Annotated in this window: 289 protein-coding genes, 1 tRNA gene and 1 other RNA gene; 85 read left to right on the top strand and 206 right to left on the bottom strand. The window is 57.1% G+C overall.

The features are described 5' to 3' along the window. On the bottom strand, nucleotides 1-199 hold a 199-nt coding region (locus tag Q4P78_RS03120; protein WP_303338858.1), incomplete at its 3' end, for a hypothetical protein. 397 nt (nucleotides 200-596) lie between these two features. On the opposite strand from Q4P78_RS03120, the gene Q4P78_RS03115 reads away from it, so the two are divergent. Next, entirely contained in the window at nucleotides 597-1517 is a 921-nt protein-coding gene (locus Q4P78_RS03115; protein WP_303338857.1) for a S9 family peptidase, read from the top strand. Nucleotides 1518-1664: 147 nt separating this feature from the next. On the opposite strand, the gene Q4P78_RS03110 is transcribed toward Q4P78_RS03115, so the two are convergent. The 3 genes from Q4P78_RS03110 to Q4P78_RS03100 all read right to left on the bottom strand — a co-directional run bounded on the left by Q4P78_RS03110 (nucleotide 1665) and on the right by Q4P78_RS03100 (nucleotide 7822). After that, nucleotides 1665-3296, bottom strand: a complete 1632-nt coding sequence (locus Q4P78_RS03110; protein ID WP_303338856.1) for a hypothetical protein — start codon at nucleotides 3294-3296, stop codon at nucleotides 1665-1667. 78 nt (nucleotides 3297-3374) lie between these two features. Then, on the bottom strand, nucleotides 3375-6632 hold the full coding sequence (locus Q4P78_RS03105; protein ID WP_303338855.1) for an SMC family ATPase: 3258 nt from the start codon (nucleotides 6630-6632) through the stop codon (nucleotides 3375-3377). Further along, nucleotides 6632-7822, bottom strand: coding sequence for an exonuclease SbcCD subunit D C-terminal domain-containing protein (locus Q4P78_RS03100; RefSeq protein WP_303338854.1), 1191 nt, complete (start codon nucleotides 7820-7822; stop codon nucleotides 6632-6634). The genes Q4P78_RS03105 and Q4P78_RS03100 overlap by 1 nt, the downstream gene beginning before the upstream one ends. 111 nt (nucleotides 7823-7933) lie before the next feature. Between Q4P78_RS03100 and Q4P78_RS03095 the strand changes: the two genes are divergently transcribed. Next, nucleotides 7934-9025 carry an ADP-ribosylglycohydrolase family protein gene (locus tag Q4P78_RS03095; RefSeq protein WP_303338853.1) on the top strand — a complete coding sequence of 364 codons (1092 nt, stop codon included), beginning with the start codon at nucleotides 7934-7936 and terminating at the stop codon, nucleotides 9023-9025. A gap of 275 nt (nucleotides 9026-9300) precedes the next feature. On the opposite strand, the gene Q4P78_RS03090 is transcribed toward Q4P78_RS03095, so the two are convergent. Further along, entirely contained in the window at nucleotides 9301-10662 is a 1362-nt protein-coding gene (locus Q4P78_RS03090) for an RNA polymerase sigma factor (RefSeq protein WP_303338852.1), read from the bottom strand. Nucleotides 10663-11022: 360 nt separating this feature from the next. After that, nucleotides 11023-12870, bottom strand: a complete 1848-nt coding sequence (locus Q4P78_RS03085) for a hypothetical protein (protein ID WP_303338851.1) — start codon at nucleotides 12868-12870, stop codon at nucleotides 11023-11025. Nucleotides 12871-13243: 373 nt separating this feature from the next. Here Q4P78_RS03085 and Q4P78_RS03080 point away from each other — a divergent pair, with 373 nt between their 5' ends. From Q4P78_RS03080 to sucB, 4 genes are all read left to right on the top strand, one after another. After that, nucleotides 13244-14215 carry a proteasome assembly chaperone family protein gene (locus Q4P78_RS03080; RefSeq protein WP_303338850.1) on the top strand — a complete coding sequence of 324 codons (972 nt, stop codon included), beginning with the start codon at nucleotides 13244-13246 and terminating at the stop codon, nucleotides 14213-14215. Between the two features lie 107 nt (nucleotides 14216-14322). Further along, complete coding sequence (locus tag Q4P78_RS03075; protein ID WP_303338849.1) at nucleotides 14323-15831, top strand: leucyl aminopeptidase; 1509 nt, start codon at nucleotides 14323-14325, stop codon at nucleotides 15829-15831. A 528-nt stretch (nucleotides 15832-16359) separates the two neighbouring features. Further along, entirely contained in the window at nucleotides 16360-17742 is a 1383-nt protein-coding gene (gene lpdA, locus Q4P78_RS03070) for a dihydrolipoyl dehydrogenase (RefSeq protein ID WP_303338848.1), read from the top strand. Between the two features lie 167 nt (nucleotides 17743-17909). Then, a complete protein-coding gene (gene sucB, locus Q4P78_RS03065) occupies nucleotides 17910-19526 on the top strand; it encodes a 2-oxoglutarate dehydrogenase, E2 component, dihydrolipoamide succinyltransferase (protein WP_303338847.1) in 1617 nt (538 codons plus the stop codon). Nucleotides 19527-19611: 85 nt separating this feature from the next. Here the strand turns inward: sucB and Q4P78_RS03060 are convergent, their stop codons facing one another. Beyond that, nucleotides 19612-20970 (bottom strand): hypothetical protein, encoded by a 1359-nt coding sequence (locus Q4P78_RS03060; protein ID WP_303338846.1) that lies wholly within the window; start codon nucleotides 20968-20970, stop codon nucleotides 19612-19614. A gap of 210 nt (nucleotides 20971-21180) precedes the next feature. On the opposite strand from Q4P78_RS03060, the gene lipB reads away from it, so the two are divergent. The 3 genes from lipB to Q4P78_RS03045 all read left to right on the top strand — a co-directional run bounded on the left by lipB (nucleotide 21181) and on the right by Q4P78_RS03045 (nucleotide 24087). Continuing rightward, nucleotides 21181-21873, top strand: a complete 693-nt coding sequence (gene lipB / locus Q4P78_RS03055) for a lipoyl(octanoyl) transferase LipB (RefSeq protein ID WP_303338845.1) — start codon at nucleotides 21181-21183, stop codon at nucleotides 21871-21873. A gap of 289 nt (nucleotides 21874-22162) precedes the next feature. Beyond that, nucleotides 22163-23176, top strand: a complete 1014-nt coding sequence (gene lipA, locus Q4P78_RS03050; protein ID WP_303338844.1) for a lipoyl synthase — start codon at nucleotides 22163-22165, stop codon at nucleotides 23174-23176. Nucleotides 23177-23355: 179 nt separating this feature from the next. After that, entirely contained in the window at nucleotides 23356-24087 is a 732-nt protein-coding gene (locus Q4P78_RS03045; RefSeq protein ID WP_303338843.1) for a DUF4191 domain-containing protein, read from the top strand. A gap of 98 nt (nucleotides 24088-24185) precedes the next feature. Here Q4P78_RS03045 and Q4P78_RS03040 read toward each other — a convergent pair whose 3' ends face one another. Further along, the gene (locus Q4P78_RS03040; protein ID WP_303338842.1) at nucleotides 24186-24548 is read right to left on the bottom strand and encodes an RDD family protein; all 363 of its coding nucleotides are present in this window, start codon (nucleotides 24546-24548) and stop codon (nucleotides 24186-24188) included. Nucleotides 24549-24981: 433 nt separating this feature from the next. On the opposite strand from Q4P78_RS03040, the gene glnA reads away from it, so the two are divergent. Together glnA and Q4P78_RS03030 are read left to right on the top strand one after the other, a co-directional pair. Then, a complete protein-coding gene (glnA, locus tag Q4P78_RS03035; protein ID WP_303338841.1) occupies nucleotides 24982-26415 on the top strand; it encodes a type I glutamate--ammonia ligase in 1434 nt (477 codons plus the stop codon). Nucleotides 26416-26627: 212 nt separating this feature from the next. Continuing rightward, entirely contained in the window at nucleotides 26628-27650 is a 1023-nt protein-coding gene (locus Q4P78_RS03030; RefSeq protein ID WP_303338840.1) for an alpha/beta hydrolase, read from the top strand. 149 nt (nucleotides 27651-27799) lie between these two features. Here Q4P78_RS03030 and Q4P78_RS03025 read toward each other — a convergent pair whose 3' ends face one another. Next, nucleotides 27800-28747, bottom strand: a complete 948-nt coding sequence (locus Q4P78_RS03025) for a M48 family metallopeptidase (protein ID WP_303338839.1) — start codon at nucleotides 28745-28747, stop codon at nucleotides 27800-27802. A gap of 220 nt (nucleotides 28748-28967) precedes the next feature. Here Q4P78_RS03025 and budA point away from each other — a divergent pair, with 220 nt between their 5' ends. Both budA and Q4P78_RS03015 read left to right on the top strand, forming a co-directional pair. Beyond that, nucleotides 28968-29717, top strand: a complete 750-nt coding sequence (budA, locus tag Q4P78_RS03020; RefSeq protein ID WP_303338838.1) for an acetolactate decarboxylase — start codon at nucleotides 28968-28970, stop codon at nucleotides 29715-29717. Between the two features lie 480 nt (nucleotides 29718-30197). Continuing rightward, nucleotides 30198-30863 (top strand): TetR/AcrR family transcriptional regulator, encoded by a 666-nt coding sequence (locus tag Q4P78_RS03015; protein ID WP_303338837.1) that lies wholly within the window; start codon nucleotides 30198-30200, stop codon nucleotides 30861-30863. Between the two features lie 288 nt (nucleotides 30864-31151). On the opposite strand, the gene Q4P78_RS03010 is transcribed toward Q4P78_RS03015, so the two are convergent. Next, nucleotides 31152-31580 carry an HIT family protein gene (locus Q4P78_RS03010; RefSeq protein ID WP_303338836.1) on the bottom strand — a complete coding sequence of 143 codons (429 nt, stop codon included), beginning with the start codon at nucleotides 31578-31580 and terminating at the stop codon, nucleotides 31152-31154. Between the two features lie 18 nt (nucleotides 31581-31598). Next, nucleotides 31599-32258, bottom strand: a complete 660-nt coding sequence (locus Q4P78_RS03005; protein ID WP_303338835.1) for an MBL fold metallo-hydrolase — start codon at nucleotides 32256-32258, stop codon at nucleotides 31599-31601. Between the two features lie 281 nt (nucleotides 32259-32539). On the opposite strand from Q4P78_RS03005, the gene Q4P78_RS03000 reads away from it, so the two are divergent. Further along, nucleotides 32540-32977, top strand: a complete 438-nt coding sequence (locus tag Q4P78_RS03000; protein ID WP_303338834.1) for a Fur family transcriptional regulator — start codon at nucleotides 32540-32542, stop codon at nucleotides 32975-32977. A 117-nt stretch (nucleotides 32978-33094) separates the two neighbouring features. Here Q4P78_RS03000 and Q4P78_RS02995 read toward each other — a convergent pair whose 3' ends face one another. The 5 genes from Q4P78_RS02995 to Q4P78_RS02975 all read right to left on the bottom strand — a co-directional run bounded on the left by Q4P78_RS02995 (nucleotide 33095) and on the right by Q4P78_RS02975 (nucleotide 38707). Continuing rightward, complete coding sequence (locus tag Q4P78_RS02995) at nucleotides 33095-34003, bottom strand: metal ABC transporter permease (protein ID WP_303338833.1); 909 nt, start codon at nucleotides 34001-34003, stop codon at nucleotides 33095-33097. After that, entirely contained in the window at nucleotides 34000-34905 is a 906-nt protein-coding gene (locus Q4P78_RS02990) for a metal ABC transporter ATP-binding protein (RefSeq protein ID WP_303338832.1), read from the bottom strand. Before Q4P78_RS02990 ends, Q4P78_RS02995 begins: the two co-directional genes overlap by 4 nt. After that, entirely contained in the window at nucleotides 34906-35880 is a 975-nt protein-coding gene (locus tag Q4P78_RS02985) for a metal ABC transporter substrate-binding protein (RefSeq protein WP_303338831.1), read from the bottom strand. Nucleotides 35881-36302: 422 nt separating this feature from the next. Further along, nucleotides 36303-37367 carry a hemolysin family protein gene (locus Q4P78_RS02980; RefSeq protein ID WP_303338830.1) on the bottom strand — a complete coding sequence of 355 codons (1065 nt, stop codon included), beginning with the start codon at nucleotides 37365-37367 and terminating at the stop codon, nucleotides 36303-36305. Further along, nucleotides 37364-38707 (bottom strand): hemolysin family protein, encoded by a 1344-nt coding sequence (locus Q4P78_RS02975; protein WP_303338829.1) that lies wholly within the window; start codon nucleotides 38705-38707, stop codon nucleotides 37364-37366. Before Q4P78_RS02975 ends, Q4P78_RS02980 begins: the two co-directional genes overlap by 4 nt. Before the next feature lie 364 nt (nucleotides 38708-39071). Here Q4P78_RS02975 and Q4P78_RS02970 point away from each other — a divergent pair, with 364 nt between their 5' ends. The 9 genes from Q4P78_RS02970 to Q4P78_RS02930 all read left to right on the top strand — a co-directional run bounded on the left by Q4P78_RS02970 (nucleotide 39072) and on the right by Q4P78_RS02930 (nucleotide 50031). Further along, nucleotides 39072-42767, top strand: a complete 3696-nt coding sequence (locus tag Q4P78_RS02970) for a multifunctional oxoglutarate decarboxylase/oxoglutarate dehydrogenase thiamine pyrophosphate-binding subunit/dihydrolipoyllysine-residue succinyltransferase subunit (protein WP_303338828.1) — start codon at nucleotides 39072-39074, stop codon at nucleotides 42765-42767. Between the two features lie 246 nt (nucleotides 42768-43013). Further along, complete coding sequence (locus Q4P78_RS02965; protein ID WP_303338827.1) at nucleotides 43014-43613, top strand: GDSL-type esterase/lipase family protein; 600 nt, start codon at nucleotides 43014-43016, stop codon at nucleotides 43611-43613. 127 nt (nucleotides 43614-43740) lie between these two features. Then, nucleotides 43741-44967, top strand: a complete 1227-nt coding sequence (locus Q4P78_RS02960) for an aminoacyltransferase (protein WP_303338826.1) — start codon at nucleotides 43741-43743, stop codon at nucleotides 44965-44967. A 156-nt stretch (nucleotides 44968-45123) separates the two neighbouring features. Next, on the top strand, nucleotides 45124-45258 hold the full coding sequence (locus tag Q4P78_RS02955) for a hypothetical protein (protein WP_303338825.1): 135 nt from the start codon (nucleotides 45124-45126) through the stop codon (nucleotides 45256-45258). Between the two features lie 162 nt (nucleotides 45259-45420). Beyond that, nucleotides 45421-46041: a sigma-70 family RNA polymerase sigma factor gene (locus Q4P78_RS02950; protein WP_303338824.1), complete on the top strand. Its 621-nt coding sequence runs from the start codon at nucleotides 45421-45423 to the stop codon at nucleotides 46039-46041. A 56-nt stretch (nucleotides 46042-46097) separates the two neighbouring features. Beyond that, nucleotides 46098-46421, top strand: a complete 324-nt coding sequence (gene rsrA / locus Q4P78_RS02945; RefSeq protein ID WP_303338823.1) for a mycothiol system anti-sigma-R factor — start codon at nucleotides 46098-46100, stop codon at nucleotides 46419-46421. A 142-nt stretch (nucleotides 46422-46563) separates the two neighbouring features. Then, nucleotides 46564-48021 carry a 3-phosphoshikimate 1-carboxyvinyltransferase gene (aroA, locus tag Q4P78_RS02940; RefSeq protein ID WP_303338822.1) on the top strand — a complete coding sequence of 486 codons (1458 nt, stop codon included), beginning with the start codon at nucleotides 46564-46566 and terminating at the stop codon, nucleotides 48019-48021. Further along, entirely contained in the window at nucleotides 48021-49145 is a 1125-nt protein-coding gene (gene rsgA, locus Q4P78_RS02935; RefSeq protein ID WP_303338821.1) for a ribosome small subunit-dependent GTPase A, read from the top strand. Before aroA ends, rsgA begins: the two co-directional genes overlap by 1 nt. Before the next feature lie 82 nt (nucleotides 49146-49227). Further along, complete coding sequence (locus Q4P78_RS02930) at nucleotides 49228-50031, top strand: inositol monophosphatase family protein (RefSeq protein WP_303338820.1); 804 nt, start codon at nucleotides 49228-49230, stop codon at nucleotides 50029-50031. Between the two features lie 93 nt (nucleotides 50032-50124). On the opposite strand, the gene Q4P78_RS02925 is transcribed toward Q4P78_RS02930, so the two are convergent. From Q4P78_RS02925 to glf, 17 genes are all read right to left on the bottom strand, one after another. Beyond that, the gene (locus Q4P78_RS02925) at nucleotides 50125-50652 is read right to left on the bottom strand and encodes a hypothetical protein (RefSeq protein WP_303338819.1); all 528 of its coding nucleotides are present in this window, start codon (nucleotides 50650-50652) and stop codon (nucleotides 50125-50127) included. Between the two features lie 221 nt (nucleotides 50653-50873). Continuing rightward, nucleotides 50874-51249: a transfer-messenger RNA gene (ssrA, locus tag Q4P78_RS02920) on the bottom strand. Between the two features lie 390 nt (nucleotides 51250-51639). After that, on the bottom strand, nucleotides 51640-51864 hold the full coding sequence (locus Q4P78_RS02915; protein ID WP_303338818.1) for a hypothetical protein: 225 nt from the start codon (nucleotides 51862-51864) through the stop codon (nucleotides 51640-51642). 191 nt (nucleotides 51865-52055) lie between these two features. Next, complete coding sequence (locus tag Q4P78_RS02910; RefSeq protein WP_303338817.1) at nucleotides 52056-52586, bottom strand: DUF4190 domain-containing protein; 531 nt, start codon at nucleotides 52584-52586, stop codon at nucleotides 52056-52058. Nucleotides 52587-53002: 416 nt separating this feature from the next. Further along, nucleotides 53003-53494, bottom strand: coding sequence for an SsrA-binding protein SmpB (gene smpB, locus Q4P78_RS02905; protein WP_303338816.1), 492 nt, complete (start codon nucleotides 53492-53494; stop codon nucleotides 53003-53005). A 12-nt stretch (nucleotides 53495-53506) separates the two neighbouring features. After that, nucleotides 53507-54628 carry a peptide chain release factor 2 gene (gene prfB, locus Q4P78_RS02900; RefSeq protein ID WP_303338815.1) on the bottom strand — a complete coding sequence of 374 codons (1122 nt, stop codon included), beginning with the start codon at nucleotides 54626-54628 and terminating at the stop codon, nucleotides 53507-53509. 94 nt (nucleotides 54629-54722) lie between these two features. Next, the gene (locus Q4P78_RS02895) at nucleotides 54723-55169 is read right to left on the bottom strand and encodes a hypothetical protein (protein WP_303338814.1); all 447 of its coding nucleotides are present in this window, start codon (nucleotides 55167-55169) and stop codon (nucleotides 54723-54725) included. Nucleotides 55170-55194: 25 nt separating this feature from the next. Continuing rightward, nucleotides 55195-55698 (bottom strand): pilus assembly protein TadE, encoded by a 504-nt coding sequence (locus tag Q4P78_RS02890; protein WP_303338813.1) that lies wholly within the window; start codon nucleotides 55696-55698, stop codon nucleotides 55195-55197. After that, the gene (locus tag Q4P78_RS02885) at nucleotides 55698-56216 is read right to left on the bottom strand and encodes a TadE/TadG family type IV pilus assembly protein (protein WP_303338812.1); all 519 of its coding nucleotides are present in this window, start codon (nucleotides 56214-56216) and stop codon (nucleotides 55698-55700) included. The genes Q4P78_RS02890 and Q4P78_RS02885 overlap by 1 nt, the downstream gene beginning before the upstream one ends. A 162-nt stretch (nucleotides 56217-56378) precedes the next feature. Further along, nucleotides 56379-56633, bottom strand: a complete 255-nt coding sequence (locus tag Q4P78_RS02880) for a hypothetical protein (protein ID WP_303338811.1) — start codon at nucleotides 56631-56633, stop codon at nucleotides 56379-56381. A gap of 141 nt (nucleotides 56634-56774) precedes the next feature. Further along, the gene (locus Q4P78_RS02875; RefSeq protein WP_303338810.1) at nucleotides 56775-57701 is read right to left on the bottom strand and encodes a type II secretion system F family protein; all 927 of its coding nucleotides are present in this window, start codon (nucleotides 57699-57701) and stop codon (nucleotides 56775-56777) included. Then, a complete protein-coding gene (locus Q4P78_RS02870) occupies nucleotides 57698-58447 on the bottom strand; it encodes a type II secretion system F family protein (protein WP_303338809.1) in 750 nt (249 codons plus the stop codon). Before Q4P78_RS02870 ends, Q4P78_RS02875 begins: the two co-directional genes overlap by 4 nt. 101 nt (nucleotides 58448-58548) lie before the next feature. Continuing rightward, entirely contained in the window at nucleotides 58549-59742 is a 1194-nt protein-coding gene (locus tag Q4P78_RS02865) for a CpaF family protein (RefSeq protein ID WP_368660888.1), read from the bottom strand. Nucleotides 59743-60136: 394 nt separating this feature from the next. Beyond that, nucleotides 60137-60907 carry an ABC transporter ATP-binding protein gene (locus Q4P78_RS02860; RefSeq protein ID WP_303338808.1) on the bottom strand — a complete coding sequence of 257 codons (771 nt, stop codon included), beginning with the start codon at nucleotides 60905-60907 and terminating at the stop codon, nucleotides 60137-60139. A 5-nt stretch (nucleotides 60908-60912) separates the two neighbouring features. Beyond that, nucleotides 60913-61794, bottom strand: coding sequence for an ABC transporter permease (locus Q4P78_RS02855; protein ID WP_303338807.1), 882 nt, complete (start codon nucleotides 61792-61794; stop codon nucleotides 60913-60915). Between the two features lie 8 nt (nucleotides 61795-61802). Then, on the bottom strand, nucleotides 61803-63779 hold the full coding sequence (locus tag Q4P78_RS02850; RefSeq protein WP_303338805.1) for a glycosyltransferase: 1977 nt from the start codon (nucleotides 63777-63779) through the stop codon (nucleotides 61803-61805). Next, nucleotides 63779-64966 carry a UDP-galactopyranose mutase gene (gene glf / locus Q4P78_RS02845; protein WP_303338804.1) on the bottom strand — a complete coding sequence of 396 codons (1188 nt, stop codon included), beginning with the start codon at nucleotides 64964-64966 and terminating at the stop codon, nucleotides 63779-63781. The genes Q4P78_RS02850 and glf overlap by 1 nt, the downstream gene beginning before the upstream one ends. 562 nt (nucleotides 64967-65528) lie before the next feature. Between glf and Q4P78_RS02840 the strand changes: the two genes are divergently transcribed. Then, the gene (locus tag Q4P78_RS02840) at nucleotides 65529-69701 is read left to right on the top strand and encodes an FtsK/SpoIIIE domain-containing protein (RefSeq protein WP_303338803.1); all 4173 of its coding nucleotides are present in this window, start codon (nucleotides 65529-65531) and stop codon (nucleotides 69699-69701) included. On the opposite strand, the gene Q4P78_RS02835 is transcribed toward Q4P78_RS02840, so the two are convergent. Beyond that, nucleotides 69643-70122 carry a hypothetical protein gene (locus Q4P78_RS02835; protein WP_303338802.1) on the bottom strand — a complete coding sequence of 160 codons (480 nt, stop codon included), beginning with the start codon at nucleotides 70120-70122 and terminating at the stop codon, nucleotides 69643-69645. The genes Q4P78_RS02840 and Q4P78_RS02835 overlap by 59 nt on opposite strands. 481 nt (nucleotides 70123-70603) lie before the next feature. On the opposite strand from Q4P78_RS02835, the gene Q4P78_RS02830 reads away from it, so the two are divergent. After that, complete coding sequence (locus Q4P78_RS02830; protein WP_303338800.1) at nucleotides 70604-70852, top strand: WhiB family transcriptional regulator; 249 nt, start codon at nucleotides 70604-70606, stop codon at nucleotides 70850-70852. 201 nt (nucleotides 70853-71053) lie between these two features. On the opposite strand, the gene Q4P78_RS02825 is transcribed toward Q4P78_RS02830, so the two are convergent. The 3 genes from Q4P78_RS02825 to Q4P78_RS02815 form a co-directional block, all read right to left on the bottom strand. Next, a complete protein-coding gene (locus Q4P78_RS02825) occupies nucleotides 71054-72613 on the bottom strand; it encodes a sensor histidine kinase (protein WP_303338798.1) in 1560 nt (519 codons plus the stop codon). A gap of 137 nt (nucleotides 72614-72750) precedes the next feature. Beyond that, nucleotides 72751-74688 (bottom strand): AAA family ATPase, encoded by a 1938-nt coding sequence (locus tag Q4P78_RS02820; RefSeq protein WP_303338797.1) that lies wholly within the window; start codon nucleotides 74686-74688, stop codon nucleotides 72751-72753. A 2-nt stretch (nucleotides 74689-74690) separates the two neighbouring features. Continuing rightward, nucleotides 74691-75386, bottom strand: a complete 696-nt coding sequence (locus Q4P78_RS02815) for an SAF domain-containing protein (protein ID WP_303338796.1) — start codon at nucleotides 75384-75386, stop codon at nucleotides 74691-74693. 466 nt (nucleotides 75387-75852) lie between these two features. Here Q4P78_RS02815 and Q4P78_RS02810 point away from each other — a divergent pair, with 466 nt between their 5' ends. Beyond that, nucleotides 75853-76095 (top strand): helix-turn-helix domain-containing protein, encoded by a 243-nt coding sequence (locus tag Q4P78_RS02810; RefSeq protein ID WP_303338795.1) that lies wholly within the window; start codon nucleotides 75853-75855, stop codon nucleotides 76093-76095. Nucleotides 76096-76208: 113 nt separating this feature from the next. Here Q4P78_RS02810 and Q4P78_RS02805 read toward each other — a convergent pair whose 3' ends face one another. After that, nucleotides 76209-76790, bottom strand: a complete 582-nt coding sequence (locus Q4P78_RS02805) for a hypothetical protein (protein WP_303338794.1) — start codon at nucleotides 76788-76790, stop codon at nucleotides 76209-76211. A gap of 206 nt (nucleotides 76791-76996) precedes the next feature. Here Q4P78_RS02805 and Q4P78_RS02800 point away from each other — a divergent pair, with 206 nt between their 5' ends. Together Q4P78_RS02800 and Q4P78_RS02795 are read left to right on the top strand one after the other, a co-directional pair. After that, nucleotides 76997-77734, top strand: a complete 738-nt coding sequence (locus Q4P78_RS02800; RefSeq protein ID WP_303338793.1) for a LysM peptidoglycan-binding domain-containing protein — start codon at nucleotides 76997-76999, stop codon at nucleotides 77732-77734. A 67-nt stretch (nucleotides 77735-77801) separates the two neighbouring features. Then, nucleotides 77802-78569, top strand: a complete 768-nt coding sequence (locus Q4P78_RS02795; protein ID WP_303338792.1) for an Rv3235 family protein — start codon at nucleotides 77802-77804, stop codon at nucleotides 78567-78569. Between the two features lie 83 nt (nucleotides 78570-78652). Here Q4P78_RS02795 and secA read toward each other — a convergent pair whose 3' ends face one another. From secA to Q4P78_RS02745, 10 genes are all read right to left on the bottom strand, one after another. Beyond that, complete coding sequence (gene secA / locus Q4P78_RS02790) at nucleotides 78653-81259, bottom strand: preprotein translocase subunit SecA (RefSeq protein ID WP_303338791.1); 2607 nt, start codon at nucleotides 81257-81259, stop codon at nucleotides 78653-78655. 333 nt (nucleotides 81260-81592) lie between these two features. Continuing rightward, on the bottom strand, nucleotides 81593-82237 hold the full coding sequence (raiA, locus tag Q4P78_RS02785) for a ribosome-associated translation inhibitor RaiA (protein ID WP_303338790.1): 645 nt from the start codon (nucleotides 82235-82237) through the stop codon (nucleotides 81593-81595). 256 nt (nucleotides 82238-82493) lie between these two features. Continuing rightward, a complete protein-coding gene (locus Q4P78_RS02780) occupies nucleotides 82494-83369 on the bottom strand; it encodes a ComF family protein (RefSeq protein ID WP_303338789.1) in 876 nt (291 codons plus the stop codon). 11 nt (nucleotides 83370-83380) lie between these two features. Further along, on the bottom strand, nucleotides 83381-85084 hold the full coding sequence (locus Q4P78_RS02775) for an LpqB family beta-propeller domain-containing protein (RefSeq protein ID WP_303338788.1): 1704 nt from the start codon (nucleotides 85082-85084) through the stop codon (nucleotides 83381-83383). A gap of 8 nt (nucleotides 85085-85092) precedes the next feature. Beyond that, complete coding sequence (gene mtrB, locus Q4P78_RS02770; protein ID WP_303338787.1) at nucleotides 85093-86982, bottom strand: MtrAB system histidine kinase MtrB; 1890 nt, start codon at nucleotides 86980-86982, stop codon at nucleotides 85093-85095. 2 nt (nucleotides 86983-86984) lie between these two features. Then, nucleotides 86985-87698 carry a response regulator transcription factor gene (locus Q4P78_RS02765; protein WP_303338786.1) on the bottom strand — a complete coding sequence of 238 codons (714 nt, stop codon included), beginning with the start codon at nucleotides 87696-87698 and terminating at the stop codon, nucleotides 86985-86987. 110 nt (nucleotides 87699-87808) lie between these two features. Further along, entirely contained in the window at nucleotides 87809-89164 is a 1356-nt protein-coding gene (locus Q4P78_RS02760) for a hypothetical protein (protein ID WP_303338785.1), read from the bottom strand. Between the two features lie 5 nt (nucleotides 89165-89169). Further along, nucleotides 89170-89559 (bottom strand): chorismate mutase, encoded by a 390-nt coding sequence (locus tag Q4P78_RS02755; protein ID WP_303338784.1) that lies wholly within the window; start codon nucleotides 89557-89559, stop codon nucleotides 89170-89172. 105 nt (nucleotides 89560-89664) lie between these two features. Continuing rightward, the gene (gene mnmA / locus Q4P78_RS02750) at nucleotides 89665-90855 is read right to left on the bottom strand and encodes a tRNA 2-thiouridine(34) synthase MnmA (RefSeq protein ID WP_303338783.1); all 1191 of its coding nucleotides are present in this window, start codon (nucleotides 90853-90855) and stop codon (nucleotides 89665-89667) included. A gap of 146 nt (nucleotides 90856-91001) precedes the next feature. Beyond that, nucleotides 91002-92228 carry a cysteine desulfurase family protein gene (locus Q4P78_RS02745; protein ID WP_303338782.1) on the bottom strand — a complete coding sequence of 409 codons (1227 nt, stop codon included), beginning with the start codon at nucleotides 92226-92228 and terminating at the stop codon, nucleotides 91002-91004. A 69-nt stretch (nucleotides 92229-92297) separates the two neighbouring features. Between Q4P78_RS02745 and Q4P78_RS02740 the strand changes: the two genes are divergently transcribed. Both Q4P78_RS02740 and Q4P78_RS02735 read left to right on the top strand, forming a co-directional pair. Further along, nucleotides 92298-92765 (top strand): tRNA (cytidine(34)-2'-O)-methyltransferase, encoded by a 468-nt coding sequence (locus tag Q4P78_RS02740; RefSeq protein WP_303338781.1) that lies wholly within the window; start codon nucleotides 92298-92300, stop codon nucleotides 92763-92765. Beyond that, nucleotides 92765-93379 carry a uracil-DNA glycosylase family protein gene (locus Q4P78_RS02735; RefSeq protein WP_303338780.1) on the top strand — a complete coding sequence of 205 codons (615 nt, stop codon included), beginning with the start codon at nucleotides 92765-92767 and terminating at the stop codon, nucleotides 93377-93379. The genes Q4P78_RS02740 and Q4P78_RS02735 overlap by 1 nt, the downstream gene beginning before the upstream one ends. Nucleotides 93380-93481: 102 nt before the next feature. Here the strand turns inward: Q4P78_RS02735 and Q4P78_RS02730 are convergent, their stop codons facing one another. Continuing rightward, nucleotides 93482-94783, bottom strand: a complete 1302-nt coding sequence (locus Q4P78_RS02730; protein ID WP_303338779.1) for a trypsin-like peptidase domain-containing protein — start codon at nucleotides 94781-94783, stop codon at nucleotides 93482-93484. Between the two features lie 155 nt (nucleotides 94784-94938). Here Q4P78_RS02730 and Q4P78_RS02725 point away from each other — a divergent pair, with 155 nt between their 5' ends. The 3 genes from Q4P78_RS02725 (at nucleotide 94939) to Q4P78_RS02715 (ending at nucleotide 99395) form a co-directional block, all read left to right on the top strand. After that, nucleotides 94939-96231, top strand: a complete 1293-nt coding sequence (locus Q4P78_RS02725; RefSeq protein WP_303338777.1) for a hypothetical protein — start codon at nucleotides 94939-94941, stop codon at nucleotides 96229-96231. Between the two features lie 179 nt (nucleotides 96232-96410). Beyond that, nucleotides 96411-98498 (top strand): TPM domain-containing protein, encoded by a 2088-nt coding sequence (locus Q4P78_RS02720; protein ID WP_303338776.1) that lies wholly within the window; start codon nucleotides 96411-96413, stop codon nucleotides 98496-98498. A gap of 180 nt (nucleotides 98499-98678) precedes the next feature. Next, nucleotides 98679-99395, top strand: coding sequence for a PspA/IM30 family protein (locus Q4P78_RS02715; RefSeq protein WP_303338775.1), 717 nt, complete (start codon nucleotides 98679-98681; stop codon nucleotides 99393-99395). A 279-nt stretch (nucleotides 99396-99674) separates the two neighbouring features. On the opposite strand, the gene Q4P78_RS02710 is transcribed toward Q4P78_RS02715, so the two are convergent. Further along, nucleotides 99675-101033 carry an S-layer homology domain-containing protein gene (locus Q4P78_RS02710; RefSeq protein ID WP_303338774.1) on the bottom strand — a complete coding sequence of 453 codons (1359 nt, stop codon included), beginning with the start codon at nucleotides 101031-101033 and terminating at the stop codon, nucleotides 99675-99677. Nucleotides 101034-101714: 681 nt separating this feature from the next. On the opposite strand from Q4P78_RS02710, the gene Q4P78_RS02705 reads away from it, so the two are divergent. Beyond that, nucleotides 101715-103253 (top strand): aminopeptidase P family protein, encoded by a 1539-nt coding sequence (locus Q4P78_RS02705; RefSeq protein WP_303338773.1) that lies wholly within the window; start codon nucleotides 101715-101717, stop codon nucleotides 103251-103253. Nucleotides 103254-103384: 131 nt separating this feature from the next. On the opposite strand, the gene Q4P78_RS02700 is transcribed toward Q4P78_RS02705, so the two are convergent. Continuing rightward, on the bottom strand, nucleotides 103385-104209 hold the full coding sequence (locus Q4P78_RS02700) for a general stress protein (protein ID WP_303338772.1): 825 nt from the start codon (nucleotides 104207-104209) through the stop codon (nucleotides 103385-103387). Between the two features lie 117 nt (nucleotides 104210-104326). Between Q4P78_RS02700 and Q4P78_RS02695 the strand changes: the two genes are divergently transcribed. The 3 genes from Q4P78_RS02695 (at nucleotide 104327) to Q4P78_RS02685 (ending at nucleotide 107633) form a co-directional block, all read left to right on the top strand. After that, nucleotides 104327-105649 carry a CBS domain-containing protein gene (locus Q4P78_RS02695; RefSeq protein ID WP_303338771.1) on the top strand — a complete coding sequence of 441 codons (1323 nt, stop codon included), beginning with the start codon at nucleotides 104327-104329 and terminating at the stop codon, nucleotides 105647-105649. A gap of 73 nt (nucleotides 105650-105722) precedes the next feature. Then, a complete protein-coding gene (locus Q4P78_RS02690) occupies nucleotides 105723-106484 on the top strand; it encodes a DUF1003 domain-containing protein (RefSeq protein WP_368660889.1) in 762 nt (253 codons plus the stop codon). Beyond that, nucleotides 106485-107633: a P-loop NTPase gene (locus tag Q4P78_RS02685; RefSeq protein WP_303338770.1), complete on the top strand. Its 1149-nt coding sequence runs from the start codon at nucleotides 106485-106487 to the stop codon at nucleotides 107631-107633. A 77-nt stretch (nucleotides 107634-107710) separates the two neighbouring features. Here the strand turns inward: Q4P78_RS02685 and Q4P78_RS02680 are convergent, their stop codons facing one another. The 5 genes from Q4P78_RS02680 to dapE form a co-directional block, all read right to left on the bottom strand. Continuing rightward, nucleotides 107711-109132, bottom strand: coding sequence for a hypothetical protein (locus tag Q4P78_RS02680; RefSeq protein WP_303338769.1), 1422 nt, complete (start codon nucleotides 109130-109132; stop codon nucleotides 107711-107713). 124 nt (nucleotides 109133-109256) lie between these two features. After that, complete coding sequence (locus tag Q4P78_RS02675; RefSeq protein ID WP_303338768.1) at nucleotides 109257-109616, bottom strand: Sec-independent protein translocase TatB; 360 nt, start codon at nucleotides 109614-109616, stop codon at nucleotides 109257-109259. Between the two features lie 159 nt (nucleotides 109617-109775). After that, the gene (locus tag Q4P78_RS02670) at nucleotides 109776-111125 is read right to left on the bottom strand and encodes a hypothetical protein (RefSeq protein WP_303338767.1); all 1350 of its coding nucleotides are present in this window, start codon (nucleotides 111123-111125) and stop codon (nucleotides 109776-109778) included. After that, nucleotides 111125-111385, bottom strand: a complete 261-nt coding sequence (locus Q4P78_RS02665; RefSeq protein WP_303338766.1) for a hypothetical protein — start codon at nucleotides 111383-111385, stop codon at nucleotides 111125-111127. Before Q4P78_RS02665 ends, Q4P78_RS02670 begins: the two co-directional genes overlap by 1 nt. Then, the gene (gene dapE, locus Q4P78_RS02660) at nucleotides 111386-112519 is read right to left on the bottom strand and encodes a succinyl-diaminopimelate desuccinylase (RefSeq protein ID WP_303338765.1); all 1134 of its coding nucleotides are present in this window, start codon (nucleotides 112517-112519) and stop codon (nucleotides 111386-111388) included. Between the two features lie 87 nt (nucleotides 112520-112606). Here dapE and dapD point away from each other — a divergent pair, with 87 nt between their 5' ends. Beyond that, nucleotides 112607-113563: a 2,3,4,5-tetrahydropyridine-2,6-dicarboxylate N-succinyltransferase gene (gene dapD / locus Q4P78_RS02655; RefSeq protein ID WP_303338764.1), complete on the top strand. Its 957-nt coding sequence runs from the start codon at nucleotides 112607-112609 to the stop codon at nucleotides 113561-113563. 98 nt (nucleotides 113564-113661) lie between these two features. Beyond that, nucleotides 113662-114675, top strand: a complete 1014-nt coding sequence (gene galE / locus Q4P78_RS02650; RefSeq protein ID WP_303338763.1) for a UDP-glucose 4-epimerase GalE — start codon at nucleotides 113662-113664, stop codon at nucleotides 114673-114675. Nucleotides 114676-114766: 91 nt separating this feature from the next. Here galE and Q4P78_RS02645 read toward each other — a convergent pair whose 3' ends face one another. The 4 genes from Q4P78_RS02645 to Q4P78_RS02630 form a co-directional block, all read right to left on the bottom strand. After that, nucleotides 114767-115702, bottom strand: coding sequence for an amino acid ABC transporter permease (locus Q4P78_RS02645; protein ID WP_303338762.1), 936 nt, complete (start codon nucleotides 115700-115702; stop codon nucleotides 114767-114769). After that, the gene (locus tag Q4P78_RS02640; RefSeq protein ID WP_303338761.1) at nucleotides 115699-116382 is read right to left on the bottom strand and encodes an amino acid ABC transporter permease; all 684 of its coding nucleotides are present in this window, start codon (nucleotides 116380-116382) and stop codon (nucleotides 115699-115701) included. Before Q4P78_RS02640 ends, Q4P78_RS02645 begins: the two co-directional genes overlap by 4 nt. 14 nt (nucleotides 116383-116396) lie before the next feature. Beyond that, nucleotides 116397-117215, bottom strand: a complete 819-nt coding sequence (locus tag Q4P78_RS02635) for a glutamate ABC transporter substrate-binding protein (protein ID WP_303338861.1) — start codon at nucleotides 117213-117215, stop codon at nucleotides 116397-116399. A 67-nt stretch (nucleotides 117216-117282) separates the two neighbouring features. Next, nucleotides 117283-118026 carry an amino acid ABC transporter ATP-binding protein gene (locus tag Q4P78_RS02630; protein WP_303338760.1) on the bottom strand — a complete coding sequence of 248 codons (744 nt, stop codon included), beginning with the start codon at nucleotides 118024-118026 and terminating at the stop codon, nucleotides 117283-117285. A gap of 388 nt (nucleotides 118027-118414) precedes the next feature. Here Q4P78_RS02630 and Q4P78_RS02625 point away from each other — a divergent pair, with 388 nt between their 5' ends. Together Q4P78_RS02625 and Q4P78_RS02620 are read left to right on the top strand one after the other, a co-directional pair. Further along, nucleotides 118415-118588, top strand: coding sequence for a hypothetical protein (locus Q4P78_RS02625; protein WP_303338759.1), 174 nt, complete (start codon nucleotides 118415-118417; stop codon nucleotides 118586-118588). 3 nt (nucleotides 118589-118591) lie between these two features. Next, nucleotides 118592-119215 carry a Fic family protein gene (locus Q4P78_RS02620; RefSeq protein ID WP_303338758.1) on the top strand — a complete coding sequence of 208 codons (624 nt, stop codon included), beginning with the start codon at nucleotides 118592-118594 and terminating at the stop codon, nucleotides 119213-119215. A gap of 78 nt (nucleotides 119216-119293) precedes the next feature. Here the strand turns inward: Q4P78_RS02620 and dapC are convergent, their stop codons facing one another. From dapC to Q4P78_RS02580, 8 genes are all read right to left on the bottom strand, one after another. After that, complete coding sequence (gene dapC / locus Q4P78_RS02615; RefSeq protein WP_303338757.1) at nucleotides 119294-120433, bottom strand: succinyldiaminopimelate transaminase; 1140 nt, start codon at nucleotides 120431-120433, stop codon at nucleotides 119294-119296. 234 nt (nucleotides 120434-120667) lie between these two features. Continuing rightward, entirely contained in the window at nucleotides 120668-120985 is a 318-nt protein-coding gene (fdxA, locus tag Q4P78_RS02610) for a ferredoxin (protein WP_303338756.1), read from the bottom strand. Between the two features lie 372 nt (nucleotides 120986-121357). Beyond that, nucleotides 121358-122686, bottom strand: coding sequence for a PIG-L family deacetylase (locus Q4P78_RS02605; protein ID WP_303338755.1), 1329 nt, complete (start codon nucleotides 122684-122686; stop codon nucleotides 121358-121360). Nucleotides 122687-122813: 127 nt separating this feature from the next. Then, nucleotides 122814-124205, bottom strand: coding sequence for a hypothetical protein (locus Q4P78_RS02600; protein ID WP_303338754.1), 1392 nt, complete (start codon nucleotides 124203-124205; stop codon nucleotides 122814-122816). A 226-nt stretch (nucleotides 124206-124431) separates the two neighbouring features. Further along, nucleotides 124432-126345 (bottom strand): translational GTPase TypA, encoded by a 1914-nt coding sequence (gene typA, locus Q4P78_RS02595; RefSeq protein ID WP_303338753.1) that lies wholly within the window; start codon nucleotides 126343-126345, stop codon nucleotides 124432-124434. Between the two features lie 312 nt (nucleotides 126346-126657). Continuing rightward, on the bottom strand, nucleotides 126658-127167 hold the full coding sequence (locus Q4P78_RS02590; RefSeq protein WP_303338752.1) for a hypothetical protein: 510 nt from the start codon (nucleotides 127165-127167) through the stop codon (nucleotides 126658-126660). Between the two features lies 1 nt (nucleotide 127168). Then, nucleotides 127169-128062, bottom strand: a complete 894-nt coding sequence (locus Q4P78_RS02585; RefSeq protein ID WP_303338751.1) for a hypothetical protein — start codon at nucleotides 128060-128062, stop codon at nucleotides 127169-127171. 364 nt (nucleotides 128063-128426) lie between these two features. Further along, nucleotides 128427-129332, bottom strand: coding sequence for an NAD(+) diphosphatase (locus tag Q4P78_RS02580; RefSeq protein ID WP_303338750.1), 906 nt, complete (start codon nucleotides 129330-129332; stop codon nucleotides 128427-128429). Between the two features lie 117 nt (nucleotides 129333-129449). On the opposite strand from Q4P78_RS02580, the gene pgi reads away from it, so the two are divergent. Next, entirely contained in the window at nucleotides 129450-131123 is a 1674-nt protein-coding gene (gene pgi / locus Q4P78_RS02575; RefSeq protein ID WP_303338749.1) for a glucose-6-phosphate isomerase, read from the top strand. A gap of 79 nt (nucleotides 131124-131202) precedes the next feature. Here the strand turns inward: pgi and Q4P78_RS02570 are convergent, their stop codons facing one another. From Q4P78_RS02570 to Q4P78_RS02545, 6 genes are all read right to left on the bottom strand, one after another. Then, on the bottom strand, nucleotides 131203-131868 hold the full coding sequence (locus tag Q4P78_RS02570; RefSeq protein ID WP_303338748.1) for a pyroglutamyl-peptidase I: 666 nt from the start codon (nucleotides 131866-131868) through the stop codon (nucleotides 131203-131205). Then, complete coding sequence (locus tag Q4P78_RS02565) at nucleotides 131868-132413, bottom strand: TIGR00730 family Rossman fold protein (protein WP_303338747.1); 546 nt, start codon at nucleotides 132411-132413, stop codon at nucleotides 131868-131870. The genes Q4P78_RS02570 and Q4P78_RS02565 overlap by 1 nt, the downstream gene beginning before the upstream one ends. A gap of 91 nt (nucleotides 132414-132504) precedes the next feature. Next, nucleotides 132505-132987, bottom strand: a complete 483-nt coding sequence (locus Q4P78_RS02560; protein WP_303338746.1) for an NUDIX domain-containing protein — start codon at nucleotides 132985-132987, stop codon at nucleotides 132505-132507. A 117-nt stretch (nucleotides 132988-133104) separates the two neighbouring features. Next, a complete protein-coding gene (locus tag Q4P78_RS02555) occupies nucleotides 133105-134589 on the bottom strand; it encodes an S-layer homology domain-containing protein (RefSeq protein WP_303338745.1) in 1485 nt (494 codons plus the stop codon). 203 nt (nucleotides 134590-134792) lie between these two features. After that, nucleotides 134793-136265, bottom strand: coding sequence for an amino acid permease (locus Q4P78_RS02550; protein WP_303338744.1), 1473 nt, complete (start codon nucleotides 136263-136265; stop codon nucleotides 134793-134795). Between the two features lie 329 nt (nucleotides 136266-136594). Continuing rightward, nucleotides 136595-137071 (bottom strand): OsmC family protein, encoded by a 477-nt coding sequence (locus Q4P78_RS02545; protein ID WP_303338743.1) that lies wholly within the window; start codon nucleotides 137069-137071, stop codon nucleotides 136595-136597. Between the two features lie 229 nt (nucleotides 137072-137300). On the opposite strand from Q4P78_RS02545, the gene Q4P78_RS02540 reads away from it, so the two are divergent. After that, nucleotides 137301-138110, top strand: a complete 810-nt coding sequence (locus Q4P78_RS02540) for an AzlC family ABC transporter permease (RefSeq protein ID WP_303338742.1) — start codon at nucleotides 137301-137303, stop codon at nucleotides 138108-138110. Further along, nucleotides 138103-138441, top strand: a complete 339-nt coding sequence (locus tag Q4P78_RS02535) for a branched-chain amino acid transporter permease (protein WP_303338741.1) — start codon at nucleotides 138103-138105, stop codon at nucleotides 138439-138441. Before Q4P78_RS02540 ends, Q4P78_RS02535 begins: the two co-directional genes overlap by 8 nt. Before the next feature lie 81 nt (nucleotides 138442-138522). On the opposite strand, the gene tpx is transcribed toward Q4P78_RS02535, so the two are convergent. The 3 genes from tpx to Q4P78_RS02520 form a co-directional block, all read right to left on the bottom strand. Continuing rightward, the gene (tpx, locus tag Q4P78_RS02530) at nucleotides 138523-139023 is read right to left on the bottom strand and encodes a thiol peroxidase (protein ID WP_303338740.1); all 501 of its coding nucleotides are present in this window, start codon (nucleotides 139021-139023) and stop codon (nucleotides 138523-138525) included. Between the two features lie 77 nt (nucleotides 139024-139100). Beyond that, nucleotides 139101-140180 carry a hypothetical protein gene (locus tag Q4P78_RS02525; protein WP_303338739.1) on the bottom strand — a complete coding sequence of 360 codons (1080 nt, stop codon included), beginning with the start codon at nucleotides 140178-140180 and terminating at the stop codon, nucleotides 139101-139103. Nucleotides 140181-140614: 434 nt separating this feature from the next. Continuing rightward, nucleotides 140615-142066, bottom strand: a complete 1452-nt coding sequence (locus Q4P78_RS02520; protein WP_303338738.1) for a hypothetical protein — start codon at nucleotides 142064-142066, stop codon at nucleotides 140615-140617. 557 nt (nucleotides 142067-142623) lie between these two features. Between Q4P78_RS02520 and Q4P78_RS02515 the strand changes: the two genes are divergently transcribed. Together Q4P78_RS02515 and Q4P78_RS02510 are read left to right on the top strand one after the other, a co-directional pair. Further along, nucleotides 142624-143064, top strand: coding sequence for a DoxX family protein (locus Q4P78_RS02515; RefSeq protein ID WP_303338737.1), 441 nt, complete (start codon nucleotides 142624-142626; stop codon nucleotides 143062-143064). Nucleotides 143065-143215: 151 nt separating this feature from the next. Then, complete coding sequence (locus Q4P78_RS02510; protein ID WP_303338736.1) at nucleotides 143216-143779, top strand: NADPH-dependent FMN reductase; 564 nt, start codon at nucleotides 143216-143218, stop codon at nucleotides 143777-143779. A 69-nt stretch (nucleotides 143780-143848) separates the two neighbouring features. Here the strand turns inward: Q4P78_RS02510 and Q4P78_RS02505 are convergent, their stop codons facing one another. The 13 genes from Q4P78_RS02505 to Q4P78_RS02445 all read right to left on the bottom strand — a co-directional run bounded on the left by Q4P78_RS02505 (nucleotide 143849) and on the right by Q4P78_RS02445 (nucleotide 156885). Further along, nucleotides 143849-144298: an RpiB/LacA/LacB family sugar-phosphate isomerase gene (locus Q4P78_RS02505; RefSeq protein WP_303338735.1), complete on the bottom strand. Its 450-nt coding sequence runs from the start codon at nucleotides 144296-144298 to the stop codon at nucleotides 143849-143851. A gap of 70 nt (nucleotides 144299-144368) precedes the next feature. Beyond that, nucleotides 144369-145430: a nitronate monooxygenase family protein gene (locus Q4P78_RS02500; RefSeq protein WP_303338734.1), complete on the bottom strand. Its 1062-nt coding sequence runs from the start codon at nucleotides 145428-145430 to the stop codon at nucleotides 144369-144371. A gap of 137 nt (nucleotides 145431-145567) precedes the next feature. Then, nucleotides 145568-146653, bottom strand: coding sequence for a redox-regulated ATPase YchF (gene ychF, locus Q4P78_RS02495; RefSeq protein WP_303338733.1), 1086 nt, complete (start codon nucleotides 146651-146653; stop codon nucleotides 145568-145570). Nucleotides 146654-146778: 125 nt separating this feature from the next. Continuing rightward, entirely contained in the window at nucleotides 146779-147408 is a 630-nt protein-coding gene (locus Q4P78_RS02490) for a response regulator transcription factor (protein ID WP_303338732.1), read from the bottom strand. Between the two features lie 125 nt (nucleotides 147409-147533). Beyond that, a complete protein-coding gene (locus tag Q4P78_RS02485) occupies nucleotides 147534-148715 on the bottom strand; it encodes a sensor histidine kinase (RefSeq protein ID WP_303338731.1) in 1182 nt (393 codons plus the stop codon). A 174-nt stretch (nucleotides 148716-148889) separates the two neighbouring features. Continuing rightward, nucleotides 148890-149657 (bottom strand): ABC transporter permease, encoded by a 768-nt coding sequence (locus tag Q4P78_RS02480; protein WP_303338730.1) that lies wholly within the window; start codon nucleotides 149655-149657, stop codon nucleotides 148890-148892. Nucleotides 149658-149711: 54 nt separating this feature from the next. After that, nucleotides 149712-150641 (bottom strand): ABC transporter ATP-binding protein, encoded by a 930-nt coding sequence (locus Q4P78_RS02475; protein WP_303338729.1) that lies wholly within the window; start codon nucleotides 150639-150641, stop codon nucleotides 149712-149714. A gap of 150 nt (nucleotides 150642-150791) precedes the next feature. Next, nucleotides 150792-151667, bottom strand: a complete 876-nt coding sequence (locus Q4P78_RS02470) for a hypothetical protein (protein ID WP_303338728.1) — start codon at nucleotides 151665-151667, stop codon at nucleotides 150792-150794. A gap of 329 nt (nucleotides 151668-151996) precedes the next feature. Then, nucleotides 151997-152980, bottom strand: coding sequence for a hypothetical protein (locus Q4P78_RS02465; RefSeq protein WP_303338727.1), 984 nt, complete (start codon nucleotides 152978-152980; stop codon nucleotides 151997-151999). A gap of 262 nt (nucleotides 152981-153242) precedes the next feature. Next, on the bottom strand, nucleotides 153243-153905 hold the full coding sequence (locus Q4P78_RS02460) for a hypothetical protein (protein WP_303338726.1): 663 nt from the start codon (nucleotides 153903-153905) through the stop codon (nucleotides 153243-153245). 237 nt (nucleotides 153906-154142) lie between these two features. Then, a complete protein-coding gene (locus Q4P78_RS02455) occupies nucleotides 154143-154694 on the bottom strand; it encodes a hypothetical protein (protein ID WP_303338725.1) in 552 nt (183 codons plus the stop codon). A gap of 249 nt (nucleotides 154695-154943) precedes the next feature. Continuing rightward, nucleotides 154944-155654, bottom strand: coding sequence for a hypothetical protein (locus Q4P78_RS02450; RefSeq protein ID WP_303338724.1), 711 nt, complete (start codon nucleotides 155652-155654; stop codon nucleotides 154944-154946). 145 nt (nucleotides 155655-155799) lie between these two features. Next, the gene (locus Q4P78_RS02445) at nucleotides 155800-156885 is read right to left on the bottom strand and encodes a 4-hydroxy-3-methylbut-2-enyl diphosphate reductase (protein ID WP_303338723.1); all 1086 of its coding nucleotides are present in this window, start codon (nucleotides 156883-156885) and stop codon (nucleotides 155800-155802) included. Between the two features lie 205 nt (nucleotides 156886-157090). Here Q4P78_RS02445 and xseA point away from each other — a divergent pair, with 205 nt between their 5' ends. Together xseA and Q4P78_RS02435 are read left to right on the top strand one after the other, a co-directional pair. Next, nucleotides 157091-158362, top strand: coding sequence for an exodeoxyribonuclease VII large subunit (xseA, locus tag Q4P78_RS02440; protein ID WP_303338722.1), 1272 nt, complete (start codon nucleotides 157091-157093; stop codon nucleotides 158360-158362). Nucleotides 158363-158401: 39 nt separating this feature from the next. After that, nucleotides 158402-158641: an exodeoxyribonuclease VII small subunit gene (locus Q4P78_RS02435; RefSeq protein WP_303338721.1), complete on the top strand. Its 240-nt coding sequence runs from the start codon at nucleotides 158402-158404 to the stop codon at nucleotides 158639-158641. A 165-nt stretch (nucleotides 158642-158806) separates the two neighbouring features. Here Q4P78_RS02435 and Q4P78_RS02430 read toward each other — a convergent pair whose 3' ends face one another. From Q4P78_RS02430 to Q4P78_RS02365, 14 genes are all read right to left on the bottom strand, one after another. Continuing rightward, entirely contained in the window at nucleotides 158807-160027 is a 1221-nt protein-coding gene (locus Q4P78_RS02430) for a pyridoxal phosphate-dependent aminotransferase (protein WP_303338720.1), read from the bottom strand. Between the two features lies 1 nt (nucleotide 160028). Then, nucleotides 160029-161195, bottom strand: a complete 1167-nt coding sequence (locus Q4P78_RS02425; RefSeq protein ID WP_303338719.1) for a glycine betaine ABC transporter substrate-binding protein — start codon at nucleotides 161193-161195, stop codon at nucleotides 160029-160031. Then, nucleotides 161195-161701 (bottom strand): NUDIX domain-containing protein, encoded by a 507-nt coding sequence (locus Q4P78_RS02420; RefSeq protein ID WP_303338718.1) that lies wholly within the window; start codon nucleotides 161699-161701, stop codon nucleotides 161195-161197. The genes Q4P78_RS02425 and Q4P78_RS02420 overlap by 1 nt, the downstream gene beginning before the upstream one ends. 122 nt (nucleotides 161702-161823) lie before the next feature. Beyond that, complete coding sequence (locus tag Q4P78_RS02415) at nucleotides 161824-162864, bottom strand: LysR substrate-binding domain-containing protein (protein ID WP_303338717.1); 1041 nt, start codon at nucleotides 162862-162864, stop codon at nucleotides 161824-161826. 113 nt (nucleotides 162865-162977) lie between these two features. Then, entirely contained in the window at nucleotides 162978-163895 is a 918-nt protein-coding gene (locus Q4P78_RS02410; RefSeq protein WP_303338716.1) for a hypothetical protein, read from the bottom strand. Between the two features lie 309 nt (nucleotides 163896-164204). Continuing rightward, complete coding sequence (locus tag Q4P78_RS02405) at nucleotides 164205-165206, bottom strand: hypothetical protein (protein ID WP_303338715.1); 1002 nt, start codon at nucleotides 165204-165206, stop codon at nucleotides 164205-164207. Between the two features lie 46 nt (nucleotides 165207-165252). After that, complete coding sequence (locus tag Q4P78_RS02400; RefSeq protein WP_303338714.1) at nucleotides 165253-166230, bottom strand: hypothetical protein; 978 nt, start codon at nucleotides 166228-166230, stop codon at nucleotides 165253-165255. A gap of 160 nt (nucleotides 166231-166390) precedes the next feature. Further along, nucleotides 166391-166963: a hypothetical protein gene (locus Q4P78_RS02395; RefSeq protein WP_303338713.1), complete on the bottom strand. Its 573-nt coding sequence runs from the start codon at nucleotides 166961-166963 to the stop codon at nucleotides 166391-166393. Then, on the bottom strand, nucleotides 166902-167294 hold the full coding sequence (locus tag Q4P78_RS02390; RefSeq protein WP_303338712.1) for a hypothetical protein: 393 nt from the start codon (nucleotides 167292-167294) through the stop codon (nucleotides 166902-166904). Before Q4P78_RS02390 ends, Q4P78_RS02395 begins: the two co-directional genes overlap by 62 nt. Nucleotides 167295-167441: 147 nt before the next feature. Next, nucleotides 167442-168905, bottom strand: coding sequence for a hypothetical protein (locus Q4P78_RS02385; protein WP_303338711.1), 1464 nt, complete (start codon nucleotides 168903-168905; stop codon nucleotides 167442-167444). A gap of 241 nt (nucleotides 168906-169146) precedes the next feature. Continuing rightward, the gene (locus Q4P78_RS02380) at nucleotides 169147-170085 is read right to left on the bottom strand and encodes a hypothetical protein (protein ID WP_303338710.1); all 939 of its coding nucleotides are present in this window, start codon (nucleotides 170083-170085) and stop codon (nucleotides 169147-169149) included. Nucleotides 170086-170282: 197 nt separating this feature from the next. Continuing rightward, the gene (locus Q4P78_RS02375; protein WP_303338709.1) at nucleotides 170283-170912 is read right to left on the bottom strand and encodes a hypothetical protein; all 630 of its coding nucleotides are present in this window, start codon (nucleotides 170910-170912) and stop codon (nucleotides 170283-170285) included. Nucleotides 170913-171037: 125 nt separating this feature from the next. After that, nucleotides 171038-171619: a hypothetical protein gene (locus Q4P78_RS02370; RefSeq protein ID WP_303338708.1), complete on the bottom strand. Its 582-nt coding sequence runs from the start codon at nucleotides 171617-171619 to the stop codon at nucleotides 171038-171040. Between the two features lie 170 nt (nucleotides 171620-171789). After that, the gene (locus Q4P78_RS02365) at nucleotides 171790-172443 is read right to left on the bottom strand and encodes a hypothetical protein (RefSeq protein ID WP_303338707.1); all 654 of its coding nucleotides are present in this window, start codon (nucleotides 172441-172443) and stop codon (nucleotides 171790-171792) included. Nucleotides 172444-172662: 219 nt separating this feature from the next. Here Q4P78_RS02365 and Q4P78_RS02360 point away from each other — a divergent pair, with 219 nt between their 5' ends. Further along, entirely contained in the window at nucleotides 172663-173832 is a 1170-nt protein-coding gene (locus Q4P78_RS02360) for a hypothetical protein (protein WP_303338706.1), read from the top strand. 92 nt (nucleotides 173833-173924) lie between these two features. Here Q4P78_RS02360 and Q4P78_RS02355 read toward each other — a convergent pair whose 3' ends face one another. After that, the gene (locus Q4P78_RS02355; protein WP_303338705.1) at nucleotides 173925-174791 is read right to left on the bottom strand and encodes a hypothetical protein; all 867 of its coding nucleotides are present in this window, start codon (nucleotides 174789-174791) and stop codon (nucleotides 173925-173927) included. Between the two features lie 219 nt (nucleotides 174792-175010). On the opposite strand from Q4P78_RS02355, the gene Q4P78_RS02350 reads away from it, so the two are divergent. The 3 genes from Q4P78_RS02350 (at nucleotide 175011) to Q4P78_RS02340 (ending at nucleotide 177789) form a co-directional block, all read left to right on the top strand. Then, nucleotides 175011-176219, top strand: a complete 1209-nt coding sequence (locus tag Q4P78_RS02350) for a hypothetical protein (protein ID WP_303338704.1) — start codon at nucleotides 175011-175013, stop codon at nucleotides 176217-176219. Next, a complete protein-coding gene (locus Q4P78_RS02345; RefSeq protein WP_303338703.1) occupies nucleotides 176203-177168 on the top strand; it encodes a hypothetical protein in 966 nt (321 codons plus the stop codon). The genes Q4P78_RS02350 and Q4P78_RS02345 overlap by 17 nt, the downstream gene beginning before the upstream one ends. Nucleotides 177169-177342: 174 nt before the next feature. Further along, on the top strand, nucleotides 177343-177789 hold the full coding sequence (locus tag Q4P78_RS02340; protein WP_303338702.1) for a hypothetical protein: 447 nt from the start codon (nucleotides 177343-177345) through the stop codon (nucleotides 177787-177789). 199 nt (nucleotides 177790-177988) lie between these two features. Here the strand turns inward: Q4P78_RS02340 and Q4P78_RS02335 are convergent, their stop codons facing one another. The 5 genes from Q4P78_RS02335 to galU form a co-directional block, all read right to left on the bottom strand. Beyond that, nucleotides 177989-178933, bottom strand: a complete 945-nt coding sequence (locus Q4P78_RS02335; RefSeq protein ID WP_303338701.1) for a hypothetical protein — start codon at nucleotides 178931-178933, stop codon at nucleotides 177989-177991. Nucleotides 178934-179065: 132 nt separating this feature from the next. After that, nucleotides 179066-180373, bottom strand: a complete 1308-nt coding sequence (locus Q4P78_RS02330) for a hypothetical protein (protein ID WP_303338700.1) — start codon at nucleotides 180371-180373, stop codon at nucleotides 179066-179068. Between the two features lie 159 nt (nucleotides 180374-180532). After that, on the bottom strand, nucleotides 180533-181024 hold the full coding sequence (locus Q4P78_RS02325) for a DedA family protein (protein WP_303338699.1): 492 nt from the start codon (nucleotides 181022-181024) through the stop codon (nucleotides 180533-180535). A gap of 461 nt (nucleotides 181025-181485) precedes the next feature. Then, on the bottom strand, nucleotides 181486-183015 hold the full coding sequence (locus Q4P78_RS02320; RefSeq protein WP_303338698.1) for a hypothetical protein: 1530 nt from the start codon (nucleotides 183013-183015) through the stop codon (nucleotides 181486-181488). Between the two features lie 269 nt (nucleotides 183016-183284). Next, the gene (gene galU, locus Q4P78_RS02315) at nucleotides 183285-184190 is read right to left on the bottom strand and encodes a UTP--glucose-1-phosphate uridylyltransferase GalU (protein WP_303338697.1); all 906 of its coding nucleotides are present in this window, start codon (nucleotides 184188-184190) and stop codon (nucleotides 183285-183287) included. A 155-nt stretch (nucleotides 184191-184345) separates the two neighbouring features. On the opposite strand from galU, the gene Q4P78_RS02310 reads away from it, so the two are divergent. Both Q4P78_RS02310 and Q4P78_RS02305 read left to right on the top strand, forming a co-directional pair. Further along, entirely contained in the window at nucleotides 184346-185005 is a 660-nt protein-coding gene (locus tag Q4P78_RS02310; protein ID WP_303338695.1) for a 5-formyltetrahydrofolate cyclo-ligase, read from the top strand. A 98-nt stretch (nucleotides 185006-185103) separates the two neighbouring features. Further along, nucleotides 185104-185286 (top strand): FmdB family zinc ribbon protein, encoded by a 183-nt coding sequence (locus Q4P78_RS02305; protein ID WP_303338694.1) that lies wholly within the window; start codon nucleotides 185104-185106, stop codon nucleotides 185284-185286. A gap of 108 nt (nucleotides 185287-185394) precedes the next feature. Here Q4P78_RS02305 and Q4P78_RS02300 read toward each other — a convergent pair whose 3' ends face one another. The 5 genes from Q4P78_RS02300 to Q4P78_RS02280 form a co-directional block, all read right to left on the bottom strand. Further along, nucleotides 185395-185628 (bottom strand): ATP-binding protein, encoded by a 234-nt coding sequence (locus tag Q4P78_RS02300; RefSeq protein ID WP_303338693.1) that lies wholly within the window; start codon nucleotides 185626-185628, stop codon nucleotides 185395-185397. Then, nucleotides 185628-189419: a DEAD/DEAH box helicase gene (locus Q4P78_RS02295; protein WP_303338692.1), complete on the bottom strand. Its 3792-nt coding sequence runs from the start codon at nucleotides 189417-189419 to the stop codon at nucleotides 185628-185630. Before Q4P78_RS02295 ends, Q4P78_RS02300 begins: the two co-directional genes overlap by 1 nt. A gap of 133 nt (nucleotides 189420-189552) precedes the next feature. Next, entirely contained in the window at nucleotides 189553-190008 is a 456-nt protein-coding gene (locus Q4P78_RS02290) for a cell shape determination protein CcmA (protein WP_303338691.1), read from the bottom strand. Further along, nucleotides 190008-190901, bottom strand: coding sequence for a MurR/RpiR family transcriptional regulator (locus Q4P78_RS02285; RefSeq protein ID WP_303338690.1), 894 nt, complete (start codon nucleotides 190899-190901; stop codon nucleotides 190008-190010). The genes Q4P78_RS02290 and Q4P78_RS02285 overlap by 1 nt, the downstream gene beginning before the upstream one ends. 114 nt (nucleotides 190902-191015) lie before the next feature. Next, nucleotides 191016-192653 (bottom strand): alpha-glucoside-specific PTS transporter subunit IIBC, encoded by a 1638-nt coding sequence (locus Q4P78_RS02280; RefSeq protein ID WP_303338689.1) that lies wholly within the window; start codon nucleotides 192651-192653, stop codon nucleotides 191016-191018. A gap of 496 nt (nucleotides 192654-193149) precedes the next feature. On the opposite strand from Q4P78_RS02280, the gene Q4P78_RS02275 reads away from it, so the two are divergent. From Q4P78_RS02275 to Q4P78_RS02260, 4 genes are all read left to right on the top strand, one after another. Further along, entirely contained in the window at nucleotides 193150-194025 is an 876-nt protein-coding gene (locus tag Q4P78_RS02275) for an endonuclease/exonuclease/phosphatase family protein (RefSeq protein WP_303338688.1), read from the top strand. A gap of 39 nt (nucleotides 194026-194064) precedes the next feature. Next, nucleotides 194065-195846 (top strand): alpha-glucosidase, encoded by a 1782-nt coding sequence (locus Q4P78_RS02270; RefSeq protein WP_303338687.1) that lies wholly within the window; start codon nucleotides 194065-194067, stop codon nucleotides 195844-195846. 46 nt (nucleotides 195847-195892) lie between these two features. After that, the gene (locus Q4P78_RS02265) at nucleotides 195893-197674 is read left to right on the top strand and encodes an alpha-glucosidase (protein ID WP_303338686.1); all 1782 of its coding nucleotides are present in this window, start codon (nucleotides 195893-195895) and stop codon (nucleotides 197672-197674) included. A gap of 298 nt (nucleotides 197675-197972) precedes the next feature. Beyond that, the gene (locus tag Q4P78_RS02260) at nucleotides 197973-198488 is read left to right on the top strand and encodes a hypothetical protein (RefSeq protein ID WP_303338685.1); all 516 of its coding nucleotides are present in this window, start codon (nucleotides 197973-197975) and stop codon (nucleotides 198486-198488) included. A gap of 103 nt (nucleotides 198489-198591) precedes the next feature. On the opposite strand, the gene Q4P78_RS02255 is transcribed toward Q4P78_RS02260, so the two are convergent. Next, nucleotides 198592-199179 (bottom strand): TetR/AcrR family transcriptional regulator, encoded by a 588-nt coding sequence (locus Q4P78_RS02255; RefSeq protein ID WP_303338684.1) that lies wholly within the window; start codon nucleotides 199177-199179, stop codon nucleotides 198592-198594. A 61-nt stretch (nucleotides 199180-199240) separates the two neighbouring features. Between Q4P78_RS02255 and Q4P78_RS02250 the strand changes: the two genes are divergently transcribed. Both Q4P78_RS02250 and Q4P78_RS02245 read left to right on the top strand, forming a co-directional pair. Continuing rightward, a complete protein-coding gene (locus Q4P78_RS02250; RefSeq protein WP_303338683.1) occupies nucleotides 199241-200479 on the top strand; it encodes an NADH:flavin oxidoreductase/NADH oxidase family protein in 1239 nt (412 codons plus the stop codon). Nucleotides 200480-200697: 218 nt separating this feature from the next. Further along, entirely contained in the window at nucleotides 200698-201234 is a 537-nt protein-coding gene (locus Q4P78_RS02245) for a hypothetical protein (protein ID WP_303338682.1), read from the top strand. Nucleotides 201235-201322: 88 nt separating this feature from the next. Here Q4P78_RS02245 and guaA read toward each other — a convergent pair whose 3' ends face one another. From guaA to alr, 12 genes are all read right to left on the bottom strand, one after another. Next, entirely contained in the window at nucleotides 201323-202915 is a 1593-nt protein-coding gene (gene guaA, locus Q4P78_RS02240; RefSeq protein WP_303338681.1) for a glutamine-hydrolyzing GMP synthase, read from the bottom strand. Nucleotides 202916-203262: 347 nt separating this feature from the next. Beyond that, on the bottom strand, nucleotides 203263-204393 hold the full coding sequence (locus Q4P78_RS02235) for a GuaB3 family IMP dehydrogenase-related protein (protein WP_303338680.1): 1131 nt from the start codon (nucleotides 204391-204393) through the stop codon (nucleotides 203263-203265). Between the two features lie 174 nt (nucleotides 204394-204567). Then, on the bottom strand, nucleotides 204568-206085 hold the full coding sequence (guaB, locus tag Q4P78_RS02230; protein WP_303338679.1) for an IMP dehydrogenase: 1518 nt from the start codon (nucleotides 206083-206085) through the stop codon (nucleotides 204568-204570). A 295-nt stretch (nucleotides 206086-206380) separates the two neighbouring features. Next, nucleotides 206381-207964 carry a chaperonin GroEL gene (gene groL / locus Q4P78_RS02225; RefSeq protein WP_303338678.1) on the bottom strand — a complete coding sequence of 528 codons (1584 nt, stop codon included), beginning with the start codon at nucleotides 207962-207964 and terminating at the stop codon, nucleotides 206381-206383. 115 nt (nucleotides 207965-208079) lie between these two features. Next, the gene (gene groES / locus Q4P78_RS02220) at nucleotides 208080-208367 is read right to left on the bottom strand and encodes a co-chaperone GroES (RefSeq protein WP_303338677.1); all 288 of its coding nucleotides are present in this window, start codon (nucleotides 208365-208367) and stop codon (nucleotides 208080-208082) included. A 120-nt stretch (nucleotides 208368-208487) separates the two neighbouring features. After that, nucleotides 208488-209642, bottom strand: coding sequence for a glutamate--cysteine ligase (locus Q4P78_RS02215; RefSeq protein WP_303338676.1), 1155 nt, complete (start codon nucleotides 209640-209642; stop codon nucleotides 208488-208490). Between the two features lie 214 nt (nucleotides 209643-209856). Further along, nucleotides 209857-211251 (bottom strand): class I SAM-dependent methyltransferase, encoded by a 1395-nt coding sequence (locus Q4P78_RS02210; RefSeq protein ID WP_303338675.1) that lies wholly within the window; start codon nucleotides 211249-211251, stop codon nucleotides 209857-209859. Nucleotides 211252-211346: 95 nt separating this feature from the next. Next, entirely contained in the window at nucleotides 211347-212453 is a 1107-nt protein-coding gene (tsaD, locus tag Q4P78_RS02205; RefSeq protein ID WP_303338674.1) for a tRNA (adenosine(37)-N6)-threonylcarbamoyltransferase complex transferase subunit TsaD, read from the bottom strand. Further along, a complete protein-coding gene (gene rimI, locus Q4P78_RS02200) occupies nucleotides 212443-213027 on the bottom strand; it encodes a ribosomal protein S18-alanine N-acetyltransferase (RefSeq protein ID WP_303338673.1) in 585 nt (194 codons plus the stop codon). The genes tsaD and rimI overlap by 11 nt, the downstream gene beginning before the upstream one ends. Next, nucleotides 213020-213823: a tRNA (adenosine(37)-N6)-threonylcarbamoyltransferase complex dimerization subunit type 1 TsaB gene (gene tsaB, locus Q4P78_RS02195; protein WP_303338672.1), complete on the bottom strand. Its 804-nt coding sequence runs from the start codon at nucleotides 213821-213823 to the stop codon at nucleotides 213020-213022. The genes rimI and tsaB overlap by 8 nt, the downstream gene beginning before the upstream one ends. Nucleotides 213824-213901: 78 nt before the next feature. After that, the gene (gene tsaE, locus Q4P78_RS02190; RefSeq protein WP_303338671.1) at nucleotides 213902-214510 is read right to left on the bottom strand and encodes a tRNA (adenosine(37)-N6)-threonylcarbamoyltransferase complex ATPase subunit type 1 TsaE; all 609 of its coding nucleotides are present in this window, start codon (nucleotides 214508-214510) and stop codon (nucleotides 213902-213904) included. Nucleotides 214511-214530: 20 nt separating this feature from the next. Continuing rightward, the gene (alr, locus tag Q4P78_RS02185; RefSeq protein WP_303338670.1) at nucleotides 214531-215886 is read right to left on the bottom strand and encodes an alanine racemase; all 1356 of its coding nucleotides are present in this window, start codon (nucleotides 215884-215886) and stop codon (nucleotides 214531-214533) included. 115 nt (nucleotides 215887-216001) lie between these two features. Here alr and Q4P78_RS02180 point away from each other — a divergent pair, with 115 nt between their 5' ends. The 3 genes from Q4P78_RS02180 to Q4P78_RS02170 all read left to right on the top strand — a co-directional run bounded on the left by Q4P78_RS02180 (nucleotide 216002) and on the right by Q4P78_RS02170 (nucleotide 219968). Next, nucleotides 216002-217252 carry a glycosyltransferase gene (locus tag Q4P78_RS02180; protein WP_303338669.1) on the top strand — a complete coding sequence of 417 codons (1251 nt, stop codon included), beginning with the start codon at nucleotides 216002-216004 and terminating at the stop codon, nucleotides 217250-217252. A gap of 9 nt (nucleotides 217253-217261) precedes the next feature. Next, complete coding sequence (locus Q4P78_RS02175) at nucleotides 217262-218047, top strand: phosphatase (RefSeq protein ID WP_303338668.1); 786 nt, start codon at nucleotides 217262-217264, stop codon at nucleotides 218045-218047. A gap of 439 nt (nucleotides 218048-218486) precedes the next feature. Next, nucleotides 218487-219968: a sugar transferase gene (locus Q4P78_RS02170; RefSeq protein ID WP_303338667.1), complete on the top strand. Its 1482-nt coding sequence runs from the start codon at nucleotides 218487-218489 to the stop codon at nucleotides 219966-219968. Nucleotides 219969-220061: 93 nt separating this feature from the next. On the opposite strand, the gene Q4P78_RS02165 is transcribed toward Q4P78_RS02170, so the two are convergent. The 3 genes from Q4P78_RS02165 to glmS all read right to left on the bottom strand — a co-directional run bounded on the left by Q4P78_RS02165 (nucleotide 220062) and on the right by glmS (nucleotide 224387). Further along, complete coding sequence (locus Q4P78_RS02165) at nucleotides 220062-221813, bottom strand: bifunctional ADP-dependent NAD(P)H-hydrate dehydratase/NAD(P)H-hydrate epimerase (RefSeq protein WP_303338666.1); 1752 nt, start codon at nucleotides 221811-221813, stop codon at nucleotides 220062-220064. Nucleotides 221814-221859: 46 nt separating this feature from the next. Next, nucleotides 221860-222309: a holo-ACP synthase gene (locus Q4P78_RS02160; RefSeq protein ID WP_303338665.1), complete on the bottom strand. Its 450-nt coding sequence runs from the start codon at nucleotides 222307-222309 to the stop codon at nucleotides 221860-221862. 194 nt (nucleotides 222310-222503) lie between these two features. After that, a complete protein-coding gene (glmS, locus tag Q4P78_RS02155) occupies nucleotides 222504-224387 on the bottom strand; it encodes a glutamine--fructose-6-phosphate transaminase (isomerizing) (RefSeq protein WP_303338664.1) in 1884 nt (627 codons plus the stop codon). 226 nt (nucleotides 224388-224613) lie between these two features. Here glmS and coaA point away from each other — a divergent pair, with 226 nt between their 5' ends. From coaA to Q4P78_RS02135, 4 genes are all read left to right on the top strand, one after another. Further along, on the top strand, nucleotides 224614-225570 hold the full coding sequence (coaA, locus tag Q4P78_RS02150) for a type I pantothenate kinase (RefSeq protein ID WP_303338663.1): 957 nt from the start codon (nucleotides 224614-224616) through the stop codon (nucleotides 225568-225570). Nucleotides 225571-225600: 30 nt separating this feature from the next. Continuing rightward, entirely contained in the window at nucleotides 225601-226386 is a 786-nt protein-coding gene (locus Q4P78_RS02145) for a M15 family metallopeptidase (protein WP_303338662.1), read from the top strand. 510 nt (nucleotides 226387-226896) lie between these two features. Further along, on the top strand, nucleotides 226897-227280 hold the full coding sequence (gene mscL, locus Q4P78_RS02140; RefSeq protein WP_303338661.1) for a large conductance mechanosensitive channel protein MscL: 384 nt from the start codon (nucleotides 226897-226899) through the stop codon (nucleotides 227278-227280). A 631-nt stretch (nucleotides 227281-227911) separates the two neighbouring features. Next, the gene (locus Q4P78_RS02135; protein WP_303338660.1) at nucleotides 227912-228205 is read left to right on the top strand and encodes a DUF2316 family protein; all 294 of its coding nucleotides are present in this window, start codon (nucleotides 227912-227914) and stop codon (nucleotides 228203-228205) included. Between the two features lie 453 nt (nucleotides 228206-228658). Here the strand turns inward: Q4P78_RS02135 and glmM are convergent, their stop codons facing one another. The 38 genes from glmM to rpsJ form a co-directional block, all read right to left on the bottom strand. Beyond that, entirely contained in the window at nucleotides 228659-230017 is a 1359-nt protein-coding gene (glmM, locus tag Q4P78_RS02130) for a phosphoglucosamine mutase (RefSeq protein WP_303338659.1), read from the bottom strand. A 183-nt stretch (nucleotides 230018-230200) separates the two neighbouring features. Continuing rightward, the gene (gene ppk2, locus Q4P78_RS02125) at nucleotides 230201-231145 is read right to left on the bottom strand and encodes a polyphosphate kinase 2 (RefSeq protein WP_303338860.1); all 945 of its coding nucleotides are present in this window, start codon (nucleotides 231143-231145) and stop codon (nucleotides 230201-230203) included. A 286-nt stretch (nucleotides 231146-231431) separates the two neighbouring features. Then, nucleotides 231432-231923, bottom strand: a complete 492-nt coding sequence (gene rpsI / locus Q4P78_RS02120; protein ID WP_303338658.1) for a 30S ribosomal protein S9 — start codon at nucleotides 231921-231923, stop codon at nucleotides 231432-231434. Between the two features lie 32 nt (nucleotides 231924-231955). Then, nucleotides 231956-232399 (bottom strand): 50S ribosomal protein L13, encoded by a 444-nt coding sequence (gene rplM / locus Q4P78_RS02115; RefSeq protein ID WP_303338657.1) that lies wholly within the window; start codon nucleotides 232397-232399, stop codon nucleotides 231956-231958. A gap of 296 nt (nucleotides 232400-232695) precedes the next feature. Then, a complete protein-coding gene (truA, locus tag Q4P78_RS02110; protein ID WP_303338656.1) occupies nucleotides 232696-233697 on the bottom strand; it encodes a tRNA pseudouridine(38-40) synthase TruA in 1002 nt (333 codons plus the stop codon). Between the two features lie 162 nt (nucleotides 233698-233859). After that, nucleotides 233860-234525 (bottom strand): 50S ribosomal protein L17, encoded by a 666-nt coding sequence (rplQ, locus tag Q4P78_RS02105; protein ID WP_303338655.1) that lies wholly within the window; start codon nucleotides 234523-234525, stop codon nucleotides 233860-233862. A 115-nt stretch (nucleotides 234526-234640) separates the two neighbouring features. Next, a complete protein-coding gene (locus Q4P78_RS02100; protein WP_303338654.1) occupies nucleotides 234641-235630 on the bottom strand; it encodes a DNA-directed RNA polymerase subunit alpha in 990 nt (329 codons plus the stop codon). 146 nt (nucleotides 235631-235776) lie between these two features. Next, complete coding sequence (rpsK, locus tag Q4P78_RS02095) at nucleotides 235777-236184, bottom strand: 30S ribosomal protein S11 (RefSeq protein WP_303338653.1); 408 nt, start codon at nucleotides 236182-236184, stop codon at nucleotides 235777-235779. 68 nt (nucleotides 236185-236252) lie between these two features. Beyond that, nucleotides 236253-236621 carry a 30S ribosomal protein S13 gene (gene rpsM, locus Q4P78_RS02090; protein WP_005505026.1) on the bottom strand — a complete coding sequence of 123 codons (369 nt, stop codon included), beginning with the start codon at nucleotides 236619-236621 and terminating at the stop codon, nucleotides 236253-236255. Nucleotides 236622-236782: 161 nt separating this feature from the next. Beyond that, nucleotides 236783-236896, bottom strand: coding sequence for a 50S ribosomal protein L36 (rpmJ, locus tag Q4P78_RS02085; protein WP_004005257.1), 114 nt, complete (start codon nucleotides 236894-236896; stop codon nucleotides 236783-236785). 113 nt (nucleotides 236897-237009) lie between these two features. Then, nucleotides 237010-237231, bottom strand: a complete 222-nt coding sequence (gene infA / locus Q4P78_RS02080; protein WP_005505018.1) for a translation initiation factor IF-1 — start codon at nucleotides 237229-237231, stop codon at nucleotides 237010-237012. A 256-nt stretch (nucleotides 237232-237487) separates the two neighbouring features. Continuing rightward, nucleotides 237488-238831: a 23S rRNA (adenine(2503)-C(2))-methyltransferase RlmN gene (gene rlmN / locus Q4P78_RS02075; protein ID WP_303338652.1), complete on the bottom strand. Its 1344-nt coding sequence runs from the start codon at nucleotides 238829-238831 to the stop codon at nucleotides 237488-237490. Nucleotides 238832-239050: 219 nt separating this feature from the next. Then, entirely contained in the window at nucleotides 239051-239893 is an 843-nt protein-coding gene (gene map, locus Q4P78_RS02070) for a type I methionyl aminopeptidase (protein ID WP_303338651.1), read from the bottom strand. A gap of 255 nt (nucleotides 239894-240148) precedes the next feature. Continuing rightward, entirely contained in the window at nucleotides 240149-240712 is a 564-nt protein-coding gene (locus tag Q4P78_RS02065; RefSeq protein ID WP_303338650.1) for an adenylate kinase, read from the bottom strand. After that, nucleotides 240709-242016 carry a preprotein translocase subunit SecY gene (gene secY / locus Q4P78_RS02060; RefSeq protein WP_303338649.1) on the bottom strand — a complete coding sequence of 436 codons (1308 nt, stop codon included), beginning with the start codon at nucleotides 242014-242016 and terminating at the stop codon, nucleotides 240709-240711. Before secY ends, Q4P78_RS02065 begins: the two co-directional genes overlap by 4 nt. 177 nt (nucleotides 242017-242193) lie before the next feature. After that, nucleotides 242194-242640 carry a 50S ribosomal protein L15 gene (gene rplO / locus Q4P78_RS02055; protein WP_303338648.1) on the bottom strand — a complete coding sequence of 149 codons (447 nt, stop codon included), beginning with the start codon at nucleotides 242638-242640 and terminating at the stop codon, nucleotides 242194-242196. Between the two features lies 1 nt (nucleotide 242641). Beyond that, nucleotides 242642-242851 (bottom strand): 50S ribosomal protein L30, encoded by a 210-nt coding sequence (gene rpmD / locus Q4P78_RS02050; RefSeq protein WP_303338647.1) that lies wholly within the window; start codon nucleotides 242849-242851, stop codon nucleotides 242642-242644. A gap of 2 nt (nucleotides 242852-242853) precedes the next feature. Beyond that, nucleotides 242854-243489, bottom strand: coding sequence for a 30S ribosomal protein S5 (gene rpsE, locus Q4P78_RS02045; protein WP_303338859.1), 636 nt, complete (start codon nucleotides 243487-243489; stop codon nucleotides 242854-242856). 29 nt (nucleotides 243490-243518) lie between these two features. Continuing rightward, entirely contained in the window at nucleotides 243519-243881 is a 363-nt protein-coding gene (rplR, locus tag Q4P78_RS02040; protein WP_303338646.1) for a 50S ribosomal protein L18, read from the bottom strand. Nucleotides 243882-243884: 3 nt separating this feature from the next. Then, on the bottom strand, nucleotides 243885-244421 hold the full coding sequence (gene rplF / locus Q4P78_RS02035; protein WP_303338645.1) for a 50S ribosomal protein L6: 537 nt from the start codon (nucleotides 244419-244421) through the stop codon (nucleotides 243885-243887). A 24-nt stretch (nucleotides 244422-244445) separates the two neighbouring features. Continuing rightward, nucleotides 244446-244844, bottom strand: a complete 399-nt coding sequence (rpsH, locus tag Q4P78_RS02030; RefSeq protein WP_303338644.1) for a 30S ribosomal protein S8 — start codon at nucleotides 244842-244844, stop codon at nucleotides 244446-244448. Between the two features lie 71 nt (nucleotides 244845-244915). After that, nucleotides 244916-245476, bottom strand: coding sequence for a 50S ribosomal protein L5 (gene rplE / locus Q4P78_RS02025; protein WP_303338643.1), 561 nt, complete (start codon nucleotides 245474-245476; stop codon nucleotides 244916-244918). Beyond that, on the bottom strand, nucleotides 245476-245811 hold the full coding sequence (rplX, locus tag Q4P78_RS02020; RefSeq protein ID WP_303338642.1) for a 50S ribosomal protein L24: 336 nt from the start codon (nucleotides 245809-245811) through the stop codon (nucleotides 245476-245478). The genes rplE and rplX overlap by 1 nt, the downstream gene beginning before the upstream one ends. A 3-nt stretch (nucleotides 245812-245814) precedes the next feature. After that, the gene (gene rplN / locus Q4P78_RS02015) at nucleotides 245815-246186 is read right to left on the bottom strand and encodes a 50S ribosomal protein L14 (RefSeq protein WP_303338641.1); all 372 of its coding nucleotides are present in this window, start codon (nucleotides 246184-246186) and stop codon (nucleotides 245815-245817) included. Between the two features lie 1043 nt (nucleotides 246187-247229). Beyond that, complete coding sequence (locus Q4P78_RS02010; RefSeq protein ID WP_303338640.1) at nucleotides 247230-249794, bottom strand: YncE family protein; 2565 nt, start codon at nucleotides 249792-249794, stop codon at nucleotides 247230-247232. A 395-nt stretch (nucleotides 249795-250189) separates the two neighbouring features. After that, nucleotides 250190-252694 (bottom strand): excalibur calcium-binding domain-containing protein, encoded by a 2505-nt coding sequence (locus tag Q4P78_RS02005; protein WP_303338639.1) that lies wholly within the window; start codon nucleotides 252692-252694, stop codon nucleotides 250190-250192. Nucleotides 252695-253074: 380 nt separating this feature from the next. Continuing rightward, the gene (locus Q4P78_RS02000) at nucleotides 253075-254886 is read right to left on the bottom strand and encodes a YncE family protein (protein WP_303338638.1); all 1812 of its coding nucleotides are present in this window, start codon (nucleotides 254884-254886) and stop codon (nucleotides 253075-253077) included. A 371-nt stretch (nucleotides 254887-255257) separates the two neighbouring features. Beyond that, complete coding sequence (gene rpsQ, locus Q4P78_RS01995) at nucleotides 255258-255530, bottom strand: 30S ribosomal protein S17 (protein WP_303338637.1); 273 nt, start codon at nucleotides 255528-255530, stop codon at nucleotides 255258-255260. Continuing rightward, nucleotides 255527-255760: a 50S ribosomal protein L29 gene (gene rpmC / locus Q4P78_RS01990; RefSeq protein WP_303338636.1), complete on the bottom strand. Its 234-nt coding sequence runs from the start codon at nucleotides 255758-255760 to the stop codon at nucleotides 255527-255529. Before rpmC ends, rpsQ begins: the two co-directional genes overlap by 4 nt. A 5-nt stretch (nucleotides 255761-255765) precedes the next feature. Continuing rightward, nucleotides 255766-256185, bottom strand: coding sequence for a 50S ribosomal protein L16 (rplP, locus tag Q4P78_RS01985; RefSeq protein WP_254755305.1), 420 nt, complete (start codon nucleotides 256183-256185; stop codon nucleotides 255766-255768). After that, entirely contained in the window at nucleotides 256186-256983 is a 798-nt protein-coding gene (gene rpsC, locus Q4P78_RS01980) for a 30S ribosomal protein S3 (protein WP_303338635.1), read from the bottom strand. Then, nucleotides 256984-257349, bottom strand: coding sequence for a 50S ribosomal protein L22 (rplV, locus tag Q4P78_RS01975; RefSeq protein WP_303338634.1), 366 nt, complete (start codon nucleotides 257347-257349; stop codon nucleotides 256984-256986). Between the two features lie 58 nt (nucleotides 257350-257407). Further along, nucleotides 257408-257689 (bottom strand): 30S ribosomal protein S19, encoded by a 282-nt coding sequence (gene rpsS / locus Q4P78_RS01970; protein ID WP_303338633.1) that lies wholly within the window; start codon nucleotides 257687-257689, stop codon nucleotides 257408-257410. A 12-nt stretch (nucleotides 257690-257701) separates the two neighbouring features. Then, a complete protein-coding gene (gene rplB, locus Q4P78_RS01965; protein ID WP_303338632.1) occupies nucleotides 257702-258538 on the bottom strand; it encodes a 50S ribosomal protein L2 in 837 nt (278 codons plus the stop codon). Nucleotides 258539-258579: 41 nt separating this feature from the next. Further along, nucleotides 258580-258882: a 50S ribosomal protein L23 gene (gene rplW, locus Q4P78_RS01960; protein ID WP_303338631.1), complete on the bottom strand. Its 303-nt coding sequence runs from the start codon at nucleotides 258880-258882 to the stop codon at nucleotides 258580-258582. Next, nucleotides 258882-259499 (bottom strand): 50S ribosomal protein L4, encoded by a 618-nt coding sequence (gene rplD, locus Q4P78_RS01955; protein WP_303338630.1) that lies wholly within the window; start codon nucleotides 259497-259499, stop codon nucleotides 258882-258884. Before rplD ends, rplW begins: the two co-directional genes overlap by 1 nt. A 5-nt stretch (nucleotides 259500-259504) precedes the next feature. Then, complete coding sequence (gene rplC, locus Q4P78_RS01950) at nucleotides 259505-260161, bottom strand: 50S ribosomal protein L3 (RefSeq protein WP_303338629.1); 657 nt, start codon at nucleotides 260159-260161, stop codon at nucleotides 259505-259507. A 13-nt stretch (nucleotides 260162-260174) separates the two neighbouring features. Next, nucleotides 260175-260483 (bottom strand): 30S ribosomal protein S10, encoded by a 309-nt coding sequence (gene rpsJ / locus Q4P78_RS01945; RefSeq protein WP_303338628.1) that lies wholly within the window; start codon nucleotides 260481-260483, stop codon nucleotides 260175-260177. Between the two features lie 519 nt (nucleotides 260484-261002). On the opposite strand from rpsJ, the gene Q4P78_RS01940 reads away from it, so the two are divergent. Continuing rightward, a complete protein-coding gene (locus Q4P78_RS01940; RefSeq protein ID WP_303338627.1) occupies nucleotides 261003-264392 on the top strand; it encodes a hypothetical protein in 3390 nt (1129 codons plus the stop codon). 139 nt (nucleotides 264393-264531) lie between these two features. On the opposite strand, the gene Q4P78_RS01935 is transcribed toward Q4P78_RS01940, so the two are convergent. From Q4P78_RS01935 to modA, 23 genes are all read right to left on the bottom strand, one after another. Further along, the gene (locus Q4P78_RS01935; protein WP_303338626.1) at nucleotides 264532-265557 is read right to left on the bottom strand and encodes a hypothetical protein; all 1026 of its coding nucleotides are present in this window, start codon (nucleotides 265555-265557) and stop codon (nucleotides 264532-264534) included. A 133-nt stretch (nucleotides 265558-265690) separates the two neighbouring features. Then, the gene (gene tuf / locus Q4P78_RS01930; protein WP_303338625.1) at nucleotides 265691-266881 is read right to left on the bottom strand and encodes an elongation factor Tu; all 1191 of its coding nucleotides are present in this window, start codon (nucleotides 266879-266881) and stop codon (nucleotides 265691-265693) included. A 217-nt stretch (nucleotides 266882-267098) separates the two neighbouring features. Next, nucleotides 267099-269213: an elongation factor G gene (gene fusA, locus Q4P78_RS01925; RefSeq protein WP_303338624.1), complete on the bottom strand. Its 2115-nt coding sequence runs from the start codon at nucleotides 269211-269213 to the stop codon at nucleotides 267099-267101. A 75-nt stretch (nucleotides 269214-269288) separates the two neighbouring features. After that, a complete protein-coding gene (gene rpsG / locus Q4P78_RS01920) occupies nucleotides 269289-269759 on the bottom strand; it encodes a 30S ribosomal protein S7 (protein ID WP_303338623.1) in 471 nt (156 codons plus the stop codon). Next, complete coding sequence (gene rpsL / locus Q4P78_RS01915) at nucleotides 269759-270133, bottom strand: 30S ribosomal protein S12 (protein ID WP_005504939.1); 375 nt, start codon at nucleotides 270131-270133, stop codon at nucleotides 269759-269761. The genes rpsG and rpsL overlap by 1 nt, the downstream gene beginning before the upstream one ends. A 504-nt stretch (nucleotides 270134-270637) precedes the next feature. Next, complete coding sequence (locus tag Q4P78_RS01910) at nucleotides 270638-272674, bottom strand: neutral/alkaline non-lysosomal ceramidase N-terminal domain-containing protein (RefSeq protein ID WP_303338622.1); 2037 nt, start codon at nucleotides 272672-272674, stop codon at nucleotides 270638-270640. Nucleotides 272675-273079: 405 nt separating this feature from the next. Beyond that, nucleotides 273080-276985, bottom strand: coding sequence for a DNA-directed RNA polymerase subunit beta' (locus Q4P78_RS01905; RefSeq protein ID WP_303338621.1), 3906 nt, complete (start codon nucleotides 276983-276985; stop codon nucleotides 273080-273082). Nucleotides 276986-277100: 115 nt separating this feature from the next. Further along, the gene (gene rpoB / locus Q4P78_RS01900) at nucleotides 277101-280604 is read right to left on the bottom strand and encodes a DNA-directed RNA polymerase subunit beta (protein ID WP_303338620.1); all 3504 of its coding nucleotides are present in this window, start codon (nucleotides 280602-280604) and stop codon (nucleotides 277101-277103) included. A gap of 222 nt (nucleotides 280605-280826) precedes the next feature. Next, a complete protein-coding gene (locus Q4P78_RS01895; RefSeq protein WP_303338619.1) occupies nucleotides 280827-282335 on the bottom strand; it encodes an L-serine ammonia-lyase in 1509 nt (502 codons plus the stop codon). Between the two features lie 292 nt (nucleotides 282336-282627). Further along, a complete protein-coding gene (gene gcvT / locus Q4P78_RS01890; protein WP_303338618.1) occupies nucleotides 282628-283746 on the bottom strand; it encodes a glycine cleavage system aminomethyltransferase GcvT in 1119 nt (372 codons plus the stop codon). Between the two features lie 23 nt (nucleotides 283747-283769). Beyond that, the gene (gcvP, locus tag Q4P78_RS01885) at nucleotides 283770-286616 is read right to left on the bottom strand and encodes an aminomethyl-transferring glycine dehydrogenase (protein WP_303338617.1); all 2847 of its coding nucleotides are present in this window, start codon (nucleotides 286614-286616) and stop codon (nucleotides 283770-283772) included. Between the two features lie 302 nt (nucleotides 286617-286918). Next, the gene (locus Q4P78_RS01880) at nucleotides 286919-288151 is read right to left on the bottom strand and encodes a nitrate/nitrite transporter (RefSeq protein ID WP_303338616.1); all 1233 of its coding nucleotides are present in this window, start codon (nucleotides 288149-288151) and stop codon (nucleotides 286919-286921) included. A 148-nt stretch (nucleotides 288152-288299) separates the two neighbouring features. Beyond that, nucleotides 288300-289163: a respiratory nitrate reductase subunit gamma gene (gene narI, locus Q4P78_RS01875; RefSeq protein ID WP_303338615.1), complete on the bottom strand. Its 864-nt coding sequence runs from the start codon at nucleotides 289161-289163 to the stop codon at nucleotides 288300-288302. A 17-nt stretch (nucleotides 289164-289180) separates the two neighbouring features. Continuing rightward, nucleotides 289181-289942 carry a nitrate reductase molybdenum cofactor assembly chaperone gene (narJ, locus tag Q4P78_RS01870; protein ID WP_303338614.1) on the bottom strand — a complete coding sequence of 254 codons (762 nt, stop codon included), beginning with the start codon at nucleotides 289940-289942 and terminating at the stop codon, nucleotides 289181-289183. A gap of 6 nt (nucleotides 289943-289948) precedes the next feature. Further along, nucleotides 289949-291565 (bottom strand): nitrate reductase subunit beta, encoded by a 1617-nt coding sequence (narH, locus tag Q4P78_RS01865; RefSeq protein WP_303338613.1) that lies wholly within the window; start codon nucleotides 291563-291565, stop codon nucleotides 289949-289951. After that, the gene (locus Q4P78_RS01860; protein ID WP_303338612.1) at nucleotides 291565-295323 is read right to left on the bottom strand and encodes a nitrate reductase subunit alpha; all 3759 of its coding nucleotides are present in this window, start codon (nucleotides 295321-295323) and stop codon (nucleotides 291565-291567) included. The genes narH and Q4P78_RS01860 overlap by 1 nt, the downstream gene beginning before the upstream one ends. A 78-nt stretch (nucleotides 295324-295401) precedes the next feature. Further along, on the bottom strand, nucleotides 295402-296757 hold the full coding sequence (locus Q4P78_RS01855) for a ThiF family adenylyltransferase (RefSeq protein ID WP_303338611.1): 1356 nt from the start codon (nucleotides 296755-296757) through the stop codon (nucleotides 295402-295404). A gap of 104 nt (nucleotides 296758-296861) precedes the next feature. After that, nucleotides 296862-297347 carry a molybdenum cofactor biosynthesis protein MoaE gene (locus Q4P78_RS01850; RefSeq protein ID WP_303338610.1) on the bottom strand — a complete coding sequence of 162 codons (486 nt, stop codon included), beginning with the start codon at nucleotides 297345-297347 and terminating at the stop codon, nucleotides 296862-296864. Continuing rightward, complete coding sequence (locus tag Q4P78_RS01845; protein ID WP_303338609.1) at nucleotides 297334-297855, bottom strand: molybdenum cofactor biosynthesis protein B; 522 nt, start codon at nucleotides 297853-297855, stop codon at nucleotides 297334-297336. Before Q4P78_RS01845 ends, Q4P78_RS01850 begins: the two co-directional genes overlap by 14 nt. Before the next feature lie 23 nt (nucleotides 297856-297878). Continuing rightward, nucleotides 297879-298370: a cyclic pyranopterin monophosphate synthase MoaC gene (moaC, locus tag Q4P78_RS01840; RefSeq protein ID WP_303338608.1), complete on the bottom strand. Its 492-nt coding sequence runs from the start codon at nucleotides 298368-298370 to the stop codon at nucleotides 297879-297881. A 124-nt stretch (nucleotides 298371-298494) separates the two neighbouring features. Next, complete coding sequence (locus Q4P78_RS01835; protein WP_303338607.1) at nucleotides 298495-299940, bottom strand: molybdopterin molybdotransferase MoeA; 1446 nt, start codon at nucleotides 299938-299940, stop codon at nucleotides 298495-298497. Nucleotides 299941-300057: 117 nt separating this feature from the next. Continuing rightward, nucleotides 300058-300936: a molybdenum ABC transporter permease gene (locus Q4P78_RS01830; RefSeq protein ID WP_303338606.1), complete on the bottom strand. Its 879-nt coding sequence runs from the start codon at nucleotides 300934-300936 to the stop codon at nucleotides 300058-300060. A gap of 145 nt (nucleotides 300937-301081) precedes the next feature. Beyond that, complete coding sequence (gene modA, locus Q4P78_RS01825) at nucleotides 301082-301900, bottom strand: molybdate ABC transporter substrate-binding protein (RefSeq protein WP_303338605.1); 819 nt, start codon at nucleotides 301898-301900, stop codon at nucleotides 301082-301084. 290 nt (nucleotides 301901-302190) lie between these two features. Between modA and moaA the strand changes: the two genes are divergently transcribed. From moaA to Q4P78_RS01805, 4 genes are all read left to right on the top strand, one after another. Beyond that, nucleotides 302191-303402, top strand: a complete 1212-nt coding sequence (gene moaA / locus Q4P78_RS01820; protein WP_303338604.1) for a GTP 3',8-cyclase MoaA — start codon at nucleotides 302191-302193, stop codon at nucleotides 303400-303402. Nucleotides 303403-303417: 15 nt separating this feature from the next. Beyond that, nucleotides 303418-303687, top strand: coding sequence for a MoaD/ThiS family protein (locus Q4P78_RS01815; protein ID WP_303338603.1), 270 nt, complete (start codon nucleotides 303418-303420; stop codon nucleotides 303685-303687). 80 nt (nucleotides 303688-303767) lie between these two features. Further along, a complete protein-coding gene (locus Q4P78_RS01810; RefSeq protein WP_303338602.1) occupies nucleotides 303768-304379 on the top strand; it encodes a molybdenum cofactor guanylyltransferase in 612 nt (203 codons plus the stop codon). A gap of 36 nt (nucleotides 304380-304415) precedes the next feature. Next, complete coding sequence (locus tag Q4P78_RS01805; RefSeq protein WP_303338601.1) at nucleotides 304416-305675, top strand: molybdopterin molybdotransferase MoeA; 1260 nt, start codon at nucleotides 304416-304418, stop codon at nucleotides 305673-305675. 67 nt (nucleotides 305676-305742) lie between these two features. On the opposite strand, the gene Q4P78_RS01800 is transcribed toward Q4P78_RS01805, so the two are convergent. From Q4P78_RS01800 to Q4P78_RS01755, 10 genes are all read right to left on the bottom strand, one after another. Next, a complete protein-coding gene (locus Q4P78_RS01800; RefSeq protein ID WP_368660887.1) occupies nucleotides 305743-306267 on the bottom strand; it encodes a GNAT family N-acetyltransferase in 525 nt (174 codons plus the stop codon). 221 nt (nucleotides 306268-306488) lie between these two features. Further along, on the bottom strand, nucleotides 306489-306863 hold the full coding sequence (gene rplL / locus Q4P78_RS01795; protein WP_303338599.1) for a 50S ribosomal protein L7/L12: 375 nt from the start codon (nucleotides 306861-306863) through the stop codon (nucleotides 306489-306491). 123 nt (nucleotides 306864-306986) lie between these two features. Then, nucleotides 306987-307511: a 50S ribosomal protein L10 gene (gene rplJ / locus Q4P78_RS01790; RefSeq protein WP_303338598.1), complete on the bottom strand. Its 525-nt coding sequence runs from the start codon at nucleotides 307509-307511 to the stop codon at nucleotides 306987-306989. A 321-nt stretch (nucleotides 307512-307832) separates the two neighbouring features. Next, nucleotides 307833-308930 carry an ABC transporter ATP-binding protein gene (locus tag Q4P78_RS01785; RefSeq protein WP_303338597.1) on the bottom strand — a complete coding sequence of 366 codons (1098 nt, stop codon included), beginning with the start codon at nucleotides 308928-308930 and terminating at the stop codon, nucleotides 307833-307835. Between the two features lie 121 nt (nucleotides 308931-309051). Further along, a complete protein-coding gene (locus Q4P78_RS01780) occupies nucleotides 309052-310032 on the bottom strand; it encodes a dicarboxylate transporter/tellurite-resistance protein TehA (RefSeq protein WP_303338596.1) in 981 nt (326 codons plus the stop codon). Nucleotides 310033-310223: 191 nt separating this feature from the next. Beyond that, nucleotides 310224-310919 carry a 50S ribosomal protein L1 gene (gene rplA, locus Q4P78_RS01775; protein ID WP_303338595.1) on the bottom strand — a complete coding sequence of 232 codons (696 nt, stop codon included), beginning with the start codon at nucleotides 310917-310919 and terminating at the stop codon, nucleotides 310224-310226. A 137-nt stretch (nucleotides 310920-311056) separates the two neighbouring features. Next, on the bottom strand, nucleotides 311057-311485 hold the full coding sequence (rplK, locus tag Q4P78_RS01770; RefSeq protein ID WP_303338594.1) for a 50S ribosomal protein L11: 429 nt from the start codon (nucleotides 311483-311485) through the stop codon (nucleotides 311057-311059). Between the two features lie 460 nt (nucleotides 311486-311945). Next, nucleotides 311946-312704 (bottom strand): transcription termination/antitermination protein NusG, encoded by a 759-nt coding sequence (gene nusG / locus Q4P78_RS01765; protein WP_303338593.1) that lies wholly within the window; start codon nucleotides 312702-312704, stop codon nucleotides 311946-311948. A gap of 56 nt (nucleotides 312705-312760) precedes the next feature. Further along, nucleotides 312761-313036 carry a preprotein translocase subunit SecE gene (secE, locus tag Q4P78_RS01760; RefSeq protein ID WP_303338592.1) on the bottom strand — a complete coding sequence of 92 codons (276 nt, stop codon included), beginning with the start codon at nucleotides 313034-313036 and terminating at the stop codon, nucleotides 312761-312763. A gap of 112 nt (nucleotides 313037-313148) precedes the next feature. Next, nucleotides 313149-313221 (bottom strand) — tRNA-Trp (locus tag Q4P78_RS01755). A gap of 327 nt (nucleotides 313222-313548) precedes the next feature. Here Q4P78_RS01755 and Q4P78_RS01750 point away from each other — a divergent pair. Beyond that, on the top strand, nucleotides 313549-314748 hold the full coding sequence (locus Q4P78_RS01750; protein WP_303338591.1) for a pyridoxal phosphate-dependent aminotransferase: 1200 nt from the start codon (nucleotides 313549-313551) through the stop codon (nucleotides 314746-314748). Nucleotides 314749-315053: 305 nt separating this feature from the next. Next, on the top strand, nucleotides 315054-316091 hold the full coding sequence (locus Q4P78_RS01745) for a 6-phosphofructokinase (protein ID WP_303338590.1): 1038 nt from the start codon (nucleotides 315054-315056) through the stop codon (nucleotides 316089-316091). 133 nt (nucleotides 316092-316224) lie between these two features. Here the strand turns inward: Q4P78_RS01745 and Q4P78_RS01740 are convergent, their stop codons facing one another. Together Q4P78_RS01740 and Q4P78_RS01735 are read right to left on the bottom strand one after the other, a co-directional pair. Continuing rightward, nucleotides 316225-317370, bottom strand: a complete 1146-nt coding sequence (locus Q4P78_RS01740) for a folate-binding protein YgfZ (RefSeq protein WP_303338589.1) — start codon at nucleotides 317368-317370, stop codon at nucleotides 316225-316227. Further along, nucleotides 317370-318059, bottom strand: coding sequence for an FABP family protein (locus tag Q4P78_RS01735; RefSeq protein ID WP_303338588.1), 690 nt, complete (start codon nucleotides 318057-318059; stop codon nucleotides 317370-317372). The genes Q4P78_RS01740 and Q4P78_RS01735 overlap by 1 nt, the downstream gene beginning before the upstream one ends. Nucleotides 318060-318564: 505 nt before the next feature. Between Q4P78_RS01735 and Q4P78_RS01730 the strand changes: the two genes are divergently transcribed. The 9 genes from Q4P78_RS01730 (at nucleotide 318565) to asd (ending at nucleotide 328159) form a co-directional block, all read left to right on the top strand. Next, complete coding sequence (locus tag Q4P78_RS01730) at nucleotides 318565-319224, top strand: response regulator transcription factor (protein ID WP_303338587.1); 660 nt, start codon at nucleotides 318565-318567, stop codon at nucleotides 319222-319224. 126 nt (nucleotides 319225-319350) lie between these two features. Next, a complete protein-coding gene (gene mshD, locus Q4P78_RS01725) occupies nucleotides 319351-320397 on the top strand; it encodes a mycothiol synthase (protein ID WP_303338586.1) in 1047 nt (348 codons plus the stop codon). A gap of 95 nt (nucleotides 320398-320492) precedes the next feature. Further along, a complete protein-coding gene (locus Q4P78_RS01720) occupies nucleotides 320493-322736 on the top strand; it encodes an RNA degradosome polyphosphate kinase (protein WP_303338585.1) in 2244 nt (747 codons plus the stop codon). A 146-nt stretch (nucleotides 322737-322882) separates the two neighbouring features. Further along, entirely contained in the window at nucleotides 322883-323899 is a 1017-nt protein-coding gene (locus tag Q4P78_RS01715) for an NUDIX hydrolase (RefSeq protein ID WP_303338584.1), read from the top strand. A gap of 197 nt (nucleotides 323900-324096) precedes the next feature. Then, on the top strand, nucleotides 324097-324954 hold the full coding sequence (locus tag Q4P78_RS01710; protein ID WP_303338583.1) for a thymidylate synthase: 858 nt from the start codon (nucleotides 324097-324099) through the stop codon (nucleotides 324952-324954). Between the two features lie 16 nt (nucleotides 324955-324970). Beyond that, complete coding sequence (locus Q4P78_RS01705) at nucleotides 324971-325588, top strand: hypothetical protein (RefSeq protein ID WP_303338582.1); 618 nt, start codon at nucleotides 324971-324973, stop codon at nucleotides 325586-325588. After that, a complete protein-coding gene (locus tag Q4P78_RS01700) occupies nucleotides 325588-326196 on the top strand; it encodes a hypothetical protein (protein ID WP_303338581.1) in 609 nt (202 codons plus the stop codon). Before Q4P78_RS01705 ends, Q4P78_RS01700 begins: the two co-directional genes overlap by 1 nt. Nucleotides 326197-326338: 142 nt before the next feature. Then, a complete protein-coding gene (locus tag Q4P78_RS01695) occupies nucleotides 326339-326947 on the top strand; it encodes a dihydrofolate reductase (protein WP_303338580.1) in 609 nt (202 codons plus the stop codon). Nucleotides 326948-327019: 72 nt separating this feature from the next. Further along, a complete protein-coding gene (gene asd, locus Q4P78_RS01690; RefSeq protein ID WP_303338579.1) occupies nucleotides 327020-328159 on the top strand; it encodes an aspartate-semialdehyde dehydrogenase in 1140 nt (379 codons plus the stop codon). A 122-nt stretch (nucleotides 328160-328281) separates the two neighbouring features. On the opposite strand, the gene hchA is transcribed toward asd, so the two are convergent. Then, nucleotides 328282-329124 carry a glyoxalase III HchA gene (gene hchA, locus Q4P78_RS01685; protein WP_303338578.1) on the bottom strand — a complete coding sequence of 281 codons (843 nt, stop codon included), beginning with the start codon at nucleotides 329122-329124 and terminating at the stop codon, nucleotides 328282-328284. Between the two features lie 221 nt (nucleotides 329125-329345). On the opposite strand from hchA, the gene Q4P78_RS01680 reads away from it, so the two are divergent. Further along, the gene (locus Q4P78_RS01680; protein ID WP_303338577.1) at nucleotides 329346-329786 is read left to right on the top strand and encodes a MarR family winged helix-turn-helix transcriptional regulator; all 441 of its coding nucleotides are present in this window, start codon (nucleotides 329346-329348) and stop codon (nucleotides 329784-329786) included. Between the two features lie 47 nt (nucleotides 329787-329833). On the opposite strand, the gene Q4P78_RS01675 is transcribed toward Q4P78_RS01680, so the two are convergent. Then, the gene (locus tag Q4P78_RS01675) at nucleotides 329834-330676 is read right to left on the bottom strand and encodes a hypothetical protein (RefSeq protein WP_303338576.1); all 843 of its coding nucleotides are present in this window, start codon (nucleotides 330674-330676) and stop codon (nucleotides 329834-329836) included. A 102-nt stretch (nucleotides 330677-330778) separates the two neighbouring features. Here Q4P78_RS01675 and Q4P78_RS01670 point away from each other — a divergent pair, with 102 nt between their 5' ends. Further along, nucleotides 330779-331132, top strand: coding sequence for a TIGR02611 family protein (locus tag Q4P78_RS01670; protein WP_303338575.1), 354 nt, complete (start codon nucleotides 330779-330781; stop codon nucleotides 331130-331132). Nucleotides 331133-331260 lie beyond the last annotated feature (128 nt).

Genomic DNA, 331260 nt, shown 5'->3' with positions numbered 1-331260 from the left:
GTGCGTCTGTTTCGGTTTTTTGGAACCACTGGGGAATAAAGCCGGTTAGCCAGAATCCGCCCAGCAGACCAGCAGATACGCCACCAAAGGTGAGCAGATCACGGCGGCTAAGCGGCCGGGGTCCTTCGGGGGTTTCTTTAGGTTCCTGGTGGTTCAGGTGTGAGGGGTGTTCTTCCGGGTTGAATGGGGGTAGGGACATACGGGGTGCTCCTTTGCGTGTGGTTGGGTAATTTATCGGTGTGTGTCCTAGGGTTTTGGAAGTGTGTTAGGGCACTGTTTCAGGGTAGCGGAGCTTGGCAGCGGGGTGGTATTTATGACAGATTATTACGAGATTTTTGAGTGTTTGGTGTTGTTTGCTGGTTCTGGTGTGGTTTTTGCGCATGGGGTGAGCCTTTGGGGGGTAGTGTTTCCGGGTTCGCTTGCGTGTGTTTCTTGCCTGGGCTGAAGAGGCTCATCCCATGCGGGTGTTTTTGCCGCAGCCTTGCCGGATAGCCAGCCGCAGCCTTGCCGGATTGGAATCCGCAACCTTGCCGGATTCAGCGCCGTAGCCTTGCCGGATTGGGTGAGAGGAATGTATTCAGGGGTATGATGTGAGTATGGTTCAGCACTCTCATATTCCCCATAGTGGCCACTCACTGCCGCCTGTCGAATATCGTCTTTTTATTCCGGCTCAGCTCACTCAGCCTCACCCGGCTGTCCTTCTGCATGGGTTCGCGACGACAGGTTTGCAGCTTTTTGGTGCGACGGGCTGGGTGCGTCAATATGTGCGTGCCGGGTATGCAGTGCTGCTGGTGGATTTCCCATTCCACGGTGAGTCTTTTATTAAGGATTCGGTGGAGTTTGATGCGAAGCTTCCGGCGGGTACCGCTGTACTTTCGGGGTCTGTGCCGGTGGATGAGCATGAGAATATGTTGGCTGAGTATGCTCGTGCCCTTTCTCATCTGATTGAGCAGGTCCCCGATGCAGTCGCTCATTCAGGTGGTCCGGCTGAAATGCAAATTCTTCCTGCAGCTCATGTGATGGGTTTTTCTTTTGGTGCGCGCACCGCGTGGGAGCTGTCCACTCTGTACCCTGAGCGTGTGGTATCGCTGGTGCTGGGTGGCTTGCCGGTGCATGACCATCTTTATGCTTTGGATGTGCTGCTCAATGCTAGCCCTGAGTCTCTGAGCGAGTCGCAGCTGCGCGTGCGTGATGAGGCGCAGCAGGCTTTTGAGCCGATTCTCTCGGGATCTATTCTTGAGACCCGTGCACTGGCTGATTTTGTGGCGCTGCCCTATGCTCCTCTGGCTGCGGAGTTGAGCGCGGGCCGTCTGCCTGCCGTCCCTGTGTTGTTGGTTGCTGGGGACGAGGATTCTATTGCTGCTGATACTCCCATGCTACTTCAGTCTTTGGAGGCGGCGAACCGCCCTGCTGAGTTGCTAATGCTACCGGGTCGTGATCATGTGAATGCGCTGACCAGTGGTGTGTTCCGTCGTGCGGCTTTGGCTCATGCGGCTTCTGCCGATAGCGCTGTTTAAACACGGCGCCCGTTCAACACAATAACGTTCAACGCAATAACGCTACGCCCCCAATAAACAACAGCATCCGCAAAACACGGTGCAGTATACAAAGAGATAGCTGAAGGCTCCCCGTACCGTACGGGGAGCCTTCAGCATATATACATATTAGTCTTCAGGGTCCAGCGGTTCCAGGTGCGGCTCGTAGAAAGAGCGCCAAAGGTACCCAAAAACATGACCGAGCAGCAGGTATGCGCAGGATGCCCACACGGGAACCATAAAGGCATTAGAGTGATAGGAGCTATCACCCAGATAACCGCCCCACATGGATCCTACGGGCACACCAACTGCGGTAATAAAACCGGCAAAAATGAATATCTTGGCGTGCGGTAGCACCATATCCAAACGGCTCAGGGTCTGCAGGTGACCCGCCGCTGCGATACCCAGCATCGCCCCGTACAGGCCTAAGAAGAGCGCCATCTTCATATGATCCTGGGTGGTGGGCAGCATCAGCGAAGTACCGATCAGACCCATGGCTGAGAGCACCCAGCCAACCCAGGGGGTCAGGCGCATATTGGTCAGCAGTACCGGAATTGCCGCAACCCAGGCAGCGCCGGCAATAATGAACATGAGCTGCGGGAATTCACGCACCATATTATTGGTCATGGCGTAGCTGAGCGTGCCCGAGGTAATAGCACCCAGGCAGATCCCCAGTAGACCCAGACCCAGGGAAACCACCAGGGCGAAACGCTGCGCCTGCTTCTGCATTTCCTTATCTTCCAGCAGCAGGTGCACACTCGTATCGCCCGGCATGGCACCGGAGGGTGCCTCGGACAACAGGTTCTTCTGGCTCACGATGGTACTGGAGGACAGCAGACTGCGACGGTATGCGGGCACGGTGGAGGGCGCGGAATCCGGCACCTTCGAGGGTTTAAACACTGAGGTGAGCACCATCGTCAGATCCAGCAGCAGCACGGTAATAAGACCGCCGTAAATAGCCAGGAAGTTCTGCGCGGGCACCCCGCCAACGCTCAGTGCAATCTGCTGGGCACCGTACATGGCACCAACCGCCAGGGGGTACACGGCGAGGTTCACGGAGTTCGCAATGACCGCCATACCGAAAAGCTGCCGGTCATTCATGCGGATATTGGAGGCACCGTATTTACGCTCGTGGTTCAGGGTCGCCCACACTGGGGTGCTAATACCCACGGCAATAATACTAATCGCCATCTCAAAAGTACCCACCTGGGTGGAATCCCGTTCAAGTTTGAACACCATATAGAGCAGGTAGCTGACGGCAACCATATTATTAAAGGCGCTGGAGCCCATGGCGGTTCGTGTGCCCAGCCAGCGCACCACGATCGGATCCAGGAGCACAGCCAGACCGACGGAGACCACGTAGGCGCTCACGGCGTAGCCCGCATCGTGCGCGCTGCCCAGCAGCAGGGCGTGCATCATGTACAGGGTCATGCTGATCATGATCACGGGTAGGTGCATCAGTAGCGTGCCGAGTACATTGCCAAGACCCACTGCGCGGATGGCGTGGCCGGCTTCGGGAGCGCGCTGGCGCAGCTCGTTCCAGAGTCCGCTCAGGGTTTGGCGAGTGGTTGTCCACAGGCCGATATCCAGCACGTTCTCCAGGGATAGCGGCTGGGAGACGCCGCCCTGTTCGCGCAGGGGAATGGGGCGGCGCGTCATATCCACGGTGTGGGCGCGCGGAACTTTGGTGTTATCCGGCGCGGCGGTTGCTGCGCGGCGGGTGTGTTCCGGTTCCGCCGGGTGCGGTTGCAGTACGGACATTCTTACCTTTACGAACGGGCTGTGCTTCTCCCCTATTTTACTCGCTCGCGCGCGATATGCCGGGGCGGCTGCTTGTCTTTAGCCAATGATTGTCTCTAGGGAGGAGCCACTGGGCGTTTTGGTGACAACCAGCTGAGTGTCGATGCGCTCCTTCATATTGTCCACATGGGAGATCAGACCGACCAGGCGGCCGTTATCGCGTAGATGTTCGAGCACGTCCATGACGGAGTCCAGGCTGTCCTGGTCCAGGCTGCCGAAGCCCTCGTCGATAAAGAGGGTGTCCATTTCGATGCCGCCGCTGCGCGATTGCACGACTTCTGCCAGTCCCAGGGCGAGCGCGAGGGATGCGAGGAAGGATTCGCCGCCGGAGAGGGATCGTACTTCGCGGTGCTGGTCGTTCCATTGGTCGTGCATGTCGATGCCCAGGCCGCCTTGGTGGGTGCGGCCTTCTTTGCGGTCGTGCAGCACCATACGGTAGCGGTTGTTGCTCATGCGCTGCAGGTGGTCGCTGGCTACTTCGAGCACGCGGCTAAATTCAATACCGAGTACGTAGTTGACCAGATCGCTGCGGTGGGGACCGGTGTCGCTTTCGCCGCGGACGATGGCGCGGGCAAGGTTCTCGTAGAGTTCCTCGCGGTGCAGGGCTTCTGAGCTGCTTTCGCGCAGGCGCATGTATTCTGCTCGCTGCTGCTGAATATCGTTCAGCTGGGCGTTGAGTGCGCCGAATGCTTGAGCGTAGCGGGTGCGTTGAGCGGAGTTTTCATGGCTCAGTTCTTCGAGCTGCGCCAGGGTGTTTCGGTAGCGTTCAATCGAGTAGGGATCGTTGCTATCTACCGGTGCTTCGCTCTCTAGCTGGGCGACCAGACGCTGAATATCCTCACGCTCGGCACGCGCCTGCAGTTTGTGTTCCTGTTCGGTCCAGCTGGTGACAGCACGCGTATAGTCAGCGTGAACCTGCGGCTCAAGAACCTTAGCGAGGGCATCGTCAATTTCTGCGTAGCCGCTGATCGCACGAACCTGCTCCAATTCATCCGTACGATTAGCGAACATGAAATCGGCGGGGATAATCTGCTCCTGCTGAATATCGCTAATCTGAGTCAGAGCTGCGGAGAGCATATCCAGTGCCTGAATGCGCTGGGCGATAGTGATACTCAGGCTCTGGGATTGCAGCTGAGTTTCCAACTGCTGCGCCTGCTGGGCAAGCTGCTCACCGCGACTATGAGCACCCGCGAGTGCCTGAGCAGCAGCGTGCTTCTGGACAGTTAGGCTCTGAATCAGCTCGAGGAGCTGCTGCTGGCTCTGCTGAAATTGAACCAGCTGCTGGGCGCGCACCTGCGCCTGCTGTAGAGCGTTCTGAGCCAGAGTAAATGCTTGAGCCGCGGCGGCTTCATCCAGGGGTGCTGCACGCAATGCCTCCACGGTGGTGGTTGCTGCAGCCAGCGCCTGAACAGCGCGGGAATGAGCTGCATTGGCACTCTCACTCGCTGCTCGGGCAGCTTCAAGGGTCGCCTCGGTAATCTCTTGCAGACCCGCTTCGGCATCCTGCAACTGAGCGGGAGCGGGGTGCTCGTGGGAGCCGCATACCGAGCAGGCTTCGCCGGGCTTTAGTTCCGCCGCCAGAATATAGCGGGCATAGGACATGCGCGCGGAGTAGAGCTGCGCCAGGTGAGCAGCAGCCGAGGATGCCTGTGCCAGAGCGTTGGCTTCTGTCTGCTGAGCCTGCGCGTAGCTCTGCTCAGCACCCTTCAGATCGCGAGTGTACTTTTGGGCAGCTTCCAGTGCCTGACGAGCCTGCTCATATTCGAGCTGAGTGCGGCTGAGCTCCACGGGCGCATTAGCCAGCTCAGCTATGCTCTGCTGAACCTGCAGCTGCTGAGATTCAGCCTGCGTCAGGTTCGTCGTCAGCTGTTCTTCAGTCTGCTGGTGTTGGGTCACTTCCCGATGTGCTTGGGAAAGCTGAGACTGAACATTATTCAGGTCCTGTTCCAGGGCACGCAGCTGCTGCAGGTGAGTACGCGTAACGCTCAGGGCGCTCAGCTGCTGGTGCAGAGTCTCACGAGACACATCCCTCGGAGATATACGCGCGCTATCCAACCCAGCCGCCCAGGTTATTACCCCCTGCTCGGGATGGGATTCCCTCAGCTCAGCCAGCGCGGGGTAGCCTGCCGCCTGCTGCTGAAGCGCCAGTGCTGCCGAATCGAAGTTGGCATAGGCGCCCTTTAGCTCAGCAATCGACTGCTTGACAGCCTCCGCGGCACGAGATACCGGCAGAGCGCGCTCATGCTCAGCCAGAGCCTCCGAATAGCTGCGCACGCTATCGCTCTGTGCCAGATGAGCGGCGCGTTCCTGTTCAAGCTGCGCGTATTCGGTACGCACGCGGATCTGCTCGCGGGCAGCTTGCATAGACTGGGCGTATTCGCTCTCGCGAGTATCGTAGAGGCTCTGGGTCTCCTTGAGCTGATGGGCAAGGCTGTCCAGGGTATCAAGGCGCGTATCAAGCCACGCCAGAAATTCTTCACCGTTCAGCTGTGCCGGATTGAGAGAGGGAGCCGGATTGAGGGCTTCTACTTCTTCGAGATTATCCCCGCTCTGAGCGCTACCCTCCGTCCCCTCAGGATTCATATCCCGAGCATTCTCTTCCGCGGCAGCCACGCTATCTACAGCGCGCTGCTGTAGGGTCTGCATACTCTCGCGTAGCTCACCCACCGCCTGACGCTGCTCCTTAGCGCGCGCCTCCAGCTCCTGTTGCAGCTTGGAGTAGATATCCACGGGGAAGAGCTTGGCGAGCATTGCCTGACGCTCATCGCTACGAGCCTGCAAAAATTGTGAAAACTCACCCTGGGGCAGCAGAATCACCTTCATGAATTGCTCGCGGCTGAGCTGAATCAACTCATCCAGGTAGATACCTGCATCTTTAGCTTTTGCCGCCTGCAGCTGCCAGGATTCGGGTAGATCCGGGTTGGCTCCGGGGATTAAAGAGAGCACCTCGACCTTGGAAGCGGTCGCATTTTTATTGCCCGGGCGCTGAAATTCCAGGAAACGCTCAATGCGCACACGAACACCATTAATCGTGGCGTCCAGGTACACGCGCGGCACCAGCTTCTTATTGGAAAAGTCAGCGAAAGTGGAGGCGAGCGCCTTGGGGTCGCGCTCCTGACTGCCGCTAGTAGTCTGCCCGTAGAGGGCGTAACTTAGCGCCTCGAGTACGGTGGTTTTGCCCGCGCCGGTGGGGCCCGAGAGCAGGAACATACCGCTATCGTTCAGCGCGTCGAAGTCAATGCGCTCTTCACCGGGGTAGGACATAAAAGCGGAGAATTCTAGGACATGCAGGCGCATTATGCCTCCTTTCGGGTCTCGGCGGGTTCAGCGTGCAGCACGCTATCGAGAATATCGTTCAGGATTTCTTTTTCCTCCGGCGCCAGTCTGCGCGAGCGCATATGTTCCATGAACTCTTCGCACATATCCATGGGGTCGGTGTTTTCTACCCTGCTGCGTGCCTGCACGGACCGGGGTGCGGGTGCCAGGGTGGATTCAAATCGGAAATCTGAAATCTGTTCGAATCGTTCGCGCAGCCTGTCGTAGGCGTGGGCGGGGCGTTCTTCTTGGCGTACAATCAGACGGCAGAAATAGCCGCTCTCGTACTCGGTATATTCGGGGTTGGAGAGCAGATCCTCCAGGGCGCCGGTGAGAGTTTTCAAGGGCATGCGGGTCTCCCAGAGGACATCCTGCACGTTCAGCTGTCCGTCCTCACAATCGATCAGGTAGCCGCCGTGGCTGTAGGATTCTTCGGAGAAAGAAAAGGCAATGGGTGAGCCGCTATAGCGGATGGTATCGGTTACGGCGTAGCGCTTGTGAATATGCCCCAGCGCCACATAATCGGCACCCTCAAAGACACTGGCGGGCACCATATCCACACCGCCAATGGTGATAGCCTGTTCCGAGTCCGAACGGTCGGCAGGGTCAAAGTGGCCGCTGGCGCTCACAGTGGCATGGGAGAGCACAATGCTTGGCGCCTTATCCCCGCGTTCGGCGCGCTGGGCAATGTTGGCGCGCACGCGTTCCATGACCTCGTAGAGCACCGCCTCGTGGGTGCCGACAACGTTGAGCTGGGAGGCTACATATCGCGGGCTCAGATAGGGAATCGCGTAGATTGCCACGCTCTGCTCCCCGGCGCTCAGGATTACCGGCTCCCATGCCTGAGTATGTTCGGTGCGCAGGTGTACCCCGGCGGCACTGAGCAGCTCGGAGAGGTAGCCCAGGCGCTTTGCCGAATCGTGGTTACCGGCGGAGAGCACGATGTGCGCCCCGGCGGCTCTGAGCCGGGTCAGGGCCTGTGAGAGTAGCTCCACGGTTTGGATGGAGGGGGTTGAGCTATCGTACACATCGCCGGCAACCAGCAGAATATCAACCTGTTCACGCTGACAATAGTCCACGAGCTCGGCGATGTATTGCTCGTGGTAGGTGTGCAGGCTGCTGCCGTGAAAACTTCGTCCCAGGTGCCAGTCGGAGGTGTGCAATATTCTCATAGTCTTAGTATGGCACGCACCGGCTTTGAGTGTGGCGTATGTCGTCATGATTCGAATCAGCCGTATTCACACCGCTCCCGCACTCATGGATACACCCCGTATGATGGGTATATGACTGAATGTACTTCCACTCCCCTGGCCTCTTCGCCCGCCTTTGGTCCTGCGGTTGAGTCCGCTCTGCTGGGTGCCGCTGCCGGGGATGCCGCCGGCTACCCGGTGGAGCTGCTGCCCGCTGCTGAGATTACCTCTGAGAACCTGCCTCTGAGTAACGCATCCGAGTTGATTTTTAGCGATGATACGCAGTTGCTCTGCTATACACTGGATGCTCTGACCGAGGTGCTGGAGTGGAATAATCGCGGTGTTGCTGCCGATGAGCTGGCATGCCTGTGGCTTGCGTATCTGCGCTGGGTGCGCGGCATGGGCTATGAGTTGCTGGAGAATGCACCTTTTTCTTTGGACCGTGAGATTGATTCTGCGGAGTCTCTGCATGATCGTCAGGGGCCGGGTCAGGCGACTCTTGAGGCTTTGCTCAGCGGTGAGATGCAGTCGGTGTCTAAGAATATGAACCCTGATGCTTTGGGTTCTGGTGCTCTGGTGCGTGCTGCGGCTTTGGGGTTCCTGCCGGTTGCTACTGAGCAGACGGTGGTGTTGCTGGCGGCTCGTTCTGCGGCTCTGACTCATGGGCACCCGGAGGCGCTGGCTTCGGCTGTTGCCTGCGCTCTGACGGTGCGTGAGCTTCTGGCGCAGGTCACGGGAGCCGCGTCGGGTTCTCTGCGGGATGCTGTGACTATTGCTCGTGAGCTATGTGAGCACATTGCCTCAATGGATTCCATTCCGGGGAGCGCCACCCTGAGCATTGAGGCTCTGGATAATGCCCTAAGCGATGCGTCTGCAGCTGAGCTGGCTGAACGTGCAGGTAATGATTGGCGTGCCACCACGGTATTATCTTTGGCTATTGCTTTTGCTCTAGAAGCCGAAAAATCTATGGATTCTATGCCCGCTGAGCGTGTCTTGGTGCAAGCACTCAATTCTGCCGCGAGTGTGGATTCCGATTCTGATTCCACTGCGGCGCTGACGGGTCTTTTCCTGTGCGTACGCTACCCGCAGCTGCTGGAGTCCGTCCCGGAGTCGGTTCTGACCCGCCTGCGCGGTGCTGAGGATATCCGCGCTGTGGCGCAACGCTACTTGGCTCAGCTTGTGTAGAGTTGGTGTAATACAGTTTCTTCCCTCAAGCCGGAGGCAAGAAACGAGCATCGGCGCGCAGTTTTGCGAAGCTCGCACAGCCTCCATAACTCAAGCCAGCCTCGACAACGAGCGAGCGGAGCAATGTTTGAGCACCGCGAAGTTTGTACGCCTCCGGCGTCATGAAATACCCTAATAGCCTCTGATCCACATAAAAAAACTCCCGACACTTATCTAAAAGTGTCGGGAGTTTATCTTAAGCCTCAACTCTCACAGGGAGAGCCCAGAGAACCCGATTAGTCCAGGTAGTCGCGCAGAACCTGCGAACGCGAGGGGTGGCGCAGCTTGGACATGGTCTTGGATTCAATCTGACGGATACGCTCACGGGTAACGCCGTAGACCTTGCCAATTTCGTCTAAAGTCTTAGGCTGACCGTCAGTCATACCGAAGCGCATTGCCACCACGCCGGCTTCACGCTCGGAGAGGGTGTCCAGCACGGAGTGCAGCTGTTCCTGCAGCAGGGTGAAGGAGACCGCGTCGGCGGGTACCACTGCCTCGGAGTCCTCGATCAGGTCACCGAACTCGGAGTCGCCGTCTTCACCCAGCGGGGTGTGCAGGGAGATGGGTTCACGACCGTACTTCTGTACTTCGATGACCTTCTCCGGCGGCATGTCCAGTTCCTTGCCGAGCTCTTCGGGAGTGGGTTCGCGGCCCAGATCCTGGAGCATCTGGCGCTGCACGCGGGCGAGCTTGTTAATAACTTCAACCATGTGCACGGGGATACGGATGGTACGCGCCTGGTCTGCCATTGCGCGGGTGATTGCCTGACGGATCCACCAGGTTGCGTAGGTGGAGAACTTGAAGCCCTTGGAGTAGTCGAACTTCTCCACGGCGCGAATCAGACCCAGGTTACCTTCCTGGATCAGGTCCAGGAAGAGCATGCCGCGGCCGGTGTAGCGCTTTGCCAGGGAAACGACCAGTCGGAGGTTCGCTTCGAGCAGGTGGTTCTTAGCACGCTTGCCGTCGTGGATGACCCAGCGCAGTTCCTTCTTGAGCTGGCGGTCCATATCGGGGTTTTCGGCGAGCTTGTGCTCTGCGTACAGACCTGCTTCGATACGCTGTGCCAGTTCGACTTCCTGCTGTGCGTTGAGCAGGGAGACTTTACCGATCTGCTTGAGGTAGTCCTTGACGGGGTCGGCGGTTGCGCCGGGGGTGACCACGCGCTGGGCGGGTGCATCGTCGTCGTCACTTGCGGTGAGCACGAAGCCGGAGCCCTTGGCAGCTACTTCTTCTGCTGCCTTCTTTTCTTCTTTTTTGGCTACGGTTGCTTCGTCTTCTTCAGCTTCGTCTTCGACGTCTTCACCTTCGGTGTCCAGTTCGTCGTTTTCGAGGTCGAGGTCGAATTCGTCTTCTTCGCTCTTCTTTTTACGGCCGCCCTTGCGCTTGGGGGCTGCGGTGGTGCCTGCGGTGCTCTTGCGGGTACGCTTGGGCTTTTCTTCGCTGGCTGCCGCTTCGCTTGCCTCGGTGTCGGCTGCTGCGGTCTTTGCCTTGGTGGCGGTCTTCTTTGCTGCGGTTTTGCGAGGTGCAGTCTTCTTTACGGGGGTTTCTTCGGTTGCTGCTTCGGTAGCGGCGGAGGCGGTGGTCTTCTTGGTTGCCACGCAGAACCCTTTCTTCGCTCGTGTGATGGTGTTTTGGGTGCAAAACACCTAAGACCCTGTCAAGTCTTTGGGGCGCTTAGACCGCATGAGACTCTCGGGGTCGGTGAGGGTATAACGCCTGGGCGTTGCTCTTTATTCCCGCGTTTCTGCTGTATTTCTGCGGCTATAGTCTGAGTCTATAGCCGCCTGAGGCAGAAGCTTCTGATGCGTGCGCCCGGGTGCGCGTGCCAGCGCAGACTCTCCGGGGTCATATACTATTATGCCACACGGGGTGCCTTGAGTAGACTAAGGCACCCCTTGGGCGTGTTAGCGAAGGGTAGGAGCGCTATAGAGTCTGCACCATATATTCCCCGCTGTGCCTTATGATCCCCATGTCACTTGCGGATCGTCGACGCCCACGGCACTCAGGTGCAGGTGTCCCTTATAGCGGCGGTCCCGGTCTCGTGCCACCTCGGCGCTCAATTCATTGCGCAGAATATGAGCGGTGACGCTTTCTTCCGGGCAGATGGCCGTGGAGCAGCACACCAGGGCATGAGCCAGTTGCCCGTTACCTTTGAGCCAGTTAATCCACGCCTGCGCTTGGCGCACCCCGCTCAGCGCCTCCCCCTGAACCAGAGGCAGCATGAGGGTCAGCAGCGCTTCAAACGCCTCAATGCGCTTCCACGCAGGGGCAGGTCGGCAGGAGCGACCGCTGAGTGCATACACCAGTTCCTGAGCATTATGCTCCACCGTATTCTTGGGAGAGGAGGCGGGCCGCGCGGCAATATCGGCAGCCCACTTCTGCGCGCGGCGGTGGGTGCGTGCCACCCAATCCATCCAGCGCACTCGCTGATGACCCACGGCGGGCATGGGGGCTGCCACCGCAGCGAAGGAGTGGCGGAACGTTTCGGGCATGGCTCGATCGCTGTGGCTAAGCACGCTGCCGTAGCTTACGGGTTCAATCAGGTCTAGGTCTTCTTCCCATTCGTTCCAGATATTCTCGCCGGGTGCGCGCTGTTTGAAATCGTCCAGGCGGGGTGCGTCGGCGGGAAGTTCAAGACCCGCTTGCTCATAGTCTTTGAGGGTCTCTTCGAGGGTCTGCTTGAGTCCCTGTTCCTGAGTGGTTAGATAGTCCAGGGCTGCGGGCAGGGAACGGGCCGCGGCGTACATTATCGGTTCTACCGAGGCGTAGTCCAGGGTATTGAGCAGGTAGGCGATAATTTCGGGCGGCAGAACCAGGCGCATGCTGTCTCCAAGTTCTGCGCTTAGCTCTTCCCAACGCCCCAGCACGCGATCTTTATCTTGACGATAGGGTGCGAGCAGGCGCGATACGGCTTCAATGGCTGCGTCCCAATAGCAGAGTTCGGTGGCTCGCTGGGCGCTATAGCTGCTATAGGGCACACGGCGCCCCTCGTAGACGCAAGCGTATTCCTGGGAGTAGGTCATATTCCATAAGGAGCAGGCGCTATACCAATCGCGGGTACTTTCGGGCTCGTTGCTTCGGCGTGAGTCCACTAGAATTTTATCCCAGTGGGAGGCGCTGTCATTATCGGGGGCGGGCACATCCAGCAACTGCTGCATATCGTAGCGGCTGGCTGCTATAGGCTCACTGACGGCTACTTTTCCTTCTTCGTCCAGCACGGCGTAGGCATGATCAGCAACCGCAATGCACAGAATGCACGCCAGGTCGTTGGTGACCGTGCGGTCAAAAATAGTATCGAAGAAGCTGGCGAGTTCGCGCACCTGCGAATGGTCATCGTCCAGGGCGGGCACGTACACGGGGCTGACGGGGCCAAAGTGCACCATGATAAAGGAGTTCACGATACTTCCGTCGTGGCAGCGGGTGGGTAGCATGCTGGTGGCAAGGTTCAGGTAGTCGGCGGTCGAGTCAATCTCACGACGCGGGTTCATACGCATAATCGGCCCCACCTGGTTATCGCTCATTGCCAGGAATACGGTGGAGTTTTCCGGGTAGTAGCCCAGGGTGTGTACGATCAGCTGAATGGTGTCGCTTTCGCCAACGACCGTGGTTTCCTTGTTTTTCTTTTTCTCTCCTGCCTTTTGAGAGCCAGCGACGGCGGTTTTTCGGGAGGCGCACTGACCCTTCACCTGGCTCTTCTTCTGGGTCTTCGACTCAGGATTGTGTGCAAGTTCGAGCTGATTTACCTGCTCGGTGACTGCGGCTTCGGACGGGTTTGGGTACTTCTGGTATTCAATGTTTTCCTTCATGTCTCAATGTTGGCAGGTTTATAGAGCCCTTAAAGACTATTTGAACAAATCTGTGGATAAGTGTGGCGTTTTCTATCAAATAGATAGTTATCCACAGGTAAATGTACTATTTTTAGCAGTTTTATTACGCATAATAGCGTGAATTATGACGTTTTCTGCAGCTTTATGACAAACCGACGCTCCCCTGCAAGTACCAAAACCCACGCATCCACGAAGCCTCTCCCCTTCTACGCCCCCAGCTGTTCACTGATTGCAAAGCCAGTACATAGAGCATGCGGAATTCACGCGCGATAGACTAGAGTTATAGGTTCAGGTCGTATATCCGCCCCGTACCAGATCAGCGGAATACACACAGAATCAGAAGGGAGCGACCATGTTAGACCCCAAGGGTATATACACCGCCAATGAACGCCTTCTCGACGACCCTCGAGTACACAACCTACCCCTGGTCATCGCTCTCTCCAGCCCCAACGACGCAGGCTCCACCGCCGGCCAAATGGGGCACTTCCTGCTACAAAATCTCAAGAGTATCCCCGCCGTTTCCTTCGACGTGGACCAGCTGCACAACTACCGTGAGCGCCCGCCGCGCGTCTTCTATAACAAGGATCACTACGAAGATTTGCGCCTGCCCACCCTGAAAATGCACTTGGTAGAAGACGCCCTGGACCAGCCTTTCTTCCTCTTCTCCGGTGCAGAACCGGACCTGCAATGGCGTCGATTCCGCGCGGCTGTTATGCATATTGTGGAGCGAATCCGCCCCTCCCTGGTGCTTTTCGTCTCCGCATTCCCCATGCCTGTGCCGCACACTCGTGCTTTCCCCGTCACCGCACACGGATCCCGTAAAGATTTGATGGAAGGGATTTCCATGTGGCACCCCAAGGCAGATTTGCGGGCTTCCATGGGCAGCGTGCTCGAACTTGAAATGATCGAGCGAGGCATTGGCACCGTCGGATTCGCGGTCAATATCCCCCAATATATTTCCGAGGCGGACCTGCCTCAGGGTCTGCTGACCGCCCTGGAGCACGTGAGTATCGCGGCGCATCTCTCCCTACCCACTGAGGAGGTACGTGAGGCTTCCCGCAGCGTGCATGAGCAAATCAACGCTCAGGTGCAGGCAAACCCGGAAGTCGCGCGCATGGTCACCTCCCTGGAGGAAAGCTACGACGCAAACTACCAAAGTGCCGCCGCCTCCACCATGACCCTGGCACAAAGGGACGCCGATAAGGTGCCTTCCAGGGATCAGATTGGTGTGTTCTTTGAGCAGTACCTGGATGAGCATCCCTATGACTCTCGCGCTCAGCGTCCACCGCGCTCGCAGGACCCCGGGGATTCCCCCGCCGTATAACTTTATCTCGGTGCCGCGCACCTTTGTGGTGCGCGGCACCTGTCTTTGGGTGTACAGTGGTAGTTGGAGTACATATCTGTCATATCAACGTATCAAAGGAGTACACTATGTCGCTGACTTTTGCTCTGGCACCGACTGACCTGTCTGCCCTGGAATCTGACGCTCTGATTATCGGCGTCTACTCCGGCGAGGACGGCGCAACCCTGGCACCGAATCACCTCTCCGAAGACACCGCCGAAGGTGTTAGCGAACTGCTGGAAATCCTCAACGTCACCGGTAGCGCAGACCAGCTCGTGCGTCTGCCCGGCGTAGAAGACTCCGATGCAGGCATCCTGGTACTCATCGGTCTGGGCGCGCCCGGCGAAGATGACACCGAACGCGCCGACGCCCTGCGCTACGCTGCAGGTTCGGCAGTACGCCAGCTGTCCGATCTGGAAGAAGTCACCTTCGATTTGCCCGTGACCACCGCCCGTGAGCTGGAGGCAGTAGCCTTCGGCGCAACCCTGGGTTCCTTTACCGAAGAAGGCCTGAAGGTCAAGAGCGCAGACTCCCTCAAGCCCGGCGTGCAGACCGTACTCATCGCCACCGAGCTGGAGAGTGACTCTGCTGAAGAGGCGCTGGAGCGCGGCCTGATCCTGGGCGAGGCAACCAACGGCGCCCGTACCCTAGTCAACGTACCGCCTTCGCACCTGTACCCCGAAACTTTCGCGGAAGTAGCCACCGAACTCGTTGAAGACCTGCCCGACGTATCGGCTCGCGTCTACGACTATGACCAGCTGCTCGAAGGCGGCTTCGGCGGTATCGCCGGCGTGGGTCAGGGCTCCGTGCGCAAGCCCGCGCTGGTTGTTCTGGAGTACCGCCCCGAGGGTGCACAGCATCACGTGGCATTGGTCGGTAAGGGTATCACTTTCGACACCGGCGGCAATTCTCTCAAGCCCGCAGCATCCATGACCACTATGAAGTGCGATATGGCTGGCGCTGCCTCCGTACTGCACTCCGTGCTGGCAATTGCTGAGCTCGGCCTGCCCGTAGCCGTCACCGGTTACCTGTGCCTGGCTGAAAACATGCCCGGCGGTTATGCGCTGCGCCCCGAAGATGTACTGACCATGCGCGATGGCCGCACCGTTGAGGTACTGAACACCGACGCCGAAGGCCGCCTGGTCATGGCAGACGGTATTGCTCTGGCATCCGAGTCTCAACCCGATGTGATTGTGGATATTGCAACCCTGACCGGTGCGGCAATGGCTGCCCTGGGTCTGCGCACCGCTGCTCTGATGGGTGACTCCGAGATTCGCACTCGCGTGCTGGATGCGGGCGAGGCAGCCGGTGAAGACTACTGGCCTCTGCCGCTGAAGTCCTACCTGCGCTCCTCCATGAACACTCCCGTGGCTGATATTGCCAATATGGGTGAGCGTTATGGTAGCGCAATGGTCGCCGGTCTGTTCCTGCGTGAATTCGTTGGCAAGAACGATCAGGGTGAGCGTATCCCCTGGGCACACCTGGATATTGCCGGTCCTGCGTTCAATGAGAAGGCACCCTATGGTTACACTCCGAAGGAGGGTACCGGTTTCGGTACTGCTACTCTGGTGAACTTTGTAGCATCCTACGCTGAGTAATCGATTCTAGTACTTTTCAGTACCTAGTCATTGATGGTGAGGGAGTATTGAGTCTGACGCTCAATACTCCCTCATCGTGTATCTAAGTTCGTATGCGAGTTATGTGGGTGCGTAGTTGCGGCACCGCTGCGGAGATTGACCTTCGTGGGTGTGAGAATTTCTGAAATTGGGTTCCTGTCCGAGGAAAAAGCATTCGCGCATGTCCTTCTCCCGCATCGTGCCCCAGCCTTAGAAACTTTTGCACACATTCAAGAGTTCAAACACAGCCCAAACCTCATACACTCACCCACGAAGTCACACCATAAGAGCCTGATGAGCGAAGGTTCAGACCCCTATTACGAACTTATTTACTGATTTATTCCCTTAAATCCCGATTCGATTACTCAGGAATATACATTAAGCGGTATTGTTGTAGTAAGTACCTTTCTGTCTACTCGACAGGTGCAGCGCTTGCGCTGTGCTCGCGGCAGATGGGCGGGTGCATCCAAAAGAACTCATTGCAGGGGTACAAACAGTGCCCCATAACCTATGCAAGGGAGCAACATCGTGGCTCAAGAATTTGACATCCTCATCCTCGGCGGCGGTTCCGCAGGTTACTCTGCAGCACTGCGCGCTCGCCAGCTGGGCTTCACTGTCGGCCTGGTTGAGAAGGAAAAGGTCGGCGGCACCTGCCTGCACACCGGCTGCATCCCCACCAAGGCGTACCTGCACGCAGCTGAACTGGCGGAGGAGACCCGCAACGCAGCGAAGTACGGCGTGAACGCATCTCTGCAGTCCATCGAAATGGGCAAGGTTCGCGATTACAAGGACGGCATCGTCAACGGCAAGTTCAAGGGTCTGTCCGGCCTGCTGAAGATGAAGGGCGTCGAGGTTATCGCTGGCGAGGGCAAGCTGACCGCCCCCGACACCATCACCGTAAACGGTGTTGAGTACAAGGGTAAGAACATTGTTCTGGCTTCCGGTTCCGTTTCCAAGACCTTCGGTCTGCCCATTGGTGGTCGTATCCTGACCTCCACCGAGGCTCTGCAGATGGATTACCTGCCCAAGAGCGCTATTGTGCTCGGCGGTGGCGTGATTGGTTCTGAGTTTGCTTCTATGTGGAACTCCATGGGTGTTGAGGTGACCATCATTGAGGGTCTGCCCCACCTGGTTCCGAACGAAGATCCGGCAATCATTAAGGTTCTGGAGCGCGAGTTCAAGAAGCGCGGCATTAAGTTCAACACCGGCACCCTCTTCGAGAAGGTTGAGCAGGACGCTAACGGTGTTAAGGTCACCCTGGCTGACGGCAAGGTCTTCGAGGCTGAGATCGTTCTGGTTGCTGTGGGTCGTGGCCCCAACACCGCTGGTATGGGCTACGAGGAGCAGGGCATCCCCATGGATCGCGGCTTCGTTCTGGCTAACGAGCGTCTGCACACCGGCGTGGGCAACATCTACGCTATTGGTGACATTGTTCCCGGCGTGCAGCTGGCACACCGCGGTTACCAGCAGGGTATCTTCGTTGCTGAGGAAATCGCCGGTCTGAACCCGACCGTTGTTGAGGATGTTAACATCCCCAAGGTGACCTTCTGCGAGCCCGAGATCGCATCTGTGGGCTACTCTGAGCCCAAGGCTGCTGAGAAGTTCGGCGCTGAGAACATTGAGTCCGCTGAGTACAACCTGGCTGGTAACGGTAAGTCCTCCATCCTGGGCACCGGCGGTATCGTAAAGGTTGTCCGTCAGAAGGACGGCCCCATCATTGGTGTTCACGCAATCGGTAAGCGCATGGGCGAGCAGATTGGTGAGGCTCAGATGTGGGTTGCTTGGGAAGCATTCCCCGAGGATGTTAAGAAGTTCATCCACGCTCACCCGACTCAGAACGAGTCCCTGGGCGAGGCAGCGATGCTTCTGAACGGCACCCCGCTGCACGGCTAATAGCCGCCTATACCTAGTGGTTCTAGATGTCTGAAAAGCATTGGCGAACCAGGGTGATTAAACGTGTCGCCGTGCTGCTGGCTGATGCCGGTTTTAATGGCGCGGCGGCACGTTTGAACCCCGAAATTTTTCTAGTTCAAGCATTCACAAGGAGAACGGGAAGAAATATGTCCCATACCGTAGAACTGCCCGCACTGGGCGAGTCTGTGACCGAGGGTACCGTTACCCGCTGGTTGGTTTCCGTCGGCGACACCGTTGCTATTGACGATCCGCTGGTTGAGGTTTCCACCGATAAGGTTGACACCGAGGTTCCCTCGCCCGTAGCAGGCGTTGTTGAGCAGATCCTGGTTGAAGAGGATGAGGACGTCGAGGTCGGCGCTGCTCTGGTTATCATTGGCGACGGCTCCGGCGCTGCAGCAGCTCCTGCTGCTCCCGCCGCAGCTGCAGCACCCGCACCGGCAGCTCCCGCAGCACCGGCACCGGTTGCTGAGGCTCCCGCAGCTGCACCCGCTCCCGCAGCAGGCGCAGCAGCGGGTCAGGAAGTTATCCTGCCCGCACTGGGCGAGTCCGTAACCGAGGGCACCATCACCCGCTGGCTGAAGGAAGTTGGCGAGCAGGTTGAGGTTGACGAGCCCCTGGTTGAGGTTTCCACCGATAAGGTTGACACCGAGGTTCCCTCCCCCGTAGCAGGTACCCTGCTGGAAATCCGTATTCAGGAAGATGAGGACGCAGAGGTTGGCCAGGTTCTGGCTATCATCGGCGACGCTTCCGCAGCAGCAGCACCGGCAGCTCCCGCAGCTGCACCGGCTCCCGCTGCTCCCGCAGCTCCGGCTCCCGCAGCAGCTGAGGGCGAAGCATACGTAACCCCGCTGGTTCGTAAGCTCGCTAAGGACAACGGCATCGACCTGGCAACCGTTCAGGGCACCGGTGTTGGCGGCCGTATCCGCAAGCAGGACGTCCAGGCTGCAATCGCAGCTAAGGGCGCAGCAGCACCCGCACCGGCTGCAGCAGCACCGGCAGCAGGCTCCGCAAAGGCACCTCACACCTTCGAGGTTTCCCCCAAGCGCGGCACCGTCGAGAAGACCGCACGCATCCGCCAGGTTATCGCAAAGCGTATGCGCGAGTCCCTGGACATCTCCACCCAGCTGACCCAGGTCACCGAAGTGGATATGACCCGCGTTGCAGCACTGCGCCTGAAGGCTAAGGACGGCTTCGCAGCTCGCGAGGGCGCAAAGCTGACCTTCCTGCCCTTCTTCGCACAGGCAGTGACCGAGGCTCTGCAGCAGCACCCCGCACTGAACGCAACCATGACCGAGGATCTCAAGCAGATCACCTACCCCGCAGCAGAGAACATTGCAATTGCAGTGGACACCCCCAAGGGTCTGCTCGTTCCGGTGATCAAGAACGCTTCCGATCTGGGCATTGGTGGCCTGGCAAAGGCTATTGGCGATCTGGGTGGCCGTGCACGCACCGGCGATATCGCTCCGGAAGAACTGTCCGGTTCCACCTTCACCATCACCAACATTGGTTCCTTCGGCGCTCTGTTCGATACCCCGATTATCAACCAGCCCAACGTGGCAATTCTGGGTACCGGTAACATCGTCAAGCGCCCGATGGTTGTCAAGGACATCGATGGCAACGATAGCATTGCTATCCGCTCCATGTGCTACCTGTCCCTGACCTACGATCACCGCGTGGTTGATGGTGCGGACGCTGGTCGCTTCCTGCACACCATCAAGACCCGCCTGGAGGAGGCAAACTTCGAGGCTGAGCTGGGTCTCTAATCCCATAACTCACCTTGAGGTTTGACTACCTAGGTAGCTTAAGCGCCGATGTACTCTTAATGAGTGCATCGGCGCTTTTGCTATATTATTTTTCCCAGTCAATGGCATTAATGCTGTGGATACGCCAGGAGCCGTTCTCGTAAAGCAGCACGCAATGTACTCGCTGGCGAGTCTTGCCCTCAGCGACCTGTAGCTTTTCGCGGGCAATTTCTTCATCGCTGGCGTGATAGTCCGATTCAATAATCAGCACGCTCTCAATGCGTTCTCGATTCTGCTCAATGATGGTGGTATCAGCGAGTCGAATGGTTTCTTTACCCTCCACCTGCAGCCAGCGGTTTCGTTCTTCCAAGAGTCTACGAATAATGGCTTGGCTCTGCGCTTCGCTATCTAAGCTCTGTTCGCTACCATCTGTACTCTGGGCTATGCTCTGCGGCGATAGACTCCAAGGCATGGGGACTGCCCTGGTGGATAGCACAGCGCCCGCAAGAGCAATCACCGCGACCAGGCTCAGGAGAACTGCCCACGATCCCTTCTCTGGTTTACGCCCCTTCTTCCCCTCAGACTTCAGCCTTCGGTGAGGTACGCGCTGCCCGGTTCCTACTCTCTTCTTGCCTTTCACAGCCGGTACACCGGATTCAAGAATTAGCCTCGACCGGATATCCTCAGGAGCACTACTATAGGCGTTAATGGGCGCAGGTTTCAGGCAAGAGGGCATGTGCTGCAGCAGCTGACTCAGCGCACGAATCTGCGGCTGTTCAGCATCCAGCATGGATTCCAGAATATGAGCCAGCTCAATAATAAATTCGTTTCTCTCGATCTCTCCTCTCTCACCCTGAGAATCAATATGCAGGGGTAGGGGGATGCGCTCGTGGGTTGCCCCGGGTTCTACCCCCGTGAGGGCTTTCCACAGTAGCGCTGCGCAGGCTCGTGCGTCCTCCGCCGCGCGCTGTTCCTGGACGCTGACGGGCTCCTGCTCATCGGGCGCGTAGAGGGCATGTATCAGCGCCGGCTCACCGTGCAGATTCAGCAGAACCGAATCAGCTGTGAGCCTTCCGTGTGCCGCTCCCCGAGAGTGCAGATATTCAAGGGCGCCGCTCAGAGCGAGAGCGCAATTCAGGCTTTCTTCAAGGCTCAACGCTCCACGTTGTTCAAGTACCTGCTCCAGGGTGCCAGCTAGGTGCGGGGCGTACCATAGACGTGTGTCTGCTCCGCTACGGGTCACGGCGCACAGGGTTGCCAGGCTCTCTATAGGCTCCAGGGCGCAATAAAAAGACTCGCTTTCAGGGCTCGAGACGGATGTTTGCACAAGACTATATTCTCCCGTGGGCAGGGAGATAGACACGGGTATTGCCTCATCGCTATGTTCAGACGCCAGGTGAACATTCCACAGGGTGCGCTGCGGGTTCTCATCGATGAGATTTTTAAAACTCAGATACATAGTCATAGTGTTATCTGAGCATATAGAGTCATTTACTGTCTAAATGACATGAAACTTACTGAAATATATCGTTATATATCGCTTGATAATCATAATTCATGTGGATAACTCCCCTATCCACAGGCTCGGACACGCACCGCATTCTATATGACGAACTCTGTTCACTGTGGACAAAGAGATTTTTGTAGATACAGGCTACAGGTCTAAGGTAGTAGTATGTCTGTCATCATTGAGAAGCTGGGCTTCGCGCCCACCTATGTACCCTATCTCGAGGCACTGGAGCTGCAGCGTACCATTCACGCTGAAGTTGCCGCACAAACCCGCCAGAACACCATCCTGCTATTGGAACACGAAGCCGTCATTACCGCCGGCAAGCGCACCGAAGACCACGAATACCCCACCGACGATAAAACCCCCGTGGTCAAGATCGACCGAGGCGGCAAGCTCACCTGGCACGGCCCCGGCCAGTTGGTTGGCTACCCCATTGTTCGTCTGCCCGAAGACCCCTTTGACGTGGTTGCCTACGTGCGCATTATTGAAGAGATCCTCATGAATGTGCTCGCAGATTACGGCATTAAGGGCGAGCGCGTTGAGGGTCGCAGCGGCGTGTGGGTGCTCGGCGACGGCATCACCCCGGATAAGAAGATTGCCGCTATCGGTATTCGCGTGTCCAAGCGAACCACTATGCACGGTTTCGCCCTGAACTGCTCCAATGATTTGAATCCCTTCTCGCAGTTTATTCCCTGCGGTATTACCGATGCGGGCGTGACTAGCATGAGCGAGCAGCTGGGTCGCACCATTAACCCTGCAGATGTGGTGGAACGCGTGGCTGCTGAGCTGGAGAAGTATGCCGATAAACTGGGTAAGGTTTTTGAGCCCGGCGAAGCTATTGCGGTGATTGAGGACTAAATTCTTTGTATCCAGCGTTATAGAGGGTGTGACTCTGTACTGGAGTACCCTAAGAGAACTAGCTGTTGTGTGGACTCTAACTAAGGTTGTCCTTGGGATAAAGGTTTATGCACTACCCTAGTCAGAGCCACAAAACCCGCGTACACTAGGCAACGGAACCTTGAGCAACCACGCTCTGAGCGTACCGCACGCCCTGCGCTTAATTATGACGACCGGGATAGAACCCCGGGCGTACAATAAGAGAAGCCCATGCATACCGAGGGCCCATCGAGACGAATAGGATGTTTTCATGAGTGCAAAGCCTGAAGGCCGCAAACTACTGCGCGTCGAGGCTCGCAACGCCGAAGTACCCATCGAGAAGAAGCCGCACTGGATTAAGACCAAGGCTATCGTGGGTCCGGAATACAACGAGATGCGTGAACTGGCACGTGGCCAGGGTCTGCATACCGTGTGTGAAGAAGCCGGCTGCCCCAATATTTACGAATGCTGGGAAGACCGCGAAGCAACCTACCTGATCGGTGGTTCCGAGTGTACCCGCCGCTGCGACTTCTGCAATATTGCTACCGGTAAGCCCGTTGCCGTGGATTACGCTGAGCCTTTTAAGGTCGCTAAGAACGTGAAGGTTATGGGTCTGCGCTACGCAACCGTGACCGGCGTGGCTCGTGACGATCTGGAAGACGGCGGCGCATGGCTCTACGCTGAGACCACCCGCCAGATTCACAAGATGTGCCCCAACACCGGTGTGGAGATGCTCGTACCCGACTTCAAGGGTGTTCCCGAGCATGTTCAGAAGGTGATTGACGCAAAGCCTGAGGTTTTTGCGCATAACCTGGAGACCGTGCCGCGCATCTTCCGTCAGATTCGCCCCGCGTTCCGCTATGAGCGTTCCTTGGATGTTATTACCCAGGCAAAGGAAGCTGGTCTAGTGACCAAGTCCAACCTGATTCTGGGTATGGGCGAGACCAATGATGAGATTTACGAGGCGCTGTGCGATCTGCACGATGCCGGTACCGATATCATTACCCTGACGCAGTACCTGCGCCCCGGCCCGCTCTTCCACCCCATTGAGCGTTGGGTTAAGCCTCAGGAATTCCTGGAGCTGTCTAAGCTGGCTGAGGAGATTGGCTTCGCCGGTGTTATGGCTGGCCCCATGGTTCGTTCCTCCTACCGTGCAGGTCGCCTCTGGGCTCGCGCGATGAAGAAGAACGGCTACGAGATTCCCGCTTCTCTGGCTCACATTGCTGAGGAATCCAATAGCCCGGCGATGCAGGAAGCTGCAACTCTGGTTGCTGCAGGCCTCTAAAAATTGGGCAGAGCGTCTGTCCCGGCAAAGGTCGGGACAGACGCTCTTTTTCTCCACTCCTACGCCCCTATTTTCTAGGTGAGCGGGGCATGTGTGGGTTATGATAGATAGTTGGTACCCGTGTGTGTTTTGTGCCCGGGTACCTATCCCCTGTTCATATTTGATTTCAAGGACATACCGTGGCTGAAAAGAAGCAGAAGAAGGAACGCCGTCCGGGCACTTTCTCCCAGATTAAGCAGGTCTACCGCGAGACCAAGAAGCAGGACCCGAACATTGGTTGGATTCTACTCCTGGCATCCCTGGGCACCCTGCTCGTATCCCTTGTGATTGGTGTGCTGCTGGGCAACTGGATTACCTTCCTGATTCTGGGTCTGGGCCTGGCTGCTATTGTTGCCATGCTGATTCTGGGCCGCCGCGCCCGCACCGCAGCCTACGCGCAGATTGAGGATCAGCCCGGCCGTTCCGGTGCTGTGCTGAACTCCATTCGCCGTGGCTGGATTGTGGAGGAGCAGCCCGTTGCCGCGAACCGCGCTCAGGATGTTGTGTTCCGCGCCGTGGGTAAGCCCGGTATTGTACTGGTGACCGAGGGCCCCTGGTCTCGCGTGAAGCCGCTGGTTGAGAAGGAGAAGAAGAACCTGCGCATTGTGACCCCGAATGTGCCCGTTCACGTGATTCAGACCGGTCACGATGAGGGTCAGGTGGATCTGAAGGATCTGGAGAAGACCATGAAAGGTCTGACCAAGGTCATGAAGGAGCAGGGTAAGGATATTCGCCTGACCAATGAGGAAATGCATAAGGTTTCTCAGCGTCTGCAGACCATGAACAATATGCGTAACCCCATGCGCGCTATGCCCAAGGGTATTGACCCGATGCGTGCTCGCCCGGATCGTCGCGCTATGCGAGGCCGCTAAACCTTCTAGAATTTACGTAAAGCCCCGGTGTCATCGTTGAGATGACACCGGGGCTTTGCTCTGCGCTTTTGTCTGTATGCGCACTGCAAGAGGCACCCTTAGCGCGTACGTAACACAATAGTTTGGCAGGCTCGATCGTGCACGGCGCGGGTATCTACATCCAGCACGAGCGCCGGCAGCACGCACATGGTCATGCTCGCGCGCATCACGCCATTGGCCCAGCCGGGGCGCTGACCTTGCAGGGTTTGTACTCGAATTCCTATGAGGATCGCGCCAAAGCTATGCCCGGTACTTCCTGCAATCATTTGGTACACCCAGAAGAGCAATAGGGTGGTTAGAATATCCGGAATGGGCGCGAAGAAAAGCACGAGCGTGTGGCAGAGAGCAGCATCGGCGCTAAAGCTCAGGGCACGGGAAAATGGGCTTGCAATGGAGCCCCGCCCGTGCCGGGGCAATCCCATGTATTCTCCGGGATAGCTCTGATGTCGTAGCTGTTCGCCCAGCCATGAGCCGAGCCGATGAGGGAACGCCATGGGAGCCATTATGGCAGAGAAAAACCTTCAAATCTAGAGGTCTATACCACTATTGCTAAGGATTTCCTTCCCTTAGTTTCTGGGTCTTATAGTCCTTATCTTTTCCTCGTCTTTACATTGTTGAGCAGCAGCACCGATTCCTGCTATTTGGTGTTTCTTGATGCCCACCCTAGCTATTCTTCTCTCCCGATCCCGGCGCTCATGTAAAAAAGCTTCGGGGATTTTTAACAAATCTGCAACATAAAAGCACCACGCGGCGAGAGCAAAAGCCGTAGACTAGATAGTGATACAGCGTTCATTGCTTCGCGAACGGGGCGAGCGGTGTATCCACTTTAGAATCTAACTTAGGGAGCCATCCACTATGTTTACCGCAGACACTACCGCAGCCGACGTGCTGTCCTACATCAAGGACGAAGAGGTCGTCTTTGTCGACATTCGCTTCACCGACCTTCCCGGCGTGCAGCAGCACTTCAACCTTCCCGCCAAGGCAATTGATGAGGACTTCTTCATCAACGGTCAGCTTTTCGATGGCTCCTCCATCCGCGGTTTCCAGGGCATCGCGGAATCCGATATGCAGCTGATTCCTTCCATCGAATCCGCATACATTGACCCCTTCCGTATTGAGAAGACCCTGGTCTTCATCTGCTCCATCGTCAACCCCCGCACCGGTGAGCCCTACCACCGCGACCCGCGCGGCGTGGCAGAGCGTGCCGAAGAGTACCTGGCATCCACCGGTATTGCGGACACCGCGTTCTTCGCCTCCGAGGCTGAGTTCTTCGTCTTCGAGGATGTGCGCTACCAGGTAGAGCCCAACTCCGTGTTCTACACAATCGACTCCGACGAGGCTCCCTGGAACACCGGCCGCAAGGAAGAGGGCGGCAACCTGGGTAATAAGACCCCCGTCAAGGGAGGCTACTTCCCTGTCTCCCCCGTGGATAAGCAGGCTGATTTGCGCGACGCCATGTGCGTTGAGCTGGACCGCGTGGGTCTGGAAGTTGAGCGCAGCCACCACGAGGTGGGCGCAGCCGGCCAGGCAGAAATCAACTACAAGTTCGACACCCTGACCAAGGCAGCGGATGACCTGCTGAAGTTCAAGTACGTTATTAAGGGCACCGCTGACGCCTGGGGTAAGAGCGTGACCTTCATGCCCAAGCCCGTGTTCGGCGATAACGGTTCCGGTATGCACTGCCACCAGTCCCTGTGGTCCAATGGTGAGCCCCTGTTCTACGATGAGCGCGGCTACGCAAACCTCTCCGATCTGGCGCGCTGGTACATTGGTGGTCTGATTGAGCACTCCTCTGCTGTGCTGGCATTCACCAACCCGACCGTGAACTCCTATAAGCGTCTGGTGCCCGGTTACGAGGCTCCCGTGAACATGGTGTACTCGCAGGGTAACCGCTCCGCTGGTATCCGTATCCCGATTACCGGCACCAACCCCAAGGCTAAGCGCTTGGAGTTCCGCGCGCCCGACCCCAGCGCGAACCCCTACTTCGCTTTCGCCGCTCAGCTGATGGCTGGTCTGGACGGTATCCGCAACCGCATTGAGCCGCCCGCACCGATTGATAAGGACCTGTACGAGCTGCCCGCTGAGGAAGCCAAGGACATTAAGAAGGCTCCGGCAAACCTGGAGGAGGCTCTGGAGGCTTTGGAAGCAGACCACAAGTTCCTGCTCGAAGGTGGTGTGTTCACCGAGGATCTGATCCAGGCGTGGATTGACTACAAGCGTAAGAACGAGCTGGAGCCCCTGTCTCTGGTTCCGCACCCGCTGGAATACCAGCTGTACTACGGCGTCTAATCCGTACAATAACTGCATAAAAATCGTGGGCCGTCCCTCATGAGTAGGGGCGGCCCACTATGTTTCTATTCTCTTTAGAAAAGCGTGGCGAGGCTGCGCACTATCCGCGTACCAACCGCCCTTTCATGCAGGCATCCTACCGATAAATCTATACGCTGTACGGGGAGTATAATGACCACAACTATATATCTATCCCGGATGTGGAGAGCCTCATGTCTTATTCCGAATCTGTTGACACCCGCACCTTCGAGATTTACCCCCAGATTAATGCCCGTAAGGTTCGTTTTACCAACCGTTACGGTATTGAGCTGGTGGGCGATCTTTACCTGCCAGAGGGCTTTGAACAGGCTGCTCCCGCGTCTTGCATCGCTATTGTTGTCTCGGGCGCTTTCGGTGCCGTCAAGGAACAGACCAGTGGCTTCCATGCGCAGGAGCTAGCAGCCCGCGGTTTTGTGACTCTGGCCTTTGACCCGTCCTTTACGGGCGAAAGTGGTGGGGCATCTCGAGATATTGCTTCCCCGGAAATCTTTACCGAGGATTTTAGTGCCGCTGTTGACTTTATGGGAACTCTCCCCCAAGTCAACCGCGAAGCAATCGCTGCTCTGGGTATTTGCGGTCTGAGCGGCATGGCGTTAACCGCAGCCAGCGTTGACCCACGTATTAAAGCTGTGGCAGTCACCGCTATGTACGATATGTCCCGCAGCATTGCCGACGGTTTTATGGATAGCTACAGTGATGAGCAACGCCGCCAGGTGCTTGACTACCTGGCTGCACAGCGCTGGGCGATGGTTGATTCCGGTGACGTTGCTTTTGGCCCTCACGAAATGATTTTTGATGAGTCCGGTACCATACATCCGGAGATGTTTGGTCTGCCCAAGCCTGAGCAGCTACCCGCTGAGGCTCCCGAGATGCTCAAGCGTTTTGCCTGGTACTACCGTGACGCTGCAGAGCACCCTCGTTCGGTGAATTCTACGACCGGCTGGGTGTCCACTACTCCTCTACCGTTCTTTGCATTCCCTCAGTACCGCCGTTTGGCTGCGATTTCTCCCCGTCCGGTTCTTTTTATTACCGGTGAGAATGCTCATTCCCGTTATTATTCTGAGGATGCATACGCTATGACTGCTGAACCTAAGGAACTCATTGTAGTTCCCGATGCCGATCATGTAAGCCTCTACTACGATAAGAATCTGATTCCTTTCGATACTTTGGCGTCTTTCTACCGCCGCCTGGTATGACTTTTTCCCGGGTACTATACAGAAACCCCTTGAGGGGTCTTTCCTCAAGGGGTACGGTTTCTACGTGTCGAATTCGGCCAGTGAGCTCACGCGAGAGCTTATTGAATTTATGGGTCAGCGTTTGGAACAGGCCGAGTATCGCAGCTTTTTTAGCGGCTAAATGGGTGCTGCGTGCGGGCGCTATTTTTGATCAGGCGCGCATTGGCTTGCCAGCCGGGAATGTAGAAGTATTTGAAAAAGAGCCAGATGAATAGGGCGCAGCACGCTACACCGAATCCGAATCCCATGATTCCCTGAACAAAAGCCCCGGGCGCACCCTCACCGTATTGTTTATAGTGGCTTTGAATGAATGAGCCGGGCATGGTCAGCGGTGCGAAGAGCATGGGGATCACGAAGATAGCGTAGAGTACGGCTGCCCAGTGTTTGGGCCAGGAGAAGCGGCGTTTGCGGGTGCTTTCGGCTGCTTGTACCAGGTAGGCGTAGTCTGTCTGCTGTTGGGCGGTGGCTTCGAAGAGGGAGCTGGATGCGCCGGTGAGCACACGCAGGGCGGTTTCAGCGTTTTCTTTGCTAGTGTAGATCCAGCCTTCTTTGTAGGGGCGGGCCAGGGAGCGCGCCTGTTGCAGGTCGTTATCCAGGCTGGTGGCGACGATGCTGCGGTGTACATTGCCCAGCCCGCTGTCTGCGCCGAAGAATTCTGCGCCTTTGAGTGCTTCTTTTTGGGCTTCGTCGATGCGTCCTGCAGCGTTGAGGGCTGCGGTGAGGGCGCTGATATAGCGGGGTTCGAGAGGGTCGAGGTTTTTAAGCTGGGTGTAGAGCTCAATGGCGCGGTTATTATTGCCCATCTGCTGCGCGATCTCTGCTTCGAGTTCCAGCAGGTCGGTGTTGGTGGCGTCTTTGGTGCTGGCTGCGTGCGCGTAGGTGTAGGCAGCTTCCAGCTGTCCGAGGTTTTGGTGGGCGCGTGCCAGGCCGGTGAGGGCCAGCAGGTTGCCGGGGTCGAGTTTGTTCAGGTCGGTGGCTGCGTGGTGCAGGTTGAGCCAATCGCGACTGATCAGGTGGGTGCGGATGCTGTTTTCAAGCTCGGTGATGTTCTCTGCCATGGCTTTGCCTTTCCTGAATGAGTATGTGGTTTTAGCATATCAGCGTGTTGGGTGTCCCTGCGCCCCGATTCGTCATTTCTGCTGGGGTGTATAGCGCGGTGTATATCATTGCGTGAGATAAATGCGTTTCTAGGCTATGGACGCCGGGTGCACGGGCGTACAATAAGCCTAGATTGTGCATTAGTTCAGCGCCACAAGCGCCAAGTTCAAGGAGCATGCCATGGCATACCAGCCGACCATTATGAACGGCGAAACCGTTTTCCGTAACGAAGTTTTCCAGACCGGGCTCATGTCCCAGCTGCTGGACGGCGTATATGACGGCGAAATGACTATTGGCGAGTTGCTCAGCCACGGCAACTTTGGCGTGGGTACCTTCAACGGCCTGGACGGTGAAATGGTGGTGCTGGACGGCGTGTGCTATCAGGTGCGTAGCGACGGCTCGGTATCCCTACCCGCGCTGACCGATCAGACCCCCTACGCTGTGGTTACGAACTTTGTGCCCATGATTCACCGCGAGCTGCCTCAGAATCTGCTGCGTAAGTCGGCTTCGCAGGTGCTGGATGATTTCACCGTGTCGAAGAACTATATGTACGCGGTAAAGATTTACGGTGAGTTTGAGTGGGTGCGAACCCGCACCGTGGAGAAGCAGGTCAAGCCCTACCCGAAGATGGTGGCGGCGACCGAGAATGAGGATATTGTCCAGTTCGATAATGTGACCGGTACTGTGGTGGGTTTCCGCACCCCGATTTACGAGCAGGGTATTTCGGTGCCCGGCTGCCATGCGCATTTTATTGATGATGAGCGTACTCGCGGCGGTCATGTGGTGGATTTCAAGCTCAAGTCTGCCGTGGTGGATATTTGTCCCGGCACCGGACTGCAGCTGCATCTGCCGCTGACCCCGGAGTTCTCTTCGGCAAATCTCTCCCCGGAGGATTTGGCGGAGCAGATTTCTAAGGCGGAGAAGCACTAATACTCTCTGCTCTGTCTATGGGGTGGATGCGCCGCTTGGATGCATGAAAGCCTCGGTGATGCCCGATCTGAGGGGTCGCACGGACTCTTTCGGTCGGGCATTATTACATACCAAATAGCATGTTTTTACATAGTTCCATATATCTATTAGACGTATGGTTTTTTTATACACTACGACCTTTATCTACCCTTGAAGTATCCAGCCCCCTAGAGGGAGTTCTTCAACAAGCAACCTCCTAGGTTTACTTTTCGCGCGAGATACCAGAAGTTTCAAGTAGCACAGCTCACAGTTTTTTTGACGTCACGGATCCACAATCAACACCTTTGAATAAATTTTCTTAGCTTATACAGGCTATCAAAATACGCAAAAAACCCTCTGAGTAGGGGTTTTAAGGATTTTTGGGTCAAAATTTTCTGTCCGTTTTATGAACAGAGCCTAACCTGAGATTATTTTTATGCAATTAAAGCGTAGAATTAAGGTGTGATCAGGATTGAAGCAGAGCGTAAGAAGGTAGGCCGTCCGGCGCTTGTGACCCGTGAACGGCTGGTTGATAAGGGTATCGAGATTACCCTACCCAAGCTGACCATGAAGGGCATGGCGGCTGCACTGGGCGTGAGCGAAATGTCGGTATTCCGCAATGTCGGCAACTTGGAGAACCTCTATCTCACGGTTGCCGAAGGCATTTGTGAGCGCATGGAGCTGCCCGACCCGACCGAGTTCACCACTCCCCGCGAGTACTTGCACCGACTCTCGGAGGATCTGCTGGCTCAGAACGTACGCTACCCCGGTATCGCGGCGTATCTTTCTCATCTCACCCCGCAGTCCCTCTCGGCATTTGAGCTGATGGATCGCCTCTCCTCCGCCTATGCTCAGCACTTTGGCTGGGATTTGGGCGCTGCGAGCGCGGCGGTGAATACCATTACGGGCACGGTTGTTGCTCTGAGCGCGCAGTTCGCTCCGGAGGCTTCCACCCGTTTGACTGTTCTGCAGGTGGATGAGGAACGCTTCCCGGCGCTTGTTGCGGGTTCTGTTTTCTTGAAGGCTCGTCCGGAGTACCAGGTTTCCTCCTTTAGCCTAACTATTGAGGCTCTCATGGACGGCGTGTTCTCACGCCTGGGATACTCCCCCGAGGGTCTAGCTCTCTAAAAGCATATAGCACATGGGAGGGACGGTTATGTAACCGTCCCTCCCATGTGCTATACCGTTTTCACCGTGAAAGCGTCACATCTATACCTCTTAGACATTCCTGGAAGTACCCAGCCCGGCTCTATCACTCATGTGCTCCCGCTAAGACTCTGTTGCAAAGCGGCTCCAGTTTTAGGGGCAACACGAGACAAACCTTCCAGACACTCCGCAGAATTCATGGTCCTCCCGGCTTTTCCAGACCTTCGTACAATATCGTGCATAGCCCCAAACAGCCCGGTGAGCTACAAACTAAGCCTCCGGAACGAATTCGCCGTAACCCAGCTCGCGCAGAGCATCACGCACCTTCTGTGCAGACTCATCCAGCTCTTCGGCGGTAGCATTCTTATTGGCATTAGCGGGGTTGTACTCCTCCATGCCATTAGCCGGGAAGAGGTGAATATGAGTGTGCGGCACATCGAAACCGGCAATCATCAGCGCCACGCGGTCACGGTCAAAGGCACGATCCAGTGCGCCGGAAATCTTATGGGCCACGCTAAAGAGATGAGCGGCAAGCTCAGCGGGCAGATCCGGCCAGCGGTCAATCTCAGCACGCGGAACCACCAGCAGATGGCCGGGAGAGGCGGGCATAATATCCATAAATGCCACGCATTCATCGTCTTTCCAGACGAAACGGCCGGGGATTTCACCCTCAATAATCTTGGTAAAAATGGAGCTCATTCTTCTCTCCTTCGCTCTCTAGAGCTCTACGCTCTGGCCAATGTCAAGGTGTTCAAACGCAGAACCGTACTTGGCACCAAATAGGGTCACCAGGTTCTCAATAATGGCGGTGCCGCGCTCATTAATCATGCCGTTATGAATCGGGTGCACACGCTCCGCCCCCACAGCAATCACAAAATCAATGACTTCCTGAATCTTGCCCCAGGGTGCGTGAATGGGCACCAGCACCACGGGAGCCTTAACGCCGTGAGGCACCACCAGGGAGTCGCCCGGGTGATATACCGTGCCATTAATCAGGTATCCAATATTGGCGAGCATAGGGATCAGCGGGTGAATGAGGGCGTGCTGACCGCCAAAGGTCTTAATCTCAAAACCAGGGATATTCAGCACTGAGTCAGCCTCTACGGCGGTGACCTGTGCTTCCGGCACGGCATCGGTAATTACCTGTGCAACGGCGCCAGGCGCCCAAATGCGCAACTCAGGGCGCTGAGCGATCAGGGGCAGCACACGCTCGGCGTCAAAATGGTCGGGGTGAGCGTGAGTAATCAGCAGGTACTCGGCGCCTTCTAGAGCGGCGGCGTGCTCGCCCTCGGGCGCAAAATTACCGGGGTCAATGACCAGCGCGTGACCTTCATTGTCCACGCGCACGCAGGAATGGGTGTATTTTGTCAGCTTCATATATCCATCATATCTGTCCCGCGCGCACAGGGTGTAGAGGCGCGCACGGATGTCCACAAGCGAACGGCATTTTTGCCGCCGGAGCGTAACTTCTCCCCCGGCGCGCCCCAAACTGCCGTTTAGCTTTCGCCTGGTGAGATTCATGCGACCTGGCTCTACAAAATTCGCATTTTTCGTGTAAAGTTTTCCCAAGAGATATGAACGAATACTAAGGTGGCTGCACGCCGCCCCTGCCGGAAGGTAACCCAGTGGTCGATACGAACATACCCATTCGCAAAATTGTGAAGCATGCAACGGCACGCAATACCCGTCAGCGTCGATTGATCAAGTCCACCATGGCTGAACTGGGAGATTTCATCTCGGCACAGGACCTGCACCTGAACCTGGCGCAGCGCCAGGAGTCCATCTCCCTGGCAACCACCTACCGTGTACTCCAGTCCCTGGCAACCAGCGGCGAACTGGACATGGTCAAGGGCATTGAGGGCGAGACCCTCTACCGCCATTGTCAGGCAACCACTCACCACCATCACCTGATTTGCCGTCGCTGCGGCAAGGCAGTTGAGCTGGAGGCTCCGGCTCTGGAAGAGTGGGCAACCGAAATGGGCGAAAAGTACGGCTACTCCGACCTGTCCCATATGCTGGAAGTGACCGGTCACTGCCCCGAGTGCACCGCTTACCTGCGCGAGAACGAACCGCAGATTACCTACGAATACCAGTAGGATATAGAACCTATAGATAATCCGCCCTCTCCCCTAGTGTGGGGAGAGGGCGGATTATTTCTTGTGGAGCAGCAGGCGGGGTCAAGGATGCGCCCGCTTGGCTTATCCCTCGCGACTTTAGGAGACTCGTACCACGCGCCCCGAAGCGCTATAACGGCGACGGTACCAGGCAATACCGCGGCAGACCAGATAAATCATAAAGGAAATCGTAGTCACATAGGGGCTAATCGGCAGGGAACCGGCAAGAGCCAGCAAAATACCGCCCACAATCGAAGCTTCCGCAAAAATCACCGACAGAATCAAAGCCTTCAGCGGGGAAGCCGTCACCTGTAGCGCCGCAGCGCTAGGAGTAATCAGCAAAGCCAGCACCAGCAGGGAGCCAACCACCTGCACCGACAGCGCCACCGCAATACCCAGCACCACCATAAAGGCAATGGATAGACCGCGCATGGGCACGCCCTTGGCGGCTGCCACCTCCGGATCCAGGGAAGCGAAAGAGAGCGGGCGCCACATGAGCGCCAGAGCACCAATAATCACCACGGCACCCACAATCATGGTACCTAGCTGGTCGCTATCAATGGAGACAATCTGGCCGGTCAGCAGCGAGAACTTATTGGCGCTACGGCCCTGATAGAGGGAAAGAAAGAGAATACCCAGACCCAGGCCAAAAGGCATGAGCGCACCGATGACCGAGTTCGATTCGTCCTTCTGCGCCGAGCCAATAAAAGCAATCAGCAGAGCCGAAAGAACCGATCCGACCATGGAGCCTGTGACCACGTCATAGCCCAGCAGCAGAGCCAGGGCGGCACCGGCAAAGGACATCTCGGAGATACCGTGCACCGCAAAGGCATGGTCGCGCATCATGACAAACATGCCCACAAAACCGCCGATCAAGCCCAGCACAGCACCTGCAAGAATGGAATTGCTGAGCATGGCGAGCAACTCGCCGTAGCGGTCAAAGACGAAAATACGGGAGAGTAGATCCCCCTGGGAGCCGGTGCTTGCCAGCATATGTACTGCGTTCATCGGGTCTCCTTCGGGGTCTGTACCGTACTCTGAGCGCTACCACCCTGCCCGGGAATGACCAGGCTGTGGGCGCCGTGCGTATTATAGTCGCGGCTCTCGGCGTGGCAGTGATCGCTCGGATGAGTATCGCCCACCACAATATAGCGGTCATTGGTCTCAATCACGCTAATGGGTGTGCCGTACACCGCCGAAAGGGTCCGGTCATTCATAACCTCGGGTACCGAGCCCACAGTAAAACGACCGTTCGCCAGGTACAGCACGCGATCTACATGCTCAATAATGGGGTTAATTTCGTGGGTCACGAAAACCACTGAGACCCCGCGCTCACGATTGAAACGGTGAATCAAATCGGCAACAGCGTATTGGTGGTTTAGATCCAGAGAGAGCAGAGCCTCATCGGCGAGCAGAATCTTCGGGTCATTTGCCAGAGCCTGCGCCACACGCAGGCGCTGCTGCTCACCACCGGAGAGCAGACCCACCGGAACATTGGCGTAGTCACTAGCACCCACTGCCTCCAGCAGTTCATCTACCTTGGTGCGGTAGGCTCGGGTTTGGAATCTAAAGCCCCACTTATGGCCGTCAATACCCAGTCCCACCAGATCGCGGGCACGCATGGGGGTGGAGGCAGAAATCGCTTTCTGCTGCGGAATATAGCCCACGCCGGGGTGCCCGGTGCGTGCCGGGGATCCGAGCACGGAAATCTCGCCGGAGTTCAGGCGGGTTAGACCCAGCACAACCTTCAGAAAGGTGGATTTACCGCTACCGTTCGGTCCCAGAACGGCAAAGTATTCGCCCTGGCCGACCGTCAGGTTTAGGTCCTGCCAGAGGGTGCGCTCGCCAAATGCGAGGCTACCCCCGCGAATGGAAATCGCGGGGGTATCTATCGTGTGTTCAGCGCTCACTTAGGATAGTGCCTTCTTCAGATTATTAACATTGGTCTTCATCCAGGAGACGTAGCCGATGGATTCGGGCAGGGTTTCGGTGAAGGAAACATTCGCCACGCCCGCCTTTTTGGCTTCGTTGAGGACTTCCTTGGTCTGGTTGGTGGCGGTCTGCTCGTTGTAGGCGACCAGCTGCACCTTCTTTTCGCTCACCAGATCCTTGGTTTCTTTGAGCACCAGGGCGGGTACGTCCTGCTCGGCTTCGACTGCTTCAGCGAATTCTTCCGGGGTGGCGTTTTCCGCGCCGGTTGTGCTGATGAGGTAGTCGGGCACGGGCTCGGTGCTCAGGTACTTCTTGCCGGAGGCGTTGATTGCCTTGGCGTCCTTGGAGATGGTGTCCAGCTCTTCGTCAAATTTCTTGGCGTTGGAGCGGTAGGTCTCGGCGTTGGCGGAGTCAATGGACGCCAAGTCTTCAGCGATCTTATCGGCGGTCTTCTTCATGGAGTCCATGTCGTACCAGATGTGCTCGTTGAATTCGTGGGCGTGTTCGTGACCGGCATGGTCACCGCTTTCGTGGCTGTGACCCTTGGCGTGGTCTTCGACCAGATGCTTGTAGTCGGCGTCGGAGAGCTTACCGCTTTCCTTCACTGCGTTGACGACCTTCTGGTTGGGATTGTCCTTGCCCGCCATATCTTCCAGGAAGAGGTCGTAGCCGCCACCGTTAATAACGACCAGCTGGGCGTCCTTGGTCTTGAGGCGGTCCGCGCTGGTTGCTTCGTAGGAGTGCGGATCCTGGCTGGTGGAGGCGATAATCGCGGTGACCTCTACCTTGTCGCCGCCGACCTGTTTGGCGATATCCGCGTAGACGTCGGTTGCCGCCACGATTTTAATGGTTCCGTTGGAGCCGCTGGAGCTGGTCGGTGCGGAGCAGCCGCTCAGCGCCAGGGACGCTGCGGCAAGCACGCTGAGCGCGCCGGTGAATGCTTTAATGCGCATGGGAACCACTTTTCTTTTCGCGTTTATCGGGCTTGAGTTTCCAGCATAATTCTTTTGATAATCTTTTTCAATCTGCGGGGCGAATATAAATCAGCGCTGACCGACTGATAGCGACCCACTTTCCTTGATTTTCCAAGGATTTTGGGGTACTCAACAGAATTTTTCGGGGTTGGCGTAATATATTAACACTTTGATAGGAGCTACTATTTTCTCACCCTGCCATCGCAATAAATATAAAGATATTTTTATATAAAGGATTCTTGATATTTATTTTTAGCGTACCCTTAGCCCTCCGCAGCCGTTCTCTCCCCTACCGGCACCCTGCATGGCAACACGGCCCCACAAGAAGAAATATAGAAAACCGCCCCACCACTGACCAGCAGTAGCGGGGCGGTTTCATTCAGTTCAGACCCAGAAGAAGCCTAGGCACGCGAGCGCACACGACGCTGAGTCGTATCGCGAATCTCGCCCACCAGCTCCTCAATAACGTCCTCCATAAAGACAATGCCTTCGGAAGAACCCTTTTCATCCACCACGTGCAGCAGGTGCGCACGGCGGCGCTGCATCAGGTCCAGGGCGTCATCAATATCAATGGTTTTCAGCGCACTGGGTAGCGGTCGCAGAGCGTGCCACCCAAAGGGCTTATCGGCACGCTCGGCGGGCACATTCAGAGCGTCTTTCAGGTGCAGATATCCCAGGTAGACATCGTGCTCATCCACAATAATGAATCGGGAGTAGCCGGTGCGCGCCACGGCGTGCTCCAACTGAGCGGGGGTGCAGCCAAAGGGCAGGGTCTGCACTCGATCGCGCGGCACGGTAATTTCGGCGATGTCCTTTTCGGTAAATTCCAGGGCGCCCGCCACCACTCCGGCATCATCTTCCACGGTACCTTCTGCGGTGGATTGAGCCACAATGGTTTGCAGCTCGCCCAGGGTAAAGCTGGATGCCACTTCATCCTTGGGTTCAATGCGCATCCAGCCCAGCACCATATTTGCCATACCGTTCAGCAAGGCGACTACGGGGGCAAAGACCTTGGAGACGGCAACCAGGGCGGGCACAATCCAGAGAGCTACGCCTCGTGCCGCCAGGGTCACGGCGGCATTTTTGGGCACCATTTCGCCAAAGATGACGTGCAGATAGGTCACCAGCAGCAGGGTCAGCGCAAAGGCGAGAATATCCACCACGGCGTGCGGCAGACCAATAGCTTCTAGCGGGTGACCGATCATATGGTGCAGTGCCGGTTCGGAGACATTGAGAATCAGCAGGGAGCACAGGGTAATGCCCAGCTGGCAGGTGGCGAGCATGAGCGAGACGTTTTCCAGGGCGTAGAGCACGGTGCGCGCTCGGGCTGCTCGCGGGTGTCCTTCTTCTGCCAGGGGTTCGATTTGGGCGCGGCGGGTGGACATGATCGCGAATTCACCCGCGACAAAGAATGCGTTACCCGCCAGCAGGGCAAAGAGCAGGGCGATGGCTAGCCAGTCGTTCATGCGTTCTCCTTCTGCTCTGCACCGGTCTTCGTTTCGGCAGGTTCCTCTACGGGGGTGTAGCGAATGCGCTCCACGCGGCGGCCGTCCATGCTTTCTACGCGCAGCATGCCACCGGGTACGGGCAGCTCATCACCCACTGCGGGGATGCGTCCCAGACGCTCCATCATAAAGCCGCCCAGGGTTTCATAGGAGGGGTGTTCCTCAATGGTGATTCCCTCAATGGCGCGCATAATTTCATCGGGTCGCTGCAGACCGCTAAAGCCCCATTGGCCGTTGCTATAGTGCAGGGGCTGCTCGCTACGGCGGCTATCGTGTTCATCGGCAACTTCACCCACGATTTCTTCGACCAGATCTTCCAGGGTGACAATACCGGCGGTTCCACCGTATTCATCCAGCACCACGGCTAGCTGCAGGGCACCTTCTCGCAGCTGGGTGAGTAGGTCGTCCACGTGCAGGGTTTCGGGTACGCGCAGCACTTCCTGAGCCAGGGTTCCTGCTTGTAGGGTGGGTCGAATATCTGCAGGCACACCCACGGCACTCTTAATGTGTACCACGCCCACAATATTGTCGTGGTCCCCTGCGTAGAGGGGGAATCGGGAGTGACCGCTGGTGCGCGCGAGTTCCAGGATATCGCTCACGGGTGCGCTGTCTTCGCACATGACCACGCGGCCGCGGGGCGTCATTACTTCGGAGGCGGTTAGCTCGGCAAAGCTGAGGGTGCGGTCCACGAATTCCGCGGCGTCTTCATCCAGGGTTCCCTGGTCCACGGAGCGGCGCACCATGGCTGAAAGTTCTTCGGGGGTGCGGGCGGCGGAGAGTTCTTCGGTGGCTTCCATGCCGAATCGCCCCAGGATCCAGTTGGCGGAGCCGTTCATAAAGAGCACCACGGGTTTCATAACTCGGGTGAAACCCAGCTGTACGGGGGCAAGCTGGCGCGCTACTTTATAGGGTTCGGCAATGGCGATACCCTTAGGTACCAGTTCGCCCAGCAGCATGGAGAGCAGGGTTGCGATGGTCATGGAGAGCACCATGGTCAGCACATTAGCTACCGCGGGCGCCACGCCCAGGCCGGTGATTGCTCCGGCGGTGAGGGCGTTAATGGCGTAGTCCAGGGTGTATCCGGTGAGCAAGGTGGTGATGGTAATACCCACCTGGCAGCTGGAGAGCTGGGTTGAGAGTGTTTTCAGACAGGTGAGCACGGCGTTGGCGCGCGTGTCGCCTGAGTCTTTAGCGGCGATGACGCTGGATGTTTCCAGGGCAACGAGAGAGAATTCCACGGCGACGAAGAAGCCCGTGCCGAGGATGAGCAAAAGCCCGCAGGCTAGCAGGAGTAAGTCCATAGTGTTTCTATTTTAGCGCGCTATCTTCCGGGTTTTTGAGGGTGGCACTCCATCTATTTGACACCCGCGGCGTAGTGGCGAGTATACGGGTGTTGAACTTTGGCAAATTTTTCACGCCCGCGGGGGGCGGGTTAAGTGGAAAGTGTGCCCTAGGCTTCACTACACTAGAAGAGAAATATAGCTGCGCTATGCCTTCACCGGCTCTCTTCGGGGCTTTTAGCTTGTGCACCCCGGATAGTGACGGCGCCGGTAGCGCGTGGCTGGAATAATGTGCACCGCATTCCGCCCTTCGTTGAAGTGGGTTGTGCGTATCGGGTTCACCCGGTCTGTGCACGAATACATTCACTGAAGGAAGAGGCTGAAAGTGCCACAATTGCCAGACCACCTGGTACCTGAGGAATTCGCCGGTAACGAATGGTTCGTAGAGGAACAATACGACAAGTACCGGCAGGATCCGTCGTCGGTTGACCCTTCGTGGTTGCCGATTTTCGAATCCATTGATAAGGCATTGGCCGCTGACTCTGCTGCAGCGCCCGCGCCTGCTGCTCCCGCTGCGTCTGCGCCGACCGCTGTGGCGGCTCCCGCGCAGGCTCCGGCTCCGGCAGCTGCATCCGCTGCTGTGGCAGCACCTAAGCCCGAACCCGTCCCCACTGCATCCGCACCCAAGAGCAAGGTTGAACCCGTGGAAGAAGCTGTAGATAAGATCGTTCCGCTGCGTGGCCCCGCAAAGGCTATCGCATCCAATATGGAAGAGTCCCTGACTGTTCCCACCGCTACCACCGTGCGTGCGGTTCCGGCAAAGCTGCTGATTGAGAACCGTGCCGCTATTAACTCCTACTTGGCTCGCACCCGCGGTGGCAAGGTTTCCTTCACTCACCTGATTGGTTACGCGGTTATTCGCGCCCTGGGCGAGATGCCCTCCATGAACGTCACCTACGGCCTGGATGAAAAGGGTAAGCCCGTTGCTATTCACAATGCACACGTGAACTTCGGTCTGGCTATTGACCTGCCCCGCCCCGACGGCTCCCGCTCCCTGGTGGTTCCCAATATTAAGGCTGCCGAGACCCTGAGCTTTATCCAGTTCTGGGATGCATACAATGACATTGTTAAGCGCGGTCGCGATGGCAAGCTGGGCATGCCCGACTTCACCGGCACCACCGCGTCTCTGACCAACCCCGGCGGTATCGGTACCGTTCACTCCGTACCCCGCCTGTCCAAGGGCCAGGCTGTTATTGTCGGCGTGGGTGCACTGGAGTACCCGGCTGAGTTCCGCGGTGTCTCGGACAAGGTCATTAACGACAAGGCTATTTCTAAGATCATCACCCTGACCAGCACCTACGATCACCGTGTGATTCAGGGGGCAGGTTCCGGTGAGTTCCTCAAGCTGGTGGAGCACTACCTGCTCGGTGGCGACGGCTTCTACGACGCTATCTTCTCCGATCTGCGTATCCCCTTCGAGCCGGTTCGCTGGAGCCGTGACAACCAGCTGGATACCGAGGTTGAGGTTTCCAAGGTTGCTCGCATTCAACAGCTGATTCACGCTTACCGCGTGCACGGTCACCTGGCTGCTCAGACCTCTCCCCTGGCTTCTCAGGTGCTCTCCAACCCGGATCTGCAGATTGAGAACTACGGTCTGACCCTGTGGGATCTGGACCGTGTCTGGCCCACCGGCGGTTTCGGTGGCAAGGAGCGCCTGCCCCTGCGCACCATCCTGGAGCTGCTGCGTGAGGCATACTCCGGCACCCTGGCTGTTGAGTACATGTACATTCAGGATCCCGAGGTGCGCGCTTGGTTCCAGCAGAAGCTGGAGAACGGCTACTCCAAGCCCTCTCACGATGAGCTGCTGCGCGTACTCAAGAAGCTGGTTCAGGCTGAGGCATTCGAGCACTTCCTGCAGACCAAGTACTTGGGTCAAAAGCGCTTCTCCCTGGAGGGTGGCGAGTCCCTGATCCCGCTGCTGGACGCTATTATCGGCGAGGCAGCGAATAAGGACCTGAACGGTGTTGCTATTGGTATGGCACACCGTGGCCGTCTGAACGTTCTGACCAATATTGCGGGCAAGTCCTACGGCCAGATCTTCCGCGAGTTCAACGGCACCGCTGTTCCCGGCGAGGTCGAGGGCTCGGGCGATGTGAAGTACCACCTGGGCACCGAGGGCGTGTACACCGGCGATAGCGGCAAGCAGACCCAGGTCTACCTGGCTGCTAACCCCTCACACTTGGAGACCGTCAACACCGTGCTGGAGGGTATTGTCCGCGCTAAGCAGGATACCCTGGCAAAGCAGGGCGTAACCGGTCACCCGGTTCTGCCCATCCTGGTTCACGGTGATGCTGCATTCGCAGGTCAGGGTATCGTCATGGAGACCCTGCAGATGGCGGGTCTGAAGGCATACACCACCGGTGGCACCGTACACATTGTGGTCAACAACCAGATTGGTTTCACCACCCTGCCCGATGACGGCCGTACCGCTACCTACTCCAGCGATATTGCACGTATGACCAAGGCTCCCGTGCTGCACGTAAACGGCGATGACCCGGAGGCAGTGGTTCGCGCCGGTCTGCTGGCGTTCGAGTACCGCGAGCGCTTCGGCAAGGACGTTGTTATTGACCTGGTCTGCTACCGCCGTCGCGGTCACAACGAGGCGGATGACCCCTCGATGACTCAGCCGACCATGTACCAGATCATCGACAACCTGCCCTCGACCCGCACCCAGTACGCTTCTGCTCTGGTTGGTCGCGGCGATATCACCCAGGCTGAGGCTGATGAGACCCTGAACCAGTTCCACAGCGAACTGGATGAGATGTTCACCCAGGTTCAGGCTGAGGGTGCGGCTCCGGCAGCGGCTAATATTGCCGGCCTTGAGCTGCCCGCCGCTCAGCAGAACAACCAGGTTGTTCACTCCGGTAACACCGCTATCTCCGTTGAGACCCTGCAGCACATTGCTAATGCATTCGGTCAGGCTCCCGAGGGCTTCACCGTCCATAAGAAGCTGCAGAAGCTGCTGGATCAGCGCGTTGAGATGGGCACCAAGGGCAATATCAACTGGGGTATGGGCGAACTGCTGGCATTCGGCTCCCTGCTGATGGAGGGCACCAATGTCCGTATGACCGGTCAGGATGTTCAGCGCGGTACCTTCGTTCAGCGCCACGCTGTGCTGCACGACCATGAGACCGACGCCGAGTGGTCGCCTCTGCAGCACCTGGCACCCGAGCAGGGCTCCCTGGAGATTTACAACTCCTTCCTCTCCGAGTACGGTGTGCTGGGCTTCGAGTACGGTTACTCCGTTGAGCGCCCCGAGGACCTGGTCATCTGGGAGGCACAGTTCGGTGACTTCGCCAACGGTGCTCAGACCGTGATCGATGAGTACATTTCCTCCTCCGAGCAGAAGTGGGGTCAGAACTCTTCGCTGGTCATGCTGTTGCCTCACGGTTACGAGGGTCAGGGCCCGGATCACTCCTCGGCTCGTATGGAACGCTACCTGCAGCTGTGCGCTGAGAACAATATGACCGTGGCTGTTCCCTCTACCCCGGCGAACCACTTCCACCTGCTGCGCCGTCACAGCCAGCAGCGTCCGTTCAAGCCGCTGGTGGTTATTAGCCCCAAGCAGCTGCTGCGTCTGAAAGCTGCTGCTTCCAGCGTTGAGGACTTCACTCAGGGTGGTTTCCAGAAGGTTATTGGTGACCGTTCCGGTGTGAACCCCGCGAATGTTCAGCGCGTGGTCTTCGTGTCCGGTCGCCTGTACTACGATCTGGAAGCTGAGCGCGCTAAGCGTGGCGACAGCACCACTGCGATTGTCAGCGTTGAGCAGCTCTACCCGCTGCCCGAGGCTGAGATCAAGGAGCAGCTGGCTCTGTACTCCAACGCTCGCGATATTGTGTGGGCTCAGGATGAGCCGGCTAACCAGGGTCAGTGGCCGTTCATGGCTGTGAACCTGCTGCCGCTGCTGGATCGTCCGGTGCGCCTGGCTTCCCGCCCTGCCGCTGCATCTCCCGCAGCAGGTACCGGTAAGCTGCACGCGGCTCAGGCTGCCGAGCTGATCGCTAAGGTTTTTGAGGGCTAATCCCTAGAGAGGGCTCTCTAGCCTTATGGCTCAAACCCGGGTTTTGTTTCCCTATTGGGGAGGCGAAACCCGGGTTTTTGCTATATTTTTTGGTGCTCTTTGTCTTTTTTTGGGCTAAATGGTGCGCGGGCATCTCTTTTTGGCGATATGCTAGATAGTAAGGACACCCGCGTCCGTGCTGTGGTGTGCCTTCCGAACCGGAAGGTACGAGGCGGTCGCGCACAAACTCAAGTAAGAAAGATTTCCGTGGAGCAACGCAATATTCGACTTGTCGCTGTTGGTGATGATCTGCTCGCCGGTGTGGGCGATCCGCGTACTTTGGGCTGGTTTGGTCGCGTTATGGCGCGTACCCCTCAGCACGTGGCGCAGATTTCTGCGTACAATCTGGCCGCACCCAATGAGGGCACCGAGCAGCTGAACGCTCGCTGGTTTGATGAGGCTCGTCGCCGTTTCCAGCCCGGTGCTGAGAACCGTCTGGTGATTGCGCCCTCGACCTTTGATATTGATTTGGGTCTGACGAGCGCTCGTTCTCGCCTGAACCTGGCTAATATGGTGGATATGGCGTCTCAGAACAATATTAAGGTTCTGGTTGTTGGCCCGCCCCCGAGCCTGGATGCTGAACGTAACCGCCGTATCGCTGACCTTTCGGCTGCCTACGCCGATGTGGTCACTCGCCGTAACCACGTATATGTTGATACTTTCAACCCGCTGCTGCATCACGAGCAGTGGCGCAATGATTTGGCGACGAATGACGGTCGTCCGGGTCAGTCCGGTTACGGTCTGATGGCGTGGCTAGTGTTGCACCGCGGCTGGTATTCCTGGCTGAATCTTCCCGAGCAGGCGTAAGTTTAGCGCTCTGCACGCTACTTTTTCTATGTTGAGAGGGTGGGGCTCATGAACCTCGCCCTCTTGACGTTTTAAGCTGATTCTCTATCGTTTTCCCTCTATATTCCGGTGATGGGTGGAAGGTTTTATGTCTATTCGTATTCTTGATGCCGCGCAATTTGCTGATTTGACTGCTCGCGTGAGCTCCGGCAGCTATTCTCAGAGTGAGCAGATGGTTTCGCTGCTGCTCAGCCGCGGCTATACGGTCTACCGTGCCGGTTATGAGGCTGACGGTGCCGTGCAGGTTGGCGCTGTGGTCTACACTCTGCCCATGTTTGGTGGTGAGCGTTGGGAGGTGCACACCGGTCCGCTGTACACCGATGAGCGTTACCTGGACGGTTTCTACCGCGCCCTGGCTGCTTTTGCCACGTCCAAGGGCGCCCTGGAGCTGGTTGTTCGCCCCAATACCAGCTACCGCCTCTACGATTCCAATGGTGAGCCCACCTCCGAGCCTCGCCAGGATATTATTGATCGTCTGGTGGCAGCCGGCTATGTACACGGCGGGTTGAGCACCGGTTACACCAATGGCTACGGCGACTGGCGCTATGTCAAGGATCTGAGCGGTATTGAAACCCGTGCTCAGCTGTTGAAGTCCTTCTCCAAGCGCGGTAAGCCCCTAGTGAAGAAAGCTAATACTTTCGGTATTAAGCTGCGTGCTCTGGGCCGCGATGAGCTACATATTTTCAAGCAGATTACCGAGGCAACCTCGGATCGTCGTGAGTATGAGGATAAGACTCTGGAGTACTACCAGAAGTTCTACGATGCCTTCGGCGAGGCGGCGGAGTTCATGGTCACCTCCCTGAATTTCCACGAGTACGCACAGAATCTTAAGGAGAGCCAGGCAAAGCTGGCGGAGAAGATCGCTAAGCTGGAGGAGCGTGCAGCTAAGGGTAAGAAGTCCGGTGAGCTCAATGAGCTACGCGATCAGTACAAGACCTTTGATGTGCGTCTGGAAGAAGCGCAGGAGTTTATCTCCCGCTATGGCGACCAGGATGTGATTCTTTCCGGTAGCCTCTTTGTGTACGCACCGCACGAGACCGTGTACCTCTTTAGCGGCTCCTACCCCGAGTTCAACCGCTTCTACGCCCCCGCTCTATTGCAGGAGCACGTGATGATGAAGTCCATTGAGCGCGGCGTCCCCTTCTATAACTTCCTGGGTATTACCGGTCAGTTCGACGGTTCGGACGGTGTGCTGCGTTTCAAGCAGAACTTTGACGGCTACGTGATCCAGCTGCCGGGTGCTTTCACTTACTACCCGAGCCCGCTGAAGTACCGCGTGATTTCCCTGGTGAAGAAGGTTCTGGGTCGATCCTAGGCTCTTTGCTCTCGGGCATTCACGGCTCGTATCGGGGCGGAAGGCAGAAGTATTTTCGGGCTAAGTTTAGTCAGAACCTGCTTTTAAGATGCATTCACGCCCCAGATATGAAACAATGGAAGGCGTTGCCTATACGTTTCGCGCTTTTGCGCGTGTATGGGTTTGGATAGGGGTAACCTTTCGCGGGTTACCTATCGGTTATATAAGGAGGCTCTCATGAGCAAGCGCGGTCGTAAGCGCAAGGACCGTCGTAAGGGCGGCGCAAACCACGGTAAGCGCCCCAACGCATAAGGCACCTTGCATGCTGAAGTTTAAACCCCGGTTCACTGCTTGTGAAGCGGGGTTTAAACATTCACGGGAATAATCCCCGTTGACCATTCGTTATATCCTCTGAACCGACGGCACGCGCCCCGGTTCACTAATCGACAGCCGTTTTGGCGGAAGAAGAGTGTCATGTCCCAAGAGAGTGGTGCACTATCTTCGCGTGAACTGCGCGAGGCTTTTACACGCGATGCCATGCAATACGTGGATCAGCTCTACGCTGCTGCCCTGCGGATGAGCCGCAACCCTGCCGACGCCCAGGACCTGGTGCAGGAAACCTACCTGAAGGCTTTTGCCGCCTACCACCAGTACCAGCAGGGTACGAATCTGAAGGCGTGGCTCTACCGCATTCTGACCAATACCTATATCAATGTTTACCGCAAGCGCCAGCGCGAACCGCAGCAGGCCAATACGGAGCAGGTGGAGGATTGGCAGCTTGCAGCGGCGGGCAATCATGATGCGGTGGGTCTTCGTTCCGCCGAGACCGAGGCTCTAGCGTCCATGCCCGACTCTGAGGTTAAGGATGCTTTGGAGTCCCTGCCCGAAGATTTCCGCATGGTGGTCTACTACTCCGATGTTGAGGGCTTTGCTTATAAGGACATTGCCCAGATGCTGGAGATTCCGCTGGGCACGGTCATGTCTCGGCTGCACCGCGGCCGCCGCATTCTGCGCGAGCGCCTGGCGGATTATGCGCGTGAGAACGGCTTGCGCCCCTCGACGGTGGATGCCAAGGTCGCATCCTCCCGCCGTTAGCTCACAGGCTTTTCAAGGATTTAACGATAAAAGAACGTACAACGGAAGGATATATCGTGGTTGCAGATAACCAGCAGCAGGACATTCCCCTGCTGAGCGATACGATGTCCCATGAGCACCCTGAGCATGAGGATTGCTTGGCGGCTCACCCCTGCGAGAAGACCCTGCAGCGCCTGTGGGAATACCTGGATAATGCGCTGAGCCCCGAGGATGTTGAGCAGGTACGTGAGCATTTGGCGAAGTGCTCCGAATGCGATCAGCAACGCGAGTTGGAGCAGCTGGTGCGCGATAAGGTCCGTTCTTCTTGCGCGGAGAGCGCTCCTGAGGAGCTGAAGGCTTCTTTGCTGGAGCATATTGAAAAGTTCTGCGCTGCTGCCTAAAAAGGCAACGCTATAGACGCGTGTAGAGTGCGCTCGGTGGTTTCTTTCCGCCGGGCGCGCTCTTTTTATGTGCCTGTTCTCCTCCTATGAGCGTTGACAGGCTAAAATAGGAAGGTAGTGTTCAGTGACATAAGGATATGCAATGACCGATACCCAGCCGATTGCTGAGAGTGACTGGCTCGCACCCGCCTATTCCCCTGGCGAGAATGCCGCCGCAAGTGCACTGGTGCACATTCCGGGTTCTAAGTCTCTGACGAACCGTTATCTACTGCTGGCGGCTTTGGCTGATTCTCCGTCTCTGTTGCGCTCTCCCCTGCATTCGCGCGATTCGGCGCTCATGATTGCCGCTCTGCGTGAGCTGGGCGCTGTGATTGAGGAGGTTCCGGGTGCTTCTCCTTTCGGTCCGGATCTGCGCATTACTCCCTGTGATTTTTCCTCCGATAAGCCTCTGACCGCCCGTATTGAGACCGGTCTTGCCGGTACCGTGATGCGTTTTGTGCCAGCTCTTGCGGCTCTGCTGCCGGGTACTTTTAATGTCGATGGGGATGAGCACGCTTACGCTCGCCCCATGGGTGCTCTGCTGGATGGCTTGCGTCAGTTGGGTGTAAGCTTCTCCCCCGCCGATGCCTCGTGTCTGCCCTTTGAGATGGTCTCTGCTGGTCTTGCTCTGCAGAGCGCTGATGAACCGGCGCATGTGCGTATTGATGCTTCGGCAAGCTCCCAGTTCGTTTCGGCTCTGCTTCTGGCTGCTCCGCGCCTGCCGCAGGGTATTGTGCTGGAGCATGTGGGCTCTTCGGTGCCTTCGATTCCTCATATTGAGATGAGCGTTGAGGCTCTGCGTGAGCTGGGTGTGCGTGTTGAGTCCACCATTGACCGCCAGGCGGGTGTATTCTCTTGGCGTGTGTTCCCGGGTGCTTTTGCGGGCTTTGAAAAGACCATTGAGCCGGATCTTTCCAATGCCGGTCCCTTTGTGGCGGCTGCTATGGTGACCGGTACCTCGGTGAGCGTGGCGGATTGGCCCGCTCCTGCAGCGGATGGTTCTGCCGGTACCACTCAGGTGGGCGATCATTGGCGCCAGCTGCTGCCTCTGCTGGGCGGTGAAGTATCTTTTGAGTCCCATAGCACCGATTCGTCCATTGGTGTATTGACCGTGACGGGGCCGGCGGATATTAGTGCGGTACCCGGTATTGATGTGGATGTGCGCGCCGCCGGCGAGCTGGCACCCACCCTGGCTGCTATCTGTGCCCTGGCGGCTACGGGCTCTCAGCTACGCGGTATTGAACATTTGCGCGGCCACGAGACCGACCGTCTGGCGGCGCTGACCGCTGAGATTAACCGCCTGGGCGGTAGCGCCGAAGAGACTGAGGACGGCATTCGTATTCTCTCGAGTATCCCCACCGGGCAGGCGCAGCGGGTACTGGCTCGCACCTACGCCGATCATCGTATGGCGACCTTCGCGGCAATTATTGGTTTGCGCCGCGCCAATACCGTGGTTGAAAACGTAGCAACCACCTCCAAAACTATCCCCGATTTTACGGGGCTGTGGCTGGCTCTGCTGGATCAGCTGCAGCACACTTCAACGACTAAGGATGAGGCTTAATGGGTTCTTCTCGCGTGAGCGCATACGACTATCTTGATTTTGATGAGTCAGATGTGCACGTACGCCCAAATAAAAAGGGTTCGCGCCCCCGCACCAAGGACCGCCCCGCATTTGAGCATGCGATTCGCGGTCGTGTGGTCACGGTGGATCGCGGACGCTGGTCCGTGGTGGTTGATGAGGGCACCGAGCAGGAGCGTCAGCTCATTGCTGCCCGCGCGAAGGAGCTGCGCCGTACCTCCATTGTGACCGGTGATTTCGTGGACCTGGTGGGCGATACCAGCGGCGCGAAGGATACCCTGGCGCGTATTGTGCGCTTGGGTGAGCGTAGCTCGGTGCTGCGCCGTAGCGCCGATGATACTGACCCGAGCGAGCGCGTCGTGGTTGCCAATGCCGATCAGCTGGTGATTGTGGTGGCTGCGGCGAACCCGGAGCCTCGCACCGGTTTTATTGATCGTGCGATTGTGGCGGCGCTGGATGCCGGTATTGAACCGATTCTGTGCATTACCAAGACCGATGTGAAGCAGCCGACCGAGCTGCTGGAGTACTACCGTACCTCGGGTCTAAAGATTGTGCTCTCGGGCTCTGTGGACGGTCGTGCCCCTTCTGAAGAGGGCGCTGAGGGTCTTTCCCGCGGCCCGGTGGATGAGCTTTTGGAGCAGCTGCTGGGTCATGTCTCGGTGCTGCTGGGTCATTCGGGCGTGGGTAAGTCCACCCTGGTTAATGCTCTCACGGGTGCTCAGCGTGCGACCGGTCATGTGAATGCGGTGACCGGTCGTGGCCGCCATACCTCCTCCTCGGCTCTGGCGTTGCAGCCTGTTTCTGAGGAGATTGAGATTCCCGCGGGCACCTGGATTATTGATACCCCGGGTATTCGTTCCTTTGGTCTGGCTCATGTGAGCGCTGAGCGTATTGTTGAGGCTTTTGTGGAGCTGGCTGCCGGGGCTGCGGATTGCCCCAAGGGTTGCGATCATTCCCCGGAGGCGGAGCAATGCGGTCTGAGCGCCTATGTGGCTGCCGGTCGTGCGGGGGACAGCGGCGAGGCTCGTTTGGAGTCTTTGCGTAAGCTGCTGCAGGTTTCCGGTGAGCAGGGTGATTCTGAGAAGGAATTGGGTTCTCTGCTCTAGTCTTTTATGGGCTGCGCGCTCCCAGATGCCGGGGCGCGCCGTTCTTCGTGCTTTTAGCGTTTCTACCGATAAGTGAGTGTTCATGGCTTCCCCTAACCCCTATACCGATGATTTGCGCCTGGCGCATATTCTTGCCGATAGCGCCGACCGCGTGTCCCTGCAGGCTTTCAAATCTGTCACTGCCGGGCATATGGAGGGTGTGCAGCTCAAGGAGGACGGCTCGGCGGTTACTGCCGCTGACCGTGAGGTTGAGCAGCTGATTCGTGCTCAGCTTTCCCGTGTGCGCACCCGTGACGGTATTGTGGGTGAGGAGTTCGGTTCTACCGGTACGGCTGCTCGCCAGTGGGTAATTGATCCTATTGATGGCACCGCGAATTTTATGCGCGGTGTGCCGGTGTGGGCTACTCTGATTGCTCTGTTGGATCAGGGTGAGCCGGTGGTGGGTGTGGTCTCCGCTCCGGCTCTGGGCCGCCGATGGTGGGCTGTGGCCGATGGTGGCGCTTATGCGGGCAAGTCTCTGTCTTCGGCGTCCCGCCTGAGCATTTCTTCCGTTGAGGATCTGGAGGATTCTTCCCTGACGTACGCTTCTCTGGCGGGTTGGGGCGAGCGCCGCGAGCCTTTTGTGGATTTGCTGGATTCGGTGAAGCGTTCCCGCGGTTTTGGTGAGTTTTGGGCGTATATGCTCATGGCTGAGGGCGCCGTGGATATTGCGGTGGAGCCGGGTCTGGAGATTTACGATAAGGCTGCTCTGGTGCCCATTGTGCGTGAGGCGGGCGGCGTGATTACCTCTCTGGATGGTTCTGAGCCTTTGGATTCTGACGGTCTGTTGGCGGCTGTTCCGGCGCTGCACGGCACGGTGCTGGATCGTCTGAACCCCGCTGGATAAGCCTCAGAGTTCAATGACCTATAGCAAAGGCACCGTATCTGTGATGGATACGGTGTCTTGATTGCTTTAAGCGTTGAGATGGTTTGGAAGGTTTTAGAGCTGAATAACCAGGGTCAAAACCCAGAGGGCAATGCCCAAGCCGCCGCAAATCAAACCCCAGGTGGCGTAGGTAGTGGTTTTTGCGTGGTAGGGGCTGCCGGGCGTATTGCGCTGAATGCCAAAAGTACCCAGGATGAAGGCTGCCAGAACCGGGACCAAATCGGTCAGGGTGTTCATCACCAGGTAGGTGACGGGGTATTGTGCCCAGCCGCTAATGAGCGAGTCCGAGGAGAGGGCGGTTGAATCGCCGCCTTTACCGTAGGCTGCAATCAACAGCAGGGTGAAGAGGATGTTCAGCACCAACCATCCCAGGGTAATGGCGCCGGTGAGCATGCTGGCAAAAGCATAGTTATAGCCAGGGGAACGCAGATCGCGCGGGGGTTCGCCGTAGGGGCGTCGTGCCGCTTCGGGAACACGCAGCTCGGCAGGGGTGCTTTCTTCGGCAACGGGTGCAGGGGCTTCGAGGACGGGAGCGGGCGCGCCGTAGGGTACCTGGGGGCTGTAGGGGATCTGTTCGCTCACGGTCTTTCCTTTGATTGGCGTTCTCTTCTCTTTGATACTACCAGTATCTTGGCGCTAAGGGGCATAAGCTGGCGGGTTTATCTCAGTCTATGTTCTTCTACCCCGCTGCCGGTGGTGGACGCGGGTAAAGAAAACGGTGGGTGTTCTGCCGCTCGTTACGTAACGAGGAACAGAACACCCACCGGCGTCTTCGGTTCTTCAAGGAGCGGAACCAGGGGTAATCGTGGAGATGCGGGGAATCGAACCCCGGTCCGATGTAGCCTCAACGGGGCTTCTCCGTGCGCAGTTTGTGAATGCGCTATTTTTCGGCTCCGTTGCTGGCACAAACACGTGCAACGACGAACCTATCCGTATAAGTGTCCCGTGAGCGCCTACGGCAAACGCTCACAGCAGTGGCCTTTTAAGTCGATGCCAGCTACTGAACCAAAGGCAAACTCAGGCTGACAGATTGCTTCTCGCGCTTAGGCAGCGAGAGCGAAATCAGAACGCTTAGATTCTGCATTTATATTTAGTTGCAGAGGGCGTTAACGAGATAACCCTGCAGTCCTCGGCACGCTTCACCCATCTCAACCTACATCGTCGAAACCGATCATCCCCCTATGCTTTTATCAAAAAGCCCCGTGCGTGACGTTTTCCGCGATTCACTCCTTGGCGGCGCGGGCCGTCCACAACGGTAGACAACTAGTATACCGCGGTACGATTCGCATCGCAAGTGTTTGCTCGCCGTAACTGGTTACCATGCAAAGAGGTTACCCAGGTGCATTAGACCAAAGATCCATATCAAGGGGATGGGCACATTCACCGCAATCACTGCACGCCGAGGACCATTCTCATAACGCATACTCATACAGATCACGCCGCAGACCGAGGTCACCAATGCACACAGGCTCATCCATGCAAAGTGCGGATAGCTCATCAAGTGTGGGAAAGTGTGGTTGGGTTGTATTGGCTCATACATTGAACCTATGCGCCTGCATGGGCTGCAGCTTAGAAGCTGGGGTTAATGAGTGCTCGACTGATGAGCACAATACCCATCAGTAGCCAGAACACAATCGGTGTGCTCAGCGCAATACCGCCAATGAGCAGCCCCGCTTTACGGTTTGCGGGGGCGTCTTTGACACGGATAGTGGCGTTTTCTTCACCTCCTAGGGAAGCATCGGTGTAGATGCTGGATCTATAGTGCCCGCCGGTGGTTCTGGTATGCTGCGGCATGGTTTCTCCTCATGTGTTTGGGTCGTGGCCTGTACTGCTCTTCAGCGTAGAGCAGGCTTCTGCAGATTTGGTATGTTTTTCTGAGGTTTTAGCCCGATTCCCAGCACTCTTAAAGCAAAAACCGGGAACTCTGAGAGTCTTCTCAAAGTTCCCGGTGTATGTGCTGAATGGCTCAGCGGTTCGTAGGTATGTTACTTGGTGGTAACAAGCGTGTAGCTACTCTCGCCGTTCTTTTCAACGATCACCTTCTGGCCGTTCATGGTGCAGGTGTAGGTGCCGTCGGCGTTCTTCACGGCGGTGTTATCGCATTCATGAACCATTGCCAGACCCAAGAAGAGAAGAACGATCACGATGATATTGGTAATCAGTGCCAGGGAGGACAAAACAATAGCGGTAATGCCCATACCCTTACCGGCAGCGGTGCCCTTCTTGACCTTCACCAGTGCAACAATACCCAGGATCAGACCGACCAGGGCGAGCACACCGCCCAGGAAAGGAACGAGACCGGTCAGGAAGGCGATAATGCCTACCACCAGTGCGGCAATAGCGAGACCCTTGGACAGGGAGGGCACAAAGCCACCTGCGTAGGGGTTCGGTGCTGCGGGAGCGGTGGGTGCTGCCGGTACGAACTGGGGTTCAGCGGGGGTGAATACGGGCTCTGCAGCGTTCGGTGCTTCAGTTTCGGGCTTGGAGAGGTTAATCTCGTTGGGGTTCTGAGACATTGTCGGCTCTTTCCTAGGGTCGGGACATTTCTCTTATTATACAAATGCAGTGCATAGATATAAAGACTTACCCCGCTCTATCAACATATAGATGTATATGCCCTACGGGCACCCCAGAGTTTACAACCCACCTACCACAGTTATGAAAACGGGATGGTTCCCGGAAAAGGAACCATCCCGAACGCGATGATAGTACACGGTGACACGCGTAATCTGAGCGCACCGTCGAAAACTCCCTTCCGCTGCCTCCCTCGATAAGGTGAGGTATAAGCCCCAGCCATCTGAAAAGTGGAGTGGGTAGAGGGAAAGGTCGAGCGCTATTAGCCTGGGCATTTCGCCCCAGCGAAATGGTCAGGGTCGTGCGCGAGTGCCTTTGCCTCGTACCACGACCCTGCCTCAATAACTGATGTATCACATTAGCGCATCTGGCGATAACGCATAGCTCGTGTCGCTTCAAGATTGTCTTGACGTTCACGCAATGCCTGACGCTTATCGTATTCACGCTTACCGGTTGCCAGCGCAATCTCAACCTTTGCGCGTCCCTTGGAGAAATAGAGCTTCAGGGGCACAACGGTGTATCCGCTTTCGCGCAGTTTCTGGTCGAGTTTGGCGATTTCGCTGCGGTGTAGCAGAAGTTTGCGGCGTCGGCGTGCGGCGTGGTTGGTCCAGGTGCCGTAGCCGTATTCGGCGATGTTGATGTTTTCGAGCCACATTTCGCCGTTGGTGACTTGGCAGAAGCCTTCGGTGATAGAGGCTCCGCCGTCGCGTAGGGATTTGACTTCGGTGCCTAGGAGCACGATGCCGGCTTCGTAGGTGTCAACGATATTGTAGTTGTGTCGCGCTTTTTTATTTTGCGCGATGATGGAGTTATTGGGGTCTTTGACAGCTTTCTTTTTCTTTTGTGCCATGTTCTTTCGTTTCTATTCGGCGCGTGCGGCGGCTGCACGCCAGCGGATTCCGGCGTCGATGAAGGCGTTGAGTCCACCGTCGAGTACATTGGCGGTGTTTCCTTCTTCATAGCCGGTGCGTAGGTCTTTGACCATCTGGTAGGGGTGCAGCACGTAGGAGCGCATTTGGTCGCCCCAGCTGGCTTTGATGTCGCCTGCGAGTTCTTTCTTTTTGGCGTCTTCTTGTTCTTTGCGTAGCAGCAACAGGCGCGATTGGAGCACGCGTAGTGCGGCTGCGCGGTTTTGCAGCTGGGATTTTTCGTTTTGCATGGAGACCACGATTCCGGTGGGGATGTGAGTAAGTCGCACGGCGGAGTCGGTGGTGTTCACGCTTTGTCCTCCGGGACCGGAGGAGCGGAAGACGTCAACTTTGAGTTCGCTGTCGGGGATATCGATGGAGTCGGTTTGCTCGATGAGCGGGATGACTTCTACGGCGGCGAAGGAGGTTTGTCGGCGTCCTTGGTTGTCAAAGGGGGATATGCGCACGAGGCGGTGGGTGCCGGCTTCGACGGAGAGGCGTCCGTAGGCGTAGGGTGCGTTGACTTCGAAGGTTGCGGATTTGAGTCCGGCTTCTTCTGCCCAGGAGGTGTCGAGGACTTTGGTGGGGTAGCCGTTTTTTTCGGCCCAACGCAGGTACATGCGCAGGAGCATTTCGGCGAAGTCTGCTGCATCTACGCCGCCGGCGCCGGAGCGAATGGTGACGACGGCGGAGCGTTCGTCGTATTCTCCGGAGAGTAGGACGAGCACTTCGAGTTCTTGTAGTTTTGCCCCGATGGCGGTGATTTCTTCTTCGGCGTCTGCGTAGAGTTCTGCACGGGTTGCGTCGTCTTCTGCGTCGGCGAGTTCGATCATGACTTCTACGTCGTCGATGCGGGAGGCGAGTGCACGCAGGCGGTTGAGTTCTGCCTGCTTGTGCGAGAGGGCGCTGGTGACGCGTTGTGCCTGTTCGGGGTTGTCCCAGAGGCTGGGCGCTGCGGCTGCTTCGGAGAGCTCTTTAACGGCGCGTTCAAGTGCGGCTACGTCACTGACCTCTTCGATGGCGGAGTAGGTTGTGCGTAGCTTTTTGATTTCAGCGTTAAAGTCTAGTGCAGCCATAGTATTTAACCCTACCGTGTACGGGTGCGCAATGCCAATACTGGGGGCGTGTTTGTTGTGTTGGGCTTAATACTGCGCACCGCAGCTGTAGGCTTTATTGGTCTTCTTCCAGGCGTGCGGAGCTTTGGGCGGTAATGTCGATTCCTTCGGGGATGAAGAGGCTAATAATGGGCGGGTGTACTCTGGCGCTGACCTGCAATCTCAGGGTGTCCCCTTCTAGGCTCAGGTTTTGTACGGTGTAGGAGTCGTAGCTTGCGCCGATGGGGTGTTGGGTGCTGTAGGCGTTGACTCGGCTGCGGGCGCGATTGTAGGCGGCGCCGGGGTCTTTGAGCTTACTTTCGCCTTTGTCTTCAGCTTTGGCGTAGCTTAGTTGGGCGTCGGCGTAATCGGTCAGGCGCTGGGTGTGCAGGTGCACGCTGGTAATGGCGGTCAGGGTCGCTCCAATGATGATGATGAGCAGCACGCAGCCGATAATGAGGGGGCTGATGCTGCCTTCTTCGGCGGAATGTGCGCTGTCTTTGGGCGAATCTGTACGGGGCATGGTGTGTCCTTAGTATTATGTCGGTCTAGTATGAGTCGGCATGGGAGCTAACGGGGATGACTCCGCCCAGCGCGCTTGGTAGGAGCGGCAGCCCGGCGCGGATAGTGGTGGTAACACTCACGGGTGCTCCTTTAACGCAGCCTTGAGGGCAGCTGATCTGTACCTCTATATTTTCGGGGGCTATGCCGTAGTTGTGGGCTGCGAAGGCGCCGATATTCTGGGCTTGGGCGGCGTCTATGCTGGTGCCTTCTTCTTGTGCCTGCACATATTGGGTGACCTGGGCGCTGGAGGCGTGCGCCGCCATAACGCTGCTTTGCAGGGAGAAGAAGGTGAGCAGGGCGTAGAGTACGGGGATGAGTAGAGTCAGTCCCAGGGCGAGGAATTCGACAATGGCGCTGCCTTCTTCGTGTTCCGGGTGTTCTGCTGGCTCAGTCTCTTTGCAAGCAGCAGTGTCTTTGCAGAGGAGGGCGCCTTTCCATAGGGTGGCGGCACAGCATGCGAGTGCTGTAGAGATATGAGTCGGGCGCATTATTTCTCTCCTCCTTCAGGCAGGCTACTATCGAGCTGAGGGGTAGCCGAGTTTGAGGGCGCGTTTATTGCGCTCGCGTTCTTTCCGTTCTTGCCCTGTGAATATTCGGGGTAGATGGCGTAGGTGCGCACCGTGGTGCTATCGGGTAGTCCCAAGGGGCCGAGTACGGGCAGGGGTGCGCGCACTTCCATAGCGAGCACACGCGTGCCCTGACGGTATTCCACGCTATAGCTAATATTGCTGGCGTAGGAGGCGGGTAGGGCGCCGGCAATAATGGCGCGGGTGCGTTCTGCTCCTTCGTCGGGGCTTCGATCGTAGAGGGCGCCGTAGCGTGCCCCGGCATTGGCGGCATCCAGCACAATATTGCGAGTGTACAGGGCGTAGCTAAGCTGCAGAATAATACCAACCAGGGCGATCAGTAGCACGCTGACCATGACGAAGTCGGTGCTGGCGTCGCCTCTTTCGTGATCTTCTGATGGGTAGGAGGCAGGCTGAGGTGTAGAGGGTAAAGCGAACATGACGAAATACGGGGCAGGGCTATACGGGGCAGGGCGGGGATTGAACGTAGATAGTTCAAAGCACCCGGTGTACGGAGCCGGTACCGGATAATGCCAATACGGGATAGTTGTCGGTACAGGACTATTGCGTACACCGGGCACTTATGAGCGGGGACTATACCCCTATTGAATGGGGCGGATGCGCGCCATGGCGTCATTGAACATTTTCAGCAGCGCGGGCTGAGCCACCGCCAGGATTGCGGCAACCAGAATTGCGCTCATCATGGTGATCATGACCCAACCGGGTACATCTCCCCTTTCGGGGTGCTGCTTCTCGGTACTATCTGCGGTGCTCTGCGATCGCAGGCTCAAGCCCAGAAGCCACAGGGTGACAGCTCCCAGGGCGCAGAGTGCCAGGGTACGAAGGGCGCGGAACATGATTTACTCCTTTGTCTATCGGTGATGGTGTGTAGGCTCGATAACGAACCCGTGCCGTGCGCGCTAACCGGGTGCGCGCACAGGCTATGAGCGGGAGTACCCGCCCAAATCTTTGGGGTGCTTGACCTGTAGCAGGACAATCTAGAAGTCCAGGCGCAGCAGGGCAATACCGGGGAAAATCGCAAAAAGCACGGTCAGCGGCAGAATCATAAAAACAACCGGAACCATCATGCCGATTTCCTTTTTCGCGGCGCTTTCCACCAATTCTCTCTGGGAGGCATCGCGTACATCCTGGGCTTGGGCGCGTAGCACCTCCGCCAGGGGTGTACCGCGTTCAATGGCCACGGCAATACCCTCCACAAAGCGGGAAAGAGCGGGCACCTGACTATTGAGGGCGTAGTCTCGGCAGGCGCGTTGCACGCTGGAGCCGGTGCGGATAGAGTCCAGAATCTGCTCAAATTCTTTGGCGAGCTCGCCGCGAGAAATACGGCAGATGCGCTCCAGGGCACCGATGGCTGACTCACCGGCGGTGACCGATAGCGCCATCATTTCAGCCAGGGGCGGGAACTCCGCCAGCAGCTGCGCCTCGCGTTTTTTCACGGCTCGATCCAGTGCCCAGTCACGCCCTAGAAAACCGCTCAGGGCGCTGAGGAGAATCAGAATGCACGCCAGGGGCAGGCTCATTCGGGATTGGATATAGCCCAGGGTACTGACAGCCGCTGTGCACGCGGTAGCTCCCAGAGCCCAGAGAATCTGCTCGGTGCGGTAGGCGCGAACATTGACCGGTACTCCCGCGCGGCGCATGCGCTCAGCGATTTTTGCTTCGCTTGGACCGCTCGCATTAGCAAGGCTCTCCCAGCGTTGAACCAGCGGTTCCAGCAGGCTATAGAGCAGGGCTTTACTCCCCTGCACCGGGACTGGCTCGCGGCGCGGAGTCGACGCCATATAGGCGGCGTGTAGCTGCGGGGCAATGCGGTCGCTAAAGCTACGGTAGGCGCTGGCGGTCAGCGACCAATAGCATAATCCCACGCCCGTGGCAGCTAGAGTGCCCAGAAGAGTACTCATCATGCAAACACTCTTTTCTGCTCGGGTAGCTGACCGATACGCAGCATCATGCGGTAGGCAATCACAGATATTCCCGCACCGGCAGCCATCACGCAGGCGCCAGCAAATGAGTTATAGACCGTGCGCGTTGCCGGCTGCAGAGCCATCAAAAAGAGAACAAACCAGGGTGCGAAACACGCCAGGCGCGCCGCATTAATAGTCCAGGATTGGCGGGCTTTGAGCTCGGAGCGGGTGCGCGCATTATCCCTCAAAAATTCACTCAGAGAACCGAGCAGACGACCCAGGTCGGTACCACCCACCTCGCGGGCAATCTTCAGGGATTCAATAATGGTGTCAGCTACCGGGTCGCTAAGATAGTCTTTGAGTCGCTCAATGCTCAGGCTAAAGGAGCCGCTGGCACGATAATCCCGCGCGAAGCTCTCAAAGCCGGGGCGCAGCACCTGCGGGCCGCGTTCGGCAAGCTGAGCCAGGGCTTCGGGAAGAGCCAAACCGGCGCGAATGGCTGACCGCAGATGATCCACAGCATCGGGCCAGGCGTGCAGGGTCTTCTCGTTTCGGCTGCGCACGCGCTGGCGCAACCATATGCGCGGTGCACTATAAATAGCGGCGGCAGATAGCAGAGCGAAGTTCCACAGCCCGGTACTTGCGGCAACAAATAGTCCAAGCAGCACGGCAGCCAGGCAGCGGTAAATATTAAAGCGAGTCAGAGTTAGTCCGTGCAGACCGGCGGTTCGCAGCCAGCCAGCCATCACCGGTTCTTTACGCTCGGCGAGGGTGCTCTCGCGGGGAGCGACTATAGCACTCAGCACCAGGAGTTCTCCGCAACATAGCAGCAGGGCATACATGCTTATCATGCAGCGCCCACCTGCTCTCGGGATAAGAGACCGTAGTGCGAAGAGTAGCTACCGTAGTCGGAGGTGTACACGCTTCTACCATTCTGTTCGACACGAGCACTCTGAATCAGATGCTCCACAGAGTAGCCGGCGCGCTCCCACGCAGCGGGGCGAGGCAGCTCCATACCGGTACACACCAGCTGCCCGTTCTGCCGGCTAAAGAGCGGAGCCATTTCAATGGTTCCTTCCTCAATTCGACCGCCCAGGGCGTAAATCTCAGTCACTCGGCGAGTACCGTCAGCGGCACGCTCACAATGCACCACCAGGTCAATACAATGAGCCACGGCGGGCACCACGAATTGGCTGGTAATATTCTCGCCCGCCAGCAGCGGCAGGGTGCACAGCTTGGTGATGGCATCGCGCGCAGAATTGGCGTGAATGGTACACATACCCGGCAGACCCGCATTGAGTGCAATAAGCATATCCAGGGCTTCAGCTTCGCGTACCTCGCCAATCAGAATACGGTCCGGGCGCATGCGCAGGGACTCTTTAACCAGACGGCGCAGGTTAATCTCGCCGGTGCCCTCCAGGTTCTGTTGGCGGCATTGCATGCCCACTACATCGCGTAGGGGCACTGACAGTTCAAAGATTTCCTCGCAGGTAATCACGCGCTCGCGGGGCGGAATGGCTGCCGCCAGGCAATTGAGCATGGTGGTTTTGCCCGCCTGGGTGGCTCCTGAGACCAGGATATTCATGCCGGAGGCAACCGCCGCCTGCAGAATCTGCGCGGCGGATCGGCTCAGGGAGCCTATGGTCACCAAATCGTTCAAGGCGCGGGCTCGCACAATGAACTTACGGATATTAATACTGATGTGCTTGCGGGTAATATCGGGGATCACCGCGTGCAGTCGGGAGCCATCCGGCAGGGATGCATCCACAAAGGGCGAGGAAATATCGATGCGGCGCCCCGAGGGTTTGAGCATCTTCTCCAGCAGGGTTTCGAGTCCCTCACGGCTATAGCGCAGGGGTGTAAGTTCACTAACTCCCCTGCGGGAGATATAGACTTCACTGGGCGAGTTGATCCAGATTTCTTCGACTTCCGGGTCGTCCAGGTACATCTGGATATCTCCGTAACCGCTGAGCTCATTGACCAGGCGCGTGTGCACTAAGGCGCTATCTGCCAGCTCTGGTGCTCCTGCGAGCAAGCGCATCTGTTCGTAGTCGCTGATAGCTGCGCTTACCAGCGGGGTGAGCTGAGCAGCTTCTGTAGGGTTAATGCCCTGCTCTCGGATTGAGACTCTGAGGTTTTCTAGAAGTTTCTGATAGTCTTCTGTGCTTATATCGCTGAAGCTATTCTTTAGTAGTGATGGAGCGTCATTGTCCACTATTACTCCCGGAAGGGGTGAAAACGGCTGGTTTATCGGTGGTGCGTAGCGTAGTGTGTGGCTACAGTCTCAATCTAACAGTGACTATCGAACGTTATCAAATTGTAATAAAAATACTCTGTAACATTTGCGAATATACACAAAAGTGCCCCCGGCTTTTGCCGGAGGCACTTTCATGAGGTGCTGTCTCTCAAAGCCTTATCGGGCTAAGAGAAGCAACCTAGGAACCACGAATAATCTTCACGGCCTCATCAATATCGCCGTCGAACTCCATGGAGCCGCGGGAAAGAACCACGCCGCGGTCACAGATCTTCGAAACCATATCCAGTTCGTGGCTGACCACAACCAGGGTCTTGCCCTGCTCGCACAGCTCCTGAATCTTAGCAATGCACTTCTTCTGGAAGGGCTCATCGCCCACCGCCAGAATCTCATCCACCAGAAAAATATCCGGGTCGGTGTGCACAGCCACGGAGAATGCCAGGCGCAGGTACATACCCGAAGAGTAGAACTTCACCTCGGTATCAATAAAGTCACCAATCTCGGAGAACTCAACAATCTCGTCAAACTTCTCTTCGATCTCAGCCTTGGTCATACCCAGGATTGCGCCATTGAGGTACACATTGTCTCGACCGGTCAGATCCGGGTGGAAACCCGCACCGACCTCAATCAGACCCGCGATCTTACCGCGGTTAAGTACCTGCCCACCATCGGGGCGCATCACGCCGGAAATCAGCTTGAGCAGAGTGGATTTACCCGAGCCGTTCAGACCCAGCAGCGCCACACGCTCACCCTGTTTAATATCCAGGCTAATGCCGTTGAGAGCATTGAACTTCTCGCTCAAATCGCCCTTGCGTCCCTTGATCAGCCAGACAAAGGCTTCCTTCATGGAACGGGTGTGGCGTAGCACGAAGCTTTTGACCAGGTTCTCCGCACGGATAACCACCGGCGCGTTCTCGGGAATCGCAGGTAGATTCATTGCTTCTAATTTCATCCGGATCAGAGCTCCTGAGCGAAGTTGCCCTCAAACTTACGGAAGAGAGCATCGCCAATAAAAATCGTCACCAGGGAAATCAGCAGAGCCATAGGAGTCCAGAAGCTAAAGAGATGCGGAATCACTTCAGCGGTAGGAAGAGCCTGCTGCTCCGGGGAGAGAGTCGCCCACCAGAAACCATAGTGGAAAAGCTCCACCGCGATAGTTAGCGGGTTGTACAGGTAGATATTCAAGACCCAGGGATAGAGCGTATCGCGCACCATGGTCCAGGAGTACAATACCGGTGCGCTCCAGGTTGCCACCATCAGCAGCATATCCACAATATTCTCCGAGTCACGGAAGAATACATTGGCAACGCCGAAAATCAGACCCAAACCGTAGGATAGGAGCATAACAATCAGCATGCCCGCCGCAATGGCAGCAATACCCAGCAGGCTCGGGTGCCAGCCCACAAAGAGGCAGGCAATGACCATAATGGCAATCTGCGGTATGAAATGGACCAGAGCGACCCAGACCGTGGATATTGAGAACAGCTCACGCGGTAGGTAAATCTTGCGGATGAGCGCACTATTGACCACCATACTGCGGGCGCCGTTACCAAAGCCTTCGGAGAAGAAATTGATGACGATCATACCCGCGAAGAGGTACACAGAGTAGTTCTGCAGACCGCGTTCCAGCCCCAGGAATAGACCCATTGCAATGTAGAACACGAGGAACTGAATTGCGGGCTTAATATAGGACCAGAAAATACCCAGGACCGAGCCGCGATAGCGCACCTGGATTTCCTTATCCACCAGCAGGCGGAGCAGATACCAGTTACGTATTGCGTCTAGGATACCGCGGCCCTTACCGGGGGCTTTAAGCGGCATCTTACTCAGATCTGTCATAGGCGCTCCTAACGCTTCAGCTCAGATTCAGTATGCTTCGTGAAGGTCTTGCCCCATTCCTCGAAAGAGGTAATCTTGCCAAAAGCTGCACGATACTGCTTGCTCAGCTCAGGCCATTGACGCATAATCTGAGCGGTCAGCTGGGTACCCTCGCTCAGGTGAGCGCGTAGCACCTCAGGACGTCGCTTGTACCAGGACACAGCGCTACCCTCAGCATTAGATACCAGCACCGAGTCATACTTTGCGGTACGCCACCAGCGGTTATCCTGATGCGGAATCTGCGCCTGAGGTGCCTGCTGCGATTCTTCCGATACCGGCTTAAGAAGCTGCTTGGCAGCAGTCTTCAAAGTCCACAGAGGAAGCTGAGCATAGGTCGGCGGGCGCAGACCCGGGCGGGGAGGCTTCACAGCGCGAGGCTGCGGGAAGGAATCAATATCCTCGTTGAACTGAGCATCTGAGAACTCCTGCAGCATCTGACGGACAACAGGCAGACGGGTTGCCAGGTGCTCATGCAACTGGTCGGGACCTGCGAGTACGTCCTTGAGGGCAAGAATACGGATAGATTCCGTGGAGTACTGCATGGAGAGCAGATGCTTGACGCTATTGAAGACAGATTCCTTCAACAGGCGGCCACCGCGCTTATAGGGTGAGTGGGAGAGCGCTGCAATAAAACGGTTACGAGCGTGGAAGTATGCCTGCCAGCCTACGGTGTCGTCCTTATCCAACCAGGACATATGCCATACGGCAGCGCCGGGGAAGGTAACGGTCGGGTAGCCGCGCAGAGTTGCACGGTAGCCGTATTCAGCGTCATCCCACTTAATGAATACGGGCAGAGGCAGACCAATCTCACGGATAACGTCCGTGGGGATAAGATCCATCCACCAACCGTTGTAGTCAACGTCTACACGGCGGTGCATCCACGGGGTAGCACGCAAATTAGAGAGGGCGAAGTTATGACCGGGTTCGATATTCTCATCGGCCTGACCCCAGAAGAAACGATAAGGATCGATCTTCTCACCCATAGTGTGCAAAGCAGCGCGGTTCTGCACATCAAACATGTGGCCGCCCACCAGGGTGGGCTTGCGGGTGTGCTCAGCGAAGGTGTGCATGCGCACGATCGAATCGGGGTCCAGAACCACGTCATCATCAAGCAGCAGGGCGTACTTGCTGCCATTAGCCACAGCCTCGTACATACCGCGGGCAAAGCCGCCAGAACCACCCAAATTGCTCTGGTTGATAATGCGGAACTTACCCTTCAGAGGAGCAACAGCCTCTTCAAAATCGGGGTGCTCCTGAACCTTCTGAGTACCCTGGTCCACCAGAAGAATCTCATCGAAGAGGTCAAGGGCCTCGGGGTTAGTGCCCAGGCTACGCAGGTTGTTGAGGCAGTAGTCCACCTTGTTCATCGTGGTGATTTCCAAGGTAATACCCTGCTTATCGGGGTTAACTACCGGTGCGTCACTCTGCCATTCAGCGCTGACCAGGGTAAAGTCACCCTTGCCACCGATCAGATCGAACCAGTACCAGCCGCCGTCACCAAAAGGCTTGAGGGGCAGGTCAATATCCAGGGTAGATTCGCCGGATACAGTGTGCATATCCAGCTGCTGGATGGTACCGCGACCGCTGGACTTGTGCAGGCTCACAATACCTTCACCCGAGGTCTCAATGTGCAGACGCACCGAGCTCAGGTTCGTCCAGCGCTTCCAATAGGATGCGGGGAAGGCATTGAAATAGGTAGCGAAGGAAATACGCTTGCCCTGAGGCACGTGGGTGGAGCGATTGCTAATGAAGTTAGAATTATCTACACGCTCGGTAGCAACCGAAGCATGGCTTTCGCTCTCAGACGCCTTCTTGGTGTCCTGTTTCAGGCTCTTTTCGGGGGTATGAATTCCGTAGAATTCACCACCGTCAACGTACAGAGCCTGAATATCCAACTGGTCAGGTCGAGGCAGAAGAACCTTCTGCAGAGTCTTAAAATCGCTCATTAAGCTTCAACACCACCGGAAACAATCTTGGCGCCGTCAGCAAAGTGCGGACGGATCTTGTTATCGAACATGGACAGTGCTGCAGCAATTGCCATGTGCATATCTAGGTACTTGTAGGTACCCAGGCGACCGCCAAAGAGCACCTGGTTCTCGCCAGCTGCCAGATCGCGGTACTTGAGCAGCATCTCGCGGTCAGCTGCGGTGTTCACCGGGTAGTAGGGCTCATCGCCCTTCTCCGCGAAGCGGGAGTACTCGCGGTGAATCACGGTTGCTTCCTTGGTGTAGTCGCGCTCCGGGTGGAAGTGACGGAACTCGTGAATGCGGGTGAAGGGGAAGGAAGCATCCGGGTAGTTCATCACGGAGCAGCCCTGGAAGTCCTCAATGGGCAGAACTTCTTCTTCCAGGTCAATGGTGCGCCAGGAGAGGTCACCCTCGGCGTAGTCGAAGTAGCGGTCCACCGGGCCGGTGTACACCACGGGAATCTGGCCAATAACCTTGGAGCGGGAGTACTCGTGACCGTCTTCGAAGAAGTCGGTGTTCAGGTGCACCTCAATATTCGGGTGTGCCGCCATGCGCTCGAGCCATGCGGTGTAGCCGTCCACCGGCAGACCCTCGTACTTATCGTTGAAGTAGCGGTTATCGTAGGTGTAGCGCACCGGCAGGCGGGAAATAATGGATGCGGGCAGATCAGCCGGGTCGGTCTGCCACTGCTTAGCGGTGTAGTGCTTAATGAATGCCTCGTACAGGGGGCGACCGATCAGGGAGATACCCTTATCGTTCAGGTTCTGGGGGTCGGTACCCGCCAGCTCGCCAGCCTGCTCAGCAATCAGTGCCTTTGCCTCTGCGGGGGTGTAGGCAGCATTGAAGAACTGATTAATGGTACCCAGGTTAATGGGCATGGGGTATACAACACCGTTGTGGGTGGTGTACACGCGGTGCACGTAGTTGGTGAAATCGGTGAATCGGTTCACGTATTCCCAGACACGCTCATTGGAGGTGTGGAAGAGGTGTGCACCGTACTGGTGAACCTCAATGCCGGTCTGCTCTTCATTCTTGCTGTAGGCGTTACCACCGATGTGGTGGCGGCGATCCAGCAGAGCCACCTTCAGGCCCAGCTCAGTTGCAGCCTGCTCAGCGATGGTCAGGCCGAAAAGACCCGCACCAACAACGACGAGATCAGCAGTCATGTTTTACTCCTGTATGTCGGGGCAATCCCCTACGAACCGCATAACGGCTCGAGAGGTTTCACCGTGATGTACTGGCGATATTGTCTTCTCTCTCGGTGAGAAAAGAAGCAGAAAATACGCCACGGACAATAGATATAGTCATATATAAAGATACCGGAAGAGCAGGCTATAACCTAGTTGGCTAGCTCTCTCCACGCCTATTTTTCACTCTACGAACAGCTCTTTTATCTTCGGATGCGAGCGCCGGGTGAACTCCTGCGAGCCTTCGATTTTATATGCCCGTGTGCCCGTGTTGTGTCCCGGTTTCTAGGCTGTGCGGCGGGCTCGGTGGGTGCCCCGGAGCACGGTAATTTCTATAGGGGTATATGCGAGCTGAGCTGATCAAAAGAGGTCATTGTTCTGTCATAAAAGTGCTAATTTACCGAAATATGACAGAGCGCAGGTCTGTGATAGGCCGCTAGAACTGTGGATAACTTTGGGTTTGATAGTTTTGAGCCCGGTTATCCACAGATACGCGTTGAGGTCATTGAGGCGGACTGTTGAGAAGCGATAGATATATGCCATGACTATTGATATTCTCTGTCCTCATCCCGAGAGCGAATACCCTGCCCTCTGCCGTCTTGAGGGAGGCACACCCGTGCAGGCGCTTATGGCCCCGGCTCTGCGCGCCAGTTTTCAGCGTGTGAGCGGATCTGATAAGCCCCTGAGCTGTTCGGGTGAACACCTGCCCATTATTTCCGCTCTATCCCCTGCGCCCGAGCAGCCACAGAGCATTAGCGTACTGAGCATTATTCGAGGCCCAGATGCGGGGCGTTCCTTTGCTCTGCACCGCGGGGATAATAGCGTGGGCAGGCACGCCGAGTTCAGCATTGACGATCCCCTGCTGGCGCCCGAGGCTTTCTGTCTCAGCGTGCAGAGTGCGGGCATTAGCTATAAAGCTCGCGGCAATCCTGCGCCCGCTTCTCTGCTCAGGGCCTCCCCTAGCCCGTTCTCTCTTGGCGATGTGCCTCAAGCCTCTGAGAGCATTCCCCTGCCCTGGGGTGTGCCTTTTAGTGTGGGAGGTAGCGAGTTTATTCTCTCCCCGCCGCAGCCCTCCAGTGCTGCCGGCACCCCGAAGGCGCATTCCCTACGTGCCGAGAGCCCCGTATCCATCTCCCCCTGCGAGCCGTTGGCTGTCTCTATGCCCGCCCAACGGCCGCTGGTGCAGATTCTGCTCATGATTTTTATGCCGCTGATTATGGGTGGTGCCATTGCCTTCATGACCGGTATGTGGTTCTTTATGATCATGGCGGTGGCGTCCAGCGCCATGATGGCGGTGCATCAGCTCAGCTCCGGCGGATCCGGCGCCAAAGAATATATTCGTACTCTTCGAGAGCAGGATCTGCAGCGTGCCCGGGCTCTGAGTTCAGCGGGCTCTATTGCTTTAGGTTCTGCTGCCTCCTCCGAGGTAATGGTGCTCGGTACCGGTCAGCGAGCCGCCTTTCTGAGCGGTATGCGTCTGCCTCAGAAAATACTCGCCCCGCATGATAATGCACCTCACTATATTCCGCGTCCCCGTGCCGACCAGGCCCATTGGGTCAGTCTGGATCCTGCTCAGTTGCGCGCTTATCTTCTTCAGCTGGTGGCGGCAGATCAGCGGGTGCACATTCTCTGCCCCGAGGATACTCCCGTTTCATTAAGCGAGCTTTTTCTGGTGCTCAGTGTGCACCCCCGAGTGCAGATGTATCGCGGTACGCCCGCCTGCCAAGAGCTATGTGATTCCCTCTCCCGTCAGAGAGAAAAAACTAGTGGTTTATTACGTAGCGCTCAGCCGCTGGAGGATATTGTGCTAACTGCCGACACTCCCCTGCTGCGCGCTCTGCTGGCTCGCCACTCTATGGAGGGTGCATTGGTGCTGTGCAGCGATCGCAAAACCTACGCGGAGCAGGCTCTCGGGGAGCTGCCCATTGCTCACTATAGGATTATCTCTTCCGGCGCCAATGGCAGCTCGATTAGCTATAGCACCCGTCATATTCCGCAGGTGGCTCTGCGTGAGAATGTTATCGGCAATCATCCACTCAATGCTCGGGGTGAATGCCTGCGCGCCGATGGTCTGAGCGTGGAGTCCCTGCTGCAGGCGCTGGAATATTGCGCCCGCGCTGAGCGCAAGCGCGCCGAGTCCCGCGCTCAGGATGCCTCCAGCGTGCATTCTGCCGCTCAACGTATGTCCCAGATGGGAGAGGCGTCCATGGGCTTTAGCGTGCAGAATGCCCCCGAACGCTGGGCGGCGCAACGCTACACCACCGATCTGCTCTTTTATCTGGGTGCTTCTACCTCTGGGGCTCTGAATATGGGGTTGAGCAGTGACGGTCCGCATTGGCTGGTGGGCGGTACCACCGGCGCCGGTAAATCCCAACTGCTGCGCTCCCTGATTCTCTCGGCTGCTCTGCGCTACGGGCCGGAGCGCTTGGGGTTCATTCTGGTGGATTTTAAGGGTTCTGCGGGTCTGGGGCCTTTAGCTCAGCTGCCGCACACTCTGAGTATGCTCAGTAATTTTGACCTTTCGGCGGTTCAGCGCGCCCTGGATTTTTTGAGAGCCGATATTAGCCGCCGCGAGCGCGATTTGCAAGCGTTGACGGTCAACTCCTATAAGGATTATTTGCGCCTGTGCGAGCGCGATCAGAGCGTGCCTAAGTACCCGGAGATTGTGATTGTGGTCGATGAGTTCCGCATGCTTATTGAGAGTATGCCCGAGGCGATGACGGAGCTAATGCGCATTGCGACCATTGGTCGTTCCCTGGGTATTCACCTGATTTTGGCGACTCAGCGCCCGCAGGGTGCTATTAGTCAGGATATTCGTGCGAATATTGCCGCCAATATTTGTTTGCGTGTTGCTAGCGAGCAGGATTCCTATAATCTGCTGGGTCATTATCAGGCGGCTGCTATTCCGGCGTCCTGCCCGGGTGCTGGTTTTGTGTCCCTGCCAGATGGCCGCAATCTGCCCTTCCGCGCTCCCCTGGTGGATGCTCTTCCGGCGTCTCATACCGAGCCCGTATTGCGGCTAAGTCTGGTGACGCCTACGGGTGAGAAACTACTGGCTGATACGACCCCTGAGGTTCAGGCTTCTGAAAGCGGCGGTTTTGAGGGTGAGGATGCGCAGGTTCTGCGCGCTATTGAGCCTCTGCTATCTTTTGCCTCCCATCCGCTGGTTCATGTGCCCAAGCTGGGGATTCGGGGGCGAGAATATTGCCCGATTCCTGAGGAACTGCAGGAGTATGTGCCCTGCGAGTATCCTGCCACAGGCTACCATCTGGGCTCTCTTGAGATTGCGCGTTATGGCATTCGCTCTTCCTATATCTGGGGTGCGTGGAATAGCTCATCTGGCGCTGAGTCTGGCACCGAACAGGGGTCCACTGCACCCGGTGTGCTCTCCGTGGTGGCTTCTACCGCTGAGCGTGCTGCCTTCCTCAATTCTCTGATTGCTCAGGGAATCCGTGCGGGAGCTCCGGTGATTATTATGACCGCCGATGCCGGATATTATCGTCAACTCTCAGCGATTGATTCTGCGCCCTGGGTGCTGGTGGGACCGGCTGAAATCCGCCATTTTTCCTTTGTGCTCTCCGCTCTGGAAGCTGGCTTTGAGTCGGATATACCGCCGCTGCTGATTCTGGACGGTTTGGATAGCTGGTTGGAGGCTATGCTGCGTGAGCAGGCGGTGGAGTCGCGCCTTTATACGGTACTGGATGCTGTGCAGCGTAGCGGCTATCGCTGCGTAGTGACCAGTTCTCAGGCTCTGCGGTCCAAGGCGGCGGCTTTGACGCACTCTATCCTGCTGACCCGCCGCGCGGTGGAGTCTGATATGCTGCGTAAAAATGCGAAGGCCTATCCTCTGCCCGCCCCTACCCATATGACGGTGGAGGGCGCTATTCTCTCATCTCTGGTGGGAGATGTTCCCCTGGAGGCGGCTCTCATGGCTCCGGTTCATCTGCCGGTTCAGGAGTTTAGCGAGCGTCTTTCCTCAATAGCCGCCGGGGCAGAATCAGCACACCGCCCTCTCTCTTCCCGCGACCGTGCGGCTCTGGATAGCCTGGGCCAATTTAGCGCCGAGCCTCTGGCGCTCTCTGAAGAGCTCGTCCTGCGTCGAGCCCTGGCCCAGTCATCTACCGTCAAGCCGGCTCAGGCTGAATCGAACCTATTACTGGGTCTAGACCGTATGGGTTCGCCGGTATCTCTGACAATTCCTGCCGGTGGCTGTGTGCCCTGTTCCGGCGCACCCGGTAGCGGTGTGAGCCATCTGCTGCGCATGCTCACGCGCTTGAACCCCGGCTATGCGGCGGTACATATTACCGGAGCCGAGTGCACCACCGAGAGCCTACAGCAGCTGCTAGATAGTGCGCACGAGCCGCAGAATACTCTGCTTCTGATCGATGATTTGCAGTATATGCCCGCCGATGTTCAGCGTCTATTGCAGAACTGCCTCAAAGATTTCCGCGCTACTATTGTGGGCTACGCGCCCTGGCAGCGTTGGATGTCTTCTCCCCTGCTCATGGCACTTTCGGGCTGCTCGCGCGCTATTTTTATGGCACCAAAAAGCCCGGCGGATACCGATATTTGCGCTATGGCTCCTCTGCCGGAGGATCGCATGAGCGCCGGTGTGCAGCCGCCGGGCCGTGCAGTGGTGGTTGATGGTTCGAGCTCTATCGCATGCCAGATTCCCTACGACGTGCTTTCTCGCTCTCCTCAATCTCGGTCATAGCGTCAATATAGTCACCGGTGGTGGGCCAGAAAATACCGCCCAGGCTCACCACCGCGGCAATCATACCGATCCACACCTGCACATGGGTGAGCAGCGGCAGCTGAAAGAGGATATTGGCAAAGTACAGGCTGTAGAGCTGAGCGCCGAAGTTCACCCCGGCAATCAGCGCAATAAAAATGGAGTAGAGGCGGGCGCGACTCTTGCCCTTATAGAAACGGTAGCCGGTCAGCACTACCAGGGAGCCAATGACCACATTAATAATGCCGTTTGCTACCAAGTTCTGGTTTCCGGAGGCTACCGTAAAAAAGGGCGCCAGGACACCGTGCAGAATCAGCGCCAGGCCGATGAGCGCGGTGGAGGCAGCGGAAATGCTCACGCTGAGCGGGATAGCGGGGAGGTCTTCTTCGGGGGTGATGGTCATGCTCTACCTTTAGCTCGTGCGATAGTTAGGGAGCCTATGAAGAGCGCCCGGTTTTATTGTACTCTGCGCACTGTGTACAGGCTGTGTACACGCTGGGTGCGCATATTGTACTGCTGATAGAAACTATGGCGTGCCTCTCGTACCCGCCAGTCTCTATCCACAGGCTCAGAACGGAGGCGATATACGCTCGGAGAAAAAGCCCGGAATCTCGCGGAATATGCGGGAATATTTATAGAGACACACTGTTGATAAAGTTAGGCTTTCCTTGAACTACAGGGATTCCTAAGTGATGGAAACCATGCATATTTTAGGGTTGAATTCACCTAAAGCCCTTGTAATGAGCCTGCAATCATGCGAAAGTAGATAAGTCGCACATGCCCCCGAGAAAAACGGGGGTTACTTTATTCGCATCACACAATTTTTCAGCGTGTATCTCGCCCGTACCGAGATGCACCCAACCGATACTAAAGGAGGTCCAGCTGTGGATTGGCGTAGCCGTGCTGCTTGCTTGGATAAGGACCCTGAACTGTTCTTCCCCGTTGGAAACACCGGACCTGCTCTGCTGCAGATTGAAGAAGCAAAGACCGTATGCCGCTCCTGCGAGGTCATCGACATTTGCCTGAAGTGGGCCATCGACACCGGCCAGGACTCCGGCGTGTGGGGTGGCACCAGCGAAGACGAGCGCCGCGCTCTGAAGCGTCGCGCAGCTCGCGCCCGCCGTGCATCCTAAGCTGCACAGCATCCTTAGCGTATAACTCAGCGCGGGATTCCTTGAGAGGAATCCCGCGCTGAGTTTCTCTACGGCGCTACGATCTAGCGGGCATTTTATCCGCACCACTCATAAGCAGCGCCCGTACAGACCAGGGATACACATAGTGCCGGGCTTCCTTATGAAGAAGCCCGGCACTATCTATAGCCTGATATTGCTCTGCTAGGAGAGCTGAGCGCTAATAATCACGCGAGTACCGGTGGGTTCATTGGGCTCCCAACGGATCGACCCGTTCAGCTCGCTCGCCACCAGGGTACGCACAATCTGCATACCTAAGCCCTCACGCTCATTACCGGGGCGGAAAGCGCTCACGCCGGATTCTTCGATTACCTTATCTCCCATGCCCTTACCGTTATCGGTAATAATTACGGTGAGAGTATCCTGCCCGTGCTCATTGCGCTCGCGCACACCCTCCAGGGTCACGGTACCGGCACCGCCCTCCAGGCCGTGTTCCACCGCATTGGCGGCAATCTCATTAATGACCAGAGCCAGGGGCGTAGCGAATTGGCTGGGCAGAGAGCCAAAGGAACCCAGAATCTTCGTATCAATACGCTGACCGGGCGAGGCAAGCTCAGCGGCCAGATGGAATTGACGCTCAATCAGCTCGTCAAACTCCACATTCTGAGTCAGGCCCTGGGAGAGAGCCTCGTGCACGGTGGCAATGGTAGCCACGCGGCGCATTGCCTGTTCCAGGCCCTGACGCGCCTCATCAGTGGTCATACGGCGCGATTGCAGGCGCAGCAGAGCGGAAACGGTCTGCAGATTATTCTTCACGCGGTGGTGAATTTCGCGAATGGTCGCGTCCTTAGTCATAAGCTCCAGCTCGCGGCGACGCAGCTCGGTCACATCGCGCAGCAGCAGCAGAGCGCCGTGACGCTCAATACCGGTGGGGGTTAGACGGCGCAGAGGAATAGAGCGCACAACCACTCGGGTCTTACCGATATGCAGCTCGGCGCGAGTGTCTTCGCGACCGCCCAGCACCAGCTGAAGGATCTCATCGGCTTCTTCTCCGGCAGGCAGCATGGCGCGGGTGGCATCCGCCAGATTCAAATCTTCCAAATAACCTTCGCGACCCATACGACCGTACATAGAGGTCGCATTGGGGGATGCGAACATAACGGTACCCTCAGCATTGAGAATAATGGTGCCGTCGGTGACGCGCGGGTTGCCGTGAGTATTGCTATCCTGCGCCAGGGAGTCGGGCCACAGGCCGGTGTGCACCATATCCAGCAGGCTCTTGCCCACCTCATAGTAGATATTCTCGCTGCGTGCGGGCTTGCGGCTGGCAAAAGGCAGGGTGTGCACGCTCAGCAGCGCCACGGTGCGGCTATTGCGCACAATGGGCACCAGCTTAATCTGCACATTGAGACCTTCAAAGGTATCTTCCACGCTAAAAGTGTGAATATGCTGGTCCGCCCAGAGCAGGCTGGCTGCCTCGCGCATGGTTTCGTCCATAGAGCTACCCACCGGGTCGTGACGGAAGAGGGTGTGCACATTGGAGGGGCGCACATGCGCAATGGCGGTAAAGGCGCTATCGGGAGCCGGACCGGAGATAGGGGCGTTCACGCCATCAGCCACCACATAGTGATCGGGGAACCACAGTACCAAATCGCTGTGGGCGACGTCGGCAATAATCTGCCATTCGCTCACAATCAGGTGAATCCATTCGGCGTCTCCGGGGCCGAAATCGCCGGTCTGCAGAATAATGTCGGTAAAAGACACGCTACTCCCTCTGGGTTAGAGTCACTTACAACCATTCTACCCGTTGGAGGGCTTTTTCTCCTTTTATGACGGTGCCCCCTCGCGCTGGACATCTTAGCGAGCGCGAGGGGGCACACCGATACCGCGAAGAGGGCTGTCTAGGAGTAATGCACCAGGGAGAGGGATTTATACATTGCCTCCATATCGCGGGCAAAGCGGCTGCGCGGGGCTGCCTGCATGACCAGCTGACCACGCTCAATAGCTTTGGAGAGCGCGCGGTGGTCGTAGCCAATAAATTGCGGTTCGGGGGCGTCCTCCCCGCTAAAGGCTGCCCAGGCGCGGCGAATCTCATCCTTGGCGGAGAAACGCGAAATATCGGCGTGCATTTTCGTCAGCCACACCGAGCACTCCACGGTGGGTGAAATATTATGCCCGGAAGAGTGCAGTCTCTGCCAGGCACGCACCGCGCGAGGTACACCAATGGGATTGGCAACTCCCAGCAGCAGTATCTGCGCCGCTTCTTCCAGAGCCACAATGGAGGCGCCATTTCTGCGCGGGGCGGGCATATCAAAGCCGTCGTCCTCGTGTTCAATACTCGGGGCGATATCCACAATAATCACCTCGTAGTACAGGCGCAGATATTCCAGCACCGCGCGGAAGGCGCTCTCTCGCACTTCATGCCAGCGTTCAGCCTGCACCACCCCGCTAATCAGGTCAAAGTGGAAGGTGTTTACAGGGATCCGCTGGGCGGCGCGGGCGAGAGCGTGTTCATCCAGCAGGCCGCGTTCGGCGGCACGGCAGAGCTGAGAGAGCCCGGCGTGTTCGTGCTCCATATAGAGCAGGGCGCTCAGGGAGGGCGCGTAGGTGTCGGCGTCAATGACGCACACGCGGTGCCCGCATTTGGCGGCGTGCGCGGCGAGATTAATCGCGACGGTGGACCTACCGGGCGCTCCCTCGGTGCCCCAGATGGTAATGACCGAGCCCTTGCCTGGGTTCTGTTCGCGGTAGTCCTCGGGGCTGGGGGCGGCGGGGCGCAGAATATCCAGACCCATATTGTGGGTCTTGGGTTTGCGGCTCGTTTTGGGCGTTTTGGAGGTGCGCTTTGAGCGCTTGGATTTCTCCGGGGTGGGGCTCTGAGCGGTACTATTTACAGGCTGAGGACCGGCAGCGCGGGGTACCGCTTGAGCTTGGATAGCGGCGGCGGGTGCTAGTGCCCGAGGTACTGCCGTCTGCGCGGGAGCCTGAATTGTGTTCGCAGGAGCCTGAACTGTGTTCACTGGAGTCTGAACTGTACGCGCGGGTGGGGGTAGATTGGGAACGCCGGTGGCGCTCTGAACCGTGATCTTCGGGTTTAGGTTTGGAGCGGGTGTACCTGCGGGTAGTTTAATGGGCGCGGTCATCACTAGAGGCGCGTTCGAAGCAGCTGAGGGCGCCGGCGCTGCCGATGGTGACGGTACCGTGGCGCGAGTCGCCGGAGCGCCCTGTGCTAGGGGGTTGGGCTGGCTCTGAGTAGGAACACTCTGTGCAGAAGTATTCTGTACGGAAATATTCTGCACTGGCTGAGAATGCGCAGGCGCAGCAGATATAGGAGCGCTCGAAGCGTTCATTGTCCGGCGTGCAGCAGCCTGAGTTTGAGCCCTAACCTGAGCAGAACCCCGGACAGAGCCTTGCGCAGAATCGGCAAGATCAAAGCCATAGCCTCCTGCCGCGGGAGCATAAGCAGCGGCGGAAACACTTAGGCGTTCAGGTGCTGGAGCCAGTACCTCCGGGCGGGCAATAATAGTTTCAATCTCTTCCAGCATGCGCGCTATATCGGTGCTTGGAGTAATACGCCATAGTCCAGGAATTGCTGCGTACCCTCCGCTGGCAGCAATGGTTTTTACCCCGGAGGCAGCTAGCGAGGAGCAGACGCTCGCCGTAATAGCTCGGTCTTCAACGCAGAGAATCAGGGCGCGGGCAATGCCGGTGTGTGCAGCACCCAGCGCCTCGGAGAGTTCTTCGGCGTGTCGCGCCACGCTCAGAGCGCCGTGCTTGCGCTCAATGGCGTTGAGCAGGGTGCCGTCGTCTCGATAAAGAATAACCGCTGTATTACTCACTCTTAGTTCCCTTTCGCGCTCGGGGCGGCCCCTGCAGGCTGTGCCGGAACCATGCGCACAATATCCTTGCCGTTGGTTGCGGCAACCACATTGGTCAATTCTTCTTGACTGACCAGCACCTGCACGCTGGCTTTGCCGGTGGAGCCCAGTACGTTTTCTTCGCTATTAATGGAGACTATTTCGGCGTTATGGGCAATGGGCGCTGCTCCCTGTGTTTGCCCGTCGGCGCCGGTTTTGGAGGCGTTTTCGCCAATTACCCAAATGTCCACGCTATCGCCCGCGTGCAGGTGGGCAATGGTGTTTTTATCCATGGCAACGCTTACGGCGCGTCGATTTTGGGAGTACTCTGCGCTCACGGAGTCTTTGGAGATCAGGTTGCCGGCTGCCATATGGCGGTTTGCGTAACCGGTGGGCTTCTGGTCGGCAGCATAGTAGGAGCCTGCGCTATCGCCCAGGTTCATGGGGCGGGTTTGGAAGGCGCTCTCATCCAGTTTTTCGCCAATATGTATTTCGCGTGTAGCGACGTAGTAGTTCTGGGTGCTGTTGCTGCCTTGAGCGTAGCTTTGCACGCCGATAAAGGAGGCGGCGCAGAGTAGGAGGCCCAGCAGCATGCGGGGGTCGCGCAAGCGGGATGCATTCCGTCCTGCGGTGGACGGTTTAATCTCGGGCGCGCGGTACACGGTGGTTGGTTGTGTCACGCGGTGACCTTTCGGAAGAGCTCGCCGGTGTGCGAGCGGTGGTTGGTGTGTCGGAATTGATATATCGGTGCTCTCAATTCCGTTCATAGGCTAGCACGCGTCTGTGGAGAATACGATATATGAAGCAAATGTTACAAACACCAAATGAGATAATTCTGTAGATTCTATTGGTCAGAATGTGCGGTCTGAGTCACCAGGGGTGTATGATGGTCAAGGTCGTTCACTCCCAGAGAGCGTTTCTGTGGTCAAATCATGCATTTGATGCCATTTAATTCCCACTTGATGACGAATGACCGTGTTTCACTCTGCTAATCTGAAGTTTTGGAATATTTTATCTAAAACCCTTCATCTTCCAGCGTGGAGCTTCACATAAGGTGTATACTGATAGTACAGAGGGACATTACCCTCTCAGCAAGAATCAACGAGTTTGTTCCCTTCCGGAGCACCCATAGTCAGGAGTTTAAGTATGAATGCACCTCGTTTCTTGACTTTGAATGACGTCGCAGAAGAGCTGCAGGTGTCACTGAGCCAGGTTCGTGCTTTGGTGCGCAGCGGCGAACTGCCCGCAATTCAGATTGGCGGTCGTAACCAGTGGCGCATTGAGCGCACCCGCTTTGAGGAGTACATCGAAGATCGCCACTCCCAGACCCGCCAGGCTATTTCTGCACAGAAGAGCTCTAAGCGTTCCAAGGCCAAGGCAGAGGCATAACTCGCACGCCTACTACAGGTAGAGCCGGGAAAGAGTATTACTCTTTCCCGGCTCTACCTGTATTTTCGTAGCCCCTGATCGGCTATTTCAGCGCATTATGAGAGCCCCACCCCCTAGAGAGCACTTGAGCTCACAATAGCCGCAATGCCACCCAGGGGAATAATGCGCACGCTCCTGCGTGAAGCGCGGGATGACCCATAGAGTTCGGCTCCGGCGGGTTGCACCGGCAGCAGCTCCAGAAAATCGGCACCCACGCGCGCAATATAGCCGCTCATTTCCGCCACCTGAGCCCCAGGGGTGCCATATAAACTCAGGGTCACCACCTGACGGCTTGCACTATAGGCGCGCAGCATGACGGAAAAGCCCATACGATAACGCCCGACTCGCACATCGCTACGCCCCACATCCTCACTGCTTTCCCACCAGAGTATGGAGTGTGCGGGCACGACCGCACTATAGCTCTCCCCCAGCACCTGCAGCCAGCCATTACCCAGGGCGGCAAGCTGCCCGTGATAGTGTTGCCCATCGGCGGCGCAGAGAAGAACCCGTTCCCCCAGCAGTGGCGCCAGACGTTCTTGGAGGCTAATGCGGGAGTATTCAGCGCGTGCCGCTTCGCGCGTTTCGGCTTCCAGGGCCAGGCGCTGCTCGGCGTCAAAACGCAGTTCAAGATCGCGGAGATAGTGTTCCAGGTTCATAGTTTGAGGGTATAACTAAAGCTCAAGTTCTCCGAATGTTACGGACAGATACCTCATAAATGTGTGTTTTGGTGCCATTTGATACTTTATTTTCGTAATATTTGCTGATTTTGGCGTGTTGGCTTTACAAGACAGTGATACATGCGACAGTATATGAGTATCAAATTATCTCAAACGACATAGTTGAACGCTTTGAGGAGTCACCGATGAATACCAAAAGCACTCTCGGAGCATTGACGCTCAGCCTGATCTTTCCGGCAGCACTGGGTATTATGCTCTACCAGCTTCTGCAGCTCTATAGGCGCAGCAGCCTCTACGGTCAGCCCGTAGAACAGGCTCTACTACTGGGCGCTATGCTCTTCTGCGCCTTAAGTATCCTGTGGTGGGCTTTCAGCTGCCTAAGGTTCCAACGCTATACGCACCGCCTGCGCGAACTCTACCGTTCCCATCAGCTCGCCTCGGCTCTAGAGCAGCTCGAGCAGGGCTCGATTTTCCTACCGCGCTGGATGCGCCAGCTGGCTCTGAGTATGAGCGGCCTCAGCTTGAGCGCGGTCAGTACCTTCAGCGCTATTCCTGCTGCCCAAGCTCAAGGCACAGGGGCTCAGGAAACAGGAGTTCAGGAGGTCATCCTTCAGCAGGCATGGCAGATACACGAACATTCCTCGACACTGATAATGCATTCTAGCTCCGCATCGCCTTTCTTCCCGGCGACGCCGGACCCGCACGGCTTGCCAGAGAGTCACAGCCAGCATACGCCTCAGGAATACACCGTAGTGTGCGGGGATAATCTCTGGGATATTGCCCGCACAACCCTGGGGCCGGGAGCAACAAACGCTCAGATTATGGAGTACACCCTGCAGATTCACCGTCAGAATCAGCCTCCGTTGAGTTCCAATCCGCACCTGATTTATCCGGGAACCCGCTTGATTCTTCCGGCATATTAGAGCCTACAACGGGTCGAGCGAATCCCCTCCCACGCTATATCACCGATGATAAAAATCTTAAGGAGTTATGATGACATCCTTTATGCCCAATAACCCGGCACCGCAGCCGCAGAACCCCTACTACGCCCGCAAGCGCATGCCCAGTGCCCACACCGGTCGGCAGGCACGCACAGAGGCGGGACTGACCCTTACTCCCCTGCACCGTTATCGCCGTCAGCGCGCAGAGCAATACGCGCAGCAGGCTGCAGATAGCACCGATGTACAGAGCCCGCAGAGCGCACCCTCACCGGTGGCACCGAACGCTAAGCCCGCTCTGATCCCCTCACCCTTAGGATTGCGTGCACCCCGTGAGCATCTACGCCCCGGTGCCTCAGGTGCCAAAAAGCTCGCTTCGGTACGTGCCCGCCATGCCAAAGCGGCGCAGGCAAAAGCTCAGTCAGCGTCCCAGTCAGCGCAGCCGGCACCCATAACCCCGCGCTTTTCAAGCTCCGCACCGGATACTCAATCCCAGCAGATTCAGCGGATACAAACCCTCTGCTCGGGTCTGAGCGTGGCATTCTTTGAGTATTTGCAGGGCTCGCGTGCTTTTACTCATCTTGCTTCCTGGTGCACTCCCGAGTGCGGTGAGCAGATGCGCCGTTACCGTAGCCGTTCTGAGCACAGCATTGATTCGCGCGGGGCGGTACGAGTGCACCGCATTCACGTCTGCCGCGCCGCCGGAGCCCGCTTTGAGGTGCTGCTCTGGGTCACCGTGGGTACCCGCGCGATCATGGTGGCTATGCAGATGACCCGCCAGAATCACCGTATGGTCATTAGCGCTTTTGAATACGCCTAAACCCTCAGTGAAGACAGCACAATATACCGCACAGGGAGGTACCCCGTTACGGGGTACCTCCCTGTGCCGTGCTTTAGAAAAGCTTAGGATTCGCGGCTGGTAACCTCTACCTCGCCGTCCTCATTGGGTGCGGAGTACTGCAGGAACTTCGGGCGAGAAGGCGCCGCCAGCTGCACGCTGGACGCCTGAGTACGCTGCTTGGACAGGTCCAGGTTGAACAGGTAGGTCACGGTTTCCTCACGGATCGCGCCAATCATATCCTGGTACATGGTGTAGCCCTCGCGCTGGTATTCCACCAGCGGGTCACGCTGTGCCATGGCGCGCAGACCGATACCTTCCTTCAGGTAATCCATCTCGTAGAGGTGCTCGGGCCAGCGCTGACCGATAACCGAGAGCATCACGCGACGCTCAATCTCGCGCATAGCCTCTTCACCCACGGACTCCTCGCGCTCATCGTAGACAATGTGCGCATCCGCCAGGATTTCCTTAACCAGCAGCTCACGATCAATCTTCGCCTTGGAGCCGGCTTCTTCCGCCAGGTCATCCACACTCAAGTTGATCGGGTAGACGGTCTTGAGCGCATCCCAGAGCTCGTCAAAGTCCCAGTCCTCCGCGTGGCCTTCGGCAACGCGAGCATCAATGGTGCTGGTTAGGGTCTCGTCAATAAAGCTCTGGATCTGGTCCTTGAGGTCATCGCCCTGCAGGATCGCGGTGCGGTCCTTGTAGATCGCTTCACGCTGACGGTTGAGCACATCGTCATACTTGAGCACGTTCTTCCGCTGCTCAGCATTACGACCCTCAACATTCGCCTGGGCGTTAGCAATAGCGCGGGAGACCAGCTTGGATTCAATGGGGGCGTCCTCCGGGGCAACAGCCATCAGGCGGGTTGCCATGCCGGTATTGAACAGGCGCATCAAATCATCAGCCAGGGAGAGGTAGAATCGGGACTCGCCCGGGTCGCCCTGACGGCCGGAACGACCGCGCAGCTGGTTATCAATACGGCGCGATTCGTGACGTTCGGTACCCAGCACGTACAGGCCACCCAGTTCCTTGACTTCCTCATGCTCAGCCTTAGCGGCTTCTTCGCAATCGGCAAGGACATCCGGCCAGCGCTTCTCGTACTCTTCCGGGTTGGTGTTCGGATCCAGACCCAGCTGAGTCATCTTCTCAACGGCTTCGAATTCGGGGTTGCCGCCGAGCATAATATCGGTACCGCGACCGGCCATATTGGTTGCCACGGTGACAGCACCCTTGTGGCCCGCCTGCGCCACAATATGTGCCTCACGCGCATTGTTCTTCGCGTTGAGCACCTCGTGGCGAATACCGGCAGCGGTTAGCTGCTTGGAGAGGTACTCGGAGTTCTGCACGCTGGCAGTACCCACCAGCACCGGCTGGCCCTTTTCGTGGCGTTCTTTAATATCCTCGACAACCGCCTTGAACTTGGCAATCTCGTCGCGGTACACCTTATCGGGCTGATCCTTACGGTGCACGCCCTTATTGGTCGGGATGGCAACAACACCCAGCTCGTAGGTGTTCATGAACTCTGCCGCTTCGGTTTCAGCGGTACCGGTCATGCCCGAGAGCTTATCGTACATGCGGAAGTAATTCTGCAGGGTTACAGTCGCCATGGTCTGGTTCTCAGGCTTAATCTCGACGCCTTCCTTCGCCTCGATAGCCTGGTGGATACCGTCATTGTAGCGGCGGCCGGGCAGAATACGACCGGTGTGCTCGTCAACAATGAGCACCTCACCGTTGAGAACCACATAATCCTTATTATTGTGGAACAGCTCCTTAGCCTTAATGGCGTTGTTCAGGAAGCCAATCAGCGGGGTGTTCTTAGATTCGTAGAGGTTCTTAACACCCAGGTGATCCTCGACCTTATCAATACCGGGTTCAAGGATGCCCACGGTGCGCTTCTTCTCGTCCGCTTCGTAGTCTTCGCCCAGCTTGAGCTGCTCGCGAGCAATGCGCGCAAATTCGGCGTACCAGCGGTTTGCCTCGCCCGCTGCGGGACCGGAAATAATCAGAGGGGTACGTGCCTCATCAATCAGAATGGAGTCAACCTCGTCAATAATGGCGAAGTTGTGACCGCGCTGCACCTGCTCCTCGACGGTCCAGGCCATATTATCGCGCAGGTAGTCGAAGCCGAACTCATTATTGGTGCCGTAGGTAATATCAGCTTCGTACTGCTTGCGACGCTCGCTCGGATCCATATTGGACAGGATCACGCCGCACTCCATACCCAGGAAACGGAATACGCGACCCATCAGGTTCGCCTGGTATTCCGCCAGGTAGTCGTTCACGGTCACAATGTGCACGCCCTTGCCGGTCAGGGCGTTCAAGTATGCGGGCAGGGTTGCAACCAGGGTCTTACCTTCACCGGTCTTCATTTCAGCGATATTGCCCAGGTGCAGGGCAGCACCGCCCATAATCTGCACATCGTAGTGGCGCTTGCCCAGGGTTCGCTTGGAGGCTTCGCGCACCACAGCGAAGGCTTCGGGCAGCAGAACATCCAGGGACTCGCCATCTTCCACGCGCTTGCGGAATTCGTCGGTTTGCGAGCGCAGCTCTTCATCGCTCATCTCGGCGAAGGTGTCTTCCAGAGAGTTCACCAGCTCGGTGTACTTCTTCAGCTGGTTTAGAACCTTCTTATCACCGGTACGGAGGATTTTCTCAAGCAGAGATGCCACGTTACCCTGTGCTCCTTTTCTGTACGTTCCTTCACGGCGGGCGAGGAAGGGCGCGCGCCGTTTTGAGGCTTTCCTAACCCATTGTATGTTAGGGAGCCTGTTTCTACCTAAGTTCTACGCCAAGAGCGCGAGAATATTTTACTTTTCGGCTCTCTCACGCTATAGAGCGCTATCTGCGGCGTGGTCGTTGCGCTATTCCTAGATACAGCGCTACGGCACAATAACCCCCGCTGTGTCTATCCGATAGATATATACAGCGGGGGTTTCAAAGGAATGTACCGATGCTTTGCAGTACACGTATTCAGACTCTAGAGACTAGAGCGGGCTGAGCGTTTAGGACTGCCCATCCAGGGTGATACTGCCGTAGCTCCAGCCCTTACGGCGGTATGCCGCGGCGGGGGCGCCGGTTTCTGCATCAATATACAGGTAGAAGTCGTGACCGACCAGCTCCATGCGGTCCACTGCCTCGGCGGGGGTCAGGCGCTCACCGGCGAAGCTCTTACGGCGAATCTCGATCGGGGATGCTGCCTCGTCTTCCAGGGAGACCTCGGTGTCAAAGGCGGCTTCTTCAGCGGGAACATCCGAGAGCAGAATCTCGGTCAGGGCGATACCGTTATCGCCCACCACGGGAATGGAGCCGGTTGCATCGGCTACAGAGACGGGGTGCTTGCCGCCGTGCTTTTGCAGCTTACGACGGTCGCGTGCGCGGCGCAGGCGCTCGAGCAGTTTAACGTAGGTTTCATCGAAGACAGAGAACTTATCGTGCCCCTGACCTTCGGCGCGCAGTACCGGGCCGCGACCGCCTACGGTAATTTCAACGCGAATGGACTCGCCGCCCAGATGACCTTCCTTGGTGAACTTCACGTCAATGGTTTCCACACGGTCACCGAGCTGTTCAAACTTCTGGACCTTCTCTTCCACATGCTCCTGCAGGCGTTCAGAGATCTTGATGTTGCGGCCGTAGATGTTGACTTCCACGATTTCCCTCCAGTGGTGGTGGGTTTGCACCCCTGCCGGTTGACGGGGGTACCAGGAGCGCCTTCCTTGTGCGTCTCCTTGTCACCATTCTAGCGTGAATATGGTCTATGTCACTGAATATTACAGATTATGACAAAGGCTTTCTTCCTGAGCCAAACCCCTTGATTCCCACACTGCGCGCGGGATACACTGATATTTTGTGAGCATTTATGCATAAAGATGTGCTGATATACGCACCGCTCTCTACACATACCCTTTACTCAGGGACACGAACATAGCGCGCATCCAACACCTGCTGCTTATCCGGCACGCGCGCCAAAGTCACCGCGCCCACAGCAATAGCACCGGCAGCGTGCACGCATTCTAAAGCTGCCCTCATGGTCGCGCCCGAGGTGAACACATCATCAAAAACCAAGCAGGGACGCTGATAAAGGCGCGAAGCCCAGCCTTGAGCCACAGCAAAACGAGGCGCATTCCTATAGCGTTGCGCCATATTCAGGGACTTCTGCTCCCCCGCCGCCCCGTCACGAGAGCCCTGCCCTGAGAGCGAAGAGATCCCCAGAGCGCCCAGTAGCCGAGCACTAAAATTCTCCGAACAAAGAGAAAGAGCCGGTGCCGGCTGCAGCTCGATCTGAAATTCCCGCAACAGGGCACTACCCGGATGCTCACCGGAGTTCAAACGACGGCATGCATCCTCAATTAGCAGCTGGGCGGGATTATATCCGCGAGCGCGCAGGCTCGAGGCACGCGAGGGCGGATAAAGCACCGCAAGCTTCTGCCCCGGGTGAATACCAGCTAAGCTGTCGGTGGCGGAAAGTGCCCGCCCCATAGAAATCAGCAGAGCATCGGCGCAGGCACTAGAAAGCAGAGGCAGCGCATCGGTACGCCCGCCATTCTTAAACCCTAGCAACAGGGCGGGCACAATACCGGCATACCAGGCAGCAGAATCAACCGGGACATTGAGCGGAAACAATTGGCTGCCGTGCACCCAATACTGCGGAAAAGCCGTGAGCTGCACCCGCGCATAATCCACGCACACCGGGCACAGTCCACCCTCGCTGGCGCTTGATACCAGGGCGCGGGCGCACATAATGCACTGCGCGGGCGAAAAAAGTTCAGCGGCGGCACGCATACTCAAGAATCCTAGGAAGCGTAGCTAATATAGCGCAGGGTAGCATCCAGCTGCTCCCAAGAACGCTCCGTTAGACGGTAGGAGGTACCATCGGAGGTCTGGGCGTAGATACGCTGCTCATCGGCGGCTGAGCAGTGCACCACCTGCGGCAGACGATCCAGCTTGGTCTCATCACCGCTGAGAGTGGTCACCACAATTTCGCCGCTCTCGGCATTGGACACCACCAGGGTCTGCTCTCCCGCCCAGTGCACGGTCGAGGGAGTAATAGAGCTACTCACACGCACCGAATCGGTCAGGCGCAAGGGCTTGCCGGCAGCATCGCGCACAATGCCGGAAATCAGCGCCGCCTGCACACCATCGCGAGCACCCACCATGGCAATACGAGCGCTATCGCACGCAACGGAAATACTGCTAAAGCTCAGGGAACGGCGCCAAGAGATTGCAATCTCAACGCCCTTGGTACGCTCCTCCTCATTGTTTGAGGAGGGCTTGTAGGCACGCAGGGCATCGGTACCGGCTGCGCTCCACACCCAGCCGTAACTATCCACGCAGGGCGCGGCAAGGTTTTGCCCCTCGCGCACCAGCTGGGGGCGATCATCGACAATCGTATACAGCTGGGTGCGCTGCTGAGCCAGGGTCGCCACGGTGAGCACCGGCGCGTCATCCTTGCTAAAGGCGGGCATGAGCGCGCCGGACACGCGGGCTTTAATATCGTATTCGCTGCTCTCGTCCTCGGGGCTATCGCGCAGTACCAGCATGCCGTCGTTGAGAGCAATCACCCTATTATTAGCGGTCAGGTTCATCTGAGCGGGCACAAATTCACCCGGCACCTGCACGCTACGTTCGTTATAGCGCACCTGCACATCGCGCAGATGGCTGAAATTGCGCATAACAAATTGCACCTGCTGGCGCAGGCGCGCCTGGGTGAGGGTATTGAGTTCCGTACCTTGAATCCACAGTGTAATTTCCGCACTATTTTCTGGATTGTAGTCAATGCTGCTCAGGTTCATTTCCGCCTGGGCAGTATTAATGACAGCGCCCTGCAGATACTTTGCAGGGCCCGCGCACAGGGTCGTAAATAGCGTCTGAACAATGCTGGGCACATCTTCGCGGCGCACAAACCAGCGGATATCGGGCACCACGGCTTTATAGGCGGGGTCGTAGAAGTACAGGCGGTAGGGGCTGACCAGGGCGTTGAATTCCTGGGCGTCCACCCACAGGCCGTTAGGGCAGGCGCTAATACGCCACTGTCCCTCCACCTGCACCAGGGTCATTTCATAATGCTCGGGTACGGGTGAAGGCACGGATTGGATAATGCCGCGCGCATCCAGGGTTGCGTTTTGAATCACGCTCATACGATAAATATCGCTATTTTCCTGACCCACAACACTCGCGGTTTTATCGTATAGGCGCGTAATTTCTTCCGGGCGCCAGCGGGCGGCACACTCGGCGGTCAAAAACTCGCGGGCAATCTCAAAATTACCGATCGGATCAGCACCGGCACGAATAAAACCCTCAATAATATCAGCGGGCTTAGCGTCCGCCTGAGGACCCACGGCGCGCGAGACGCTAGCATCTCCATTAGAAGGAGCAGAACGCTGATAGCGTTCCACCCCCTTAGAGAGCGGAATACCCGCGCAAGCGCTCAGAGACAGGCCACCGGCAATCAGGGCAGAGAGCGCCAGAAACTCACGGCGAGAGCAATGCTTATTCATACTCTCCCCTACTTTCCGCCCGTAGAATCGGTAATTCCATAGGAACTAGAGCTCTGAGCCGCCGACTGCGCAGATTCCTGCGCTGCGGTGGAGCTCTCCTGGGAGGCACGAGGCACCTGGCGGGTTGCGCGCGCACCGGTAGCCGCCTTGGCAGCACCGGCAATACCGGTACCGTCTACCGGCATACCCGGCTCCACATCGCCGGTAATCAGCACCGGGGAAGCACCCATGGGCTGATTCTGGTGCAGGGGCACATTCACGGTAAAGCAGGCACCGCGGTCGGGCTGACCCCAGGCGGTAACCGTACCGTTGTGCAGGCGCACATCCTCGGCGGTAATGGACAGACCCAAACCGGTACCGCCCAGGGTGCGCTTACGCGAAGTATCGGCACGCCAGAAACGGTTAAAGACCTGAGCTGCCTGTTCCTCGGTCAGACCCACACCGTGATCGCGCACCGCAATACCTAGGGTATTACGGCTGGTTGCCATGTACACGTCAATGGGTCGAGATTCGCTGTGCTCAATGGCGTTAAAGAGCAGATTACGCAGCACGCGTTCCATACGCACACGATCCACATCAGCCATAATGCGCGGGGCGCTGGCGTGAATACGCACCTTGGTATTAGTGCGCTCCAGATGAGGCAGAGCCTGCTGCATAACATCCTGCAGAATCTGCAACACATCCTCGGTCTGAGGGTTCAGGGTTGCACTACCGGCGTCAAAACGCGAGATTTCCAGCAGATCTTTAAGCATGGAATCAAAACGATCCACCTGCTTATAGAGCAGCTCCACACCGCGCACCTGAGCCGCCGGCAGGGAATCGCGGCGACAGTAAAGCATCTCGGAGCTAAGCTGAATGGTGGTCAACGGGGTACGCAGCTCATGGGACACATCGGAGACGAAGCGCTGCTGCAGAGTCGAGAGCTGTTCCAGCTGTTCAATCTGCTCCTGCAGGCTATCTGCCATCTTATTGAAGGAAATACCCAAACGCGCCGCCTGGTGCTTACCGCGCACGCGCACACGCTGGCTCAGATCGCCCTCGGAAAGACGCTCAGCAGTAATCGCAGTGACCGTAATCGGGCGCACCACCATACGGGTTACCAACCACACAATGGTCAACACGACTACCAGCAGCACGGAAAAACCGGTCACCAGCACGTAGTTAATGCGGGTAATGGTCGTGGAGGTTTCGCTCATATCGTAGATGACGAAAGCACCGTAGTAGGGGTTCTGCGGAATGCTCAGGCGCTTACCGACAATCATCATCGGCTTGGTTTCATAGCGGCCATTATCATTGCGCACTTCCACCTGAACGGTCTGGTAGTACACGCCATCATCTACCAGCACCTGCTTTTTCAGGCTCTCGGGAATAATGGAGCCATCCAGAGTGCGGTTACTCTGCTGTTCGGGAATAAAGCCGCGCGCACCCTGGCCGTCCAGCTGGGTCAGCGCCCAGTTGCGGCTCTTGCTATTCGTATCGGGTTTGAGCACAGTCAGAGCGCGACCCACATCTCGAGTCAGCTCATTATCGCTGCGGGAGGTGCGCGAATCAATCACGCTTTGAACATTGCTAAAACCACCGCTGGCTTCACTCAGAGCCTGGTCACGCTGATTCTCAAAAAGACCCGTAGCAATCTGATTAGAAATCGACGTACCCACCAACATAAAGGCGAGAATCATCAGCGCGCCCGAAGAGGTCAGGGCGCGAAACTGCAGGGATTGGGACCAGGCGCGGCGCAGCAGAGAACCCCAGCGGAAGAAACGGGAGCGTTTCTTCTCCTCGCTGGGGGTCTCGGCAGCGGGTACGGGCACGGTTTGTGCCTCCACCAGCGGAGAATCCACCGGGGAGGATGCGCTCTGCGGCCCAGGCTCAGAGGAAAGCAGCGGCTGGGAGCTCACGCCTAGCGTTCCGCTCCGCCCGCGGCACCAATTGCCTCACTGGGAATCTTATAGCCAATACCGCGCACGGTCTGGATCACGGCGGGGGCACCCACCTCGTCAAACTTGGCGCGTAGGCGCTGCATATGAACACTGACCAGCGGGTCGTTGGGCTCATCATAACCCCACACGCTGTGCAGCAGCTCGGAGCGGCTAATGGCCTGACCGGGACGGCGCAATAGTGCCACCAGCAGATCAAATTCGGTGGGGGTCATCATAATTTCGGTGTCGCCGTAGTGCACGGTGCGACCGTCCATATCCACCACGGCATCTCCAACGCGCACTACCAGCTGACGGCTTTCGCGCGGGCGCAGGCGGGTGCGGATACGTGCAAAGAGCTCCTCGAATTTGAAGGGTTTTGCCATATAGTCATCGGCGCCCACCTCGAGACCGCGCACAACATCTTTGGTTTCGGTCTTGGCGGTGAGCATAATAATCGGAACATCGGATGCCGCGCGGATTTCCTGGCAGACTTCAATGCCGTCTTTATCGGGCAGCATAATGTCCAGCAGTACCAGATCCGGGGTATGCCTCATGAACTCGTCAAATGCACGACCGCCATTTTCGCAGGTCACGGTGTTATAACCTTCCTGCGCGAGCAGGATGCTCAACATTTCCGAGAGCTCGTCGTTATCTTCCACGAGCAGGATCGTAGGGCTTTCGTGGGTGGAGGACATAGGGTATCCCTTTCTTCAGGCTCGCGCGGGCAAGCGTTCCTCTCATAATCCTAGCGTGTCTTGAGCTAATTCGACACTTTCGGCGCGCAAATGCTCATGCCGGGTATTGTTTATGCCTCTGCCGCTATCTCGGTGAGCACCCGTGCGAACTCCACCGAGCGTGCCAGGGTCGCGGTGGCGTCCTGAATGCTCAGCTCGGTCATAGTAGCGGAGTTTTCCTCGCTCACACTGATGCGGGAGAGTAACGCGGGGTCAGCTCCCACGGCATTGAGCATGGAGTAGAGGGCTCGGGCGCGCTGAGGAATGGAGGCGGGTTTGTGCTTATCTCGGATATGATCGACCACTGGCAGACGCAGGCGTGCCCCGGCTTCTAGCAGAGCCACGGCGGATTCCCAGCGGCGCGCGTCGCTCAGGGGTGCGGCGCTCATTCTGCTGGTGGAGGCGCGATCCGGGGAGAAAATCATCTCGGGTGCTTCTACTCCCCTGTCCTCAGATTCAGCATTGGGTAAAGAATCGACGGTAGGCGCAGCTTCGGCAGTAGCCACAGCGCCACTCATGGCTCGGTACAGTGCCATGGCATCCAGACCGGGCTTAGCCAAGGCGCTATCAGAAGGACCGATCACAGCATTGCCGTCCACATTCAGGCTCAGAGACACCCCGTGTTCCGCCGCGATCAAGGCGTAGCGCGCGTAGAGTTCTTCCAGCTCAGGCATGGGTACAGAACGCACCCGGCTGTAGCCGCTAGAACTACGTATAGAACCCAAATGAGCCGCCAGCAGATCGGGTTCAATCAGCTCCAGGTTGAGGGGCACGTGCGCAGCATCCAATGCCTCTCGCAGCCGAGCAAAAACACTCGGCAGGCAGTAGAGCATAGAGTCCACGGTATCCCGCCAGGCGCCGCGATCGGAGAGCACTGCCTCGCCGCGCGGCAGATGCATCCGAGCCCCCAGGCTCACCGGACCCAGCAGCGCCAGGTTCAGCGACCCTTGCCAGGGAACACCGGCACGCTCAGAGAGACGACCGGCGGCATCGGCAAGCATATTAATATCGGAGTCCCAGCTCAGGCGCGCTAGATGAGCATCTTTAGAACGCACCGAGGAGCCGCCAAAACTGAGGCGCCAACCGGATTCGCCAATATCATAATCCATGCCTTCCAATTGAGCCACGGTACGGCTGAGCAGGCTATAGCGCCAGCCGCGCGCAGGCAGCAGAGCCAATGCCGGAATATTCGGGGCGCCCAGCTCACCCAGCATGCGATATTGGGCCTCTCTCTGAGAGTCCCCGGGAAAGAAACCGCTGGTGGTGGCGTGGACCGTGGGCGTGCCTTCAATAAGGCGCGAAAGAATCTCTTCTTCCTCGGGCGCGCGGTATTCACCCGGCAGGCTCAAACGTGCAGGGGTATTCGGTGCCCCATCAGCATGCTGGGGGTTCCCGCTGAGATTGCGGGTTGAAAAGGCAGCGGGCATGAGCTCTAAGCTGTCTTTTCAGAGCTACTGACAGCGTCTTCTAGCGTTTCCGGAGCTTCAGAGAGGTGATGGGCAGCAATATGCTCATGGTGACGAATCACCTCGGAAATAATGAAATTCAGGAACTTCTCGGCAAACTCCGGGTCGAGGTTCGCCTCCTTAGCCATGGAGCGCAGGCGCGCAATCTGTGCCTCTTCTCGGCCGGGGTCGCCCGCGGGCAGATTGTGCTGAGCCTTGAGCACACCCACACGCTGAGTCGCTCGGAAACGCTCGGCGAGAATATGCACCAGTGCCGCATCGAAATTATCAATGGAGGCGCGCATAGCAAAGAGCTCTTCGTATACTTCCGGCGCGACTTCATCTCCCATAGAGGTGGCGTGCGGGTCGAAGGTCATGGTGTTCTCCTTGATCGGGGTCTTTGGCTCTAGCCTAAAACCTCACAGAGCTATAAGGCTTCAGAGGCGCGCTTATCTCAGCGCGCCGGCTCTCATAGCGTGGGTCTAAGCGTTAATATCCTCGCGTGCCAGGGAATAGGCTCGGGAAATGGTGGACTGGCCCAGCACGCGGGTGCCCTGGTAGAGCACCATGGTCTGACCGGGTGCCACACCCGAGAGGGGACCTTGCAGACGCACCACGGTCTCCAGGCGCAGCTGGCCTTCCTGACCGGCGTCCTGATTCTCAGCCCACTCCATATGAGCAATACCGGGCACGGGGTCGGCGTGAGCGCGCACCTGAGAGGTCACCTCGAACTCGGCGCTGCGGGCACCCAGCTCGGGCTCGCGCGCCAAAAATTCGGCTGCCTCTGCCACTGGAACGCCCGCCCAGGTGGCACGAATACCGCGGATTTCATCTACCGCCAGCAGTTCGCGGGATCCAACGATCACTTCGTTTTCCTTGGGGCGCACTTCCAGCACGAAACGGGGCTTGCCGTCCGGTGCGGGGCGTCCCAGAGCCAGGCCCTTACGCTGGCCGACGGTATATGCCTGGGAGCCGGGGTGCTCACCGAGCACATTGCCGGCGGTGTCCTTAATCAGACCCGGGCGCAGCTGAATATGATCGCCCAGCCAGGCGCGGGTATCGCCCTCGGGAATAAAGCAAATATCGTAGGAGTCGGGCTTCTTAGCCACGGAGAAACCGCGCTCGGCTGCCTCGGCACGCACCTCATCCTTAGAGGGGGTATCCGCCAGGGGGAACCAGGCGTGCTTGAGCTGCTCGTGGGTAAGCACGCCGAGCACATACGACTGGTCCTTAGCCCAGGTCGCGGCGCGGTGCAGCTCGCGATTGCCGTCTTCATTGGTAATCACGCGGGCGTAGTGGCCGGTCACCACAGCGTCAAAGCCCAGCTGCACGGCACGCTCGAGCAGGGCAGCGAACTTAATCTTTTCATTGCAGCGCATGCAGGGGTTGGGGGTTCGACCGGCTTCATATTCGCTAATGAAGTCGTCCACCACATCTTCCTTGAAACGCTCGGAGAAGTCCCAGACGAAGAAGGGGATGCCCAACTGGGAACAGACACGGCGGGCGTCCATGGAGTCTTCCAGGGTGCAGCAGCCGCGGGAGCCGGTGCGCAGGGTTCCGGGCATGCGGGAGAGCGCCAGGTGTACGCCCACCACCTCGTGGCCGGCGTCTACGGCGCGGGCTGCCGCCACGGCGGAGTCTACGCCGCCGCTCATTGCAGCAAGAATCTTCATGGAGTGTCCTTTATCTAGGTGCCCGCTTTTCGGCTATCTGCGAGCGTTCGGCTTTCTATTGTACGTGCGAGGCGCGCGAGGCAATAGTTAGGCGGTGCCTAGAAGCCGTGAAGTTCGCTCGGGGCTATGCCGGGGATAGGTACTATTTAGCCGTACCAGCGGGAGGCATCCGGCAGCTGGGAGGAAAGCCCCGCCTTGGCTGCCTGGGTGTAGGCGCCCGGTAGTGCCGCTAGCAGGGTTGCGATATCTTCGGCGGTGCTGCTGTGCCCCAGGGTAAAACGCTGTGCGCTGCGGGCGGTGTCTTCATCCATACCCATGGCAATTAGCACATGGGAGGGTCGGGTGACCCCGGCATTGCACGCCGAGCCGGTGGAAGTTGCAATACCCTGCATATCCAGAAGGAAAAGCAGAGTGTCGCCCTCGGCGTTTTCAAAGGTAAAGTGCGCATTGGAGGGCAGGCGCTTTTGCCCCGGGTATTCCTCATCCAGGGGGTTCGGGCCGGAAAGATGAGCCTGGGGAATGGTTGCCTGCACCGCTGCCACCAGCTCATTACGCAGGGCGGCAATACGGCGAGATTCTTCCTCCAGGTGCGCAATCACGTGCTCAGCTGCCTCACCAAAACCGGCAATAGCCGGGGCGTCAATGGTTCCTGAGCGCACGGCTCGTTCCTGACCGCCACCGTGCAGCACGGGGGTCATATCGGCGCTGCGGGTAGCGATCAGTGCGCCCACACCCATGGGGCCGCCGATCTTGTGGGCGGAAATCGCCATGGTAGTAACACCGGATTTGCGGAAATTAATGGGTACGGCACCAAATGCCTGCACAGCGTCGGTGTGTACGGGAATACCGTATTCTGCGGCAATGGCGGCAATCTGCGCCACGGGCTGAATAGTTCCCACCTCATTATTGGCCCACATAACGGTTACCAGGGCAACGTCCGCAGGGTTGCGCTCAATCAGCTCGCGCACCGTTTCGGGGTTGACCGTGCCGGTGTTATCTACCGGAATCCAGTCCAGCTGTGCGCCCTGTTCCTTGTGCAGCCATTCGGCGGTTTCTTCCACCGCATGGTGTTCAATGGAGGAAACAATCAGGCGGGTACGCGCCGGGTCTGCGGCGCGGCGCTTGAAGTACATGCCCTTAATCGCCTGGTTATCGGCCTCGGTACCTCCGGAGGTAAAGATCACCTCGGCGGCATCGCAGCCAATGGCTCGGGCTATGCGTTCGCGTGCGTACTCGACCGTGGCTCGTGCATCTCGTCCCGCGCTGTGCAGGGAGGAGGGGTTTCCACCGGCGCGCATCTGTTCCACCATGGTCTGTAGGGCAGCGGGCAGAATATCGGTGGTTGCGGCATGGTCTAGGTATACACGGCTCATAGCTTCATTGTATCGCGCTCTTTAAGCTCTATGCCGCGAGCGCAGAAGCTCAGGGAGTACACTGAAGGGGTGTTTAAAATTTTGTTCTATACCCCTGAAATTCCGGGCAATACCGGTAATGCTATCCGTTTGGCTGCTGTGACCGGTGCCGAGCTGCACCTGGTGGAGCCCCTGGGTTTTAATTTTGAGAATGCTCATCTGCGCCGTGCGGGTTTGGATTACCATGACCTGGCGGTGGTCACGGTTCATAAGACTCTAGAGGATGCTTGGGAGGCTCTGGCGCCTGCCCGCGTGTTCGCTTTTACTACCACGGCTAAGACCTCCTATGCGGATATCCAATATCGTCCCGGGGATGTGCTCATGTTCGGTCCCGAGTCGGTGGGGCTGCCGCAGGATGTTCAGAACGATCCCCATATTACCCAGCGTGTAAAGATTCCCATGGCGCCGGGCCGCCGCTCTCTGAATCTTGCCAATGCTGCCGCTCTTGCCACCTATGAGGCGTGGCGTCAGAACAGTTTTGAGGGAGGCGCCATCTAGTGGCTTCTCTCTTTGTTCCGCCCACGGTCACTGAGCTGCCTACCCCGCCCTTCTGGTCCGAGGTTAAGGCTGACCCCGCCAATGTGCAGTTCACCGCGCAGGGTTGGGAGCCTATTTATACCGCCTCTCCCACCGCCACGCTGGTGATTATTGGTCAGGCACCGGGTATTAAAGCGCAAGAGTCTCAGGTGGCGTGGAATGATGCCAGCGGCAAGAATCTGCGTTCTTGGTTAGGTATTGAGGAGAGTGTTTTTTACGATCCGGCTCAGGTTGCTCTGCTGCCGATGGATTTCTATTTCCCGGGTAAGGGCAAGAGTGGGGATAAGCCTCCGCGTAAGGATTTCGCGCCAACCTGGCACCCGCGCATTCTGGAGCAGATGCCCAATGTTCAGCTGACTCTTCTGATTGGTCAGTACGCTCAGAAGCATTATTTAGGCAAGAGCGCTCAGAAGAATCTGACCGAGACGGTGCGTGCTTTTGCGGACTACGGCCCGGAGTTTATGCCGCTGGTGCATCCTTCTCCCCTGAATTTCCGTTGGCAGAAGGCGAACCCCTGGTTTGAGGAACAGGTTATTCCGGCTCTGCGCGAGCGCGTGGCACAGGTTTTAGCCTAGTCTCTGGCTGGATATAGCGTGAAAGGAAGGGGGGCTGAGTAAGATATGAATCTTACTCAGCCCCCTGTGCGTTATTGAGGGTGTATACCTCTCGGCTGGTTTTTAGGAGTCGGCGGTACCCATGGTCACGGTAACTTCCTTGACCTCATTACCATTGCGGATCTTAAACTTCATCTGCTGATTCGGAGCGGAGGCACGTACTGCCGCGTTGAGGTATTCAGCACTATCAATGCGGTGACCGTCTACCTCAACGACCACGTCGCCGTCCTTCAAGCCGGCATTTGCTGCCGGGGATCCGCTAGAGATGCTGCCCAGCTTCGCTCCGCCCTTGATGATCTTTGCGGTACCGCTTTCAGTCTGTGCGTTAGCATCCTCAACGCTAGCGCCCAGCTTACCGTGGCTTGCCTTGCCGTTCTTAATAATCTCATCGGCAATACGCTTGGCGTAGTTTCCGGGAATAGCGTAGCTAATACCCGCTGCCTGTCCCTGGGTGTTGTTATTAATTTCGATTTGGGCGTTTACGCCGATCTGCTCGCCCTTAATATTGACCAGCGGGCCGCCGGAGTTACCGTGGCTCAGAGCGGAGTCGGTCTGCAGCATGGGGATATAGCTCTTGCCGTCCATAGGCTTACCCAGACGCCAGGTATTGGAGATAATACCGGTGGTCACGGTATTTTCCAGGCCCAGGGGTGATCCCAGGGTCAGAACTTCATCACCGGTAACAGTTTTCGAGGAATCGCCAAAAGGCATGGGCGTAAGGTCCAAACCGGTGGTGTCTACCTTGACTACGGCGATATCTGCGGTCAAATCTTTACCAACCAGCTTAGCGCTGCGCACGGTACCGTCGGTAAAACGAACCTCGAAAATATCGAGGTTGCTCTCTTTCGAGGAGCCGGAAACCACGTGAGCATTGGTCATAATATGGCCTTCTTTATCCATAATGGAGCCGGTACCTCGGCCTACGGTGCTCGCAGAATTATTGGCACCATATACGGTCACGGTCGACTGCAAAGCTTTCTTAGAGGTTTCAGTAATCTGAGTGGGGTTCTGGGAGGTGGGCAGGTTGGAATTATTAGATACAGCCACGCTGCTTGCCGAGGAGTTGGGGGTACCGTGGCCGACTAGCGCACCGGTTCCTGCGCCAACACCGGCGCCGACCAGGGCGGCTAGCAGGGCACTGGTGGCGACAATGCCCGCGCCGTACTTCTTCTGGGGTGCAGGCTGTACGGGAGCCATCGGGCGGGGGCCGTTAAAGCCGGGCTGGGGGCCGTAACCGGGGCGTGCCTGCTGCTGATATCCGGGGGCGCTCTGGCTGGGTACGTTCTGACCGGGGTAGGGCTGGGAGGATTGTCCAGAAATAATATTGGGGTTGGACTGCTGATTGGACCAATTGGGCTGGCTCATGATTCTCCTTCGTGCACGAGGCTCTATCGGTGATATTGCTACGGGTAGTTCTTTACCCTACTACTTTACGCAATCTTTGGTAGCTTTATACCCTCTTTAGTACAGATTGCGCCGGGGAGTTTACCCAAAATTTCCTGAGTGTTTCCTGCAAGAGCGTGAATCTATACACTGAATATATGGCGTCCTTTTCTCCCCGTTCCTTCTTCTCGTCGCCCTTCTCCCCCGCTTCTTTCGGTGCGCGTTGGGAGTGCGAGGGCGATGCTCTTGTGATTGATATGGTGCCGAGTAAAGTTTCTGAGCGTGCCTTAGAGCCGGGGCTAATCAATTGGTGGAGTGCCGCAGAGGATGAGCAGCGTGAGGTCTGCGCACGCTATCTTGATATGGCTCAACGCGCCTGCGAGCTAGTGCTCCTTTGGCGTACCGGGGCGCACCGTTTGGGTGCCGCCCGCTCGCCGTTTAAGGGGGTTCCTCAGGATGTGCACGCTCTGCTGATTCCCCTGCTTGATTCTGCCCGAACCACTTATTTTTCTCTCCTCACGGCTGAGGAGCAGCGGCTGAAAGAAGAGCTTGCCCAGCTGGTTTTGGGGCGCTGTTTAATGGTGCTGCTCTATGCTTCGCGTATTGAAATTAGCTCAGATTTCTATCGTTTTGGTATTGCCTCTCCCTTGCCATCCAGCGTGGATTCTCAACTGCGCACGCTGGATAATTTGCTGGTAAACGTAGATCAGGCTCTGGATTCTTTAGCTCCGGCGGAGAATGGGCACGGTGCCTTTAGCGTAGCCCGCGCGCTCTATAGCGCTCTTGACTCTCTTGTGCGCCAGTTGGACTCGTTTGAACCGGATCTGCGTTTTTGTGTACATACTCTAGTCCAGGCGGGACTAAATTCTCTGGTGACGTGGGCTCGGCTCGCCCGTGATCATCCCGCGTCTCTTCATCTCTCTGTACCTGTCCTGAAAGTGGAGTGTATAGATTGGGACAATCTCTGCTCCACCACTATGGACAATCTTGATCTAAGAACTCAGGATATTGTCGATTCTGCTGAGTACTTCCACGCCTATTCGGCCGCTCTTGAAAGCGCGATTATCGCCAGTGTTTCCCTCACCTGGGATGACATACGAAGCGATGCATGTGCGACGCTAGCTGCTCTAAGCGCCGATATCCTCACCTATGACAAGCTCAATAATCCTACTCTGTCCCACTATTGGGCGTTCGAGTATCAGGATTTGGAGAGTCGAGCCCCCGAGAGCGAATTTTCTGATAGCGCTCATACAATGCCCAATCGCCTCTACGCCGCCGAGCCTTGGAGGCTGGATTTACGTCAAGATTCCCGTACCCAGCGGCAGCTCTCCTGTACCCTACGTGTGCATTCCAGGCTCAAAGACTTACCTCCCTTTATACCCGCGCCGCAGACTCTACGCGGGTCTTTTATTGGCTCTACTCTGAGCTAAATATCCCGTCATAGTCTCGTTTTCTCTTAGGTTGTCAGGGGGTGGCACGTACAATAAAAGGGAGGTATTCTGTGCCCGCTGCTCTCCCGGTGCTCTCGAGGCTCTCCTGAGAGTTCTTCGAAAATAGCCGCGCGCTCGGGCACCACCACACCGCTTTAGGCTTTACCGGAAAGGTCACTATGTCCCAGCCACGCCGTTCTTTCTCCGCCATTGTGCCCCACCGCGCGCGCTCTCTGCGTGCCCTTGGAGCCGGTAGCCTCGCTCTGGGCTTGAGCCTAGCGCCCATTGCCTTCACCTCGAGCATGCCCGCAGCCTATGCGGCAACCCCGGCGGCATTTAGCAATAGCCTGGTGGATCAGAGCAATGTGCTCTCCAATGCTTCCAGCCTGCGCACGGATCTCACATCCCTTGCCAATGACAAGGGCGTCTACCTGCACGTGGTCATTGTGGATACCTTTGACTCCCCCTCCAATAACGCCGAGTGGACCAAGGAACTGGCAAAGAAAAACGGGTGGGGTTCTGCCGATGTGGTGCTGGCTATTGCTTCCAAGAGCCGCCAATTCTATTTCTACGCGCTGAGCTCCAAGCATCTGTCCTCTTCTCAGGTGCAGACCATTACCCAGGAAAAGATTCGCCCCAAGCTCGCCTCCAATGATTGGGATGGCGCGGTCAAGGCAGCTATTGACGGGGTACGTTCGGCAAAGAACGGTTCCCTGAAGACCAGCTCCTCCGGTGTTGTTGCCGGTGCTCTGGCGGTTGGTGCCCTGGGTGTTGCCGGCGGTGCGGGCTACTACCTATACACTCGCCGCCGCAAGGATAAGCAGCACAATGCCCCCTATAACCGCTACGGCTACGCCAACCCCGGCTACAGTGTGCCTCAGGTGTCCATTACTCAGCTGAAGACCCAGGCGGGTTCAGCTCTGGTCACTGCAGATAATACTATGCTGCGCGCCCAGCAGGAGCTGGAATTTGCGCGCGCCATGTACGGGGATGCGGCGGTTGCCGAGTTCTCCGCTCAGCTGCAGCGTGCCCAGGAGCTGATGAACGCCTCCTTCCACCGTCAGCGTCTGCTCGAGGATGATGTGCCCGATACCGAGGCAGAGCAGCGCGCATGGTACACCGAGATTATTGAAAACTCTCAGAAGATCGCTGAGATCTCTGCTGAGCAGGATCAGAAGCTGGGTGTTCTGCGCAATCTGGAGCAGGACGCCCCGGCTCTACTGGATCGTCTGGAATCCCAGCTGCCGGAACTCACTACGCTGATTCACAATGCCAAGAGCCAGTACCAGCAGCTGGGTTCCCTCTACACTTCCTCGGCGCTGGCTCCGGTGGCTCATACCCCCGAACTGCTGGATTCCAACTACTCCCTAACCGGTGAGGAGATTAAGACGGCGCGTAGCCTGCTGCCCGTCTCTCGTTCGGAGGCTGTGACTCATTTGCGTACGGCTGAAGAGGCCGCTCAGCAGGTACGTTCTCTCTCACAGAGCCTGATTGATTTTGCACGCACTCAGGAAGAGGCACAGCAGAATCTGGAGACCGCTGTGCTGGCTCTGCGCCGCGATATTGCTCAGGCTCAGGCGCTGGGAGATACGGATCGTCAGCTGGCGGCGCGTGCTGCCGGTATGGGTGCTGTGGTGGATCAGATTCAGCAGCAGGCGTCTCAGCGCCCCAATGACCCGGTGACTCTGATTGCACAGCTGTCTAAGCTCAGCGAGGATTTGAATGAGTCCCTGGCTGCTCAGCGTAGCCAGCAGGATCGCGAGCGCGCCGCGGCTGCAGATGTTGATAAGGTGCTGCAGCAGGCGCGTATTCAGGTGGAAAGTGCCCGCACTTTTATTAATAATCGTCGCGGTTCGGTGGGTGCTCGTGCCCGCACGGCTCTTTCCGAGGCGGAGCAGCATCTTGCCAGTGCTCAGCGTCAGGTGAGCTCTAATCCTCTGGGCGCTCACCAATCGGCTGAGCGCGCGATTAATATGGCGATTGAGGCTCAGAATTCCGCCTCGGATGATGTCACCGGCTACTATCAGCAGCACTCGAATAATTCCGGCGGTAGCGATTTCTTTGGCGGGGATAATTTCGCCAAGGGTATGCTGCTGGGTACTCTACTCAACTGGGGTTCTTCCTCTAGCGCCTGGGGTTCGAGTCACTCCGGCTCCTCCGGTTGGAGTTCCTCGGATTCAATCTGGAGCTCCTCGGGCTCCGATTGGGGCGGAGGCGGCGGCTGGGGTGGTGACTCCGGCGGTTCCGGCGACGGCGGCTCCTTCTAAATTTTTTCGGCAAGTATTGCGTTTTTCCTCTAGAGTGTCAGAAGCCGGTCATATATTATTTTCACAACGAAGCGGCGTATTGCTCCCAGCAAATACGCAGCTAACTATCAGATACTAAAGGTATAGAGCGTACGGCGCGAACATCAGGGTTCGCTCTCGGCTCTGAAGAAAGGTATAACAATGGCTAAGCAGTCTATTTTCGGTCGTATCGCCCAGCTGGCAAAGGCAAATATCAACGCTCTGCTGGACGCCGCTGAAGACCCCCAGAAGATGCTCGACCAGATGGTTCGCGACTACACCGACAATATTCGCGAAGCTGAGGCAGCAATCGCCCAGACCATCGGCAACCTGCGCCTGCTCGAGCAGGACCACGCCGAAGACGTCAAGGAAGCAGCTGAATGGGGCACCAAGGCCCTGGCTGCCTCCAATAAGGCAGATGAGTTCCGCGCAGCTGGTGACATTGCCAACGCCGATAAGTTCGACAACCTGGCAAAGATCGCCCTTGGCAAGCAGATGCAGTCCGAGAAGGAAGCCAAGGCAGCTGAGCCCCAGATTGCCGCTCAGACTCAGGTCGTGGCTCAGCTCAAGGACGGTCTGTCCAAGATGCACGCTAAGCTTGATGAACTCAAGACCAAGCGCGATGAGCTCAACGCTCGCCAGAAGACCGTTCAGGCTCAGGCTCAGGTAGCGGATGCTCTGAAGGCATTCGACGTTATGGATCCCACCAGCGAAGTTGCTCGCTTCGAAGAGAAGGTTCGCCGCGAGGAGGCTCGCGTAATGGGTCAGCAGGAGCTGGCTGCTTCTTCTATCGACGCTCAGTTCAACGATCTGGAAGAGCTGGGTCGCCAGAGCGAGCTGGATGCCCGTCTGGCAGCTCTGAAGGCTCAGAACTCCTAATCTCCCGCGCATTGTATAGCGCATAGGATAATGCCCCGGCAGGAAAACCTGCCGGGGCATCATCGTTCACATCATTGGTTCTTGGAATAATCCAAGCCTATAGGGGTATTCTGCGCCCGCGGGCACCGGTCATAGCCGTATCCTGTGCCCAGGTGTAAGAATAGTGCGCAAGAATACCGAGGCAGGTACCCGCCGGATGCGTCGGCGAATCCCAAGCCCCACGCAAAGGCAGCGGTGCGCTCAGGGCATCCGCTACCTTCATTCTGTGTGTACAGAAGATTAGAGCAGACCCTGAACCGTGTTGAAACGGTAAAGGAATGCTGCCATGGCATCACGGTGGGTGGTCTCGCCGGGGCGGAAAGTGCCATCAGCCCAACCGGTGGTAATACCCTGCTGAGCGAACCAGGAGATTTCCTTGTAGAAGGGGTTGGATGCGTTCACGTCGCTAAAGTGCTGGCTTGCGGCATGTGCGGGCGAGCCGGCAAAGCGGTAGAAGAACGCTGCCATTGCTTCGCGGCTAATACCCTCGTGCGGACGGAAGGTACCGTCGGACCAGCCGGTGGTAATACCCTGCTGGTGCATCCACACGATTTCCTTGTACGCCGGGTGGGTGGTGGGCACATCCGAGAAGGGGGAGGTCGCCGGCAGGGAGACAGCGGGAGAACCGGCCATACGGTAGAGGTAGGATGCAACCTGCGCACGGTTCACATTCGCCAGGGGACGGAAGGTGCGATCGGCGAAACCGGTCATCACGCGCTTATCGGAGTTCCAGCTGATCTCGGAGTAGAAGGCGTTGCCCGCAACATCGCTGTAGCCTGCTGCGAAGCGCTTACCGGCAGTATCCAGGGACTGGGCGAGGATATGGGGCAGATCGTAGTCTGCGTGAGACAGGCCGGGGATGAGCTTGAGCTGGGTGTTGAAGCCCGCCGCTGCATACTGACGCTGACCGCTTTCGCTGGCTGCGCGTGCACTCCAGGTGGGCGGGTTGGTGCCGGAAACGTCCTTATCACCGACCCACCAGTACATGGGAGCCTGCTTGATGTTCTGGGGTGCTACGGTCTGCTGGCCGTTGGTTTCGCCGCCGGCCACCAGAATGGAACCGCCGCCGCTGCGCCAGGTACCCTGGCGGTCTGCATTGACCTCAAAGCCGATGAACTCAGCGCCGCCGGAGTAACCCATGGTCCATGCCTGGGAGGGGTCAATACCGTAGGACTGGATAAAGTTCTGAGCGAAGGCGCGGAAGAAGTCGCCATTGCCGTCCAGATCTTCCCACCAGGTAATACCGTCGCCACCGGCGTTCTTGTCCGGGGAGATGACGGGCACAAAGACCATATTGCGCGCATTGGCAATACGACCCATTGCAGGCAGCATGCCTTCATTCGGAGAGTGAATCTTGGACTGGTCATTGGACCAGTAGTCACCGTCGAAGTAGAAGACAACACCGACCGGGCGGGACCAGTCAATACCGTTTGCGTAAACGTGGTACTGGCTGCTGTAGCCATTGGGTGCGGTGAAGTTCTGATAGGTTGCGCTACCTACGGATGCGTGCGCTGCGGGAGCAGTGAAGGTTCCGCCAACAACTGCGGGTACGGCGAGGGCTGCGAGGGTGCCTGCACGCCAAGTGGTCTTGGTGGCCATGATGTGAAAATCCTTTGATGTGAATAAGGAGGTGTTTCTACCAACGAGTCTGTTTGAAGTGAGTGAATGATGATTTCTATATCCCCGCGCCTACCGGGTGTACGGGAAGAGATATCGGTGATGGCAAGAAACATCTGTATCCAAAAGTAACAGGTGTTTTAGGCTCTCCCAACCATTTTTTACATTTCCCCAGAAATACTACCCTAAAGTATTGGTTAAGGGTTAAAGTTATCAAAGCTTAGAGTATAGATTTAACGTTAAGGTTTAAGCAAGTTCTCAGATCTGAAAGATAGTTGAATTTACAAGGTCTTTGGTGGTTCGCATGTAAATTTTTACCCTCTTATTAGACACTTATAGGTTGAAGGTTTAGATTTACTACATGATTTATTTTAGTGACTATCATCACACTCTAGGGATTCATGCAGTGTCATCTATATTAGATTAATAGTGATTTATATATAATCTTATCATTTGATGTATTTTAATATGTTTACACGCATGAAAAACGGGCTCATTTTAGCCCTTCCGACATAATATAGCCAGACATATATACCGATATCCGAGTGACACAGCCTATGATTGCAAGATTCAGAGCCTCAGCAGAGAAAAGTTTTGCGCCACTACTTACCCTCATGTGCGTGCCACCAAGCACAGATGCAGAACACTAGCTAAAATGGAACTATGACTGAAGAAAAGAACACTCAGAGCACTGAAGCTCCTAAGGACACTGACCACCGAGACACCCCGAAGGCAAGCGCCTTTAAGGAATTCATGGGCGCCAACTGGGCACCCATGGACGACTCTCACTACGAGCGTGAAGCTGTCGCCGACTACGCCGCAGCACGCCGCGCGAAGATCTCCCAGCTCTTCCCCGGCGAGCGCCTGGTCATCCCCGCAGGCCCCCTGAAGGTCCGCTCCAATGACTGCGACTACCGCTTCCGTCCCCACTCGGCATTCGCGCACCAGACCGGTCTGGGACTGGATCACGAACCCGACGCTGTACTGGTCTACGAGCCCGTTGAACCCGGCGCCGGTGACAACGGTTCCAACCACGAGGTCACTCTCTACTTCCGTCCTCTGGCAGGTCGCGATACCGACCAGTTCTACGCGGATGCACGCTACGGTGAATTCTGGGTTGGCCCGCGCCCGACCCTGAACGAATTCGCACAGCGTTTCGGCCTGCGCACCAAGAACCTCTCCGAACTGGAAGTAGCCATCACCAAGAACGCGGGCACCACCGCACTGGGCGGCGTGAACATCCGCCTGGTACGCGATGTTGACCTCTCCGTAGATGCCCTGGTGGACACCTCCCGCTACAACACCGGTGTGGCGCTGGAAGAAGCAGATAAGCTGGACTCCGAGCTGGCAGTTGCCCTCTCTGAGGCGCGCATTATTAAGGACGCCATCGAGATTGAGAACCTGCAGCGCTCGGTCGATATGACCGTCAAGGGCTTCGAAGAGGTTGTGCGCAACCTGCCCAAGGCTGTGGCACACCGCCGCGGCGAGCGCGTGGTGGAGGGATCCTTCTTCACCGTGGCACGCGCCGAGGGTAACGACCTGGGCTACGACACCATTGCTGCCTGCGGTAATAACGCAACCGTGCTGCATTGGATCCGCAATAACGGCACCGTGGACGAGGGCAAGCTGCTGCTGCTGGACGCAGGTGTTGAGGACGATACTCTCTACACCGCAGACGTCACCCGCACCATGCCCGTGAACGGCAAGTTCTCCCCCATCCAGGCAAAGCTCTACCAGGCTGTTCTGGACGCTGCCGATGCTGCTTTCAAGGTAGCTGTGCCGGGTCGTAAGTTCCACGAGATTCACACCGCCGCTATGGAAGTGCTGGCTGCACGTCTGGAAGAGTGGGGTCTGCTGCCGGTGTCCGCTGAAGTTTCCCTGAGCGTTGAGGGCGGTCAGCACCGCCGCTGGATGCCTCACGGTACCAGCCACCACCTGGGTCTGGATGTTCACGACTGCGCTAAGGCAAAGGCTGAGCTGTACACCGGCGCAACCCTGGAGCCGGGCATGGTCTTCACCATTGAGCCGGGTCTGTACTTCAAGGAAGAGGACACCTCCATCCCCGAGGAGTACCGCGGTATCGGTATCCGTCTGGAAGACGATGTGCTCTGCACCGAGGACGGCAATGTGAATATGTCTGCCGCTCTGCCGCGCACCATTGAGGAAATCGAGTCCTGGATGGAGCGCGTGCAGAACTCCTAAGTGAGTTCCGCTAGCGCATTGGCGCTCTAGAGTAAAAGCCCCCGAGATAATTCTCGGGGGCTTTTACTCTATCCGGTATAGCGTACGTTGTAGCGAATCTAGTCCGCTGGGTAGCTAGTCTCGCTACAGATCTAGTCTCGCTTGGGTGCCCGGCGAATGGTCTTGGCGTATTCTTCCGGGTCGTCAATGCGCAGACCGTAACGCTGAGCCGGCTTGGACTCTTCTGCCGGTGCACTCTGAGTTGCAGAAGCTGTCTGTGCTTCGGGGACGTCCTCCGCAACAGATGCTACAGCCGGTGCCTGCACGAGAGCCGGTTCCTGTGCGGGGGCTGCAGTCTGGGACTGAACTATAAACTGAGATACCGGAGCCGCGGGAGCTGCAGGCGCGGGTGCAGAGCTAGAAGCAGAACCCGCATTCACCAGGTGCGAGCGCAGAGGTGAGGAACCCAGAATAGAACGGGCGGGGCCAGCATGACCGCGCAGAGCATAGAGGTGCACGCGGCTGGGAATATTCTCTGCAACCATATGAATACTACCGCTGCCCTGGCGGCGGGTTGCCATACGCAGGGAGAGCAGAGCCCAGGCGAAGAAAATCACCACGGCAAGACCCACATTCTTAATCAGGGTCAGCATAATATCTCCGCTCAAATCCCCCAGCAGGGTATAAATACAACCAATGACCGCGCCCATGACCACATTGGAGATAATCACGCGGCTATAGGGTCTCGGCGCGGGGTACTCAACCTGCTGAATACCCTCATTAATCACGTAAAGAGCCGAGACGGGGTAGCCCTGAGCGTTAAGATACTCCAGCGCCTCACGGGTTTTCTGGCGGCTACCAAAGCTTGCGATGAGCTCGCCATCGGGCAGAGGCTTGCCCGCAGCTTGCGCCTGGCGGGCGGCAAAAAGCGAGGAGGGAGCGGGGTTTTCGGGAGTGTATACCGGCTGATTTGTCATGTGTTCTATTGTACGCGGAGCCTTCCTGCCTGTCCCGGCGGGTGAGGGTGTTCTTCTATGAGCTGTGAGCTGAGGCGAAAAAGTGCAGTTTTTGCCCCCGAGGCGTACTCTTTAAAGGTGAGTAATTCCAAGTCAAGTGCCCCCAGCAAAATTTATATTGCCCGTCTGCTCGGTCTGGACGTTTTCGACCCCTTTGGTGATCGTCTAGGTCGTTTGCGTGATGTTGTTGTGCTTAAACGTGGTTTCACCCGCGGTCCGGAAGCCAACCGCCGCGGCAATGAGCCCATTGTCGTCGGTATTATTATCGAGGTTCTGGGCAAGAAACGCGTCTTTATGCCCATGACCCGCGTGCGCAGTATTGACGCCTCACAGATTATTTCCACCGGCCTGGTAAACCTGCGCCGTTTTGAACAGCGTAACTCTGAGGCGCTCATCGTCGCCGAAATTTTCGACCGCCGTGTACGTCTGCTCGACGGCTCGGGCGACGCTATTATTGAAGACGTCGCCATTGAACAGCGCCGCAATGGCGACTGGGGCGTCACCGAGCTCTTCGTGGCTCGCGATAATGGTGCATCCAGCTCCTGGCGCCGCCGCTCCAAGGAAACCCTGATCGTCGACTGGCACGAGGCGGTCCTGGCCACCGAACTGGAGCCTCAGGCGGCAACCGCCTTTGTGGCAAGCCACGAAAACGCTAAGCCCGCCGACCTGGCGGACGCCATCCACGAGATGAGCGATAAGCGCATGCTCGAAATCGCGCGCGAATTGCAGGATGAGCGCCTGGCAGACGTGCTGCAGGAGCTACCCGAAGAAGACCAGGTACAGATCCTCTCCCACCTGGAAGATGAACGCGCGGCGCAGGTTCTGGAAGAAATGGAACCGGACGACGCCGCCGACCTGCTGATCGAGCTGCCCGATGCTCAGCGTGAAAAGCTGCTGCAAATGATGGAGCCCGATGAAGCGGAGGATGTGCGCCGACTGCTCGAATACGATGAGGGTACCGCCGGTTCGCTCATGAACCCCGTACCCATTATTCTCTCCCCCGAAGCCACGGTTGCCGAAGCGCTGGCGCATATTCGCGCTGAAGAGATTTCCCCCGCGATGGCGGCGGCGGTGCTGGTCACCCGCCCGCCCCTGGAGACCCCCACGGGTCGATACCTGGGCATGGTGCATATGCAGCAGCTGCTGCGCGTGCCGCCCAGCGAATCCATCGGTCATATTCTGGACACCGACACTGAACCGGTCTCTGATCAGGCGAGCCTGGAAGAGCTGGCGCGCGTGCTTGCGACCTATGACCTGACCATTATCCCCATTGTTAATGACTCGCACCGCCTGGTGGGCGCAGTGACCATTGACGATGTGCTCGATGCGCTACTTCCCGAAGACTGGCGCACAAATGACGACGGAACCCCGGTACGAAAGGTAGGACGACGCTTTGGCTGAGCAGAATAACCGTACCACCCCCGCCCAGCGCGGCGAAGAAAACGCACGCGGCGACCGTACCGATAAGGCGCGCATCCTCAAAGACCGTCTGGAGAAGAAGTACGCCGAGCGCCGCGAGCGCGATAACCGCTCCCGTACCGATTCTCAGCTGGCAACCCCGACCGGTCGTCGCTCCCGCAAGTTCTTTAGCTACAACCCGAACCCGGATGCTTTCGGCCGTATGACCGAGGGTTTCGCCCGCTATATGGGTACCCCGCAGTTCTTGATGTGGATGACCATTTTCTGTGGTGTGTGGCTGGCGTGGAACTCCCTGGCGCCCGAGGAGATGCAATTCGACCCGCGCAGCCTGAACTTTACCCTGCTGACCCTCATGCTCTCCCTGCAGGCATCCTACGCAGCTCCCCTGCTGCTGCTGGCGCAGAACCGTCAGGATGACCGCGACCGCGTGGTGGCTGCCGAAGACCGCAAGCGCGATCAGCAGAACCTGGAGGAGACCCAGTATCTGACCCGCGAGATTGCCTCCCTGCGTATTGCGTTGCGCGAGGTTGCGACCCGTGACTTTGTGCGTAGCGAGCTGCGCGATATTCTCGAGGAGCTGCAGAGCATTAGCCAGGAGCAGGAGCGCCATTCCGAACAACTGCAGGATATTAGTGAGGATATTGAGGAGCTGGAAGAGGCCATTGACGAGGTAGCCGAGGCTGCCGAGGGCGCCGATTCCGAGGAGAGCACCGCGGTGGATCCGGCGGAGTATGTGGAGCACCGCGATTCCGCTGCTGCCGATACCGCCGAGGCTGATCATGCTGCACTGTCCACCCCGAAGCCTCGGGAGGCGTAAGTGACTGATTCTCAGGCTCTGCTGCGCGCTCTGGATGCTGTGATCGATCCGGAGCTACGCCGACCCATTACCGAACTGAATATGGTTGAGCGCGCCGAGATTATTGGATCTAGAGCCCATATTTCGGTGCTGCTGACCATTGAGGGCTGCCCTCTGAAAAACACCATTGAGCAGCAGGTGCGCGATGCCGCCCTGGGCGTTGAGGGTGTTGAACAGGTTGAGATCGCTGTGGGCGCCATGAACGCCCAGCAGCGCACCGCGCTCAAGGACCAGCTCAAGCCTGCCCGCGTGAACCCCTTTGTGCAGCCCGGCTCTCTAACCCGTGTTTTTGCAGTGGTCTCGGGCAAGGGCGGCGTGGGCAAGTCCTCCATGACCGCGAATTTAGCGGCAGCTTTTGCCTCCCGCGGTCTGTCGGTGGGCATTATTGATGCCGATGTACACGGCTTTTCCATTCCGGGTCTGCTGGGTATTAAGGAAGCGCCCACGCGCCTGGAGGATCTCATTCTGCCTCCCACGGTGGATATTCCCGCCACGGCGTTGGAGGCCGGGGCGAACCCCGCGGGCTTTATTCGCGTGATTTCCATTGGCATGTTCTTGAAGGGCAATGAGCCGGTGGCGTGGCGCGGCCCCATGCTGCACCGCGCCCTGGAACAGTTCATTATGGATGTGCATTTTGGCGCCCTGGATGTGCTGCTGCTGGATCTGCCTCCCGGTACCGGTGATATTGCAATTTCTATGGCTCAGCTGCTGCCCAACGCTGAGCTGGTGTTGGTTTCTACCCCGCAGCTGGCGGCGGTGGATGTTGCCGAGCGCGCCGGTACCCTGAGTCTGCAGACCGAGCAGAAGGTTGCCGGTGTGGTGGAGAATATGGCGGCTATGACTCTGCCCGATGGTACCGTTATGGAGCTTTTCGGTTCCGGTGGCGGTCAGATGCTCTCTGAGCGTTTGAGCGCGGCTTTGGAGTATGAGGTGCCTCTGCTGGGTTCTGTACCCCTGGATATGGCTCTACGCTCTGGAGGCGATGCGGGTGTGCCGGTGGTCTGGGCGGCTCCTTCCTCCCCCACCTCGCAGGCTATTGTCTCCATTGCCGATATGCTCTGGCGCTCCGGTCCGTCCCGTGCCGGTAGGCTGCTTAATATCAATCTCTAAATATCACCCTTTAAAGGTTGAAAACTCAAAGGCTCCCCGAAAGATTTCGGGGAGCCTTTGATATGACCTCAACGAGTTTAGGGAGTTAGCCAGTCGCTCTCATAATTGCGATGCCACAGCCAACCAACCCACACCAGCTGTGAGTAGAGGCCAAAACCCAGCAGAGCCAAGCGCCATGTACGAGAAGCACTATAGGAGACCAAGAGCAAAGCCAGGGGGAAGAGCGGCAACAGAATACGGAACGTGGAGGTGTGCGGGTACCAGAAAATCGCCAGATAGCCCGCGTAGACCGCACACCACAGGATCAGCAGCGGGTGCAGGGCGTAGCGCGTGCTCGGATGAGCCAGCCACAGGGCGTAACCAATAAAGAGCGCAATAACCAGCACAGGGCCGGCGACACCTGCATACTCCCAGCCCTGGTGAAACCACTGTACGAAAATATCCAGCCCGGAGTCTGCCGGTCGGTCAGTCCACGCCATTTCCGTCTCGGCGTAGGCGCGCGGGCGGCCGGTCACCACGGCTGCGGCAATGGGCTGAATAAAGGCAAAGGAGCAAATCAGCAGAGCCGACACTAGCTGAGAGATGCGGGAGAGTAGAGCGGGTATCCATACGCGGCTCTGCCCGGCGTCCAGACGCAGGGCGCGCTCACGCAACACGCAATACACCCACCAGAGCCCGGCAAGAGCGCCCAGGGGCACACCAATCGGGCGGGAAGTCGCTGCAGCAAGAGCTACGGGAACCGCCAGCCAATAGCGGTCGTGTGCCAGCAGCAGACACACTCCCAGCAGAGCCGCGATGGTGAAGCTTTCGGCGTAGCCGGTATTGAAAATGGGCGAGGTAGCGCAGGTACCGTAAATAACTACTGTCCACAGGGCGGTGCGATGGTGCGCATCCTGTGTGTCGGCGCGGGTATCAAAGACACCATCGGAGCGGTAGCGTAGAGAGCCCAGGCTGATTTTATAGAGCAGCCACGCCAGCACAAAGCTCGAGATCAGGCTAATAATAATCGCGCAGGCCTCGTACATGAGCCCGGTGATTGACGAGAGCCCGCCGGACATCCAGGAATACAGCGGGTAAAAAGCCCAGGCATTATGTTTCGCCACGCCCTCGGGGGTGAATTCAATAACGCTCGGGTAGCCCTGCTGCCAAACCTTACGGTACCATTCGGCGTCCCACCAGCTCAGGTAGTCAAAGCCGGTGGTTCCGGGGTTGACGGTGCGCTGTTGAATGCTCACCCACTGGAAAATCACCTGGGCAATAATACGAGTCACAGCCCAAAGAATGAGCACCTGAGCCAGCGCGCTTTTAGATAGCAGCCAGGTTTTGGCGCGATGGCCAATATTCCAGGCGAGCAGGCTGGTGCGAGCGCTCGCGCGTTCCAACATTGAGGTGCGCTCCGGCTGAGAACCGGGGTCGTGGCTAAGCTCGCGCGGGTTATAGAGCGCGTTGCGTGCGGGTTTTGGGGTGGTTTCGGGTACACCGGTGGAGGTTGATGCCATGACTATGATTTTACCGTGTGTGCCGAGCGCGCGGGTGCTGTCCCTCTTCTATCCCCCCAGCCCGATAAGAGATAGGGCATAGAAAAACTCCCCGGCATGTACACCGGGGAGTCTTATCAAAGATTTAGGTGGCTTCGCTATCAAAGGGGGCGTAGGCGCCTGCCGGAAGCTTACGGCGTGCTGCGCGTTCTGCTTCTTCCTTTGCCTTGCGTTCTGCCTCTTCAGCTTCGCGGGCGCGTTCGGCATCGTCTTCATCAAATGCCTGCTTGACGATGACGCGAGGGTCATACTGGCGAGGGTCATACTGACGCCAGTTAATGTCTTGCATGCCGGTATCGCCCAGGGCGTCTTTGAATTCATCCTTGGCGTCGAATGCCATACGACGCAGGGTTTTAATCCATTCGCGTGCCTGTCGGGCGTAAATGGGCATGCGTTCGGGGCCAATCACGAAGAACGTGATGACCGCAAGGATAAGGAACTCCATACCGCTAATACCAAACACAAAATCTAGAGTATCAGCATTTACCCTCTGTGCGTGAACCGAGAGGGAATTTTTTAGCTAATTCTCAGAGAGCAAACACGCGCGCCCCACCCGATTCGGGCGAGGCGCGCGTGCACTATTGTATGCTGTGTGGACCCGGGTTTAGGGCGGATAGTCGCCGCCGGTGGGCAGCTGCTTCCAATGCCAGAGCCAGCCAACCCAGCCTGCTCCCGCGGCGGCTCCAAAGAGTACCAGAGCCATCCTATAGGCGCGGGAGGCACTGAGCGCCATCACCGGCAGCGCCATGACAAAGAGAGGCAGCAGCAGGCGAAAGGTGGAGCTCTGCGGGTTCAAAAAAATCAGCAGATAGAGCACATAGCAGCCGGCGAAGAGGTTAAGCACCGGGTGCAGCACCGAGCGCACAACGGGGCTGAACGACCAGATAGCATAGCCAATCACCAGGGCAATGAGCAGAGGCAGTCCCCACTCCCCCAGGTAGGCGCGGGATTGGTGGATCCAGGGTTCAAAGGGCGCCAGGTGCTTACCTCGCCAGGCGGTTTCCGTGGCGGTGTAGGCGTCGACACGCCCGGTGCGTATCCATGCGATCGCGGGCCAGAGCAGTGCCGCAGCGCATATACCCAGAGCCGAGAGCAGCTGGGGCAGGCTGGAGGCAATCACCGCTCCGGTCTTTTTCCGCTGTGCGGTTTCTACGCGAGCATTGGCGCGGAGCTTCAGCCATAGAGATAGTGCCCACCACAGCCCGGCAGCGGCGCCCAGGGGCACACCGATCGGGCGGGAAAGGCATGCAATAATAGCCCAGAGCACGGCTCGTCCGTAGGCGCCTCGCACCAATGCCAACAGGGTGGCGGCCAAAAAGAGTAGACCGGTCGCCTCGGCATAGGGAACCTGCAGCACCGGGGCAATGGGTAGGAAAGCAACCAGCGCAACACCCCAAAGGGCTAGGGTTCGGGCGTGCTGGGCGCTCTCTTCGCGAGCGCTCTGTATTTTCTTCTCTGTGCTCGGCTCTTTAGAACTCTTAGCCGAGTGTTCACGTGCATGTGATAGGAGCAGCACAGAGCTTTCAAAGAGATAATAAATCACCACAGCTGCTACAAAACCACTACCCAAAGCCACGAGCGAAGCAGCAGGGTAATAGCTCAGCCCCGTCACGCGACTGAGCGTATCCGCAAGATAGGGAAAGACCGGGTAAAAAGCCCAGGGGTTCTCCATGACCGCGCCGCTATAGTCCACCGGCAGCACATCCGGGTAGCCGGTGCGGGCAATCTGTTCATACCAGCCGGCGTCCCAGGTGGAAATAAAATCCTGGTAGCCCAGCGGCCCTCCCCAAGGGCCGGCAAGCTGCTGTTTACCCACGGCGCTAAAGACCGCGAAATCCCAGAGGCGACTTGCGCTGTAGATTGCTAGAACGAGTATCCAGGCGGGCAGATTCAAAAATTCATGCGCTCTATCCCGCACCCAGACATAGGTGCGGGTATAGAAAGAATCGAGCATTAGCTCTTATCCCCCGCTTCCTGCGGGTTTTCAGCTACATCTTCAGAATCACTGTCCTCAGAGGCAGCTTCTTCAGAGCTATCCTTAGCCTCAGCTACAAGAGTTTGGGGCTTGGCATCATCAGCAATACCGGTACCGTCGGCGGCAATGTATTCCAGTACGGGGCGGAAGGGCACCAGACGATCGCTACTCACAGCAATCCACGCCAGGGCGGCACCCAACAGCAGGATGACGGCAATCAGAGTAAAAATCAGGCTCATTTAGTCCTCCTCATCGTTATCGCTCAGCAGCCAGGAACGAAGATCGGCGTGGCAGCGGGTCAATTCGCTAAAGCTTACGTGCTCATTATCGGTGTGCGCCAGCAGAGCATCTCCAGGGCCGAAATTCACAGCGGGAATACCGATTTCGGATAGGCGCGCCACATCGGTCCAGCCGTATTTGGGTTTGGGTTCCTGACCGACCGAGGCAATGAGGGAGGCAGCCAGGGGCGTATCCAGGCCGGGGCGTGCCGCCGGGGAAAGATCCACAAAGTCCAGGTCGTAGCCGGCAAAGAGCTCTTCCATATGGGCGCACGCCACCTCCAGGCTCTTAGAGGGTGCAAAACGGTAGTTCACATGCAGGCTGGCGCTATCGGGAATCACATTGCCCGCCACGCCGCCGAATGCCTGCACAGCGTTTAGGCCCTCGCGGTAGACCAGTCCCTCCACCTCGTGACTTGCCGGCTCGTATTCGGAGAGAATACGCAGTGCCTCGGCGAGCTTGTGAATTGCGTTCTCGCCCCTCCAAGCGCGTGCCGAGTGCGCCGCCAGGCCGGTGGTGCGGATATAAAAACGCATGGTGCCATTGCAGCCGCCTTCAATGGTGCCGTCGGTGGGTTCGAGCAGCACGCCGAAAGAAGCGTCCTTAATCTTCTCGGGGTGGTTGCGGATCAACCGGCCCAGGCCGGACTTTTCGCTGGCAACCTCTTCGTTATCGTAGAAGATATAGGTCAGGTTGTAGTCGGTGTCGCGTTCGGTCAGCTCAGCGGCAAGTTTAAGCTGCACCGCCACGCCGCCCTTCATATCGGTGGCGCCCCGACCGTACAGAATGGTACCTTCTTCTTCCTCGCGCACGGTGGCGGGCACGGTACCCAGGGAGCCGGGGACAGTGGGCAGGGGTACGGTGTCCAGGTGTCCTGCAAGAATAATACGGGTGCGTTCCTGACCGTTGACGGGGCCGAATTCGGTGCGGGCGATCAGGGAGTCGCCATCGCGGGTTAGGTGCAGGTGAGGGTAGGCGCTCAGTGCCTGCTCTACGGCATCGGCGAGGTTCTTTTCATTGCCGCTGACGGATTCAATGTCCAGCAGGGCGCGGGTCAGTTCAGGCATGGAGACGCGAAGGTCAAGGCTGCTCATGCGTTCTTTCTCTCTATCGGGCATACTCCCTTTAACTTTATCCCATTCTCGCCGGCGTATCCGGGTGTATCACGGTACACTAGTAGCATGTCTGAAAATACCGTACGTTACGCCTCGGGCGTTGCTCTTGTGAATATTGTGGCTGCCGGTGAACACGCCGGTACCGTGTTGGACGCATGGTTCCCCGCTCCGGCGCTGAGCTACCACCCCGATCTGTCCATTGCCGACGATCTGGAAGACCTTGTTGCTTCCTACCCGGAGCGCAATGCACGCACCGAGGTGCGCTCGGTGGTTATCGACCTGGATAAGGCACCTGAGGATGCATTGGACGCATACCTGCGCCTGCATCTGCTCTCCCACACCCTGGTTCGCCCCAATGATCTGAATCTTGAGGGTCTGTTCGGTCAGCTCGCTAATGTTGCATGGACCAACCGTGGCCCGGTGCTGGCTGCCGAGTTCAACCGCCTGGCAATCGGTCTGCGCAAGCTGGGTCATGTGAGCGTCTCCCACGTGGATAAGTTCCCGCGCATGGTGGATTATGTGGTCCCCGCTGGCGTGCGTATTGGTGACGGCGATCGCCTGCGCCTGGGCGCTCACCTGGCGTCCGGTACCACCGTGATGCACGAGGGTTTCGTGAACTTCAATGCCGGTACCCTGGGCGCTTCCATGGTGGAGGGTCGTATTTCTCAGGGTGTTATTGTGGGCGACGGATCCGATATTGGTGGTGGCGCGTCCACCATGGGCACTCTCTCCGGTGGCGGTACCGAGCGTGTGGCTATTGGCGAGCGTTCCCTGCTGGGTGCTGAGTCCGGTATTGGTATTGCTATTGGTGATGACTGCGTGGTTGAGGCTGGTCTGTACGTGACCGCTGGTTCCCGAGTGAGCGTGCTGCTGCCCGGCGAGGAGCCGCGCGTGGTCAAGGCTGCTGAGCTTTCGGGCGTGTCGAACCTGCTCTTCCGCCGTCATTCGGTGTCTGGCGCTATTGAGGTTCTGCCTCGCGCGACCAATACTGTGGAGCTGAACGAGGCTCTTCACGCTAACTAAGTTTTTCTCCTCCGCCGCGCTATTGTTCATGCGGTGCGACAGGGAGCTATTGTCCTTCACGAGAATTATCGTCTTCCGGCGATGGATTAGGAGTTGATATGAAGATTTTGGTGACCGGCGGTGCCGGTTATATTGGTTCACACACCGTGCTGCAGCTGCTTGAGGCTGGTCACGATGTTGTTGTGATGGATAACCTGGCGAACTCTTCCGAGATCGCTCTGGAGCGCGTGGCTGAGCTTGCCGGTCGCGCCCCGGAGTTCCACAAGGTGGATTTGCTGGATGCTGAGGGCATGAAGGAGCTTTTCCGTCAGGTTCGTCCCGAGGCTGTGATTCATTTTGCGGGTCTGAAGGCTGTGGGCGAGTCCGCGGAGAAGCCCTTATGGTACTACCAGACGAACGTTGCCGGTACTCTGAACCTGCTCTACGCGATGGACGAGGTAGATTGCCGCACGATCGTCTTCTCTTCCTCCGCTACCGTGTACGGCGAGCCCGAGTCCATGCCTCTGGTTGAGAAGATCAATATGGACGCTCAGTCTTGCTATGGCCGCACCAAGGAGCATATTGAGGATATGCTCGTTGACCTGGCTGCATCCGATTCGCGCTGGAATATTGCTCTGCTGCGTTACTTCAATCCGGTGGGCGCTCACGAGTCCGGTCGTATTGGTGAGGATCCGGCGGGTATCCCGAACAACCTGGTGCCCTTCATTGCGCAGGTTGCTGTGGGTCGCCGCGAGCACCTGAATGTCTTCGGTAATGATTACCCGACCGTTGACGGCACCGGCGTGCGCGATTACATTCACGTGGTTGACCTGGCGGATGGTCACCTGAAGGCTCTGGATTTCATTGCCTCCAAGGGTGGTCTGCACACCTGGAACCTGGGTACCGGTAATGGCTACTCCGTGCTGGAGGTGCTGCACGCTTTTGAGCGCGCTGCCGGTAAGGAACTGCCCTATCAGATTGTGGCTCGTCGCCCCGGTGACGTTGCGGTCTCTTATGCTGATCCTTCCGCTGCTCTGGCTGATCTGGGGTGGAGCGCTACCCGCGATATTGACACCATGGTGCGCGATCACTGGAATTGGCAGAAGTCCAACCCCAATGGTTACAACGGCTAATAGCTAGCACATAGACTAAAGAATCCGGCGGTCTTGAACGATAGGTTCAAGACCGCCGGATTCTTCTATAGTCGGCTCAGCCACCAGGCAGCTACTTGCGGTGTCCGGGCAGAACGAACATCTGCATGGTCGGCGGGTTCGGATCATCCACCTCACCGGGCAGATGGTGCAGCTTCTTCTTCGGGGCGCTGGTGCGCGAAGACATGAAGGTAGACAGCCATCCTGCAAGGGAGGTCAGCGAGAAGTTCACAATAATAAAGACGATCGCAGCCAACAGCAGGGTCTGCAGCACATTACCGTCACCGGAACCAATACGACGAGCCGATGCCAGCAGCTCCGGGTAGGAGATAATGTAGCCTAGAGCGGTGTCTTTGAGGATCACCACGAACTGGCTCAGCAGAGCGGGCATCATGGCGTTCATTGCCTGCGGAATCAAAATGGAACGCAGGGTCTGGCCGGGGGTTAGGCCGATTGCAAGACCCGCCTCGCCCTGACCGCGGGGCAGCTGCTTAACACCCGAGCGCAGCAGCTCGGCAATCACCGAACCGTTGTACAGGGTTAGACCGGCAACTACAGCGATAAAGGGCAACTGGCTGGGGCTAAAGGCACTGAATTTGCCCAGGAAGAGCCAGAAGAAAATCATCATCATCAGCACGGGTACGGCGCGGAAGAATTCCACGACCACGGTGCCGAACCAGCGGATAATCTTCGATTGAGCCAGTCGAGCCATACCGAAAATCGTACCGAAAATAATGGAGGTAATCACCGAGATGGCTGCCGCGCTCAGGGTGGAGACCAGACCGGGCAGGTAGTAGGCGCTCCAGGCTTTGGCAGTGAATAGGTCGGTCCATTTCTCCGCCTCAAGCTGGCCCTTGGCGCCCATGACCGAGAGGACATAGACCATAAAGAGTGCCAGCAGGGCGATAGCGCCCAGGTTGAACCAGCGGGTCAGTGCGCGGGTGCGCGGGCCGGGTGCATCAAAGAGCACGCTGGTGCTGGTATCGGATGAGGCTGTGAAGAGTTTCATCGTTTCACCGCCAATTTACGGGAGAATCGGGTGGTTGCTACGCCCAGGGGCACCACAATAATCACAAAGCCCATGGCGAAGATAAAGAAGATCGCCAGAACCATATTCGGGTCGAACTCAATCATGGATTTCATCAGACCGGAGGACTCCGCCACGGAGGCTACGGTTGCCACAGTCGTGTTCTTTGCCAGTGCGATCAGGGTGTTACCCAGCGGGGTAATGGAGCCGCGCAGTGCCTGGGGGAAGATAATCAGGCGGGCGCTGGCGAAGAAGCCCAGACCGATAGCGCGGGCAGCTTCTGCCTGGCCGACGGGTACGGTGTTCACGCCGCTTCGAATTGCCTCGCAGACAAAGGCCGCGTGATAGAAAGCGAGCACGAAGACCGCGTAGACAAAGAAGTTCGTCTCGAAATTGGTTGAGAAGGAGAGCTGGAATTGGGTCCAGACACCCAGAATTGCCAGGGTCATCAGAATGGTCAGCGGGGTGTTACGCACGGTGTGCACATAGGCAGTGCCCACAAATCGTAGGGAGGGCACGGGGCTAATGCGCATGAGCGCCAGCACGGAGCCGAGCACAAAGGCGCCAAGTCCCGCCCAGAAGGTCAGCTGAATATTGACCCAGAACGCGCCGAGCACATCGTATTTGGTAAAGAGCGCACCGAGTTGGTCAAAGAAGTTCATTATGTTCTCCTTTTCTAGGCGCAGCCGCCGGTGGGCTTGGGCGGGTTCTTGGAGGCATCGTAGCTGTAGCCGGTGCCGGCGGTGTTTTTCTCCACGAGTTTCTGCCAGGTGCCGTCTTCTACCATCTCGTTAATGGCTTTGTTAATGGCTTCGCATTTATCGCTTCCCTTGGGCAGACCCACACCGTATTTTTCGGTGGTGAAGGTTTTACCAACCAGCTTGAGCTTGCCACGATTGGCTTTGGTGGAGGCAAGACCGGCGAGAATAATATCGTCGGTGGTGACTGCATCTACCACGCCACCGTTGAGGGCGACCACGCAATCGGAGTAGCTATTTTGATTGACCAGGTTCACCTGCTTGGCGAATTTATCCTGAATCTTTTTGGCGCTGGTGGAGCCGGTGACCGAGCAAAGGTTCTTGCCGTTGAGGGTGTCGGGGCCGGTGATATCTTTTTCATCGGCGCGCACCAGCAGATCCTGGCCGGCTACATAGTAGGGTCCGGCAAAGTCAATGGTCTTTTTGCGGCTATCGGTAATGGAGTAGGTCGCAAAGATCATGTCTACCTGGCCGTTGGCGAGCATGTTCTCGCGGTTGGCGCTGGGAGATTCGACGAATTCGATTTGGTTTTCGGAGTATCCGAGTTTCTTGGCGACGTAGCGGGCTACGTCCACGTCGAATCCGGTGAATTCTTTGCCGTCTTGGTATCCCATGCCGGGCTGGTCGTATTTAATGCCGATGCGGATTTTATGTCCGCTATCGCTGCTGGAGCAGCCGGTCAGGGACAGGCTCAGTCCCAGGCAGGCGATGAGCGGTAGGCTCAGGGCGCGGCGCATCCTATGCGATGTGCCTGCGCGGCGTGTGAAGAGTTTCATCCTTGTATCTCTTTTCTGCCGGTATGGGTTAGTGGTCGAGGATCTTGGCGAGGAAGTCCTTGGCACGTGCGCTTTGGGGCGAGGTGAAGAAGGTTTCGGGGTCGGTTTCTTCAACGATTTCCCCGTCGGCGAGGAAGACGATGCGGTCGGCTGCCTTGCGAGCGAAGCCCATTTCGTGGGTCACGACGATCATGGTCATGCCTTCCTTAGCGAGAGAGACCATGGTGTCAAGCACTTCGTTAACCATTTCGGGGTCCAGTGCACTGGTGGGTTCGTCAAAAAGCAGCACCTTGGGCTTCATGGCGAGCGCACGGGCGATGGCTACGCGCTGCTGCTGACCGCCCGAGAGCTGAGCGGGCATTTTGTGGGCTTGGGAGTCCACGCCAACTTTGCGCAGCAGCGCCATGGCTTCTTCTTCAGCCTGGGATTTGGACAGTCCGCGAACTTTGCGCGGTCCGAGGGTCACATTGTCCAGGATGGAGCGGTGGGCGAAGAGGTTGAAGGATTGGAAGACCATGCCGACTTCGGCGCGCAGGCGGGCGAGTTCTTTGCCTTCTTGGGGTAGTTCTTTGCCGTCGATGGTGATGGATCCGCTGGAGATGGTTTCCAGGCGGTTGATGGTGCGGCAGAGGGTTGATTTTCCGGATCCGGAGGGGCCGAGCAGGATAATGACTTCGCCGGCTCCGACGGAGAGGTTGATGTTTTTGAGCACGTGGTGCTCGCCGAAGAATTTGTTGACATCGCGCAGCTGCACGAGTGCGGAAGTGCTCATGGTGTTCTCCTTCGTTGGGTGTAGTACCGTGTAGCGTGCTCTGTATCTGGGCGCGTACCGCCGTGGATACGCGTGCCTACACAGAGCCAGCCCATATGATGTACATCTATGAACTAGGTAACACTATACACCCAATATGCACCCGCAAGGGAAAATATGTCAAAGAATCCCCAAAATATTACAGAAACATACCCATCACTTGCATTGCTATACATGTCATGCAATACTAGAAACAGTGTCTCATATCACTTACCGACCGAGGTTTGTCACAGGAATGAGTATCGCAGGTACTGCCCGACTCCCAGGCTCTCTCTCTCTCTCTCTCTCTCTCTCTCTCTCCCCCCCCCTTGCTACACTAGAGGTTGAAATAACCTACGCAAGGAGAACCATGACTTTAGATATCAACCGGGACAACCTGACGATTATGGGTGTGCCTTTTAAGTCTCCGTCGACTTTTCAGAGCGTGTGGTATGTGGTCAGCAGCAGCATGATTGAGGGCTGGCAGCCCACTCCGGAGGACATCCTCGAACTCCGCTCATTCGCTGAAGATATTGGCGTATAGATCATGTCACAAAACCACTACGCTACATATAACTATGAGGATCCCGACTTCCGATACACATATCCCCATAGTGAGACCTTGCGTAATATGTTTGAGGAGCACGATAGCACCAAACTCTCGCTTCTTGAAAACAGAGCTTTCAACAGGCAAGCTCTCTTACTGCTCAAAACTCCTATTATTGTGCATACTATGGATGATGTTCGAGCAATCCACCGTTTCCTCTTCTATGGTGTTTATCCATGGGCAGGTGAATATAGGAATGTTAATATCTCCAAGAACAACGACGTTTTTATGCTTTACCAGGCTTTTGAGCGAGGTGAGTCCTATATGAATTCGCTCTTCGATGCTTATCATTCTTCCGCTCTGTCCACCGCTGAGGTCATTTCCCATCTGGCACGCATCCTGGATTCCCTGAATTATTTCCATCCCTTCCGAGAGGGAAATGGCAGAACTCAGCGCGAAGTGTTGAGAGTACTCGCTCTCGCTAAAGGCTATGACTGCACCATTCGGCTTGATGTTGATTCCAGCAGCTATGATCTCTACATGCAGGGAACTATCAATAGCGATATTGTAAAGCTTGAAGAGCTTATCCGACTATTCTTAACTCCCCTCGACAGAGAGGACTGAGCATAAAACTGGGGTGGTGTTTTTCTGAATTTCAGATAAAACACCACCCCATTATTAGTTACAGAGAGTCGCCTCCGATTACGCAGCGCTAGCGTGCAGGCGGGAGGCAGCCGCATCAATCGCCTCATCGGTGGCGGTAATAGCCAGGCGCACATAACCCTCGCCAGCCTCACCGTAGAATACGCCGGGGCCGCAAATAATACCCAGCTTCGCCAGGCGCTCCACAGACTCCCAGGTGCTCTCACCGAAGCTCGTCCACAGGTACAGACCCGCCTCAGAGCCCTCAATACGACCACCGGCAGCCTGGATTGCAGCAACCAGCTTTTCGCGGCGCGCACGGTACAGATCCTTCTGCACCTGCACATGCTCATCATCACCCAGAGCCACGCGCAGAGCGTTCTGCACGGGGAAAGGCACAATCATACCGGCATGCTTGCGGGAGTTCACCAGATTCTTCATAATCTGAGCATCGCCCGCGATAAAGGAAGCGCGGTAACCGGCAAGATTCGACTGCTTGGACAGGGAGTAGACCGCCAGCACCTTATCGAAGCTATCGCCACACACGCGAGCATCCAGAATCGACGGCACGGGCTTACCGCCCTGAGCTTCATCCCAGTCACCCCAGCCGAGCTCTGCATAGCATTCATCGCTTGCCACCACGGCACCCAGGGAGCGAGCATCCGCCACCAGAGCGGCGAGTTCCTCAACATCGCGCACAATACCGTTCGGGTTTGCCGGGGAGTTCACCCACACCAGGCGCACACGCGAGCGAACATCCTCGCTCAGCTCCGCCAGAGAGTCAGCGGCCACGAAATCAGCACCGGCAAGACGCGCACCGATCTCATAGGTCGGGTAGGCAATTGTGGGGTAGACAACCACATCGCCGGCACGCAGCCCCAGCAGGAAGGGCAGCCACGCCACGAGCTCCTTGGAGCCCACGGTGGGCATCACCTGGGCTACGTCCAGGCCGTGCACATTGCGGCGGCGTGCAAACCAGTCAACAATTGCCTGGCGCAATTCCACGGTGCCGTGAGTGAGCGGGTAGCCGTGAGCGTCAGAGGCTTCCGCCAGGGCGTCACGAATGAGCTGCGGGGTGGGGTCAACGGGGGTGCCGATGGATAAATCGGCCACGCCTCCGGGGTGCTCAGCGGCGAGCTTGCGGTAGGGTGCCAGGGTATCCCAGGGGTAGTCGGGCAGATCGAGGCCATATTCGTGCATTGTGTTCCTCCGTGTGTCTATGCCGTATCTTTGGGCGCGACCGAGCTAGTAGTACTCCCCCATTGTACCCGGCGTGCATTCCCCACCCTCGAGCCGACTACACATCCCCGCGCGCTAAAAGCCTTATACGCCGAAAACCTCATAGACCGAGCATAAAAGCAAACACCCCGCATAAAAGGGTGCGGGGTGTTTGGCGAGCAGGCTCGCGAAGTATTTCAGAAAATGCGTAACGTATTAGCCGCGCGGGGGCAGTGCCTCAATAAAGGGAACATCCTTGCCGGTCGGGCCGAGCTTAGCGGCGCCACCGGGGGAGCCCAGATCATCGAAGAAGTCAGCATTGGCGCTAATGTATTCGCTCCACTCTTCGGGAACGTCATCTTCATAGTAGATAGCTTCAACGGGGCAGACCGGTTCGCAGGCGCCGCAGTCAACGCATTCATCGGGGTGAATGTACAGGGTGCGGTCGCCCTCGTAGATGCAGTCAACGGGGCATTCTTCAACGCATGCGCGATCCTTGACGTCTACACAGGGCAGAGCGATGACGTAGGTCATGAGCTTGTAGCTACCTTTCTGAAAAATTTCCTGACGCGCGCACCGGGTGGGTGCTGAATGCGGTGCCGCTTGTGGCGTGTGCGCCCGCTGTTCATCATGCGTCAGATGTTTAAGCCAGGTTCCATTTTATCCCCGGAATGAGCGAAGAGAATATTATAGTGACCTAAGAAATACTGTCACCACTGTGGGTTCGGGGCGATTTTTAGGCAAGACTATCCTGTTTTATAAAAGCATTTTCCCTAGTCAGAGAGTTTTTCTTTGAGTCTTAGCTACCTAAAATGAGCTTTGTCACAGAACGGGGCGTTCAGTGACAATCCGTCACCAAACGCCCCATTTACGAGATAAGCTCAGATTTTTATCCGCTATATACAGCTACTTACGACCCCGACGAGCACGCTCATGCATGGCCCTGGGACCGTAAAACTCTGCATCCTTCGGCGCCCGACGACGAGCCCACAGATAAGCAACCAGCGCAGACATAGGAGCCAGGAAATACCACCAGGTACCCACCTGACCGATATACACATCCGGGTTCACCAACACAAAGGGCGAATCCGCGCGGCCATAAGCAAGCCAGTGCACCGTAGCCGCCGCAATACCACCGGTCACCAGAGCACCAAAGGGACGATGATGAGATAAAGCAGTCCACAAGCTGGCGCTGAGCACAGTCAGCACGCCCAATGCCAGACCCACAGGAATCGGAGTATCCCCCGCATAGATAACCCAGGCATGATAGATAGAACCAGCAACACCGGCAAGCACACCCAGAATCACACCCACCAGGCTCGTGCTAATCCAGCCAGCAGGTTCCGGGGCGCTAGGCACCAGACGGCGCGCATCCCCGGTAAGTACACGATAGGTCTCAACAGCCGAGATTTTCTGAGGAACCTTATTGGAGTACTCAAAGCTCTTCGGACCGGTAATAACCAGCTGGGTGGCGTGGGCGCGCATCGCCTCACGCTTAGCGGCGCCATCCCCGTAGACCGCCGCCTGGGTACGGGTATCTTTCTCAGGCTCGGCGGAGCTATCCAATCCCCAGACCAGCACGGGTTCAGCCGGGGTGCCCTGCAGCAACTGCACGGCGCGCATAACGATGTCGTGCACGCGGCGGTGATCGGGGTGGCCGTAACCGCCGTCGGCGTCATAGGTGATAACCGCATCGGGGCGAATAGCCTCAATAGCGGCAGCCACGGCAGCAGCCTGAGGTTCCAGAGGCTGGGCAGTCAGAGAATCAGCAGCGGCACGCTCATTGGGCACGGGAGTACCAGCAGGACCCCACGCCATACCGGAGTCGCGGTATACGCTCAGGGCACCGGGAGCCACGGCAGGTTCCTGCCCCAGGAAGAATTGCTGCTTGACGCCCAACACCCGGCAGGCAGCCGCCAGTTCCTTTTCACGGTAGGCGCCCAGCGCCTCGCCATTATCGGTATTGCCGGGCTTGCCCACCTCCAGATGCTGCAGCTCTTCGGGGATAACCTCACCCATTTCGCCGCGGGTTGCAGTCAGCAGATACACTTCCGCACCCGCGGAGGCGTAGTAGGCCATAGCGGCACCGGTAGAGGAAGATTCGTCATCGGGATGCGCGTGCACAAAAAGCAGGCGCGCACCCTTGGGGCTATACCCATTGGGCAGCAGCTCGCGCAGAGAATCGCGCGCAATATATTCGCCCTGGCTCGGGTAGGTGGGCGTGGATTCGGACATGCTGCACCGCCTGTACTTGATTGGGGATGGGTACTCTTCTTATCTTACATGGCGTGAGCTTATAAAGGTGCACCCCGTGCGGGTGCCGTTCACACAGCACCCGCACGGGGTATATATGTTGCCAACTTTAGGGAGCTATCGAGGCGCCCGGGAAAAGACGCAAGAACGCAGGAGCGGCATACCACAGGCAGTAAAGCCACACCGCCTGAGAGACAACGCCCAAAGCAATGGTTCCCCAGAGCAGCAGATGCGACTTCCTAACAGCTAGAGCAAAGAGCAGCGCCAGTGGGAAGAGAGGCAGCAGAATACGAATCGTGGAACTCTGCGGGTACCAGAAAATCAGCAGGTACGCGGCGTAGCACCAGCACCAGATCAGCAACACCGGGTGCAGTTTCGCGCGCACAGCACGGCGACTCAGCCACCAGAAGAAGAGTGCAAAGACGAGCAGGGCGGCAGCCAGGTAGAGCGTCTCCGGGAGGGGACGGGCAATACTCTTATGTAGTCCTTGACCCCATTGCACTATATAGTGGTGGCCATCAGCTACATTGCGTCCGCTCCACGCCAGCTCTGTTGCGAGATAGGCGTCGGTACGTCCGGTTTTCAGCGCCGCGTGCAGCGGGTGGATAAAAGCAAAGGAGCAGACCAGAAGAGCAGAGGCTAGCTGTCCCCAGCGCTGCTTGAGCGATGCTCCGAAAGAAGAAATACTCATTCCGCGTTCATCGGTGTGCATATCATTGATGGTGCAGACCACCCACCAGATACCCACCCAGGCACCAATAGGCACGCCCACCGGGCGAGTCAGGGATGCCAGCAAAGCCACAGGAAGCAGCAGCATATAGCGCTCGGCCATGAGACACCAGGCAACCAGCACAATCAGCAGGACGGTCAGAGCCTCGGAGTAGCCGGTGTTGAAAATCGGGGATGCAGCGTAGAGACCATAGAGCAGCACCGTAATCAGGGCAATCCTGTGAGTGCTACGCTCGCCAAGATTCAAATAGCCGCGCTGGGCGCTCGCATTGAGGGACAGACGGAAAACTTTATACATAGCGCAGGCCATGAGCGCGCTAAAGATCAGAGAGCAGATCACCGCCACGGGGAAATAACTCATCCCCGTAACAGAAGAAAGCCACGAGACGATACTCGGGAAGACCGGCATAAAAGCCCAGGTGCTCTCCCCCACCGAATTAGCGTAGAGAACATTATCCGGCAGCACGCTCGGGTAGCCCTCCTGAGCAAGGCGGTAGTACCAATAGCTATCCCACCAGTTCAAGTAGCTCCACAGGCTCGAGTCATACATGCTCGAGTCCCTGCCTAAACCCTCCAGAGTACGCTGATAGCGGCCCATATCCTGGCGAGTCCATATGAAGACAAACATGGCAAAACCGAGCAGGCGGGTAGCAAGCCACACGCCCAGCACCTGAGCATAGGCGCGGGCAGCGGGCTCAGGAGCAGAATTATTGTCACAACGCGCAAGCGCGTCCAGATTATCCCCGGTATCCCGGGGTTCGGTGCGGGTCATAGTATCCCTTGAGTGTATGTGAGTGAGCATGGTAGAAAAGCCGCGGCTCAGCGTAGCACCCGGCTGCTTCTATATAAAATCTTACCCTCGCAAGAATATCCACACCATAGAACACGCCCCATCCCTCCCATATTCTGCATGCTTCAGGGTATACAGGCATAGCAAAACCCCGGGCGGGTGCCGTTTTCACAGCACCCGCCCGGGGTTTCATCACGCTTTAGTTATATTAGTCGTTTGCACGAGCGCGACGGCGGAATTCACGCACACGCTCATTCGAATCCAGGATCACCTTACGAATACGAATAGCCTCCGGGGTCACCTCAACGCACTCGTCCTCGCGAGCGAACTCCAGGCATTCCTCCAGGGTCAGCTTCTTCGGCGGGGTCAGGTTCTCGAAGTTATCCGCGGTGGAAGAACGCATATTGGTCAGCTTCTTCTCCTTGGTGATATTCACTTCCATGTCGTCCGCACGGGAGTTCATACCAACAACCATACCCTCGTACACCTCGCTGGTAGGCTCCACGAAGAAGGTACCGCGCTCCTGCAGGTTAATCATTGCGTAGGGGGTCACCACGCCGGCACGGTCAGCAATCATCGAGCCGTTGGTGCGGTACTCAATATCGCCTGCCCAGGGCTCGGGATCAATCGAGTAGGAGGAAGAGATACCGGCGCCGCGGGTCTCAGTCAGGAACTGAGTGCGGAAACCAATCAGACCACGTGCGGGCACAGCGAATTCCATACGAACCCAGCCGGTGCCGTGGTTTGCCATGTTCTCCATACGACCCTTACGTGCAGCCATCAGCTGAGTGACAGCGCCCAGGTGCTCTTCGGGTACGTCAATGATCATGTGCTCCATGGGCTCGTAGACCTTACCGTCGATGGTCTGAGTAACCACCTGGGGCTTGCCCACGGTCAGCTCGAAGCCTTCGCGGCGCATCTGCTCCACGAGGATTGCCAGTGCCAGCTCGCCACGACCCTGAACTTCCCATGCGTCCGGACGCTGGGTGGGCAGAACCTTAATGGACACGTTACCAATCAGCTCGCGGTCCAGACGATCCTTCACCTGGCGTGCGGTAACCTTCGCACCCTTCACACGGCCTGCCAGCGGGGAGGTGTTAATACCGATGGTCATGGAGATCGCGGGGTCGTCCACCTTAATCAGCGGCAGCGGCTTGGGGTTCTCCAGGTCGGTCAGGGTTTCACCAATGGTGATGTCCTCAATACCTGCCACTGCAACAATCTCGCCGGGGCCTGCCTCTTCAGCGGGTACGCGCTCCAGGCCCTTGGTTGCCAGCAGCTCGGAGATACGAACGCTCTTAATGTCGCCGTCCTGGCGTGCCCATGCGACGGTCTGGCCCTTCTTCAGGGTGCCGTTGAAGATACGCACCAGTGCCAGACGACCCAGGAACGGGGAGGAGTCCAGGTTGGTCACGTGTGCCTGCAACACTTCGTCGGGGTTGTAGGTGGGGGCGGGCACGCGCTCGATAATGGTCTGGAACAGGGGCTCCAGGTCGTCATTGTCGGGCAGTGCGCCGTCAGCAGGCTGGTTCAGGGAGGCTGCGCCTGCCTTGCCGGATGCGTATACCACGGGCACGTCCAGCACTGCGTCCATGTCCAGATCGGGTACTTCGTCAGCCAAATCGGATGCCAAGCCCAGCAGCAGATCCATGGACTCGCCAACGACCTCGTCGATACGAGCGTCGGGGCGGTCCACCTTGTTCACCACCAGGATCACGGGCAGCTTAGCAGCCAGTGCCTTACCCAGCACGAAGCGGGTCTGAGGCAGGGGACCTTCGGAGGCGTCCACGAGCAGCACAACGCCGTCAACCATGGACAGGCCGCGCTCAACCTCGCCACCAAAGTCAGCGTGGCCGGGGGTGTCAATAACGTTAATGGTGATGGTTTCACCGTTGGCGTGCGGACCGTCGTAGAACACGGTGGTGTTCTTCGCCAGGATGGTAATGCCCTTTTCCTTTTCCAGGTCGCCGGAGTCCATGACGCGGTCTTCCACGTCTGCGTGTGCCGAGAAGGCGTTGGTCTGCTTGAGCATCGCGTCAACGATGGTGGTCTTGCCGTGGTCAACGTGTGCCACGATTGCCACGTTACGCAGATCGGGGCGCGATACAGTGTTTTCAGACATGCGGTATTTTTCTCGCTTAGTTCTAGGGGATGGGAGTGCCCTGCGGTCACCCCGGCGCCACGATAGTCAAGGATGCGCGCAGCCTATAGCGGCGTGGTATCCGGGCGCCCGGTGTGAGAACTCTTCTCGGGCACGTCAAACGCACCCGGCTTCAAGGGCTAACTACCAGTGTACCACCTGGGACCATGACGAGGAATAGCCCGGGGACGGTGGCATAGGTATTCTGCTCCGGTGCCCACCCAGGAGACAACGGACGACGGCGGACAGCAAAGCGGCAGCAGGCCAACACCCGCTACCGCTTCACTCTAAGATTTAGCGCTTAAAGCCCTTAAAAAGACCGGCTACACCGTTCACTACACCATTCAGAGCACCCATGTCTGGCTCATGCTCAATACAGAACGATTCACCGTTAGGAGGGATTCGTTTTTCGCATCCTGGCATCATGCACTTTTGAAGCTTCTTAGATTTAAAGACTTTTTCTGCTTCTTCGTACTCCTGCTGCTTTTCCTCATACACAGCTTGAGCATCATCTCGGAAGGTTGAATACTTCTTACGAAATTCAGCAATACTATCACGTAGCATCTCAATTTCGGCCAGCGCAGAGTTTAGCTCATTTACGATGTCTGCAGAATCATTCTCTTTAGCTTCCTCTAGATTACGCTCTGCTAATTCCTTCAGATCATTCAAGGTCAATTCAACAATAGAAGTCTTATCTACGTACTTCCGGAATCGCTTAACACGAACTTTTGCAACCTCACGATTCTTTTCAGCGGCTTCCAACGCTTCGAGTGCTTCTGCCTCTTCTTTTTCGTCATCCCACATATTACGCCTCCACACTCGCTACATTAGTCTTAGTCATCTGCGATTCAAGAGCTGGGTTCTGCAAAGCGCCGTCAATCGATTCGATAATATTAAAAGCCAGCGAAGACCAGACACGTGAATTCGAAGATTCGGCATTATCTAGGTATCGCGCCAAGCTCCAACCTTGGATCTCACGATCGATAAACACTTGCTTGAAAAATTCCTGGTGATTCTTCAGTACCGCAACGACAGCGGGCGCTTCACCCATAGCGATATAAGCAGAAGCGATCAGCTGAGCGCTAGCGTTCAGATAACCAATCGACTTTTCCAAAAGGTCCCTGCGGTTATCGCGTTCTTTACCGCGAGGCTTTTCCACCATTAAGTAGTTGGCATCAGTATAAATAGCAAACTGGAGCTGAGCAGTGGAATCATTGGCAGTCTTAATAGCATTAATGAGCAGTTCTTGACGGATCTGCGGGTCTGATACACGCATAGCCTCCGCCATCTGCTGGCGCGCACTCAAAAAGCCAGCAAAGCGGTCATTGTATTGGCCAATTTCAATACGTGCCAGGGCTTTAGAAACTTCTTCAATTTTCTGGTTGATTTCTTTAAGAGCAAGTTGCACGGTCACCAAAGCAGCCATAACATAGGGGTTTGATTTGGGCGCGGTCAGAACCATCTCTTTAAGATTTACCTTAGCAGCTATGCCACCACCTTGGGCATTCACCAACGTACCCATAAGTTCACCGCTGTCTCGCTGCATGAGCTTCCAGGTTCCTTGAGCCATTTTTTGTGCTTGCTCAGGGGTGAAATCTGCAACGAGATGTTTACCCACAACTTCCTTGGACAGGACCCCCGCTACGCTAGCACCGATACCCAGGTAAGTCAGCATATTTTTCTTCAGCTCGCCAAGCATAATCTTCTCGGCATTATCGTCTACACCCATCAGATTATAGGGGTTAAAAGAGTAATCGAAGCTCAGAGAAGAAGCGGGCGCAATCTGCAGTTCCGCATCACTAGGAATCGTTATGATTTCCTGCTCTTCGCCCCCCCCCTGAAGGCTGAATATCAGTCATGGGTTCCATCCATTTCGTGAGTAGTGAGAGTAGTGTGAATGCATCATTATTGGTGCACGTAGCTTGAGTATAGCACCGAGATAGGATCTTACGCCGGCAATCTGTCATGACTCTTTTCGGCAGCGTTACAAGGCACAAAAATACCCCTGCGAGCTCCCATCAGAAGGAGCCCACAGGGGTATTAACCACGCCATCTACCGGGCGCTAGTTCTGAGTCTGTAGCCACCACTCGAGCATGCGGCGAGCCACTGCATTCGTACCCGGCAGCTCAAGCTTCGACACCTCCCCAGACGCACCGGCATCCACCGGTTCCTCCGCCAGGGCAGCGCGCAACTGCGCAGCATCAAACCAGCGAGCATTCGCAATCTCACCATCCGGGTACGTCAACTCCTGGGTTTCATCAGCAAACACCTGAAAACACACCATCAGCGAGCGCGGGAACGGCCACACATCACTCATACGGTACTCCACCCGCTCAGCCTGCTGGCCAAGCTCCTCATACACCTCGCGAATCGCGGCGTGTTCCAGGTTCTCACCCGGATCCACAAAACCGGCAATCAGGGCGTAGCGATTACTATGCCACTGACGGTTATTGGCAAGCAGCACGCGCGTATTATCCAGGTTCGTCACCAGTGCCATCACCGCGGGCTCAATACGCGGGAAGACCATCTCCCCCGCCTCCGAAACACGAATACCCTTAGAGTTCAGGGGCACAGCATCGCCGCTGTAGGCGCTATAGCCCATCTCAATACGGTAGTCGCGGGCCGCGAGCGCCTTCGCATAGTGTGCGCGGCCGACCGGGTCAGTGGTTCCCGGGTAGAAGCGGAATCCGGAGCTACTGGGTTCAAGCGTTGCACCCTGCTCGCGCAGTTCTTCGGCAACTCGGTTCAGCGCGTCATCTTCGCAGTAGAGGATGGTGATGTCCTGCTCGTATCCGCCGGCGGGCTCAATTTTCTCGCGTGGGGTATATTCATCCAGCAGCTCAACGCTCAAAGCGGCGCGTTCTGCAGGGCTCAGATAGTAGAGGGTTCCGTTTTTACTGTCAGCCTCGGAGGCATGTAGCAGTGTTTCGCCGGATCGGGAGATGCAAATATAACGTGCGGTACTCATAGAACCAGTCTACCGCCCTGCACCTCTGTTCCCATTACACGCCCGCCCCACCATCCAGCACATAAATTCCGCCTCCTGATAGTGGCAGAGCGAGAAGAAAAAAGAGAGAATAGAAGCATGACTACCATTGACCCCACGACCACCAGCGCGTGGTCGGCTCTGAATGAACTGTCCAAGAACCAGAAGCGCGACCTGCGCGCATGGTTCGCCGCTGATCCTCAGCGTGCCGAGAAGTTCAGCTTTAACGCAGCCGACCTGCACGTGGATCTATCCAAGAATCTCATCACCTCTGAAACTCTCGAACTGCTGCTTGAACTGGCTGAGGAAGTAAACCTCGAGTCCCGCCGCGACGCCATGTTCTCCGGCGAGCACATTAACGTCACCGAGGACCGCGCCGTACTGCACACCGCTCTGCGCCGCCCCAAGGGCTACTCCCCCGCGCTGAGCGTTGACGGCCAGGACGTTGACTCCGATGTACACGCTGTGCTGGAGAAGATTTACGCTTTCGCTGAGCGTGTGCGCTCGGGCGAGTGGACCGGCGTGACCGGCAAGCGCATTAAGACCGTGGTCAACATTGGTATTGGCGGCTCCGACCTGGGCCCGGTCATGGTGTATGAGGCACTCAAGCCCTACGCAGACGCCGGTATCAGCGCACGCTTCATCTCCAATATTGATCCAACCGACGCTGCTGAGAAGGTTGCCGATCTGGATCCGGAAACCACCCTGTTCATCGTGGCGTCCAAGACTTTCGGCACCCTGGAAACCCTGACCAATGCGCGCGTATGCCGCACCTGGCTGCTGGACTCCCTGCGTGCCGCTGGCGCCCTGGATAATGCCTCCGATGAGCAGGCTGTGGCCCAGCATTTCGTGGCTGTTTCTACCGCTCTGGATAAGGTTGCTGCTTTCGGCATTGACCCCGAGAACGCTTTCGGTTTCTGGGATTGGGTTGGCGGCCGCTACTCGGTGGATTCCGCTATCGGTACCGTGCTGGCTATTGTGCTCGGCCCGAAGGTTTTCGAGGAGTTCCTGGCTGGCTTCCACGCCATGGATGAGCATTTCCGCGCCGCTCCCCTGGCGCAGAACGTTCCGGCTCTGATGGGTCTGCTGAACATTTGGAATGTGAATTTCCTGGGTGCGGCTTCTCACGCGGTCCTGCCCTATGACCAGTACCTGCACCGCTTCCCGGCGTACCTGCAGCAGCTGACCATGGAGTCCAACGGCAAGTCTGTGCGCGCTGATGGTTCCTTCGTGAATTACTCCACCGGTGAGGTTTTCTGGGGCGAGCCCGGCACTAACGGCCAGCATGCTTTCTACCAGCTGATTCACCAGGGTACCCAGCTGATTCCGGCTGATTTCATTGCTTTTGCTAACCCGGTTCATGCGACTCGCGACGGCGAGCAGGATGTGCACGAGCTGTTCTTGGCGAACTTCTTTGCGCAGTCTCAGGCTCTGGCATTCGGCAAGACCGAGGAGGAGGTGCGTGCTGAGGGCACCGCTGAGGAGATTGTGACCGCGCGTATTTTCAGCGGCAACCGTCCCTCCACCTCGATCATGGCAAGCCGTTTGACCCCTTCGGTTCTGGGTCAGCTGATCGCCCTGTACGAGCACATTACCTTTGTTCAGGGTATTGTGTGGGGTATTGATTCCTTCGACCAGTGGGGTGTTGAGCTGGGTAAGAAGCTCGCCCTGGATCTGGTGCCCGCTATTGAGGGTGACCAGGAGGTTCTGGCGAAGCAGGATTCTTCTACCGCGTCTCTGATTAGCTACTACCTGGCGAACCGTCAGAAGTAGTTACTGAGCTAAGCAGCATAAAAGCCCGCCCGGTGTATTGACCGGGCGGGCTTTTCTGTGCCGTTTTAGATTGCGGGTTTTAGACGCTCGACGCGAGCTCTCGAATCATATGCGCGAGAGCGTTGACCACGGTTCGCTCGGGCAGTGTGGGAATGGTGTGTCCTTCTACTCCTCCGGCATCTCGGTGGGCAGTCATAGATTCGACCTTGTTGCCCTCATCAGAGCTAGCAAAATCAACCGCCGGGATATGAATAAACCCGGCCGGTATCTGCGCACCCGATTCCGCCAGCAGGTGCTGCACCGTGTACATCACGTGGTTACACACATAGGTTCCGGCGGTATCGGAAATCTCCACCGGGTACCCGGCAGCGCGCGCCGACTCATAGAGCGCACGCACCGGCAGGGTCGAAAAATAGGCGGCGGGGCCACCGGGCGCTATGGGTGCATCGTGCAGGCGTACGCCGTCGTTATCCTCGATCCGCGCGTCGTCTAGGTTAATGGCGACGCGTTCAATGCCGATGCGTGAGCGCCCGACCGCCACGCCCAGGCTGAGCACGGCATCGTAGGTTTCTGCGGCAAGCTCAGACTCAAGGGCGGCGCTGGAACCTGCGTAGCTGACGGGTAGTTCACGCAGCGTTATGTTCGCTTCTTCCCCCAGCACGGCAACCAGAGCCGCAGCAATACGCTGGGTGGGGTTGACCGGCACGCCCGGGAAGGGACCGAAGCAGGTGAGCAGCAGGCGCATTATCGGCCCAGTTTTTCCAGCAGCTCTTCGGGGGTTTGCGCCACGATCAGGCGCTCCAGGTAGGAGGGTTTCAGCAGCCCGGTGGTAGACATGTATTCCATGGCTTCGATCAGTTTGTCCCAGTAGCCGTTCACATTGAGCAGCGCCACCGGCTTGGAGTGAATTTCCAGGAATTGCCAGCTGAACACCTCGAAGAATTCTTCCAGTGTGCCGGGACCTCCGGGCATGGCAACGAACGCGTCGGCTTTGTCGATCATGAGCGCTTTGCGTTCGTGCATGGTGTCGACAATGTCGATGGTGGTTTGGCCGGGGTAGACGCCTTCCATACCGACCAGCTGGTGGGTGACCACGCCGTAAACTTTACCGCCGGCGTTCAGGGCTGCTCCGGCGACGGTGCCCATCAGACCGTTCTGGCCGCCGCCGTAGACCACACCGATTCCGCGTTGTGCGCACAGGGTGCCCAGTTCGCGGGCTCGGGTGGCAAAGAGCGGGTCGTTGCCCATATTGGCGCCGCAGTAGACGGCCAGGTTGAAGCGTTCGCTCATGATGTTTCCTCCAAATATTCTGTGCTGGTACCGGCTAAGGGTATGTATAGTAGCCTACACTATTGGGCGCGCAATGAGGTGCTCACCACGCTTAGCGCTGTGCCAGAAGGGCCGGGAAAATACAGTCAATGTTCAGGGGTGCCTGCTCGCGCGTGTCGGTGGCGGGGTCAACCCAACGCATTTCAGCGATCTCTGCGCGCGGTGCGTTCTGCTTCAGGTGTGCTTCTTCTGCCTGCGTGGGTCGGTATTCAAAGCTATCGGCAATCACCGTGAACCCATTTTCGTTCAGAGCAGGGGCGCTGAAGGTGCCCAAAAAGTGCAGGCGGGCAGGGTCGGGGGCGAAGCCGAGCTCTTCGGTGACTTCGCGTACGGCTGCGTCCAGGGCGTCTTCGCCAGGGTCGGGTTTGCCGCCGGGCATCATGAACCCGTCGGTGCCGTTCTTACGTACGGTCAGCACCAGTCCGGCGGAGTCACGAATCGCTACGGCTGAGACCCGTATTTCACGGCGGGTCGTGTCAATGGCTTGGTGGGTGTAGTCGGGAGTGTAGTCTGTGGTGTTGGGTGTAGAGCTCATCTCTCCAGTGTACTCGCTCTACGGGAAGACCCCCGCCCGGTATTGAACACTGAACAGAGCCCGCCCGGTATCACTCTACCGGACGGGCTCTGATTGGTGCCGTGATGCACGCAAAGGTTAGCGATCGCCCAGGTTCAGCTCGTAGCGGCTAATAAATGCAGCCATCGCCTGGCGTTCCACCGGCTGCCACGGGCGGTAGGTGTTATCCTCCCAGCCGGTAGAAATACCCTGCTTACGCATCCACATAATTTCGGTGTGGAACTGCGTGGTCGGTGAAACATCCGCAAATTCCTGATCAATGGGGAGCACATCCCCGCTCACATGCGAGAACTTCTGCGCATAACGGTAGAAGAACGCCGCCATTGCGTCACGATTGACCGCATCGTGCGGGCGGAAGGTACCGTCCTTCCAGCCGGTGGTAATGCCCTGCTGATGCATCCACACGATCTCCTTGTAGAACGGGAAATCGGGCGCCACATCCCTAAAGGGCGAAGTAGCCGGCAGGCTCACCTCGGGCGAACCCGCCAGGCGGTAAAAGTAGGCGGCCATAGCGGCGCGCTCCACATGATCGAGCGGGCGGAACGTGCCGTCAGCGTACCCGGTGGTAATTCCGGTGGCGGCCAGCCACTCAATATTGATGTAGAAGCGGTTGTTCTCGTCCACATCGCTAAAGGTGCGCTTGAGTTCCCATTCGCCCTTGGGCAGCTGATGCTCCACCGGGGCGGTGCCGGGGTGCTCACCGTACACGGGCACCTTCACATCCCCCACGCCGAAGGGTTCGCTGGTGACTACAGAGCCTTCTTCGTAGCCGTTGCCGTCAGCGGCCGGGAGCATGGTCTGCACTTTTGCAATGTACACGCCGGCGTCTGCGTCATCAAAAATATGCTCGCGGTCGCTGCTCTTCCACTTATCGGCGGAGCGTTCCGTGTTGAATTTCGCGGCGCATTGCTCCAGGCATTCAATACCCACACGCCATTCCATGCCCTCAATATTTTCGGGGTAGTCCCAGTTGACGGTCACATTACGGCGGGAGTCCACCTGGGCGCGCACATTAGTGGGTACGGGCACCTCACGCACGGCTTTCTTCTCGGGCATGGTGATGGTGATGCCGCGGTCAAAGTAGCGTTCGGTCAGCACCAGACCGTGGGCTGCGGCGGCACCAATGGAGTAGGATTTTCCGGACTTGAAGGTATCACCGGGTACGGTAATGGTGCGTTCAAATTTGCCATCTTTAATCAGGTGGGCGGGGATCCAATCAGCGATGAGCGCATCGCCATCGCCCTTCATATCGCTGCACTGGCCGATCTTCCACACATCGGTGGTGGTGATCATAATGTATACGCCGTTGCGGGCGGCGGGTTCGCTCTCATCGTAGCCTTCGCCGCGCAGGGTGAAGGTCATGGGCTGGGTGGGGTCGAGCTTTTCGGGTGCTTCGACCGTGAGTTTCACATTGGAGTGGCGAGTGTCGGGGGTACCCGGTTCGCAGCCACTGTTCACGCTCACGTGTGCGGGCGCGGTGGGTGCGGCAAAACTTGCCGGTACGCTGCTGAAACTCAGCAGCAGGCTTGCTCCCAGGGCAAGAGCGGGGCGGGTCTTAATCATCTCTGATGCCTTCCGTTGAAGTAGGTGATATATGGGTGACCGGTCGTTATTGTCCGGTCCTTTTCACCCTACCATGTTTACCCTTAGGCCAGCCTTAACATTTCGCATTTTCTATAAATATGACACGCCTGCGAAGAGTTCGGGCATATAAAAGGTGGGGCGGTTCCTCATCAAAGAACCGCCCCACCGTATGAAGCACTATGCTACTTGGCCGTTACATCCAGACCGGAGACATCAACCTGCTCCAGAGGAATAATACGGTCCTTCTTCACCGCACGATGACCCAGCCACACGGCAATAAACACCGGCAGGCCAATGTAGGCGCTGGCAATACCGACCCAGTCGCCGCCGACCACCGCATCATAGCCCTGACCGGCAATGACCAGCACGCACATCAGGAATGCAATCATCGGGCCGATGGGGAAGAACGGCGCCACATAGGGCAGTTCGCTCAGGGAGTGGCCCTGAGCCACAAATGCGCGGCGGAAACGCCAATGAGCCACGGCAATACCCACCCAGGTAATGAAACCGGCAAGACCGGACACGTTCACCAGCCACAGGTACGCACCATTGGGGGAAATCAGCGAGGCGATAAAACCAAACGCACCGATCGCGGCGGTTGCCAGCAGAGCGGGCAGAGGCACGCCGTTCTTGGAGACACGAGCGAAAATAGCCGGCGCCTTCTTCTCCTGCGCCAGGGAGAAGAGCATACGGGCCGAAACGTACAGGCCGGAGTTACCCGCAGAGAGCACGGCGGTCAGAATCACGGCGTTCATAGCGGCTGCGGCGAAGGCAATACCGGCACGCTCGAAGATAAGGGTGAACGGGGAGATGCTAATATCGCCGTCTGCTGCAGTGAGCAGGTTCGGGTCTGCGTAGCTAATGAGGGTACCGATCACCAGGATTGCACCAATGTAGAAGAGCATAATACGCCAGAATACGCTGGTGAGTGCACGGGGCACATCACGGCGAGGGTTAGCGGATTCACCAGCTGCCACACCGATCATTTCGGTGCCCTGGAAGGAGAAGCCGGCGACCATAAAGATCGCGAACACAGCCATGGGGCCGCCCACGAAGGGTGCCTCGCCTTCGGTCCAGTGGCTCACGCCGGGGCTTGCGCCACCAATAATACCGAAGATCATGGCAACGCCGGCGACCAGGAAAATAATCACGGTGGCGACCTTAATAAACGCCAGCCAGAATTCGCTTTCGCCGTAGGCTTTAGCGGAGAGGGCGTTAATAGCGGTCAGCAGCACCAGGAAGCCACCCGCCCACACGGCGGGGTGTACATCCGGCAGCCAATATTTCATCACTTCGCCCACAGCCACCAGTTCGGCAGCCACAGTAATTGCCCAGTTGAACCAGTAGTTCCAGCCCATGGCGAAGCCGAAGGAATCGGAGACGTAACGGGTGGCGTAGGTTTGGAAGGAGCCGGGCACCGGCAGGTGCGCTGCCATTTCACCCAGGGATTGCATGAGGAAGAGCACCATAATACCAATCAGGCCGTAGGCGAGAATCGCGCCGCCGGGGCCTGCGGTGGAGATGGTCTTACCGGAGGCAACGAACAGGCCGGTGCCGATCGCGCCGCCGATTGCAATCATCTGCATATGGCGGGCGGTCAGGCCGCGCTTGAGTTCCTGCTGTTCCCCTGCGGTAGAGGTTTCGGTCTGTGACATTGTGTTTCTTTCGTGGATGCCCGTTGGCAATCGTTGGCTGAGGTTCTAGCTGGGGCGCTGTGCGCGGCCCGGTAACCTTCTTTATATTTTCTTGGGGTGACCGGCCAACATAAGTTTCTCTTATGCACCCTAAGCTCAGCTTATCTTGTACCGTTCTATACTACGGTTTCACGCCTTTAAGTACCACCCCCAGGGCTTGTTTTTTGGGTAGTATCACCCCGGATTTTAGATATCTTTTACTCCCCCACCTAGCTGCAGCGCTTCATATCAACGCAAAAAGCCCGCCCGGATCTATACCCGGGCGGGCTTTGAGGTAGGATGTCGCGGTTTTAGCCGTTGATATTACGGAAAGTCACGTGGGTTGCGTGCTCCACGGTGCGGGATACGGTGCAATCCTTCTCCGCGCTGCGGGCAATCATACGATCCACCTTCGAGGCAGCCTTGGCGCCTTCTTCGCTGGAGTCAAAGGCGACGTCAAAGTCCACCTCAATATCATCCAGGCGCACGGCGCCGTCCTCGTGCTGCTTAATACCGGAGGAGAGTACCTTGAATACTTCGGGTTCAATCTTGCGGGTGGTGACCATATCCACATCCACAGCGGAGCAGCCTGCAATCGCTGCCAGCAGCAGTTCTACGGGGTTGAGCAGCCCTTCGCCCAGGCCGAAGTCCAGGGTCGCGCCGTCCTTATTGGTCGCACGGTAGTGGGTGGGACCAATACGTTCAACACTTACGGCGCGGTAGTCTTCATTCGCCACGCGCTCGGGGTTGTTTGCGGGGCCGTGCTCAATATGTAGTTTCTGGCTCATACTCTCTCCATTTCGCTCTCTTAAAGCTTTTTCTTTCTCTGCCTACTATAACCGGCTGTACCGTGCATTATTCCCAACGGCTTTATTCCCGATGGCTTTGTTCTCAGCTCCCCCCCGTGTGGCCGTGCGGCCGGTGGATGAGCAGCCGGGCAGAGCCCCTAGGTGCGCGGGCGGCCAGCACGTACAATAAAACGGTACACACGCAGAGCATAAAACCTAGCGAAAGCTTATGAACCCCGATACTTCATCTTTATCCATTCAGCCCATCCAAGCCCAGGAACAACCCAGCGCGCCCGTCACCAAACCTACCGACACTCCCTTCAACGGGCTCAAAGAAGCCTTTAAAGTTGCCGGCCCGGTCTTTGGCGGCATGGCGGTGCTCGGTGTGGGTTTCGGTGTACTGGTCAATTCTTACCACCTGCCACTGTGGGTGGTGCCTATGCTCACCGGTATTGTTTTTGCCGGCTCGGTGGAGTTTTTGATTGCCTCCATGCTCACGGTCGGCGCACCTTTAGGGTCCATTGCCCTGACCACGCTGCTGGTCAATGCCCGCCATCTGCTCTACGGTATCTCCTACCCGCTAGAGCGTGTGCGTGGACCGCTGTCGAAATTCTTCGCTATTTACACACTCTGCGATGAGGCGTATGTGCTCAATAGCGGCCCGGACCGCCACCGTCTGGGCATGTGGCGTATCTTGTGGATTCACGCTATTTTGTACGGCGGCTGGATTCTTTCAGCGGTGACCGGCTACCTAGTGGGGTCCAGTTTCTTGAGTTCGCTCAAGGGCCTGGATTTTGTGATGACTGCATTGTTTTTGGTGATGGCGGTGGATACCTTCCGCGCGAACCCCGATAAACTCTTGGCAGCGTTCGCGTTGGGTTCGGCGGCTCTGGCTCTGCTGCTGGTACCGGGGTCGATGCTGCTGGTGTCGATGTGCCTGTACACGGTGCTGCTGTTGGCACGCTATGTGGTAGCGCGTTCTCGCGGCACTCTGCCCGCCACCCATGTGATTGATCAGGAGGCGCAGATTAATGATTAATGGTTCTTTGGACACCGGCTATATTATTGCGGCTGTGCTGATTGCGGCAGCCATTACCTTCACGCTGCGCCTGGTACCTTTTGGGGTGAAGAAGGCGCTGGCCGGATCCACCCTAATGGAAGCGCTCAGCCAGTGGCTGCCCTTGGGCGCGGTGGGTTTGTTGGCTATTTACGCGCTCAGCCATATGCATTTTGATGCGCCCGGCGCGTGGGTTCCGCAGGCCGCCGGTGCTGTGGCGACGGTTGCGGTGCACCTGTGGCGTAAGAATATTATTTATAGTATGGTTGCCGGTACCGCGGTGTGTGTGCTGCTGGCTAACCTGGTATTTTAGCCGGTTTTTCTCGTTATCTTATAGAAAAAGTGGGGCTCCCTGTAGATTGGGAGCCCCACTTTTGCAGGTTATAAGGAATGCTTAGGCGATTGCTGCCTTTGCTGCTTCGTAGTTCGGCTCGTTGGTCAGCTCGGAGACCAGCTCTGCATGTACTACCTCACCGGCGGGGTTAATAACCACCACGGCGCGCGCCAGCAGTGCTGCCAGCGGGCCGTCTTCCATGAGCACGCCGTAGTCTGCACCGAAGGAGGAGCGGAATGCGGAGGAGGTCACGACATTCTCAATGCCCTCGGCACCGCAGAAGCGGCTCAGGGCGAAGGGCAGGTCGTTGGAAACGCACAGCACGACGGTGTTCTCCAGGGCGGCTGCCTCCTTGTTGAAGGTGCGCACGCTGGTTGCGCATACGCCGGTGTCGATGGAGGGGAAGATGTTCAGAATCAGGTTCTTACCCGCGAAATCGGAGAGGCTAATGGGTGCCAAATCAGAGCCCAGTACCTCAAATGCGGGTGCGGATGCGCCCACTGCGGGCAGTTCGCCGTTGGTGTGGACGGTGGTTTCGTTGTGGAAAGTAATTTCAGCCATGCTTCTATTGTGCGCGCACGCTATCTTTCTTTGCAAGATATTGGCGATTCGGCGCGTCATATACGCGTTGGGTGAATCTACCCGGTTTCCTCATCCGTGAGGTATTGAATCAGGTAGGCGCGGCGTGCCTCGGCTATGCGTGCGGTAATGCGTGTAAAGATCTTCAGGCTCAGTGCACCGTAGACCCACATGGTCAGGGCAAAGACCAGAGGGCGGTAGGGGCTGTGGCTGGGTTTGTTGCCCTCAGCAGCAGCGACAGGTGGCAGTATCCAGTCGCTAATGGCAAGGGCGGGGTACATGAGTGCCAGCAGCACGGAGACCAGCACCAGCCCGGGGCCAAAGCAGAGCACAGCCCAGCGCACATTCATACGGACTTTATGGCGGCGTTCCCAACGCCAGGCGGCGCCTCGCAGCTGGTAGGGAAAGAGAATGCCGATAATGGAGCCCAGGGATAGGGTAATCGCCGGGATGACAAAGAACGCGGTGAAGGTCATGGCGCTATGCCTCAGATCGCCGTGCCCGAGCAGGTTCAGCACGAGTGCCACGGCGCAGCCGGTTAGTCCAGTGAGGATTCCGATGGCGGCAGCTTTGACGTAGATAAAGCGGCGAATGGCGTTGCGGTTGGGGCTCTTGAGTGCTTTGAGCGCCTGAGAGGGGTCGTGACCAAAGATATTGGTGGAGGTAACATCGGCGACCATATATCCAACCACGACCATGGCGAATCCTGCCGGGCCGTAGAGGTTGCCGAAGAACCAGGTGCGCCAATCGGCGGGCAGAATCGCCCACCATAAAAACGCCAAAATGGCGTTACAGATCAGGGTTTGGGTTTCTACCGGCAGGGGTCGGGAGAGCAGACGTTTGAGTTCGCCTCGCACGGTGGGGTTATAGCTGGTATCGTCTCTGTCGATCAGTAGCTGCCCGGCGAGGTATTCGGTGTAGAGTCTATCCCTGGTTTGCGCCGGATGCGCCAGCGCGGCGGCGGTGGAGCGTGCGTTGCGTGCGGTGTCTTTGACGGCTTCTTTGGCTTCTGCACGCACAATATCGCGGGCGTTGGCGGCACTTTCTTTGACGAGGGCGCTGCTGGGCATGCGTAGAGCACGGATACGGTCTAGCCAGGTGGGTTGCCGGCCGGTGTCTGTGTGTTTTTCTGTGCTCATATCTGTAGTGTATAGCCCGGGTGCGTGCTTCTTCTACTTGGGGACGTTGATTGGAATGCACTGCGCTGGGCGCGGGCTAGGAGGGTGCACAAAACCCCGGGCGTTTCCTCGTCGTGGGGATACGCTCCGGGGTTCAGGCTAAAAGGGTCTTATGCCAGCTTCTTGCGCACTACAACAACAGCGGCAACGATAGCTGCGATAACCAGAAGCTTCTTCATAGGGTGATTCCTTTCGGTTGGCGGCGTAGTCGCCGCATTGGAGCACGCCGGATGCGTATTCCTGTATACATTAGCGTACCCTACACGGGGCGGGTTTCTAAATATTTGAGAGAAAATTCCATATTGTGTTCATCGTTCAAAGAACATAGTTCAAACAGTGCAGCTCAAACTGCACAGCCAGAATACGACACTCGGCACTCCCCTCGGCCCGATACCCTATGCAGTCTTGGATTGCTCGGGAGTCTTATCGTACACCGGGCGCGGGTCGATCAGTCCCTTATGCTGAGCGAGCATCAGCAGAGCCTTTTGCCAACCGCCGCAGCGCTCCAGCACGGTGGTTAGGGAGGTTCGTCCTTCTTCGCGTGCCCAACGGCGATATTCTTCAGACTTCCAGCGCTGGGCGATGGCGGCGTAGGCTACCAAATCTTCTAGGATCTTTTCGTGGCTAATGCCTTCGCCTCCGCGGGTGCCGGTGGTGGCTCCTGCGGCGGCGACCAGTTCGCTCCATTTCTTACCCGTGGTGTGGGTTAGGGTGGTGGCGCGCGGCTCTCCGTGCATCCTGGACCAGCGGTCGTAGGCGGCGGCAACGATTTTACGTGCCCCGGTATCTTCCAGGTAGTGGCTCAGTGCCGCGTAGGCGGTGGTTTCGTGGTCGCGTTGGGAGGGCTTTGCTTTGGTGGGGTTGATGAGCTCCCACACGCGCGGTCGCATCACGTCTGCTACCCATTCGGGTTCACGCCCGGTGTAGGTTCCGGCGATAATGCTCTTGGCGTCTTCCAGTAGGGCACTCCAGCTCATGCCGACCCGGCGGCGCAGCGAGGCAGCGGAGGGCATTCCGGCGTGCTGGCTGCAATAGCGGGCGAATCCCTTGTAGCTATAGCTCAGCTGGGTGCTGCGCAAGTACTCAATGAGTGCTGCCCACAGATCTTCTTCGCGGTAGCGCGGGTAGTAGCGGTAGCTGCTGGAGCCATTGGTCAGACCGGCTTTTTCCAGAGCTGCCGACCATTTACCGAAGCGCAGGGCGACGGTTTGGGCGGTGGGGCCGCCTCGTTCTGCGCTCCAGCGGCTAAAGGAGGAGCCGGAGTGTATTTCTTCTTGAGACCACCAGGAGCAGAGCATGCTCATGATTTCTTTATCGCTCCAGCGCTGCATATTTTGCGGGTTGTGGCGTGCTAAGCTGTAGTGCATTTTGGCGCGGTTATCCAGTAGGTGCAGCATGCGCTGTTTATCGATGCCGAAGATACGCTCGGCTTCTTCGCCGGGGCGCCCGGGGTTGTGGTAGGACCAGTTGAGCACGGCACGTTCGAGCAGCTGGTTTTCTTCTGCAGCGATGGCGTGGCGGGCTGCGCGAATGCGGGTGATATTCACATTCGGGTGGGAGCGGGCGATGTAGTTTCGGGTAGTTTCGTAGCTGGATCCCAGTTCTCGTCCCAGCTGGCTTAGGCTTCTGCCGTGTACAAAGTGGGCGGCGCTGTACCATTCGGCGAGGGGTTCGGCGCCGGCTTCGTAGATGTCGATGATCAGCTTGAGGTATTCCTGGGCTTGGGCGGCGGTGAATTCGTCGCTTGTATATCTTTCCAGGCGGTGCAGCAGCTCGTCGACTGCGTTTTCGCGCTGGGTGGCTACGGGTTCCAGCACGTTAATGTAATCGTAGGGGACGTGGACCATCTCTTAACACCTTCGCTATCGAGTGGGTTCCCCGCGGGCGTGTGGTTCTTTCCATGCGCAAGGTGGGCGTGTGGGGGCGTGCGCCTGGTCCTTTAGGTGTCGGTGATTTGCGCCTGTATCTTGAGGGTGTATCTCTGCGAGGTATATCCGTGCGGATGCGGGCGTCGACTGGGGGATGCGGGCGTGTTGCGCCGTGCGGGGTATCTAATTTTCGGGTGTGATGTGCTTGTACCCGGGTCCCTTTGAAACGTGCTCTACGCACCCGTCCGGTGGGTGTTCCACGCTGTAGATTGCGTTTCCCTTGTCTATGTTGATGCAAGACGTATCACTATGTTGTGTTATTTAAACCCTAGCAATTTTTGCAAGATTATGCACCAATATGCCGGAATATTACGTAATATACATTTCCACCTTATCCATCGCCTTAACAAGCCCGAGATACCGCACCGAAAGCTAGCTTGGCAGCGCCTAATAGCACAACTGCAAAAACGTGATTCACATCCCTTTATTCACAAAAAACTTGCAGTGTAAAGTTTTCTCGCGTAGGGTTGTGACCCATGGATAAATTGATTAAGACCGCTAACTCTTCGACCTTCACTTCTTTCGGCCTGCTGCTTTTCCGCGTGGTGCTGGGTATTGTTTTCATTAACCACGGCTCCCAGAAGTTCTTTGAATGGACTCTGGCAGGCACCGCTGCATCTTTTGAGCAGATGGGTGTTCCGGCTCCGGCAATGTCGGCTGCTGTGGTGGCAAGCGTTGAGCTCTTCGGCGGTATCCTGCTGATTCTGGGTCTGGCTACCCGCATTGTTGCAGCGCTGCAGGCTGGCGCAATGACTGGCGCTATGATCATGGTTCACCTGCCTCAGGGCTTCTCCGCTTCTAACGGTGGTTACGAGTACGTGCTGGTTCTGGCTGCCGGTGCCGCTCTATTCATCTTCACCGGTGCGGGCAAGCACTCCATTGACCGCTTCTTCGTGCGCAAGCGCCTGGCTGCTTAGTCTTTAGCTCTCTAGAGCACAACGGGCTGAATGGGATTGAATCCATTCAGCCCGTTTTTCTATACCCTTTGGCGGGTAGCTAGTGTATTGACCGCGATTCGAGGCGCGACTAAGATAGACCTAAGTTATCTCCCCTATTACAAGGATTCCCATGTCAGAGTCTATTCGCGTGTCCATTCTACTCGGCAGCTATAGCACCAGTGCATACTCCCGCAAGATTGCCGATTACCTGATCGCCAATATCCCTGCACCCTATGAACTGCAGGTTCTCGATATCTCGGATCTGCCGCTATATAACCGTGATCTGGATCAGCTGGACCCGCAGCCCGAGGCCTACACTCGCCTGCGTGACAACGTAGCTAAGAGTGACGCGATTATTTACGTCACCCCCGAGCACAATGCGGGTATCCCCGCGGTGCTCAAGAATGCGATTGACGTGTGCACTCGCCCCGCTGGGACGAACCTCTGGGAGGGTAAGCCCACCGGCATTATTACCCTGGGCGCGGCGATGGCGGGCGGTCAGCGCGTGGGCGATCACCTGCGCAATATGTGCACCGCTTTTGGTGCGCCCGTACTGCCGTTACAGACTCCCCTCTCGCAGATTTTCCGTGCTTTTGATGAGGATGGGCAGCTGAGCTCCCCCTCGGTGGCTAAGCGTTTGGATTCCTTTATCCAGTCTTTTGTGGACTTCGTTCCGCGCCATCACGGTGCATAATACCCACTGACATATACTTCAAAGCCCCGGACTATTAGAGTCCGGGGCTTTACCTTTTACCGGGGCTATCTAGGAGAGGTGTTCAGCCTCGTAGGCGTCAATCTCCAGAACCTTTTGACCGTAAGCGCTCGCCGGGTCGTGGCGCGCATCCAACCACTGATCAATCAGTGCAATAGCAGCCGGGGGTGCAATCACAGCCTGCCCCATGCACAGAATCTGCGCATTGTAATTCTCCACGGCACCGCGCACACTAAAAAGATCGTGGGCGGTGGCTGCACGAACCCCGCGCACCTTGGAGGCGACAATCGCGGTGCCAATGCCGGTGCCGCATATCAGGATGCCGCGTTCTGCGCTGCCGTCGGCAATCATGCGGGCAGCTTCCAGGGAGACAGCCGGGTAGGTTTTGGTGTCTTCGCTCAGGTCGATTACTTCGCTCACGCGGGAATCTGCCTGCAGGTAGGTTTTAATGGCGTCTTTGAGTACCACGCCATTGTTGGGTGCTCCAATAACAATTTTCATGTCTCTACCCTATCAAGCGGCACGCACCCGGTTCAAGGGTACGCGCCGCTGCTTTCTGCCCTTTTGCCTCCTATCCGAGGTCGTTTGCTAGCCAGGCTATAGTCTCTTCGGCAGAGGTATACGGCGCATTTTTCCAGCCGGTTCCAGCCCACAGGTGCATGCGTTCCCAGTCCTGCGCACGTGTTGCCGCGGCGCGTAGGGGCTTGGTCAGATAGTGCAGGGCGGGGTATCCGTCATGCCCGGAGTATGTACTCACAAAGCTGTTTTTGAGTGCTCGCGCGTAGCGTCCGGTGAAGGCGCGAGTCATCACGGTGGAGTCCCAATCGCGGCTAAAAATCTGGCGGTAGGCGCCCGAGGTGCCCGCTTCATCACTGGTCAGCAGCAGGGTGCCGATGGCTACGGCTTCGGCACCGGCATCTATGTGCTCGCGGACTGTTTGCGGGGAGTCAATGCCTCCGGCTGCAATGACCGGGATGTCTACAGCGGCGAGTATCTCGCTGAGCAACTGGAGGGTGTCTTTGTCTTCAATCTCGCGCAGGGAATTATAGGTGGCGCTGTGGCCGCCTGCGCGGGGACCTTGAGCAATGAGCGCATCCACTCCGGCGTTGTGTGCTAAGAGTGCTTCTTCCACGGTGGTAATAGTTGCTATGACGCGGCTTCCGCGCTCGTGCAGGGCCCGAATATCCTCTACAGCGGGTAGCCCAAAGGTGAAGGATACATAGGGTACGGGGTGTGCCAGCAGGTACTCCAGTTTCTCGGCCCAGCTATCGGTATCTTCTGCACGATAGGGTGCGTCTAGGGTGATTCCCAAGGCATGCGCTTCGGGTGCAAGTTCGTGTCTGTACTCTTCGTAGAGTCGTTGCTGTTGTTTGTGTTCCTCAAGGCGTTCGTTTTCGCTCAGCGAGCGCGGAGGTAGGGCGGAAGAACCGAGTGCAAAAAGGTTCACACCGAAGTGTTCAACCTGTTCGCGTAGGGTTTCTATTTCTGCCGCCATGGTGTCTACGTTTTTGTAGCCTGCGGCAAGGAAGGGAAAGGCACCGGCGCGGGAGGCGGCGAGCGCCAGTTCTACGGTGGTGGCGCCTCCCGCCATGGGCGCGGCGACCAGGGGTAGTTTAGTGGGTAGAAATCTCATACTTCTACCCTACCAATATTCGCCCTCTCCGTGACGAACCCGCATGCTTTTCCCCGATTTCTCTCCCTATATGCATAGCAAAAGGGCGGGTGCAGTCGCTATGACTGCACCCGCCCGTTCCGCTTGACAGAGTCGTATTAGACGTTGAAACGGAATTCGACCACGTCGCCATCTTCCATGACGTAGTCCTTACCTTCCATACGCACCTTGCCGCGGTTCTTCGCCTCAAGCATGGAACCAGCCTCATCCAGGTCAGCGAAGGAGACAACCTCAGCCTTAATGAAGCCGCGCTCAAAGTCGGAGTGAATCACACCTGCAGCCTGAGGCGCAGTATCGCCCTTGGTGATGGTCCATGCGCGGGATTCCTTGGGGCCTGCGGTCAGGTAGGTCTGCAGACCCAGGGTGGAGAAGCCCACGCGTGCCAGCTTGTCCAGACCGGACTCGTCCTGGCCGCTCATTTCCAGCATTTCGCGTGCTTCTTCTTCGCTCAGCTCGACCATATCGGCTTCAAGCTTCGCATCCAGGAATACTGCCTCAGCCGGTGCCACCAACTCGCGCAGCTCCTGCTGCTTCTCCTCGGATGCCAGCACGCCCTCATCGGAGTTGAACACGTAAATGAAGGGCTTTGCGGTCAGCAGGTTCAGTTCCTTCAGGTGAGCCATGTCCAGCTTGGCGTCTGCCGCGCGGGAGATAATGGTCTCGCCTTCTTCCAGGATTGCCTGTGCCTGCTTGTAGGTCTCCAGCTGAGCTGCGTCGCTCTTCTTAATCTTCACTGCCTTTTCCAGGCGCGGGATTGCGTTTTCCAGGGTCTGCAAATCAGCCAGGATCAGCTCGGTGTTAATGGTCTCCATATCGGAGGCGGGGTCAACCTTGCCGTCCACGTGGATCACATCGGGGTCGTCAAAGGCACGCACGACCTGCGCAATCGCGTGAGCCTCGCGAATATTTGCCAGGAACTTATTGCCCAGGCCTTCACCCTCGGATGCGCCCTTCACAATACCCGCGATATCCACGAAGGAGACGGTTGCGGGCAGGATGCGCTCGGAGCCGAAGATCTCAGCCAGGCGGTTCAGGCGCGGGTCGGGCAGGTTCACAATACCCAGGTTCGGTTCGATGGTTGCGAAGGGGTAGTTTGCTGCCAGCACGGTGTTGCGGGTCAGTGCGTTGAAGAGGGTGGATTTGCCGACGTTGGGCAGGCCAACAATGCCGATGGTCAGAGCCACGTGTTTGTCCTTTGGTCGCGGATTATGTGGGTGCCGCCGGCGTGAGCGCCATGTGCGGGCACAGTTACTATTATTTTACCGCGTTCGCGCTCTCGCGGCATGTTACGGTGCGCTAGAGAACAGCTCTAGAGCGTAATCCACCCGTTATCGCGAGCAATTCGAACCGCCTCCACCCTATTATGGGCGTTCAATTTAGCCATCGCGGAGGAAATATGGTTACGCACCGTGCCCGCCGATAGGTAGAGCTGCTGCCCAATCTCCCGTGCGTTCGCACCGCCGGCACTGGCGGCAAGCACCTGCGCTTCACGCTCAGTTAGCGGTGAGGCACCGCTGCTCAGAGAGGCAGCCGCCAAATCGGAATCGACCACCCGCAAACCGTGATGAATTTTGCGGATAGTTTCCGCCAGCTGTTTGGAATCAATATCTTTGGTCACGAACCCGCTCGCACCGGCCTGCAGGGCACGCTGCAGATATCCGGGACGGGCGTAAGCGGTCAGCATCAGAATACGCACGGTTTTATTACTGCCGCGGTAGTGCTCATTAATCGCGTGGGCGCAGGCAATACCGTCACCCGTGCTGCCGGGCATTTCAATATCGAGCAGCACCACATCGGGGTCGTGCTCAATCACAGCAGCTAGGGCTTCATCACTGGTGGAGGCTTGGGCTATCACCTCAATATCTTCTTCCAGGCTCAAAAGGGCGCTCAGAGCTTCGCACAGAAGCTGCTGGTCATCGGCAATGATGACACGAATCATGGGGGTGTCCTTTCTACCCGCGGCCGGTGCATCGTCCTCTGCACTGTACCCCCGAAAGGATACTGCCCTTATCCTACCGGTAGGTTATCTCTACTCTCGTTCTACCTATGCTTGTTCTATCTACTCTAGCGCTTTTTCGGGTCACTCCCGTCCATACTCACCAGAATGCGTGTGCCTTCTCCGCCCGGGTGCTCAGCCAACCAGAGCGGGTCGGCTGCCTCAAAGATGAGAGTGCCGCCCGCATTGTGCACGCGTTCAGCCATGCCTTTGAGCCCGTTACCGCGCACGGTACCCAACCCCACCCCGTTATCCATCAAATCCAGAGTGGTTTCGGTAATACGGTAGCGTGTGGCTTGCGCCTGCGCATGACGCATCGTGTTCGTGGTGGCTTCACGCAACACCCAGCTAAAGAGCGCCGCGTTAATGGTGGGTGCTTCTTCTACCTCAATATCGACGTCAACACCGGCTACCCGCAGGGCATCTGCGCTGGCGGCAACCTGCTGCTCGATTGTGGGAGCGCGCAACTGCGTGACGGTCACGCGTGTTTCAGCCAGGGCTGCGCGGGATAGTTTCTTCACCTCTTGGATTTCTTTCAGCGCGCGCTCAATGGATTCTGGACTCCCGTTTTCAAGCAGCCGCTGCGCCAAATCGGTTTTCATGCTGATAACGGTCAGGGAGTGGCCGAGAATATCGTGCACATCGCGGGCGATACGTTCGCGTTCACGCATCATGTCCATCTCGGTTTGAGCGTGTGCATCTTGCTTTTCGCGCTCTCCACGGTAGGTAATGATGATCATGCCTGCTGCGGGGAAGGAGAGCGCAGGCAGCAGAGCCCACAGGTACCCGTCGTAGTCCAGAAGGAAAGCGCTCACCGCGAAAAGCGCGGAGAGGGTCAGCACCATGCCGATACCCACCCGGTAGCGTAGTGCGGCGTCCATATCGCGGTAGGTGAGCCAGAGCATCAGGTAGTACAGCAGCAGGCTGTAACATTGCACGGGCCAATAGTAGGGTGCTTCTTGGGTGAGCATGCCCGCCACCGGTAGGCTCAGTAGCGCAGTCCAGGCTAGCGGTACCGGTATATTCCACCGGTTGTTCACCAGCCAGGGTGCCACATAGCTGGTGCAGTATAGGAGACTAAAGAGCATATAGCAGCAGCTGAGGATGAGGGCGTTCTGTTCGGTTAGGGCGTTGAGGTAGGGGAAGAACAGGAAGACGAGCCAGGGCGCACTGGCTGTGAGCCCATGCCAATGGTAGGTGCGGTCTGCGGTGCCCGCGCTCGTGGCGGGTGCGGTGTGTGCGGTTTTCATGGCGTTACCTCGGTGGCTTCTTTATCTTCTTGTATTCTATCGCTGCGTGCCGCTGGCTGCGATACCGCCGGGTGTGGGTATCGCAGCCAGTTTTGGGGCGTGTTCTTGGCGCTGTGCTGTATTGAGCGCGCTGTGCTGTATTGGAGCGCTTGCGGTATGAGCGCCATGCTGTATTTAGCGACGCACGGTGGCGCGGCGTCGCCAGAGCAGCGCCAGCAGCACGGTGAAGATCAGCAGCCATGCGCCGTAATTTGCCAGGGCAGCCCCCAGACTTTCGGTCATGTAGCGGAACCCTTCATCATTCTGGTAGATAATATCCCCGTTGGTGAAGGGTCGGCGTGCCAGCTGCGCCATACCGTAGAGCGGGGTGTAGCGTGCCCAGGGCATGAGCGTTTCGGGCAGCGGAACAAAGAGAGTGCCGAACATGGCGAACATAACCACCAGGCCGATAGCGATCGATACGGCGTTCTCGCCGGGGATAATCAGGGCCGCGACCATGCCGTAGAGCACGAAGAGCAGCGAGGAGAAAATAATGACGGCGGCGCATCCTAGTAGCTGCGGTGGCGGGATTTTAGTGCCGGTGCATACGCCCACCCCGAAGACTGCGGTGACCGAGAGGGTGGCTGCGCACAGGGCTGTGATAATTTTGCTGGCCAGGTAGTGACTAAAACGTAGGGGTGTGAGTCCCAGGGTGCGCGCCCATCCGCTCTGTAACTCGGTGACCATATTTCCGCTCAGGGCGGTGGCGGAGAGTACAGCCCCGTAGATTGCCATGCCGATCATAACGTAGGTGCCCACTGTTCCGTCATGCATGGGGAATGAGGAGCTGCTTTGCATGGCGCCAAAGAGCAGGTAGAAGGCGACCGGCATGAGAATGAAGCTAAAGAGTGCGCTTTTGTTCAAGACGGTGCGCAGAATTTCGTAGTAGGTGTAGCGAAGCATGATGTTTCCTTAGCGTGCGATACGGCGATGGGATTTAGCCTGTGTGAAACCGGCCTATTTGGAAGCTGTGCGATTGGAGTCAGCGCGGTTGGATTCTGCCACCAGATACGTGAAGGTTTCGTCCAGGGTGGGTTTAATAATTTCCAGGTCGCTGATGCGGTGCTCGGCCAGTAGAGCGGGCAGGATTTTTTCCACCTCGGTGCTGGTGAGCTTGTGGCGGTATCCGGCGCCTTCGGGGATGATTTCTACCTGCGGTAGGGCTATGGTGTCGCTGGCGTAGAAGCTCATATGTTTTGCTCCGGCCAGGGATCGCAGGTCTTCGGGGCTGCCGTCGGCGATGATTGTGCCACGGTTGAGCATCACGATACGTTGGGCGAAGTTTTGGGCTTCTTCCAGGTAGTGCGTGGCGAAGATAATGGTGATTCCGCTGGCGGCTACGCGTTCCATGCTGGCCCAGAAGGCTTGGCGGGCGTTGACGTCCATGGCTGCAGTGGGTTCGTCAAGGATAAGCAGTTGCGGCTGGTGCATGGTGGCTAGGGCGTAGCGCAGGCGCTGCTGTTCGCCGCCGGAGAGGGCACCTACTTTGTGCTTGCGTAGCTTGGTCAGCTGCGCTTGCTCGATGACGGCTGCTGTGTCGATGGGGCGCGGGTAGAGGGCTGCCAGGGAGAGCACGGTTTGTTCGACGGTGCTGTCTTTGAGCAGTCCTCCTTCTTGGAAGATGGCGCCGATGTAGCCGGCTCGTGCCTGGGTAGCGGGGCTTTTGCCGTTGATGAGCACGGTGCCTTCGGCGGGTGTGGCAAGCCCCAGGATCATGTCGATGAGGGTGGTTTTGCCGGCGCCATTGGGTCCCAACAGCGCAATGATTTCGCCGTGCTGGGCGGTGAAGCTTATGCCGTCGATGGCGGTAATGCTGCTGTGCTGCGTGGTGAAACGCTGGTAGACGTTGCGGATGTCGATGACCGGGGGAAGTACTGTTGTTTTCATAGTTCTAGTACATCAGATGCGCCCTCGCGGCAGAAGGGCAGAGTGTCATCACTTGGCCATGACAGATGTCATGACTGCGAGCACGGCAAAGGGCGGGTGGATTAGTATCCACCCGCCCTTTGTCCTTATGAGAGTCTCAAGGAAGAACCCTTAGATCAGGCCGCCGGAGCCGCCACTACGAGAGCTGCCGCCCTCAGCATTGGGGATTTCCTTACCGGAACCCATACGTACCATCTTGAAACCGTCCCCATCTTCAATGGTATCGATGTCAATAATATTGAAGTCGAAATCTGCGGTCGAGCTTTCCTCCTTCATGCGAACGCTCATATGCAGTTTGCCGGAGTATACCGACCAGGTGCAGAATGCCTCCAGATTATCAATGGTCTTTTCAGTACCGCCGCTCTTACCCGAGGCAGCCACACTGCACTTTGCGCCAGACTCAAACTTGAAAATCATCGTCAAATCCTGAGTGGTTTCTGAAGGAATACGTACAGCGAAACGAGAGGAAGTAAAGTCCGAGGAGGTGTATCGGCTAGCGCTCGAAGAGCTGGGTGCCGGGGATTGGCTGTACGGTGCGCTGCTGGAGGTCGAGGAGTGCGCTATCGGGGTGCTCGAAGAAGAAGCCACCGCAAATACACCGGTCATAAAGAACACCAGCAGAATAACCAGCACCAGGCCAACGCCTCCGCCGACCAGACCAAGAATCAGACCGGTATTGGAACGGCGAGGAGCGGGGTAGCCGGGAGCGCCGTAGGCTGCGCCGGGTGCTGCATAGGCTGCCGGCTGCGCGGGTGCCTGCTGGTATGCGGTCTGTGCCGGTGCTACAGGTGCTGCCTGTACGGGCTGTGCCGGCTGGGCGGGCTGAGAAGTTGCCTGTGCGCTGGACTCGCGGGAAAGCACCTGGCCGAGGGCAAGAGCGCCCTGGTATTCAGCTTCGCTGGGTGCACGGCCGTAGGTGCGGGTAAATTCGTTGTACCATTCGGCGTAGCTCTTGGCGCCACCAGAAGAGTTGGGGTAGTTGCTCATCGTAGTATCCAATGCATGTCGTGGGATGCGGGTATGACCCGCTGAAACTCTCAGGTATTTACTGTACGGGATAAAGCTTATAGATAGCTGAAAACTACCCCGCTTTTCCTGCAAACTCGCTGAGAGATAAGGCTGATTATTCCGGGCGGTTGTGTAACGGTGATTGTGTGGGGACCATAGCCATGATCTAGCAAAGATCGCTTCTTCTTGATCCGCTGCACAGCTGCCCTCTCAGCTCGCTCTCACCATACACTCCCCCATACAAAAGCAGCGGGGCGGATACTCATGTATCCGCCCCGCTGCTCTGAACTGAGGGCTATGCGCCGTACTTATCCGCGTACCTCGTCAATACGCTTGTACTCTATATTGGGGTTCTCCTTATTCTTCAGGGTGTCCTTATCGACAATGGTCAAACGCTCAACAAATGGTTTAGCGGTGCCGCTACCATCGGACTGCCAGCGACCGCTAACGAAAATGTAATCGCTGATGAAGGACCAGTCGCAGGTTGCCAGCACATCCATATTGTGGACCTGAGCGCCGTTACGTTCGCTGTGCATATCCAGGGAGCAGGTGCCATCCGCCTTGAGGTGGAAGACAATAGCTACTTTCTCACCGTTATTGAGAGTACCCACAGCGGCAAAAGTACCCGCCATCGTTGCCTTATCCTTGGTGGAGCCGCCGGGCGCTGCCGCGCTGGTGGTGGTGCGCTGAGGTGCAGGCGAGCTGGTGGTGCGGCTCGGGCTCGGGGTGGAGCGTGGTGCGGGTGGCTCACTATTTTCGGTTGGTCGCGCCTCCGGGGAGGTAGTCGCCGGAGCGGGTGCTTGGGTGTAGGCGGGCGCCGCGCTCGTAGTGCTCTGCTGTGCCGCCGGAGTATTTGAGGAGGGGCGGCTGCTGACTGCAAAAACCACAATCAGCACGATGACTAGCAGCAGTGCCGCGCCGCCTCCGGCGATACCTAGGATTAGACCGGTATTGTTCTTCTGCGCTGCAGGGGCACCGTATGGTGGCTGGCCGCCATAACCTGGTGCGTTATAGGGTGCATTGGAATAGCCGGGTGCGCCATATCCGGTGTTCGCAGGTTGGGAGTATCCGCCGCTATAGGGGGAGGGGCTGGCTGCGGGAGCCGGTGATACTGCGGGCTGCGCCGGTTGGCTCTGGGTAAAAGCCGCGGGTGCATTCGGGTCTCGTACTTCACCGGCGGCAATGGCGGCGTTGTAGTCCTCGGCGGTGGGCTGACGGTTGTGCAGACCGTAGAAGCGGTCAGCCCATTCTTGAGGTTCTAGGGGGCTGGGGCCGAAGGGGCTCTGGCTCATGGGATTCTCCTGTATGTTGGGGTGTGATGAGCGCGCACAATTGCGCGGGTATCTGTTTTCTACAGTAGGCGCCCGGGCTGGAGGCTTCCTGGTGTTTAGCTTGGCTTTTGATGAATACGAGCTGGGAGTTTCCTCAAAGCGATTCGCAGCGCGTCTCTCCCCTGCCCTTCGGCGTCTTAGGCGATCTTCAGAGCGTACTAAAGCGGTGGGGTGGATACTCACGTATCCACCCCACCGCTTATGGTTCCAATCAGCCGTACCGTTAAGAGTTCATTCGCTTCATCTCGAGCTTCTTCTCCGAGGTGCTACTTACGCCGTTCGTTTTCTCAGTCTTTGTACCGTCAAGAGTCAGGGTTTTACCGTCGTTAGAGAGAGTCGCATGACCCTCCTTAGAGGAAGAATCCCAGCCCTTGAGAGTGATATTGTTGCCGTTCTGTTCCCAGGAGCAGCCATCGCTCACTTTAGTCTTCTGAGCAGAGCCCAGACTCATCTCTACCTCGCAGCTCTTATCTTCTTTGAGTTCCAGAGTGATATAGACGTCATCGGTATTGATCGAGCTCGGAGGAGCCGACCCATCACCAAATGCCTTCTCCATCTGCGCATAATCTGCCTTGTACTTACCGGCTGCGCTCTTCGGCTGAGAAAACATACCAATAACCGCCAAAGCAATAACCACCAGAAGGATCAAACCAACGGTAGCAGCCGAAGACCAGAGCAGCACCTTCGCGTTCTTCTTCTGCTCGGGGGTTTGGGGCGCCGGCTGCGGAGCCGGAGCAACACCCGCCGGGACAGCGCTCTGCGGAATAACTACCTGACCGGCAGCAAGAGCAGCCTGGTACTCCTCAGCGCTAGGCTGACGGTTATGGGCTGCGTAAAACTGATTCGCCCAGGACTGCGGATCCAAGGGCGCAGGATTCTGACTCATAGCTCTCCTCATATGCTATGGCGCGCCTAGAATGCAGCGCGCAGTGTCCATGGTTGGCTCTACTCTAGCGCCTCAACTATAAAGAAGGCTGAAAGACACTGCCTCCCTCAGCCCGTTACCCGCATACAGCAAGATATAGTGAGCAGGCGAGCGCTGCATCCTTCTCTCTTGAGTACTCCAATAAACAGAAAGCGGGTAGATCCTCGAAGAATCTACCCGCTCACGCCCATGAGGCTATTACACGCGTTTGAAGGTCACGCTAGTACCGGTGGGGCCGTCATCCGAATCGTCACCAGCCCAGAGAACAAAGTCCTTGCCATCATCGGAAAGACGAGCCTGAATCTCATCGGATTCTCCCTCAATCTTAAAGGAGTAGAGGTGTTCGTCGGTCTTCTGCCAGGTGCAATCAGCGCTATTCTCGCGGTGGGAACCCAGCTTAGCAACCAGGGTGCAGGTGTTATTTTCCTTGATGTCCATGCGCATATAGGACTGCGCCACGGCATCGGAATTAATCTCGGATTCGCTCGCACCACTCTGCTGCGCCAGCTGCTTCATATCCACCTCGTATTTACCGGCCGGTCCCTTGGGCGCAAATACACCGCTGACCGCCAGGATAATAACCAGCAGAATAATGGCTATACCACCACCGCCCAGTGCGTACCACAGGGTCTTCTTGGAGGCGGGCGCCGCGGGTTCCGGAACGGTGCCGGGTGCAGACATACCGGGCTGAGCTGCCTGTGCGGGCTGTGCGGGCGGGATATTGGAAGGCTGGGGAATATTCTCAGTCATGGGTTACCCTCTATCTATCATTGGCTGTGTATTGTATGTGTTTGGGGATTCCCCCGTTGCTATTAGAGGAAACAAAACACTCAACCTATGGTATAGGGTTACATGTATCTTGCGATACGAGTCGCACTCACATCTCAGAGTAAAGACCTATAAACGCGAAAGCATAAAACACCGGGTAGGAAAGGAGAATAATCCAATCCTACCCGGTGTATACACGCTATATATTAGCCAGAGATCTCTAGCGAGAGCTTAGGAAACGCGCTTGAATTCAACAGAAGAGCCCATTGTCAAAGAGCTATCCTTGCTCTTGGCATTCAGGCTCTTACCATCTTCGCTCAGCTCAACATCGACAGAAGACTCACTGCTAGAATCAGATGTCGAAGACTTAGCGGTCAGAGTAACCTTACGGCCGTCCTGGCTCCAGGTGCAGTCCTTGGTGACTTCCATATTTACAGGCCCAGCTGCCATCGACATGGAGCAGGTCTTATCGCTCTTGAGGTCCAAAGTCACCTTGACACTAGCACCGGCAGGAAGGCTTAGGCTGCTACCACTAGTGGACTTAAAGTAGTCAGTCATATCCGCTTCATACTTACCTGCAGCGCTCTTGGTGCCACCAAAAACGCCGAAGACAAAGAGCAGCACAACCACCAAAATAATGGCAAGCGCGCCACCACCCAGGCCAAGCCACAGGCCCAGATTAGACTTCTTCGCCACGGGCTGCTGAGGATAGCCAGGCTGAGCATAACCGGGCTGCGCGCCCTGTGCGTAGGCAGCCGCATCCTGAGCAGGCTGCTGCGGAGCTACCGGCTGAGCGGGCTGTGCGGGGGCGTTGGGATTAACAACCTGGCCGGCTGCAATAGCTGCCTGGTAATCATCAGCGTTAGGCTGGCGGTTGTAGGTCGCGTAGAACTGGTTAGCCCAATCCTGCGCCGAGAGGGGACCCTGAGGGTACTGAGACACGATGCTCCTCTATTAACGGTTTTGTGTAGTGCCCCTCTACCCTATCACGCACCGCCGTACAGAAAAAGCCCGCTTATGCACGTTTAGCCCGGGTAAACCTGGGCTAAACGTGCATAAACGGGCTTTTTCTACGCTGCGTCAGAAACTAGCGGGTCGGCTTCGCGCCTCGACCGCCCAACTGGCGGCCCGCGTTCTCGTCATTCTTCAGAGCGGCACGCAGCTCCTTAGGCAGGGAGAAGAGAATATCTTCCTTAGCGGTCTCAACCTCTTCAATGGTGCTATAACCGTACTCAGCCAGCAGCTGCAGTACCTCCTGCACCAATACCTCGGGCACCGACGCACCGGAGGTCAAACCAACGGTCGCCACTCCCTCAAACCAGGACTCATCCACCTGGTGAGCGAAGTCCACACGCTCGGCACGCTTAGCGCCGTATTCCTCGGCCACTTCCTTCAGACGCACAGAGTTCGACGAGTTCGCAGAACCAACCACAATCACCAAATCAGCCTGAGGAGCGATCTCCTTAATGGCGCCCTGGCGGTTAGAGGTCGCGTAGCAAATATCATCCGACGGCGGATCCTGCAGAGAAGGGAAACGCTCGCGCAGGCGCGCCACAGTTTCCAGGGTCTCGTCCACCGACAGGGTGGTCTGAGAAATCCACACGACCTTATCGGGGTTGCGTACGGTCACCTGATCGACCTCGTCAGGAGAGTTCACGATCTGAATATGGTCGGGGGCCTCGCCGGCGGTACCCTCGACTTCTTCGTGACCGGTGTGACCGATCAGCAGAATATCGTAGTCTTGCTTAGCGAATCGCACAGCCTCGCGGTGCACCTTGTTCACCAGGGGGCAGGTTGCGTCAATAGTGTTCAGTTCGCGCTCACCGGCGGCTGCGACTACAGCCGGGGAGACACCGTGAGCGGAGAAAACGGTCACCGAACCCTCGGGTACTTCATCGACTTCGTCCACGAAAATCGCACCCTGCTTTTCCAGGGTCTCCACCACGTGGCGGTTGTGCACAATCTGCTTGCGCACGTACACGGGCGCACCGTAGTGTTCCAGTGCCTTTTCCACGGCGATCACGGCGCGATCCACGCCCGCGCAATAACCGCGGGGGGTTGCCAGCAGGACTTTCTTCTCGCCGGTAACGGGCGCTGCTGCTTCGATATCTTCGCGGGTGCGGCGTACTCGAGGTACGACGGGCAGACCGAGGGAGATGGTTTCAGTGGACATGAACTCTATCCTACGTGGTTATGGCGCGGTGCGTGAAGTGCCTGTGCGCTGGGTCGCAGGCGCTTTCCGCGCGTCAAGCTTCAGCCTTTAAAGGTACCGTGTTCACTGCCCTGCGGCACTATAGTCTCACCTCAGTTTCACCTTAAGCGTTGCGCCTGTGCCCGTTTGGTGCACACTTTTGGTTTTTATAGGTCACAATAGAGATATGAGTATCCCTGCCACGATGACACCCTCCGGCCAGCTGGTGGTGCCTGCGCTCTCGGAGCGTCAGCTGCCGCCGAAGGCAAATATGACCGAGGCGACCAACCCATGGCCGCTGGCGCTTCTGGCGACCAATACCCGCGATTATTTGGCGAAGATCCCGCAGACCTGGGTTGAGGCTCAGGTGGTTTCTATCCGACACCGCGGTACCACTGTTTATATCGACATTAAGGATCTTGAGCAGGACTATTCCTTCTCAATATCCCTTTTTGGTCGTGCCGCTGCCACTCTTCCGCAGAATATTCAGCCGGGTTCGCGCATTGTTGCCGCGGTCAAGCCCAGCCTGTGGAAAAACGGTAGCCTGATGCTCAATACTCAGCAGATCTACGCGGTGGGTACCGGTAATCTGCACGAGCAATTGCAGCAGCTGCGCGAGAAGCTGCAGGCTGAGGGTCTGTTCAACCCGGCTCTGCGTAAGCCTCTGCCTTATCTGCCGCATCGTGTGGGTCTGATTACCGGCCGTAATTCGGATGCTGAAAAAGACGTGATTCGCAATGCTTCGGCGCGCTGGCCGCAGGTGGCTTTTGAGGTGCGCACCGTCAAGGTTCAGGGAGCTGATTCTCCGCGTGAGGTCATTGCCGCACTGCGTGAGCTGGACGCTCACCCCGAGGTGGATGTGATTGTTATTGCCCGTGGCGGCGGTTCCTTTGAGGATCTGCTGGGCTTCTCCGATGAGGCTCTGATCCGTGCCGTGGCGGCCGCTCAGACTCCCGTGGTCTCGGCTATTGGTCACGAGGCGGATCAGCCCCTGCTGGATCTGGTGGCTGATTTCCGCGCCTCCACCCCCACGGATGCCGGTAAGAATATCGTGCCGGATCTGAGCGAAGAGATGGCGGTCATTCAGGATTCGCGCATGCGCATGAAGGCAGCCGTTACGCGCTTCTTGGATATGCAGCACCAGGGGCTGCAGGCGATTCGTAGCCGCCCGTCCATGTCTCAGCCCGAGACCGATTTGAATTGGCGCACCGATGAGCTTTACCGTCTGCGTGAGCGTGCCAGTCGCGCGGTGGAGCAGCGCATCCGCCGTGAATCCGACGCAATCGGTCATACCCTGGCGCGTGTGAGGGCTCTTTCTCCCCTGCAGATTCTATCGCGCGGTTATTCGATTGTGCAGCGCGCTGACGGTTCACTGGTGCGCGATACTTCTCTGCTAACCTCCGGCGAGCCCCTGGTGATTCACGCTGAGCAGGGCACCGCCGATGTTCGCGTGGTCTAGTCTTTCAACCCGATATAACGCTTGATACAAGGAGTATAAATGTCTGAAAATATTGTCTTCTCTTCCGAGGCCATGGGTGCCCCGGTGGATACCCTCAGCTATGAGCAGGCTCGTGCTGAGCTGGATGCGGTCGTCCGCCAGCTTGAGAGCGGTCAGAGCAATCTGGAGCAGTCCATTGCCCTCTGGGAGCGCGGTGAGGCTCTGGCTAAGCGCTGCGAGGCGTGGCTTGAGGGTGCCCGCGAGCGCCTGGCTCAGGCGCAGCAGGCTCAGCAGCACTAGCAGCGCCTCCTGCGTGCGGTGCGGCGTACTTCACCCCCTCGCCTGGCTCCCCAAAAAAAGAAAATGCGCATACAGAATCCCGGCACCGCCTCCTAGAAGGCAGTGCCGGGATTCTTTGTATTCTCGCGTGTATATCCGCTGATATATCAGCGTCTACAGCCAGTCTTACTTCTGCTTATAATCAGCCATAAAGTTACCCAGACGTTCCAGCGCACTGGTCAGGGTCTGCACATCGGGCAGGAAGACCAGACGGAAATGGTCGGGCTTATGCCAGTTAAACGCCGAGCCGTGGCTAAAGAGAATCTTCTGTTCCTTCAGCAGATCCAGCACGAACTTCTCATCGTCGCGAATATCGAACTTTTCAATATCGATCTTCGGGAAGAGGTAAAGCGCACCGGGTGCGGGCTTACACGTAATGCCGTCAATCTGGTTGAGCATAGTGTGTGCCAGCTTGTTCTGCTCGTATAGGCGGCCCTGGGGCAGAATCAGTTCGTTAATGGACTGGTAGCCGCCCAGAGCGGTCTGAATAGCGTGCTGTGCGGGCACATTGGAGCATAGGCGCATGGATGCCAACAGGTTAATACCCTCAATGTAGCTGGTGGCGTCCTGCTTGGGGCCGGTGATTGCCATCCAGCCGGCGCGGTAACCGCAGACTCGGTATGCCTTGGACAGACCGGAGAAGGTCAGGCAGAGCACGTCATCTTTGGTCACGGTTGCCATATTGATTGCTACGGCGCCGTCGTAGGTGATCTTTTCGTAGATTTCGTCGGCGAAGACCACCAGGTTGTGCTCGCGGGCAATGTCGGCGATACCTTCAAGAATATGGCGCGGGTATACGGCACCGGTGGGGTTATTGGGGTTGATAACCACAATGCCGCGGGTGCGTTCGGTGATCTTGGAGCGAATATCCTCCAGATCGGGGTACCAGTCGTTCTCTTCATCGCACAGGTAGTGCACGGGCTTGCCGCCTGCCAGCGCGGTGGATGCTGTCCACAGCGGGTAGTCGGGCATGGGGATCAGAATCTCGTCGCCGATTTCGCACAGTGCTTGCAGCGCCATGGGGATCAGTTCGGAGACACCGTTACCCAGGTACACGTCGTCGGTGTCCAGGGAGAGGATTCCGCGGGTTTGGTAGTACTGCACAATGGCGGTGCGTGCCGAGTACAGGCCGCGGGAGTCAGAGTAGCCCTGGGTTTCGGGCAGGTGACGGATAATGTCCATCATAATGGCGTCCGGCGCTTCAAAACCGAAGGGGGCGGGGTTGCCAATGTTCAGCTTGAGGATGCGGTGGCCGCGCGCTTCCATGCGCTGGGCCTCTTCTAGAATGGGTCCGCGAATGTCATAGAGAACATTATTCAGTTTTGAGGATTGACGGTAGGTTGCCATGTTATTTCCTAGGGTGTTCTAACCAAAATTTCGCTGCGTCTTCAGTGGAGACGGGGTTAGCGCCGCCGGTCAGGCGTAGCAGGAAAGTTATGTTGTTGTTATCTAGCGTAGCCGATACTTTCGCGATTGTCTCACGTGCACTGGCGGGCAGCTGCGCTCGGGTTAGAGGCAGCAGCTGTTGCCGCATCTGGATATTCTGCGGGTCTGCTAAGGTCACTAGTAGATTATCACTGATTGCAGGGTCTACAGAGCGCAGCTGGGCGATCTGGGCGCTTCCGCTAATAATGGCGGCGACGCGATCTGCCGGGTTGGAATCGTTGACTACGCTTCCAACGGTGAATTTATAGGCTTTGGTGATTGCGTCCATGCCGTAGCTGCTGGTTGCGTATGAGCTGGAGAGCTCGTAGCGCAGCCCGGCGGCTTGAGGGTAGTCGGCAATCTGAGCCAGGGAATTAATGCCACTCACGGTGCTAAAGGCGCTGGTTACGGTGAGCACCTCGTCAAAGTCGGCGTTGAGTGCATCCTGCACGCTAATGTTTTCGGGCAGCACGCGTTTAATGGCGTTGATAATATCACTGCTGCTCATGGCGCGAATATTGAAAGCGCTACTGGAGCTGGGCGAGGCGCTGGGGGTGGGCCCCGTGCTTACGCTGGGGCTGGGTTTGAGGGTGACTCCGGCGGCTTCTGCGCTGGCGCTTGCACTGGCTGCGGCGCGTTCGCTGGCGATGGATGCGGGCGAGAGTTTCGCGTCTTGTGTGCTTTCTAGCAGCAGGTCGTGGGATAGGTCCAGCACGATATCCAGGCTGGCGCCTTCGGTATTGGTTTCTTCGCTATTTTGCAGGGCGCGAGTGTATTCTTCGCGGCTATAGGTGCCGGTGTGAATAATGACTTCGTAGCCCACAGCAATAAGCGCCTGCGCGTACACGGCGGCGATAATGGGCATGTCTTCGACCCCGTGCAGGTGCAGGTTTAGGGGGCGGTACGCGCTGGCGGAGGGGTCGGGGGTGTAGCTGGGTTTGGTTTCTGCGCAGGCCGATAGGAGCGCGCCCATACCAAGAAGCGCGCCGGCGCCCAGCAGAGTGCGGCGCTGCAGGGTTCGGTGCTGCATGGTTCGGCGGCTAATATCGCAGCGGTTTACGCAGGTTTTATGCGGGTGATTGCTGACCATTAGGAGAGCTTTCGTGCGTTTTCGTCATCTAAGAATTCGCGGTATTCGCGTGCCCAGCTGGCTGCATTGGGGTAGCCCATCATGGATGCTACCTCGTCAATCAGGCTGCCGGTGCGCAGGCTATCCAGCTCGGAGATCGGTACCCAGCGGGCAATATCGGAGGAGCCGTTCTCTTCATGGCGTAGCTCGCCGGTGACAATGTGGGCGCGGTAGACAATGCGCAGGGCGCAGAAGGGCAGCTTGGAGCCGTACATGCCGGTGCGCGCGGGGAAATGGCCGGCGTGTACTCCGAGGATGTCTTCAATGGCAATGGAGTAGCCGGTTTCTTCGAGGGCTTCGCGCAGGGCGGTTTCGTCGGCTTGTTCTCCGGGTTCCATTCCGCCGCCGGGCAGGGACCACATGGGTGCCATGCTGGGGTCTTCGGGGACCCAGCGCGTCATCAGAATTTTGCCTTGTTCGATGATCAGCGCATAGGCTGCGGGTCGGGTTTCCATTGAAAGTGCCATAGTTTCTAGTGTATCGCTTTCCCCGTGTGCTTCTGACCGTCCGGGTGCATAAGAGCCTGAGAATCCCCTGGTAGTTGAGGGTATTCCCAGGCTCTTATACGTGAACTTTTAGCCTTCCACGTTTAGGAGGCGCGCTTTTTGGCTTTGCGTGCCTTCTTGTCGGCGGCGCGGCGTGCCTGCGCATTGGCTGCGGATTGGCGCGCGTGCTGGCGGGCATTACCGTTCTTACGGGCGTTGGCTGCCTTGCGGTCATTGGCTTCGCGGCGCGCATTGGCGGCGCGCTTTTTAGCTTTTTCGCATGCTTTTTCGGCGGCGATGCGTTCGGCGCGTGCCTGTTTGGTTTCGCTGCCTCGGTCGCTGGTGGCGGTGCGGCCGCGCACAATGCCGATGAAGTCCTGAATAATGGTTTCTTCTGCTTCGGTGCGCGGGTCTTCCTTGGGGCGGCGCTTCCACACGAGGTTCACCGGGTAGGTGTCCAGGCCGGTCACGGGTCGGTAGGTTAGGTCCTTGCGATGGTAGTAGCGTGCAATGGACATGGGCACAATGTACAGGCCCACGCCTGCGGCGACCAGTTCAATGGCGTCTTTATCGTGGCGGTATTCGGGCACGCGGCGCGGGTTGGCGGCACGGTATTCTGCGGAGAGTTCAGCCCATGCGGGGAAGTCTTCAGGCTCGTGCATGAGGAATTCTTCGGCGAGCTCTTCGACGGGCACTTCATCGAGTACGGTGAGCACGTGGTCTTTGGGCAACACGACCACGGGCAGCTCTTCGTAGAGGCGAATGGAGTGGTAGCGTTCCTTATCCTGGCTTTCGGGTTCTTTATCCGGGCGCAGGATGCACATGTGCATGAGCGGTTCGGCGGCGCGTGCCTCATCGCCCAGTCCCAGGGGCTTATCGAGCATTGCCAGACCGCTATCAGTGTTTAGCGGCATTTCTGCAAGCTGCACGCGGTCGCCGTAGCGTTCATGCCAGCGGGTGAACCATTTGCCGGGCATAATGGCGGGTACGTAGCCGATGCGCAGCTGGGATCGTTCGAAGACGGGGAATGGCAGTGCCTTGGGGTGCTGAATAACCTCCAGCAGGTAGGCGGGCAGGGTGGGCAGCAGGGCGGCGAGGCGCTCTTCGGCGCTGAGTTCTTCTGCGGTGCTGTGGTTTTCAGTCATTCTTCTATCATGTCATAGTTGCGCGGCGAGCGCCTGTTTAGGGATATTGAGCACTAGAAAAACGACCCGAGATAGCTCTCGGGTCGTTTTAGTGTAGAGTCAGCGGCAGACGCTTATGCCTGCGGAGTGCCTTCGGTGGTACCCGGTGCGGGCTGCTGAACCTGCTGATTCTGCTGAACCGGCTGAACCGGTGCAACGGTCTGAACGGGCTGAACCTGCTGGATGGGCTGAATCGGCAGTACCGACTGATTCTTCGGGCTAAACTTGAGCAACATCAGAATACCGGCAACAGTCATAATCAGACCGGTAAGCGCCAGTACAGGGAAGCTCGGACCGATCGACATCAACGCGCCGTAGCTACTGGAAGACTTAGAGTTCGACAGAGCCATCCACATGAGCACGCCAAAGCCCATATGGCATAGACCCCAGACGATCGCAATAATACCGGTGGTTATACGCATCGCGGTGTTGCGCAGAGCCACGAAAAGAATCACGAAAAGCAGCAGCACGGTATTGAAGACATACGTCACCATTGCCATCGGCGTATAAGGATTCGACTCATCCAGAGACGAAGTATCGGTAAACCAGTTCAACGAGACGTTTACGCCGAACAGGCCTCCCGAGGCAATGGGCAGAACCGGCACAATATACACCAGCAGAATAGCCAGACCAATCAGACCCGCCATAATATAGTGCGCGGTCGCCGGAGGGGTCTTCTGCTTGGGTGCGTTCGCGTCGAACTGAGTGCCCTGCAGCGCGTAAGGGTTGGGGATGAAGGTACCGGTGGGCTGCTCTACCGTCAGCGGTGCGCTGGGCTGCTCGGTGTAGGCGGGAGCAGGCTGAGGCTGCGCCGGCTGCGGGGTTGCATTCTGCGCTGCTGCATTCGCTGGAGCGGGAGTCAGGGGTGCAGATACGCTCTCCACGGGAGAGACCTGCACAGGCTGCTGAGCCTGCTGTACGGGCTGTGCGGGTGCGGGCAGCTGCGGTGCGGCGCTATCGTAGCCGTAACCCTGGTTGGGGTTCTGAGTCATAGTATTCTTTCTCATCATCAACTAATGCCTTACTCAGTATAGAGAATCTTCAGGGGTTATAACTCTTTTCTCGTCACCGCCCAGTTTCAAGACTCTACTCCCCTGCTCGGTTCCCCTCTATGCTTCCCTCCCAGACCCATAGCTCGTAGGTACACTAAGGCGGTGGTACATCCGTAGATGTACCACCGCCTTAGACGCTCCTATCAGGTGAACAGCCATGCTGAAGGTGAGCGTTGGCCGCCGCCATTTAGAAGAGATAACCGGCGAACACACTGTCCTCAGCTTATCCAGCGCTGACCTTTATAGCTACTAACCAGAGCCCGGGCCCAGGGCAGCTATCTCTTCATCAGTCACGGTGGAGCTAACCTTCGCATAGTGGTGGGTGGTGGTCTCACCCTGGTAGGTCATACTCAGGGTCAGGGTGCTACCCTCAATCTCGCCGTTAAACTTCAGGGTCGAGGTTTTGAGCGTAATCGCCACATTCTTACCCGTCATTTTCCACTCGCAGGGGTATTCGATACGCTCCGCCTGCTCGCTATAGGTGACCATGGTGCAGCTATTATTGGCGCGCATCACCAGGTGAATAGCGCGCTTCTTATCCGTGAACTCGCTGGTGGGCACGGAGTAAATACCCTGGATTTCTTCACCGCTGACCGCCGGGGGACGCTCGGAGGTAGCGGTCGGGCTGGGCGCGGCGCTCGTGGTCGTTGCTGCCGGGGTGGGGGTAGCACTCGGGGTTGCGCTTGCACTCATACTCGCACTGGCAGAAGCGCTCGCCGAGCCAGTCGTAATGGGTCCCGCTGGCTGATCCTGAGCGCCCGTAGTACGGGTACTCACACCCCAAAGAATCAGAGCCAGCAGCACAATCAGTACGCTCAATGAAATAGTCAGGGTGAGCATGAGCGGCTTACGCGAGGTCGGCTGGTTATAGCTCAGGGTGCCGGTCTGATCAGGAGGCAGAGGGCCTGTGGTATGGGGAGGAAGCGCTCCCCCACCTGCCCCTGCTGCACCAGCGCCTGCAGAAGAGGCAGAGCTACCCCAGCCTTCGGGTGCGGAACGACCGGTACGATTGGCGAACTGCGCGCGGTTAAATTCGCTAAATTCATCCTCGCCCAGCAGCACGGTGCTTTCTTCATCCACATAGAAGTCCGTGCTTTCCTCATAGTGGGTGCGTACCGGCGGCTGCGCGGGGTCGACAGCGGTAACCTCGCCCGCCTCATAGGCGGCACGGTACTCGCCGTTGGTGGGGCGGCGTCCGTGGGCGAAATAGAATTTTCGTGCCCATGCGGCGGGAGTCAGGGGGTTACTCATAGTCGTTCTCGGTCGGTGAATCGGTTACTAAATACGGGCGGGGGCGCTAGCGACTTGGAGTTGCATTCGATCCCGGGCTAATCGCCAGCGAGGGGGCAGCGGCGGGCGTGCCCTCCTTGCTCGGGCGGGCGTAGGGGCTGCTGCCCGGCGCCAGAGCGGTTCCTACACGATAGTAGGGGTTCTGGTTACTATTGACGCTGTGCAAACGATCGCGGCTTTTAATTTCAAAAATATCATAGCCGTTGTCTTTATCCCCGGAAAAGACCGTGGTGACATAAATACGCGCGCTGGAGGAGTTCAGCACCCATTTGCAGCTGCTAAACGCGTCGCGATTATGGTATTCGGTATTGGCGGTGTGCAGCACATTGCTGATGGTGCAGGTATTATCCGCATTGAATTTCAGGTAGGTGTCCAGGCGGTGACCGTCAACTTCATTGGTCATAATATATTCCTGCCCGATGAAATCTTCGGCGCTATATTTTACGCGTGAGGGGCTTTCGCCGTCTTCGGTGTGTACCGGATGGTTCTGCTGTGCCTGTGCCTCTACCGTAGCGGAGGTGGGGGCACTGGCGGAGGGGCTTCGTTCCGGCCCGCTCTTGGGCTGAGTCATGGTGTACACGCCCGCCGCAGCCCCAAGGGTGAGGGCAATAGCGCCCGCGCCCAGGCCGATACTTGCGATTTTGCTCTTGCGGTTGCTCTTCTCGGTGTCTTCTTCGGGTTCGCTCTCTGGCTCTTCGAGTTGCTCTTCTGTTTCGTGCAGCTGCTCCAGATAGGGGACGTTAAAGTCCTGGCTAATATAGGTGGCTGCGGTTTCGTCCCAGATGAAGGTGCCGAAGTCTTCGTTCTGGGCATCGCTGGCTTTATCAGTGCGGTCGGTGGAGCTCTGAGCGGTGTTTGTCTCGGCGACGGGTACCTGTGCTTGGGGTACCTGCAGCTCCTGCGTGCTCTCAGGGGTTCCGCTGGCCTCCTCGGGCGTGCGGGAGTTATCGGAAGGGGAAGTATTCAAAGGGTTCTCGGTGGTCATTGGCTCTATGGTCTCGTAGGGTCACATATTCGCCGAGTGAAATGGGTGGTTGGGAAATGGTCGGTGCGCTCCCGCCCTGTAGCTCCTGTGCGGGAAGCTACGGCGCGAAGAACGCACCGACCGCATGCAGCCGTGCATAGCAAGCTGCATTCACAGGTGTTTAGACGCGAGTATAACGTTCCTGAGTAGACATAATATTCTGCAGCGTGTCTTTATCCTCAATGCGGAACATACCGCGAGTCTTGGTACCTTCCAGGTTGGTTGCCTGAAGGGTTACATGAGTACCCGAACTGCTAATGCTCCAGGTGCATTCGGTAGTTGCTTCATCAACAGTTACGGACTGGCCGTCAAGAGTAGTAGTGAAACCCATACCGCAGGTACCGTCAGCCTTCAAACGCAGCGTGAAATCGGCGTTAACACCATTGACCGGGTAACTCGTAGTGTAATTACCGGCAATCTGATCCACGGTGTACTTAGCCGCTGCACTGGTGCTGGTTGAAGGGCTTGCGGAGGGAGTTGCCGAGGCACTACGGCTCGCGCTTGCCGAGGCGCTGGCAGAGCTGCTGCTTGCACTCGGGCTGGGGCTTGCACTGGAAGAGCTTGCAGATGCGCTCGGGGACTGGCTGGCAGAGACCGACTGGCTAGCGGTAGCCGAAGCGTCTGCCGAGCTATTATGCGCCCCGCGAGGCACCACAAAAATCAGAATCAGCGCAACAACAACCAGCAGTGCCACCACGCCGCCACCAATGCCCAGAATCAGGGGGCAGCGCAGACTTCTTCTGCGGCGCGGGGTAACCAGCGTAGGCGGCACCCTGCTGATCATAGGCGTACTGGGACTGCTGCGCGTAGGGATCCTGTGCGTAGCCACCCTGGTTATAACCGGGCTGGTCATAGCCGGGTTGTGCATAACCGGGCTGGGCGGGCGCTGCATCCACGGGCTGCACCTGGCCTGCGGCGAGCGCCTGCTCATAATCCGCCTGGGTCGGGGTGCGACCGGTACGTGCCGCGAACTGGTTCGCCCAATCCTGCGGGGACAGGGGGTAAGAATAAGGAGGTTCAGACATGTTTTCTCCGATATCGGTGACGTAGTTCTTCCACCCTAACATAGCCCCCTATCACTTCAATAGTTGTACACGGTGATTCGAGGTTAGATGGTCAGGGTGCGCTCAATATAGCGCGAATATTACAGGTGTTGCTAGCCCTAGCAGAGTCTAACTCTGAGCAATCACACCGTCCGGGCCGATCACAAAAGCGTTATAGGCACTCGAGCACTGCACGGTCGAATCGCTGGTCGCCTTGCAGCTGACGTTATAAAGAGTGATCGTCTCGCCTGCGTACAGCTTCTCACCATTAGCGCCCGAAAGCACACTGGAAGAATCCGAAGCCATGAGCGTGGCATTGCTAGACACGCTCGAGCCGGTGCCCAGGGACACCTGGGCCACCGGGTTGCCGCGCTGGCCGTCCCAGCCGCTGGGCGAAGAGTTCAAATGGGACTGGCAGGTAATATCCGCCGAGGCATTATTGAACACGCACACGGTCGCGCCATTAGCGGTGCTAAAGGTGGTGGTCTTAAAGTTGGTCTGCGGGGTACCGGAGAGGAAGGGCACGCTGGTCAGCACCAGGGCGTAACCGTCCTTGGAGCACACGTGGCTGTAGCCGAAACGGCGAGTGTTTTCGGCATTATTTGCCTCGCAGGTGTAGCCCTTCATATCGCGGTTCGACGAAGAGTATGCGTAGTTGGAGAAGATGCTCTGAGCCTCGGAACAAGAGATACCGGTCTGAGCCTTCATAATGTAGATCTTGGAGTCCTTATCCCCCAGACTCGACGGGCCGGTTCCGCAGAAAGTACCCGCGCCCACCGGCGAGGTATCGGTGGACTTATTCTCGGGGGCGCGGTTTTCAGAGCGCAGTTCACGCACGGTTACCCAGCTCTTGGAGTTCGCGGCGCTTGCCGTCGAGGGGCTGGCGCTCGCACTGGGAGTGATACTTGCGCTCGTGGAGGTTGCAGAAGCGCTAACGCTGGGCGTTGTACTGCTTGCCCGAGTACTTGCGCTGGGGACAGCGGAACTTGAACCTTGTACACTAGCCTGTGCCGAAGCACTGGCGGCAGTATTTTGCTGCTGACCGAAACCCAGCTGCTGGAAAGCGAAGAAACCACCGAGCATAGCAATCAGTACCACCAGCAGAGCGGCAATCACACCCAGCAGGGGGCTGCGACGCTTCTCGGTGCGCTCGCGACGGGGATAGGTGCTGTCCGTACCGCCGGTAGAGGGTGCGGGCACAAAAGCTGCGGGTTTGGGGGCTCGTTCAGCTTCAATAGATTCGGGAGCAGTCTGCGCTGCAGGTGCAGCCGATGCCACGGCGGGCTGTATAGCGGTCGGCGCAGGAATAGAGTTGGGCGCAGGTACGCTATTGGGCGCGGGCATGGCCGTGGCGGTAGCGGGTGCGGGCAAGCTGTCAATAATCTGGGTTTCGTCCAGAATGGTGGTCTCTTCAGCGGCGGGGGCAGGCGGTACGGGAGTGTAGCTGGGCGCCTGCGCGGATGCTGCCAGGGAGTTTGCGCCCGACTGGAAGGTAAACTCTACGCCCAGGGCAGCTTTAATATCCTGCTCGCCGGGTGCGCTGCCGGTGCGCGCCATAAAGTCGGTTTTCCACTGGTCAAAGCTGGGAAGCACAGCTTGTCCTTTCTCTACTAGCTCTACCTATCTATCCTAAACTAAACACCGCTCGATATCAGGGTCGGGCTCAAGAAATCTCATGTGCGCGCCCACCCCGGTGCAGGATTCAATAGGTAGGTTACTCCCCCCTTATATTTGGGCGGGTATTTCGCGAGGGTTAAATACAGAACACCCCGGAATATTGACGGGACAATATTCCGGGGTGATCCCTATGCGCTACAGGCTAGTAGCTAAGATATTAGGCGCTGGGCTGCTGGCCGGGCTGTTCAGGCTGAGCCGGAGCTGCCGGTGCCTGCTGCATGGGAGCTTGCTGGGGTGCAGCCTGGTAGCCTTGCGGAGCCTGCTGGTACTGTTGAGCGGGCTGAGCTGCAGCATTCTGCGAGGAGTTAGACTGTACCTTGGCAATCAGCTGCTTAATATCATTGAGGGAAACCAATACAGCGGCTGCAATGAGCACCAGGCTCATCATCAGCATGAGGTACACGCCGAAGCCTGCACTCACCTTTGCATAACCTGCGGCGAACTCACCTGCTTTGCCGATAACGTTAATAGTGTCGAACAGGACAATCAGACCGGTCACCAGGGATACACCCGCGAAGGTGTAACGTGCCCATGATTTCTCGACGAACAGGTAAGCAATACCCAATCCAAGAATCGCAAGACCCAGGATTAGAATGAAAGGACCGTCAAGGTCACGCTCGTACCAGTTAATGCTCCTACTTGCACTCACGCCAAAACCGGAAACACTTGCGGTCAGCGCGGGCATGAAGCTTGCAATAATGGTCAGCAGTGCTGCGCCCAGTGCGCTCAGGTGAGCGATGGTGCCGAGCTTATTCTCTGCCATGCGCTTGGTGATAATGTTCTGTGCGTTTTTGGTGGCGCCCTGTGCGAATTGTGCGGCACCGACTGCGATCTGCTGTGCACCTGCTGCTGCCTGCGCTAGGCCTTCGGTGCTCTGAGCTGCGGGCTGGGTTGCGGCAGACTGTGCCGGAGCGGTCTGTTCAGCGGCGGGGACAGACGGTGCGGGTTGAGCGGGTACGGGCTGAGCGTCGCTAATGTGGCCGATCTGTGCGGCTGCCTGGTATTCGGCGTCGGTTGCTGCGCGGCCGTTCTTTGTCTGGAATTCGGCGTGCCATTGTGCGGCGGGCATGGGGCCGATGGGCCATTGAACGTTCATACGTTCTTTGTCCTCTCTATTTTATCGTTGTTGGTCTTTCCCAGGGTATCGTTTATGCGCGTCAGGGCGCAATGCGAATCGGCACAATACAAACAGTAAACAGCCCTTTCCCCCGGTCAGGGCATAAAGCTGTGGGGTGTGCGGGCACAAAACCCACACACCCCACACCACGTATTAGCAGTTTAGACAGTCAGCGACTACTGACCAGCCGGTGCAGCTACCTGCGCTTGTGCTACTACCGGGCGCTTAGCCGGAATCAACGCAACCACAATGCATACCAGAACCACAACACCCACCACGCACAGCAGAGTCGGTGCAATAGAGGCATCCACGTGCACAGCATCCGGGTATACACGATGCCACTCAGGGTTATTCATAGTGTGCATACTATCCAGACGCGTATTGAAGTACTCAATACTACGACCCAGGGTACGGGGCAGAGTGATGAGGATGAAGGGGATACCCAAGGACAGGATAGCTGCGGTGATACGCAGCCAGCCCTTACGCAGCCATAGTGCCAGGGCGGTGAAGATGAAGGGCAGTACAGCTAGTACGGCGTAGGCGTATACGTACATGGTGATGCTGAACATGCCGGAGGATCCTCGGCTTAGGTCCAGTACGCTTAGGTCGCCTCCGCTGGTTGCTTCGGGGCTGTAGCCGTTGAAGGTGTAGGTTTTTCCTGCCATGGTTGCGGTGATCATGGGCAGCAGGAAGATGAGGAAGGTCAGCGGGATGCTGATCAGGATGGTTGCTAGCGCGGTGGTTTGGCGCTTGCTGTATGGTTTCGCCGGTTTTTTGGGTGCCATTTGGGCGGGTAGAGTAGTCATTATTTTCTCCTGATAGGAATTGTAAATCTAATATGTGTATAGGGAATATGGTCTGATATGGGGTGCAGATAGATAGGTAGTTCCTACGCATCCATACCAAATACTTATAATTACAACATGCCTATTTATTGCCCTTCACCTGAGGACTCAATGGGAATAGGCACATACCCCTGATACTCGAAAGAACCAATGTTACGCAATTCTCCTCGCATTGCGTATTCTCGGACTATGTCGAGCTCCTCTTCGCTTTCAGCCCACTTCTTATGATCTAACGCAAACCTGATTTGAGCCGTAATCCAAGGACAATTATACCAGCGCATGCTTAGTAATAATCCGCCTTTTGCAGTTTTAAGAATCAACGTCTCATCATTTAGTTTAAACTTTTTAATATCGCTATATTTTATTTTTCGATTCCATAAAATGGAACGTCGAACCATATAGGTTTCTGAAAGATAAAGCATCTGCACACACCAATAACTCAGAGTCATTGCCGTTAAAGAAAGAAATACGCAACCAATAATAAAGGCATCTTTCTCGCTATAGTTGAGATAGCCTAGGCGGATTCGAATCCATATACCTACTGGGTATAGGGTGAAGAGGAGCATAATGAGGCCGCAGTATAGAATGATATAGCTCGGCTTCTGCTTCTTATGTAGCGCATGGTTTTCAAAGTCGTTTGCTATAAATATTTTTTCTATAAATTTCATATATAGCAAATCCTTCTATAAGGTTTCTATCAACTTACACATTTCTATATTAGCTACTACTTCCAGAGTTGGAGTTCTCTAACTTCTCAATCTTTTTATATTCAGAGTTATATTCATTAAACTTAGAATAGTAACTCTTCACCCCACCCTTAGTCATCTTAAGAGCAGCCTTAGAACGAGCCGCCGTCACCATTGGATTCATTAGCGGCACGCTCACACTCTAAACGACGTTCTTCTTCTCGTTCTCTGTCTCGACGTTCCGCTTCCAATCGATCTCTTTCTTGGCGCTCACGCTCCATTTCCTCACGCCGCCTACGCTCTTCTTCTTTATATTCTTCAACCTGATGGCGTCGACTATCTGTTAGAGCAGATTGCCAATCACCACTATTTACCACAGCATAGATATCATCAAAGGAACGCTCTGAGCCTTCAGCCTGATAATCCCGATAGATGAGGACACTCAGAAGATACGCAAGCTTCTTCTGCCCAGTTTCGAATGCAAAACTCCCACCGGAATAATAGACAGTAGACATACCGCGATATTCCCACCTCGAGATATCGCCATATTCAACAGCTCTAGTTTTAAAGAGATTATTAACAATAATCTTATCTTCGAAAACTCTATATTTTTGGAGAGACAATACATACGAAAGACAAACTCCCAGAACAACAACTAGGAACACCTCTTTCGCATCTTTAAATCTCCACAAAAATTGAAAGTGAAGAAATAGTCCCACCAGGATACTCAGAGGAAGTAAGCCCAGGACGAAGATCGTACCATTACTCCCCATACATTCACTGAGGGGCTCTTCTCTATTCTCCATAGTGCTCCCTCTCATTGCAGGGGAATCTAAACAGGGAGAGATTGGGGACAGTAGGTTGGCGGAAGGTTGGTTTATCGGTCATAACCGTAGCCTAGCAGTTTCGCCCCCCATTCAAGCATGTCAGGGGTGCGACACGAGCCCACATTCATAGAATCTGCCGGTATGATAAAACCAGACACATATCCGCCACCCCGCACCCTCCGTACAAGGACACCAGCAATGAGCAGTCACCCCACGCCTAAAGACCCCAACCACAGTACAGACCCGCAAAGCTTTAACTACGGCTACTACGTTGATACCCTCCCCTCCGGCCAGCGAGTCAACGCACCCAAGAGCACCCCGGCGGTACAGGACCAGGCTAACAAACCGGCACAGACTATGCCCTCCGCAGAGCATACTCCCAACATTCCGGAACCCACCCAGGTGCCCCAACAGCACAATACAACTTCGCGCCCCACCGACCCCTCGAATCCCTACAGCTCAATCAAAATCCACCCCACCGTGGAGTCCTCCCCCGAGCACATCCAAATCCCCAGCCCAGCCAATACACAAGCTGCGCTTCCTGAATACAGCACACCCGCACTCCCCGCTAAGCCCCGCCCCATCTGGCCATGGATAGCCGCCGCATCTACTCTGCTCTCCCTGCTCCTCGTATTTATCCTGGTTCTTGTACTCGGTGGCGTGTTACAGCCTGCCTCCTCACAAGCACAGGCAGATTCTACCGAAACCGCAGCGTCCCAGCCCTCTACATCCGCAGCGCCTAAGAGCACCGATAGGGTGAAAATTATTGCCACGGTAAAGGTCAACGGTGAAGCAAAGGTCAGCTACGGCAATCCCTCAGCCACTACTCGTGAGGACATTAAACAGAATTGGACTCATGAGACTGAGATTCAGCGCAAAGACGGATTCTCTCTAATCGTCGATGCCGGGTACACTACTGCCACGGCGGCTCAGGAAATGAGCTGCTCGCTCACGATCGATGGTGTGGAATATATGAGTTATACGGCGACCGGCGGCACCATGTCTTCGGTGCGCTGTGTGCTTCCTATGACCTTTAAGTATCCCGAAACGACTAAGAAGTCTGATCTGGAGCGTGCGGAAAAGAAGTCTAAGGTATCTGCTGCCGTGCATGTGAATGGTAAAGCGACGGCGCTGTACGGTGATTACACCGCTAAAAATGTTATGACTATCGAGCATGATTGGAATAACGTACAGGAAGTCGAAGGTCGCCATTTGAGTAGCTACAACATATATATTTCAAGCCCTTCCGAAGGCGGTGCTTCCGAGATTTCCTGTGTGGTGAGTGTGGATGGCGTGGAGAAGGTCAAGCAGTCTGCCACCGGCGCGGGTTCTCAAGTCTCCTGTCACCTACCCTCAGATATATCGTAATCTTCTCTAGCATGTGACGCATGCAGGCATAGTACATGAGCCTTTGAATCGGGTAGATTCCCGATTCAAAGGCTCATTTATTGTCTAATCTATTATCTTTTCTTGGCACGACGAGCAGAGATCATAACTGCCATCATTACCAGGCTAGTAATCAGCAGGATGACTGACACCAGCACCATAGTGGTCATGCCGATGCCTGCAGATTTATGGTAGATGCCTGCTAAGGTATCACCGCGTTCATGCAGATGTTCCTCATACCAGGCAGAGAATTCATTCTGATTGTGTTCCATTCGAAGAATCGCGATAGATAGCATCAAAATAGACCCTGAACTAACCACTAAAACAGTAGTAGCAGTAGAACGCAGAAATCTCAGGCGTTTAGTACAAGACAGTACTAGCAGTACAACACACAGAATAAACAGAATCAGGATAATATATCCGTCATAGGAATAGTTAGCCTGGGCGGCTTTGGTTCCTGCTTCTAAATCATCAGGCTCAATATACTCTATAAGCCCCAACCATGAATAGCGGGTGTCTTCCGTACGCTTTAAGATTTCTCCTTGCAACTCATAGTGTATATGTAGACGCTCTTGAAATAGTGCCCAGATACCCACCGCGATAGACGCCAGGCTCAAAATAGAACACCATAGATAGGTGCGGTTGCGCCAGCTTCTTTCCTTCTTGGGCAGGGGCGCCAGCAAAGGCATGGATGATGCTTGTAGGGGTTGAGAAGCAGGCTGTGGTGTTTGAGATAGCGGTGCAGGCTGTTCAGGATGATTCTGAGATGCTTGAGTGTTTTCCGTTTGTGCCGGCACAAGCTGTGCATTACTAATATGTCCGCGCTGGCTTGCTGCTCTATATTCTTCAGCAGTGGGCATGCGGTGGTTGAGTATCTGGAATTGATCCACCCACTGGTCCGATGTCATGGGGCCTATAGGCCATGAGGGAAGCTGACTCATACGTTCCTCCTCTTGTGTCGTAGTTCTAGATGCTTATCGTTATACCACTATACCGATAGCTCTTTGTCGTGCGAGTCATCTAAACAATAGAAGCGGTGGTATGCTGTGGCTATGACAACCACATACTCTACAGGCACCAACGCCCCTGTAGCTTCCGGAATAACGATTTACCTATGGTCGCCATGTGCACGTCAGACTGCCCAAAATCAGATTTCTGGTGTGTCTGTGTGTTGGGACTACAACCCCGCCGGCGCCATCACCCACGAACACACCACCACCCAAAACGGCACACACGCCATCACTACCTACCACTACGATAACGCCCACCAACTGCGCGTGTTGGCAACCTACACCAACACCCCCGCAGAAGCAGCATCAGACGTGGTAGATAACGGTCAGCAGGTAGATAACACTACAGACACCGGGCACCGTGCAAACGGCACCAACCATAAACCCTCCAGCATAAACGCCCTGGAGACCTTCATGCACGCCCATGCACACACCCACGGCACCTATCTGAATACCCTACCCCGTGTGGTAGAGACTCTACCTCTGACTCAGGTACGCCTTTACACCTATACCCCCACCGGACACCGTGCCAACGAATACGTCAGTGACGGCAGCGTCAGTGTGCTTGGTTGGGATGCTCTGGGGTACCTATCCTCGATTACTCGAGGACACACCACCACTGCCAATGGTGGTGTGGGTGTTGCTTCGGCTGTTTCTGCTGCTGATAGCATTCGTGCTCATAGTGTTAGTGGTGTACCTGTACTACATTCCCTGGAGCGTGTTCGTATGAGTTGTGATACGGCTGGTTCTATGGTGCGTGCTACCGGTGGTGATGGTGTGTCGGTGCCTGTGGTGTGGGATGAGTGTGCTGTTGTGCCTTCGTTGCTGGGTGTAGGTGTTTTGCCTGTTTCTGGTGTGGGGCGTTATACCCATGCTGACTCTGCCGCTGGTTCTGTGCCTGCTGGTGCTTCTGCTGCTGGTGTACCCTCCAGCGCTGCTTCTGCCCGTTCGGGTCATGGTGGTGGTGTGGTGCCTGGTTTGGGTACGGGTGCTGGTTTGGTTGATCCGTATGCTGTGTTTGAGGCGGTTGGTTCTGGCGCTGCTGCTGTTTATGGTGGTGGTGGTGTTTCTGCTGCCGTAGCCTCTACCTCTGCTTCTGCTTCCGTAAGCTCCGCTCCCGTAACTTCTGCATCTGGTTCTGTTTCTGGGGTTGGTGTGTTGCCTGCTGGTGTGCCTAGTGTGTTGGGTGCTTTTGGTCTGGTGGGGTTCTTCTGTTGCGGGTGTGTCTGTTGCTGGTTTTTCGGTGGTGGGTGTGCGTGTGGTGGATCCTGTGGTGCGTTCGTTTGTGTCGTTGGATCCTTTGCCTGGTGTTGTTGGTTCTGGGTGGTTTGGTTCTGGTTTTGTGTTGGTGGGGTCTGATCCTGTGGGTTTGGTTGACCCGTGGGGTTTGTCGCCGGTGTCTGTTGCTGAGATGCGTGAGTATCGGTATCAGAATAGTGCTGCTAAATGGCTCGACGACCACAAAGGAATTATCAAAGGCGGTCTACTCTTCGTTGGTGGAGCTGCCGCATTCGCCGGCGTCCTTTTAACCGGCCCAGTTGGTATTATGGCAGCCGGCGCCCTCGCTGGTGCCGCCTTTAGTGGGTACTCCACCATCGATTCCGCCCAGGATAAAGAAACCGGTCGTGTTAACTGGGGTAAGGTAGGCGGCTCGATGGCTGTCGGTGCAGCGTTGGGTGCTGTTGGCGGTCTTGCTGGTAAGGGCGCCGAACTTGCAGTCCGTGGAGGCAAGCTTACTGCCCAAACGGTGCAGGTAACTCGTACTGTTAAGGGCTTTCCGGTCCCTAAGCTGGTGGATAATCCTGCTGCTACCGGTTGGATGTATCGTGAGCTTCCTGGTGTGTTCACCAAGGGTACTACTGCAGGTAAGTTTGCTGGGTGGACTATAGGCGGTAGCGTGGATGGCGCTATTAATGGCTTGTCTGCTACCTATACGTCGGGTGTGCATCCTGTTCAGGCTATGATGACCGGTGGTGCTGCGGGGTATTTGGGTGGTTTGGCTCGTGCTGGTACTTCACGTGTTGCTACTCATCCAGTGTTGGGTTCTTTTGGTTCTTTCAATGAGAAGTGGGGTGTTGAGGCTTTTAGCGCTGAGATGTCTAAGGGTACGGTGAAGGATTTCGTGACGACTATGGCTACTCCTGTGGCTCATGATGATTCTGTGGCGGCTCGTTGGCAGAAGTATCAGGATACGTTCTGGGACAAGTCGTTGAAGAATGCGGTATCTGGTTTGGGTAAGGGCGCGGGTACTGGCGCAAAGGATTTTGTGACTGGTCCTGCAGATTCTAGTGCTTCTAATGAGGAGTGATGTTTGGAATGAGTCTTCCATTTAAATCTCGGTATAAGTTGTTTTTGGGTTTGAGCAGCATAATAAGGTATGGGTCTATTTAGCATCTGGCACTACCGCTGCATTATTTATCAACCCCTTCTCTTTAATAAAGTTGGGGACACCGATCAGTACCACCCTTTTAGCGATTCCCTAATGATTGCTATTATCTCTGCTGGCTTATGTGCTATTATTTTCCTTCTTCCATCCTGGTTGATTTATAAGAGTACATCTATGACGATTAATACATTCGACTTCTCGTACCCCAATAATTTACCCGAAAATACCTATAAGTATTCTGAAATTCAAGGTTTCTGGGTGATGGATACGTCGGAGACTCCCGGATTGCGGTTGAGTGTCAAGAATAAATACGGTGCATCTACTTTTAATTTCAATACTAATCTGTATCATATGCGTTACCTTCTTGCTCAGTTGGCTTTCGCATGTGAGTATAGACATTGGTGCGAGGAGTCTGAACTTGCTCTGCTGGAGACGTATGTGAATATGGAGAATCTTTATAAGTTCTTAGCACAAAATTATAATCATATTAATTTCGATTTTATTGATGATGAAGGTTCCGACGCACCTGGTGCCGCGAAGTAGCTACTAGTATTTCAATAGGTTGTGGGTGTGAGGGTTTATACCCGCACACCCCACAACCTTATGCACTGTCGCTGAATAAACTCTACCACTGGAATAATCTGAGAAAACATATGGCTGTGGGGCATACGGTATCAATACACCGTATACCCCACAGCCATATAAAAACCCGCGAACGCTGTAACGGCAAACGCGAACGGGCCTAGCTCTTCTTCCTCGTGAGCGTAGAGACCATAATACCCAGCATGATCAGACTCAACACCAGCAGAGCCCCGGAGCTCAACAGCATCGCTGTGGTGCCCGTACCAATCTCCCCAGTAGTCATATGAATAAGCGTGCTACCCCGCCTCTTCTCATCGTCAACATACCAACGCGCGTACTCATTCACCCGCTGCGTATTAGTAATCGTTAGTACGCTAAACGCCACAATAACCGCAGAACTCACCGCACTCACGCTCGCCGCAATGGGGCGCAACGGGCACATAGACCGCACACAGGATAGAACCAGCAGAATAAAACACAGTACCAGCAAGCCCAGCATCACATACCCCTGATAAGAATAGCTAGCCTGAGCCGCCTTTATCCCCTGCTCCATCTTATCCGCATAAGCCCCGGTGCGTGTATGCTCAATCAGACCCATCCATGAAAAACTGGTATCGTGCACATTCTTGATGCCCTCTTGACCCGTCAGCTCATAATGCTCATGCCAACGCTCCTGAAATAACGCCCACACACTCACCGCAATAGCTACCACGCCCAGCAGAGCGCACCACACATAGGTGCGCCTGCGCCAGCTCGCTTCCCTCTTCGGCAGGGGATCCAGCAGAGGCATAGACACACTCGCTTCTACAGGTGCCGACGGCGCCGCGCCCCTATGGTGCGGTATGCGTTGCGATGCAGACTCGGGCATATAGGCGCTAGAGCCCGCAGAAGCGGTTCTGCCGGTCATATTCCCCGTAGAATCCCCCGAGAGCGCACCGGCGCCCCCAACAGGCACAGCGGCGCTCTGGGGGTTACTAATATGTCCACGCTGGCTCGCCGCCTTATATTCCTCAGCGGTGGGTAGACGGTGATTGAGCATCTGGAATTGTTCCATCCACTGATCCGAGGTCATCGGCCCCAGCGGCCAGGCAGGGTACTGGCTCATCGCAATCCTTATCATCCGGAAGCTGAAACTATCTATGGTTAACAATATATCCCGCCTCGTAGACACGAGACGGGACATACAAGACTAAGTGCTCTCAGTGGGTGCTAAAGCACAGTACCTATGCTCTAGAGCCTATGCCTGGGGGAACTGGCCGGGCTGCTGGTATGCCTGAGGCTGAGCCGCGGGAGCAGCCTGGGTCTCAGCTGCCGGAGCGAAAGCCACCGGTGCAGAGGGAGCCACAGGAGCAGCAGGAGCCGCCACAGCCTGAGCGGGACGAGCACCCTTGAACAGGGGCAGCAGAACCAGCACAGCAGCAGCAATAAAGAGCAGAGCCACGATAATCATCAGGTATGCACCGAAAGCGGCACCACCGTTGACCAGTTCGCTCACCTTGCTGGGCAGACCGCCCTCCTCAGCAAGGTAAGAGTATGCCTTCTTCACATCGCCTGCGTGACCAATAGCGGAGAAGCTCAGGAACAGAACCAGCAGACCGCTAAAGCCCAGAGCCTCACCCAGCACCAGACGAGCGTTCTTAAAGTCCTTGAACCATGCCAGAACCGACAGGGCGATCAGCACCAGGAAGATCAGCAGCAGGGGCAGACCCAGGGAGAATGCCGCGGGTGCAAAGAGGTTACGAATAAGCTCTTCATAACGGCTACTGCCCTTCAGAGCAGATTCAAAAGCAGAGCTAAGGTTCAGGGAACCGAACCAGTTCGAGCTCATCAGGCCTTCACCGCTAGCGCTCACGTTCCACACGGGCAGGAACAGAGCGATAAAGCCCAACAGAGATGCCACCACGGTACCAATCAGGGAACCCATGTACAGCTTGTCCTTGGCAACGTGTTCCTTAATCAGCTGGCTGGGAGCCTTGGGAGCAGCCGGTGCGAAACCGGGCTGTGCGGGTGCAAAGCCGGGCTGATCAGCCTGCGGTGCGAACTGCTGCTGAGCAAAGTCAGCCTGAGGTGCAGCCTGGGGCGCAAACTCCTGAGCAGGCGCTGCAAAAGCCTGCTGCTCGGGGGCAGCAAAGGCGGGCTGAGCCTCAAAAGCGTTCTCCTGAGCGGGAGCTTCCTGCGCCGGAACCTGAGCCTTGGGTGCTTCAAAAGCGGCGGGTGCTTCAAAAGCAGCGGGAGCCTCAAAAGCCTCGGGGGCAGCGGCGGGCTCGGGGTCTACCGGGTTCTGCAGCTGAGCTGCCAGATCGCTCTGGGGGTTCAGAATTTCGGTCGGTGCGTATGCGTCAACCTCGTCGACCGCAACATCGTTCTGAGCGGGTGCAGCGTTTTCCTGGGGGATCTCCAATGCCACAAATTCAATAATATGGCCGATGCCACCGGCTGCATTGTACTCAGCTGCGGTTGCTTCACGACCGTTCATCAGCACAAACTGGGTGTTCCAGTCGGCAGCGGACATCGGGCCGATCGGCCACTGAACATTAGCGCTCATAAATGAGGACTCCTCGTATTGTATGTGCCCGCACGAAACTACCGGAAGGGATACATGCGGGTTTTCTCCATCTACTAGGGTATCGAATGATAGCCCCGGTATCACATTTTCAGGGCGTTCTTAGAGGAAATTCCCAGGAAAAGCGGTGCGGAAGAGCTTTTACTGAGCTTCAGGGCTTTTGGTGGAAGCGCGCGCAGCACTCAGGCGCTCCCTCACACGAGAAATCAGGATGCTGATTGCCACAATAACCACCAGCGCCAGGGGCAGCGCCCAGGGTTCCAGACCCAGGGCAGCAAGAATAGCAAAACCAATGGAGGCATAAATCAGCGCCCAGATAAAGGTGCCCAGCAGCATTGCCGGGATCCAGCGGCGCAGGGGCATGCGCGTAAAGCCGGTCGCGAGAATCACCACGGTTTGAAAACCCACGGTCAAAAAGCACAGGGGCACGGCGAATACACCCCAGCGGTTCACAAACGCCTGCGCTTTGAGGTAGTTCGGGGTGGACATGAGCTGGTGCACACGCTGCAGGCGGTGGCCGCCGGCGGATGCCAGGTAGCCGAGTATGAAAACCATGGTGGTGCGCACAATGCCCACCACCCAGAGAAAAGCTACCGCCACTTCGGGCGAGAGGGACTCTACAAGTTCTCGCATAATTTTATTTTCTCATGGGGTTAGGAGCTAAGCGTGAGGTACACAGGTTTATGTCATACTATGGTCAATTTGAGATACACCTGAGATTGAGAGTGAATGTTGCGGGGTGTGTCGAAAAATTTTTTAACTTTTTTCAGAGTGTATTGCGGGTGTTCTTCCGCGAGATTCCGGGGTTTTTACTTAGGGTTACCTATATTTGAAAACAGGGTGTCACTATCTACCCCTTGGCATAGCCTTGGAATTAGGTTATATTTTTATTACCAAATGGTGAGCGATTCTGTGGGAAGGTCGCCGCCGGACGGTTACGAAGACTTTTCTTCCTGTGTGTGATGCAAGCGGGGGTTGAGCGAAGCCAAATCGCTCAACCCCCGCTTTTCTGTGCGCTCTCTGCATGTACACTCAAAGCCTCAGGAACCAGAACAGGGCGGGTAGATAGCTCTACCCGCCCTGCACTCTACGCTTTAGCCCTTCTTCGGAAGGTTATAAATAGGAGTCGGCAGCTTGACCGGATCCCAGGTATTCGAAACAGCCTCAAAGCTGGCACCGGTACCCGGAACACGCGGCAGCTTCTGCACCGGAGCGCTAGAAGACGCCGGGATATTCGACAACTCCTGAGAAGAATCAAAACCCGCCAGATCAAGGTCAGCGAAATCATCCTCAATATCCACCGGTACGGGAGTATCGCTGCTGAACTTCTGCACCTGCTCGGGGGTCGGAGTGACAGCCACCGCCGCGGAAATCGGGCGCGAGGGGCTTAGAGCCGGTGCAGGCTCAGAGCGCTCATACTCAGACTCCAGAACAGCCACACCATCGCGAATAGCCACGCGAGGGCTCGGCTCGCTCTCAAAGAACGTATCAATAACCTCAGCGGGCAGCTCGGGTAGGGCAGGCTCAGGCTGTGCGCTTTGAGACAGAGGCTGAGGTGCACCCTGAGGCGGGGTCGACTGTGCAAAAGTAGGCTCAGCTGCAGAAGGCGCACCTACAGAAGGCGCAGGCTGTTCAAAAATAATGGACTCGAAAGCTTCAGGCTCGGCAACAGCGGGCTCGTACGCTACCGGGGTTTCTGCCAGAACAGGCTCAAAACCAACGGGCTCTACAGCAGCGTCACGAACAATATCTTCGGGAGCAACAATATCAGTCGGAGCAGACTCGGGCAGCTCAAATTGATCGAAGAGGACCGGCTCACGGTGAGCCTCAAAACGCAGGCTCTCACGCGCAGACTGAACAGGCTGCGAAACCTGAACAAGCTCAATATCCTCGGGTTCAGATGCTGCGCTATCCTCGGGCGCAGTCTGCCGCACACGCACGCCAGGCTGCACGGGGTCAGAAATCTGAACCGGAGCCTCCTCAGCAGCCACAGGCTCCGATAGCACGCGCACCTGATGATAAGGAGCAGAGCGCTCCGAAGGGGTAGCTTCCTGCGCCGAAGAGTCACCGGAAGCAGGCTTCTTCTGCTCATGCTTTGCCATATAGTGCAGGCCACCGCCCACAGTCAGCGCAACCAGAGCGCCGGCAATAGGCCAGAACCAGCTGCCGCCTGCAATAAGCACAATCAGGGTGCCAATCACAGCAATCAGAGCACCAATAACGCCCACACCCAAAATAACCATGCGATCCAGACGCCAACTCTCACCCTGCGGCAAATAAGCGGTGGAGAAATCACGGGGCACAGTCTGAGGGTCGCTCACCGAAACGGTCTCCAGGGTACCGGTCATGGGGCTATTAACCTCGGAGGTACCGCGAACACTCGCCAACTTCAGCGGAGAGGAACTATCGCTCTGGGGCAGAGCGTGCTCATTCTGAGAGGGGGAAGAAACCTCGCGCAACACAATAGCCGAGGTGGTCAGAATATCCTCGGCGGTGCGCTCGGCACTAAAGACAGCGGTTTCGTTCTCGGTCACAGGGGCACGACGTAGCGAGCGCGGAATAAACCACAGCAGCAAAACAACAGCAAGAGCTACCAAAATACCTGATGTACTCAGCCAGGTCATGCTTTATCCTCTCAATGAACCTTAAAACCTATCTTATAAATATAACCCGATATATAGTGCCTGGTCATCTCAAAAACACCGTATCTAGGAAATAGGGCTAAAAATTTTTACACGCGTGTAATTTACCCGCGCTCATGCAACTCTATCCGGGTACCCTCCGGGGCAGACAAGCCCAGTCGGGGTCTAGCGCAGGCATAGTATTGGGGAGGGAACCTCGTAGGATTCCCTCCCCAATACTTGGTATATATCAGAGCCTGAACCGGCTGTAACTAGCAGGAAGTCTGTGCGAATTCCTTGAGCCACTCGCGCAGATCCGGACCGAGGTCCTCACGCTCAGACGCAAGAATAATATTAGCCTTCAGGTAAGAGAGCTTATCACCGGTGTCGAAACGACGACCGGTAAAGACCACGCCGTACACGCCTTCGCCCTCGCCGTCACCCTGTGCCAGGGTCTGCAGAGCATCGGTCAGCTGAATCTCATTGCCGCGACCGGGGGCGGTGTTCTCCAGGGTCTCAAAGACCTTGGGGCTCAGCACGTAGCGGCCAATCACCGCGTAGTTCGAGGGAGCCTCATCAGCAGCGGGCTTCTCAACCAGGCCGGTGACCTTGACGAAACCATCTTCGCCCTCAACAGCCTCAATAGCTGCTGCACCGTAGGCGGAAATAGCTTCGCGAGGAACCTCCATGAGAGCCACGACAGAACCGCCGGTGCGCTCCTGAACCTCTACCATGCGAGAGAGCAGGTCGTCCTTCTCATCGATCAGGTCGTCACCCAGCAGCACGGCGAAGGGGGCATCGCCCACGTGAGTCTTAGCGCACAGAACCGCGTGACCCAAACCCTTGGGGTCGCCCTGACGGACGTAGTGGATACCGGCGAGGAAGTTGGATTCTTCCACAGCCGCCAGCAGTGCATCCTTACCCTGCTCAGCCAGCTGGCTTTCCAGAACGGGAACACGGTCAAAGTGGTCTTCTAGAGCGCGCTTATTACGACCGGTAATCATCAAAACATCGTTGAGGCCTGCGCGCTTGGCCTCCTCTACCACGTACTGAATTGCCGGGCGATCCACCACGGGAAGCATTTCCTTAGGGGTTGCCTTAGTCGCGGGAAGGAAGCGGGTACCCAGACCAGCAGCCGGAATAACAGCCTTGGTAACAGACTTAATTTCAATAGCCATGCTCTTAGCATACCGCATAAATCCTTCAAGGAATGCTTGAACGGTTAAAAATATATTCTTGAGGGCTCTGCACGCCTATTTATGACGAATGCGGACATAATCGGCACAGAATATGCTAGATATAGAAGATAAAGAAAATCGTCCAAAGGATAGTTATGAGCACCTACCCTCCCGGAGCAAGCACCGAAGATATCGCCCTGGATAAGCAGGTTCTGCGCTCTCAGATTCGCCCCCAGCGCCTGATCGCCCGCAGCCAGCGCGGACCTGCCGGCAATGCGGCTATAACCCGGGCTTTTAGCGATCACTTGGCGGATCTTTTTGCGCGCTACTCCCCCAGCTCTAGCGCCGAGGATCTGCAGGGCGTAACCATTGCCGCCTACCTACCCACCCCCGCTGAGCCGCCCATCACCCCGGCTCTTGAGGCAGCGCATCGTGCCGGGGCGCGTATTCTGGTGCCGGTGGTCAAGCCCGGTCGTAAGCTCGCCTGGACTGTATGGGATCCGGAGGTTGACCATCCGCTCAACGGTATGGGTATTGCCGAACCCGAGGGTGAACAGTACGGACCGGAGGCTTTTACTGCCGCTGATCTGCGTCTGGTTCCCGCTCTTGCCTATTCGCGTGCGGGTCGTCGCTTAGGTCAGGGCGGCGGCTACTATGACCGTCTGCTGCCGCAGCTGAGCGAAACTGCCATGCTGGAACATAGCGTAGGTATTATTTTTGCCGAGGAAATTCTGGACGAAATTCCCTACGATAGCTGGGATGCGCGTCTGGAGCGTGTGCTCAGCCAGGAGGGTATTCGTACTAGCGATTCCTAAAGCTTGTAGCTTCTAGCCCCGTATCACTGAGGATTCAAGTGGCGGGCGGGCAGGGAGTACAATACTTAGGTTAGGCAGTATCGACAGAAAGAAATACCATGCCGGTCTATGTGTACCAGTGCAAAAACTGCGGTCATGTATTTGAGCAGCACCAGTCCTTTAGCGAGGACGCACTGAAAACCTGCCCCTCCTGCGGCGAAGACACCCTGCGTAAGAAGTTCAATAGCGTGGGCGTTGTATTCAAGGGCTCCGGTTTCTATAGCAACGATAAGAATAGCTAAAGCCTGCTAGTGGGCATGCACAAGCCCGGGTACTATATCGAGTACCCGGGCTTTTGCGTGTCCTTTTAGGGTGCAGTGAAGGCGCTTCGAAAGGACTCTCCCAACGCCTTAGACCAAATTATTGCCCCAGTGCGGAGGACGCTCCTGCTTCATCTGTTCCAGGTGCGCTGCCTCTTCAGCGCTAAGTTTCTGTGCAGCAGAAGAGGAGCCAGAAGGCACAGCGCGGCGCGAAATAGCGGGCGCATTAAGCCCCGGCAGCTTCGGCTCAGCATCGGCGGGCACATGCCCTCCGGAAGCACGACGATTACCCTTCCTGGGCTTGGGAACGGCAGAATAGGCCATTAGTCCATCCCCAAATACTTACGAATACGAGCCTGCACGCTCTGAGGATCAGAGAAGACCTCCAGAGTGCCCAGAGTCAGATAATTCCAGCCGGTACGGCTCAAACGCTCCGGTAGCAGGCGGGTACGTTCACGCACACTCGCCGCTGCGTAATTCTCTTCGGCATCCGAGCACGCCACCAGGGGCATGGTCTCGGCAGGGTTCTCGCTCTGAACCGAAGCGGGAGCGTGAGCAATCAGCGCAATATCACCGCTGCCCAAAGAGACCTCAATACCATCCGATGCCAGGCGCGCCGCCAAGTCGTTCAGAAGCCAGTTACCCAGATCCGGAACACTCTGCTCAACGGTGTTCAAGAAGGCGTTCGGGGGCAGGGTCGCTGGGGTGATTGCATCCAGATTCTCGGCTTCCTTCACGCGCTGCTGCTGCTCAAAAGCAATCAGCAAACGGTAGAAATCCACCGCGCCATAGTGCAGCTTAGACTCATCCAAATCCACCGGATTAATGCAGCTGACCACATGAGTCGCGCGGCGAGCACGAGTCATTGCGCGCACAAAGCCCTCACGGCCGCGCTCCTCCGAAAGCTGACCCAGTTCATAGGACGCCTGGCCCCAGCGGGAACCGGCAACGCCCAGGGAGAAAATCACGGTATCGCGCTCCACGCTATCGGCACGGCTCAAATCCACCACGCGGAAAGGCTCATCCCCAGGCTGGAAGAAGCCCGCCAGCTGCGGGTACTGAGCCAGAGAACGGCGAATGGACTCCGCCACGCGCTGAGCGTGCTTGGGGCTGGCAGTCACCACAGCCAGAGAACGCTCCGGGTGGCGGTACGCGTGCTCAAGCACCAGGCGAGTTACACGCTCAACCTCCACACCGGGAGAATCAAGATTCGCATTATCCGAGAGCTTGCCGCGCGTATCAATATACTCAACGCTCAGGCTCGGCTCCGGCAGAGCCGAGGCGGCAGAAACCGGGCTGGAATGCAGACTCGAAGCGTAGAACTCACGATTCACATACTCAAAGACATTGCGATCCATACCGCGGTGCAGCAGCACCAGCTCGGTACCCGGCAGCACCTGAGACAGAGCCTCAAAAGTACTCTCCAGACGCTGAGCCGAAGGATTCGGAGCACCCACAGTCGGAGCGGACACCACAAAGGGAGCCGGGTAACCCGAGTGCGGATCGCCCAGAGCAATCACCTGATCAACACGAGTAATCGCAGTCAGGCTTGCCGCCAGCGGAGTGGACTCACTATCGAGCAGAATCGCCGTATCAAAGCGCACGCCCTTAGGCAGCTTGCGTGCCAGAGCAAAGGGCGAGGCTGTCCACAACGGCAGCAGGCAGGTCGCCAAATCCCCCGCGTGGGTTAGCAAATCCTCGAGCACGAACTCGTGGCCACGCAGCTGACTCTTCACATAGGCAGCCTGTTCAGGGTGCTCAGTGACAGATTCATCCCAGCGGGTGCGTACAGCAGCCAGCACACGGGAAGAAGCAGAAGCCATATGGGCGTAATCGGCGCGGCGGAAACGAGACTCGGCATCGCGCAGGGCGGTGCCCTCCAGCAACTTACCGGCGTGAACGGTGAGCAAATAATCCAGGGCGGATTGCCACCACGCCAAATCAAATTCGGCGGTTACCAGGCTTGCGGGCACCTCGCGGGCGTAGAAATCATCCAGCAGCTCACCCAGACCGTAGGAGCGCATCTCCTGCTGCAGAGCCTCGCGCTCGGGCAGGCTCATCAGCAGCACACGATCAGCCAGCAGGGCATCCAGGCGCGCCTCCAGCTGATCAATATCGGTGTGCACAAAATCGGTACCCGCCGGGCTATTGGCAAGCACAATACCCAGACCGGCAAATTCGGTTACCAAGACATTGAGGGTATTGACCAGGCTATCAAGATTATCGGGGATGGCGGGGGTGCGGGGCGCCTCGATATGGCGGATCCACTCGGCACGCTCAGCTTGAACAATTTTCAACTGCTCGTGTACATCACCAATATTCACACCGGGCAGGATGTACTCCTTAGCGGCGCGGCGCAGACGCGAACGCTGCATGGTGCTCATATCAATACCGTGCTCACGGCGCCAAGCACCCGAAGCGGTCGCCGCAATCAAATCGGTGACCGGGCGGTCGTACACATCGGCACGGAAACGCTTAAGGGTCTCGCGAATACGCTGCAGAATCAGCAGCTGAGATTCCCATTGAGCAATGGTTCGCCCCTGACGCAAACCCAGAGCGGCATTCATACGCGCCATGGATTCGCGGAACGACAGCAGAGAGGACTTCAGGGTCAGCGCCAGCGCATAGGCGTCGGCAGTCTCTTCGTCATTGTGCAGATTCGCACCAAACCAGGGGGAATTGCCCGCCGCACGGGTGAAGGCACCCAGCTCTGCAAGGCGCACAATCTTGGTTGCCTTCTGCTCGCGGTAGAGCAGGGCGTCCAACTGGGTACGGTCAAAACGCACGCGGGTGGTCGGCGCCGGGTTCGCAGCGGTCAGAGCAGCCAGGGTCTGTAGAGTCTGGGCAATGGAAATACGCCAAATACTATCCTTGGCGGCAAGGGCAGCAGTGTGCTCGGCAAGAGCTGCGCGGGTTACACCCAGCTCAGCGCTGAGGGCATCGGCAATAGCATCCGGGGTGTTTTCATTGCGAATAATCGCGCGAATAAACTCGGTGCGTGCACCCTCGGAGTCACGCTCAGCCAGCAGATCATAGCGCAGCTCGGACACCCCGGTGCGCTCGAGCAGATTCGAAAATTCAGCCAGGGTGGTGCGCTTCTCCCCCACCACCAGTACGGACTTACCCTGCCCGATCAGAGTGGAGGCGATATTGACCGCGGTACGCAGGGGCTCGGTGCCGGGAGCTGCGGTCACGGTAAAGGACTCGCCGCTGGCAGCGTAGTCAATAATCTCCTGGGCGCGGGCATCAGCGTCCAGCAGCAGCATTTCTTCGCTGAGTTCACGCTCATCCAGGGGCGGCTGGGTGTTAGTCAGCTCGTGGATTTCGGGCGTCACGCCGGGGGTCTTCAGAGCCGCAATATCGCGCACTAGCGGGGTGTAGGAGGTCTCGGGTAGCTCGCCCAGGCTCTCCTTCACATCGGCAAAAGTGGAGATAAAGTAGGTGGACTCAATCATCATGCCCGGCACCTTGGATGCCGAGGCGCGCATACGCTCAATCACCGGTTCCGGATCCAGGCGCGACATGGAGTTCGCCAGCTGAGCCACATCCATAGTGGATAGGTCAATGCCGTACTCCTGCTTGAGCTGGCGCACCATCGCCGGGTTCAGGCGTGCAGCACCGGCAAGACGCAGCTCAAAATCATCGCCCTTAGGATGCGGAGTGATCGCCAGGGGCGCCATCAAAATAGGCGCAATAAAGCGTTTCTCCGCCTGAGGAGAATCAATGACAGCGCGCGAAAGCCAGGAGGCAGTACCCGCCACAAAATAGCCCGAGTCCAGGCCGTGGTCGCTTGCCAGCTCGTAGATTTTGGTGCGTAGGGTGCGAGCGGCGCGCATGCCGTTCTCCAGCTGCGCCTTATCGCGAAGGATGGTGGAGAGGCGGGTTTTACGACCGGCAAGCAGCTGCGCCAGACCCGAGGGATTGGCATCGGCAAGGTCAATGTGCACATAGTCGACGTGGTTAAAGTCGAGCATGGCGTCCGGACCGGTGTAAATGTCCATTTGGGCTGCCCAGCGTGCCAGGCCCGGCGCCGGGTCAAAGGCGGGGTGGGCAGGGTTGAGCTCATCCGCGAGCGGCTCAGCGGTACTTTCTGCCGAAGTATGGGGTTCAGTCACTTAACGCGTTCCTTGGGTGAGTAATCGTGCTGGGCGTATGCCCGGGGTACATGCTAAAGCCGGGGAGCATCCTCATGCTCCCCGTGGCTTTATCGCTGGTGTAACGCCGTTGATAGTTGCTTATAGTTCTATCTTAGGCGAAAAGGCTAATATTTGCTGTCAGAATCATGCCGGCAACCAGGAGCATAAAGACCATGGCACCGATCAGAACCCAACGGTACTTGGGCGCAAATTCTTCACGTTCGGCAAAGCGCAGGCTGCGGAACAGGAAGAAGCTCAAGCTTGCACCAATAATATTGCCGGTAATCAACTCCATGATCAGGGCATAGAGGGCAAAGGTGCGCTCGGTGCTTTCATTCTCGGTTCCAGCCAGCTTGAGCAGGCCCGCCATGAGCAGGGTCCAGCAGGCGTGCAAAAATGCGACTGCGAAGAAGGGGTTATTGAGGGTTCCGCGCAGATCGGTTCCGGCGTTGCCCGCGCCCATCATAATCCAGGCGAAGATAGCTGCGGGGGCAAAAATCCAGTACCAGAAGAGGTACTTGCGCATTTTCTCGCTATCATCGATCAGCTGCAGCAGGGAGATAAGCATTAAACGTCCTTGATTCGGCGGGTTCCAGGAATTTGCGTGCGGGCCCGGGCGAGCACCTCACCCAAGTCTCCCTCAGCCTCGGGAATATAGCCGCTGTCATAGGCGGCCTCTGCCACCACGGCATCCAGTCCGGCGCGCTGCTGGGTCTCAATATAGTCAATGTAGCGGCGCACAATATAGTCCAGCAGCACCGACAGAGCCACAAAGGAGTTGAAGGGCTTGCGCTGAGTGCTCAGCTGGGTGGGGGTGGACTGGTAGTGCAGGGAGAAGTCCGCGTGCGAGGACATATAGTTCACGCCAATAGCGGTAATGGCGATCATGGGGATCTTGCGCAGCTGCAGCATTTTAATGTGCTCGCGCATATTCTCGGTCTGTCCGGAGAAGGACACAATCACCACAATATCGTCCTGGCTCATAATATTCATGGCGCTTTCGAACTCGTTGCGCGCGGGAATAATATGGCAGAACTTGCCACAAATCTGCATGGATTTGGCGAACTCTTGCACGGCGTTACGCTGGGCGTAGCCGGTGCCGTAGCAGTAAACAGTGCGGGCGGTGAAGATGCGCTTGAGCATGGATCCCAGGTCCATGTGCTCCAGGTAGTCATAGGTGCGCAGGATATCTTCCCGGCCGCTTTCAATAAAGCGCGGGTTGTAGGGTTCGGTGTTAGAGAGTGATGACTTAATAAAGTACTTCAGCTCGGCAAAGCCTGAGAAGTTCAGCTTCTTGGTCAGGCGGATAATGGAGCTGGTTGAGGTGTAGGTTTTGTGGGCGAGCGAGTTGATAGTTGCTTCCGCCACGAATTCTTCATTTTCGAGCATGAATGCCAGAATCTCGCGCTCGGTTTCGCTAAACCGATGCTGATTAGCATTCACTACATCTTGTAAATCCACTCAGGGCTCCTGAATCAAAGACGGCAATACTGTCAATTGTAACGCGTCTTTGGCTCAGGAGCCCTGTTCAGCTATACCGTGTCAGTTACGGCACATAATGTTAGCTAGTGGTTTTTACTTCTCATTAACCATGGTTTCGAAGCGCTCACGCACCTGCGGAACGTCCATACCCACGATCACCTGGAAAGCGGTGCCCTTACGGACAATGCCCAGTGCGCCAGCTTCCTTGAATGCTGCGTCGGAGGTGTCAACCTTGTCAGCGTCAGCCACGGAAACACGCAGGCGGGTTGCGCAGTTGTTCACGGTAGTGATGTTCTCTGCGCCGCCCAGCAGCTCCAGGAATGCGGTTGCGCGAGGTGCGTACAGGTCGCCGTCCTCAGCTGCATCAGCTGCTGCGCCACCGTTCTTCTCAGCTGCCTTAGCAGCCTTGTAGTCAGCCTTGGAGTAGAGCTTGGTCTCGCCGCCGTCTGCCTCGCGACCGGGGGTCTTGAAGTCGAACTTCAGGATCAGGAAGCGGAAGAGCACGAAGTAGATAACGGTGAACGCCAGACCGATACCGATCTGAGCCAGGTAGGTGCCACCCTGGTACTTCCACAGGGGGATCCAGTTCTGGAACAGGAAGTTATCGAGCAGACCGCCACCCATGTTACCGCGCACGCCCACCAGGTACATCGCGGCTGCCATGGTTGCTGCCAGCACTGCGTGAACAGCGAACAGCGGGGGTGCAACGAACAGGAAGGTGAATTCCAGGGGCTCAGTAATACCGATCAGCATTGCGGTCAGGGAGACGGGCAGCAGCAGTGCCACAACTTCCTTACGCTTTTCGGGGCGAGCGGTGGACCAGAATGCCAGAGCAATACCTGCGGGCGCGAAGACCTTGGAGTTACCGTGCAGTGCAAAACCGCCGCCGGGGAACAGCTCAGAGAGAGGCTTATCGGACTTGGAGAACTCTGCCAGGTTTGCTGCCCAGTCCTTGGTGATACCGTTGGGGGTCACCACGTTACCGAACATGAACGGGGAGTAAATGAAGTGGTGCAGACCGGTCGGGATCAGGAAGCGCTCCAGGAAGGTGTATACCCACACACCCACTGCACCGGAGGCAATGAAGAAGCCCTGCAGGCTGGAGATACCCTGCTGAGCGAAGGGCCACAGCCATGCGAAGAGGAAGCCGATGGGCAGCATGATAAAGAAGCCCAGAGCGTAGACGAACTGGGTGCCCTGGAAGATACCGAGGACATCGGGCAGCTTCTTGTCGAAGTACTTATTGTGCAGCCACACCACGATTGCCGAGATGATGATTGCACCGAAAATACCGGTGTCCAGGGTCTTAATACCGGCAATGGTCTTCAGACCGGTACCTGCAGCACTCTTAGTAATGTCGGTGCTGAAGTCGATCTGGAAGAAGTCGGCACCAGCGGTACCATTCTTACCCCAGAGCTCGAGCATCTTACCCACGAAGTACAGGAAGGTCAGGTAGACCATACCTGCTTCGAGCACTGCACGTGCGTTAGCAGTCTTAGCCAGTGCAATGGGCAGACCCAGAGCAAAGAGCAGTTCCATCTGGGTAAAGACGGTCCACGAACCGGCTTCCCATACAGACCAGAAGTTATTCCATGCCGAACCCTTTACTGCGAAGGGCAGCAGCTGATCGTTCTGAGCGATAATCGCCAGACCAACAGCCAGACCGGCAAAAGCGAAGAGCAGCACGGGGGCGAGCATCGCCGAACCGAAGCGCTGTACTTTTTCCATCATGAGGCGTTGGAGCCTTTCGTTCCATACAAAAAGCGCCTGCGCTCGATCAAACAGCTGTGTTGAGTGAGTCAGTGGTTGATGACCGCGGACGCGAATGCCATGTGTTTACGCCCCTTATCATGCCATTAGTTAAGCCAAAATGCCGTATATTTTTCATCAATTGGAAGAGTTTTCACAACCCGGCAGGACTATCAGAACCCGGCAAAACTATTAGGCACCTGTGGGCTTCTTTTTATATACTGTGGGATTTTTCAGGCGTAGGATATGGATATAGCCCCAAACCTGCAGGCTCACAGAGCTAAGCCATCTCGCCTGCGCGAGAGATTTCCCGATATACCGGGCTTGTGAGAAGAAAAGACGGCAATCTTATCTTTCATATATGCTCTGTGTGTTTTGCAGGCTTGAGGCTGTTTATAGCGTGGGTTTAGCCCGCCACACTGTGGGTTTTCCACCCGCACCTATACAACAAAAATCATTGAAATATTGCGAAGAATCCATGAAATTTCTGAGTCTGAACACACATAGCTGGATGGAAGAATCTCAGCGCGAGAAAATCTCCGCCCTGGCGCGTTTCATTCACGAGCACGACGTGGACATTATTGCCCTACAAGAAGTCAGTCAGGATCGCTCCGCAGCGGTTATTTCTTCTCCCCTGAATTTCGATTCTCGTTCTACTTCTTTGCCCGTGCGAGCCGATAATTATGCCCTGCTGCTCATCGAGAATTTACAGGCGCTGGGCGCGCACTACAGCTGGGTTTTTGCCGAGGCACATATTGGATGGGACCGCTACGACGAAGGCGTAGCAATTTTAACCAAGCACCCCGTGGAGCAGGTGCAGGCGTTGGAACTCTCCCCCGAGTACAGCTACGAGCAGGTTCAGCGCCGCCGAGCCATCGCCGCACTGGTTGATAGTCCCGAAGGTCCCGTGTGGATTGCCAGCACCCATATGTCCTGGTGGAATCGCGATAATCTACCTCTTTTCGCGGAAGAATACACGAATCTGCACCGCGCTTTGACTGAATGCGCCGCGAGCGCCCCTGCGCCGGTGCTGCTGGCGGGCGACTTCAACTCCCCCGCTCATATTCGCTCCGAGGGGTACGATATGGTTCTTAGCTCCGGTATGTATGACACCCGCGAGCTGGCGTTGGCTGCAGCCGAGAGTAATCCTCAGGTGGTTATTGAGGGTGAGCATACGGTCCATCATGAGATTGCCGGTTGGGAAGGCCACTCCGGCGGACACCGTATTGATTTTATCTTTGCTTCCCAAGCGTTAGAGATGCTCAGTCACCGCGTGGTGCTGGGGGATAATACCCCGCAGGCTCTTTCCGATCATTCCGCTCTGCTGATTGCGTGTCAGCTACCCCGCGTCTAAATTCATTATCAGCCCATTAGTAGTTTCTAGGAGGTTCCCATGAGCTCAGCCGATACTCCCACCGAAATCCAGCCCTATCAGCAGTCTGTGGTGTACCAGATTTACCCTCGCTCTTTTGCCGATTCTAATGGTGACGGTGTGGGCGATCTGCCGGGTATTACCTCCCGCCTGCCCTATGTGGCGAAACTGGGCGTGGATACTATCTGGCTCTCCCCTATTTTTGCTTCCCCCAATGACGATAATGGCTACGATATTAGCGATTACCGCGCAATCATGCCCGAGTTTGGCACCATGGAGGATTTTGAGCAGCTGCTCGAGACCGCTCATTCTCTGGGGCTGAAGATTATGCTAGATCTGGTCGTGAACCATTCTTCGGACGAGCACGAATGGTTTAAGCAGGCGCGTTCTTCCCGCGAGAACCCCTACCGCGACTACTATATTTGGCGTGATCCTGCCGGTTTTGCCGAGGACGGCACTCCCCTGCCTCCCAATAATTGGATTTCTTTCTTCTCCCCTTCGGTCTGGGAATGGGATGAGCACACCCAGCAGTTCTACCTGCACTATTTCTCCGTCAAGCAGCCGGATCTGAATTGGGAGAATCCGCGCGTGCGCGAAGAAGTCTACGATATTATGCGCTTCTGGCTGGATAAGGGTGTGGATGGCTTCCGCATGGATGTTATTAACCTGATTTCCAAACCCGAGGACTTCGGCGATGACCCCGCCATTGCCGCCGGTTCTACCACCGTACCCCTGGAGCGTATTGCCAATGGCCCGCGCATCCACGAATTTTTGCAGGAGATGAACCGTGAGGTTCTCTCCCACTACCCGGGTGTGATGACCGTGGGCGAGACTCCGGGCGTGAGCACCGCCGATGCGGCACTGTACACCGGTTTTGACCGTCATGAAGTGCAGATGGTCTTCCAATTCGAGCATATGGATGTGGATGCTTCGAAGGAAGGTCACGGCCGTTGGAGTGAGGATCGTTTCTCCCTGGTGGAGCTTAAGTCTATTCTCTCCCGCTGGCAGCATGATTTGCAGGGTCGCGGTTGGAATTCCCTGTACTGGAATAATCACGATCAGCCGCGCGCGGTCTCTCGCTTTGGCAATGATTCGGCGCAGTACCGCGTCAAGAGCGCCAAGCTGCTGGCAAGCGTGCTGCACGGCATGCAGGGCACCCCCTATATCTATCAGGGTGAAGAGCTGGGCATGACCAATGTCTTCTTTGACGATATTGCCCGCTATAACGACCTGGAAATTCACGACGCCTGGCGTAAGTATGTTGATTCGGGTGAGATTGATCCGGAGACCATGCTGCGTTATATTAGCGCCTCGGGTCGCGATAATGCGCGCACTCCGGTGCAATGGGATGCGAGCGCTCACGCTGGTTTTACCACCGGTACGCCCTGGCTTGAGGTTAATCCCCGATTTAGCGAGATTAATGCGCAGGCTGCCCTGGAGGATAGCGATTCAGTCTTCTATTCCTACCGCGATGTGATTGCTGCGCGTAAGGCTCACCCGATTTTTGCCACCGGTGCTTATGCCCAGCTGCCGGGTACCGAAGAGGATCCCGCTCTCTTTGCTTATGTGCGCATGAATTCTGAGGCTGATGCGGCTGCTAGCGGCGAGCGTGCCCTGCTGGTGCTGGCGAATTTCAGCGATGAGCCCTATGAATTTGCTGCAGCTGAGGGTAATCTGAGCTCCTATGCGCAGTATGCCGGTTTGAAGAACCCGCAGCTTCTGCTGGCTAACTACCCGGAGGCTGAGCGCACCGAGGGCGTGCTGGCGCCCTGGGAGTCCCGCCTTTACCTGTACAGTCTGTAATTTTCTGGTTATTCTCTACTAGACGTTTTCGATATGAAAGGCTTTTATGTCTGAGATTTCTACCCCCTCCTATGCTGGCAAGCAGTGGTGGAAGGAAGCCGTGGTGTACCAGGTGTACCCGCGTTCTTTTGCCGATGCTAATGGTGACGGTATTGGTGATTTGAAGGGTATTACCGCTAAGCTGCCGTACCTGCAGAAGCTGGGTATTAATGTTATTTGGCTTTCCCCGGTGTTTGATTCGCCGAATGTGGATAATGGCTACGATATTAGCGATTATTTCGCGATTATGGGCGATTTTGGCACTATGGAAGATTTCGATGAGCTGCTTGAAACCGCGCATAACCACGGTATTAAGATTCTGATGGATTTGGTGGCGAACCATACTTCCGATCAGCATCCCTGGTTTGTGCAGTCTAAGTCTTCCCGTGAGAATCCCTACCGCGATTACTATATCTGGAAGGATCCGAAGGGCTTTGAAGAGGACGGTACCCCGATTCCCCCCAATAACTGGGCCTCTGAGTTTGGTGGATCTGCGTGGGAGTGGGATGAGAACACCCAGCAGTTCTATCTGCATATTTTCTTCAAGGAGCAGCCGGATCTGAATTGGGAGAACCCGCGCGTGCGTGAGGATCTCTATTCTATGGTGCGCTGGTGGCTGGATAAGGGCGTGGACGGTTTCCGTCTGGACGCGATTAATATTATTTCCAAGCCCGAGGGTTACCCGGATGATCCGGATACCGATTTTGAGAAGCACACCTCCTCGATTCCTTTTGTGATTGCTCATGGCACCATGGTTCACCCGTGGATGAAGGAACTGAATGCTCAGAGCTTCGGTCGTTATGATGTGATGACCGTGGGTGAGACCTCTCAGACTTCTCCCGAGGATGCCAAGCTCTGGGCTGGTTATGATGCCGGTGAGCTGCAGATGATTTTCCACTTTGACCATATGGGTGTGGACACCGACCCCGAGGGCAGCCTGGGCGGTAAGTGGTCCTACGCTCCCTATAAACTCAGCGAGCTAAAGCGTATTTTGAACGCTTGGCAGACTGAGCTGGAGGGTAATGCCTGGGGTTCGCTCTATTGGAATAATCATGATCAGCCGCGCGTGGTGTCGCGTTTTGGTAATGATTCTCCTCAGTGGCGTGTGAAGAGCGCTAAGCAGCTGGCGACCACTCTGCACTTTATGCAGGGCACTCCCTATATTTATCAGGGTGAAGAGCTGGGCATGACCAATGTTCGTTTCGAGTCGATTGATGAGTACCGCGATGGTGATTCGATTCGTTTCTACCAGGATATGCATGTGGAGCGCGGCAATTTGAGCCATGAGGATGCTATGCGCGCGATCTATATTAAGGGTCGCGATAATGCGCGTACCCCCATGCACTGGGATGCGAGCGCTCACGCCGGTTTCTCTTTCGGTAAGGATGTTCAGCCGTGGATTTCTGTGAACCCGAATTTTGCTGAAATTAATGCGGATGCTGCTCTGGCGGATGAGAATTCGATTTTCTATCACTACCAGCAGTTGGTGTCTTTGCGTCGCGGTGAGCTCAAGGATCTGATGGTTTATGGTTCTTTCAAGCCGCTGGATGTTGAGGATGAGCAGGTCTACGCCTATGAGCGTGTGGGTGGTGCTGAGGGTACCGATGCTTCTCAGTCTCTGCTGGTAATCTCGAACTTTAGCGAGCAGGAGCTGGAGCGTCACTATGAGGCGCTGGAGCAGGCTCGCGAAGCGGGTGCTTCGGTGGAGCTGGTGCATTCGAATTATGCTGATGATCAGGGTGCTACCTTGCGCCCCTATGAGGCGAAGGTTTACCGCATTTCGCGCTAGTACTCGCACTCTATAGCACGGTGGGGAGGGTCTTTCGGCCCTCCCCACCGCTGTATCCGCCACTTCTAAATGCTCTATCTGAAACCTCTTTTACTTATTTCACGTATCTGTATGAAGCACTCAATAAGTTGCATGCTTTTAAAGAAAAGTACGGGCTCGACTCAACCCCAGATTCACAGGATTCTTTCAGGATTTATGCAGGATTCTTTACATTTGGATTTCTAAGCTGAGAGTACCTGAACACTCCAGTGCCCAGGTCGCCGCTTCGACGAACGAAGCACCTAGACAGGAGCTTGCGATGACGCACCCTATGATTACTCGCCACCCCGATTCCGGCGGTTCTGCCCACACCCGGGCGCCGCACAGCACCGCCTACCTCGTGGGCTATTCCTCATTCCTGCTGCTTAGCGCCGGGGGTCTTTCCCTCGTGGGTCTGATTGCCGCTGAATACGGCAGGCAGGGCATGCGCATCCTTGAGGGGATCAGTGTTTTTGCCGTTCCCTTTGTTCTGGGTCTGGGTATTTTCTTTTTGGTGCTGGGTGCGGAATGCTTTAGGCTTTTTACCGCTCAGTATGGCAAACGCTACACGTTACTGCGTCTGATGGGTTGCTCCAAGGCATATATTGCAACCGGCATGTTTGCCAGGGCCTGGTGTGCTGCTCTGGTTCCTTGGTTGGTTCCGCTCTATATTTTCAGCCGTGAACTTGTGCTTCAGAACCATGCTATCGATTGTTACTTTATCTGTGGCACGCTGATTGTTCTGATGCTCTCAAGCGTTGCCCTGGTTCGTCATTTCAAGATCAGTACCCGTTAGCTTTTATAACTGCTGAAGTCATACCTTGTAGATACAGCGGTGCCCGGTGAACACTCTTCACCGGGCACCGCTTCTTGCATGCCATCTCAAGACCCGCAAGCGTTTAGCGGAAGATGAGAGCCAGAGAGTGGCTAAGCATATCTCGATAATTCTCGGATTCCGCCTTACCCAGCACGCCACCTCGACCGAGTACCGTAACACCGTGCACCAGCGACCATAGGGTCCAGGTGAGTACCTGCGGATCCACCTCGGGAGCCAGACGCATATTATGCTCGGCAAGATAGTCAAAGAACTCGCGGGAAATAGAGGCGCTCTCCTCATCCAGAGTGCAATCATAGCGACCCATCAGATCAAAAAGATGAGGATGCGCCTGAGCGAAATTCACATAACATAAACCGAATTCCAGAGCCTGTTCCCGAGCAGAATCACGCTCAGACAGGGCACGAAATTCATCCAGCAGCATACTATAACCTCGAGCACTCACCGCATTTTCTAGCGCGGTTTTATCTGCGAAATGGCGGTAGACCGCGGTAGGCGAGACTCCAACATGCTTTGCCAGGGCACGCAGGGAGAAGGAGCTATCCGTGGCAAAAAGCTCCAGGGAAGCATCAATGAGCGCTCGGCGCAGATCGCCATGGTGATAGCTATTGGAATCTTGCGAGACAGCCTTTCCCACATTAGATGTTGACACTGTAAACTTTTCTCCCTACACTGAATGTTATCAATGTAAACATACCATGAAAGGCGAAGCAATGACCACCATTTTCACCCCCTTCACCACCGTCAGCGGTGTAACCCTCCCCAACCGTCTGGTCAAGGCAGCTATGGCAGAAGATATGGCGGGCGGGCGTATGCTCCCCACCAATGACATCATTACCCTCTACCGTGCCTGGGCAGAAGGCGGCACCGGCCTGCTCATTACCGGCCACATTATGGTCGACCCGGCGGCACTCTCCGACCCCTCCGATATTGCCATTGTGGGTCAGAAGAACCTGACTCCCTTCAAGCTCTGGGCAGATGCAGTACACGCCGGTGGCGCCAAGCTCATGGCTCAGATCAACCACCCGGGCCGCCAGGTACAGTCCAATATGCCCGGCGAGCCCATCGCACCCTCCGCTATTGCGGTGCAGCTGGGCAGTCGCCGCGGCCTATTCTCCACCCCGCGCCCCATGACCGACAATGATATTGAGCGCACCATCGAGAATTTTGCGGACACCGCCTCCCTGCTGGCTCAGAGTGGTTTTGACGGTGTGGAAATCCACGCGGCTCACGGCTACCTGCTCTCTCAATTCCTCTCCCCCCTGACCAATCAGCGTGCCGATCGCTGGGGCGGTTCCCTGGAGAATCGTGCGCGCATGCTGGTGGAGATTGTGCGCCGTGTGCGCGAGCGCGTACCGGAGCAGTTCATGGTGGCGGTCAAGCTTAACTCCGCTGATTTCCAGCGCGGCGGCTTTGAGCCCGAGGACGCGAAGAAGGTTATTGAAATGCTCGCTCCCCTGGGCGTGGATTTTGTGGAGCTTTCGGGCGGTAGCTACGAAAGTCCCGCGACCACCGGTCGCTCTGCCGATGAGCGCACTATGGCTCGCGAGGCGTACTTCCTGGAGATGGTTGCCGATATGGTGCAGACTTCTCCCCTGCCGCTTATGCTCACCGGAGGTGTGCGCCGCATGCCCGTGGCTCAGCAGGTGATTGATAGCGGTATTGCCCTGGTGGGTATGGCTACCGCCCTGGGTGCCGTACCGGATCTGCCCAAGCATTGGGCTCGAGGCGAAGAGAATGCCGTGGCAAGCATGCCGGAGATTAAGATCAAGTCCAAGCTGGTGGCCTCCCTGGCATCTCTGGCTCGTGTGCGTTTCCAGTTCAAGCGTATTGCTCGCGCCAAGAAGACCATACCGGGTGTGCCTCCGCTGTTGGCTGTGGCTCGTGAGCAGGCGCTGTACGCTCTGGCTCTGCGCCGTTACTCCGCCTGGTACCGCAAGAATGTACGCTAAATCTTGCTGCTTAGGCTAGATATATAGAGTTGTGCCCCGGTGATACCCACCGGGGCACAACTCTATCCGTCTATTGATACCCCGGCTCTGCTGCGAATAGCACCCATGGATATTCCCAGCGTTTATTCAGGGTTTATCCATGAAACTCCCAGCTAGCATTTTTAGGCTGAAAGTAGTCCGGCACACAGGGTGGCGGATCTTCGACCAAGGAGTCAACGATGACCAACTCAGTACATACGCGCATCCCCGTATCCGGAGTCCCCGACCCGGATGTATCACCCAGCGTGCCGGTCGGCTACGCGGGACTCACTCTCGCAGCTCTTCCCGTATCCTTCTGGCTCTGGAATTTGGGCGCTGAAATCATACCGGCTCTTACATCCAATACCCCGCAGACCATTTCCCTGAGCTATCCTCTGATTTCCGGAGTCGCCTGGGCTATTGCCTTCTTTGGTGTGGGCGTTTATATCTTCTTCGCTCACCACCGCGGGGCACGCTATACCGCACTCAAGGAGCAGAAGGTAACCGCGGGGCATATTGTCACCGGCCTCTTCTTCCGCTCAGCCCTCGTCTTCTGGCTCTGGGCATGCGTTTATGCGTCCTTCTTCGCGGTGGATTCCTACCAGGCAATGACTTCCCATATATACGGTAGTGCCTCCTATGCTCATGCAGCTTTTGGTGCTCTCACCGCCGTGATTACTCTCTCCGGTGTGCTCATGAGCTGGTACCTGGCATGCAAGTTCCCCCTGAAACTCTAAAACCTATTGGCATCACACACAAAGAATCCCCGCACCGGTGAACGGTACGGGGATTCTTTATCGCTCAATGACAGCGAACCTTAGGAGATTACTCCCATTCAATGGTTCCCGGCGGCTTGGAGGTTACGTCCAGAACCACGCGGTTAACATCCTTCACCTCGTTGGTGATACGGTTCGAAATCTTAGCCAACAGGTCATAGGGCAGACGCGACCAGTCAGCGGTCATAGCGTCTTCCGAAGAGACCGGGCGCAGAACAATCGGGTGGCCGTAGGTACGACCATCACCCTGAACACCCACGGAGCGAACGCCAGCCAGCAGAACCACGGGGCACTGCCAGATGTGCTCGTCCTGGCCAGCTGCGGTCAGCTCTTCACGCACAATGGCGTCTGCTGCGCGCAGGGTTTCCAGGTTCTCGAAGGTTACTTCACCAACAATGCGGATACCCAAGCCGGGGCCGGGGAAGGGCTGACGTGCCACGATCTTCTCGGGAACGCCCAGCTCGCGACCAATGGCGCGAACCTCATCCTTGAACAGGGTGCGCAGGGGCTCCACCAGTTCGAAGGTCAGGTCCTCAGGCAGGCCGCCCACATTGTGGTGGCTCTTAATATTCGCGGTACCTTCGCCACCACCGGACTCAACGACGTCCGGGTAGAGGGTGCCCTGCACCAGGAACTTAATGTCTGCACCTTCTTCGCCCGCTTCGGCAATCAGCTGACGCTGTGCCTCTTCGAAGGAGCGAATGAATTCGCGGCCAATGATCTTACGCTTAGTTTCAGGGTCGGTCACGCCCTCCAGAGCCGAGAGGAAACGCTGCGACTCATCAATGGTAATGACCTTAATACCCATGGTGGAGGCGTAGTCCTGCTCCACCTGCTCGCGCTCGCCGGCACGCAGCAGACCGTGATCAATAAAGAAGCAGGTCAGCTGATCGCCAACAGCCTTATGTACCAGGGCTGCTGCTACGGAGGAGTCAACGCCGCCGGAGAGTGCGCAGATCACGCGGTCGCTACCGACCTGCTCGCGAATCTTTGCTACCTGGTCTTCAATAATATTGCCGGTGGACCAGGTCGGGGTCAGACCTGCGACGTTGTAGAGGAAGTTCTCCAGTGCCTTCTGGCCGTAGTTGGAGTGCTTGACCTCGGGGTGCCACTGCACGCCGCCGAGCTTACGCTCACGGTCCACGAATGCTGCCACGGAAGCGCCGGGGGTCGTTGCCAGAACCTCGAAGCCTTCTGGGGCTTCGGTCACGGAATCGCCGTGGGACATCCACACGTTCTGCACCTCGGGGGTACCTGCCAGGAAGGAGGGATCATCCAGCACGCACAGGGTTGCGTCGGTTGCGCCGTATTCGCGCAGACCGGTCTGGGCAACGGTGCCACCCAGGGTCTGTGCCATCACCTGGAAGCCGTAGCAGATGCCGAAGGTGGGCACGCCAGCTTCGAAGAGTGCGCGTTCACCCTTGGGGGCGCCTTCCGCGTATACGGAGGAGGGGCCACCGGAGAGGATAATGGCTGCAGGGTTCTTGGAGAGCATCTTTTCGGCGCTCATGGAATGGGGGACGATTTCGGAGTAGAAACCGGCTTCACGCACGCGGCGAGCAATGAGCTGCGCGTACTGTGCACCGTAATCTACGACCAGAACCGGGCGCTCTACCAGCGCCGGGCTTTGAGTATCAGTCACGGATTTACCTTAACTCTTGGACGGGCGCGCACGCGGGTGCGCGTTCTTGATTCTATTCTACCGTGTTCAGTTCCCCAGGAACACCCACGCTCTGGTGGAAAGCGAGAACCTTTCGAATAATATCCTCTTACCCCTGAGCGTGCTTCCCAAAGCCCTGTATCCGACTCAGGAAGACCTGCGCGAAGCCCTCCGGGAAGTCGGTCTAGAAGGCCGCGAGAAATCGAAGGTTTATCAGCTCTCCGGCCATGAGCGAATACACCGGCACCTAAAAGCTCATACGCATATAAAGGGGGGCGTTTCCTGTAGTCAGGAAACGCCCCCCCTTCTATTTATGCTTAGTGAAGCTCTTAGCCGCGGTGCTCAGGCACCAGAGTAATCTCAGCCTTCTGGAACTTCTTCAGCTCCAAATAGCCACAGGTAGCCATAGCGCGCTTCAACGCACCCACAATATTACTGGTACCGTCCACATGGTGCGAGGGGCCATAGAGAACCTCTTCCAGGCTGCCCACGGTGCCCAGGTGGGTACGCACGCCGCGCGGGAAGTCCAAAGAATGCGCCTCATTGCCCCAGTACAGACCCTGACCGGGAGCCTCGGTAGCACGAGCCAGAGGAGCGCCCACCATCACAGCGTCTGCACCCAAAGCCAGAGCCTTCACCATATCGCCGCTACGACCCAAGGAACCGTCAGCAATCACATGCACATAGCGGCCACCGGACTCATCCAGGTAGTCCGAACGAGCCGCAGCAACATCGGCAATAGCGGTAGCCATCGGAGCAGAAATACCCAGACCCTGGCGAGTCGTCTGAGCGGAACCGCCGCCAAAACCAACCAGCACACCGGCAGCACCGGTACGCATCAGGTGCTTAGCCTGAGAGTAACCAGCCACGCCACCAACCATCACCGGAACATCCAACTCGTAAATGAACTTCTTCAAATTCAGCGGCTCGTGGGAGGACGAAATATGCTCAGCAGAGACGGAAGCACCGCGAATCACAAAGAGATCCACACCAGCCTTGACCACGGTCTCGTAGTGCTCCTGGGTATTCTGCGGGGTCAGCGCACCGGCAACAATCACACCGGCATCACGAATCTGCTCCAGACGAGCGGTAATCAGCTCGGGCTTGATCGGCTCAGCGTAAATCTGCTGCATACGGGTGGTCGCAGAAGCGGGGTCTGCTTCGGGCAGCTCCACAATCTCCTCCAGCAGCGGCTGAGGATCCTCGTAGCGGGTCCACAGACCCTCCAGGTTCAGCACGCCCAGACCGCCCAGCTTGCCCAGAGCAATAGCGGTCTCCGGGGACATCACCGAGTCCATGGGAGCACCAATAATGGGGGTATCGAACTTAAACGCATCAATCTGCCAGGAAGTATCGACATCGCGACGATCGCGGGTACGGCGAGTGGGCACCAGTGCCACATCGTCCAGGGAGTAGGTGGGACGTGCCCGCTTGGACAGGCCAATCTGAATCTCGGACATCTTATCAATCCTATCGTTTCATGCTGCCGGTGCAGCGCATACGCGGGAAAGCCCGCTCTATCTAAGCATACCGCCCAACCAATATCTTCAGGACGGTAAACGCGCCAAATCCGGCACCCCCTTCTCCCGCTCACAGCGGGGAAGGGAATACCGGAATATGGGGCTTATGACCTCTTAGCCGCGGTAGTTCGGAGCCTCAACGGTCATCATAATGTCGTGCGGGTGAGATTCGCGCAGACCCGCCGGGGTAATGCGAACGAACTGACCCTTGTTCTTGAGCTCATCAATGGTGTGAGCACCCACGTAGAACATGGTCTGGCGCAGACCACCCTCGAGCTGGTGAATCACAGCGGAGAGAGGACCGCGGAAGGGCACCTGACCCTCAATACCCTCGGGGATCAGCTTCTCTTCGGAGGAAACATCAGCCTGGAAGTAACGGTCCTTGGAGTAGGACTTGTTCTTACCGCGGGTCTGCATTGCGCCCAGGGAGCCCATGCCGCGGTATGCCTTGAACTGCTTGCCGTCCATGAAGATCAGCTCGCCGGGGGACTCGGTGGTGCCTGCCAGCAGGGAACCGAGCATCACGGAGTCAGCGCCGGCAACCAGTGCCTTGCCGATCTCACCGGAGTGCTGCATGCCACCGTCAGCAATCAGGGGCACGCCCGCGGGGATTGCTGCCTTTGCGGACTCGTTGATAGCGCTAATCTGGGGTACGCCCACGCCTGCAATAATGCGGGTGGTGCAGATGGAGCCCGGGCCAACGCCGACCTTCACACCGTCAGCGCCGGCGTCAATAATAGCCTGTGCGCCCAGACGGGTTGCTGCCTGACCACCGATCACATCAACATGTGCTGCTGCGGGATCCTTCTTCAGGCGGGCGATAATGTCCAGCACGCCCTGGGAGTGACCGTTTGCGGTGTCCACGAAGAGAGCGTCCACGCCAGCCTCGACCAGGTTCATTGCGCGCTCGTAGCCATCGCCGAAGAAGCCAACAGCTGCACCCACGCGCAGGCGACCGTCTTCGTCCTTGGTGGAGCGGGGGTACTGCTCGGTCTTGACGAAGTCCTTGAGGGTAATCAGACCGACCAGCTTGCCGGAGTCGTCCACCAGGGGCAGACGCTCAATGCGGTTCTCGCTCATCAGGCGGAATGCCTCGTCCTTGGAGACGCCTTCCTTAGCGGTAACCAGGGGCATTGCGGTCATAATATCGCGCACCTTGGTTGCGGGGAAGTCCACGCGTGCCAGGTAGCGGATATCGCGGTTGGTAATAATGCCTTCCAGCACGCCCTCTTCGGAGACCACGGGCAGACCGGAGACACGGTAGTAGCCGCAAATCTGGTCGTACTCTGCGATGGTTGCGTCAGCGTTGATGGTCACGGGGTTGGTAATCATGCCGGATTCGCTGCGCTTAACGCGGTCAACATGTGCAGCCTGGTCCTCGATGGAGAGGTTGCGGTGAATAACGCCCAGACCGCCCAGACGTGCCATAGCGATTGCCATTTCCGAGTCGGTCACGGTGTCCATTGCAGCCGAGATAATCGGAGAGTTCAGGGTAATGCGCTTGGAGAGCTTGGTGGAGGTGTCTGCCTCGCTGGGGATGACGTCGGTGTTGCCGGGCAGCAGCAGCACATCGTCGTAGGTCAGGCCGGTGAAGCCGAAGGGATCTTCCTGCAGGGCGGTGGGGAGGGTCATTGCCGCATACCTTTCAGAGCCGTGTTTTCGCGGAATTCGATGAGCACCCGCGAAGGATATAGTTGTTAATTCTAGTGTAACCCTTTTTGTCGAACTCTAATATCTCGACCTATCGGGTTAATCTGATGGATTAATAATAACAACAAATACTTTACATGTAAAGTTATTGCTGTTTGGGAGCCTCTCCCCACTCCTGCGGCATACACAGCACCGGAATACAGGGGGCGAGAGCGGGGAAGAACACGGCGCGGGAACACACGCCAAGCGTGCGCCTCCCGCGCCGTATCATCACATATTAGTCCTGGTCTTCTTCCTCAGGCTTTTCAACAACCAAAGCCTCGGTAGTCAGAACCAGAGCCGCAATAGAAGCAGCATTCTCCAGAGCCGAACGAGTCACCTTCACCGGGTCAATCACACCGGCAGCAACCAGATCCTCATACTCGCCGCTCTTAGCGTTGAAACCGTGACCAACGGGCATCTCAGCAACCTTAGAAGCCACCACATACCCATCCTGGCCCGCGTTTTCAGCAATCCAGCGCAGAGGCTGAACCAGAGCGCGGCGCACAATCTGCACACCAACAGCAGCCTCACCCTCAAGCTCAAGAGAATCCAGAGCCTTCAGAGCGTGAACCAGAGCCGAACCGCCACCTGACACAATGCCCTCTTCCAGAGCCGCACGGGTGGAGGAGACAGCGTCCTCAATGCGGTGCTTGCGCTCCTTAGCCTCAACCTCGGTAGCAGCACCCACCTTAATAACGCCCACGCCACCGGCAAGCTTAGCCAGGCGCTCCTTGAGCTTCTCGCGATCCCATTCGGAATCCACACGCTCAATCTCGGAGCGCAGCTGCTGCACGCGGTCCTCAATAGCAGCCGGGTCGCCCCCGCCATCCACAATGGTGGTGTGAGACTTGGTCACGGTCACGCGACGAGCCGAACCCAGGTGCTCCAGAGTCACCTGAGGCAGATCCAGACCCAGCTCACCGGTAATGACGGTACCGCCGGTCAGAATCGCCAGATCCTGCATGATTGCCTTGCGACGATCGCCAAAACCGGGAGCCTTCAGAGCCACAGCGCTAATGGTGCCGCGCAGCTTATTCACAACCAGAGCGGAAAGAGCCTCGCCGTCAACATCCTCAGCAATAATGGTCAGCGGACGCTTAGCCTGAACAACCTTCTCCAGCAGGGGCATGGTCTCAGCCAGAGTGGAAACCTTGCCCTGGTAGAGCAGAATCAGGCTATTATCCAGCACAGCCTCGCCGCGCTCGGGATCGGTTACGAAAGAGGGCGAGAGATAGCCCTTATCGAACTGCATACCCTCGGTAATGTCCAGCTCGATCTCGGTGGAAGAGCCGTCCTCAATGGTGATCACACCGTCCTGGCCGACCTTCTCAAAAGCCGAAGCCAGCAGCTGACCAATCTGCTCAGACTGAGCGGAAATAGCGGCAACATGAGCCACCTCAGCACCCTCAACCGGGCGGGCGTTCTCCAGCAGGCGAGCGGAAACAGCCTCAACAGCAGCCTGAATACCGCGCTTAATCTCCGAAGGAGCAGCACCGCTAGTCACATTGCGCAGACCCTCATTCACCAGAGCCTGAGCCAGCACAGTTGCGGTGGTGGTGCCGTCACCGGCAACATCATTAGTCTTGGTGGCAACTTCCTTAGCCAGCTGAGCGCCCAGATTCTCGTACGGGTCATCCAGCTCAATCTCGCGAGCAATGGAGACACCATCATTGGTAATAATGGGGGCGCCCCAGCTCTTATCCAGCACAACATTGCGGCCGCGCGGACCCAGAGTCACCTTAACAGCATTAGCCAGCTTATCCACGCCAGCCTGCAGGGAGGCGCGAGCTGCATCATTAAATTCCAGCTGCTTAGCCATAAATTTTTCTCCTGAAATATAGAATGCGCGCTAGTGCAGCACGTGAGCACACAGAGGCAATATGCGCGCAATGCGCCGGAACGTTCCTCAACGCCCGGCGCATTAACAGCCGTTATTAGTCAACAATCGCAAGGATATCGCGAGCCGAGAGAATCAGGTACTCCTCGCCCTGGTACTTCACCTCGGTGCCACCGTAGCGGGAGAAGACCACAACATCGCCCTCAGCAATATCAACGGGGATGCGGTTGCCCTTATCGTCCACGCGACCCGGACCCACAGCTACAACGCGAGCCTCCTGCGGCTTTTCCTTAGCAGTCTCGGGGATAACCAGACCGGAAGCGGTGGTCTGCTCAACCTGCTCGATCTTAATGACAACGCGGTCTTCCAGGGGCTTAATAGCCATGGTGCTTTTCTCCTTGAAATAGCGATAAATATTCTGTGCTTAACTTTAGAGAGCTGCGGGCATTCGGTCAAGAAAAACACCGCCACCGCACGCCCGTTTCGCACTCAGGGGAACTGGTCTCTAGCGCAGAGGCGCAGTGCGAGTTTGAGCTGCACAATCCAGGGCGATTTCAGGCAGGGAAGCGCCGGATTCAGCCAGTTGGCGAGCACGATGCGCCGCATTACCGCGCTCAAGAATGCTCAGCACATGGTTCAGTTCAATCTCACAATCCAGCTCGAGCGCGGTCGGGCGCAGCTGCTCAACGAGATTACGCAGATCTTCACGCAGGGAAATCTGCTGGGGAGCCGTGCCATTAGAAACAATAATCTGCGCATCCAAGCCGAAGCGGGCAGCACGCCACTTATTCTCCTGAGCGTGCCAAGGCGCCAAAGGCTCAAAACTCTCCCCGCTCTTCAGACGCTGCACACGCTCATGCACCAGGCACTGAGTCAGAGCCACCACAGCAGAAATATCCGGCAGGGACGCCATACCATCGCAATAGCGCATCTCAATAGTTCCATAGCGCGGCACGGGGCGCACATCCCAGCGGTCCTCGCTGGAATCAGAAATCACACCGGTCGCCACCAGAGACTCCAGATAATCGCTGTACTCATCCCAGCTACCAAAGTGGAAGGGCAGACCATTAGTGGGTAGCTGCTGATAAATCATAGTGCGCTGAGAATCATAGCCGGTATCGGTGCCTTCCCAGAAAGGGGAAGAAGCCGACAGCGCAATAAAATGCGGGCAATAATTCGTGAAAATATCGATCAGAGGCAGCACATGCTCACGCTGAGCCACACCCACATGCACGTGCACGCCGTAAATAATCATCTGCTGACCCCAGTACTGGGAACGATCGAGTACACGGTAGTAACGTTCCTTATCGGTCAGCGGCTGATCCTTCGCCAGGGAGAAGGGATGGGTTCCGGCTGCGTAAAGCTCAACGCCCATATCCTCAATCATGGGTTCAATCACCGAGATAATATCGCGCAGCTGAGCCATAGCCTGAGCCACCGTGGTGCATACGCCCGTGACCACCTCAAGAGTATTCTGCAAATACTCACCCGTCAGGTGAGCACGCTCCGAAGAGGCCACCAATAAATCCGGGTGCTCACGCTCCACGCGCTTCAGCAACTCCGGGGCGCGCTGAACCAGCTCGCCCGTCTGCGCATCGATCAGAGCGATCTCCCACTCAACGCCCAACGTAGACTGAGCCGAAGCAGCAAAAGAAACCAAAATATACTCCTTGAGTCTGTATGCTCTTATATTCTACGCGGTCAAGCTCACACTCAAAGTATTGCCTACCTAAATCAAAGCAGAATACGGGCAAAATTAGCCAAAAGACCCTCAGATTCACAATAACGCTAGCGCAAAACGCCACTGGGGAAGGCCGAAGAAGGCTGGCGCGGCATCTGTATACGCCCTATCCCAGCCGAGCACGCGCAGAGCGCTAATGCTCCAATGGCTCAACCCACCAGCCATAGCGTTGAGCCGCAGAGCCCTGCCCCACACGCGTAAAAATCAGGGTTGCATGCTTGTGCTCTTTCTTCTTTTTGGAGCCGGCAAGCAGCTGAGCACGCAGTTTCTCGGGCACAATATCAACCCCGCGCTTCTTAATGGTCAGAGCTGTAAAGCCCCGAGCTTTAACCCATTTCTTGAGTGCCTTATCTTGAACGGGAATCTGTTCCAGCACGCGGTATCCCTTAGCGAAGGGAGTGGGTGTGTAACTCTCAGCGCGCAGGTAGGCAATATTCGGGTCAATAAACTCGGCGTTAATCTGCTCGGCAAGAGTGGTCACCAAATGCGAGCGCACCGCCGCAGCACCGGGTTCATAAATAATATCGCCGGGTGCGGGAAGAACAGTTTTGGGGAGGGAATGCTCCTGTTCTTCCAGGGGGCTCTCCTGGATCAGATCATCCGGAATGCCGGAAAGGCGCTGTATCTCAAGATTGTGACCGGCAGCCGTATCGCCGGAAATAATGAGGGCGCTATAGTTTGCGCCCTCCTGCGGGCTATCGGAGGCGGCAGGCGAGCAATTGAACCAGAGCACCAGCTCCACCAAATCTCCCCCGTGCTGCACCCACTGAGCCTGCACGCTCGGGTGCGGATTACGCTCAGAGACCAGCTCTTCGGGGGAAGGAATCGCCTCGTGGGGCGCTCCCGGTCCCATTTTCACGCCCATGGGCAGACCCAAACGAGCCAGCTTAAGCACAAAGGAAAAGGGTGGGGAATAGGCTTCCGGGTCAAAAATACGCTCGGTGCGCGCACCCTGAGTCCCGCTCAATTCACGGCGTGCCGGGTCCAGCCACAGGGCGTTTACGGCTTCTCCGGAGGTATTGGTGAGCGCACCCTGAGCCAGCAGATCATAGGCTGCAGTACCATCGCCCACCAGCACCTGCGATTGCGGCGAAAAACGAAGATTCTGCGCGGTATAGCTGGCGGTGTCGGGGTCCATCTCAATGGACACGGTGTTCAGACCGTTACGGGCAAAGCCCATAGAATCAGCGCCAATTCCACAGCCTATATCGGCAATTACGCTCGCCCCGGCAGCCCGAAGAAACTCCGCATGATAGCGGGCAATCACCGGGCGGCTCGCCTGCTCCACACCGTGCTCAGTAAGCATGAGCTCCCGCGCATACTCCCCAAATTTCGCCTCGCCCTTAGTGCGTGCCTGCACCAGGGAAAGGATGCGCGCGCTCTCCTCCTGGCTAAAGCGCTCGCGTAAACGGCTCACAGCCTGTAGCGCGCTATCGGGGGTGTAGGGGTAAAGCTGCGCGGCTGCCTGCAGCATATCATCGCTGAGGTTCAGCTCGGGTGCGGGCTCAAAGGGAGCGGGAATAGTCATAGTGTTAGTCTATCGAGCCGGATAGAAAAAAGCCCGTTTAAGCACGTTTAGCCCAGGTTTAACCGGGCTAAACGTGCCTAAACGGGCTAAAGACTCTAGAAGCACACGGTGGTCACCGGCAGCGAAGAATCCGTGGTGAAATCAATACCCGAGGGTTCACGGCCCGCCTGCACCAAACGAGAGCCCAGAGCCGCAACCATAGCGCCATTATCGGTACACAGGGTGAACTTGGGGATAATCAAGCGAATACCCGCCGAAGCGCAACGCGAGGTCAGCAGCTGGCGCAGACGCGAATTAGCCGCCACACCACCGCCGAGCAGCAGAGTGTTCATACCCTGCTCACGGCACGCCAGCACAGCCTTTTTGGTGATAACATCTACCACCGCTTCCTGGAAAGAGGCGGCAATATCGGCAATGGGCAGCTCCTCGCCGCGGGCAGTATAGCCCTCCACCACGCGAGCCACCGCGGTCTTTAAACCAGAGAAGGAAAAATCGTAGCGGTGCGCACCCGGCTCCTCAGCTGTACCCATAAACTTACGATTGGACAGACCACGCGGGAAAGCAAAAGCCTTGGGGTCTCCCTCAGCTGCGGCGCGGTCAATCGCCGGGCCACCCGGGTAATCCAGACCCAGCAGACGGGCTACCTTATCGTACGCTTCACCGGCGGCATCATCCAGGGTTGCACCCAGCAGACGCACATCGGAGCTAATATCGCGCACCTGCAAAATCTCAGTGTGACCGCCGGAGACCAACAGGGCACCCAGACCACCCTCGCGGGCATTTTCCAGCAGGGCGGCACCCTCATCGGTACCATTATCATCCAGCAGACCCACACCCACATGAGCCACCAGGTGGTTAATACCGTACAGCGGTTTGGAGGTAGCGATAGCCAGAGCCTTGGCGGCAGACACACCAACCATCAGGGCACCGGCAAGACCCGGGCCTGCGGTGACGGCAATGGCGTCAATATCCTCCAGGCTTACCTGCGCCTCATCCAGCGCCGCTTGCAGGGCGGGAATCATGGCGTCCAGGTGAGCGCGGGAGGCAATCTCAGGAATCACACCGCCAAAACGCACATGCTCCTGCATGGAAGAGGAGACCGTATTGGTCAGCAGGGTTGAACCTCGGACAATGCCGATACCGGTCTCATCGCAGGAGGATTCAATGCCCAGAATCAGGGGTTCGGTGTTCTTAGTAGACATGGGATTCTCCTCGGTGCAGGTATTGGGCGGCGTAGGGATTCGTTTCGTAGCTATCCTGTGCTGTGTGCTGCTCGGCGGGGGCGAATTCGTGCATCATAATCAGCGCATCTTGGCCGTCCTCGTAGTAGCCGCGACGCAGGTGAATTTGCGTGTATCCATTGCGCAGATAGAGCTGCTGGGCGCGCGGATTATCGGCGCGTACCTCCAGCAGAATGCGCTCGGCGCCTTGGGTCTGCGCCAGCTGGTGCAGGGTGTTCAGCAGCAGGCGGCCGTAGCCCCTGCCCTCACGTTTAGGGATAACGGCAATTGTTTGCACATCAGCGGTATCTGCAACGACCATCACTCCGGCGTAGCCAATAATGCTCTCCCCCTCGCGCAGCACACAATAGGTGCGGGTTTCGTGCTGGATCTCTTCCAGGAACATATCAATGCTCCAGGGCTCCTCGGGAAAGAGCGCCAGTTCCAGCTCGTGGATAGCTTGAAGATCGTGCAGGGTAGCGTAATCCAGAATGACCGGTGTATTACCCTCTGCACCAATCTTGCGCGGAATTACGGGGTGCTCACTATTATTCACTCGAAGCGCCTGCCTTCTGAGAGCTTAGCTTGTGGGAGCCTGCTGCCTGGGCTCGGGCGAGCATGGAGGCGGGTACCTTTGCGTCAGATTCACGCAGGTACAGGGCGCTCGTATTGTTGCTCAAGGCATTCAGGCTCTCATCAAAACCGTTCGAGAAGGCAATACGCGCGGCAGCACGCAGCAAATCTTCCGCATTGGGGTGCAGGGCGCTATAGCTGCCCTTCTCCCCTGCCTGCACGCGAGCGCCGATCTCGCTCAGCGCCTGCTCGTAGAGTCCGGCACCGTATCCGTAGATATCCACGGCGGGTGCTTGAGCTGCGGGGTGCACACTCGGGCCGGAAATACAAGAATATCCGTTCTCGGTAATGCTAAAGAGAGCGGTGTAGATTTCGCGGCGGCGAGCATCGCTGGCGACCATAAATTCATGCCCCGCTGCCTGCTGGTTCAGCTCAGAGTCGGCATAAACATGCTCAGCCAGGGCGTACAGGCTCATCAGGCCGAATAGCGGCTTGGACCATGCGAAGCTAAGGGTACGGGCAGTCATAATACCCGCGCGCAAACCGGTAAAGGGACCCGGTCCCGTGCCGGTGAGAATCGCATCCAGCTCTTCCGGGCGCACCTGCGCCTGCTGCAGCACTTCGCTCACAAAAGGAGCCATGAGCTCAGCGTGGGAGCGGGTGTCTTCGCTTTCGCGACTGGCAAGAATCTCAACCCGGTACCCGGTATGTTCATCGGGGCTCAGGCGTGCCAGAGCAACAGAGGCGGTGGAGGAAGAATCTAGAGCAAGAAGAAGCATTCTTTTATTCTAGCGCGCCCGGGCTAACTATAGAGCTCAAGCCATCTCTGAGGGTGAACCATAGCTCCCCACCCTTCTCTAGCCCTGAACCGCACCTAAAGTATGCGCCAGCTGCTCAAAGCTCTGTTGCCAGCGCGGGCCAAAAGCCTGAATGCGCAGCAGGCGAGGCTCGGGCACATCGGTTAGCTCCGAGTCTCCCTCTTCTTCCTCATCGTCATCCCAGCTGAACTCTTCTCCCCCGGCGTAGAGACTATCGGCATCTTCTCCGCTCAGACGAGTAAAGTCCAGCTCCAGGCGGGAATCGCTCAGGTGCTCAGCCTTGTTATGGCCCCACTCAATCACGGTCACCGAGGAATCCATAGAGAATTCCAAATCCAGATCGTCCAGTTCCTCGGCGCTGGAGAGGCGGTAAGCATCCACATGCACCAAATCGGGACCGCCCGGGCGCGGACCATCGGGCAGATTGGGGTGCACACGCGAGAGCACAAAGGTCGGGGAAATAACACCTTCGCGCACGCCCAGCCCCTCACCCAGGGAGCGGGTGAAGGTGGTTTTGCCCGCGCCAAGTTCCCCCGAGAGCAGCAGCAAATCGCCGGCGTGCAGTGCCGGGGCGAGGGCCAGAGCCAGGGCGCGGGTATGCTCGGGGCCGCTAATATCCAGGGAAAGAACGGGAGAAATATAGCTCATGGTAATCCTTGAGTCAGGGGCTAGGCGTTCGAGGTGGAATCGGTATCGCTATCGGAAATATTGTCGTCCTGTTGCCACTCCAACCAAGCGGCTAGGAATTCTTCATTAATAGGAGACTCATCCTGAATGGGGTCATAGAGAAGCTCCTCAGAGTGCTCAGAACCACCGGTGTACACGCGTTCAACTCGGGAAGAAATACGAGTCACAATCTCGTAGTTAATGGTGCCGGCAGCATCCGCCCATTCCTCCACCGCGGGGTCTTCTCCGGCACCAAAAAGCACCGCACGAGCACCCAAATAGCCGTAGGACGGGTCACTCAGACCGGGCTCGCCCAAATCAACCACCATCTGATCCATAGCAATGCGACCCACCACGCGCACGGTACGCGCAGGAGCCCCGGAAGGGTACAGACGCACGGGCGCATTTTCTGCCACGCGCGGCACACCGTCAGCATAGCCCATGGGAATTAGCGCCAGAGTGGTCGGCTCCTCGGTCTGATAGCGCAGACCGTACGAGACACCCTGACCTGCAGGAACCTCTTTAACTGCGCTAACAAAGGTACCCACAGTCATAGCGGGCTTCAGACCCAATTCCTCGGCACTGTGGCGCGGGTAGAAGGGGGACAGACCGTAGAGTGCCAAACCGCAGCGTACGGCATCTTCCAGAGCCAGATCCCCATAGTGGGAGGGAATCGAGGCAGCAAGAGTTGCCGGGGAATTCGCCAGGTGCACCATCAGCGACTCCCTATCCAGCCCGAGTTCTTCGGCATCGCGCACAGCCTCAAGCAGGCGCGCAATCTGCACGGTGGTTTCGGCATTCCAGGGCTCATCAGCAACCGCCAGGTGGCTAAAAATACCTTCTACGGCAATCAATCCAGCTTCCTGGTATTTCAGGGCGCGCTGGACCAGCTTGGGCCATTCCTCCAGGGTGGAGCCATTGCGTCCCAGACCGGTATCGAGCTTGAGGTGTACGCGCGCTCGCATTCCGACACTGTGAGCGGCACGGGCAATAGCGTCCAGATCCCAACCGGAGGCGCCCAAAGCAATATCCCTGAGGATAGCTCGCATAAAGTCGGTGTGCGGGGTGTGCAGCCAGGCAATCATCTGCGCATCAATACCCCAGTCACGCAATTCAATTGCTTCTGCGGCGTGCACCAGTCCGAGCATATCGGCACCCGCTGCCAGAGCGGCGCGCGCAATCTGGGGAGCGCCGTGACCGTAGGCATCCGCCTTGATAATGGCAATCAGGCTGCGGTCACCAATCAGGCTTTTAATATGGCGCACATTGGATTCCACGGCGTCCAAATCAATCAGGGCATAGCGTTCGGGCTCGAAGGGGTTAAGCTCGGGCAGATAGATTTCGTCAATGCCGGTCATGGTGCGCCTTTCTCGGGATTTCTACCCCTATTGTACGCTCTTGGGTATAGCGTGCAGGGTGGACTATGTCCTCTGGTAGCACTTCGCGCCAGAGCAGAAACGGTAGAGTGTATATATGTCTTCCTCTCATCTCACCCTGCATATTATCTCTATGCACACCGATCCCTTCGCGCAGCCGGGCAATGGTAGCGCGGGCGGTATGAATGTGTATATTGCCCGTTCACTGGCGGCAATGATGGCGCTGGATGATTCTCTGCAGGTGGAGGTCTTTACCCTGGCTTTGGGCGAGCCATCTCCCCTGCCTGCGGCTCTGGCACCCTACGCTGAGCGTATTGCTACCCACCGCATTGAGTGCCCAGGTTTTGAGACGGCGAGCCGAGATGAGCAGCACCTCTTTGTTACTGATTTCGCGCGCGGATGCTTGCAGGCTGCACGGCAAACCCCCGATATTATTCACGCTCACTATTGGCTCTCGGCGCTGACTGCCCTGGAGATAAGCCGTAGTTATAGCGCGCAGGGTCAGAGCGAGATTCCGGTGATTTTCACCCCGCACACCACCGCCGCGACCAAGGATGCGCGCCGCGGCGAGCACGAACCTGCCGAGCCCGCCTATCGTTATGAGGGTGAAGAAAAGATTCTCCGTTCCGTGGCGCTGAGCATTGTTAATACCCCGCTGGAGGCGGCAGATATTAGCCGCTACTACAGCGTGCCGGTAAAGAATCTGGCAGTTGTTGCTCCCGGTGTGGATATTTCGATTTTCCGCCCCGAACCCTCAATTCAGCGAGATCACGCCGGCAGTTCCACTACATCCAGCCTGTATTTTGCCGGTCGTGCCGCTCCGCTCAAGGGCGCGCACCTGCTGGTTGAGGCTCTGCCGTACCTTCCAGCAGATATTAGCGTGGATCTACATATGATGAGCGATATTGACTCGGACTATATGCGCGCCCTGGGCCGACGAGCCGAAGAGCTGGGTTTGGGAGAGCGCGTGTACCTGCGCCCTTCGGCGCCTCCGCATAAGCTGGCAGAGTATTTTCAGCACGCCGATATTGTTGCCTGCCCCTCTTCCTCCGAGACCTTCGGTCTGGTGGCTCTGGAATCACAGGCATGCGGTGCCGCCGTGCTTGCCAGCGATGCGGACGGCCTGCGCTACGCGGTGGAAAATAACGTCAGCGGCATGCTGGTTGCTGAGCGCACTGCATCTGCCTGGGCAGCTGCCATTGAGTACCTGGTACGCAATCCGAGCTTACGCGAGCAGCTGGGTAAGCGGGCAGCACAGCGCGCCCGCCGCTTTTCCTGGGAGGCGACCGCCTCCTCCCTGCTGGAATACTACCGGCAGTTTGCGGTTGCAGAGTCCGGCGAGCGCTAAGCTTAAGCTATGACTTTTTCAATGAGCGATCAGGAATTCGCGCAGTACCTGGATTCAGCACGAATTACAGGTAATGTTGCGACCCCGCGCGAGAATAATCTGGACCATATTCAGGGTTTTTTGGATCACAATGAGCACCTGGAATTTGGCGTGCAACGTGCGCGTGAGTACAGCTGGGATGAGGTGTTCGAGATTATGGTGCGCCGCGCCGGTCTGAACCCCGACCGTTCTCACACTCACGGCCAGGACACTATCGGATCCGCCCAGTGCATTGAGCAGCTGCGCGAGTACGCCCGTATTTTTGGGCAGGCGGTGCGCGAGCGCAAGCGTATTCTTTTTGCGACCGGCCATCCGGCGGGTCTTTTCCCGATCTATGCAGAGATGGCGCGTGTGGCTCGTGCCGCCGGTGCCAGCGTGCTGGAGATTGAGCAGGGAGAGCATTTCTTGGATGGCGATGTGCGCCAGATTTTCTCTGTGGTCATGTTTGAGCAGTACGGGAATTTGCAGCATACTCATTTTCCCGGTCCGATGAAGATTGCGCTGGATCAATTGCGTGAGCGCGCTCAGCTGCCTGAGCTGGTGGTTTCTGATCACGGTATGGCAGGTTACGCCGCATCGACCGAGGGATTGCTGACCATTGGTATTGCCGATTGTAATGATCCGGGTCTTTTTGTTGCCGCTGAGCAGGGCGATCTGCCGGTGTGCGTGCCCATGGATGATAATGTGCCGCCGAATCGTTACGAGCCGGTGATTGACTTTATTATTACCGAGGCGGGTCTGGAGCAGTACCGCTAGGGTGGCCTATACCGCACGAGCGGATAAAATGCGTACGGCGGGCGGGGCGTGTGCCTCGCCCGCTTTTGTGTACCTTCAACTTGCCTCTGCCTGCCCTATCTCAAGCTTTCTTCAAGTGGTGCTTGAGTGTTCTCAGGGTCATAGTCCCCTTTTTAAATTTTTTGACCGAATATCGCGCCCATCTGCATAAACACGGTTTAGAATAGGTGATACAGAGTGTACTTTTAGACATTCTGCCAATCGTTGAACTCCGCTCAGTCATTGTCCTGACCATTCCGGCGGGCGGTGCTCAATGACTCACTCATACACAAACGACATAGAACGTATTCCTCGTCATGCCGGGCGCTTTTCACCGAGGCGCCAAGCATACGGTTCATACTTTCGGATTCCATATGTGCAGGAGATTGAACCTTTGAAGGCTCAAGAAAGACTTCAAAACATGTGGGGTGCCAACTACACGCCTAAGCGCAGCTGGCATCCCAAGATTTTGCGCGCCCTCTACCTGGGCGATTTCGCGGTCATTACTCTGACCATGGTCATCTCGCACCTCATTCGCTTCGGCAATGAGAGCGCTGACCTGCCCCCAGTCAATATTTGGCCCCTGAACCTACTCGGCCACGCTTACGCAACCCTGGATTACTTCTTCGTGGGTCTGGGCATTACCATCGGCTGGTGGTTTGTACTCCAGTTCAACGGCTCGCGTAATATTCGCGTGCTCGGCTTGGGTTTGGAAGAGTACCGTCTGGTTACTCGCGGCAGCACCTACTTCTTCTGCCTGCTGATTATTTTTGCGTTCTTTACCCAGATCAGCATTACCCGCATGTACATGCTGATTTCCTACCCCCTGGGTATTAGCTTGCTGCTACTTTGGCGCTGGCTGCTGCGCCAGCAGCTGGTGCGTCAGCGTATGCGCGGCCGCGGTCTAACTCGTGTACTGCTCATTGCTGATCTGCCCACCGGTGAGCACCTCTATAAGACTCTTAAGGGTGCAATTTCTTCGGGACTGTCTCCCGAGGCTCTCTACCTGCCCGGCATTAAGCCCGGTTCCACGGTGGATAACGCCCCGATTCCCGTACTGGGTTATAGCACTGACCCCTCTGAGATTATGCGCGTGATTGCCGAGAATAATATTCATATGGTGGCGGTCTCGAACGGTCATATGCTTTCCCCGGAGCAGCTGCGTCTGCTGGGTTGGAAGCTTGCCGATGCCCATATTTCCCTGATTATGGCTCCCGCAACCACCGATATTGCCGGCCCGCGCATGCACATTCAGCCGCTGAACGGCGTACCTCTGGTGCATGTGTCCACCCCGCGTATTACCGGTCTGTCTGCCTTTATGAAGCGCACCCTGGATGTGGTGGCTTCGGGTCTGGGCCTGCTGCTTCTTTCTCCCCTCTTCCTGGTGGTTGGTCTGCTGATTAAGCGCGATGGCGGCCCGGCATTCTTCTTCCAGGAGCGTGTTGGTCTGAACGGTTCTTCTTTCCGCATGGTCAAGTTCCGTTCTATGCGCACCGATGCTGAAGAGGTTAAGAAGCAGCTGATGAGCCAGAATGAGGGTAACGGTGTGCTCTTTAAGATGGCTAATGACCCGCGTATTACGCCCATTGGTCGTTTTATCCGCAAGTACTCCATTGATGAGCTGCCCCAGCTGTGGAATGTTTTTGTGGGCGATATGTCCCTGGTGGGTCCGCGCCCGCCGCTGCCCGAAGAGGTGGATCAGTACGAGGATATTGTCTACCGTCGTCTGCTGGTCAAGCCCGGTATTACCGGTCTGTGGCAGGTCTCCGGCCGTAGTGACCTCTCCTGGGAAGAGTCCGTTCGCTTGGATCTGTACTATGTGGAGAACTGGTCGCTTACCGGCGATATTGTGATTCTGCTGCGTACTGTGCGTGCGGTCTTCGCTAAGGATGGCGCGTACTAAGCTCCTCAATCCTCTGCGTGTTTTATATACTCCTGTAGATAAAGGTGTGGGTGGGATACTTATGTATCCCACCCACACCTTTATTTCTAGGCTCTAGTGCTTGAAGACTTTATCAGCCAACCACGCTGTGCTTGCGGGCAGTTCCTCAGCCAGTTCAGCAATAGCCTGAGGCAGAGCCTCCGTCACGCGCGTTGCCGGTACCGGGCCGAGCATCCAGGGAATGGATTCCAGTGCCGCCTGTCCGTGCAGGTATACCGCCAGAGCGGCAATACGTGAGGGCAGGGAGGGCGAATAGTTCAGCGCGCGGGAGAAGGACTCCACTTCGGCGGCAACCTGCGCCAGCAGGGCGCCCAGAATACCCGAGAGGGTATCCCCGCTTCCGGCGGTCGCCAGCCAGGGGGTTGCACCGGGTACACTGACCACCGGCAGAATGGTCAGTTCTTGCACGCGTGCCGGGTCGTAAATATTGGCTTGCGGGCCGGTGGCAATCAGGCTCGTACCACCCTTGAGCATCACGGTTGCACCGCTGACCCAGGCTGCGGCGCGCACCCAATAGTAGGGTTCTGCTTCAATATCTTCCCTACTGGGCATGGTAGCGCCGGCACGCAGGGGGTTGTGCATCAGGCCGCTTGCGTGCAGGGCGTTCCACCGGGTGGGGTTCTCCGAAGCGAAAATATTGAAGAATCGAGCCAGTTCCCCGGCGTGCGGGGTCAGGATTTTCTCAATACCCAGCGGTGCGCTGCTATGCGCTAAATAGGCAGCCACCAGATCCAGGGCGCCGGCGTCCAGTACGGCGGGGGTATCTGATTCGAGTACGTCCTGCAGCATGCGCAGGGTGGCGTTGCTAAAGTTCACTCCGCTACCAATGGTGCAGGCGTCCACATGTTGCACGGGAATATGTCCGCGGCTTTCGGAGGCATCAAAGGTGACCGCTTCGGGGCAGGAGGCGAGCACCAGGGAGCGCACCTCGCGGCTGGGGTATCCATAGCGCACCATGCCCACACCGGTATTGATTGCCGCGCGCGTGGTCAGCACGGCTGCCCCCGGGTATTCATCGCTTCCGGCGAGCACTCCCAGCACTCCGCGAGTGTATTTATGGGAGTTCTCATTGGGCAGGCTGAGCACCTGAGCGTGGTCCTGGCGTTCGGGTACGATTAGCGCGGGGAAGAAGTCATTGAGGGCTTCGGGAATGCCCAGATCGTGGAGTTTAATCTCACCGCAAGCCGCCTCCAGAGCGGTTCCTGCAGGTAGTTTACGTCCAATAAAGGTGACGGTGCGTTCAGCACGCAGACAGGGTTCGTGCAGGGTGCCGCTATGCGCGTCAATGCCGGTGGGCATATCGCATGCAATCACCGGGGGCAGCATATCCTGGATTTGCAGGGCACGCAGCTTTTCCAGCAGGCGACCGGCAACTCCGCGGGCTGCTCCCCTGGCGCCGGTGCCCAGCACACCGTCAATAATCAGCTGGTAGTGTTGCAGCGCTTCGCAGCTAAAGGCTTGTTCCCATTCGGCGCCAATAATGCGCGTGCCGTCCATGCTTTCAGCTGCCGCCAGGGTCAGATTCTGTCCGTCCGGGTCGGTGAGTAGCAGGTCAATGCGGTAGCCTTTTCTCGCCAGGCGTTTACCCGCCCAGATGGTGTCGGCGCCGTTATTTCCGGGGCCAACCAGTAGCAGCAGGTGAGTGTTTTCGGGTGCGCGATGCTTATAGCGCTTTTTGAGGTAGGCGCGGGTTTCTTTGGCGAGCGCTTTGGCGGCGCGCGCCATCAGGTAGCCGTTATAGCCCGGGACGTTAATATAGGGGGCTTCGGCGGTGCGAATATCTTCGGCGGTGTAAATATCCAGCATTCTATCTCCTGTGAATTATGCGGGGAAAGGGCTATGGTACGTGCCCTTAGAGGCTAAAGACCGGTTCGTTATCTTCATCCGGCAGCACAGTCAGCTCATAGGATTCGGGGTTAAAGGTGCGCAGGTGTTCCAGTTCGCTCTGGCTCAAATATTCTGCGGTGGCAATGGCTATAGCCATGGGTTCGTCGTGGGTCAGGCTCAGGTGGATGCGGTTAATCCCCAGGGCGCGGGCGCGGGCTGCAATGGTGCCTCGCACGCGCACATAGGGGGCTCCGGCGTCGGTGCTTGCTACTTCGCAATCTTGCCAGTTGAGCCCTGCGGGTGCGCCCAGTACTTTGGCGATGGCTTCTTTGGCGGCGAATCGTACCGCCAGGGAGCGGGTGTTGCGGGTGCGTTCTGAGGGGGTGAAGACCCGGCGGACAAAGGCGGGGGTTTCTTCGGTAATGCGCGCGAAGCGTTCAATATTGACGGTATCTACGCCGACTCCGATAATCATGGGGCTCCTTGGGGTACTGCGCCCGGCTCTCTCCGGACGGTATTGAGCGTGTATTTTTAGTGTACCCTTATCTGTCTTCTCTATCTAGGATTTTATGCTGAAGAACCTCTTTATGACGTAGAAAAGCACCCCGCCGCACGCGCTTTGAGAAGCGAGTACAGCGGGGTGCTTTATAGGCTTGAGCCGGGTAGAGATTACTCCACGGTCACAGACTTTGCCAGGTTACGCGGCTGGTCAACGTCCAGGCCCTTAGCTTCTGCCAGGGCGCATGCGAAGATCTGCAGCGGCACGGTTGCCAGCAGAGGCTGCAGCAGGGAGGGAGCTGCCGGTACGGTAATCAGGCGGTCTGCGTAGTCCTTGACTGCCTCATCGCCCTCTTCTGCGATCACGATGGTGTAGGCACCGCGTGCGCGCACTTCCTGAATATTGGAAACGACCTTGCCGTGCAGCGAGTCGCGACCGTTCGGGGAGGGAACCACGATAATTACGGGCTGGCCCTCGTCGATCAGAGCGATCGGGCCGTGCTTGAGCTCGCCTGCCGCGAAGCCTTCAGCGTGGATGTAGGTGATTTCCTTCAGCTTCAGGGCGCCTTCCATAGCTACGGGGTAGCCAACGTGGCGGCCCAGGAAGATCACGGAGGATGCGTCCTTCATCTCTACGCCCAGTGCCTTCACAGCTTCGTCATTGTCGATAACGCGCTGGATCTTTTCGGGCATCTTCTGCAGCTCGGCGAGAATTGCAGCGATTTCGTCCTTGTACTTATTGCCGCGCAGCTGTGCCAGGTACAGGCCCAGCAGGTATGCTGCGGTGATCTGTGCAAGGAATGCCTTGGTAGATGCCACTGCGATTTCCGGGCCGGCGTGGGTGTACAGCGCTGCGTCGGATTCGCGGGGCAGGGTCGAGCCATTGGTGTTGCAGATGGAGATGACCTTTGCGCCCTGTTCGCGTGCGTGGCGCACAGCCATCAGGGTGTCCATGGTCTCGCCGGACTGGGAGAGAGCCACGATCAGGGTCTTCTCGTTCACGATCGGGTCACGGTAGCGGAACTCGTGTGCCAGCTCAACCTCGGTGGGGATACGGCACCAGTGCTCGATGGCGTAGCGTGCCACCTGGCCAGCGTATGCTGCGGTACCGCAAGCAACCACGATGATCTTGTCGATGGAGCGCAGTACCGAGTCGTCGATGTTCAGCTCGTCCAGAGTCAGGTTGCCGTTTTCGTCCATACGACCCATGAGGGTCTGCTCAACGGCTGCGGGCTGCTCGTGGATTTCCTTTTCCATGAAGGAGTTGTAGCCGCCCTTTTCAGCTGCTGCTGCGTCCCATTCAATGTGGAAGGGCTTGCCCTCGGCGGGGTTGCCGTCGAAGTCAATAATCTCGTAGCCATTGGAGGTAATAGTCACGATCTGATCCTGACCCATTTCCACTGCTTCCTTGGTGTAGTCAATGAAAGCAGAGACGTCAGAGCCCAGGAAGTTTTCGTTCTCGCCCAGGCCGATGACCAGGGGGGAGTTACGGCGGGTTGCTACCACACGGTCGGGGCAATCGCGGTGGATTGCCAGAATGGTGAAGGCACCTTCCATGCGGTTGGATGCCTGGCGGACAGCCTCGGTCAGGTCCTTGGTCTCAAGCTTGTCGTAGATGCTTGCGATCAGGGCGCCGGCTACCTCGGTGTCGGTCTGAGAGAGGAACTCGAAGCCTTCTGCCTGCAGCTCAGCGCGCAGTTCTGCGAAGTTTTCGACGATACCGTTGTGCACAACAGCGAGCTTGCCGCCGTCAACAACGTGGGGGTGAGCGTTAGCGTCGGTGGGACCACCGTGGGTAGCCCAGCGGGTGTGGCCGATACCGATAAAGGATTCGTCCAGGGGGCGTGCTTCGACCTCGTTTTCGAGCTCGATCAGCTTACCCTTCTTCTTACGGAATTCGATTCCGTCGGGGCAGATGAGTGCAACACCTGCAGAGTCGTAGCCGCGGTATTCCTGGCGGCGCAGACCTTCAATCACAACGTCGTATGCGTTGTGGTCGAACTTCTTATTGTCCGGGGTGGTACCCAGACCTACATATCCAACAATTCCACACATAGTGCTAATTTTATCCTATTCTGACTCTAGCTCGGGTGTTTTCTTCTCCGTGCTGCGGTGTTTCTGCTAACTGTCTAATACAACCATCCGAGTAGCCCCTCTATTCCCTCACGTGCTTTTCGGCAAAAGTGCCGATCTAGCCCGTCATTTTTCGGTAGTTTTTGCAAGGTGTGTCATATGCCGGGGATAAAAGCGGTGCCGGGTAGAAAACGCTACACTTGGATAAATGAGCTCCCATTCTTCTGCCACTGCCGCCTCGCGCTTTACCACCATTGACCGCGAGCGCTGGGCGCATCTGGGCACCGAAATTCAGATGCCTCTTTCGGAGGCTGAGCTGCAGGCTCTGCGCGGCCTGGGCGAAACCACGGATCTGGCGGAGGTTCAGCAGATTTACCTGCCGATTTCTCGCCTGCTTAATCTCTACGTTAATGCGGCCTCTTCGTTGAATCATATGACCAATGATTTTTTGGGCACGTCTCAGCGCAAGGTGCCTTTTATTATTGGTGTCGCAGGTTCGGTAGCGGTGGGCAAGTCCACTACCGCGCGCCTATTGCAAGCTCTGCTGCAGCGCTGGCCCTCGACCCCTAAGGTTCAGTTGGTGACCACCGATGGTTTCCTCTACCCCAATGAGGAGCTCAAGCGTCGCGGTATTATGCACCGCAAGGGTTTCCCCGAGTCCTATAATCGTCGCGCCCTGCTGGAGTTTGTCTCGGCGATTAAGTCCGGTCAGCCGCAGGTTTTTGCCCCCAAGTACTCTCATTTGTATTACGATATTTTGCCCGATGAGCGTATTGAGGTCACCGCCCCGGATGTGCTGATTCTTGAGGGCCTGAATGTTCTAGCCCCAGCAGGGGCCGAGGGCCCGGAAACTTCGGATCTGACCCTGAGCGATTTTTTTGATTTCTCTATTTATGTGGATGCGCGCACCGAGGATATTCAGTCCTGGTATGTCGATCGTTTCCTCTCTCTGCGCTCTTCTGCCTTTACGAACCCGGATTCTCATTTCCGCCGCTATGCTGAGCTGACCGATGAGCAGGCTATTGAGGTGGCTACCGGTATTTGGAAGAGCGTGAATGAGGTCAATCTGGTGGAGAATGTTCTGCCAACGCGTGCCCGTGCCCACCTGATTTTGGAAAAGGGCTCCGACCATAGCGTGCAGCGCGTGTTCCTGCGTAAAAACTAAGCCAATCACCGAATCTACTAAGGAGTTTAGATGTCTTCTGTGAATCGTCGTTCCGCTATCTCTGCCGGAGTTATGCTCTCGGGCGCGGCTCTGCTTTCTGCCTGCTCTTCTTCGGGCGAGTCTTCTTCCGCTTCTTCGAGCAGTGCAGCGGGCTCTGCAGCCTCTTCGACGCAGGCTTCTGTGGCTTCTAGCGCCTCTGCCGCAAGTTCTGTGTCTCTTCCTTCGGCTTCTGCCAGCACTGAGTCTAGCCCCTCCTCTCTGCTGATGATTGTTAATAAGCGTCGCCCTTTTGCATCTAAGACCTGGGCGCCGAACGATCTGGTGCCTTTTGCGGGCCATCAGCTGCGTAAGGAGGCGGCTGCAGCGGCTACCGCCATGATGCAGGCTGCGCAGGCTGCGGGCGTCACCGTGACCGTGACTAGCGCCTACCGTTCCTATGATGATCAGGTAACCACCTATAACCACTGGGTGAGCCAGAACGGCAAGGCAGGTGCCGATGATGTGTCGGCGCGCCCGGGCTATTCGGAGCATCAGAGCGGTCTGGCGGTGGATTTTGCCTCCCCCGAGGGTTGCCTGCTGCAGGAGTGCTATGAGGACACCTCCGCCGGAGTGTGGCTGGCGAAGAATGCCCACACCTACGGTTTTATTCTGCGTTTCCCCAAGGATTTGAAGCCCGTGACCGGTTACGCCTATGAGCCCTGGCATTTCCGCTACATTGGTCGCGAGAATGCCGCAAAGTATGTCTCCAGCGGCGCAAAGACCTTTGAGGAGTTCACCCAGACCGGTGCAGCTCCCAACTATTTGGGCGAGGACTAAGCCGAATCTGCACGCTGTGAGCGGTTCAGCCCACCCATAGACTAAGCCCCCGTGGATCGTCACGGGGGCTTAGTCTATGGGTGGGTTTGTAGAGTTTAGGGTTCAGACGGCTAGAGGGTATTGCAAATGAGAATGATAGCTTATACATTCACACCCGATTTTGTGCCCCGTTTTTCTTCTGAGTTTTTCAAGAATAAGAGCGAATATTTTGCAGATAACTGCAAAGAAATTCATGGCGCCACACCCAGCAATCCCACCAAAAAATTGACTGATCCACACCAACCACAAACACATCCTCCACCCCGCACCCATGACGCACACTCCCCCGCCATTACGGGAAAGATGCCACACTTCAGGTATGGATAACCTTATTTTATCTATGTTCAAATTCCCTGAACAATCCCTCAACGTTACCTGAAAGTTTCATGTGAATAAAAACACGTGGTTTACGGGTAAAATTTTGGCCATTTTTGACGCACCAGCACCCCAAAAGGCGCTATTCTTGATTTCATGCTTAAAGGTTTTAAAGATTTCTTGATGCGCGGCAACGTCATTGACCTTGCCGTCGGTATGATCATGGGTACCGCGTTCACCACCGTTGTGACCGCACTGGTCAGCTCCGTGCTGATGCCCGCAATTTCCGCATTGATTGGTTCCCCCAACTTCGACTCCTTCCTGGCAGTCGGCCCGGGCGAGCAGATCAAGATCGGCGTCTTCCTGACCGCTGTTGTTAACTTCCTGCTGATTGCTTCCGCTGTGTACTTCTGCATCGTTGTTCCGATTCAGAAGCTCACCGAGATTGCAACCCGCAACAAGGTTGAAGAGGAAGAAGAAGAGGAAGAGACCGAGCTGCAGCTCCTGAAGGAGATCCGCGACTCTCTCGCTCAGAAGTAATCTTTCTATTACTCCTTGAGATTTTCAGAGCATAATCTCCTATAATCCTTTCATGCTCTGAGGTTCTTTCTCACATCTCTAAGGGCTCTCACTGATCCAGTGAGAGCCCTTTCTTCATGCCCATTTCTCCCCTATCTCAATCCGGCAAGGCTACGGCCACCAATCCGGCAAGGCTGTGGCTGAGTGTCTACTTTCCGGGCTTCGCCGAGGCTGTATGGAAACTTCGCTGCGCTTCAGACAATGCTCCGCTCGCTTTTTTCTGAGGCCGGCTAGAGTTTCAGAGAATGTGCGAGCTTCGCATAACTCAGCGCGTACGCCTCGTTTCCTGCCTGCCTCGGCTTGGTGCGCGTGCTCGAGTCCCTGAGGGGGGTGGCGAATGGGGTTTTCGAGTGATCACCTTCCACACGCGTCTCACCGTATACTTTGCTCGCGTTCGGGGTGGTAGCGTTTTGAGGTTCTTCGCTTTTTCTTGGACTCGCATACGCCACACCCCGCATGGGATGATGCTCTTCAGATCCGGGAGGGCTGGAAAGCAAGCGAGCTCTGGAAGTCTCTCCCTTGGCATCGTCCCATGCGCAATGTATTAGAGTCTCCTAAGGATGTAGAGTGAGAGGGAAAGAAAGGTGTATTCATGTCTTTGAACCCGCAGCAGCGTGCAGAAACCGCTGAAGATTTTACCCGCGCCATTAAAGCAGCATCCGTCAGTGTCGACGAGATTGAGCAAGAATGCGGTCTGTGTCCAGCTGATTTCCAGTCTGCCTTTACCCTGACCGGGCATGTGAACCCGGTACATGTGTGGCTGGTACGCGATGTAATTGAGAGTGAGGCCAAGGCCCGCGGCTATCAGGCTACCTTCCGCCATCTGCCTGAGCATATGCGTTCTGCAGCACGCATGTGGTTCGGCGTTGAAGACAACCGCTACTAGAGTTCAAATCCAGCGAGTTCGAGTTCAGAAAACGCGAGAAGCCTCAGAAACGCTACCGTCCCGAACCCGGGGTCAAAATATCGTAAGACGCGTGCATAACGCAAGCACTCGAAAACCCCATTCGCCATCCCCTCAGGGACAGACGGATACAAGCCCCCAGCAATCTCGGAAACGCAAGATACGGGCACAAGCCGCAAGGAGAAGAAACGAGCGTCAGCGCGCAGTTTTGCGAAGGAAGTATGAAAAACCAACCCGAATCCGCCTCGGAAAGGTGATACTTCCGGAGCAATGTTTGAGCACCCGCGAAGTTTCAATCTCCGCAGCGGCGCCGCACCTAAGCGCCCAATCAGGTGCACGAACACTCATCTCAGACAGCAATCATGTCTCAGGAACCCAGATATGGCTAAAGGCTCCATACTCAATCAGTACGGAGCCTTTAGATTCAGATATGTATTAGAGCGCTAGCTCAGTAGCTACGACCTCAGCCAGCTGGGCTGCAATACGATCAGCATCGTCCTGAGTAGCTGCTTCGACCATAACGCGAACCAGTGGCTCGGTACCGGATGCTCGCAGCAGCACGCGTCCGCTCTCACCCAGGGTAGTCTCAGCGGCGGCGATAGCCTCAGCCAGTGCAGTATTGGTCTTGACGGCTGCTCGGTCTACGCCCTTGACGTTAATGAGCTTCTGCGGGGTGGGCTGCATACGGGATGCCAGCTCAGAGAGGCTCTGACCGCTAGATGCTACTTCTACGGCCAGCTGCAGGCCGGTGAGCACGCCGTCGCCGGTAGTTGCGTAGTCGCTCATGATCACATGGCCGGACTGTTCGCCACCGAGGTTGTAGCCGTGTTCACGCATGGATTCGAGCACATAGCGGTCGCCAACGGCGGTGCGTACAAGGTTGATTCCGTGCTCGCGCAGGTAGAGCTCGAGACCCAGGCTGCTCATAACGGTTGCTACGAGGGTATCGGCTGCGAGCTTACCCTGTGCCTTGGCGGCAAGGGCGAGGATTGCCATGATCTGGTCGCCGTCGACGAGCTTGCCGTTTTCGTCCACTGCCTGGCAGCGGTCGGAGTCGCCGTCGTGTGCGATGCCGAGGTCGGCGCCGTGGGAGATGACTGCTTCCTGCAGTTTCTCGGGGTGGGTGGAGCCTACGCCGTCGTTAATATTGGTGCCATTGGGTTCTACGGCGAGGGCGATGACTTCTGCACCGAGTGCTTCGAAGGCTGCGGGGGATGCTGCGTAGGCTGCACCGTTGGCGCAGTCGAGCACGATTTTCTTACCTGCAAGGGGCTTGCCGGCGGGCACGGTGGAGATAAGGTGCTCCACATATGCTTCGGTGCCGTTCTCGAGAGCGCGTGCGGTGCCTACTTCGCCGCCAACGGGGTAGCGGAATTCTTTGGCTCGGTATACGCGTTCGATGGCGTCTTCGATGGCGTCGTCGAGTTTCTGACCGCCGCGTGCGAGGAATTTAATGCCGTTATCTGCCGCGGGGTTGTGGGATGCGGAGATCATGACACCGAAGTCTGCGTCGGTGTGTGCCACGAGGTATGCTGCGGCGGGGGTGGGTACGATACCCGCGTTAAGCACGTCTACACCGGAGGCGGTCAGGCCTGCGGTGATGGCTGCACTGATGAAGTCTGCGGAGGCGCGGGAGTCGTTGGCAATGACAGCTACGGGGCGTTTGCCGGGTGCTGCTTGTTCGTAGCCGAGGACTACTGCTGCTGCCTGCGCGAGTTCAAGCGCGAGGGCGGGGGTAATTACGTCGTTTGCTAGACCGCGTACACCGTCGGTTCCAAAAAGTCGTTCAGTCACTCTTCTATTCTACGTGCTTGATGTGTGTTCTGTGCCCGTTGGGTGGCTTTTTGTGGTGAATTTGGCGTAAATACCGCACCCCGTTTCTTCAGCCCTGCTGAAGAGGACCGAGGAAACGGGGTGCGCGGGCGCTATGCGTTTATCACGCCTTGTCAGGGCAATTCATAGCTTTCAGGAAAACCATTATTGAATGACGGGGAAGTCCGGGTCCTCGACCGCATTGTCACCGTCAAAGATTGCCGAGGCGGGCCCAACAATGAGCGGGTCTACGGTACCGACCACCTCTTCGTCCTTGGCGGTGTAGTCGAACTGGCTGAGCACATAGCGCATGCATTCCAGGCGGGCGCGCTTCTTGTCGTTGGATTTGATGACAGTCCAGGGCGCGTCACCAGTATCGGTGTAGAAGAACATGGCTTCCTTCGCCGCGGTGTAGTCGTCCCACTTATCCAGGGATGCCAAATCGGTGGGCGAGAGCTTCCACTGGCGTACCGGGTCGGTACGGCGGGAGTTGAAGCGTGCCAGCTGTTCTTCGCGGGTGACGGAGAACCAGAACTTAATGAGCTTAATGCCGGAGTTGACGAGCATGCGTTCCAGTTCGGGGGCTTCTCGCATGAATTCGAAGTATTGTGCCTGGGTGCAATAGCCCATGACGCGTTCCACGCCGGCGCGGTTGTACCATGAGCGGTCCATCATAACGATTTCGCCGCCGGAGGGCAGGTGCTTAATATAGCGCTGGAAGTACCACTGGGTCTGTTCGGCGTCGGTAGGCTTTTCCAGGGCGACCACGCGGGATCCGCGGGGGTTCATATGCTCGGTGAAGCGCTTAATGGAGCCGCCTTTACCGGCTGCGTCGCGGCCTTCGAAAATGATCAGGATTTTCTGTCCGGTGGCTTTTGCCCAGAGCTGGAGTTTGAGCAGCTCGATTTGCAGGGCACGCTTTTCCTTTTCGTAGGCTTTGCGGCTGAGCTTAGTGTCGTAGGGGTAGCCGATCTTCCAGGCGTCGGACTTGTCTTTATTGCCGTTCAGAGCTGCGGTCAGGGATGCCATTTCGTCCAGTTCGGCGGAGTAGTCTTCAACCACGGAGGTGCGGCGTGCTTGGGGCTTGAGCGCCTGCTTAATAACGCTCATGCGCGTGGTGACCGGGGCGGGTTCTACTGCCTCGGTGTTTTCGGTGTGCAACGGTGCGGGGGTCTGCTCTACCATGAGTTCACTCTTTTCGTTGAGTTTCTTGACTCTTTAAGCATAGCGAGGGCGAGTAATTATGACAAACATTACAGTTATTTTCACTCTAACTCTTATCCCCTGCGCCCCTACCCCGTGTGCTGCACTCTAAAACCCAAAGGGAAGTTAAAAGGCGAACCCCGCCCGGATTCGTAGTGAATCCGTGCGGGGTTGCGAGCAATAAGCCCAGCGATTAACGCTTGGAGAACTGCGAAGCCTTGCGTGCCTTCTTAAGACCAGCCTTCTTACGCTCGATAACACGTGCGTCACGAGTCAGGTAGCCAGCCTTCTTCAGTGCGGGGCGGTTGTTCTCGCGGTCGATCTCGTTCAGTGCACGAGCGATACCCAGGCGCAGTGCGCCTGCCTGACCGGAGGGGCCACCACCGTTGATGCGAGCAATCACGTCGTATGCGCCTTCGAGCTCAAGCAGCTTGAAGGGTTCGTTGACGTCCTGCTGGTGCAGCTTGTTGGGGAAGTAGTTCTCCAGGGTGCGACCGTTGATGGTCCAGTTGCCGGAGCCGGGCACAACGCGAACGCGTGCTACTGCTTCCTTACGGCGACCAACTGCTGCGCCTGCAACGGTCAGTGCCGGACGTGCTGCCTTTGCAGCTGCGGGAGCTGCGGATTCAGAGGTGTAGCTGGTCAGCTCTTCCTCTACTACAATCTGCTCTTCGTTCTGAGCCACGATTTCTCCTAAAGTTTCTTCGTAGGCCCGAATTACTGGGCGACCTGGTTGAATTCGAAGGTCTTGGGCTGCTGTGCCGCGTGCGGGTGCTCGGGACCAGCGTAAACCTTCAGCTTCTTCAGCTGCTGAGCTGCCAGCTTGTTCTTGGGCAGCATGCCCTTAACAGCCTTCTCAACCGCGCGAACGGGGTTGGTTTCCAGCAGTTCTGCGTAATTAACGGACTTCAGACCGCCGGGGTAACCTGAGTGACGGTATGCACGCTTCTGCTCGAGCTTTGCACCGGTCAGGGCGACCTTGTCAGCGTTCACGATGATAACGAAGTCACCGGTGTCAACGTGCGGTGCGAAAGTGGGCTTGTGCTTACCGCGCAGCAGGATAGCGGTCTGGCTTGCGAGGCGACCGAGAACAACGTCAGCAGCGTCAATGACGTGCCACTGGCGCTCTACTTCGCCGGGCTTAGGAGTATAAGTGCGCAAAATTTGGCCTTTGTCTCGAAATGTACATACGGCGCTAGTTGGGTATCACGCCTATTACTTACGTGCATGACGAGCTGCGGGTGAGGACCGCTCGCACGCCCGTTCTGCCCGTACGATCCGGCACCTAACGTCCTGCAACTTAGACAGCGCCGGTTCGCGTGATTCGGGTAGAACACGCACAACATAGCAAGACTATACCCTAGTTAAGTCACTTAATCCAGTCTGAGGGGCTTAAAAACGGGCTTTTTCGGATTTAAATTTCATCCGTGTAATTTACCCCTCCACCGGGGGCGCTATTAAGCCTGCTCCAGACTGCGCTTACGGCGTGTCCTTGATGCTTGCGCCGCGTATTCCTCCTGCGCCGGGTAGTGGATCGCGCTCAGAGAGAGCCCCTGGGCAGGAGCCAGCAGTACCGAGGAATCTCGTGCGGGCTTCTCCAAGCGCTCCAACAGCCAGGCTTCATCCTTTTGGCCCGTGCCGTAGCGAACCAGGGCACCCACCAGGGAGCGCACCATATGGTGACAGAAGGCATCGGCAGAAATATGTACCGTTACCAGCTGCCCTTCTCTCTCCCAGCGGACTTCGCGCAGCTCGCGCACGGTGGTGGCGTCTTCTCGGGGTTTGCAGAAGGAGAGGAAATCGTGCAGACCCAGTAGAGATGCCGAGATGCGGTTCAAATCCTCAATATCTAGTTTCTCTCCTATGCCCCAGCTAAAGCCGCGGTAGAGCGGGTCGGCTCCGGCATGCGAGCCGTCATAGATACGGTAGATATAGCTGCGCCCGGTAGCGGAAAAGCGGGCGTCAAAATCGGCGGGTACGGCGCTCACACTATAGAGGACAATGGCTCCCTGCAGGCTTCCTCGCAGGGGCGCGGGCAGTCCCAAGTCTTCTTCAGCCAGGGCTAGGGAGCGTTTGAGGGCACCGCGCAGCTTACGCGCCATGATCTCTTCCGGCGTCCCCTGCCCATCACGACCGCGCATAGCCTCCCAGCGGGAGAGCTCAATATCCAGGTGTGCGCTTTGGTGTTGGGCGTGGACCCCGGCATCGGTACGTCCGGCAACGGTGAGACGCACGGGCTTGCGCAGAATCAGCTCCAGGGCGTTTTCTAGAATTCCCTGCACGGTAACTCTTCCAGGCTGTGCAGCCCAGCCGGAGAAGGGCGCGCCGTCATAGCTAAAGTCCAGGCGGATGCGCTGATAGTTTCTACGGGCTATATCCGCAGAGCCCTTGGCCAGCAGGTCATCCCCGCAGTCCAGAATAATCTGCGGGTTCTGCTCCCCTATATGCTCAGTGCTCACTACCATTGCTACCTGCCTTTCTATTGTCTTTAGTCTACCTTCTTCCCCGTCCACAGGCTCTTAGCCAAGAGAGAGGGCTTGAGAGGTTAAAGCAATCCGCCGCCCACCCTTGTGCAGGGTAGACGGCGGATTCTTAGCTACAAGCTAGAGAGGGAAACCGAATTACTCGGAAACCTTCTGAGCTGCTTCGCCACCGGCAGGTGCGTAACCTGCAGCCTTAGCCGACTCAGCGGAGTCGAACCAAATCTCAGCCTTGGTGGAGGAGTACCAGCGAGAACCGGGTACGTGGTACTTCATCGAGTCAGCGTTGCCCTTGACCTCGAAGCCCTCGGGAGCTTCGCCGGATTCCAGGGGTGCGTGTGCACCTGCGGGCAGGTCGGATGCCTCAGCCTTGGGAGCTTCAGCCTTGGGAGCCTCTGCAGCCTTCTCAGCAACCTTGGTTGCTTCTGCTACAGCACCCTTGGATGCAACGGGCTCCATCACGAGCTCGATGACAGCCATGGGAGCGTTGTCGCCCTTGCGGTTACCGATCTTGATGATACGGGTGTAGCCACCGGGACGCTCAGCCATTGCGGGAGCAATGACGGTGAACAGCTCGTGGACGATACCCTTATCGGTGATCGAACGCAGAACGCGACGACGAGCAGCCAGATCGCCCTTCTTACCGAAGGTGATGAAGCGCTCTGCCACCGGACGCAGGCGCTTTGCCTTGGTCAGGGTGGTGGTGATGCGCTTGTGCTGGAACAGCTGAGCCGACAGGTTGTTGAGCATCAGACGCTCATGGGTCGGGGAACCGCCGAGGCGGGGACCCTTAGTGGGAGTAGGCATAGTTAATTCTCCATGGTTTACGTTCCGTTGCCCCAGCAGCGGAGCTTAGGAACCAAGTTTGACTGATCCCGGGGGAAACCCGGTGAAAGATTTCGAGACGAAATCCGCGTGCGGATTATTCGCCGGAACCGTCCTCGTCATCGCCGCGTGCTGCGGGGTCGAAACCGAGGGGCGAGTCCTTCAGAGCCAGGCCCAGCTCCTGGAGCTTTGCCTTGACTTCGTCGATGGACTTTGCACCGAAGTTACGGATATCCATGAGGTCAGCTTCACTGCGGGTCACGAGTTCAGCCACGGTGTGGATGCCCTCGCGCTTGAGGCAGTTGTAGGAGCGGACGGTCATGTTCAGATCTTCAATGGGCAATGCCAGATCTGCCGCCATGGACTCGTCTGCGGGAGACGGGCCAACTTCAATACCCTCTGCAGCAATGTTCAGTTCGCGTGCCAGGCCGAAGAGCTCGACCAGGGTGCTACCTGCGGATGCAACAGCATCACGGGGAGCGATGGCTTCCTTGGTTTCGACGTCCAGGGTCAGGCTGTCGAAGTCGGTACGCTGCTCAACACGAGTTGCGTTCACGCTGAAGGTAACCTTCAGAACCGGGGAGTAGATGGAGTCAATCGGAATACGACCGATTTCAGCATCGCCGGTCTTGTTCTGTGCTGCCGAAACGTAGCCGCGGCCACGCTCGATGATCAGCTCAGCACTGAAGTTAGCCGACGCGTTCAGGGTTGCGATGTGCAGCTCGGGGTTGTGGATTTCAACACCGGCGGGCACCTCGATATCGCCTGCGGTCAGCTCGCCTTCGCCCTGCTTGCGCAGGTACGCTACGACGGGTTCGTCCACCTCGGAGGAGATGGAGAGCTTCTTGATGTTCAAGATCAGCTCGGTGACATCCTCGGTTACGCCCGGCACGGTGCTGAACTCGTGCAGCACACCATCAATGCGCACGCTGGTAACAGCAGCGCCAGGGATGGAGGAGAGCAGGGTGCGACGCAGGGAGTTACCCATGGTGTAGCCGAAGCCCGGTTCGAGGGGCTCGAGGGTGAAGCGCGAACGGTTGGGCGCTACAACTTCTTCAGTCAGAGTGGGTCGCTGTGCAATAAGCACTTTGTTTCCTTTCGGTGGACTCCGCTATATGAGTCCACAGGTCTAGGGAAAACAGTTTCTAAGGAAGCAGACGGGTGTCTATCGCTTTTCGGGCACTTAGCTCGTGTGAAAAGCACCCGTGTGCGGTAGTGAGGTCTAAGACCTCATTAGACACGGCGGCGCTTCGGGGGACGGCAGCCGTTGAATGCAACGGGGGTGACGTCCTGAATCGAGCCGACCTCCAGGCCTGCAGCCTGCAGGGAGCGGATTGCGGTTTCGCGACCGGAACCGGGGCCCTTGACGAACACGTCAACCTTGCGGACGCCGTGCTCCTTGGCGCGGTTTGCAGCAGCTTCTGCAGCCAGCTGAGCAGCGTAGGGGGTGGACTTACGAGAGCCCTTGAAGCCCATATCGCCAGCGCTGGACCAGGAAATCACTGCACCGGTGGGATCGGTGATGGAGACGATGGTGTTGTTGAAGGTCGACTTGATGTGAGCCTGACCTGCAACGATGTTCTTGCTAACCTTGCGGCGGTTGGTCTTACGAGCTGCCGCAGAGCGAGTCTTGGGAGGCATTTTTGATTCTCCTACAAAGGTTTACTAGTACGTTGGTTGAAAGCGATGTTCCAACAGAGCAACGTAGATTACTTCTTCTTACCTGCGACGGTACGCTTCGGGCCCTTACGGGTACGTGCGTTGGTCTTGGTGCGCTGACCGTGAACCGGCAGGCCGCGACGGTGACGCAGACCCTGGTAGCTACCGATTTCTACCTTGCGGCGGATGTCGGCTGCAACCTCGCGGCGAAGATCACCTTCAACCTTGTAGTTGCCTTCGATGAAGTCACGAAGAGCCACGAGCTCCTGGTCGGTCAGGTCCTTGACACGGGTGTCAGGGTTGACGCCGGTAGCAGCGAGGGTTTCGTGTGCACGGGTCTTGCCCACGCCGTAGATGTAAGTGAGAGCAACTTCCACGCGCTTTTCGCGGGGAATATCAACTCCAGCGAGACGTGCCATACTTTGGCTTCTCCTTGTTGTATTCCAGAGGTCTATAGCATCACTGCCCGAGCTGATGCCCGGTCCCCGGCCTCTGAGTCCGGAGGTATCCAGCCCCTAAGGGCTTGGAGCGGTGCCTATTACTATTGCCCGCCCGTGTGGCGGGGTTCAGACGCTAGGGATTAGCCCTGGCGCTGCTTGTGGCGCGGGTTTTCGCAGATCACCATGACCACACCGTGACGGCGGATCACCTTGCACTTATCGCAGATCGGCTTAACGCTCGGCTTAACCTTCATCGCATTCCTTTTGATTGCAACTTGATAACTGGTGGGATAAGAGGTTCCCCGATCAGGGAGCACATTACCCCGTGATAAGCGTTGGCAGCCGCGGGTGCGACTACCGGCGCTTTTTACTTGTAACGGTAGACAATACGACCACGGGAGAGGTCGTAGGGGCTCAGTTCCACTACCACGCGATCCTCAGGCAGGATGCGAATGTAGTGCTGACGCATCTTGCCAGAGATATGCGCGAGAACCTTGTGACCGTTATCCAGCTCAACACGGAACATCGCGTTGGGCAGGGCTTCAACCACTGAGCCCTCAATCTCGATGACGCCGTCTTTCTTTGCCATATCCTCCGCTTACGTTAATGTCGGGCGTGCGCCCGACGGCTTATATAACCGGTGGTTTCCAGCATTCCGGAGCCGGCTCAAAAAGAGCGCACTAAGCACCGGTAGAAACTACCAACTGTTAACTCTACGCTAAACACCCCGCTTAACACAAGAAAATATTTCTATTGCGTTCATCACAGAGTGTGGACAGAGTAGAAGAAGACCGGTAGAGGTTCTCCCCTACCGGCCTTCTAGCATAGGTCAGCGCACTAAAGAGCTAGTCTTCCTTCGCCGCCAGCTGACCGCATGCACCGTCAATATCGCTACCGCGAGTATCACGAATAGTGGTCGGAATACCGTGCGCGCGCAAACGCTCCACGAAGTTCTGTTCCACGCCCTTGCGGGAAGCGGTCCACTTCGAACCCGGAGTGGGGTTGAGCGGAATGGGGTTCACATGCACCCAGCCACGGCCGCGCTGAGCCAGCTTCTTACCCAAAAGATCCGCACGCCAACCCTGGTCATTAATATCGCGAATCAGAGCGTACTCAATGGAAACACGACGACCGGTTGCGCGGTAGTAATCGTAAGCGGCATCCAGAGTCTCGTCCACCTTCCAACGCTGGTTGATCGGAATCAGCTCATCGCGCAGCTCATCATCCGGTGCGTGCAGGGACAGCGCCAGGGTAACCGGCAACTTCTCCAACTCGAACTTACGGATACCGGGCACCAGACCCACAGTGGACATGGTCAGACCGCGAGCGGAAATACCCAAGCCCTCGGGGGAGGCGTCAATCAGGCGGTGCACAGCACCCATGGTGGACTTATAGTTCGCCAGAGCCTCACCCATACCCATAAACACAATATTGGATACGCGCAGCGGGCGGGTGTCCTCGGCGCCGCCTTCAGCCTGCTCCAAGCCCTTCATCTGCTTCAGGTAGCGAGCGCCCGCCACAACCTGCTCCACGATCTCGGCGGTGGAGAGGTTACGGGTCAAGCCCTGCTGACCGGTTGCGCAGAAGGGGCAGTTCATACCGCAGCCGGCCTGGGAAGAGATGCACATGGTCACGCGGTTGTCATAGCGCATAATCACGGATTCAATGAGAGCACCGTCAAAGAGGCGGTGCACGACCTTGAGGGTATCTCCCCCGTCAGCTTCTAGGGTACGGACCGGGGTCAACAGGGTGGGCATTGCCTTAGCGACCATTTCTTCACGCTGAGCTGCGGGAAGGTCAGTCATTTCTGCCGGGTCGGTCACCAGACGCTCAAAATAGTGCTTGGAGAGCTGGGAAGCGCGGAATGCCGGGTAGCCCAATTCCTTCAAGAATTCGCGGCGACCGGCCATATCGAAGTCAGCAATATGCTTCGGGGGCTTGGTGCGGCGGGGTGCCTTGAGGGCAATCTGACCGGGCGCAGGGCGCACGCTGGAGATTTCCACGGGCACCTTGGTGCTCTTCTGGCCGGAGGGAGAGGCGCCGCATCCGCCGGCGGGATGCTCTACGGGCTGAATAATATCGCTATGGGGCAGCGCATCGCTGCTACGGGGTGCCGGAGCGCTAGTTTCGGGCGCAGCTGTCTCGGGGGCAACGCTCTCAGGGTCAAGGGTAGCGATGGTCTCGCTCATACTATAGGTTCTTCCTGTGTGTTAAGGCGCCTGAACGTTTCTACCGCATATACGGACAGAGTGCGCCAGGCCTTTGGGCGCACCCGGTGCTGTGATGCAGACAGGCTCTTGGCTGTGCACCGGGCGCTTGCTCGAAGGGGATCGAGAAGTGTAGATATCGCGGCGCGAAAATATACGTGTGGGAAGTATTTTCGCGAGCGCGATGACTAGAGATAAAGCTTATGCTTCGGGAATGGGCTTGACGGTCACACCCAGCTTGCTCAGCTCGGAGGCGCCGCCGTCTTCTGCGGTCAGCACCCAAATGCCCTCGCTGTGCACAGCCACGGAGTGTTCCCACTGGCAGGCGTCCGATCCGTCCACGGTTACCACGGTCCAGTCATCGGCAAGCACCTTGGTTTCAATGGAGCCGGTGACCAGCATGGGTTCAATGGCAAAAGCCATACCGGGCTTAATCTTCGGGCCCAGGTCGCGTACGGCGTAGTTGAGCACATCCGGTGCCATGTGCATGGCGGTACCGATACCGTGACCAACATAGTCTTCAATAATGCCGTACTTATCCCCCGCCTCTTCACGCACAAAGGCTTCAACGGCAAGACCGACCTCGCCCACCTTCTTAGCGTGTGCTAGGGCTGCAATACCGTGCCAGAGGGCTGCGCGAGTAATCTCGGAGAGTTCGCGGCGGGATTCGGGTACATTGGAGCCAACCAGCACGGTGCGTGCCGAGTCGCCGTGCCACTGACGGTTGGTGGCGGGGTCAATGACATAGGCGCCACCATCAATGGAGATAATATCTCCGTCCTTGAGCACATAGTCGCCGGGGATGCCGTGGACGACCTCGCTATTGACCGAGGTGCAGATGGTTGCCGGGTAGTCGTAGTAGCCGTAGAAGTTGGAGGTGCCGCCCAGCTCATCCAGGGTTGCGGCGAAGGCGCGGTCCAGGTCCTTGGTGGTGGCGCCGGGTACCGCTGCGGCCACAGCTGCATCCAGGGCGCGGCTGGTGATAACACCCGCGCGCTTCATCTGCTGCAGCTGCTTATTGGTTTTGATTTCTACGCGTGCCATGTGTCCTCCGTCTGTGTTTGCCCTGCGCTCTAGAATGTTAGGACGCGGGTCTTAATACCAGCTCTCTACTTTACAGGTCTTCTCTACCGCTTTACAAGGTACGCTTCGAGAGCCGTGAGCAAGCCTGCCCTGAGTTCTATGACTCGCATCATGGTGTACATAGAGAGGAATACACGGCAGGAATAATCAGCAGAGAAAATACAAGCGCGCCCCGTTGATTCAACGGGGCGCGCTTATTTAAGAAGCTTCTGAAGCCTACTTCAGGGCATCCAGCAGACGTTCGGTCACCTCAGCGATTTCGCCCAGGCCGTCGATCTCCTTAACGATGCCGCGTTCGCGGTAGAGCTCCAGCAGGGGTGCGGTCTCTTCTGCGTACACGTTCAGGCGGTGACGAATGACCTCTTCATTGTCATCGGTACGACCCTGCTCAGCAGCGCGGTTGAGCAGACGAGCAACCAGCTCATCGTTATCTGCAACCAGCAGCAGCACGCGCTCAACCTTCTCACCCTTATCTGCCAGGATAGCGTCCAGCTCGTGCACCTGAGCGGTGTTGCGGGGGTAGCCGTCCAGCAGGAAGCCGTTTGCGGTGTCTTCCTCGGACAGACGTGCGCGCACCATATTATTGGTCACGGAGTCGGGAACCAGGTTGCCGGAGTCAATGTACGACTTAGCTTCCTTACCCAGTTCGGTCTCTTCCTTAATGTTCTTGCGGAAGATATCGCCGGTGGAGATAGCGGGGATGGACAGTGCCTCGGCAATCTTTACTGCCTGGGTACCTTTACCCGCGCCGGGCGGGCCGATGATCAGCAGACGGTTCATTTCAGAAGTCCTTCGTAGTTTCGTTGGGATAGCTGTGCGCCAATTTGCTTGAGGGTATCAAGGCCAACACCGACCACAATCAGCAGCGAAGCACCGCCGAAGGGGAAGTTCTGGTTAGCGTTGAAGAGCACCAGTGCCACGAGCGGAATCATGGACACAATTGCCAGGTAGAGTGAACCGGGCAGAGTGATGCGGTTGAGCACATAGCTGAGGTAACGCTCGGTGGGTTTGCCGGCGCGAACACCGGGGATAAAGCCACCGTACTTCTTCATATTATCGGCAACTTCGACCGGGTCGAAAGTAACCGATACATAAAAGTAAGTGAAGCCTAGGATAAGCAGGAAGTAGGTGACCATGTAGACCGGGTGGTCGCCTCGCACCAGGTAGATATTAATCCACTCAACCCACTGCGGGGGTGCGGAGCCATCATTGGGAGTATTGAACTGCGCAACGATACCCGGCAGAGCCAGCAGGGAGGATGCAAAGATCAGCGGAATCACACCCGCCATATTGACCTTCAGGGGGATATAGGTGGAGCTACCGCCAATGGTACGGCGACCAATCATGCGCTTTGCGTACTGCACGGGCACACGACGCACGGACTGCTCAACGTAGACCACGGCGATCATCACAACCATACCCACGGCGCACACAGCGGCGAAAACGCCCCAACCCTGGGTGCGGGCAATGGCGCCCAGCGCGCTCGGGAAGGAGGAAGCAATGGAGGTGAAGATCAGCAGGGACATGCCGTTACCCACACCGCGCTCGGTAATCTGCTCACCCATCCACATAATAATGCCGGTACCTGCCACCAGAGCCAGGATAATCACCAGGATAATAGGCAGGGATTCATTGGGAATAATACCGGGGCAGTAACCGATCAGCGCGCCGGAACGTGCCATGGTCACAATGGTGGTTGCGTTCAGCAGAGCCAGGCCGATGGTCAGGTAGCGGGTGTACTGGGTCAGCTTAGTCTGTCCCTGTGCACCCTCTTCATGCAGAGCCTGGAAGTGCGGGATAACAACGCGCAGCAGCTGGATAATAATACTTGCCGTAATATAGGGCATCACACCCAGAGCAAAAATGGAAAGCTGCAGAAGCGCGCCGCCGCTAAATAGGTTCACGACATCGTAGATGCCGCCACCGGTCTGGTTTTGCGCCAGACATTGCTGAACGTTGCCGTAGGAAATACCGGGGGCGGGAATAAAGGTGCCCAGTCGGTACAGTACGATCATGCCCAGGGTAAACAGCAGCTTACGTCGCAGATCGGCGGTTTTGAGAACTCGCCCGAATGCGCTCAGCACATGTCCTCCTTGTGGGGTTGGGGTTGTCCGCGCTTAGGTAGCACTGAGCACGGATTTAACACATACCTTCCAGTCTAGCCTGTAAATGCCTATTCTCAATAATATTGCGGGCATTTGGGCATAAAATATCCCCCGCAAGCGAACTTACGGGGGATATTTTAGGGTAATCTCTAGAGATTACTTAACGGTAACGGAACCGCCTGCAGCCTCAATCTTTTCGATTGCGGATGCCGATGCCTTGTCAACGGTGATGTTCACCTTGACAGAGATCTCGCCGTTGCCCAGAACCTTCACGAGCTCGTTCTTGCGAACTGCGCCCGCTGCCACCAGGTCAGCAACAGTGATGTCGCCACCGGCGGGGAAGAGTTCCTGGATGCGGTCCAGGTTAACAACCTGGTACTCGGTACGGAAGGGGTTCTTGAAGCCACGCAGCTTGGGCAGACGCATGTACAGGGGCAGCTGACCACCCTCGAAACCTGCGCGAACCTGGTAACGTGCCTTGGTACCCTTGGTACCGCGACCTGCAGTCTTACCCTTGGAGCCTTCACCGCGGCCAACGCGGGTCTTTGCCTTGTGGGCACCCGGTGCCGGGCGCAGATCGTGAATCTTGATAGCTTCTGCCATCTTACTTGACCTCCTCAACCTTCACCAGGTGAGCAACGGTGTTAACCATGCCACAGGTGACGGGGTCAGCAGTGCGAACAACCTTGTTACCCGGCTTCTTCAGGCCGAGGGAACGCAGGGTGTCGCGCATGTTCTGCTTCTGACCAACATAGGACTTAACCTGGGTAATCTCCAGCTTTGCGTCGCTGGGCTGAATACGCTTTCCGGCCATTATTACGCACCTGCCTTCGGGGTGTTGCGCAGGTAAGCGGGGATGACCTCATCTGCGGGCAGGCCACGGCGAGCTGCAACAGACTTGGGGTCTTCCAGCTGCTTGAGAGCTGCAACGGTTGCGTGAACGATGTTGATCTGGTTCGAAGAACCCAGGGACTTGGAGAGCACATCGTGGATGCCAGCGCACTCGAGCACTGCACGCACGGGGCCACCAGCGATCACACCGGTACCAGCGGTTGCGGGGCGCAGCATAACAACGCCTGCAGCTGCCTCACCCTGCACGCGGTGCGGGATGGTGCGCTCGTCGATGCGGGGAACGCGGAAGAAGTTCTTCTTTGCTTCCTCAACACCCTTAGCGATAGCTGCGGGAACTTCCTTAGCCTTGCCGTAGCCAACGCCGACCATACCGTTGCCGTCACCGACAACTACCAGAGCGGTGAAGCTGAAGCGACGACCACCCTTGACGACCTTGGACACGCGGTTGATGGTTACAACGCGCTCGACAAACTTGTCCTTTTCCTCCTCGCGAGCGCGGTTGTTACGGCGCTCGTTGCGACGACGGTCACCGCGGTTGTTGCGGCGCTCCTCGCGCTGGTTGGAGGTCTCAGCGGTTTCAGCTACTACTGCTTCGCTCACCTGAGTTTCCTTTACATTCTGCTCGCTCATTAGAGTGCAAGACCCCCTTCGCGTGCGCCTTCAGCAACTGCTGCAACACGGCCGTGGTACTTGTTACCACCGCGGTCGAAGACAACTGCCTCAACGCCAGCAGCCTTAGCGCGCTCTGCTACGAGCTCGCCAACGCGCTTTGCCTTAGCGGTCTTGTCCAGGTCAGAAGCTGCACGCAGCTCTGCTTCCATGGTGGAAGCCGATGCCAGGGTCAGGCCCTTAACATCGTCAATCACCTGAACGAACATGTGACGGGCGGAACGGGTTACGCACAGGCGCGGACGCGCAGCGGTACCCGAAACGTACTTGCGAATGCGAGCGTGACGACGTGCACGCTGCGCTGCCTTAGACTTGATAGCCATTTATTACTTACCAGCCTTTCCGACCTTGCGGCGGATGTGCTCGCCTGCGTAACGAACACCCTTGCCCTTGTAGGGATCGGGCTTACGCAGACCACGAATGTTTGCTGCAACCTGACCAACCAGCTGCTTGTCGATGCCCGACACGGTCAGCTTGTTAGCACCCTCCACGGTGAAGGTAATACCTTCGGGAGCGGAGATGTTGATCGGGTGGGAGTAACCCAGAGCGAACTCCAGGTCGTTGCCCTTCGCGGTAACGCGGTAACCGGTACCAACGATTTCCAGCTTCTTCTCGAAGCCTGCGGTCACGCCCAGGATCAGGTTCTGAATCAGGGTACGAGTCAGACCGTGCAGGGAGCGGGACAGACGCTCATCGTTGGGACGGGAAACGGTGATTTCGTTTTCGTTCAGAACCACGGTGATGGGAGCTGCAACAGCGTGCTGCAGTTCGCCCTTGGGGCCCTTAACGGTTACGAGGTTGCCATCAACCTTTACCTCAACGCCGGCGGGAACCGAGATGGGGAGACGTCCAATACGCGACATTATTCTCTTCCTTTCTCTAACCGACTACCAGATGTAAGCGATGACTTCGCCGCCCACGCCCTTCTTCGCAGCCTGCTTATCAGTGAGCAGACCGGAGGAGGTGGACAGAATTGCGATGCCGAGGCCGCCCAGAACCTGGGGCAGGTTGGTGGACTTTGCGTAGGTACGCAGACCGGGCTTGGAGATACGGCGCACGCCAGCGATGGAACGCTCGCGAGAGGGGCCGTACTTCAGGACGAGGGTCAGGGTCTTGCCGACCTTTGCTTCCTCTTCCTTCACGTCAGCGATGTAGCCTTCTTCCTTCAGAATAGCTGCAATGCGAGCCTTCAGCTTGGAGTAGGGCATAGATACGGTGTCGTGGTATGCAGCGTTTGCGTTGCGCAAACGGGTCAGCATATCTGCGACCGGATCAGTCATAGTCATAGTGGGCTGTAGCCCTTCCTCGTTGTGGTTTCCATCCCCCGTGATTCGGGTTCGGACCTACAACGTAGTCGTTAGTTGGTCTTGAACGGGAAGCCCAGTGCCTTCAGAATTGCACGGCCTTCATCGTCGGTCTTTGCGCTGGTCACAACGGTGATGTCCATACCGCGCACGCGATCGATCTTATCCTGGTCGATTTCGTGGAACATGGACTGCTCGGTCAGACCGAAGGTGTAGTTACCGTTGCCGTCGAACTGGCGGTCGGAGAGACCACGGAAGTCGCGGATACGGGGCAGCGCCAGGGTCACGAGGCGGTCCAGGAATTCCCACATGCGGTCGCCACGCAGGGTGACGTGTGCGCCAATGGGCATACCTTCGCGCAGCTTGAACTGTGCGATGGACTTCTTTGCACGGGTAACAATCGGCTTCTGACCGGTAATTGCGGTCAGGTCGCGGATTGCACCGTCCATGAGCTTAGCGTCGCGTGCAGCTTCGCCAACACCCATGTTTACAACGACCTTAACGATCTTCGGGGTCTGCATGACGTTCTCGTACTTGAACTCTTCCTGCAGAGCCGGAACGACGACCTCAGCGTACTTGGTCTTGAAGCGGGGGGTAATCTTGGTCTCGGTCATTAGATGTCCTTACCCGAACGCTTAGCAACGCGCACGCGAACGGTACGCTGCTTGCCATCACGCTCTACAGTCTCGAGGCGGAAACCAACGCGGGTGGGCTTGCCGGTCTCGGGGTCAACGATTGCAACGTTAGAAACGTGGATCGGAGCCTCAACCTTCTGAATGCCACCTGCAGCGCCGGTTACGGGGTTAGCCTTGGTGTGCTTGGTGACGACCTTAACGCCCTCAACAATCACGCGGTTTTCCTTGGGGATAACCTTCAGGACCTTACCCTGCTTGCCCTTGTCTGCACCGGAAATAACCTGTACCAGGTCGCCCGACTTAATCTTAGCCATGAGTTAGAGCACCTCCGGAGCCAGCGAAACGATCTTCATGAACTTCTTATCGCGAAGTTCGCGGCCCACAGGGCCGAAGATACGGGTACCACGGGGATCACCGTCAGTGTTCTTCAGAATCACTGCTGCGTTCTCGTCGAACTTGATGTAGGAGCCGTCGGGACGACGGGTTTCCTTCTTGGTGCGGACGACAACTGCCTTAACAACGTCGCCCTTCTTTACGGTACCGCCGGGGATTGCATCCTTGACGGTTGCGACAATGATGTCGCCAATGCCTGCGTAGCGACGGGAAGAACCGCCGAGAACACGGATGGTCAGGATTTCCTTCGCACCAGTGTTGTCAGCAACCTTCAGTCGCGACTCCTGCTGAATCATATTTCTCCTGTCGTCTCGCTGGTTCCGACATGTCTCTATACATGCCAGCCTGGCGGAACATTTTTACGGGATGGGTTGACGCCCCGGGCCCTCAATGATACTCATTGCTGGTTAGCGGGAACGCCTGGGGTTTGCGCATGCCAGCAGCATTTGGACCCGCGTGGTGCGGGCGCATCCACCCGATTAGTAGCGGCATTATGCTCTGGCACGAGAAAACCCGTGGTTGTGTGTATCCTATAGCCCACTTGGGTATAGATATAGCCACACAAGTTAAAGACTATACCGGATATATGCACACGGCGCAATACTTCAGCTCCTATGAGCTCCAGCACCCCCCAAGACACTGTGGTTGAGAGACTCCAGACCGTTCAAGAACACCCCGATCCAGGATGGCCAAGACCCTCCGCGAGGCCGAAAAGAAACTCTCCATGCACCCCTCTAGCGCCTTCTAGATTGAGTGCATCAGATGCAATTCTTATTTGACACTCTTGCGCAGGTTTAAGAGTCCTAGAGCACTTAAAACCCGAGATTCTGCCAAATATGACGTAATATTTCGGTAAATAAGGCGATTTTTTGGCTTTTTTGTCAAATAAGGGTGCCAGAAGATGCGCCGGGCGCTCGAATGTAGCATAATTAAGGAGATGCCTCGGTGTCACCTCATGAGGTTCGGTTCTTATCCGTCAGATTTCTTGGGTCCCTTATTTCCTCGCTAATCCGTCTCGTAAGTTCCGAACCTTATGTTGTATTTTGTGGAATATTCAGCCCGGCAGGCATGCCTGCCGGGCTGTTTTACTCCACGAGAGTGCTCAGCCAGCATCCGTTTGCCCGTAGACTTCTGGTGGTTCTGCGGTCTACGCGGTGCGGCGGATGCGAGCGCTCTTCACGGGCGGGTGCCTCTCCTAGGAGAAGTACCCGCCCGTGATCTTTAAAGCCTTTACGCGCCCCGGTGCAGAGTTACCGGTACGTATATGCCAAGAGCCCGTTTCCCTGATGTCAGGGAAACGGGCTCTGTGACTATTAGGGAGCTAGATAGCTTCTATCCCCTATGCCTTACGGCGACGTGCAACCAGTACAGCACCACCCAGTACTGCCAGGGCGCCGATAGCAGCAGCAATCAGCACACCATTAGCACCGGTGGAAGCCAGCTTCTTGGAGGAAGAAGTAGCTGCGGTAGATGCCTTGGTACCGTTGGAGGCAGCAGACTTCTCGGAAGAAGTGGTCTTTGCATTCACATTGGTACCGTCGTTCTTGACCACATTGCCATTAGCATCGCGGATCACGAACTCGTACTCGGCAGCCTTACCGCCGCGAGTATTGTCGCCGTCCTTCAGGGAGCCGGTCAGCAGGTAGAAGGAGATCTTATCGCCGTCCTGGATTTCCTGCTTCAGATCGGAGTTCGCCACGGTGGGGAATGCGATCTTTACGGTGAAGGAGCCGTCCTTCTCAGCCTGGATGTAGGTGTAGATACCGCCGCTATTGGGCTCAACGCCTGCCGGAGCTGCGGGAGCTTCCTTGGGGTTGATGAAGGTCTTGCCGTTGAGCTTGAGCTTCAGAGCCGCGATAGAGCCAGCCAGCTTGTCCTTAGTGGTGAAGCCTTCACCGCGCAGGGTCAGCTCATCGCCAACCTTCCATTCCTTGGGTACGTAGAGCTTTGCACCGTCGGAGTAGACGTGGACGTTCTCGGTTGCGCTATACTCGTAGGTACCTGCACTCTGGCTTGCGCTGGGGCTTGCGCTAGCGCTGGGGGAAGCCGATGCGCTTGCAGATGCGGATGCCGAGGGGCTGGGCTTTGCAGACTCGCTCGGAGTCGGCTTAGCAGTCTCGGTGGGAGTGGGCTTAGCGGTCTCAGTGGGAGTGGGCTGAGGCTTGGGGGTCTCAGGCAGACCCACCTTAGAGTCAACCACGGTACCGTAACCCTTGAACTCAGTCTTGGTCGGAGTGACCTCGGTAGCCTCGGTGACAACTTCCTTCTGGTGTTCCTTAACAACCTTCAGCTTCAGACCCGCACCACGGGTGGGATCACCTTCCTGCAGGGAACCGGAAAGGAAGTTAACAGCCAGCTCGGTATCCACCGCGGTGTTTGCCGGAATGGTGTAGGTCACCGAGAAAGTGCCATCAGCATTAGCGGTGAAAGCGGAGAAGCCTTCAGCTTCCTTGCGGTTCACCTTAGGCTGGATCTGTACACCCTTGCCATCCTCACGGGTCCAGCCAGCACCGGTAAAGGTGATGGTCTCACCGGGAACTACCTCGGTAGGAGCGGTAACGGTTGCACCCTTATCTTGGTTAGCGGAGACAGTCTGGGTGGGGATAATATCCTTGGTGCTGGTGTTTGCAGCACCCGGTACCACGGTCAGCTTAGTCAGGGAGTTAGCGTTGATCGGGCTAGTGGGAGAAGTGACGTTGCCGTCCTTATCCTTGATTTCCTTAGCCTCGGTTGCGGAGGTGAGGAACGCGCCGGTCTTCGGGTCGATGGTGAAGGGAACCTCAACGTTTTCTGCGAAGGTTGCCTTATCCACGGAGACTGCACCATTGGGCAGTGCCACCACGTCGTTTGCGCCACGTTCGCCGCTCTTGACGGTGGAGATGACCTTGCTGTTCTTTGCGTCAATAACGGTCACGGTGCCGGCCGCGAAGTCGGTTGCGTAGAGCAGATCGCGTGCCTGGTCATTATCCAGTGCCAGGGGCTGGGTACCGAAGGAGATGGAGCGCTTGTATTCGCCGGTGCTGCGGTCGTAGACGGTCACGCCGGAGTTTACGCCCTTGGTTCCCTGTGCGGTCACGTAGATTTCGTTCAGGGACTCATCGAATGCCACGTCGGATGCGCGCAGTGCTACGGATGCGTCCTCCTTGTGCAGCTTGATGGTCTTGGTGACTTCCTGGGTCTTGGTGCTGATGAAGTGCAGTTCATCGCTGCCCAGCTGCGGTACGTAGAGTACGCCCGCTGCGGAGTCTACAGCCATGTTCATGGTCATAGAAGCATCGGTGCTTGCCAGATCGATCTTCTTGACCAGTGCGCGGGTCGCGGTGTCGAAGACCCACACAGCATTGGAGCCGGATACAAATGCCTTACCTGCTGCGGCATCCACCTTAACTTCGCGCGGGTGCGCAATGGCGTTTGCTTCGCCCAGTTCAGCATTGGAGCTGGTCCACAGGTGCTTGAGGCTTGCCTGGTCGAAAACGGAGATGGAGTTGGTGCGGGTATTGGTCACCCAAATGGTGCCAGTGGTGTCGTCCACGTCGATACCGTAGGGGGTCACCAGCTGCTTGCCACTGGGCTCGGTTGCGCCGCGCGGGGTGAAGTCTGCGGTGGGCAGCTGCAGTACTGCCTCAACCTGCAGAGTGTCGGGGTTGACCACTGCCAGGGTACCGGTCAGTACGGGCGGGCGGCCGTTGGAGCCGGTCACGTAGAGCTTATTGGACTTTGCGGAGTATGCAACCTGGTACTGACCGGGCAGACCCTGGGTCTGGGTTGCGCTCACGCTATAGGAAGTAGCGGGGGATTCAGCTGCGAAGGCTGCGGGAACTGCCGCGAAGGATGCGGCAACCAGGCTGAAAGAGCCTGCTGCTGCCAGTGCCTTGTGCAGGCGGCTGTACTGAGGAGAAGTCATGTTCTGAACCTCGTCTATACGGTGGTGTATTACTGATGGAGTATGCGTTATGTCTGCACAGTCCGGATTCTTAGAGTGTCCATCTTTAGCGACATCGTGTCGCTATATTTAGGGTCGCCTAATAATCGCTATAGATGATAGTAGATAACTTTTTTAGCCTTCTCAAGCCTTCGGGCTATTTTTACAGATTTATGTCATAAATCGTCATGTATTTCGTCCTCTGACACGCCTGGTAACACCGTCAAGAATCTATCGAGCATTATTCTCTTTAGCTCCTGCACAAGCTGGCGAGCACTACCCAGCTTCTCTCCCCTATACGCACAAACGGTGCCCGTCCCTGAATCAGGGACGGGCACCGTTATATCAGCGGATAATCTCTAGAGGAGAGCTATACCTTATGCCTTGCGGCGGCGTGCAACCAGCACAGCACCGGCAATAACAGCCAGAGCGCCAATACCGGAAGCAATCAGCACACCGTTAGCACCGGTGGAAGCCAGCTTCTTGGAAGAAGAAGTGGAGGCCTTGGTGCTGGACTTAGCGGTGGTTTCGCACGCTACGCCATCATTGTCAGCATCCATTGCGGGGTTAACATCCGGGTGGGGAACCTTGATGTTCTCCAGGCCGTCTGCCTTTGCCTCTTCACAAGTATTGTACTTGTAGGTCTTCTTAGCGGGCTCTTGTGCCTTATCCTCGCGAGGTACAGCGTTACCGTTGGAATCCTTGATAGTGAAGGTGTACTCCAGCGCCATGCCACCGCGGGATGCGTCGCCATCCTTGAGGGAACCGGTCAGGAGGTAGAAGCTCAGCTTGTCGCCGGTCTGAATGTTCTGCTTCAGGCTGGAGTTCTCGGTGATGGGGTACTCGATCTCTGCGGTAAAGGTACCGTCAGCGTTTGCGACCAGGTAAGTCCACATGCCACCGCTATTGGGGGTTACGCCTGCCGGAGCTACCGGTGCGACCTTGGGGGTTACGTAGTCCTTGCCGTTGAGGCGGATCTTCAGGGCACCGATAGAACCGGATGCCTTATCCAGGGTGGTGAAGCCTTCACCGCGCAGGACCAGCTTGGTGCCGTTCTCCCAGGTCTTGGGGTAGTACAGCTTTGCGCCATCCTGGTATACGCGAACCATTTCGGTTGCGCTGAACTCGTACACGCCGGGCTTGGAGAGATCCGGAGTGACATTGTCGTTCTTGGGGGGCTCAGGGGTGGACAGACCGGTCTTGTAGTCTGCTACCTGACCGTAACCCTGGAATGCGAGGGAGTCGGGGTTTACGGTGGTTGCCTCTGCGGAGACAACTTCCTTCTGGTGTTCCTTAACAACCTTCAGCTTCAGACCCGCACCACGGGTGGGATCACCTTCCTGCAGGGAACCGGAAAGGAAGTTAACAGCCAGCTCGGTATCCACCGCGGTGTTTGCCGGAATGGTGTAGGTCACCGAGAAAGTGCCATCAGCATTAGCGGTGAAAGCGGAGAAGCCTTCAGCTTCCTTGCGGTTCACCTTAGGCTGGATCTGTACACCCTTGCCATCCTCACGGGTCCAGCCAGCACCGGTAAAGGTGATGGTCTCACCGGGAACTACCTCGGTAGGAGCGGTAACGGTTGCACCCTTATCTTGGTTAGCGGAGACAGTCTGGGTGGGGATAATATCCTTGGTGCTGTTGGCAGCGCCTGCAGTCACGTTAATCTTGGTGATACCGCCGGCGTTAATAGCCGTATCTGCACCGTTTTCACCCTTGGGCTCAACGTTGGACTTCTTGTATTCACCGGTTGCGGGGTCAATGGTGAAAGGAACCTCAGCCTGAGCCACGGTTGCCTCGTCCAGTGCAATGGCGGTGCCGTTGGGCAGAACCTCAACGTCGTTCACGAAGCCCTGGCCACCGGTTACCACGGTGGAAACGACCTTGCTGGTCTTGGCATCAATAACGGTGACGGTGCCAGCCTTAAAGTCGGTTGCGTAGAGCAGATCGCGTGCTTCGTCATTGTCGATAGCCAGGATCTGGGTACCGAAAGCGATGGAGCGCTTGTACTCACCGGTGGTCTTGTCGTACACGGTGATACCTGCGTTAACGCCCTTTGTGCCCTGTGCGGTCACATAGATTTCGTTCAGGGACTCATCGAATGCCACGTCGGAGGGTGCCAGTGCAGCGGAAGCGTCATCCTTGTGCAGATCGATGACCTGCTTGATGGTAAAGGACTTGGTGTCCACAACATTCAGCTTTTCGCTTGCCAGCTGGGGCACGTACAGCAGGCCAGCCTTGGAGTCCAGTGCCATGTTCATGGTCACTGCACGGCCGGTTGCCTCGGGCTGCACGTCAATCTTCTTGATAGCGTGGCTGGTCAGGTCAACTGCCCACAGTGCCTTGGAGCCGGAGACGATTGCCTGGTTGTTTGCGTTGTCGATAATGACTTCGCGCGGGTGGTCAATAGCGTTAGCCTCGGATGCCCAGACCTGCTTCATGGTGGTCTGGTCGTATACGGAGACCATGTTGGTGCGGGTGTTGGTAACCCACACGGTGTTGTTCACATCGTCAACCTCTACACCGTAGGGGGAAACGATCTGCTTGCCAACCTTGTTACCGTCCTTGTCGGTGCGGTCAACGGTGGGCAGCTGCAGAACAGCTTCGATCTGCAGGGTATCGGGGTTAACGCGTGCCAGGGTACCGGTCAGGATCGGCGGGCGACCATTGGAACCGGTGATCCACAGCTTGTTGTTCTTTGCCGAGTGTGCAACCTGATACTGACCGGGCAGACCCTGGGTGCGCTGTGCACTCACGGAGTAGCCGGTAGATGCGTTGTCAGCGGCGAATGCAGCCGGAACTGCTACGAAAGAGCCTGCAACCATGCTCAGGGCGCCAGCAGTTGCCAGTACCTTGCGCAGTGCGCTGTGCTTAGCAGAAGTCATGTATGTGAACCTCATCTAGTGTGGTGGGGCCGCGCCATACTCTATACGCGGCAGAAGATGTGTTTCGATATATCAACCCTCAGCTGTGTTATTCCTGAGGAAAACCTAAGAAACACTGTGATTAATAGTAGATAACTTTGGATAGGAAAGCTAATATTTCTTGACACTTATGGGATACTTTATTCCCGTTTCGGACTCATTACACCGTATTTTTGACTTCGATTCGCACTTTGAGCACTGTATCTCTAGCGATAGTTGAATTATCTTTACTGCCCTACCCCAGACTTTGCCCGCTGACATTACCAGAACAAAGGGGCTCGCATTCCTTAGGATTGCGAGCCCCAGCCCATTAGAGCCAAGCCGCTCTAGAGCTTATTGTCTTATGCCTTGCGACGGCGTGCCACAACCAGGGCGCCGCCCAACAGAGCTGCACCACCGAGCAGGCTCAGTGCCAGCACACCATTAGCACCGGTGGATGCCAGAGTGCTCTTAGAGGAGCTGCCATTGGAAGTGGTAGCGCTAGAGCCATTGGAGGAGTCCTTCACGACTGCTGCATTAGAGGCGGATGCGCTTGCCGATGCCTTGGAGCTTGCAGAAGCGCTAGCCGAAGCAGAAGCGCTGGAGCTTGCAGAGGCAGAGCTGGATGCGGATGCACTCGCAGGTGCAGAAGCACTGGAGCTTGCAGAAGCGCTAGCGGATGCGCTTGCCGAAGCAGATGCGCTCGGGCTTGCGGTGGGAGTGACGGTGGGTTCGGGGGTAATACCGGTTGCGGTATCAACCACCTGGCCGTAGCCAGCGAAGGATGCCTGCTTGGAGGGAGTCACGGTGGAGTTCTCTGCGCAGGTGTTGGATACAGCGTCCTTGACCTCAATACGGGTAATACCATTGGCGTCGATCTGGGTGGGGGTAATGGTGATATTACCTTCCTTATCCTTACCCGCCTTGTATTCGGTATTGGAAGTGCGGTAGGTGCCGGAGTAGAAGTCCATGGTGAAGGGAACAGTGACCTTCTCCGCGTACACGGCCTTATCCACGGCAATCACGGAACCGTCGGGCAGCACCTTCACATCATTAGCTGCCTTCTCGGCAATCTTGACGGTGGAGACAATACGGTCGGTGGTCGGGTCGATAATGCGCACACTACCGTCGATCACATCGGTTACATAGAGCAGGTGACGCTTGGAGTCAATATCCAGGCTCAGGGTCAGGGCGCCGAAGGGAATGGAGCGTTTAAACGCGCCGGTGTTCAGATCATAGACGGTAATACCGGAGTTACCTTCGGTCTTTGCCTCGGGACGGTTTGCCTTGCCCTGGGATGCCACGTAGATTTCACCCAGTTCAACATCGTAGGCAACATCGCTTGCACCCAGGAACAGGCTCTCATTGTCCTTGTGCAGGGAGATGCTCTTTTCAATCTCCAGGCTCTGGGTGTTGATCACGGTCAGAGCATTATCTGCATCAGAGCTATTAGGTACGTACAGGCGGTGGTTGGCGGCATCCACGCTCATATTCATATTGCTTGCGCTGCCCTTTTCGCCATTGTGGGGAATGTCGATCTTCTTGACCAGCTTGTAGTCGGAGAGGTTGAAGACCCATACGGACTTAAAGCCGGAGACATAGGCGTAGCCGTGCTGGGTATCAACGCGTACTTCGCGGGGGTGCTGAACTTCATCCTCTGCGCCCAGGTGCGCATCGTCCATAACGACCAGGTTCTTCATGGTCTTCTGGTCGATCACGGAGACTGCGTACAGGCGGGTGTTGGTGACCCAGATGGTGTCGTTAACATCGTCAACATCTACACCGTAGGGGGAGAGTACCTGGCGGCCTGCCTGGGTGCCATCATTGTAGTTGTAGGTGTAGGAGGGCAGCTGCAGGCTGGCTTCGATTTCCAGGGTGTGGGGGTTGACTCGTGCCAGGGTGCCGGTGGCAATGGGAGAGCGACCCACGGAGCTGGTGACCCAGAGCTTGTCATTCTTTGCGGAGTAGCCGATCTGGTACTGACCGGGCAGACCCTGCGCGCTGGTTGCGGAGACATTGAAGCAGCGTGCCGTGGCGGTGCTGGATGCGCTAGAGCTTACGGAAGCGGACGGGGTTGCCTCTGCTGCGAAGGAAGCGGGTACTACAGTACCGCCGGCGAGCAGCGCCAGGGATGCGGAGACGGAGAGCAGACGCTTGGAAGCGGAAATCGACATATCTATACCTCGATGCGTGTTGTATGTGTTGGTATCTAAAGCCGCCGCGCTCTATAGAGCACATAAGTAGCTATAGACAGATAAACCTAATAAATGACACTCTGTCATCAAACTTTAATCTTAGGCTTGCCTACTTATAGTAACTCTTATAACTCGTGTCACCAAGACATAACGCTATATTAGGCACAGATTTTATATCTCTCCCTCGTTCTCTGCTACCTCTTATTCCCCTAGAGCGCCCAGTTAAACAAAATATCCCCCGGTTTCCCGGGGGATATTTTGTTCTCGCGGCTTCCTAGATTTCTCGAGGAGAGCTACTAGAGATGTTTCCGTAAAAGGAACGCTCCGTGCAGAGCATCTAGAAGTCTAAATTACTTAGCCTTCTCGATGATCTCCACCACGCGCCAGTGCTTGGAAGCAGACAGCGGGCGGGTCTCTGCGATCAGAACGAGGTCACCAATGCCGCAGCTGTTCTGCTCATCGTGTGCCTTGATCTTGGAGCTACGGCGCATAACCTTGCCGTACAGTGCGTGCTTGACGCGGTCTTCAACCTCGACGACAACAGTCTTGTCCATCTTGTCGGAGACAACGTAGCCGCGGCGGGTCTTACGGTAGCCGCGCTCTTCGTTCTTTACTTCACTCACTTGGACTCACCTTCGGTTCGAATACCGAGCTCGCGCTCGCGCAGCACGGTGTAGATACGTGCAATGTCACGCTTGATGGTGCGGCGACGACCTGCGCTTGCCTGACCGGTGACTTCCTGGAAACGGATGTTGAAGAGTTCCTTCTTGGACTCGCTCAGCTGAGTTGCCAACTGCTCGTTGGTCATCTCTGCGAGCTTGTCAATGCTCAGATCCTTGGAACCTACTGCCATCTCGCTTATTCACCACCTTCGCGGCGACGCACAACACGTGCCTTCATCGGGAGCTTGTGGATTGCCAGGCGCATTGCCTCGCGAGCCACTTCTTCGGACACACCGGAGAGTTCAAACATGACTCGACCGGGCTTGACATTTGCGACCCACCATTCAGGCGAACCCTTACCGGAACCCATACGGGTTTCAGCGGGCTTCTTGGTCAGCGGACGGTCGGGATAAATGTTGATCCAGACCTTACCGCCACGCTTGATGTGACGGGTCATTGCGATACGAGCAGCCTCGATCTGGCGGTTGGTAACGTATGCCGGGCTCAGAGCCTGGATACCCCACTCACCGAAGGTAACCTCGGTGCCGCCCTTTGCCAAGCCGTTACGCTTGGGGTGGTGCTGCTTGCGGTACTTTACTCGACGGGGAATTAGCATTTATGCCTCACCGTTCTCTGCAGTCTTGGCTTCAGCGTTTGCCGAAGCGTTCTCGTTGCGGCGCTCACGGCGGGGACCACGGTTGCCACCGCGACGGCGCTCACCGTCACGACGGTTGCCGCGGCGGTTGTTAGCTGCCTGCTGAGCTGCCAGTTCCTTATCGGTCAGATCGCCCTTGTAGATCCAAACCTTCACACCAATGCGGCCGAAGGTGGTCTTAGCCTCGAAGAAACCGTAGTCGATGTTCGCACGCAGGGTGTGCAGGGGCACGCGACCTTCGCGGTAGAACTCGGAACGGGACATTTCAGCGCCACCCAGGCGGCCGGAGCACTGGATACGAATACCCTTTGCGCCTGCACGCTGTGCGGACTGGATTGCCTTCTTCATGGCACGGCGGAAAGCAACACGGGATGCGAGCTGCTCTGCAATGCTCTGTGCAACCAGCTGAGCGGAGAGGTCGGGGTTAGCAACCTCGAGGATGTTCAGCTGAATCTGCTTACCGGTGAGCTTCTCCAGCTCGCCGCGGATGCGGTCTGCTTCTGCGCCGCGACGGCCGATCACGATACCGGGACGAGCGGTGTGGATATCCACACGCACGCGGTCACGGGTACGCTCGATCTCAACCTTTGCAACGCCTGCGCGCTCCAGGTTCTTTGCCAGCAGCTCGCGGATCTTTACATCCTCGCGGACGTAGTCTGCGTAACGCTCGCCGGGCTTGTTGGAATCAGCGAACCACTTGGAGACGTGCTCGGTGGTGATGCCCAGTCGGAAACCGTTCGGGTGAATTTTCTGACCCATTTAGCGGTCCTCCTCCTTCTCCGGGGTAGCAACTACCACGGTGATGTGGCTGGTGCGCTTGTTGATTCGGTATGCGCGACCCTGAGCGCGGGGCTGAATGCGCTTCATGGTCGGGCCTTCGTTCACGAATGCTTCGCTAATGAACAGCTCCTCCTCGCGGAAAGCGACACCCTCCTGGGCTGCCTTCTGACGAGCATTTGCTACTGCCGAAGCAACGATCTTGTAAACCGGCTCCGAAGCTGCCTGGGGGGCGAACTTCAGAATCGCCAGAGCCTCTTCCGCCTGCTTACCACGGATCAGGTTGACGACACGGCGGGCCTTCATAGGCGTAACGCGCACAAAACGCGCAGATGCCTTGGCTTCCATTGCCTATCTCTCTTTCGTCTATTGCCGAAAGACAAACATAGCTATCGGTATATACCGATTAGCGACGCTTGCCCTTACGGTCGTCCTTCACGTGGCTGCGGAAAGTACGGGTCGGTGCAAACTCGCCGAGCTTGTGGCCGACCATCGACTCGGTGATGAACACCGGCACGTGCTTACGTCCGTCGTACACTGCGATGGTGTGTCCCAGCATATCGGGGATAATCATCGAGCGGCGGGACCAAGTCTTAATAACATTCTTGGTGCCCTTCTCGTTCTGAGCTGCAACCTTCAGGAAAAGGTGCTGATCAACGAAAGGGCCCTTCTTCAAACTACGAGGCATGTTTCAGGCTCCTTAGCGCTTCTTGCCAGTACGACGGCGACGAACGATGAGCTTGTCGCTTTCCTTCTTGTGACGACGGGTACGACCCTCGGGCTTACCGTTGGGGTTAACCGGGTGACGACCACCGGAGGTCTTACCTTCACCACCACCGTGCGGGTGGTCAACCGGGTTCATAACCACACCACGAACGGTCGGGCGGATGCCCTTCCAGCGGTTGCGGCCTGCCTTACCCCAGTTGATGTTGGACTGCTCGGCGTTGCCGACCTCGCCCACGGTTGCACGGCAGCGAACATCCACGTTGCGGATTTCGCCGGAGGGCAGACGGAGCTGGCCGTACTTGCCTTCCTTTGCAACCAGCTGAACCGAAGCACCTGCAGAACGAGCCAGCTTAGCGCCGCCACCGGGGCGCAGCTCGACGCAGTGAATCACGGTACCAACGGGGATATTACGCAGCGGCAGGTTGTTGCCGGGCTTAATATCAGCTGCGGGACCGGACTCAACGATGTCGCCCTGAGAGAGCTTGTTCGGAGCGATGATGTAACGCTTGGAACCATCGAAGTAGTGCAGCAGTGCGATGCGTGCGGTACGGTTGGGATCGTACTCGATGTGTGCAACGCGTGCGTTGACGCCATCCTTGTCGTGACGACGGAAGTCGATCAGACGGTACTGGCGCTTGTGGCCACCACCCTTGTGGCGAGTGGTGATACGACCGGTGTTGTTACGGCCGCCGGTCTTGTGAAGCGGACGAAGCAGGGACTTCTCCGGGGTGGAGCGGGTGATTTCAGCGAAATCGGAAACGCTCGAACCGCGGCGACCCGGGGTCGTCGGCTTGTACTTACGAATACCCATTTAGATATTTCTTTCCTTCGTTAAAGTGGTCTCCGCGAGACTTATGCCTGCGGACCGCCGAAGATGTCGATGGTGCCTTCCTTCAGGGTCACAATCGCACGCTTGGTGTTCTTGCGAGCGCCCCAACCGAAACGGGTGCGCTTGCGCTTGCCCTGACGGTTTGCGGTGTTGACGGAAGCTACCTTGACGTCAAAGATCTTCTCGATTGCCTGCTTGATCTCGAGCTTGTTGGACTCGGGAGCAACCAGGAAGGTGTACTTACCTTCATCGAGCTGACCGTAGCTCTTCTCAGACACGACGGGAGCAATGATCACGTCGTATACAGACTTGGTGGAAACGCTCATTACTTAGCGCCCTCCTTCTTCGAAGCAGCAGCAACGAAAGCATCGAATGCTGCCTTGGTGAAGACCACGTCGTCGGAAACCAGAACATCGTAGGTGTTGATCTGGTCTGCGAACAGGATGTGGACGTTCTCCAGGTTACGTGCGGACAGAGCCACAACGTCCTCTGCGCGGCCAATGACCAGCAGAACGTTCTTACGCTCGGTAATTGCTGCCAGCGATGCCTTTGCTGCCTTGGTCGAGGGGGTCTCACCCTCGATGAAGGACTCGACAACGTGGACGCGACCGTTGCGTGCGCGATCGGAGAGAGCGCCGCGCAGTGCTGCAGCGATCATCTTCTTGGGGGTGCGCTGTGCGTAGGAACGGGGGGTGGGGCCGTGTACGACGCCACCGCCGGTCATGTGCGGTGCACGGATGGAGCCCTGACGAGCGTTACCGGTACCCTTCTGCTTGAAGGGCTTGCGACCTGCACCGGACACCTCGCCGCGGTTCTTGGTCTTGTGGGTACCCTGACGAGCAGCAGCCAGCTGTGCAACAACTACCTGGTGCAGCAGGGGAATAGATGCCTGTGCGTCAAAAAGATCAGCAGGCAGTTCTACGTTAAGGGTCTTAACAGCCATGTTGATTAGGCTCCCTTCACAGCGGTACGAACCAGAACAACGCCGCCCTTAGGACCGGGGATAGCACCCTTGATCAGCAGGACATTGTTCTCTGCGTCCACACCCTGGATGGTCAGGTTCAGAGTGGTGTGGCGAGCTGCGCCCATACGGCCAGCCATGCGCATACCCTTGAACACGCGTGCGGGGTAGGATGCACCACCGATGGAACCGGGCTTACGGTGGTTCTTGTGCTGACCGTGAGACGCGCCAACACCCTTGAAGCCGTGACGCTTCATAACACCAGCAAAGCCCTTACCCTTGGTCTTGCCAACTACGTCAACCTTCTGACCTGCTTCGAAGAGCTCAACGGTCAGGTCCTGACCGAGGGAATACTCAGCAGCGTCTGCGGTGCGCAGTTCGACGAGGTGACGGCGGGGGGTAACACCGGCCTTCTCGAAGTGACCAGCCAGCGGCTTGGTTACCTTGCGAGAATCGATGGGACCGTAACCGATCTGGATAGCCTGGTAGCCATCGGTCTCCTGGTTACGGATCTGAGTGATTACGTTGGAATCAGCCTTGACGACGGTGACGGGGATGAACTTACCGTTCTCATCCCAGACCTGGGTCATGCCGAGCTTGGTGCCCAGCAGGCCCTTCACCTGGCGATCATACTTATTGCTCATTAGATGCGATCCTCTACAGCTTGATCTCGATGTTCACGTCTGCCGGCAGGTCAAGACGCATGAGGGCATCAACAGCCTTGGGGGTCGGATCAACAACGTCGATCAGACGCTTGTGCGTACGCATCTCGAAGTGCTCGCGGCTGTCCTTGTACTTGTGGGGAGAACGGATAACTACGTAAACGTTCTTCTCGGTCGGCAGGGGTACGGGACCCACTACGGTGGCGCCAGCCTGCTTGACCGTTTCGACGATTTTCCGTGCCGAAGAATCGATGACCTCGTGATCATAGGACTTCAGACGGATGCGGATTTTCTGTCCCGCCATCTGTCGGACTCTCTTTCTTGATGTATTCCCTGTATCGGAGCTTGTGCCCCTTTTTATGGCGCTTAAGGAACGCGATATATTCATCACGTGCGCCGCCTAGAACAGACTGAATCCTTCGCTTGATTCAAGCGACGGGTTCCTCACCCTGTCTAAGCACCGACCCACGAACTCGGGCGTGTCGCGTTTTCTATAATAAAAAACGCTGTAAACACGTGACCTTATTCTCTAGACCGGGTCATATGTGGGTACACTCCGTGCGGAGCATACACTTTTACAACGTCTTCTATTGTGACAGAGATAGAGTACAAACGCAAGCACTCCCCCATTAAGTGCTTAAACACACTTAAGACTTTCTTAAAGACCCCGATTCCTCACCCTGAACAGCTTTAATACCCCGCTGAGAAAATTATCAGGATTCTCCAAGACTCTCTTCAGGCTTTTCTCATACTCTATGCACTGAGTATCCAGATAGCCTTTCTAGAGTGGACATCAAGCATACATTTTGTCCAAGGAGTTACTATGTCCACCCCCGTTGGAGGTTTTATCCCTCCCGAGCAGATTCCTGGAACTCAGGCAGCAATGCAGCCGCCCGCTCATGGTTCCCAGGCTCCCATCCCACCTCATATACAAACAGTTATGCCCGCCCCTTCTGCTCCCGTATCCCGTTTTAGCCGCGAGGATATTTTCCTCAATATTGCGCTCTACGTGGGCTCCCTCTTTTTGATTGGTTCAGCGGCTCTCTTTGTCTCCACTATGTCCAGTGCTATTCAGGCAATTATGTTGGGCCTGGGTGCCCTGCTGTGCTATAGCGCGGGTCTGATCTGCTATAGCTTTGTCCCCCGCCTGCGCCTGGCGTCCTATTCCTTTACCGCCACCGGTTTGGCGCTACTACCTCTGAGCTCTGTAGCCATCTACACCTTTAAGCTCTGGGATAATGGCGGAATGCTCTGGCTGCTCACCTCCTTGGTGGGTACCGCAGCGGTGGTTCTTGCCTCGAGCCTGATGCGCAATCGCCTCATGGGCTATGTGCTCATTTCCTTTATTGTCTCCGATGCTCTCTCGGCAACCAAGGTCGCCGGCGCGCCCTTTGTCTGGTATTTCCTTTCCCTGACCATCCTGGCAATGCTGCTGAGTCTGCTGCTGCGCTATGCGCCCACTCTGGTTCCTACCGGTCTGCGCACCGGTATTGTGGATGCCTCCCGTATCTTTGTGCCCGGCACTGCCGCCGCCATGGTCTTCTTTACCGAGGCCATGAGCCATAAGGATATGGCTGTGGTTCTGGGTGTGATGAGCCTCTATGCTCTGCTCTTTACCCTGTTGGAGACCCGCGGTGAGGATTATCTGCAGCTGCGCCTATACCCGGTGTTTGCCACCGCACTGGCGCTACACGAAGAAGCCTCTATTACCATCTGGACCGCCACCGCTCTGGTGATTCTACTCAGCTGCGCCCTGGCATCCCTGCTCTTCCCGTATCTGAGCCGCGCGGCAGCGAGAGCACCCAAGGAATACCCGGTTCGCTTCTACTCCTCTAAGGTAGATGCCTATATCTCCGCTGTCGCAGGTGCGATAACTCTCTTCAGCTCCTATGTGTCTATTGCTGTGCTTCAGCCTCCCATGCACTCTTCTGCCCCCGGGCTTATTGAGGCGCTGGCTCCCCATCACTTTGACCATAGTGCCCCCTATTTCTCCCCCTGGGTACTCTCTCTGGTATACCTGGGCATGCTGCTGGCAATGGCTCGTTATCTGGATAACCCTGGGGCTCTGCTTGCCTACTCTGCTGTTCTGCTGCTGAGCCTCATCACCCTTAATGTATGCGGCGGTCTTTTCCTGCTGTGCATGATCTACGCTGCGTTCCTGATTCTGGCTCGTGTGCTGGGGCACCTCAACCATCTGCAGGCTGTTCCGGCAGCTCAGTGTCTGCTACTGGTGTCCGCTCTGGATCTGTACTACCTGCTCATTGATGAACCCGTTGCGGGCGACTTTATTGCTCTGGCAGCTGTGGGTCTGTGCATGTTTGCAGCTATTAGCCTGGTACGTATGCCTAAGCATCTGGTCCAGTACCAGCCGGCGCCGCGAGCTGGGCATCCGAACCTGCTCGTTCAGCCGATGAGCACTCCCACCATCGAGATGCATTTCTATATGTCTCTTGCCTGCATTGCCCTCTTTTTCCGTCTCTTTATTCCCTTTGGTATGGATACTGCAGGCAAAGCCGTGATGGGTGTCGGTTTGGTTCTGCTCTGTTCTCTGATGCTCAGCGCTATGAGTGCCGCCAGCACTAAGATTCTTGCAGCTCAGGCTGAGCGCCATGCAGAGTTTATTAGCTACCCGGTTATCTCCGCTTCCCTTCTGGTAGTCCTCCTGGGGTTCCTGGTGGATGAGGCTCTGCCCAGCACCCTCCTTACGCTACTGTACGTGGTATGTATGAGTGCTTTCGCCTTTGTGCTGGTGCCCGATTCCATTATGCGTAGCGTGCTGCTGGTTATTGCGCGCCTATCCCCCATCGCTATCGTTATTCAGCTGATGCGCCAGGAGAATATCCGTATTGACGGTGCGTTGCTTCTGCTTGGTGGTTTCGCGGCTATTCAGGCGGCAGTATCCTGGCTGATTGCTATGCGGGGTTCCTCCTCTGCAAAGCGCAACTTTGAGATCAAGGTCTTCAACGCGGCGTTCTATGCTCTGGCTCTTCTTGCCGTCAGTGCTTGCTTGTTCTCTTACTCTATGTTTGTCTCAGTAGATAGGGTATATATGAGCGCCCTGGTGCTCCCGGCTCTGACCGTTCTATTCGCCCTCGGTGCTGAGTTCTTCCCCGTATCCTTCGACCGTTCCGCTTCCCGCCTTATTCTGGGCGCCGCTCTACCGCTGAGCTTTATGGTGGCCCTAAACCGCCTGCATATCTTCGGTTACGATCTTGGGCTGCTGAGCGAAGAGAGCGTATACCGCTACTTCATGGGTGCTTTCCTGTCGCTGGTTATTATTCTGGTGCTCAAGGCAGCTCTCAAGCAGCAGGTTCGCGGCCAGGTGCAGATTCGCCCTCGCCTGATGGTTACTCTGCCCGGCGCCTCCACCGCTATTGCGATACCGGTTGAGGGCCCCCTACTCTCTGCAACCGCCTATATGCGTGCCTTGCAGGGAAGCTTTACCCAGCGTGTGTTCTCCTCCGCCAATCGTGAGATGCTCTACCCCCTGAGCTTTATCCTGCCCTTCCTGGGGCTGCTCACTCTTGGCTCCGCCAATAACTTTGCGAGTGCATGTAGCCTGGCTCTGGCAGCTACGGTCATTGCTCTGATTACTGCCCCGCAGTTCAGGCATATAGCTGCTGCAGCTATTCCGGTGGTCTTCTTCTCCCGCCTGATTTTTGCAGACGGTTTCTACCCCGTAGAATTTGCCCTGCTGATTATGCTGACCGTTATCTACACCATGACCATCAAGTACCCCTTGACCTCTCAGGCTATGCCCGCAAGCCAGCGAGCCCAGGCGCGAAAGCTCAGCTATATCACTCTGGGTATTATGAGCACCCTGACCCTGTGCTATCTCTTCCTGTTTAGGGATATGCAGATGGGCAGTACCCGCGGTGTCACTCTGGTGGCTCTGGCAGCGCTGATGGTCGGTGCGGCAGCCCTGTATCTGTCGACCATTTGGACCGGTATTGCGGCGGCTCTGGTCGCAGCCAATGTTGCTCTGGCTCTGAACCAGCTCAACGCTCTGGCTCTCTTTATTGCCTCGCTCATGATTATTGGTGGCGTGATTTGGCGTCTGCTCTCCCGCGAGCAGGGCTCCGATTCGGCTCAGTCGTTCTCTGTTCAGGGCGCTCAAGCTCAGACGATGCCCTATCAGCCGATGCCCTATCAACCGGTGCAGACCCAACAGATCGGCTATCCTCAGCAGCCGGATTACCCTCAGGGTTCCTAGGGGACTTCTGTAGTGCTTAGCTTCTGGCCTAGTATGTAGCTAAAAGCCTGCGGGATATAGATTGGATCTATATCTCGCAGGCTTTTACTCTGTCTTTTTCAGCTAGGGTTCTAACTCTGTTCTGACTGGTTTATATGTTTTAGCCCAGGGAGTTCAGAAGCTCCAGCACGCTAGAAGCCCAGGCAGTGTAGCTATAGCGTTCGGCGCTATCTTTGAGAGCCCAAGCACTGGCTTCATTAATCTGTGCTGGGCTTAGCTCCAGCATATGCTTTGCCATTTTCGCCTCGGTCATCTCCGGCAGGTAGAGCCATCCGCTGCGATCTCGACGGGGCAGGCTCGCAATATCCTCGTGCCTCTGGCCCACCACGGGCACACCACAGGCAAGAGCGTAGAGAACCAGCTCTTTCTCCCCCGCTCCATCGGGCACCAGCAGCAGATCCTGGGCGATCAGCAGAGCGGTGCTTTCCTCACTACCCAGCTGCACGGCGCTATCTTCAATCCAGGTGACGGAACTCGAGGAGCCAAGAGGCGGCACGGGCGTTGCATGCATACTCTCAGGGGCAGCAATACTCAGCTCGATAGTACGCTTCTGTGATGCCTCCTCTACCGCTCGCAGAGCCATAGCCAGAGCCTTAGGCTTTGATTCGCGAGCCACCAGTAGAACGTGCAGAGTCTTATCGGAGAGATCTCGGGGTGCGCGGGTGCGGCTCGGGCTCTGAGAGAGGGGCGCGGGAATAATCTGAATGCTCTCGCTCGGATAGGGGCAGGCTGCCAGCAGCTTATCTTTGGCTGCTCGGGAGGGCACAATAATGCGCGCCAGCTTGGAAACATTCGCCCTTGTGAGAGCGCCAAAGGCTCCAAAATCTTCAGCCCCCTCCGCCAGGTATACGATCGGGGTGTGGGTATCCACCGAGAGAGTTGTGTCCAGGGGCAGCAGGCTCAAAGCAGCACGGGAAGCATCTAGATCCTTAGAGTGCAGACGCGGCTGAGCAGAACCGCCAGAGAGAAGCGAGGAGAGGGCGCCCAGCAGACCGCCCGAAGCGCCTTCGCTCAATACCGGATAGTTCAGGCTGCTATTCTTTTCTGCCACTGCTTGCTCTAGGGCTGCGCGGGAGGCAGCGGGTAGGTGAGATTCCTGGTCAAGGATACTGAAAGTAGCGCTCATGCTCTTCTCCTCGTAGATGGGATATTGGCTCTGCTTTCTTCTAGGTTAACAAAGAATCCCCGTCTATTGATTGCTCAATAGACGGGGATTCCTAGAGATCCGCTAGATCAGCGAATTATCGAGGACTCGATAATTACTTGATGATCTTGGTAACGCGACCCGAACCAACGGTGCGGCCACCCTCGCGGATTGCGAAGCCGAGGCCCTCTTCCATTGCGATGGGCTGGATCAGCTCAACGGTCATCTCGGTGTTGTCACCGGGCATAACCATTTCGGTACCCTCGGGCAGGGTGATAACGCCGGTCACGTCAGTGGTACGGAAGTAGAACTGAGGACGGTAGTTGGAGTAGAACGGGTTGTGGCGGCCGCCCTCATCCTTGGACAGGATGTAGACGTTTGCCTCGAACTCGGTGTGGGGGGTGATGGAGCCCGGCTCCACGACAACCTGACCACGCTCAACGTCGTCACGCTTCAGACCGCGCAGCAGCAGACCACAGTTCTCGCCTGCCCATGCTTCGTCGAGCTGCTTGTGGAACATCTCGATACCGGTAACGGTGGTCTTCTGGATCGGACGGATACCGACGATCTCGACCTCGGAGTTGATCTTCAGGGTACCGCGCTCTGCACGACCGGTCACAACGGTGCCACGACCGGTAATGGTGAAGACGTCCTCGATGGGCATGAGGAAGGGCTTGTCCTTCTCACGCACGGGGTCCGGAATGTAGGTATCAACAGCGTCCATGAGCTCCTCAACCTTAGCAACCCACTCAGCGTCGCCTTCCAGAGCCTTCAGAGCGGACACGCGAACAACGGGAGCGTTGTCGCCGTCGAACTCCTGCGAGGACAGGAGGTCACGGACCTCCATCTCGACGAGGTCCAGCAGTTCCTCATCCTCAACCATGTCGGACTTGTTCAGTGCGACCAGCAGGGTGGGAACGCCAACCTGGCGAGCGAGCAGAACGTGCTCGCGGGTCTGTGCCATGGGGCCGTCGGTAGCTGCAACCACGAGGATTGCGCCGTCCATCTGAGCCGCACCGGTGATCATGTTCTTCACGTAGTCAGCGTGGCCGGGAGCGTCAACGTGTGCGTAGTGGCGCTTCTCGGTCTCGTACTCGATGTGCGCGATGTTAATGGTAATACCGCGCTGGCGCTCCTCGGGAGCGCTGTCGATCATGCCGAAGTCCTTCTTCTCGTTCAGATCCGGGTACTTGTCAGCCAGAACCTTGGAGATTGCTGCGGTCAGGGTGGTCTTACCGTGGTCAACGTGACCAATGGTACCGACGTTAACGTGAGGCTTGGAGCGCTCGAACTTAGCCTTAGCCAAGAGTGTTCCTCCTAGAACGTATCGAAAACATGCACCCGAATATGTTCTTCGGCGCATCCCGTTTATTCAAACGGTCTAGCGTCTAGAATAGCGGATTAACTCCACATACTACAAGTGACGCATATTTTCGATGATGGATTTGATAATAAAATTTTAGGTGCACGGCGCGGGCTTTTTCAAACCCGCGCCGTACGGGGTGAGCTGTGGCTCGAGTAAATTACTCGCCGCGGCTCTTCTGGATGATCTCGTCAGCGACGTTCTTGGGAACCTCACCGTAGCTATCGAAGGTCATCGAGAACACTGCACGACCCTGGGTCTTGCCACGCAGGTCGCCAATGTAACCGAACATTTCGGTCAGCGGGACCAGTGCCTTGATGATCTTAACGCCGGATGCATCCTCCATGGAACGCACCTGACCACGACGAGAGTTCAGGTCGCCGATAACGTCGCCCATGTACTCCTCGGGGGTACGAACCTCAACGTCCATCAGCGGCTCAAGCAGGACGGGGTTAGCGCGCTTAGCGCCTTCCTTGAAGACCATGGAGCCAGCGATCTTGAACGCCATTTCGGAGGAGTCGACGTCGTGGTAAGCACCGTCGATCAGGGTTGCCTTCACGCCCACCATGGGGTAGCCAGCCAGAACACCAAACTTCATAGCGTCCTGAATACCAGCATCCACCGAGGGGATGTACTCGCGAGGCACGCGACCGCCGGTAACCTTGTCCTCAAACTCGTAGAGCTCTTCGCCATCCAGGGGCAGGGGCTCGAAGGAAACCTGCACCTTTGCGAACTGACCGGAACCACCCGTCTGCTTCTTGTGGGTGTAGTCGACCTTCTCGACTGCCTTCTTGATGGTCTCGCGGTATGCAACCTGAGGCTTACCAACGTTAGCCTCAACCTTGAACTCGCGCTTCATACGGTCCACGATGATGTCCAGGTGCAGCTCACCCATACCACCGATTTCGGTCTGACCGGTCTCTTCGTTCAGCGAAACGGTGAAGGTGGGGTCCTCAGCGGAGAGCTTCTGGATAGCGGTGGACATCTTCTCCTGGTCACCCTTGGTCTTGGGCTCAATAGCCACGAAGATCACGGGATCGGGGAAGGTCATGGACTCCAGAACGATCGGGTGTGCGGGATCGCACAGGGTATCACCGGTGGTGGTATCCTTCAGACCAATCGCTGCGTAAATGTGACCTGCGGTAATCTCCTCAACCGGGTTCTCCTTGTTGGAGTGCATCTGGAAGAGCTTACCGATGCGCTCCTTCTTACCCTTGGTGGAGTTCAGAACCTGCTGGCCCTGAGCTGCAGTACCGGAGTACACGCGGGTGTAGGTCAGCTGACCGTAGAAGGGGTGTGCTGCGACCTTGAACGCCAGAGCTGCGAAGGGCTCCTCAGCGGATGCCTTACGGGTCAGCTTCTCTTCCTCATCAGAGGGGTTGGAGCCGACAACGTCCGGAACGTCCAGCGGGGAGGGCAGGTAGTCGATCACAGCGTCCAGCATGGGCTGAACACCGCGGTTCTTGAATGCAGAACCACACAGAACGGGGAATGCCTCGCCCTCGATGACCAGCTTGCGGATACCGCTCTTGATCTCGGGGATGGACAGCTCGCCCTCTTCCAGGTACTTCTCCATGAGCTCTTCGCTGGACTCAGCAACAGCCTCAACCAGCTCAGCGCGGTACTGCTCTGCCTTCTCGACCAGGTCAGCGGGGATGTCCTGAATCTCGTAAGAAGCACCCATGGTCACGTCGCCCTTAGCGTCGCCGGGCCATACGTATGCCTTCATTTCGAGCAGGTCAACAACGCCAATGAAGTCGCTCTCAGCGCCGATGGGCAGCTGCAGCGGCAGGGGGCGTGCGCCCAGGCGGTCAATAATGGTCTGAACGGTGAAGTAGAAGTCTGCACCCATCTTGTCCATCTTGTTGACGAAGCAAATACGGGGGACATCGTACTTATCAGCCTGACGCCACACGGTCTCAGACTGGGGCTCCACGCCTTCCTTGCCGTCGAAGACAGCTACGGCGCCGTCGAGCACGCGCAGAGAGCGCTCCACCTCAACGGTGAAGTCCACGTGACCGGGGGTGTCGATGATGTTGATCTGGTTGTCCTTCCAGAAGCAAGTGGTTGCTGCGGAAGTAATAGTAATACCGCGCTCCTGCTCCTGAGCCATCCAGTCCATGGTCGAAGCGCCATCGTGGGTCTCACCGATCTTGTGGTTAATACCGGTGTAGAACAGGATGCGTTCGGTAGTGGTGGTCTTACCGGCGTCAATATGCGCCATAATACCGATGTTGCGGACCTTGTTAAGGTCGGTGAACACGTCAAGTGCCACGTTTTTCTCCCTAAATGAGATACTCCGAAAGCCTGCCGGGCAGGATCACTGCCCGAGCAGGCCACAAACGGAGAATTACCAGCGGTAGTGAGCGAAGGCCTTGTTGGACTCCGCCATCTTGTGAGTGTCTTCGCGACGCTTCACAGCGGCACCGAGACCGTTGGATGCATCCAGGATCTCGTTCATCAGACGCTCGGTCATGGTCTTTTCGCGACGCTGCTTGGAGAAGCCAACCAGCCAGCGCAGAGCCAGAGCGGTGGAACGGCCGGGGCGAACCTCAACCGGAACCTGGTAGGTTGCACCACCGACGCGGCGGGAACGAACCTCAAGCGCGGGCTTGATGTTGTCCATAGCCTTCTTGAGGGTAGCTACCGGATCTTCGCCGGTCTTCTTCTGTACACCCTCCAGTGCACCGTAAACGATGCGTTCTGCAACGGACTTCTTACCGTCCATCAGAACCTTGTTGATCAGCTGAGTGACCAGTGCGGAACCGTAAACAGGATCGTTTACGAGGGGACGCTTGGGAGCGGGACCCTTACGAGGCATTACTTCTTCTCCTTCTTAGCGCCGTAGCGGGAGCGAGCCTGGCCGCGACCCTTAACACCCTGGGTATCCAGAGCGCCACGAACGATCTTGTAACGAACACCGGGGAGGTCCTTCACACGACCACCGCGAACGAGCACAATCGAGTGCTCCTGCAGGTTGTGACCCTCACCGGGAATGTATGCGGTAACCTCGACGCCGCCGTTGAGCTTGACACGAGCGACCTTACGCAGTGCCGAGTTCGGCTTCTTCGGGGTGGTGGTGTACACACGGGTGCACACGCCACGCTTCATGGGGTTGCCCTTCAGTGCGGGCGCCTTGGTCTTTACGACCTTGGGAGTCCGGCCCTTACGGACCAGCTGCTGAATAGTAGGCACAGTTTCTCCGTTGCTTGAATCGGGCTTATCTGTGTTCAAGCCCGATATAACGTACTGGCTTCCGCTGTCTGTACAGCCCAGCGGACGCTCTCGGTTGCTAGAAGCCCCGAGGATCGGGGTGTAGCGTACAGTAGCCGGTTTCCCGGGTGAATTTGTTTCTGGACACGCCAAAAAATGGCATTTAGACCCCAGCAAAAAATGCAGAGTCAAAGGACTGTATCCATACTGCCATTGATTCTTACTGACCCTGTGCATGCTGTGCATACACGGGTGCTACAAACTTCGAGTTAAGACTATACAGGTTAAATCCGGCTTAATCCACTCTTAAGCTCAAAAAGAGCAAAAAACTTTTAAACGCGGAGGTAGGAAGGCTCTTAAACCCCTATGCTTCTGCCCTACTCAAAGACCCAATATAAAAGCCCCGTATAAAAGCTCAGCGCCCGGGAAGAAACGAATCTCCCCGGGCACTGAACTATCTACACTCTCGCAACACTCTCACGCAGACTATCGGCGCATAATCTGGAAGGGACGAGTCACGCCCTCAAAAGAAGTCATTGTTGAGGCACTGACCTTAGCGTCTCCCATATACCGAATACGGAAACGACCCGGCTGCACATCCTTGGTAGGCGCCCAACGCACCGTCACCTTAGAACCGGCAACACCGCTACGCTGCCACTCAAAGAAAGTATCCGGGTGATTATCTCCCGCGAAATACTCCCAACGGCCGCCATTATACTTTTCAATCACAAAATAGCTGGAGTCGAGGTGCATATTATTATTCGGATGCGCACCCACAAACTCAGCGCTCACCTCCTGAACCCCAGCATAAGCGTCCTGAGGCTGCACCGTCACCTGGCCGTATTTCAGGCCAAAAACAGGCTTATCGTATACGACCTTACCCTGCAGGCTGGTCACCGGATGCGGATCCCAAGGCTTAGTACCCAGCGGCAAAGACTCGTTCTGCTTCAGCGCCGTACCCACCTTCGACAACGCCTGACGGTACGCCGCCATAGTATAGGGGCCGTACAGGGTCACGCCGCCCTCATATTGCTGACTCTGATACTCCTCGACAGTAGTCACATAGTGGGTGTACGCATTGGTATAGCCCTGCACAATAATATGCGAAGGATCCACACCGAAAAGCTGGGCAGCATCCAGACGATATTGAGCACCCACAGCCCCGGTCATCTCACCCGGCAAACCCAAAATATAGTAGGTACCAAAACGCATAATCTGCACCGGCACCACCGTCTGCATGAGCTTACCGTTCATATCGGCAACCATCAGGCCCTTCGGCGACTGGCAGGCGCGCTGAGCATTCGTCGGCGCAAAAATAATACGGCCCAAGAAAGACTGAGTCGTCTGACCCTCATGGAAAATCGGCAAACCGCCACCACCATCTTCCTCGCTACCGCGAGCAAAAGGAACACCTAAGAAGGCGCTACAGGTGCGCTCAGCCTTGCCTGTACCCGTAAAGCGAGCATCCACCTCCTGATTGACCATATCCACATAGGTAATACGACCATCCAGGCCGGAACCCACCGGAGTACCGGAAGAGCGCAACTGGGCGCGCACAGCGTTTGCCTGCTTAGCACCCTGAATCTTCACATTCTGAAACTGGTCATCAGTCGGACCCGAACCGGCACGTAAATTCGTATTCGGAGTAACATCACCCGCATTAGAATTCGCAAAAGCCGCAATAAAACCGTCCCCGCTACCGGCACGATTACGATCCACACCGTGATCATCATGCTCCAGCAGATACTCTGCATAACCCTTATTATCGCTAGAGACAAGGGTATTCTGCGTGGTCAGCGAGGTTGGATGAATAGCAAACCAATTAATCACCGCGCGAGTTTTACCATTACGTTCCAAACGCAGGGTCATATCCGTCGGGTCCACGCCATTAACCAGCTGCTTACGCAGCTCCGCACGATTACCCGTATACGCCGCCATAGAACGATTACGCCCCACCTGAGTGAGCGAAGAACGCGACACCGTCACATTACCTGGAGCCAAATCCTTCATCGCAGCATCCAGAGCCTTCATCGAGCCCTCAACCTGAGCATTGAAAGTATCAGGATGGAAACCCAAAGTCGTCACATTAAAAAGCATATGGTGAGAAATACCACCCGGAGTGGCGTGCGTATGGCTGGCGGTCACCATAATATTCTCCTCACCAAACTGACCCGGGTAGGCAGCCTGAATGCGACGAACCAGCTCATCACGCAGGCTCTGCCACGCAGAAAGAGCGTCCAGAACAATCACCACATTGCGCTTAGAGGTAGCAGGATCCACTACCAAGAACACGCGCGCATACTGGCGCGTATGAATGCCACTACCCTTCTGGGAACTATCGCCATAACCCATAAAACCAACCTCGGCGGGCTCACCGGTAATATCGGCAGCTCCCGCACCGACCAGGTACGGGTTATCGGCGGCGTGAGCTGCCGTATCAGGAAGAGCAATAGCAATAGGGGCGAGTGCGGTAGCAGCTGCGATACTCAATGCTGCTGCGGGGCGCGAAAAGAGTGCGTGCATGCATGAGCGTACATGCTGCATGAGGGAATATTTGTGCATGGATTCTACTCTATCAGCTTCATCGAGAATGATTATTCAGCTTAAAACAAATAGAATGATTGTTCTTATATTGTGTGATTGGGATTGATATTTCACTGTATTTGAGTTTGGATTCATATAAGTATTTGAGTGTATTGGCTGAGCGCGTTAATGGATGCGCCGCTGCGGAGCTTCAATCTCCGCAGCGGCGCCGTACCCACGCACTCATCAGACACTTAGCCACAGCCTTGCCGGATTGAACAGCTAAGACAGGAGTGAAAATAAAAACCCGTTCTATATCACTGTATTCACATACAGATGATATAGAACGGGTCTATCTATGAGCTATAGACTCACGCTATGCAGCTAATGTATTAGGAATAAATCCTAGTACAGGTTGCCGTACTCCTCCAGGGAGACAGCCTTGAAACCGTTAGCGTTGCTGTAGCCGCCGAAGGTGTCCTCGGTCTGGAACACGCTGCCGGAGAAGCCGAAGCTATTCTCCAGTGCAGCCAGGCGCTCCTCGCGTGCCTTCTCGCTGGGCTCAACCTCAATATCGTTGTAGCGTGCCAAACCGGTACCGGCCGGGACAAGCTTACCAATAATGACGTTTTCCTTCAGGCCCAGCAGCGGATCGGTCTTAGCTTCCATTGCAGCCTGAGTCAGGACACGAGTGGTCTCCTGGAAGGATGCAGCGGACAGCCAGGAATCGGTTGCCAAGGAGGCCTTGGTAATACCCATCATCTCAGGGCGGCCAGCTGCGGGCTTCTTACCTTCTGCCAGTGCCTTGCGGTTTGCCTGCTGGAAGACAATGTTATCTACCAGCTCGCCGGGCAGCAGGTCGGTGTCACCGGATTCGATGACGGTCACGCGACGCAGCATCTGGCGGACAATAACCTCAACGTGCTTATCGTGGATCTCCACACCCTGGGACTTGTACACGCCCTGAACCTCGGAGACCAGGTGCTTCTGTGCCTCGCGAGGACCGCGGATACGCAGAACTTCCTTGGGGTCTACCGAACCGGTTGCGAGCTGATCGCCGACCTGTACATAGTCGCCGTTCTGCAGCTTAGAAGCTGCGCGGCGCAGCACGGTGTAGGCGTGCGGCTCGTCGCCGTTATCCGGGGTGACAATGACCTTGTAGGACTTGTCGGTGCTTTCGATGCTGACGCGACCGGATACCTCGGAGATCGGTGCAACGCCCTTGGGGGTACGTGCTTCGAAGAGCTCCTGAATACGGGGCAGACCCTGAGTAATATCGTCTGCCGATGCGACACCACCGGTGTGGAAGGTACGCATGGTCAGCTGGGTACCGGGCTCACCAATGGACTGTGCAGCGATAATACCCACTGCTTCACCAATATCCACCAGGACGTTGGATGCCATGGAGCGGCCGTAGCACAGTGCGCAGACACCGATGCTGGACTCACAGGTCAGCACGGAGCGAACGCGAACCTCGGCCACGCCTGCCTTGTACATGGTCTCGATGAGCTCATCGGAGACGTCTGCACCTGCGTTGGCGATAACTTCACCGGCGGGGTTCTTCACGTCGGTTGCCAGGGTACGACCGTGGATGGAGGTCTCAACGTCCGGGTGCAGTGCGCCTTCAGCGTCAACCAGGGGCAGCATCAGGCCGCGGCGAGTGCCACAGTCGTGCTCGCGCACGATGACATCCTGGGAGACGTCCACCAGACGACGAGTCAGGTAACCGGAGTTTGCGGTACGCAGTGCAGTATCCGCCAGACCCTTACGTGCACCGTGGGTTGCGATGAAGTACTCCAGAACCGACAGGCCTTCACGGTAGGAAGACTTGATCGGACGGGGCATAATTTCACCCTTGGGGTTGGACACCAGACCACGGATACCCGCAATCTGACGAACCTGCATCCAGTTACCACGTGCACCGGAGGTGACCATACGGTAAATGGTGTTCAGACCGCCATTTGCGGAGAGGTTCTCGCGCATGACCTCTGCGACCTCGTCGGTTGCGTCGGTCCAGATCTTAATCAGTGCTTCACGGCGCTCGTCGTCGCCGATTGCACCCATCTCGAACTCGCCCTGAATGTCAGCTGCCTGCTTCTCGTAGTTCTCCATAATGCCGCGCTTTGCGGGAGGAGTTGCGATATCGGAGACAGCAACGGTCACGCCGGAGCGGGATGCCCAGTAGAAACCTGCGTTCTTGAGGTTATCCAGGGTGCGTGCAACAACGTCCATGGGGTACTTCTCGGCAAGGTCGTTAATGAGCTTGCCCAGACCCTTCTTATCAGCCACGCCATCGAACCAGGGGTAGTCCTTAGGCAGAGCCTGGTTGAACAGAATCTGGCCAACGGAGCAATCCAGCAGGATCGGGTCGCCAGCCTGGTAGCCTTCGGGCAGCTCGAAGCCTTCGGGGGCTACGAACTCGTCGCCGGAGAGCTGGATCTTGATCTTGGTGTACAGCTCAATATCGTGACGATCCATCGCCATAAGAGCTTCCGCGATCGAGGAGTATGCGTGACCCTCGTTCGGCTGACCATCACGCGGGGTGGTCAGGTGGTACAGACCAATAATCATATCCTGCGAAGGCACAGCAACGGGGCGACCGTCAGAGGGCTTGAGGATGTTGTTGGAGGAGAGCATCAGGATGCGAGCTTCTGCCTGCGCTTCGGGGCTCAGAGGCAGGTGAACTGCCATCTGGTCACCGTCGAAGTCCGCGTTGAATGCGGAGCAGACCAGCGGGTGCAGCTGAATAGCCTTACCCTCAACCAGCTTAGGCTCGAATGCCTGAATACCCAGGCGGTGCAGGGTAGGTGCACGGTTGAGCAGCACGGGGTGCTCGGTAATGACCTCTTCCAGCACGTCCCAAACCTCGGGACGGAAACGCTCAACCATACGCTTTGCGCTCTTGATGTTCTGGGCGTGACCCAGCTCCACCAGGCGCTTCATCACGAAGGGCTTGAACAGTTCCAGAGCCATCTGCTTGGGCAGACCACACTGGTGCATCTGCAGCTGCGGACCCACCACGATCACGGAACGACCGGAGTAGTCAACGCGCTTACCCAGCAGGTTCTGACGGAAACGACCCTGCTTACCCTTGAGCATATCGGACAGGGACTTGAGCGGACGGTTACCCGGACCGGTCACGGGGCGGCCACGGCGGCCGTTGTCGAAGAGCGAGTCCACAGCTTCCTGCAGCATGCGCTTTTCGTTGTTGACGATGATCTCGGGTGCACCCAGCTCCAGCAGACGCTTGAGGCGGTTATTACGGTTAATAACACGGCGGTACAGATCGTTCAGGTCGCTGGTTGCGAAGCGGCCACCGTCCAGCTGCACCATGGGGCGCAGATCCGGCGGGATGACCGGAACAACGTCCAGGACCATGCCCAGCGGGGAGTTATCGGTGGTCAGGAATGCGTTGACAACCTTCAGACGCTTCAGAGCGCGGGTCTTCTTCTGGCCCTTGCCGGTCTGGATGATCTCGCGCAGCAGCTCAGCTTCTGCTTCCAGATCGAAGTTCTCCAGGCGCTTCTTAATGGCCTCTGCACCCATAGCACCTTCGAAGTACAGACCGTACTTATCGACCATGGTGCGGTACAGTGCCTCGTCACCTTCCAGGTCAGCGACCTTCAGGTTCTTGAATCGATCCCAGACGCGATCCAGGTGCTCAACCTCGCGCTCAAAACGCTTGCGTACGCCAGCCAGCTGCTTCTCAGCCTGGTCGCGCAGCTTGCGCTTCTCAGCTGCCTTGCCGCCCTCAGCCTCAATACGAGCCAGTTCTTCTTCGGTCTCGCGGCTAATAGCAGCAATATCAGCGTTCAGGTCAGCCTGCAGCTGTGCCTTCTCGCGGTCGTGTGCAGCCTGCAGCATGGGCAAATCGTCGTGACGAGCTTCCTCATCAACGCTGGTGATCATGTAGGCAGCGAAGTAGATAACCTTCTCCAGGTCCTTCGGTGCCAGATCCAGCAGGTAGCCCAGGCGGGAGGGAACACCCTTGAAGTACCAAATGTGGGTCACGGGGGCAGCCAGCTCAATGTGGCCCATACGCTCGCGACGCACCTTGGAACGGGTCACCTCAACGCCACAGCGCTCACAGATAATACCCTTGAAGCGCACGCGCTTGTACTTACCGCAGTAGCATTCCCAGTCCTTAGTGGGGCCGAAGATGCGCTCATCGAAGAGGCCTTCCTTCTCCGGCTTGAGGGTACGGTAGTTGATGGTCTCGGGCTTCTTAACCTCGCCGTAGCTCCAGCGACGAATATCGTCAGCGGTGGCAAGGCCAATTCGCATCAAACCAAGCGAAGATTCCTTGGACATATCGGTCCTAATCTCTTTTCTGTAGTTCTATGAAGACTTTCGAAAACCCACGGCGCGGGCGGAACGGTTTCTGAATGAACCGCCCGCACCGATGGGTGAATGAAGAAGCGAGTGTTTAGAACTCGTCCACGGAGCTGGGCTCGTCGCGGGTCAGGTTCACACCCATATCTTCAGCAGCGCGGAAGCCTTCATCTTCCGAGTCGCTCATCTCAATGATCTGACCGTCGGTGGAGAGCACCTCAACGTTCAGACACAGGGACTGCATTTCCTTAATAAGAACCTTGAAGGATTCGGGGATACCGGGCTCAGGGATGTTATTACCCTTAACGATAGCCTCGTAGACCTTCACACGACCTGCCACGTCATCGGACTTGACGGTCAAAATTTCCTGCAGGGTGTATGCGGCGCCGTATGCTTCCAGCGCCCACACTTCCATCTCACCGAAGCGCTGGCCACCGAACTGTGCCTTACCACCCAGGGGCTGCTGGGTAATCATGGAGTACGGACCGGTGGAACGAGCGTGAATCTTATCGTCCACCAGGTGGTGCAGCTTCAGGATGTACTGGTAACCCACAGAGATCGGTTCCGGGAAGGGCTCACCGCTACGGCCGTCAATCAGACGTGCCTTACCGGAACGGTTGATCAGGCGGTCGCCATCACGGTTCGGGTTGGAGTGGTCCATCAGGTCGAAGAGCTCATCCTCATGAGCGCCGTCGAATACCGGGGTTGCCAGGCGGGTGGGGCCGGATTCCTTCGGGAAGTTCGGCATGGACTTCAGCCATGCCGGGTCGCCCTCAATCTTCCAACCCTGCTTTGCCAGCCAACCGGTGTGAACCTCGAGCACCTGACCAATGTTCATACGGCCGGGCACGCCCAGGGGGTTCAGGATCACGTCAACGGGGGTACCGTCTTCCAGGAAGGGCATATCCTCGATCGGCAGGATCTTGGAAATAACACCCTTATTACCGTGACGACCCGCCAGCTTATCGCCGTCGGTGATCTTACGCTTCTGAGCCACGTACACGCGGACCAGCTGGTTCACGCCCGGGGGCAGATCATCGTCGTCGCCGTTTGCGCGGTCGAAGATACGAACGCCAATAACGGTACCGGACTCACCGTGGGGCACCTTCAGGGAGGTGTCGCGAACCTCGCGGGACTTCTCACCGAAGATAGCGCGCAGCAGGCGCTCTTCGGGGGTCAGCTCGGTCTCACCCTTAGGGGTAACCTTACCGACCAGGATGTCGCCAGCCTCAACCTCAGCACCGATGTGGATAATACCGCGCTCATCCAGTGCCGAGAGAACGTCCTCGGACACATTGGGGATATCGCGGGTGATTTCCTCGGCACCCAGCTTGGTGTCGCGAGCATCGATTTCGTGCTCTTCGATGTGGATCGAGGTCAGCACGTCCTCGGAAACCATGCGCTGGGAGAGGATGATCGCATCCTCGTAGTTCAGGCCTTCCCACGGCATGTAGGCGATCAGCAGGTTCTTACCCAGTGCCAGCTCGCCACCATCGGTGGAGGGGCCGTCAGCCAGAACATCGCGGTACTCCACGCGCTGGCCTTCCTTAACAACCACACGCTGGTTGTAGCAGTTGCCCGGGTTGGAGCGGGAGAACTTCATGATCGGGTAGGAGCTGACGGTACCGTCATCATTACGCACGGTCACGTTCTTAGCGTCCACGGAGGAGACAACGCCCGGCTTCTTAGCCAATACGGAGTCACCGGAGTCCAGTGCCGCGTACTTCTCCATACCGGTACCCACCAGCGGAGCCTCAGACTCCAGCAGGGGCACAGCCTGACGCTGCATGTTAGCACCCATCAGTGCTCGGTTAGCGTCGTCGTGCTCCAGGTAGGGAATCAGGGCGGTTGCCACGGACACCATCTGGCGCGGGGAAACGTCCATGAACTGCACAGCGCCGGGGGCAACCAGAACAGCTTCACCGGAACCATCGCCCGCACGGCACAGAACCTCAGCCTCAGCGAAGGTACGGTCCTCGTTCAGGGGTGCGTTTGCCTGTGCAATCACGACGTTCTTCTCGTCGTCAGCAGTCAGGTAACGAACCTCATCGGTCACGCGACCGTCGGTTACCACACGGTAGGGGGTCTCAATGAAACCGAAGGAGTTAATACGACCGTAGGTTGCCAGCGAACCAATCAGACCAATGTTGGGGCCTTCAGGGGTTTCAATGGGGCACATACGACCGTAGTGCGAGGGGTGCACGTCTCGCACTTCCATGCCCGCGCGGTCACGGGACAGACCGCCGGGGCCCAGTGCGGACAGACGACGCTTGTGGGTCAGACCAGCCAGCGGGTTGTTCTGATCCATAAACTGGGACAGCTGCGAGGTACCGAAGAATTCCTTAATAGCGGCAACCACGGGGCGGATGTTCACCAGGGTCTGCGGGGTAATGGAATCCGGATCCTGGGTGGTCATACGCTCGCGAACCACGCGCTCCATACGGGACAGACCGGTACGAATCTGGTTCTCAATCAGCTCGCCCACGGTGCGGATACGGCGGTTACCGAAGTGGTCGATATCGTCCACATCAACGGGAACCTGAATGTCCTCGCCGTCGCGCTTGCCGGGGATAGAGGGCTGACCTGCGTGCAGTGCGCACAGGTAGTGCAGCAGCTGGATAATGTCCTCAACGTTCAGCACGGATGCCTGCGGGGAGTCCAGGGGAACCTCAACGCCCAGCTTGCGGTTGATCTTGTAGCGACCAACCTTCGCCAGATCGTAGCGGCGCGGGGTGAAGTACATATTGTCCAGCAGGGACTGTGCAGCTTCAACCGTGGGCGGTTCGCCCGGGCGCAGCTTGCGGTAGATGTCCAGCAGAGCCTCGTCGCGGTCGTGGACGGAGTCCTTCTCCAGGGTTGCACGAATGGAATCGTACTGGCCGAACTCTTCCAGGATCTTCGCCTCGGTCCAGCCCAGTGCCTTCAGTAGCACGGTGACGGACTGCTTGCGGCGGCGGTCCAGACGCACGCCAACCTGGTCGCGCTTATCGATTTCCAGCTCGAACCATGCACCGCGGGAGGGAATCACGCGTGCCGAGTAGATGTCCTTATCGGAGGTACGATCCGGGGTCTTCTCGAAGTAAGCACCAGGCGAGCGCACCAGCTGGGAGACAACCACACGCTCGGTACCGTTAATAACGAAGGTACCGGCTTCGGTCATCAGGGGGAATTCACCCATGAACAGGGTCTGCTGCTTCAGCTCACCGGTGTTAAGGTTCATGTATTCAGCCTTAACGTACAGCGGTGCCGAGTAGGTAGCATCGCGATCCTTGCACTCTTCCACAGAGTACTTGGGTTCAGCGAACTCCGGCTCGGAGAAGGAGAGCTGCATGGTGCCCTGGAAGTCCTTGATCGGCGAGATTTCAGCGAAAATCTCAGCCAAACCGGAGGTAGTGGGAACCGACATATCGCCCTTGGCCTGAGCATCTTCCAGGCGTGCAAGCCAGTGCTCATTACCGACCAGGCGGTCGAAGCTATCGGTCTGAATAGCCAGAAGGTTCGGGACCTTCAGCGGCTCGTTAATCTTTGCAAATGAAATACGACGGTCGGAGTTATTCTCCGCGCCATTAGCGGCATTAGAGGTGCTCGAAGCGACCAAGATGGGGGATCCTTCCACAGACGGTCTTAGCATTCAGCCTCCCGGCAACATTACCGGCTTTACCGCGCTCAAAACCCGTGCGGTGTTCTCTCAACACAAGCCAGGTTATCGATAGTGCAAAGCCGATAGATATTACCTTCAAGCCCGTGCCCACCGCTATATGAAGGCACTAAGGATAGGGAAAGCGTAAATACTAACGATACAGGAAATTTCCCCGTTTGTCTAGCACTCTACGACATTAACCGCAAGTCCACCCATAGAGGTTTCCTTATAACGGTGCGACATATCCATACCGGTCTGACGCATCGTCTCAATCACCTGATCCAGGGAGACACGGTGAATACCATCGCCGCGCAAAGCCATACGCGCCGCAGTCACAGCGTTAGAAGCCGCCATAGCGTTACGCTCAATGCAGGGAATCTGCACCAGACCGCCCACCGGGTCACAGGTCAGACCCAGGTTATGCTCCATAGCAATCTCCGCTGCGTTTTCAATCTGCTCATTGGTGCCGCCCAGCACCTGAGCCAAACCGGCAGCAGCCATAGAGGAGGCGGTACCCACCTCACCCTGACAGCCCACCTCAGCACCAGAAATGGAAGCACGCTTCTTATAGAGCGCACCGATAGAGGCGGCAGCCAAGAAGAACTCCACCACCTTATCCTCGCGCGCCTTAGCACCGCAATGACGAATATTGGGGGTGTAATTCATGGCGTAATGCAACACTGCCGGAATAATACCGGAGGCACCATTGGTCGGAGCAGTCACCACACGACCACCAAAGGCGTTTTCCTCATTGACTGCCAGAGCCATCAGGTTCACCCAGTCAATGGCGTATTCGGGAGACTTGTTCGGATCCTCCACCATCAAATCACGGTGCCAGGCGCCGGCACGGCAGCGCACCTTGAGCGGGCCGGGCAGATAACCCACGCGGGACAGCGAGGAACCAATGCATTCCTTCATGACACGGTAAATATGCAGAATACCCTCGCGGATCTCCTGCTCGCTGCGGATGCTCAGCTCATTGGCCATCTTCAAACCCGCAATGCTCAAACCCGCCTCATTAGCCATGGACAGCAGCTCAGCACCGGAACCAAAAGGATAAGGCGGGTGCGCCAGGGAGACGCCACCGGCGGCCTCCTCATCACCCTCGACAATAAAACCGCCGCCAATGGAGAAGTAGGTGCGCTCCAGCAGTACCTCTTCGGCGCCATTACGCTCGGTAAAGGCGGTGACCTTCATACCGTTGGTGTGGCGCGGCAGCACCGTCAGCGGGCGCAGAGTCATATCAGTTTCTTTATAGTGCAGTACCGGTCCGTAGACCTTGCCCTCTTCTCCCCCGGGCGCCTGGGCGCTGAACATGGACGAGGGGTAACCCGCCAGGGGCAGAGTGCCGTCCACGCTATTGCGTTCCATCATGGCTTCGGCGTCGGCAATGCTAATGGTTTCGGGCACAAAACCGCACAGACCCTTCAGCGCCGCACTCATGGTACCGTGACCGGCACCGGTTGCCGCCAGAGAGCCGTAGAGATCAATGTGAATACGGCTAATATCTGCCAGCAGGTTATTATCAATCAGCTCGGCAATAAAACGATTGCTTGCGCGCATGGGGCCCACGGTGTGGGAGGAAGAAGGACCGATACCGATGCTGAAAAGCTCAAAAACACTAATATCGTATTCCAGCTCCTCCGCCTTACGCTGAACGGAGCTGGGGATTTCAGTATCGAGAGCCACGATTATCTTTCCTTTGAGTTATACGCGAGGTGTGCGCCCGTATGCGAGCGCCTCTAGCCTGTGGTGAATACGCACGGTTCGCGCCTCTACGCACAAGAACCAGCACTTCATCATATCCCTCCGGGACGGATGCGGTAAATTGAGGCTCTCCTGTGCCGGAACTTAAGGACTATCGCACTCCCCTGTCCCTGAGATGCTTAACCCACCCTGCGAGTGCGCCAGAAAGCAGAAAACGGGCGCCCCGTATCTCTCAAGATACGGGGCGCCCGCTTAGCTATTCTGCGCTCAGAGATTACTTCTCGCGCTTGTAGAACGGCAGAGGAACAATATCGAAGGGAGCGCGCTTACCGCGGATATCCACCTCAATAGTGCTGCCCAGCTCGGAGTAGGGGCGCTGGACCAGAGCCATAGCTACCGGGTAGCCCAAAGTCGGGGAAGGAATACCGGAGGTAACCTCACCGACAACCTCGCCAGCTTCGTTGACCAGGGTAGCGTGCGCACGAGCGGGACGCTTAGCCTGAGCCTTCAGACCCACCAGAATACGCGGGGAAGCTTCCTTAGCCAGCTCGCTCAGAGCCTCGCGGCCCACGAAGTTCGCTGCCTTCTTCTCCAGGGCGATCTCTACCAGGCGACCCAGACCGGACTCGAAGGGGGTGATATCCAGACCCAGCTCATTGCCGTACAGGGGCATGCCTGCCTCCAGGCGCAGGGAATCACGGGATGCCAGACCGCAGGGCTGCAGACCGAAGGGCTCACCCGCTGCTTCCAGCTTCTCCCAGAGCTCAATAGCCTTGTCGTTGGGAACGAAGAGCTCGAAGCCGTCCTCACCGGTGTAACCGGTGCGAGCCAGCAGAACCTCAACGCCAGCAATGGTGTTCGGAACCCACGCGTAGTAGCCTACCTCGCGCACGGCTGCCTCATCGGAGGCACCTGCAGCCAGCAGAATCTCTTCAGCCTTCGGGCCCTGAACAGCAATCAGGGAGGTGTCATTGGACTCGTTGACGAAAGTGACGTCAAAATCGCCCAGGCGCTCGCTCATAGCGGCGAAGTCCTTGTCGATATTTGCCGCGTTGGGAACAACCAGGAACTCGTTCTCGCCCAGACGGTAGGTGATCAGATCGTCAATCACGCCGCCTTCAGCATTGACCAGAATCGAGTACTTTGCCTTGCCAACCTTCAGGATGGACATATTGGAGACCAGCGCGTAGTCCAGGAATGCTGCGGCGTCCGGACCGGTTACGCGGAACTCGCCCATGTGGGAGAGGTCGAAAATACCCGCTGCGGTACGAACAGCATTGTGCTCAGCCACATCGTTAGCGTACTTCAGGGGCATATCCCAGCCGCCGAAGTCAGTAAAGGATGCGCCCAGCTTCTCGTGCACCGGGTAGAGTGCGGTCTTCTTGGGGGACATGAATTTACTCCTTTGACAAATTCTTACTTGTACTCGATGTCGAATGCTTCCATCGGCGGGCAATCGCACACGAAGTTGCGGTCGCCACCCACGCCGTCAATACGACCCACGGAGGTGAAGTACTTGTGAGCGTGCAGGCTGGGAACCGGGTACGCTGCCTTCTGGCGGCTGTAGGGGCGGTTCCACTCATCGGAGGAAACAGCTTCGACGGTGTGCGGTGCATTGCGCAGCACGGACTCCTCAGCGGAGACCTTACCCTCGGCAACTTCCAGAATCTCGTCGTAGATGACCTCCATCGCCTCGATGAAGCGATCGAGCTCTTCCTTAGACTCGGATTCGGTGGGCTCAACCATCAGAGTACCGGGAACCGGGAACGCCAGGGTCGGAGCGTGGAAGCCGAAGTCCATCAGACGCTTGCAGACATCCTCTGCGGTAATGTGGCTGCGGTCGGTCAGCTCGCGCAGATCCAGGATGCACTCGTGAGCAACCAGGGAGTCCGGGCCGGTGTACAGAACCGGGTACTTCTCGGTCAGCTTGCGTGCAATGTAGTTAGCGTTCAGGATTGCGTACTCGCTGGAGGACTTCAGACCCGCAGCACCGCTCATGGCAATGTACATCCAGCTAATGGGCAGCACGCCAGCGGAACCAAACATGGACTGAGAGATCGGCAGTGCAGCCTCTTCGGGCAGCCTACCCTCGGCATCTGCCAGGTATGCGTCGCCCGGCAGGTACTTCGCCAGGTGCTCGCGCACAGCCACGGGGCCAACACCGGGGCCACCGCCACCGTGCGGGATAGCGAAAGTCTTGTGCAGGTTCAGGTGGGAGACGTCGCCACCGAACTTGCCCGGCTGAGCCAGACCCATCTGAGCGTTCAGGTTTGCGCCGTCAACGTACACCTGGCCGCCAGCCTCGTGCACCAGCTCGCAGACCTCAACAACCTGCTCCTCGAACACACCGTGAGTGGAGGGGTAGGTGATCATGATGGCAGCAACATTATCGCGGTGCTTCTCGATCTTAGCCTTCAGGTCCTCAACATCAATGGAGCCGTCAGCTGCGGTAGCAACACCGGCAACCTTCATACCCGCCAGAGCCGCGGATGCTGCGTTGGTGCCGTGTGCGGACATGGGAATCAGCACGGTATCGCGCTGGTTCTCGCCGCGTGCCTCGTGGTAAGCGCGGATTGCGCGCAGACCGGCGTACTCACCGGATGCACCGGAGTTAGGCTGCAGGGAGACAGCGTCGTAACCGGTAATGGAGACCAGCCACTCGGAGAGCTCACGAATCAATTCATGCCAGCCGGCAGCCTGATCGGCCGGTGCCAGGGGGTGAATATTCGCGAACTCGGGCCAGGAGATGGGTTCCATCTCGGCAGCTGCGTTGAGCTTCATGGTGCAGGAGCCCAGGGGGATCATGGTGCGATCCAGTGCCAGGTCCTTATCGGAGAGGTTGCGCAGGTAGCGCATCATCTCGGTCTCAGAGCGGTACTTGTGGAAGATCGGGTGCTGCATGTACTCATCGGTGCGCAGTAGCTCAGCGGGGATCTCGAACTTAGCGGCAGGCTCAGCCACCAGCTCGCCGCCCAGGGCGGTGACCAGGCGAGAGAGCACCTCATCGCTGTGGGACTCGCCTACGGAGATACCCACAACATCCTCGTTAATGCGACGGATGTTAATGCCTGCTTCCAGAGCCTTAGCAACCAGCTCGTCAGCGCGACCCTCGGCACGGATTGCCACGGTATCGAAGAATGCGGTGTGCACGGACTGGTAGCCTGCGTTCTCCAGAGAGGTTGCTACGCATGCTGCGTTGACGTGCAGGCGCTGGGCAATGGCGCGCAGACCCTCGGGGCCGTGGTACAGGGCGTAAGCGCCCGCCACAATAGCCAACAGAGCCTGAGCGGTACAAATATTGGAGGTAGCCTTCTCGCGGCGGATGTGCTGCTCACGAGTCTGCAGAGCCAGGCGGTATGCGGGCTTGCCGGCTGCATCGGTGGAAACGCCCACCAAGCGGCCCGGCATAGTGCGCTCCATACCCTTGTGCACAGCCATGTACGCAGCGTGGGGGCCACCGTAGAAGAAGGGCAGACCGAAACGCTGGGTGCTACCCACAGCAATATCTGCGCCCAGCTCACCCGGGGACTTCAGCAGGGTCAGAGCCAGCAGGTCAGCGTTCACGGTGACCAGAACATTGCGAGCCTTTGCCTCTTCAATGATCGGTGCCAGATCGCGAATACCGCCGCAATGTGCCGGCTGAGCCAGAATAATACCGTAGAGGTCGCCCTCGGGCAGGCCCTCGGAGAAGTCGGTAATGACAAAGGGAATACCCAGCATCTCTGCGCGGCCACGGGTCACGGAAATAACCTGGGGCAGGCAGCGAGAGTCAATAGCGAAGAAGCCGTTCTTGACCTTGCGGTTTGCGCGGTGCATCATTACGGCTGCCTCGGCAACAGCGGTTGCCTCATCCAGCAGGGATGCGTTTGCGATTTCCAGACCGGTCAGTTCCATGACGGTGTTCTGGAAGTTCAGCAGAGCCTCCAGACGACCCTGGGAAATTTCAGGCTGGTAGGGGGTGTAGGAGGTGTACCAGCCCGGGTTCTCCAGGATATTGCGACGCAGCACGGCGGGAGTGATGGAATCGTAGTAGCCGGCGCCAATCATCTGGTCGTAAACCTTGTTCTTTGCAGCGTAGCCAGCCAGCTTAGCCTGTGCCTGCTCCTCGCTCAGCGCTTCGGGCAGGTTCAGCTCCTCACCCATGCGGATCTGCGCGGGAACAACGGCGTCCATAAGAGCCCCCAGGGAGTCAAACCCGAGGTACTCCAGCATCTGCTGGGTATCTGCAGGGCGGGGACCGATGTGGCGGTCAGTGAAGGACATTTCTTCTCCTTGACTCTCGCACCGAAGAGACTTCGAGTGCGGTGTGTTTTAACTCTTTTAGTGTCGCACATCTCGGCTAAAACTTCTAGGAGGCGCGCCCTGACTCGGGTGGCCGCACAGAAAAATCAGCCAAATATCAAGAGATGTTCAAAAATAAATTTTTACGCTCACATGCCTTCTCTCCCCGCGCCGCCAACACCGAACACTCGACATCAGCACGCGGACAGAAAAAGCACACGTAAAAAGCCCGCACTCATCCCCCTATAGGAGGATGAATACGGGCTTTGAAGCATCAGAGAACCTTAGTGCTGCGGCTTCTCACCGTGCTTGACCACAAAGGCCAGCAGGAAGGCAAGACCTGCAGTAATAGCCAGCAGGGTCAGACCAATCATGTAGTTCTTGTGATCGGCATTGTAGGTTGCGCCCATGACCAGCGGCGGGAAGAAGCCACCGAGCGCACCGGCAGCAGCAATCACACCGGAGGTTGCACCCACATTGTTCGGATCAGCCGCGCGGCCCACCCAACCGAAGACCGAGCCGGAGCCCAGACCCAGCAGACCAGCCATAGCGATGAAGATCGGGCCGTAAACGTGCTCACCCTCGGGGTTGACGAATGCCAGCACCAGAGCCAGCAGGGTCACGCCGCCCAGAGCAAAGAGGGTCACAATCTTCGGGCCGAACTTATCAGCCAGCACACCACCGAAGGGGCGGGTAATCACAGCAGCCACCGCGAAGCCCGCAGCCATCACACCAGCGTCAGCAATAGCCTTGTCGTAGACGTTGACCAGGTAGGTGGGCAGGTAGTTGGAGAATGCCACGAATGCACCGAAGAGCACAGCGTAGAGGAAGCACAGCTGCCAGGTGGAAATCTGCTTGAACGCCAGCTTAATACCGGGCAGCAGGGGCTTGGGCTCGCGACCCTTGGTTGCGGGCGAATCACGCAGGAAAAGCAGGCAGAGAACAGCCAGGACAACGCACAGTACCGCCACGAAAATGTGGGTCGGGAAGTAGCCGATGCTTTCCTTCAGACGGGGAGTGAAGAAAGCCGAAACCGCGGTACCGACCATGCCAGCACCGAACACACCGGTAGCGAAGCCCTTCTTCGAAGCGTCATACCAAGCGGAGGAGAAGGGAATACCGATAGCAAAAACAGTACCGGCAATACCCAGGAAGAACGCCACGATCAGCATCATGGTGAAGGACTTAGCCGCACCGGCAACGCCCACCAGCAGAACCAGCGGTGCTGCAATGAACAGCACGGCGCTCATCATAATGCGACCACCGAAGCGGTCAGTCAGACCACCGGCGGGAATACGGCCAATTGCGCCAATGAAAATGGGCATAGCGACCAGCAAACTGGTCTGGCTTGCGTCCAGGTTCATCTGCTCGGGGCTAGCGTAGAACTTAGCTAGAGGACCGATAATGGTCCATGCCCAGAAACCAACAGCAGATGCGAAGGTGATCAACAGAAGGTTGAACAGCTGACCTTTCTTCAGGTCATAGCTCGGTGCCGAGCTCGCAACGTTAGTGCTCATTATCCCTCGTTAGGTTAAGGTAATTAGGAATTTAAGTGTGCGTATATGGGTGAAGAGGAAGCGGGTTCGAGGTGCGCACAGCGCAGAATCATCGAACCCACCTCCTCTTCAAAGTAGTATCTAAAATACCGTATTTACTTATTGTATCTTAGCTGAACGACTTGTGCTTGTGGATAGTCTGGTCGTTATCGTCACCAATCAGGGACTTGTTAACCCACACCTGATCCCAACCACGACGGGTGTTCACGCGCTCGCCACGGCGAGAACGGTACACGGTGTAGGGGCGGAACAGGTAGTGCAGCGGCAGAGAAAGCGCGTGCACCAGGCGGGTAAAGGGCCAGATAATGAACAGGCACAGTGCCGATACAATGTGAATCTTGAAGGAGAGCGGAACCTCAACCATGTACGCCACCTCGGGGTGGAAGTAGAACAGGGAACGGAACCAAATCGAAATAGACTCACGGTAGTTGAATTCCTCACCGGTGGTATGGAATTCAGAAGGTGCAACAGCGGACAGAACGGTCGCTGCGGTACCCGCCAGAAGCACAAAGATCAGCACAATGTACATGAACTTATCGTTCTGAGTGGTAGCCGCCCACACATTGGGAACCTTCAGTCGGCGCCACACCAGCGCAACCAGACCGGCCAACACAGCACATGCTGCAACGGACCCGGCGCTGAGCGCCATAATGTGATAGAAGTGATCGGTAATCACAAAGTCAGTCAGGAATTTAGGAACAAGCAGACCGACAACGTGACCGCCGAAAACACCCACCATACCATAGTGGAATGCCGGCGAAGCCCACTTCAAAATCTTGGATTCGTAAATCTGGGAAGAACGGGTGGTCCAGCCGAACTGGTCCACACGGTAACGCCAGATAGTGCCACCGATAAAGACGAACATTGCTACATAGGGCAGTGCGCCCCAGAGGAAAATGTCGATAATATCGGGGGTAATAGTCGGGACATACGGCGCGGGCTCGTGATGTCCATGGTCACTGGCAAGGTACATCAGGTGCTCCTTTAGCTCTAAATATCTTTCGGGACAGCCGCTTGCATAGCTTGCTGCACACGCGGATCATCATAACCGGGCAGGCCCACAGTCTCCGTCGGCGGACCGTACGCAGCCATCTTCTGCACCTGCTCCTGAGTATCGGGAGAGGCACCGGGCAGCGTATCGCAAATCGCCTGCATTAGACCGTAATGCGGCAGCTTATCATCGCGCATAGCCAGGCGAGTCAGCTCCAAAGAGGGGCGGTATGCCTGAAGGGCAGCGCGGCCGGCGCGGCGATCGACCAAAGCCGCAAACTCCAGCACCAGGGGCAGATAGTCCGGCAGTTCGCCGTCCAAATCCGTCACCATACCGGAATCGCGGTACATCTGCTTGAAACGTACCAGCGCCATACCGCGACGGCGAGTATCGCCATCGGTCCAATAGGACAGGTGCAGGGAATGACGACGGGAAAGGTCGTACTCCTGAACATAGCTGGACTGAATATTCTCCAAATCATCGGAGTGCATCCAATCCGCCACGGTCTGCACAGCCGCAATGAACTGCTCATTACCGGTGGAGGCAGCAATCTGCTGCAGCTCCGGTAGGGAGTCAAAAAGCTCCTGGCTGGGGTAGCCCAGCAGCATGCCCGAAATCTGATAGATCACGGAGTCTGCGTCGGTACCCGGACCGTAGTCAAAATCAAAGGGGTCGCCACTAGGGGCGCGGCCCGCCTCCTGCTCTGCAGCAGAGGAAGAGGCGGAACCGCGACCCATCAGCTTGGAAAAGAAACCTGCCACGGTTTATTACTTCTTTCCGGAGGTATCGGGGAAGAGACCATCCGGACGAGAGGTACCATCCCAGCTAAAGAGGCTGACCTTGTTATTGGTTGCGTACACGCCACCAGCAACGGGAACCGGACGATCGGTCATATCGTTGAAGGCGTCGGTGTACATCATGCCCGGGCCACCATCAACGTTCAGGGAGCAGCCCATTTCCTCCAGGTTGTGGGCGTCTTCCATATGAGCCTTAGGAATCACATAACGCTCATTGTACTTAGCGATAGCCATCAGGCGGTACATTTCGTACATTTCCTGACCGGTCATGCCAACAGCATTAGCGATCTCTTCCTTACCCACACCACCGAGCGAAATATCGCGCATGTAGGAGCGCATTGCAGCCAGGCGCTTGAGCACGCGGGTAATCACTTCGGTGTCACCTGCGGTCAGCAGCTCTGCCAGGTACTCCACGGGGATACGCAGTGCGTCAATCGCGCCGAAGAGGTTACCCTGGTTCTCCGCGTCGTGGCCCTGCTCCTGGAGCAGGTCAACAATCGGAGACAGCGGCGGCACGTACCAAACCATGGGCATGGTGCGGTACTCGGGGTGCAGGGGCAGAGCCACCTTCCATTCCTTCGCCAGCTTGTACACGGGCGACTTCTGAGCGGCCTTAACCCACTCATCGGGAATGTTTGCCTTGCGAGCCTCGCGAATAACCTCGGGGTCGTGCGGGTCGAGCATCAGGGAGAGCTGAGCCTCGTAGAGGTCCTTCTCATCCGGAACGGATGCTGCCTCGGTCACGCGGTCAGCATCGTAGAGGAAGATGCCGATGTAGCGCATACGACCCACGCAGGTCTCGGAGCAGACGGTCGGGATACCGGCCTCAATACGGGGGTAGCAGAAAGTACACTTTTCAGCCTTACCCGTCTTGTGGTTGAAGTACACCTTCTTGTAGGGGCAACCGGTCACGCACTGGCGCCAACCGCGGCAGCGGTCCTGGTCAACCAGCACGATGCCGTCTTCCTCGCGCTTGTAGATAGCGCCGGAGGGGCAGGATGCCATGCAGGAGGGGTTCAGGCAGTGCTCACAAATACGGGGCAGGTAGAACATGAAGGTCTGCTCGAACTCGAACTTAATCTTGTCCTCAGACTTCTTGCGTACCTTCTCAACCAGCGGGTCGAGGTGACCGTACTCGGGTGCGCCACCGAGGTTATCATCCCAGTTCACACCCCATTTGATCTTTGCATCCTGACCGGTGATGGAGGAAACCGGCTTTGCAACCGGGAAGTCATCACCCAGGGGAGCCTCGATCAGCTGGTTGTACTCGTAGGTCCAGGGCTCGTAGTAATCCGAGAGGGTCGGCTGAACCGGGGAACCGAAGATGGTGAACAGCTTCTTGAAGCGGTTACCGCTCTTGAGCTCCAGACGACCGCGCTTGTTCAGCGTCCAGCCGCCCTTCCACTTCTCCTGATCCTCATAACGGCGGGGGTAGCCCTGACCCGGACGGGTCTCAACGTTGTTGAACCAGATGTATTCGGTACCGCTACGGTTGGTCCATGCCTGCTTACAGGTCACGGAGCAGGTGTGGCAGCCGATGCACTTATCGAGTGCCATCACCATTGCAACTTGTGCCATGACACGCATTAGTAGGTAACCTCCTGAGAGCGGCGGCGGACATAGGAAACAATGTCACGCTGGTTGCCGGTAGGACCGAGATAGTTGAAGGCGTATGCCAGGTGTGCGTAGCCACCGATCAGGTGGGTCGGCTTGACCAGGATACGAGTCATCGAGTTGTGGATACCGCCACGCTTGCCGGTGGTTTCGGACTTAGGAGTACCGACCACACGCTCCTGAGCGTGGTAGACGTACATGACGCCCTCGGGCATACGGTGGGTCACAATAGCGCGACCGACAAAGACACCGTTCATGTTCACACACTCGATCCACTCGCCGTCCTTGACGCCAATCTTCTCGGCGTCCTGGGGGCTCATCCAGGCTTCCTGACCACCGCGGTGCAGGGAGAGCACGTGCTGGTTGTCGAAGTACTGGGAGTGGATGGACCACTTGTTGTGGGGGGTCACGTAGCGCACAGCCACGGACAGGCCCTTGCCGTTATCCTCAACGGTGCCGATTTCCGGCTCGTTGTACAGGCTCGCCATATCCAGCGGCGGGCGGTAAATCGGCATAGCCTCGCCCATTTCGTGCATCCAGTCGTGATCCAGGAAGTAGTGCATACGACCGGTCAGAGTGTGGAAGGGCTTCAGACGCTCAATGTTCACGGTGAACGGAGCGTAACGGCGGCCGCCGGTTTCAGAACCGGACCACTCGGGGCTGGTCATAACGGGCACGGGTGCTGCCTGGGTCATGGGGAAGGTAATACGCTTTTCTTCGTTACCCTCAGCCAGGTCGATCAGGTGCACGCCGGTGGTCTTCTCCAGCTCCTTGAAGCCCTTCAGAGCAACCTCACCATTGGAGGTACCGGAGATGCACAGAATTGCTTCTGCGATCTTGGTGTCGGTATCCAGGGCGGGGCGTCCTGCAGCGTGACCGGAATCCATCACGCCGAACTCTTCAGCCAGCTTGGTGATTTCGTGGTTAATATCCACGGTCACGTACTTGATGGTGGTACCCAGCTTATCCAGCAGCGGACCCACGGTGGTGTACATATCGTAGATAGCACCGTAGTTACGCTCAACGGTCATGAAGTTGGGCATGTTCTTACCGGGAACACCCACCATGTTCGGATCCAGCTTCCAGTCCGGTGCGTGACCGCCGGGCTGCTGAATCTGCTGCGGGGTGTCGTGGTGCAGAGCCAGGGAGACAATGTCCTTACGAGTACCCAGGTGGGTCTTTGCCAGACGCGAGAATGCGTATGCCAGAGCCTTGAAGGTCTCGTGGTCAGTCTTAGCTTCCCACGGCGGGTCGATTGCCGGGGAGAAGGCATGCACGAAGGGGTGCATATCGGTGGTCGAGATATCGTGCTTCTCGTACCAGGTAGCAGCCGGCAGAACCACGTCGGAGAGCAGGGTGGAGCTGGTCATGCGGAAGTCCGCGGTAACCAGCAGGTCCAACTTGCCCTGGGGTGCCTCGTCGTGCCACTTAACTTCCTTGGGCGGGTAGTCCTTGTGGTCTGCGCCCTGGACGTTGTCCATGGTGCCCAGCAGGTGCTTAATGAAGTAGCTTTCGCCCTTTGCGGAGGAACCGAAGAGGTTCGAACGCCACAGCACCAGGGTACGGGGCCAGTTGACGGGGTTGTCCACGTCTTCCACGGAGAAGGACAGGTCGCCGGAGTTCAGGCGCTGTGCAACGTAATCAGCGTGGCTGGTTGCGGTGCCTGCCTGGACTGCTGCCTCTGCCTTATCCGCCAGATCCAGAGAGCTCTCGGGGAACTGGGGGAAGAAGGGCATCCAGCCCATACGCACCGAACGAGCCACCACATCGGCGGTGTGCACATTGCGCAGCTCGCCCTTACCCAGCGGAGACTGGATGTAATCGGTGGAGTGACCGTCCTGACGGAACTGGTCGGTGTGCATGTACCAGAAGGAGGTACCGGGCTGGGTGCGCGGGGGGCGAATCCAGTCCAGAGCGTTTGCGAGGTGGAACCAACCGGTAATGGGGCGAGCCTTTTCCTGGCCCACGTAGTGAGCCCAACCGCCGCCGTTACGGCCCTGGCAACCGGTCAGGTTCAGCAGGGAGAGAATCGCACGGTAGGTGGTGTCAGCGTGGTACCACTGGCAGATACCAGCACCAAAGATGATCATGGAGCGACCGTGAGAGTCGATACCGTTCTGTGCGAACTCGCGTGCCACGCGAATAGCAGCTTCGGGAACCACGGAGGTGATTTCTTCCTGCCATGCGGGGGTGTTCTGCACGGATGCATCGTCGTAGCCGGTGGGCCATACGCCGGGGATGCCGGGGCGGCCAACGCTGTGCTGAGCCAGAATCACGTCGAAGACGGTGGTAACTTCCATACCTTCGATGTAGGTTACGGGCACACCGCGGGTGACCACGTCACCATTGCCCTTGGGGTTATCGAAGGTGGGCAGCTTGATTTCAACTGCCTTTGCCTCGCCCTGGGGCAGGTCACGGATAGAGAGAATGGGCTTACGGCCGTCCAGCTTGAGGTTCCACTTGCCCTGATCGGACTCGGAGTAGCGGTGGCCGATGGTGCCATTGGGTACGAAGACCTGACCGTCTGCACGGTCCATGAGCACCGGCTTCCACTCTGCGTTTTCCTGGTTCTTCTCGCCAGCAAGCATTGCTGCGGTGACGAACTTTGCGGGAACCTTGGTGCCGTCGGGGCGGGTTTCCAGGGTCACCAGGAAGGGAAGGTCGGTGTAGGTCAGGGAGAAGTCCTCGAAGAACTCCACGCGCTTATCAACGTAGAATTCCTTCAGGATCACGTGGGTCATTGCCATTGCAAGAGCCGCGTCGGTACCTGCCTGTGCGTGCAGCCACTCATCGGCGAACTTGGTGTTGTCCGCGTAGTCGGGGCTGACAGCAACAACCTTGGTACCGCGGTAGCGGACCTCAGCCATCCAGTGCGCGTCAGGGGTACGGGTCACGGGGATGTTAGAACCCCACATGATCAGGTAGCGTGCGTCCCACCAGTCGCCGGACTCGGGCACGTCGGTCTGGTCACCGAAGACCTGGGGGGATGCCACGGGAAGGTCAGCGTACCAGTCGTAGAAACTGGTCATAACGCCACCGATCATCTGGATGAATCGGTTACCTGCGGTGTGGGAGACCATGGACATTGCCGGAATCGGGGAGAAGCCGATGCAGCGGTCCGGGCCGTATTCCTTAATGGTGTGCACGTGCGCTGCTGCAACGAGCTCAATAGCTTCGTTCCAGGTAGAGCGCACCAGACCACCCTTACCGCGGGCGGTGATGTAGCTATTGCGCACTGCCGGGTCGGATACCACAGCGTGGAATGCGTCCACGGGGTCCGGATGGATAGCGCGAGCGGCACGGTATGCCTCGAGCAGCTTACCGCGGACGTAGGGGTACTTAATACGGGTGGGAGAGTAGGTGTACCACGAGAAGGATGCACCACGGGGGCAGCCGCGGGGCTCGTACTCGGGGCGATCGGGGCCTACCGAGGGGTAGTCAGTCTGCTGTGCTTCCCAGGTGATAATGCCGTCCTTGACATACACCTTCCAGGAGCAAGAACCGGTGCAGTTAACGCCGTGAGTGGAGCGCACTTCTTTATCGTGGCTCCAGCGATCGCGGTAGAAGGAATCAGCCTTACGACCGCCCTGGCGGAAGACCGCACGGCCGTCCTCGGTCTGATCCCATTTAGTGAAGAACCGACCAAATTTAATGAGCTGATCGGTCAGCGGACCATCCGGTCCTTTAACCTGAGGGTTGTCCAAACCCTTAATCTGTGCTGCTTGTTCCATACCGCTAATATATCGGAAATTCCGCCTAAAAAATACAATATAAAAGTGTGTTCTAATCGAGCACAGCTTAAGGGTTATTTAAACCGTAAGCCAGGCAGCAACTCCACCCCGCAAAATATATAGGGGAGCCTTAGTATAAGGCTCAAGTTCCCTTGCTGCAGGGATAGTACGAGTGAAACCGGTGCAATATAACACGAGAGCATGAGAATTTTTGCTGACACTTTGGCGGAATATCGCGCCCAGGGTGCCATTTTTTGCCGCTTCCATAATTTCGGTCAGCGGAAGATTAACCGCCCCGGGCAGAGCGAAGGCTTGGAACTCCACGCGTTCACGCACATCGATAAGGTCTATTTGACCTTCTTTCAGCAGTATTTTCAGTTCCTGCGGGGAAATTTCCCTTAGCTTATGTCGCGAGTTTTTCGTGACTAAATTCACACCACTTTCCACTGTTTTTTCAGTGGTGCGGCTCTCTTTTCCTCCCTCATTCTCTTTTTCAAAAGTCACGGGAAGGTCATCATTAGTATTACCTTGCTCGACACTCTTAAAGACCGAACTAGCTGTTAATGATGCATAAGTACTCGCTTGAGAGGGCAGGTCACTTTTTTCGCTCTCCCCCGCCTGCACAGAGCCTGAGACGCTCAGAGCGCTCGGCGCCACCGGCTCCCCCAGAGCAAGGGGCACATACTCCCACTGACCGCTCAAACCAGAGAAGCTCGCCAGGGATCCCAACAGAGTCTCTCCACTACCGGTGAGCAGCTTAATAGCCTCCAGAGCCATGGAGGTACCCACAATACCCGCGAGCGCACCCATCACTCCCGCAGTGCTGCACGAAGGTACCGAACCCTCAGCCGGAGCAGCCGGGTACAGGCTCTCATAGCGCACGCCGCGCGCCGCCCAGAAGACACTCATCTGAGCATCAAAACCCAAAATCGCCGCCCACACATGGGGAATACCCAGGGCAGCGCAGGCCTCAGAGAGAGCATAGCGTGCAGGAAAGTTATCGCTGCCATCGAGCACCAGGTGGTAGCCGGAAAGCAGATCCAGGGCGTTGGAGGCATCCAGGCGAACTTTAGCCACGCTCACCGAAATATGCGGGTTGAGTTCGCGCAGGCTCTGGGCGGCAGAATCTGCCTTGGAAGTGCCCACTCGGGAGGCAGAGTGAATCACCTGGCGGTGCAAATTGGAGGTCTCTACCGCATCATCGTCAATAATGAGGATTTGCCCCACCCCGGCACCCGCCAAGTACAGCAGCGCGGGGGCGCCCAGCCCACCGGCGCCCAGAACCGCCACGCGGGAGGCTTTGAGCGCACGCTGTCCATCCATACCGATCTCGGGCAGCAGAATCTGACGCGAATAGTAGCGCTGTTCAGCCTCGCTCAGCTGAACATTCGCTGCCGGGCTCACCGGGCAGGGAAGCTGAAAATCCTGGGACATAAAACCCTCTCACTCGCTAGTTTGGCGTCCCCTCTATCCGGGGTGCAGGGTGAATTAAAGAGAAGAGGACGGGTGCACCTGCAGTACACCCGCCATCCTTATCTTTAGCTGGGGTTGGTATCGATACCGACCCATTCAATGGAGCCATCGTGCAGCTTTTGTTCCTTCCAAATAGGAACCTGAGCCTTAATGCGATCGGCAACCATTTCGCAGGCGTCAAAGGCGCGACCGCGATGAGCGGCTGCTGCCATAACGGTCAGAGCGGATTCGCCAATGGCAATGGGACCCACACGGTGTACCGCCCACAGGCGCACGCCGTCCAACTCAGCAGCCACGGAGGCAACCGTCTCGGCCATAAATTCCTTAGCCTGCGGGTGAGCGCTATAGCTCAAACCGTTGACCGCCGAACCGTGGTCGTGGTTGCGTACAATGCCGTCAAAGATCACCAGGGCGCCCATGGCATCAGTCATGACCTGCTCTTTAGCAGCTGCGTAGAGCTCTTCTAGGGGTTGCTCGGTAATATCGCTGAAGACCACCAGGGAGCCGGTGGGCTCTCCGGAGGTAAAGCCTTCGTGATTAATCGTGGTCATGGTAGTCCTCCAGCTGACGCAGAATATGTTCCAGAAGCGGCTCTAGGGTGGTGCAGCCATCCTTAACTCCACCGCGCGAGCCGGGCAGGGTCATAACAAAGCTGCGGTCAATCACACCGGCCACACCGCGAGAGAGCACCGCCGAGGGGGTGTTCTTTAGACCTTGAGTCCAGAAGGCGTGCATGACGCCCGGAACTTCCTTATCCAGGTGCGGAAGCACTGCCTCCACGGTCTGGTCATCGCTATTGAGACCCGTGCCGCCGCTGGTGAGGATCACGGTGGGCAGAGAATCATTGGCCTTACCCTCGCGCACCAGCTTGTCAAAGGTCTCGCCAATGGCGCGGTCCTCAACCACAATAGCGTCGGGGGTTTCAAAGCCCTGTTCGCGCAGCCAGGAAACGGCAATGGGACCCGAACGATCCTCGTAGATGCCGCGGGCTGCGCGGGTGGAAGCGACAATCACCACGGCGGTGAGGGGACGGGAGAATTCAAAAGGTTCTTTAGACATGCTCTTTCCTTGAAGTATCGGCTTTAGCGCTCTACCGACCAGTCGCCGGACTTACCGCCGGACTTTTCCAGTACGCGAATACCCTCAATGACAGCGTACTTATCCACTGCCTTAATCATGTCGAAAACGGTGAGCGCAGCAGAGGATACGGCGGTCAGTGCCTCCATTTCCACACCGGTGACACCGCGGGTCTTGACCGAGACCTCAATACGCACAAAGTCCTCACCGCGTTCAAAATCAACCGTGATTTTACCCAGGGGCAGCGGGTGGCACAGGGGGATGATCTCGGGAGTGCGCTTGGCACCCATAATACCCGCCACGCGCGCTACCGGCAGGGCGTCGCCCTTGGGCAGATTGGCGTCAAAAATTTTCTCAATCACGTCCGCTCGGGTGCGGACAAAACCCTCGGCAATAGCGGTGCGGGTGGTGATATTCTTCTCGGTTACATCCACCATATGAGCAGAGCCATCGGCGCGCACATGGGTGAGGTTTTGGGGCTGTTCGTCAGTGCTCATACTGTTCTTTCTGCGCGGGGTGTAGTGAAGGGCATATACAGGCGCGAATTACGCTTCATGCCGTATATATAAGCTTAGTCGGTGCGGGCGCTCAAAGCACCTTTGCACCGACTAAGCATAGGTTTTAGACCGCGGGATAGCGCAGCGGATAGTAGCGCACCACTTCCCCACCGGTATAGGTGGTATTGGGTTCCATCTCAATGAGAATATCCGCCTCCGCCGCGCGATGCAGCAGATGCGAGCCCGCGTGCAAATCCGGCTGGGCTTCGTGACGGTACACGCCCGGCTCCACTTCAACACTCTTGAGGGTACCGCGCATAAACTGGGTCTTCGCCGCGGGAGTTCCGTGTACACGGTCCACCTCAGGCAGATGAGTCAGGGATAGTACAGCTCGGCGCGCCTGATGCTCGGAAGTCTTGACCCCGTGCAGCAGCTCATTGCGCAGCACCGGGCGCACCAGCATAACATAGGAAATGAGGGTGCTCACCGGGTTACCGGGAACCGAAATAATCGGAATCAGCTGGCCCTTGGTGCCGGTGGCGCGCAGGGGGCGCAATTCGGTGGTGTGCAGGTCAATATCCAGCACGCTCACGCCTTGAGGGCCGCCCGGCTGCTGACTGACGTGCCCAAACCAATTGGTAATAACGGGCAGACCCAGAGCGGGGGCGCTCTTGGTTAATGCCAGGCGCATGACCTCGTACTTGCCGTGGCTAATACCGCCGGAGGTAAGCACAATATCGGGCTTGAAATCCACGCATTCGCGGCGCAGGCGCTCCACCAGGGCATCCGGGTTATCACCAATGGCAATGCGGTGCACGGTAGCGCCGTCTTCCTGTAGCAGGGCAGCAAGCATGGGACCGTTAGCATCATAAATCTGACCGGGTTCCAGTTCCTCACGTACCTGGGGGTTATCCAGTTCGGAGCGAATCTCATCGCCACCGGTGCACACCAGCACGCGCGGGCCAGCATTGACGGGCACATGGGAGTATCCCTGAGCCGCCAGGGTGCCCACCAGGGCGGGGGTAATGCGCTCGCCGCGACGAGCCAGCAGCTGACCTGCCTGCACATCCTCGCCCTTGCGGCGCACGAACTGACCAACCGTACCGGTAGCAAGCTTAATGGTCTCGGAAGGACGGCCGTAGGATTCGGGTAGATCCGGGTACTCAATACGTTCGGATTGCTCCACGGGGATCACCAGGTCGTAGCCCTTGGGGATGGGCGCGCCGGTCATAATCGGGTAGGTCAAATCGTCGCTGGCGCGCGAGCGCAGCAGGGGCTTACCGGCGGGGATTTCGCGACCCACGGTAAAGAGGCGGTTTTCGCGCTCTGCGGCTCCTGCGGTCAGGGCGTAGCCGTCCATTTGGGAGTTATCGAAGCTGGGTACGTCCATGCGGGCGCTAATATCCTGGGCAAGAATACGACCGTTTGCTTCGGAGAGGGGCACGCGATCGGTGCGCGCCACAAAGAGGGTGTTCAGCAGCAGGGATAGATATTCGCGGTATTCGTGCGGTGTGGGCACGCCCTCAAATGCGGGGGCGGGTAGACCCGGTGCAATCAATGTAGAGACCATGATTCCTCGATGTATCTGTGGCTGGTGACGTTTGTACGCCGTTATATCCATAGTAACGCCGATAAGCTTTTATCCGGCAGTCATTATCGTCTAAAAATACTTCTTCTGAACCTGTGCCTAGCGGCGAGAGGCAGCGCTGCGCATATGCTTAACGAACCGGAATAGACCGATCAGGCCAAAGACGCACAGGTACAGGCTAATGAGCATGAGCGCACTACCCAGGGCTGAGCTCATAGTGCCGCCACTAATGGCTAGGTCAATATTGAGCGGGATGGTTTCGGTTTTGCCCTTCACATTGCCTGCGAAGGTAACGGTGGCGCCGAATTCTCCCAGGGCGCGGGCAAAGGAAAGCAGGAAGCCGGTAAAGATACCGGGAGCTGCCAGAGGCAGCAGGACTTTATAGGTGATTTCGCCTGGGCTCGCCCCCTCCACGCGGGCAATCTCCTCGTATTCTTTGGGGATTGCCTGCAGGGTGGTCACGGCGCTGGCGACAAAGAAGGGTAGAGCCACAAAGACCTGGGCAATAATCACCGCGGTGGTAGTAAAGGTAATGCGTACGCCCTGTTCATAAAGCCAGGCACCGATCATGCCCTTACGACCCCAGAAGAAGAGCAGACCCAGGCCAGAGACCACGGGAGAGAAAATAATGGGGGTGTAGATGACCGCGTAGAGCACATTACCCACGGCTTTAACGCGCGAGCGGTCAATAACCTTGGAGAGTAGCAGAGCCAGGGGCGCGCCGAGCACACCGCAAATCAGCGTTGAGATGGAGGCGGTGTATAGGGATAGGCGGGTAGCGCCCAGCACCTCTTCGTCAATAATGCTATCGAGTTTGGCGAAGGGCATATTGACCAGCAGCGCCACCAGGGGTCCGAGAATAAAGAGGAAGCCAATGGCTGCGGGAATCATAAAATAGCGCGGAACAATGCTAAAGGGGCCCGCGTAGAGGGCTTTGCGGTGTTCGCGGTTAATGCTTTCTGCCGATGTGTGACTCACTGTTTTTCTCATTCTGAGGGGGTGCTGATGTGTGATAGGGAACGGTGCATAGGCTAACGGGGAGGCACGCCGGGGTAACCGGTATGAACCGGCGCTCTAGCGTACCTCCCCGTTAGCTTGAGCCAGAGTGTGCTCTGACTATGGCTTACTTGCCAGCCTCGAAACCGTAGTCCTTGAGGATCTTCTTAGCTTCCTCGGACTCGAGCCACTTGTAGAATTCCTTCGCTGCATCGGAGGAGGAGCCGTGCTTGGTCAGAGCTGCGGGGTACTCGTTCTTCTCGATGTCGGTCAGCTCGACGGAGCCCAGGTTCTTGCCGTCCTTCTTAGCGGATGCCAGGTCGGTGGTGTAGATGAAGCCTGCATCTGCTGCGCCGGTGGTGACCTTGGTGGTCACTGCGCCCACGTTTGCTTCGGTGGAAGCGCTCTTGAGCTCGATGCCGTGTTCCTTGAGTTCCTTGTGTGCCAGGGTACCGCAGGGAACGTCTTCCTTGCAGATTGCCACGGTGCCTTCGGTGGTCTTCAGGTCATCCAGGGAGTTGATCTTGCCGGGGTTGTTCTCGGCGGTGACCAGAACCAGCTTATTGGTTGCGATCACGGAGGGGGTTGCGCCCTCGAACTCGCTCAGGGCGGTTGCCTTCTTCATGTTCTTCTGGTCAGCGGTGATCAGCAGGTCTGCTTCTTCGCCCTGCTCGATCTTCTGAACCAGTTTGGAGGAACCCTCGTAGCTGAAGGTGATGTTTACATTGGGGTGGGACTGCTTGAATGCCTTGGACAGGTCCTCGCCCGCGTGGCGCAGGGATGCTGCTGCGAAGACCTTGATCTCGCCGGAAACTGCTGCTGCGGAGGAAGAGGAGGATGCAGTAGCGGTGGAGGAGGAGTTGTTGGCGGGTGCACCGCAGCCGGTCATTGCCAGGGATGCGAACAGAGCTGCACCAACACCGGCAGCCTTGAAAGTGTTCTTCATGAAGATATTTCCTTTAATATCGCCAAATTTAAGGGACAGAACGCTAGAGCATGAGTGTCTAACTAATCTGTATTCTACGATTCAGTTCATTGCTTTAATGCTATTTACACATTTATGACAGGGGGCATTCATCACAGAGGCTAACCTCAGTAAAAACTCACCCTATCTTCTGTGTCTAAGCTCGCTCGCTTCTGGGAGCGAACTTATGTGTAACATACCTACGCAAAGCCGTAAATCGTGGAATAATCGTATTATCGTCTCTTCGATGCGAAATTTCTATGAAGGTTGCTATGGCATACACCCCTAGCTCGGGCACCTCGCAACTGATTGCAGGGCCTACGTTACGTACCTTATCTTCTGCGGAAGATAACATGGGCGGATTCATTGCGCCCGAAAACCAGTCGAAGCCCCAAAAACAGGCTCCTTTCCCGGTCAAACTCAAAAACTCCGGACCCCTCTTAGATAATTCGGGACGCATCGCCACCGACCTGCGCATCAGCTTGACCGATAAATGTAATCTTCGTTGCATTTATTGCATGCCCGCCGAAGGACTGCAATGGCTGCCCAAAGACAACCTGCTCTCCGCCGAAGAAATCATTCGTCTGGCAGATGTAGCCATTAGCGAGCTGGGCGTTGAAGAAATCCGCTTTACCGGTGGCGAACCCCTGGTACGCGCCGATCTGGTCGATATTATTGCCGGCATCCACGCTCTACACCCCGAAGTGCCCCTGGCAATGACCACCAATGGTATCGGCCTAGAAAAGCGCGCCCAAGCACTGGTCGATGCTGGCATGACCCGTATTAATGTCTCCCTGGATACCATCTGCCCCGAAACCTTCGCCAAGCTCACCCGCAGGGATAAGCTCGCCTCAGTGCTGCGAGGAGTAGAAGGCGCCGCAGCAGCGGGACTCTCCCCCGTGAAAATCAATGCGGTGCTCATGCCGGGAGTCAACGATACCCAGGCACCCGAGCTGCTGGATTGGGCGCTACAGGGCGGCTACCAGTTGCGCTTTATTGAGCAGATGCCACTGGACGCGGATAATAATTGGACCCGCGAAGGCACCATTACCGCTGCCCAGATTCGTGCGCTGCTCTCCGAGCGTTTCGTACTGGGCGCCACCAGTATTGAACGAGGCGACTCCCCCGCCCAGCTCTGGGAAGTCTACCCCCTGGGTACCGAACTGGACGCAGACGGCTTCCCCGTTGACGGTCGCGAATCCCTGGGACAGGTAGGCATTATTGCCTCCGTGACCGAACCCTTCTGCGGCGCCTGCACCCGCACGCGACTAACCGCAGACGGCAAAATTCGCTCCTGCCTCTTCTCACAAACCGAAACGGACCTTATGGAACTGATTCGTTCCGGCGCGAGCGATGAAGAGCTGGCATTGCGCTGGCGTGAAGGCATGTGGTTCAAGCCCCGAGCCCACGGTAAGAATAGCGATAGCTTTACTATTGAAGAATTCGCCAAGGCAAGCCGCTCCATGAGCGCCATTGGCGGCTAATACTCAAGGACTCTCATGCAGGTTTATTTCTTTGCCGCAGCACGCGCCGCAGCCGGCACCGCACAGGCTGCCGTCGAGCTGGAGGCACTGCCCGAAGCTACCCTCCAGGCTCTCATTGATCACCTGGGGCAGCACTACACCGGCACCACCCCCTCGGGGCTGACCCTGGCTCAGGTAATGGAGCAGTGCTCCTTTTTGATCAACGGTCAGCGCTCCGAAGCCAACGCTACCCTGACAGATAATAGTCTGCGCGTGGATGTACTCCCGCCCTTTGCCGGTGGATAAGCACGCCTTTAGCCGCGCACAGAGGATAAAGTCACAGAGCCCCTATGCAGATACGGGGCTCCTGGGCTTTAATAAGGGCTATGAACTTTAGCGCGCTCATCCTCGCCGGTGGCAAATCATCCCGCCTGGAGCACACCCCCAAAGCGGGCCTCTCCAATGGAGAAAACACCCTGCTCGACTGCGCCCTGGCAGCAAGTTCCGCCGCCCGCGCCCGCGTGGTCGTAGGCCCAGGCAGCCTGCCCGTACCGGCTGATACTCTGCACACGCGCGAAGACCCGCCCTTTAGCGGCCCGGCAGCCGGCATTCACGCCGGGCTCGAAGCACTGGCAGCCCACTATGAAACTACCGGTGAAGAGCCGGCGCCCTGGTGTCTGATTCTGGGGGTGGACACTCCCCTGGTGGCTCCGGCTGTACAGCTGCTGCTTGAGCACGCAGAGAGCGCACCGGCTAAGTTGAACGGCTTCTGGGGTATCTCCGAAGGCGTCTACCAGCCTCTGATTGGAATCTACCGTTTTGAGCCCCTGCGCGTCTGCTTTGCTCGCGGTACGACCGACGCCTCCGTACGTCGATTCCTGCGCAAACTAGAGCCGCAGGCGCTGGAACTACCCGCAGGCTCCACCCGCGATGTGGACACCTGGGAGCAGGCCCACGAGCTCGGCTTCACCCAGCCCGCCTGGACCGAATACCTCTAAACTCCCTCCTACCTACCCACGCACAAGAAAACAGCTATGTCTTACGATCATCCCCCGGCGCTAAGCTGGAACGACGCGCGCGAAACCCTCTATAGCGCCGGCCAGCGCCTGTACAGCCAGCCCATCCGACATCTACCGCTGCGCCGCGCCATCGGCAGCACCCTGGCAAAGAACCTACGCGCCATGCTGCCCATCCCCCACTATGACTCCTCCGCCATGGACGGCTACGCTATCGCAGGTCCCGCTCCCTGGCGCCTGATCGTGCCCGAATACCCGGATGATTCCCGCGCCAATATTCACCGCGTGACCCTACCGCTAACCTCCGGTCAAGCAACCCCCATTTACACCGGGGGTCTGCTGCCCGCAGGCGCCGAAGCCATTGTGCGCACCGAACACTCCACCTCCTACACCCAAGGCGCAGATACCTATATCACCATGGCGGATAACCGCCCCGTGCCCGCCCCCGGCGCTGATATGCGCTACGCTGGCAGTGAGCTAGCCACCGGTGATTTACTGGCTGAACGAGGCACCCTCATTACCGCGCGCATGGCGGCATTCTTAAGCGTTAATGGCTTTGATGAACTGCCCGTCTTTACCCGCCCCACCGTACAATTCGCTTTCACCGGTAATGAGGTGATCACCAGCGGTCTGCCCGGCCCCGGCCAGGTGCGCGATGCCTTCGGCTCCTATATGGAATCCATGGTCGAATCCGCCGGATTCACCGCCCTAGATGCTGTACGTCTACCCGACGACCCGCACCGAGTGGACGAATTCCTCGCCACCTCCTACGCCGATATTATGATCTTCACCGGCGGCTCCTCCACCAGCGGAGTAGACCAGGTGCGCACCGCCCTGGCACGAGCCAACGCCAGCTACCTCTTTGAATCCGTGGATATCCGCCCAGGTCACCCCGCCCTCGCCGCGGTCCTGCCGGCACCCGCCAATAACCTGGGTACCGGTCACGGAGGTGTAGTGCTCGGCCTGCCCGGTAACCCCCTGGCTGCCTACACGGCCCTCTGCTCCTACCTGCCACCGCTCCTTGCCGGTATCTACGGTAAAACCATGCCGCAGCTAGAAACCATGCCGCTCTCCACACCCATTGCGCCCTTCAGGAAGGCAAAAGCGCATACCTTCCAACGCTTGGTGCCCGTAGCAGCTAGTGGTGGGGCTGTGGGAGCGCTGCCCAAACATGCCTCCCATATGCTCTCATCCTTCGCGCGCAGCACCCACCTGGCTCTGCTTGGACCGGAAGAGTACTCCCCCGGTCAGAGCGTGCCGGTGCTACCTGTACTCTAAAGAGCACACAGCGGGGGCTGCGTATCGCTTCGATACACAGCCCCCGCTTTTATGACAGCTGAGATAATTAGTGCTTGGTGCTACGCTTGGGCATAGCTGCCGGGTAAAACATCGCCGTACCCGGGAACCTCTTGCCAAAACCGCCCACCGGCACAAAGCCCTGACGAGCATAGAGTGCCGCGCTATCGGGGGTGGAAGATTCCAGGTACGCCGCCACACCGTCCAGACGCGCAATACCGTGCTCCAGTAGAGCAGTACCCACGTCCAGGCCACGAGCCGAGGTGGACACACCAATCATATTCAAATACCAGTGCTCAAATTTCGGGTGATAGTGCAGCAGGGTCAGCTCCTGAATAACGCCGCGAATAAAACGGCGCGGGCCCAGCATACGCATAAAAGTCCCAATATTTTTCAGATCCTCAGCCAGGCTACCCGGTCGATTCGGAGCCTCCCACAGGGCAACACCCAGAATCTCGCCGTGAGTATTCACCGCCAGGTCAATAGCGCCATTATCGCCGCTATTGAGTTCAAGTTGCATGCTGATATAGGCGTTGAGAGTATCCTCAGCGTTTTTGAAAACATATTGAAGCATAGGGTCGTTCTTAAACGCTTCAGTTAGAACAGCTGCGGTTGCTCTCTTATCAGCGGGGGTGTATGAGCGAATAATGATGTCAGTCATGTCTTCTATTCTACGTCTCGACCTGACACTATACGACCTATTTCTGAGCTCTTCCCAAACATTCACGTGCTTAAAGCCGCAAGGCGGCACCGTGTACGGTGCCGCCTTGGCGGAAAGAATCGAGAAGAAGTCGATTACTTGAGGGTAACGGTTGCGCCTGCGCCCTCGAGCTGCTCCTTAGCCTTCTCTGCGTCTTCCTTGGAAACGCCCTCGAGGATCGGCTTGGGTGCGCCGTCAACCAGGTCCTTAGCTTCCTTCAGACCCAGGGAGGTCAGGGCACGAACTTCCTTGATCACTGCGATCTTCTTGTCGCCAGCGGACTCGAGGATAACGTCGAACTCGGACTTCTCTTCTGCAGCTTCACCTGCAGCGCCGCCTGCTACAACAGCAACCGGAGCAGCTGCGGTAACGTCGAATTCTTCCTCGAAAGCCTTGACGAACTCGGAAACCTCAACCAGGGAGAGTTCCTTGAAAGCATCAATCAGTTCTGCGATGGACAGCTTAGCCATTTGTGGCTCCTTACATGTCAGTGCGGAAAACCCGCGTTCTGGTTTTGTAGAACTCGCGTTATGGAACGTGAGCCAAAATTATGGGGTGTACCGTATGGTACGCGCTGATGAGCGGAGAGAAGCTTATGCTTCTTCGGTCTCCTCGGCAGCAGCGGGTGCGCCTTCCTGCTCTTCCAGCTTGATGCGCAGGGCGTCGACTGCACGTGCAACCTTTGCGATTGCACCCTTTGCGCCGCCTGCAACCTTGGACAGCAGAACCTCGCGGGATTCCAGGTCAGCGTAACGCTTGACGTCGTCCTCGGACAGAGCAGCACCTTCGTAGTAACCGCTCTTAACGATCAGCTGGGGGTTAGCCTTGGCAAAGTCACGCAGACCCTTTGCAGCATCGATCATGTCACCCTTGATGAATGCCAATGCGCTGGGACCCTGGAGCTGGCCTTCGAATGCGTCGATGCCGGACTCCTTAGCTGCGATTGCAGCCAGCGTGTTCTTCACCACGGCGTATTCGGTCTCTGCACCGAGTGCACGACGCAGCTCCTTGAGCTGTGCAACAGTGAGACCGCGGTATTCGGTCAGGATGACTGCGTTCGAAGCTTCGAAGAGTTCCTTCAGCTCCGCTACTGCAGCGATTTTTTCCTGAGTCGCCATGGTATTCCTTCTTCCGATTCTTGTAAGTCGCCGGTACCGCGAGGCATAAAAAATGCCTCTGCACGTAAGTGAAGAGGCACGGGATAACGTACTGCGCGCATAACGGGCAGTGGTTATTCAGTTTCTTATTCACCTACGCGGGTGGTGATTTCTTCCTGGGAAGTATTCACTCTTATCAGAACTGCGCCTGCAGAGTATCTGTAGACATAGTTCTAGACCGGCGGTCTTTGGTCTAATCATCATCCCATGCTTTAGCCCCCTTTAGCAAGTTAAAGGGGGCTTAAGCGCGGTTAATCACTTAAATTCCTGCACCACACGGATTTAAGCGTTATCGGGCGTGCGGTTCAGATAGGCACGGCGGTGCCCTGAGCCGTCAAAAATAAAGCAATCGTGCGGGGCTACGCTGACTTTGACCTGCTGACCGGTTTCGTACATGACCGGCTCGTAGGCACTGGGCTCATAGACTTGCAGGCGCTGGGCGGACAGGGTGATCTCTTCTCCGCTGTCGATGGTGAGTTTCTGCCCTGCCGATAGTTCCACCTCGTAGAGCATGCCGCCAATGCGCGCGGTGGCTTCCTGCACGCGACCGGTGAGCACATTCTCCCCTGCTTCTGCCGCACGTTGGAAGGCGGTGGCGCGAATTGCCAGCGTGTGTTCACTGCCTTCCATGCGCAATTCGTTCAATGCCGGGGCTGCGGTTAAACGCGCTGCCTGAATGCTAGCGGGGTTGGCGAGGATTTCACGCGGGGTGTCCACCTGAATCACCACGCCGGCGTCCATCACCGCCACACGGTGACCGAGCTGAAGCGCCTCATTCTGATCGTGGGTCACATACAACGCCGTAAAACCAAATTCGCGGTGCAGACGCACAATATCGGCGCGAATGCTGGCACTCATTTCTTCATCCACGCTCGCCAGGGGCTCGTCAAAGAGCACCAACGGGGTTTTGCGGATCAGGGCGCGAGCAATACCCACACGCTGCTGCTGACCGCCCGAAAGCTCAGCGGGTTTGCGTTCTTCCAGCCCGGTGAGCTTGAGGATATCCAGCAGCTGGGCAAGGTACTCTTCGTCCACTTCGCCCTCGAAGCCTTTCAGGCGCACGGGGAAGAGAATATTATCGCGCACACTCAAATGAGGGTAGAGAATTGCCTTTTGGAAGACGAACCCCACCTGACCGGGGCGCAGCAGCTTTCCGTCGTAGCGAATGGTTCCCGCAGTGGGTGCATCCAAGGCTGCGATAAGACGCAACAGGGTGGACTTGCCGGTGCCGGAGGTGCCCATAATGGTGATGAGTTCGCCGGGTGCTGTGTGTAGGTCAATATCGCGCAACACGGTGGTAGCTTTACCGAAGGTTTTGGCAACGCCGCGGATCCACAGACCTTCTGCTTCGCTGTGCTTAGTGAGGGACAAAGTGCTCATACGCCCTATTATGACCTACAAAGCGGGCACTATTGGACACGAAAGATAAGGGCGGCTTGCGAGAGTATAAACCCCTCTCTACGGGGAAGAACATGAGAGGCGCAAAAGATAAGAGCCCTCTCTAACCTTTAACCAGCAGCCGCCCGCGCACAGCCAGTACGGCAACACCACCCCACAGCACAGCCAGCAGAGCGGTAGAAAGAACAACCAGGCCCCAGCCCAAAGCCGGCACAACCCCCGCATGAATCAGATGCCAGCCCACCGACACGCTCGCACCCAGGCCGAAGGAATAACCCCACAGGCTCATGGTGTACCCGGCCTGTAGAGTCCACGGCAGCAAGCGCGCCAGGAAAAGAAATTGCAGGGCACCGTAGCCGGTCAGAATCAGGAATAAGGTATCCGCCTCTCCCCCATTGGCAAGAATATAGGCGTTACCTCCCACAAAAGGCGGGGCAAGCAGAATACCCCACACACCGCGCATAGGTGCCGGCAGTGACCCCAAAGTGCGCATACGGCTTAGAACCGCAGCCTCCAGACTGATCCAGGAGAAAAGGCCCGCACCGAAAAAGAGCATGCCCCAATCCCTCCAGCCAGCGCTAGCAAGAGCCGCCGAGGAGGCAAAATTAGCCGCCACGGTAGGCAGGTACAGCACCGCGGTGGTCGCCTCCATAGTGTGCTTTCCTCGCCAAAGCCCCGGCACGCGGTACATGGCAAAGGCGAGCTGAGCAATGACCGCAGCAATAATCACCGTCTGAGCCAGCATACGCGCATAGGGCAGCAAAGCCACGCCCAGCTCAATAGTGGTAATGGGAATCAGGGAAAGGAAACAGCACAGCACAGGGTCAGCAAGCTCGGCACGGACAGCGTCCGGGCGTTTAAACACTTTGAGCCCAAAGACCACCACAAGCACCAGCCACAGCAAAGACGCCACGCCAAGGATACCCTCCCCCACCCACGCCGGAGTGTTAGAGACCGAGAAGGCGTAACGCCAGGAAAGACCCAGAGCAAAAGTACCCAGCACCACCGAAAAATAAGAGGTGGGAATCATCCAGGGGCGCGCGGGTGCCGCAGAGGATTCGGCTAACGGGAGTGCTGAACTCATGGGCGATCCATCTTTCATAACAGGCTAAGCGTACAACGGGCTTTATACAGCTAAGAATATCAACCCGGCGCCCCGGAATTCATTCCCGCACCTGCCACATCACAGATAGCACCAAGGCATATACAAAGAACCTCCCGCACGGTACACCGTACGGGAGGTTCTTATAAGCTATTCGCGCTTTAAGCTACTGATTATGCAGCAACGTCAGCCGGGTCCACAGCAATGCCGGGGCCGAAGGTGGTAGCAACGGTAGCCTTGGAAATGTAGCGACCCTTCGAAGAAGAGGGCTTGAGGCGGTTAACCTCTTCCAGAGCTGCGTTGAAGTTCTCCACCAGAGCTTCCTGAGAGAAGGAAGCCTTACCGATGATGAAGTGCAGGTTGGAGTGCTTGTCAACGCGGAAGTCAATCTTACCGCCCTTGATGTCAGCAACAGCCTTTGCAACATCCATGGTCACGGTGCCGGTCTTGGGGTTCGGCATCAGGTTACGGGGACCCAGGATCTTACCCAGGCGGCCAACCTTACCCATCATGTCGGGGGTAGCCACTGCTGCGTCGAAGTCGGTCCAACCGCCAGCGATCTTAGCGATCAGCTCATCGGAACCAACGAAGTCCGCGCCAGCTGCCTCAGCTGCTGCAGCCTTATCGCCTGCAGCAATAACAACCACGCGAGCGGTCTTACCGGTGCCGTTGGGCAGGTTCACGGTACCGCGAACCATCTGGTCAGCCTTACGGGGGTCAACGGACAGACGCAGTGCAACCTCAACGGTTGCGTCGGTCTTGGTGGAAGAGGTTTCCTTCGCCAGGGCAATTGCCTCTGCGGGGGTGTAGAGCTTACCCTCTTCAATCTTGGCTACAGCTGCCTTGTACGCCTTGCTGCGCTTTGCCATCTGCTTATCTCCTTGTGCAGTTGTGGTCTATGAGCCGCGCTTGACTCTGCCACATCCCACGATTATCACCGTGGGCATTTACATGTCTTGGTGCGGAATTCACCGCGTGAGGTTACCCTCGAGAACCGAAAACGGTATTACTCGACGGTGATACCCATGGAACGAGCGGTACCAGCAATAATCTTTGCTGCTGCCTCGATGTCGTTCGCGTTCAGGTCGGGCATCTTGGTCTCTGCGATCTCACGAACCTGAGCCTCGGTCAGGGAGCCAACCTTGGTGGTGTGAGGAACAGCGGAACCCTTAGCAACGCCAGCAGCCTTCTTGATCAGCTCAGCAGCCGGAGGGGTCTTGGTGATGAAGGTGAAGGAACGATCCTCGTAAACGGTAATCTCAACGGGGATCACGTTACCGCGCTGCGACTCGGTTGCAGCGTTGTACGCCTTGCAGAACTCCATGATGTTCACACCGTGCGAACCCAGTGCGGGGCCGACGGGGGGAGCCGGGTTAGCGGCGCCTGCCTGGATCTGCAGCTTAATAAGGCCGGTGACCTTCTTCTTGGGAGCCAATGTTAGGTCCTTTTCTTAGCTGGGAACCGACGCACAGGAGCGTGACGTCGGCGGGTGGTAGTCGTGGCGCGACTACCCGTGTCACACACGAAAGCGTGTCGTGCGTACACACAAACAAACATTCTAGCGTTAATACTCGTCTTAATCCACTATGTGGGTCTTTAAGTGTTTAACGCTTCGTGCAGCGGAGGCATAGATACTGAAGTATTGAGGCAGATGCACACTGCGCGCAAAAGAAAGTCCGGTAGGGTGCGTTCGAGATAAAGGCGTTCGCCAGCTCGTCCCGTCCTTCCGGCGCTAGGGCGCCTCCAGTCCTCTTTTAGGCTGGCTCAACCTTTATCTCTTCCGCTCATTCTATCTGAATACACGGAAGAACGGATAGCACACCATGCGACAGCTGTGGGAGGGTATAAAAATATCCGCCCCGGAAAGCCGAGACGGATATTTTTAAGTAACAGTCTTAGATCTTCTCAATCTGAGAGAACTCAAGAGTCACAGGGGTGTCGCGCTCAAAGACGGAAATCAGGGTGACAACCTGGCGAGATTCAGACTTAATCTCGGAAATGGTTGCATCCATACCCTCAAACGGACCGGACTTCACACGGACATTCTCGCCCACCTGATAATCGGACTCAACCACGGGCTGAGCAACAGGCAGACCCTGCTTCTGACGCTCTTCTTCGTAGACCGGCAGCAGCATATCGTAGACTTCCTCCATGCGCAGAGGAACCGGGTTGTAGGCATCCTGACCCACGAAACCGGTCACGCCGGGGGTGTGGCGCACAACGCCCCAGGAGCGGTCGGTCATTTCCATACGAACCAGAACGTAACCGGGCACGCGCACGCGGCGGAAAGTCTTTTCCTTCTGATCCTTGTACTCGGTCACAGTTTCGGTCGGAACCTGAACCTCGTAAATCTCGTCGTCAGCTTCGAGGTTGACCATACGGGTTTCAATACCAGTCTTGACCTTGTTTTCGTAACCGGAGTAGGTGTGTACCACGTACCAGTCACCGATCTGACGGCGCAGCTTGGACTTGAACTCCTCCAGGGGATCCAATTCCTCCACAGCTTCCTCGACTGCTTCTTCAGCCTCAGTCTCTTCTGCGGATTCTTCTTCGTTCAGCTCGAAGATGTCTTCATCAAGCTCAACCTGCTCGGCGCCGGGGAGGGCCTCGGCCTCGAGTTCTTCAATTTCGGTTGCCAGTTCCTGCTCGGACACAATGCACCTACTTTCTAATCGTTACCGTAGAACCTCCCGCTGCGGGAGACTCGAACTTAGCCTTCAAGAGTGCCGTTGCCAAAGATCCAGAACGCGCCCTGACCGAACACATAATCCAGACCGGAAATTAGCAGCAGCATAAAAATCACAAACACCAGAACGCCCACGAAGTACGCGACAAGCTCTTTGCCGGTGGGAGCGGTGACTTTCTTCAGCTCCGCGACTACCTGACGCAGGTAAAGCATAATGCGGGCGAAGAAACCCAGGTCTTTGGAGCCCTGGCCTTCTGCGGCTTCAAGGGCACCAGTATCAACAGTAGTCGCCTTGGCCATCAGCCTAGCTCCTTCCCTGTAATCCGATGTACACATGTACACACTCAAAGTTCGCTATACAACATACGCCCCGATAGAACCGGGGCGTATGGCGCTTCATTGAGGCTAAAAGCAGGGCGGACAGGACTCGAACCTGCAACCTGCGGTTTTGGAGACCGCTGCTCTACCAATTGAGCCACCACCCTATGGAAATTGCTTTCCGTGGCGTTTACACCGTTGCCAGTGCAAACTAAAACACCCTAGCGGGTGCATACACAACTCTAGCGCATATAAAAGAGCATTTGCAAGCCGATGCAGTAAAAAAGTTAAAAATTTTTTAGATACCCTCCCGCGAGCGCACCGCCTCGTTTCTCGCTTCACCCCGCCTCGGAGAGACAATGTGAGAAATTCCCCTGATAAAAAGAGTCTAAAAAGCACTCCTACGCTTTTCTAAACACCCTTAAGCGGGCTAGACTTAAAAGACGGCTTGAAGCCACACGCACCCCGAACCACCAGTTGAAAGCGAGTGCACCATGACTCGAATCTCCCGCCGCATCGGCGCCATCGCCCCCTCCGCGACCCTGATTGTGGACGCCAAAGCGAAGGCACTCAAGGCTGAAGGAAAGCCCGTTATTGGCTTCGGCGCGGGCGAGCCGGACTTCGCAACCCCCGACTATATTGTCGAAGCGGCACGCGAAGCACTCAACGACCCCAGCAACTTCCGCTACACCCCCGCATCCGGCCTGCTGCCCCTGAAGCAGGCTATTGCAGCAAAGACTCTGCGCGACTCCGGTGTAGAAATCGACCCCTCCCAGATACTTATTACTAATGGCGGCAAGCAGGCAGTGTACGAAGCCTTTGCCACCGTCATTGATGAGGGCGATGATGTACTGCTGCCCGCACCCTATTGGACCACCTACCCCGAGGCAATTCGCCTGGCGGGCGGTAACCCCGTTGAGGTTTTTGCCGGCAGCGAGCAGGACTATAAGGTCACCGTAGAGCAGCTGGAGGCTGCCTACACCCCCGCCACCAAGGCACTGATTTTCGTCTCCCCCTCTAACCCCACCGGCGCTGTCTACAGCCCGGAGGAGACCGAAGCTATCGGTCAGTGGGCTCTGTCCAAGGGTATTTTTGTCATTACCGACGAAATCTACGAGCACCTGACCTATGACGGTGTTCCCTTCACCTCCATTCTGAAGGCTGTGCCGGCTCTGGCCGATACCTGCGTGGTACTTAACGGCGTGGCGAAGACCTACGCAATGACCGGTTGGCGTGTGGGTTGGATGTTTGGTCCTAAGGACGTTATTGCTGCCGCCTCGAACCTGCAGTCTCACCTGTCCTCGAATGTGAACAATATTGCTCAGCGCGCCGCTATTGCCGCTGTTGCAGGCGATCTGTCCGCGGTGGAAGAAATGCACACTGCCTTTGACCGCCGCCGCAAGGCTATTGTTGAGGGCCTGAACGCTATTGAGGGCGTGCACTGCCCCACCCCTAAGGGTGCCTTCTATGTGTACGCGGATGTGCGTGAGCTGCTGGGTAAGGAAATTGCCGGTAAGCGCCCCGAGACCAGCGCGGAGCTGGCATCCGTTATTTTGGATGAGGCTCTGGTTGCTGTTGTTCCCGGTGAGGCTTTTGGCCCCAGCGGTTATATGCGCCTGTCCTACGCCCTGGGCGATGAGGATTTGGCGGAGGGTGTTGCTCGTCTGCAGAAGCTGCTCGGTAGCGCCCGCTAAATAACTCTTAGATTCGGTAACACGGGGTCGGTTTTCCGGCCCCGTGTTTCTATACCCGCTTCCTTAGGCTGTAGCGCCCTCTTTTCCCTCTGTCTAGCGCGGCTAAGGGTCTGCGCTGAAGGAAAACAGGTAGAACTAACCCTATCGTTTATGCTTCAAAAGCGATAAAATAGAAATAACGAGAAAGGCCTCCGCCGTTCCCACCGCATAGCATCACCGCATCAGGGAATGAGTGGAGGCATAACTATATCTACGCTCCGGTGCCCTAATGCCCCGGGCGCGACAACACAACAGATAGGGATAGCATGTCTAAGAAGATTGGTCTGCTCACTTCCGGTGGAGACTGCCCCGGCCTGAACGCCGTGATTCGAGGCGCCGTGCTCAACGGCGTTAAGAAGTACGGCTACGAATTTGTCGGCTTCCGCGACGGCTGGCGCGGCGTGGTCGAGGGCGATTATATGGATCTGCCCCGCCAGAAGGTCCGCGGCCTGGCATCCCAGGGCGGCACCATTATCGGCACCTCCCGCACCAATCCCTTCGACGGTCCCAAGGGCGGCGCTGAGAATATTGAGCTCATGCTCGAGCGTCACGGCATTGACGCAATTATTGCTATTGGCGGTGAAGGCACCCTGGCGGGCGCTAAGCGCCTGGCTGATGCTGGTCTGCCCGTGATCGGCGTGCCCAAGACCATTGATAATGACCTGCGCGCAACCGACTACACCTTCGGTTTCGACACCGCGGTTTCCATTGCTACCGAGGCTATGGATCGTATTCGCACCACCGGCGAGTCTCATCACCGTTGCATGGTGGCTGAGGTTATGGGTCGCCACGTGGGTTGGATTGCGCTGCACTCCGGTATGGCTGCCGGTGCCCACGCTATTCTGATTCCCGAGGTGAAGGTCTCCATGGAGCAGGTTGCGCAATGGGTTAAGGAAGTACACGATCGCGGTCGTTCTCCCCTGGTGGTTGTGGCTGAGGGCTTTATCCCCGAGGGCTTTGAGGACGTTATGGCAAATAAGGGTACCGAGGCTGACGGCCGTCCCCGACTGGGCGGTATTGGCGACTACGTGACTCACGAGATTGAGCGCCTGACCGGTATTGAAACCCGTAACACCATTCTGGGTCATATTCAGCGCGGTGGCGCTCCCACCGGTTTTGACCGTGTGCTGGCAACCCGCCTGGGCATGGGTGCTGTGGATATGGTGGCTCAGAAGGAATGGGGCAAGATGGTCTCCGTTCAGGGCACCAAGGTCCGCTACGTCCCCCTGGAAGAGGCACTGGACGGTTTGAAGACCGTGCCTCTGGATCGTTGGGAAGAGGCAGCTGTTCTCTTCGGCCGCTAAGCTGTAGATAGCTCTTCAGATAGCTTTGTAGAGCAAAGACCGCGGGTCTTTCGGAAGGTTCCGAAAGACCCGCGGTCTTTTATATTCTGTGCTAGCTTTTATGCTCTTCAGCAGTACTATCTCTTCAGCTTATTTAGCGTTTGAGGAAGTCCTTACCCACAAAGGATTTACGGGCAATTTCACCCGAATCGGGATCCACAATCACCGTCTGAGAGACCGCATATTCGGTGCTCACGGCATTGCCTTCGCTATCGCTATCTCCCGTATCGATTGCTCGCAGGGTAGTGTCCGGGTCGATCGCACGCTTAATGACAGCCAGGGCAATGGGGCCGGCCTCGTGGTGCAAAGCAACCGAGGTAATACGGCCCACCGGGCGGGACTTACCCTCCACAAAGAGCTCCGTGCCCTCGGCGGGCAGGGTGTGCTCGGAGCCGTCAATATCCAAAAAGACCAGGCGGCGCGGCGGGTGACCCAGATTGTGCACTCGAGCCACGGTCTCCTGACCCTTATAGCAGCCCTTATTAAAGTGCACGGCGGTACGGGTGAAATCCAGCTCCTGAGGGATACTCTTATCGTCCACCTCGGTACCAGCGCGCGGGCGCCAAGCGTCAATACGCAGAGCTTCAGCAGCCCACACACCGGCCAGGGCGTGGTGCTCAGCCAGCTGCTCCAGGCGCTCGCGCGGCACAATGCTCAAATAGCGGGTGTAGGACTCGCCCGGGTGGCTCACGCCCTCGCGGGTGTAGGCATAACCGCCCGTTGCAACGCGCTGCCAGGGATCACGCCATACCAACGTATTTTCAAAGACGGGCGAGGTGTCGCGCGGGTCGCGCATGGTTTCCAGCACCGCGTAAGATTCGCTTTCATCGCTAATTTCCACGCGCAGCATGAACTTCATGCGGTTCAGGTACTCGCTCAGAGGCTGAGCCTGCTCACCCTCAACAATCAGCCACAGGGCCTGCTCATCGGCAATAACCGCCGGGGCGTATTCAATACGGCCCTGGGGGGAGAGCAGCAGCATTTCGCGGCTTTCACCCGCATCCATACCGTCCACAATCTGGGAGGCAATGGAGGTTAGCCAAGAACCGCGATCGGGGCCGGCAACACGCACAATACCCAGATTGGAGCGGTCAACCACCACGGGCGCACCGCTACCGTCACGATCACGATCATAGGCGCGCTGCTCGGCCAGAGGGTCGCCGTAATGCGCCACCACACCGGCATTAATACCGGCTGCGGCGAACGCTCCGGGGCGCGAAAGTAGGGGGTTTGCGGACATTATTCTGCCGAATCCTCGGAAGCGCCTTCTTCGGGAGCCTCGTCCTCGAAGGAGCCGAACATGCCCGGGCCCAGGGAGTCGCCGGACATGGAGGAGGTCTTGCGCAGCTCAGCCGAAGCATGGGTGCTCATCTTGCCCTCGGAGTCAGCAATTTCCCAATGCCACATGAGGTTGCCATTCACCAGACCCCACAGGCGCACGGAGCCATTGTAATCGTGGCTATTATCGTCGCGCAGCAGGTTTGCGGTCTGCATGCGGATCTGCGGGCCCTTAATCATGCCGACATAGTTTTCGGTAATGCCGCCCGGGTGAGCGAAGGATGCCAGCAGGTTAAAGCCATCGTCGCCATTGCGCAGGGTTTCCACTGCCTCGGCGTCTGCGTAGGCGGGAACAATATCGTGGGGTACCAGACCGAAGCCGCCGTCAGCGTCGGTCATGGCACGGTCCAGCTGCCAGAAGCCGGTCTCAACGGTTAGCGGGCGCAGCTTCTGACCGTTATCGTCCAGCAGGAAGGACTCTGCGCGGTATTCGATATAGGGCAGGCCTTCCTGGGAGAAGGTAATGATCTGGCCGAAGGTCTGCTCTTCGCTGCCTTCGTACCACATGGTGCCGGTACCTTCCCAGGTGCCCAGCAGCCAGGCGAAAGGTACGAGTTCGGGGGTTAGATTGGTGGGAATTTCAATAGCCATTCTTCTATTTTAGGCTTTTGGCTCTTCTAAAGATAGGCTGGGTTCTTCTGCCCGCTGTGGGCTTAAGAGAGCGGCTCTTCTCTGTTCTTCTCGCGCTACTGCGAAGATTCTGCAGGCATGCGCATAGCGCCAGATGAAGCATGAATGCTTCAATACATTCATGATTCATCTGGCGCTATATCTAATTCTTATATAACCGGTTCACCCGGTAGCTTTGTCGTCAGGGGCGAACCCTCAAACAGCTTACTTCTGGCCGGAGAAGAGGCCGAAGAGCACACGCAGGGCGCCCAGACCGATAGCGAGACCGGCGAGAACCAGCAGGCAGACAAAGAAAATTTCGAGAGCAACAATGTTATCCATGGCTTTAAGATAGCACGCTCACATAAACTTGTCCGCCCAGCAACACCTTAAAAGAGGGGAATTGTGGATGAAATTTTTACCAGATTTATGTATCTTTGGCTTCCCACAGCGAGTACCATAAGAAGAGAGAACAAGAAGGAGGCGCATGTACCGTATCGTACTACTCACCGATGACCCGCACGCCTCCACCCTCCCCGCTTTTGAACGCTTCCCCCACCAGCTGCATATCCAGGGGCGAACCCTACCCGTTGCCGTACCTCAGGATGCCCCCGAAGCCTATATTATTGACGCCCGCACTGATCTCATGGATGCCAAGGCGCTGTGCCAAAGACTCAAAGAACTCGCTCCCCATAGTGTGCTTCTTGTACTGATTTCTGAGGAGTCCGCGAGCGCTCTGGGTGCCGTCTGGCAGATTGATGATTTTTTCACTCCCGAAACCAGCGCTTCTCTTTTTCAGGCGCGTCTGCGTATTCGCCTGGGCGATGAGCAGAACAATACGACGGAGAGTATTATTCGTGCCGGTGCCCTGGTCATTGATCCTCGTTCCTATTCGGTGTACCTGAATTCTCACGCTTTGAATCTGACCTTTAAGGAGTTTGAGCTGCTGAAGTTTATGGCTCAGCACCCCGGTCGTGCCTTTAGCCGCGCCCAGCTTCTCTCTGAGGTGTGGGGCTATGATTCTTTCTACGGCGGTACTCGCACGGTGGATGTGCATGTGCGTCGTCTGCGTTCCAAGCTCGGTAGCGAGTATGAGCATCTGATTTCTACGGTGCGCAATGTGGGCTATAGTTTCGCTTCTCGTTAGGCGCTGTACTCGGCGCCTGCGGGGCCCGAATGTTCGCATTCTGTCATAATACGTTTCACACTCCCTGATTCCTGGTTTTAAGAGATACAGTTAAGAGAGAACCTGGAGATTTGGGAGGATTCATCGATGACGCATCACTATACCTACAGCATTCTGCCGCTGGATGCCGATCATCTGCAGCGCTTTGAAGCTTTTGCTCGCGCGGTTCATTCCCACGATGGCGTTCCGGCATTTTCTGAGCAGACTCTCATTGAGCTGGCAAAGGCGAGCGCTTCGGCTAATAGCTCTGCTGAAGAACCTCGCGTGTATGTACACGCAGCTCTGAGCGCGACCGAGAGCGACTCCACTATTCTTGCAGCGCTCGTGGAGATCCTTCCCAGCGAAAGCGAGCCGGGTCTGCTGGAGGCGGCGGTTGCCCCGGCCTCTCGCGGTGAGCATTTGGGCCATGAATTTTTTGAATCGGTCTTATCTTCTCTACATGCCCCGGTTGAGCGTTACACCCTGTGGGTGCACGGTAGCGCCACCGATACGGGTATTATTTCCCCCGCTGATTCCCTTGTGCGCGAGTATTCTTTTGCCCCGGTGCGCACGCTTTTTAAGATGGTTCTTCCCCTGGATTCTGCCGCTCGCGAGTCCTTGGCTGAGGCAGCCGACGCGCGTACTCTGCCCGAGACTCTTCTCTCTCGTACCTTCGAGGTGCAGAACTACCTGCAGGCTGACGGTCCGGCGTGGATTGAAGCTAATGCGGCGGCTTTTGCGCACCATCCGGAGCAGGGCAAGCTGGTACTTGAGGATCTGGTACAGAGGGTTGAGTCCGAGTGGTTCCGCCCCGAGGGTTTCTTTATTGCTGAAGACTCGAGTGCGGCTAAGCCCTCTATTGCCGCCTATGTGTGGACGAAAATCCCGGTCGGTCAGTCTGCGGGCGAGTACTCCCCCGCCGGTGAGATTTATGTGGTGGGTATCCATCCGAATGCTCAGGGAGGCGGTTTGGGTCGCACCCTGACGTTGAAGGCTCTGGCGTATTTGGCTCTGGCTCAGGATGAGCAGGGTCGTAATTTGCGTGCCATTGAGCTCTATGTGGATGAGGATAATACCCCGGCACTCACACTCTATGAGTCCCTGGGCTTTGGGGTGCACACCATTGATCGCATGTACGCTCCGGCACAGCCCTAATCTTTAAGCAGACATAAGCTCTTCCCCGCTAATACTGGGAAGAGAGAGCATTTATAGAACTTTTATTCTTGATTCGCTGATGAAAGGAATACAGCATGGCAGCACAACGCAGCCCCGAACCGGCACCTCTGACCGGTGTCATTCATATCGGCGGTGATATCGCCAAAATTGAGCCGGCTAAGACGCGCGGCGACCGCATTGAAAAGAGTGAAAAAATCACCCTGCCTCAGCTGGATGGCGAATTCGGCCCCGAGCGTTTCCTCGACCGCGAAAGCAGCTGGCTGGACTTTAACACCCGCGTGCTGGAACTGGCAGAAGACCCCGATCTTTTCCTGCTGGAGCGTCTGAACTTCCTGTCCATTGTTGCCTCCAACCTAGACGAGTTCTTTATGGTGCGCGTGGCGGGTCTCAAGCGCCGCATTGCTACCGGCTTGGCTGTTCCCTCGGCTGCGGGTCTAAGCCCCGAAGAGCAGATGGAGGCCATTGCCGAGGCTGCTCACCGTCTGCAGAAGCGCCACGCCATGGTCTTCCACGAGCAGGTACTGCCGGCGCTGGCCGAACACAATATTCAGGTGGTTGGTTGGAATGATCTGGAACCTGCCGCTAAGGCTCGTCTGCGCGAGGAGTTCTTCCGCGATATTTTCCCGATTCTCACTCCCCTGGCGGTAGATCCCGCGCACCCCTTCCCCTATATTTCGGGTCTTTCCCTGAACCTGGCGGTGCTGGTGCGCAATCCGCAGAGCGGCAAGGAGCTCTTTGCGCGCGTGAAGGTACCCGATCAGCTTGACCGCATGGTCTCGGTGGACGGTGCTCGCGCCGCCAATACCTCCGGCGCCCCGGCTCGTTTTATCCCTCTAGAAACCATTATTGCCGAGCACCTGGATTCCCTCTTCCCCGGTATGGAGGTTGTGGAGCACCACGCCTTCCGAGTGACCCGTAATGAGGACCTTGAGGTGGAAGAAGACGACGCGGAGAATCTGCTTAAGGCTCTGGAGAAGGAGCTGCTGCGCCGTCGTTTCGGCCCGCCCGTGCGCCTTGAGGTGGAGGATTCCATTAACCCGGCTGTGCTGGAGCTGCTGGTATCCGAGCTGCAGATTGATGAGTCCGAGGTGTATAAGCTGCCCGCTCCCCTGGATTTGCGCGGTGTGGGTGCCATTGTGCGCGCCAACCGTCCGGCGCTGCACTACCCCAAGCATGTGGCTCATACCTCCCGCTGGCTCAATACTGCAGAGACCGCTAAGGAAGCCGATGTTTTTGCGGCTGCCCGCGATCACGATGTTCTGCTGCATCACCCCTACGATTCCTTCGCAACCAGTGTGCAGGCATTCCTCGCACAGGCTGCCGCCGACCCGCGCGTGCAGGCGATTAAGCAGACCCTGTACCGCACCAGTGGCGATTCGCCCATTATTGACGCCCTGATTGACGCCGCCGAGGCGGGCAAGCAGGTTGTGGCTCTGGTGGAAATTAAAGCTCGCTTTGATGAAGAAGCCAATATTTCCTGGGCTCGCAAGCTTGAGCGCGCCGGCGTGCACGTGGTCTACGGCATTGTGGGTCTGAAGACTCATTGCAAGCTTTCCCTGGTGGTGCGCCGTGAGGGTAATACTCTGCGCCGTTACGCTCATATTGGTACCGGTAACTACCACCCCTCCACGGCTCGTTTCTATGAGGATTTGGGTATTGTTACCTGCGATGAGCAGATTTGTGAGGATGTTTCCCGTCTGTTCAATCAGCTCTCGGGGTACGCTCCAAAGACCAATTACAAGTCTCTGCTGGTGGCTCCTCGAACCCTGCGTAGCGGGCTGATTGAGCATATTGACCGCGAGATTGAAAACCACAAGGCGGGTAAACAAGCGCGCATTCAGTTCAAGTGCAATTCCATGGTGGATGAGGACATTATTGATTCCCTCTACCGTGCCTCCCAGGCGGGTGTGCCCGTGGATGTGGTGGTGCGCGGTATTTGTGCCCTGCGCCCGGGCGTGCCGGGGCTGAGCGAGAATATTCGCGTGCGTAGCGTGCTGGGCCGTTTCCTGGAGCACTCGCGTGTCTTCGCTTTTGCCAATGCCGGTGAGCCTAAGGTCTTTATTGGTAGTGCTGATATGATGCACCGCAATTTGGATCGCCGTATTGAGGCTCTGGTTCCGGTCAAGGATCCTCGCCATATTGAGTACCTGCTGAATATGTTCACGATCTATATGAGCGATGAGTCCAATACCTGGCATTTGGATTCCGACGGCCTGTGGGAACGCCACGCGAAGAATGCTGATGGCGAGCCTCTGCGCGATGTGCAGTCCTATTATTTGGCATCGCGCTCGCGTAAGAAGAGCCGTTCCCTGGCATAGGCTCTGCATTCGCTAGCATTCACGCCGGGAATAAGGAATAATCGTTCTTTATTCCCGGCGTGAGATGCGCCCGACACCTGCCCCACTCTTCTACCGCTCACCCGTTACAATAGAGTTCGCGTTTAACCCATTAGCAGAGGATTTTTGTGGCTAAGGAAACCCCCTACTACACCGCTCGACTGCACGACAATAGCCTGAGCATTACCCGCACCCCCAGTACCACCGCACAGGTAGTTGCCGCCGGTGCCCTGATTTGGCGCCTGGATGAGCAGGGCGAGATTGAGCTGCTGCTCATTCACCGACCTCGCTATGATGATTGGTCCTGGCCCAAGGGTAAGCAGGATCCGGGTGAATCCCTGCCTGAAACCGCTCTGCGCGAGATCCGCGAAGAGGTGTCCCTCAATGTGCGCTTGGGTGTGCCCCTGGCGGTTACCTCCTACCCGGTGCACGGCAAGAGCAAGGATGTCTTCTACTGGGCGGCTAAAGCCCCGGCATACCAGGTGCCCGCAGCGGATGAGGGTGAAGTGGACCAGCTGCGCTGGGTCAGCATTGATCGGGCGCGTGAACTGCTGAGCAATGAGAGCGATCAGCTGCCTCTGGATGCTCTGGCTGCGCACGTTGCCGCAGGTACCCTGGATACCGTGCCCTCTCTGCTGGTTCGTCACGCCCACGCGCACGCCCGCGAGAACTGGTCGGCAGCCGATGAGCTGCGCCCCTTAGATGAGCTGGGTGAGCGTCAGGCAAAGGCTCTGGTTCCCATGCTGGCTGCCTGGGCACCCACCCGCATTTATTCTTCCCCCTGGGTGCGTTGCGAGCGCACCGTCAAGCCTCTGCTGAAGTCCCTGGATAAGAAGGGCGTTGAGGTGACCTATAAGGAGAAGAAGTCTCTCTCCGAGGCAGGGGCAGCCGAGAAGCCCAAGCGTTGCGCTAAGGCGGTGCGTTCCCTGCTGGATCGTCCCGAGTCCACTCTGCTATGCGGTCACCGTCCGGTTTTCCCGCAGATACTGGAGGCTGTGCGCGAGTATTTGCTGGCTCCGGGTCAGTGGGATCAGTTGCCGCTTGCAGACCCGCACCTGGAGACCGCCGATGTGCTGATTTTGCAGCTGAGCACCGGGGATAATCCGCGTGTGGTATCCATTGAAACCTCCCGCCCCACGGTCTAAATCGCGCTCTGCAGCTCTGCTCTATGCATGTATCCCGCCCCGTAGTCTTCATACGAGGGCGGGATTTTTATACCCTTGCGCGCTCTCATAAGCGCTGCCTCTTTACCACCGGCGAAATCGGCGCCCGCCACCGAGCGCAAGCTATGCGCACCCCGTAGAATTGTGTACAGTACACCCATTTCGCGAAAGGTAAGCGCATGTCCGCTATCCCCACCCCCTATGAAGATTTGCTGCGCGATATTCTCGAGCACGGCGAGGAACGCGGCGACCGCACCGGCACCGGCACCATCGGTGTTTTCGGCCGTCAAATGCGTTTTAACCTGCGCGATTCCTTCCCCATGATTACCACCAAGCGCGTGCATTTCAAGTCCGTGGCTATTGAGCTACTCTGGTTCCTCCGCGGCTCCTCCAATGTGCGCTGGCTGCAGGAGCGCGGCGTGACCATTTGGGATGAATGGGCCGATGAGAATGGTGATTTGGGTCCTGTCTACGGTGTGCAGTGGCGCTCCTGGCCCACTCCCGGCGGTGAGAGCCTGGATCAGATTGCTAAGGTGATCGATTCTATTAAGAACAACCCGGATTCTCGCCGTCATATTGTCTCGGCGTGGAATCCCGCTGAGGTGGACGATATGGCTCTGCCTCCCTGCCACGCCATGTTCCAGTTCTATGTGAGCACCCGTAAGGACGGCACGAAGGAGCTCTCCTGCCAGCTGTACCAGCGCAGTGCCGATATGTTCCTGGGTGTGCCCTTCAATATTGCTTCCTATGCCCTGCTGACCTATCTGATTGCCCAGGAGGTGGGTATGGAACCGGGCGAGTTCGTGTGGACCGGCGGCGATTGCCATATTTATCTGAACCATCTGGAGCAGGTCAAGAAGCAGCTGGGTATTGGCGAGGATGAGAACGGCGTGCCTAACCCGCCCCGTGAGCCCTACCCCTACCCGCAGCTGGTCATTAAAACGAAGAAGCCTTCTATTTTTGATTACGAATACGAAGACTTTGAACTGGTCAATTACAAGCACCACCCGGGTATTGCAGCCCCCATCGCCGTCTAAGATTTCAAGGATCACTATGGATACCACTCAGATTCCCGCTCACGGCTCCGCCGAATACGAGCAGGCACTGGAGCAGATCGCGACCACCTCCCTGGATCGCCAGGAGCTCTACGCAAAGAGCGATATTACCTGCTACAACATTTATATTCCCGCCTGGACGAACACCGTGATTCGACTCAAGGCACTCATGTACGGTGAAGAACCCACCGTGGACTCCGAAGACACCCTCTACGCAGATAAGTCCTTCTGCCGCGACCTCTATGACAAGGAACGCGAAAAAGGCGTAAACGTCATTTGGGAACCGCAGGGTGCCTCCCCCTCGGCACTGGATAAGATTCTCGGACCGCTGATCGCAAACTCCACAAAAAACGCCGCCGATGTGCTCGAATCCACCGGCCGCGTGCTCGAATCGCACTATCAGGTGGACCGCGCCGCGGGCACCGCAACCCTGCGCTACCTGGTACCCAAGCGCGAGGAAGAAATGAGCGATGAGGAACGCGCCCAGCTGGCAGAAGGCAATGTCACCTTCGATACCCTGCGCGAAATCCCCAATGTGCAGCTCTTCCGCGCCTGGTTGGCACACCGCGCCGACACTCTTGCCAATATGGGCTCCTATTGGGATGAAGGAAAATAATGGCTGAACTGACCGAAAAAGACCGCGCACGCATTCAATCCTTGGCTCTGGAGGCATTCTCTAAGCAGCAGGGCGCCGGTGAAGATATTCGCTACCGCATTATCTATATCCCCGCTTGGAGCGGCGCGGTCATCCGCCTGCGCCTGCGCGATGAAGGCAATCTGCTCACCGGCAAGCACACCCAGCTGGACTCGGGCGCGACCCTTGCCGCCTCCGAGGCGTTCTGCGCCAAGCTGCACGAAGCGGAGCAGGAACTCGGCGTGGACTCCTCCTGGAAGGACCGCGCCTCCAAGGTATTCCTGAACTATCTAACCGCCTCGGCAAAGCCCAGTATTGAGCGTATGAAGGCAGCCACTCTAGAGCAGACCGGCTCTCTGCCCCTGGTGGAGTACACCGTATCCCTGGTCAAGGAAAATGCGGATGTACGCCTGTACACCGAGGTTGCCGATGAGGAACTCACCGAAGAGCAGCGAGCACTCAAGAACGAAAAGCAGCTGATCACCCGTGAGCTCATGCACGAGCAGAAGGGCGTGAAGATTCTGGACGCCTGGATTGGTCATCAGGCTGATCAGCAGGTGGGCATTTTCTCCATCTGGCATGAGTCCTAGAAACCGCACTCTTTAGAAAATAGCCTCCCACCTATTGGGAGGCTATTTTCATATCCAGCTGTGTATTTTCATATCCCCCGCGCGCTCGCTACCCTAGATATAGGAGTATTTCTTCTCCGCCCTCTCAACCATTGGATACAGCATGAGCACACCACGTCTAGGCGCTATTTGGGCGCAAACCGATGCCGGAGTTATTGGGCGCAATGGCGATATGCCCTGGCATGTGCCCGAAGACCTCGCCTATTTTAAGAAAACCACCCTGGGCGCACCCGTGATTATGGGTCGTAAGACCTGGGAGTCTTTCCCGCCGCGTTTCCGCCCCCTGCCCAGGCGCGTGAATATTGTGATTTCTTCCTCCGTGACCGAGCCGGTAGAGCGCGACGGTGCTTTTTGGATGCCTTCTCTGCAGACCGCTTGCTCTTTTGCCGCTTCCTTACCGGTTCCCGAGGAGCACCCCGAGGACGCCCCCACCGCCTGGATTATTGGAGGCGGCTCCCTCTATCAGCAGGCGCTAGAGACTGAAAACCTGCCCGGTTTCGGCCCGCTCTCACGCTGTGTGATAACGCGCTTCTACTGCCAGGAAGGCAATGAGATTAGCGGGGATACTTACGCCCCGGATATTGAATCCCGCGGCGATTTTCAGCTGGTGAGCGAAAGCCCCTGGGAGAAGAGCGATAACGGCTACCTGCTGGATGAGTCCGGCGGGAAAAACCCGGTCTACTATTGCATGCAAATTTTTGACCGTTTATAAACATTCGTTAGCTGTTCATTAGCGATACGCAGGATACGCTAAGACCCAATTTAAGGGAGTAAACTAGTAACCATGAACTTTAATACCGGTGACTCTGTAGCCTTTGTTGGCTGGCGCGGCATGGTTGGCTCCGTGCTCATGAAGCGCATGCTCGAAGAAAACGACTTCGAGGGCATTACCCCCGTCTTCTTCACCACCTCCAATGTTGGTGGCGAAGCCCCTACCTTCGACGGTGTCCTCTCCCCCTCCACTCTGAAGGATGCCTACGATATTGACGAGCTGCGCAAGCACAAGATTATCGTTACCGCCCAGGGCGGCAGCTACACCGAGGCTGTACACTCCAAGCTGCGTGAAAGCGGCTGGGACGGTCTGTGGATTGACGCAGCTTCCACCCTGCGTATGAACGATGATGCGATTATCGTTCTGGATCCCATCAACCGTCACGTCATTGATCAGGGTCTGGAAAACGGCATTAAGGACTTCGTCGGCGGCAACTGCACCGTCTCCTGCCTGCTGATGGGTCTGGGCGGTCTGTTCAAGAACGGCCTGGTCGAGTGGACCACCTCCATGACCTACCAGGCAGCATCCGGCGGCGGCGCACGCCATATGCGCGAGGTGCTCAAGCAGTTCCGCGATCTGGGCAATAACGTCTCCGCTGAGCTGGACGATCCCGCATCCGCAATCCTGGACATCGACCGTAAGGTGCTCGAGCAGCAGCGCTCCGGCGAGCTGGACACCACTCAGTTCGGTGTGCCCCTTTCCGGTTCCCTGATTCCCTGGATTGACTCCGATCTGGGCAACGGCCAGTCCCGCGAAGAGTGGAAGGCCGATGTAGAAACCAATAAGATCCTGGGTCTGAACGGCGATGACCGCGTGATCATGGACGGTTTGTGCGTGCGTATTGCAACCATGCGCTCCCATTCCCAGGCGCTGACCATTAAGCTGACCAAGGACCTGCCCGTTGAGGAAATCGAGCGTATTATCGCTGAGGACAACCCCTGGGCAAAGGTTATCCCCAACACCCGTGAAGACTCCATGGTGGATCTGACCCCCGTGGCTGCTTCCGGTTCCCTGGAGATTCCCGTGGGTCGTATCCGTAAGCTGGCAATGGGTCCGGAGTACATTAGCGCGTTCACCGTTGGTGACCAGCTGCTCTGGGGTGCTGCAGAGCCCATCCGCCGTATGCTGCAGATTGCTATCGGCAAGCTCTAAAGACCGCTTATCTTAAACGATAAAACGCCTGTGCCCCGCACTTTTTGGTGCGGGGCACAGGCGTTTTCTCATGCTTCTACCTCGAGATTTTATACGAGATACGAAACACTACGCTTGAGAGATTAGGCAACCTTCTCCAGCAGAGCCTCAACAGCCATCTTGCCCAGAGCGTTGGATGCCAGGGGGCTGTCACCGGTCAGCAGGTTACGGTCGCGGTGGGTTGCGCCGCTCATGGTGTCGTTAACAATCTCGATACCCTGAGCCTTCAGAGCCTCGCCCAGTGCCCACGGCATCTTGCCGGGCAGGTAGCCGATCTCAATGTTTGCGCCAGCGTCCAGGGAATCGGGGAAGACGCACATCTTGTAGCCTGCCAGGGGGTTGCTCTCGCGCTCGTAGCCTGCAGCCAGGAATGCTGCCGGGCCGTGGCACAGGGAGATCATCAGCTTGTCGTTGTTCAGAGCCCAGTCCAGAACAGCCTGAACGTCCTTGCTTTCGGGCAGGTTCAGCATAGCGCCGTGACCGCCGGGGATCAGCACGCCCAGGTAGTCGTCGTTCAGTTCAATATCTGCCAGGCGCTTGGGAGCCTTCATCTGCTCCTCCAGCTTTGCCCATGCGCTGGTTACTGCCTCATCCTCGTGCGGGAATGCCCACCACTCGAACTTCACGGGAGCGCCGGTGAGGGTCGCAACCTCAATCTCGAAGCCAGCTTCCAGGATGTGGTGCATGGGCAGCAGGGACTCAACCGGGTGGTTACCGGTGGAGAAGAACTTGCCGTTCTGCATGAGCATGTAGCGCTCTTCGGTGCCGATGACCAGCACCTTCTTATCGCCCTTGTATGCGTCCTTAGCAATAACGCCGTCGAAGTCAGTCTTCGGTGCGGTGTACTGGCTCAGGGAGTAGGGCGAGGGGAAGAAAGCGTTGTTCTCTGCCGGGTCAATGCTCGGGTTACGATCTTCAGTAGTCATAAAACCTTTTCCTTTGAGGAGAGGGTGAAACCACACCTGCGCAATAACAGCTCAGTGCGGATAAGTACCTTTAAAGTGTAGGGCGAAAAAGGTAGAAACTCAACGTATTTTTTACTCTAACCTCAGAGCATAATAGGAACAAAAAGCCCGTAAAATTGGCATAGACCGGGCGAAATAGATTAGAGTGTATCTCAACCAATAGATTCTCTACCCCACCTATTATGAGCACACACTACGCACCCGAGCCCTGCGACTTCGGCTGGTCACTAACCGTACTGGCACAGCGCTACGAAAAACTCACCGTCGATATTTTCGCTGCCCTCCCCAAAGGCATGCGCGGCTACCATGTGCTCTACACCGTGGTATCTCGAGAGCCCGAAACCCAGCAGGAAATCTCCGAATACCTCGGGCTGGATCGTGCAGCCCTAGTGCAGGTCATTCACGCCCTGGAAGAACAGGGACTGATTTACCGCGAAGTAGACCCACAGGATAAGCGTATTCGTATTATCAAGCCCACCCCCGCCGGGACCGAACTGCTCGCACAGATTCAGCAGCAGCTATCCCAGGCAGAAACCCGTCTCTTTGACGGGCTCAGCCTGAGTGAAAGCCATATTCTGCGGCTACTGACCAGTGATATAGCCAATGCATGGAAGAACCGCTAAAACCGACAAACTCCCCCGAAGTACATCACGTCAATAGGGCATACGCACTAATAGCAAGGAAGCCACGGCGCCAACGCACGCACCTGCTCAGGGATATCACCACCCAGCGCGGGTGAATCAAAAATCGGTTTGCGGCGCTGCGGCTTATACTCCCAAAACGCCAGATCCGGCACGCGCTGCTCTACCGGCATATCGGGGTCAAACACCCAGCGGAGATTACCGAAAATATTAGAGCCCGGCAGTACACAATTCGCATAATAGCCGCGCACACGGCCGCGGTTATCGCGCTTCGCCTCCACAATCAAGGCGCGGGCAACACCCCTATCGGTCCCCACGTGGATAGTCATACCCGGGTTATTCTCCCGGGTACGATACTCCCTATCGGTACGTTGACAGCACCCCGGTCGAAGCAGCGGCGTGTCCTCAGCATTGAGCGAGAGCATAATGCCCCGCGCCACAGCCCGGAAATACTCCTGCTGAGGTTCAACCTCCGACTCCCGTAACCACGTGCAAACCCACGCATCGGGGGATGAAGGCTCCGCGGCTACACGCAGCACAGCCCGAGCAATAGGCGCACTGCCCTGCCAAAAACTCAAGGGCTCAAAAACTATCTCATAGCAGCCCCGAGAATCATCAAAACTCACACGGCACAGACAATCCTGCGCAAAACCATTCTTAAAACGCTCACGCACACGGGTACGACCCCTGACGGGCTCAACCCCGCGAGCAGCATTCGCAGCATTCCACTCAATATAAAGCACAGTACGCGCACCATCACGCTCCAGGCACAGCAGACCCGGCAGAAACTGCGCATCCACATCACCGCGAGAACGTTTAAAACCATAATGGACACTCACCGGCCACGGCTCAAAAACAACCTCATAGGACATGACACCATTATCGAACCACGCGCAGAGAAAACAAAGAAATAACACAGCAAAAACCGGTACACTAGAACACGGCAGCCCCCGCGCAGACGAAAGAAGGTGAACATGAGCACCCTAGAAGACGAAGTCACCCACAGCAACGACAGCTGGGTCCACCGCAAAATGGAGCGCATGAAAGAAAAAATGCACGCGCACCCCGTCATGAAGCACCTCTACAAGCCCCTCGTGATCGGAGTCGGAGCCCTCTGCCTCATTGCCGGCCTGATCATGCTCGTCACCCCCGGCCCCGGATGGCTATTCATCTTCATCGGTCTGAGCATCTGGGCCACCGAATTCGTGTGGGCGCACAAACTCTACAACCGCATGATGAAGATCGTGCTCACCTGCTGGCATAAGATTCAAGACTGGAATAACCAGCGCAAAGCTAAGCGAGAAGCACGCAAAGCATCTAAAAACTAACTCATTGCGTAGACACTGCTAAGACTACGTAGAGACTATAAAAGGTTCGTATCTTTTTGAGATACGAACCTTTTATAGTCTCTGCCCCAATCCGGCAAGGCTGCGGCCACCAATCCGGCAAGGCTGCG

This window comes from Rothia sp. (in: high G+C Gram-positive bacteria) (genome assembly GCF_030540545.1).
GTDB lineage: Bacteria > Actinomycetota > Actinomycetes > Actinomycetales > Micrococcaceae > Rothia.
This window is presented reverse-complemented; position numbering and strand designations above follow the sequence as displayed.

Coding starts and splice junctions, on each gene's coding strand:
- Q4P78_RS03115 (WP_303338857.1), top strand. CDS start 597: ATGGTTCAGCACTCTCATATTCCCCATAGTGGCCACTCACTGCCGCCT.
- Q4P78_RS03110 (WP_303338856.1), bottom strand. CDS start 3,296: ATGTCCGTACTGCAACCGCACCCGGCGGAACCGGAACACACCCGCCGC.
- Q4P78_RS03105 (WP_303338855.1), bottom strand. CDS start 6,632: ATGCGCCTGCATGTCCTAGAATTCTCCGCTTTTATGTCCTACCCCGGT.
- Q4P78_RS03100 (WP_303338854.1), bottom strand. CDS start 7,822: ATGAGAATATTGCACACCTCCGACTGGCACCTGGGACGAAGTTTTCAC.
- Q4P78_RS03095 (WP_303338853.1), top strand. CDS start 7,934: ATGACTGAATGTACTTCCACTCCCCTGGCCTCTTCGCCCGCCTTTGGT.
- Q4P78_RS03085 (WP_303338851.1), bottom strand. CDS start 12,870: ATGAAGGAAAACATTGAATACCAGAAGTACCCAAACCCGTCCGAAGCC.
- Q4P78_RS03080 (WP_303338850.1), top strand. CDS start 13,244: ATGTTAGACCCCAAGGGTATATACACCGCCAATGAACGCCTTCTCGAC.
- Q4P78_RS03075 (WP_303338849.1), top strand. CDS start 14,323: ATGTCGCTGACTTTTGCTCTGGCACCGACTGACCTGTCTGCCCTGGAA.
- lpdA (WP_303338848.1), top strand. CDS start 16,360: ATGCAAGGGAGCAACATCGTGGCTCAAGAATTTGACATCCTCATCCTC.
- sucB (WP_303338847.1), top strand. CDS start 17,910: ATGTCCCATACCGTAGAACTGCCCGCACTGGGCGAGTCTGTGACCGAG.
- Q4P78_RS03060 (WP_303338846.1), bottom strand. CDS start 20,970: ATGACTATGTATCTGAGTTTTAAAAATCTCATCGATGAGAACCCGCAG.
- lipB (WP_303338845.1), top strand. CDS start 21,181: ATGTCTGTCATCATTGAGAAGCTGGGCTTCGCGCCCACCTATGTACCC.
- lipA (WP_303338844.1), top strand. CDS start 22,163: ATGAGTGCAAAGCCTGAAGGCCGCAAACTACTGCGCGTCGAGGCTCGC.
- Q4P78_RS03040 (WP_303338842.1), bottom strand. CDS start 24,548: ATGGGATTGCCCCGGCACGGGCGGGGCTCCATTGCAAGCCCATTTTCC.
- glnA (WP_303338841.1), top strand. CDS start 24,982: ATGTTTACCGCAGACACTACCGCAGCCGACGTGCTGTCCTACATCAAG.
- Q4P78_RS03030 (WP_303338840.1), top strand. CDS start 26,628: ATGTCTTATTCCGAATCTGTTGACACCCGCACCTTCGAGATTTACCCC.
- Q4P78_RS03025 (WP_303338839.1), bottom strand. CDS start 28,747: ATGGCAGAGAACATCACCGAGCTTGAAAACAGCATCCGCACCCACCTG.
- budA (WP_303338838.1), top strand. CDS start 28,968: ATGGCATACCAGCCGACCATTATGAACGGCGAAACCGTTTTCCGTAAC.
- Q4P78_RS03010 (WP_303338836.1), bottom strand. CDS start 31,580: ATGAGCTCCATTTTTACCAAGATTATTGAGGGTGAAATCCCCGGCCGT.
- Q4P78_RS03005 (WP_303338835.1), bottom strand. CDS start 32,258: ATGAAGCTGACAAAATACACCCATTCCTGCGTGCGCGTGGACAATGAA.
- Q4P78_RS02995 (WP_303338833.1), bottom strand. CDS start 34,003: ATGAACGCAGTACATATGCTGGCAAGCACCGGCTCCCAGGGGGATCTA.
- Q4P78_RS02985 (WP_303338831.1), bottom strand. CDS start 35,880: ATGCGCATTAAAGCATTCACCGGCGCGCTCAGCGTGCTTGCCGCAGCG.
- Q4P78_RS02980 (WP_303338830.1), bottom strand. CDS start 37,367: ATGAACGACTGGCTAGCCATCGCCCTGCTCTTTGCCCTGCTGGCGGGT.
- Q4P78_RS02975 (WP_303338829.1), bottom strand. CDS start 38,707: ATGGACTTACTCCTGCTAGCCTGCGGGCTTTTGCTCATCCTCGGCACG.
- Q4P78_RS02960 (WP_303338826.1), top strand. CDS start 43,741: ATGTCTATTCGTATTCTTGATGCCGCGCAATTTGCTGATTTGACTGCT.
- Q4P78_RS02955 (WP_303338825.1), top strand. CDS start 45,124: ATGGGTTTGGATAGGGGTAACCTTTCGCGGGTTACCTATCGGTTATAT.
- Q4P78_RS02950 (WP_303338824.1), top strand. CDS start 45,421: ATGTCCCAAGAGAGTGGTGCACTATCTTCGCGTGAACTGCGCGAGGCT.
- aroA (WP_303338822.1), top strand. CDS start 46,564: ATGACCGATACCCAGCCGATTGCTGAGAGTGACTGGCTCGCACCCGCC.
- rsgA (WP_303338821.1), top strand. CDS start 48,021: ATGGGTTCTTCTCGCGTGAGCGCATACGACTATCTTGATTTTGATGAG.
- Q4P78_RS02930 (WP_303338820.1), top strand. CDS start 49,228: ATGGCTTCCCCTAACCCCTATACCGATGATTTGCGCCTGGCGCATATT.
- Q4P78_RS02915 (WP_303338818.1), bottom strand. CDS start 51,864: ATGCCGCAGCATACCAGAACCACCGGCGGGCACTATAGATCCAGCATC.
- Q4P78_RS02910 (WP_303338817.1), bottom strand. CDS start 52,586: ATGTCTCAGAACCCCAACGAGATTAACCTCTCCAAGCCCGAAACTGAA.
- smpB (WP_303338816.1), bottom strand. CDS start 53,494: ATGGCACAAAAGAAAAAGAAAGCTGTCAAAGACCCCAATAACTCCATC.
- prfB (WP_303338815.1), bottom strand. CDS start 54,628: ATGGCTGCACTAGACTTTAACGCTGAAATCAAAAAGCTACGCACAACC.
- Q4P78_RS02895 (WP_303338814.1), bottom strand. CDS start 55,169: ATGCCCCGTACAGATTCGCCCAAAGACAGCGCACATTCCGCCGAAGAA.
- Q4P78_RS02890 (WP_303338813.1), bottom strand. CDS start 55,698: ATGCGCCCGACTCATATCTCTACAGCACTCGCATGCTGTGCCGCCACC.
- Q4P78_RS02885 (WP_303338812.1), bottom strand. CDS start 56,216: ATGTTCGCTTTACCCTCTACACCTCAGCCTGCCTCCTACCCATCAGAA.
- Q4P78_RS02880 (WP_303338811.1), bottom strand. CDS start 56,633: ATGTTCCGCGCCCTTCGTACCCTGGCACTCTGCGCCCTGGGAGCTGTC.
- Q4P78_RS02875 (WP_303338810.1), bottom strand. CDS start 57,701: ATGATGAGTACTCTTCTGGGCACTCTAGCTGCCACGGGCGTGGGATTA.
- Q4P78_RS02870 (WP_303338809.1), bottom strand. CDS start 58,447: ATGGCTGGCTGGCTGCGAACCGCCGGTCTGCACGGACTAACTCTGACT.
- Q4P78_RS02865 (WP_368660888.1), bottom strand. CDS start 59,742: ATGCGCTTGCTCGCAGGAGCACCAGAGCTGGCAGATAGCGCCTTAGTG.
- Q4P78_RS02860 (WP_303338808.1), bottom strand. CDS start 60,907: ATGAAATTAGAAGCAATGAATCTACCTGCGATTCCCGAGAACGCGCCG.
- Q4P78_RS02855 (WP_303338807.1), bottom strand. CDS start 61,794: ATGACAGATCTGAGTAAGATGCCGCTTAAAGCCCCCGGTAAGGGCCGC.
- Q4P78_RS02850 (WP_303338805.1), bottom strand. CDS start 63,779: ATGAGCGATTTTAAGACTCTGCAGAAGGTTCTTCTGCCTCGACCTGAC.
- glf (WP_303338804.1), bottom strand. CDS start 64,966: ATGACTGCTGATCTCGTCGTTGTTGGTGCGGGTCTTTTCGGCCTGACC.
- Q4P78_RS02840 (WP_303338803.1), top strand. CDS start 65,529: ATGACTATTGATATTCTCTGTCCTCATCCCGAGAGCGAATACCCTGCC.
- Q4P78_RS02835 (WP_303338802.1), bottom strand. CDS start 70,122: ATGACCATCACCCCCGAAGAAGACCTCCCCGCTATCCCGCTCAGCGTG.
- Q4P78_RS02810 (WP_303338795.1), top strand. CDS start 75,853: ATGAATGCACCTCGTTTCTTGACTTTGAATGACGTCGCAGAAGAGCTG.
- Q4P78_RS02805 (WP_303338794.1), bottom strand. CDS start 76,790: ATGAACCTGGAACACTATCTCCGCGATCTTGAACTGCGTTTTGACGCC.
- Q4P78_RS02800 (WP_303338793.1), top strand. CDS start 76,997: ATGAATACCAAAAGCACTCTCGGAGCATTGACGCTCAGCCTGATCTTT.
- Q4P78_RS02795 (WP_303338792.1), top strand. CDS start 77,802: ATGATGACATCCTTTATGCCCAATAACCCGGCACCGCAGCCGCAGAAC.
- Q4P78_RS02780 (WP_303338789.1), bottom strand. CDS start 83,369: ATGCGTGCCGCCGCTGAACTTTTTTCGCCCGCGCAGTGCATTATGTGC.
- Q4P78_RS02775 (WP_303338788.1), bottom strand. CDS start 85,084: ATGAATAAGCATTGCTCTCGCCGTGAGTTTCTGGCGCTCTCTGCCCTG.
- Q4P78_RS02765 (WP_303338786.1), bottom strand. CDS start 87,698: ATGTCCTCCACCCACGAAAGCCCTACGATCCTGCTCGTGGAAGATAAC.
- Q4P78_RS02760 (WP_303338785.1), bottom strand. CDS start 89,164: ATGCCCGCTGCCTTTTCAACCCGCAATCTCAGCGGGAACCCCCAGCAT.
- Q4P78_RS02755 (WP_303338784.1), bottom strand. CDS start 89,559: ATGACCTTCGACCCGCACGCCACCTCTATGGGAGATGAAGTCGCGCCG.
- mnmA (WP_303338783.1), bottom strand. CDS start 90,855: ATGAAGATTCTTGCTGCAATGAGCGGCGGCGTAGACTCCGCCGTGGCG.
- Q4P78_RS02745 (WP_303338782.1), bottom strand. CDS start 92,228: ATGAGCCGTGTATACCTAGACCATGCCGCAACCACCGATATTCTGCCC.
- Q4P78_RS02730 (WP_303338779.1), bottom strand. CDS start 94,783: ATGAGCCAGCCCAATTGGTCCAATCAGCAGTCCAACCCCAATATTATT.
- Q4P78_RS02720 (WP_303338776.1), top strand. CDS start 96,411: ATGTCCCAGCCACGCCGTTCTTTCTCCGCCATTGTGCCCCACCGCGCG.
- Q4P78_RS02715 (WP_303338775.1), top strand. CDS start 98,679: ATGGCTAAGCAGTCTATTTTCGGTCGTATCGCCCAGCTGGCAAAGGCA.
- Q4P78_RS02710 (WP_303338774.1), bottom strand. CDS start 101,033: ATGGCCACCAAGACCACTTGGCGTGCAGGCACCCTCGCAGCCCTCGCC.
- Q4P78_RS02705 (WP_303338773.1), top strand. CDS start 101,715: ATGACTGAAGAAAAGAACACTCAGAGCACTGAAGCTCCTAAGGACACT.
- Q4P78_RS02700 (WP_303338772.1), bottom strand. CDS start 104,209: ATGACAAATCAGCCGGTATACACTCCCGAAAACCCCGCTCCCTCCTCG.
- Q4P78_RS02680 (WP_303338769.1), bottom strand. CDS start 109,132: ATGGCATCAACCTCCACCGGTGTACCCGAAACCACCCCAAAACCCGCA.
- Q4P78_RS02675 (WP_303338768.1), bottom strand. CDS start 109,616: ATGGAGTTCCTTATCCTTGCGGTCATCACGTTCTTCGTGATTGGCCCC.
- Q4P78_RS02670 (WP_303338767.1), bottom strand. CDS start 111,125: ATGCTCGATTCTTTCTATACCCGCACCTATGTCTGGGTGCGGGATAGA.
- Q4P78_RS02665 (WP_303338766.1), bottom strand. CDS start 111,385: ATGAGCCTGATTTTTACTCTGATTGCCGTCATCCTGCTGTTGGGTGCC.
- dapE (WP_303338765.1), bottom strand. CDS start 112,519: ATGAGCAGCCTTGACCTTCGCGTCTCCATGCCTGAACTGACCCGCGCC.
- dapD (WP_303338764.1), top strand. CDS start 112,607: ATGTCTGAAAATACCGTACGTTACGCCTCGGGCGTTGCTCTTGTGAAT.
- galE (WP_303338763.1), top strand. CDS start 113,662: ATGAAGATTTTGGTGACCGGCGGTGCCGGTTATATTGGTTCACACACC.
- Q4P78_RS02645 (WP_303338762.1), bottom strand. CDS start 115,702: ATGAAACTCTTCACAGCCTCATCCGATACCAGCACCAGCGTGCTCTTT.
- Q4P78_RS02640 (WP_303338761.1), bottom strand. CDS start 116,382: ATGAACTTCTTTGACCAACTCGGTGCGCTCTTTACCAAATACGATGTG.
- Q4P78_RS02635 (WP_303338861.1), bottom strand. CDS start 117,215: ATGCGCCGCGCCCTGAGCCTACCGCTCATCGCCTGCCTGGGACTGAGC.
- Q4P78_RS02630 (WP_303338760.1), bottom strand. CDS start 118,026: ATGAGCACTTCCGCACTCGTGCAGCTGCGCGATGTCAACAAATTCTTC.
- Q4P78_RS02625 (WP_303338759.1), top strand. CDS start 118,415: ATGACTTTAGATATCAACCGGGACAACCTGACGATTATGGGTGTGCCT.
- Q4P78_RS02620 (WP_303338758.1), top strand. CDS start 118,592: ATGTCACAAAACCACTACGCTACATATAACTATGAGGATCCCGACTTC.
- dapC (WP_303338757.1), bottom strand. CDS start 120,433: ATGCACGAATATGGCCTCGATCTGCCCGACTACCCCTGGGATACCCTG.
- fdxA (WP_303338756.1), bottom strand. CDS start 120,985: ATGACCTACGTCATCGCTCTGCCCTGTGTAGACGTCAAGGATCGCGCA.
- Q4P78_RS02605 (WP_303338755.1), bottom strand. CDS start 122,686: ATGTCCGAATCCACGCCCACCTACCCGAGCCAGGGCGAATATATTGCG.
- Q4P78_RS02600 (WP_303338754.1), bottom strand. CDS start 124,205: ATGACCCGCACCGAACCCCGGGATACCGGGGATAATCTGGACGCGCTT.
- typA (WP_303338753.1), bottom strand. CDS start 126,345: ATGTCTGAAAACACTGTATCGCGCCCCGATCTGCGTAACGTGGCAATC.
- Q4P78_RS02590 (WP_303338752.1), bottom strand. CDS start 127,167: ATGTGGGATGACGAAAAAGAAGAGGCAGAAGCACTCGAAGCGTTGGAA.
- Q4P78_RS02585 (WP_303338751.1), bottom strand. CDS start 128,062: ATGCTTGGCGAGCTGAAGAAAAATATGCTGACTTACCTGGGTATCGGT.
- Q4P78_RS02580 (WP_303338750.1), bottom strand. CDS start 129,332: ATGAGTACCGCACGTTATATTTGCATCTCCCGATCCGGCGAAACACTG.
- pgi (WP_303338749.1), top strand. CDS start 129,450: ATGACTACCATTGACCCCACGACCACCAGCGCGTGGTCGGCTCTGAAT.
- Q4P78_RS02570 (WP_303338748.1), bottom strand. CDS start 131,868: ATGCGCCTGCTGCTCACCTGCTTCGGTCCCTTCCCGGGCGTGCCGGTC.
- Q4P78_RS02565 (WP_303338747.1), bottom strand. CDS start 132,413: ATGAGCGAACGCTTCAACCTGGCCGTCTACTGCGGCGCCAATATGGGC.
- Q4P78_RS02560 (WP_303338746.1), bottom strand. CDS start 132,987: ATGAGCTCTACACCCAACACCACAGACTACACTCCCGACTACACCCAC.
- Q4P78_RS02555 (WP_303338745.1), bottom strand. CDS start 134,589: ATGATTAAGACCCGCCCCGCTCTTGCCCTGGGAGCAAGCCTGCTGCTG.
- Q4P78_RS02550 (WP_303338744.1), bottom strand. CDS start 136,265: ATGTCACAGACCGAAACCTCTACCGCAGGGGAACAGCAGGAACTCAAG.
- Q4P78_RS02545 (WP_303338743.1), bottom strand. CDS start 137,071: ATGAGCCAGAAACTACATATTGAGCACGGCCCCGCAAACAACCCCGAG.
- Q4P78_RS02540 (WP_303338742.1), top strand. CDS start 137,301: ATGAACCCCGATACTTCATCTTTATCCATTCAGCCCATCCAAGCCCAG.
- Q4P78_RS02535 (WP_303338741.1), top strand. CDS start 138,103: ATGATTAATGGTTCTTTGGACACCGGCTATATTATTGCGGCTGTGCTG.
- tpx (WP_303338740.1), bottom strand. CDS start 139,023: ATGGCTGAAATTACTTTCCACAACGAAACCACCGTCCACACCAACGGC.
- Q4P78_RS02525 (WP_303338739.1), bottom strand. CDS start 140,180: ATGAGCACAGAAAAACACACAGACACCGGCCGGCAACCCACCTGGCTA.
- Q4P78_RS02520 (WP_303338738.1), bottom strand. CDS start 142,066: ATGGTCCACGTCCCCTACGATTACATTAACGTGCTGGAACCCGTAGCC.
- Q4P78_RS02515 (WP_303338737.1), top strand. CDS start 142,624: ATGGATAAATTGATTAAGACCGCTAACTCTTCGACCTTCACTTCTTTC.
- Q4P78_RS02510 (WP_303338736.1), top strand. CDS start 143,216: ATGTCAGAGTCTATTCGCGTGTCCATTCTACTCGGCAGCTATAGCACC.
- Q4P78_RS02505 (WP_303338735.1), bottom strand. CDS start 144,298: ATGAAAATTGTTATTGGAGCACCCAACAATGGCGTGGTACTCAAAGAC.
- Q4P78_RS02500 (WP_303338734.1), bottom strand. CDS start 145,430: ATGAGATTTCTACCCACTAAACTACCCCTGGTCGCCGCGCCCATGGCG.
- Q4P78_RS02490 (WP_303338732.1), bottom strand. CDS start 147,408: ATGATTCGTGTCATCATTGCCGATGACCAGCAGCTTCTGTGCGAAGCT.
- Q4P78_RS02485 (WP_303338731.1), bottom strand. CDS start 148,715: ATGAAAACCGCACACACCGCACCCGCCACGAGCGCGGGCACCGCAGAC.
- Q4P78_RS02480 (WP_303338730.1), bottom strand. CDS start 149,657: ATGCTTCGCTACACCTACTACGAAATTCTGCGCACCGTCTTGAACAAA.
- Q4P78_RS02475 (WP_303338729.1), bottom strand. CDS start 150,641: ATGAAAACAACAGTACTTCCCCCGGTCATCGACATCCGCAACGTCTAC.
- Q4P78_RS02470 (WP_303338728.1), bottom strand. CDS start 151,667: ATGAGCAACTACCCCAACTCTTCTGGTGGCGCCAAGAGCTACGCCGAA.
- Q4P78_RS02465 (WP_303338727.1), bottom strand. CDS start 152,980: ATGAGCCAGAGCCCCTTCGGCCCCAGCCCCCTAGAACCTCAAGAATGG.
- Q4P78_RS02460 (WP_303338726.1), bottom strand. CDS start 153,905: ATGAGTCAGAATCCTGCGCCCTTGGATCCGCAGTCCTGGGCGAATCAG.
- Q4P78_RS02455 (WP_303338725.1), bottom strand. CDS start 154,694: ATGACTGAGAATATTCCCCAGCCTTCCAATATCCCGCCCGCACAGCCC.
- Q4P78_RS02445 (WP_303338723.1), bottom strand. CDS start 156,885: ATGTCCACTGAAACCATCTCCCTCGGTCTGCCCGTCGTACCTCGAGTA.
- xseA (WP_303338722.1), top strand. CDS start 157,091: ATGAGTATCCCTGCCACGATGACACCCTCCGGCCAGCTGGTGGTGCCT.
- Q4P78_RS02435 (WP_303338721.1), top strand. CDS start 158,402: ATGTCTGAAAATATTGTCTTCTCTTCCGAGGCCATGGGTGCCCCGGTG.
- Q4P78_RS02430 (WP_303338720.1), bottom strand. CDS start 160,027: ATGGCAACCTACCGTCAATCCTCAAAACTGAATAATGTTCTCTATGAC.
- Q4P78_RS02425 (WP_303338719.1), bottom strand. CDS start 161,195: ATGGTCAGCAATCACCCGCATAAAACCTGCGTAAACCGCTGCGATATT.
- Q4P78_RS02420 (WP_303338718.1), bottom strand. CDS start 161,701: ATGGCACTTTCAATGGAAACCCGACCCGCAGCCTATGCGCTGATCATC.
- Q4P78_RS02415 (WP_303338717.1), bottom strand. CDS start 162,864: ATGACTGAAAACCACAGCACCGCAGAAGAACTCAGCGCCGAAGAGCGC.
- Q4P78_RS02410 (WP_303338716.1), bottom strand. CDS start 163,895: ATGACTCAGAACCCCAACCAGGGTTACGGCTACGATAGCGCCGCACCG.
- Q4P78_RS02405 (WP_303338715.1), bottom strand. CDS start 165,206: ATGAGTAACCCCCTGACTCCCGCCGCATGGGCACGAAAATTCTATTTC.
- Q4P78_RS02400 (WP_303338714.1), bottom strand. CDS start 166,230: ATGACCACCGAGAACCCTTTGAATACTTCCCCTTCCGATAACTCCCGC.
- Q4P78_RS02390 (WP_303338712.1), bottom strand. CDS start 167,294: ATGTCTGAACCTCCTTATTCTTACCCCCTGTCCCCGCAGGATTGGGCG.
- Q4P78_RS02380 (WP_303338710.1), bottom strand. CDS start 170,085: ATGAACGTTCAATGGCCCATCGGCCCCATGCCCGCCGCACAATGGCAC.
- Q4P78_RS02375 (WP_303338709.1), bottom strand. CDS start 170,912: ATGACTACTCTACCCGCCCAAATGGCACCCAAAAAACCGGCGAAACCA.
- Q4P78_RS02370 (WP_303338708.1), bottom strand. CDS start 171,619: ATGAAATTTATAGAAAAAATATTTATAGCAAACGACTTTGAAAACCAT.
- Q4P78_RS02365 (WP_303338707.1), bottom strand. CDS start 172,443: ATGGAGAATAGAGAAGAGCCCCTCAGTGAATGTATGGGGAGTAATGGT.
- Q4P78_RS02360 (WP_303338706.1), top strand. CDS start 172,663: ATGAGCAGTCACCCCACGCCTAAAGACCCCAACCACAGTACAGACCCG.
- Q4P78_RS02355 (WP_303338705.1), bottom strand. CDS start 174,791: ATGAGTCAGCTTCCCTCATGGCCTATAGGCCCCATGACATCGGACCAG.
- Q4P78_RS02340 (WP_303338702.1), top strand. CDS start 177,343: ATGATTGCTATTATCTCTGCTGGCTTATGTGCTATTATTTTCCTTCTT.
- Q4P78_RS02335 (WP_303338701.1), bottom strand. CDS start 178,933: ATGAGCCAGTACCCTGCCTGGCCGCTGGGGCCGATGACCTCGGATCAG.
- Q4P78_RS02330 (WP_303338700.1), bottom strand. CDS start 180,373: ATGAGCGCTAATGTTCAGTGGCCGATCGGCCCGATGTCCGCTGCCGAC.
- Q4P78_RS02325 (WP_303338699.1), bottom strand. CDS start 181,024: ATGCGAGAACTTGTAGAGTCCCTCTCGCCCGAAGTGGCGGTAGCTTTT.
- Q4P78_RS02320 (WP_303338698.1), bottom strand. CDS start 183,015: ATGACCTGGCTGAGTACATCAGGTATTTTGGTAGCTCTTGCTGTTGTT.
- galU (WP_303338697.1), bottom strand. CDS start 184,190: ATGGCTATTGAAATTAAGTCTGTTACCAAGGCTGTTATTCCGGCTGCT.
- Q4P78_RS02310 (WP_303338695.1), top strand. CDS start 184,346: ATGAGCACCTACCCTCCCGGAGCAAGCACCGAAGATATCGCCCTGGAT.
- Q4P78_RS02305 (WP_303338694.1), top strand. CDS start 185,104: ATGCCGGTCTATGTGTACCAGTGCAAAAACTGCGGTCATGTATTTGAG.
- Q4P78_RS02300 (WP_303338693.1), bottom strand. CDS start 185,628: ATGGCCTATTCTGCCGTTCCCAAGCCCAGGAAGGGTAATCGTCGTGCT.
- Q4P78_RS02290 (WP_303338691.1), bottom strand. CDS start 190,008: ATGCTTATCTCCCTGCTGCAGCTGATCGATGATAGCGAGAAAATGCGC.
- Q4P78_RS02280 (WP_303338689.1), bottom strand. CDS start 192,653: ATGATGGAAAAAGTACAGCGCTTCGGTTCGGCGATGCTCGCCCCCGTG.
- Q4P78_RS02275 (WP_303338688.1), top strand. CDS start 193,150: ATGAAATTTCTGAGTCTGAACACACATAGCTGGATGGAAGAATCTCAG.
- Q4P78_RS02270 (WP_303338687.1), top strand. CDS start 194,065: ATGAGCTCAGCCGATACTCCCACCGAAATCCAGCCCTATCAGCAGTCT.
- Q4P78_RS02265 (WP_303338686.1), top strand. CDS start 195,893: ATGTCTGAGATTTCTACCCCCTCCTATGCTGGCAAGCAGTGGTGGAAG.
- Q4P78_RS02260 (WP_303338685.1), top strand. CDS start 197,973: ATGACGCACCCTATGATTACTCGCCACCCCGATTCCGGCGGTTCTGCC.
- Q4P78_RS02250 (WP_303338683.1), top strand. CDS start 199,241: ATGACCACCATTTTCACCCCCTTCACCACCGTCAGCGGTGTAACCCTC.
- Q4P78_RS02245 (WP_303338682.1), top strand. CDS start 200,698: ATGACCAACTCAGTACATACGCGCATCCCCGTATCCGGAGTCCCCGAC.
- Q4P78_RS02235 (WP_303338680.1), bottom strand. CDS start 204,393: ATGTCCGAGATTCAGATTGGCCTGTCCAAGCGGGCACGTCCCACCTAC.
- guaB (WP_303338679.1), bottom strand. CDS start 206,085: ATGACCCTCCCCACCGCCCTGCAGGAAGATCCCTTCGGCTTCACCGGC.
- groL (WP_303338678.1), bottom strand. CDS start 207,964: ATGGCTAAGCAGCTGGAATTTAATGATGCAGCTCGCGCCTCCCTGCAG.
- groES (WP_303338677.1), bottom strand. CDS start 208,367: ATGGCTATTAAGCCCCTGGAAGACCGCGTTGTCATTAAGATCGAGCAG.
- Q4P78_RS02210 (WP_303338675.1), bottom strand. CDS start 211,251: ATGACTATTCCCGCTCCCTTTGAGCCCGCACCCGAGCTGAACCTCAGC.
- tsaD (WP_303338674.1), bottom strand. CDS start 212,453: ATGTCTACTAAGAACACCGAACCCCTGATTCTGGGCATTGAATCCTCC.
- tsaB (WP_303338672.1), bottom strand. CDS start 213,823: ATGCTTCTTCTTGCTCTAGATTCTTCCTCCACCGCCTCTGTTGCTCTG.
- tsaE (WP_303338671.1), bottom strand. CDS start 214,510: ATGAGCTATATTTCTCCCGTTCTTTCCCTGGATATTAGCGGCCCCGAG.
- alr (WP_303338670.1), bottom strand. CDS start 215,886: ATGACCGGCATTGACGAAATCTATCTGCCCGAGCTTAACCCCTTCGAG.
- Q4P78_RS02180 (WP_303338669.1), top strand. CDS start 216,002: ATGTCTTCCTCTCATCTCACCCTGCATATTATCTCTATGCACACCGAT.
- Q4P78_RS02175 (WP_303338668.1), top strand. CDS start 217,262: ATGACTTTTTCAATGAGCGATCAGGAATTCGCGCAGTACCTGGATTCA.
- Q4P78_RS02170 (WP_303338667.1), top strand. CDS start 218,487: ATGTGGGGTGCCAACTACACGCCTAAGCGCAGCTGGCATCCCAAGATT.
- Q4P78_RS02165 (WP_303338666.1), bottom strand. CDS start 221,813: ATGCTGGATATTTACACCGCCGAAGATATTCGCACCGCCGAAGCCCCC.
- Q4P78_RS02160 (WP_303338665.1), bottom strand. CDS start 222,309: ATGATTATCGGAGTCGGCGTAGATACCGTCAATATTGAACGCTTCGCG.
- glmS (WP_303338664.1), bottom strand. CDS start 224,387: ATGTGTGGAATTGTTGGATATGTAGGTCTGGGTACCACCCCGGACAAT.
- coaA (WP_303338663.1), top strand. CDS start 224,614: ATGAGCTCCCATTCTTCTGCCACTGCCGCCTCGCGCTTTACCACCATT.
- Q4P78_RS02145 (WP_303338662.1), top strand. CDS start 225,601: ATGTCTTCTGTGAATCGTCGTTCCGCTATCTCTGCCGGAGTTATGCTC.
- mscL (WP_303338661.1), top strand. CDS start 226,897: ATGCTTAAAGGTTTTAAAGATTTCTTGATGCGCGGCAACGTCATTGAC.
- Q4P78_RS02135 (WP_303338660.1), top strand. CDS start 227,912: ATGTCTTTGAACCCGCAGCAGCGTGCAGAAACCGCTGAAGATTTTACC.
- ppk2 (WP_303338860.1), bottom strand. CDS start 231,145: ATGAGCGTTATTAAGCAGGCGCTCAAGCCCCAAGCACGCCGCACCTCC.
- rplQ (WP_303338655.1), bottom strand. CDS start 234,525: ATGCCTACTCCCACTAAGGGTCCCCGCCTCGGCGGTTCCCCGACCCAT.
- rpsK (WP_303338653.1), bottom strand. CDS start 236,184: ATGCCTCCCAAGACTCGCTCTGCGGCAGCTCGTAAGACCAACCGCCGC.
- rpsM (WP_005505026.1), bottom strand. CDS start 236,621: ATGGCACGTCTCGCTGGAGTTGATATTCCCCGCGAAAAGCGCGTGGAA.
- rpmJ (WP_004005257.1), bottom strand. CDS start 236,896: ATGAAGGTTAAGCCGAGCGTTAAGCCGATCTGCGATAAGTGCAAGGTG.
- infA (WP_005505018.1), bottom strand. CDS start 237,231: ATGGCAAAGAAAGACGGCGTCATCGAGATTGAGGGCTCAGTGGTTGAA.
- rlmN (WP_303338652.1), bottom strand. CDS start 238,831: ATGAGCGAGACCATCGCTACCCTTGACCCTGAGAGCGTTGCCCCCGAG.
- map (WP_303338651.1), bottom strand. CDS start 239,893: ATGGCACGCGTAGAAATCAAAACCAATAAGCAGCTGCAGCAGATGAAG.
- Q4P78_RS02065 (WP_303338650.1), bottom strand. CDS start 240,712: ATGAACCGTCTGCTGATCATCGGCCCGCCCGGCGCGGGTAAAGGTACC.
- rplO (WP_303338648.1), bottom strand. CDS start 242,640: ATGGCAGAAGCTATCAAGATTCACGATCTGCGCCCGGCACCGGGTGCC.
- rpmD (WP_303338647.1), bottom strand. CDS start 242,851: ATGGCCGGAAAGCGTATTCAGCCCAGCGACGCAAAGCTGGAGATTACC.
- rplR (WP_303338646.1), bottom strand. CDS start 243,881: ATGGCTATCAAGTCTAAGGCAGCGCAGCGTGCACGTCGTCACGCTCGC.
- rplF (WP_303338645.1), bottom strand. CDS start 244,421: ATGTCGCGTATTGGACGTCTCCCCATCTCGGTTCCCGCCGGCGTTGAG.
- rpsH (WP_303338644.1), bottom strand. CDS start 244,844: ATGACTATGACTGATCCGGTCGCAGATATGCTGACCCGTTTGCGCAAC.
- rplE (WP_303338643.1), bottom strand. CDS start 245,476: ATGACCGAGACCAAGATTACCCCCCGCTTCAAGACCAAGTACGCTGAG.
- rplX (WP_303338642.1), bottom strand. CDS start 245,811: ATGGCTAAGATTAAGTCGGGCGACCTGGTACAGGTTATTTCCGGTGCA.
- rplN (WP_303338641.1), bottom strand. CDS start 246,186: ATGATTCAGCAGGAGTCGCGACTGAAGGTTGCTGACAACACTGGTGCG.
- Q4P78_RS02010 (WP_303338640.1), bottom strand. CDS start 249,794: ATGACTTCTCCTCAGTACAGCCGCCTGCACAAGGCACTGGCAGCAGCA.
- Q4P78_RS02005 (WP_303338639.1), bottom strand. CDS start 252,694: ATGACTTCTGCTAAGCACAGCGCACTGCGCAAGGTACTGGCAACTGCT.
- Q4P78_RS02000 (WP_303338638.1), bottom strand. CDS start 254,886: ATGTCGATTTCCGCTTCCAAGCGTCTGCTCTCCGTCTCCGCATCCCTG.
- rpmC (WP_303338636.1), bottom strand. CDS start 255,760: ATGGCAGTAGGTTCCAAGGATCTGAGCATTGACAAGCTCGCAGAGATG.
- rplP (WP_254755305.1), bottom strand. CDS start 256,185: ATGCTAATTCCCCGTCGAGTAAAGTACCGCAAGCAGCACCACCCCAAG.
- rpsC (WP_303338635.1), bottom strand. CDS start 256,983: ATGGGTCAGAAAATTCACCCGAACGGTTTCCGACTGGGCATCACCACC.
- rplV (WP_303338634.1), bottom strand. CDS start 257,349: ATGGAAGCCAAGGCATCTGCGCGTTTTGTGCGCGTTACGCCTATGAAG.
- rpsS (WP_303338633.1), bottom strand. CDS start 257,689: ATGCCTCGTAGTTTGAAGAAGGGCCCTTTCGTTGATCAGCACCTTTTC.
- rplB (WP_303338632.1), bottom strand. CDS start 258,538: ATGGGTATTCGTAAGTACAAGCCGACGACCCCGGGTCGCCGCGGTTCG.
- rplW (WP_303338631.1), bottom strand. CDS start 258,882: ATGAGCGTTTCCACCAAGTCTGTATACGACGTGATCATTGCTCCCGTC.
- rplD (WP_303338630.1), bottom strand. CDS start 259,499: ATGGCTGTTAAGACCCTTAACGTAGAACTGCCTGCTGATCTTTTTGAC.
- rplC (WP_303338629.1), bottom strand. CDS start 260,161: ATGAGCAATAAGTATGATCGCCAGGTGAAGGGCCTGCTGGGCACCAAG.
- rpsJ (WP_303338628.1), bottom strand. CDS start 260,483: ATGGCGGGACAGAAAATCCGCATCCGTCTGAAGTCCTATGATCACGAG.
- Q4P78_RS01940 (WP_303338627.1), top strand. CDS start 261,003: ATGTCCACCCCCGTTGGAGGTTTTATCCCTCCCGAGCAGATTCCTGGA.
- Q4P78_RS01935 (WP_303338626.1), bottom strand. CDS start 265,557: ATGAGCGCTACTTTCAGTATCCTTGACCAGGAATCTCACCTACCCGCT.
- rpsG (WP_303338623.1), bottom strand. CDS start 269,759: ATGCCTCGTAAGGGTCCCGCTCCCAAGCGTCCCCTCGTAAACGATCCT.
- Q4P78_RS01910 (WP_303338622.1), bottom strand. CDS start 272,674: ATGCACGCACTCTTTTCGCGCCCCGCAGCAGCATTGAGTATCGCAGCT.
- Q4P78_RS01905 (WP_303338621.1), bottom strand. CDS start 276,985: ATGTCCAAGGAATCTTCGCTTGGTTTGATGCGAATTGGCCTTGCCACC.
- gcvT (WP_303338618.1), bottom strand. CDS start 283,746: ATGTCCCCCAAGAAGACCGCACTCTACCCGGTGCACGAGAAGCTGGGC.
- gcvP (WP_303338617.1), bottom strand. CDS start 286,616: ATGTCCTTCACTGACCGCCACATCGGTCCCCGCCCTGCAGATACCCAG.
- Q4P78_RS01880 (WP_303338616.1), bottom strand. CDS start 288,151: ATGAGCACTAACGTTGCGAGCTCGGCACCGAGCTATGACCTGAAGAAA.
- narI (WP_303338615.1), bottom strand. CDS start 289,163: ATGTACCTTGCCAGTGACCATGGACATCACGAGCCCGCGCCGTATGTC.
- narH (WP_303338613.1), bottom strand. CDS start 291,565: ATGCGTGTCATGGCACAAGTTGCAATGGTGATGGCACTCGATAAGTGC.
- Q4P78_RS01860 (WP_303338612.1), bottom strand. CDS start 295,323: ATGGAACAAGCAGCACAGATTAAGGGTTTGGACAACCCTCAGGTTAAA.
- Q4P78_RS01855 (WP_303338611.1), bottom strand. CDS start 296,757: ATGTCCCAGGATTTTCAGCTTCCCTGCCCGGTGAGCCCGGCAGCGAAT.
- Q4P78_RS01850 (WP_303338610.1), bottom strand. CDS start 297,347: ATGACCACGATTAATCACGAAGGCTTTACCTCCGGAGAGCCCACCGGC.
- Q4P78_RS01845 (WP_303338609.1), bottom strand. CDS start 297,855: ATGTCTAAAGAACCTTTTGAATTCTCCCGTCCCCTCACCGCCGTGGTG.
- moaC (WP_303338608.1), bottom strand. CDS start 298,370: ATGAGCACTGACGAACAGCCCCAAAACCTCACCCATGTGCGCGCCGAT.
- Q4P78_RS01835 (WP_303338607.1), bottom strand. CDS start 299,940: ATGGTCTCTACATTGATTGCACCGGGTCTACCCGCCCCCGCATTTGAG.
- modA (WP_303338605.1), bottom strand. CDS start 301,900: ATGAAGAACACTTTCAAGGCTGCCGGTGTTGGTGCAGCTCTGTTCGCA.
- moaA (WP_303338604.1), top strand. CDS start 302,191: ATGGCATACACCCCTAGCTCGGGCACCTCGCAACTGATTGCAGGGCCT.
- Q4P78_RS01815 (WP_303338603.1), top strand. CDS start 303,418: ATGCAGGTTTATTTCTTTGCCGCAGCACGCGCCGCAGCCGGCACCGCA.
- Q4P78_RS01810 (WP_303338602.1), top strand. CDS start 303,768: ATGAACTTTAGCGCGCTCATCCTCGCCGGTGGCAAATCATCCCGCCTG.
- Q4P78_RS01805 (WP_303338601.1), top strand. CDS start 304,416: ATGTCTTACGATCATCCCCCGGCGCTAAGCTGGAACGACGCGCGCGAA.
- Q4P78_RS01800 (WP_368660887.1), bottom strand. CDS start 306,267: ATGCTTCAATATGTTTTCAAAAACGCTGAGGATACTCTCAACGCCTAT.
- rplL (WP_303338599.1), bottom strand. CDS start 306,863: ATGGCTAAGCTGTCCATCGCAGAACTGATTGATGCTTTCAAGGAACTC.
- rplJ (WP_303338598.1), bottom strand. CDS start 307,511: ATGGCGACTCAGGAAAAAATCGCTGCAGTAGCGGAGCTGAAGGAACTC.
- Q4P78_RS01785 (WP_303338597.1), bottom strand. CDS start 308,930: ATGAGCACTTTGTCCCTCACTAAGCACAGCGAAGCAGAAGGTCTGTGG.
- Q4P78_RS01780 (WP_303338596.1), bottom strand. CDS start 310,032: ATGAGTTCAGCACTCCCGTTAGCCGAATCCTCTGCGGCACCCGCGCGC.
- rplA (WP_303338595.1), bottom strand. CDS start 310,919: ATGGCAAAGCGCAGCAAGGCGTACAAGGCAGCTGTAGCCAAGATTGAA.
- secE (WP_303338592.1), bottom strand. CDS start 313,036: ATGGCCAAGGCGACTACTGTTGATACTGGTGCCCTTGAAGCCGCAGAA.
- Q4P78_RS01750 (WP_303338591.1), top strand. CDS start 313,549: ATGACTCGAATCTCCCGCCGCATCGGCGCCATCGCCCCCTCCGCGACC.
- Q4P78_RS01745 (WP_303338590.1), top strand. CDS start 315,054: ATGTCTAAGAAGATTGGTCTGCTCACTTCCGGTGGAGACTGCCCCGGC.
- Q4P78_RS01740 (WP_303338589.1), bottom strand. CDS start 317,370: ATGTCCGCAAACCCCCTACTTTCGCGCCCCGGAGCGTTCGCCGCAGCC.
- Q4P78_RS01735 (WP_303338588.1), bottom strand. CDS start 318,059: ATGGCTATTGAAATTCCCACCAATCTAACCCCCGAACTCGTACCTTTC.
- Q4P78_RS01730 (WP_303338587.1), top strand. CDS start 318,565: ATGTACCGTATCGTACTACTCACCGATGACCCGCACGCCTCCACCCTC.
- mshD (WP_303338586.1), top strand. CDS start 319,351: ATGACGCATCACTATACCTACAGCATTCTGCCGCTGGATGCCGATCAT.
- Q4P78_RS01720 (WP_303338585.1), top strand. CDS start 320,493: ATGGCAGCACAACGCAGCCCCGAACCGGCACCTCTGACCGGTGTCATT.
- Q4P78_RS01710 (WP_303338583.1), top strand. CDS start 324,097: ATGTCCGCTATCCCCACCCCCTATGAAGATTTGCTGCGCGATATTCTC.
- Q4P78_RS01705 (WP_303338582.1), top strand. CDS start 324,971: ATGGATACCACTCAGATTCCCGCTCACGGCTCCGCCGAATACGAGCAG.
- Q4P78_RS01700 (WP_303338581.1), top strand. CDS start 325,588: ATGGCTGAACTGACCGAAAAAGACCGCGCACGCATTCAATCCTTGGCT.
- Q4P78_RS01695 (WP_303338580.1), top strand. CDS start 326,339: ATGAGCACACCACGTCTAGGCGCTATTTGGGCGCAAACCGATGCCGGA.
- asd (WP_303338579.1), top strand. CDS start 327,020: ATGAACTTTAATACCGGTGACTCTGTAGCCTTTGTTGGCTGGCGCGGC.
- hchA (WP_303338578.1), bottom strand. CDS start 329,124: ATGACTACTGAAGATCGTAACCCGAGCATTGACCCGGCAGAGAACAAC.
- Q4P78_RS01680 (WP_303338577.1), top strand. CDS start 329,346: ATGAGCACACACTACGCACCCGAGCCCTGCGACTTCGGCTGGTCACTA.
- Q4P78_RS01675 (WP_303338576.1), bottom strand. CDS start 330,676: ATGTCCTATGAGGTTGTTTTTGAGCCGTGGCCGGTGAGTGTCCATTAT.
- Q4P78_RS01670 (WP_303338575.1), top strand. CDS start 330,779: ATGAGCACCCTAGAAGACGAAGTCACCCACAGCAACGACAGCTGGGTC.